The organism is Acetobacteraceae bacterium (assembly GCA_039613835.1).
Taxonomy (GTDB): domain Bacteria; phylum Pseudomonadota; class Alphaproteobacteria; order Acetobacterales; family Acetobacteraceae; genus Sorlinia.
This window is the reverse complement of sequence record CP154827.1, coordinates 1,581,822-1,952,500: the sequence shown is the minus strand read 5'-3', so window position 1 is coordinate 1,952,500 and position 370,679 is coordinate 1,581,822. Positions and strand designations below refer to the sequence as shown.

General features: G+C 56.5%; 357 protein-coding genes, 9 tRNA genes, 50 pseudogenes and 1 riboswitch (2 of these 417 cut by a window edge). Of the genes and pseudogenes, 178 read left to right on the top strand and 238 right to left on the bottom strand.

Features of this window, described 5'->3' with window-relative positions:
• On the top strand, window positions 1-191 hold the end of the coding sequence (locus AAYR33_10855; GenBank protein XAO71416.1) for a hypothetical protein. It extends 214 nt beyond the left edge of the window; the window shows 191 of its 405 coding nt (coding positions 215-405); its start codon lies beyond the left edge, outside the window; its stop codon occupies window positions 189-191.
• Between the two features lie 11 nt (window positions 192-202).
• On the top strand, window positions 203-793 hold the full coding sequence (locus AAYR33_10850) for a thiamine phosphate synthase (protein XAO71415.1): 591 nt from the start codon (window positions 203-205) through the stop codon (window positions 791-793).
• Here AAYR33_10850 and AAYR33_10845 read toward each other — a convergent pair.
• The 4 genes from AAYR33_10845 to epmA all read right to left on the bottom strand — a co-directional run bounded on the left by AAYR33_10845 (window position 732) and on the right by epmA (window position 2,958).
• The gene (locus tag AAYR33_10845) at window positions 732-1,133 is read right to left on the bottom strand and encodes a hypothetical protein (GenBank protein XAO72470.1); all 402 of its coding nucleotides are present in this window, start codon (window positions 1,131-1,133) and stop codon (window positions 732-734) included. The two genes, AAYR33_10850 and AAYR33_10845, sit on opposite strands and share 62 nt — an antisense overlap.
• A complete protein-coding gene (locus tag AAYR33_10840) occupies window positions 1,102-1,482 on the bottom strand; it encodes a hypothetical protein (protein ID XAO71414.1) in 381 nt (126 codons plus the stop codon). The genes AAYR33_10845 and AAYR33_10840 overlap by 32 nt, the downstream gene beginning before the upstream one ends.
• 23 nt (window positions 1,483-1,505) lie before the next feature.
• Window positions 1,506-1,877, bottom strand: coding sequence for a hypothetical protein (locus AAYR33_10835; protein ID XAO71413.1), 372 nt, complete (start codon window positions 1,875-1,877; stop codon window positions 1,506-1,508).
• A gap of 97 nt (window positions 1,878-1,974) precedes the next feature.
• Complete coding sequence (gene epmA / locus AAYR33_10830) at window positions 1,975-2,958, bottom strand: EF-P lysine aminoacylase EpmA (GenBank protein XAO71412.1); 984 nt, start codon at window positions 2,956-2,958, stop codon at window positions 1,975-1,977.
• 45 nt (window positions 2,959-3,003) lie between these two features.
• Here epmA and AAYR33_10825 point away from each other — a divergent pair, with 45 nt between their 5' ends.
• The 8 genes from AAYR33_10825 (at window position 3,004) to AAYR33_10790 (ending at window position 11,462) form a co-directional block, all read left to right on the top strand.
• A complete protein-coding gene (locus tag AAYR33_10825; protein XAO71411.1) occupies window positions 3,004-4,056 on the top strand; it encodes a lysine-2,3-aminomutase-like protein in 1,053 nt (350 codons plus the stop codon).
• Window positions 4,057-4,212: 156 nt separating this feature from the next.
• The gene (gene efp, locus AAYR33_10820; GenBank protein XAO71410.1) at window positions 4,213-4,776 is read left to right on the top strand and encodes an elongation factor P; all 564 of its coding nucleotides are present in this window, start codon (window positions 4,213-4,215) and stop codon (window positions 4,774-4,776) included.
• A 74-nt stretch (window positions 4,777-4,850) separates the two neighbouring features.
• On the top strand, window positions 4,851-5,675 hold the full coding sequence (locus AAYR33_10815; protein XAO71409.1) for an inositol monophosphatase family protein: 825 nt from the start codon (window positions 4,851-4,853) through the stop codon (window positions 5,673-5,675).
• Between the two features lie 89 nt (window positions 5,676-5,764).
• A complete protein-coding gene (locus AAYR33_10810) occupies window positions 5,765-6,538 on the top strand; it encodes an OmpA family protein (protein ID XAO71408.1) in 774 nt (257 codons plus the stop codon).
• Complete coding sequence (locus AAYR33_10805; protein ID XAO71407.1) at window positions 6,535-7,704, top strand: flagellar motor protein MotA; 1,170 nt, start codon at window positions 6,535-6,537, stop codon at window positions 7,702-7,704. Before AAYR33_10810 ends, AAYR33_10805 begins: the two co-directional genes overlap by 4 nt.
• On the top strand, window positions 7,704-8,636 hold the full coding sequence (locus AAYR33_10800; protein ID XAO71406.1) for a peptidoglycan -binding protein: 933 nt from the start codon (window positions 7,704-7,706) through the stop codon (window positions 8,634-8,636). The genes AAYR33_10805 and AAYR33_10800 overlap by 1 nt, the downstream gene beginning before the upstream one ends.
• 75 nt (window positions 8,637-8,711) lie before the next feature.
• On the top strand, window positions 8,712-10,514 hold the full coding sequence (gene lepA / locus AAYR33_10795) for a translation elongation factor 4 (GenBank protein XAO72469.1): 1,803 nt from the start codon (window positions 8,712-8,714) through the stop codon (window positions 10,512-10,514).
• Between the two features lie 324 nt (window positions 10,515-10,838).
• Window positions 10,839-11,462, top strand: coding sequence for a hypothetical protein (locus tag AAYR33_10790; protein ID XAO71405.1), 624 nt, complete (start codon window positions 10,839-10,841; stop codon window positions 11,460-11,462).
• A gap of 355 nt (window positions 11,463-11,817) precedes the next feature.
• Here AAYR33_10790 and AAYR33_10785 read toward each other — a convergent pair whose 3' ends face one another.
• On the bottom strand, window positions 11,818-12,060 hold the full coding sequence (locus tag AAYR33_10785) for a hypothetical protein (protein XAO71404.1): 243 nt from the start codon (window positions 12,058-12,060) through the stop codon (window positions 11,818-11,820).
• A 130-nt stretch (window positions 12,061-12,190) separates the two neighbouring features.
• Here AAYR33_10785 and AAYR33_10780 point away from each other — a divergent pair, with 130 nt between their 5' ends.
• Both AAYR33_10780 and AAYR33_10775 read left to right on the top strand, forming a co-directional pair.
• The gene (locus AAYR33_10780) at window positions 12,191-12,340 is read left to right on the top strand and encodes a hypothetical protein (protein ID XAO71403.1); all 150 of its coding nucleotides are present in this window, start codon (window positions 12,191-12,193) and stop codon (window positions 12,338-12,340) included.
• Between the two features lie 97 nt (window positions 12,341-12,437).
• A complete protein-coding gene (locus AAYR33_10775) occupies window positions 12,438-12,938 on the top strand; it encodes a hypothetical protein (protein XAO71402.1) in 501 nt (166 codons plus the stop codon).
• Window positions 12,939-13,023: 85 nt separating this feature from the next.
• Here the strand turns inward: AAYR33_10775 and AAYR33_10770 are convergent, their stop codons facing one another.
• The 6 genes from AAYR33_10770 to hpnA form a co-directional block, all read right to left on the bottom strand.
• Window positions 13,024-13,653 carry a hypothetical protein gene (locus tag AAYR33_10770; protein XAO71401.1) on the bottom strand — a complete coding sequence of 210 codons (630 nt, stop codon included), beginning with the start codon at window positions 13,651-13,653 and terminating at the stop codon, window positions 13,024-13,026.
• Window positions 13,650-15,569, bottom strand: coding sequence for a squalene--hopene cyclase (gene shc, locus AAYR33_10765; protein ID XAO71400.1), 1,920 nt, complete (start codon window positions 15,567-15,569; stop codon window positions 13,650-13,652). The genes AAYR33_10770 and shc overlap by 4 nt, the downstream gene beginning before the upstream one ends.
• A 95-nt stretch (window positions 15,570-15,664) precedes the next feature.
• On the bottom strand, window positions 15,665-16,951 hold the full coding sequence (gene hpnE, locus AAYR33_10760; GenBank protein ID XAO71399.1) for a hydroxysqualene dehydroxylase HpnE: 1,287 nt from the start codon (window positions 16,949-16,951) through the stop codon (window positions 15,665-15,667).
• Window positions 16,952-16,962: 11 nt separating this feature from the next.
• Window positions 16,963-17,832 (bottom strand): presqualene diphosphate synthase HpnD, encoded by an 870-nt coding sequence (gene hpnD, locus AAYR33_10755; protein XAO71398.1) that lies wholly within the window; start codon window positions 17,830-17,832, stop codon window positions 16,963-16,965.
• Between the two features lie 198 nt (window positions 17,833-18,030).
• Window positions 18,031-18,894, bottom strand: coding sequence for a squalene synthase HpnC (hpnC, locus tag AAYR33_10750; GenBank protein ID XAO71397.1), 864 nt, complete (start codon window positions 18,892-18,894; stop codon window positions 18,031-18,033).
• A gap of 159 nt (window positions 18,895-19,053) precedes the next feature.
• On the bottom strand, window positions 19,054-20,052 hold the full coding sequence (gene hpnA / locus AAYR33_10745; GenBank protein XAO71396.1) for a hopanoid-associated sugar epimerase: 999 nt from the start codon (window positions 20,050-20,052) through the stop codon (window positions 19,054-19,056).
• Window positions 20,053-20,297: 245 nt separating this feature from the next.
• On the opposite strand from hpnA, the gene AAYR33_10740 reads away from it, so the two are divergent.
• From AAYR33_10740 to AAYR33_10730, 3 genes are all read left to right on the top strand, one after another.
• A complete protein-coding gene (locus AAYR33_10740; GenBank protein ID XAO71395.1) occupies window positions 20,298-20,864 on the top strand; it encodes a hypothetical protein in 567 nt (188 codons plus the stop codon).
• A 123-nt stretch (window positions 20,865-20,987) separates the two neighbouring features.
• On the top strand, window positions 20,988-21,269 hold the full coding sequence (locus tag AAYR33_10735; GenBank protein XAO71394.1) for a hypothetical protein: 282 nt from the start codon (window positions 20,988-20,990) through the stop codon (window positions 21,267-21,269).
• A 109-nt stretch (window positions 21,270-21,378) separates the two neighbouring features.
• A complete protein-coding gene (locus AAYR33_10730; GenBank protein XAO71393.1) occupies window positions 21,379-22,365 on the top strand; it encodes a prephenate dehydrogenase/arogenate dehydrogenase family protein in 987 nt (328 codons plus the stop codon).
• A 67-nt stretch (window positions 22,366-22,432) separates the two neighbouring features.
• Here the strand turns inward: AAYR33_10730 and pyk are convergent, their stop codons facing one another.
• The 3 genes from pyk to AAYR33_10715 form a co-directional block, all read right to left on the bottom strand.
• Window positions 22,433-23,905: a pyruvate kinase gene (gene pyk / locus AAYR33_10725; GenBank protein XAO71392.1), complete on the bottom strand. Its 1,473-nt coding sequence runs from the start codon at window positions 23,903-23,905 to the stop codon at window positions 22,433-22,435.
• A 39-nt stretch (window positions 23,906-23,944) separates the two neighbouring features.
• Window positions 23,945-24,901 (bottom strand): SH3 domain-containing protein, encoded by a 957-nt coding sequence (locus tag AAYR33_10720; protein ID XAO71391.1) that lies wholly within the window; start codon window positions 24,899-24,901, stop codon window positions 23,945-23,947.
• 130 nt (window positions 24,902-25,031) lie between these two features.
• Complete coding sequence (locus tag AAYR33_10715; protein XAO71390.1) at window positions 25,032-25,259, bottom strand: DUF3126 family protein; 228 nt, start codon at window positions 25,257-25,259, stop codon at window positions 25,032-25,034.
• 139 nt (window positions 25,260-25,398) lie between these two features.
• On the opposite strand from AAYR33_10715, the gene AAYR33_10710 reads away from it, so the two are divergent.
• Together AAYR33_10710 and AAYR33_10705 are read left to right on the top strand one after the other, a co-directional pair.
• Window positions 25,399-25,881: a hypothetical protein gene (locus tag AAYR33_10710; protein ID XAO71389.1), complete on the top strand. Its 483-nt coding sequence runs from the start codon at window positions 25,399-25,401 to the stop codon at window positions 25,879-25,881.
• Window positions 25,882-26,005: 124 nt separating this feature from the next.
• The gene (locus tag AAYR33_10705; protein ID XAO71388.1) at window positions 26,006-26,533 is read left to right on the top strand and encodes a hypothetical protein; all 528 of its coding nucleotides are present in this window, start codon (window positions 26,006-26,008) and stop codon (window positions 26,531-26,533) included.
• A 32-nt stretch (window positions 26,534-26,565) separates the two neighbouring features.
• On the opposite strand, the gene AAYR33_10700 is transcribed toward AAYR33_10705, so the two are convergent.
• From AAYR33_10700 to AAYR33_10660, 9 genes and pseudogenes are all read right to left on the bottom strand, one after another.
• The gene (locus AAYR33_10700) at window positions 26,566-26,997 is read right to left on the bottom strand and encodes a GNAT family N-acetyltransferase (GenBank protein ID XAO71387.1); all 432 of its coding nucleotides are present in this window, start codon (window positions 26,995-26,997) and stop codon (window positions 26,566-26,568) included.
• Window positions 26,981-27,718 (bottom strand): pyridoxine 5'-phosphate synthase, encoded by a 738-nt coding sequence (locus tag AAYR33_10695; GenBank protein ID XAO71386.1) that lies wholly within the window; start codon window positions 27,716-27,718, stop codon window positions 26,981-26,983. Before AAYR33_10695 ends, AAYR33_10700 begins: the two co-directional genes overlap by 17 nt.
• 12 nt (window positions 27,719-27,730) lie before the next feature.
• Window positions 27,731-28,723 carry a 4-hydroxythreonine-4-phosphate dehydrogenase PdxA gene (gene pdxA, locus AAYR33_10690; GenBank protein ID XAO72468.1) on the bottom strand — a complete coding sequence of 331 codons (993 nt, stop codon included), beginning with the start codon at window positions 28,721-28,723 and terminating at the stop codon, window positions 27,731-27,733.
• A 219-nt stretch (window positions 28,724-28,942) separates the two neighbouring features.
• Window positions 28,943-29,725: pseudogene (locus tag AAYR33_10685) on the bottom strand (peptidase dimerization domain-containing protein).
• 63 nt (window positions 29,726-29,788) lie between these two features.
• On the bottom strand, window positions 29,789-30,121 hold the full coding sequence (locus AAYR33_10680; GenBank protein ID XAO71385.1) for a hypothetical protein: 333 nt from the start codon (window positions 30,119-30,121) through the stop codon (window positions 29,789-29,791).
• Window positions 30,122-30,125: 4 nt separating this feature from the next.
• Entirely contained in the window at window positions 30,126-30,536 is a 411-nt protein-coding gene (locus AAYR33_10675) for a hypothetical protein (GenBank protein XAO71384.1), read from the bottom strand.
• 24 nt (window positions 30,537-30,560) lie between these two features.
• Window positions 30,561-30,947: a hypothetical protein gene (locus AAYR33_10670; GenBank protein ID XAO71383.1), complete on the bottom strand. Its 387-nt coding sequence runs from the start codon at window positions 30,945-30,947 to the stop codon at window positions 30,561-30,563.
• Window positions 30,948-30,995: 48 nt separating this feature from the next.
• Entirely contained in the window at window positions 30,996-31,355 is a 360-nt protein-coding gene (locus AAYR33_10665) for a hypothetical protein (GenBank protein ID XAO71382.1), read from the bottom strand.
• Between the two features lie 317 nt (window positions 31,356-31,672).
• Window positions 31,673-32,413 carry a hypothetical protein gene (locus AAYR33_10660; GenBank protein XAO71381.1) on the bottom strand — a complete coding sequence of 247 codons (741 nt, stop codon included), beginning with the start codon at window positions 32,411-32,413 and terminating at the stop codon, window positions 31,673-31,675.
• 529 nt (window positions 32,414-32,942) lie between these two features.
• On the opposite strand from AAYR33_10660, the gene AAYR33_10655 reads away from it, so the two are divergent.
• From AAYR33_10655 to AAYR33_10640, 4 genes are all read left to right on the top strand, one after another.
• Window positions 32,943-33,335, top strand: a complete 393-nt coding sequence (locus tag AAYR33_10655) for a LapA family protein (GenBank protein XAO71380.1) — start codon at window positions 32,943-32,945, stop codon at window positions 33,333-33,335.
• A gap of 24 nt (window positions 33,336-33,359) precedes the next feature.
• Window positions 33,360-34,088 (top strand): orotidine-5'-phosphate decarboxylase, encoded by a 729-nt coding sequence (pyrF, locus tag AAYR33_10650; protein XAO71379.1) that lies wholly within the window; start codon window positions 33,360-33,362, stop codon window positions 34,086-34,088.
• Window positions 34,085-34,720, top strand: a complete 636-nt coding sequence (locus tag AAYR33_10645) for a phosphoribosylanthranilate isomerase (GenBank protein XAO71378.1) — start codon at window positions 34,085-34,087, stop codon at window positions 34,718-34,720. The genes pyrF and AAYR33_10645 overlap by 4 nt, the downstream gene beginning before the upstream one ends.
• A gap of 29 nt (window positions 34,721-34,749) precedes the next feature.
• Window positions 34,750-34,840, top strand: a tRNA-Ser gene (locus tag AAYR33_10640).
• Window positions 34,841-36,370: 1,530 nt separating this feature from the next.
• On the opposite strand, the pseudogene AAYR33_10635 reads toward AAYR33_10640, so the two are convergent.
• The 5 genes and pseudogenes from AAYR33_10635 to AAYR33_10615 form a co-directional block, all read right to left on the bottom strand.
• Window positions 36,371-37,027, bottom strand: a pseudogene (locus AAYR33_10635) (TIM barrel protein).
• A 39-nt stretch (window positions 37,028-37,066) separates the two neighbouring features.
• Entirely contained in the window at window positions 37,067-37,273 is a 207-nt protein-coding gene (locus tag AAYR33_10630; protein XAO71377.1) for a hypothetical protein, read from the bottom strand.
• 399 nt (window positions 37,274-37,672) lie between these two features.
• Window positions 37,673-37,852 carry a thiamine pyrophosphate-dependent enzyme gene (locus AAYR33_10625; protein XAO71376.1) on the bottom strand — a complete coding sequence of 60 codons (180 nt, stop codon included), beginning with the start codon at window positions 37,850-37,852 and terminating at the stop codon, window positions 37,673-37,675.
• A 19-nt stretch (window positions 37,853-37,871) separates the two neighbouring features.
• Window positions 37,872-38,216, bottom strand: coding sequence for a hypothetical protein (locus tag AAYR33_10620; protein ID XAO71375.1), 345 nt, complete (start codon window positions 38,214-38,216; stop codon window positions 37,872-37,874).
• 3 nt (window positions 38,217-38,219) lie between these two features.
• Complete coding sequence (locus AAYR33_10615; GenBank protein ID XAO71374.1) at window positions 38,220-38,948, bottom strand: thiamine pyrophosphate-binding protein; 729 nt, start codon at window positions 38,946-38,948, stop codon at window positions 38,220-38,222.
• A gap of 304 nt (window positions 38,949-39,252) precedes the next feature.
• Here AAYR33_10615 and AAYR33_10610 point away from each other — a divergent pair, with 304 nt between their 5' ends.
• The gene (locus AAYR33_10610) at window positions 39,253-39,450 is read left to right on the top strand and encodes a hypothetical protein (protein ID XAO71373.1); all 198 of its coding nucleotides are present in this window, start codon (window positions 39,253-39,255) and stop codon (window positions 39,448-39,450) included.
• A gap of 20 nt (window positions 39,451-39,470) precedes the next feature.
• On the top strand, window positions 39,471-40,157 hold the full coding sequence (locus tag AAYR33_10605) for an ELM1/GtrOC1 family putative glycosyltransferase (protein XAO71372.1): 687 nt from the start codon (window positions 39,471-39,473) through the stop codon (window positions 40,155-40,157).
• A gap of 171 nt (window positions 40,158-40,328) precedes the next feature.
• Here the strand turns inward: AAYR33_10605 and AAYR33_10600 are convergent.
• The 3 genes and pseudogenes from AAYR33_10600 to AAYR33_10590 all read right to left on the bottom strand — a co-directional run bounded on the left by AAYR33_10600 (window position 40,329) and on the right by AAYR33_10590 (window position 42,553).
• Window positions 40,329-41,487: pseudogene (locus AAYR33_10600) on the bottom strand (MFS transporter).
• A 395-nt stretch (window positions 41,488-41,882) separates the two neighbouring features.
• Window positions 41,883-42,353 carry a hypothetical protein gene (locus AAYR33_10595; protein ID XAO71371.1) on the bottom strand — a complete coding sequence of 157 codons (471 nt, stop codon included), beginning with the start codon at window positions 42,351-42,353 and terminating at the stop codon, window positions 41,883-41,885.
• Window positions 42,350-42,553, bottom strand: coding sequence for a hypothetical protein (locus AAYR33_10590; GenBank protein ID XAO71370.1), 204 nt, complete (start codon window positions 42,551-42,553; stop codon window positions 42,350-42,352). Before AAYR33_10590 ends, AAYR33_10595 begins: the two co-directional genes overlap by 4 nt.
• Window positions 42,554-42,967: 414 nt before the next feature.
• On the opposite strand from AAYR33_10590, the pseudogene AAYR33_10585 reads away from it, so the two are divergent.
• Window positions 42,968-44,424: pseudogene (locus AAYR33_10585) on the top strand (SulP family inorganic anion transporter).
• A 47-nt stretch (window positions 44,425-44,471) separates the two neighbouring features.
• On the opposite strand, the gene AAYR33_10580 reads toward AAYR33_10585, so the two are convergent.
• The 15 genes and pseudogenes from AAYR33_10580 to rplM all read right to left on the bottom strand — a co-directional run bounded on the left by AAYR33_10580 (window position 44,472) and on the right by rplM (window position 58,262).
• Window positions 44,472-44,897 (bottom strand): host attachment protein, encoded by a 426-nt coding sequence (locus AAYR33_10580; protein XAO71369.1) that lies wholly within the window; start codon window positions 44,895-44,897, stop codon window positions 44,472-44,474.
• Window positions 44,898-44,974: 77 nt separating this feature from the next.
• Complete coding sequence (locus AAYR33_10575; GenBank protein ID XAO71368.1) at window positions 44,975-45,244, bottom strand: inositol monophosphatase family protein; 270 nt, start codon at window positions 45,242-45,244, stop codon at window positions 44,975-44,977.
• Window positions 45,245-45,455: 211 nt separating this feature from the next.
• Entirely contained in the window at window positions 45,456-45,764 is a 309-nt protein-coding gene (locus AAYR33_10570) for a hypothetical protein (GenBank protein ID XAO71367.1), read from the bottom strand.
• Window positions 45,757-47,060: pseudogene (hflX, locus tag AAYR33_10565) on the bottom strand (GTPase HflX). The gene AAYR33_10570 and the pseudogene hflX overlap by 8 nt, the downstream one beginning before the upstream one ends.
• A gap of 13 nt (window positions 47,061-47,073) precedes the next feature.
• Window positions 47,074-47,352, bottom strand: a complete 279-nt coding sequence (hfq, locus tag AAYR33_10560) for an RNA chaperone Hfq (protein ID XAO71366.1) — start codon at window positions 47,350-47,352, stop codon at window positions 47,074-47,076.
• 97 nt (window positions 47,353-47,449) lie between these two features.
• The gene (locus AAYR33_10555; GenBank protein ID XAO71365.1) at window positions 47,450-48,853 is read right to left on the bottom strand and encodes a sigma-54 dependent transcriptional regulator; all 1,404 of its coding nucleotides are present in this window, start codon (window positions 48,851-48,853) and stop codon (window positions 47,450-47,452) included.
• Window positions 48,854-48,893: 40 nt separating this feature from the next.
• Window positions 48,894-51,259, bottom strand: a pseudogene (locus AAYR33_10550) (PAS domain-containing sensor histidine kinase).
• Complete coding sequence (locus AAYR33_10545; GenBank protein XAO71364.1) at window positions 51,259-52,221, bottom strand: helix-turn-helix domain-containing protein; 963 nt, start codon at window positions 52,219-52,221, stop codon at window positions 51,259-51,261. The pseudogene AAYR33_10550 and the gene AAYR33_10545 overlap by 1 nt, the downstream one beginning before the upstream one ends.
• A 74-nt stretch (window positions 52,222-52,295) precedes the next feature.
• Window positions 52,296-53,441, bottom strand: a complete 1,146-nt coding sequence (gene dusB, locus AAYR33_10540) for a tRNA dihydrouridine synthase DusB (GenBank protein ID XAO71363.1) — start codon at window positions 53,439-53,441, stop codon at window positions 52,296-52,298.
• Between the two features lie 132 nt (window positions 53,442-53,573).
• A complete protein-coding gene (gene folE, locus AAYR33_10535; protein ID XAO71362.1) occupies window positions 53,574-54,197 on the bottom strand; it encodes a GTP cyclohydrolase I FolE in 624 nt (207 codons plus the stop codon).
• Entirely contained in the window at window positions 54,194-55,057 is an 864-nt protein-coding gene (gene folK / locus AAYR33_10530; protein XAO71361.1) for a 2-amino-4-hydroxy-6-hydroxymethyldihydropteridine diphosphokinase, read from the bottom strand. The genes folE and folK overlap by 4 nt, the downstream gene beginning before the upstream one ends.
• Window positions 55,054-55,929 (bottom strand): dihydropteroate synthase, encoded by an 876-nt coding sequence (gene folP, locus AAYR33_10525; protein ID XAO71360.1) that lies wholly within the window; start codon window positions 55,927-55,929, stop codon window positions 55,054-55,056. Before folP ends, folK begins: the two co-directional genes overlap by 4 nt.
• Window positions 55,930-55,985: 56 nt before the next feature.
• Window positions 55,986-57,116 (bottom strand): branched-chain amino acid aminotransferase, encoded by a 1,131-nt coding sequence (locus tag AAYR33_10520; protein ID XAO71359.1) that lies wholly within the window; start codon window positions 57,114-57,116, stop codon window positions 55,986-55,988.
• 180 nt (window positions 57,117-57,296) lie between these two features.
• Window positions 57,297-57,782: a 30S ribosomal protein S9 gene (gene rpsI, locus AAYR33_10515; GenBank protein ID XAO71358.1), complete on the bottom strand. Its 486-nt coding sequence runs from the start codon at window positions 57,780-57,782 to the stop codon at window positions 57,297-57,299.
• A gap of 3 nt (window positions 57,783-57,785) precedes the next feature.
• Window positions 57,786-58,262 carry a 50S ribosomal protein L13 gene (rplM, locus tag AAYR33_10510; GenBank protein ID XAO71357.1) on the bottom strand — a complete coding sequence of 159 codons (477 nt, stop codon included), beginning with the start codon at window positions 58,260-58,262 and terminating at the stop codon, window positions 57,786-57,788.
• 230 nt (window positions 58,263-58,492) lie between these two features.
• Between rplM and AAYR33_10505 the strand changes: the two genes are divergently transcribed.
• From AAYR33_10505 to AAYR33_10490, 4 genes are read left to right on the top strand one after another with little or no spacing between them, the layout of a single operon-like run.
• The gene (locus AAYR33_10505; GenBank protein ID XAO71356.1) at window positions 58,493-59,932 is read left to right on the top strand and encodes a hypothetical protein; all 1,440 of its coding nucleotides are present in this window, start codon (window positions 58,493-58,495) and stop codon (window positions 59,930-59,932) included.
• On the top strand, window positions 59,929-60,810 hold the full coding sequence (locus AAYR33_10500) for an NADH-ubiquinone oxidoreductase (GenBank protein XAO71355.1): 882 nt from the start codon (window positions 59,929-59,931) through the stop codon (window positions 60,808-60,810). The genes AAYR33_10505 and AAYR33_10500 overlap by 4 nt, the downstream gene beginning before the upstream one ends.
• 45 nt (window positions 60,811-60,855) lie before the next feature.
• Window positions 60,856-61,101 (top strand): hypothetical protein, encoded by a 246-nt coding sequence (locus AAYR33_10495; protein ID XAO71354.1) that lies wholly within the window; start codon window positions 60,856-60,858, stop codon window positions 61,099-61,101.
• A gap of 28 nt (window positions 61,102-61,129) precedes the next feature.
• Entirely contained in the window at window positions 61,130-61,321 is a 192-nt protein-coding gene (locus AAYR33_10490; protein ID XAO71353.1) for a hypothetical protein, read from the top strand.
• Between the two features lie 76 nt (window positions 61,322-61,397).
• On the opposite strand, the gene AAYR33_10485 is transcribed toward AAYR33_10490, so the two are convergent.
• From AAYR33_10485 to AAYR33_10440, 10 genes and pseudogenes are all read right to left on the bottom strand, one after another.
• Window positions 61,398-61,473: transfer RNA gene (locus AAYR33_10485), tRNA-His, on the bottom strand.
• A gap of 123 nt (window positions 61,474-61,596) precedes the next feature.
• Window positions 61,597-62,309 (bottom strand): annotated as a pseudogene (locus AAYR33_10480) (MgtC/SapB family protein).
• Between the two features lie 179 nt (window positions 62,310-62,488).
• Window positions 62,489-64,012 (bottom strand): oligopeptide:H+ symporter, encoded by a 1,524-nt coding sequence (locus AAYR33_10475; GenBank protein ID XAO71352.1) that lies wholly within the window; start codon window positions 64,010-64,012, stop codon window positions 62,489-62,491.
• 21 nt (window positions 64,013-64,033) lie between these two features.
• Window positions 64,034-64,189, bottom strand: coding sequence for a hypothetical protein (locus AAYR33_10470; GenBank protein ID XAO71351.1), 156 nt, complete (start codon window positions 64,187-64,189; stop codon window positions 64,034-64,036).
• A gap of 1 nt (window position 64,190) precedes the next feature.
• Window positions 64,191-65,111 (bottom strand): J domain-containing protein, encoded by a 921-nt coding sequence (locus tag AAYR33_10465; protein ID XAO71350.1) that lies wholly within the window; start codon window positions 65,109-65,111, stop codon window positions 64,191-64,193.
• A gap of 80 nt (window positions 65,112-65,191) precedes the next feature.
• A pseudogene (locus AAYR33_10460) lies at window positions 65,192-66,560 on the bottom strand (TolC family protein).
• On the bottom strand, window positions 66,557-67,402 hold the full coding sequence (locus AAYR33_10455) for an HlyD family secretion protein (GenBank protein XAO72467.1): 846 nt from the start codon (window positions 67,400-67,402) through the stop codon (window positions 66,557-66,559). Before AAYR33_10455 ends, AAYR33_10460 begins: the two are co-directional and overlap by 4 nt.
• A 117-nt stretch (window positions 67,403-67,519) precedes the next feature.
• Window positions 67,520-67,651: pseudogene (locus AAYR33_10450) on the bottom strand (DUF1656 domain-containing protein).
• Between the two features lie 191 nt (window positions 67,652-67,842).
• Complete coding sequence (locus AAYR33_10445) at window positions 67,843-68,274, bottom strand: hypothetical protein (protein XAO71349.1); 432 nt, start codon at window positions 68,272-68,274, stop codon at window positions 67,843-67,845.
• A 118-nt stretch (window positions 68,275-68,392) separates the two neighbouring features.
• A complete protein-coding gene (locus tag AAYR33_10440; protein ID XAO71348.1) occupies window positions 68,393-68,671 on the bottom strand; it encodes a hypothetical protein in 279 nt (92 codons plus the stop codon).
• A gap of 79 nt (window positions 68,672-68,750) precedes the next feature.
• Between AAYR33_10440 and AAYR33_10435 the strand changes: the two genes are divergently transcribed.
• From AAYR33_10435 to AAYR33_10400, 8 genes are all read left to right on the top strand, one after another.
• Window positions 68,751-69,425: a hypothetical protein gene (locus AAYR33_10435; GenBank protein XAO71347.1), complete on the top strand. Its 675-nt coding sequence runs from the start codon at window positions 68,751-68,753 to the stop codon at window positions 69,423-69,425.
• A complete protein-coding gene (locus AAYR33_10430; GenBank protein XAO71346.1) occupies window positions 69,377-69,865 on the top strand; it encodes a TOBE domain-containing protein in 489 nt (162 codons plus the stop codon). Before AAYR33_10435 ends, AAYR33_10430 begins: the two co-directional genes overlap by 49 nt.
• 610 nt (window positions 69,866-70,475) lie before the next feature.
• Window positions 70,476-70,973: an extracellular solute-binding protein gene (locus AAYR33_10425; GenBank protein ID XAO71345.1), complete on the top strand. Its 498-nt coding sequence runs from the start codon at window positions 70,476-70,478 to the stop codon at window positions 70,971-70,973.
• A gap of 96 nt (window positions 70,974-71,069) precedes the next feature.
• Window positions 71,070-71,474 carry a hypothetical protein gene (locus tag AAYR33_10420; protein XAO71344.1) on the top strand — a complete coding sequence of 135 codons (405 nt, stop codon included), beginning with the start codon at window positions 71,070-71,072 and terminating at the stop codon, window positions 71,472-71,474.
• Between the two features lie 73 nt (window positions 71,475-71,547).
• The gene (locus AAYR33_10415; GenBank protein XAO71343.1) at window positions 71,548-72,105 is read left to right on the top strand and encodes a YcgN family cysteine cluster protein; all 558 of its coding nucleotides are present in this window, start codon (window positions 71,548-71,550) and stop codon (window positions 72,103-72,105) included.
• Window positions 72,087-72,275 (top strand): M48 family metallopeptidase, encoded by a 189-nt coding sequence (locus AAYR33_10410; protein ID XAO71342.1) that lies wholly within the window; start codon window positions 72,087-72,089, stop codon window positions 72,273-72,275. Before AAYR33_10415 ends, AAYR33_10410 begins: the two co-directional genes overlap by 19 nt.
• 47 nt (window positions 72,276-72,322) lie before the next feature.
• Window positions 72,323-72,408: transfer RNA gene (locus AAYR33_10405), tRNA-Leu, on the top strand.
• Between the two features lie 425 nt (window positions 72,409-72,833).
• The gene (locus AAYR33_10400) at window positions 72,834-73,103 is read left to right on the top strand and encodes a hypothetical protein (protein ID XAO71341.1); all 270 of its coding nucleotides are present in this window, start codon (window positions 72,834-72,836) and stop codon (window positions 73,101-73,103) included.
• Between the two features lie 277 nt (window positions 73,104-73,380).
• Here AAYR33_10400 and AAYR33_10395 read toward each other — a convergent pair whose 3' ends face one another.
• The 11 genes and pseudogenes from AAYR33_10395 to AAYR33_10345 form a co-directional block, all read right to left on the bottom strand.
• Window positions 73,381-75,477, bottom strand: coding sequence for a DEAD/DEAH box helicase family protein (locus AAYR33_10395; protein XAO71340.1), 2,097 nt, complete (start codon window positions 75,475-75,477; stop codon window positions 73,381-73,383).
• A 431-nt stretch (window positions 75,478-75,908) separates the two neighbouring features.
• A pseudogene (locus tag AAYR33_10390) lies at window positions 75,909-76,214 on the bottom strand (type I restriction endonuclease).
• A gap of 286 nt (window positions 76,215-76,500) precedes the next feature.
• On the bottom strand, window positions 76,501-77,436 hold the full coding sequence (locus AAYR33_10385) for a DUF5655 domain-containing protein (protein ID XAO71339.1): 936 nt from the start codon (window positions 77,434-77,436) through the stop codon (window positions 76,501-76,503).
• A complete protein-coding gene (locus tag AAYR33_10380) occupies window positions 77,433-78,098 on the bottom strand; it encodes a restriction endonuclease subunit S (protein ID XAO71338.1) in 666 nt (221 codons plus the stop codon). The genes AAYR33_10385 and AAYR33_10380 overlap by 4 nt, the downstream gene beginning before the upstream one ends.
• Before the next feature lie 130 nt (window positions 78,099-78,228).
• The gene (locus tag AAYR33_10375; GenBank protein XAO71337.1) at window positions 78,229-79,350 is read right to left on the bottom strand and encodes a class I SAM-dependent DNA methyltransferase; all 1,122 of its coding nucleotides are present in this window, start codon (window positions 79,348-79,350) and stop codon (window positions 78,229-78,231) included.
• A complete protein-coding gene (locus tag AAYR33_10370; protein XAO71336.1) occupies window positions 79,274-79,942 on the bottom strand; it encodes a type I restriction-modification system subunit M N-terminal domain-containing protein in 669 nt (222 codons plus the stop codon). The genes AAYR33_10375 and AAYR33_10370 overlap by 77 nt, the downstream gene beginning before the upstream one ends.
• 89 nt (window positions 79,943-80,031) lie before the next feature.
• Window positions 80,032-80,459: pseudogene (locus AAYR33_10365) on the bottom strand (type I restriction-modification system subunit M N-terminal domain-containing protein).
• A 413-nt stretch (window positions 80,460-80,872) separates the two neighbouring features.
• Window positions 80,873-81,658 carry an NAD(P)-dependent oxidoreductase gene (locus AAYR33_10360; GenBank protein ID XAO71335.1) on the bottom strand — a complete coding sequence of 262 codons (786 nt, stop codon included), beginning with the start codon at window positions 81,656-81,658 and terminating at the stop codon, window positions 80,873-80,875.
• 16 nt (window positions 81,659-81,674) lie between these two features.
• Window positions 81,675-82,067, bottom strand: coding sequence for a cupin domain-containing protein (locus AAYR33_10355; GenBank protein XAO71334.1), 393 nt, complete (start codon window positions 82,065-82,067; stop codon window positions 81,675-81,677).
• A 27-nt stretch (window positions 82,068-82,094) separates the two neighbouring features.
• The gene (locus tag AAYR33_10350; GenBank protein XAO71333.1) at window positions 82,095-82,709 is read right to left on the bottom strand and encodes an Rrf2 family transcriptional regulator; all 615 of its coding nucleotides are present in this window, start codon (window positions 82,707-82,709) and stop codon (window positions 82,095-82,097) included.
• A gap of 1,007 nt (window positions 82,710-83,716) precedes the next feature.
• Window positions 83,717-84,136, bottom strand: coding sequence for an AAA family ATPase (locus tag AAYR33_10345; GenBank protein ID XAO71332.1), 420 nt, complete (start codon window positions 84,134-84,136; stop codon window positions 83,717-83,719).
• A 1,055-nt stretch (window positions 84,137-85,191) separates the two neighbouring features.
• Between AAYR33_10345 and AAYR33_10340 the strand changes: the two genes are divergently transcribed.
• Window positions 85,192-85,866, top strand: coding sequence for a Fe2+-dependent dioxygenase (locus AAYR33_10340; GenBank protein XAO72466.1), 675 nt, complete (start codon window positions 85,192-85,194; stop codon window positions 85,864-85,866).
• 22 nt (window positions 85,867-85,888) lie between these two features.
• Here AAYR33_10340 and AAYR33_10335 read toward each other — a convergent pair whose 3' ends face one another.
• Window positions 85,889-86,326 carry a hypothetical protein gene (locus AAYR33_10335; protein XAO71331.1) on the bottom strand — a complete coding sequence of 146 codons (438 nt, stop codon included), beginning with the start codon at window positions 86,324-86,326 and terminating at the stop codon, window positions 85,889-85,891.
• A gap of 31 nt (window positions 86,327-86,357) precedes the next feature.
• Between AAYR33_10335 and AAYR33_10330 the strand changes: the two genes are divergently transcribed.
• Window positions 86,358-86,684: a hypothetical protein gene (locus tag AAYR33_10330; GenBank protein XAO72485.1), complete on the top strand. Its 327-nt coding sequence runs from the start codon at window positions 86,358-86,360 to the stop codon at window positions 86,682-86,684.
• On the opposite strand, the gene AAYR33_10325 is transcribed toward AAYR33_10330, so the two are convergent.
• The 7 genes from AAYR33_10325 to AAYR33_10295 all read right to left on the bottom strand — a co-directional run bounded on the left by AAYR33_10325 (window position 86,565) and on the right by AAYR33_10295 (window position 91,028).
• Complete coding sequence (locus AAYR33_10325; GenBank protein ID XAO71330.1) at window positions 86,565-86,930, bottom strand: TonB-dependent receptor; 366 nt, start codon at window positions 86,928-86,930, stop codon at window positions 86,565-86,567. The genes AAYR33_10330 and AAYR33_10325 overlap by 120 nt on opposite strands.
• A gap of 229 nt (window positions 86,931-87,159) precedes the next feature.
• Complete coding sequence (locus AAYR33_10320) at window positions 87,160-87,984, bottom strand: hypothetical protein (protein ID XAO71329.1); 825 nt, start codon at window positions 87,982-87,984, stop codon at window positions 87,160-87,162.
• 95 nt (window positions 87,985-88,079) lie between these two features.
• Window positions 88,080-88,325: a hypothetical protein gene (locus AAYR33_10315; protein XAO71328.1), complete on the bottom strand. Its 246-nt coding sequence runs from the start codon at window positions 88,323-88,325 to the stop codon at window positions 88,080-88,082.
• A 357-nt stretch (window positions 88,326-88,682) separates the two neighbouring features.
• Entirely contained in the window at window positions 88,683-89,444 is a 762-nt protein-coding gene (locus tag AAYR33_10310) for an SAM-dependent methyltransferase (GenBank protein XAO71327.1), read from the bottom strand.
• Complete coding sequence (locus AAYR33_10305) at window positions 89,441-89,815, bottom strand: cobalamin biosynthesis protein (GenBank protein ID XAO71326.1); 375 nt, start codon at window positions 89,813-89,815, stop codon at window positions 89,441-89,443. The genes AAYR33_10310 and AAYR33_10305 overlap by 4 nt, the downstream gene beginning before the upstream one ends.
• On the bottom strand, window positions 89,812-90,864 hold the full coding sequence (gene cbiT / locus AAYR33_10300) for a precorrin-6Y C5,15-methyltransferase (decarboxylating) subunit CbiT (GenBank protein XAO71325.1): 1,053 nt from the start codon (window positions 90,862-90,864) through the stop codon (window positions 89,812-89,814). Before cbiT ends, AAYR33_10305 begins: the two co-directional genes overlap by 4 nt.
• Window positions 90,756-91,028 carry a hypothetical protein gene (locus AAYR33_10295; GenBank protein XAO72484.1) on the bottom strand — a complete coding sequence of 91 codons (273 nt, stop codon included), beginning with the start codon at window positions 91,026-91,028 and terminating at the stop codon, window positions 90,756-90,758. The genes cbiT and AAYR33_10295 overlap by 109 nt, the downstream gene beginning before the upstream one ends.
• Window positions 91,029-91,081: 53 nt before the next feature.
• Here AAYR33_10295 and AAYR33_10290 point away from each other — a divergent pair.
• Window positions 91,082-91,834 (top strand): annotated as a pseudogene (locus AAYR33_10290) (cobalt-precorrin-6A reductase).
• A gap of 19 nt (window positions 91,835-91,853) precedes the next feature.
• On the opposite strand, the gene AAYR33_10285 reads toward AAYR33_10290, so the two are convergent.
• From AAYR33_10285 to AAYR33_10175, 23 genes and pseudogenes are all read right to left on the bottom strand, one after another.
• Window positions 91,854-92,522, bottom strand: coding sequence for a precorrin-3B C(17)-methyltransferase (locus tag AAYR33_10285; GenBank protein ID XAO71324.1), 669 nt, complete (start codon window positions 92,520-92,522; stop codon window positions 91,854-91,856).
• Window positions 92,523-92,602: 80 nt separating this feature from the next.
• Window positions 92,603-93,286 carry a precorrin-2 C(20)-methyltransferase gene (gene cobI / locus AAYR33_10280; protein XAO71323.1) on the bottom strand — a complete coding sequence of 228 codons (684 nt, stop codon included), beginning with the start codon at window positions 93,284-93,286 and terminating at the stop codon, window positions 92,603-92,605.
• Between the two features lie 104 nt (window positions 93,287-93,390).
• Window positions 93,391-94,015 (bottom strand): annotated as a pseudogene (locus AAYR33_10275) (precorrin-8X methylmutase).
• Between the two features lie 8 nt (window positions 94,016-94,023).
• Window positions 94,024-94,380 carry a hypothetical protein gene (locus AAYR33_10270; GenBank protein XAO71322.1) on the bottom strand — a complete coding sequence of 119 codons (357 nt, stop codon included), beginning with the start codon at window positions 94,378-94,380 and terminating at the stop codon, window positions 94,024-94,026.
• Complete coding sequence (locus tag AAYR33_10265) at window positions 94,334-95,224, bottom strand: hypothetical protein (protein XAO71321.1); 891 nt, start codon at window positions 95,222-95,224, stop codon at window positions 94,334-94,336. Before AAYR33_10265 ends, AAYR33_10270 begins: the two co-directional genes overlap by 47 nt.
• A 14-nt stretch (window positions 95,225-95,238) precedes the next feature.
• Complete coding sequence (locus AAYR33_10260; GenBank protein XAO71320.1) at window positions 95,239-96,747, bottom strand: NADH-quinone oxidoreductase subunit N; 1,509 nt, start codon at window positions 96,745-96,747, stop codon at window positions 95,239-95,241.
• A complete protein-coding gene (locus AAYR33_10255; GenBank protein ID XAO71319.1) occupies window positions 96,744-98,225 on the bottom strand; it encodes an NADH-quinone oxidoreductase subunit M in 1,482 nt (493 codons plus the stop codon). The genes AAYR33_10260 and AAYR33_10255 overlap by 4 nt, the downstream gene beginning before the upstream one ends.
• A 2-nt stretch (window positions 98,226-98,227) precedes the next feature.
• Window positions 98,228-100,066 carry an NADH-quinone oxidoreductase subunit L gene (gene nuoL, locus AAYR33_10250; protein XAO71318.1) on the bottom strand — a complete coding sequence of 613 codons (1,839 nt, stop codon included), beginning with the start codon at window positions 100,064-100,066 and terminating at the stop codon, window positions 98,228-98,230.
• 4 nt (window positions 100,067-100,070) lie between these two features.
• Window positions 100,071-100,382, bottom strand: a complete 312-nt coding sequence (gene nuoK, locus AAYR33_10245; GenBank protein XAO71317.1) for an NADH-quinone oxidoreductase subunit NuoK — start codon at window positions 100,380-100,382, stop codon at window positions 100,071-100,073.
• Window positions 100,383-100,384: 2 nt separating this feature from the next.
• A complete protein-coding gene (gene nuoJ, locus AAYR33_10240; protein XAO71316.1) occupies window positions 100,385-100,897 on the bottom strand; it encodes an NADH-quinone oxidoreductase subunit J in 513 nt (170 codons plus the stop codon).
• Between the two features lie 2 nt (window positions 100,898-100,899).
• Window positions 100,900-101,412 carry an NADH-quinone oxidoreductase subunit NuoI gene (nuoI, locus tag AAYR33_10235; protein ID XAO71315.1) on the bottom strand — a complete coding sequence of 171 codons (513 nt, stop codon included), beginning with the start codon at window positions 101,410-101,412 and terminating at the stop codon, window positions 100,900-100,902.
• Window positions 101,413-101,422: 10 nt separating this feature from the next.
• On the bottom strand, window positions 101,423-102,379 hold the full coding sequence (gene nuoH / locus AAYR33_10230; GenBank protein ID XAO71314.1) for an NADH-quinone oxidoreductase subunit NuoH: 957 nt from the start codon (window positions 102,377-102,379) through the stop codon (window positions 101,423-101,425).
• Window positions 102,379-105,087, bottom strand: a complete 2,709-nt coding sequence (gene nuoG, locus AAYR33_10225) for an NADH-quinone oxidoreductase subunit NuoG (protein ID XAO71313.1) — start codon at window positions 105,085-105,087, stop codon at window positions 102,379-102,381. Before nuoG ends, nuoH begins: the two co-directional genes overlap by 1 nt.
• Window positions 105,088-105,100: 13 nt before the next feature.
• Window positions 105,101-106,417 carry an NADH-quinone oxidoreductase subunit NuoF gene (gene nuoF, locus AAYR33_10220; protein XAO71312.1) on the bottom strand — a complete coding sequence of 439 codons (1,317 nt, stop codon included), beginning with the start codon at window positions 106,415-106,417 and terminating at the stop codon, window positions 105,101-105,103.
• On the bottom strand, window positions 106,404-106,922 hold the full coding sequence (nuoE, locus tag AAYR33_10215; GenBank protein XAO71311.1) for an NADH-quinone oxidoreductase subunit NuoE: 519 nt from the start codon (window positions 106,920-106,922) through the stop codon (window positions 106,404-106,406). Before nuoE ends, nuoF begins: the two co-directional genes overlap by 14 nt.
• Window positions 106,909-108,672: an NADH-quinone oxidoreductase subunit C/D gene (gene nuoC, locus AAYR33_10210; protein ID XAO71310.1), complete on the bottom strand. Its 1,764-nt coding sequence runs from the start codon at window positions 108,670-108,672 to the stop codon at window positions 106,909-106,911. The genes nuoE and nuoC overlap by 14 nt, the downstream gene beginning before the upstream one ends.
• A gap of 14 nt (window positions 108,673-108,686) precedes the next feature.
• Entirely contained in the window at window positions 108,687-109,328 is a 642-nt protein-coding gene (locus AAYR33_10205; protein ID XAO71309.1) for an NADH-quinone oxidoreductase subunit B family protein, read from the bottom strand.
• A 4-nt stretch (window positions 109,329-109,332) separates the two neighbouring features.
• Entirely contained in the window at window positions 109,333-109,713 is a 381-nt protein-coding gene (ndhC, locus tag AAYR33_10200; GenBank protein XAO71308.1) for an NADH-quinone oxidoreductase subunit A, read from the bottom strand.
• Window positions 109,714-109,988: 275 nt separating this feature from the next.
• Entirely contained in the window at window positions 109,989-111,827 is a 1,839-nt protein-coding gene (locus AAYR33_10195) for a glycoside hydrolase family 15 protein (GenBank protein XAO71307.1), read from the bottom strand.
• A gap of 48 nt (window positions 111,828-111,875) precedes the next feature.
• Window positions 111,876-113,384: a glucose-6-phosphate dehydrogenase gene (gene zwf / locus AAYR33_10190; protein XAO71306.1), complete on the bottom strand. Its 1,509-nt coding sequence runs from the start codon at window positions 113,382-113,384 to the stop codon at window positions 111,876-111,878.
• A gap of 88 nt (window positions 113,385-113,472) precedes the next feature.
• Window positions 113,473-115,065: an efflux transporter outer membrane subunit gene (locus tag AAYR33_10185; GenBank protein ID XAO71305.1), complete on the bottom strand. Its 1,593-nt coding sequence runs from the start codon at window positions 115,063-115,065 to the stop codon at window positions 113,473-113,475.
• 38 nt (window positions 115,066-115,103) lie between these two features.
• A complete protein-coding gene (locus AAYR33_10180; protein ID XAO71304.1) occupies window positions 115,104-116,684 on the bottom strand; it encodes a DHA2 family efflux MFS transporter permease subunit in 1,581 nt (526 codons plus the stop codon).
• Between the two features lie 10 nt (window positions 116,685-116,694).
• Window positions 116,695-117,816, bottom strand: a complete 1,122-nt coding sequence (locus AAYR33_10175; protein ID XAO71303.1) for an HlyD family secretion protein — start codon at window positions 117,814-117,816, stop codon at window positions 116,695-116,697.
• 1,110 nt (window positions 117,817-118,926) lie between these two features.
• On the opposite strand from AAYR33_10175, the gene AAYR33_10170 reads away from it, so the two are divergent.
• The gene (locus AAYR33_10170) at window positions 118,927-119,127 is read left to right on the top strand and encodes a hypothetical protein (protein XAO71302.1); all 201 of its coding nucleotides are present in this window, start codon (window positions 118,927-118,929) and stop codon (window positions 119,125-119,127) included.
• A gap of 46 nt (window positions 119,128-119,173) precedes the next feature.
• Here AAYR33_10170 and AAYR33_10165 read toward each other — a convergent pair whose 3' ends face one another.
• The gene (locus AAYR33_10165) at window positions 119,174-119,800 is read right to left on the bottom strand and encodes a sulfite exporter TauE/SafE family protein (GenBank protein ID XAO71301.1); all 627 of its coding nucleotides are present in this window, start codon (window positions 119,798-119,800) and stop codon (window positions 119,174-119,176) included.
• A gap of 269 nt (window positions 119,801-120,069) precedes the next feature.
• Between AAYR33_10165 and AAYR33_10160 the strand changes: the two genes are divergently transcribed.
• Window positions 120,070-121,572 (top strand): leucyl aminopeptidase, encoded by a 1,503-nt coding sequence (locus tag AAYR33_10160; GenBank protein XAO71300.1) that lies wholly within the window; start codon window positions 120,070-120,072, stop codon window positions 121,570-121,572.
• Complete coding sequence (locus AAYR33_10155) at window positions 121,569-122,084, top strand: DNA polymerase III subunit chi (GenBank protein ID XAO71299.1); 516 nt, start codon at window positions 121,569-121,571, stop codon at window positions 122,082-122,084. The genes AAYR33_10160 and AAYR33_10155 overlap by 4 nt, the downstream gene beginning before the upstream one ends.
• On the opposite strand, the pseudogene xylB reads toward AAYR33_10155, so the two are convergent.
• From xylB to AAYR33_10110, 9 genes and pseudogenes are all read right to left on the bottom strand, one after another.
• Window positions 122,069-123,547, bottom strand: a pseudogene (gene xylB / locus AAYR33_10150) (xylulokinase). The gene AAYR33_10155 and the pseudogene xylB overlap by 16 nt on opposite strands.
• Window positions 123,548-123,640: 93 nt before the next feature.
• Entirely contained in the window at window positions 123,641-124,369 is a 729-nt protein-coding gene (locus tag AAYR33_10145; protein XAO71298.1) for an SDR family oxidoreductase, read from the bottom strand.
• Between the two features lie 326 nt (window positions 124,370-124,695).
• Complete coding sequence (locus AAYR33_10140; protein XAO71297.1) at window positions 124,696-125,397, bottom strand: SDR family oxidoreductase; 702 nt, start codon at window positions 125,395-125,397, stop codon at window positions 124,696-124,698.
• Window positions 125,398-126,131: 734 nt separating this feature from the next.
• Window positions 126,132-127,056 (bottom strand): annotated as a pseudogene (locus AAYR33_10135) (iron ABC transporter permease).
• Window positions 127,057-127,130: 74 nt separating this feature from the next.
• A complete protein-coding gene (locus tag AAYR33_10130; GenBank protein XAO71296.1) occupies window positions 127,131-127,949 on the bottom strand; it encodes an ABC transporter substrate-binding protein in 819 nt (272 codons plus the stop codon).
• A complete protein-coding gene (locus AAYR33_10125; GenBank protein ID XAO71295.1) occupies window positions 127,906-128,847 on the bottom strand; it encodes an ABC transporter ATP-binding protein in 942 nt (313 codons plus the stop codon). The genes AAYR33_10130 and AAYR33_10125 overlap by 44 nt, the downstream gene beginning before the upstream one ends.
• Window positions 128,844-129,269: a TonB-dependent receptor gene (locus AAYR33_10120; GenBank protein ID XAO71294.1), complete on the bottom strand. Its 426-nt coding sequence runs from the start codon at window positions 129,267-129,269 to the stop codon at window positions 128,844-128,846. Before AAYR33_10120 ends, AAYR33_10125 begins: the two co-directional genes overlap by 4 nt.
• A gap of 34 nt (window positions 129,270-129,303) precedes the next feature.
• Window positions 129,304-129,939: a TonB-dependent receptor gene (locus tag AAYR33_10115; GenBank protein ID XAO71293.1), complete on the bottom strand. Its 636-nt coding sequence runs from the start codon at window positions 129,937-129,939 to the stop codon at window positions 129,304-129,306.
• A gap of 130 nt (window positions 129,940-130,069) precedes the next feature.
• A complete protein-coding gene (locus AAYR33_10110; GenBank protein XAO71292.1) occupies window positions 130,070-130,582 on the bottom strand; it encodes a Plug domain-containing protein in 513 nt (170 codons plus the stop codon).
• A gap of 500 nt (window positions 130,583-131,082) precedes the next feature.
• Here AAYR33_10110 and AAYR33_10105 point away from each other — a divergent pair, with 500 nt between their 5' ends.
• The gene (locus AAYR33_10105) at window positions 131,083-131,703 is read left to right on the top strand and encodes a hypothetical protein (protein ID XAO71291.1); all 621 of its coding nucleotides are present in this window, start codon (window positions 131,083-131,085) and stop codon (window positions 131,701-131,703) included.
• Between the two features lie 72 nt (window positions 131,704-131,775).
• A complete protein-coding gene (locus AAYR33_10100) occupies window positions 131,776-132,033 on the top strand; it encodes a hypothetical protein (protein XAO71290.1) in 258 nt (85 codons plus the stop codon).
• 104 nt (window positions 132,034-132,137) lie between these two features.
• Here the strand turns inward: AAYR33_10100 and AAYR33_10095 are convergent, their stop codons facing one another.
• Window positions 132,138-132,497, bottom strand: a complete 360-nt coding sequence (locus AAYR33_10095; protein ID XAO71289.1) for a hypothetical protein — start codon at window positions 132,495-132,497, stop codon at window positions 132,138-132,140.
• A 129-nt stretch (window positions 132,498-132,626) separates the two neighbouring features.
• Here AAYR33_10095 and AAYR33_10090 point away from each other — a divergent pair, with 129 nt between their 5' ends.
• From AAYR33_10090 to AAYR33_10055, 8 genes are all read left to right on the top strand, one after another.
• Window positions 132,627-133,199 (top strand): aldo/keto reductase, encoded by a 573-nt coding sequence (locus AAYR33_10090; protein XAO71288.1) that lies wholly within the window; start codon window positions 132,627-132,629, stop codon window positions 133,197-133,199.
• 121 nt (window positions 133,200-133,320) lie between these two features.
• Window positions 133,321-133,461 (top strand): hypothetical protein, encoded by a 141-nt coding sequence (locus AAYR33_10085; GenBank protein XAO71287.1) that lies wholly within the window; start codon window positions 133,321-133,323, stop codon window positions 133,459-133,461.
• Between the two features lie 97 nt (window positions 133,462-133,558).
• Window positions 133,559-135,001 (top strand): hypothetical protein, encoded by a 1,443-nt coding sequence (locus AAYR33_10080; GenBank protein XAO71286.1) that lies wholly within the window; start codon window positions 133,559-133,561, stop codon window positions 134,999-135,001.
• Entirely contained in the window at window positions 134,992-135,897 is a 906-nt protein-coding gene (locus tag AAYR33_10075) for a hypothetical protein (GenBank protein ID XAO71285.1), read from the top strand. The genes AAYR33_10080 and AAYR33_10075 overlap by 10 nt, the downstream gene beginning before the upstream one ends.
• Window positions 135,894-136,445: a hypothetical protein gene (locus AAYR33_10070; GenBank protein ID XAO71284.1), complete on the top strand. Its 552-nt coding sequence runs from the start codon at window positions 135,894-135,896 to the stop codon at window positions 136,443-136,445. The genes AAYR33_10075 and AAYR33_10070 overlap by 4 nt, the downstream gene beginning before the upstream one ends.
• A complete protein-coding gene (locus AAYR33_10065) occupies window positions 136,438-137,535 on the top strand; it encodes a hypothetical protein (protein ID XAO71283.1) in 1,098 nt (365 codons plus the stop codon). Before AAYR33_10070 ends, AAYR33_10065 begins: the two co-directional genes overlap by 8 nt.
• Entirely contained in the window at window positions 137,532-137,822 is a 291-nt protein-coding gene (locus tag AAYR33_10060) for a hypothetical protein (GenBank protein ID XAO71282.1), read from the top strand. Before AAYR33_10065 ends, AAYR33_10060 begins: the two co-directional genes overlap by 4 nt.
• A 429-nt stretch (window positions 137,823-138,251) precedes the next feature.
• Window positions 138,252-138,887 carry a hypothetical protein gene (locus AAYR33_10055; GenBank protein ID XAO71281.1) on the top strand — a complete coding sequence of 212 codons (636 nt, stop codon included), beginning with the start codon at window positions 138,252-138,254 and terminating at the stop codon, window positions 138,885-138,887.
• 31 nt (window positions 138,888-138,918) lie between these two features.
• On the opposite strand, the gene AAYR33_10050 is transcribed toward AAYR33_10055, so the two are convergent.
• Genes AAYR33_10050 through AAYR33_10035 form a run of 4 tightly spaced genes read right to left on the bottom strand, consistent with a single transcriptional unit; the run spans window position 138,919 to window position 140,268 of the window.
• Window positions 138,919-139,092 carry a hypothetical protein gene (locus tag AAYR33_10050; protein ID XAO71280.1) on the bottom strand — a complete coding sequence of 58 codons (174 nt, stop codon included), beginning with the start codon at window positions 139,090-139,092 and terminating at the stop codon, window positions 138,919-138,921.
• A 20-nt stretch (window positions 139,093-139,112) separates the two neighbouring features.
• Entirely contained in the window at window positions 139,113-139,340 is a 228-nt protein-coding gene (locus AAYR33_10045; GenBank protein XAO71279.1) for a hypothetical protein, read from the bottom strand.
• A gap of 9 nt (window positions 139,341-139,349) precedes the next feature.
• Complete coding sequence (locus AAYR33_10040) at window positions 139,350-139,760, bottom strand: protein adenylyltransferase SelO family protein (protein XAO71278.1); 411 nt, start codon at window positions 139,758-139,760, stop codon at window positions 139,350-139,352.
• A complete protein-coding gene (locus AAYR33_10035) occupies window positions 139,735-140,268 on the bottom strand; it encodes a protein adenylyltransferase SelO family protein (protein ID XAO71277.1) in 534 nt (177 codons plus the stop codon). The genes AAYR33_10040 and AAYR33_10035 overlap by 26 nt, the downstream gene beginning before the upstream one ends.
• A 272-nt stretch (window positions 140,269-140,540) precedes the next feature.
• Between AAYR33_10035 and AAYR33_10030 the strand changes: the two genes are divergently transcribed.
• A complete protein-coding gene (locus AAYR33_10030) occupies window positions 140,541-141,956 on the top strand; it encodes a lipopolysaccharide biosynthesis protein (protein ID XAO71276.1) in 1,416 nt (471 codons plus the stop codon).
• Window positions 141,957-142,835: 879 nt separating this feature from the next.
• Here the strand turns inward: AAYR33_10030 and AAYR33_10025 are convergent.
• Entirely contained in the window at window positions 142,836-143,375 is a 540-nt protein-coding gene (locus AAYR33_10025; protein XAO71275.1) for a hypothetical protein, read from the bottom strand.
• Between the two features lie 127 nt (window positions 143,376-143,502).
• Here AAYR33_10025 and gap point away from each other — a divergent pair, with 127 nt between their 5' ends.
• Complete coding sequence (gene gap / locus AAYR33_10020) at window positions 143,503-144,522, top strand: type I glyceraldehyde-3-phosphate dehydrogenase (protein ID XAO71274.1); 1,020 nt, start codon at window positions 143,503-143,505, stop codon at window positions 144,520-144,522.
• 14 nt (window positions 144,523-144,536) lie between these two features.
• Window positions 144,537-145,754: a phosphoglycerate kinase gene (locus AAYR33_10015; protein ID XAO71273.1), complete on the top strand. Its 1,218-nt coding sequence runs from the start codon at window positions 144,537-144,539 to the stop codon at window positions 145,752-145,754.
• Window positions 145,755-145,863: 109 nt separating this feature from the next.
• On the opposite strand, the gene AAYR33_10010 is transcribed toward AAYR33_10015, so the two are convergent.
• The 6 genes from AAYR33_10010 to dapF form a co-directional block, all read right to left on the bottom strand.
• A complete protein-coding gene (locus tag AAYR33_10010) occupies window positions 145,864-146,997 on the bottom strand; it encodes a type III PLP-dependent enzyme (protein ID XAO71272.1) in 1,134 nt (377 codons plus the stop codon).
• 119 nt (window positions 146,998-147,116) lie between these two features.
• A complete protein-coding gene (speE, locus tag AAYR33_10005; GenBank protein ID XAO71271.1) occupies window positions 147,117-147,983 on the bottom strand; it encodes a polyamine aminopropyltransferase in 867 nt (288 codons plus the stop codon).
• Window positions 147,984-148,075: 92 nt separating this feature from the next.
• Window positions 148,076-148,546 (bottom strand): adenosylmethionine decarboxylase, encoded by a 471-nt coding sequence (gene speD / locus AAYR33_10000; protein ID XAO71270.1) that lies wholly within the window; start codon window positions 148,544-148,546, stop codon window positions 148,076-148,078.
• Between the two features lie 175 nt (window positions 148,547-148,721).
• A complete protein-coding gene (gene ftsY / locus AAYR33_09995) occupies window positions 148,722-149,645 on the bottom strand; it encodes a signal recognition particle-docking protein FtsY (GenBank protein XAO71269.1) in 924 nt (307 codons plus the stop codon).
• Window positions 149,638-150,864: a MiaB/RimO family radical SAM methylthiotransferase gene (locus AAYR33_09990; GenBank protein ID XAO72465.1), complete on the bottom strand. Its 1,227-nt coding sequence runs from the start codon at window positions 150,862-150,864 to the stop codon at window positions 149,638-149,640. The genes ftsY and AAYR33_09990 overlap by 8 nt, the downstream gene beginning before the upstream one ends.
• A 4-nt stretch (window positions 150,865-150,868) precedes the next feature.
• Window positions 150,869-151,654, bottom strand: coding sequence for a diaminopimelate epimerase (gene dapF / locus AAYR33_09985; protein XAO71268.1), 786 nt, complete (start codon window positions 151,652-151,654; stop codon window positions 150,869-150,871).
• A 96-nt stretch (window positions 151,655-151,750) separates the two neighbouring features.
• Between dapF and AAYR33_09980 the strand changes: the two genes are divergently transcribed.
• From AAYR33_09980 to bfr, 4 genes are all read left to right on the top strand, one after another.
• Window positions 151,751-152,374, top strand: a complete 624-nt coding sequence (locus AAYR33_09980; protein ID XAO71267.1) for a hypothetical protein — start codon at window positions 151,751-151,753, stop codon at window positions 152,372-152,374.
• 122 nt (window positions 152,375-152,496) lie between these two features.
• Window positions 152,497-153,117 carry a methyltransferase domain-containing protein gene (locus AAYR33_09975; protein ID XAO72464.1) on the top strand — a complete coding sequence of 207 codons (621 nt, stop codon included), beginning with the start codon at window positions 152,497-152,499 and terminating at the stop codon, window positions 153,115-153,117.
• Between the two features lie 162 nt (window positions 153,118-153,279).
• Window positions 153,280-155,103, top strand: a complete 1,824-nt coding sequence (locus AAYR33_09970) for a DEAD/DEAH box helicase (protein ID XAO71266.1) — start codon at window positions 153,280-153,282, stop codon at window positions 155,101-155,103.
• A gap of 391 nt (window positions 155,104-155,494) precedes the next feature.
• Window positions 155,495-155,992: a bacterioferritin gene (gene bfr, locus AAYR33_09965; protein ID XAO71265.1), complete on the top strand. Its 498-nt coding sequence runs from the start codon at window positions 155,495-155,497 to the stop codon at window positions 155,990-155,992.
• Between the two features lie 45 nt (window positions 155,993-156,037).
• Here bfr and AAYR33_09960 read toward each other — a convergent pair whose 3' ends face one another.
• Window positions 156,038-156,310: a (2Fe-2S)-binding protein gene (locus AAYR33_09960; protein ID XAO71264.1), complete on the bottom strand. Its 273-nt coding sequence runs from the start codon at window positions 156,308-156,310 to the stop codon at window positions 156,038-156,040.
• 122 nt (window positions 156,311-156,432) lie between these two features.
• A pseudogene (hrcA, locus tag AAYR33_09955) lies at window positions 156,433-157,456 on the bottom strand (heat-inducible transcriptional repressor HrcA).
• Between the two features lie 235 nt (window positions 157,457-157,691).
• Here hrcA and rph point away from each other — a divergent pair.
• From rph to AAYR33_09935, 4 genes are read left to right on the top strand one after another with little or no spacing between them, the layout of a single operon-like run.
• Window positions 157,692-158,429, top strand: coding sequence for a ribonuclease PH (gene rph / locus AAYR33_09950; protein ID XAO71263.1), 738 nt, complete (start codon window positions 157,692-157,694; stop codon window positions 158,427-158,429).
• Window positions 158,426-159,037, top strand: coding sequence for an RdgB/HAM1 family non-canonical purine NTP pyrophosphatase (rdgB, locus tag AAYR33_09945; GenBank protein ID XAO71262.1), 612 nt, complete (start codon window positions 158,426-158,428; stop codon window positions 159,035-159,037). The genes rph and rdgB overlap by 4 nt, the downstream gene beginning before the upstream one ends.
• A gap of 22 nt (window positions 159,038-159,059) precedes the next feature.
• Complete coding sequence (locus AAYR33_09940; GenBank protein XAO71261.1) at window positions 159,060-159,659, top strand: hypothetical protein; 600 nt, start codon at window positions 159,060-159,062, stop codon at window positions 159,657-159,659.
• Complete coding sequence (locus AAYR33_09935) at window positions 159,632-159,817, top strand: hypothetical protein (GenBank protein XAO71260.1); 186 nt, start codon at window positions 159,632-159,634, stop codon at window positions 159,815-159,817. The genes AAYR33_09940 and AAYR33_09935 overlap by 28 nt, the downstream gene beginning before the upstream one ends.
• Here AAYR33_09935 and AAYR33_09930 read toward each other — a convergent pair whose 3' ends face one another.
• Together AAYR33_09930 and AAYR33_09925 are read right to left on the bottom strand one after the other, a co-directional pair.
• Window positions 159,818-160,453 (bottom strand): LysE family translocator, encoded by a 636-nt coding sequence (locus AAYR33_09930; GenBank protein XAO71259.1) that lies wholly within the window; start codon window positions 160,451-160,453, stop codon window positions 159,818-159,820.
• A 21-nt stretch (window positions 160,454-160,474) separates the two neighbouring features.
• Entirely contained in the window at window positions 160,475-162,295 is a 1,821-nt protein-coding gene (locus AAYR33_09925; protein XAO71258.1) for an ABC transporter ATP-binding protein, read from the bottom strand.
• Window positions 162,296-162,449: 154 nt separating this feature from the next.
• Here AAYR33_09925 and nth point away from each other — a divergent pair, with 154 nt between their 5' ends.
• Both nth and AAYR33_09915 read left to right on the top strand, forming a co-directional pair.
• Window positions 162,450-163,133 (top strand): endonuclease III, encoded by a 684-nt coding sequence (gene nth, locus AAYR33_09920; protein ID XAO71257.1) that lies wholly within the window; start codon window positions 162,450-162,452, stop codon window positions 163,131-163,133.
• 118 nt (window positions 163,134-163,251) lie between these two features.
• Complete coding sequence (locus tag AAYR33_09915) at window positions 163,252-164,307, top strand: cation:proton antiporter (GenBank protein XAO71256.1); 1,056 nt, start codon at window positions 163,252-163,254, stop codon at window positions 164,305-164,307.
• Between the two features lie 61 nt (window positions 164,308-164,368).
• Here AAYR33_09915 and AAYR33_09910 read toward each other — a convergent pair whose 3' ends face one another.
• The 4 genes from AAYR33_09910 to AAYR33_09895 are packed head-to-tail and all read right to left on the bottom strand — an operon-like array spanning window position 164,369 to window position 166,139.
• Entirely contained in the window at window positions 164,369-165,283 is a 915-nt protein-coding gene (locus tag AAYR33_09910; protein XAO71255.1) for a ComEC/Rec2 family competence protein, read from the bottom strand.
• Between the two features lie 16 nt (window positions 165,284-165,299).
• Window positions 165,300-165,761, bottom strand: a complete 462-nt coding sequence (locus AAYR33_09905) for a ComEC/Rec2 family competence protein (GenBank protein XAO71254.1) — start codon at window positions 165,759-165,761, stop codon at window positions 165,300-165,302.
• Entirely contained in the window at window positions 165,727-166,008 is a 282-nt protein-coding gene (locus tag AAYR33_09900; protein ID XAO71253.1) for a hypothetical protein, read from the bottom strand. The genes AAYR33_09905 and AAYR33_09900 overlap by 35 nt, the downstream gene beginning before the upstream one ends.
• Complete coding sequence (locus AAYR33_09895) at window positions 166,005-166,139, bottom strand: hypothetical protein (protein ID XAO71252.1); 135 nt, start codon at window positions 166,137-166,139, stop codon at window positions 166,005-166,007. The genes AAYR33_09900 and AAYR33_09895 overlap by 4 nt, the downstream gene beginning before the upstream one ends.
• Window positions 166,140-166,849: 710 nt before the next feature.
• Between AAYR33_09895 and gltX the strand changes: the two genes are divergently transcribed.
• From gltX to AAYR33_09845, 10 genes are all read left to right on the top strand, one after another.
• On the top strand, window positions 166,850-168,256 hold the full coding sequence (gene gltX / locus AAYR33_09890) for a glutamate--tRNA ligase (protein ID XAO71251.1): 1,407 nt from the start codon (window positions 166,850-166,852) through the stop codon (window positions 168,254-168,256).
• Window positions 168,249-169,187, top strand: a complete 939-nt coding sequence (locus tag AAYR33_09885) for an aspartate carbamoyltransferase catalytic subunit (protein ID XAO71250.1) — start codon at window positions 168,249-168,251, stop codon at window positions 169,185-169,187. The genes gltX and AAYR33_09885 overlap by 8 nt, the downstream gene beginning before the upstream one ends.
• A complete protein-coding gene (locus AAYR33_09880; protein ID XAO71249.1) occupies window positions 169,184-170,485 on the top strand; it encodes a dihydroorotase in 1,302 nt (433 codons plus the stop codon). The genes AAYR33_09885 and AAYR33_09880 overlap by 4 nt, the downstream gene beginning before the upstream one ends.
• Window positions 170,475-171,116 (top strand): glycerol-3-phosphate 1-O-acyltransferase PlsY, encoded by a 642-nt coding sequence (plsY, locus tag AAYR33_09875; protein XAO71248.1) that lies wholly within the window; start codon window positions 170,475-170,477, stop codon window positions 171,114-171,116. Before AAYR33_09880 ends, plsY begins: the two co-directional genes overlap by 11 nt.
• A gap of 49 nt (window positions 171,117-171,165) precedes the next feature.
• Window positions 171,166-171,939, top strand: coding sequence for a DNA-processing protein DprA (locus AAYR33_09870; protein XAO71247.1), 774 nt, complete (start codon window positions 171,166-171,168; stop codon window positions 171,937-171,939).
• Entirely contained in the window at window positions 171,920-172,303 is a 384-nt protein-coding gene (locus tag AAYR33_09865; GenBank protein XAO71246.1) for a hypothetical protein, read from the top strand. The genes AAYR33_09870 and AAYR33_09865 overlap by 20 nt, the downstream gene beginning before the upstream one ends.
• A gap of 29 nt (window positions 172,304-172,332) precedes the next feature.
• On the top strand, window positions 172,333-175,029 hold the full coding sequence (gene topA, locus AAYR33_09860; GenBank protein XAO71245.1) for a type I DNA topoisomerase: 2,697 nt from the start codon (window positions 172,333-172,335) through the stop codon (window positions 175,027-175,029).
• A gap of 166 nt (window positions 175,030-175,195) precedes the next feature.
• The gene (locus tag AAYR33_09855; GenBank protein ID XAO71244.1) at window positions 175,196-176,716 is read left to right on the top strand and encodes a S41 family peptidase; all 1,521 of its coding nucleotides are present in this window, start codon (window positions 175,196-175,198) and stop codon (window positions 176,714-176,716) included.
• A gap of 197 nt (window positions 176,717-176,913) precedes the next feature.
• The gene (locus AAYR33_09850) at window positions 176,914-177,057 is read left to right on the top strand and encodes a hypothetical protein (GenBank protein ID XAO71243.1); all 144 of its coding nucleotides are present in this window, start codon (window positions 176,914-176,916) and stop codon (window positions 177,055-177,057) included.
• A gap of 180 nt (window positions 177,058-177,237) precedes the next feature.
• On the top strand, window positions 177,238-178,455 hold the full coding sequence (locus AAYR33_09845) for an OmpA family protein (GenBank protein ID XAO71242.1): 1,218 nt from the start codon (window positions 177,238-177,240) through the stop codon (window positions 178,453-178,455).
• Window positions 178,456-178,507: 52 nt separating this feature from the next.
• On the opposite strand, the pseudogene cysK reads toward AAYR33_09845, so the two are convergent.
• Window positions 178,508-179,452: pseudogene (gene cysK, locus AAYR33_09840) on the bottom strand (cysteine synthase A).
• A gap of 174 nt (window positions 179,453-179,626) precedes the next feature.
• Between cysK and AAYR33_09835 the strand changes: the two are divergent.
• A complete protein-coding gene (locus AAYR33_09835) occupies window positions 179,627-180,076 on the top strand; it encodes an Rrf2 family transcriptional regulator (GenBank protein ID XAO71241.1) in 450 nt (149 codons plus the stop codon).
• Here AAYR33_09835 and AAYR33_09830 read toward each other — a convergent pair.
• Window positions 180,060-180,575 carry a hypothetical protein gene (locus AAYR33_09830; protein XAO71240.1) on the bottom strand — a complete coding sequence of 172 codons (516 nt, stop codon included), beginning with the start codon at window positions 180,573-180,575 and terminating at the stop codon, window positions 180,060-180,062. The two genes, AAYR33_09835 and AAYR33_09830, sit on opposite strands and share 17 nt — an antisense overlap.
• Before the next feature lie 283 nt (window positions 180,576-180,858).
• Between AAYR33_09830 and AAYR33_09825 the strand changes: the two genes are divergently transcribed.
• The 3 genes from AAYR33_09825 (at window position 180,859) to AAYR33_09815 (ending at window position 184,385) form a co-directional block, all read left to right on the top strand.
• Window positions 180,859-181,410, top strand: a complete 552-nt coding sequence (locus AAYR33_09825; protein XAO71239.1) for a hypothetical protein — start codon at window positions 180,859-180,861, stop codon at window positions 181,408-181,410.
• Window positions 181,411-181,473: 63 nt separating this feature from the next.
• Window positions 181,474-183,486, top strand: coding sequence for a DNA topoisomerase IV subunit B (locus tag AAYR33_09820; GenBank protein XAO72463.1), 2,013 nt, complete (start codon window positions 181,474-181,476; stop codon window positions 183,484-183,486).
• The gene (locus AAYR33_09815; protein XAO71238.1) at window positions 183,486-184,385 is read left to right on the top strand and encodes an EamA family transporter; all 900 of its coding nucleotides are present in this window, start codon (window positions 183,486-183,488) and stop codon (window positions 184,383-184,385) included. Before AAYR33_09820 ends, AAYR33_09815 begins: the two co-directional genes overlap by 1 nt.
• A gap of 20 nt (window positions 184,386-184,405) precedes the next feature.
• On the opposite strand, the pseudogene mutL reads toward AAYR33_09815, so the two are convergent.
• The 4 genes and pseudogenes from mutL to ileS form a co-directional block, all read right to left on the bottom strand.
• Window positions 184,406-186,385, bottom strand: a pseudogene (gene mutL / locus AAYR33_09810) (DNA mismatch repair endonuclease MutL).
• Complete coding sequence (locus tag AAYR33_09805) at window positions 186,382-186,921, bottom strand: DUF3035 domain-containing protein (protein ID XAO71237.1); 540 nt, start codon at window positions 186,919-186,921, stop codon at window positions 186,382-186,384. Before AAYR33_09805 ends, mutL begins: the two are co-directional and overlap by 4 nt.
• Before the next feature lie 42 nt (window positions 186,922-186,963).
• Window positions 186,964-187,488 carry a signal peptidase II gene (gene lspA, locus AAYR33_09800; GenBank protein ID XAO71236.1) on the bottom strand — a complete coding sequence of 175 codons (525 nt, stop codon included), beginning with the start codon at window positions 187,486-187,488 and terminating at the stop codon, window positions 186,964-186,966.
• Window positions 187,488-190,400: an isoleucine--tRNA ligase gene (gene ileS, locus AAYR33_09795; GenBank protein XAO72462.1), complete on the bottom strand. Its 2,913-nt coding sequence runs from the start codon at window positions 190,398-190,400 to the stop codon at window positions 187,488-187,490. Before ileS ends, lspA begins: the two co-directional genes overlap by 1 nt.
• Window positions 190,401-190,591: 191 nt before the next feature.
• Here ileS and rfaD point away from each other — a divergent pair, with 191 nt between their 5' ends.
• The 4 genes from rfaD to AAYR33_09775 are packed head-to-tail and all read left to right on the top strand — an operon-like array spanning window position 190,592 to window position 194,796.
• Window positions 190,592-191,599, top strand: a complete 1,008-nt coding sequence (gene rfaD / locus AAYR33_09790; GenBank protein XAO71235.1) for an ADP-glyceromanno-heptose 6-epimerase — start codon at window positions 190,592-190,594, stop codon at window positions 191,597-191,599.
• 11 nt (window positions 191,600-191,610) lie between these two features.
• Entirely contained in the window at window positions 191,611-192,153 is a 543-nt protein-coding gene (locus AAYR33_09785) for an HAD family hydrolase (GenBank protein ID XAO72461.1), read from the top strand.
• 11 nt (window positions 192,154-192,164) lie between these two features.
• Complete coding sequence (gene rfaE2 / locus AAYR33_09780; GenBank protein ID XAO71234.1) at window positions 192,165-193,628, top strand: D-glycero-beta-D-manno-heptose 1-phosphate adenylyltransferase; 1,464 nt, start codon at window positions 192,165-192,167, stop codon at window positions 193,626-193,628.
• Window positions 193,621-194,796 carry an AGE family epimerase/isomerase gene (locus AAYR33_09775; protein XAO71233.1) on the top strand — a complete coding sequence of 392 codons (1,176 nt, stop codon included), beginning with the start codon at window positions 193,621-193,623 and terminating at the stop codon, window positions 194,794-194,796. The genes rfaE2 and AAYR33_09775 overlap by 8 nt, the downstream gene beginning before the upstream one ends.
• Window positions 194,797-194,976: 180 nt before the next feature.
• On the opposite strand, the gene ribF is transcribed toward AAYR33_09775, so the two are convergent.
• From ribF to AAYR33_09755, 4 genes and pseudogenes are all read right to left on the bottom strand, one after another.
• Complete coding sequence (gene ribF / locus AAYR33_09770; GenBank protein XAO71232.1) at window positions 194,977-195,918, bottom strand: riboflavin biosynthesis protein RibF; 942 nt, start codon at window positions 195,916-195,918, stop codon at window positions 194,977-194,979.
• A gap of 414 nt (window positions 195,919-196,332) precedes the next feature.
• Window positions 196,333-196,521, bottom strand: a pseudogene (locus tag AAYR33_09765) (twin-arginine translocase TatA/TatE family subunit).
• 89 nt (window positions 196,522-196,610) lie between these two features.
• Window positions 196,611-197,129, bottom strand: a complete 519-nt coding sequence (locus tag AAYR33_09760; GenBank protein XAO71231.1) for a CHAP domain-containing protein — start codon at window positions 197,127-197,129, stop codon at window positions 196,611-196,613.
• Window positions 197,101-197,805: a regulatory protein RecX gene (locus AAYR33_09755; GenBank protein ID XAO71230.1), complete on the bottom strand. Its 705-nt coding sequence runs from the start codon at window positions 197,803-197,805 to the stop codon at window positions 197,101-197,103. The genes AAYR33_09760 and AAYR33_09755 overlap by 29 nt, the downstream gene beginning before the upstream one ends.
• A gap of 103 nt (window positions 197,806-197,908) precedes the next feature.
• Between AAYR33_09755 and AAYR33_09750 the strand changes: the two genes are divergently transcribed.
• The 9 genes and pseudogenes from AAYR33_09750 to AAYR33_09710 all read left to right on the top strand — a co-directional run bounded on the left by AAYR33_09750 (window position 197,909) and on the right by AAYR33_09710 (window position 204,698).
• Window positions 197,909-198,811: a serine hydrolase gene (locus AAYR33_09750; GenBank protein ID XAO71229.1), complete on the top strand. Its 903-nt coding sequence runs from the start codon at window positions 197,909-197,911 to the stop codon at window positions 198,809-198,811.
• Complete coding sequence (locus AAYR33_09745; GenBank protein XAO71228.1) at window positions 198,762-199,220, top strand: hypothetical protein; 459 nt, start codon at window positions 198,762-198,764, stop codon at window positions 199,218-199,220. Before AAYR33_09750 ends, AAYR33_09745 begins: the two co-directional genes overlap by 50 nt.
• Window positions 199,192-199,524, top strand: coding sequence for a hypothetical protein (locus tag AAYR33_09740; protein ID XAO71227.1), 333 nt, complete (start codon window positions 199,192-199,194; stop codon window positions 199,522-199,524). The genes AAYR33_09745 and AAYR33_09740 overlap by 29 nt, the downstream gene beginning before the upstream one ends.
• An 85-nt stretch (window positions 199,525-199,609) precedes the next feature.
• Window positions 199,610-200,797, top strand: a complete 1,188-nt coding sequence (locus AAYR33_09735; GenBank protein XAO71226.1) for an aspartate aminotransferase family protein — start codon at window positions 199,610-199,612, stop codon at window positions 200,795-200,797.
• Window positions 200,798-200,799: 2 nt separating this feature from the next.
• Window positions 200,800-201,783 carry an ornithine carbamoyltransferase gene (gene argF / locus AAYR33_09730; protein XAO71225.1) on the top strand — a complete coding sequence of 328 codons (984 nt, stop codon included), beginning with the start codon at window positions 200,800-200,802 and terminating at the stop codon, window positions 201,781-201,783.
• Between the two features lie 24 nt (window positions 201,784-201,807).
• Window positions 201,808-201,972, top strand: coding sequence for a hypothetical protein (locus AAYR33_09725; GenBank protein XAO71224.1), 165 nt, complete (start codon window positions 201,808-201,810; stop codon window positions 201,970-201,972).
• Window positions 201,973-202,079: 107 nt separating this feature from the next.
• A pseudogene (locus AAYR33_09720) lies at window positions 202,080-202,748 on the top strand (Hsp33 family molecular chaperone HslO).
• Window positions 202,749-202,769: 21 nt separating this feature from the next.
• Window positions 202,770-203,840 carry a hypothetical protein gene (locus AAYR33_09715; GenBank protein XAO71223.1) on the top strand — a complete coding sequence of 357 codons (1,071 nt, stop codon included), beginning with the start codon at window positions 202,770-202,772 and terminating at the stop codon, window positions 203,838-203,840.
• A 198-nt stretch (window positions 203,841-204,038) separates the two neighbouring features.
• The gene (locus AAYR33_09710) at window positions 204,039-204,698 is read left to right on the top strand and encodes a hypothetical protein (protein XAO71222.1); all 660 of its coding nucleotides are present in this window, start codon (window positions 204,039-204,041) and stop codon (window positions 204,696-204,698) included.
• Between the two features lie 80 nt (window positions 204,699-204,778).
• On the opposite strand, the gene AAYR33_09705 is transcribed toward AAYR33_09710, so the two are convergent.
• Entirely contained in the window at window positions 204,779-204,970 is a 192-nt protein-coding gene (locus AAYR33_09705; GenBank protein XAO71221.1) for a helix-turn-helix domain-containing protein, read from the bottom strand.
• 1,006 nt (window positions 204,971-205,976) lie between these two features.
• On the opposite strand from AAYR33_09705, the pseudogene AAYR33_09700 reads away from it, so the two are divergent.
• The 7 genes and pseudogenes from AAYR33_09700 to AAYR33_09670 all read left to right on the top strand — a co-directional run bounded on the left by AAYR33_09700 (window position 205,977) and on the right by AAYR33_09670 (window position 214,162).
• Window positions 205,977-206,737: pseudogene (locus tag AAYR33_09700) on the top strand (efflux RND transporter permease subunit).
• Window positions 206,711-207,866 (top strand): annotated as a pseudogene (locus tag AAYR33_09695) (efflux RND transporter periplasmic adaptor subunit). The pseudogenes AAYR33_09700 and AAYR33_09695 overlap by 27 nt, the downstream one beginning before the upstream one ends.
• Window positions 207,863-209,491 (top strand): annotated as a pseudogene (locus tag AAYR33_09690) (efflux transporter outer membrane subunit). Before AAYR33_09695 ends, AAYR33_09690 begins: the two co-directional pseudogenes overlap by 4 nt.
• A 994-nt stretch (window positions 209,492-210,485) precedes the next feature.
• Window positions 210,486-210,863 (top strand): hypothetical protein, encoded by a 378-nt coding sequence (locus AAYR33_09685; GenBank protein ID XAO71220.1) that lies wholly within the window; start codon window positions 210,486-210,488, stop codon window positions 210,861-210,863.
• The gene (locus AAYR33_09680) at window positions 210,860-211,237 is read left to right on the top strand and encodes a hypothetical protein (GenBank protein XAO71219.1); all 378 of its coding nucleotides are present in this window, start codon (window positions 210,860-210,862) and stop codon (window positions 211,235-211,237) included. Before AAYR33_09685 ends, AAYR33_09680 begins: the two co-directional genes overlap by 4 nt.
• Window positions 211,238-211,350: 113 nt before the next feature.
• Window positions 211,351-211,857 carry an isoprenylcysteine carboxylmethyltransferase family protein gene (locus AAYR33_09675; GenBank protein ID XAO71218.1) on the top strand — a complete coding sequence of 169 codons (507 nt, stop codon included), beginning with the start codon at window positions 211,351-211,353 and terminating at the stop codon, window positions 211,855-211,857.
• Window positions 211,781-214,162 (top strand): EAL domain-containing protein, encoded by a 2,382-nt coding sequence (locus tag AAYR33_09670; protein XAO71217.1) that lies wholly within the window; start codon window positions 211,781-211,783, stop codon window positions 214,160-214,162. The genes AAYR33_09675 and AAYR33_09670 overlap by 77 nt, the downstream gene beginning before the upstream one ends.
• 45 nt (window positions 214,163-214,207) lie before the next feature.
• On the opposite strand, the gene AAYR33_09665 is transcribed toward AAYR33_09670, so the two are convergent.
• From AAYR33_09665 to ssb, 10 genes and pseudogenes are all read right to left on the bottom strand, one after another.
• A complete protein-coding gene (locus tag AAYR33_09665; protein ID XAO71216.1) occupies window positions 214,208-214,558 on the bottom strand; it encodes an MFS transporter in 351 nt (116 codons plus the stop codon).
• A gap of 88 nt (window positions 214,559-214,646) precedes the next feature.
• Window positions 214,647-215,365, bottom strand: a pseudogene (locus tag AAYR33_09660) (MFS transporter).
• Window positions 215,366-215,383: 18 nt separating this feature from the next.
• On the bottom strand, window positions 215,384-215,572 hold the full coding sequence (locus AAYR33_09655) for a hypothetical protein (protein ID XAO71215.1): 189 nt from the start codon (window positions 215,570-215,572) through the stop codon (window positions 215,384-215,386).
• Window positions 215,573-215,841: 269 nt separating this feature from the next.
• On the bottom strand, window positions 215,842-216,912 hold the full coding sequence (locus AAYR33_09650) for a hypothetical protein (GenBank protein XAO71214.1): 1,071 nt from the start codon (window positions 216,910-216,912) through the stop codon (window positions 215,842-215,844).
• Window positions 216,872-217,450, bottom strand: coding sequence for a hypothetical protein (locus AAYR33_09645; protein XAO71213.1), 579 nt, complete (start codon window positions 217,448-217,450; stop codon window positions 216,872-216,874). The genes AAYR33_09650 and AAYR33_09645 overlap by 41 nt, the downstream gene beginning before the upstream one ends.
• 764 nt (window positions 217,451-218,214) lie before the next feature.
• Window positions 218,215-218,290, bottom strand: a tRNA-Lys gene (locus tag AAYR33_09640).
• 69 nt (window positions 218,291-218,359) lie between these two features.
• Window positions 218,360-218,798: pseudogene (locus AAYR33_09635) on the bottom strand (peptidylprolyl isomerase).
• Between the two features lie 51 nt (window positions 218,799-218,849).
• Complete coding sequence (gene coaD, locus AAYR33_09630; protein ID XAO71212.1) at window positions 218,850-219,353, bottom strand: pantetheine-phosphate adenylyltransferase; 504 nt, start codon at window positions 219,351-219,353, stop codon at window positions 218,850-218,852.
• Window positions 219,340-222,177, bottom strand: coding sequence for a DNA gyrase subunit A (gene gyrA / locus AAYR33_09625; protein ID XAO72460.1), 2,838 nt, complete (start codon window positions 222,175-222,177; stop codon window positions 219,340-219,342). Before gyrA ends, coaD begins: the two co-directional genes overlap by 14 nt.
• 132 nt (window positions 222,178-222,309) lie before the next feature.
• Window positions 222,310-222,813, bottom strand: a complete 504-nt coding sequence (gene ssb, locus AAYR33_09620) for a single-stranded DNA-binding protein (protein XAO71211.1) — start codon at window positions 222,811-222,813, stop codon at window positions 222,310-222,312.
• Between the two features lie 170 nt (window positions 222,814-222,983).
• On the opposite strand from ssb, the gene uvrA reads away from it, so the two are divergent.
• Together uvrA and AAYR33_09610 are read left to right on the top strand one after the other, a co-directional pair.
• Window positions 222,984-225,920 (top strand): excinuclease ABC subunit UvrA, encoded by a 2,937-nt coding sequence (gene uvrA / locus AAYR33_09615; protein ID XAO71210.1) that lies wholly within the window; start codon window positions 222,984-222,986, stop codon window positions 225,918-225,920.
• Window positions 225,921-225,993: 73 nt separating this feature from the next.
• Entirely contained in the window at window positions 225,994-226,206 is a 213-nt protein-coding gene (locus AAYR33_09610) for a fumarylacetoacetate hydrolase family protein (GenBank protein XAO71209.1), read from the top strand.
• 420 nt (window positions 226,207-226,626) lie between these two features.
• Here the strand turns inward: AAYR33_09610 and AAYR33_09605 are convergent, their stop codons facing one another.
• Complete coding sequence (locus tag AAYR33_09605) at window positions 226,627-228,768, bottom strand: protein-disulfide reductase DsbD domain-containing protein (protein XAO71208.1); 2,142 nt, start codon at window positions 228,766-228,768, stop codon at window positions 226,627-226,629.
• Window positions 228,769-228,810: 42 nt separating this feature from the next.
• Here AAYR33_09605 and AAYR33_09600 point away from each other — a divergent pair, with 42 nt between their 5' ends.
• From AAYR33_09600 to AAYR33_09560, 9 genes are all read left to right on the top strand, one after another.
• The gene (locus AAYR33_09600; protein ID XAO71207.1) at window positions 228,811-228,963 is read left to right on the top strand and encodes a hypothetical protein; all 153 of its coding nucleotides are present in this window, start codon (window positions 228,811-228,813) and stop codon (window positions 228,961-228,963) included.
• Window positions 228,964-229,140: 177 nt separating this feature from the next.
• On the top strand, window positions 229,141-229,443 hold the full coding sequence (locus tag AAYR33_09595) for a hypothetical protein (GenBank protein ID XAO71206.1): 303 nt from the start codon (window positions 229,141-229,143) through the stop codon (window positions 229,441-229,443).
• Between the two features lie 17 nt (window positions 229,444-229,460).
• Entirely contained in the window at window positions 229,461-230,009 is a 549-nt protein-coding gene (locus AAYR33_09590; protein XAO71205.1) for a helicase-related protein, read from the top strand.
• A complete protein-coding gene (locus tag AAYR33_09585; GenBank protein XAO71204.1) occupies window positions 229,945-230,514 on the top strand; it encodes a hypothetical protein in 570 nt (189 codons plus the stop codon). Before AAYR33_09590 ends, AAYR33_09585 begins: the two co-directional genes overlap by 65 nt.
• Entirely contained in the window at window positions 230,501-231,229 is a 729-nt protein-coding gene (locus AAYR33_09580) for an ATP-dependent helicase C-terminal domain-containing protein (GenBank protein ID XAO71203.1), read from the top strand. The genes AAYR33_09585 and AAYR33_09580 overlap by 14 nt, the downstream gene beginning before the upstream one ends.
• Window positions 231,230-231,351: 122 nt before the next feature.
• The gene (locus AAYR33_09575) at window positions 231,352-232,524 is read left to right on the top strand and encodes a trypsin-like peptidase domain-containing protein (GenBank protein ID XAO71202.1); all 1,173 of its coding nucleotides are present in this window, start codon (window positions 231,352-231,354) and stop codon (window positions 232,522-232,524) included.
• A 98-nt stretch (window positions 232,525-232,622) separates the two neighbouring features.
• Complete coding sequence (locus AAYR33_09570; protein XAO71201.1) at window positions 232,623-233,303, top strand: response regulator transcription factor; 681 nt, start codon at window positions 232,623-232,625, stop codon at window positions 233,301-233,303.
• Window positions 233,304-233,332: 29 nt separating this feature from the next.
• Window positions 233,333-235,027, top strand: a complete 1,695-nt coding sequence (locus AAYR33_09565; GenBank protein ID XAO71200.1) for a HAMP domain-containing sensor histidine kinase — start codon at window positions 233,333-233,335, stop codon at window positions 235,025-235,027.
• Between the two features lie 106 nt (window positions 235,028-235,133).
• Window positions 235,134-235,499, top strand: a complete 366-nt coding sequence (locus tag AAYR33_09560; protein ID XAO72459.1) for an SIMPL domain-containing protein — start codon at window positions 235,134-235,136, stop codon at window positions 235,497-235,499.
• Between the two features lie 55 nt (window positions 235,500-235,554).
• Here the strand turns inward: AAYR33_09560 and infC are convergent, their stop codons facing one another.
• From infC to AAYR33_09545, 3 genes are all read right to left on the bottom strand, one after another.
• A complete protein-coding gene (gene infC, locus AAYR33_09555; protein ID XAO71199.1) occupies window positions 235,555-236,076 on the bottom strand; it encodes a translation initiation factor IF-3 in 522 nt (173 codons plus the stop codon).
• Window positions 236,077-236,228: 152 nt separating this feature from the next.
• The gene (gene thrS / locus AAYR33_09550; GenBank protein XAO71198.1) at window positions 236,229-238,166 is read right to left on the bottom strand and encodes a threonine--tRNA ligase; all 1,938 of its coding nucleotides are present in this window, start codon (window positions 238,164-238,166) and stop codon (window positions 236,229-236,231) included.
• Between the two features lie 62 nt (window positions 238,167-238,228).
• Window positions 238,229-239,146 (bottom strand): glycosyltransferase family 9 protein, encoded by a 918-nt coding sequence (locus tag AAYR33_09545; protein ID XAO71197.1) that lies wholly within the window; start codon window positions 239,144-239,146, stop codon window positions 238,229-238,231.
• Window positions 239,147-239,468: 322 nt separating this feature from the next.
• Here AAYR33_09545 and AAYR33_09540 point away from each other — a divergent pair, with 322 nt between their 5' ends.
• The 6 genes from AAYR33_09540 (at window position 239,469) to murA (ending at window position 245,359) form a co-directional block, all read left to right on the top strand.
• Complete coding sequence (locus AAYR33_09540; protein ID XAO71196.1) at window positions 239,469-239,849, top strand: hypothetical protein; 381 nt, start codon at window positions 239,469-239,471, stop codon at window positions 239,847-239,849.
• A gap of 629 nt (window positions 239,850-240,478) precedes the next feature.
• Window positions 240,479-241,513, top strand: a complete 1,035-nt coding sequence (locus AAYR33_09535) for a hypothetical protein (protein ID XAO71195.1) — start codon at window positions 240,479-240,481, stop codon at window positions 241,511-241,513.
• Window positions 241,514-241,828: 315 nt separating this feature from the next.
• A complete protein-coding gene (locus AAYR33_09530; GenBank protein ID XAO71194.1) occupies window positions 241,829-242,992 on the top strand; it encodes a glycosyltransferase family 4 protein in 1,164 nt (387 codons plus the stop codon).
• Window positions 242,989-243,204, top strand: a complete 216-nt coding sequence (locus AAYR33_09525) for a hypothetical protein (protein ID XAO71193.1) — start codon at window positions 242,989-242,991, stop codon at window positions 243,202-243,204. The genes AAYR33_09530 and AAYR33_09525 overlap by 4 nt, the downstream gene beginning before the upstream one ends.
• A gap of 167 nt (window positions 243,205-243,371) precedes the next feature.
• A complete protein-coding gene (dcd, locus tag AAYR33_09520; protein ID XAO71192.1) occupies window positions 243,372-243,923 on the top strand; it encodes a dCTP deaminase in 552 nt (183 codons plus the stop codon).
• 167 nt (window positions 243,924-244,090) lie between these two features.
• Window positions 244,091-245,359: a UDP-N-acetylglucosamine 1-carboxyvinyltransferase gene (murA, locus tag AAYR33_09515; protein ID XAO72458.1), complete on the top strand. Its 1,269-nt coding sequence runs from the start codon at window positions 244,091-244,093 to the stop codon at window positions 245,357-245,359.
• A gap of 48 nt (window positions 245,360-245,407) precedes the next feature.
• Here the strand turns inward: murA and AAYR33_09510 are convergent, their stop codons facing one another.
• The 6 genes from AAYR33_09510 to AAYR33_09485 all read right to left on the bottom strand — a co-directional run bounded on the left by AAYR33_09510 (window position 245,408) and on the right by AAYR33_09485 (window position 247,549).
• Window positions 245,408-245,884, bottom strand: coding sequence for a GMC family oxidoreductase (locus AAYR33_09510; GenBank protein ID XAO71191.1), 477 nt, complete (start codon window positions 245,882-245,884; stop codon window positions 245,408-245,410).
• Window positions 245,885-245,921: 37 nt separating this feature from the next.
• Entirely contained in the window at window positions 245,922-246,242 is a 321-nt protein-coding gene (locus AAYR33_09505; protein ID XAO71190.1) for a GMC family oxidoreductase N-terminal domain-containing protein, read from the bottom strand.
• On the bottom strand, window positions 246,232-246,444 hold the full coding sequence (locus AAYR33_09500; GenBank protein XAO71189.1) for a GMC family oxidoreductase N-terminal domain-containing protein: 213 nt from the start codon (window positions 246,442-246,444) through the stop codon (window positions 246,232-246,234). The genes AAYR33_09505 and AAYR33_09500 overlap by 11 nt, the downstream gene beginning before the upstream one ends.
• 127 nt (window positions 246,445-246,571) lie before the next feature.
• Window positions 246,572-246,859: a hypothetical protein gene (locus tag AAYR33_09495; GenBank protein ID XAO71188.1), complete on the bottom strand. Its 288-nt coding sequence runs from the start codon at window positions 246,857-246,859 to the stop codon at window positions 246,572-246,574.
• A complete protein-coding gene (locus AAYR33_09490; GenBank protein ID XAO71187.1) occupies window positions 246,840-247,220 on the bottom strand; it encodes a hypothetical protein in 381 nt (126 codons plus the stop codon). Before AAYR33_09490 ends, AAYR33_09495 begins: the two co-directional genes overlap by 20 nt.
• Window positions 247,190-247,549, bottom strand: a complete 360-nt coding sequence (locus AAYR33_09485) for a hypothetical protein (protein XAO71186.1) — start codon at window positions 247,547-247,549, stop codon at window positions 247,190-247,192. The genes AAYR33_09490 and AAYR33_09485 overlap by 31 nt, the downstream gene beginning before the upstream one ends.
• Before the next feature lie 201 nt (window positions 247,550-247,750).
• On the opposite strand from AAYR33_09485, the pseudogene hisG reads away from it, so the two are divergent.
• From hisG to AAYR33_09445, 8 genes and pseudogenes are all read left to right on the top strand, one after another.
• A pseudogene (hisG, locus tag AAYR33_09480) lies at window positions 247,751-248,454 on the top strand (ATP phosphoribosyltransferase).
• A pseudogene (gene hisD, locus AAYR33_09475) lies at window positions 248,451-249,738 on the top strand (histidinol dehydrogenase). The pseudogenes hisG and hisD overlap by 4 nt, the downstream one beginning before the upstream one ends.
• Before the next feature lie 145 nt (window positions 249,739-249,883).
• Entirely contained in the window at window positions 249,884-250,102 is a 219-nt protein-coding gene (gene infA, locus AAYR33_09470; protein ID XAO72457.1) for a translation initiation factor IF-1, read from the top strand.
• Between the two features lie 3 nt (window positions 250,103-250,105).
• Window positions 250,106-250,750, top strand: coding sequence for a Maf family nucleotide pyrophosphatase (locus AAYR33_09465; protein XAO71185.1), 645 nt, complete (start codon window positions 250,106-250,108; stop codon window positions 250,748-250,750).
• Between the two features lie 61 nt (window positions 250,751-250,811).
• A complete protein-coding gene (locus AAYR33_09460; GenBank protein XAO71184.1) occupies window positions 250,812-251,042 on the top strand; it encodes a hypothetical protein in 231 nt (76 codons plus the stop codon).
• Window positions 251,039-251,878 (top strand): ribonuclease E/G, encoded by an 840-nt coding sequence (locus AAYR33_09455; GenBank protein ID XAO71183.1) that lies wholly within the window; start codon window positions 251,039-251,041, stop codon window positions 251,876-251,878. Before AAYR33_09460 ends, AAYR33_09455 begins: the two co-directional genes overlap by 4 nt.
• Window positions 251,878-252,063, top strand: a complete 186-nt coding sequence (yacG, locus tag AAYR33_09450; protein XAO71182.1) for a DNA gyrase inhibitor YacG — start codon at window positions 251,878-251,880, stop codon at window positions 252,061-252,063. The genes AAYR33_09455 and yacG overlap by 1 nt, the downstream gene beginning before the upstream one ends.
• Before the next feature lie 50 nt (window positions 252,064-252,113).
• A tRNA-Phe gene (locus AAYR33_09445) sits at window positions 252,114-252,189 on the top strand.
• Between the two features lie 52 nt (window positions 252,190-252,241).
• On the opposite strand, the pseudogene AAYR33_09440 reads toward AAYR33_09445, so the two are convergent.
• The 3 genes and pseudogenes from AAYR33_09440 to AAYR33_09430 form a co-directional block, all read right to left on the bottom strand.
• Window positions 252,242-253,192, bottom strand: a pseudogene (locus tag AAYR33_09440) (MFS transporter).
• An 18-nt stretch (window positions 253,193-253,210) separates the two neighbouring features.
• A complete protein-coding gene (locus tag AAYR33_09435; protein ID XAO71181.1) occupies window positions 253,211-253,435 on the bottom strand; it encodes a hypothetical protein in 225 nt (74 codons plus the stop codon).
• Window positions 253,436-253,709: 274 nt separating this feature from the next.
• Window positions 253,710-254,425: pseudogene (locus AAYR33_09430) on the bottom strand (OmpW family outer membrane protein).
• Window positions 254,426-254,689: 264 nt separating this feature from the next.
• On the opposite strand from AAYR33_09430, the gene AAYR33_09425 reads away from it, so the two are divergent.
• Complete coding sequence (locus AAYR33_09425) at window positions 254,690-255,166, top strand: helix-turn-helix domain-containing protein (GenBank protein XAO71180.1); 477 nt, start codon at window positions 254,690-254,692, stop codon at window positions 255,164-255,166.
• Here AAYR33_09425 and gmk read toward each other — a convergent pair.
• Window positions 255,076-255,708 carry a guanylate kinase gene (gene gmk / locus AAYR33_09420; GenBank protein XAO71179.1) on the bottom strand — a complete coding sequence of 211 codons (633 nt, stop codon included), beginning with the start codon at window positions 255,706-255,708 and terminating at the stop codon, window positions 255,076-255,078. The two genes, AAYR33_09425 and gmk, sit on opposite strands and share 91 nt — an antisense overlap.
• 239 nt (window positions 255,709-255,947) lie before the next feature.
• Window positions 255,948-256,154 (bottom strand): annotated as a pseudogene (locus tag AAYR33_09415) (MgtC/SapB family protein).
• A gap of 189 nt (window positions 256,155-256,343) precedes the next feature.
• Here AAYR33_09415 and AAYR33_09410 point away from each other — a divergent pair.
• Window positions 256,344-257,834 (top strand): replicative DNA helicase, encoded by a 1,491-nt coding sequence (locus AAYR33_09410; GenBank protein XAO71178.1) that lies wholly within the window; start codon window positions 256,344-256,346, stop codon window positions 257,832-257,834.
• A 48-nt stretch (window positions 257,835-257,882) separates the two neighbouring features.
• On the opposite strand, the gene AAYR33_09405 is transcribed toward AAYR33_09410, so the two are convergent.
• The gene (locus AAYR33_09405) at window positions 257,883-258,677 is read right to left on the bottom strand and encodes an aldo/keto reductase (GenBank protein ID XAO72456.1); all 795 of its coding nucleotides are present in this window, start codon (window positions 258,675-258,677) and stop codon (window positions 257,883-257,885) included.
• 231 nt (window positions 258,678-258,908) lie between these two features.
• On the opposite strand from AAYR33_09405, the gene AAYR33_09400 reads away from it, so the two are divergent.
• Window positions 258,909-259,076, top strand: a complete 168-nt coding sequence (locus AAYR33_09400) for a hypothetical protein (GenBank protein ID XAO71177.1) — start codon at window positions 258,909-258,911, stop codon at window positions 259,074-259,076.
• 226 nt (window positions 259,077-259,302) lie between these two features.
• On the opposite strand, the gene AAYR33_09395 is transcribed toward AAYR33_09400, so the two are convergent.
• From AAYR33_09395 to AAYR33_09370, 6 genes and pseudogenes are all read right to left on the bottom strand, one after another.
• Window positions 259,303-260,076 carry a M3 family metallopeptidase gene (locus AAYR33_09395; protein ID XAO71176.1) on the bottom strand — a complete coding sequence of 258 codons (774 nt, stop codon included), beginning with the start codon at window positions 260,074-260,076 and terminating at the stop codon, window positions 259,303-259,305.
• The gene (locus AAYR33_09390) at window positions 259,974-260,738 is read right to left on the bottom strand and encodes a M3 family metallopeptidase (GenBank protein ID XAO72455.1); all 765 of its coding nucleotides are present in this window, start codon (window positions 260,736-260,738) and stop codon (window positions 259,974-259,976) included. Before AAYR33_09390 ends, AAYR33_09395 begins: the two co-directional genes overlap by 103 nt.
• Window positions 260,660-261,022 carry a TonB-dependent receptor gene (locus AAYR33_09385; GenBank protein ID XAO72454.1) on the bottom strand — a complete coding sequence of 121 codons (363 nt, stop codon included), beginning with the start codon at window positions 261,020-261,022 and terminating at the stop codon, window positions 260,660-260,662. The genes AAYR33_09390 and AAYR33_09385 overlap by 79 nt, the downstream gene beginning before the upstream one ends.
• A 229-nt stretch (window positions 261,023-261,251) precedes the next feature.
• On the bottom strand, window positions 261,252-261,794 hold the full coding sequence (locus tag AAYR33_09380) for a TonB-dependent receptor plug domain-containing protein (GenBank protein XAO71175.1): 543 nt from the start codon (window positions 261,792-261,794) through the stop codon (window positions 261,252-261,254).
• Between the two features lie 40 nt (window positions 261,795-261,834).
• On the bottom strand, window positions 261,835-262,011 hold the full coding sequence (locus tag AAYR33_09375) for a hypothetical protein (GenBank protein XAO71174.1): 177 nt from the start codon (window positions 262,009-262,011) through the stop codon (window positions 261,835-261,837).
• A 320-nt stretch (window positions 262,012-262,331) separates the two neighbouring features.
• A pseudogene (locus AAYR33_09370) lies at window positions 262,332-263,128 on the bottom strand (outer membrane beta-barrel protein).
• Between the two features lie 289 nt (window positions 263,129-263,417).
• Between AAYR33_09370 and AAYR33_09365 the strand changes: the two are divergent.
• From AAYR33_09365 to trpA, 4 genes are all read left to right on the top strand, one after another.
• Entirely contained in the window at window positions 263,418-264,089 is a 672-nt protein-coding gene (locus AAYR33_09365) for an HAD-IA family hydrolase (GenBank protein XAO71173.1), read from the top strand.
• A gap of 143 nt (window positions 264,090-264,232) precedes the next feature.
• Window positions 264,233-266,095 (top strand): molecular chaperone HtpG, encoded by a 1,863-nt coding sequence (gene htpG, locus AAYR33_09360; protein ID XAO71172.1) that lies wholly within the window; start codon window positions 264,233-264,235, stop codon window positions 266,093-266,095.
• Window positions 266,096-266,240: 145 nt separating this feature from the next.
• On the top strand, window positions 266,241-267,464 hold the full coding sequence (gene trpB / locus AAYR33_09355) for a tryptophan synthase subunit beta (GenBank protein ID XAO71171.1): 1,224 nt from the start codon (window positions 266,241-266,243) through the stop codon (window positions 267,462-267,464).
• Window positions 267,461-268,306, top strand: a complete 846-nt coding sequence (trpA, locus tag AAYR33_09350) for a tryptophan synthase subunit alpha (protein XAO71170.1) — start codon at window positions 267,461-267,463, stop codon at window positions 268,304-268,306. The genes trpB and trpA overlap by 4 nt, the downstream gene beginning before the upstream one ends.
• 5 nt (window positions 268,307-268,311) lie before the next feature.
• Here the strand turns inward: trpA and AAYR33_09345 are convergent.
• The 3 genes and pseudogenes from AAYR33_09345 to AAYR33_09335 form a co-directional block, all read right to left on the bottom strand.
• Window positions 268,312-269,235: pseudogene (locus AAYR33_09345) on the bottom strand (bile acid:sodium symporter family protein).
• Between the two features lie 177 nt (window positions 269,236-269,412).
• Window positions 269,413-269,673, bottom strand: a complete 261-nt coding sequence (locus tag AAYR33_09340) for a cytochrome c (GenBank protein XAO71169.1) — start codon at window positions 269,671-269,673, stop codon at window positions 269,413-269,415.
• 127 nt (window positions 269,674-269,800) lie between these two features.
• Complete coding sequence (locus tag AAYR33_09335) at window positions 269,801-270,022, bottom strand: hypothetical protein (protein ID XAO71168.1); 222 nt, start codon at window positions 270,020-270,022, stop codon at window positions 269,801-269,803.
• A gap of 311 nt (window positions 270,023-270,333) precedes the next feature.
• On the opposite strand from AAYR33_09335, the gene glnA reads away from it, so the two are divergent.
• On the top strand, window positions 270,334-271,824 hold the full coding sequence (glnA, locus tag AAYR33_09330) for a type I glutamate--ammonia ligase (GenBank protein ID XAO71167.1): 1,491 nt from the start codon (window positions 270,334-270,336) through the stop codon (window positions 271,822-271,824).
• A 429-nt stretch (window positions 271,825-272,253) separates the two neighbouring features.
• A complete protein-coding gene (locus AAYR33_09325; GenBank protein XAO71166.1) occupies window positions 272,254-273,753 on the top strand; it encodes a mannitol dehydrogenase family protein in 1,500 nt (499 codons plus the stop codon).
• A 41-nt stretch (window positions 273,754-273,794) separates the two neighbouring features.
• Here the strand turns inward: AAYR33_09325 and AAYR33_09320 are convergent, their stop codons facing one another.
• Window positions 273,795-274,499: an HAD family phosphatase gene (locus AAYR33_09320; GenBank protein ID XAO71165.1), complete on the bottom strand. Its 705-nt coding sequence runs from the start codon at window positions 274,497-274,499 to the stop codon at window positions 273,795-273,797.
• A 576-nt stretch (window positions 274,500-275,075) separates the two neighbouring features.
• Between AAYR33_09320 and AAYR33_09315 the strand changes: the two genes are divergently transcribed.
• The 9 genes and pseudogenes from AAYR33_09315 to AAYR33_09275 all read left to right on the top strand — a co-directional run bounded on the left by AAYR33_09315 (window position 275,076) and on the right by AAYR33_09275 (window position 282,398).
• Entirely contained in the window at window positions 275,076-275,669 is a 594-nt protein-coding gene (locus tag AAYR33_09315) for a hypothetical protein (protein ID XAO71164.1), read from the top strand.
• Window positions 275,657-276,099, top strand: a pseudogene (locus AAYR33_09310) (Hint domain-containing protein). The gene AAYR33_09315 and the pseudogene AAYR33_09310 overlap by 13 nt, the downstream one beginning before the upstream one ends.
• 27 nt (window positions 276,100-276,126) lie before the next feature.
• Window positions 276,127-276,708: a hypothetical protein gene (locus AAYR33_09305; GenBank protein ID XAO71163.1), complete on the top strand. Its 582-nt coding sequence runs from the start codon at window positions 276,127-276,129 to the stop codon at window positions 276,706-276,708.
• Window positions 276,709-277,342: 634 nt separating this feature from the next.
• Complete coding sequence (locus AAYR33_09300) at window positions 277,343-277,507, top strand: hypothetical protein (GenBank protein XAO71162.1); 165 nt, start codon at window positions 277,343-277,345, stop codon at window positions 277,505-277,507.
• Window positions 277,508-277,829: 322 nt separating this feature from the next.
• Entirely contained in the window at window positions 277,830-278,933 is a 1,104-nt protein-coding gene (gene fbaA, locus AAYR33_09295; GenBank protein XAO71161.1) for a class II fructose-bisphosphate aldolase, read from the top strand.
• A gap of 392 nt (window positions 278,934-279,325) precedes the next feature.
• Window positions 279,326-279,751, top strand: coding sequence for a hypothetical protein (locus tag AAYR33_09290; protein ID XAO71160.1), 426 nt, complete (start codon window positions 279,326-279,328; stop codon window positions 279,749-279,751).
• A gap of 128 nt (window positions 279,752-279,879) precedes the next feature.
• Window positions 279,880-281,457 carry a proline dehydrogenase family protein gene (locus AAYR33_09285; protein XAO71159.1) on the top strand — a complete coding sequence of 526 codons (1,578 nt, stop codon included), beginning with the start codon at window positions 279,880-279,882 and terminating at the stop codon, window positions 281,455-281,457.
• A 19-nt stretch (window positions 281,458-281,476) separates the two neighbouring features.
• On the top strand, window positions 281,477-281,824 hold the full coding sequence (locus AAYR33_09280; GenBank protein XAO71158.1) for an aldehyde dehydrogenase family protein: 348 nt from the start codon (window positions 281,477-281,479) through the stop codon (window positions 281,822-281,824).
• 154 nt (window positions 281,825-281,978) lie between these two features.
• Window positions 281,979-282,398, top strand: a complete 420-nt coding sequence (locus AAYR33_09275; protein ID XAO71157.1) for a hypothetical protein — start codon at window positions 281,979-281,981, stop codon at window positions 282,396-282,398.
• A gap of 63 nt (window positions 282,399-282,461) precedes the next feature.
• On the opposite strand, the gene AAYR33_09270 is transcribed toward AAYR33_09275, so the two are convergent.
• Window positions 282,462-282,800 carry a hypothetical protein gene (locus tag AAYR33_09270; protein ID XAO71156.1) on the bottom strand — a complete coding sequence of 113 codons (339 nt, stop codon included), beginning with the start codon at window positions 282,798-282,800 and terminating at the stop codon, window positions 282,462-282,464.
• Between the two features lie 208 nt (window positions 282,801-283,008).
• Between AAYR33_09270 and rapZ the strand changes: the two genes are divergently transcribed.
• Window positions 283,009-283,980, top strand: coding sequence for an RNase adapter RapZ (gene rapZ / locus AAYR33_09265; protein ID XAO72453.1), 972 nt, complete (start codon window positions 283,009-283,011; stop codon window positions 283,978-283,980).
• 40 nt (window positions 283,981-284,020) lie between these two features.
• On the opposite strand, the gene AAYR33_09260 is transcribed toward rapZ, so the two are convergent.
• The 11 genes from AAYR33_09260 to AAYR33_09210 all read right to left on the bottom strand — a co-directional run bounded on the left by AAYR33_09260 (window position 284,021) and on the right by AAYR33_09210 (window position 294,958).
• Window positions 284,021-284,914 (bottom strand): Hint domain-containing protein, encoded by an 894-nt coding sequence (locus tag AAYR33_09260; GenBank protein ID XAO71155.1) that lies wholly within the window; start codon window positions 284,912-284,914, stop codon window positions 284,021-284,023.
• Window positions 284,915-285,215: 301 nt separating this feature from the next.
• Window positions 285,216-285,497, bottom strand: coding sequence for a hypothetical protein (locus AAYR33_09255; GenBank protein ID XAO71154.1), 282 nt, complete (start codon window positions 285,495-285,497; stop codon window positions 285,216-285,218).
• A gap of 299 nt (window positions 285,498-285,796) precedes the next feature.
• The gene (locus AAYR33_09250; GenBank protein XAO71153.1) at window positions 285,797-287,314 is read right to left on the bottom strand and encodes an efflux transporter outer membrane subunit; all 1,518 of its coding nucleotides are present in this window, start codon (window positions 287,312-287,314) and stop codon (window positions 285,797-285,799) included.
• Window positions 287,311-290,448, bottom strand: a complete 3,138-nt coding sequence (locus AAYR33_09245; protein XAO71152.1) for a CusA/CzcA family heavy metal efflux RND transporter — start codon at window positions 290,446-290,448, stop codon at window positions 287,311-287,313. The genes AAYR33_09250 and AAYR33_09245 overlap by 4 nt, the downstream gene beginning before the upstream one ends.
• Window positions 290,448-291,590, bottom strand: coding sequence for an efflux RND transporter periplasmic adaptor subunit (locus AAYR33_09240; GenBank protein XAO71151.1), 1,143 nt, complete (start codon window positions 291,588-291,590; stop codon window positions 290,448-290,450). The genes AAYR33_09245 and AAYR33_09240 overlap by 1 nt, the downstream gene beginning before the upstream one ends.
• A 193-nt stretch (window positions 291,591-291,783) precedes the next feature.
• Window positions 291,784-292,059 (bottom strand): energy transducer TonB, encoded by a 276-nt coding sequence (locus AAYR33_09235; GenBank protein ID XAO71150.1) that lies wholly within the window; start codon window positions 292,057-292,059, stop codon window positions 291,784-291,786.
• Between the two features lie 91 nt (window positions 292,060-292,150).
• The gene (locus AAYR33_09230) at window positions 292,151-292,534 is read right to left on the bottom strand and encodes a hypothetical protein (GenBank protein ID XAO71149.1); all 384 of its coding nucleotides are present in this window, start codon (window positions 292,532-292,534) and stop codon (window positions 292,151-292,153) included.
• 51 nt (window positions 292,535-292,585) lie between these two features.
• On the bottom strand, window positions 292,586-293,002 hold the full coding sequence (exbD, locus tag AAYR33_09225) for a TonB system transport protein ExbD (GenBank protein ID XAO71148.1): 417 nt from the start codon (window positions 293,000-293,002) through the stop codon (window positions 292,586-292,588).
• Between the two features lie 10 nt (window positions 293,003-293,012).
• A complete protein-coding gene (locus AAYR33_09220; GenBank protein ID XAO71147.1) occupies window positions 293,013-293,327 on the bottom strand; it encodes a MotA/TolQ/ExbB proton channel family protein in 315 nt (104 codons plus the stop codon).
• On the bottom strand, window positions 293,320-293,694 hold the full coding sequence (locus AAYR33_09215; GenBank protein ID XAO71146.1) for a hypothetical protein: 375 nt from the start codon (window positions 293,692-293,694) through the stop codon (window positions 293,320-293,322). Before AAYR33_09215 ends, AAYR33_09220 begins: the two co-directional genes overlap by 8 nt.
• A 118-nt stretch (window positions 293,695-293,812) precedes the next feature.
• A complete protein-coding gene (locus AAYR33_09210; GenBank protein ID XAO71145.1) occupies window positions 293,813-294,958 on the bottom strand; it encodes an AI-2E family transporter in 1,146 nt (381 codons plus the stop codon).
• A gap of 233 nt (window positions 294,959-295,191) precedes the next feature.
• Between AAYR33_09210 and AAYR33_09205 the strand changes: the two genes are divergently transcribed.
• On the top strand, window positions 295,192-296,640 hold the full coding sequence (locus tag AAYR33_09205; protein ID XAO71144.1) for an MATE family efflux transporter: 1,449 nt from the start codon (window positions 295,192-295,194) through the stop codon (window positions 296,638-296,640).
• On the opposite strand, the gene AAYR33_09200 is transcribed toward AAYR33_09205, so the two are convergent.
• The 4 genes from AAYR33_09200 to AAYR33_09185 all read right to left on the bottom strand — a co-directional run bounded on the left by AAYR33_09200 (window position 296,610) and on the right by AAYR33_09185 (window position 298,446).
• Complete coding sequence (locus AAYR33_09200) at window positions 296,610-296,921, bottom strand: prolyl oligopeptidase family serine peptidase (GenBank protein XAO71143.1); 312 nt, start codon at window positions 296,919-296,921, stop codon at window positions 296,610-296,612. The two genes, AAYR33_09205 and AAYR33_09200, sit on opposite strands and share 31 nt — an antisense overlap.
• Window positions 296,922-296,932: 11 nt before the next feature.
• Window positions 296,933-297,517, bottom strand: coding sequence for a prolyl oligopeptidase family serine peptidase (locus AAYR33_09195; GenBank protein ID XAO71142.1), 585 nt, complete (start codon window positions 297,515-297,517; stop codon window positions 296,933-296,935).
• Between the two features lie 266 nt (window positions 297,518-297,783).
• Complete coding sequence (locus AAYR33_09190) at window positions 297,784-298,152, bottom strand: hypothetical protein (GenBank protein ID XAO71141.1); 369 nt, start codon at window positions 298,150-298,152, stop codon at window positions 297,784-297,786.
• A 156-nt stretch (window positions 298,153-298,308) separates the two neighbouring features.
• Window positions 298,309-298,446 (bottom strand): hypothetical protein, encoded by a 138-nt coding sequence (locus AAYR33_09185; GenBank protein ID XAO71140.1) that lies wholly within the window; start codon window positions 298,444-298,446, stop codon window positions 298,309-298,311.
• 147 nt (window positions 298,447-298,593) lie between these two features.
• Here AAYR33_09185 and AAYR33_09180 point away from each other — a divergent pair, with 147 nt between their 5' ends.
• Together AAYR33_09180 and AAYR33_09175 are read left to right on the top strand one after the other, a co-directional pair.
• Window positions 298,594-299,292 carry a DedA family protein gene (locus tag AAYR33_09180; protein XAO71139.1) on the top strand — a complete coding sequence of 233 codons (699 nt, stop codon included), beginning with the start codon at window positions 298,594-298,596 and terminating at the stop codon, window positions 299,290-299,292.
• The gene (locus tag AAYR33_09175) at window positions 299,247-300,176 is read left to right on the top strand and encodes an SDR family NAD(P)-dependent oxidoreductase (protein ID XAO71138.1); all 930 of its coding nucleotides are present in this window, start codon (window positions 299,247-299,249) and stop codon (window positions 300,174-300,176) included. Before AAYR33_09180 ends, AAYR33_09175 begins: the two co-directional genes overlap by 46 nt.
• A gap of 25 nt (window positions 300,177-300,201) precedes the next feature.
• Here AAYR33_09175 and hemJ read toward each other — a convergent pair whose 3' ends face one another.
• The 3 genes from hemJ to hemE all read right to left on the bottom strand — a co-directional run bounded on the left by hemJ (window position 300,202) and on the right by hemE (window position 302,400).
• Window positions 300,202-300,651 carry a protoporphyrinogen oxidase HemJ gene (hemJ, locus tag AAYR33_09170; protein ID XAO71137.1) on the bottom strand — a complete coding sequence of 150 codons (450 nt, stop codon included), beginning with the start codon at window positions 300,649-300,651 and terminating at the stop codon, window positions 300,202-300,204.
• Window positions 300,618-301,202 carry an HAD-IA family hydrolase gene (locus AAYR33_09165; protein ID XAO71136.1) on the bottom strand — a complete coding sequence of 195 codons (585 nt, stop codon included), beginning with the start codon at window positions 301,200-301,202 and terminating at the stop codon, window positions 300,618-300,620. Before AAYR33_09165 ends, hemJ begins: the two co-directional genes overlap by 34 nt.
• A gap of 109 nt (window positions 301,203-301,311) precedes the next feature.
• On the bottom strand, window positions 301,312-302,400 hold the full coding sequence (gene hemE, locus AAYR33_09160; GenBank protein XAO71135.1) for a uroporphyrinogen decarboxylase: 1,089 nt from the start codon (window positions 302,398-302,400) through the stop codon (window positions 301,312-301,314).
• A gap of 359 nt (window positions 302,401-302,759) precedes the next feature.
• Between hemE and AAYR33_09155 the strand changes: the two genes are divergently transcribed.
• Together AAYR33_09155 and AAYR33_09150 are read left to right on the top strand one after the other, a co-directional pair.
• A complete protein-coding gene (locus AAYR33_09155) occupies window positions 302,760-303,380 on the top strand; it encodes a Maf family protein (protein ID XAO71134.1) in 621 nt (206 codons plus the stop codon).
• Between the two features lie 81 nt (window positions 303,381-303,461).
• A tRNA-Ala gene (locus AAYR33_09150) sits at window positions 303,462-303,537 on the top strand.
• A gap of 77 nt (window positions 303,538-303,614) precedes the next feature.
• Here AAYR33_09150 and AAYR33_09145 read toward each other — a convergent pair.
• The 11 genes and pseudogenes from AAYR33_09145 to AAYR33_09095 form a co-directional block, all read right to left on the bottom strand.
• Entirely contained in the window at window positions 303,615-304,670 is a 1,056-nt protein-coding gene (locus AAYR33_09145) for a phosphomannomutase (GenBank protein ID XAO72452.1), read from the bottom strand.
• 63 nt (window positions 304,671-304,733) lie between these two features.
• Window positions 304,734-304,862: pseudogene (locus tag AAYR33_09140) on the bottom strand (hypothetical protein).
• A 456-nt stretch (window positions 304,863-305,318) separates the two neighbouring features.
• On the bottom strand, window positions 305,319-306,236 hold the full coding sequence (locus AAYR33_09135; protein ID XAO71133.1) for an FAD-binding protein: 918 nt from the start codon (window positions 306,234-306,236) through the stop codon (window positions 305,319-305,321).
• 2 nt (window positions 306,237-306,238) lie between these two features.
• Window positions 306,239-306,988 (bottom strand): electron transfer flavoprotein subunit beta/FixA family protein, encoded by a 750-nt coding sequence (locus AAYR33_09130; GenBank protein ID XAO71132.1) that lies wholly within the window; start codon window positions 306,986-306,988, stop codon window positions 306,239-306,241.
• Between the two features lie 54 nt (window positions 306,989-307,042).
• Complete coding sequence (locus AAYR33_09125; protein ID XAO71131.1) at window positions 307,043-308,692, bottom strand: electron transfer flavoprotein-ubiquinone oxidoreductase; 1,650 nt, start codon at window positions 308,690-308,692, stop codon at window positions 307,043-307,045.
• Between the two features lie 15 nt (window positions 308,693-308,707).
• Window positions 308,708-309,423, bottom strand: a pseudogene (locus tag AAYR33_09120) (tRNA (guanine-N7)-methyltransferase).
• Window positions 309,424-309,432: 9 nt separating this feature from the next.
• Window positions 309,433-310,620 (bottom strand): methionine adenosyltransferase, encoded by a 1,188-nt coding sequence (gene metK / locus AAYR33_09115; GenBank protein ID XAO71130.1) that lies wholly within the window; start codon window positions 310,618-310,620, stop codon window positions 309,433-309,435.
• Between the two features lie 127 nt (window positions 310,621-310,747).
• On the bottom strand, window positions 310,748-311,488 hold the full coding sequence (gene dapB / locus AAYR33_09110) for a 4-hydroxy-tetrahydrodipicolinate reductase (protein ID XAO71129.1): 741 nt from the start codon (window positions 311,486-311,488) through the stop codon (window positions 310,748-310,750).
• Window positions 311,489-311,492: 4 nt separating this feature from the next.
• Window positions 311,493-312,626: a molecular chaperone DnaJ gene (dnaJ, locus tag AAYR33_09105; GenBank protein ID XAO71128.1), complete on the bottom strand. Its 1,134-nt coding sequence runs from the start codon at window positions 312,624-312,626 to the stop codon at window positions 311,493-311,495.
• Window positions 312,627-312,804: 178 nt separating this feature from the next.
• Window positions 312,805-314,727 carry a molecular chaperone DnaK gene (gene dnaK, locus AAYR33_09100; GenBank protein ID XAO71127.1) on the bottom strand — a complete coding sequence of 641 codons (1,923 nt, stop codon included), beginning with the start codon at window positions 314,725-314,727 and terminating at the stop codon, window positions 312,805-312,807.
• Between the two features lie 139 nt (window positions 314,728-314,866).
• Entirely contained in the window at window positions 314,867-315,463 is a 597-nt protein-coding gene (locus tag AAYR33_09095) for a nucleotide exchange factor GrpE (protein ID XAO71126.1), read from the bottom strand.
• A gap of 233 nt (window positions 315,464-315,696) precedes the next feature.
• Here AAYR33_09095 and AAYR33_09090 point away from each other — a divergent pair, with 233 nt between their 5' ends.
• Together AAYR33_09090 and AAYR33_09085 are read left to right on the top strand one after the other, a co-directional pair.
• A complete protein-coding gene (locus AAYR33_09090; GenBank protein XAO71125.1) occupies window positions 315,697-316,404 on the top strand; it encodes a response regulator transcription factor in 708 nt (235 codons plus the stop codon).
• Between the two features lie 97 nt (window positions 316,405-316,501).
• The gene (locus AAYR33_09085) at window positions 316,502-318,232 is read left to right on the top strand and encodes a HAMP domain-containing sensor histidine kinase (protein ID XAO72451.1); all 1,731 of its coding nucleotides are present in this window, start codon (window positions 316,502-316,504) and stop codon (window positions 318,230-318,232) included.
• Here AAYR33_09085 and AAYR33_09080 read toward each other — a convergent pair.
• Window positions 318,206-318,672, bottom strand: a pseudogene (locus AAYR33_09080) (methylated-DNA--[protein]-cysteine S-methyltransferase). The gene AAYR33_09085 and the pseudogene AAYR33_09080 overlap by 27 nt on opposite strands.
• Before the next feature lie 27 nt (window positions 318,673-318,699).
• Here AAYR33_09080 and AAYR33_09075 point away from each other — a divergent pair.
• The 7 genes and pseudogenes from AAYR33_09075 to AAYR33_09045 all read left to right on the top strand — a co-directional run bounded on the left by AAYR33_09075 (window position 318,700) and on the right by AAYR33_09045 (window position 324,148).
• Window positions 318,700-319,892: pseudogene (locus AAYR33_09075) on the top strand (tRNA modification GTPase).
• An 8-nt stretch (window positions 319,893-319,900) separates the two neighbouring features.
• Window positions 319,901-321,749: pseudogene (gene mnmG / locus AAYR33_09070) on the top strand (tRNA uridine-5-carboxymethylaminomethyl(34) synthesis enzyme MnmG).
• Between the two features lie 29 nt (window positions 321,750-321,778).
• Window positions 321,779-322,003: an RsmG family class I SAM-dependent methyltransferase gene (locus AAYR33_09065; GenBank protein ID XAO71124.1), complete on the top strand. Its 225-nt coding sequence runs from the start codon at window positions 321,779-321,781 to the stop codon at window positions 322,001-322,003.
• The gene (locus AAYR33_09060) at window positions 321,924-322,328 is read left to right on the top strand and encodes an RsmG family class I SAM-dependent methyltransferase (protein ID XAO72450.1); all 405 of its coding nucleotides are present in this window, start codon (window positions 321,924-321,926) and stop codon (window positions 322,326-322,328) included. The genes AAYR33_09065 and AAYR33_09060 overlap by 80 nt, the downstream gene beginning before the upstream one ends.
• Before the next feature lie 3 nt (window positions 322,329-322,331).
• A pseudogene (locus AAYR33_09055) lies at window positions 322,332-323,128 on the top strand (ParA family protein).
• Window positions 323,125-324,004: pseudogene (locus tag AAYR33_09050) on the top strand (ParB/RepB/Spo0J family partition protein). The pseudogenes AAYR33_09055 and AAYR33_09050 overlap by 4 nt, the downstream one beginning before the upstream one ends.
• Before the next feature lie 68 nt (window positions 324,005-324,072).
• Window positions 324,073-324,148: transfer RNA gene (locus tag AAYR33_09045), tRNA-Lys, on the top strand.
• Window positions 324,149-324,161: 13 nt separating this feature from the next.
• Here AAYR33_09045 and zapE read toward each other — a convergent pair.
• Window positions 324,162-325,313 (bottom strand): cell division protein ZapE, encoded by a 1,152-nt coding sequence (gene zapE / locus AAYR33_09040; protein XAO71123.1) that lies wholly within the window; start codon window positions 325,311-325,313, stop codon window positions 324,162-324,164.
• Between the two features lie 198 nt (window positions 325,314-325,511).
• On the opposite strand from zapE, the gene sdhC reads away from it, so the two are divergent.
• Genes sdhC through AAYR33_09020 form a run of 4 tightly spaced genes read left to right on the top strand, consistent with a single transcriptional unit; the run spans window position 325,512 to window position 328,935 of the window.
• Window positions 325,512-325,967, top strand: a complete 456-nt coding sequence (sdhC, locus tag AAYR33_09035; GenBank protein XAO71122.1) for a succinate dehydrogenase, cytochrome b556 subunit — start codon at window positions 325,512-325,514, stop codon at window positions 325,965-325,967.
• Window positions 325,964-326,344 carry a succinate dehydrogenase, hydrophobic membrane anchor protein gene (gene sdhD, locus AAYR33_09030; protein XAO71121.1) on the top strand — a complete coding sequence of 127 codons (381 nt, stop codon included), beginning with the start codon at window positions 325,964-325,966 and terminating at the stop codon, window positions 326,342-326,344. The genes sdhC and sdhD overlap by 4 nt, the downstream gene beginning before the upstream one ends.
• Window positions 326,341-328,137 carry a succinate dehydrogenase flavoprotein subunit gene (sdhA, locus tag AAYR33_09025; protein ID XAO71120.1) on the top strand — a complete coding sequence of 599 codons (1,797 nt, stop codon included), beginning with the start codon at window positions 326,341-326,343 and terminating at the stop codon, window positions 328,135-328,137. Before sdhD ends, sdhA begins: the two co-directional genes overlap by 4 nt.
• A gap of 12 nt (window positions 328,138-328,149) precedes the next feature.
• Window positions 328,150-328,935 (top strand): succinate dehydrogenase iron-sulfur subunit, encoded by a 786-nt coding sequence (locus AAYR33_09020; GenBank protein ID XAO71119.1) that lies wholly within the window; start codon window positions 328,150-328,152, stop codon window positions 328,933-328,935.
• On the opposite strand, the pseudogene AAYR33_09015 reads toward AAYR33_09020, so the two are convergent.
• The 10 genes and pseudogenes from AAYR33_09015 to AAYR33_08970 all read right to left on the bottom strand — a co-directional run bounded on the left by AAYR33_09015 (window position 328,824) and on the right by AAYR33_08970 (window position 335,126).
• Window positions 328,824-329,576 (bottom strand): annotated as a pseudogene (locus AAYR33_09015) (Hint domain-containing protein). The gene AAYR33_09020 and the pseudogene AAYR33_09015 sit on opposite strands and share 112 nt — an antisense overlap.
• Window positions 329,577-329,693: 117 nt before the next feature.
• On the bottom strand, window positions 329,694-330,344 hold the full coding sequence (locus tag AAYR33_09010) for a hypothetical protein (GenBank protein XAO71118.1): 651 nt from the start codon (window positions 330,342-330,344) through the stop codon (window positions 329,694-329,696).
• Window positions 330,345-330,448: 104 nt separating this feature from the next.
• Window positions 330,449-331,123 (bottom strand): pentapeptide repeat-containing protein, encoded by a 675-nt coding sequence (locus tag AAYR33_09005; protein ID XAO71117.1) that lies wholly within the window; start codon window positions 331,121-331,123, stop codon window positions 330,449-330,451.
• 465 nt (window positions 331,124-331,588) lie between these two features.
• Window positions 331,589-331,819 carry a hypothetical protein gene (locus AAYR33_09000; GenBank protein ID XAO71116.1) on the bottom strand — a complete coding sequence of 77 codons (231 nt, stop codon included), beginning with the start codon at window positions 331,817-331,819 and terminating at the stop codon, window positions 331,589-331,591.
• Entirely contained in the window at window positions 331,816-332,370 is a 555-nt protein-coding gene (locus tag AAYR33_08995; protein XAO71115.1) for a pentapeptide repeat-containing protein, read from the bottom strand. The genes AAYR33_09000 and AAYR33_08995 overlap by 4 nt, the downstream gene beginning before the upstream one ends.
• A 491-nt stretch (window positions 332,371-332,861) precedes the next feature.
• Entirely contained in the window at window positions 332,862-333,401 is a 540-nt protein-coding gene (locus AAYR33_08990; GenBank protein XAO71114.1) for a hypothetical protein, read from the bottom strand.
• Window positions 333,402-333,527: 126 nt separating this feature from the next.
• Entirely contained in the window at window positions 333,528-333,995 is a 468-nt protein-coding gene (locus AAYR33_08985; GenBank protein ID XAO72449.1) for a pentapeptide repeat-containing protein, read from the bottom strand.
• Between the two features lie 6 nt (window positions 333,996-334,001).
• Window positions 334,002-334,082: pseudogene (locus AAYR33_08980) on the bottom strand (hypothetical protein).
• 241 nt (window positions 334,083-334,323) lie between these two features.
• Window positions 334,324-334,614 (bottom strand): phosphopantetheine-binding protein, encoded by a 291-nt coding sequence (locus AAYR33_08975; protein XAO71113.1) that lies wholly within the window; start codon window positions 334,612-334,614, stop codon window positions 334,324-334,326.
• A 436-nt stretch (window positions 334,615-335,050) separates the two neighbouring features.
• Window positions 335,051-335,126 (bottom strand) — tRNA-Ala (locus AAYR33_08970).
• Window positions 335,127-335,274: 148 nt separating this feature from the next.
• On the opposite strand from AAYR33_08970, the pseudogene AAYR33_08965 reads away from it, so the two are divergent.
• Both AAYR33_08965 and AAYR33_08960 read left to right on the top strand, forming a co-directional pair.
• Window positions 335,275-335,973, top strand: a pseudogene (locus AAYR33_08965) (lysophospholipid acyltransferase family protein).
• A 71-nt stretch (window positions 335,974-336,044) separates the two neighbouring features.
• Complete coding sequence (locus tag AAYR33_08960; protein XAO71112.1) at window positions 336,045-336,296, top strand: DUF3297 family protein; 252 nt, start codon at window positions 336,045-336,047, stop codon at window positions 336,294-336,296.
• Between the two features lie 90 nt (window positions 336,297-336,386).
• Here the strand turns inward: AAYR33_08960 and AAYR33_08955 are convergent.
• From AAYR33_08955 to AAYR33_08885, 15 genes and pseudogenes are all read right to left on the bottom strand, one after another.
• Window positions 336,387-338,783, bottom strand: a pseudogene (locus AAYR33_08955) (error-prone DNA polymerase).
• A 139-nt stretch (window positions 338,784-338,922) separates the two neighbouring features.
• Window positions 338,923-339,549 carry a PHP domain-containing protein gene (locus AAYR33_08950; GenBank protein ID XAO71111.1) on the bottom strand — a complete coding sequence of 209 codons (627 nt, stop codon included), beginning with the start codon at window positions 339,547-339,549 and terminating at the stop codon, window positions 338,923-338,925.
• Window positions 339,546-339,824 carry a hypothetical protein gene (locus AAYR33_08945; protein XAO72448.1) on the bottom strand — a complete coding sequence of 93 codons (279 nt, stop codon included), beginning with the start codon at window positions 339,822-339,824 and terminating at the stop codon, window positions 339,546-339,548. The genes AAYR33_08950 and AAYR33_08945 overlap by 4 nt, the downstream gene beginning before the upstream one ends.
• A 220-nt stretch (window positions 339,825-340,044) precedes the next feature.
• A complete protein-coding gene (locus AAYR33_08940; GenBank protein ID XAO71110.1) occupies window positions 340,045-340,665 on the bottom strand; it encodes a hypothetical protein in 621 nt (206 codons plus the stop codon).
• 181 nt (window positions 340,666-340,846) lie between these two features.
• Complete coding sequence (locus tag AAYR33_08935; protein ID XAO71109.1) at window positions 340,847-341,146, bottom strand: hypothetical protein; 300 nt, start codon at window positions 341,144-341,146, stop codon at window positions 340,847-340,849.
• 172 nt (window positions 341,147-341,318) lie between these two features.
• Window positions 341,319-341,858 (bottom strand): hypothetical protein, encoded by a 540-nt coding sequence (locus AAYR33_08930; protein XAO71108.1) that lies wholly within the window; start codon window positions 341,856-341,858, stop codon window positions 341,319-341,321.
• A gap of 541 nt (window positions 341,859-342,399) precedes the next feature.
• Entirely contained in the window at window positions 342,400-342,636 is a 237-nt protein-coding gene (locus AAYR33_08925) for a hypothetical protein (protein ID XAO71107.1), read from the bottom strand.
• 53 nt (window positions 342,637-342,689) lie between these two features.
• Window positions 342,690-343,346 (bottom strand): glycosyltransferase family 2 protein, encoded by a 657-nt coding sequence (locus AAYR33_08920; protein ID XAO71106.1) that lies wholly within the window; start codon window positions 343,344-343,346, stop codon window positions 342,690-342,692.
• Window positions 343,347-344,022: 676 nt separating this feature from the next.
• Window positions 344,023-344,934, bottom strand: a pseudogene (locus AAYR33_08915) (asparaginase).
• Window positions 344,935-345,488: 554 nt separating this feature from the next.
• Complete coding sequence (locus tag AAYR33_08910; protein ID XAO71105.1) at window positions 345,489-346,130, bottom strand: hypothetical protein; 642 nt, start codon at window positions 346,128-346,130, stop codon at window positions 345,489-345,491.
• Between the two features lie 7 nt (window positions 346,131-346,137).
• A complete protein-coding gene (locus AAYR33_08905; GenBank protein XAO71104.1) occupies window positions 346,138-346,500 on the bottom strand; it encodes a hypothetical protein in 363 nt (120 codons plus the stop codon).
• Between the two features lie 234 nt (window positions 346,501-346,734).
• Window positions 346,735-346,860 (bottom strand): annotated as a pseudogene (locus AAYR33_08900) (hypothetical protein).
• Between the two features lie 60 nt (window positions 346,861-346,920).
• The gene (locus AAYR33_08895) at window positions 346,921-347,529 is read right to left on the bottom strand and encodes a hypothetical protein (GenBank protein XAO71103.1); all 609 of its coding nucleotides are present in this window, start codon (window positions 347,527-347,529) and stop codon (window positions 346,921-346,923) included.
• A 437-nt stretch (window positions 347,530-347,966) separates the two neighbouring features.
• Window positions 347,967-348,530 (bottom strand): hypothetical protein, encoded by a 564-nt coding sequence (locus tag AAYR33_08890; protein ID XAO71102.1) that lies wholly within the window; start codon window positions 348,528-348,530, stop codon window positions 347,967-347,969.
• A gap of 904 nt (window positions 348,531-349,434) precedes the next feature.
• Window positions 349,435-349,625: pseudogene (locus AAYR33_08885) on the bottom strand (transcriptional repressor).
• Between the two features lie 171 nt (window positions 349,626-349,796).
• On the opposite strand from AAYR33_08885, the gene AAYR33_08880 reads away from it, so the two are divergent.
• The 4 genes from AAYR33_08880 (at window position 349,797) to AAYR33_08865 (ending at window position 353,741) form a co-directional block, all read left to right on the top strand.
• Window positions 349,797-350,663, top strand: a complete 867-nt coding sequence (locus AAYR33_08880) for a zinc ABC transporter substrate-binding protein (protein ID XAO71101.1) — start codon at window positions 349,797-349,799, stop codon at window positions 350,661-350,663.
• On the top strand, window positions 350,660-351,370 hold the full coding sequence (locus AAYR33_08875; GenBank protein XAO71100.1) for an ATP-binding cassette domain-containing protein: 711 nt from the start codon (window positions 350,660-350,662) through the stop codon (window positions 351,368-351,370). Before AAYR33_08880 ends, AAYR33_08875 begins: the two co-directional genes overlap by 4 nt.
• Window positions 351,363-352,211, top strand: a complete 849-nt coding sequence (locus tag AAYR33_08870; GenBank protein ID XAO71099.1) for a metal ABC transporter permease — start codon at window positions 351,363-351,365, stop codon at window positions 352,209-352,211. The genes AAYR33_08875 and AAYR33_08870 overlap by 8 nt, the downstream gene beginning before the upstream one ends.
• Before the next feature lie 123 nt (window positions 352,212-352,334).
• Entirely contained in the window at window positions 352,335-353,741 is a 1,407-nt protein-coding gene (locus tag AAYR33_08865; protein ID XAO71098.1) for a glucosyltransferase domain-containing protein, read from the top strand.
• Window positions 353,742-354,008: 267 nt separating this feature from the next.
• Here AAYR33_08865 and AAYR33_08860 read toward each other — a convergent pair whose 3' ends face one another.
• Both AAYR33_08860 and rlmB read right to left on the bottom strand, forming a co-directional pair.
• Window positions 354,009-354,707 carry a glycosyltransferase gene (locus AAYR33_08860; GenBank protein ID XAO71097.1) on the bottom strand — a complete coding sequence of 233 codons (699 nt, stop codon included), beginning with the start codon at window positions 354,705-354,707 and terminating at the stop codon, window positions 354,009-354,011.
• 290 nt (window positions 354,708-354,997) lie between these two features.
• Window positions 354,998-355,690: pseudogene (gene rlmB, locus AAYR33_08855) on the bottom strand (23S rRNA (guanosine(2251)-2'-O)-methyltransferase RlmB).
• A 185-nt stretch (window positions 355,691-355,875) separates the two neighbouring features.
• Between rlmB and AAYR33_08850 the strand changes: the two are divergent.
• Window positions 355,876-355,961: transfer RNA gene (locus tag AAYR33_08850), tRNA-Tyr, on the top strand.
• A gap of 205 nt (window positions 355,962-356,166) precedes the next feature.
• Here the strand turns inward: AAYR33_08850 and serB are convergent.
• Window positions 356,167-357,057 (bottom strand): phosphoserine phosphatase SerB, encoded by an 891-nt coding sequence (gene serB / locus AAYR33_08845; protein XAO71096.1) that lies wholly within the window; start codon window positions 357,055-357,057, stop codon window positions 356,167-356,169.
• A 39-nt stretch (window positions 357,058-357,096) separates the two neighbouring features.
• Here serB and miaA point away from each other — a divergent pair, with 39 nt between their 5' ends.
• Genes miaA through AAYR33_08820 form a run of 5 tightly spaced genes read left to right on the top strand, consistent with a single transcriptional unit; the run spans window position 357,097 to window position 361,754 of the window.
• Complete coding sequence (gene miaA / locus AAYR33_08840; GenBank protein ID XAO71095.1) at window positions 357,097-358,068, top strand: tRNA (adenosine(37)-N6)-dimethylallyltransferase MiaA; 972 nt, start codon at window positions 357,097-357,099, stop codon at window positions 358,066-358,068.
• Between the two features lie 40 nt (window positions 358,069-358,108).
• Complete coding sequence (gene ilvB / locus AAYR33_08835) at window positions 358,109-359,905, top strand: biosynthetic-type acetolactate synthase large subunit (protein XAO71094.1); 1,797 nt, start codon at window positions 358,109-358,111, stop codon at window positions 359,903-359,905.
• A complete protein-coding gene (ilvN, locus tag AAYR33_08830) occupies window positions 359,905-360,426 on the top strand; it encodes an acetolactate synthase small subunit (GenBank protein XAO71093.1) in 522 nt (173 codons plus the stop codon). Before ilvB ends, ilvN begins: the two co-directional genes overlap by 1 nt.
• Window positions 360,427-360,450: 24 nt before the next feature.
• A complete protein-coding gene (gene ilvC, locus AAYR33_08825) occupies window positions 360,451-361,470 on the top strand; it encodes a ketol-acid reductoisomerase (GenBank protein ID XAO71092.1) in 1,020 nt (339 codons plus the stop codon).
• Window positions 361,471-361,502: 32 nt separating this feature from the next.
• A complete protein-coding gene (locus AAYR33_08820) occupies window positions 361,503-361,754 on the top strand; it encodes a hypothetical protein (protein ID XAO71091.1) in 252 nt (83 codons plus the stop codon).
• 135 nt (window positions 361,755-361,889) lie between these two features.
• On the opposite strand, the gene AAYR33_08815 is transcribed toward AAYR33_08820, so the two are convergent.
• A complete protein-coding gene (locus AAYR33_08815; GenBank protein XAO71090.1) occupies window positions 361,890-362,198 on the bottom strand; it encodes a putative quinol monooxygenase in 309 nt (102 codons plus the stop codon).
• A 59-nt stretch (window positions 362,199-362,257) separates the two neighbouring features.
• A riboswitch (glycine riboswitch) is annotated at window positions 362,258-362,345 on the top strand.
• 106 nt (window positions 362,346-362,451) lie between these two features.
• Between AAYR33_08815 and gcvT the strand changes: the two genes are divergently transcribed.
• The 3 genes and pseudogenes from gcvT to gcvP all read left to right on the top strand — a co-directional run bounded on the left by gcvT (window position 362,452) and on the right by gcvP (window position 366,929).
• Window positions 362,452-363,588, top strand: coding sequence for a glycine cleavage system aminomethyltransferase GcvT (gene gcvT / locus AAYR33_08810; protein ID XAO71089.1), 1,137 nt, complete (start codon window positions 362,452-362,454; stop codon window positions 363,586-363,588).
• Between the two features lie 16 nt (window positions 363,589-363,604).
• Window positions 363,605-363,958 (top strand): annotated as a pseudogene (gene gcvH / locus AAYR33_08805) (glycine cleavage system protein GcvH).
• 79 nt (window positions 363,959-364,037) lie between these two features.
• The gene (gcvP, locus tag AAYR33_08800) at window positions 364,038-366,929 is read left to right on the top strand and encodes an aminomethyl-transferring glycine dehydrogenase (protein XAO71088.1); all 2,892 of its coding nucleotides are present in this window, start codon (window positions 364,038-364,040) and stop codon (window positions 366,927-366,929) included.
• Between the two features lie 17 nt (window positions 366,930-366,946).
• On the opposite strand, the gene AAYR33_08795 is transcribed toward gcvP, so the two are convergent.
• Both AAYR33_08795 and AAYR33_08790 read right to left on the bottom strand, forming a co-directional pair.
• The gene (locus AAYR33_08795; GenBank protein XAO71087.1) at window positions 366,947-367,909 is read right to left on the bottom strand and encodes a TonB family protein; all 963 of its coding nucleotides are present in this window, start codon (window positions 367,907-367,909) and stop codon (window positions 366,947-366,949) included.
• 326 nt (window positions 367,910-368,235) lie between these two features.
• Window positions 368,236-369,015, bottom strand: a complete 780-nt coding sequence (locus AAYR33_08790; protein XAO72447.1) for an alpha/beta fold hydrolase — start codon at window positions 369,013-369,015, stop codon at window positions 368,236-368,238.
• Between the two features lie 274 nt (window positions 369,016-369,289).
• Between AAYR33_08790 and AAYR33_08785 the strand changes: the two are divergent.
• Together AAYR33_08785 and AAYR33_08780 are read left to right on the top strand one after the other, a co-directional pair.
• Window positions 369,290-369,958: pseudogene (locus AAYR33_08785) on the top strand (chloride channel protein).
• Window positions 369,871-370,679: the 5' portion of a chloride channel protein gene (locus tag AAYR33_08780; GenBank protein ID XAO71086.1), read on the top strand. Its footprint extends 271 nt past the window's final position; only the first 809 of its 1,080 coding nucleotides appear in the window; its start codon is at window positions 369,871-369,873; the stop codon falls past the right edge of the window. Before AAYR33_08785 ends, AAYR33_08780 begins: the two are co-directional and overlap by 88 nt.

Sequence of the window (370,679 nt, the reverse complement as noted above, 5' to 3'; positions counted from 1 at the left end):
GGGGGGGGCAACAAGGCGTGGTTTTTCAGGGAAACGCCGCGCAACGGGCCGCCTTGACCGCACTGGCACAAACATGCGGCGCTGAAATTTTGTCAGATCGCCCCGCGGCATTAACGTTGAAGCCCGAATTTCCAGAACATTATCAACAGCACCTTTTATCGGAATATCTGGATCATGGCGCTGCAGAATAAGGATGTTGCACATGCATGACGCCACCATAAAGACGGAACTCTACCTGGCCGCTACCTCATCATTCTCAAGTCGCGACGCCTTGTCGTGCTTCGAGTCCGTTCTGGACCATTACCAACCCGCAGCGTTCCGCGTCGATTTTGACGGTGAGACGCAAATTCGACAGCAAGTTGAGGCCATTCGGGCACCTTGCCTGCAAAATAATGTTGCCTTGATGCCGAAAGACTGGCCTGAGGGCGTCGCGGCGCTCGGATGTGACGGGGTGCATATCAGCAACGCATCCGGCCCGATCGATATGATACGGAGGCGCCTCTCCGCTGACACGCAGCTTGGCGTTTTCTGTGGCGGAAGTCGCGACGCCGCCATGCAGGCTGGGGAGGCTGGCGCTGACTACATTGCCATCGACGCCGATCAGACGGATCTTGCCGCCTGGTGGATGGAAATGACGGAGTTACCGCTCGTATGCGAAAACATCAGAACGGCAGATGAGGTGGAGGCACTGACCAGGCTCGGCGTCGATTTCCTGCTTTTGCGGCTCGATTTCAATGCGCCATTTGCGACGTTGTGCGCTCAGCTTGCGGCGTTGGGGATACAGGGTCGATGAGGTTTTTTGCGACGTAGAACACGCCATTTGTCTGTTCCGTCGCGTCACTCCAGAGGATAAGGGCTTTTCCGCCTAACCCGATAAAGACCGGCTGAAGAGTCTGTGCGTCCATCGACACATTGATGAAGCGATGGTCAATCGTGCGGAGCGCAAGCGTCGTGGCGCGATGACGTTTGAGGGCCGCCGTGATATGCGTTTTGTCCCAAGTGCCGATCAGGATTGTCCCACCAAGCGCTTGACGCAGTGCCGCCTCATTTGCGGTCTGGAAAATCGTCCGGTCCGCAAAACGCGGATCCGCTTCCATCGCTTCATTGGAAGGCACAAGAATTGTCAGGGAAATGTCGCCGCCTAACAGAGGAAACCAGTCCGCTTTTTTCAGCGCAAAAAATGTAATCTGCAGCTTCGAGCGATGTGCTGAGCGTGTCCTTAAAAGGTCGGTCCCGGAAAGCCGTCACGGGCGGGGTGTGATAGGCTATGGGAGATGTGATCTTCTCCCGGTGAAATTGCGCGAACGTCACATCCGGGTCGATTGTCGGCAGGATTTTCGCTGTAATGACACTTTTCTGCAAGAGGGCCGATTTCGGGCTGACTTTGCCGTCAGACAGGTGCGACGTGCCGGAACATGCTGACAGCAGGATGGCGCTGAGCCCCGACAGGCCAGCGAAACGCCTGAGAAAGATACGGATCATGCCGGGATATCTGGAAGGGCTTTTTAGCAACCATCACCTCGCATCGTCCAATCGACAACACGCCCTTTGAGCAGCTCAAAGGTGGTCTGACAGGACACGTTATAAGCTGTCGGCGGCACATACATGCCACCCCATCCGCCAGCCCAAGGGCCGCCGCCGAAACCCCAGCCCCAACCGCCGCTTCCGGGGATGTAATCCGTCTGATTATCAATATAAGCGAGGAAGACGCGGCCACCCGCCTCAAAACTTCGGGAAGGCACGCCGAAGGCCCGGACGACATCCACATCGGACTTGCCGATCATGGAATCGAGAACTTTGCGTTGCTGCAATGTGGGTGTCGCGCAGGCTGAGAGGGCTAACACCCCGATAACCGGCAGAAGTCGTAACAATCGCATCAGAATGCCACCATCTTTGTTGTCGTGTCACGACGAAAGGCGCGTCTCGGCAAAACCTGCGCAAGGCGTTTCACAACACACGACACTGGCCATCACGTTATTCAATCCAACGGATATTTGCAATCTCTGTCGTGGAGGCGGCCAGCATGACGAGTCGATCCACACCCAAAGCGATACCGCTGCAAGGCGGCATATCCGGGAGGGCCGACAGAAATGCCTCGTCGAGGGGCCAGTTCTGGTCCGGCGTCAACGCCATGCGACGCAAACGATCACGCTCAAAACGCGCCCGCTGCTCAACCGCATCAGTCAGTTCCTCAAAAGCGTTGGCGAGTTCAATGCCCGCCAAATAGAGCTCGAAGCGCAGGGCGACGCGATCATCCTCAGGGTCACGGCGGGCCAAAGCGGCCTGGGCAACGGGCCAATGTGTCAGGAAACAAGGCCGCGTGCGCCCGATCTGCGGCTCAATACGCTCCAGCATGAGGCGGAAAAATAGATCTTCCCAGCTTTCGCCTGCCCTTAAAGAGGTGCCCGCCGCGTGGGCAAGCGCCGAGACCTCCTCACCGATCGTCAGGAGATCGACCCCGACATATCTTTGAAATGCCTCATTCACCGTCATTCTCTCAAATGGCTCTGTGAGATCAATCTCGTGACCATGATAGGAGAATATCGGCGGACAGGTACAGCGTATGAGCGCCTCTGTCTCGTCCATCAAATCGGAAAGGGACGCGTGGGGCCGATACCATTCCAGCATGGTGAATTCCGGCAGATGGGTCGCGCTCTGCTCTCCATTGCGCCAGACACGCGCCAGCTGGAAGAGCGGAGATTTCAATTCCGCCATGAGGCGCTTCATCGCAAATTCAGGGCTTGTATGGAGGTATCTCGTCAAAATTTGCCCGTCCGGCGTCATCAGGTACGTGCCGAAACATTTCAGATGCACTTCCTCACCCGGATTGGGCACGAGATAAGGCGTTTCAACTTCCAGATAATTCCGGGCCTCGAAAAAAGCGCGTATGGCTTTGATCACCAACAGGCGACGGCGCAGAAGCGGCAAACGGTCCGCGACGGAGGGACAGAAGAGCATTGTTTCATTTACCTCCGTCGAGACTTATGTTAAAGATGCGCCGAGATGTCGGGAAACGCCAAACTAAGTTCCATAAGGGATGTAGCCGCATTGGTCGAGGCTGGCCTTGTCAGCCCCACCATGATGGACCCCCTGCGCCCGGTTGAGGCACGTTACGATATCGCGATTACGCCAGCCTTTCGCGACCTCATCCAATCCGCCGACGACCCGATCGGTCGCCAGGTCATTCCGCGTGTGGAAGAGCTCGATCAGGCCGCGTTTCAGATGGCGGACCCGATTGGCGATGCTCATCACGCGCCGGTCAAAGGCGTTGTGCATCGATATGAAGATCGCGCGCTGCTCACGCCGCTTCTCATCTGCCCCATTTATTGCCGCTTCTGCTTCCGACGGGAACGCGTCGGCGCGGAAGGGGGTCTTCTAACGGATGCGGAACTTGAAGCCGCGCTGGATTGGTTCCGCCAGCATCAGGACGTGCGGGAGGTGATCCTGACGGGCGGGGATCCGCTCATGCTCAGCCCCCGCCGCCTGGCGCGCATCATCGCCGCCCTCTCTGACATGGCGCATATCGATATTATCCGTATCCATTCCCGCGTACCGGTAGCGGACCCTGAACGATTGACCCCGGCCCTTCTGGACACGCTTTCGACGGAGAAGGTCCTCTGGCTTGTCACCCATGTCAATCACGCCGCCGAACTGTCCACGACGGCGTCCCAGGCACTGCGCCATGTGCGGAAGCGCGGCATTCCGGTGCTGAGTCAATCCGTCCTGCTGCGCGGCGTCAATGATTCGGTAGAGGTGATGGAGGCTTTGTTGCGGCGGCTGGTGCAACTTGGCGTCAAACCTTACTACCTTCATCATCTTGACCCGGCCCCGGGGACAGAGCATTTCCGTGTGCCTGTCGAGAGGGGGCTGGAAATTCTGCGCGGTTTACGCGGGCGGGTGACGGGCCTCGCCTGGCCGACTTATGTGATGGATATTGCTGGCGGATACGGCAAAGTGCCGCTGGGGCCGCATTATCTTGATGCTGGCCCGACATCGCTGGAGGGCGTCACGGACCCGAAGGGCCGCCATCACAAATTGCCGAACAGCGATTTCTGACAGGTCTTCCAACGCGATCCGCTCTGCCTGCCGCCCATGCCTGGACTTCGTGCTGTCGCCGTCTTGCCCAAACTCCGCGAGAAGCGTAAAAAACCTCCGCGGGCCGCTATGGCAGTGACCTGAACCCGTTCGACACGTCCCAGAGAGTAAAATTTTATGAAACAGCAGGCTAACCTGATCCGCGCCGGCCAAGTCATCGAGCATGATGGACGTCGATGGAGTGTTCTGAAGCAGCAGATCATCACACCCGGCAAAGGCGGCGCGTTTATTCAGGTTGAAATGCGTGACCTGACGTCGGGCAATAAAACCAATGAGCGCTGGCGGACGGCGGATACGGTTGAGCGCCTGATGACAGAGGATAAGGACTATACTTACTCCTATGAGGATGGCGACAACATCGTCCTGATGGACCTGGAAACATTTGAGCAGGTCGTGCTGCACAAGGATTTCTTCGGGGATCAGCTGCCTTTTCTACAGGATAATATGGAGCTTAACGTCAAGCTCGTTGAAGGCGACCCAGTTGGCGTTTCGCTTCCCCCCAATGTGACGTTGGAAATTGTCGAGGCTGATCCTGTTGTGAAAGGCCAGACCGCCAGCTCCTCCTACAAACCGGCTCTTCTCTCCAACGGCGTCAAAACCATGGTGCCGCCTTTTATTGAAGCGGGGGAAAAGGTCGTCGTCCGGACGGAAGACGCCTCCTACGTCGAGCGCGCAAAGTAAAATCTTAAAAGCGACACGCTTTCACGAGGGCGCCGCCTCTTCACTTTTTTTTTCGTTATCAGGACTCGTTATTTATGCGCCTCTCCCCGCACATTACCGTCATGCAAAATGCTGCCATCAAGGCGGCGAAGCGCCTGTTGCGGGATTTTTCCGAAGTGGAACAACTTCAGGTCAGCATTAAAGGGCCGGGTGATTTCGTCACGCAGGCCGATTTGCGCGCTGAGGCGACATTGCGCGAGGAACTGGCGCGGGCACGCCCGGGCTATGCTTTCCTGATGGAGGAAAGCGGCGCTTCTGGCGGCGATAACTGGTCATGGCGCTGGATTATTGACCCGCTGGACGGGACGACCAACTTCCTGCACGGCATCCCCCAATGGGCCATTTCAATCGCTTTGCAACGCCGTTTCTCGGATGGGCAGACGGAAATCGCGGCCGCCATCGTTTACAACCCCGCGACAAATGAGATGTTCTGGGCGGAAAAAGGCGTGGGCGCTTTCCTAAATGATCGACGTCTTCGCGTCTCGGCGCGACGCATCATGTCGGAAGCTGTCTTTTCCACCGGGATCCCCTTTGCCAAAGTGCAGGAAGCGCTGCGCGCGCCTTTCCTCCGCGTGTTGACGCGTCTCATGCCACAAGTGGCGGGTATCCGCCGTTTCGGGGCCGCAACGCTTGACCTCGCCTGGCTGGCCGCGGGACGCTATGAAGGTTTCTGGGAAATCGGACTTAAGCCGTGGGATTGCGCTGCGAGCATTCTGCTCGTCAAGGAAGCCGGCGGTTACGTCACCACGCCGGAAGGGCAGGAAATCAGCGACTTCGATCAGGATGTCAATGTTGTGGCCGGAAATAGTCATTTGCATGGACCGTTACGTGTGACGGTGTTGCAATCCCTTTCTGAATAAAGCGGGATGATCGCATGAAATCGAGCAGGTTCCTATCGAGCGGTCCGATCTACTGCCTTTTCAGGCATGTTCCGCGCCATTACGGTCTTATGGCCGCGATCAGCGCGCTTTGTATCAGTATGGGCAGCGCCTCAGCGGAGGTTTCGACGAATCTCGGCGCCCTCGATGAGGTCGCACCCGTCAAGCAGGCGCCTCGGCAGCAAAATGTGAAACGCCCGCCTGCCTCTCCTGCTGACCCTCAGAAGACGGGCACCTCGGCGACATCATCGAATAAGGGTTCAAACGGCGCGGCTGGATCGAACGGCGCGCCAGCCATGCCGCCCTCCCATCGTGAGGCAGAACGTCGTGTGGGGCCACCGCCTGACGTACCGCCCGCGCCGCCCAAATCTGTCGTCATCGCGCCTCCCCCTGTCGCGGTCGAGACTCACCCGCCTGTCGCGCCCGCCCCCGTCATTATTGACCCGAAAGCGCAGGGCCGCGTTCAGAAGACAGCGCATGGAATGGTGCTAGTTTATCAGCCGGGCAGCGCAAATCTGAATGAAAACATGCTAACGGCCCTGAAGGAATATGCCGCCTTGCTGGCTAAAGACCCGGGATTGCGCATTACGATACGGTCCTATGCGAGTGGGGAGGCGGGCGACCCATCCGTCCCGCGGCGTATATCACTGGCGCGCGCATTGATCGTCCGATCCGTGCTGATCAATGAAGGTGTGGCGACGACGCGAATCTATCCGCGCGCCCAGGGCCTGCCTAAAGGGGATATCGCGCCGCCGGACAAGCTTGAGATCATCGCTGTCGGCGCCGCGCCTGCGCCGCCGGGTGAGGCCTATTACCCTCATAAACCTCAAAAGACCACGCCATGACCCGACCGCATCGTTACCTTGCCCGGATGATCCTGTTTCTTGTGCTGGTCGGGCTGATCGGGTTTGTGCTGCATCAGACACTTTACCGTGCCTTCATGTCCAACCCGGTGCTGGATGGTTTTATCCTCGCCGTGCTTCTGATTGGTATTTTGTGGAATATCCGCGTCGCTCTACGGCTTTTCCCTGAAGTGAAATGGGCGGAGACCCTCCGTCAATCCCGCACCGCGCTTGTGCAACCGGACCCGCCGCGCCTCCTCGCCCCCCTGGCGCGGTTGATCAGGCTCAATCAGGGTGGTGACCGTGTGCGTTTATCATTTCAGGCCAGTCAGGCGGCATTGGATAGTTTGTCCGGACGTCTGGATGAGGGGCGGGAAATCTCCCGTTATCTTACGAGCCTGCTGATCTTTCTTGGCCTGCTGGGGACGTTTTACGGGCTTTTACTGACGGTCAACGCCATTGCCGGGGTGATTGGCGGCCTGACGGCGGGGGACCAGAATCTCGACGTCATGTTTGACCAGCTCAAAATCGGCCTGACGCAACCTTTACGCGGGATGGCAACCGCTTTTTCCGGCTCCATGTTCGGGCTGGCAGGGGCGCTGATCCTTGGCTTTCTGGACCTCACAGCGGGTCAGGCACAGAATCGCTTTTTCAATGAGATGGAAGAATGGCTCGTCGGCCATGTGAATACGGCATCGCCCGTCACGACGGATGGTAACGGGGCTGCCGTACCCGCTTATGTCAGCGCGTTGCTTGAGCAGACGGCAGAACATCTCGAAAGCCTGCAACGCGTACTCGGTAAAAATGAAGAGACGCGCACGCAGCTTGTCGCCCTTATGGCTGGTTTACAGGAAAATATGCGGCAAAATGCCGAGACGATTTCTGCCAATCAACGCGCACTCCAGCGTGTTGCTGACACAAATGCCGCTGTCAGCCCCTATCTGAAGCGCATGAGTGAGCAGAATCTGTCTGAGACGTCCCCGGAACATTCAGGTGACATGATGTCGCGTCGGATGGAGCAGTTCGACGCCACATTAGCGGCGCTCTCCGGCGCCATCACATCGAGCCGGGACGATCTCGTCGGGGAAGTGCGGAATGGCTTGCGCCTTCTGGCAAAAACAGTTGCCGCAGGAAGCCGTGACAATCCGCAGCCCGGCGCTTTATCCTGATGGCAAGGCGATCCCGTCGCGGCGCATCGCATGAGCTGAATGCCTGGCCCGGTTACGTCGATGCCTTATCGACATTATTGATGGTCGTGACATTTGTTCTGCTCGTTTTTGTGCTGAGCCAGCAATTTCTTGCCACTGCATTGAATCGCCGGACACATAGTCTTGATACGCTGAAGCGGGAAGTTGTTGCCCTGCAGCATACGCTTTCCCTCACTGAAAAGCGCAATTTTGCGCTCAAAAACAAGGTCGCCTCCCTCACAACGGAACGTGACGCGGCGCAGAAGGCAGCAAACGCCACCGCGACGGAAAGCGTGGCGACCCTGGCAATATTGCAGGCACAGATTTCCGAGCTGAATGCGCAGCTCAACGCCATCGCCCAGGCCCTGGATATTTCGCAGAAAGACATCGCGGCGCGCGACCAGCAAATTACCAATCTGGGCGAAAAATTGAATGTCGCGCTGGCGGACAAGGTAAATGAACTGAACCGCTATCGCTCCGAATTTTTTGAAAAACTCCAGAAGGCGCTGAAGAGCCAGAAAGGCATCTCTGTCGTCGGAGATCGTTTCGTGCTGCAAAGTGCCATATTATTCCCGACCGGCAGTGCGGAGTTGACGCCCGAGGGGCGGAAGAAAATCACCGTTCTGGCAGAGACACTGCACTCCTCCGCGCGACGCATCCCTAAAGACCTTCCCTGGATCCTCAGAGTCGATGGCCATGCGGATAAAATGCCGATTCATTCGAGTTTCGTAAGCAATTGGGAGCTTTCAACGGCGCGGGCGACAACGGTGGTCAAAGCGTTGATCACTGCAGGGATTGATCCGCATCATCTGGCCGCAACCGGTTTCTCGGATTATCAACCGATTGACCCACATGACACGCTAGAGGCCTACGCCCGAAACCGCCGCATCGAATTCCGCCTGACGGACCGGTAAAAGGTCCGGCAAGGCGCGATGCGACACCGCGCATAGGTAATGACAAGGGCGGCAAATGCGATTATGTATCCGCTCATGACCGGCACGCCTCTTTCCCTGATTCGTAACTTCTCGATCATTGCGCATATTGATCACGGCAAATCAACATTGGCCGACCGGCTGATACAGGCTTGCGGTGCCCTGACCTCCCGGGAAATGAAAGACCAGGTCCTTGATAATATGGAGCTGGAACAGGAGCGCGGGATTACAATCAAGGCGCAGACCGTGCGTCTCTCCTATCCGGCAAAGGATGGTCAGATTTACATCCTTAATCTGATGGACACGCCGGGCCATGTGGATTTTGCCTATGAGGTCAGCCGCAGTCTCGCGGCGTGTGAGGGGTCGCTTCTTGTTATTGACGCGTCGCAGGGGGTGGAGGCGCAGACACTCGCCAATGTCTATCAGGCGATTGACGCGAGACATGAAATTGTCCCCGTCCTGAATAAAGTGGATCTCCCCGCCGCAGATGTGGCGCGCGTGCGTGACCAGATTGAAGAGGTCATTGGCATCCCCTCCGATGACGCGGTTGAAGTCTCGGCCAAGACCGGGCTCAATATTGAAGGTGTTCTGGAAGCGCTCGTCACGCGCCTCCCTGCCCCGAAGGGCGATGCGGAAGCACCCTTGCAGGCGCTGCTCGTCGATAGCTGGTATGATCCCTATCTCGGCGTCATCATCCTGGTGCGCATTATGCAGGGCAGAGTGAAACGCGGTGATAAAATCCGCATGATGCAGACAGGATCAACCTACCATGTTGATCAGGTCGGCGTATTCCTGCCGAAAATGACGGGGGTTGAGGCCCTTGGCCCTGGGGAGATGGGCTATATCAACGCGGCCATCAAAACCATGGCTGATGTGGCGGTCGGAGATACAGTGACACTTGACCGCCGCCCGGCAGAGAAGCCACTTGCCGGCTTTAAACCGTCCATCCCGGTTGTGTGGTGCGGGCTCTTCCCCGTTGATGCCGACGACTTTGACAAATTGCGCGATTCCCTTGGCAAATTGCGCCTCAATGACGCGTCATTCCACTTTGAGGCAGAAACCTCAGCCGCGCTCGGCTTCGGCTTCCGATGTGGCTTTCTGGGACTATTGCATCTTGAGATCATTCAGGAACGTCTCTCGCGGGAATTCAATCTGGATCTGATCGCCACGGCGCCTTCCGTCGTCTATCAGATGCATCTCACCAATGGGACGATTGAAGAGCTGCACAACCCGGCCGACATGCCGGATCCTGGCAAAATCACCGCTCTGGAAGAACCATGGATCAAAGCGACGATCCTGGTTCAGGACGAGTATCTTGGCAGCGTCCTCACCCTTTGCAGTGAGCGGCGTGGCGTGCAGATTGACCTGACTTATGTGGGGGCGCGGGCCATGGCCGTTTACCGCCTGCCGCTCAATGAAGTCGTTTTCGACTTTTATGACCGCCTCAAATCCTTGACCCGAGGTTATGCAAGCTTCGATTACCAGATGGACGGTTATGAGGAGAGTGACTTGGTGCGCATCTCCATCCTCGTTAATCAGGAGCCTGTGGATGCGCTCGCTTTCATCGCCCATCGCGCGGTCGCGGAGACACGGGGGCGGGCCATCTGCGCCAAATTGAAGGAACTCATCCCGCGGCAGCTTTTCAAAATCGCGATCCGGGCGTCGATCGGCTCACGCATTATCGCGCGTGAAACGCTGGGGGCGCTTTCAAAGGATGTGACGGCCAAATGTTATGGCGGTGATATCTCCCGTAAGAGGAAGCTGCTCGAAAAGCAGAAAGAGGGCAAAAAGCGGATGCGCCAATTCGGCAAGGTCGAAATCCCACAATCGGCCTTCCTTGCCGCCCTTAAAATGGATTAATCGCGTCATCGCGCCCCGTAAAGGGTGATGACGCGATGGCGGTCTCAAAGGAGCGGGGATGGCGCGCCCCCGCAGACAGAATGTGGGCGCCGCTGATATAAGCGGTCCCTCACGCCCTCCTACGTCGTCATTTTCCCGCATCGTCACAGGGGCGCTGGGCGCAACCTTATAAACGCGGTTCGTAATGGTAAAGTGGGCCTAAATCGATGACATGATCGTCAAGCCGACTCTTACAAAATTTCAAGCGTTTTCAGCGCTTCGGGGTGGCTGACAGGTTTTTCTCCAGGGGGCGCGTGCAGCAAGGTCAAGAGGGACGAGATATTTATGAGTCTCTTTAAGAAATCCGGCACATCCGGCACGAATCGTTGGCAAAGCTGGCCGATGCTTATCCTGTATATTTTTGCTGCCATCATCGTCTTTCTTATCTTCTTCGCCCGGGGAGACTGGTTTATCCCACTGGTTGAGAAACAGGCCTCGGCGGCGCTGGGCCGCAAAGTCACAATGGAGCACCTCCACCTGCGCCCCTGGCGCACGACGTCGCTTGAGGGGCTACGGATCGCGCAACCCGAAGCTTTTGAGGATCGGAAAAACGATTTCGCGTCGATCAAAGACATCGTGGTATCCTTCGACCTCTGGCGTTACCTGACCGGCCATGGGAAAGAGCTGCTCCTCATCAAAATCGACACGCCGCGGGTTGACCTTGCTTCCAAAGCGGATGGCACGGCGAATTATCAGTTCAGCGACCCATCCAAACCCGCTCCGAAAGATGACAAGCCGTTTGACCCGTCTTCCCTCCCAAAAATCGGGGATCTGATCGTCTCTGACGGCAAGATCAACGTTGCGCTCGCCAAACCTAAAACGGACATGGAAGTGGCCATCGCGACTTCCAAACCGCGCCAGGACGGAGATCGGGATATTTTGATCAACGGCGCAGGGGCGCTACAATAATGCCCCCATCACCGCGCAGATCAAAGCAGGGTCGCTCTGAAGGACCTGACGCATGAATCACGTCCCTATCCATTGAGGCGCGCGTCGATAATGGTCCGACCCACGTCGATCTGAAGGGCGTCGTCAAGGATCCTTTACATTTCAAAGGGACGGATCTGCTTCTGCATTTCTCCGGGCCGGATATGGCGCTGCTTTAGGGCCTGACGGGCATCCCCATCCCGCACACGCCGCCCTTCGACGTTAAAGGCCAGCTCGCTTATTCCGCCGAGATGATCCGCTTTAGCAATTTCGCCGGGCGCATGGGCAACTCAGATATTGGCGGCACGATCGCTGTCAGCCCGCGCGACAAGCCCCCTTACGTCGACGCCCGCCTCCATCCAAAAATGTTGATCTCGCCGATCTCGGTGGGTTTATCGGGACCAAGCCGGGCAAAACGGAGGATAAGGCGCAGGCGCAACGCGGCAAGTTCCTGCCCGCCGACCCGATCAACATTCCCAAGCTCAACGCCGTCAACGCGCATCTCGTCTATCACGGCGACCATATCCAAAATAAGAATACGCCTTTCGACAATATCAATGCCGATGTCGTCATTGATCATAGGGCGATTGATATCAAGCGCCTAAGCTACGCAATCGGGTCGGGCGAGCTTTTCCTGAAGGGCACGCTCAAACCGGCGGGCTCGAAGGAATTTGCGGCTAATATCGCCGTCGATGCGAAGAGCCTCCCCCTTGGGTAAGCTCCTTCAAGGGCTGGGCGATAAGGACAGTGAGGGGCGCATGGGTGGATATGCGAAACTTTCCGCCCGAGGAAATTCCATCGCCAGCCTTCTCGGCAATGGCGATGGAAGTGTCTCACTCGTCATTGATCGGGGGAGTTGAGATTACCGCGCTCCTGCCTAATCTGTTGGGGCTCAAATTGGGGAGCGCACTGCTTTCCGCGTTGGGCTTATCTGAGAAGACGGATCTCAAATGCTTCATGGCTGATCTGCCGCTTAATAATGGTGTGCTGTCCACCCGGGCTTTCCTGCTCCAGACAGATGATACGCGCACGCTTGGCGGAGGCACCATCAATCTCCGGACGGAAAAACTTGATTACCATGTGACGACCTGCAGCACGTCTTTCTCGATCCTGTCCCTTCCGGGGAAAGTCAATATCTCCGGTTCACTTCGCGCGCCCTCCGTTTTGCCGGGCGCTGAAATCATCGGGCGCGCCGCGACAACGGCGGCTTTGGCGGCAGCTTTTCCACCGGCACTTGTCCTGCCAACGATTCAATTCGGTGTTGGCAAGGGAAGCCTTTGTGAGCAGGCGCTGAATGACGTGTCCATCCACCCGGCATCCGGTGCCACCCCCTCACTCGGGAAGCGACATGTTAAACCGAATGTGAGGACGCCCCAGCACGCGCGGCCCGACTCGGCAGAGAAAGTTCACCAGGTCTGGATGAAGCGCCTCGCGACGCAACATAAAGCGTCGCGATAACAGCGAGAGTCACGCGGGGAGCCAAGTCGTGACGATCAGCGCACCGCGCGCGCCCGTAAAATCCGCACGCTACAGCGACCGCTCTTTATTTTGTCCCGAGATAAGCGGCCATGGATTGGCGGGCCTTGCGCGCGTCACCACCCAGCCTCATGAGGTCAGGGATCTGGCCCGGAGACATGATGAGGGATGTCACGATGCGGAAGAATGAAATGCGCCCGCTCCCCATGATGCTTCCAACCGCTTTGGGCAGATCCCGCGCCGCATCATCGCAAATGACGCGGAGCACACAGAACCGCAAGCCGGAAAGGGCGACGACGCCGCTTTCCATATCCACGGCGCGGCAATGCGTTTCCGTCCAAAGACGATGCTTGTCAGTCGCACGCGTCACCGCCACGTCACTATGGTAAAGCCCGCCTGATGACGCGCCCCGGCGGTCAAGCCCCAGCGCGCCGAGCAGATCAATATCGCAGGTGATAGGCTGGCCGTCGACAAACACCCAATCGGGTGTCAGAATGTCCCCAACCCGCGCATCGGCAGACAGGCCGCCCGCACACCCGAAGGAGAGCAGCGCCTCCACCCCGTTTCGCCTGAGCGTCTCGACGCCTCGCATGGCCCCTTGTCGCGTGGCACCGCCGATCGCGATCACCGCATCCGGGAAGACGGATTGGATCAACCGGGCTTCCGTCTTGAGTCCGACAAGAATGCCGAGTTTCAAAATCCGTATTCCACCTTGCCGGAATTGCTCGCGGCGAGATTGCGATATCGGCTCAACGCCATGAGCGGGAAAAACTGCCGGTAACCATGATAACGGAGATAAAAGACCTTCGGAAAACCAACCGCGTTGAAGGGTTTCTCCTGCCATTCACCATCCTCACCCTGCGCGGCGACAAGGTAAGCGATTCCGCGTGCCACGGCGGGACTGTCCTTGCGGCCCGCCGCCATCAGGGCAAGGGTGGCCCAGGCTGTCTGCGATGGGAGGCTTTCATGATATTGCCCGGGCGGTGCGCCTTCAAATGTCGCGCAATCCTCGCCCCATCCACCATCTTCCCGTTGGACGCTTTCAAGCCACGACACAGCCCGGCATATGGCGGGGTGGTCATGATCGAGCCCGGCCGCATTCAGGGCGCAGAGCACGGACCATGTGCCGTAAATGTAATTCGTGCCCCACCGTCCAAACCATGAGCCGTCTTTCTCCTGCTCCTGCAAAAGATAGGCGACGCCGCGATCAATAATATCGCGATCTCCCGGCAGCGCTAATTGTGAGAGGAAGGAAATGCAACGCGCGGAAACATCCGCCGTCGGCGGGTCAAGAAGCGCACCATGGTCGGCAAACGGAATATGGTTCAGCGCATCAAGATTATTATCGACGTCGAAAGCACCCCATCCGCCATTGCTGCTCTGCATGCCGATGATCCATTCCCGCGCACGGGCAATCGCCTCTTTATTTGCCTTGGGGTCCTCCCGATGGAGCAACATCCCGACGACCGCCGTGTCATCGACATCCGGGTAGTAATCATTGTCATATTGGAAAGCCCAGCCCCCTGGCCGCGCCTTCGTATTCATCGCCCAGTCGCCTTTAAGGTCCAGAATTTGGCGCTCACGCAGCCAGGCGGCGGTTTTGCCGAGCATGTCGCGTGTCGCTTCAGGCGCGGTCGGGCGGCTTCCCGTTGAGGCTTCCAACATCGCCAGCCCGGTCAGCGCCGTATCCCAGACAGGCGATACACAGGGTTGACAGTAGGATTCCGCGCCATGGGTGACGATCAGGTCCAGAAGGGCCTGCCATGCCTGACGCGCACGCGGGTCATCATCGCTGACACCAAGTGCGCGATACATCATGACGACATTGGCCATGGCAGGATAAATCGCGCCCAACCCCCCGTCACTTAGCCGGGGCTCAATAAAATCGAGCGCCGCCTGGATCGCCTTTTTTCGCAATTTGGCGGGCATGAAAGGCTCAATGGGGCGGATGACCTTGTCGATCCCGGTAAAGAGCCGCCCCCAGACGGAGCGGAAGGGCCCGTGATTCCAATCCCGAATCTTCTCTGGCGGGGTGACGAAAAGCTCCTGAATCGAGATATTCCGCGGGTTAACCGCCTGCGCCTCAACCGCGCGCACGACAAGAAGAGGCGTGACGACGGTGCGGGACCAATAAGACATGTTCCAGATGGAGAAGAACCCGGCGCGGGGCATCAGCACCAGTTCAATCGGCATGACCGGCGTGGCGCGCCATGGCACCTGACCAAAAACGGCCATCTGAAACCGTGTGAAAACGTTGGCGCGCTCAGCACCCCCGTGCGCCAGGATCGCCTCACGCGCGCACCGCATATGCGGCGCATCCACATCATCTCCAATCGCTTTCAGGGCAAAATAAGCTTTGACCGAAGCGGAAATATCAAATGCCCCGTCATGATAAAGGGGCCACCCCCCGTACTTCCCCTGAATGCGCCGGAGATAAACGCCCATACGTTGCTCGACGTCTTCATCAATACGGTCAAGGAAATGCTCAAGCAGGATGAATTCCGCAGGGATGGTCGCATCAGCCTCCAGCTCAAACACCCAGTGCCAGTCTTTTTTCTGCTTCTGCGTCAAGACACTGTGCGCCGACTTAATGGCCGACTGTACCTGATTCATGTCCGTACTCGCTGATGGGTGCCGCGACCCATTGGCGGGACGTTCAGAATGAACCAACATATTTTCTTCGCCCTTATCAAACATCTTTCTATCGTTCAGAACATTCTTCGCTGGTTGAGAACGCGCGCGGCTTCTACACCAGAACGAATGGCACCCTCAATGGTTGATGGTAGCCCGGTTTGCGTCCAGTCCCCCGCGAGCACCAGATTTGATAGCGGCGTTATTGTTGAGGGACGTCGTTTATCTTGCGCCACACTTGCCGCAAACGTCGCGCGTTTCTCAATGATCACGCGTGCTTGCGGCGCGTCCTGTGGCAATTTTGTCGCGGTCAGGGGCTGGACGACCTGGCGCACCTTCTGCCAGATCTGCTGCGTGAGCGCCTCCTGCGCCATTGTCAGATAGCGATTGGCCGCGCTGACAGTTACGGAAAGGAGGTCCGGCTTCAGGTAAATCCACTCCGTGATGCCGCCATTCACCCCGATAAACCCGGCCCGGCCTGCCTCACCATGATAGGTCGTGAGCGTCGGAAGGGCGAAATGCACATTAATGATGCTCTGAAACGCATCCGGCACGGTCAATTCCGGCCAGAAGGGCTGGAGCAGGCTGGCCGCCACGGGTGCTGGTGTCGCGATCACGATCTGGTCATCCGGGGCGATCTCGATGACTTCCGCGCCCACCTCCAAACCACTAACCCGACCCTCCTGAATTTGCAGCCCTGTCACGCGACACCCTGTCCGCACCTCAGCCCGCATACGCGCCAGATGGGCCTCTGCCGGTGTCACAAACGTTTCCGACAGGCCAAGTTTCGGGTAGAAAGGCCGACATGCCCGCCCGCCTTGAAGAAGGCATTCCTGAACGACCTTTTTCAGAAGCGACGCCCCCGCCGCATCGATCGGCGTATTCAAAGCGGAAACCGCGAACGGGGCCAGTAATCGTCGGGATAAAGCATCGTTTCCGAGGCAGGACGCCACCACGTCATCCGGCTGACAACGCAGTAACCGCAACATCACGGCGAGGTCACGCCACCGCATTCCCGGCACGCGCCGGGAGGGACAGAATGCCCAGAATGGAAAGCGTCCCTCATTGAGGCGCAACACCCAGGATTCGCCTGTCGCCACGTCATGCCAGGGGAAGATCGGTGCGCCGGGCCCGGTCAGGTCGTCATAGGCGCCGATCAGCCCCAGAAAGCGAAACGTTGCGCGATTGGCAGAGAGCACGAGATGATTGCCATTATCGACCCGTCGGTCGAGGGCTTTGTCATAAAAAGACCGGACACGCCCCCCGCAGTTTCTGGCGCTTTCATACAAGCGCACATTTGCGTTGCCGAGTGATTCAACGGCGGCGGATAATCCTGCCAGCCCCCCTCCGATAACGTGGATCATGGGCATTATAACTAACGAAACCCGACAATCAGCGAGCGCGCCAGGCGCAGCGCCTTATTGACGCGCACGGGCTTTTCCGGCTGTGTCCAGCCGCGTTTCTCAAGCGCGTAGAGGATGAGCTGATAGGACGCGGCCATCATGGCGGCGGGGCGCATTGGCTTCTTCCCGCATTTTTTCATGGCGGCCCATGCGAGGCGGTAATGATCATGCGCGCGCTTCGCCAGGACACGTGCCAAACCGTCAAGTCCAGGTGCGTAAAGCGCCTCCTGCGGCTCTGCCCGGACTTTGAACCGCGATAATAATTCCTTCGGGAGATATAAGCGTCCGCGATCCGCATCTTCCTTGATATCACGCAGGATATTCGTCATCTGCAAAGCGCGGCCGAGATGGTGCGCGACACGCTCCGCCTCCTCCGACGCGTCTCCGAAAACCCGGACGGACAAACGACCCACGGCGGAAGCCACACGATCACAGTAAAGATTAAGCGCCGCCTCATCCGGCGCGATGACCGGATCGGGGACATCCATCAGCATGCCGTCAATGACGGCGTCGAAATCCTTCTGCTGCAGGTCAAATTCCTGGATTGTCGCAGCGAGAACCCGGTCAAGCGCGTTCTGCGTTTCATTCTGAAAGATATGTGCGACACGGGCACGCCACGCCTCAAGCTCTTCAACCGGATTTTCGACCTTCGTATCGCCATCGGCAATGTCATCCACCTCACGACAGAACGCGTAAATCGCGAACATGCCGTAGCGGCGCTCCCGCGAGAGGATATGCATACCTTTGGCAAAAGAAGTGCCTGCCCGCGTGACAATCGCCTCAACAGCCGCCAGATCTGCTGCGTGACAACCCAATACGCGGTCAAAACGTGATCCAGTCAAAAGAACACCCCAAACCGTTAAGTAATCTGCTTTTAAAGGACGCGGCGTTGACACAGCGGACCGAAGCATGATCCGCCCTTCTTTACACCACAGAATGGCAAAACGCCAAATAGCGACGAGGGCGCCCGGCCCGCGAATCATGTCGGCACGCATGAGGAAAGACGTCGGATCTTGCGCGTTCCGGCGGTGTGGGATCCTTTAGATCAGGCGGCGGCTGTCTGTCCCCAAAGACCGCACCACATCCCATAATGAGAGTTTGACCCGGCCCGCGACGGGGTCCTCCCGCCGAAGGCGGCACGCAAGGTGGCGGGATAATGCGACGATGATCGCCGTGTAAATGCGCATGCGTCGATTGCGTATAAGGGGGGGCAGGGTCGCAGCCTGATCATTCAGGGAGTCGATCTCATCCAGCATACGGTCAAAAACCCGTCTCAAACCGGGCTTACTGTGCGAAAACGCCACATCCCCGACCTCAGCCCCCTCCTGCGTGAGGAAGTCCTGCGGAAGGTAACAGCGATCAAGTCGTTTAAGGTCCGTCGACACATCCTGAAGATGGTTAATGACCTGCAGCGCCGTACAGAGCGCGTCGGAGCGCGGGAGAATATCCACCGATTCACCATGCAGCAACAGCAGGAACCGCCCGACAGGATTGGCGGAGAAACTGCAGTAATCGACCAGTTCCGCCCAATTCGCATATCGGGATTTCGTGACATCCTGTTGAAACGCCTTAATGAGGTCGGACGCGACTTCATAGGGAAGGTCGAGCTTTTTGAAATGTCGATGGAGGGTCTCCGCCGTCGCCGCATCGTGACGCCCAATCGGCGCGTCGGCCCCGCGTAATATTGCGTTCATCGCGGAGAGGCGCGCCGCTTTCTGGTCCGGCGGGAGGGTGGGATCATCGGCAATATCATCGATGCAACGCGCGAAATGATAATAAGCCATGATATGACCGCGATTCCGGCGGGAAATCAGCAGGGTGCCGACCGGGAAATTCTCATCCCCCGCCCCTTTTCCTGAGGTAACATCGGGGCCAACCCAGCTTAAATCCGCGTCACATGGCATATTCTTCCCTCATTTTTACCAGCAATATCGCGCAATAACCTGTGTAAAGGGTTGCGCGTCACTCAGATGGGTGAGGGTCAAGCTTATCAGCTTTATGACAGACGTGAAAACCGCCCGCGCCCGCCTTATCACGTCACGGAAATCACCTGGAGGCGAGTCCTAGCGTTTCTCTACCGGATGGGCACGAAACCATGCAACAGCCTCAATAACGGCTTCCCGCGCGGCACGGGGCGCATATCCCAGATGCTGCTGTGCTTTGAGAGATGAAAAAAACATTTTCTTGTGCGACATGGCAAGCGTTTCCCGCGTGACGCGTGGTGTCGTCCCGAAACCACGGGACAGCCACTCTGAAATAATCGCCACAGGCACCAGCCAGGATTGCTTGAGTTTGATTTTGGGCACTTTGACGCAAGCGACTTCCCCGATCAGGGAGAAGAACCGATCCAGCATCAGATTTTCACCACCGAGAATATATTTCTCGCCAATTTTGCCTTTCTCAAGCGCTAATAAATGTCCATGCGCGACATCATCGACATGCACGATGTTGAGACCTGTATCGACATAGGCGGGCATGCGCTGGCCAATCATGTCACGGATCATCTGGCCAGTCGGTGTCGGTTTAATGTCACAGGGCCCGACAGGCGTGGACGGGTTGACGATAACAGCCGGGAGCTGGCGTTCCAGGACGAGGCGCAGAACCTCCTGCTCCGCCCGGTATTTGGACCACTTATAGACGCCGATAATATCATGCTCTGAGACAGGCGTCGTCTCATCAGCGGGGCGACCATCCTTCGTCAGCCCCAGCGCCGCAACGGAAGAGCAATAGACGATCCGCTCCACCCCATGCTGAAGCGCGGCAAGCATGAGTTGCCGCGTGCCTTCAACATTAGCCCGCATCATCTTCGTCGGGTCAGGCACCCAGAGGCGATAATCAGCCGCGACATGGAAGAGATAGCGGCAACCCTTGAGGGCGTGGGCATAGCTTTGCGGGGAAAGCAGATCGCCCGTCACGATTTCAGCCTTGAAATCCGCGATATTCGCGCGGTTTGCCGCATTTCGCACCAGCAGTTTCAGTCGATACCCACGCGCGCTCAATTGGCGCGCGACGGCAGAGCCAACAAACCCTGTGGCGCCCGTAACAAAGATGCAATCTGTCATCGCCCGCCCTAAATCTCATTAAAATCGTCAGAGTCGTAGACATACCAGTAAAGTCATCTAAAGCAACCGAACCGTTAAGAAAGTAAAGTGAAATTTTAGGATGATATCCGCCTTCAATATGGTGTAAAGCCAGCCCGGTGTTTCGGGGCTGTATTCCCTGACGGTATCTGCCTGAGGCTATGGGTTGAGCTGGCAACAGCGCCAGCGTGTCCGCGCCTTTTAACCAAGCCGGACGACCCTTTTCTTTGAAGACAATCAGCTCCCTCTTCTTCCTCCTTGGCGTCGCTGTCATCACGGTGATCATGGCCAAACTGGGTGTGCGTCCCATTCTGGATGCTTTCGCACATCTGGGTGCCTGGGGCTTTGTCGAAATTGTCCTCGCGCAATTGGTGGTCAATATCTTTCTGGGAGTTGCGTGGTTTGCGGCCTGCCCTCAATTGGACCTTGGCCGGGCCATCGGCGCACGAGCCGTCCGGGATGCTGTCAGTAATTGCCTCCCTTTCTCGCAATTAGGCGGCATGATTGTCGGCGTCCGGGCTACCTGTAAAAAGCGCCCGGCGCGCAGTCGCAAGCCGCCGATCGGCCTTGCAGAGGCCGCCGCCGCCAATATCGTTGATATCACGACCGAAGTGCTCGGCCAGATCGCCTTTGTCCTGCTGGCGATCCTGTGCCTGACGCGTCACAGCGGCGCCGCGCAATTTACGGTGCCCGCCGCCCTCATCGGCATCAGCATCATCGCCATCGGCGTGGCCGGATTTATCTGGACGCAACATAGGGCGGTGCGCTGCTCCGCCGCCTTGGTCTGGCTTTGAGCGATCACATTACCCATAGTTGAGGCGCGCTGATCAACGACAATATTCATCAATTTCAATCCTATCTGGAAGCATTATGGGCGCGCCCTGGCCGCGTCGCCCTCAGTGCCTTCCTGCATCTGCTTGCCTGGATCAGTGGCGCGGGCATTACCTATCTCGCACTTCATCTTCTGGGTGCACCGATCAGCTTTATCGCGGCCATCGCCATTGAAGGCATTTCTGCGGCATCATGTCCGCCTCCTTTGTCGTCCCTGCCGCGTTGGGCGTGCAGAGGCCGCTTATATCGCCCTTGGCCTGCTCGTCGGCGTCAGTGCCGATAGCGGCGTGGTGATCCCCCTCCTCCGGCGCGGGCGTGACCTGGCGATCGGCATCCCCGTCATCATTATCTGGCAGCTTTATGAGTGACGAAGTCTCCGTAACCTGCACGCGGATGACGCACAGCTTTCAGCCGAACCATAACCGACCGCCTCATCTAGGGGCTTGACCCCCACGCTCAGGCTGTTAAGCCCCGATCATGGCCATATATAATAAAATCTGCATTTTAGGCATCGGCCTGATCGGCGCGTCCATTCTACGTGGCATGAGGGAAAAGCCAGATATCGCGTCGCACAGCGTTGCCTACGATATTGCACCCGATGTCGTCACGCGAGCGCGGGCGCTGGGGCTTGCCGATCTTTATCTGCCGGACATTGCCGCTTCTGTCAAGGAGGCGGATTGCGTGGTGATTTGCGCGCCCGTCAGCCACATTGCCGAGACGGCCCGTATCGCACTCCCCTATATGAAACCCGGTGCCACACTGACCGATGTCGGATCCACACGGCAATCTGTCATTGCGGACATCGCGCCCTATCTCCGAGAGGATATTTCCTACATCCCAGCCCACCCCATGGCGGGGACGGAGTTTTCCGGGCCCGACGCCGGAGTCGCCACGCTTTTTGAAAATCGCTGGTGTCTCATCACTCCCACTTCCCAGGCGAAAAAACCGGATGTGGATCGGCTGGTGACCTTCTGGCGGGCGCTCGGCGCCAAAACGCGCATGATGGAAGCATCGGAGCATGATCGCATCTGCGCGATTGTCAGCCACCTCCCGCATCTGATCGCCTTCACGATCTGCGACACGGCCGATAAAATGTCGGAAACCTACCGCACGGCCGTTCTGGATTACGCCGCCACCGGCTTTAAGGATTTCACGCGTATCGCCGGTTCGGACCCAGTGATGTGGCGCGATATTTTCCTCTCCAATAAAGATGCTATTCTGGAGACGCTGGCGCGTTTTCAGGATGATGTTGAGGATCTGGCGCGCGCCATTCGTGATGATGATGAGTCACGCATCATTGATGCCATAGAGAGAGGGCGGCGCATCCGGAAAAGCCTGGTGGATCGTGAGCAAGCGCAAGACCCTGCGCATCTCACGCCACGACTACCAGGCTTTTCCGGTCACGTCGACAGGTCGGCCTCTCGCCCCACACCGGCCAACGCGGCCCCTCTGCGCGTCGGCTGAATGTCGGTGTGGTGAAAGCAGAGGACGTCGCGGCCCGGGCAGGCCGCTTATGTCGCGGGCGCGAGCGTCAGACGGTGACGACGCGCAAAGTGTTGGTCGCGCCCATCGTGCCGAAGGGAAGGCCCATCAGGAGGACCAACTTATCGCCCTTCTTGGCGTAACCCTCTGACACAGCCAGCTCGACCGCCTGATCCACCACAGCCTCGACATTCAGGACCGGCATCTCCTGCCCCACCGACATGGCATAGACGCCCCACACCACATTGAGACGGCGCGCAACATCATCATTTGGCGTCAGGGCCAGAATGGGGCATTCCGGACGCTCTCGCGAGATGCGCAGGGCGCCGAGCCCACTCGCCGTGTAAGCGACGATCACAGCAGCGGAAATCGACTCCGCAACCTGCCAGGCCGCCTCGGCAATCGCGCCGTTGACGGTGCCGTCACTATCGGGGCGGAAAGCCCCATCCTGCGGACTCCATTCCTGATCCTGCTCAATGCGTCGAGTCACGCGCGCCATCACGCCGACAGCCTCAAGCGGATATTGGCCAGAGGCACTCTCCGCGGAAAGCATGACCGCATCCGCTCCATCATAAACCGCATTGGAAACGTCCGTGACCTCAGCCCGCTTTGGCGTCGGCACGCTGATCATGCTCTCGAGCATCTGAGTCGCCACCACAACCGGTTTGCCCTGAAAGCGGGCCTCCGCGATGGCGCGCTTCTGCTCAATCGGGACTTCCTCAGCCGGCAACTCAACGCCGAGATCGCCACGCGCCACCATGACAGCGTCCGATACGGCAATGATTTCGCTCAATCGCGCCACAGCCTGGGGTTTCTCCAGTTTGGTCATGATCCATGCCTGACCTTTGGCGATCTCCTTCGCCTCAAGCACATCTTCCGGGCGCTGCACGAATGAGAGGGCGATGTAATCAACGCCAAGCTCCAGCGCGAAATCGAGATCCCGGCGATCTTTTTCCGTCAATGCGAGGATTGGTAAAGCGACATCCGGGACATTGACGCCCTTCCGATCGGAGAGGAAGCCGCCCACCTCAACCTCTGTCAGGAGATGCGACGCGTCACCGGAAAGCACACGCAACCGCATTTTACCGTCATCAAGCAGAAGGTGACTCTCCGGTCGTGCCGCTTCGATGATTTCCGGGTGTGGAAGGCAGACGCGTTGCGTGTCGCCAGGCGCACGATCCAGATCAAGGCGGAATTTGGCACCTTTCTCAAGCTTGACCCGCCCTTCCGCGAAGGTGCCGACACGAAGTTTCGGTCCCTGAAGGTCGGCCAGGATAGCCAGCGGGCGTTTCAGTTCCGCCTCGACATCGCGCACGATATTATGTCGGGCTGCGTGATCCTCATGCGTACCGTGGGAAAAATTGAGACGGAACATATTGACGCCACCCACGGCCAGCGCCCGGATCATCTCATAAGTTGAGGAGGCTGGACCCAGCGTGGCCACGATTTTTGTGCGTCGCAGGCCAGGCTTTCTAACAGCTCCTCCCGAAAGGACATGCGCTGTGGGTCGAGAAATCGTCATCAAGGTCTCCGGTATCAACGTCGTATTCGCCTTTTAAGCTCAATCCGGCTTCAGAACCTCATCGGGGAGGAGTCCCCAGATATTTTTCCGTTCTAACCAGCCTTTATAACCCTTTACATTAACCTGACACCAATCGGAAGCGGCTGCGCAAACACGCAGGCGCCCGACAACGCCCGGCCGCAGAACCGCCACAACGCGGGACTGTGTATCGGGGTTATGATACAGCCTGGCCACATGCTGGGCATGGGCCTGCATTTCATCCTCTGTCAGATAACCGACAATCTGCGGGTCAGCATGTGTGGGGGATGATTTTTCATCGACATGCGCGCCCGTTTCCAGAGGCGCATTGATGGATGGAATGACGAAATGTCGCTGGCCATATAATGTGGCCTGATGCACCCAGGCTTTGACGCCGTCACTATCTTCGACAAGGCGCCACACATCGAATTCCCGCTCAATTTTTACGGGAAGGCCACGCCGACGATAAATCCACTCAATCGGATAACGTTGGCCCGGTCCACGCCGGAAGAACACTTTATCTGATCGCAGCGCCGCAAGGCGCGGCAGTGGCAGTCCGGTTTGGGAGCCCTTATTTGCCGGCATCCTCTCCGCCTGCGCTTCCGCAGCAAGGGCCGCCAGAGCAGCCTTTCCCATGGCAGCGTTGGGTGTGGCTGGCGCGGCGGGGAGCGCTGTTTGCTTTGTTTTCGGTCGGAGATTTGACTTCGATACGTGCGCGGCAACGTGTTTGGCCGCGCGGCGCGGTGCTTTCCGGCGCGCATGTGGCTTTTGCGCGGCGTGGGCGCTGTGCGCCACATGATTGTGGCGCGCCGCTTTCTTGCGGGACGGGGACGCGTCTGACGCAGCAGGCGCGATGAGGATGCCCATCGCGAGCAGCATCAGGAAATTTGGAAAACATCTCCGCGCAAGACTCGGCCCGCATTTTGCGAGAGAAAATTCTGCCGTCAGACAGGCGCGATGCGGATTGCCGATGCTCATCCCATCAATATGCCATCGCGCGCGCCAGAGCACCAGAATTTACGCTGAGACGACCTGAAACCGAACGGCACGGCCTTCTTGTCAATTGTGAGAGGCGCCGCGTCGACGCAGCCTGTCTTCAGAAAGGCGGTCAGCTGGCCGGGGGGAGATCTTCCTCCAGCACCGTAATGTGGATCGCGTAGGAAACTTCGCCCTCATCCTCATCCCGATGGATTGTTCCGATCACTTCCCCATTTGCGGCGAGCTCGACAGATAGGCCGGGCCGTGGCGGCGCATTGACGATGAGGCCCGGCGACCCCAGAAGACGCCGCAACGTCTCCTGCAGACGTTGAATTTCGGATGACGTGATAATAGCCATGTCAAATTTCTTCCTGCATGCGTGAAGACGCCTGTTTAAAGCATCTCCCGCCCATCCGAAACCCTCCCTCGCGAGGATGCCTCCTTTTTGCCCCATTTACGCCTTGAGCTTGCCATGCCCTTGCTGCGATAAGGGGGGCATGATCAAGCTCATCGCGGCCATTAATTCATTGCTTCTGCCGAGCCCGCCGCATTATGCACATTCAGATGTGCTGGCGACGCCCCGCGTCATCGCTGATGCCATGGCCAATCGGGGCGCCACTATTGCGGCGACCGTTTTGACCCAGCAAAATCGCTGGCACGTCGTCGCGCAGGCGATTGCCAAGGCTGACCCGGTTTTGCCACGGTCCGATCTGCGCGCTCTGATGGATCATGCGCCTGAGACGGCTTTTCCGATTTTGCGTCGCGCCATCCGCCTCCGGATTGTTAATGATACATTCGGTGGTCTGGCGCTGATTTCAATCGCTCGGTACAGCCCGCTCAACGGCGCTCAGGTCTGCCGAGAGGGCAATACGGCATGGAAGCAGAGCGCGATGGAGAAAATCCGGAGCTTCCACGACATTAAATACACGTTCCAACGACTGGATTGCCTTCAGGCGTCCGAGGATGAACCTGTCGGATAAAGTCTGGAATGCTGACAATTCCCCGGTATCCTCTCGTAAAAGCGCATGACCCGCATGGCCGGGTCATCGCGATTTGCCATGAAAGACGCAACTTCCCGGCCTTCAGGCTTTTAAAAGCCTGACAATGGCTGAGAGGACCCAGATGCGACATGCGACATATTTCATGGCCGCTTCGATCCTCACGGTTCTCAACGGATGCGGCTTTTTTGACTCGCGCAATGCACGATTGGCAGAGTCTCAACTGGTCGGGCTGTCATCGCAGCAATTGCAAGCCTGTGCCGGCGTTCTCGCCAAGAAGGAAAAAGTTGGCGACCATATCGAGCTCTACCAATATACGAGGTCAAAAGCCGTAGAGACTGCTTCCGGCATGACACTCATCCCGGTCGGCGATATCGCCAATCTGATCCAAAACCTCCTGAGCGGGGGCGGGACGAATTGCACGGCGGTCATGCGTCTGGATTATGACCGCGTTTCAGAGGTGCATTATACGGGCGACACGGATGAGGTGGTCGGCTCAGACGGGATTTGCGCCGTCATTGTGCGTGGCTGCGTCCGTCATCCACCCGCAATTTATTCGGCGCAGGAAGTGCCTGTTGTGAAACCGGACCCAACCTCCCCCGTCACGGACACCTCCCAAAAACCCGCGAAGTGACAAACGGGATTTCAGGCGCCCAATCCGCAATGTCAGGTCAGGCGGCGCTCCATCCGCACATGCGCGACGCCCGATTTTTTGAAAATCTCGGTGATCGCGGTAAAGCCGTGTTTCTCGTAAAATGGCGCGGCTGTAAGGCGGGCATCCAGCACGACGCTAGCCACATGCTCCGTCTGCAGAAGGCGCATGACGTGCTCAAGCAGATAGCCGCCATAACCTTTGCGCTGACACGCAGCCGCCGTTGCGAATTTGCGCAGTCGCACGCAGTGATTACCGATATCGAATACTGAGAAGCAGCAAACGACCTCTTCATTGATTTTCATGCCGTAATGGCGCGCCTGTGCATCGCCCTCAACTCGACACCCATCCAATGTCAGGGATGGCCAAAGCACAGCCTGCCGCAATGGCAGCGTTTCATCGACGGTCAGCGTGATGACCGGCAGGATTTCATTTGCGGCGGTCATGACCGGATTCTCCTTTGCCCTTTTCGATCGCATAGCGCATGTCAGTAATGGCCTGCCCCAACCCGATGAAAATGGCCTCACCCATAATGAAATGACCGATATTCAGCTCTTTCAAGCCCGGTAAACGCGCGATGGCGCCAACATTCGTGGTTGTCAGCCCGTGTCCCGCATGGAGCTCGATCCCCAGCGACCCTGCCAGATCGGCCCCATCCCGAAGGCGCGTCAAAGCGTCCTCAGACGGGTCTCCCGCGTAGGACCCTGTATGTAACTCGATAACCGGCGCGTTCAGCGCCGCGGCAGCATGGATCTGCGCCGCATCGGGATCGATGAAAAGCGAGACACGGATACCCGCCTCCTGAAGCCGCCGGATTTTGGGGGCCAGCGTATCCTTCTGCCCGGCGACATCCAGCCCGCCTTCCGTCGTCACTTCCTGCCGCCGTTCCGGCACCAGGCAACAGGCGTGAGGGCGCAATGCGCTGGCAATGGAGACCATCTCATCCGTCGCCGCCATTTCGAAGTTGAGGGGGATGGTGAGCGCGGCTTTCAGACGCCGCATATCCTCATCCCGAATGTGACGCCGATCCTCCCGCAAATGAGCGGTGATCCCGTCCGCGCCATACTTTGCCGCTTCCAGCGCCGCGCGAACGGGGTCCGGGTAGGTCCCGCCCCGCGCATTCCGCAATGTCGCGACGTGATCGATGTTAATGCCGAGACGAATCATTCTAAATCCCTGTCACGCGCGACGCCGGTGCGCTGCCAGTTTATGCGCCAGCTGGACGGCCTCGAACATGCTTGACCCATCTGCCATGCCGCGCCCGGCAATGTCAAAAGCTGTACCATGGTCAGGCGATGTGCGCACAATCGGCAGCCCGAGCGTGACATTGACGCCATGCGCCATATCCAGCGTTTTAAGTGGGATCAACGCCTGATCATGATACATGCAGAGGGCGACATCATACGTCCCCCGCATTTGCGTTGTGAACATCGTATCTGGCGGCAAGGGATCGGAAATCTCCGCGTCGAAGCGGCGCAGGGCCGTGATCGCCGGCGCAATGATGCGGGCTTCCTCATCGCCCATATACCCGGCTTCACCCGCATGGGGGTTGAGCCCCGCAACTGCGATGCGCGGCGTCTTAATATTGAAGTCTCTCTGTAAAGAGGTGATTAAGGTGGTGCCGATTTTTTCGATAAGCGGCGTGTCCAACTGCGCGATAGCGTCACGCAGACTGACATGGATCGTCACCGGCACCACGCGAAGATGCGGCGAGACAAGCATCATCACCTCCGCGCCGGGCACATCGCATAAATGCGCGAGATATTCCGTATGCCCGGGGAAATCGAAGCCCGCATCTTTCAGGACATGCTTGCTGATCGGGCTGGTGACGATGGCGGCGACCTTCCCCTCTCGCGCCAGGCGGGTCGCGCGCTCTATCGACGCGATAATCGAAGGGGCATGACGTGGATCGGGGCGCCCCGCCTCCGCGCGTTCCTGTAGCGTGACCGGCATGACGGGCAGGCGCGTGGCAAAACATGAAAGCGCCGCGTCCGGTGACGCGACGATTTCATGCGGCACATGATCTGGCAGAAGGCGTGGGTCGCCCAGCCAGACGAAGCCAGGCCCGCTTTGACGCAGGGATTGCCAAAGTGGCGCGATCAGTTCCGGCCCGATTCCGGCAGGGTCGCCCATCGTGATGGCAATCGAAGGAAGAGGCGGGCGGGCCGTCATACGGGCTTCAGGCGGCAAAGGATGCAAGGATGCGCACCCAGGACCGCATGCCGCGATGGAACTGCTCAAGCCCATATTGCTCGTTCGGGGAATGGATGCGGTCATCATCCTGAGCAAATCCGACGAGAAGCGCATCCATATCCAGTGCCTCCTTGACCTCTCCCCCGCAACGGGGATCGACCCGCCACAACCGATCATCAAAGCGGGCTTACCCCATTCATCCTGAAGGGCCGCGCGGGTTTTTTCAAGGAATTGACCGGCCTGCGCCAATCGAGAGCCCGATGACGCCCCATGCGACGTGAATTGCACCTTCGCATCCGTTGGCAGCAAGGATTCCACATAAGCGCGGAAGGTCTCCCGGATTTTCTGCGGGTCCTGACCCGGCACGAGGCGGAAGGAGATTTTAGCGGTCGCTTTCGCCGGGATAACGGTTTTGAACCCCTCGCCCGTATAACCGCTGATGATGCCATTAACCTCAAAACTCGGCCGCGCCCAGATCTGCTCAATTGCCGAAAAATCGCGTTCACCCGCCGCATCCGTCAGACCCAGCGGTTGAAGGATCGCCTTATCATCGGGGAAAACGGTCTTCCATTGCACACGGATTTCCGGAGAGGGCGTTGCGACGCCGTCATAAAAACCGGCAAGGACAACGCGCCCGGCCTCATCGCGTAAGGAACCGATAATACGCCCTAATATCTCTGCCGGGTTACGCGCGACGTTTCCGAACATGCCGGAATGCAGGTCATGCTGCGCACAGCTTACCGTCACTTCCTCAGCCAGCAGGCCACGAAGGCTGGTCGTGATGGCGGGGGTTGTTCGATCCGGCATATCCGTATCGCAGATGAGGGCGATATCAGCGCGCAACTCATCGCGATGCGCCTTCATGAAAGGTAGAAGATTTTCGCCCCCACTTTCCTCTTCCCCCTCAATCAGAAATGATACAGAAGCAGGGAGCTTGTCTGTGAGTTTCTTCCAGGCGCGGCAGGCCTCTATAAATGTCATTACCTGGCCCTTATCGTCCGAGGCCCCGCGCCACGATGACCTTGCGCCCATCCTAATTTTCAATCACCGGTTCAAACGGTGGATGACGCCATAAACCTTAGGGTCGGTCGGTTGCACGTCGTAATGACCGTAAAAAAGCACATGGGCGGCGTTTTCAGGCTGGTCTGCCGATATATGGGCGACAACCATGGGATGACCCGGCGTGTCTTCCGTCCTTGCTTCAAACCCGATTGATGTCAGGTCAGAGACGAGGTGATCTGCGGCCCGACGGCAATTCGCCTTATGCTCCGGCCGAGTTGAGATTCTCGGAATTCTGAGGAATGTCTCAAGCCGAGCGAGACTCGCCTCCAGCGTGCGATCAATTTCCGCAAGAACTTGCTCCAACATCTGCGACATATTATCATTCCTTTTCATGCGATTTGGACGACATGAGGATCGCTTTTAAATTTGCGAGATTATCCTCCCTCTTCGGCGCGTCGCGGCGCGCATATTCAGAGTAGATGTCCCAGGCTTCCTCATTTTCATAGAGTGTGGCGATGGCCTCAACGAAGAGTTCCGGCGCGTTGGACACATAGACGACGCCATTCTCCACCCCTTCACCTGAAGCGATGACGGGGAGGCCGTGACTTAAGGCGCATTCCGCCTCAACAGTGAGGGAAAGTGAGGCATCTGACGGGTCAATCATCAAGCGCGCCCTGTCGCAAAGTGCTTCGAGCGGACCCCCCTCAAGGGGCGCGCCGAGATGGATGTAATGTCGCAGGCTGGTCAGCAGGGGGATATTTTCAGGCACCGCGCTGACATGTAGCTGCACCGGGTGGCCCAGTTTCTTCTCCAGTCACGGCATAATCTCCCGTAATGTCCAATGTAGGGCGCGATATCCGACATCGCCCCGCTCAAGCACCGGCAGGGCGAAGAGAAGATCGACACGCTCCCGGAAGGATTTCGCGTTCCCCCTCTGCTCACCGATCGGCAGGCTGCAACATTTTTCGATACCTGATTTCTGCAGGGCTGCGACTTCATGCTCACTGGCGACAACGATAGATTGAAAGAGCCAGAGAAGGCGGGTGAGTTCTTCTTCCTTCAGAACCGCCTCCTCAGACGGGGTTTCCCACCCGTCCCGTGCACCCATAATCGGTGTCCGGCGTGTGCCTGTCTCAAAGGCCGGCTGGCGCGCATCGCAAACGTAACCTGTCAGCGGAAAACCATCCTGCGCGGCCGTCAACGCACCCCATATCTGAGGGACGAGCCGCGCCCGTCAAACCAGACATAATCAAAGCAACGCGCGCGCCTTCAGGAAGGATTGCAATGTCACATCCGCGGATGCCTGCGCCAATTCAACTTCGGGGTCGAAGAAACGACGAAGCTTCGCATCCTGCGCCTCTCGCGGCGTGACTGAGAAAATCGTGACCTTCAGCCCGAGGGCAACCATATCCCTGACGGTGGAGGCCAGACGCAAGGAAGCCGCATAAGGCTTATATCCCGGCAGATCATCGGTGATCATCATCACCCGACGCACCAACAACTTGACGGAGGCACCAAGTGCGGCAGAGTGGGCGGCTTTCACCGGTCGATAGGCGCAGAAATCACCATATTGTTTGATAAATTTCGCGCGATCACCATCGCCTTCCACCTCGAAGCCTTCATCCCGGGACAGATTGTGAATGACCAGGCTGGGGTCATAAATAATTCTGCACGCAACGTTCCTCTCCCTCGGGCGGGCGTCCAGCGTCGGGAAGCGGTAACCGGCCGTGGCAAAATCATCCTCATGCGCTGCCCGGACGAAACTCTCCTTGTGGCAGAGATAGGCATCTCCACCGACAGAGTCGCAGGGACGTCGGTTTTGCAGGGCCGGGCATGTACTTTCCGCCCCCTCCCCGAAGTTATAGAGACTGCCATCGCGCCATAGATGCTGGCCGGCCTCCTGAACCCTGCCATTGCGATCGAGGATCAGCGGTGCGATGACGGCAAGTCCGCCTCGGCATCAAGCTGATCAATAATTGAGAGCGCACTCGCCTCCGTGACGACGAGACCCGTCTTGAGGAAGAGTATTTTATCGGTGCGGATATAGGAGAGGAACGCATTATCACGCATGGTGCAGATGGATTGGGGTTGCAGAACCGCCCCTTCCATTGGCAGACGCCCTTCCTTCAGGTCGAAGCGGATAAAATGCTCATATCCATTACGCAATTTACCCAGCGCGACCTCAGTCGCCACATCCTGATAAATTTCACGATACCAGCCATCGTCAAAATAAGGATTGGGATTGAAGGCCGTCGGTGAGTCATTTGAGAGATAATGTTGCAAGGCGTAGAAATACGCCCCTTCCGTGATCATCTCCTGCACGGCGGGGTAATGTTCAAGATACCAGTCAGGATCAAAATACCATGAGCATCGAAGCGATGCGACGGTCGTATCCTCCTGAAACCGGGTAAACTCACCCTGAGGACTGAAATAACCCTGACGCGCCTGGAAAAGTGAGATGCGCAGCACGTCAGGGTCAAAAAACGGCGTGCTGATGCGCTGCTCTTTCTGGCCGAAGCGCAGATAATGATCATAGCCATTGCGCAGCCCCTCATCTTTAAGACGACGCATGGTCAGATCGGGATTATGGATAAAATACCCCGTTTCATCGAACATCCAGTGAGGCGCGCAGAAGCCGATCTTGTCATAATGCTGGAAACCGGACACAAAGATACCCCGATGAATGCCGTCGCCGACGGAGCGATTATTGCGACGGTAAAAGACTTCATCAAAATAACGATTGGGCGAATGTCCGTAGGCTGAGCCGAAATCGCGCCAGAAAGCCTCCAGATTTTCATCAGTGACATCACGGGCGATATTGATAATTTCCTCCTGGTATCGCTGGCGATACCAGGAGAGGTCAAACTCTGCCCATAGCGGCTTATGTTCCTACGCCTGATCCAACCGCATTCCTTTCCTGCAGATCGCCACGCGGGCTTTCGGACCGACATCCTGACGTCAAACCCAGACGAACATTATTTTGCTGCAATTGATATCGCGAAAGGCTTTGGCCAAACAACCCATCCCGCCCCATTTATGCAGATTTTTAACGCTTGGTGACTTTCGGAAATATGCTGAATTCAATCAAAGCTTTAAGCCCGGAATACTGACGTGCCGCCTGAAGCAGACGCTATGTTACGGGGTGAAAAGATCCTTTCAGCCTGGCATCCGGACCATCACCTGACACGAAGACTTGATGACCGAAGCGGCTCAGGCTAGTTTGCAACCGTGTGGGCTGGAGAGATGTTTCTCATCTGGTTACCTGCGGAGTGAGACGATGTTGCGCCTGCTTTTTATTATCATCTTTCTAGTCATACTGATTATTTTTGCCCTCAGCAATCTTGATACTGCCACGCTAAAAATGATCAATTTCGACATTAAACTACCGGTCAATATTCTTGTGCTTGTCGTCGGCATAGCCAGCGCGCTTTTTGGTGCCGCCATGTCATCCGTCGACGGTTTCCGTCAGCGTCAACGCGCCCGCAAGGCTGAGCAACAGGTCCAGACCCTCCAGACGCAGCTTGTCAGCCTGCATGAGCGCCTCGGCGCCGCGCCCGATGCCACAACCGGCACCGTCGGCGCCACTTGACGCCGCCACCACGATTTACCATCCGTGAGCCTTACCGATAAGCCCGCGCCGCGCACCCGCCTCATCGCCGCCTTAGACACAGCCGACATCACCCAGGCGAAGAACTGGGCGGCGCAGCTTGCGGGTGTCGTGGATGCGATTAAACTCGGGATGGAGTTTGTCTATGGCTGCGGATTTGATGCGGCCAAGGATTTATCCCGCACCCAGCCCGTTTTTCTGGACCTTAAACTGCACGACATCCCGAATACGGTAAGCCATGGGTTGAAAAGTCTGGCCCACATCAATGCCTGCCTCCTCACGATTCACGCTGCGGGTGGGCGTGAGATGATTGCGCGGGCCCGTAAGGCGATTGATGCGGCTTACCCCGCTGAAAGCCGCCCCGCCCTGCTGGCCGTCACGGTGTTGACGAGTATGGATGCGACCGGTTTGCGCGAGATTGGCGTTGACGCCACGCCGGCGGAACAGGTGATGCGCCTTGCGGACGTCGTCCTGCGTGCCGGGGCCGACGGGCTGGTGTGCTCTGCGCAGGAGATCACGCCGATCCGTCAGGAATTCGGGGCGAAACCCACGCTGGTCGTCCCCGGCATCCGCCCGGCGGGAAGCCAGAGCCACGATCAGAAACGTGTCATGACGCCCGGCGAAGCTGCCCGAATGGGGGCGGATTGGATTGTCGTTGGTCGCCCCATCACCCAGGCCCCTGACCCCACCCAGGCCGCCCGCGCCATTCAGGATGAGATCCAGGCCGCAAAATGAGTGTCGGCGTCAAGATTTGCGGGCTGAGAGATCACGAAAACGTCGCCGCCGCGCTGGACAACGGGGCGGACTGGATCGGCTTTGTGTTTTACGCGCGATCCCCACGCTTTGTGACGCGGCAAGAGGTTGGCGCGCTGCTGACGCGCTTCGGGGACTCGGCGGTGCGCCGCGCGGTGGGGTTGTTCGTCAAACCTTCGGATGATGAGATCGCGGACGCATTGGCCGCCGCGCTCCTATCGATTTTGCAGATTTACGACTCGCCTGAGCGAGCGGCGGAAATCCGGCAGCGTTTCGGTCTGCCTGTGTGGGTCTCCATCGCCGTCACCACCCTTTCCGACCTGCCCGACGCGCCACTTTGTAACGGCCTTGTGATTGAACCTGCTGCACGGACGGAAGATGGTCGGCCCGGCGGGAATGGCCGCATTATGGATTGGGCACCGCTGAAACGCTGGAAAGCGCCGCAAAACTGGCTGCTTGCCGGGGGGCTGACGCCGGAAAACGTCGCTGAAGCCATTGCCACCTCCGGCGCGCCAGCCGTCGATGTTTCCTCCGGCGTTGAAACCCGACCCGGCGTGAAATCCGCTGAATTGATAGCCCGGTTCGTAAAAGCCGCAAGAACCCCTTGCGCTTGACGGGAAGCTTGCTATCTTCCGCCAGCGCTGGAGAGATGGCCGAGCGGCTTAAGGCGCACGCTTGGAAAGCGTGTGTGCGTTAATAGCGTACCGAGGGTTCGAATCCCTCTCTCTCCGCCAGAGGCGTTTCCTGGCACAAACCTAGGTGACCCAAAAAACTCAAAAAGCAGCCCCTTAAACAGAATAACTCTCCCAAAATTTCTCGCTTCTTTCCGTTCAAGCAAAAAAAATTTGGGGGCAAATTTGGGGGTCACGAAATGTCGTTAGAAGCGACCGACCAAATTGTCGTCAAGGAAGTCACAGAATTATCGAAACATCGGAGATGCTGGCGTATTCGTATCAAATCGACTCTTCACCGTCTCGCAGCATCGACAAGAAACAGAATATTGGATGCCGTTCTTCAATAGAGTTTGCAGCGATGCGAAGTAAGGCTCCAAATATTCGTGCAGAAGCCCTTTCGCGAAAATTGTTTCGATCAGCCTTTTTGTTGAATCCGTTGACTTTACCTCCAAACTGTTAGTCGCGCAAATTGACTTCATAGAGCTCTCAAAGGCTTTCGACGCCTCATTGATACATTCCTCGTATCTCTTATATCTGTAGTGCTCGTGAGCCTTTAAAAATTCATTGTTGGCGCCGTTGAAATTGCGTCCGCTCAACAGTTCGAGAACAGGTTTAACAACCTCAGAACGCACAAATTACGAATCAACGCGAATTATCCTGTTTGATTCAAATCTATAACCTATGCTTTGCTCGTTAAATCTACCGTTCAATTCTTCTATTGCGCTTGAAACAGTTACTGGTGACCACATCGGACTAGGGTAAGTTGACCTCGGCCTCACGAAGGGCATATTGCTGAAGACGAGTTCAACGAAACTAAGACACAAGTCTACGTCGGTCTCTTTCAAAAAAAGTTGAACAAGTCTTCTTGCAGGCTGTCAGCGCTAAGACCTATTGAGAAACGACCTAGCTCCCTGGATAAGATCGAATCGATTTCTCTGTAGAACTGGAAACTCGATTCACCATAAGGAGAATTGATATCGCCCACGACATCCAAAATGATTTTTATTACTTGTACCTTGAAACTATTTGAGAGTTGGTCGTACGAGTATACGTCCGATATTTCTCCCCGTTCACGCTTCTTACGTTTGAAATATAAATCGGTAATCGCCACTAACTTCCTCGATGATTGAGTTGAAAACGAAAATTAAAGCGTGCAAAGAATCCAAGTGTTCGTCTTCGTTGCACGTCCAATATCGATGATTAATAATCGATAGGTAAGAACCAGTTAAAGGATCCCTAAAAGGCGAACAACTTAGCCCCTCTAATCTCGACGCCGATGACACACGTTTATGAAGGCTGAAACGTTCGTCATTGCCCCTAATTAAACGATAAACGACTTAAGAGCTTTGACGAAAGCTAGTCGTCTTGCTGTCTAACAAGGATTTCATCGCGAAACTGCAATTTAAGCCCAATGTCCTCAAGTAACCATCACCGATGTCTCGAACATTATAAACCTCTCAAAAGAGAATCCACAATACTTTGATTTAAAAAATTTGTCTTTAAAATAGGCCTAAAAGACAGCGATGATCTACCTGTAAGATAAGCGTATAGTTGTTTCGATCAACTTCAGACGCGTCGAGTGCGCTAATCTCAGCCATGGACGTTACATTTGTCCCATCCTTCCCCCAACGCATCCACCAAATAATTTCGCCCCATCCGCACGTAAACCAACGGGTTGGCGCGTTGCGGGTCCTGTTCCGCTTCGATCACCACCCAGCCATCATAATCCGGCAATTCCGCGAAGATCCGGCGGTAATCGATCCCGCCATCGCCCGGCACGGTAAAGACGCCGGAGAGGACGGCGCGGAGGAAGCTCCATTCGCAAACATCCGCCTGCGCGCGTTTAAAGGGGCGGAGGTCTTTGGCGTGGATGTGTTTGATGCGTGTTCGGTAGGTGCGTGCCAGTTCGGCGGGGTCGGCACCGCCCTATAAAGCGTGGCCTGTATCGAGCAAGAGCTTCACGGAGGGGCCTGTCTCATCCATAAACCGCACGATATCCTGCCTTGACTGCACCACCGTCCCCATATGGTGATGATAGACAAGGTCAATCCCTTGCTGGGCAATATAGTCCCCCAGCCGCGTCATGCGCGTGGTCAGAAGCGCCCAGCCTGCATCATCCAGCACGGGGCGTTGTGAAAGCGGCGTGTCAAACGCCCCGTGCTGGATGGAATTCGATGTCTCACAGACGATGCAGACCTTGCGCCCCATTTCCTTCAGCAATTGAAGATGAGCAGAAATGGCCTCGATTTCCGCCGCCTCATCATGAACAAGCAGATTGGTTGACCATCAACCGGAGATGAACGCCATATTATGCGGTGAAAGGACCTTTTTCAGCTCAGGCGCGGAAGTCGGCAATTTATGCCCCATTTCCATGCCTTCAATCCCGGCAAACCGCGCTTCCCTCAGGCAGGTGTCAAGCGATGTCGTAACCCCGAGGAATCGGAGGTCATCATTTGACCAGATGATAGGGTTCGTGCCGATTTTGATCGCCATATTGCCCGTCCTTCTTTATCAGACCCAAAACGGCCGCGTTCAGTTTCCGATACGCTGCGCCCTGCGTGCACGTTCATAATTGGTGCGTGCTTTATTAACCTGCGGGCGCGTTGAAACCTCCGGCACGGCCACATCCCACCATGCGCCGCCCTCTTTCGTGTTCGGTTTCGGGTCAGTGTCGATCAGGATCGCCGTTGTGCGGTCCGCCTTGCGCGCGCAATTGCTTCGGACAAGGCCGGGAGCGACGCGACTTTTTCCGCGAGGGCCCCAAGCCCGCGCGCATGTTGCACAAAGTCAATCTGTGGGAACTGCGCCATATGCTATGAGTCCACCCAGAGATTATTGAAAGGCGCACTCCTCGTCGCCTGCTGAAGACGGTTAATGCAGCCATAACCATGATTATCCAACAGGACGATAATCATGGTTATGGCCTAACATGACGGACGTGGCGATCTCGGAATTCAGCATGAGGTAGAAGCCATCCCCCACCATCACAATAACGTCCCGTTTCGGCCGCGCCATTTTGACGCCAATCCCGCCGGCAAGCTCATAGCCCATGCAGGAGAACCCGTATTCCATGTGGTATCCACCCGGCTGCTCAGGCCGCCAGGTTTCTGCAATTCCGCTGGTAGCCTCCGGCCGCGCAGACGACCGTATCGGTCGGTTTCGCGACACGTTGCGCCGCACCGATGACCTGCGCATCAGTTGGCAGCGCCTCTCCTTCCGGGACGGCCTGGTAGGCATCGGCCGTTTCAAGCCATCGCTGACGCGCCGCTTGCGCGCGCTTCGTCCAGCCAGCATCCGCTTTCCAGCCTTTCAGCGCTGCCGCGATCTGTTCCGCGGCGATTTTTGCATCCGCAATGACCGGCAGGGCGTCATGTTTGACCGCGTCGAAAGGCTGCAAGTTCAACGCGATGATTTTCATGTCCGGGTTTTTGAACAACCCTCAGGACCCGGTGGTGAAATCCTGTAAGCGCGTCCCGACCGCAATGATGAGGTCGGCCTCCTGCGCCATTTCATTCGCGGCCGTGCCCCCACTAACGCCGATCCCGCCCATATTAAGCGCGTGCGCGGTGGGCAGGGAAGATTTCCCGGCCTGCGTTTCCCCGACGGGGACGCCATAGGCGTGACTCATCGCCGCCAGCGCCTGTTCCGCCTCGGCATAGAGCACACCGCCACCGGCGATAATGAGAGGTTTGCGCGTCTGACGGATCAGCTTCACGGCGTCAGTAAGCTCACGTGCGTCGGGCACCTGGCGGCGGATGCGCTCCCTGAAAAACGCGTTGGGATATTCAAAAGCCTCGGCCTGAACATCCTGACACAGGCTGAGCGTGACAGGCCCGCATTCAGCGGGGTCGGTCAGCACACGCATCGCTTGATGGAAGGCGGGGATTAGTTGTTCCGGCCGCGTCAGGCGATCAAAATAGCGGGAGACCGCGATGAAGGCATCATTGGCTGAAACCACTCCATTCCCGAAATCCTCAATCTGTTGTAGGACCGGGTCCGGGATGCGATTGGCGAAGACATCACCGGGAAGCAAAAGGAGCGACAGACGATTGACATGCGCCACCGCAGCACCGGTCACCATATTGAGCGCACCCGGACCAATGGAACTCGTGCAGGCCATTACTTGCTGGCGTCGACGTGCTTTGGCGAAAGCGGTCGCGGCATGCATCTTATCGTCAGCGTGTCGGGGCTTCCGGCGCCATCCCATTGATGGAAAACTTTTTCTAAACACTCAGCACGTCATAATATGCGGCTTAGACCCGCTTCGTTTTAACGTTCGGCATCAATCCATTTCTCCGGAGAATTTTCATGACGCGGCGTCTCGCCCTTCTCCGCACGCGTTTTCCCCGGCGCCTGCGACATTTCCCGGTCATTTTGCGACGCGCCTTTGTTAATAACCCTATCCGATTCAAATTTCGTTTTATAAAAGGCGGGGAGACGAAAAATTTCTTCAATGACACGGAGTATGCGGCGTGATCGCGATCATCGATACGGAACGGGAAGGTGAACGAACGCAATGTGAAGCCCTTGCACGCGCCCTGGCCATGCCATTCAAGGTGATTGCCCCTTGGACCACGCCCCCTTCCGCGCCCGACATCATCCTGTCATTTGGTAAAGCCTTGAAGCCGGGACTGGCCCTCCATAGACGTTTCGAAAAAAACCGCTTTTGATACAATTGGGACGGCCACGTTTGTTCCCGACATCCAGACTCGACCTCGTGATTATCATGCCGCAGGATGATTACCCCGAAGCCGACAACGTATTGCACCTCAAATTACCGCTGAATGGCGCGGCGCTTCAGCCGGAACACCGCTTAGGGGCCGAGACCCAGCCCGCGCAAAAGGGTAAAACGACTTTGATCCTGAGCGGGAAAACAACTCACCACGCGCTCGGACGGCGTGAATGTGATGAGATGCTGCGTCTGGCCAAAATCGCCGCCCATCGCGCCGGTGAGGCGCTTCAAGTCATTTTCAGTTGCCGGACACCGTCTGACATCGCCACTTACATGCAGGATCAATGTCGGCGGGATGGCATCACAATCGCACGACGCCGCGTGCGGGATGTTCTGGTTGAAAGTGCGCGCGTGATTGTTACGGCGGACAGCGCGTCCCTTCTGGCCGACCTCATACGTTCCGGTTTGCCCACCTGGCTTTACCCGTTGCCAATGCGGAAAACGCTCAACCACTTTCTCAAGACCACATCCTGCGCTCTCTTTCCCCGATGGCGCCGAAATTTAATTAAAAAGGGCCTTTTGGCTGGCGGCGCGGATTTTGCACGATGGCATCGGTTATTGATCCAAGCAGGCATTGTGCGCGTCCTGACTGAAGAGACCGCTAAGAACGCCTTGTGGAAAAATACCCGCCCCTTCCGCGGATGACGATCTTGAAATCTGCGTAGAACGGATCCGCACCCTTCTCGCGCAGCGACTCACCCGCGACGGCCAACAGGCACAAACGCCATCCCATTCTGAGGAAGCGGAATTTGAAAGGCTCAGGGAAGCGGTCTGTTGACAGGCTCGTATAATCACCTTGGTCGAGAAGGATAGTTCTCAAACGCCGATATCACGAAGCCGCTTTCCCTTATTTAGATTTTCCTCAATATCTTCGAGGGAGCAACCTTTCGTCTCCGGCACGAAAAACACCTTGACGAAGAAGAAAACCAAATTGAAACCGGCGAGTAGCCAGAAAACGCCGTAATCATGAATCACCGCCATAACAGACAGAAAGATATTGGCGATCAGCCAGTTTGTTACCCAGTTGGTAAAAGTGGATGCCGCGACGGCGGCGGTGCGGCCTCTTAGAGGTTGGATTTCAGCACAGAGCGTCCACGACATCGGCCCGGAGCCAACGGCGTAAAAAAGACAAAAAGGGCGAGAAGGGTGATTTCAGTCACTTTGAAAATCATCCCCGGTAAACCCAGATACGCGACAAAACCAAAACCGGCTAACATAATGGAGGCCGCCAGGGTGCTGATCATTAAAAGGGGACGGCGACCCACGCGGTCAATAAAGTAAATGACAAGCCCGACGCCCGTGAGATTGACCGCCCCGAAAATCACTGTACACCAGATGGATGCCGCGGTGGAAAAACCCATTTTTTCGAGAATATGCGGCGCGTAATACAGTATGACATTAATGCCGGTCAGTTGCTGCAAAGCCTGCAGCGCGACACCCAGACGGCCCGCGCCCTCCGCTTCTGCCCATCGGCGACCAGCCAGCGTGGTGAGTAAGGGATCTGCAACATCGCAATAATGAAAATTACGGTCGGGACAAGCAGGATGCCCAGCATCCAGCGCCAATGCCCGCCATAAGCCGGCAGGCTGTCAGACAGGAAAGCAAGGAGCATTCCGCCGCAGACGATGAGCTGATAAATAGAGATCATCGTGCCGCGCTGCGATTCCAGCGAGATCTCCGCAATATAAAGCGGCGCGGAAAAAGGCGGTGAGCCCAACGCCGAGGCCGAGAACGACGCGCCCCCGATCATGATGCTGACATTCGGGGCCAGAGCGCAAAGCAGCGTCCCGAGGAGGAATAGAAAACCCGCCACCAGCATCGCCGCTTTGCGTCCCGCCCGCTGGGCGATAAAGGCGGCCGCAATCGCGCCTGCCGCCACCCCAACATGAGGGAGGACACAATCCACTCGTCCAAGGCGCGGATTGGAATGAAGGTCATCTGTCAGTTTTCTGGGTGAGTCGGCATTGGTCGTCATGGTCAAACCATGATAGCTGACCGCATAATCTCTCGGCTCATTGACGATATTTTCGTCGATTTCAGCCCATTCCAAGGCATGGATGAGGGAACCGGCGCCTGTCTCGGGAGTGTTCTGCCCATCATACGACATAAAGGCGTTGTGGAAGAACGCTTTATTGGAAGCGCCGATATAAATGACGGGCGTTGTACGTCCGGGATCCCATACTTTGTCTAAAGATGTCGTTGATGGAACTGTTCCGTCGGCCCGCGTCATTTCGGTAGCCCATCCATATACCGAGATGCTGAGTCCATCATCGCTCACGCCTGCGATGGGGCCGAACAGATTTCGGAAGGCCGGAAAGGTGGAACTTGTCCCGATCGCTAACTGCACCGTCCCTTCAGGGACAGAATTGGTCACGATATACATACCCTTGTGGATCTCTGCACCCTCTCCGTCGCCGTCAGGGGCGTGCTGAGCGTGACATCGTGGGCTGAATATCGTTTTACGGGAAGCATTAAACGTGCATTCGCATTTGCAGGTTGCCCGTACAACATGACACCATCATGTGTAGCAACATAACCGTCTCGATATTCCTTCGCGGAAATTGCAGCCCTCCGGCCATATACGGGCTCCATGAAGAGGCACAGGACGCAGCCCGGATTGAATGGGCCGGTTGTGGAGCCGTGCACCACAAGATTATGCGGCTGCGTGGCAATCTGCTTGTAGGGAGAATGCGGTAAGTTAATGAGGTTACCACCAAGGACGGAGGCTTCAAAACCCGTGGAGAGCGCTTCGCCTTCAACATCTGCATCCAGGATGGGCGTAAACGTTCCGTCCAAGGTTTGACCGACCTGTAAAACGGATGTCGTGACCGGCGCTGTCACGTTGCCCCCGCATTGAGCCCGGCGACGCCATTCGGCTCATTGATCTCGGACCGCATGATGGGTGTGTCATCGTCTGTAAGATAAGCTGACCCTTCAAATTTGAAAGCGTTTTTCGATTTTTCAACCTGGCTGGCATCGAGGCGCGTTTCACTTTGCGCAAAGCAGACCGCGCCTGAAAGATTGAAAGTTAAGACGTGCATTAGAAATATAATATTTGGGAAATGTTTTTTTCATCTTGTTCCTCCCGAGCCTATTTTACCGCGATCCTCGTTGAAGCATCAGAATGACAAGGCGTGGCAGCTTAACAGATCGTCGCCCGAGCATGCCCGCCTGCCTGATCGATCCGTTCGTGAAAATGTCATGACTTCTCGCGCTTATTTGATCAGAACTATTTTACGACAACGAACGAGATAACGGTCGTCCTGTCGGTAAACCTGACGATCATTTACCTTTTTGGTGGCGCGCATCATCGCGCGCCAGCAGACTTAATGAAGGCGTAAGTAAAGACGCACACTCGCGAGATTTGCTTTTTAAACAAAAATCATTATGGTGCCCCCGCCATTGCCCCGTTGGGCCTGAATACAACGACCCCTTCTCATCTTCGGAGATTTACCGTGAAACTGTCTGAGTACCGTGCTCAGTTGGCTTTCTCGCCACTGAATGAGGTGCTGGCCGGAATGGTTGGCACGTTCGCCCTCATTCCAGAAGTCATCGCCTTTTCCTATGTTTCAGGCGTGTCGCCTGCCATTTCGCTTTACGCCTCCTTCGTCATCAGCATCGCGATCGCGCTGACAGGTGGTCGGCCAGGGATGATCTCCGGCGCGGCGGGGTCCATCGCTTTTGTGGTCGGCGCGCTGGTTCATCATCACGGAGTCCAATATATGTTCGCGGCCACGATGCTGGCCGGATTCATGCAATTATGTTTCGGGCTGCTCCGCCTACATGTTGTGATGCGCTTTGTCTCCGACGAAGTGCGGACAGGCTTTGTCAATGCGCTGGCCATCCTCATTTTTTCAGCGCAGGTGCCGCAAATGCTGCATGTCACCTGGTATACGTATGCGCTGATCGCGATCGGGCTGGCCATCATCTATCTCGTGCCGCACATATTCACGATGATTCCCTCTCTCCTGATCTGCATCATCGTTCTGACGCTGATCACTGTTTTTTATCCGATGCCGGTCCGCACGGTTGCTGATCTCGGTACCCTGCCAAACGGGCTCCCGCAACTGACATGGCCGCATGTTCCGTTTAATATTGAGACGCTTGAAATCATCTTCCCCTATGCGCTGGCCATGGCCGCTGTCGGCCTGCTTGAGTCACTCATGACCGCCGGCGTGGTGGATGAGCATACGGACACGCACGGTAATCAGCGGATGGAGTGCACGGGGCTCGGGATCTCCAACATGCTTGTCGCGGTTTTCGGTGGCATTGGCGGGTGCGGCATGGTGGGTCAGCCGGTCGGTAACCTGCGTTATGGCGGGCGTGGACGCCTCTCAACTTTCGCAGCCGGTGCGTTTCTGCTTCTCCTGATGGATGTGCTGCATCGCTGGTTCGCCCTTGTGCCGCTTGCCGCGCTTGTAGCGATTATGATTATGGTTTCCGTCAGCACCTTTGCCTGGGGATCCCTGCGGGATCTGCTGCGCCATCCCAAATTATCGACTGTGGTAATGATCGTCACGGTGCTCGTGACCGTCAGCACGCAGGACCTCGCTGCGGGCGTTGTCGCGGGCGTTCTGCTCAGCGGCGTGTTCTTTGCCTGGCGGGCGACGAATATGCTCAGCATCAAGCATGAGCGCGAGGGTGATGAAGAGATTTACAGGATCTCAGGGCAGATCTTCTTCGCGTCATCCGACATGCTTTTCGACGCGGTTGATTTCCAGACATCCGCGAAGAAGATCGTGATTGATGTGGACCGGGGGACATTCTAGGACATCACAGCCGTCGCCAAACTGGAGAAAATTGTCAGCAAATTACAGGCGCGCGGCGTTCATGTGGAGGTTAAGGGCCTCCCCGTGCACGCCAGCATGACATTATCGCGGAGCAATCTGACAAGGCTCTCCTGGCCGTTTGAAGAGGGTAGAGGCGCGAGGGCAAACATCCCTCGCGCCGAATATATGTTTAGCGCGGCAATTGCGGCCAACCCGTTGCCGGGCGGTCAAAATGAGAAAACATTTCGTGGTCGGGGATATTGGTGAGATCCTTGCTCTCCGTCTTCACTATTTTTTTCATCGTCGCCTTTGACAGCATGACCCGCAAATCGTGAAGCACATGGGGCGAAGCGGCGAGGACGAGGCCCTTGAGCGCGGCGTTCTGCGCGAGGACTTTCTCAATCTCCGCGGCGATGGTGCGTGCAAAACGCTCCTTCGTCAGCTCTTTCGGGTCGGATTTCGGCTCTTTGATCGACGTGGTCAGCAGGCCATCTTCGTCAGGGTGATGGTGCGCGTCCAGTCGGTGGATTGTCCGCATCTGATGACCGTCATAGCGCATGAAACGCGCTTTTTCACCATCACATACGGCGTATAAGACAGGATCTTGTACTGGCATTTTCGTACCCCCGTTTAAACCATTATCTGGTTTATCAAGATGTATTCACCGCCGAAAAATCCTTCAAGTCAAGCACGTCACCTTTCGTGCAAACCCAAGGCTGAAGTGACCTCATGCCACACATGTTGATCCGGCGCATAAAGCAGGCCGGATGCCTTGTGCCCGATGCGGTAAGCTGCACCATGGTGAAGGGCGCCATAACCACCCGCCTCTGTCAGGAGGACATATCCGGGGCAGTGATCCCACGGCATGACCTTCCGATAATATAAAATATGCACATGTCCCGAGGCGGCCATCATATATTCGATGGATGCACATCTCAGATCCCATAAACGCTCGAAAGCCAAAGTGATATAAGCAGCTTTCTCCGTCAGATTGACGACGTACAGGGACCAGGATAATTTTCCGCGGAGACCGGATTAAAAATAATAGAAGCAACCGACGCCGCATGTGAGATGACGGCAATCATGACGCCAAATGCCGCGACCCCCTCAACGTAATTGACGGTGCCGTCGATCGGGTCAATCGTGAAGGCAAGGGATGCATGGGCCAGCTCATTTACGAGTTCGGGATTTTTGCCACCGCCCCCTCCTCCACAATCAATGCATGGGGGACCAGTTGACGAAGGCGCGCTTCAATATAGGCTTCCGCTTGCTCATCAATTTCCGTTACAAAATCACGCGGCGTTGATTTGACGCGGATCTGATCCGGCCGGAGGCGCCCAAAGTCCGGCATGATGAGATCTTGCGACACGTCTCCCGCAATCCCGATGCAGGCTGTGACGAGTTTTTTGAGATATGAGGATGAGAGGGGCGTTTCCTCATTCATGCCAGCGTCTTCCCCCTCCGGTGACGTCGAGTCAGGCAATCAGATTGAGATACTCGGGAAAGCTTCGTTCAAACCGTTTGAGGTCATTATCGGAGAGGTGAACCGTCAGGTGAATAACCGCTTCTTCATCCGTTCTTTCAATGACATCGCCATATTCATAGAGCCACGCCATGGCGGCACCATCCTGGATGCTGAGTTTGACGTGGATGACGGGCAAATGCGCTGTCAGTTGCGCATCGATGGCGCTCAACAGATCGGGCAAGCCCTCCTGCGTCAGTGCTGACACGGGCACGGCCCCGCCAACATGCGCCACATGCCGGACGCCGCCGAGAATATGGGATTTGTTCAGGACTTCGACCACACGCTCAGGTCATGTCTCATCCAAGACCCCATCCCACACCAGATTATTCAGAACCTGAATGACATCTTCACGCTGGGCGTCGCTATCGGGATGCGCCACATTGCGCACGTGCACAATGACATCCGCCTCGGCCACTTCCTCAAGCGTCGCGCGGAAGGCGACAATGAACTCCGTCGGGAGGTCACTGATAAACCCGACTGTGTCAGAAAGGATGATCCGACGCCCGGAGGGCAGCGTGACCGAACGCATTGTCGGGTCGAGCGTCGCGAAAAGCTGGTCTTCCGCCTGGACATCGGCCCCTGTCAACGCGTTGAACAGCGTCGACTTGCCAGCATTGGTGTAACCCACAAAGGCCACGACCGGGAAAGGCACTCGCTGGCGGGCCGCGCGATGCAGCCCACGCGTCCACCGCATCTGATCCAACTCTTTCTTGAGCTTGACCATCCGCTCACTTAACATACGGCGGTCGGCTTCCATCTGCGTTTCACCCGGCCCGCCCAAAAAGCCGAACCCGCCGCGCTGGCGTTCAAGATGGGTCCATAATCTGACAAGACGGGATTTCTGATAAGCGAGATGGGCCAGCTCAACCTGGAGCACACCTTCCCGCGTCGCCGCGCGCGCCGAATATATCGAGGATCAGTCTCGTCCGATCAATCACCTTGCAGTTCAGCGCTTTTTCAAGATTGCGCTGCTGCACGGGGGAAGGCCGCGTGTCGACGACGACATCAACCCCCCTCATGCACTTTTGTAGCAAGCGCCTCGACCTGCCCGGCGCCGAGCAATGTCGCGGGCCGCGCTGCCCGAAGCGGGATGACCTGCTGGAACACGATATCGAGACCGATAGAGCGGGTCAGGCCGGCAGCTTCCTCAAGGCGGGCATCCGCCCCGCGAAGCTCAGCGCGGAGAGATGTCCTATCAGCGGGGAAAATGACCGCTGCGCGTCTGGCAGGTGGCGCCGTTTCAATTAAACCCAAAACGCATTAACCCTCAAATATCGTCGATGTCATCGTCCTGAGAGAAAATCGGAAGCGGAGCACCGGGCAAAATCGTACTGACAGCGTGTTTATAGACCAATTGTGATTGATCATCACGCATCAGGATAATCGTGTGCGTATCATATTGCGTGATCTGACCGGAAAGCTTGACACCATTGACCAGGAAGATCGTCAATTTGGCTCTCGTCTTGACCACCGATTGCAAAAAAATGTCTTGAACGGACTCACCTTCGTGTCGAGGGGAGGCGGAGGATTTTGTTGCTTTGACCAAGTTCGTGCCTATTTGTTAGATGAGTTGCAACCCTGTCGCCAGGGCTTTCGCAATCGAAACGCATATGATGGGGTTCGGCTCCATGCCGAAAAGAAATTTACCCTTGATTTGTTGGGTGGTTGCGGTCGTCATGTGACACGCCGAGTTGTTTCAGTTTGCGATGCAGCGCGCTCCTTTCCATGCCGACGAAACTGGCCGTCCGGCTGATATTCCCCCCGAACCGCATCAGCTGAACGTGAAGATACTGCGTCTCAAACAGATCGCGCGCCTCACGTAACGGTAATGCCATGACATCGGCGTCAGAATCCATCCGCGCCATGGACGGCGCACCTTGACTGACGGTTGATGGCAGCATGTCGGCTCGGATAAGGTCGTTGCCGCTGCCGGGCATCATGATCAGAAGATGCTCAACGAGGTTCCGGAGTTCCCGGACGTTACCAGGCCACTCATATGCTTGGAGGGCTGCCATGGCGTCAACCGATAATTCACGTGGCGGCAGGCCCGAATTTTCGGCATATTGTTTCAGGAAATGTTGCGCAAGGCCGGGTATGTCCTCCCGACGCTCCCGCAGGCTGGGGATTCGGATCGGGACGACGGCGAGGCGGTAATAAAGATCTTCCCGAAAGCGCCCGGCCGCAATTTCAGCCGACAGGTCACGATTGGTCGAGGCCAGGACACGCACATCGACTTTCACGCGCGCGGCACCGCCAATGCGTTCAAAAGCCTGATCCTGCAGGGCGCGCACGATTTTACCCTGCGTCTCCAACGGCATGTCGGAAACCTCATCCAGGAGGAGCGTCCCCTTATGCGCGCGCTCAAGCACGCCCGTGCGTCGCGCCGTGCCGTCACTTTGCCCCTCAACGCCGAAAAGCTCATCCTCAAACCGGCTTGGCGCCAACGTGGCGCAATTCAGCGCGATAAAGGGCGCGGACGCACGTTTTGACCGCTCATGGATCATCCTTGCGGCGACTTCCTTCCCGGCGCCTGCGGAGCCGGAAATCAGAACGCGTGAATTTGTGGGCGCCACGCGCTCAATCTGCGCACGCACGGCGCTGATGGCGGCACCGCTGCCAAACAAGGCCGCGTCACTTCCCGCGCGCAAACGCAACTCGGCATTTTCCCGCTCCAGCCTTGCGGCTTCAAGCGCGCGGCGTGTGACGACAACGAGTCGCTCTGCGTTGAAAGGCTTCTCGATGAAATCGTAGGCACCATGCTGAAGGGTGACGACGGCGGTCTCGATGGAGACATGGCCGGAAATCATCACCACAGGCTGGGTCGGCTCTTCCGATTTGATCATTTTAAGCAGAGCCACGCCATCAAGGCGGGAGCCCTGCAACCAGATATCAAGAATAATCAGGGAAGGACGGCGCGTGCGGAAAGCCTCAAGGGCCTGGTCGGCATTGACGGCAACCCGCGTTTCATAACCTTCATCTCGCAGAATTCCGTCGATGAGCATCCGAATATCGGGCTCGTCATCGACGATCAGGATTTCATGCTCCATAAGTGCTTTCCATCAATGGTCTCAGCATCAAACGCACCACTTATCCCTGACCCAAGACATTATGACGGGGGAGGGTCAAAATCGCGATTGTCCCCTGCTTATCACCCCGATCTTCTAAAGAAATGGTGCCGTGATGGTCATCCATTATTTTTTTTACGATCGCGAGGCCGAGGCCGGTACCTTTCGGCTTGTGCGTAATATACGGCTCCGTCAAACGGTGTCGATCCGTTTCCGGAAGGCCGGTGCCGTCGTCTGAAATCATGATGTCAACATGCGCGGGCTCGACCCGAAGTGCAACATTTATCTCGCCTTTCCGCAAGCTATCGGCACTTTCCTCACCCATGTCGGCGGCTGTACGATCCTGCGATGACATGGTGATGGCATCGGCAGCATTTTGCAGCAGATTTGTTAGTGCCTGGCCAATCAGCCGACGGTCACACGTCACCATCGGCCCTTTTGCCGTCAGTCCGGATGTTTCAAAGACGATCTCCGGATGCGCGTTTTTCTGCAAGACAATCGCTTCCCGCAGGAGGCGTCCCAGATCCGCCTCTTTCAACTCTGGCGCCGGCATACGCGCGAAGGCCGAGAATTCATCCACCATGCGTCCGATATCGCCGACATGACGCACGATTGTATCGACGCAAAGCCCGAATGTCTCCATGTCAGAGGAAATCTCTTTCATGAAACGCCGTTTCAGGCGCTCTGCGGAAAGCTGGATGGGCGTCAGGGGGTTTTTGATTTCATGCGCGATCTGGCGGGCCACATCCGCCCAGGCCGCTTTACGCTCAGCAGATTGCAGGGCCGTGATGTCATCAAACGTCACGACATAACCCGCAACATCCGCGCCTTTCTGCTCCCGCGCGACGCGGACGAGAAGCGTCCTGCCGCGCGCCCCGACACCGAGCACTTCCTCACCCCCCTGCATGTCAATCTGGATTTCAACGTGGCGCACCTGTCCCGGTGTATCGCGGACAGCATCGAGGATGTCGCTAAATTCCGGCACACATTCCTGAAGATGCCGCCCTATAAAACCGTCTATATCGCGCTGAAGAAGGGTCGAGGCCGCCTTGTTCGGCAATTCGATAACCTGATGGGCGTCCAATCCGATGACGCCAGCCGAAACACCTTCCAGCACGCTTTCTGTAAATCGGCGACGCTCATTGATCTGTTCGTTCGCCTCGATGAGGGCCGTCCGTTGCGCGGAGACCTGATCGGTCATGCGATTAAACGCGCGGGAAAGAATACCGACTTCATCATCCCGCGATGGATCGCGGGACCGCCTCCCCTCCGGCACGCGGACGGACAGGTCACCGAGGCTGACCCGTCGGGCGGCAATGATCAATAATCCGAGTGGCCGCGCGATCTGATTGGCCAGGACGAGCCCCGTCAACATGCCGACCGTGAGGACGAGAAGGCTCAAAAGCGCGAAAATCAGCACAAAACTGATCTGAATCGCTGAGCGATTGGCATTAAGGCGTTGATATTCACTGACGACGGCATTTGTGCGCCGCATATGCTCAAGGATCTTGGCATCCACCGGCCGGGTGATGGCCAGCATCAGGCCGGTTGTTGAACTCAGACTCACCACGGCACGCACCGTTTTTTCATCCGGTGCGTCGAGGATAGCGGCATCGCTGGAGCGCGCGAGGGACGTGGTTTCTTTCGGCGGCAATTTAAAGGTGCGCCCCTGTAACGCGGCCAGCCCCCCGACGCCACGACCTTTTCGGTAAAGGCATCATAGACAACAGCCTCCGTCAGGCCACGTTCTGTCGCCTCGAAATCCAAAATGGATGCTAATTGCGCCGCATTATGCAGGAAATCGATCTCATAATGACCCGTCTCCCCGCTACTGAGGGGCGCATAGGCACCGTGGCGGAGCATATCGTCATTTTCCGCGATGATGAGTTGGTTCGCCATCGCGAAGGCCTCCGTACGGATATTTTCATTATGCTCCTGCAAATAACCCGCCGCGACGTCGCGTGCTTCGCTCAAGGCCAGATTGACGCGGTTGGAAAACCAGATCTGCACCCCGAAATGGAAAAACAGTGCCGCGATTGTCCCGATCACGACAGCAGGCGCAACCGAGACAACACCGAAAAGGGCGATCAACCGCACATGCAGGCGCGCCCCGGCGAGGCCTGTCCTCCGCTCCGAAAGCATTTTGCGCAGGCGTGACACGATCGTCATCGTGAGAAAGGCCAGCACGATAATATCGAGGAGGAAAATCATCCCCTCAATTTCGGGGCGATGCGTGATTGACATCCCCCCCGCCAGCACGATGAATGTCGTTGAAACCAGGACAATCGACGTGACGATCAGGATCAACGCGGTCTGCAATCTTGTGACGAGCGAGAGCAGGCTCTGCCATCGACCCCGTAAATAAGGCGCCAGGGACCAACCCGCCATCAGAGCTGATCCAGCATGATATCGAGCGATTTGAGTTTTTTGCGCAACGTATTGCGATTAAGCCCGAGAAGCTGCGCCGCGCGAAGCTGGTTCTTACCCGTGACCTCTAAAATGCGCCGGATCATCGGACGCTCAACCTCCGCAATGATGCGCGTATGGACATTGCCCGCATCGCGCCCATCCCCGACCAGCATATCCACGTAGCGCTTGACGAGGTCTTCAATGGTCTGGGCCGGGCGTGCATAGGCGGCGCTGCACGCATCGTCGGATTCTGCCAGCGTCTCACGCGTCAAGATCCTCTCCCCGCTGACGCGCGCCGCGCGGCCTAAAACGTGACGCAAATGGCGGATATTGCCTGGCCAATGCCGCGCCTGACACCACGCAATGGCATCTGACGACAAGCGTCGACCTGAGAGCATCTCGATCTTTTCCCAGGCCTGGCAAAGCGCCGGAATATCTTCAAGCCGGGCGCGAAGTGGCGGTACCTCTACCAGGCAGGGAAGAAAAGTGGCGGCAAGCTTTTCATGGATAAAAACATGCTGCCGCACCTGATTGGACGTCAGCCCCGATGTCGCGAAGATCCGCACTTTGGCCTGAGGCCGATTTTCAAGCCAGTGGGCGATGGCATCCTGCTCATCAAGGGAGAAAGCCTCAATCTCCCGGAAGAGCACACCTTCACCCATACCATTCAGACAGCGGGAGAGATCCTCACCCGGGCTGATGATGCGCCACGATTTTACCGGGTCCAGAAAGGCATGGAGAAGCCGCGCCACAAAAGTCCGTCCGACGCCGCACTCCCCATGGATGAGGACGGGGTCAGGGGCGTCCAGGAGGCGCTCTAATGATGCACGTAGAAATTCAGTCGGTTCGGAAGCGCCAACCCAGTGATGCGCAAGATAAGTGGCGCGGTCCATCAATGGCGCTGCACCGAAACCGGCAGGCGAAGCACCGGACGGCGTCATAAAGGTGAGCCCATGTCAGGAAATGGCGCAGATGGATGTTGCGTTGGGATGAGCGCCATGGATCGAGCCCTGTTTCATAGACTGAGGTCAGCCGAAAATGCGTCCCGAGACATAAGCGGCTTCATTTGTGCCGTCATGTCCGGGTCGGCGGGCCCGGGTGAATCGGTGTCCTCATCACGTCGACGACACGCGCCGGACATGATTGCATTATCGTAAAATGCGTTAATCAGTCGCAAAGCCTCTCTTCCCGAGTCGATTCGGTTGATCGTGGCACGGAATTGCGCTGAGGAGGGCAAACCGACAGAATACCATGAGATATGCTTCCGCGCGAGGCGAAGGCCCGACTGCTCCCCGAAATGTGCAAGCATTTTGGCGTAATGCCTCAGAATGATCGCTTTCTCTTCCTCCAGTGAAGGATCCGGCATGATCTGGCCGGTCGTCAGGGCCGCGCCAATCTGCGCGGGGAGCCACGGACGGCCATAACAGCCCCGCCCGACCATGACACCATCCGCGCCGGACAGCGCCAGAGCCTGCCGGGCATCGGCCACGGAAATAATGTCACCATTGACGATCACGGGAATATCGACCGCATCTTTAACCTGACGAACGAATGACCAGTCTGCCCGGCCATTATAAAACATCTGCCGCGTCCGCCCATGGACGGTGATCATCCTGATCCCGGCTTTCTGCGCGATGCGTGCCAGGCGCGGGGCGTTGAGGCTGGTATGGTCCCACCCCATGCGCATTTTGAGGGTGACCGGCACGTTGACGGCTTTGACAGTTGCTTCGAGCAGGCGTGCGGCCCTGACCTCATCCCGCATCAAGGCAGAACCGGCTGACTGCCCGACAGCCACTTTTTTGACGGGGCACCCGAAATTAATATCGATAATGTCCGCGCCTTGATCGACCGATAATTTCGCCGCCTCGGCCATGGCCTCCGCCTCACAACCCGCAAGTTGCACCGCGTTGGGACCGTTATCTGCCATGCGCGTCGTGCGGAATGTATTTTCATTTTCCCGGATCATCGCCCAGGAAGCGATCATCTCCGATATGACGAGGCCCGCACCCAACTCTCGCGCAAGCTGGCGGAAAGGCAGATCCGTCACGCCCGACATGGGCGCCAGGATAACAGGCACCTCAATGCGCACGCTGCCCAGCGCGATAGGGGCCAGAGCCGACGCGGGTGGCGGCGGGTTTGTCACGGATGAAGTCGGATACATAACGTGTGCACAATAGTCAGCTCAGGCACCGGAAGCAATGAGGATTGTCTTATCGACATTTCCCATCACGCACCGCAACAGCGGCCTGGCAAGCCTTTGCGGGAGGGTAGAGCGCGGGATTGAGGGCCTGCTTCAGGGGCGCAGAAGCACCGCCACCTCCGCCCGCGCCGTTGCATCATGCCGCCACAAGCCGCGTGCGACGGAGGTCAGCGTTCGGCTGCCGGCGCTTTTCACGCCGCGCATCGCCATACACATATGCTCAGCCTCCACAACGACGAGGATCGCTTGCGGCTTCAAAGCGTCTTCAATCGCTCTAGCGATCTGCGCCGTCAGACGCTCCTGCAATTGAGGTCGACGGGACAGGACGCTGACGGCGCGCGCCAGCTTGCTGAGGCCGGTCAGGCAACCTTCCGACGGTAGGTAGGCAATATGCGCCTTACCGAAAAATGGCAGGAGGTGATGCTCACACATGGAGTGGAAACCAATATCGCGCACCACCACCATTTCATCATGCTGATCCGCCTTGAACACCTTTTGCAGGTGGTCGCATGGGTCTTCCACCAGGCCGCTGAACACTTCCTGATACATGCGCGCAACACGGGCGGGTGTTTCCGACAGACCTTCCCGATCCGGCGATTCACCGATAGCGCCCAGAATGTCGCGCACAGCCCGCTCAATGATTTTCGTCGCATCTTCCGGCACCTCAATGGTGCTCAGCGCAGGCGCGGACGTGCGCGCGGCAAGGGTTTTCGTCATGCGTCATCCTCAAATTGACGATAGGGGCGGACATCGCCAGCTTCTCGATGCAGTTCATTTAGCAATTGGTGCACGATTTTGCCAGAAATCTTCACATCAGCGGCAATATCCGCCAACGGGACGAGGACAAAGGCTCGCTTCGACAAATGCGCGTGTGGCAGAGTCAATAAATGATCCTGCACATGAAAATCCCCGACAAAGAGAAGATCAATATCGATCGGCCTTGGCCCCCAGCGCCCTCCCGGCATACGGCCCAATTGGCGCTCTGTTTCTTTACAGAGGCGTAGCAATGCATGCGGCATAAGTCGCGTGCGCCCAACCACGCAGAGATTGAGGAAGGCGGGCTGATCCGTTTTCCCCCAGGGTTGCGTCTCATATAAGGGAGAAATCGCGGTGACCTGCACCCCGTCCTCCAGCCCAAGGCGCGTGATCGCGTCATGCAGAATTTCAGCCCGTGCGCCCTGGTTACTCCCGAAAGAAAACCCGACCGGTCGCATTCGATGATGCGTCACCATGACGGAGACATTTTCAAAGGTGGCTTTGATGGGGGCGTCGGGTTTCGACACGCGCAATGTCACTGCATTGATTTTTTCAAAACGCGATAATAAGGCGCGCGCCGTGCGATCCGCCACTGTCTCAATCAGTCGATAGGGTCGCGTCGTCATGATGTCCGCAATGCAATCCGTCACTTCAGCATAACAGACGGTTTTTTCATAATCGTCGTCGCGTATCGCATCATCGACCACAACGCTCAGCGTCACATCGACGAGGAATGTCTGTCCGTTGCGCTGCTCCTCCTCAAACACGCCGTGGCGCGCTTCAAAAGTGAGGCCTTCAAGACTGATCGTGGCGACCGTCATCCGTGACGCCCTGAAGTGACCACGCTCAGAGCGTGGGTGACACGCATCGCGTCAACATGCGGCGCCACATCATGCACCCGGATGATCGCCGCACCTTGACGCGCCGCAATGGTCGCCGCCGCCAGGGAGGCCGGAAGGCGGCCCTGCACATCACGCCCTGTCAGGCGGCCCAGGATGGATTTACGGGAAATGCCGACGAGAAGCGGCAAATCGAAACGTTGTCGCAAAGCCGGCAGGGCATCGAAACATGCAATATTTTGTGCGTCCGACTTATTAAAGCCGATACCCGGGTCAAGAATGATCCTCTCGGAGGCGACGCCAGCCGAACGGGCTCCGTTGATGGCTTTCTCAAAAAAGATAGAGAGAGCGTCCGTGACGTTACCGTCCGCCGTCTCACGCAACCCATGCATGATGACGATGAAGGCGCTAGTTTCAGCGGCAACTAATGTCATTGCCGGGTCGATGGACGTCCCGCCCACGTCGTTGATCATGACCGCCCCGGCCTGCACGGCATAACGTGCAATGTCGGGTTTATAGGTGTCGCAGGATACGGCGCAGCCTGTCCGGACGGACGCCTCAAGAATGGCGGAGATACGGGCGCGCTCCGTCTCCAGCGAGACCGGACTGGAATCAGGGCGGGTCGACTCGCCACCGATATCGATGATGGCCGCCCCCTCCTGCGCAATTGTCAAAGCGTGCTGAGCGGCCGATGCTTCCTGTGTGTAGACACCGCCATCCGAGAAGGAGTCCGGCGTCGCGTTGAGGATGCCCATAATCAGCGGTGCCGACGCGCCGCGATGGGCGCGCATAATCTGGCGCCCAAGCGCCTCCCGCGTCGATGCTTGCGCGAACATCATGTCGTGCTTTGGCATGGGCGGCTCGTGCGGAAATGGGCGCGACATCGGCAAGTCTGACGCCATAAGCTCCTCTAAGCGCAGTATAGGGTCTCAACCCAACCATAGGGGTCTGGCTTGCGCCCATATTGGATATCCGTCAAATTTTCAAGAATGGACGATGTGACCGGCCCGGGATTTTCCCCGTCTCCAAAGCTGACCATATGGTCCCGACGTTTCAACCGCCCGATCGGGCTAACCACCGCCGCCGTGCCGCAGGCAAAAGCCTCTCGGTAACGCCCGGATTGCGCGCCTTCAAAGATATCGTCAATCGCGATCTGCGTCTCTTCCACTGCGAGATTGAGGTAGGAGGCGATGGTGGTGATGGCATCGCGGGTGATACCTGGCAGGATTGTGCCCGTCAGACGTGGCGTGACAAGGGTATTGTCATCGCGCACGAATACGACATTCATCCCCCCTAACTCCTCTACATGTCGACGTGTGGCCGCATCGAGAAACAGGACCTGATCGCAGCCCTGTTCTGTCGCTTCACGCTGCGCCATCAGCCCTGCGGCGTAATTCCCGCCGCATTTGGCAGCGCCCGTTCCGCCCATTGCCGCGCGCGCAAAATGTTCCGTCACCCATATATCGACGCAGGCTTTGTCGAAGTAATTTCCGGCGGGGGTGGCGATCACGATGAACTGATATTCCCGTGCCGGGCGCACGCCCAGAAGCGCCTCGGTCGCGATCATGAACGGCCTTATATAGAGGCTTTGCCCCCTGCCCTGCGGCACCCATGCATGGTCACACGCCATGAGCGACTCCAGGCTCTGCATAAACAGCTTTTCCGGGAGTTCCGGCATGGCCATACGCCGGGCGGAATCCCGGAAGCGCCGCGCATTTTCCCTGAGGCGAAACGTGACAATATCGCCGTGCTGCGTGCGATACGCCTTCATTCCTTCAAAGATTTCCTGACCATAATGAAGAACGGCCGCTGCCGGGTCCAACATCAGGGGGCGGCGCGGGCAGATCATGGCGTCATGCCAGCCACGCTCCGCCGTGTACGACACGATCGCCATGTGATCGGTGAAGTGACTGCCGAATTTGGGGTTTTCGAGAGCGGCCTCCCGCGTCGCATCGTCAAGCGGGTTGGCAGAATGTTCCACTGTGAAGAGGTGTGTTGCCGACGTATCTTGCGCTTCTTTGGTCGCGGGAGAACGATTCATCTGACTGTCCCTTCATAGGCGCTGCACGTGGTGGACGCGGTGTCCGCTCAGGCTGCGCATAGGGTGGGTGAAAGATGTGCTGCGCCCGAGATTGATTAACGCATCATGACCCAAAACAAAAAACCTGTCCATAAAGGACAGGTTTTCCGTAACATAGAACCAGACAGAAATGAGGCGCGATCAGCGCTTCGAGAACTGGAAGGAACGACGGGCCTTGGCACGGCCATATTTTTTACGCTCAACCACACGGCTGTCACGAGTCAGGAAGCCCGCGACCTTCAGGATGCTGCGCAAAGCCGGGTCGTAATAAGTCAGGGCACGGGAAATACCGTGACGCACGGCACCTGCCTGGCCTGAAAGCCCGCCACCTGTTACGGTGCAATAGACATCAAACTGATTATAACGATCCGTCAGCAGGAAGGGCTGGGTAATCAGCATACGCAGGACAGGACGCGCGAAATAAGTTGTCACCGGGCGACTATTAACAATGATCTCGCCGCTGCCAGGCTTGATCCACACACGCGCAACGGCGTCTTTACGACGTCCCGTCGCGTAGGAACGACCCTGCGCATCACGCTTGACTTCATAAACCGGAGCTGCCTGTGCGGCAGGTGCAAGACCAGCCAGATCCTGCAGAGATCCCGTAAGCTCTTGAGTTTCAGACATCTCTTAGACCTTGATCGCGTTAATGGTGTTCTTGCGGTTGAGGGACGCAACATCCAGTTTAACGGGCTGCTGTCCATCATGGGGGTGCGCCGCGCCGGCATAGACGTGCAGATTTTTCATCTGCGCACGCTGCAATGGCCCGCGCGTAATCATCCGCTCAACGGCTTTCTCGACAACACTGCCCGGGTTGGCGGCATTAAGGCGCTGCGTGATCGTGCGCTCCTTAATGCCGCCAGGGTGCCCTGTGTGGTAATGAAAGAGCTTCTGCCCGACCTTATTGCCCGTCAGGACGATTTTCTCGGCGTTGATGACGACGACATGGTCGCCGCAATCCACGTGAGGGGTGAATTGAGGTTTGTGCTTGCCGCGTAGGCGGTTTGCGATAATGGTGGCGAGGCGGCCAAGAACGAGCCCTTCAGCATCAATCAGGACCCAGCCTTTCTTCACCTCGGCAGGCTTTAGCGAAGGGGTCGTCTTCATGTATCAGTTAATCCAGCAGCATGTGTTGGTATCGGTGCGCGTTTATCGACGTATCACGGGCGCATGTCAAGCGATTTTATTATGCGGCAAGCACCAAAACCGGCGGTAAATCAAGCTGAAATCGCGTGTGGTAACATATTACCTCATTAAAAAGCGGGAGACAGGTTGTCGATACGCCTCTTCACCGCTAGCATGATCACAGTTTTGATAGGCCTTAAGGACATCTTCCGGTGAAGCGACCCGTCTTGCTGACAAGTCTGTGTGGGACACTTGTCATACTTGGTTATGCCGGCGCGCGACATGAGGCCAATGCTGAGTTGAAACGCGGAATTTCCAATTTCTACGCGCATCTGCCGCCTGGCGTGACCTTTACCTATAAAAAAGCCTATCCACGCATATTATTCCGCGGCGCTGCTTTCACTCAGGTTAAGATTTCTGACGCGCATGTTACTTTCACCACGGATCATCTCCTTATCAATGCCCCGTCCGGCGCGCCCCGGACGGGGCTTCATTTTAAGCTCATGACGGCGATCCGGCCACATTTTGAACTCCAGCAGCGTGCGGCCGCCTCCTGGATGCAAATCCGCGCTGAAGCTGACGGGTTGCGCCTGCGGGATGTTACGCTTCCCCCCATTGATGCGGATGATCATCACCCTGTCGATATCAAGACCCTCATCGCGACACGTCTCGGCCAGCTCACGACGGACCATCTGCATGGGCGGGCCGTCACGGATCAGGGCGGCGGACCGGACGGAGTCGTCGCCGCAACGTCAGCACGCCACTCCGTGACATTCAAGGCTGCATGGCTCGATATTCGCGGCATCAACCACGCCGTCAGCACGATCACGGAGGCACGAAATATACGGATCACCTCCCTCAGGGGGCTCCCCCCGCCGGACGGAACACCGAGCCATGAGGTCGCTGAAGTCGAGATTGCCTATCTGAGGAACGTCGCCTTTGATGCGCCTGATGAAATACGCAAAATGCTTGGTTTGCCGACGTCAGACCTCACCGCCCTTTGCCCGACTCTGACAGGCAGATCGTCATTCGGGAAACTGGTTTTTTCCCAAGGCAATTTTCGCGGGCATATCAACCCGTTTCATTTCGAGACAACCCTCGACGGTAATATTTTCAGAACCGTCGCGTCGCCTGTTCAGATCAAGATAGATGTAGGGCTTAACAGGTTTTTCCTACCCATCTACCTTACCTCCCTCTCTATGTCCTATCAGATGACGTGCAACAGGCGCACGCAGGTTCTGGATACGCATTTTAATTTGACCGTCCCTTATTTCGCAACGCTTAATCTGGGCGGGACGATATCAATGCATTCGCCCACCACCTCGAAAATTCCGAGCTATTGGCTTATGGACGCTTACATAGCCTATCGGGATCTCGGCCTGATAAAATATGGTCTGGGCACGACGGCGGAGAAATCGACCATCTCACCCGCTTTCCTTCGCGGATTATACTCTCAATATACGTCCCGACCCGTCCGGGAAACTCCTGGCTGGGCTAAATTGTCGGATTTCCTGAGTCATCATGACGATCGCACCCTCCAGTTAATTTTCTCGCCGGCGAACCCCGTTGAACTTGATCTGACACCCGACCGAAGCGTCAAATTCGATAAATTTCTGCGTCCGTCCGATTGGACGGTGACGACGACACCGTGAGCGCGCTTCGTATCCACGTCATCGGGGCGCTCGGAAGATCGGGTTATGCCCTGTCCGAGGCCCTCATTGCACGCGGCTACGTTGTTATCCCGGTTATACGACGTGAGGGCAATTTGCCAGCCGGGGTGCAACCCGCCCGGTTCGCCGATCTTAACGGCGATGGGACGTCGTTGGAGGCTGCGTTGCATGATGCGGAAATCATCGTCAACACTGCCAATGCCTGTTATACTTCCGCAGTATTGGCCGCCATGCCGGAGGACTCGCGCCTCGTCGCAATGGGCAGCACGAGGTTATTCACACGCTTCCCGGATAAATTCGCACATGATATCCGCAAGGCGATCCACCTTTTATCGGAAAGCCGCGTGCCGAATATCATGCTTCTCCCCAGTATGATCTACGGCGCCCGGGCGGACGTGACGACGCGTCGACTGGTCGGGATCCTGCAAAGACTGCCTGTCATTCCGCTTCCCAAATTCGGGCGGATGCGTATCCAACCGATTTTTCAGGATGACGTCACCCTGGCCCTGATTGCAACGATTGAGCTAATGGCCGGGTCCGGTCACGATGATCTGCCCCCCTTTATCGTTATCGCCGGGCCGCGCGATGTGGCTTACCGCGATTATCTTCGCATGGTCGTCAAAGCGGCGGGTTTGCGGCGGCGACCGATCATATCGGTGCCGGTTTTTCTTCTTAAGGCGCTGATCCCGATCCTCGGCCTCATCCCCGGCGTGCCTCACGTGACGAAGGCGGAAATTGACCGATTGACCGAAAATAAATGCTTTTCCATTTCAGACATGTCAAAAATATTGCGTGTCACGCCTATTGAATTGGAAGAGGGTTTGCGCTTCCTGTTTTCCGGCAAGAATCGACGGCGTTGAGATGTTCGGGTTTCTAGGGCGCTTCTCTTTTACGGAGGCGTGCGGATGAAAACGACATGTTTACGCTGGGCAGCTATTCTCTCTCTGACATCTCTCATTGGCTGCGCCGTTATGCGCGAGCCGATTATTGGCGACTGGCAGGGTTATCAGCCGCTTTCAACCCCGCAGGGTCAGGTCGCGATTGAACTGGTGCTTTACGGAAGACCCGGGGGAAAGAGCGGCAAATTGCGCCTCTCCAGCCAGGACACGATGGACAGAAGCCAATGCTGTCGACAGCTCTGCCTATCTTGACGGCACATGGACCCTCAAAGATATTTTTGTGAAAGGGCGAATCTGGCGCAATCTCACAATTGATGCGCCGGGGATGAGCTTCCCGACCTATGTCCTGCTACCAAGTAACGACCTTGTGCCAGCGCTTGATGATGGCAGCCCGGATATTAGCCAGGCCGGTTGGGGCTGTTACCGCCTCGCACCCGTGCCGAAAATCAGTTTTGGCTATGGACGCGTCTGAATCGACAAAATGCCAGAAAGGGCGGCGGCGCGTCGCGACGACTCTGTAACGCTTGTTTCTATTCTTGAGAAAAGGCTGGGGCGAATGACGGGGCTCGAACCCGCGACCACCGGTACCACAAACCGGCGCTCTACCAACTGAGCTACATCCGCCACACAGCTGGCTCCGATTTAAATGAGAGCGGGGATCAAGTCCAGTCCCTCTTTGCGGTTTTTTGGGCCTACGAAAGGGAGCTGCCGCACCTTGCGGCCCGGACAACATGTCCGCCGACTTGCTTACTCAGCATTGACCGTCCAGCTGATTTCCGAAATTTCCGGGTCATCCGCCATTTCGGAAACAATTTTCTTCAGCACATCGATATCATTTGACGAGGTCAGCAGGTTGAAGTCGATTTCGGAGTGGTCCGCGCCATCTTCACACACGGTCAATTTGCCGACCACGTAATCATCTGCCTCCAGGCGGGATTGGAGCTTCTGCACGACGGACGATACTTGCTCATCCAATGTGCGCGCCGTGATACCGTAAACGGCTTCAATCGTGCGAGAGCGGATCGGCAGGCGGTCGACGAACCGGACGACAGAACGCAAAATCGTGTTACCTGCGATCACGAAAAACGTCAGCAGAAACCCTTCCGCCAGCATATCGCTGCCCACACAGGCCCCTACCGCGGCGGAGCACCATAAAGTCGCCGCCGTGTTAAGGCCGCGCACATTGGCGCCTTCCTTGATGATGGACCCCGCACCGAGGAAGCCAATACCTGAAACGACATAGGCAATGACACGGAGGGATTCGACCTCCCCACCGATACGCTGGGCCAGGTCAACGAAGGCCGCCCCCCGAGGGCCACGAACGCGTTGGTCCGCACTCCGGCACTGCGTTGCCGGTATTGCCGTTCCGCACCGATCAGCGTCCCGAACAGAAATGCACTGAGGAAGCTTACAGTTGTGTCCCCGAAAGATGTCGGGTCGAATGTTTCAATAAACCGCATCTGTCGCCCGTCCTGCATCCATCATTTGGGTCGCCCCGTCCGGTTGCCTTCTGACCATTGATGCGTGTCAGGTCAAGTCTCTCGACCTTCAATAAAAACCGGTCAGGGAAACGGTTTCGGGGCGGCAGCATCCTGCGGTCTATACGTCAGTTTGAAACACAAGTTTGCCGATAGGCGGCTCAGAGTGGAATGCCGGCGACCTCCTGCACGACATCATCCAGCGGCGCGCCGGTGCTGGCGAGATGGGCTTTGTCCCACCTTCTGGCCAGCGGCAGGAAAGCGGCGATGCAAAGCGTCGCCACAAATCCGGCAATAAACAGATCACGGAAAAGCTGGCCGTAAATGTGGGATGCCACGACATCCGGCAGGTTCGGGTCAGGCATCGCCGCGTGCGTGGCGACGAGACTGCCGAGATACATGGCGACACCCCAAAGCAGATAGAGACATCCCATCATGAAACCGCTTGAGCGCACGGCGGTATAACGCGCGATGACCGCCAGGCCGAGCGCCATTGTCAGAAGCTCCGCGACCGAGATAAGCCCGTAACCCAATACCATGATCCAAGCGGAGATCCGCCCTGTCGAGAGTGACGCGGCCTGCCACCATACGAAAAACCCGATTGTCACAAGGATGAAACCGACGAGCATCTTGGTCGCGAGTGAAATCGGGCGGTTGCGACGGGCCACCGCGTGGTAGAATCGCGCCAGTAAGGGGCTGACAAGCATGATCCAGATCGGGTTCAGGGCCTGGAACTGCCCGGCCGAAAAGCGGAACAATGTCACACCGTTAATCTGAAAACGCCCATCCACCGCTCTGAGCGCGAAGAGCGTCAGGGAGGTGACCTGCTGTTGGTAAAAAATCAGAAAAACCATGCTTTGCAGCGCGAGGAGATAAGTCAGCTTGAGGCCCGGGCGCTGCGCCGCCTCCGTGCGGTAAAACAAAATGCCCCAATAAATGGCGACAGCGAGACACGCCCCCCATACACAGACCCGCGCGAGGTCGGGGCTGAAAATGACAATGCTCAGCGCCGCGATCAGCGCGATAAACCCCACCAGAAGACCCATCAGCATCATGAGAGGCAGCCGATGCTGGTCGCGCGCGGCGCCCGCATTCACCAGCCAGCGACGCCGCGAGAGGTACCACAGGATCCCGATCACCAGCCCGGCTGAGCAGGTGAGGAAAGCGCTCTCCTGCCCCCAACGGTCCCGCAGCCAGGGTGTGAAGAGCATGGACAGGGTCGAACCAACATTGACGGCCATGTAATAAAGCGTGAAGACACCATCAAGCTTTTTGTCATCACCCTGATAAATGCGCCGCACAAGATTGGCCGCATTCGGTTTGAAGAGCCCGTTACCCGCAGAAATGGACGCCATGGCCATGGAGAGCAACGCTCGGTGCGCATCGGCCATCGCCAGAACGAAATAACCTGCGGCAAGGATCGCGCCCCCCCACACCATCGCGCGACGCGGACCCATGATGCGGTCACCCAGAAAGCCGCCAAAAACGGGCGTGATGTAAGTGAGCGCAAAAAAAGCGCCCATAATCGCGAACGCCATGCGGTCCGTCATGCCGAGATTTTGGACGAGATAGACGGCGAGGATCGCCTGCATCCCGTAATAACCAAACCGCTCCCATAATTCGACGGCAAAAACGACGGAGAAAGATTGCTCCCGAGAGGGCGGCTTGCTGGAATCTGCCTTCATATTATCGGGACCGCCTCTCGGTTAATGACTTAAGAACTCGGACCCGACATTGGACACGATCATGGCATGAATCGTCAATATGGCCAGAAGCACAGCGAAGAGACCCACCGCCAGCAGAGAAATGACCTCATCCCGTCCTTCTGTGCTTGCGGCCTCGGCATCAGAGGCATCATTCATATCACGCCGCGCCTTCCGCGCCGGAGCGGATACGGAGGAATTCCTCCAGCGCCGGATCGACCTGGCCGATTTTGACCTGCAATGTCACGAGCAGATCGCCAGCCTTGTGCGCACCGTGCGCCGCCACGCCGCGACCATTAAGACGGAGTTTGGAGCCTGTATCTGAATGCGGCGGCACCTTCATGGTGACAGGCCCCTGAGGCGTAGGCACGAGGATTTTACCGCCAAGGACAGCAGTTGCCAGGTCGACAGGCACGGATGCCGTCAGATTGCGGCCTTCCCGAATGTAGACCGTGCTCGGCGCCACTTGAATCGTCACCAGCGCATCACCGGATGGTGCGCCTTCACCGGTCCCGGGCGCGCCTTTGCCGCTCAGGCGCAGGGCTTTGCCATCTTCGATACCGGCGGGAATGCGCACATCGACCGTTCCGGTCTCGGGCAGGGAAATGCGTTTCGAGGTGCCTAAAACAGCGTCTTCAAAACTGATGCGCAGTGTGTAGGTGCGGTCAGCGCCTCGTCTGGGGCGGCGCATGTGCGGGCCAGCCTGATGGAAGCCGCCGCCAAAAGGACTGCCCCCTCCTTGAAACATGTCAGAGAAGAAAGCCCCGAGATCTTCTTCCGAGAAAGACGAATGTTGCGCGCCCTGACGCGGCCCGCCACCTCGAAACCCGCCGCCGCCATAGCCGAAAGGTGCGCGCTCATTGCCTTCATCATCAATTTCGCCACGGTCATAACGCTGGCGCTTTTCCTTGTCGCCCAGGATGTTATAGGCAGCAGTGACTTTCTTGAAGCGCTCTTCAGCCTCCGGTTTACCGGCATTATGGTCAGGATGATATTGCTTCGCCAGCTTGCGATAGGCATTGCGGACATCTTTATCCGACGCCCCTCGGGCCACGCCTAATGCAGCGTATAAGTCACTCAAGCGGATTCGCCTCCCCACCATCCAGAACGCTGGAATTACAGTCTAATGTCGGCATATTGCGGACGCGAATCAAGCCTTTTTCAACGCGAGAAAGCGCGCGATAAGGCGTTCTGCTTCGTGACACTGACGGGGAGTTGCGTGTCGCGCAGGCGTTACCCTGCCACCCGGCGCCAATGGCGACGTATAGATCAACAGCGTCCAGAACATTGGCAATACGCGCATCCGCCTCCCGATTTTGCGCGTCAAGCGTTGCCTGCTTTGTTGCCAGAACATTGAGGAAATCAATCAGCTCTGCGGCATGAAGGCGGCGGGCGCGGTCCGATGCGATCGCACTCTCATGGGCTGCGAGATGGAGTTTTGTCACCCATTGCGCATCATGCGTTCAGGAGGAAAACGCATCTTCGACTTCCTGAAATCCCGTCAGCACAGATTTGCGGTAGGCCTGATACATGGCTGAAGCGCTGGGATTGAACGTCAGCGGGATCGAAAAATTGCGGGTATATTTGGGCGACGGCAACGCCAATCTCAGCGGTGGCTTCGGTATATTCCCGCTCCGCCTGGCGGATATCGGGCCGATTAGCCACCACGATTGACGGAAGCGTCGCGGGTAAGGTCGGGACGCGCGGCAGAAGATACCAGCTCTGCCTGCGATACAGCGTTTCCATCGGGATATCGAGACGCGCCCGCAAATCCCCGGGCATTTCTCCGAGCAGGACGCTGATCGCGTGGATCAGTTTTTTACATTTAAGCTGAAGGGGTTCAAGCTCCGTCCGCTCCCGATCGCGCTCACTCTGCGCCTGCGCAATTTGCAACGTGTTGCTGACGCCCTCACGGTAAAGCTGCTGTGTGACGCGCAGGAGGATATAATTCCGCGCGACGGAGGAAAGTAACGCCATCAAGGTCGCCCAGCGCGCTTCAATACTGGCGTCAATGGGCCGGTCACTCGCCTCCACTTCTCGCCGGATGCGCCCGAACACATCGATTTCCCAACTTGCCGTCGCGCCATAAGTCAGCACGGAAGCCTGCGGGTGATCGGCCGGATTGCCTGGCCGGAGGGGCCAGTTGCCGATCGCGATTGAGTAGCGGTTTGTGCCCCCGCCGGCATTAATGTCAAGTTGTGGGTACCAGGAGGACGCGACGCGTTGCCGCAGGACGCGCTCAGCGATGATGCGCTGATCGGCGATTTTGAGGTCGTAATTGCCGGTAATGGCCCGCTGCACCAGATCCGTCAGAGTAGCATCCCCGAAAGACGCCCACCAGTTTCGCAAAGCCGCCTCATTGGCGGCGATGTCCGCTGGCGTCGCCTGGTGGGGGGGTCTCGGTAAACCGGCTCGGTAAATCCATTTTATCGGGCTTGTAATCGGAGCCGACCGTGCATGCATTCAGCCCGAAAACCGCCGCCAGAACGAGGCTGACCAACCCCTTGAAGTGGCGTGAGCGCGTGGTCATAGATGATTCTGTAACCACGTTATTAAACGCCCGCGTTGACCCCTTCCCGGTTCACCGACCGTGACCGTGCATGTCATACCGGCAGCGAGGATGATATTGTCCGGGACGCTGTCGAGTTGCACATGCACGGGGATACGTTGCGCCAGGCGCACCCAGGTGAAAATCGGGTTGACATCCTGCAAGCCCAGCCCGTCCGGCTGGCCGTTCTGATCATTAATGCCCCGGGCGATGGAGACGGCATGCGCGGGTAACAGGTCACGATAGCCCATCAGCTTGACGCGCGCGACATCCCCGACATGCACGCCCCACATCTTCGTTTCTTCAAAATAAGCATTGATCCAGAAACTAAAGGCATCAATAACGGCGATCCTTGATTGACCGGCCACCGCATAATCACCGACACGGTGATTGAGATTGGTGACGTAACCATCAACCGATGCATGAATAATGGAACGCTGAAGGTTGAGGCGGGCCGTATCCACGCGCGCAGAAGCGGCATTGACAGCGGCAATCTGAGTCTCAACGTTTGAATTGTAAATTTCCTGCTCTTCCCGTGCCGCGGCAAGTTCAGCCTCTGCCTGCTTCAACGCCAGACGGAAGCGGATCGGATCAATGACGAAAAGAGGGTCACCCTTATGGACGTAATCATTATCCCGGACCGGCACATTAACAACCGTGCCGGATACCTCCGGCGCAGCCTTGACCACATAGACACGCACCCGACCATCCCGCGTCCAGGGCGCGATCATGTAAGTCTGCCACAGCGTGTAAAAGAGCATCGCGGCGCAGATGAGGACGAAAGCGGTCAAAGCCACCCGGATCAGCGTTTTCATGATAAAAATTCTCTCCGCGTTGCGACGTCACGCGATAACGAGAAGCGCCTTCCGGTAAGGATTTCAGACATAAACAACCATCAGGCACAGAACGCAAATGTAAAGTGTGATCTGAAAGAGTGGTCAGTGCCAGAACCATGACATAGCGCCAACACGCCATAATATGAAGCGAAGCATTAAAGTCAAAGGGATGGCAAAAAGGGCATAGATGGCGATGGGCGCAATTAGAACGCCGAACAGATTAAACTCAGCAAGCATGTCTGGACCGCATCGCGGGACCTCTCTCTTCCCGCCAGCATTGCTTATTCAACAGTAAGCGCCGCGCGGCGATCTTTCTCTTCAGGGCTTTCCCGAAACGGGTAATGCGCGGCTTTATAACATTTGTTGCGTCGAAAAGCGACAATGATCGCTTCAGGCCGGACGGTTGAGCGCCCGGCACCGTCAAGTCATCAGCGGCGGAAAAAGATATTACGTGCAACCTTGAAAGCCTGACGTCCTGAAAACCGCCCCACCGGGCCTATAAGCAAACCGATAAAGGTGGAAAGAGCGAGAGTCCGGCGCAGTTTCGCAAATTTACGATCCCGGCGCAGGCGCGCCTCGAATTCCAGCGGGTCCGCAACACGCCGTGTGCCAAGAAGAAAGAAGATGAACATGATGACGACATCAATGCCCAGCACCGTGACCGCTGCCGTCAAGGGGTTGAAATGCAGAATGACCAGCGCACCGGCCCACAGGACAACATGGAGGGAGACCAGCGCAAACACACCGAAGATCGCCGCCAGCACGAACCACGCAGCACGCCGCCCCCATCGCGCCGCGACACGCTGCATAACATCGCCCTGCGCTTTGATGGCTTCCTGCCCGACGTCGATGAGTTTCATGTTTCGCTCACTCTCTTCTTCTGACCCTTCATTAAGGGTTTTACACCCGATATGAAGGACGCATCATCTGTGGCGCAGATGGGTGACCCCTTCGCATCATCAGGTAACGGAAAACCATTTATCTGGAAAGTCGGCCCAAAACAAATCCGATGAGGGCGGATACCACCATCGCAGGGACCGGACGGGCGCGGACGCGCGATTCGACCTTCTCAACCTGTGCGTGACCGATCTCGCGCGCATTGGCGACGGCGTGGTCTGCTTTCTCCGCGGCGACAAGCAGGGCAGGGTTAATGCGGCCATTCAGGAGCTGCTCCAACTGCGATTTCAGCGAGTCAATCTGCTCCTGCGCGAATTGAGTTGTTTCCTTGGCGAGGTGCTTGACGTTATGCTTTCTCATCGCAATTCTCCTGATAGGGATGGGTCGGGTCCGATATTCGGCCAAGCCTTCAAAACGAGCGACAGAATGCCGAGGTTTCATGCATGACCCGAAGCAGCAGGATGCTGCATCTCTCGCGTTGCACGACATTTGTTTAACGGCGAGTTCAGGCCCTTTTTCGCTCGAAGTCAAGCCATATGAGCACCTGACTGTCCTGAGCGACGACGCGGCCATCATGGACCGCCTGACGGACATGATCATGGGTCAGATTGCGGTGCCGTCCGGCCAGATTTTCATTTCCGGAATCGACTGCACACATTTCCTCCCGGATCAACGCGCTGTCGGTGCGCTTGACGGGCGGGATGGGCTTTTCAACCACCTTTCCATTTACGACAATATCGCCTTCCCCCTTCGCGCACGCCGTGAGAAACCAGCCGCGATCACGGAACGCATCGGCAGGATCGGCGCGCTGCTTGGCTTTGACCCCCACACCCATCTGCGCCCGGACGCATCTGATGATGAAATGCGGTTCAGGGCGCGTTTCGGCAGGCTTCTGGCCTATGCCCCCGATATCTTGATCCTGAACCGTCCTTTTGAAGGGTTGAGCGATGATGCGCGGGCGCGATGCGCCAAATCGGTCATGATGCTGCAACGCGCCCTTAACCTGACAATCCTGCATTTGACGCGTCTGCGGGATGAGGCTTTTTCGGCTCCGGGCGGATCGCCGTGCTACGTGGTGGGGCGCTTCAGCAATGTGCGGACGCACCGACATTAATGGACCGCCCGGCTTCCCCCCATGTTGCGCGCATTTTCAGCCACGCTAATCTCCTGACGGGTTATGTCGTCCGGAACGTTGATGACATCGCGGAGATCCGCCTCCCTTGCGGCACGATGGTTTCTGCTCAGTCATCGGAAGATGTGGAGGAGGATCATCTCTGCACTTTATGCGTCACACCGGAGAAAATCGCCTTATCCCTGACGGGCGCGCAGCTTGATGAGGAGGATCAGGCACCGCTGGAGGCCATTATCCAGGACATACGGCATAATGGGGACCATATTCACCTTCGCTGCAAACTCAGTGATGGAACGGAAGTAGACATCAGGCGCATGCCAATGCAATATTCCGCATCCATTCAACCGGGTCAGAAGGTCTATCTTGCATGGATCGCGGGAAATGCACGCGCATTCCCGTATGATGAGCCCGGTGGCAGTTAGAGGGAGGGCACGAGAGGGTCAGCCATGTACCAGTTCTCGACGCCAATCACGGATGAGATGCGCCTTCCGATGCTCTATGACGTGCTGACTCCGGCCCGTTTTCCAAAGCGGGGCCACATGCAGGTGGCGAGGGGCCGAGATTGATTCCCTCCCGGATGAGATTGCCCCTTTTTCTGATTTCTTGCACCATACTCGCCCTTCCGCCCAGCCTCGGCGCGTCGTCAGTGGCGGCAAGGACTCAGCATGGTGTGCAATGCGGGCGCGGTGACCGTCACAAGCCATACCAGCCTCTCCGCAAGGCGCGGCGTCATAAATTGCGGCATGTCGTTCTGACGTCACCTTCGGTGAAGAAGCCCGCTTTTACCGTGCAGGTCCCGCCCTTATTTAACGTGATGCCCACACCGATGATATTTTCCGGACCTTACCATTTCATCGAATCTCGATCTTCCCATCATTCGATATCTTCAGTGACGGCCGATTCCCCACCGATCATCATTGACGACGCTTATCGGATCGGCACGGATTGTTTCAGTGGCACATTGCATCTCACGCGCCAGAGCGACCGCTTTCAGCCCGTGGCACATCACCTTGCAGTGTCGAAGTCGGCGCGGTGCATGACGTGCTTTTATGGGATGGTCAGCGACTGGGACATGCAAGCCTGTCATGGGGTGATTTCTGGAATATTGCGCGCCACCCCGGGAAGCGGGCTCTCCCCCTGTCGCCCCGTCTGACGATGGAGGTTGTCCTTTTGGCAGACGGCGTCAAGCCGCACGATATTTATCGTGAACTGGCGACGGACGAGGGTGTCAACCGGGCGTTGGAGAAGCTCGACCAGATCCGGCCTTATCTAACATGGTGGCGTGACGCACGGGATGCCGCGCGCATCATCCAAGATGGTGAAGCCTTGATGGGCCTGATGCCGACACAATCCATCCTGGTTTTGCGCAGCACCACGCGGGAGGACCGATATGCCTTCGCGACGGACAACATGCTTGCTGAGAATTATGTGGTAGCGGTGCCACATGATGGAAGCACGGCGGAGAATAATGCCGCGATCTGGCAATTGCGGGCCGCGCCCCCCGCATCTGACGATACCGAGCGACCTTGAAACCGCCTCGCCGCCGCTCCTTGTTATTGATGATGGTTTCTGGCTGCGTCATGGCACTTCGCTTGAGCAGCGTTTCGCACAATGGGTGGAGTCACGATGAGAGGCTTCGAAAATGTGGTCTTATTGATTCTAGGTATTGCGAGTTTCAGCCTCCTGCTAAGCATCGCGCGCATTCTGCACCGTCAGGCGCCGGTGGTTCTCTGCCTGTTGCTTCTTCTCCCCGGTATAGCGATGGCGATCACGCTTGTGCAGCTCGCTTGCGCGTCGCGGGATGACATGAGTTTTTACCTCGCCGGGATCTCTGCTGCGCCTTTATGCCTGCTGCCACTCTCGGCACGGCAGCGCCAACGTGACCCGACAAACACCCACACAGCGCGGGGGCTGGGCGCATCCGGATGGCAGCGTTTTCGTTTTGATTTCGTCCCTTTTTATCGTCGCGCCGCCATCATGACCGCGCTTCTTATTCTCGTCACAAGCGTTGCCTTTGTCGTCTGGCGTTGAATAAGGTCTAAAAACATGGTCTTCAGCGTCGGCAAGCCTCTTATTTCGGCCTGAACTGGACCTGTGACTGACGATGACAAATACTGAGCGCTTCTGGGAGACCAAACGGCTTTCAGAATTATCCCCTTCCGAATGGGAACGCCTTTGCGATGGTTGCGGCCTGTGCTGTCTGCATAAATTGCGGGATGAAGATACGGATACGCTGATGTTTACCGACGTGGCCTGCCGCCTTCTCGACCTCAATACATGTCAATGCGCTTCATATAGCGAGCGCTTTCGCAAGGTGCCGGACTGCATCGCCCTGACGCCGAAAATGGTGCATGAGATCGACTGGCTGCCCCCTAGCTGCGCCTATCGCCTGATGGATGAGGGAAAGCCGTTACCGGACTGGCACCCCCTTCTCACTAGCCACCGGGAGTCCGTGCACCAGGCGGGGATATCCGGGCGCGGGCGGATTATCAGTGAACGTTATGCCAGCCCGCTGGAGCGCCATATTGTTGATTGGCTGGGGGAGGACCCATTGCGACCCCCCGTCCGCGCGTTTTCATCTGGGCGGAACGCATGCGCGTCACGCGCAGCCGCTGGGGCAGTTGCTCCTCAAAAGGGCGCATCATGCTGTGCTGGCGGCTGATCCTGATGCCGGAGGCGGTGCGGGACAGCATCATCATCCATGAATTGGAGCACCTGAAGCACTTTAATCACAGCCGGGATTTCTGGGATTATGTCGACCAGTTTGACACGCAGCGCCGCCATCATCAGACGTGGCTGAAAAAGAACACAGCGGCGCTTCTGGCGCGATAAAGAGACTTTCCGCAAACCCCCGCCCATGCTAGACGGCGAGCTGCAAAGCGAGCTTGGCGGAATGGTAGACGCACGAGACTTAAAATCTCGAGTCCTTCGGGGCGTATGGGTTCAAGTCCCATAGTTCGCACCATGGTTTGGGGTGTGGATTGGGCTTTCAGGTTTTTTAAACGTGAGCCCCATGTCTCTCAATCTTAATTTACCTTGAACTAGCTGGGCAATAAAGTTGCATGTTTGGCAAAGAGGCTTCAAGCGCGAAACGAGCGTGCCTAAGCTCTCCACTGGCTTTCGAAACCCGTAATTTACCAAATTTGAAGGGCAGTCCACTGCACGTGACCTTCCAAACTTTGGACACAACCGATATAAGAAAAATCCCCAAATGACGTCCGCTCTACCGCTCACAGTTGAGTCCTCCGGTAGAATTACATCTTATTTCGTGCATATCTACAATATAGATGACGGTCTTCTAGACATTTTATACGGTAATCATTCATAAAAATCTCTTTGATTCGATAAATTACCGTTGAATAATCTTAAGAACCGTTGTAAAAATCTTCCATGACGCACAAACATCCTACAATTCAACTGTTTATTCCATTGGATCTCAGGAAGTGGATCAGTAAATCTGCCGTCAAAAACCGCCAGACGTTTGAGGACGAGATCATCCATCACCTCGCGATAGCGCGCGCAGACAGCGAAAAAGTCCGCATGCCGATCGAATTTGATGACATCGACCCGAACGCGTCCTTCGACGAGTTGAAGCGCTACACGCAGCGCCTCGCAAAGGAGGTCGATGAGATTTTGCGACGATGTGAGTGGAAGGATTAAACCCGAGCTTCTCAAGGAGACGATTGACACGCCTGCTTCTCGGAAACAGGCAGCGCTCATGGACCCGCCTGTTTTCGTTGCTCTGCACCGCAGGCACGTGGCCCGTCATGATGGTCCAGCAGCCTCGTCAAACGAAGTCTCGGATATTAAGCAAGGCAGCGCACGCAACTCACTCTCTTGTCGCTCTCTAAGAGAAAATACTTCCCCGACCCTGACGGAAGATTCGGAAGCCTCTCTGCCAGCAAAACATTATCAATTAACTATTCTCAGACCCACGTCAGTTTTGATTTATCCCTGCAAAATATCGCTCTCTCAAAATCTTGTAAAGTTGAGTTGGTCCTAAAAGAGAAGTTTTCAGCCCTTCAAAAGTGCGCGGGCTATTGAGCGCTTGATAGCTCATCTCACGTTGAACTTTTTCCGCGCAGATGATAGCGTCCAAAAGTGCATCGTTCAAATCTGGTGAATTGGCGAATTTTTCCTTACTATTATTAGCGGCTTGCTCGACAAGTGTCGCATTCTCTAATAACTTACCTTTTAGAATGCCGTTGATATAGATGAGCTGGTCCTCTTCACTCAGATCGCCGTCGAAAAGACCGTTAACACTCTGAATAATTTCATCCAACAAAGCCTTTTGTTTATCATGAACGGCCCCACTGCCGACTGCATTCATCGGGCTTAATTTCAGCGCCTCTCCATGTTCCAGATGAATTGGTTGTTTACCTTTGTTACGCAGGTTGTGATGCGTCAAGGAGATTTTGGACAAATCAACCTGGTTTCGCTCGCGACCAAAGTCCAACAGAGGGAGAAGACGTTTATAAAAAAGGAAGCGTTTCTCGTAATCTGTATTACCATAGTCAAGTATCTGCGAAAGAAATGTGTATAGCCGAATATAGGCTCCCAGATCCTGTTTAAAAAGATCCAAAGCATCTAAACTATCGCGCGCAGCCTGGGCTGAAGGCGCATCATTTAAGGCTTCAGAAGTCACTATTTTGGCTTGAGCCGCCTTGTAACGTTTCAATAAACGGTCAGAAACTGGCGCAATTGCGGCCCGTAACTGCGATTGCGTACCTTTCGAATCGAATTCGACGGACGCGACCCGCTCAACTTCGAAATTGTCGTAACATCCGGCAGCGTCAAATTTGGAACGCAAATCGAGTATCTGCTCCGGGTCTGTTGTCGCTTCAAGCTCCGCAGTTTCGTAATAAGTTTTGAGCGCCTTGAGAATTTCTTGAGCCTCGTTCACAAAATCGAGGATGTAGGTCGTGTCTTTGTCGTCATACGCCAGATTCAGGCGGGAAAGCGTTTGTACCGCTTGGATGCCGCCGAGTTTCTTATCAATGTACATACCGCACAGGAGCGACTGGTCAAAACCTGTCTGGAATTTGTTGGCGACAAGGAGGAGGTGATGATCCGACTCCGCAAAGGCATCACGAATATCACGCCCATTTAGATGCGGATTGAGATCCTTGCTGCTCTCCGTGACCGGGTCAGGGTAGCTCTCCTGATCATCAACCTCGCCTGAGAACGCGACTAGAACCTTCAACGGGTATCTCTGTCGCGCAATATAAGCCCTTATGGCTTTTTGCCAGCGAACGGCTTCTTTCCGGCTTGCGACGACAACCATGGCTTTGGCCTTGCGATTCAGAAGCGGCTGAACATTCTCGCGGTAGTGCTCAACAACGATCTGAACTTTCTGCGTAATATTATAAGGGTGGAGGCGCACCCACTGCATGATGCCTTTCAAAGCGGCACTTCGTTCAACCTGGGTGTGATCCAGCTCCTGCCCATCATGTGCAAGTTTAAATGCCATTTTGTAGGTCGTGTAATTTCTCAGGACATCGAGGACGAAGCCTTCCTCTACCGCCTGACGCATGGAATAAACATGGAAGGGCGCAGGCCTGCCATCGGCGCCGGGACGTCCGAACAATTCCAGCGTCTTCTGCTTCGGCGTCGCAGTAAAAGCGATATAGGTCAGGCCTTTCAGATCAACGCGTGACTTCATCTGTGCGGCAAGCAAGACTTCGGTATCGATCTCGCCACCGTCCTGATACTCAGCCCACTCCTTGGCCGAGAGAAGTTGTTTTAGTTTGGACGTCACCTCGCCCGTCTGGGAACTATGGGCTTCATCCGCGATGACCGCAAATTGCTTGCCTTCCGTCGCGGCTAATTCCTGCGCAGCTTGCAAAACGAATGGAAAAGTCTGAATGGTGCAGACGATGATCTTCTTACCATTCTTGAGGGCCTGACCAAGCTGAGCACTTTTGCTGCCATGCTCATGGGTGATGCTCTCCACAACGCCATGCGTGCGCTCAAAATCGAAGATGGCTTCCTGCAACTGCGCGTCCAGAACTGTACGATCCGATACAACCAACACAGTATCGAAGATTTTTTTATGACCCGCATCATGTAGATCCGCGAGAAAGTGAGCCGTCCAGGCAATGGAATTAGTTTTTGCCGGAACCCGCGGAATGCTGAATCAGGTAGCGCTCTCCTGCACCCTTCTCCAGCGCATCGGCCACAATTTTTCGCGTCGCGGCCAATTAATGGTATCGCGGAAAAATGACGCTCTTGAGCTGTTTTTTTTGCATCGCGCCGCCCAATGAGATAGCGATGCAATATATCGAACCAACTTTCCCGCGCCCAGACTTCATCCCACAGATAAGACGTCGCAAAACCATTAGGATTCGGCGCATTGCCGGCTCCGCCATGATAACCGCGATTGAAGGGCAGAAATGTCGTTGCAGGCCCGGTCAAGTGGGTTGTCATCCTGACCTCAGCCTGACTGACGGCGAAATGAACCAGTGCTCCGCCCGGGAAACTCAACAATGGTTCAATCTGCCGCCCCTTCGGATGCGGATCTCGGTCGAAGCGGTATTGATCGACTGCATCTTCAACACTTTGCGTAAAGTCCGATTTCAGCTCTACGGTGGCGACGGGCACGCCATTGACGAATAAAACCAGGTCCAGCGCATCCTGCGGATTATTGATTGAATGATGCACTTGCCTGGCGACGCACAGTCGGTTGGCCTCGTAATTTTTCTGCGTCACCGGGTTGATGGCGAGGGCTGGCTTGAACTGCACTAAACTCAGAGGTTTTCTGAGGCCCAGCATGTCCATGCCGTGACGCAAAACTTGAGCGTACCTTGCTCACTCAGGCATTTACGGAGGCGCTCAGCCAAACGCACGGGCAGCGAAGGGCCGTGCGTCTTCGTCAGGCTCTGCCAGCTATCGGGCTGCATCTCCTCAATTCACGCCAGCAGGTCAGGCATGAATAAGGTGTTGGCACGGTCATATTGCGCCGTATCACCTTTGACGTATAGCCAACCTTTGAGGGCTAGGGCTTGGCAGATTTCGACCTCAAAATGATGTTCCTTGTGCCGGTGACGTCCGGTTCAACTCAGCTCTCGCGATAGCCGCACTCGAGGAGAGGTTTGGCCCGCTCCAGATCTTCAAGCGTTCGGATGGTTATTTCCAGATTTCCGGTGCCCCAATGTCCAACATGGGTCACGTCCCGGCTGAAACCCTCCCCCAAAGTGACGGAAGCCGGATCAATCGACCGCGTGATCAAAAGACGATGCGCCTGGATTACAATGCAGGCGAAATTTTTCAGGCGCCTGAAGGCCGTGTAGAGTTTGAGGTGCTTTTCCTGAACGTCATCACCGAGGCTGTTAAGATAGCTGACAGTCTGCGCGTAAAGCCCCCGAAACGCGTCGGAGCCCATCTCGAGCCATTCTTCGACAGATCTGTCCTTGCCATTCAACGTCAAGCTATGCGGTGCGCCTGATGCAGACTTGGAAGTCGTCTCCTTTGAAGAAGTGGCATCGGGCACAGTTTGGGAATTGATAAGTTCTAGCAACAGCAATTCTTCATCGAACAACTTGTAACGCAGCAGTTCAATATTTCGCGGGATTTGTTGAACGGCATACTGATCATAGCGCGTAAAGTCAGCGGCAATGCAAATGAGGCGTGTCCCTATCCACTCTATCTGGTCGGCAGCGTCCTTGCCCAGTTTTTCTATGACGAGCCAACGAAACTCGGCTCGATGGTCTAAAAGCCAATCCAAATAGAAAAGCCCTTGATTGATGACATTCTCATTATTGTGTCGTTTATATTCGATGATGACCGGGCAGCCATTTTCATCCAGTCCAAGAGAGTCGATGCGCCCCTTATGCGTTTTGCCGGTTTTATATTCGCTGGCAAGAAAGCGCACACCGAGGCAGACTGCCATATTGGCCTCAAGCAAAGTCTGTAATGCGCGCTCCAGCTTCGCGGCCCGACTGGACAACTCAGCCGCCACGGCGTTGGAAAGGCGGAAAAGCTGGATGTCGGTCACGCAGCCTGCTTTTCAGAAAGCGCGTTACGAACGTCGATTTTACCTGTGACGGCGGCAGCTATGAGGGCGCTGCGGCGTTCCTTGAGGAGTTCAGAAAGCTTTTTCTGCTTCGCGACCAGCGCATCAATTTTCCCGGTTTCCCGATTGAGGAAAGCCGCGATGGCGGTTTGCTCTGTTCTCGGAGGAAGTAAAATTGGCATCCGCGAATGGTATTGAGGTTTCAAGTCCCATTGATTAGGCCTAACGCCTTTCGAACTCGAAAGATATTCAGCCACGTATTTTACCGAGCGCATCAGGTAATGCAGGAAACGAGAGTTTTCTTTGTGTTTTGACTCAAAAACGAAGTAAGCGGGGCTAACGATTCCGCGGTAACCAGATATGGCAACGAAACCTTGCCATGCTTTCATCTTATTTATCATCAGATCGTTGGCCTGAACCAATTGATAAGATCCTAAATCATCCAATGGCCTGTTATAATTGCCGCCTCGGCTCTCCTTCAAAACTACGCCGAAATCTCGATAAACGGACAATAATTGCTCTTCGGAATAACCCGTCTTCTTTTTTCGTCTAAAGAGAGCCCAGAGGGGTTTGACCTCCCAATGCGCCGGCATCTTGCCCAGCCACTCAACACCGCTCTCCTTATGCTGCGGATAAGTCGGCAATCTCATTCCACCAGCTCCCCCAGCATAGTCATGATGTTGGCGGCAACCGCTTTCAGTTCCTCGTCAATTTCATGCAAGTCGCGCGGGGGTTCGAACACATAAAAATGTCGGTTGAACGGTATTTCGTAGCCTACTTTGCTCCGTGCCTCGTCGATCCACGCATCGGGCGCGTGCGGCAAAACCTCACGGGCGAAATAAGCGCCGATATCTTCGGAAATGGAATGTTCTCCGTATCCCGCAATGACGTGTCGGGCTGCTTTTCCCCTTTCTGCTTACCTTTGACACCTAGTACGATGTCACCGTGCTCATCACGCAGCGGGCGTTCAACCGTCACGGTCGTGAAGCCGAAATCCCGATTTTGGAAAATGCGGGAAATTGACCTCCGCTTCACCTTTCTGCCATCCGGTGCATCTGGCGCGGCCTCGCCTTCTCGCACGATGGAAGAGCTGACCTCCCTGCCCTCAGCATCCAGAACGGTCGCCTCTTCAGCCTCGACAAAAGCGCCGAACAAGGTGGTGACGTCATCAATCTGCGCGTCACTCATTTCCTTGCGCTTGCTACCGAGGCTCTTGCGCATCTTCTGCCAGTGGCGCGACGCGTTGATCAGCTGCACCAGGCCTTTGCGCCGTTCCGGCTTTTTATTAGAGAGGATCCACACATAAGTGGCGATGCCGGTATTATAGAACATATCCGTCGGGAGGCCGATAATGGCTTCGACCAGGTCATTTTCCAGCACATATCGCCGGATCTCGGACTCGCCTGACCCTGCACCACCGGTGAATAAGGGTGAGCCATTCAGGACAATTCCGAAGCGGCTTCCACCATCTCTTGCAGGGCGCATCTTGCTGATGAGATGCAGGAGGAAAAGCATGGACCCATCTGACACGCGCGGCAGGCCGGGGCCGAAGCGACCATCGAAGCCTTTCTGCTGATGCTCCTTGCGGATGATTTTCTCGACCTTCTTCCACTCTACGCCGAAGGGCGGGTTGGAGAGCATGTAATCGAATCTCTTACCCTCGTGCCCATCGTCAGACAGGGTATTCCCGGCGATGATGTTGCCAATTTCCTGGCCTTTGATGAGTATGTCCGCCTTACAGATGGCGTAGGATTCCGGATTAAGCTTCTGACCAAACATTGTCAGGCGTGCTTTCGGATTATGTTGCCGCAGAAACGCCTCAGCCTCGGTGAGCATACCGCCCGTGTCTGCTGTCGGGTCGTAAACCGTGCGGACGATCGCTTTGCCGGAGCTCAATCTCATCATCATCTTCGATGAAGATGAGATTGACCATGAGGCGGATCACTTCACGCGGGGTGAAGTGCTCCCCGGCCGTTTCATTCGAGATCTCCGAGAATTTGCGGATCAGCTCTTCAAACACCAACCCCATCTGGGCATTATCGACGGTATCAGGATGAAGGTCGATTTTGGTGAATTTCTCCGTCACCAGATATAACAGATCTGATTTGGCGAGACGCTCTATCTGGACGTAAAAATCAAAGCTCTCAAATATATCCCCCGCACTGTCGGAGAAGGCCTGGATGTAATTATAGAGGTTTTGCCGGATGTGATCCTGATCGCCCAACAGCTTTTCAAGATCGAGTGGCGACGTGTTGAAGAAGGATTGGCCGGCCTTCGCCCTTAAGAAGTGCGAGGGATCGCGCATTCCGGCTTCGGTCCTGTCTTTGAATTCCGCCAGAACTGCCGGTTTAGTCTTTTGCAACACGCAATCCAGACGGCGCAAGACTGTAAAAGGAAGGATGACCCGTCCATATTCGGACTGTTTATAGTCCCCACGCAATAAATTAGCGACGAACCAGATGAAGGAGGAAAGAGCCTGATGATTCATGGGTGCGACATCAGGCTTATTCTGGCGTAGGACGAGGTGGCGCCTATCGCCTCCTTCCCCAAAAATTCATAATTTCTGATGTCGTCGTCATGGCGCAAAATAGTATTTTTCTGCTTTTCATCGCCAAGACGGTCGGAATTGAAGCTGATATCCTGAAAGACGCTTTTCCCGGCATCTCTGAGCTTCGTGCCATTATTTTCCTCAATAGCGTGCAGCGCCTTATCGATCCGTTCCCCATTTCCCGGATTGTGACGCTGCTCATAAAGCGCGTAAAGCTGGCCCCATGCGGCAGAACAAAGCGCTCCTCCCGCACATACATGTCGATCAGTTCTTCGTCATTACTAAATTTGTTTTTAATTTCTTCATAGTGGTCCAGCCAGACATCTGAAATGTATTTAAGGAATAACATCGTCAATACATAGTCGCGATAAGCGTCCGGGCTGATCGTCCCCCTGAAGGTATTGCAGATGTTCCACAATGCCTTATTGATTGTGTTTTTGGATAATTGTTGACTTATAAGCGCCCTTCTTGTCTATGACTTGCCTCAAAGCAAGTTGCGCCAGATTTAGGCGCTGCATTGACAGTAATAATGCTTTTTCGTCAACAGTAAATTTATAAGGGTGGCATGGAGAGGGTCGGTCAGGATCGACGTTTTGGCGTCAGCCCGCGGTTACCCTAGCTTCGCTGAGGTCGATCCGGACTCGAAAAAATATTCACATCCGCGTGATCACTGCAAGGGCGGAAATCTCCTGGGAGTCACCATACAGTGAAACCCTATCTTAGGCGGATGCCGTCCCCTCCCCGTCACCCATACACCTCACCTCAACCAAACCAACCGTCGCGGCCGCAGGCCCAGCACCTCCACGGCTTTCCGGTTGCGTGCGCCGGAGAGAGCGTTTTGGTAATACACGCCTTCCTCCCCCAACAGCTTCAACGCTTCCTGCGTGTCGAGGCGGGGTGGGGCCTGGACCCATTGGGCGTAGGCGGGGAGCAATCGGTGATTTTCGTTGGTTCGCCATCCACCACATTATAAGTTCCGGTCGGTGCGGTTAAGGCGGCGACGGTGGCCTGGGCGGCGTCATCGACGTGGATAAAGGAGAATACGCCCCGCCCTTCCCCAGCTAACGCCACTTCGCCCCGCGCCACATGCTGGCTGAAAGCCCCGTCCGGCCAATACCAAGTGCCCGGCCCGTAAAAGAACCCATAGCGCAGCGCCACACCCTCCATGAGGGACACATTCAGAGCCCGTTCTTCCAGAGAAGCATACATGCGGGCGCTATCGCTGATCGTGCCGGGGGCGTTGATTTTGAGGGGTGAGGCTTCTGTCGCCAGACCGTCGCCGCCCTCCAGGTAAAACCCGCAGGATTGCTGAATGTACCGCTGCACGCCATGAGCCTGCGCCGCCGCGAAGACATGCCCGCCCCCTTCCAGGCGTAATTTGCGGTCAGCCGGGAGGCGCTTGGGCGGGTCGAAGGGGCTGGCAGGGAGGAAGGTAAGCTGGTCAATCACCACCTCCGGGCGAATCTGCGCCATGAGCGTGAACACCGACTCACGGTCAAGCGCGTCACCTCTGACGCCCTGCGCGTCGAGCTTTTCCAACGCCGCGAGGCTCTCGGGGCGTTGGGCCATGCCCCAGACCTCATGCCCCGCCGCGCGCAATTGCGTGATAAGCGGACGCCCCAAAGCGCCACTGGCGCCGGCAACGAAAATTTTCATGGTGCGATGTCCTGTTTTAATGCGCCGGCATGACATAAGGGGCCGTCTTATCTTTGACGAAAAACGCGATGAAGCGCGCTGGCGCGATCTGGCTGGCATTGCACCCGACGATATGGACATCATCCGGCCCTTCAAAGAAGCTCTGACCCGCTTTGAGCGTCACCGGCGCATGACCTTTGACCTGCATCACGACGCTCCCTTTCAGCACATAGATGAAGACGGAGGCATGATGACGATGCACCAGGTCCGAACCGCCAGGCGGATAATCCACCGTCAGCATCGCCCCTTCCTTACCCGGAATGCCCTGCAGGTCTCGGGTGATGAGGGGGGGGGAGACTTTCGTCTCCGCATGAAGGGCCGGAACCCAGAAGCTGGCGGCTATAGCGCCGAGAGCTATGAATTTACGCATATTCAACCTTCTTATTTTGTGGGGCAGTCAACGAAGGGCTGACCGTCTTTGCTGCCTGACTTTGCTGGTGCGACGGGTCTGCGCCCGTTCCGCAAACCAGGATTGTGCGGCTTCCAGAAATGACGGCGGAGCTTTGTCCCGAACGGATGTCGCAAGCGCCGCAAGAGATGTCTGCACCAGCTCCTGCCGCAGGGCCTGCTCCGCACGCAGCATCACATGGTGGATCGCACAAACGCCCTGCGTCGCCCATGAGGACGGACGATCGTCAAACAAGGCGCAGCGACCGCGAATTTCCTGACAATTGAAAAGACTCTTCTCGCCCTCCACCGCGTCAATGACGGCCAGCACGGAAATCGCCTCGGCGGGTTTCGCAAGCTGATACCCACCTCGCAACCCCTCAGACGCACGCAGGAGCCCCGCCTTCTCTAACTTGGGCAGCAACTTCGCCATGAAAGCCGCCGGAATGCCCTGCAATTCCGCCAGGTCAAGACTGCTGACAGGCTCGGGGTGATCCACCAGCCAGAGGAGGCTGTGCAGGACATATTCAGTGCTCGCGCCGTAAAGTGACATACGCGGATTATAGGAGTCCGCGTTTTGGAATGCAAGGACACTCAATAAGATTGTATTGGCAACATTTGTCATCAGGCGCAAATAAGTTAGCGTTTTGGTCGTCGCGTCAGGCAGAAGCATTTTAGGGCAATCATTGCACATTTGATCGACAAATGAAAATTCTCGCTTTGTCAGTTGCGAAGCAGAGCTTATTCGCTTCTCGGTCCCCTAACCATTAGGTTTTTTGCAAAATTCTTGATCACTTTTTCGTAGCATGGCGTATGGCGGTTTTTATTTATGGCGGCGCATACTTCGATAAAAAACTTATGGATTTCAGATAAGGTCCATGCCACGCGAGCATTTATTTGCTCAACCTCTCTCGTATCCACGATACCACTTCCGAGAAAAACGGCCCTTTGGAACTAGACGCCAAATCCAACGACGAATAGTGACTATGTTTAGCTTTTCTCGACTTCGACGACAGTGTCATTACAAGTAATTGCATAAGAGATTTTCCTCTAAGGAATTTATCATATTCACCGTGGATGCGGAGAAATAGATTTCTTGGGTAATCTTCTTTTGATGTTAATTCATTAATAAATTTTGACGCTTCTTGCTTACCTATTATCTTTTCTGGATGCGTGGATATATTACCAGGGAGACCATCAAGTATTGGTGATAAAGAAAATGCATACCATTGAGTAAAAATGAAAAAAATTTTCTTGGTAGGTTTTTTTCTGAATAATATAATAAATCCTCTAATTTACCATCTCTTTAAAAATCGTTTTCAATTGAGTAGCCATCAGTGAACTTCAGATCGTCCGATATATACTTACTTGGCAAACACGTGTATATCCATTGATCTTTATCGTAAAAAACAGTATCTTATTTTTATTAACGATTTTAAACTTCTCATCGTATATTTTCAGAAGTTTTTTCTTACTCCCACAGGAAAGAAAGATAAATTGAATTCAGTTAATTCATCTTCTATTCTTCTCATGAAGATAAGATAATCTTTACCTTCAGCTATTATGTTGTGTGTATCATGATGATTTATTGTAGATATGATATACTCTACTGTAACCTCCGCTCTTCACATTTTATCGCTCTCCTTCTCCTCTATCGTCTATTAAAGAAATCTCTTTATCTGGAAATTTTGTATAAATAAAATGATAGTAAGTAGAAATGATAAATTGATTTTTTGTATTTTGAGAATTCATCAATGTAAATAAAGAACGCTGCCAATCAACGTGAAGACTTAGTCCTGGCTCATCTATGAATATTGGTATATTGCTATGGATGCCGTTGTAGGAAATGAAACTTAGCATTTGCTTTTCCCCCGCCGATAGAGAGTCGGAATTAATAACCCCCGCCGCGTCTCCAAATTTTAGGTCGCCGACCGCAATACATTTATATCGAAATAATTTCCTCAATATATATTCGAAGGCGGTCAACGTCTTCAACGTATCCTTTCCAATACTTTCAACATATTCAATTTTTCTACGAATCTCTTCTAACAATTTTCTGCTGATTCCTTATCATTTTTTTTCTTTGATAATCTTTAATACTAGAAATTATTTCCGTTGACATCGCGTTTTGAGATTTTTTCACCTCGTCTGTCAAATTGGTATATTTTTGCAGCAGCATCTCCACTATGTCGGAGGTCGATATGGTGGCGATAAACTCATGTTCGTTATTGGACAATGCGTTCGATAATGAATTGAGAGCTTCCTCAATCGAATTCATTTTGAGAAAACGTCTGGGCCGCGTTGAACGAAAATTCGAGCGACTTCGAATGCTAAAACCCCCCTTCAATCCGACGAAAAGTAGGAAAAAAATTGAACCACTATTCCTCGTGAACATTTCCAATTTTATGAACATTTCTCTCGAAGGAAAAGGACCGTCGTCGACATCAAAATAGAATTTGTGTACCTTTTCCAAGCTTTTTAATTTTTTTACTTCTAATTTTAATGTCTGATATTTCTTTTTATATAATAAAATTTCGTTTTTAGTGGTTATAACTTTGACTCGATCAAAGGATACCTCTTCTATAGCGGTTTCTATATTGCCACTAATCAAGCGCCAAACGATCTTTAAAATTTTTGTTTTTCCTGATCCGTTTCGACCCGTTAAGATGTTTAAATCGGAATTGAAGTTGATATTCAAGGGGGTTTTCTCTACCCATGAATTTCTCAACTTCTACATTAGTTATCAGCACACAGATGTCCTCCTCACCGTAAGATTATCGAAAATACTCTTTTCAACAATACATAATACATAAATATAAATAATAAGTTAACAATATTTCATATATTTATTTCGAATTGATTTGCATGCCATAATTTCCATGCTTTTTTGATAACGCATCAGATTCTTATATTACATATGCTGTAAAGATGAATTTCATTGTCGGAGTGAAAGAGCTGAGTCCGGAAATTGCTCGTTTGTTATTCCCTTCTCGATCCAAATATGAGATTCAACATCTCCCTTGTCCTACCCCCACGACGCGATAATTGAGAATGCGTCGCACTTACAGTGCCGTAACGCGCATTGAGAACAAAACACGCTCCTCACCATCCCCAACATCCTCACGTCGGAAGAAGTCGCTTATTGCCGCAAGCTTCTCGAGGCATCACCCTGGGTGGATGGACGCGTGACGGCGGGGAAGCAATCGGCGAAGGCGAAGCGGAATTTACAGATCCCGCAGGACTCGGAAGTCAGCGAAACTTTTGGGGGGGAGCTTATCCTGAAAGCTCTGGGTCGCAGCCCGGCATTTAACAGTTTTGCCCTTCCCTATCGCGTGTTCCCGCCACTCTTTAACCGGTATGACGCGGGTATGCATTTCGGTTACCATGTCGACAATGCCGTTCGCCCCATTCCGGGCGCGGGGATGCGGATCCGAACGGATGTGTCCTCGACGATTTTCCTTTCCGACCCTGATAGTTATGAGGGGCACGCATTGGAAATTCAGGATACGTATGGCGTGCACGTGGTCAAATTACCTGCGGGGCATATGGTGGTGTATCCCGCATCCAGCCTGCATCGCGTCTCACCCATTACCAAGGGAAGTCGATGGGCGTCATTTTTCTGGTCTCAATCCATGGTGCGGGATGACGCTAAACGCGGCCTGCTTTATGAATTTGATTGTTCGATCATCGAAACCCGTAAGCTTCTTTCGGACGACAACCCGGCCGTGTTGGGCCTGACCAACACGTACCATAACCTCCTTCGGCAATGGGCTGAATTATAGGGGCTGGCCTGGCCGACGCGGATTATCGCAGGGCCATGACGTGGCCCAAAACCGCGTCCTGTGCGCAGATCACTGCAAGGCCCGGATGCGCGGCCCGGCGCATTTGCGCCACCGCTTCCCGCCGCGCGCTTGACGCGAGGAGGCATCGTGCCGCATTCAGCGCCGCCCAGCCATCGCCCGCTTCGGCCCCACCGAGATAGAGCTCCAATGCCTGAGCCGGGTCACGCCTGCCACACAGGCCACACTCGCAAATCAGCCCGATCATATTCAGCGCCTTACAGATACCCCTTCCGGCCGCCGCCATATAAAGCCTCAGGGCCAGGATATTATCCTGGGCGCATCCATCACCCTTCAATGTCAGGTCGGCGAGGTTGAACATCGCCCACCCGTCACCGCCCCTTGCACTTTTTTGAAAAGGCGGCGCGGAAGGGATGACGTCGGCAGCCCCATCCGCGCTCATAGGCGCGTCCCAGCATATTCACCGTATGAGAATGCCGGGATCGCGCCGCCTTTTCAAAAAAAGTGAGGGCCTGATCCATCGCGCCGGCGTCAAGCTGCTTCTAGCCAAGCACCAGAAGCGCCTGAATGGGGGCTTCCGGCGGGGACGCACCATAAGGTGCGGTATCGAGCCAATCCAGCGCCGGGGCGACATGCGCATCGCGCCCTCCCGCAATGGCGGAAGGGCGGACTCCAGCAGGTCAGAAAGCGACACCGACGGACCCTATAAAGGTTGCGGCCCGGTAGCGGCACAGCGGGACGGTCATGCCAAGGCGCCTGTTGAAGAAGTTCATTTTGCTGCCGACCTCAAAAAGGTCTGACCGCTGGGGTTTCAGACCAACGCCATTTGTGGGCGTGTCGCTGACGTTCCTCAGCGTTGTCTGTGCGGAAACATCAGTGCCGACAGGTTTGTAGGAGCGGGAGAAGGTGAAATAGAGGTTGACGCGGTAATTAATATTGTAAATGAGGCTCGCGGATGGGCTGAACGAATTATTATGACCCCGCCGCACCCCACTCGCTGCGGCAGCCGAGCTCCAGTAACTTGATTGATGATCATCCCAGCGCAACGCGCCGAAAAGGGAGAGTTTTTTGAGAGGTCGATCTTATCCGCGATAAACAGGCCAAGATCCTGAAAATCCGCCGTTCTGTCGCCTGAGGAAGGGTAGGTCAGGTAGGTTTGCGGATAACTGAATTGCGGCGCGCGCATCCGTTGATCATTCACGCGGTTGACGAAAGTCGCGTAAGTCCGGTTATCCTTCGCGTATTGGATATCGACACCCGCATTGAGGTGATGGGTCAGGAAGGCGGTTTTGAACTTGGCCTTGCCCATGGTGATGTTCTGCAGGCCGTAACCATTCTGGAGATAGCCCATCCCGCCACCGGCTCCGTAGGACATGACAGGGTTGCCACCTGCAAGGAAGGTGGGTGCGCAATTCGTTTTGACCGTGCAGGCCCCGGCGCCGTCGCGGAAAAATCACGGTCATAATGGGAGAAGCGTGTGTTATTGCTAAGCGTCAACCAGTCTGAGATTTTAGAACTGAGTTGTGACATAACCATATGGATATTTGAGTCATCACGATTAAAGTCCCGCGCGTAACTCGTATTGCGGTCAAGCCCATATTCCGTCGCAGGGTGGTATAATCTGCCAACCTGTAACATGCCGACGCCCTGATCGGACATGCCGCGATTGCCCAGCCACTGGTAATTGAGGTGGTAGGTCGTCTTTGTCCCCAGTCCGAGCCCGAGATCTGCAGCGACGCCATAGCGGTCCGTGCGGATATTGTCACGGTCTGCGACATTCTTCTTGTTATACATGCCGTTGACGCGTAGAGCCTCATGCTCACCCAGGCGATAATTTGCGTCAACCGTCCCGCGATATTGCATACCGCTTCCGAAGGCTTGCGTCGCGTTACCGCCTGATTTGAGATTAGCGTGTTTCAGCTCATTATTGATAATGCTGCCGACATTCCCCGCGCCGAAATATTGACCGCTCGCACCTTTGATCACCTCGACATTATCCGTGTTGAACACGTCACGCACATAGACGCCGAAATCTTTCAGCCCGTCCTGATAAATATCGCCGCGCGCCTGCTGACCCCTGATGCGAAACTGATCACCCACCGGGCCGCCATTACCTTCACCGCTGGACCATCGTAATTCCCGGGACGTTGGAAAGGGCCTGATCAAGCGTGTAGATCTGATGCTGCTGGATGAGCTCATACGGGCACAAGGTTAATTTGCTGCGGCATATCGAACACGCTGGCGGGCATACGATCAACATGCAGTAATGTGTCGTTCGTGTTGCTCATATCCACGACGAAGGGTGATTTGTGACTCTGAACATCAAGGTCCGGCAATGAGGCGGCGGATTGCTTTGTATTGCGGTCTTCCGTGTCGGATCTCGCCTCGGCCTCCCCCACCTCAAGGGCACCCGCCCCGGCTGACAGGGCCAGAAATAACAATTTTGAAAGTTTAGTCCGTGCTGCGCCTTCCCTGAGCGTGACGCTTTGCCACGCGTCCTGGGCGGCTCCTGATGATCAACCATTTGCGTTTCCTGACCTTGCTGAAGTTTGTTTTTAGGGCATTCGGCGGCAATGCTTCACCGGGAAGCGCCGAAATGCGTCTCGCTCGTTTTTCATCCAGCAGGGGCTTTTTTGCAAATGATTCTTAATATTAAATTAAAACAATTTTATGACTGTGTGTTTTTCCAGCATCACGCCGCCCGCCCTCACATCATGCTCGGGCTGAACAATCGCGCTGTCAGTCGAACGCGAATGACGGGACGTGTATGGTTTTCCGATCTATTGAGGGAATGACTGTCACAGATCTCCGGCAGGAGAAGGCCGGATAGGCCGGGTGATAAAGGGCGCTTTCGCTTTCCTGCGTCGCGTTCGGGTCAAGGGCCCGGCACAAAAATAATCGCTGTGCGCGTCACCGGCGCGTGCGAAGATTTCAGAAATCGTCGCGAGGCTTCCCGTAAAACGGCGTTCCTGCGCAGTGGCGGCATGGGCGATGATGGCGACGGGGCAGTCACTGCCGTAAATAGGGCGTAAGCACGCGATGATGTCATCAAGGCGATAGATGGCGAGGTGAATGGCCAGAGTCGCCCCCGTTTCCGCGTACGTTGCAAGCTGTTCAGCCGCGGGCATGGGTGAGGCGCGGCCTGAAATGCGCGTCAGAACGACGGTTTGGGCCACGCGCGGGACAGTCAGCTCAACGCCAAATTGTGCAGCCGCTGCGGCAAAAGCCGGGACACCGGGCGTGACGGAATAAAGAATACCATGTTTCTGCAGACGCCTGATCTGTTCCGTCATCGCACTGTAAATTGACAGATCACCAGAATGGAGCCGCGCAACGTCCTTCCCGAGACGATGGGCTTCCACATATTCAGCTTCGATCTCGTCAAGGCACAAGGGCGCCGTGTCCACGAGACGGACATCTTCACGACAGAAACTGAGGACATCTCCAGGCACGATGGACCCGGCATAGAGGCAGGTCGGCGCTTCCCGCAGCAGCTTCACAGCGCGTAGCGTCAATAAATCCGCCGCACCCGGCCCCGCTCCGATGAAATGCACCGTCATGGAGGTTTCCCTTTTGAGGATGCGCAGGCACATGTGACGGAAAATGCGCTGAGGCGCGGCCCGGCCAGGACGGCGCCCTCCCCTGATGCTGCCAGCGCGCATCCCTCCGCCACGGCGGAAAACCCGACTTTATCGCGCGCAAGTTGCGAATGCGACAGGCATAAATACTGGACCGAGGCGAGTTTCAGGGCGTTAATTTCGAGAACCGGCAGGTCAGTTTGACGCAAAACCGCCTGTAACGCCGCGTGATCACGCCGGAAAAAGGGATAAGCCAAACCATCGGGAAGGCCCCAATTCTGCGTAGCGGCATGGAGCTCCCATATGGCCTGGCCATTGACCTGGATACGACAGGCGATACCGAAAATTTTCACGATTTGACCAGACGATATTGCGTGACCGGCATGGCGGGCCGGAAGACATGAAACCCGCCAATCGCCTCAGCACGGGAGATCGAAATGCGGTTGAACCGCCCGCCCCATTGGTGAAATGCCTTCAATAGAGCGGCTTCGCCTTCCATCGTGACCGCATTGCAGACCAGTCGCCCATGGGGACGCAACTGGTTATGCGCCCATTGCAGTATATGCGGCGCACTGACGCCCCCTCCGATAAAAATAGCATCCGGTTTCGGCAGATCGGAGGCATTATCAGGCAGAGTTGCCTCCAATAGGCGAAGTGCGGGCACGCCCATCCACCGCGCATTTTCTGAGATGATGTTAAGGCGTGACTTGTTTTTCTCGAAAGCGGTGGCGCTATTAGTCGGGTACCGCAACATCCATTCAGTGGCGACAGAGCCGGAACCAGCCCCGATATCCCACAGACATTCACCCTGCCGCGGGGCAAGGCTGCTCAGCGTCAAGGCCCGGCTTTCACGCTTGGTGAGTTGACCATCCGTCAGGTAAAACGCATCCTCCAGTCCGGCACAGAGGGGGATGATACGTGCCCTAGGCTGGGCATGAATATGAATCGCCAATAAATTAAGCGGCGCGGTGTCATCGGGCGGCCCTGAAGCGGCGATGAAACGCCTGACCCGCTCTTTTTCACCCCCGAGATGTTCCATCACGGCGACGTCACTTTGCCCGAATCCGCCCTCACAGAGTTGCGCACATATCTGCGCGGGAGAATGTTGATCGGCGCTGAGGATCAGCAGGCGGGCATCATCCTGCAAATGAGGCTGGATCAAAAGCGGATCACGCCCGCATATGGAGAGCACGCGTGTCGCCTGCGCTGACCAGCGCAAAATTGAACATGCTAAAGCAACGCTTGAGATGGCGGGAAACACATCCATCTCAGTCTCATCAAAAATCTTCGCCATCATGGCGTCAATACCGAACAGAAAGGGATTGCCTGATGCCAGGATGACCGTATCCGGCTGTTTGCGCGCGCGGATGTCACAAGGGCCTGCCGCAAATCGCCCGTCCATTCCCTGTAATCCGTCTGCGGTGCGTAGGGGATAAGCGCCAGATGACGCTTTGCGCCATGCACCTGTCGGGCATTCTCCAACCGCGCGCGGGCTGAAGGCGTGAGCCCAACCAAGCCGTCCTCACCGATGCCGATGAGGCTCAACCAGGGGGCCAGCGCCGTCAAACGCGAAACGCCTTGAGCATCAGGGCGAGACGCGGCATGGAGGAGAGGAGAAGATGAGAGAGAGCATGAAAATCCTGATATTGGGCAGCACGAGAGAGGCACGCCTGCTTGCTGAAAACCCGCATGTCCCGCAACAGGCACGTTTTATATTTTCTCTCGCGGGGGTAACGCAAGCGCCAGATCTCCCTCAAGGACAGACGCGCCTCGGTGGGTTCGGCGGTGTTGAGGGCCTGGTCGCTTATCTCAAGCGGAAAAATATTGCCGCCGTGATTGACGCGACCCATCCCTTCGCCGCGCGCATCAGCCATCATGCCGCCGCCGCGTGCGCGGCAACATACCGTCCAATCCTGCGACTCGGTCGACCCACATGGCAGAAACAGCCGGGAGATTATTGGGTGGATGTCGCCACCTTGAATGACGCGGTCCCGACGCTCGGCATGGCGCCACGGCGCGTGTTGCTGACAACGGGTCGGCAGCATGTCGCCCCTTTTATCAGTGCGCCGCAACACCGTCATTTTCTGAGGTCGATCGAACCGATTTCACAAGATCTTCCCGCTTTCTTCGAGACAATCATCGCGCCCCCCTTTTACGCTGGAAGATGAACTCGCCCTTTTCACGCTTTTAAATATCGACACGCTCGTCACGAAAATAGTGGTGCGCCCGCTATCGCCGCAAAACTGGACGCCGCGCGTCAGCTCGGACTGCGCGTGATCATGATTAACCGCCCTCCTCTCCCTCCCATTGAGGAAGTCAGCACGATAGAGGGCGCGCTTCAGTGGGTGGCCGAGCTTGCTTCAGGCGATTAAGAGACGGAGCAGCTTTGATTTACGCCTCTGAAACGCTGCGCGGCGTATAGAGCCAGGCCTTGCCGTCCGGCCGCGCAACGCGGCGCGTGGATCGGACGCCGATCAGGATGAGCGTCGCCATATCGGCTTGATGGGCCATGCAGTTGACGAGGGTCGATAATTCCAGCCGCTCATCCGGGCGGATTACATGATGGGCAAAGGCGATTTCCGTTTCCGGCGGCAGAATGGTGCGCAGGCAGTCAAATGCGTTCGCCAATTGGTCAGGCCGTGCGCGAGACCTCGGATTGTAAAGTGCCATCACGAAATCCCCCTGCACTGCCGCGACGAGGCGTTTCTCGATAACGACCCACGGCTTGAGATTATCGGACAGGGACATAACGACAAAATCATTGCCAAGCGGCGCTCCCAGGCGGGAAGCTGCCGCTAGAACGGCCGTTACGCCCGGCACTATTTTGACGTCGACCTCTCGCCATGAGGCTGGGCCAGTCTCCATCGCTTCAAAAAGCGCGCGCGCCACCTCATCGCCATTATCGGAGGTATGGCCCGTAAACGCCCCCAAATGCTGGATGCGCGCGAGGTAAGGCCCGTAACCATAAACATCCGTTACCGCGCCGAGCGCCTCTCGCGCTTCCTGCGTGAGGAGGTCGAGGCTTCCGGGCCCGATGCCGATAACATAAATTCGGCTCATCACGCGCGTTTCCGCCCGGGCAGAAGCACCATCGAGAAGTAAGGCGCACGTTCAGGCGCCTGTGGGAAGGGGACGATGCGTTACTGGGGCCGTGAGCCATGCTCCACATGAATTGCCGACGCGGCAAAGTCTAACTCCGTCAGGACGCGCCGTAATTTTGGCATATTGCGCCTCAATTTCATGAAAACAAACGCATCGCCCGCCTGCATGAGCTGGCGCAGACGCGCCTCGCTCAACGTGCAAGGCAGCACGGTCAGGATATCATCGCCATGCACCATCGGCAGGCGCGCCGCAGACCAGCGTCCACTCATACCCGTGACACCGGGCACGATCTCGCTTTCAAAGCGCCCGGCCAGACGGTCATGGAGATACATTGCGGAACCATAAAGGAAGGGATCCCCCTCGCACAAAAGCGTGACATCACGCCCCTGATCGAGATGCGTCGCCATTTCCCGGGCGCAATGATCGTAAAATTCACGGATTTCACGTGTGTAACGCGCGTCCGTCCCCGCGACACCTGTCGTGAAGGGATAAACGAATTGCAGAAGGTGGGCGTCGGGCGCGATATATTCCCTGGCCGTCATGTAAGCCCGTCCGGCGCAATTTGCCGCGCAGAAATAAGCGATGATCGGGGCGGGTGCGATGTGACGCGCTGCTTTCACGGTCAATAATTCCGGATCCCCCGGCCCGACACCGATAATGACCAGCTTCCCCGTCATGGTTTTAGAGCGCCGGAGATTTGTGCCAATTTTGCTGAACCCCACGGGCAATGACGGTGAATGCAGCGCTCATTTATCACAGATCGTGCGGGATCAAAACTTTCCGGCCCTGATGGATGATCGCGCTGTTGAAATTCCGTTCTGCGCGCTCAGTCTTCCCGGGGCGAGGCGAGCGCATTGACGCAGGAAGCCGCCAGCGCGCTCCCCCCGAGACGGCCCCGCACAATGGCGTGAAGGCCGTAAACCCCCTGTGCGAGGGCTTCCTTGGATTCCGCCGCGCCAACGAAACCCACGGGCATACCGATGATGGCGGCCGGTTTCATGGCGCCCGCGCGCATATGCTCCATCACGCGAAATAACGCCGTCGGGGCATTGCCGATCACGATCAGCGCCCCCTCCGCCTGCGGAAGCCATAAATCAACCGCAGCGGCCGAGCGCGTATGGCCGATATGCTGTGCATGATCCGGTACATCGGGATGACGCAAGGTGCAGATGACTTCATTATGCGCAGGCAGGCTCGCGCGTGACACCTTGCGCCACCATCATCGAGTCACACAAAATGGGGGCACCCTGTTGTAAGGCCCGGGACGCCTTCTCAAAGAAATCCGCTGAAAAGACGATGTGATCCGTGATGTTGACCATGCCACAACCATGGATTATTCGCACCACGACACGCGCTTCATCCTGCATGAAACGGGAGAGGTCAGCTTCCGCACGGATGATGCGGAATGATTCTGCATAAATCGAAGCGCCATCACGCGTGTAATCAATCACTGGGTCATTCATTTGCGCAACGCGTCCGCTTCATTTTGCGATTTCAGCATGTCCCCGATCGCCTCCCGCGTCATGATCTGATACGTCTCAGCGCAATGAGTGTTACCGTTTTTGATAACCGCATAACCGTTTTCAGCCCCCACAATCGTCACGTCGGCTTTGCCGGGATGGGCGCAGCCTTTACGACAACCTGAGACATGCAGGCTTGTGGGCGCCTTCAAAGTGGCGGCAAAATAACGGGCATCCTGCATCGTGTCCATGTGCGCGTGCACACACTCTTCAATGCCGCAACATGCGAAAATCCGCGCCATTTTGTCATCAGGGTCCATCACCAGACAGAGCATGGAGAGGGCTTTCAGCGTCATGAAGCCGCGGCCTGGCAAAGTCGGATTTCATCCACATTTTCCGCAATCTGATGGATGTCATCGCTTTTGAGCACGCCAAGGGCAACGCCATAGCACCGCCAGCCTGAGGGAAGTTTGCCAATAAGTCGGTGCAAAGGGGTGCGGCGTTTACCGCGCGAGGCGTCGCAATGCGACTTCCCGGCCGGGAGATGGCACATGCCGCCGCGAACTCTATGATGGCGTCCACGACCTTCGATGCCTCTGAAATGCGCGTTTCCTGGCGGCATCGGACACGCCATAAACGCCCCTCACAGCTGGCAGTGATATCCGCCGCTATCGAACCGACTGGAAGAAACCCCCCGCCATCAACGCCGAAGCAAAATTTGGGCGGCAGGCTATCTGGCAGGGGATGTCGCTCTAAAGCCGCCATAAGTTGCGTGGCGATTTCCGCCGCTTCAGGAGCGCAGGCTGGGTCAATAGCGTGAAGTGAGGATATCAGAACGGACTGACGGATCCGTTCCAGCGATGGCGAGGCGTCGGATAATGCCGCGTCAATCAAAATCTGCTGGCATGTCGCGACGGATTGCGCTTGAAGGCCGCGAATCTGGAGATTGCCGCGCATTGTGACTTGCACGATGCCACGCCCGTAACGCGCGGCGGTTTCTGCGAGTGCGTGAAGTTGCCCTGACTTGAGGACACCTCCCGGCGGCGTCAGACGGATGAGAAAACCGTCTTTCGCTTCCATCGGTTTATGAAGTCCAGGGCACCATCCTTTGACAAGCATCAAGTCATCCGCAAAATAAACGGGCGTCGCGGTGCATGTTTCATCACCCCAACGCCCGTTTGAAACATACGCACCGCGCACGGCCCGCTACTTTCCTAGCCCGGCCCGGGCAGGGCACCGGTATGCTTCGATTGGTAGGAGGACAAAGCCGGCGACGTCGCGAGAGGCGGGGCACCGATTTCAAGGCTCTGACTTCGCAAAATCAGCCCATTTGGCAGAGCACCCAACATGACGGTCAGGCAAGCGAGGATCGTGATCAGCGCCACATTGGAAACATTGGGGCTTTGTGGCGCAAGCTCATGCGTTTCATCGTTGCGGCCCGGTGTCATCATGACGAAGATCACGCGCAGATAATAGAAGAGACCGATCACACTGCTGATGACCAGAGCAGCAAGCAGCCAGTGGCGATGGGCTGCGAGCCCTGCCGCCGCAACGTAAAATTTCGCAAAAAACCCGACGACAGGCGGAATACCCGCGAGCGACACGAGGGCAATGGACATGACCAGCGCCGCGAAAGGCCGCTTGCGCGCGAGCCCATGCCATTGACGAATATCCCGGGATTGCGGCATGACACCCGCCATCACGGCGAAAACGGCCAGAGTCGAAACCGTGTAGGCAGCCAAGTAAAATGCCGCACTGGGGAAACCGTAAGGCATTGGCGAGAGAAAAGCGACCAGAAGGTAACCAATATGGGCAATGGAGGACCCGGCCATCAGGCGGCGAAGGTCTTTCTGCACGATCGCGAGCAGATTGCCACCGACCATGCTGAGGATCGCGATAATCGCGATTTCATCATATAATATTCCGGGCGCAAAAAGATTGATCGTCGAGAAATAACGCATCATCGCCGCAAACACCGCGACTTTGGATGTTACCGCAACGATGACCGCAACCGGGATCGACGTCCCTTCCAACACGTCAGCCAGCCAGAGGTGAAAGGGCGCGGCGGAGAGTTTGAAGAATAATCCCGTCAGGAGAAGCGTGAGCCCCGCATAAGCGATGCCGGGTGATGGAATATTATCCAAATTGGGGAAGCGGAAGGTCAGCAATCCTGTTTCCGCGTAGATCAGCGCAAAGCCGAAAAGCATCATCCCTGACGCGACGCCGGAGAGGATCAGATATTTCATCCCCGCCTCACCCGCGAGGAGGCTGCGATTATGAAAGGCGATCAGTCCGATGAGAGACAGGCTCAACGTTTCAAGCCCGATGAAGAACGTGACGATCGACACCGCGCTCGTCATCGCGACGCCACCCAGGGTGGAAATCAGAAGCAGAATGTAAAATTCGCTCCCTGTCTGCGCATCACCCCCGCTCGCTTTGACCGGCGCCATGAGGATAACGGATATCGCGCAGAAAATGATCAGCAGACTGGTGAAGGTGCTCCATGAATCCAGCCGGAACAGGGTCAGGCCCTCAAGATGCGGCAGGATCTGCGGCATGGCGAGGCTGAAGGCCGCCGCGATCAGAATCAGGGCCGAAAAGACAGCGTCGCGCATGACGTGACGCCGTATGGCGACAAGCGCCATCAGGATCAGGCTGCCAGCACCGAGGACGAGCACGCCATTGGGGAAAGTCGTTTGAGTCAACATGGAGGACGCCATCATGGAACCTGCTGCTCCTGTGCGATACGGGCCATTTCCGGGAGTGCCGGGTTGGATCGGTCAAGCACGGGCTGAGGATAGACGCCAAGTGCAATCAACAGCATAGCCGCCCCGCCAAGGAAGGAAACATGCCGGTAGGAGACTGGACCAAGCGGACGCGCCTGATCCAATGTTTTCGACCCGTAAAAAATGCGGAGCATCATTGTCAGAGAGTAGACTGAGGAGAGGATAAGAGCTGATGCGGAAATGATCGCCATCGTGTGATTGACCGACCAGGTACCGAGCAGCGTCAGGAATTCCCCGATGAAATTGCCCAGACCCGGCAAGCCCAGCGAGGCCGCTGCGAATAACATGACCAGACCGGAAAATTGGGGCATGGCAGGCCATAAACCGCCCATTCTGCCCATATCGCGTGTCTGGAGGCGATCCTCCAACAATCCCGCGATGATGAAGAGCGCGCCCGTGCTGAGGCCATGCGCCACCATCTGAATAACCGCGCCCTCCAGCCCGATTTTTGTCCCTGAAAAAATGCCGAGAAGGATGAACCCGAGGTGACTGACGGAGGAATAAGCGATCAACCGCTTGAGATCATTCTGCGCGAAAGCGATCCAGGCACAATAGATCAAACCGATCACGCCAAGAGTCATGGCAACCGGCGCGATCAACGGTGCCGCTGAAGGATAAAGCTCCCAGACAAAGCGGATCAGGCCATATCCGCCCGTTTTGGCCATCACGCCTGACAGAAGCAACGTCGCCGGGATGGGGGCCGAGGCATAAGTATCCGGCAGCCAGGCATGGAAAGGTACCATCGGCAATTTGACGACAAAGGCGATGAAAAAGCCTAGCATCAACACGTAGGACCACCGGGATGACGCCGCTGTACCCGCGAGATCCGCGTAATCAAACGTCACAACTCCGGCCTCATGCTGATGCAACAGCACCAGCCCGATCATGGACAGCATCATCAACAGGCTGCTGCCCTGCGTGAACATGAAAAATTTAAGCGCCGCGCGACCCCTGTTCTCATCTCCCCAGATGATGATCAGCGCGAACATCGGCAGAAGCATCATCTCCCAGAAGAAGAAAAACAGCATCAGATCGGTCGCGAGGAAGACGCCACTCATACCGGCGACTGTCATCAGCAGCAGGCACTGAAACAAACCGCCGCGACCCTTGACCTGTGCGCAGGGCAGTAAAATGCAGGGCAGCGCAATCAGGACATTAAGCCACAACACAATGAGGCTCAACCCATCCATGGAGAGATGACAATTGATGCCGATAGCCGGAATCCAGGGGATGAGGAACTGCGCCATCCAGCCTTGCTGGCCATGAAGGGTAAACGGAACCAGAAGCGCACCCATTAGCAGAACCGTCAGAACGCTGATTGTCCGCGGCAGGCGCATCCCTCCATTAAGGCCGGACAGCCAGGCCAGAAGTCCGCCAATAAAGGGAATGAGAACGAGAGCAGGAAGTGCCAGCATCGTTATACCGCCAGATACAGGGCCACAACCGTCGCCGCGGCTACCCAGCACGCGTAACGACGGACCTGACCGTTTTGGAATTTTGCGAACAACCAACCGAGGCTGTAAACCATCAGCCCCACCAAACCGTAAAAGCGGTCAATGAAGTCACTCTGATTAATGCGCGCCACGATTTCATAGGGACGTGAAACGGCCGCATTATAAGCCGCGTCAAAGCCCCAATCCGCACGCAACGTTTCGATCAGAACGCCCCCAGCCGGCTGCGATGCCTGGTTTTTGGGGCGCCATAGAAACCACGCTATCGTCACGCCGATCAACGGCACGATCGACCCGATAATGAGCAGCGCACTCCCATGCTCTTCCGCGATGGGGCCGAGCACAGGTCGCAGCAGGTTTGAGAAGAGATGGACGGGGAAAATCGCGTCAGGGACCTGCATCCACCCGCCTGCGACGGAGAGCACAGCGAGGACCGACATCGGCAGCGCCATGGCGAGGCCCGTACGCCCGTGATCATGCGTACGCGTGCCGCCCCAGAAGACGATGAAGACGCAGCGGAAGATATAGATCGACGTCATGAAGGCGCCCAGCAGCGCACCCGCCCAATAAAGCGGTGCCACATTAAACGCGTCCTGCAGGATCATTTCTTTTGAGAAGTAACCTGCCGTCACCAGAGGTAAACCAGCCAGCGCGGCGGAACCGATCAGGAAAGCGGCAAACACACCTGGCATACGCTGGCGCAGCCCCCCCATACGGAAAATATCCTTCTCATGATGAAGGCGCAGGATAATCGTGCCCGCCGTCATGAACAGTAATGCCTTGAAAAATGCATGGGTCACGAGGTGAAAAATGGCACCATGCCAGGCACCGCAGCCAATCGCGAGATACATATAACCAAGCTGGCTCATCGTGGAATAAGCGAGGATGCGCTTGATATCCGTCTGGACAAGCGCACTGCCCGCCGCCAGTAAAATCGTGACAAAACCGACAACGGCGCAGACATGCATAACGGCGGGCGTCAGCAGCAGGACATCGTGGAGACGCGCCAGAAGGTAAACCCCAGCCGTCACCATCGTCGCCGCGTGGATCAGGGCGGAAACGGGTGTCGGCCCCGCCATCGCATCGGGAAGCCAGGTCTGTAACGGCACCTGCGCGGATTTCGCCATGGCACCGCCGAGCAGGAAGAACATGCCCAGCGTCAGAAGATGATGCGGCAGACCGGGGGCGGCATGGATGAGAGAGGGGATATCCAGCGTGCCCGCCGCCGTCGCGAAAACGAAGAGGCCGAGCAGAAACAACGCATCGCCGATACGCGTCACCACGAAAGCCTTGCGCGCCGCGAGGGCATTCGGCCGCTCATGATACCAGAAGCCGATCAGGAGGTAAGAGCACAGCCCGACGCCTTCCCAACCAACAAACAGCACCGTGAGGTCGGAAGCGAGAACCAGCAGCAACATGGCGGCGACGAACAGCGTCATATAGGCGAAGAAACGCCCGATATCCTTATCGTCATACATATAGGCGCAAGCATAAATCAGGATGAGGAAACCCACACAGGACACGACAAGCAGCATGACGACAGAAAGGCGGTCCACCGTCAGCCCGACTTGCACCGAGAAATTATCGACATTGATCCAGTTCCAGAGGGTTATGTGGATGGCGCCATCTGACGCCGGACCGGCCAGGAAATTCCAGGAAACATAGATGGATAGAAGGGCGCATAGACCCATCCCGGCCCCGACGAGCAACGTTGTCGGCCGCGCCGACAGCCGCCCGCCCGTCAGGATCAAAATGACGGAAACAAGCAGTGGGCACAGAATGATGGCAGGGAGCAACGATGCCATTGCCTCAACCTTTCAAACGGTTGCACGAGTCGGCATCGAGCGTTGCGTGCCCTGCCGCGTGAAGTCTTAAAACAATTGCCAACCCCACCGAAGCTTCGGCGGCAGCGTAGGCGATGATCATAATGAACATGATCTGGCCATCCGCCTGATGCCACTTATTCCCCGCCGAGATAAAGGCGAGCGCGACCGCATTCAGCATGACTTCCGTCGAGAGCAGCATAAAAAGCAGGTTGCGACGCACCATGACGCCGAAGAGGCCGATACTGAAGAGGAATGCGGCGATGATGAGACCCAGATTGGGATCACTGGCGTTCATGATCAGCTATCCTTCTCGATGCGGCGGCCGATGTGATACGCGCTGACCAGCCCTGCCAGCAGCAGGAAGGAGGCGAGCTCAACCGTCAGAAGATAGGGCCGATAAAGACTATAAGCGACCAGGTCAGGCCCGATGACGTGGCTGTCACTGATCACGGACCTGTCCGCCGCACTCATCCGATGGAAGCTCGTGACAAGCACGATCATGAGAAGCGCCGCCAGCCCACCAGGGCCCGCCCAGACATGCGGGGCCAACCAGGCCTTCTCACGCTGTTGATCGGGCTGGCCGAGATTGACCATCATCACCACGAAGATGAAGAGAACCATCACGGCGCCCGCATAAACGACGATTTCAAGCATCGCCGCAAGCGGGGCGCCAAGTTGGTCAAAAACACATGCGAGCGCGATCAGCGACACCACCATGTAGAGCAGGCCATGCACCGCGATCGTCCGGGTGACCGCCATCGCCGCAGCGCAGATGGCAACCAACCCATATATTTCGAGAAGATAATTCATACTCAGGGCATCAGTGTATGAAGGTCGATCGGTTTGGCTTCATGCTCTGCCTCGCCCTTGTCTTTGCCGGGGATCTTAAGCCCGGACACGTTATAGAAGCTATAATCATGAACCTTCCCCGGCCCACTGATGAGCAGGTCTTCTTTCTCATAAACAAGATTCTGGCGCACATATTCACTCATCTCAAAATCCGGCGTAAGCTGAATGGCGTAAGTCGGGCACGCCTCCTCACAAAAACCGCAGAAAATGCAGCGTGAGAAGTTAATCTGAAAGAACTCAGGATACCAGCGCCCGTCCCGCTCACCCTTCTGGAGGGAGATGCAGTCAACCGGGCAGGCGGCAGCGCAGAGATTACAGGCAACGCAGCGCTCCTCCCCGCTCGGGTCACGCGTCAGAACGATGCGACCGCGATAGCGCGGCGACAGATAGGGCTTGACCTCCGGATAGGGCACTGTCTCATTATGCTGAAACAGATGCAGGAAGGTGAGCCAGATTGTGCGGATAATTCCAAACATGATGCAGCCCTCAGCCGCCTGCGCGCAGTAAAATAACTGCGCCGGTAACGACAATATTCAACAGCGATAGCGGCAGAAGCACCTTCCAGCCGAAAGCCATCAGCTGGTCATAACGCGGGCGCGGCAGCGCGGCGCGGAGCAGGATGAAAAAGCAGATCAGCAGGAAAACCTTCAGCGCAAACCAGATAAAAGGCGGCAGGAACGGACCATGCCAGCCACCCAGATAAAGTGTGGTGACAAGCGCCGACGTCATAGCCATACCGGCATATTCCGCCAGATAGAACATACCGAACTTCATGCCGGAATATTCTGTGTGGAAACCTGCCGTGATTTCATTCTCACCCTCTGGCAGGTCGAAGGGAAGACGGTGTGTTTCCGCGATACCGGCGATAAAGAAAATCACCGCGCCCAGAAATTGCGGGATGATGAACCACATATGTGTCTGCGCATCGACAATGGCGTGCAGGCTGAAGGAGCCGGCGAGCATCACCACGCCCATGACGGACAGGCCCATAAACACTTCGTAACTGATCATCTGCGCCGCAGCGCGCATGCCCCCTAACAGGGCATATTTATTATTGGATGACCAACCGGCGAGCACGACCGAATAAACGCCCAGCCCCGCCATCGCAAAGACAAACAGAACGCCGACATTGAGATCCGAGGCGATGCTCCAGCTTGGCGTGATCGGCACAACCCCGAAAGCGAGGAGAACGCAGAGAAACCCGATGATCGGGGCCAGCAGGAAGACCGGCTTATCCGCGAAAGGCGGCACCCAGTCCTGCTTGAAAAGCATTTTGATGGCGTCTGCCAGAAGCTGGAGAGACCCGAAAGGCCCGCACCGGTTCGGACCCGGGCGATCCTGCAGAAACCCGAGGAGGCGACGCTCCACCATTGTTGAGACAGCCGCAACGCCGAGGATGGCGAAGACGGTGACGACAATCATGACATAAATCGGGAAAGTCATCAGGCGTTCCCCGCTGCATCCAGTTGCGCTGGCAATCTGAGTTCAATCTCGGTCCATGACGGTGCGCTCCATGCGCGCACGGCCATATGCGGCGGACAGGTCACGACCCCTTCCGGCAGGGACGTATCCCCCCGGACAGGCAGCGTGACTTCCTGCCCATCAAGCTTCAGGATCGCTGTTGCACCCGCTGGCACCTGGCCCGAAATACGCAGGAATGCCTCATCAGCACGCTGCTTGATGGCCGGCGATAAAGGCGCAAGCTCATCTGTCCCGAAGACACGATATTCCGGCAGGACCAATATTTGGCCCGGGCGGGCAGTCGGGGCATCAGGGGCCGTGCCGCGATAGGCACCCGCTTGAGCCTCATGCGGCTCTATCAATCGAACGCCGCTCGGCCCTCCGCGCATCTCGCCACCAATTTCCTGCTGGAAACGGTTAAGAGATTGCTCGGAATTCCAGCCCGGCACACGGTAGTAGGGTACGAGGCTCCCCGGCATATCGGGGCCGTAGGACCCTTCCATCGTGGCGCCCAGAGGCGTATCTGATGAATGTGGCTGCGCCACATCCTTGACACTGATATGCGCGCGGATGGCGGTGCGTCCGCTGACACGATCCGTCTGGCTGCGGAGTTGACGTCCTTCAAAGCGGTAATCCGCATGGGGCGCGGCCTCAGAAGCACGACTCAGGGCGGGAATGTCTCGGCTGAGCGCACTGGCAACATCATCCAGCGTTTTCCATTTGGGGAAGTCACTGATCTGCGCCGCCTTCGCAAAATCGGCGATCCAACGCCATGCCACCTGAATGGGGGCGTCGGCATAAACCACCTGCAGAAAACGCTGCGCCCGCCCTTCGGCACTGACAAGCGTCCCTTCACACTCTGCATAACTGGCGGAAGGCACGGTGATGTCAGAGCGGATCGCGGTAGGCGTTACGGAATGTTCGATCACAACCAGTTTTTCCGCTGTATCAATGAGCGCTTCGAAACGCGCATCATCAAGGCGACGGGAGAGGTCATTTTCGAGGACAATCAATGTTGCGCCCTTCGCCTGGGCGCCGATTTTGTCAAGCGGCAAGCCACCCATCATGGCCATACCGACACTATTTGCCTCCGGCATGGCGAAGGCGATAGAGGGCGACTTACCCCGCGCTTTCAACGCGCGCACGATGTTGGCGGTCGCATGAAGCAGCGCTTCCAAAGCATATTGCAGCCCTGAGACGATCAAAGGCCGCTCTGCGCTCAACAGAAGGTCAGCCATGGCGCTGGCCTGAGCCGCTTCATCTTCCGACAATCCGGCGACGTCGGGCGCGCTACCATCAATGCGATGCGCCACAGCGAAACCGATCCGCGCGATCATCTCCGGTAGCGCACGGAAAGTCGAGGCCGCGAAAGCATCAAGATCCGTCTGAGCGGGGGAGAGAACCATCAGCGGTGAGACAGCATCCTGACCCAAAGTGCGCACAGAGGCATCAAGCCATTGCGGCACGTGGGCCTGATCCGCCGCTTTATTGCAGGCGGAACGTTTGATCTGCCGAAGGGCAAGGCTCATACGCGGCGCCGTCGCCGTGATATCCTCACCGAGAATAACGGCACCGTCGGATTTTTCCATCTCGGCCATCGTCGCAATTTTTGCGGGCGTTGCCTGCATCAGTTCAACAGCGAGATCGACGAGACGATGATGCGGCTCCGCCATGCCGGACGAGAAGTTTTCCGCCCCGACAAGGGTCCGCAACGCGAAATTGGACTCCAGCGACGCGCGGGGTGACCCGATACCGAGAAGTTTCGTCCCGGACGCGATGCGCCCGAATTCTTCCAATACGGTCTGGACAGGCGCGGCTGTCATCTCACTATTGACGACATAACCGGCCGCACGCAGGCGCGTCTCAGCATTGACCCAGCCATGACCGAACCGGCCACGATCACAAAGGAAATACCGGTTAACGTCATTATTATAACGATTGACCGTACGACGCACGATGCCCGCGCGCTCATTGATAATGGTGTTACAGCCGGAGGCACAATTGGCGCAGACAGAAGGCGCGCCCCGCATATCCCATTTACGGCTATAAATTTTGGAGAAAGGCTTGTCCGTAAAGACGCCGGTCGGGCAGACTTCGATCAGGTTACCACTGAAAGGGCTCTCCAGCGTGCCGCTTTCATGACGTCCGAAATAGACATTATTATGTGACGCGAAAACGCCGAGATCCCCACCGCCCGCATAATCCTTATAGAACCGCACGCAGCGATAACAGGCAATGCAGCGATTCATCTCATGTTTGACGAAAGGGCCGAGATCCTGATTATTGTGGGTGCGCTTATCAAAGCGATAGCGGCGCTCGCGATGCCCGGTCATGACCGTCATGTCCTGAAGATGGCACTCACCACCCTCCTCACAAACCGGGCAATCATGCGGGTGGTTGGTCATCAGCCATTCAACGACCTCACCGCGAAATTCCTTCGCTTCCGGGTCTTCAACTGAAATGATGGCACCTTCCGTCACAGGCGTCATACACGCCATGACGATACGTCCGCGCGTATCTTGAGCGTTCGCAAATTGCTTGGCGGCACATTGGCGGCACGCCCCGACAGATCCTAGCTCCGGATGCCAGCAGAAATAGGGCAGATCCGAGCCTGACTCCAGACATGCCTGTAAAAGGTTCTGATCTTCCCGCGTTTCAACTTCGCGGCCATCGATCGTAATTTTAGCCATCGGGCCGGTACTCCTAAGCCGCCTGCTCAGCTGAACGACCTTGCGAGAAGGTGCAGCGTTGCTGGCGGATATGTCTCTGAAAATCCTCTGCGAACAGCGTCAGGCCGCTTGAAAGTGGCGCGATCGCGCCCGGGGCGTGCGCACAGAAAGTGCGGCCCATCGGCCCGATCATGCGCGCCGCATCATCGAGGCGGTCTATATCCTCCTGCGTGCCTTTCCCATCTTCAATAACGGTCAGGAGGCGTTCCACCCAGGGAAGACCGTCACGACAAGGTGTGCACCAGCCGCAGGATTCCTGTGCAAAGAAATGCTCAAGATTTTTCAACATGCCGATCGGACAGGTCCGATCATCCAATAGAATGGCGAGACCCGTGCCCAGACGGCTGCCCGCCTTCTCCGGAGATGGATAATCCATCAGAATATTCTCATGCTCCGCCCCGAGAAACGCCGTGGACGCGCCACCGGGTAAGAAGGCTCGCAGCTTATAGCCATCCTGCATCCCGCCGGCATATTCATTCAGGATCACCCCAAGGGACGTGCCAAGCGGGAGTTCAAATACGCCGGGGTTTTTCGATCGACCACTCACGCCATAAAGTTTGGTGCCGCCATCTTCGCAATTACTGAGGCCAAGATACCAATCTTTGCCGTTCGCGAGGATCGGAGGGACGTTGCTGAACGTCTCAATATTATTGACGACGGTCGGCGCGCCCCACAAACCGCCCACCTGCGGGAAAGGCGGTTTACTGCGGGGATTGGCGCGGCGACCTTCCAGCGCAGTGATAAGCGCCGTTTCCTCACCGCAAATATAGCGCCCGCCGCTGGGATGGACGTGAATATTGAAATCAAATCCGGAGCCCTGAATGTTTTTCCCGAGCCGCCCGGCCTCCCGCGCCTGAATGACCGCTTTTTGCAGCCGCTCAAGCCCCAGGTGATATTCCCCGCGCAGAAAGATAATGCCGTGATCCGCCTGGATGGCGTGCCCGGTAATCATCATGCCTTCAATCAGCTGAAGCGGATTGCCCTCGACAAGGATGCGGTCCTTGAAAGTGCCCGGCTCCATCTCATCGCCATTAGCCACGACATATTTGAGACGGTCTTTCGCGGGCTCTTTCGGGACGAAACTCCATTTGAGGCCCGTATTGAAGCCGGCACCCCCGCGCCCGCGTAATTTGGAATTTTTAACTTCCTCAATCACATCATCCGGAGACATGGTCAGGGCACGGCGAATACCGCGCCAACCGCCGCGCGCTTCATATTGAGCGGGGTCGAGCGGCGCTTCACGGTTAACCAGCGCCGTGAGCGGCTGCTTTTCCGGGTTAGGCGTGGTCATGATTTTTGCTCCTGATATCATCGATGATCGCATCGATATCCTCGGGGCGGACAGGGCCGTAAAGCTCCTTGCCGATCAGCATTGCAGGCGCGTGGTCGCAATGCCCGAGGCAAACAATCGGTAGAAGAGTAAATTCACCGTCAGGCGTGGTTTCACCCATTTTAATCTGCAATTTTTTACAGAGGCGGTCCCGCGTCTGCTCCTGCCCCACAAGCCAGCATGAGACACTGTCACAGAGCATGATGACGTTTTTGCCAACAGGCTTACGGAATAACAGATTGAAGTAAGTCGCGATCCCGTCGAGATCGGCGGGCGTCATGCCCAGAACCTGCGCTGTCTGGGCGAGATGCGCGTCGCTGATCCAGCCGAAGCGCTCCTGCACCAATCTCAACGCCTCAATCGAAGCGCCGCGCGCGTGATGCTCATGCGCAACCATGCCTCGGAAGGTCTGCACCAGGTCAGAGGGGAGTTCGGCGTTTTGTGCCGTGTTATCAGCGGTCGACATCGGCCATCACAAAATCAATGCTTCCCAGAATGGCGATCAGGTCCGCGATCATCGCGCCTTTCGCCAGGAGGGGAATTTGTTGCAGGTGAATGAAAGAGGGCGTGCGGATACGCGTACGGTAGGAGGACGTACCGCCGTCACTTGTCAGATAATATTGATTGAGGCCCTTCGTCGCCTCAATACAGCTCCGCACCTCACCTGCCGGCATGACAAGCCCCCAACTGACGCCCACAAAGTGATGAATCAGCGTTTCGATATCATGCATCGTGCGCGGTTTTGGCGGGGGCATGGCCAGAGGATGCTCGGCCTTATACGGCCCTTCCGGCATATTACTGAGGCAGAAGCGGATGATGCGAAGGCTCTGCCGGATTTCCTCCATATGGACGGCGGCGCGATCATAGCAATCGCCATTTGTGCCTGTCGGGATGTCGAAATCGATTTGATCATAGCCGGAATAGGGCGCGACCTTGCGGTAATCCCATGCCAGGCCCGTCGCGCGCAGCCCTGGCCCCGTCACGCCCCAATCCACGGCTTCAGCCGTGTTATATATGCCGACACCCTTGGTGCGCCCACGGAAGATGGGGTTTTTCATGACCATCTTGTCATATTCATCAAGGCGCTTCGGCATGAAATCGAGAAATTCCCGAACCTCTTTCTCCCAGCCGATCGGGAGATCCATCGCCACGCCACCAATACGGAAGAAAGCCGGATGCATCCGGAAGCCACAGATCTTCTCAATGATGCTGAACACGCGCTCACGATCATTGAACATATAGAAGACGGGGGAAAGCTGCCCCAGATCCTGCACCATCGTCCCGTAGAAAACAAGGTGGCTTGAGATACGGAAAAACTCAGCCAGCATGACGCGCATCAATTGCGCGCGCGGAGGGACGGTTATCCCCGCAAGTTTCTCAACACCGAGAACATAGGGGAAGTTATTCATCACCCCGCCGACATAGTCGATACGGTCAGTATAGGGGATGAAGGAGTGCCAGGTCTGGCGCTCAGCCATTTTCTCAGCGCCGCGATGGTGGAAACCAATATCCGGCACGGCATCCACAATTTCCTCACCCTCAAGCTGTAATACGATGCGAAAGACACCGTGCACACTCGGGTGATTAGGCCCGAGATTGAGGAACATGAAGTCGCTATTATCGGAGTGCCGCTTCATCCCCCAGGCTTTGGGGTCAAAACGCAGGGCTTCCTGCTCGTCAAACACTTCGTCTTCCGACAATGTGTAAGGTGGCCGCTCCGTCGCGCGGGTGTAATGGTCCTTACGCAGGGGATGCCCCACCCAGCTTGGCGGCGTCATGATGCGCGTGAGGTGCGGGTGCCCCTCAAACACAATTCCGAAAAGATCCCAGACTTCCCGTTCCAGCCAATTGGCGTTGGGCCAGATATCCGTGATGGTCGGGAGGTTCAGGGCGCTGACGTCCAGAGGCACCTTCAGGCGCACTTCATCCAGCGAACCGGAGAAGGATTTAATGTGGTAAACCACGGTGAAATCGGCGTCCGGCAATCCTTGGCGGTGCTTATGCTCACGCTCATCAAGCGCTGTGAGGTCAAAAAGCATCCGTAAGGCGCCATCGGCCTTCAAGGACTTCAAGAGGGCGTGGATCTGCCCGCGCCGCACCCAGAAGGTGGGAACACCGTCACGCGTCGCCTCCTCAAGCAGGACGACATCCTGCGACCTGACGGCGACGAAAGCCCCGAGCGGGCTTCCCTTCAAGCGTTCAGTCACTTCAGTCATAACACCCCCGGCCTTTATACGGTATCTGGCGTGCGCAGGATGGTCGCTTTGCGACGCTCATCTTGTTTAAGGTCGCGCATGCTCTGCGGTGTCACCTTTGTGACGCCCTGATCACCGATCATCCAGCTGAGCGGCCGCCGCTGCTTGCCGATTGAGTCCTGAAGCAGCATGAGCCCCTCAATCAGGGCATTCGGGCAGGGCGGACAGCCGGGGACGTAAACATCGACCGGCATAATGGTGTCAACACCCTGTACGACACTATATATGTCGTACATACCGCCCGAATTCGCGCAGGAGCCCATGGAGATTACCCAGCGGGGCTCAAGCATCTGGTCGTAAAGATATTTCACGATCGGCGCCATTTTCCGGAAAACAGTGCCCGCGATGATCATGAGATCCGCCTCTCGCGGCGTGGCGCGCAGAACCTCTGACCCGAACCGGGCAATATCGTAACGACTGGTCAGGGCCGTAGCTGTCTCAACGTAGCAGCAGGAAAGACCGAAATTAAACGGCCAGACAGAGTTTTTCTGTCCCCAGGAGATGAAGTCCTGTAATTTGCCGACGACGACATTGCGGCGCACATCCTCCTGGGCAAGGAGCTCCTCCGGCTTTTGCAACCGCGGCTGTCCGACGGCTGAGGTTAAGGTCCAGGACATAATTTTAAACCTCGCGCTTGAGTATCTTGACGAGCTCGGCAGGCGTATTCTGCGGCAGTCGCACCTTCGCGCGGCGCAGTTTAGGGCCCCATTCCAGCGCGCCGCTGCGCCAGAGGTAAACGAGTGCCAAAGTCAGAAAAACGATAAAACTCACGATGGTGATGAAAGCGGGCCACCCCATCTGCCGCGTTACCGTCGCCCAGACATAGATGAAAACGCCCTCAACATCGAAAATAACGAAAAATACCGCCAACAGGTAATATTGCGCCGGCAGGCGCAGCCGCGCTGAACCCGTCTCCATAATGCCGGACTCGTAAGGGAGACTCATAGAGCGCCCCCGCGCCGCACCGACGCGCCGCGGGCCTATAGCAGCGGACAGAGCCACGACAATACACAAAAACACCACGGTGAACGCGATATAAATGAGAAGAGCGTGATCAACAAAAATTTGAGTCACTGGTACGACTACCTATTTCGACGGGACCAAAGGCCGCACCCGGAAGGGCAATAGCGAACCGTCCCCAATAGACCCTTTGGTCAAGAGGTGAACTGCGCTATGCCTAGCACCACATAACGCGTGCCGCAAACAATAGAATGCAAAATTTCGAATCCGTGAATAATAGGGATGAAGTTTGTCCCATTTTGACGTGATAATGACTATCATTCACTATTTCGATCCCCGGATTTGGAGAAAGCTTTATCAAGGTATTGGCCACACCGAATAAGGGCAATATGCGTGAAAGCCTGTGGGAAATTACCAAGATGTTCACCTGATGGGCCAATTTCTTCAGAAAATAACCCGACATGATTGGCGTAAGATAAAATCTTTTCAAATAAGAGACGCGCCTTTAACAAATCACCCGTGCGGGCGACGCACTCGATATACCAGAAGGAACACATTGTAAACGTGCCTTCACTTCCTGACAAACCATCCCCCGCATGGTCATCCTTGCCGTCATAATCCTTTTGCGTGCGGTAACGATAGACATGACTGTCATCAAGCAATTGAGCGCCAACCGCCTCCAGAGTCGACAACCAGCGTGGATCATGATCGGAAATGAACCCCATAAGCGGCATCATCAGGCATGAGGCATCAATCGTCTGCCCGCCTTTATATTGTACGTAATAACCCAGCTCCTCATCCCAGAACCCGGTCTGAATATCATTATAAATGGCGCTGCGTTCCCGCACCCAGACATTGATCGCGCAAGGCAGGCCGCGTTTCTGCGCCAGACGGATCGCCCGGTCAAACGCCACCCAACACATGACGCGTGATGTCAGGAAATGCCTTCGCCCTCCCCGGACTTCCCAGATGCTCTCATCTTCCTGATTCCAGTTGAAACAAAGCCAGTCGATCCCCTCACGCAGGGCGCGCCATGCTTCCCAGCTCAGTCTTTCACAATTTTCATCAGCATGGAAAATCGCGTCCATGATCTCGCCGATAATGTCGAGCTGAAGCTGACCTTCCGCCGCATTACCGATACGGACCGGGCGGGAATTGCGATAACCCCTGAAATGCTCCAGCTCAGTTTCGGACGACATAGGCTGGCCATCAATCGCGTAAAGCACTTTCAGCCGCGCCTGGCCGGGATGCGCCTCAACCCGCCGCGCATGTACCCAGCGGATGAAAGCCGTCGCCTCCTCCTTATGGCCTGTCTGCATGAAAGCATAAACCATAAAGGACGAGTCGCGGATCCAACAGTAACGGTAATCCCAGTTCCGTTCTCCACCGACATCTTCCGGAAGGCCGAAAGTCGCCGCCGCAACCATTGACCCCAATTCGTGCGATGTCAGAAGCTTGAGCGCCAGCGTGGAACGGATGATCTGATCATGCCACCGCCCGTGATAATTTGAGCGCGCCACCCAGTCGCGCCAATAACTATCCGTCTCTTTAAAGAGCGAGACGAGCATTTCATCATCTTCACAGAAATTCTCTTTATGCGTTTCCCCATCCAGTGAGAAAAACGCAACCTTGTCAAATTCGAGGCAGAACTCGGCCACGACATCATTGCCTTTGACAATCAATTTGACGGTCGAGCACAGTCGCAATCTCGGGAAGAGGGGGTCGTCCGGCTCAAAAATCACCACATGCGACGATAATTGATGCACTTTATGGCCCGTGCGCGCGTAATTGAAGCGGGGGGCGCAGCGCATGTCGAACCTGATCCCGCCGCGTATCGCTTTCACGCGCCGGATCAGACGCTGCGTCTGAGAAATCGGCGCAGGCACCATGAAATCCGAAATCTCACTGACGCCGCTGGAGGATAGGACCCGCGTGAGGATGATGTTCGTATCCGGCATGTAGGCCTGACGATATGACCCATCATTAAGAACCGGCTTCAGGGTGAAACTCCCGGCTTTCTCCTCCAGCAAATGTGCAAAGACACTCGGGCTGTCAAATCGTGGCCAGCACATGAAATCAATGGACCCGTCAAGAGCGACCAGCGCCGCCGTGCGCAGGTCCCCTATGACAGCGTGGTCTTCGATCGCCATAGCCATGATGCGACCTCCTTTTAAGATACAGCGTCCCTGTGCTTATCGTTCGGTTCAGTCAATGAGCGGAAGCCACGATCTCCCGTCACGTTCAAGAAGCTGATCCGCTTCCTTCGGCCCTTGATCACCCGCAGCGTAAAAGCAGAGCTTCCGATTTTTGGGCGGATTGACGCTTTCCAATGCTGCCCAGCCCGCTTCAATCGTGGCAGCGGATTGAAACAACATCTGGTCACCGCACATGCAGTCATAAAGCAACGCTTCATAACCAACATTGGCGCGGCTTTTAAAAAAATCATCATAGCGGAAGGTATTTTGCACCGGGGTCGTGACCTCCTCCAGTCCGGGCTCCTTCACCATGAAATGCATGGCCAGGCCACGGATCGGGTCAAGCTGAAACCTGATGACATTTGGCATCGAGTCCGCTGAACCCTGTTTGAAAAGCTGATACGGCGTCTTTTTAAAAATGACCGCAACCTCCGTCTTCCGCGCGGCGAGGCGCTTGCCGGTGCGCAGGTAAAACGGGACACCCGCCCAACGCCAATTATCAATGTGGAGTTTCAGCGCCGCGTAAGTCTCGACGTCACTCTTCGGATCAACATCCGGCTCATTCCGGTAGGCAAGCCGTTTTTCACCCTCAACTTTCCCCGCCCGATATTGCGCGACGACGAAATCCTTGACCTTGATGGGTCGGATCGCATCAAGCAGACGCGTTTTCTCTGACCGGACGACTTCCGCCGCAAGGGAGCTGGGCGGCGCCATACCTGTGATGCTCAGAAGGACAAACAGGTGATTGGGCACCATGTCGCGCAGCGCGCCGGTGTCCTCATAAAACTTCCCGCGTTTTTCAACGCCAATCGTTTCGGCCGCTGTGATCTGGACGTAGTCAATATATTCCTGCCGCCAGAGGGGCTCAAATAAAGCATTGGCGAAACGGATGGCCATCATGCTCTGGACGGCTTCCTTACCGAAGAAATGATCAATGCGGTAAATCTGATCCTCACGCGCATTGGCCAGCGCGACTTTGTTCAGCGCCTTGGCGGAGGCCAGATTATAGCCGAAGGGCTTTTCAATGATCACACGGCGGAAAAAACCATCCTCTTCGAACAGCTTTGCCTTGCCGAGACTTTTAAGGATCGTCCCGAAAAACTGGGCGGCCAACGCGAAATAGAAAATGGCAGAGTTATTGCCTAGTGATGTGGCCACGCGCTGGTAAATTTCCGGCTCCGTAATGTCGCCTGCCAGAAATTCGACATTTTTCATCATTTTCTGCCAGACGCTCTTATCGAGACGCCCATGGGCAAATTCACCGGCCTTGTCTTTGGCAAAGGCGGAAATCTCGTCGAAAAGATGTGCCGACCACGCTTCCGGCGTCATCTCCATCCGGTCAACGACGATGATGCGGAATTTCCGTGATAAAACGTCCATCGCCGCCAGATCATAGAGCGACGGCACAAGGAGGCGTTTCGTCAGATCGCCACCACCGCCGAAGATAACAAGGGTGCAATCCGGTGCGCGACGCGGAACATCCGCCTTAGACGTGGAAGACTTCGTCTGACCGGTCATAAACCGTCTCCTTTATATGTGGGATATTATGTGTCGCTGCCTCTTCTCATGCTATAACGCGCGTTAACTTGCGCAAGATCAAGCCCGATCACCTCGAAGTGAGTTTGTCATAAGTTTTTGAAGTCAAAGCGGATTTCGCGGCTTCTTCCGGCGCGATATTCTCCCAGCCACCGCCAAGCGCATTATAAAGGCGCGTGAGATTGGCCGCGACCGTCATGGAGCTGTCCGCGACCTGCATCTCAGCATCCAGAAGCGCCTGCTGGGCGGAGAGAACATCCAGGTAAGTGACGAGACCGGATCGATATTGATCTTTCGCCAGGTCAAGCGCACGACGCGCCGCCGCAGAAGCTGAGACCAGGCCCTGATGGCGCTTCTGCTCATCCCGATAGGCCACAAGCGCATTATCGACATCCCGCCATGCGCCGAGCACGGTCTGGCGATAAGTAATGGCCGCCGTCTGTTCAGCATATTTGGTCAGCATCAGATTGCCGCGCAGGCGCCCACCCTGGAAAATCGGCAAGGAAATGGACGGACCGACATTCCATGCCCGCGCATTCCAGAAGCCAAGATCACGGAAGGACAGGGTCTGAAGCCCGAAATCGGCACTGATGGTGACTTTCGGATAAAACTCCGCCTCGGCCTCCGCAATATTGGCGACCGCCGCGTGGAGTTGTGCTTCGGCCTGCCGGATATCGGGACGACGCCGCACTAGGTCAGACGGAAGCCCGACGGGCACGCGCGGCGGCACGACCGGGATGCCCGCCGTGCGTTGCAACTCATCATCGAGAGAGCCTGGCGGCAAACCCAGTAACAGGTTAATGGCATTAATCTGCTGCGTAACGTGCTGCTTCATCTGGGCGATCTGCGCCGTCGTCGTGTCAAGTTGCCGCTGTGCCGATTTGACGTCTAACTCCGTCACCAGCCCGACATGCTGTCGCTCCCGCGCGAGATCCAATGTCCGCTGCGCGGTGGCACGGTTTTCCTTCAAGATGCGCAATTGTTCCTGCAGGCCGCGCAGGGCGAGGTAATCATAGGCCAGATCGGCCTGTTGCGCGATAATGACGGAACGCCTCTGCTCATCCGTTGCCTGCAACATCGCCTTAGCGGACTCATATTGCCGCGCGACCCGGCCCAATAAATCCAGCTCATATTGTGCGTCAATACCTGTCTGCCACTGATTAAGCTGCGGCACGACGACATTACCAATGCTCTGGTCAAGGAGGGTGGCATTTTGCGCGCCGAGCGAGTCCCTGCAGTTCTGACCGATCTGGGAAAGGGCCCGCTGGAAGAACTTCGTAATATACTGGGAGCGCTGATAACTGCCCATCGCGCTGAGAGACGGGTAGCGCCCGGCACCCGCAATCATCAGCTGGGCACGGCTTTGCGCCAGTTGCGTCGTGGCGCGCTGGATATCGAGGTTCTGAGATGCGAGGCGGGATTGCAGAGACGATAATTCAGGGTCGTTGAAGAGGCCCCACCAATTTGCCTCCGCCGGATCTTGCGTCGTGCGACTTGTCACCCCCGCCTCACCCTCTCGTTCGGGCATACGATACTGGTTCGGCGTCCATGGTTTAGGACGATGGAATTTCGGCCCGACGCAGCCCGACGTCAGGATGAGCGCCATGGCAGGGAGGAGCGCTAATTTATGGTAAGCACGGCGCATGACGCAGCGACCCTTCATAAATGGCATTTCAGTTAAAAACAGGTGAGGGGCGGATCTCAATGCATTCCCCCCTCGCCGCTGCTTTTTTCCGCAGTTGGCGAAAACAGGAAGCAGAACGGCACGACGCAGAACGGCACGATACCGATCTCCATAAAGACCTGATTATAGGCAAGCATCGAAACCTGCTGTCGGAATGTCTCATATAATTGATGCGTCGCGTAGGAAGATGCCTGACTCGCAGACATACCCACTTCCACCGCGGCGCGTTTAACGACAGCGAGATAATCCTGATAAGCCTGATGATAAGGTGTCATGTCATGGACGATCAGACTTTGGCGTTTCTGCTGGGTCTCAATCACAAAAGCCGTGGCAAATGAAATCGCGAGCGAGCCGATGTAATTTCGCGCCATGCTGAACATGGCGGACGCATCGGCATTAAGATGTCGCGGCAATGTCGAATAAGCGATCGTGGAAATCGGCACGAACAGAAAAGCCAGCGTCGCAGTCTGAAAAACGCGGCAGAGAACAAGAAAATTATAATTCGTCGTGGGCTGAAGCTGCGCCGAGTAAAAAAGGGAACACCCCATCAGGAAAAAGCCGAGCGCAATAATATTTCGCGTTTGGAATTTTCCCATCAGCTTCCCGACAATCGGGATCAGAATAATGACAGCCACACCCCCCGGCGCCAGCACCTGGCCCGAAAGGGTCGCAGTATAACCAAGTATCTGTTGCGCAAATTGCGGGACAATAATGGCCGCAGCATAAAGCAGCCCCCCCACCATCGCGATCAGAAACGTGCCCACCGCAAAATTGCGGTCCTTGAAGATGTCGAGATTCAAAAGCGGGTTTTTCGCGGTGAGAAGCCAGATGATCGAGGCGATCACACAGAGGAGACCGATGACGGCCATCGTCACGATAAAGCCGGAATGGAACCAGTCATCGTCCTCACCACGATCCGCCATGACTTCCAGGCAGCCGAGGCCAAGCGTGATCAGTGTCATCCCGATCACATCAATACGCTCACGCTCCGGCTTGACCCAGAGTGGATCCTCAACAAGTGCGTAAACGCCGATCAGCGTCAGTATGCCGAATGGCACGTTGACGTAAAAAATCCAGCGCCAGGAGAAATTATCAACGAGGTAACCGCCCAGAAGCGGGCCAAGAATGGGGGCCACGACAATGGCAATGGCTGTCAACCCGAATGCAGCCCCGCGTTTTTCGGGCGGAAATGTGTCAAGAATGATCGATTGCTGTATCGGCTGTAACCCGCCACCGAAAAACCCTTGCATCAGACGGAAGATGATGAGCACAGGCAGGCTGTCGGATAATCCACATAGGAATGACGACACGGTGAACATCAGGATACAGATCAGAAAGTAACGTTTGCGCCCGAAGACTTTGCTGAACCACGCGGAGATTGTCAGCACCACGCCATTGGCGACAAGGTAGGAGGTCAGCGCCCACGTCGCATCATCGTATGAACTGCCGAGCGCACCGGAAATATGCGGCAGCGCCACATTGATGATGGTGGTGTCGAGAACCTCCATGAAGGCGCCCAGCGTCACCACGACCGCGATCAGCCATGGATTATATTTGGGGCGCCAATTTTCTTGGTCGCTGGTCGAAGCGTCGGTCATCTCATCGCGCTCACTTCACGTAAACGGTGGGGATGACGGACACGCCGAGCGGGAGGGGATGGTCAGGGTCAAGACCTTTATCGATCAGGATCTTGACCGGCACACGCTGCACGATCTTGACGAAGTTACCCGTCGCATTCTCAGGCGGGAAGGCACTGAAAGCAGCGCCAGCGCCGAGCTGGATGGAATCAACATGCCCCTTGAGATGTAGGGATGGATAGGCATCGACACTGATCTCCGCCTTTTGGCCCGGCTTCATCTTCGTGATCTGCGTTTCTTTATAATTGGCCGCAACCCAAACCTCAGGCGCGACGATTGAGAAGAGTTTCTGCCCCGTCTGGACGAAATCGCCCTGCTCAACATTACGCTGCGAGATCCAGCCATCATGAGGCGCCCTGACCTGCGTCCACTCCATATTGAGTCCTGCAAGCTTCAGATTGGCCTCAGCAACTTTCAGGGAGGCGCGTTGCTGCGCAAAGATATCTTCCTGATTTTTGATGTTCGGCTGGACGGGGCGCGCCTGCTCGAGCTGGCCTTCAGCCTGGATGACACGCGCACGCGCCTGCTCCAGCGCCGCTTTGGCGTAATCAACATTTTGCTGCGTCGTCGCCGCGCGGGAGACGCGCTGCTGGCGTTTGAAATCCGTCTCAGCCTTGAAGAGGTCGGCTTTTGCGGCGGCAAGGGCACCCTGCGCCGAGGTGAACTGCCCGGGAAACTTCTTGGACGCGACAATCAACTGATTTTCAGCGCCGGACAGGTTTGCGCTGGCCTGCGAGAGTGAGGCCGTCGCCTTATCGAGGGACGCACGGTAATCCCGGTCATCAATCGTGAGCAGAACCTGGCCTTGCCTGACAAATTGATTGTCATTAACGCGCAGATCGGTCACGTAACCATTCACGTGCGGCGCAATGCTGATTTTGCGCCCCTGTGTGTAGGCGTCGTCCGTCTCAATATGGTTCCGGGTGAGAAACCAGTAGAAAAGCCAGACCACGGCAAGGAGAATAACGCCCGCGACCAGGAGCTTTTTCGTCAGAGGGGTGAGGCCTTTCTTTTTTTTGTCCTTCCCCTCGCCCGGCTTGTCATCCTGGTCGTTCTTCGCCGGCTTCCGGTCCTGCTGGCTGTTATCCGTCATTCAATGTACCGCGTCCCAGCGGCCTCCCGTCGGCGAGTCAATTTCGACTGGCAAAATGTCATCTTGAAACAGATTTTCCGCCAATGACCCTCGACCGGCTTGCGCATACCCAGTTGGAAGGGGAAGCCTTCTTGTTGGTCTGGAAGAAAATCTGCGACTACAAAGTTCGCTAAATTGCCGGTACTTAACCATGCGCGTCAAGAGGAGAGACAAGACAAGTCGCGCAAGACGGCGCTTCGCTCGCCTTTAATCAGGCCCATTTTGTCGCGCCGGGAAAGAAATTACCCTATAATGAGGGCGTTATGTATCGTCAAATTCCGAAGTCTTGAAATACCGAATATATCTACCCGATTGACGATATCGCGGTCGGGGACTGGTTCGCTTCAAGCCCATTCCTTCGGCGAAGGACAGATCACGACCACTCGATTTCAGGGTTTTGTGAACGCAGCTCATTTAACTGTCGAAATCAAAGCGTAAATGATTGCTTGATCCGACGAGTCAACTACCTTGCTTAACCGTTTCTGCCATAAACTGTCTATCCTCAAAACAACCGGGCGACGGAGGCCCACGTAACGCGGATTGGTCAGGGTAAGTCTGCAATATCGTAACGAGTTGCAGCTTAGCATAGGGATAAGGCGCGGGGTTGCATAACTAAGATACAAATGTAAATATTAATTTAATAATTGGTCTGGACACCTTAATTTTTTCGATAGGGAATTGCGTGCCGAAATGTCTCAAGGGCGACGCCGGTCAACGTGAATGAGATTTTCCGGGTGGAAGAAAGAATGAGCCCGCGAGACGCGCGGAGGCATTGCACCGTTGCCTTTCATGTCGTTGGAAAATCATTTCTGTCAGTGCACCACGTCACCCCCGTCGCGTGGCACGGCGCTGACTTTCAGATGCCCGACATTGTGCGACTTGATGAATGGAGGAACTGGGAAACGTGTACGAAGAGATGATCCGTAACATCGTGCAAAAATGGACGTTGTTTGACCCGACCGTGGGACCATTAATGCCATCCCCATATGATTTCGTAACGGATGTCTCTCGGGAAATCAGCCGTTTTTCTTAGGCACCGGGATCACCGACAACATTTTCCCTGCAGGGGCAATGGATTGTCGCAACGTCATCAACGGATGTACCCATCCTTTTGATCTGCACGATCTCACCATCATCATGGGTTTCATCCTCAGGGACAGGCGCGATGAGGCGGAGAAATCACCCTCACTCCACCATAATCGGGGCCATCGTGACATGGTTTTCGCCAACACCATGACGGGCATTTCTTTCCCCGGATTTATCTTCCGGTAAGTCACTTCAGAGCTCGCCTCGGGGGCAGCGAACTGGCACGAACCCTCTATGTCGTCACGAGCTTGAAACCGATGGCGAAAAGCACGACGCCCAGAATAGCCTGCTGAAATCTCGCGGGCATCACATCGATCGACAGGCTTCCCAACATGACCCCCGGGATTGACTCGGCAAGCAGGAAGGCGAGTAGTGACAGGTCAACCGCGCCGAACGACCAATGCCCCAAACCCGCCACGAGAGTCAAAGGCACGGCATGAGCGATGTCGGCGCCGACGGAAGATATCGTGACAAGAGCGCCGAGCGCCACCCCAAGCATGACTATCAGTAAAGTGACGTGTCGATCTTCCAACTGATTCCCACGATTTTGAGCCCAACGCTGTATTTCACGGCGAAAAAGCACGCTTGGTGCCGTGATCAGCAGGGCCACCCCAATCGCGTGGGTCATGAAATGCGCGACGCCATCCGACGGGGCGCCGACACCATGCAGAATGCCCAAGGTGATGAGTGTCGCCGGGATACTGCCCATCGCAAGTAGCCTCACAATGGACCAGTCGACGATCCTTTGACTCCCATGCACAAGGGTGCCGACAGATTTTGTCATCGTCGCAAAAAGGAGGTCAGTGCCGACAGCCGCCTGAGGATGAATACGGAAAAACAGGATGAGGATCGGCATCATGAGTGACCCCCGCCCACGCCCGTCATCTCAACCAGAAATCCGACCAGCAATCCTGAGAATGCATATGCGTAATGGAATTCAGTTAAACCCCTAAAACCTTTATTTTTGTCGCCTCAAGAAAATGGAGTATGCCTGCGCCGGAAATTAATTTCACTATTTTTGTTGTTTATATTTTTATCACCTCGCGCCCGTCGAGTCTGTGCTGACTTGCCTTAAAACTGGAGTCAGTCGATATTGATACGAAATAAATCTAAATTGGAAAGCGCAAAATGTTGGAAATTCAAGTTAAAGCCGCAGCAACAATTTTTGAAGCTGAGCATGACTCGCAAACCGGACGTTATTTTGCCATCCTGATCCCTCAGGATGACGATCTATCTTCCGGGATTTGCGAAATGCTTGATCATCGGGCCAACGGTACCCTGCGTCGCGTTGCGGAAATCACAAAATTCAGAGGCGAGCGCGATCAATCCTGCACGCTCATCGCGCCCTGCCCTGAAATCGCCCAGATTGTTCTTGTTGGTTATGGCGAAGAGGCGAACCTTACCCCCAACCGTGTCGAGAACGCGGCCGCCCTCGCCGTCTCTCTGTTCAAGAAGGCGGAGTCCGTCAGCATGGCTTATGTCGGACGCGCCGAGACATTTGCCGCTCATGCGGCTTACGGCGCCACTCTGGGGCAATACCGGTTTTCACGTTACAAACATGATGCGGAACTGGCTTCATCACTACGCAAGCTTGACCTGTTTGTCGAGGATATTGACGCGACAACAAAACAATGGGCACGGCTTCAAAGTATCGCGCTTGGCGTTTTCCGAACACGCGACCTGGTGAATGAGCCGGGCAATATCCTGCATCCGCCGGAATTCGCTAAACGCATCGAAACGCTGCGCGATATTGGCGTCTCAGTGACGATCCTGACGGCGTCAACCCTTCGGGAGCTCGGATTTGGCGCGCTTTTGGGCGTTGCGCAGGGTAGTGACAAGGAAGCCCATGTCGCCATCATGCAATATACCCATTCCGATAATCAGAGCGATGCGCCTATTGCCTTGATCGGTAAGGGCGTCACTTTTGATTCAGGCGGGATTTCCATCAAACCGGCAAACGGAATGGAGGAGATGAAGACGGATATGGGCGGTGCTGCCGCTGTGATCGGCACGATTGAGGCCCTGGCGCGCCGCCATGCACGTGCCAATGTCGTGGGTGTCGTCGGATTGGTGGAAAACATGCTTTCCGGCAACGCGCAGCGCCCTGGCGATATCGTCACCAGTTATGCCGGTAAAACAATCGAAGTTTTGAATACCGATGCTGAAGGGCGCCTCGTTCTCGCCGATGTGCTTGCCTACACACGGAATATTTACCGTCCTCAGCTTATGATTGATCTGGCGACACTCACAGGTGCCATCGTAATAAGTCTAGGGCATGAATATGCCGGGATTTTCAGCAATAATGAAACGCTCAAAACGCGGCTGATTGCGGCAGGCGAGACTTCCGGCGATGCGGTGTGGCCAATGCCCATGGGCCCCGCTTATGATCGCGAAATCGACTCCCCCATCGCGGATATGAAAAATATCGGCAGTCGCGCAGGTGGTTCCATCACCGCGGCGCAGTTTCTGGCGCGTTTCGTGGGTGACACGCCATGGGCACATATCGACATTGCCGGTGTTGCCGCGCGGAATGACGCCGCACCGACCTGCCCGAAAGGTGCTTCCGGTTTTGGTGTAAGGTTGTTGGACCAGCTTATCTACCTTTATGAGTCGGGTGAAAATCTCATATGACGGCTGAAATCGGCTTTTACCATTTAAGCCGATCCCGCCTTGATCAGGCGTTGGGGCAGCTTCTGGCACGCAGTTTAAGTGCGGGCCAGCGCGCCGTCATTCGGTGTCGGGATGCGGCACAGCTCCAATCCCTCAATGCAGCGCTCTGGAAATTGGACGACTCCCCGTGGCTGCCGCATGGCAGCAAAGCCCAGGGCCAAGGGGAGCGACAGCCCATCTGGTTGACTCTCGATCATGACGTGCCCAACGGGGCACGCTTTCTGTTCCTGATGGCCGGCGTCGAGTCAGATGATGCTACGGCGTTTGAGAGAGCTTTCATTGTTTTCGACGGCGCCGATGAAATCGCCGTGAGTTGGGCGAGGGAAAAATGGTGGGGCTGGGCCGCGCAGGATCTCCCCCTTTCCTACTGGCAGCAAACGGAGGATGGGTGGAAAAACAGGCCGACACGCGGCAGAAAACGTAGGTCGGGACCATCCACTTACGAAACGCCTCCGCCTCACTTCGTGAGATGATGCTCCGTCTCCGCCCATTTGCGGAGCAAAGGGTAGGATTGCTGGTAAAGCGCAAATTTCTCATCATAGAGCTGCCGCAATTCGGGGTTCGGGACATATTGATGCGCGACGTCCGGCTTCGTGCAGATGTCGGTAATCCCGCCATCTCCCGCAGCAATCCGCGCCAGGCGCGCGGCCCCGAAGGCACCGCCATAATCACCGTCTTTCAGGCATGATAACGTCATATTCACGACGGACGCGATGATAGAGACCCATATGGGACTTTGAGACCCCCCACCCACCACCATGGCGTGGGTCACCTCACCTTTTTCAATGCCGAGTCCGCGCGCAGTGTCCCGTAATAAGAACGCGACTCCCTCAAGCACGGACCGCGTCATCTCTGCGCGTTTGACGGCGCAATCAACCCCGAGAAAGCCGCCCCGAATGAGGTCATCACTATGCGGCGTCCTCTCTCCCGACAGATAAGGGAGAAAGAGCGGTCGCGCGGGACGCGTGATCTGACGCGGTACCTCATCAAGTAATTGCGCCTCCGACATGCCGGTGATTTCTGCCCACCATCGGAGAGAGGACGCAGCGGATAAAGTCACGCCCATCTGGTGCCATCGGTCCGGAATCGCATGGCAAAAAGCGTGCAGCCCCCTGCTGGTCTCGGGCCGAAAATCCCGCGTGGTGCGCCATATCACGCGGGATGTGCCGAGCGAGATGAAGCTGTCCCCGTCCTCAATCTCACCAAGCCCGATTGCGACCGCCGCATTATCGCCCGCGCCGCCCGCGAGCATGACGGCGTCGCCCATGCCCCAGTGCGTGGCGAGAGACTTCCTCAAGCAGCAGGTCGGAGCGCTTCCCTCAACAAGTCGCGGCATGGCATCCGGACTGAGCCCGCACGCCGCCAAAGCCTCGGGAGACCAGCTGCGATGCCGCACATCCAGCCAAAGCGTGCCGGATGCATCTGAAACATCCTCAATCATTTCCCCAAAAAGTTTGAAGCGCAACCAGGCTTTCGGGAGCAGAACCTTACGGACCTGCCGAAAAATATCAGGCTCATGGTTCCGCACCCAAATCAGCTTCGACGCGGTGAAACCGGAAGCCGCGCGGCTTCCGATTACAAGCCGCGCTCCGAGAAAGCGCTTTTCAAAAATCTCACACTCAGCCTGCGCGCGCGTGTCATTCCACAAAATGCAAGGCCGGAGCACCTTGTTTGCAGCATCCAGCAGGACTGCGCCGTGCTATTGGCCGGACAGCCCGAGCCCGCGCACTTTCTTCAGATCTTTCGGTCGTTCACACTTTAGATCATCCAAAATGCGGCACAGCGCTTGCCATCAGGCTTCAGGATCCTGCTCCGACCAACCGCGATGGGGCGACTGTGCCTCAAGTTTTTCAGTGCGGGACGCGACGACTCTCTGGTCACTATCGAGGAGGAGCAGTTTTATGCCGGATGTACCCGCATCAATCCCGATATACATGGCCCCTCCCTTACGTAGCCGTGATGTTTGCACAGCAAAAAGGGCGCGTCCAGAACGCGCCCCTTGCACCTCGCTCAAACAGCGAAAAGATTTTCAGACGTCGAAATTCTGCGGCAGAACCACGAGATCCCGCACAATGACGCCCTTCCGGCGCGTCAGCATGAAAATAAGCGCCTCCGCGACCTCAACCGGTTGCATGATACCGCCGGATTCAAGATTAGCTTTGACGCGCTCCTGATCCCAGTCATTGAGAAGAGGCGTCGCAACCGGACCGGGTTGAATGGCGGAAACACGCACATCATACGCGGCCAGTTTCCGGCGCGCCGTATGCGCAAAAGCCTGAACCGCATGTTTGGACGCGGTATAGACGGGCTCCGACACCATCGGCACCATGCCGGAGATGGAGCTTGTGATTACGATGTCACCGCTCTTTTGTTCCATCATCTGCGGTGCGACAGCGCGCACGCAGCGGAAGACGGCGTTGATATTGAGATCAAGCATGCGATCCCAACGTTTCGTGTCACCTTCCCACGGCATATCCGCAACATAAGAGCCGGCATTGGCGTGAAAAATATCAATACGACCATGATTTTTCACGATCGTATGGACAGCTTTTTCAATGTCCTCATATTTCGTAAGATCGATGATCAAAGCGTGGGCCTTGTCACCCAATTCCGCCGCGTGTGCTTCCGCAGCCTTGGCGTCAAAATCGATGATGTAAACTTCAGCGCCGTTATCCAGCAAGTGACGGACGCATTCCAGTCCAATTCCGGAAGCACCGCCTGTCACGGCGGCAATTTTATCCTTGAGTGACTGTGACATATTTATTCTCCTGGGTAAAAGAACCCTTTGACGACTTGTTAAACGAGTCTCTTCATATTGATTAAGCCATAATTAAAACATTTTGAAGCCGAAGGATCACAAAATTTATGTGATGCACTTCGGTGCGCAGGGGCGACCCTTGAAATCGGTCGCAGCTTTTCACGGCCAGCCGCGCAATCGGCGCTGGCCGTCCTGAAAACATTCTGTTTTGATTTGTTCAGTCCAGACTTAACTGGGGCAGTTTCCCGTCTTGTCGGCGGGAAAGCTGCGTCGCATCACGGGAAAAGCACCATGATGACGAATAGAATGATGTTGAAGCGTCGAACTTACAGCGCAGTGTGACCGCCATCGACGAAAACATCCTGTCCATTAACCATATCGGACGCTGCCGACGCCAGGAAGAGCACCACATCAGCCACTTCAAGGGGTTGTGCAACGCGTCCGGCTGGCATGTTGCCGAGGAATTTCTTCAGTGCGGCTTCATCACTCCAGACTTCCGCACCCATCGATGTCCAGACGGCTGTCGGGCACACGGCATTCGCCTGAATGTTATGCGCACCCCACTCCGCCGTCATTGATTTGGTCAATGCATTAAGCGCCGCTTTGGAGACACCATAAGCACTGTGATCCGGCATGGCGAAATTGCTGATCTGGGAGCTGAGATTGATGATCTTACCGCTCTTCTGCGCGATCATCCCCGGCGCAACGACCCGTGCAAACAAAAATGCAGCGCGCAGATTGACATTGAAGCTCGCATCCCAGTCATCAACCGAGAAATCGAGAAGAGAGCCGGAGATGCAGATACCCGCATTATTGACGAGAATATCGACCGCGCCCCATTCAGCGGTGACCTGCGCCACGACCTTCTCGCCCGCGTCCACGGCGCGCAGGTCAGCGGCAATTGTCATGCATTTGCGGCCATTATTCTCAACGATTTTGCGCGTTTCTTCGAGGGCGGCCACATCCCGGCCGACAGCCACGATGTCGGCACCCGCCGCGCTCAACACGTCGCTGATCGCCTGGCCCAACCCTCTCGATCCGCCGTGACCAATGCTTTCTTCCCGACAACCGAGAATCGCTCTGGAAGTGACCGCATAAGATTTTCCTTAACAAATTCTGAATTCATGCGCGGAATTTACAACTTATTAAGATTTTTGCAATTCTTAGTGACAAAACTGCCGATATGACTCTGTTCTCGGCAGAATCACTTGTTTTATTTGACAGTATTTATTGAAGAAATTTGTGAAGTATTCCCTATCTTACTGGTCTCTATCCGTGGATAGGCAAATTTTCTTGGCCGGATAACGGAGTATAAAAAGTTTTTATAATTTCATTGTTCGCGATTACAACAGCATTTTGGCGAAGAAGATGCGTCGGTCCCGGGATCTGTATCTAGATGATCCACTCTCCACGATCGAGGACCATCTCCTCCATTTCTTTTACGTCTCCCAATATTCATGATGAAATCGAATCCACATTTATATAAATCAAGTGGAAATTTATTCCAGTCATGCTGTCGCGTCGACTTTCAAGATAGACGTCATATTTATCTATACCTGACCTATACAGCCGACATCTGCGGTCAAAGGATGGATTTTACCTGACGTCGATAAATAACGTTTTGCGCCACCAAACTCGGGAATTTTCCCTCGCGACTCGCATGATCGCGATCAAAACGCGAGTCGATATGTCATTCCTTGCTTTTTGTCCAAATAAGAATCTCATGAATCATATCATGATGAGACATGACACCTTGACCGCCTCAGATGCGCCCACGCGCAACCATCCATCCCAGAAAGACACTTCCAATTGCGGAGATGACCACCCCGACCGGGATTTCCTGATCAGGAAGAACGATACGGCCCGTCACGTCTGACCCTACCGCCAGGCCCGCCCCCAACACGCCGACAAGGGGCGTCATTTCAGCGATCGTCATGCGCCCCATCCCACGCACGAGATGCGGGACGATCAAGCCGATAAACGGGATCGGCCCGGTTATGGCCACCACCGCGCCGCATGACAGGACGCAAAGGAGGATCGTCTGCACGCGCAAACGTGACGCGCATACCCCGGAGACTGCGCGCCACGTCATCCCCCGCTTTCAGCACCTCAAGGGGCAGGGCTTTGATTTTCAGGAAGAGAGACAGGATTACGATGGCGCTCAGGGCAAAGGGGAGTGTCCGCCAATCCGCCGCGGAAAAACTCCCCATTGTCCAGAATAAGATCGATTGCGCCGTATTACGGTCCCCCGCATAAACCAAAAGGTCCGCGCATGTTGTGAAGAGAAAGGAAATTGCCACACCACCCAATATGAGGCGACCTGGTGCGGCGAAATGGCGATGACTCAGTTGCGAAAAAAGCAGGGTCATGAGGAAAAATGTTGCCAGACCGCCACCGATAATCGCCCCGATAAAAGCAGTCATGACGCCGAATTGATCACCGAAAAACACGATCATGGCGATGGCGCCCGCCGATGCCCCGGAGGACAGCCCGAATAGATAAGGGTCAGCAAGCCCGTTCCGTGTGACGATCTGTAAAACCATCCCCGCCCGCGCCATGACGATCCCCGCCGCGATCGCCAAAACTAGACGCGGAAAGCGCAACGTCCAGATGATCTGCGCCGTCACATCCTGTGAGAAAGGCCCTGCAAGTAACGCCTCGTAAAGCGCGTGCGGGCTGAAATGCACCGGGCCGAGGCTGATACTGGCAAGTGCCAGAGCACAGGCATCTGTCCCGATGAGGGTGAAGAGAAAAAGGCACTTCACATTTTTTGGTCCGGATGCAGAAACCGCGCGAGTGCTTCGATCGCATCAATATTAGCCAGCCTGGGCGTGAGGGCGTCATATGGCAGGGCAATATAATGATGATGTCTCACGGCGAGGCTCTGTTGTAAAAGCCGCTGCTGGTGCACCCAACGCACCTTCTGGGAGACGCCTTGTCCGTAATCGACAAAAATCAATGCTTCCGGCTGTCGCATCGCCACCCGTTCCCAGCTTGTGCACCCCCAATTTGTCGGGAGGTCGTCGGCAATGTTGCGCCCGCCCGCAAGGGCAATTAATTGCGAGGCCAGTGCATAGCGCCCCGCCGTCAAAAGTGTGTCCGTGCCCGAGTCATAGATGAAGACAGGCACGGCACGTTGCCCGTTAATGCGTGCCCGAACCACCGCAACACGGGCCTTCATGGAAGCGACCAGAGACTGCGCTGCATCCTGCCTGTCAAAGATGCGGCCCAAGCGCAGCAGGTCGCTGTAAAGCAAAGCGTCTAATGTGACGGGAAGATGCGGATGATGCCATTGGCGCAGACAGCTTTCCGACAGGACGATGGCGGGGATGTGGTGGCGCGCCAATCTCTCCGGCGTCACATCACCGCCTACATTCATGCCGTAATTCCACCCCGCTATGAAGAGATCAGCATGGGATGCAATGATCGTTTCCAGGCTTGGATAACGCGGTGCGCGTTCAGGCACGTTTCCACGGAGTTTGTGGAAAGAAGGTGTCTCTTTATTCCAGCCGGAAATACGGGTCACCCCGCACATCTCATTCTGGAGATGCAGGGCGAAACCCATCTCCGCGATATTCACGTCGTGGAAGATTGCACAATGTGGCTTCCGCGGAATGAGAATATCCTCGCCGCAATTGGAGATGGTGAGGGGATATTGGGACGGCGCCGCGTCCGCCTCCCGCATCGTCAGGAAGAGGAACAGAGTAAGGAAGGCGGCTCGCCAGCCTCTCATGGGTGCGGCGCGAAGACATATCCCCACCTCCCACCATCACATCGATTTCCGTGGCGGACAAGCCTAACGCCGTCCTGAAATCATCAGATTGAAAAACCGCGTCATGACGCGGTTTTTCAATGAGAGCACCTTTGTCAAAAAGCAATAATTGAGACGCGAATTCCGACACGAGAGCGAGATCATGCAGGACGCAGATGACGGTGATGGGCAGGTCCCGGAGCAGATGGAGGATTTTTATCCGAGACGCTACATCCAGATGGTTCGTCGGCTCATCCAGCAAAAGGATGCGGGGTTGTTGCGCGAGGCATCGCGCCAGCATAATTTTCTGATGTTCTCCGCCCGATAAAGCGCCCAGCTGACGATCCAGCAGGTCGGTGATGCCGCACGTAGCGGCGGCTGCCTGCATCAAGCCCTCATGCCAACCCGGCACGGCCAGTCGCGCGAGGGAAATGTAATCCCTGACCCGAAATGTCCCATCGGCCTCATCACTCTGAGGCAGGAAGGCAATCAGCCGTGCGATTTGCTGGCGGGGCATGTCCGATAGATTCTGACCGTCAATCGCGACCGAGATATGCGGGCTGCGATCCAGCCCAGAGAGAGCGCGCAGAAACGTCGTTTTGCCCGCACCATTTGGACCGATCGCCCCGATATGCGCGCCTTCAGCAATTTCCGCCCGGAAAGGCTGAAGAATGGCGCGTGATTGACCATCCCTCGTGACGTCCATTCTGATGAACGGCAATGTCAAAATTGTGCCTGCATATTGAAGGAAAAGGTCCTTGGCGTCCCGATAATGACTTCTGATGGGTAACTTGTATCCGCCCATTGCACGAAACGTTTATCGCCAAGATTATCGATGCGGCCATAGAGGCGGATGTTTTTATACACATCCCACGCCGCATAAATATTGACGAGCGCGTAATCATTGAGGGTCAGCGTATTCGTGTAATTCCCTTTTCGCGCTGAGACATATTGCATGTCGACCCCGAATTCAATCGGCAGATCTCTCGGGTGAGACCATACACCCCAGAGATTTGCCGTCATGCCAGGCACATCAGGCACTTGCTTGAAGGACGCGTCGACGCCCGGCGATGACTGGAAGCCCGCGCCATAATGCGCGTCTGTGTAAGCGAGATTGGCATCGAAGCGCCAATGCCGGTCAAGACGCAAATGCCCGGCCCACTCAATGCCGCGAGAGGTATGCTCACCCGCATTGGCGATAATTCTGCCGGTTCACCGTCAGCCAATCGTAGCGGGCACCGATGACGATGCGGAGTTTGGGGAGAACCGTCCAGACATCCTCCATGAAAATGGCGGCGTCGGTGAGGGTCGCTGGCGACTTCGAATGAGGAAACTGCCCCGGAAACGGGCCGAAAGCGCCCGCATTTGTCTGATCAATGCCGACACTATCCATGTAAGGCGTTGGCGACGCCCCCGCATTGCGGATGAAGCGCAGATAATAAGCGTCACCACCCAACACAAACCGATTAGGGCGGGAGAAAATGCGGTTTTTATAGGTCAGGTTCAGCGTATCGCCGACTTGATACTGACTTTGATAGACATAAAATCGATCCCGCGCGATCCGCTCCGGCGCGATTGGCTGCCCCGCACCGTCGGTTATCCCGTTTGCAGCGACATAATTGTAATTTTCCGCATTTTCCCAGCGCCGTTTTGCGTAATAAAAATAGGTCTTATTATGGAATTCGAGGGCGTGGTTCGGCTGCCATGTCATATGCAGGGTCGGCATGGCGCTTACGAAGTCCGCGACCGGGTTGCGAATATTATAATTCTTCCACAAAATGCCGCGCGTGACGCCCAACCCATTGGCGCTGTGCAGCACCCCCCACGTTGACCGGTGACGGAGAGCGGCACAAGCGGCACGCCATAATAAGTGGAGAGTTTATCCGAGAGGTAATCCACGCCCAGCCGCGCCCGGAATTTTTCCGAGGGTGCCCACAAAACCGAGGCGGTCAGGTCATTACTATGCGGCGTTGCACCTTCCACATATCCATCCGACGATGTTCGGCTGAAATCAATCCGCGCCGCCAGGTTTTTCGCAATGGGCGTTGAGATGCCGGTCCCTGCATGACCTGCATGGAGTCGAGATTGAAGCTGTTGAAAGGACGCGTCACCATCGTCGACGGACCAAGATAAATGCCGTCACGCAGAACGTTGATCTGATTGGACAGAAAACCCCGCACCACAAACTGACTGGGGTTGCCCGGCGCACCGCCCCACGTCACGCCCGGGGCCGCCGCCGCGGCGTCAGTCGATTTCATATATCCGCGTGACGCCATCAAATCATGACTGACGACGTCGATTGTCGCTGGATTATGTTGAAGACTTAGCCCGAGGCGACCCCCGATTTCAGATTGCCGGGCAAGAGCATCCGTGCGTGCTTTAACTTTAATATGCTCATGCCCCCGCAAACCCATCCCGTATCCCCATTTGACGGGGCGGCGGGGCAGGATGTGTTGCCGCATGGTGCGCTGGCGGCCGATTCGACGTTTCCCCTCATGATCTCGGCGCGCGGTGCGGGACATTCTGACGGGGCGGCAGCGCGAGCGACATCCTCGAAACCGCACATGGCCGCAACGCCGAACAGGCTGCGCAACAGAAATTGAGGGAAATCAGGGCCCGGTTTGATCCGGCATATTTTCGTGAACTTCATGTTTCTCGCCAGTGTTTGACGGTCAATATGCGGTCCCGCCCCTCGGACACGCACGTGCAGAAGTGCTAACGTTATACAGTTTCAAAACTTCAGCAAGAGAGGTTAAGGAAAAATTTCCCGGGCCTCTTATTTTTCAGCAGAATTGCCATCCGGATTGTTGCGTTAAAGTCGCAGAAATCAATTCTGCTTCGCCGGATTTAACCGAAACCCGCAGAAAACCGTGCTTCATACGTCACAATGTTAATAGCAAAATGCAACGAGTGACTTTGTCAACTGTTTTCCCTCCGGTAATTCATCACCAGGAGCAATAGTGTGCGCAATGCCATCCCGTTCGATCCCGGGCTTGAACACAAGTCGGATGATGAGGAAAAAACACAGGAAGGCCCGTTATCCACCATCGTCAAGATTGAGAAACTTGTTTTCAAAAAGCGCGCCCGCGCGGGTCGCGGCGTTCATGTCAAAAGCATCGGCTTGCTGCGCGGCATCCTGACCGTCCATGATGATCTCCCGCGTGAGCTGGCGCAAGGCCTCTTCGCCAAACCGGGTTCCTATGAGGCGACGATAAGGCTCTCCACAATTCCCGGTGACCCGTTGCCCGACACAGTATCCGTCCCGCGGGGATTTGCCGTCAAAATTGCGGGTGTGAAGAGTGAGCTTCTGCCTGAGGCGAAAAACCATCAGGTGCAAGATTTCCTCTTTGCGACGGGACGCGCCTTTTCTGCCCCTTCACCCAGAAAATTCCTTCATTCTCTCAGGCTGCTCGCCCTGACGACGGAGCGCATGTTGTGGATGAAGACGACCATGTCGCGCGTCTTCCGGCCGATCCAGAAGGTCGCGACCCGATTTGGCTGCCCTGTCACGCCGCTTGACGTCTTGGGCGGCCACGTGCCGACCCATCCTCTGAGAGAGTGTTTTTTACACAGGCGCCGATAAGGTTCGGCCGTTATGTGGCGAAACTGGGCATTTTTCCGAAGTCTGAAAACTTCCAGGCCCTTTCCAAAAAAAATGCTGAACGTTGATTCCGACCCGGATGCGTTAAGAAACGCCGTCGCGGATGTTATGCGTCAGGAGGGCGGGAGCTGGACGCTGCGCGCGCAACTGCGTCGGGATGAGGAAATGAATCCCATCGAGGATGCGTCGGTCGTCTGGCCGGAAGAGAATAATCCCTATCTGATTGTGGCAACACTCACTGTGCCCCCTCAGGAAGGCTGGTCGGAGGCGTTATCCCGCGCCATTGATGACGCACTCTCTTTCGCCCCCTAGCATGGGCTGATTGAACACTAGCCGCTCGGCGCGGTCATGCGGGCGAGACGGCGCGTCTATACGCGGGCCGCAGCATCCCGCAGCGCGATGAATCAACGGCGTGTCTATATCTTCCCACCCTGGATGACGGAGCCGAAAAAGCCCCGCAAGGCCGCCGCCAAGCCGAAGAAAGCCCCTGAAGCGACGCCGAAAACGGCCGAAAATGCGGCGAAAAAAGAAAACCCGGCCGTGAAAGTCGCGTCGAAGAAAAAAGGGGCTTCTGCAACCAGATCCCCGGCAAAAGCCGCGCCCAAAAAAGCTGTGAAAGCCCCAGCCAAAATAGCAAGTGCCCGAAAGAAGAGCACGGCGAGACCCGCCGCGAAAACACCGGTCAAGGCAACCGCAAAATCGCCATCCAAGGAGACCCGCAAAGCGCCGAAACCCGCGCCACGTCCGCGCAGTCCGGCAAAAGCAGCGCCTGCCAAAGTCGCTAAAGCTCGGGCCAGACATGATTAGCGCAATCGCCCCGCCCCGGCCTCCACCGGCCCGCCTTTTCCTCACCCCTCGACTTTGTCGACGCACGCGCCAGCCATTAATGCGGTGGAGGAGACGAGATGAAAACACGCGACGGCGCGCGCGTTGCGCCGCTCGGTATGAGCACGTGGTCCCTCGGTGACTCCAGAGTGACTTATAAAGAGGAGATCACCTGCCTTCATGAGGGGCTGGATGCAGGTCTGACCATGATCGATACCGCCGAGATCTATGGAAATTGGCGGTCCGAAACGCTGATCGGTGACGTCATGGCGGAGAGGCGGCAGGATGCGTTTCTCGTCAGTAAAATCATGCCGAACCATGCGACGTTCGAAGAGACACAACGCCATTGCCGCGTCTCCCTTGAGCGCCTGAAGACGGATTACCTCGATCTCTATCTGCTTCACTGGCGCGGGCATATTCCGCTACACGAAACGATCGAAGCGATGGAAAAACTGAAGTCGGACGGACTGATCCGCCATTGGGGCGTCTCAAATTTCGATGTCGAGGATATGGAAGAAGTCGTGGCTCTAACGCCGGATTGCGCCTGTAACCAGGTCCTCTATAACGTTCGAAATCGCGGGACGGAATTTGAGCTTCTGTCGAAGCTGGAGGCACATCGCATCAAGGCGGTTGCTTGCCCCCCTTGGGCATGATGGCACGCTCCTGCAACATCCCACATGCCAGTCCATCGCGCAGGATTACCAGACGCCGGCAGGGCCGGCCACGTCAGCTCAGATTGCCCTCGCCTAGGTTTTACGGCAGGAAAATCTGGTCGTGATCCCGCGCACTTCCTCGCCGGAGCACATGCGGGAGAACGTCCTCGCCAGTGACATTCATCTTTCATCGGCATCATTGGCGGCGCTCGACGCGGTATTTGCACCGCCGAAACAGAAACGGTCTCTGGAGATGATCTGAAAGCCCCTCTTGTCATCGGGCCAAGTTGAATCCGGTGTTCATCTCATGCAGTAAGGTGGGACACTCTGGCTGAGCTCGAAAGGTATCAACGACGATCGTGACAAGTATCGCTGATATTTTGCGTGGTGCCCTCCTTCTCGTCACGCTCCTAGGTGTCGTCAGAACAAGTCACATGCCGACCCTCGCGCGGCGTGGGCCGATCATCGTCTCGACATTACAGCTCTTACTCACCCTCATTTACGTGCTGGTTACTGAAGCCGAACCTCAGACCCGAACGACAATCATGCCCGCAAGCTGGGTGCTGCTTTGGATATTGTCGACCCTTGAGGAACGCGCGATCGCCGGGCGGCTCGGTCAGTTCGCCGGACTCGCGATGCTTTTCAGTCGCCACCCGGTGGAGATGGTATTCTTCGCGGGCGGCACTTACCTTCTCACCGCGCCGACAGAAAAGCTGCGGCGCTTCTCTCCGCGCACCTTTTGTGTGATTGGCGCGCTCCTCATCGCCTCTCATCCCCTGACAACGGCCCTGCCGACCGCTTTCTGCGTCAGCGCGGCCCTGGCCGCCCTGGTGGGTTTTGCGACTGCGCCCGTCATCGGCTTTGCCCTGTGCGTCCACCTCCTGCCAGCAGCCCTCTCCGCGCCCTGGGTGTCTCTTCTGTTCATCGCCGCCGCCATTTTTCTGGTAACGGAGCGACAAAGTAACGGCATCCGCACATGGCCCCTTCTCGTGCTGGGATTAACGCTCATGGCCCGACATGATCACCTTGACGGGGTCGCGATCAATGCGACGCGCGCTTTTCTGATGGCGATGATCATCCTGCCCGCCACTTCAACCCGACGCACGCTGTCATCCTCTTTTCTGACTCTGCCCCTTCCCCCTTTGCCGATGTTTATCGCCGCTTCCTACGGTGTTCTGGCTTTCAGCCTTTATGCCATGTCAATGCCGAAGGCCGCTTTATTACTGGTTTTGCCAATATTAATTTTTGGACACACCCTGGCGCACCTCTTTATTTTACCTCTGACTACACCACCAACGCCGACCGGATCCGGGGAAGAAAATTTCTTCCCCCGCGCCATCTCTCTGACTGCCATTCTGATACCGGGCGCCTGTCTGGGACTTGTCGGGAATGCATTATCCGTCCCAGCAAGCCCGTTGGGCGACCACACTTTTGTGGCGCGACTTTTCGGATTTGAATTTAGTGGGACATTCATCTGGTGGACGCCGATAATATTGAGTTTCCTCTTTGTGATCCTGCTGTTGCGTCAGATTGTCCGTCATGTCCAGCTTAGTAGTGAAGATCGAATATTAGTTGAAAATGAGCGTTTTACAGGAGATTTCCGACATCATTTCAGAACGAATAGAAATTTACTCCGGTCTATTTTAGAGTACCGTAAATTTTTTCGTTCGATTGCAATAGATTCAGCTTATTTTATAAATAAAAGGGTAGCACAAGGCGATTATCTGGTTAAAATCATCTTTTTTCTCGTCTTATTGGCGCTCATGGTCGTCGGCTTCCGGGGGGCATTTTCATGGCCGTAGGCGTTTGGATCACGGTCCAGATCGTTGCTTTGATTTGTGTCAGCTGGCTAAGCGCGCCCGTTTTTTACGATATTTTCCGCGTTATGAGCCGGATCCTTGCGGGCCGTCATCCTTTTAGCGATAAATGTCGATGGCATCAGATTACCCGCAATTGGCGCCATCAAGGTCAAATCTCCCTTCCGCCCCTTCTCGCCATCTTCTCAAACAGTCTGGCCATCGCCATCCTGCCTTTTTTCACACTCAAATATGCCTTTTCCGCGATTGGCGTGCCCATGACGGCGGGGCTCCTTTTATGTGCGGCCCTTCTCCCAACCTGGTATGTCGCGACGCAGCGCGGGCCGGGTGCGCCGCCCATCAAGCAGGCGGAAGCGCAATTTCTCTCATCTGTGCGCTTCGTCGTCATGATCCTGCCTCTCCTTGCCATCACGGGATTGATCATCGCCATCGGCTTCCCATACCCGACCGATCTCGGGGACCATCCACTCGCCCAAACTGACGGATTTTACTCCCCCCTTGCCGGAAGCGTTTTCTGCCTCGGCTGGGTGTTGATCATGTCCATGATTGACGGCCCCGTGCCGCCTGACACGCAGGATCTCCTGCTGCATGCACAACCGGGCCGGGACCGCGCCATATTTAAATTCAGCCACGACCTTAATCGCTTCGGCTGGTGCCTCCTGGCGTCGAACCTGATTTACCCGTCAGGCTACTGCATCATGCAGTTCAGATTTATGACAGCTGTGTCCGCGCTCATCCTGCGACCTCTTGCGGGCGTTTGTGCGGTTGTCATGATCATGGCAATCTGGCGGATTCTGAATCACAAGCCCCATCTGTGGCCGCGCATTGCGCTCATTTGTGTCGCGATGCTGACGATTTTATCGGGGAGGATGTTGCGATGATGCCGGTCTTCAGCCTCCCGATTGCCGCTACGCTTCTCGGAATAGGTGGCGGGTATAATGTTCTGATCCTGAACGCCTTTCTCAGTGCCAGCCTTGCTGTCATTTTCAGGACAAGCCAGCTCGGCGTCATGACTGGCCTTCTCATCCTCCTGGTGAATATCGCCACGGCGATTTTCTTGCGCGCTGCCGCGTATCAGGATGTCACGATAGAGAATGGGGGCCAGGATGGGGTCCAACGTTTCTTGGCGCGCGCCGGTGCTTTGGGCCTCGCCTTTCCCCTCGCCATGCAGTGCCCGATTTTCACGCCGTCGGGCGTCGCACTGATGATGATCATCAGCGGCATCGCCAGCATCATTCTAAAGCAAGCAGCGGCCCAGTTTATCGGGCTTTTCTGCGCGATGAACGGCCTGCTTCTTCTCTCTGCGCTGACGGCGCATGCCGCCTTCGTTTACGTGGCTTTCAGTGTCTGGTGCGGCCTTTTCATCATCGCGCGTCTTTCACTGCCGAAAGTCACATGGCCGCCTTTGGAGGGGGATTACCGTGATTGACGCGCCGCTCCTCTTTATCGTGAAAGCCTGGCCCGTCTTTGCGGCGATCACCATGGCGCTCGTCCCGCGTGGCAAACAACGTTCCTTCGGCCTGGCATTTGCCGCGATCGGCTTTGCGCTCGCATTGATGAGCGCGCTCTTTCTTCTCCCGGTTCCACCCGTCCCGCGCATTCTCTTCTGTGCCGCTTCATTCCTCCCGCTTCTGACTTTACTCAATGACGCCGGTATGCGCCGGATGGCCCCGCTTTTTCTCATCAGCAGCGTCGCCAGCCTGACCTGTCTGGCCACGGACAGGCTCTCAAATGTCGTCGGCGTCACGTTTATAACTTTTGCGCTGATCATTGTCGTGCTCCGCAATGCAGCACATGTGCGCCCCGTTTTGGGCTGGAGTCACATCTTTATCAGCGCCTGCATCACGCTGCTGACAGGCGCCGCCCTCACCGGCATGACATGGCCGGAGACGCACCACCCGGCTCATATCGGTGAGGTCCTCATGGCCGCCGGGTTTACGGTGCTGCTTTCGGGATTCAGACGTACGAGCGAGACGTCCGCGGAGTCCGCATTGGTGACAATGCTGCGTTGCGGCATCGTCCTGACCGCCGTGTCAGGGCTGTTGAAAATTCATGAAATTGCCGCGGTGCAGGAAGTCGTGATCGCTGTCAGTCTCATCGCTGCGACGTTGTTATTTCTTCAGGGTTGCGCGACGATCAATCTTTGCGGGTGCTTCGTCGCTTTATCCTCCGTCATGCCCCATTTCGGCGCGCCGATGATTGTGTTCATTCTGGCACTTTGCCTTGCTGAAAACATCAATCCTTCCGCCCATATGGATCGTTGGATGGAATCCTTCCTGCCGCCTTCACCTTTACTTTCGGCGGCCCTTGCCCTCTTCTGGGCGATGAACACCCTTTCAATCGCTTTCGGCGCCGCGCTTTTGATCATTATTCTCGGCCAATTTGCGTTGCGGCGCCCGGTTTGGCCGCCCACCCTTGCATGGCAGACGCGCGTCAATCTCTGGCTGCTGCTTGCACTCGGGCTGACAAGCCCCATTTTTGTCGCGCACGACCTGTTCCTGAACGGGGTCGGGCCATGACCATGCCGGAAAGGGGGAAGCGCGCATCTGAGCGCTCATTTCATCGACATCTGACGGAACAGCAATGGCGCGATCTGGCGGCGGCACCTTCCGGGAATTTTATCGGTCTCTGGTGTGATGATGACAATGCCTATCACCTTTGCTGGGACCGTCAATCACCCGTACTTTACAGCACACCGCTCATTGATCGACGTTATTTCGGCCTGTCCCACGCCACGCGCCCCGCCAGCCTGGCAGAACGTGTGGCGCTGGAACTTTGGGGGGCGCGATGCCGCTCGACGCGCTGAGTGATGAGCCTCTTCTGGACCACGAAAAGTGGCTGAGCGTCTGGCCGCTTTCCCGCCGCGCCTTACCGGCAGCCGCCCCCTCCGCCCAACTTACACGTGATTCCCTTTTTACGCCCACATCCCGGCCCGGTCTTCTCGGGAAATGTCACTCCGGCCTGAGGGTCGGCTGGTCTCATCGGGGCCTGCAAAAGCGCCTTTTGGAAAAACGGATCACGGAAGCGCTTCAGATGGTCGGCAGACTGGCATCAGGTGAGACCGTCAGCGCACCGCTGGTGATGGCGCAGGCTCTGGAAGCCTGTCACGGGATTGAGATTTCACCGCGTGACCGGGATGGGCGCTTGATCCTCGCGGAGGTGGAGCGTCTCCGCGTCCACTTCGAATCGATCATCACCGTGGCGCGCCTCACCGGGCAGGATCTTCTGGAAACACATGCGGCCGCTGATTTTAAGAAAATGCGAACAGGCCTGTGCGGAACATGCGGGTGGGCATCACATGATGGGTTGCATCTTGCTGGGCGGCATGTCACCGGCAATCGACGCGGCAGCATTGGCGAAGGCGATCCTTTCCAACCTTCCGGCGTGCCTTCCTCTGCTCGCCAAACTCATTTCCCACGCGGAGACGGTGCTGACGCGCCGCGCCACTATGCCGCGTCATCGGGCGGAGACTCATCTTCTGCGCGGCGTGAATGGGCGGACCTCCGGTTATAAGGGGGACCTCCGTCTCATGCGAAATGATCCTCGATTTGCGGTCAAGCTGGATGCGTTGAATCTCAAAGGCGATGCTTATGCGCGGCTCTGGAACCGTTATTACGAAATTAAGGAGACTCTGGCCTATCTGACCGCGATCCATAATCACGACGCGCATGAAGCAGTCAGCTTTATAGAAGGCGCGCGCGGCGAGAGCTGGTGCTGGGTAAGGTGCCAGGATGAATGCCTGACCCACTTCCACCTCCGGACGGGCAGTTTCAACACACTTCCCGTGCTTCTGGAGCTTTGCCTTGCCGGAGAGGATGAGCAGTTTCTGGAGGCTTCATTTGCTTATTCACCCGCTGGCGCGGAGCTCTGACATCGATAAAATCGCGCAGTTCTTCCGCTTTTCAGGTGCCGCACCATGTGGTGTGGACTTCTTCCTCCTTCGTCGGAGGCTGCTCAAAAACCGCGTTCCGATGATAGGGACGGGTCACAGCGTCAAGAAGCTGATGAAACGGCTGCGGATCACCGCCATCTGCCGCGACGATCACTTTTTCAACCTGATGATTACGCGGGATCACGGCGGGATTGTGCCGTGACATCATTTCCGTCGCTTTTTGCCCCCACCCGGGTGATGTGCCGCTAGTGCTGCCCATTTTTCAGCCCAACTCTTGAAAGCATGTGGATTGTGAAGGGAAATCTCACCCCCGAAATTCGTGACCCGATCCGGCAGAGTAAGGAAAAACAGCGTATAATCCATTGCTTCTTCTGTCAGTATTTCCAGACAGCCATCAATGAGCACGTTGTCTTCCGCATCACATCCGGGCAATCCCAGTTTTTACGCCATGAGGCCGCGATAGCGACGTTGGAAACGCGACGGAAAATCGTCAATGATATCGCGCAATGGTGCGATGGCGGCATCATCCTCCGAGAAAAGCAGCGATTCAGCGAAACGCGCCAGATTCCAGCGAGCGACATCCGCCTGGCGGTTGAAAAGCATTCGCCCCCTTACATCGATCCCGCTGAACACTTTGTCAGGCACGTAGCTGTCCAGAAAGGCGCAGGGCCCGTAATCGATTGTTTCCCCCGCGATCGACATATTATCGGTGTTCATGACACCATGAATAAAGCCGAGACTCATCCAATGCGCAATGAGATCCGCCTGCGCACCCGCAACGGCGCCGAATAAGGGGACGCGCAACGCGTCAATATCAAGGTTCGCATCACCGGCGCGGCGGCCAACCGGCATAGAGGTTATTTGTGGCAAAAAGCGCCATGGCCCGGAAGGCGGTCACGTCGCCGCTGCACGCCGCAAATTGAAAGGATCCCACCCGTAAATAAGAGCGACTTACCCGCGTCAAAATAGCGCCCGGCAAGGCGCGTTCCCGCAGCACGTCTTCCCCTGTCGCGACCGCGGCTAGGGCGCGCGTCGTCTTAACGCCCATGGCGTGCATGGATTCACTCAGAAGATATTCTCGCAAAACCGGCCCGATCGCGGCGCGCCCATCACCCAGACTGGGCACAAACTGCCCGAATTGATGCCCGGCATAGGCTTGTGCACCGGGTAGGACGCCCGCCGGCATATGGCACCCTGCGAGTATCGCCACACCTTCCGGTGAGGCGAGCCACGTCGCATCGGGCCCCAACCGTGCCGCCAGCGCCTCGTTGAGGGAAAGGAGGGTTGGGCCCGAAACGGGGGACAAAGTCACGTGTGTCCATAGCGATTCAGGCCATTTCCGATAGGATGGCGCCAGCATATTTCCCCCGTTAGATAGGACATCTCAACCCGGCATAGCGCCTCTCCAAAGTGAGATATGATGAGTTTCCTGCAACTTCAATGGTTTACTTCCGCGTTCTGAATTGCGATAAAGACTCATGTAATTCTGCCATATTGTAGGCTCTAGGCCGCCCCGAGAGCAAACTGAACCTTTATTTTTGTGACGTCATTCGGCAAAAGACAATCATGTCAGCGCATTCAATTCTTTATCGGCGCATTTTCAACAATGTCAGTTTTCTGACAATTGGGCGCATGGCTAACGCAATATGCAGTTTCGTCTATATTTCTCTGGCGATCCGTGCATTGGGACTGCGCGATTTCGGCATCCTCATCCTGATTCATTCGCTTGCAACGACGGCTTCAACCATCACGCGATTACAATCGTGGCAGACGATGATCCATTTTGACGATGCGCCTTTCAAGTCGGGTGATAAGGGATTGTTGAAACAGGTCATCGGGTTCTGTATCCGGCTCGATCTCCTCTCCGCCCTGGCGGCCGTTATTTTCGGTCTGGTCAGTATCATTTTCTACAGCTTTACGTCAGGCTGGACGTCGCAGGAACGGTTGCTCGCTTTTGCCTATCTAGATTGTCTGCCCTTTCAAATATACAGGCTGGGCGCAGAGCGTCCTACGCCTGACAGGGCGATTCGCTCTTGTGCCCGCGACCGATTCGGCGACGGCATTGTTCCGCACATTCGGCGCGGCGATCGGTTTCTTTGCGCATATGACGCTGCCTTTTTTTGTCGCCGTCTGGGGCGGGACGGTTCTACTGGATTCGCGCTCTTCATATTTTTCGCGATCCGCACATTGCGCAAGGACGCGCATATCCGCCTCGACTGGCAAAGCACCCCGCTGAATTGGAAGTGGCGGCTTGAAGGAATGTGGGCCTTCACGCGCTCGACCAGCCTCAATCAGACGCTCAGCCTCGTCGCCGGTAATGTCAGCACTTTGATCGTCGGGAACCTCCTCGGCCTGGCGGAAGCCGCGATCTTCCGCATCTGCCGCCAGATCGCCGATGGGATTGTAACCCCGGCCCAACTCCTCTCACCCGTCCTTTATCCGGAACTGACGCGTCTGCGCGCGGAAAGAAACTGGAAGGGCCTGGCCCGCGTCACCTGGAAGATTTTCGCCATCCTCTGCGCTGTCTCTGTCGCGTTGCTGATTGTTTCCGCCCGGCGGGGGGGGATATTCGCCCTGATGCTGCATCTGCACGTTAAGGGAGGCACCCATTATATATCGATCATGCTCGTGGCAGCAGCGTTCAGCCTGTTAATCGTACCGCTTGAGCCGATGCTGATTGTCATGGGACATGTGTCGCGCCTGGTGCGTTCGCGCTCGATCCTGCTTCTTCTCTATTTCCCGATATTAGTGGTGCTGACACGCAGATTTTCGCTCACCGGCGCGTGTTATACGGCAGCCATCTGCAATTTCGCCGTGTTGATCTATTGGATCTGGAGTGCGCGGCGATGTACGCCCTGGGCCATCAAAGGCCGAGCGCGCGCAGCCGACGCCCTCGTAATTCAGACGTCCTGGTGGCGTCGCGCTGCGCGGTTACGGAGGGCACGACGAGCTTCAATAATGAGAAGATTGGGCGAGAGCGTGCATTTCTTAACGTCGAAGAAAGTCAGATCGCCGCAGGCGGAGAGTGTGTGGAGCCCCTCAAGGTAAGGCGCGAAACCGGGGGCCGGATTAAGGCGCGGCCCGCAGGAGAGGTTCACCGAGGCGGGACTCAAACTGTCAAACCATAATAAGGGGCGGACGCCACGCCCGTAACCCCCCACACAACCCTGAACCGGCAGCATCACCTTGCCATCAATTTCAACCGCCATGCCGCCCGGTCGGGCGCTGGCATGATCAACCCGGATCGGATTGCCAGCATGTCGCGTCCAATGCCCTGTCAGGCGATTCGCATAGGCGCAATGCAGCGCATTGACCCCGCTTTGAATCGCGTGGAGCGGCGTGTAAAACAGCCACCACATGCCGTGGAAATTCAACATCGTCGCATCGATGGCAACGTCTTCACCGAGCGCAATATCGCATGTTGCCTCCCATTCATCCGGGAAGATCCTGGCGCGGTAAAGCGTCAGTTTCCCGGATTGGAAGGCCTCCGGCAGCATCCAGATCTCACCCTCTGCCGCAAAGACCTGCGGGTAAGATAAATGCCAGGGCTTTTCGAGGACAATGCGCGACTCGATGACGAGCCCCTTCGCATCAAGTGCTGCCCACTCAATGCGCCCATGTCGGTCCCGATAATCGAATACTTCACTGAAAAGATGCAGACTATCCCCCAGCCTCAAGCCAAACGGATCGGCCCGAAATTGGTAGGAGCGGGGCATATCGGGAAGCCAGGTCACGTCGAACCCTGAGAAACCGCCCATCGTCACGATGTCATCGACCGGCGCGAAGCAAAGTCCAGTGCGCCAAATATCTTTTTTGATCGCCATGTTTTATCCGGTCCCTTCATGACTTGGCGACGGCCTACCCCGAAGCGGTTAGCGGCGCGTCCGGGGTCGGGTCGAGGCAGATAGGCCAACGGGCCGCAACGCCTCATTGTGGATCGATATGATAAACGCAATGGGCGACATTTTGCTGCACGCGCGCCGAAATCAAGATCTGGGAGGCATCCGCCCCCGCTGCGCGCATCACCGTCAATAAGGATCGCAATGTCGTGTCACTGGCTTGACGTAACTGGTCAGTCTGCCCCTTCAGATCTGCCGGTGCCGGACAAGTGGCCTGCACCACGAAGAGGAGCTGAGGTTTACGCGTCAGGGCAAATTTGACGGATTTTGTAACGACCGGCGCCCAATCATCCTCAGGCGTATCATCGGAGAATTTGATGAAGGGTGCTGGCGCGGGCTGGGTGATGACAGGCTTGCGCGGCGGTTCAGGGCGGCGACCCGCATGGGAGTCAAACCATCGTTGCCCGGGAGGCGCGCAACTGCTCAGGAGTAAGAGCAACCCGCAAGTGACCGGCGCGGCGCGCATAATATATGCGACGCAGGATGACGCTTCAATAGGCCAATTCCGCCATGGGGCAAGATTTTTCTCCATCATGAGAAATGTGCGGTGATTTCCGGAGATCGGCAAGCAGAAACCTGCAGACTGAACGGTTTTTTCACAATTTGATGCTTTTCAACAGCCCCGCCTCTTAACACAGCGTGGGAAAATGTTAGGTTAGGGCGGCAAAATAGAGTTTGTGCGGCTGGAGGATGTCATGGCGACAAAGATCGCCATAAATGGTTTTGGACGTATTGGACGGCTTGTTCTTCGTAGTATCATTGAAAGTGGCCGCACCGATGTCGTCCCCATTGCGATCAATGATCTCGGTAGTGTGGCGGAGAATGCCCATCTGCTCGCCTATGACAGCGTCCATGGACAGCTCCCCGCTGATGTAAGGGCGGAGGGCGACAAGCTGATCATCTCCGCAAATGGTCGGCAGTGGGACCCTATCCATGTGTCGGCTGAGCGTGACCCGACAGCCGTGCCTTTTGAAGGCGTGGATGTGGCGATGGAGTGCACCGGGCTTTTCACCTCCAAGGAAAAAGCTTCGGCCCTCTTAAAAGCCGGTGCGCGTAAGGTCATTATCTCTGCCCCCGGGACGGATGTTGACGCGACGATCGTTTACGGCGTCAATAATGCCATGCTCACACCCGATATGACGGTGATTTCCAACGCTTCCTGCACGACAAACTGCCTCGCGCCGGTCGCAAAAATCCTGGATGAGACGGTTGGCATCACGTGTGGTTACATGGTGACCATTCACTCCTTTACGGGTGATCAGCGCACAGTCGATACGCATCATCGCGACCCGCGTCGCGCGCGCGCGGCCTCACTGAACATGATCCCCACTTCGACCGGCGCAGCAAAGGCGATCGGCCTCGTCCTGCCCCATCTGAAAGGACGGCTGGATGGCACATCAATCCGTGTGCCCACGCCGAACGTTTCAGTCCTATCACTGGACATCGTGCCGACACGCACGCCAGCTTCGGTGCAGGAAATCAATGCCGCGATGCGGAAGGCAGCAGAGGGGCCTCTCAAAGGCATTCTGGCTTATAATGAGGCGCCGCTTGTCAGTGGTGACTTTAACCACAGCCCAGCCTCTTCAACCTTCGATGCAACGCAGACATCACTGGTGGATGGCGGCAAGATGGTGCGCGTCTGCGCATGGTATGACAATGAGTGGGGCTTCTCAAACCGCATGTCGGACACAGCTGCACTTTTCGCGAGCCTGTAAGGGAAGGTAGAGCAATGAGCACGTTACGTACGCTGAATCATCTTTCACCGGAGGGCAAGCGCGTGCTTCTGCGCGCTGACCTCAACGTGCCCGTTCGCGACGGACAAGTCACGGACACGACGCGCATTGACCGTCTTTTGCCTACGATTGATGAGTTGGCCCGAAAAGGGGCGCGCGTCATCGTGTTGAGCCATTTTGATCGACCCAAGGGCAAGGTCGTGCCGCATATGTCCCTCGGGCCGATTGCGGAGATCATCTCTGCGCGACTGAAGCGTGACGTGCATTTCGTGCCAAACTGTATCGGCCCGGGCGTGGAGCAGGCTGTCGCCCGGCTGAAGGATACGGAAGTCCTTCTGCTGGAAAATACCCGTTTCCATGAAGGGGAAGAGGCAAACGACGCGGAATTTTCCGCCATGTTGGCCAAGCTGGGCGATGTTTACGTCAATGACGCCTTCTCGGCCGCACATCGCGCCCATGCCTCGACAGAGGGTGTTGCACGCCATCTGCCCTCCTTCGCAGGTCGCCTGATGGAGGCGGAACTCAGCGCACTTTCCACCGCGCTCGAAAATCCGGACCGACCTGTTGGCGCTCTGATCGGCGGCGCGAAAATCTCCACGAAGCTCGATCTGATCGGCAATCTGCTTGAAAAGGTCGATGTGCTGTTTATTGGCGGGGCAATGGCCAATACATTCCTCGCCGCGCAGGGTGTCGCCATCGGGAAATCACTCCAGGAAGCCGACATGCACGAAACGGCGCGCGATATCCTGGCCAAGGCGCGGGAAAATAACTGCGAGGTTGTTCTCCCTGTCGATGTTGTCATTGCAGAGAAATTCGAAAAGAACGCGTCATCGAGCGTTTGTAAAACTGGCGAAATACCGGACGATAAAATGATTCTCGATGCAGGGCCTGAGACCATCTCCCTCATCACGTCCAAATTGAAGGATTTGAAGACGCTTGTCTGGAATGGCCCTCTTGGCGCGTTTGAAATTGCGCCTTTCGATAAGGCAACGGTCGCTGTCGCGCAGGTAGCCGCCGCATTGACAAAATCGGGCAAGCTGAAAACGATCGCCGGGGGCGGTGATACCGTCTCAGCGCTCCGCCATGCCGGGGTCGTGCATGATATGACGTATGTTTCAACGGCAGGCGGCGCTTTTCTGGAGTGGCTTGAAGGCAAACTCCTTCCCGGAATTACGATTTTGACGGACGCCGCGCAGCACGTCATTCCACTTTAAAGCGCAAGATCAGCGAAAATGGGGTCACTATCCCATTTTCGTCGAAGCATTTCGACTTGGATTTACATTGCGCCTCCGACTTTCTGCCGCCGGAACAGCGGCGCCCCAATCAAATATAATGTTCGGAAAGGGGTGCGAAGCCGTTAAAACCCTGAGACGAATACGTCGAAACATAAGCGCCAGCGGCGAGAAGTGCCACACGGTCGCCTTCTTTTAAATCTGACGGCAGAGACACTTTATTTTTTCGATAAAGTATATCCACCTCATCACAAGTTGGCCCTGCAAGGACAAAAGGGTGTTGCGGCGCCTGCTGCCTAAGGGACACGATGTCGTAGCGGATGGCCTCATCCTCCGTTTCTGCCAAGCCACCGAAACGCCCAATATCGAGATAAAGCCAGTCCCCTTCCTGCCCCGGAAGCTCCCGCCGCGCATTCAGCACCACTTCACTGCACACGATCCCGGCTTCAGCGACGAGGTAACGGCCAGGCTCCGACATGATGAAGGGCCGCTCCGCCCCGCATGCCGCTGTCAAAGCCGCATCAATCTCTGAAGCGAAACGCTCGATTTCCGACACCGGGGCGCGATATTGAACGGGGAAGCCGCCGCCGATGTTCAGCATGGTCAGTTTGATGCCGTGCGCCGCAACGTCTTGAAAAATGCGCGCGGCCTGATGGATCGCGTCAATGTAGGCAGCGAGGGAGCCCTGTTGACCTCCAACATGAAATGACACGCCATAGGGAATAAGTCCCAGATCCGGGGCTTTGCATAACAGAGAAGCACAAGTCGGTGCAGACGCCCCGAATTTCTGTGAAAGGGGCCAATCCGCACCCTCATTATCAACCCCGAGGCGCGTATAAATTTTCGCCCCCGGGGCATGTTGCGCGATTTTCTGGAGTTCTTCCTCACTATCGCAAACGAATAGCCTTATATCAAGGGACGCGGCCTCTGCGATGGATGCGGATTTTTTGATCGGATTACCGTAGGAAATATCCGACGGCGCACATCCAGCCGCCAGGCATTGACGGACTTCCTCGATGGAGGCCGCATCGAAACCCGCTTTGGCACGCACCAGCGTTTTTAAAATGGGCGCGGCGGGGTTGGCTTTGACCGCGTAAAAAACTTTCGCCCACGGCATCGCTTTGACCATTCGCCGATATTGCTTGGCGACACGGTCGAGGTCCACAGCGAGATAAGGTGCTGGCAAGGCACCTTCCGAGAAAAACATTTTCAATTTGGGGGTCATGATCGGCCCTCCTCAATTTAAAAAAGCAGTATCGGATCAATGAAGCACCCTCACCGCGCGTGCAGCGTCACGTCGGACGCTCCAGGAATGATCCTTAACGCGGCGATGAGGGTAAATTTTCACCCTTGGGGAAGGCAGCGACCAATATAGGGTGGCAGGGCGAAAGCGGCATTCTGCACGGAGGGTGACCAGTAAAATGAGTCGCCTTTCAACCCAGCAGCCTGCGCGCGCGCGGCGATTTCGGACGTGGCAGGCAAAGTCAGATGGGCGTCCTTGCTGGCAAAGCCCAACGCCATGAAGCCCCCGACATAAGTTGGCATGGAAACAACATAGGCCGAGACATGCGGGAAGAATTGCCGACGGCGGCGGCTCGTCACCTCCAGCTCCTCACTCTGCATGAAGGGTACGCCGCACTGATTGACGATGATGCCGCGGGGCGACAAAATGCGCGCACATTCCTGATAGAACGCGTCCGTGAAAAGCACTTCCCCGACGCCGATCGGATCTGTCGAATCCACAATAATCACGTCGAAAGACGCATCTTCAGCTTTGGCGACATAGGCAATGCCGTCACCGACAATGACTTCCGCGCGCGGATCGTCCCAGGAGGCGCCCCCTACTTGCGGCATAAAGCGTTTGGAGAGGTCGATAACGTCAGAATCGATCTCAACCATCACCGCTTTTTCAACCGTGCGATGCATGAGGACGTGACGCAGCACGCCCCCGTCACCCGCGCCGATAATCAGCACGCGTTTTGCCGCACCATGGGTCAGAAGCGGCACATGGGTGATCATTTCATGATAGGGAAACTCATCTTTTTCCGTGACCTGCACGACACCATCAAGCAGCAGGACGCGCCCATGATAAGCCGTCTTGAACAATTTAATGTCCTGATACAAGCTTTTCTTTTCAATGAGCATCTTCTCGATTTTAAAGCTCTGACACCATGTGGGGTAGAGTGACTCGTGGATCCAGTTTTTAGTCATGACTTACCCTTAACCCTTGCGACACAAGGATATGCGCACCGGCAGTCACACCGGCACTTATTTCAAAATAAAGACGTGGAAAATTCAGGCGGTCAGACGCCTGATTGAATGCGGCCCCGCCTTAAAAACGAGTCATTGATCCGATCCGCCTTAAAGCAGGATTGCATCACGGGAAGCGTCTTAAGCGGGTCACAGGCCCCGCACATAAACACATCCACCGCTGCAAAACTTCGCTCCGGCCATGTATGGATCGAGATGTGACTCTCAGCCAGGACAAGCACGCCCGACACCCCGCCATTCGGCGTGAAATGGTGAAAATGGCCGTGCAGGATGGTGGCGCCTGCGGCTTCAGCCGCATCGCGAAGAGATTTTTCAATGAGTTCCGGATCATCAAGATTTTTGGCACCCCAAAAATCCACGAGAAGATGGTGCCCGGCAAATTGCTCGCCATCTCTTTCAATAAAATAGTCTTTCTGGACGATGCCAGATTCTGTCGATGTCAGCGCTTTTTGGTTATCTCTCGGAAAGTCCGATACCATCCCCATTTGAGCAAGTGCGTTCATCACGTACCCCCAAACCAGTAGACGGCTGCGTTGGGCAAATCGCCCCCCGCTTGTGCCAAGAAGCCGCCCCTTAGCGCCTTCGCTCTTAACAAACAAGTTTTTTATTTAATTGTTGCCGGATTTTCTCAATAAAAACTGATTTTTATCGTCACCCAGGCCCGCTCAGCCCGGTGCCTTAATCGGCGTCATCCTTAATCTGACCCGCGACCAGACCCTCCGCAAATTGCAGCGCTGAGAAGGGTTGGAGGTCATCAGCCTGCTCACCTACACCGACAAAATGCACCGGCAGGCCAAAATTTTCAGCAAGCGCAATCACAACACCCCCGCGGGCGGAGCCATCCAGCTTCGTGACGACAAGACCGGACACATTGACAAGCTCTTTGAAGACCCTCACCTGCTCCAGCGCGTTTTGACCTGTCGTCGCATCCAGCACGAGCAGGACGGAATGCGGTGCTGTTTCGTCGATCTTACGCATGACGCGGATGATTTTCGTCAGTTCATCCATCAGCGCGCCTTTATTATGAAGACGCCCCGCTGTGTCGATAAAAACCAGGTCACACCCATCTTCCCGCGCCTTCTGAATCCCGTCAAAAGCCAGGCCGGCCGCATCCCCGCCCTGTTTCCCGGAAATTACCCGCGCCCCGACACGTTGCCCCCAGATCTCCAATTGCTCCGTCGCCGCGGCGCGGAATGTATCGCCCGCCACAAGCATGGAAGTAAGATTTTTCTGGGCGAACCATTGGGCCATTTTGCCGATTGTGGTCGTTTTGCCCACGCCATTCACCCCAACGACGAGGACGACATGCGGCTTATGCGCCACGTCCGGCGTGAAGGGCTTGGCAACGGGCGCCAGCACGCGCGCGATCTCCTGCGACAGAACACGGTGAATTTCTTCAGTTGAAACGTCTTTACCGAAGCGCGTCCGACGAAAATCCTGTATCACGCGCGCCGCGACGGCGGGGCCGAGATCCGCGCCGATCAGCGCATCTTCAAGCGCGTTTAAAGCAGCATCGTCCAAAGTCCGATGGGTCAGTGCCGCGTTGATTTTCTGGGAGGAGCGGTTAAGGCCCCGTTTGAGGCGGGAGAAGAAACTAGCCATGTGCCTCGATCTCCGCCACGATGGCCTCATTGTCAAGGGCGACAAGCCGGACGGTGATGATCTCCCCGCGCTGCGCCTGTTGAGAGACGATTTTGACGGGCGCGAAATGCGGGGAACGCCCTATTCCGTCTTTCTCCATCAGGATTTCTGTTTCCTGCCCGATCAGACGTGTCCAGTAAGCGCGCCGGTTTGCCTCACCGCGTTCACGCAATCGGGCGGCGCGCGCAGTGCGTTGCGGGTGCGGCACAGGCGGCATACGCGCGGCGGGCGTGCCCGGGCGCTCACTGTAAGGAAAGGCGTGAATATAGGCGATCTCACATTCCGCGACGAAATCGTAAGTTTCCTGCGCCTGCGCCGCCGTTTCCGTCGGGAAACCTGCAATCAGGTCCGCGCCGAACGCCATGTCCGGCCGCAAGTCCCGCGCGCGTTTGACGAGATGAAGGGCGTCTTCCCGGCTGTGACGACGCTTCATACGCTTTAGGACAAGGTTGCTGGCGGCCTCAAGGGAAAGGTGCAGATGCGGCAGCAGGCGCGGCTCTTCAGCTATCAGCGTCCATAGATCATCATCGAAGGCAGCCGGGTCAACAGATGAAAGGCGCAGGCGCCGAAGCTCCGGCACCTCACGCAGGACGGCGCGACACAACGTGCCGAGAGCGGGCCGTCCCAAGAGATCGACGCCCCAGGACGCGATGTCGACACCCGTCACAACGAGTTCCTGATGACCCGCGGCGATGAGAGACCGGGCTTTCACAATCACCTCCTCCACTGGGAAGGAGCGTGACGCCCCACGCCCATGCGGAATGATACAGAAGGTGCATTGATGGTCACAACCTTGCTGAACCTGAAGAAAGGCGCGGATATGCTGGCCAGGCACCTCGGGAAAATCGTTTTTGACAGGAGCCGAAGCCCATTGGGCCGCCTGCAATTTATCGCGGTTCGGGACGATGCGCGTCACACCGGGGAGTGCACGATAAGCGTCCGGCGCGATTTCCGACGCGCATCCGGTGACGATAATATCGGCATCGGGGTGGGCATGGTGTATTTTGCGGATGGCCTGCCGCGCCTGTCTCTCCGCGCTTGTCGTCACCGCACAGCTATTGACGACGATCATTTTGCCTTGGCCGGCACCGAGCCTGGCCATCTCCTCACTCTCATGCAGATTGAGTCGACAGCCAAATGTGATGATCTGTGAAGGATCATTACCGCCTGTCGGCGCCATTGCGTCAGACAAGGGGGAATTCCCCTTCAAAAACATGAGAGGCCGGACCGGTCATCAAAACGCGATCATCATCCCGATACATAATGTCGAGCATGCCGCCATCCAGTATGACGCGGCATGCTCGGTCAATCAGCCCACGCCGGACACCATTTACGACCGCCGCACACGCGCCGGAACCACAAGCCAGGGTCAGCCCCGCGCCCCGCTCCCAGACACGGAGGCGCATTTTGTCGCGGGCCTCGATTTCAGCAAATCCTATATTGGCGCGTTGCGGAAAAATGGGATCACATTCAAAAATGGGGCCAGCTGTCGCGGCCGCCGCCACCCCGTCAAAAAATGTCGCGTGCGGGTTGCCCATGGAACATGCTGCCGGCGCGCCCTTGATCGGCAATGACGTCGTGCCACAGGCGTGCGCCAGCGGGATCTCCGCCCAATCGAGGCGAGGCGGCCCCATATCGACCGTGATCTGTCCGACATCACCTACGTCACAGGAGAGAAGACCGGCCGCCGTCTCCAGCACGGCCTTCCCCCCTAAAAGCGTGGCGACGCACCGTGAAGCATTGCCACAGGCCCCGACCTCCGACCCATCCGGATTGAAAAACCGAACGCGAATCGTGGCATCTTTGCGCGACGCCGCATCCAGCAGAACAAGTTGGTCGCAACCAATTCCGAAGTGACGGTCACATAATTGCGTGACAAGTTTTGTTGAGAGACGCAGAGGCTGGTGACGCGTGTCAATTATGATAAAATCGTTACCGAGTCCGTGCATTTTGTGAAACCGAATGCCCATTTGTGACCTTATACCGGTTTTGTAAAGCGGTTGCATCTGATTTGAGAGCCGCTGAAGTCCCGATAATCTGCTTCGGGATCAATCAGGAACAGGATAATGCCCAAACGTCAACGAGCCGAGACCACGCCGGACAGTGGTGTCCCATTGGTATGGTCGGGACTCGGCTATAAAACGGATGCCCTCATCAAGCCGGTGCGCATTCCGCCGCCGGGCACGCATGTCGTCGTCGATGCCAATCGATTGAACTGGATGCGACGATTCGCCCGGCACCTGACCCTTTACGTCCAGAGCGGTGACGAGATTAAGGAAATCTCACGCCATGACGCGCGCAAGCCCGGCCAAGTTTTGCAGACTCATTGCCTCCGGTCCCAGATCCGTGCGGATGGGATGCCTGTCGCAGTTGCGCTTGACATCATCATGAATCCGGACCCCGGCGCCGCATGGCAGGAAGTCGATTATCTGGTGGCGGAGGGGCTGTCATCCCAGATTGCCGCAACCGCACTTGTCGGCACGCCAATCGATATTGCTGAACGTATTTTTGATTATGTCACAGCAGGCGTGCGCACGGTCATTCTCATGCCGCCGGTGGATCGGGCGCCTTTCTATGCTGTCAGCGCGCATCTTGAGCCTTTACTGAAGGAAGGCCGCCGCCGCGCGGAGCGCAACCCAATGGCCCCTGTGCAGGAAGACACCATTGCCTGGAATGACGCCGCGCTCTAGCGCTTCGAGCCGCCCGCATTGACCCGACCCGTATTCTGAATAAAACGGGCATCGCGTCATAAGGGTGTTAGCGATGTCAGAAGAGTCGAGCGGTTTCCACGAAAAAGCCTTTCAGCGTGTCGATGATCGCGATGATGCGACCTATTTCGAGACATGCGACAAGGATTTTTCGATGGATCAGGGGGGGACGCCTGGCCGTCGCCGCTTTATATCGCGCAACCCTCTCACCTGAGGCGGAAATTCTTGACCTCATGGCCGGGCCGCAGACAGCCCTGCCGGATGATATCGCCTTCCCCTATGTAACGGGACTGGATGTGAGCGAAAATCTCATGCAAGGCAAAGCGCGATTAGCTTCTCGCGTGGTATTTGACTTGAATAATGAGGCTCCGCTTCCCTTCCCGGACGCGCATTTTGACGCCGTCCTTCTCTGCGATGGGCTGCCTTACCTGACGCACCCTCAACATGTCATCTCGCAGGCTGAGCGTGTGCTGCGCCCGGGTGGGGCACTTGTCGTGTCCTTCTCGGATCGGTTTTATTCGCGCAAGGCCTTCGCCTTGTGGCAGGCGCTGGAGGCGGAGGACCGCGTCCGCCTTGTCACCATTTTCATGACGCGCACCGGTCTGACGGACCTGGATACAGGCGACGTGACCCCGCCGGAAGACCTCAATGCGTGGCAGGATACGGTGCACGCCGTCATCGGGCGCAAAACAGCGCGATGGTTGAAAGTCGGTCCAAGCCATTAAAATGACCAGCCGCACGGATGCTGTCTTGGAAACGCGCGCGTTTCTCTCGTTTATTGCTGGCTTTTGACCGACAAACTCTTTATGGACCTGAAAAATATTTCGTCATCCATGCATGACATCAGGCGCTTGGTCGCCACTTCCGTATAAGTGAACCAGATTTAAATGCCATTCCCCGATACTGCTGCCCCCCTTAACCGCGCCCTGTCCGCCCGAGGCTATACGACCCCCACGGCCGTGCAGGAAGCTGTGCTTAAGTCGGAACTCGCCGATCGGGATCTGCTTGTTTCTGCCCAGACAGGTTCCGGTAAGACGGTGGCTTTCGGGCTGGCCATCGCGCCAACATTGTTGCCCGGTGACGCGCAGCGCCTGCCGCCGGCGCAGGCCCCTCTGGCGCTGGTCATCGCACCGACGCGTGAGCTGGCCGTGCAGGTGCAGAATGAGCTGCAATGGCTTTATGCTGAGACAGGTGCACGCATCGCCAGCACAATCGGCGGCACGGATGCGCGGCGTGAAGCCCAGTCACTACGTCAGGGCGCACATATCGTCGTCGGCACGCCCGGGCGCTTATGTGACCATCTGTCACGCGGTAACCTCGACCTCACCCAGCTGCGCGCGGTTGTTCTCGATGAAGCGGATGAAATGCTTGACCTGGGTTTTCGGGAGGAGTTGGAACAGCTTCTGGACGCAACCCCCGACCAGAAGCGCATGCTGCTGTTCTCCGCGACCATCGCGCGGGAAATCGCCTCTCTTGCGCGGCGCTACCAGAATAATGCTGAGCGTATCGACACTGTCTCCGCGCGCAAGCAACATGCGGACATCACTTATCGCTGCATCCTGACCGCGCCAAATGATATTAAGCGCTCCGTCATTAATATCCTCCGCTTTTATGAGAGCCCTTCGGCGCTTCTCTTCTGCCATACACGCGCGATGGTGGCGCAGGTACAGGCCGCATTGACGGAGAAAGGTTTTGCCTCCGTCGCCATTTCCGGCGAGATGGGTCATAATGAGCGCAGCCGCGCGATGGAAGCCCTGCGCTCCGGCGTGGCACGCGTCTGCGTCGCGACCGATGTCGCCGCGCGCGGCATTGACGTCCCCACTTTGAGCCTCGTCATTAATGCGAGCATCCCGTCAGAACCCGCGACCCTCCTGCACCGGTCCGGCCGCACAGGGCGCGCGGGGCGGAAAGGGACAAGCGTCATTCTGGTGCCGCATAATCAGCGCCGCCGGGCCGAGCGTCTTTTGACGATGGCCAAGATCGCCGATGCAAGCTGGGAGGCCGTGCCCACAGCGGATGCCATCAAAGCGGAAGATACGCGTCGCCTGCTGGAGCGTGAGACGCTGTTTGCGCCATCGCGCCCGGACGAGGATGCACTGGCGACCACGCTCGCGAACACCCATGACGCCCACGCCTTGGCCGTTGCGCTCAGCCGCCTCTATCGTGAGCGCCTGCCGAAATCCGAGAACATCCGCCCCGTCAGCGTCCCGCCCCCCGGCAATAGGGAGAGAGCACCGCGAGAGGGGCACCCTCGGGATCGCCATCTTGAGGGTGGCAGCTGGTTCCGCCTCGCTGTCGGACGTGAGGAGTGGGCCGACCCGAAATGGCTGATCCCGCTAATTTGTCGTGTCGGCGGGGTGACAAAGAAAGATATCGGTGCCATTCGCATTAACCCCGACCACACGGTTTTTGAGATCGCTTCAGACGCTGCCGAGCGTTTCAGCGCGTGTATCGAAGATCTCGATTCTGACGAGGTCGCCATCACTCCGGGTGAAGCCCCTTCGCCCTCAGGCGGCAATTTCCGGCGTCATGGCGGTGGCAGAAAGTCGTCAGCCCGACCGGAGGGCAAACGGCGCGATGATTCGGGTGGATTCCGCAAAAAAGGCGACGCCGCTTTTGCGGGGAAAAAACCTTACGAGAAGTCACCTGGCAAGCCGCGTCAGGCAAAAGCCAATCCTGGCGGCAAAACGTCGACGCGCCGGCGTTACTGACGTGTCCTGCGGGGCGCGCCACGCCTTTCATCCATCTTGAATCGGGACGTCTTCAGGAAACTTGTCTACAAGGTGGGGAGGCGCGCCCGTGACATCGTTGCGAGGACAGCACCAGGCGCTTGTTGCCCCAAGAGGATTCAATTAATTATAGTTTAATAAAACGCAGTATTTGAGAACGTCTTGCAATTTCATAATGGCGCAAGATAAGAGAAATACAGATGTAATCACGTCTTTAAAAATAATAACCGTTCTCAATAACGCGTTTATTATCGTCAAACATATTATTTTCTTGCCCGCGACTGGGTTGTGCGTTTAGTTTGCGCGTTAAGATTTTATCGAAGCCTCGCCCCGGGCATCGATTCTGGCTCATTTTAACTTAATTGGACGCAACATGATCAAAGACGATAAAATCATTGAGCATCTCAACACGCAGTTGACGAATGAGCTCACAGCCATCAATCAGTATTTCCTTCATGCCCGCACGCTTAATCACTGGGGTGTGACAAAGCTTGGCAAGAAGGAATATCAGGAATCGATTGAGGAGATGCACCATGCTGATTGGCTTATTGAGCGCATTCTCTATCTCGGTGGTCTACCGAACGTTCAGCGCCTCAACACCATTCTGATTGGTCAAGACGTCAGAGAAATTCTGGAATGCGATCTGAAGTTGGAAAAGAAGGCGCTTGTCGATCTCGCAGAGGGCATCGCTTATTGTGAGAGGGTCCGTGATTTCGTCTCACGTGATCTTCTGCTTAAAATTCTTGAAAATGAAGAAGAGCACGAGGATTATCTGGATCGGCAATTTGACCTGATCAAGCAGATCGGTATTGAGCGCTATATTCAGCTTAATTCCGGCGCTGCGAATGAATCTGATGTCGGCAGCGTCTGACAGGCGCGTTGACATTATTTGCGCGTCACGTAAGCCCGACTCGGCTCAGGTCAGCTGATTTTCCGACAGGGTCAGGCAATGCCCGCAACCCTCGTGTGTCACGCGCGCGGGTTGGCGTGCTCGATAAGGCTGGCCCTCGATTTGACACGCGCCCGCCTCCGCCAATTCACGCAGAACATCCTGCATGACCAGGATACACGCGCCGCATTGCGGCTTGCAGCCGCGCACCGCGTAGACGTCACGCGCACGTGTCGCACCCTCTCGCGCGGCTTCAGCAACGTCATAATCTGTCAGCACGTTACAGGAGCAGATAATCATCCGATTTTTCCTCTTTCATGCGGCAATTATAACGCCAATGAGAATAAATTGCAACTCATGGAAGAAAGTTCGGGATGAAAGTTTCGTAACCTGCCTCCAGTCAAAGCACGCGCACCTGCGCATTAGCCAAGAATGCGGCCGAGAATTTTCGTTGTATAATCGACGACAGGCACCACACGCCCGTAATTAAGCCGGGTCGGCCCGATGACGCCGATCGCCCCGACAATACGGTTATTTTTGCTGCGCGCCGATGCGACGACCATGGACACGCCGGAAAGGTCAAAAAGTTCACTTTCCGCGCCGACATAAATGCGTACCCCGTCAGAATCCTGGGCAGAATGCAGGAGTTTCAACATCATCTCCTGCGTTTCAAGCGTTTCGAACAAACGCCGAATGGATGACAGGTGCGCCATCTCATTAATGTCATCAAGGAGGGTCGCCTGCCCGCAGATGAAGCGTGCCATGCCCCTCATCCCAGTAAGCCAGCCCAGCTTCAATCACTTGAGCGGCAAGCTGGTCAAGCTCCTGCCGGCATTCCTGCATTTCATTTTTGACGCGCTGACGCAAACCACTGATCGTCACATCTCCGAGCCGAGCATTGAGGTATTTACTGGCTTCCGAGAGGGCTGACGCGGGGATGTCCGGCGGGGTTTCAACGATGCGATGCCGACAAGAATGACAAGGACACGCGACGGCCCATAAGCCACGAATTCAATATGTCGTATGGCCAGGTCATTTTTGGGTGCCAGCACCACGGCCGCCGCCTTGGATAATCCCGCGAGAAGGGAAGAAGCATCCGCCATCAGATCATTATAGGACCGCCCTTCGAGGGATAAGCGGGCGGCGATGATACGCTGCTCATTCTCCGTCAGACGCCCGAATTCGAGCAGACCATCAACGAAAAACTTGACGCCTTTTTCGGTCGGGACGCGTCCCGCGGAAATATGGGGGCTGAACAGCAGCTCGGCCCGCGTCAATTCCGCCATAACATTCCGGATCGTCGCCGGTGAAAGGGATGGCGTCAGTTTCTGAGACAGGGTGCGTGATCCGACCGGATCACGATTGCAAATATTGCTCGACAATTTCCTTCAACACCTGCGCTGAACGCCCGTCCATACGCGTCAGATAATCGGTCCGTGCCATCATCGCTTTCTGAATCTCCGTGCACCCATGTTACCGCAGCTTCGCGCCTTCACCTAGATGCGCAAACGCGCAAACATGCGATGAGAAGGTTTTACGGCCTTATTCTCAGAGTTGTGATGAAAGTTTCTCTCGACTTCATCTTCTCAAGCGTACCCATCCTGCCCATTTCATCGCTTCCCCCGTTGATCATAACCCGTTAAAACCCTGGACGTTGATTTCAAGGTTCAGGGATAGATTCATGAGCACCCCTCGCCCCTCCGGTCGCGCTTCAGATGCGTTGCGTCCCGTTTCGATTGCGCTCGGATTTGCGCGTCATGCTGAAGGGTCAGTTCTGATCAGAATGGGTGGGACGGAGGTCCTTTGTGCCGCGAGTGTTGAAAACCGCGTGCCGCCTTTCCTGCGGGGCCAGGGCCAGGGGTGGATCACGGCGGAATATGGCATGTTGCCACGCGCGACCCATAGTCGCAGCAACCGTGAAGCCGCGAAGGGCAAGCAATCCGGCCGCACTCAGGAGATTCAGCGCCTCATCGGGCGGGCCCTGCGCGCGTGCGTCGATCTGAAAGCCTTGGGAGAAATGACCATCACGGTCGATTGTGACGTGCTGAATGCCGATGGCGGCACACGTTGCGCGTCAATCACCGGCGCATGGGTCGCGCTCGCGATCGCCATGGATCAGCAGATCAAACAGGGCGCCCTCCGCAAAAACCCCCTTCGTGCACAGGTCGCCGCCATATCTTGTGGCCTGATCCCGTCCGGCGCGGTGCTTGACCTTGATTACGTCGAGGACAGTTCAGCGCAGACCGATACAAATTTTGTGCTGACGAGTCAGGGCGGTATTGTTGAAATACAGGGGGCGGCAGAGGACTCACCTTTCAGTGAGGAAGCTTTTTTTGAGCTGCTGCGCCTGGCAAAAATCGGCACGAAACAGCTCTTCAGTGCGCAGGACGCGGCCCTTACCGCCTTTCGCGCCAAATGACGAATCCGCAGATCAAACGCGGCGATCAGCTTGTTCTGGCCAGCCATAATCAAGGCAAACTCGCTGAATTCCAGGCGCTTTTTACGGCCTCAGGGGTGGATATCAAGTCGGCTGCCGCGTTTGACCTGCCCGAGCCTAATGAGGATGCAGATAGTTTTGAAGGCAATGCCCGTATCAAGGCCCTTGCCGCCGCGCGGGCGACGGGTTTACCAGCCCTGGCGGATGATTCCGGCTTTTGCGTCGCTTCCCTGAATGGGCAACCCGGCATTTATTCCGCACGCTGGGGTGGGGCGCATCGGGACTTTAATCACGCGATGCAGCGCGTCCATGATGAGATGGGCGCCGCGACAGATAAACGTGCCGTGTTCGTGACGGTTCTGTGCCTTGCATGGCTGGACGGGCGGACATATTTTGTCGAAGGGCGCTGTGACGGTCAGGTTGCCTGGCCACCCAAAGGGGAGAATGGCCATGGTTATGATCCCATTTTTATCCCTGATGGTGAAACGCGGCGCTTCGCTGAAATGACAGATGCTGAGAAAAACGCCATCAGCCATCGCGGGCGGGCGTTACGGCAATTAATGGATATTTATGTTGCGTGTGACGCGTAAATTTCAGGGAAAGGAACGCCCCATGCGCCGACGACTGGCATTATCATCACATATCGGCGCCATCCTGGGTTTAACGGCGATCCTTTGCGCACGTGCCGGGGCGGCCACTCTACCATCGCAGCATGACATGGTGTTGGCCTCGACGGGTGAAGCAACTTACACGCTGACGGATCTACGCCCCTTTCCCCTGGTGATTGATCACGCCTATCGCACCGACATCATCACTGGGGATGCGCTCGCACGCGGCTATCATAGCAATTGGTTTGCACGGACGATGTCCGGGTTTCATCTCGCCAGCATGATGCGTCACCCTGAGCCATGGCGGCGCGTCAAACCCGCAGCAATGTTGCGACTGAATAAGCCCATTCTTCTTTCCGCGCAGTCTTTTCATATGGAGGCGCGGCTCCTGGTCGGGAAGGCGCCTGACCGCGTCAATCTCGATATTGCCCGCTTCCGCGCGGATGCGACACTCACGCCGCTGGCGCTCTTCGTGCAAGGGGATACGATCCGTCTGCGTCATTGCCTGACGCGCAAAAAAAATGCGAAACGATTATCGTGGGGACGTTGGCGCAGGGTCGAGGAGCGCATATCATCATGGATGCCCGCCCGGGAGGCGCGCTGAACGTCCGGGTTAATGGCACGCCAAATGTCATTCCGCTTTCATCATTTAAATCGGGGCAGCAACTCTTTTTTGAGACGGGGATCGAGTCGGATAATGATGTTAACGAAGAGTACGCTCCGGAAAGCGCTGAACTTCTCTCCCTGACGATCCGTAGCTGATTAAAAACGTGTGCCGATCACGGCAACACTGAACGCGATAAAAATCAGGCCTGACGCGATATTAAAGGCGTAACTGACGCGCGGCCGCGCCAGGAGGGCCGAGAGACGTGCGCCGCCAACCGCATAAGCCACCAGCCACATCGCCTCCCCGATCATGAATGTCGTGAACAGAATAACGAATTGCGGCACGGCATCGCGGTGCCAGTCGATAAATTGCGGGAAAAACGCGACGGAGAAGAGAATCAGTTTGGGGTTGCTGATCCCGATCAGGAAGCCCCGCCGCATATTGAGGCGCGTGCCACGCAGGCGCTTTTCCTGCAATGTCGGTTCAGGCGTGAAACTTGTGCGCCGCCAGTGATAGATTGCCGACGCACCGAGGTAAAACAGATAGGCCCCGCCACAATATTTGATAACGTCAAACCATCGCGGCTCCGCATGCATAAAAGCGCCAAGCCCCGCTGCGGATATTGTGTTGACCAGCAGGGAAGCCGCCAGACAGCCGAGCGACGATGCCAGGCTCTGACGAAAACCTTCATGGACGGAGATCGTCAGTGTCTGAAGCATATTCGGCCCGGGGATACCGAAAAGGCCAAAAACCGTCCCGCAGAAAAGCAGCCAGATATGGGCGTCGATCAAATTTTGTCCCTGCCTCTTATTTTAAATCTGATCCGCGTGCCCCTCATGCGCCTGAATGCGGTAGAGGTGATTATAGACACCTTCCGGCAGGTTAAGAAGGGCGTCATGTGACCCGTCCTCAACGATGCGACCCTGCTGAAAAACAATGATGCGGTCAAGGGAGCGCACGGTTGACAGGCGATGGGCGATGACGATCACCGTCCGCCCCAACATGAGGCGATCCATGGCTTCGTTGACAAGAAGTTCGGATTGAGAGTCAAGGCTTGAGGTGGCCTCATCAAAAATCACGATAGGTGCATCTGCGAGAAAGGCCCGGGCAATGGCAACACGCTGACGTTCCCCGCCGGAGAGTTTAACGCCGCGCTCACCGACCAATGTTTTATATCCCTCGGGGAGATGAGCAATAAAATCATGCGCATTGGCCTGCTTCGCCGCGCGTTCAATATCAGCCTGGGAGGCGGTCGGATTCGCGTAAGCGATATTTTCCGCCAAGGAGCGATGAAATAATGCGGGGTCCTGCGGTACGATGGCGATCTGACCGCGTAGGGAGGAAAGGCTGAAATCACGCAGGTCCGTGCCATCAATGGAGATGCTGCCTGCCTGCGGGTCATAAAGCCGTTGCAGCAGTTTGACGAAACTGGACTTGCCGGAGCCACTTCGCCCCACCAGCGCCACGCTTGTCCCCCCTTCGATCGATACGGAAAAATCAGTGAAGAGTGAACGTGTTGTGCCCGGATAAACAAATGTCACCTTGTCAAAACGGATCCCTCCGCGATGGATGGCGATGTCTTTCGCATGCGCTGAGTCCGCGACATCTGTTTCATGGTCAAAAATCGCGACCATCTCTTCCATCTCATTGACGCCACGTTGGAGCTGCGACACCTGGTTACCGAGGTCACGCAAGTAACCTTGGATGAGGAAGACCATCGTCAGCACATAAGCGACCCGCCCGGCATCCGCGCGCCCCTCCCACCACCGCCAGATGACGATGGCAATCAGCGCGAGGCGCATCAAAAGCGAGGCCAGAGCCTGCAGATTACCGCTATCCGTCCCGCGGATCCAGCTCTTGCGTGTACGTTGCTGCCACATCTCCATCACGTGATGCAGGCGTAATTTCTCCCGCATTTCCGCACCGAAAGATTTAACGGTCGCGTTGCAGGTGATGGCATCAGCAATCGCGGCACCCACCCGGGAATCCCATTGGTTGGAAATGCGTGACGTGGGTGACACATAAAAAATTGTCAGCGCGATGGAAAGCGCGACAAATAACAGGATCGATATGATGAGAATGGCACCCATCAGCGGATCACGAAATGTCAGCACCCCCGCTGTACCGCCAAGGACGAGAATTTGCGGCAGCAGCGCCAGAAGCAGAACATCATCAACCGTGTCCAATGCCCACATGCCGCGCGTCAGACGCCGGACGGTTGAACCCGCAAAAGTATTGGCGTGCCAATCGGTTGAGAAATGCTGGACGCGGTCAAACCCTTCAACAAGGACGGACCGCATCACCCGCGTGGATAATTTGGTAATGCCGACATACATGGAGCGGCGCCCGATGACGGAGAGGAGGCCCAATATCGCCATCGCGCTGACCGCCCAGATCGCCGCATGGAGGGATGCGGCACGGTCCGCACTTACGGAATGGCCTATAGGCGCGATGGCGCTGATCAGCCACCCTGCCACGACCGGCATCACGACATCGCAGGCCGTCGCAACAGCTACGCCCATCAGGGTTCGCGACAGGGCACGCGGCTCCCGCAGCCATCTTGTGATGACGAAGTGCAGCGTTCTGCCATATCCGATCCGCTGCGACCGATGAGGTGTTTCAAACTCTGTCATAAAATAATTGCATCCTTTGACGCACCTGCCTAACAGCTGATGAAACCGCCATGTCGGCAGGTTCCATGTGGCATAAGCGTCGTGCCGAGTCCGTCATATCGACATAAACCAGGCCTGATCCATGACCCTATCCGCTGCCCCCGCGTCGCGCGCCATGACAAAAAAACAAGCGTCCAGCTTCATTACGGCGCTTGCTCATGCGCGCCCGGACGCTGAGAGCGAACTTGTTTACGCATCACCTTTTGAGCTGCTCGTCGCCGTCGCACTCTCTGCCCAGGCAACAGACAAGTCCGTTAATAAAGTCACGTCTTCCCTCTTCGCCGCCGCGCCGGACCCGGCTGCGCTGGCGCTTTTGGGGGAAGAAGCCATTGCCGCACACATACGTAGTATCGGACTCTGGCGTTCAAAGGCCCGAAACTTAAATAAACTTTGCCATCAGCTCTGTACCCTTCATAATGGCGCCGTCCCATCCAACCGGAAAGAGCTTGAAGCACTTGCCGGGGTGGGGCGCAAAACCGCGAATGTCGTCCTCAGTGTGATTTTTGGAGAGGATGCCATGGCGGTCGACACCCATATTTTCCGTATCGGCAATCGTACCGGCCTGGCGCCGGGCAAAACACCCCGACAGGTGGAAGACGGCCTGCGGCGCGTCATCCCGCCCGACATGCTGCGCCCGGCCCATCACTGGCTGATTCTGCACGGGCGCTATACGTGCAGGGCGCGCCACCCTCTCTGCAGCACATGCCCGGCCTTTACGCCCTGCCAATTTCCCCTGAAAGGCCGGAATGCCGATCCGCTACCCGATGATAAAAGTGCTGTCGCCGCCAATCCGGATTGATCCGCCCTGACATGGCCTGCGAGACGCGCCCACCCCTTGCGACGCACAACACGCGCCGCCATGATGCGTTGGAAGAGATGCACGGCATCGAGATAAGGGGACAGGAGCTGATTTTCGAATGACATCTCTAGGTCTTTTTGCATCGCTTTTATGCCTTGCGACACTCCTCGGCATCGTCAATGCGCGCACTTTGAAGCTGCCGGACACGATTGGCATTCTGCTTTACGCTTTATGCCTGTCCATTTTCATCCGTGTTCCCGACACGATGATGCCTCAGCTTGACCTGCACAGCCTGCCCAGTCGCATCATCGCCCTCGCCGATCTGCCCGGTAATCTGCTGAATGGCGCATTGTCCTTCCTGCTCTTTGCCGGGGCGCTTCATGTTGATGTTGAGCAGATCGCCCGCAAGAAATGGCAGGTCGAAGCGCTCGCCATCATCGGGACGATTTTATCTGTCGGTTTCCTGTCAGGGGCGATGTGGCTCGGGGGGCAGATCCTGCATGTCAATCTGCCTTTTTTATGGTGCCTCCTGCTTGGTGCCATTATCGCGCTGACGGATCCGTTTTCCGTCATCGGCATGTTGCGGCAGTTTGGCCTGCCAGCCTCCCTCCGCGCCGTCTTCGCGGGGGAAAGCCTGTTGAATGACGGTGTGGCCATTGTGATATTCGGGCTTGCCATGTCTGTGATTTCGGGGCAGGAAAGCCATATCAGCTTCGGTCTCGCAGCAGAGTATTTCGCGCTTGAAGCTGTCGGTGGTGCCTTGCTTGGCGGCCTGGCCGGGGCGGTCGGCGCGTATTGCTGGCGGCTGGCACGACGCCCCCAATTGCAGTTGCTCGTCTCGCTCAGTATCGCAACCGGCGCGTTCAGCCTTGCGCAGGCGCTGGAAATGTCCGGTCCCATCGCTGTTGTGGTGGCCGGGTTCTGCCTTGCAGGGCGTTACGCGCAGAAGCAGCTCGATGCAGAAACGCGCCAGATGCTGCTTGCCTTCTGGGATTTGATTGATGAGATCCTCAACGCCCTGCTCTTTATGCTGATCGGCCTGACGGTCTTCTCGATCCTGCCGCAACGTCATTCTGCGACGCTGCTTCTGCTCGGCATCCCGCTCTCCATTCTCACCCAAGGGTTGACGATGGCACCGGTCGCGCGGCGCCTCTACCCGGAAACGCGACGATAAAGGTGTCACGCGCCTTATTCCTCCGGCGCGAGGGGCAGATTAGGGGCGCCCTGCCCACCATTTAAAGGGACCCACAGAGCCGCGCGCCCCGCCATGAGCGATCCGTGACAAGTCGCGGCGGTGAGGCGCCCATATAAATGGCAACGGCACCCTCCCGCCATGCATGAAAGCGGTCAATCTGCCCCGCTTCACGACAGAGGGGCCGCGCGGACGCAACATTGATTTTGATGACGCTCCTGGCGCAAAAGTCGGCACGCGTCCTCTTCGAAGCGCGACGCGGCCCCGAGAAATGAAACAGGACGTCCCGGCCCGCAACGTTCAGAAGGCAGAGATCACCATCACAATTCATCTCCGGGTCATGCCGCAGATCGTCAAATGCACTCGCTTTGAGGGAGAAATCATCCAGCCATTTCTGTGCCGTTCCTTTCTGCATGAATCCTGGCTTCGTTAGATAAAGGGCCTGACCGCGCCGCACCACAATCAGAGCAGCGTCGGATAATACGAGAATGTCAGGACGCATCACCAGCCAGGGGGACGCCACCACCACCGCGATGCCGATCAGCGCCGCCAAACGCCACGCGCTGCGGACAAGACACAGGAAGTAGAGACTGACGCCATAGACCAGCATCGCCCAATCCGGCGCGTGCGGTATGGAAATTTGCGCAATGGGAAAATGCGTGACCCACTCCGCCAACGCATTGATGCATGAAATGCCATAACGCATCACCTGCAGAAACCCGCCTTCCAGATGAAACGGCATGGCGAGAAGCGCCATCACTCTCATGGGCATGATGAAAATCGCCGCAATCGGCACCGCCACGATATTCGCGAGGATGAACCAGGGCTGCACAACATTGAAATGCGCCGCCACGATGGGCAGCGTCGCTAACCCCGCGAAGAAACTGGTCGCGGTGAGCATGACAAGATGCGTCCGCATCTTCGCCAGAACATCCCGTCGATGGTGCAGCCGCCGCATCAAGGGCCACAATTTTTCATAGCCGGTGATCAAGGGCCAATACGGCTTCGAAAGACATCTGAAACGACACATCCAGCGCGACAGAGGGGCGCGCGATCAGCAAAGTCATAGCCACGAGAGCCCAGGAGCGCAGGGAAAGCGCCTGCCGCCCCGTCATAAGTGCCAGAACGACGAGTGTCGCCATGCCAAAACTGCGCAAAGCGGGAAGATGTGCGCCTGTCAGGGTAACGTAACAAGCACCCATCATCCACGCCGCGCCGAAGGCTATCTCACGGCACGGCCAGTTAAGCGCCGCGCGTGGCCAGAGCACCAATGCATGACGGAGCAGAAACAGCGTGAATCCCATAACAAAGCCCAGACGCAAACCCGCCACCGCCAGCAAATGGGCGAGGCCCGAGGAAGCCGCGTAAATATCGCGTGCGTGTCTGCTGAGCCCGCCCGTCTTACCGCAGAGGATGGTTTGGGCAATCGCCCCCACCTTGCCCCAACAGATGCTGCGCGATGCGGCGCGCGACTTTCTCCCTCAGTGACACCATGCCCTCTCGATTGAGGAACGCGCGCTTTGCCACCATCGGCTGCACGAGTCCGAGCGCGTAGCCACGACCCGCCTCTCCTGAAAACCAGGCCTCACGCTGCATATCGCGTGCACCGGGACAAACAGGCCAGGGCGGCGGGCGGAGCATGGCGCGCACGCGCACCATCTGCCCTGACGAGAGCGGCGTCACGTCCTGAGGCTTGAGGCGAATGAGCAGATCGCGACCATGGGTGCCATGCCCGCATTCAACCAGTCATGCAAAAGAACATGATAGAGGCGGACGCGCCGCGTTGGTTCCTGCCCCTCTTCCCGCGGGGTCATAACGGTTCGCAGATGCGACCCGAGATTTCAACAGCATGGCGCGGAAGATAAGGCATAGCCGGTCGGGAATGCGCGTCCCATCGTGCCGCGAGGAAACCCCGGCAATGAGGATCATGGCAAGGCCCGCACATCGAAAAACACAGGCGTGCCATTTCAGGACGGTGATCAGGAGGCCAGCGGCCAGAAAGGCCATGGAAAAAACGAGACCCGGCTCGTGTCGCGGCAGAAAAATAAATGGCGACGCCGACACACCCTAAAAGCGGCATCCAGGCGAGGAGACGCCGCCAGGATTCGGCCAAAATGCGTTCGACCTTTCCCAGAATATGGGCAGCAAAGCCCTTTAAGATGCGTCGACCGTTGTGATGTGGAATGGGACTCGATGAGATAACGTCGCTCCCCGATTATCTTCCTCATCGCGGGTGGCTTTTGTGAAGGCCTGAACCATCCCCACCGCCAATGCAGAATATGGCACTTGATCCCTTGGGAGGGAAAATGACAGGCGTCATTTATCCGGCCCGTCCAAGCGCTGCCACAGCGCTTTACATCCATTGCCGGGGCACGGATTGCTGAAGCAGCCGCGCCCGCGCCAACATGAATCGCCAGTTCACGCAAACCCGAGGGTTCAGATCCGTCGCCTGCCAACCAAAACACGCGAGCACTCTTTATTAAGTCAATAGTCTCCTTTCCGGAGACATGCTATGAGGCGTGATATGATCGTTCGCACTCGATTTGCCCCTTCTCCGACGGGATTGCTGCATATTGGCAATGCTCGAGCTGCCCTTTTCAATTATCTTTTTGCCCGCCATCACAAAGGTGAATTCCTCCTTCGTATCGAAGATACGGACCGGGAACGTTCGACGCAGAAAGCGGTCGATGTCATTCTGGACGGTTTGGACTGGTTGGGCCTTAAACCGGATGCAGCGCCCGTTTTTCAATCCACGCGCCAGCAGCGTCATACGGAAGTCGCTCAGGAATTTCTGGCGCGCGGCCTCGCCTATAAATGTTTCTGCACACCTAATGAGCTGAAATTAATGCGTGAGCAGGCGGTCGCGCAGGGCCTCCCGCCGCGATATAACGGCTTCTGGCGTGACCGTGACCCCTCTAAAGCCCCGTCGGGCGCGCCTTTTTCCGTGCGGCTCAAAGCGCCGAAAGAGGGTGAAACCGTCATTGAAGATCTCGTTCAGGGTACAGTGCGTGTCGCCAATGCCGAGATGGATGACCTCATCATTCTACGCTCGGACGGCTCACCCACTTATTTGCATGCCGTGGTTTGTGACGATCATGATATGGAAATCACCCATGTCATTCGCGGCGATGACCATCTGACGAACACATTTCGTCAGGCCATGATTTATCGTGCCATGGGTTGGGCGCTCCCGCAATTTGCGCATCTTCCGCTGATCCACGGGCCGGACGGGGCGAAATTATCCAAAAGGCACGGCGCGCAATCCGTTGTTGATTTCCGTGAGGCCGGTTATCTGCCGGAAGCTTTGTGCAATTATCTCCTCCGCCTCGGCTGGGGCCATGACGATGCGGAGATCCTCTCACGGGAGGAGCAGATCGCCCTTTTTGACCTTGATGGCGTCGGGCGCGCGCCTTCTCGGATGGATTACACCAAACTCGCCCATCTCAATGGCGTCTATCTCAGAGAGGCTGACCCCGCGCGTCTGACGGAGGACGTCGCCGCGCGCCTTGCTGACAGGCGCGACGTCATTGTTGATAACCTTTTCCGAGAACGCGTGTTGAAGCTCATGCCCGGTTTGCAAGCACGCGCCAAACTCCTGACGGACCTTGCTGAGAGCGCGGCCTTCCTCGGTAAAAAGCCGCCTTTGACTTTTGATGCCAAGGCGGAAAAACTTCTCGACGCGCCGACGCAGGCCGTTTTGCGCCGTATTGCTGACAAGCTCGCCCCGCTATCCCCCTTTGACGCCTCCTCGATCGATGCGGCCCTCCGCGCCTTTGCAGAGGAGACGGGCCTCAAACTCGGCCAGGTCGCGCAACCTCTGCGCGCAGCGATGACCGGGAGTTTGGTGTCACCCGGCATTGACGCGACATTGGCGGCGCTCGGGCGCGACGATGTGCTGGCACGGATCGGAGCCGCGACGGGCCATGGCTGAGCTTTCCTCACGGCTTCATCTTCTGGGGATTGCAGGCATGTCCAAAAAGGACATCCTTCTCTATCTCGACCTCGCTGAAAATTACGTTCTGCTCAGCCGGTCACGTTCATCCCCGCGTGAAGCTTTGAGGGGGCGCACGGTTGTCAATCTGTTCTTCGAGGACAGCACCCGCACCCGCACCAGTTTTGAGTTGGCAGGCAAGCGGCTGGGGGCCGATGTCATTAATATGACGGTCGCCACATCGTCCGTTAATAAGGGTGAGACGCTTCTCGACACAGCCGCGACGCTGAATGCCATGCGTTGTGATTTGCTGGTGGTGCGTCACGGCCAGTCCGGCGCACCCGCTTTACTGGCCCAGAAAGTCGATGCACACGTCGTCAATGCAGGGGACGGCATGCATGAACACCCGACCCAGGCGCTGCTTGATGCGTTGACGATCAAACGTCACCTCAACAGGCTGGACGGCCTGACTGTCGCGATCTGCGGCGATGTTGGCCACAGCCGTGTGGCGCGCTCCAACATCCATCTTCTGACCACTATGGGCAGCCAGATCCGCCTCGTTGGCCCACCAACCCTCGTCCCCTCGGTTATGGAAGAATTGGGCAATGTCACGGTCGTTCATGACATGGATGAGGGCGTCCGGGGTGCCCACGTCGTCATGATGCTGCGGATGCAGAAAGAGCGCATGGAATCCGGGCTCGTGCCCAGTATGCGTGAATATTTCCGCTTTTATGGGCTGGACCGTCGGCGCCTGCGTCTCGCGAAGGAAAATGCCCTCGTCATGCATCCCGGCCCGATGAATCGTGGTGTTGAAATCGCCTCAGATGTCGCGGACTCCGCGCAAAGCGTCATTCAGGAGCAGGTTGAAATGGGTGTCGCCATTCGTATGGCGGTGCTTGATCACCTCGCACGTTCGGAGCATGCGCCGTGAATACGCTTATCTTCGAGAATGTCGCCATCATTGATCCGGAAGCGAAGAAGTCTGTCCCGGGTCGCCTTGTCGTCAAGGATGGCTTGATCGCCGGGCACCTCCCACCAGGGACAGATGGCGTGCCGGAGGGCGCCGTGCATATTGATGGCGGCGGTGCGGCTTTGTGCCCTGGTCTGATTGACGTGCGCGCCTCAACGGGTGAGCCAGGGGCAGAATATCGTGAGACCTTCACCGCCAGTCTCGATGCGGCGGCGGCGGGCGGTGTCACAACCATGGCGTTGCTGCCCAATACGCGCCCCGCGATTGATGAGCCCGCCCTCGTACGCTTGCTCAAAGCGCGGGGTGATGAGGATGGTCGCGTCACCATTCTGCCTTACGGCGCATTAACGCATGGGTGCCTGGGCCAGGACATGGCGGAACTGGGCCGTCTGTCGGAGGCGGGCGCTATTGCCTTCACGGACGGCCCCCACGCCATTGCCGATACAAAGCGCATGCGCCAGTGCCTCGCTTATGCAAAGGGCATTGACGCGCTGGTGATGCAACATCCTGAGGACCCGTCCCTCGCCCGGGGCGGCTGCGCCACCGCCAGTGAACGCGCCACCCGACTGGGCCTGCCGCAAATCCCGCCCGCAGCGGAGGCGATCCTGATGGCGCGCGATATACGTCTGGCGGAAATGACCGGGGCACGCCTGCATTTCGCGCATGTTTCCACCGCAGAGGGGCTCGAACTGATACGCGGCGCCCGCAAACGCGGCCTCCCGATCACCTGCGATGCGGCGCCGCCTTATTTTTATCTAGATGAACGTGAGATTGAGGGTTTCCGCACTTATGCGAAACTCTCACCCCCTTTGCGAGAGACATCAGACCGGGACGCGGTGCGCGCCGCTCTGGCAGATGGCACGATTGACGCCATTGCCTCCGACCACACGCCCTGTGATGCGGATGATAAACGCCTGCCTTTTGCACAGGCACGCGCGGGCGGCACGGGTCTCGTCACGTTACTGCCGATAACCCTGTCCGAAGTTGCTGCCGGTCGGCTTAATCTGCTCCAGGCCATCCGACTGCTGACATCATCACCGGCCCGCCTTCTGGGCGTGGTGGGCGGCACACTCAGGAAAGGCCGGCCCGCGGATCTCTGCCTGTTTGACCCCAAAGCACGCTGGACGATCACGGCAGGCGCATTGGCTGGCGGCGCGCAGAATACGCCTTTCGATGGCCGAGATGTTACGGGCAAGATCATCGGCACCTGGAAGAATAGTCGCCAAACCTTTGGAGAGGGCCTAAGCCATGACGCTTAACCTTCTCTTTCTTGCCATCATTGTGCTGAGTTATCTCTGCGGCAGCATTCCCTTCGGGTTGATCCTGACACGCATGGGCGGGGAAGGCGATATCAGGCAGATTGGCTCAGGGAATATCGGTGCCACCAATGTCTTGCGCACGGGCCGGAAAGGGCTCGCAGCCCTCACATTGCTGCTCGACGGAATCAAGGGTGCCGTGCCCCTTCTTGCTCTGCGCGGGCTCGATTTTTCTCCGCTTCAACTGGGCCTTGCCTGCGCTTCCGTTGCTGTGATGATGGGTCACTGCTTCCCGGTCTGGCTGAAATTCAGAGGGGGGAAAGGCGTCGCGACCGGTCTGGGCGCGCTGATCGCTTTGTGTTGGCCCGTCGGGAGCGTGTGTTGCCTCATCTGGCTTGCAGTCGCGCGGCTCTCTCACATATCTTCCGCAGGGGCGCTTGCGGCTTCCGCGGCTTCCGTGATCCTTATCGCACCACTCAGTATGCAGCCTCTGCACGCACCTCTGCCCATCGCCACTTTCATCGTCGTGCTGATTGTCGTGATAAGACATGCCGGAAACATTCAACGGCTGGTCGCGGGGACAGAAAAACCAATCGATATTGATGCCCCGCCGCGAGATAAGATAAAGATCTAGACATCTTCTAACAAATATTGCCGACCTTGCGCGTCGGTTGCGTGGGCTTATGTCGAAGACACTCACTCCACGAGAAAAGATTGCACGTCTGCGCCTGATCCGATGTGCCGGGATCGGGCCTGTAACATTTCGCCGCCTGCTTGATGAATATTCAGATGCCTCCACCGCGATTGAAGCCCTGCCTGAGCGTTTGCGCCAGGCCGGGCACCGCGCTCTGGCCATCCCACCGGAGGGCGAGATTGAAGCGGAATGGGTCAGGACGGAGAAATGCGAGGCGCGCATCCTGTTTTTCGATGATCCCCTTTATCCACGATTGATGAAAATTGTGCCGGATGCGCCCGCGGCCGTGACAATATCGGGTGATGTCGCGCGTCTGTCCCAACGATCCGTCGCCATTGTCGGCGCGCGCAATGCCTCGGTAGCCGGGCTTCGCGTGGCGGAAACATTGGCGACAGGGCTTGCGGAGGCCGGTATTGTCGTGGTCTCCGGTCTCGCTTTGGGGATTGATCGCGCCGCCCATATGGCGGCTTTATATCCAGACTGCACGGTGGCCGCACTGGCTGGCGGGATCGACACGATTTACCCGCCTGAAAACAAGGCCCTGCGCGATGACATCGCCGCACGCGGCCGCCTGATAACGGAAGCGCCTATGGGCACTGTGCCACAGGGACGGCACTTTCCACGGCGCAACCGCTTGATTGCCGGCATGTCGCAAGGCGTCGTTATCGTGGAAGGCGGGCTCCGTTCCGGGACATTGATCACGGCGAAAATGACGCTTGGATTATGGCCGCGATATTTTTGGGGTGCCCGGCTCTCCGCTTGATCCGTGCTCCCGCGGGGGTAATGATCTGATCCGTCAGGGTGCCATTCTGACGGAAACCGTTGACGACATCTTAAGAAATCTCGCAGACACGGTTGACATGCGGCGCGCCCCGCCGCAAACAACGCGAAAAGCCTTTGATACTAAGCAGTTATCTCTGCTGGACACCTCACAGCAACCGGATAATGACCCACGACGTCGCATTGCATCTTTACTTTCCAACACACCAATTTCCGTTGACGACCTCGTCGATAAAAGTCAATGCTCCGTTTCGGTCGTGTCATCTGTTCTTTCGGCGCTGGAACTTGATGGCGAAGCGACATTTTTACCGGATGGTCAGATCGTGATGCTGCAGCCGGAAGTTTAAAGCAAGCGCCGTTCGAAACGGGAGACAAGATGACGGACGTAGTCGTGGTAGAGAGCCCGGCCAAGGCGAAAACGATCAATAAATATCTCGGCGGTGGCTACACGGTGCTGGCGTCGTTCGGGCATGTGCGGGACCTGCCGCCAAAAGATGGAAGCGTCCGGCCGGATGAAAATTTCGCGATGGACTGGGCGACGGATGACCGCGGCGCCAAGCATATGGGCGATATTGCGCGCGCCCTGAAATCCGCCAAGTCGCTCTATCTCGCCACTGACCCGGATCGTGAGGGTGAAGCGATTTCCTGGCACGTTCAGTCTGTGCTCACGGAGCGCAACCTGCTTAAAAATATCAGTGTGCAACGCGTCACCTTCAATGAAATCACCAAATCGGCGGTGCAGCGGGCCATGGCTACTCCCCGCACCCTGGATCAGCCGCTGATTGATGCTTATCTCGCACGTCGCGCGCTAGATTACCTCGTCGGATTTACGCTGTCCCCGGTATTATGGCGCAAACTCCCTGGAAGCCGCAGCGCCGGGCGCGTCCAATCTGTCGCCCTGCGGCTGATCTGTGAGCGGGAAGCGGAAATTGAGGTCTTTAAAAAGCGGGAATATTGGAGTGTCAAAGGGCTTTTTGAAGAGAAATCGGGGCAGGAATTTCTTGCGCGTCTGACCCATCTTCATGGCAAAAAGCTCGAACAATTTGACCTTGAAAATGCGGAAGCCGCTGAGGCGGCACGCGCCCTTATCGCGGCAGGTCGGTTTTCCGTTTCGGATGTTGAACATAAAAAGCTCCGTCGTAACCCGTCACCACCCTTCACTACCTCAACATTACAGCAGGAAGCCTCACGCAAACTGGGGATGAGTGCGCAGATCACCATGCGCACCGCCCAGCAGCTTTATGAAGGTGTGGATATTGGTGGTGAGCATGTCGGGCTCATTACCTACATGAGGACGGATGGTGTCCAGATGGCGGCTGAAGCCATCAGCGCCATACGGGGCCATATCCTCGACAGTTTCGGGAAGCAATATCAGTCTGAAAAGCCGCGCGTTTATTCAAGCAAGGCGAAAAATGCGCAGGAGGCGCATGAAGCGATCCGCCCGACCGATGTTCGGCGTCGCCCGGAAGATGTGGCGCGCCACCTGAATCATGATCAATCCCGCCTCTACGAGCTCATTTATAAACGCGCTGTCGCGGCCCAGATGTCCTCTGCCGAGTTGGATCAGGTTTCCGTCACCTTGACCGACGGGCAGAATAACGTGACGATGCGGGCAACGGGGACGACCATCGCTTTCGACGGCTTTCTGCGACTTTATCGCGAGGGTCGAGACGATATCGCGTCAGAGGATGATGAGAACCGGCCTTTCCCCCCCATGACGAAGGGCGACCCGATCCAGACGAAGGACGCCCAGACGGAGCAGCATTTCACGCAACCGCCCCCCCGTTATTCCGAAGCCAGTCTCGTCAAGAAAATGGAGGAAATTGGGATTGGGCGTCCTTCAACCTACGCCTCCATCCTCTCCGTTTTGCGGGATCGCAGCTATGTGCGGCTTGATAGCCGGCGATTTGTCCCTGAAGATCGCGGAAGGCTGGTGACGGCTTTCCTGACATCGTTTTTCGAGACCTATGTCGATACGGATTTCACCGCCAAGCTGGAGGAGCAGCTTGACGATATTTCGGATGGCCGGGCGGACTGGCATGATGTCATGCGCGCTTTCTGGAAAAATTTTTCCCACGCCGTGGATCAGACGAAAGATCTGAAAATCGCCGACGTGATTAATGCGCTGGATGAAGATCTCGGCGCTTACTTCTTCCCACTTCGGGAGGATGGGGAGGATCCGCGGCAATGCACGGCTTGCGGGTCAGGGCGTCTTGGGCTGCGGCTCGGAAAGTTCGGGGCTTTTATCGGTTGCTCCAATTACCCGACCTGTCAGTTCACGCGTCGCCTCATTGCTGAGGATGGCGCTGAGGCACCGAGCCTGAAGGAAGGCATCCGCCATCTGGGCATGGATGCCGAGACGGGAGAAGAACTGACAATCAGGCGCGGCCCTTACGGGCTTTACGTCCAGAGGGGAGAAGCGGACCCTGCGGATAAGAAGAAAAAGCCCAAACGCGTCGCCCTGCCAAAGAATGTCGATGCCGAGACGCTGAGCCTTGAACAGGCCCATGGCTACATCTCCCTGCCCCGCAAAATTGGCCCCCACCCGGAATCCGGCGAGATGATGGAGGCGGGTCTCGGACGTTTCGGCCCTTTCATAAAAATGGGCGGCATTTATGCCACGCTTGGCAAGGATGATGATGTTCTGACGGTTGGCGCCAATCGTGCCGTGGATTGCCTGGCCCAGAAACTGGCCAGCATCCGCAACCTTGGCAAACACCCCAAAGATGATGAAAGCGTAATGGTCCGCAAGGGTCGGTTCGGGCCGTATGTGCAGCATGGGCAGATCATCGCCACCCTGCCGCGCGGCAGTAACATGGATGATGTCACGCTTGATGAGGCTGTGACCCTCCTGGCTGAAAAGGGGAAACCTTTAAAGGCCCCTGCGAAGAAAGGCGTCAAAAAAGCGGCGCCCAGCGCCAAAAAGCCAGGTGCAGACAAAAAAGCGACGGCCAAAACCAGGAAAAAGGCGGCAACCAGCGCGGCGCCACGGAAGCGCAAGGCGACCAAAGCCAACCCGGAGGGGGGGGGGCGGACGCATCGTGATGGGCCGCCACGGCCTGTGCGCTTCTGAAGGGCCCGCGGCAAGCCGCATTTGCATTGCACGAAAAATTTTTTACACTGTATAGTGTTTGGCTGTATTTCGGTCTGCAAGGTCCTTTGCCCTGAAACCCTTCAAAGCATCCTTTGCACAAAATGCACGGCCTTTATGCAGTGCTCTTTTCTGTGCATGGCTTGTCTTGACGCCGATCCAGGTCAGGGCGGATGAGGTTGTGACCCTCAATCAAAGCCTCGTTGCCAGTGTCATTGAATCCGCCCTCCGCTTCATCTATCCGCGTACCCTTGAACCACAGGATTTCAAGACTTTCTGTTTTTGGGGACTGGATGGCCTGATAGCCATCGACCCTTCCATTTCCCTCACCATTCTGCCCGGTGATGGCAAGACATCGCAATCTGTCAGAATGGATATGGGTCAGAAGAAAATCGCCAGCTTTACCCCGCCCAATGGCGCGGATTTATCGAGCTGCGTTCAGTTTACCATCAAGGCGTTCAATACGGCCTGGGCGCACTCAAAAACTTTGCGCGCCGCCGGTCAGGAAGCGCTTATGCAGAGTTTCTTTGATGAGCTCTTCAACCATCTTGACCCGTACTCCCGCTATGTCGGGCCTGACCCCGCCGCCGATGATCGGCGGGAGAGATTAGGGGATGAGGGCAATATTGGTGTGACATTGGGCCTGTCACATGATGCGGTCATTATTTCATCCATCAACGCCAATGGTCCGGCCTGGTCCGCCGGGCTTGATGCGGGGACGTATCTTCTGGCCGTCAACGGGCAGCGTGCGAAGGGCGAGAATCTGGACGAGATTGCGTCAATGCTGCAAGGCCCCGCCGGGCGTGCCATCAGGCTCACCCTGCGTAAACCTGGTGAGGCCGCATTTGAGCAGGAAATCCGCCTTCAACAGGTCCCCCCGCAAACCGTCTATGTCGAGGTCCGAAACCGGGTAGCGATTTTCCGGATTACGGCATTCTCTTCCGATACAGCGGAGGAGCTCAGCCAATATCTTGATCAGGCCCTGATGGAAGATAAAATCAGAGCCCTCATTCTGGACTTGCGGGGAGATCGCGGCGGCGTCCTTCAACAGGCCGTGACAGCGGTTGCGCTGGTCCTGAATCATGGCATTGCCGTGGTCACAAAAGGCCGGGACCCGCAGGCCAATCACATCTGGACCGTGCAGGGCGGCGATATGACGCAAAATCTGCCGATCGCCATCCTCGTCGATGGACGCACGGCCAGCGCGGCGGAAATCCTTGCCGCTGCGCTGGCTGACCATCGGCGCGCCGTGGTGGTTGGCAGCGCCACTTTGGGTAAAGGGCTGGTGCAGGCCGTTGGGCAGATGCCAAATAAGGGTGAAATCTTCGTGACGTGGAGCCGCGTGCTCACCCCTTTAGGTTGGCCCCTTCAGGGCGTAGGCATCATCCCCCAAATCTGCACCTCGCGTGGCAGCGCCTATTTGCAGGAGCAATTATCGGCTCTTCAAACCGGCCACTTGCTGAATGAAAGTCTCATCCGCGTTTCACGGGATTTACGCTACCCTGTCCCTGTGCCACGTATCCTTGAAATCCGGCGTCAATGCCCCGCGGCCTTAGGGACGGATGCCGATCTGGATATTGCCAGATCCATTGTCACGCATCCCCTCCTTTATAAAGCAGCGTTGCGGGCGATACCCGATATTGACGCGCCGAATACTCAGCTTCCCTGATCGATCACATGAGATTAAAAACAGAATTCTGGATTCGCACCCTGATACGACAGCAGACGCAGTGCGGCAATATCGCAACAATTGTCAAAAAAGGTGATATTGATGCCGGCACGCCGTACACCATATTGATCGACAGAAACCGAAACATTGCGGTATTGAGGTAACTCGCACTCTCAGATGGTTGGGAGCGACTGCCCATGGCGAGTCAGGGTGATCTTGACTCGTTCTTCATCCGTCAGGAGAAATATGATCCGGGTCTCTGGATATTGGAGCTTGAAACCTCTGTTGTTTCTGACCCGATTGAAAAAGAGCTGACAACCCGGCATGGATCATCCGACTGACATATGGCGGAGGACAAGGCTGATTCCCGCTGCATGGCGGGAAAAGTTTCCTTTAATCCGGATCATGATACAGGGTTCGTGGCCCTTCACCATGATGCGAACTCTTGGGCGCGCTGCGTCTTTTAACACAACAATGATCCCCCACAGGCCGAGGTGATCACCGAGCACGGAGAACATGCGATGGCAACCTGGACCCGACACGATAAGCTAAACGGGTCATGCGCCGTTAAATTTCTGTCGCGCACCTACGGGAAACGCGCTTACATGCCCCGTCGCCATCGCCTGGCAGGTTTCGCGCTCGGCCTGATTTTTTCCATCGGAACCATCTGCGTTGCGAAAGCCCAACCTGTGACCGGACTTTATATAAACGGTGAGGGCGGGGCGACTTTCAATCAGGATCAGGTCAATCGCAGTTCTCCCAGTTTTCCGGTCGGACGCGATAAATATGATGTCGGCGCGGCAGAGCTGGGCTCGGTCGGTTGGGGCTTCGGCAATGGGTTCCGCGTTGAAGTTGAAGGCAATTACCGGGACAGCAATCTCGGCTATTATCGCAGCAACCATGGTTCCCCGGTCACAAATGGCGGTCAGAAAGTTTATGGCGCCATGGCCAATGCATTATTTGACATGGATCTGGGGAAAAATTGGATCTTCCCTTATTTCGGCGCGGGTATTGGTTATGCGTGGCAGAGAAGCGACTTCAATATCGCCATCCCGTCACTGGGTTATAACCAGCATGTTGGCGGCACATTCGGCAATTTTGCCTATCAGGCTATTTTTGGCCTCGCCTTCTCGGTCCCGCACGCGCCGGGCCTGTCTCTCACAACTGAATATCGTTTCATGACGATGCTGGGGCCGCAAAGCCACCATGGCCGCGCAAATGGCGTGCTGACAGATGCTGGCTACATGCCGGGCGCCGTAGCGGAGGGAAATCGCTCAACCACGACTTATTTCAATCATTCCGCCATGCTGGGGTTGCGTTATGAGTTCAACCCGCCGCCACCGCCCGCGCCGCACGTGGATACGCCAATTCAGGCACCCGGCCCTGCCCCGGCACGCACCTATCTTGTCTTTTTCGATTGGGACAAAGCCGATCTCTCAAACCGGGCGCGCGCGGTTATCGAAGCTGCCGCCCAGAATGCCTCAAATGTTGGAGAGACGCGTATCAAGGTCAATGGCTATACGGATAATAGTGCAGGCCACCCGGGCGCGCGGGGCAAGGCCTATAATATGCAGCTCCCCCTCCGCCGGGCGCGTGCGGTCAAATCTGAGTTGATCCGCGATGGTGTGGCTGAGCGCACGATCGAAACCCCCGGTTTCGGGGACGCGGACCCTCTCGTGCGCACGAAGCTGAACACGCGTGAACCGCAAAATCGTCGCGTCGTCATCATCCTTGACTGAACATAAGGCGTAAGGATTGGCAGGCGCGCCCGCTCCATCGCGGGCGGGTCAATTAAACGAGGTCGGTGAAGAGCGACGTCGAGAGATATCGCTCTGCAAATGAGGGGATCATCGTGACGATGACCTTCCCTTTATTTTCCGGCGCCCGTGCGAGCTCCAACGCGGCGGAGAGGACTGCACCGGATGAAATCCCGATCGGAATGCCTTCCACCCGCGCGCATAGACGCGCCGCCGCAATGGCCTCCCGCTCCGAAACGGTTTTAACCCTGGTCAGGAGGCACGTGTCGAGTATATGCGGGCAAAAACCAGGCCCAATCCCCTGAATATCGTGCGGACCGGGCCGATCACCATGGAGAACGGCGCTTTCGGAGGGTTCGGCGCCCCAAAACGTCATCCCGGGTTTTCGCGCGCTTAGAGTGCGTGCGATACCGGTCAAGGCGCCACCCGTTCCGAGACCTGCGACAACCATATCCACCTGGCCCTGCGTGTCGGCCCAAATTTCTTCTGCCGTGCCACGGGCGTGGATATCGGGGCTGGACGGGTTGTCAAACTGCCTGGGCATTCAGGCATCTGGCAGTGAAGCCACAAGCTCACGTGCACGGTCTATCGCGCCGGCCATGCCGCGGGATGAGGGCGTTAATTCCAGATGCGCGTTCAGGAGACGCATCATCTTCCGACGTTCCGTGGAAGCGCTTTCCGGCATGGTGACAATCAACCGGTAACCCCGCGCCGCCGTCACAAGGGCAAGCGATATACCCGTATTGCCGGAGGTCGGCTCAATCAGCACCGTGCGCCCGGGCGTGATCAGACCCTGCGCCTCAGCGTCCTCAATCATTGCCAGGCCAATCCGATCCTTGACCGATCCGAGCGGATTGAAAAACTCGAGTTTGAGAAGGATCTGCGCGTGGAGCCCTTCCTTCTGTTGCAGACGCGGCGCCGCGACGAGAGGCGTTGCCCCCACTGTCTCAAGGATTGACCCGTAAACCTGCCCATGCATGCGAGGCCCCTGCCTGCGCCCCGAGGCGGACTCAGCCGCATTTTTAATCGCGATCCGAGATGCCGGTCCTTGACCCGATGACATAATAACCTCCCGCGTATGACTCGATAACGCTATTTTAAAATACGATGTAAAACTGTTATATATAATCCAGCCATTCGGAGGAAATTTAAAATGTATCTGCGATGTGACAGAGCGATGACGGCAGTCACCGTCATGCTGGACATCGCTTTTCACACGGGGCGCACGGACCTCGTCAGCGGCGTCGAGCTTGCGGAGCGCACGGGCCTGGCACGTCGCGGGATTGAACCCGTTTTGCAGACATTATCCCGCAGCGGCCTGCTGGAGAGCGTGCGCGGCCCTAAGGGCGGCTACCGCCCGGGACGGGCGCAGCGCGATATCTCACTTGATGATATCGCGCAGGCCGTCCTGCTTGATGAGCCTGCACCGATGGATGAAGCATCCAACCCTCTTTTCCGGGAAGTTATTGCCCCATGCTGGCAGACACTTGACCTCCGGATGAAAAAAGAAATGGCGGAGATCTCATTGGAGGAGCTGATCCGTCGCGCGGAGAAACGCGGCCTGCGTCGACCGGTTGAGGAACCGATTACCTTTTCAATTTAAGACCGTAGCCCCGCCTGACCTCCGGTGTTGCAGCCGCGCCTGGCGTCACAGGGACGATGGGTGTGGCCTGGACGTTCACCTTGACGTCAAGGGCGACACGCGGCGCATCAATTGACGGAATCAAAATGACGGTAAAAGCATCATCGCCTGCATAAGCGGTGTCGGCGCGATAATTCAGGTAGGTCTGGCCCTCATAATTATAAATCAGCACCTTGCCCTGCTGCGGATGGGGCACGACGCCGAAAGACGCGTAACTGCCGCCCTCCGGCTTTTTAAGGGTGAGGGTGCAGAAGCCGTCATCGCTTCTTACCGTCATCTCAGTTGACAGTTTACGACCGCCTTCCTCAGCCTTGACCGGGGTAAGCTGACATAAAGCCGATTTTTTGAGATTGCCATACGGGTCAGGTGCGATAAGACGTGCCGGCAGAAGCGGCCGATGACAGGCCGCGAGCACGGCAGACATCACGACGAAGCCTAAAACCTTTTTAACACGCAGCAAATTTTTAACTCCCTTCTTGGACGACCGACTATGGTGGGGTCGGCCATGCGTTCATATGACGGATCGTTTGCACAGGAATAATCGGAAAAACGAAAGCTCGCCGCCAGCGTTTCTCCTCCAATAATCCCAGGAAGTGACGATGTGCCCACCTATCCATTTCAATGCAAGCGCTCAAATGCAAAAATGGGTTTATTTTGCGCCTTGTCCGTCGTAATTCTTTCCGCATTCGTCCCGGTCCCTCGCGCCTGAACGCGCCCTTACAATTCCATCTGGAGAAGTTGTCATGAAGCCACGTCACGTTGTCAAAATCTTCAGACAAGCGTGCGGCTTAGCCGGGCTTTTTCCCGCCGCCCTTCTCTTTATTTCTCCGGTCGCGCAGGCCGCCGCCACTTGTGGTGAGTCGCCCACGCATGAGGCTTTCAATGTGCAGGGTCTTAAAAGTGAACTGATGGTGACGGCGCTCTCATGCAGCGCGCAGGATCGCTATAATGCGTTCGTGACGAAATTCAGGCCGAAACTGACGGAGGAGGAAGGACGTCTCGATCGCTATTTCCGGAGCAATTACGGGCGGGCCGCCAGTTGCCAGCGTGATGATTACGTGACCCAGCTCGCGAATGTTCAGTCCAAAGGTGGCGTGCACGCTGGCACTGTTTTCTGTGCACAGCGTATGCAGATGTTTGATGAGATCGACGCCCTCAAGGATGGAGAGGATCTCTCGCACTATGCGGAAGGTAAAGACATCGCCCAGCCGGAATCTTTTGAGTCATGCAGCGGCCCGCGTAACACGACAACCCGCGCGCAGCAGCATCGTCGCAGACGCAGCGCGAAACATTGACATGATGGTGACGAGACCGGCCGCGCGCCCTGACATGCAACGCCCCAACGCCGAAGCACGATGATGAGCGACGATCTCTTCCCTGGTCAAAGCCCTGAGCGCCCGAAACGTGATCGCGCCAATAAGGCGGCGAGCGCCTATAACGCCGCACAGATTGAAGTGCTGGAGGGGCTGGAGCCTGTGCGCCGGCGCCCCGGCATGTATATTGGCGGCACGGATGACACGGCCTATCACCATCTGGCCTCCGAGATCATCGATAATGCGATGGATGAAGCTGTCGCCGGTTTTGCCGACGTGATTGAGGTCAGTCTCGAAAGCGCCGATACGCTTTACGTGCGCGATAATGGGCGCGGCATCCCCGTCGATGCCCATCCGAAATTCAAGGATCGCTCCGCTTTGGAGGTGATTTTCACAACCCTCCATGCCGGGGGTAAATTTTCGGGCAAAGCCTATCAGACATCGGGAGGTTTACACGGTGTCGGCTCATCCGTCGTCAATGCGCTTTCCTCCTTTCTGCAAGTGGACGTCACGCGGGACCGTGCTCTCTGGCGGCAGGTCTATGCGCGGGGCGTCCCCCAGTCAGCGCTTGAGAAAATCGGCAAGGCGTCGGGGCGCAGCGGCACCGCGGTGCGTTTCACGCCGGATCCTCAGATTTTCGGCAATCTTGGTTTCTCAGCCGATCGGCTTTATCGCCTCTGCCGGTCAAAAGCGTCGCTTTTCCGCAATGTCACGATCCATTGGAAGGTAGCTGCGGAAACCATCAGAAAAGGGGACGACACGCCGGAGACGGACATCATCCATTTCCCGAATGGTCTGGCGGACAGTCTCGTTACGGAGCTTGAAGCGCCGGAAACGCTGCTGGCCCCGTTATGGGCGGGCGAGGCGCAACTCCCGAAATCCGCCAATGGGGAGGAAAGTGGCCGGGTTGAGTGGGCGATCGCTTTTATCTCTCGCGGTTCGGCCGCCATCGCGTCCTTCTGTAACACCATCCCGACCCCTCAGGGCGGCACGCATGAGATCGGCCTCCGCGCCGCGCTCCTGAAGGGCTTCCGCCATTGGGGTGAGCAGCGCGCGATGAAACGCGCTGGCGTGATCACAGCCGATGACATTATGGGCATGGTCGCCAGCAAGCTCTCCGCCTTCATCCGTAACCCGCATTTTCAGGGTCAGACGAAAGAGAAATTGACAACGCAGGAGGCCGCGCGCCTCGTTGAGGGGGCGTTACGCGACCGGATTGACTATTGGCTGGGCGGTAACCCGGCACAGGCAGATCAACTCCTCACCGCGATTGTTGAGCGGGCTGAAGACCGGCTTCGACGGAAAGAAAACCGGGACACGCTGCGCAAAAGCGCGACGCGTCGCCTGCGTCTTCCCGGCAAATTGACGGATTGCACGCGGGAGAACGCAGCGGAGACCGAGATCTTCCTCGTCGAAGGAGATTCCGCCGGTGGGTCCGCCCGTCAGGCGCGGGACCGTGAAACCCAGGCCGTATTGCCATTGCGCGGCAAAATTCTGAATGTCGCCTCCGCCACGGCCGAAAAACTGCGCGCCAATCAGGAATTGAAAGACCTCGTTGAAGCCCTCGGCGCCGGGATCGGCGGACAGTTTGATTCGGGAAAGCTGCGTTATGGCCGTGTCATCATCATGACGGATGCCGACGTCGATGGCGCGCATATCGCCTCCCTCCTGATGACTTTCTTCTACCGCGAAATGCCCCGCCTGATCGAAGGCGGCCATCTTTACCTTGCGCAACCGCCGCTTTACCGCCTGACACATGGCCCCAAGACCGTTTATGCGATGAATGATGATGATCGAGATCGATGCATCAAGCGGGATTTTAAACCAAATGCGCGCGTTGAAATTTCCCGCTTTAAAGGTCTCGGTGAAATGCCGGTGAACGATCTTAAAAAAACAACAATGGACCCTCGCCACCGCACAATGCTTCGTGTCATTGTCCCACGGGAAGACGAGTCTCTGACTCGCAATCAGGTGGAGAGCCTTATGGGACGGAAGCCGGAGCTGCGCTTTCAATTTATTCAGGAGCGTGCGCGTTCCGTTGAGATGCTTGATATCTGATGCGCCTCCTGCGTTTCGGTCAGAAGTCACGGGGATGGTCACGTGTACAGGCTGTACTCGCCCTTGTTACCGGAATGTCATCTTTCGAGATCGGCGCGGCGATGGCCAAAAATCTTTTTGGCACATTTTCCGCCGAGCAAATGGTGGGGCTTCGCGTCTGCCTGGCGTCTGTCATGCTTCTCATCCTGGTGCGGCCGCGCGTTGAATATCTGACCCGCGCCAATATCAGGCTCTTCATTCCTTATGGCGCGGCCATGGCGATGATGAACCTCTTTTTCTACATCGCGCTTAGCCGGATGGCTTTGGGCCTCGCCGTCACAATCGAATTTATCGGTCCGCTTTCACTGGCTCTGTTTGGCTCACGGCGTTGGATGGATATATTCTGGGCGTTGATCGTCATGATCGGCCTCTTCCTGATCCTCCGGCCTGATAGGTCCTTCCATAATGTCGACCCGATCGGTGTCGCCGCCGCCTTATGCAGCGCTGTCGGTTGGATTATTTACCTTCTCGCCGGGACGCGCGTCAGTAAAGCCGTGCCCGGCGCGCAGGCCGCGGCGATTGGCATGAGCTTCGCCGGTATCCTCCTCCTGCCCTGCTTCGTGATCGCCCTCCCTACGGCTTACGCCAACCCTTCAGCAAGCCTGACCGCGATATGGATCGCCGTGCTTTCCTCCGCGATCCCTTATTTGCTGGAAATCATCACGATGCGTCGCCTCAACCCGCGTGAACTGGGCATTCTTTTGAGCCTGGAACCAGCGTTCGGCAGTTTTTCCGGGATTATATTCCTCGGGGAGGCTCTTTACCTCTCCCAATGGATGGGCATTATCTGCGTGATGGGCGCTTCAGCGGGTAATGTCCTGTTCCGGAAGGGCAAATCACCGTCCGGCGCGAAAAAATAGGACGAAAGTTCAGCTGCGCCTTACCGCCGACCGAAGAGGCGTTCAATTTCATTCTTACTGAGCTTCAGCCAGGTTGGACGCCCGTGGGAGCAGGTATTAGCGCGGGGTGCGGCCTCCATCTGCCGTAGAAGCGCGGACATTTCTTCAGCATGAAGACGACGGCCTGACCGAACACTCCCGTGACACGCCATTCTTGCGATCACCGCATCGATCCTGCGTTCAATCGCGACGGCCTCTCCCGGCGTCGCCAGCGCGTCATCCGTCAACTCCTCGGACAGATCGCGGATCAGCCCCGCAGCGTCCGAACCTTGCAGCAGCACCGGAATGGTTCTCAGGACAAGGCCGTCCACCCCGAAACGATCAATTTCTAGCCCGAGACGCGCCAGAGATTCCGTGTAAGACATCATGGCATCGAGTTGAGGCGTGGAAAGGGAGATGATTTTCGGCAGGGGGAGGCGCTGCGTCCTGATCTGCTCCTCCGACCATTGGCGGAGGAGGTGCTCATGCGTCAGGCGTTCATGCGCAGCATGTTGATCCACGAGGACGAGATCCCCATCATCCGCCACGGCGATGATATATGTGTCGAGAACCTGCGCCACCGGCGCACCGAGCGGGTGCGGTGCGACATTATCCTCGGGCGTGGCATCCTTCGGGTGGGGAAGCACCCGCGCTGACGGGCGGAAACCCTCATTGCCATCCGACATACCGCCCGACCGGATGCTGCCGCTCGCGAGTTGCGCTTCAATATCCGCAACGGTTAAGGGCGTCATCACTGTCCCGACATCGCCCGGCGGCGTGGGGTAACGGAGGGCGCGCGCGGGGCTTTCATGGTGCGCCATGCCGAGTCGACCCTGATAGGGCATCGGGTCAAGGCGGTGCGATGCGGCGCCCTCTCCAAGTGGGCCATCCGGGCGCGGCATCTTATCCTGCGGGTAGCGTACGTCGGACGCCCCCCGCAACTGGGCATGATGGCCGGATTGCCCGGCCCCCAAACCCACAGCGCGTTGGAGAGCACCAATAACAAAAGACCGCACCTCCTCCTCCCGCGCAAATCTCTATTCCGTTTTCGCGGGATGGACATTGACGTCCACTTCCTCAGACGGAAGGTCCAGAGATAATGCGAGGATGGGAAAGCGCCCGGCCTCAATCAGCGGCCGATAAGCGACGCGGATCGCCGTTTTAAGAAGCGGGTCATTCACGGCACGGCCATTGACGGACATGAACTGCCCGGAAGCCGTCGCTCGCGTGGCGGCGGGACCGCAGATGAAGCCGCTGAGATGCATCGCATCACGCTGCTCATACAGGACGCAAAGCCCCTCACTTTCGCCCAGAATGGCTTTCGCGCGCGCTTCAGCCGATTGCGTGGGCAGGTCGATAATGACACGGTTATCGAGACTGAATTTGATGGCGCAATGCGGCGTTGACAGCGCGATGCGGCGCATCACCGCCTCAGCATGGCCGCTTTCCACTCTTGCAGATTTGAGGAATTTCCGCCGGGCGGGGGTCGCGAAAAACAAATCCTCTACCACGGCACGCGTGCCGAAAGTCCCGGCTGCGGGGGCGGGCGGGGTGATCTGGCCGCCTTCAACCCAGATGGCCCAGGCCGTATCCGCATCCGGGACACACGACACAATCAAAAACCGTGCACTCGCACCGATGGACGGCAGGGCCTCCCCGCGGAAACCAAGCGTGCGGATATGTGAGAGATTGCCGTCCGATAATTTGGAAGTGCAATGACGTTCAAGGGCCAGAGTCATGTCATCTGCCGTCATACCACAGCCATTATCCTGCACTTCAATGCGGTCCGCCCCGCCACCATTGAGAGCGACCTGGACTTCCGTCGCGCCGGAATCAACCGCGTTTTCAACGAGCTCTTTAAGCGCCGCGGCGGGTCGTTCAATCACCTCACCTGCGGCGATCAGGTCCATCACATGATTGGAGAGGCGGCAGATCTGAGGGCGGTTCGGCGCGGATGGGGCGTCATACCGTTGCGACCTCAGAAGACGCCAAGAAATCCCTTGGAGGACGGTTTGACGCGGGTCACCCCCTTTGCCGGATTGCGCCCCATAGCTGACGCGTCCCGAATACGGCGGTTTTCAGCCTCTCCATCAACAACGGCGTCCTGTGGCCGACCCTTCCAGAAGAGGATCTGATCCGCAAGGTCACCATTATAGCCCTGCAATTCCTGCCCCGCCTGCGGGTTGGACGCCGCCTCATCCAGATTTTTGACGAGATCACGCTGCCCGGCACTACCCTGACTGACGCCACGGCGTAACGCCATTTCAGGCGCCAGCATCTCAAGCGCCTGCATACTGGCCGAGTCATTGAGCTTGCGCCCGCCCTCTCCAGGTAGGTTGAGATCACTCCCTGGCGGCATGGAAAGGGGCGGCTGCGTCGTGACGGTATATTCATCCGGCATTGAGCGCTCCAGCCCGAAGGCACGTGACAGCTCAGAGCCGGAACAGCCCGGTAACGCCACCAGCACACCAGAAACAGCAACGAAGCGTTGCACGCGGAGGATCATTTGCTTTGCCATCGTGTCAAACCTTACGCGTTAGCCTGTGACTCGACAAGGGATTCAAGCATCGCATCGTGCCTGTCGATCTAAAATTAAGCGGTCCAGAATCCATAACGCAACACCGACATCAATGGCCATATCTGCAATGTTGAAAACAAACCAATTCCATCCCCCAGCATGCAAATGGATGAAGTCCACAACCGCGCCCAGGCGCAATCGGTCCATCACGTTGCCAATGGCGCCGCCCGCGATCATCCCTGCGGCGATCGCGACAAGGCGGCGTGGTATCGTCATCATCACGTAAATAAGGACGGCCGCAGTCAGAAGCGCAAGGGAACTGAAAATCCACGGCGCCCACTTCCCCAACCCGCCAAACATGCCGAACGTCACGGCCCTGTTCCACACCATCGTCAGGTTGAACCATGACAGGATGGGCACGGAGATCTTCTCAGGCAGGTGGTAAATATAGAGAATCCAGTATTTACTGGCCTGATCAGCGAGGAGGATGATCAACCCCGCCACGGCACCGCCCAGGACATGACGCTCCGTCGTCGCATTTTGCTGTATCGGCAACAATCCGGACATCAGGCGGCCCCAGTCACTACGTCGGTACATCGCAGGCACAAATGCGGGTGATGCGTGTCCGTGCCGACTTCAGGCAGCACGCGCCAGCATCGCGCACATTTTTCGCCGCGCGCCACGCTGATTGTGGGGATGCCATGTTGCTCCGTCACGCCATCCAAGGCAGGCGCCTCGTCCGTTGCATCCAGATAAATCGGTGCGGCATTCATCTGGATCATGATTTCCACTTCAGAGACGATGGCCAGCTCGCTCCAGTCGACTTCACCGAAAACCGCGTCCTCCTGCGGCGTCAGGGGCAGGTTGATGCGCGCTTCCAGGGAGGAAAGGATCAACCCGTCACGCCGCGCCACTTCAAGCTCCGACGTGATGACGCGCCGTAGACCGCGTAATTTGCTCCAGCACGCGCCCAATTTTTCATCGTACCATGACGCATCCGGCTTAAAGAAATTCTGGAGATGCACGGACTCTTTGCTGCCGAAACGGGCCGTCCATGCCTCTTCGGCCGTAAAGACAAGGACCGGCGCGAGCCACGTTGAGAGGGCGCGGTGCAGGATGTCGAGCACTGTCCGCGCCGCGCGACGGCGGGGGGAGGCGGCGGCATCGCAATAAATGACATCTTTGCGGATATCGAAATAAAATGCCGACAGGTCATTGGCGCAGAATTGATGGAGGAAAGGGTAGACACCCACCCAATGATGGGTGCGCACGGCATTGGCCAGCACATCATGCACTTCACTCAGACGGTGGAGGATATAGCGCTCCAGATCAGGCAGGTCCGCGTAATCCTGCTTCTCTTTTTCTGTAAATCCATCGAACGCGCCAAGCACCCATCGCAACGTATTGCGCAGACGTCGGTAAAGTTCGCCCTGCTGCTTCAGGATCTCCTTACCAATCCGAAGGTCCTCATGACTGTCGGAATTCGCGACCCATAACCGCAGAATATCCGCCCCGAGGGATTGCGTCACTTCATCCGGCGCGACGACATTGCCCAGAGATTTGGACATTTTACGTCCCTGCTCATCCAGAACAAAGCCATTCGTCACCAAAGTTTTGAAAGGCGCATGTCCCGTCGTGCCGACACTTTCCAGCAGGGAAGACTGAAACCAGCCACGATGCTGATCCGAGCCTTCAAGGTAGAGATCTGCCGGGGCGTTCAGGCGCTGGCCTTTCAGCACGAAACTATGGGTGGACCCGCTTTCAAACCATACATCGACAATATCAAAAACCTGCTCGTAGAGAGCCGGATCCCGCTCCGGCCCGAGGAAGGTCGAAGCCGGTTCCGTGTACCAGATATCCGCGCCATATTGCTCGAACGCCGCGACGATGCGCGCCATCACCGCCGCGTCCCGCAGCACCTCGCCCGTTTTCTTTTCAACAAAGACAGCAATGGGCACGCCCCAGGCGCGCTGACGGCTGATGCACCAATCCGGGCGCTGCGCCACCATGGAGGTGAGGCGGTTGCGCGCGGCGGCGGGGACAAAGGTCACATCCTGCAACGCCTGAAGCGCGCGCTCACGGAGCTTCGTGTCGCCATCCATCTGGATAAACCATTGCGGCGTCGCCCGGAAGATGATCGGCTTGCGGGAGCGCCAGGAATGGGGGTAACTATGCTCAATCGAGTGCTGCGCCACCAGACCGGCCGGCACAGCATGGGCGGTGATGGATTTTCGCATGACGCGAGATAGGGCCGTGCAAACGGGGCCTGCGGCCTTAAAGACGTGTTGCCCAGCAAAAAGCGGCACATTCGGGGCGTAAGTGCCGTCATCCTGGACGTATTCCGTCACTTCCAGCCCGAAGCGACGGCCGAGCTGATAATCATCCACGCCATGGGCCGGTGCTGTATGGACGAGCCCCGTCCCCGCATCTGTCGTGACGTAATCAGCGGATAGCAGAGGCACGTCAAAATCATAACCTTGCCCATGCAGGGGATGCGCGCAAATGACGCCCTCCAGCAATTCCCCAGCTACATACCGATCAATTTTATATTCGATGATGCCGGCCTGACGGCTGAAATCCTCGAGACGTGCTTCCGCGATGAGGAGTTTCTGCCCGGGCACGACCAGACTATCCTCAGCGCGCGCAACGACTGAGATGACGACATAATCAATGTCACGTCCAAAGGCGATCGCGCGGTTGGCGGGGATTGTCCAGGGTGTGGTCGTCCAGATGACACATGCTGTCTCCAGCAATTCCCGGTGGGGGGTGGGGTCGTGGATGACCGGGAAAGCGACGTAAACTGCGGCGGAGGTGATGTCGTGATATTCGATCTCGGCCTCGGCGAGCGCGGTTTTCTCAACAGGGCTCCACATGACAGGCCTTAGCGCCCGGTAAAGCGCGCCATTCAGCAGGAATTTACCGATTTCTCCCACGATGGCCGCTTCAGAGGCGAAATCCATGGTGGCGTAGCGGTTTGCCCACTCCCCCTGCACGCCCAGCCTCTGAAATTCCTTTGACTGTACCTCAAGCCAGTGCCGTGCATATTCGCGACATTCCGCCCGGAACTGGATGATCGGCACATCCTCCTTATGGCGGCCCGATTTACGATATTCTTCCTCAACCCGCCATTCAATCGGCAGACCATGGCAGTCCCAGCCGGGAATATAACGGACATCCCTGCCGGACATTCGTTGCGCGCGATTGATGATATCCTTGTTGATCTTGTTCAGCGCATGGCCGATATGGAGATGCCCGTTCGCGTAAGGCGGGCCGTCATGGAGTGTGAAGACGTCTTTCCCCGCATGTCCGGCGGCAATACGGGCATCAAGCCTGGATTTCTCCCATTGGGCCAGCAATTCCGGCTCACGCGTCGGGAGGTTACCGCGCATGGCGAAGCTGGTCCGCGGCAAAAAGACAGTGTCGCGATACTGGTCTTTCAGGTCGTGCCCAGATGATGAGCTGTTCTGATTTTCGCGCATGATGATCGTCATTCGGGCAGGGAAAAGAGCGCTCATCTATGCGCAATCGGGACGGTTGCGGTCAAGCCCGTTCTTGTAACGGGGCGCGTCCTGCGGGTCTCGTCAACGCATCCGGATCGCCATCATTGTAAAACCTTTCGTGCGCCGGTTAAGATCGCGGGTGAATGTCGGGCTGTATTTCTGGAGATATCATGTCGAATCGCATCATTGTCACCGGCGCGGCGGGCTTTATTGGCAGCAACCTTGTCAGGGCGCTCAATGCACGCGGCTATAAGGATGTGATCGCCGTTGATCATCTGAAGCGCGGTGAGAAGTTCCAAAACCTCCTTTCGCTCGATCTCTCCGATTTCATCGACAAAAAGGGTTTCTACACCCGTTTTCGGACGGGAGAGTTTGATGATGCGAAAGCCATTTTCCATCAAGGCGCGTGCTCGGACACGATGGAGCATGATGGAAGCTACATGGTGGCCAATAATTATGAGACAAGCCGCCTGCTTCTTGAAAGATGCGGCATGACGGAGACACGCCTCATTTATGCCTCCAGCGCCGCGACCTATGGCGTGTCAACAGAGTTTTCTGAAGACCCGGTTTTTGAGAAGCCTCTGAATGTCTATGGCTATTCCAAGCTGCTTTTTGACCGCATCGTGCGCAAATCACTCCCAGGGAGACGGGCGCAGCTTGTCGGTTTAAGGTATTTCAATGTTTATGGCCCGCATGAACAGCATAAAGGCCGGATGGCCTCGGTTGCCTATCACAATTATCAACAATTCATCTCGGATGAGCGCGTCAGACTCTTCGGCGCCTATGGGGATTGCGCGGCGGGTGAGCAGAAGCGGGATTTCCTGTTTGTGGAAGACGCTGTCGCCGTCAATCTGTGGTTTTTTGACCATCCGGAAAAAAGCGGCGTGTTCAATCTCGGCTCAGGCGAGGCGCGCCCTTTCAATGATGTCGCGGCCTCCGTCGTCAACACAATGTTGCAGATCAGCGGCAAAGAACCGATGAGCCTCGACGCGCTGGTCCGGTCTGGCCTCATTGAGTACATTTCTTTTCCGGAAAGCCTGAAGGGGAAATATCAGTGCTTCACCCGCGCTGACTTAACCGCTCTGCGCCGCATCGGGTGCGACCACGTCTTCACGTCCGTCACGGAAGGTGTGCAACGTTATGTGCGACACCTCCATGACGCACATAACGCACTTTAACGCGATACCGCCTGACGGATCAGATCAGCGACATCATCGCCAGCGCCCGGGGGGCTTTTCTGGATCGGGACGGAGTTATTAATCGGGACACGGGTTACACTCATCGCATTGAGGATCTCGTCTTCATCCCCGGCGCTATCCGCGCCATTGGGCGCCTCAATCAGGCTGGCTATGCCGTCATCGTCGTGACCAATCAGTCGGGCGTGGCGCGCGGCTATTTTACGCCGGGCGCGGTTGAGGATTTCCACGCCGCCATACAGGCACGGCTTAACGAAGATGGCGCGCATATTGATGGGTTCTTCTATTGCCTCTACCACCCTGACGCCAGCCTGCCGCAATATCGCCGTCACCACCCTGATCGTAAGCCCGCCCCGGGGATGCTCAACAAAGCCATCGCGCAATTTGATCTGGATCGCGCGCGCAGCTTTCTTATCGGTGACCGTCAGACGGATATTGAGGCCGCCCGACGTGCGGGGATCGCCGGTTACCTTTTTGATGGTGCGGACCTTGACGCGTTTTTACGCGCTCTGGACGTGGTTCGGCAACAAGGTTAGAAGAGGCAGCGATGATTGATAATTATCATTTCGGGCGTCTGGTTGTTGTCGGCGACGTCATGGTCGACCGCTATATTTCAGGCGCCGTTAAACGCCTTTCACCTGAAGCACCGGTCCCTGTGCTTCTGCGTTCCGGTTGCGCATCCATTGCGGGGGGCACCGCCAATGTCGCGGCCAATGCCGCCGCCCTGGGATGTCAAATCACCCTCATCGGCGTTGTAGGGGATGATGAGAATGCCGAAAATCTGCGGGACGTGCTGCGTGTCAATAGTGATATCGACACAACGCAACTCGTGACGGAAGCAGGCTGGTCCACCATCAGTAAAACAAGGGTGCTAAGCGGACAGCATCAGCTCGTGCGCATTGATGATGAGCGCGTCGTCACTTTCTCCGACGGGACGCAGGATGATTTGATCAAACGGACAAGCGCGGCGCTGAACAATGCGGATATCCTCGTCTGCTCTGATTACGCCAAAGGTGTGCTGACGGATCGCGTCCTGCGCGCCATTATTGCGGCGGCGCAGGCGCGCGGCATCCCGGTGATTATTGACCCGAAACGCGTCGATTTCTCAGCCTATCGCGGCGCAACACTTGTCACGCCCAACAGCCATGAAGCCGCGGCGGCGGCGGGACTGACCGAGTTGCAAAGCGATGCGGATGTTGAGTGCGCGGCGGCGGTGATTTCGGCGCAATTCGGGGGTGATGTCCTTCTTACCCGTTCTGAGAAGGGCATGACACTCTGGCAGCGTAATGGCGTCATCCGGCATGAAGCCGCCTATAAGTCGGAGGTATTCGACGTATCCGGCGCGGGCGATACGGTGCTGGCGGCTGTAGCGGCGGTGCTTTCCGCCGGGCATGATCTCGAAACAGCTACTGTCATCGCAACGGCGGCCGCCTCCATCGCCGTGAGCAAACTCGGCACCTCCGTGGTGTCACGGCGGGAGCTTAATCAGAAACTCATCGCGGACACGCTTGGCTTTGACGGCGTGGCCGATTTCGTGACCGCGCGCGGCGTGGTGGAGGACTGGCGTTTACATGGGGCACGTATCGCCTTCACAAATGGATGTTTCGACCTGCTGCACCCCGGCCACATCGCGTTGATCCGCGCGGCTTCCATGGAGGGAGATAAGCTGGTCGTCGGGCTCAACAGTGATGACTCGATCAAAAGGTTGAAAGGCGCGACGCGGCCTGTCCAGTCGCAGGAGGCGCGCGCCGCGGTCATGAGCGCTTTGCGCGATGTGGATCTCGTCGTCATTTTCGATGAAGATACGCCCCGGAGACTGATTGAGACGCTAAGGCCGGATACGATCATCAAAGGGGCGGATTACCGGGAGGACGAGGTCGTGGGCGGCGATTTTGTGAAGTCCTATGGTGGCCATGTCGTTCTGGCCAAAATCATCGAAGGGTGCTCCACCACCGATCTCATCGCGCGCTCGGGTCAATCCGTCCAGAAAAGCCGCCATTCTGATGACTGAAACGTCCTGCGGCGCGGCGCCTGCGCGGCATCGTTCCGGCCTGAAGTGGCAGGAATGGCTCGTCGGGCAGGCATTGCCGCTTTGGGCGCAGGACGGATTTAACCGGACAACCTCCCTTTTTCATGAGCGCCTGACATTTTCAGCCGCGCCGCAAGCCGTACCGGCGCTGCGACTTATGGTGCAGGCACGCCAGATCGCCACTTACTGCCGTGCCGCTGTCGAGGGTCTTTACGGCGGCGGGGAAGACGCTTTGGATGGCCTTGCAACGATTGAGCGCCTTTATCATCGCCGGGATGGCGAAGCGGGCTGGATCTTCTCCATCTCTCCAACGCTTGAAGCGCTTGACACGAAGCGGGACCTTTATGCCCACGCCTTCATCATTTACGCCTATCACTGGGCCTTTCGATTAAGCGACGTCGCCGCTTATTACCGGAAAGCACGGGAAACCCTCCGTGACGTCCGCCTTATTTTCGCGGATGCAGGTGACGGTCTGCGGGGTATTTCCCCCGGGAAAGATGATGTGCGCGGTCAGGACCCGATCATGCATCTTTTTGAAGCCTGCCTGGTGTGGATGCCTTACGCTGAACATCCGGATTTTCAAAATCAGGCGGAAAAACTGGCGCGACTGGCTCTGACACGTTTGATTGACCCCTCAACCGGCATGATCCGGGAATATTTTGACGCTTCCTGGCAGCCTCTCCAAGCAGAGGGTAAAAATCGCATTGAGCCGGGACATGTTTTTGAGTGGTCCTGGCTTTTACGCAATTATGCGCGCCTGACGCGCGATGCTGCCTTACGTCGCCCGATTGAGGACGCCGCCGCACGGCTTTTCGAGGCGGGGCAACGTTTCGGACTTCAGGATGGCGGCGTTGTTGACGCCATCAGTGAAACAGGCGTCCCTCTGATGCGAACTATGCGCATCTGGCCGCAAACAGAATATTACCGCCTGCTGGCGGATCTACGACATGACGCCGCGCAGGACGCCAGTGAACGCGCAAAAATTGAGTCGTCGATGCAAAATGTGACGGATCTTTTCTTTTCGCGCTTCACAATCGGCACAGCTGGAGGCGGCTGGATCGACCGTGTTCGGGAAGACGGGTCAGGCTGTGTTGATCACATGCCCGCGAGCTCACTTTACCATATTTATGGCGCCGCGACGGCTTGTTGAACCGATAAATCACGTCATTTGATGGCGCGTCAGGTTTATCTGTCCGGGATGCAGGTGATTACATAACTGATGACGGCGGAACAGCGCCTTGAGGGCATATTCTTGACGTACGGGCGCGCTCCCGAAGTGCCAGATTGTCTCACCCTTCAACGCGGCAATTATCCGCCCGCGCCTGGATTATCATGCAAAGCCCCGTGCGGTGAGAAAGGCCCGCGCCGTCTCGGCATCGCGCCCAATCTGCGCGGCGAGGGCCGCGAAATTTTCGAATTTGCGTTCCTCCCGCAAAAGTGTGTGAAAGCTCACCTCAAGCGTTTGCCCGTAGAGATCACCATCAAAGTCGAAAACATGCACTTCCAGCTGAGAAACGCGCCCATCATTGATCGTCGGGCGGCGGCCGAGATTGGCGACGCCGGCCCAGATTGGCGCATCCGCCACGTCCGGGCGCGCGATGGTCACGGCGTAAACGCCCCGGGCCGGCTCCAAATGCTGACCAAGGGCGATATTGGCTGTGGGGAAACCAATCTGCCGCCCGCGTTTATCGCCTTCTATGACGGTTCCTGAGATGAACCACGGTCGGCCCAATTCCTCCTCCGCTTTTTCGGGGGAGCCTTCCCGCAGCAGGCGGCGGATGCGGGAGGATGAGAGGGGGCCACCACGATCCGCCAGCGGGTTAACAATCGTCAGGCCGACACCTCGCGCCTCCAGCCACTGCCCCAACATCGGCACGTCACCCGTTCGACGATGACCGAAGGCGAAATCCGGCCCGCAGGCGACATGCTGCACGCCCAGCCCGTCGCACAAAATATCATCAACGAAGGCGTGCGGATGAATATGGGAAAATGCCTCATTAAACGACATCTGGAAAATATGGGTGACGTGATGCTGCCGCAGGAAGCGCGCGCGAACATCGGGGACCATGAGACGCATCGGCGGATCTTGCGGGCGGAAAAACTCCCGGGGATGGGGTTCAAAAGTGACGGCACTCAAAGGTAGGTCCGGCCGGGCACCATGAAGTGTTTCAAGCAAATGGACATGCCCGCGATGAACACCGTCAAAATTGCCTAGTGCGACCGCCGCCCCGCGTGAATGAGGGAGCACGTTACACCATTCTGTTATCGACACCCTACCAACCTCCAGAGATTTACGCCGCGCATGCTGACCGTCATGAGCCCACCGCAAAACCGTGTGCCGTTGGCGCACACACCACCCCATACATGATGTCTCCCGTCGTCAAACGCGACGCCCCGCATTTGTCGCGCGGCACCTGTACGCACCCCCTCTGTGCTGAAAGGATTTTCCAGATGATGAGATATGGCGTCGGGCCTTGAAGGCTCCAGAGCGCCGCGCGTAAAAATTTATTGCTGAAAAAATGAGCCATATTTATCAGGTCGTCAGATCACGAGGGCGAGGTGCCGACATCCGCCTTTAAAAGCGCCCGGCCCCGGTCATAAGATAGCGGGGTCAGCCGGGCTTTCTATCCACGGGCGCTTCATCCGCGCGCTGCGCGTCTTTAAGGAAAGCTGCATCCGAGGGGGCAGGAGGCGTGATCTGCCCAGCGGGCAGTGCGGCTTCCGACATGGATTCGTCATCGGCCATGTTCTTCTTGAAAGATTTAATCCCGCGCGCGAAATCACCCATGATGGAGCTGATTTTGCCGCCGCCGCCAAATAAAATCAGCACAACGGCAACGACAACCACCCAATGAATAAGACTCATGCTTCCCATAACTTACTCCCGATCCGCGTTCGGAAGATCTCGCGAACGCAATGTCCCTAAATGAGCGTTTCAATCTGATGGTGCAAGAACTGCCGACTTCAATTTGGCAGGATGAAGCCGTACGTCGCGTATCTCCCCGTGCCCATGCGATGGATCGGCTTCCAATATACACGCACCAAATTCCAGTTATTACGCTTTGAAATGTCGATTACGGGTACGTTTTTATCGATCGCCCCCGGCTCCCAATTCGCATGTTCGACCAGAATTTTGCGTGAGGAAACGATTTTACGCACGATGGAAATATGTCCGCTCGGGATACGAGAGGTTGATCGGAAAACCAGCAGCGCATTTTTGGACGGTCGCTGTGTCCTTGCATAGCGTCCGCGCGCCTGTGTCCACCAGGATGATGCCCGTCCGCGCAGTGCCACGCCGGTTTTCTCACGCGCATAAGGCGCACATTGGAGCTTTCCGTCAAAATCTGACCGACTGAAATGGGTGGGATGTCCGCAGGATGTTAAAGCCAGCAACCCCATCAGCAGCGTGCAAACCGGGATAAGGCGCAGGCGCCTTGAGGAGGCATTGACCCGTTCAGATATTGCGGAATTTGAGAATAGCATCTATCGCCTCCTCATAAGAAAATGCCAAAGCCTCGCAGGCGGTGCCATGAGAGAACCCGGCCCGCGCAAACGCGGCCAGTGCGCGGCGCGGGTCACCGCTCTCCATCCCGTCTGCCGCAATTTTACGTGAGGTAAAAGGCCCGAGACGCTTTTTCCGGGCGAAGATGAGGGCAGCGGCGAGCTCATTTACCCCGCCATCTTCCGCACCACCCATGGCATCTTCAATTCCAGAGGCAACATCCTGCGGCATCACCCCGTGACTCTGTAGCCACGCCGTGGCGTGTCGGCGGCTATGGCCGGAGCGCAAAAGGGCGCGGGCACGGCTGGCGCTGAAATTTTGATCATTGACAGCGCCGGTGCGCACCATCTCGGAAATAATCCCTGGCACGGATTTGTGAAGCCGCGCGCTTTCCGCCGCGACCGCCTCATCCTCCACCCCGGAGGACTGAGCGCGCGCAGCCCACCTCTTGATGCGCCGCTCCAATACCTCACCGAGGCGTTTCTCCGTCGTTGCAAAACGCGCGAGGTGTCGCAGCGCCACACCGCGCAGATCTGGCGCATCTTTCATGCCAACAGCGCGGACATGCCGCATCAGAAGCCTCCCATCGGCGCATCTCTCCTCTCCATAACGCCCTCCAGCGCTGAATTGCGCATGGGGCTGCGAAAATCCCTGCAATACGCGTCCTGCCCGACGTGACAGGCTTGACACTTAAGCGGACGGCTTGAAAAGCTAAGTTGAGGATAACCCGCATGTCGCAGAGTCGAAAGGGCAGTCAGTTATGGCCCAACATCGCAAGGAAGAACGCCTGATCCGGCAATTGCCAGAACTTTATCCCGGCTCCGGTGGTGCCATCGCCATCGTCAAAGATGGTCAGGTCCGCGCGCGGGAGAGTTGGGGTTATATTAATCTTGAGCGTCATATCTCGTTTACGCCGCGCACGACTTTCCGCATCTCCTCAATCACCAAGCAATTCACCTGCGCGCTTCTGGTTGACGCGTTTCCGGAATTCAGCCGCCTTGATGAAGATGTGCGGCATTTTTTACCACAACTTGAGGACCCTATGCCTCAAATTGCGCATCTCGCGCACAACCAATCCGGGTTCCGCGATTACTGGGCCATGGGCATGGTCATGGGTGCCCTGCCCGACACATTATTCTCCGAGGATGATGCGCGTCACATCATGATGACGAAGACGCTGCAATTCGCACCCGACACGTCATATTCCTATTGTAACCAGAATTTTCGCCTCATTGGCGACATCGTGGCACGACGTCTTGACCGCGATTACGCGTCTTTGATGCACCATCATGTTTTTTCCCGTTATGGCATGGAGCATGCGTTTATCGCGGCTGATACAACGAGCCTTCCGGACGGCGGAACGGGTTACGAAGGCAGCGTGGTGACCGGCTTTATCCCGGCGACAAACCGCATTCTATGGACGGGCGATGCGGGGATCGGGGCGAGTCTCGACGATATGATCGCGTGGGAGCTGCATATTGATCGTGAACGAGATCACCCGCGCGGCATTTATCAGCAATTATCTCAACCGCAGCATTTCACTGACGGGACGCCCGCACCTTATGGTTTCGGATTGCGGCATTTTACGTTCGAAGGCCGCAAGGCAACCGGCCATGGCGGTGGGCTGCGGGGGGTGGCACAGCTTCCGCATGCATGTGCCTGAGGATCGACTTTCTGTTGTCGTTCTCTTCAACCATATGTCAGACGCCTCCGGGGCGGCCCACAGGCTTGCGCGCGCCGCACTCGGGATTGACGAGGCGCCGCCCCGACGGGTCGCGTCCGCATCACCGGTCGACACGCCCCCATCCGGAGTTTTCCTCGATGATGCGGCAGGGCTCGCCGCACAGATCTTCCACGGCCCTTCCGGCAGGATGCTCCATTACCTTCATCCGCCGGAAACCTGCCCTGAGCCGGATGAGATGCCGGAGGATCGTTTTCGCACCCGTATTCCGTCCGAGGGTGAGGCGACCATCATGCACCGCCCCACTGAAGGCCGGTCCGTCACCCTGCGCCGTTTGAAGCCTTACGATTACGATGGGCCGGATGATCGGGACATCATACGCGGCGCCTAATTATTGTGCCGAGAACGACTCCTGGCTTGACATCACGGCAGACGGGCGGGGCCTTTACGGTGCTTTCTTCGGCTTCCTCGGGAAGGGATCTGTGTCTCCGATCCGGCGACTGAGTGACGATGTCTTCTGGATGCCGTGCCGCCGCGCCCTTGACCATGCGCCGCCAGGTGACTGGACAATCGAAATCCTCGATGCGCGAAAAAAGAAGGTGCGTCACCCGGCTTCTGAAATCCGCGTCGGGTGCTGGCTGGCGCGTAATCTTCGTTATCGACGCGTTAACGCAGTATTTGACCGCGGCATGTGAAATCCGTCATGATGTGCCCCTTCGTTTTTCCCTGCCTGCGAGGGCGGGGATTTTATTTTTAATTGTGGGTAAGGAATGATGATCCATGTCGTCTGCTCTCCTGCCAGTCTTCAATCGTATTGATCTTTCTTTCGAGAGGGGTGAGGGCTGCTGGCTTTTTGCCAGTGATGGACGACGATATCTTGATTTCGGGTCAGGTATTGCCGTGTCTTCTCTTGGGCACGGACATGATGCGCTTGTCGCGACCATAACCGAGCAGGTCCGGCGCATCATCCATGTCTCCAACCTTTACCGCATCCCGCAGGCCGAAATTCTGGCCGAAAAGCTTGTTGCAAATTCCTTCGCGGATCAGGTGTTTTTCTGCAACTCCGGTGCCGAGGCCAATGAGGGGTTGATCAAAATGGTGCGCCGTTTTCATGCGGAAAACGGCCATCCGGAGCGCCAGCGTCTGATCTGCTTCCACGGCGCTTTCCATGGCCGCACGCTGGCGACCCTCTCCGCAACGGGTAACGAGACGTATCTCAAAGGTTTCGGGCTGCCCGTTGACGGATTTGATCACGTGGCTTTCGATAATATGAATGAGGTCCGCGCGGCCATCACGTCCCAGACTGCCGGTATCCTCGTGGAGCCCATCCAGGGTGAGAGCGGTGTTAAGCCGCTTTCAGACGGCTTCCTGAAAGCTTTACGCCAAACCTGTGACGAATATGGCCTGCTCCTCGCCTTGGATGAGGTCCAGACTGGTATTGGCCGAACGGGCAAACTTTTCGCTTATGAGTGGGAAGGGATCTCGCCCGATATTATCTCCCTGGCGAAGGGCCTCGGCGGCGGCGTGCCGATCGGGGCAATCCTCGTGAAGTCCCACGTGGGGCAGGCCATGACGCCAGGCACCCATGGTTCCACCTTTGGTGGCAATCCGCTTGCCTGCGCGGCGGGGAATGTGGTGCTCGATATCGTCACCCACCCAGGTTTTCTGGAGCGCGTTGAACGCACGGGCCGCATTCTGGGCGAGAAGCTGGACGCTTTATGCCGGAATTATGGCGCTGTCTTCACCCTTGCGCGCGGACGCGGGCTGATATGGGGCCTCAAATGCGCCCCCCCCGTCGCGGAGGTCATGAAAGTCGCGCGTGGTTATGGATTGCTGTGTACCTCCGCGGGAGACAACACCCTGCGTCTGATCCCTCCCCTCATCGTCTCGGAGGCGGAGTGCGTCATCGCCCTCGACGCGCTTGAGAAAACGGTACAGCATTTTACCCTTTCGTCAACGGAGTCCTAACGATGAACAATTTAGCGCCCGTCCGCGAACAAACCGGAATACGGCATTTTATCGATCTCCGTGATCTCGACGCCTCAACGTTGCGTGCCATCATTGATGTCGGCGCGTCGGTTAAACGCATGCAGTCGGGGCGGAAATTCCTCCTCCATCCGAAGCAACCCCTCGCCGGGCGCAGTCTCGGCCTGATGCTGGAAAAACCCTCCACCCGCACGCGCATTTCCTTTGAAGTCGGTACGGGTCAACTGGGCGGCCGGACGCTCATTCTTTCACCCGCAGATATGCAGGTGGGGCGGGGTGAGTCGCTGGCGGACACGGCGCGGGTTCTGTCGCGCTTTCTCGACGCGCTGGTGGTTCGGACCGGTGATGTCGAGACGTTGAGGGAGCTCACGCGATGGAGCTCTATCCCCGTGATAAATGGCCTGACGCCTGACTCGCATCCGGTGCAGATTCTCGCTGATATCATGACGTTTGAAGAACATCGCGGCCCGGTGGCCGGCACAAAATGGGCGTGGGTGGGGGATGGCAATAATGTTGCGACCTCCCTCATTGAAGGCGCTGTGAGATTCGATTTCTCGCTTGATCTCGCCACGCCGCCATCCCTTTCGCCACGGCCGGAAGTGCTGGATTGGGCCCGCCGCGAAGGGGGGCGCATCCGGCTTTTCCACGATCCTGAAGATGCCGTGAAAAACGCGGATTGCGTCGTTACGGATACGTGGACGAGCATGTCCGACATAGATTCAGAAGAGCGTCTGGAGGCTTTACGCCCATTTCAGATTTCAAAACACCTGATGTCGCAAGCGGCATCGGGTGCGCTCTTTATGCATTGCCTGCCCGCCCATGTCGGTGAGGAAGTCTCGTCGGAAGTCTTCGAAAGCGCGGCTTCCGTCGTCTTTGATGAGGCTGAAAACCGTCTTCATGCCCAGAAGAGCCTTTTACTCTGGTGTCTGGGGGGTGAAGATTGGGCCAGCGCCGGTCTTGCATCCTGAGGCCGGACTGACGAAATTCCTATCATGAAAATGTCGGACATGCCCGCCTCTCACCCTAATGCCGCCGCTATCCCGGACATCGAGATCAACGATGTGTCATTCAACCTTTCCGGCAGCCCGGTGCGCGGGCGCCTCGTGCGTCTGGGCGGGCTGGCGGATGCGATCCTCTCCCGCGCAGCAAGGCCTTAGGTGCCGCCGCGCACCTTGGTGGGCAGGCGCTGAGCCTGGCGGCGGGTATGAAGCGCCGGACTTAAATTTGAGGGGGCCTCTCCCTTCAGGTCAAGGGTGACGGGCCCGTGTCGCTGCTGGTTGCGGACAGCACACATGATGGGGTCGTGCGCCTCTATATGCGTCTGGCGGAAGACGACCGCCTTCACGACCTGCCGGAGATAGAGCCGCGCGCTGATATCATGTTCGGGAAGGGATATTTTGCCTTCACGATTGATCAGGGCCCGGAGATAGATCGTCAATAGGGCATCGTCACTTTGGAAGGTGAGTCTCTGTCGGAAATGGCGGCGCATTACTTCGCCACCAGTGAGCAACTCCCGACATTGATCCGGCTTTTCTCACGCTTTCAGGACGGAAAATGGGATGCTGGCGCGCTGGTCGTGGAGCGCATCGCCGATGAGGGCGGGCGTGAAAGTCATCACGCGGCGGAAGATCATTGGGAGACGGCGAAAACCTTCGCCGCGACGCTGACGGCGGAAGAGGTTTTTAACCCGCATTTGACGCATAGCGCCTTATTATGCCGTGTTTTTGGCACGCTTGGCGTTGCCGTCGCCCCGCCCCGTCCGGCGCGTTTCGGCTGCAGATGCTCGCATGAAAAACTTTTATCTGTTTTGAGAAATTTCGGTGATGACGACCTTGATGAAATGGCTGAAAATCGCGTGATCACAATGTCATGTGAATTTTGCGGAGTAGATTATCGATTTGATCGCAACAATATCGCGCCTGACCCCGTTTAGGGGCTTGGATAAGTGACCGCCATGAGCAACGACATCGCAAATTTCTATCGCCGCGTCCGCGTCGATGGACATCGGCTGGAGCGTCTCTACCCGGGATGGCGGGTGGAGGCGCATGTCAGCCTTTCCGACAATATCAGCGCGGTCGTTTTCATAGAGGAAAAGAGCGCGAGGCGGGCTGCCTGGTTTCTGAATAGTCGCTTTGATTATTGCGGTTCACATATCGAGTTTCTCTCCAAACTCGATACAGATGATGTCCTCGGCACGGTTGCGCACGCTTATAAGGCGCTTTACTGCACATCTCTCTCCAAGAAACCGTCACGCGTGACGTCCGGGGAAGATATTTCCGCCATGCCGGAATTTCTCTCCCTCCATCTCAGCCTCGCCTGGTCAGCGCGGAATATCAGAAATATCTCGGTCTCAACCAAAGCCGAGATCGTGCAAAAAGCCGCAGCACAACCTGAGTTGGTCGGCCAATGGCGTATCTCCGCGATCACGCGGTTGCTGGGCACGCGCATCACGGCGGAAACGCCGATTATCCTGTCGCCATTCGACGACAAGCCGCTTCGATCCCAGCTTTCTTTCATGATCGAGGATCTGCTCGTCCATCGCTTTTATGATGATGATGCAGATGCGGCATTTTACCTGATCTGGAGACGGTCCGGCTTAAAAGACCCTCCCAGCCTTTATCTTCCTGATACCGGGCTTGTAATCTCCGACCTTGAGTTTCCGGCGCTTATCCCGGCGAAAATTCTTGCCTGGATGTTGATCAACCCCTCCCATGTCCAGGTGATTGAACATGCGCAGCATTTCGATCCTGAGAGTTTCGGCCTTGGCCGCACATCCGACATGACAAATCTGTCCCCAACGCCGGAAGTGCTCCCCGAGCATAAACCGACTTACCAACGTGCCGATCTCATTTCCCCCGCCTGGGCTTTTCTCAGCCAGACGGGCGCATCCAAATCGAAAGATCAGGATGCCACGCCTGAGCCCGATATGGCCGCCATCAAGCCGACACGAGATGCACCCTCACCATCCGGTTTTTATCGCGGATACGACGCAAGGTCTAAAACCATCCTCAGTGACACTCAGTAAAGGTAAGGGAGCGGAAGCAGCGATGAGAAGAGTCGGAATCGGTGTGACATTCATAACGTCGATCGTGGTTTTTTCACCATCACAGGGTGTGGTCCGCGACGCCCGGACCCTTCTCCGCCCATCGACTATGCGGACTTCAAGACGCTGAACCTCAATGTCGCTTCCATCACCGTCATTGATGACTCCGCGCGCCAGCATGTGCCTGGCGACATTTCCTACCGCGCATCTGTCCCTCTCATGATGCGGATACGTGAAATGGTCGCGCACCGCCTCAATGCCGCGGGCAGTCACGGCACCGCTAAAATCACGGTGGTGAGGGATTCCATCCAGCACGCACCCGTCTCGACCCTGATCGGCCAATTATCCCTTCGGATTGATGTCGCCTCTCCGATGAGCGACACGGCGGGTTACGCTGTCATCCGCACCGACAGCACCGCCTATATGGGTGATATTGACGCTGACTCGCCCGAAGCGCTGGATAATATGGGAATTTCCATGATGCGCAGCATGAACAGCGCACTGGAATATCAGATCCGACACGTTCTGGGGGATTGGCTAGTGGATGCAGGCGGGACGCCGCTGCGTCGCGACGTCAAACAGATTTCCTTGAACCCCGGTACTGGCGATGATGGCGCATCGGCGGCAGGTGATGCGGCAGCCAACGCGCCCTCCGGCGTCACTATTGTCAAAGCGCCAGAAAAATCTGCGGCACCCCAAACGCCAACGGCACCGAAATCCGTCGAGATGCCGGATGCCGTATTCCCGCTGGGCGATGACTCATCGTCACCCGCCTCGGCCGGGACGCAGCTTTCACCCCAGCCGGGCACGCTGCACCTTCCCAATCATCGTGGCATATGAGTTCAGCCAAAGCGGCCCGGTAAAGCGTCTGCCCCCTCAATTCGGCTGACGCTTTATTCCGTCCATTTTTTTTGCTGACGTCAGCTCTCTGCCTCGGAGCATGTTTCTACCGGGGCGCCATCCGAATGATCGAGCATTTTCTCCCATTTTTCATTGAAATCCGGGTCAGCCTGCCGCCAATTATAAGCGGTGCCCCGATCAATCCCGGCGACGCGCGCAGCTTCAGAGATATTGGCGGATTTCGCGATCTGCTCCAGAAATTTCTTTTTCATGAATTGTATGCGCACCTGGCGCGGCGTAAATTTGACACCTTTCATGACCAATTTTAAATTCTCCTCAAATAAAATTGTCCGTGAGAACAAGAAGTCATGCGACGTGTCACCACGGCCTAATGTAATGATGCCTCTTTTGCGGATAAATGCGCAGAAGAGGCGGCTCAAATACTCGCTAAGGATAATAACAATTTTTCATCAACATTAAGCCGTTTCGAACGCGACACTTGAAGCCGTTCACCCTGGAAAACCGCCAGCGACTTGATGATGGATTTGGGGGCAAAACTCCTCTTCCTAGGGGGAAATCAACACGTAAAGCGCGGCTTCATAAATTGCGTGCACTGAATGACCGGACGCCCATCGACAATACATCTTTTCGGGAGCCGCTCTCCCCAATAAGTCGCCACAACCAAGGACTTGCACTAAAAAATAATTTATTGAATGAATGAATCCTTATGACTCCATTTTATATTTATTTTATCCTAAAGTATGAAGCAAATATACTTATTTGAAGAATAATATATATTTTACATCATAAAATACTACTTTATGACATTGGTATAATTTGAAGAATCTTCTCAATAAATTATACCACTTTAGATTGTAGATGACTCACATTGTTTTTGAAAATCCCGTTTTTTGACCGGATATCTTTTAAAATGCACGTATCAAAATTTGCAACATTTTGTCATCATATTGCTCAGTGCCGTGGAGGGTCGCCTCTTACGCTGTAATTTCAACATGTTATAAACAATAGTTAATAGAAAATTGACTTTTGTTTGTCAGAGCGATTTGTAGCGTGCGATCAGCAGGATGCACGCTGCGAGACAGGAGCGAGGAGTCGTGCCTGTCGAAATTCAACTTTAAAAAAAAGTAATTGGACATTTTGCGCGTAGTTTTGTCATCTCGTCGCTACTCTTCGTAAACGTTGGTCCGCCCGTTACCGAGGGTCGCCCATCGGTCGCGACCTCCCCTGCGACAAAATCGATTGGAAGCGCCTCACTAAATGAACGCTATTGTCGTCACCGCCCTCAGACACCCTCTGACTTTTGTTGTCTTCTCAATCCTGATTTTGATGTTCGGTATTCTGGCGATTTTCAAGACGCCGACGGATGTCTTCCCGAATATCAAAATACCCGTTGTTTCCGTCGTCTGGGCCTATAATGGCATGCTGCCGGAGCAATTTGCAGGGCGCATCATCTATAATTTTGAGCTCAACGTCACTTCAACCGTCAACAATATAGAGCGGATGGAGTCGAACTCTTATTACGGGCGTGGCATCGTTAATATTTTTTTCCAACCGGGGACAGATCTCGGTTCGGTCCTGTCGGGCGTCCAGCATGTTCTGTCCAAAACCGCCGGGCGCGTGCCGCGCAGTGCGGCGATTGATGTACGCGGGCAGGCCACGACGATGCACAGGCCTACAGCCAGCTGATTTTTGGCCTGGTCGTATCCGTCCTGCTGATCTATCTGCTGATCGTCGTCAATTTCCATACCTGGCTTGATCCCTTCATCATCATTACCGCCTTGCCGGGGCGCTGGCCGGGATTGCCTGGGCGCTCTTCCTGACGGGGACGCGTCTTTCCGTCCCCGCTCTGACAAGACGCCATTATGTGTATGGGCACAGCAACGGCCAATTCCATCCTCGTCGTCTCCTATGCGCGTGAGCGGATTGAAATTCATGGCAACGCCCTGAAAGCGGCGTTGGAAGCCGGGATCGGTCGTATCCGCCCCGTCTTGATGACCGCACTTGCCATGATTGTCGGGTCTCTCCTCATCGGTCGCATCGTCTATGCGTGGGAGCTTCGCCGCGTCACGCAATCCGGAGCCATTGAAGATGTCGCTGTGTTGACACCGAAACCGGCAGATCCCATGGTGTCCATCACCCTTCCCGGCACGATCGATGCCTGGTACTCCGCGCGGATTTATCCGCAGGTCTCCGGCTATGTGAAAATGTGGTTCAAGGATTTCGGTGCGGATGTTCAGGCCGGTGATCTCATGGCAGAGATCAATGCGCCCGGTCTTGACGCGCAATATGCGCAGGCCAAGGCGGATCTCTCTGCGGCGGAAGCGAAATATAATCTTTCCGTCGTCACGGCCAAACGTTGGCAGGCCATGGGAAAATCCCAGTCCGTTTCTGGACAGACTGTCTCCATCTCCGTCGCGAACATGAAATCGCAGCAGGCAAGTTTGGAAGCCGCGCAGCATAATGTTGACCGGTTTGCCGCGCTTGAGAAATTCAAATCCATTGTCGCGCCTTTTTCAGGCGTCGTCACCGCACGTAACATCAGTGTCGGGGAATTATGTGCGGGATGGGTCCGGCGATATGGATGCAAAGGGCGACGCCAAGGAGATGTTCACGGTCGGGCAAGTCGATAAATTGCGTCTTTTCGTCTCTGTGCCGGAAGTTTTTGCCTATATTCTTCAGCCGGGCCTTGAGGCGGATGTCACGGTGCCGCAATTTCCCAACCGCACCTTTAAAGCGCGTTTCCTGACGATGGCCCGCGGTTTTGATTCGAACACGCGCACGGCGGTGACGGAATTCGTCATGGAGAATGCTGACCATGAATTATGGCCAGGTACCTTCGCCTCCATCAAACTGACCGCGAAAAACAGTCACAGCACGGTGCGGCAGATCCCGAGTGGCGCCCCGGTGTTTCAGGAGAAGGGCATGCAGGTCGCGACGGTGGACAAGGATAACCGGGTCCATTTCAAGGAGATCAAGGTGGGCCGCATGGCGGATACATCCACCGAAGTGCTTTCCGGCCTTGCAGCGGATGATCGCGTCATCAACAACCCGCCAGCCGACCTCCTTGAGAGGGATAAGGTCAATGTCGTCATCCCTGCAAAAGGTTACGATCACGCTGCCGATGCCGATGGGGCCGAAGCGAAATGATGGCGCGACTCTTCCCCTTCCGCCGCGCGCTTACGAAGTATGGCGCGGTGACGGCCATGCTCGCCCTTTCAGCCTATGATCTTGCACCCACTTATCACACGCCCAAATTTATCGTGCCCGCGAGCTGGCAGGGCCGTGCCCCTTTCAGCATCGCGACGCCAGCGGACGCGACCCTGTCGACTCAGTGGTGGACGATGTTCGGCGACCCCCTCCTCAATCATCTTGAGGATGATCTGACGCGCAGCAATCCGGACCTTCAGGCCGCCGCGGAACGCTTTATTCAGGCCCGCGCCATGGTGGGGCCTCCGCACGTTCGGACCTTTTGCCCCATTTATCGCTGAATGCCGGCGTGACGGATAATAAGCAGTCGGCAGACCGCCTTTTCCGCTATAAGGGCGCGACGACGGAGACGGATGAGGAATATCACGGCCTTGTCTCCTGGGAGCCGGATTTTTGGGTCAAATTGCGCAACCGCATGTGGATGGGGCAAAATCAGGCGCAGGAGAAGGCGGCGGATTACGCCGTGTCGCGCCTGAGCCTTCAAGCGGAGTTGGCGTCCGACTTTATCCAGCTGCGCGGTTATGACGCACAACTTGCGATTTATGATCAGTCCATCGCCTATTACCGCAAAGCGCTGAAAATCACGCAGAACCAGCTTCAAAACCAGGCAGCTCCCGCCTTGGATGTCACGCGCGCCAAAACCCAGCTTTACAACACAATCGCCGCCAGATTGGACATTGAGGCTGCCCGCGCCGTGGTTGAACATACCATCGCCATCCTGACCAACTGCTCACCCTCATCCTTCCACATCCCCGCAAAGTCGGTCCTGCGCTTTGCCCAGCCCGCTATCCCGACCGACGTCCCCTCGGCGCTTTTGCAGCGACGCCCGGATGTCGCAAGTGCGGAGCGCCGCATGGCGGAGGCCAATCGGGAAATCGGTATTACACGTGCCGCTTTCTATCCCAATGTGACTCTCAGCGCCGGGGGCGGTTTCGCGCAGAATGGGTTTGACCTCGCCAATCTTGCCAATTCCCTCTGGACTTACGGCGCAACCTTCAAATTACCGATTTTTGAGGGGGGACCTTCGCCGCGCGCGTTTACAACAGGCCTGGTCCGATTATCGCGAAACACGGGATCGTTATCGCAGCAAGGTTCTGGACAGTTTCAGGGAAGTCGAGGATGGGCTGTCCCGTACGGATCGGCTGAATGCTGAAAATCAGGCACTGAGCATATCGGTTGATGCTTCTCTCTCCACCCAGCGTATGACCATGACGCTTTATCAAGGTGGCGTCGGCACCTATCTCGAAGCGATTTTCGCGCAGGTGCAGACGCTGCAGGCCCGCATTGAGCAGGTGACGGTGGCCACAAGATTATATCAGGCAGATGTCGGGCTGATCCGTGCATTAGGCGGCGGCTGGGATCGGTCAGCATTGCCGGATATGAAATCGACCCTCTCCCTCTCGCCCCTGCAATACGGAAATATCCACCATCCGGACCCAATTGGCGATGTGGAGAGCGCGCCCCACCCGAAGGCGTTTGAGGATCTGAGTCAGCCCTTGCCGGAATCGACGCACGCGACACCGCGTGAGAGCCTACCACCCTTGCGCCTTCGTTTAGCAGAGTGAGGGGTCGGGGCGTCGCCTTCCTCAGGCACGTCATGCCGTCGAACCCCGAGCATGACCGACAAGCTGCGCCGACTCATCGCCATGTCTAAGCTCTTGGCTGCATTTTGACCTGTGGCACCCCAGAAATGGGGTTCAGCCCGAAGGGTCGAGATTTGAAATAAGCGCTGGAGTAAATATATTTTACTTACTTTTGGAAAATGATATACAAGAGAGTAAAATATATTTTCATCTCACTGCGATTCATGATGGTAAATGTCGAATTTCGAAGGGTTTAATCAACGTCATTAGAGCAGGTTTGCAGATCTGCTCTTCCACTTTATTAGGCGGCAATGCGAGGGGGCGGGAGGTTTCAGGTCGATTCGAAGTAACTCTTTGTTCACAAACGCGATTTATCAGAGGGGCGCGACGTTATCTTGTTACCGCAGCTGAGAGCAGGATCTCTCAATTGCGGAAGGGGAACGTCTCAAGATGTCAGAAAGGTCAAGATGAATGACAAGCTCAAAGCGCTCCTTTCAGACGGCCAGATCACCGTTGAAACAGGATCCTTCCGGTGCTGTGCACGCGCGCCATGTAAAAACCCGCGCAGTGAGTCCTGCGCATTACAAGCGTTTTTATCACCGTTTTGGCCTGACGTGCCACGCCATAATGCCCGCCTCGTCTGTGACAGATCACAAAAATCTGACTCCGGAAAATAAATACGAAACGCTTTCAAGGCCTTAGCGATTCGGTTCGGGAGATATCAACAGTTCATATAAATACGGCTTTAAAAATTTAATGGCCTACTAAAATTTTTGGTCAATCCAGATAAATAAAATCAAATATAAACAATAAATTTAGTTTTTTTCTGCGTTTTTACTTTAATAGCGTCAATAATTTTCTCATAAATTATTTAAAATAATTCTTTACTAAACATGAAATTCATATATATATCGCTTCGAAGACGCCGATTTATCCACCGAATGGCGTGGTCTTATTTCAAATTCGGAGCATATAGATGTTCATGACTTTCTCAAGCGCTCGAATTGCGCACATCAACCCTGAAGAACTGCCAAAAGTCAGCAATTTTATTCCGGCCGATGTTTATCTGGCCAAAATGGCATTTGATGAAGATACGAGAGAGGACGCATACCGTTTAAGATATCAATGTTACCTGGCGTCCGGTCATATTGAGCCCAATAATTCCGGCCTTTTCTCCGATGATTATGATCTCCTCTCCAATAGTCGCACCATCGTTCTTTATCGCGATGGCGACCCTGTCGCGTCCGTGCGCGTCTGCCTGCTTCTCCAGGGTGCGGACCAGCGCTCACCCTGTTACGATACACTTTCCCTGAAACGCTTGATCGCATCATGCGGGATGCAGCCCACGCGGTGAGTGGTCCTGTCCGGGTTGCTGAATATACGCGTCTGGTGCGTGACCCGTCTCTTGATCACGGGGGCGCCATTGTCTATCTGCTCTATCGCATCGCAAGTTATGTTTCGATGATGTCACATGCTCAGATCACCATTGCCTGCGTGCGGAAATCGCACGCCTCATTCTACCGGCGTCTTGGCTACCAGGCTGAGACAGCGCCGCAGCCTTATCCAGGCCTGAAATGCCGGATGCAGCTTATGTCTTCAGACAGAAAACGCTTTGATGAGCTTCGGGCGGCTTTCCCGATCATGGACCCTTTCACAACGGCGACCGGCTCGTTAGATGATTTCATGAGCGGCGGTGCCGTCTATTTACGCGCGGGAGACCTCCGATGATTTACACGACGCCGTGCGCCTTCGCATTCTCACTCTTCTGCTTTTTATCCTTCACGTGGGCTTTATACCGACATTTTGAATCCCCGGGGCAAATACCGCACAATATGCGGGCCTTGTCGATTTTCAGCCTTGTCGCCTACGTGACATTCCTTGCGATCGGCCTTTTGTTAGAACCGGGTCCATGGCAGGTCGGTGGCGCGATTGCGCTCTTCATCGCCTCCGCGCTTATTTTCTGGAGTGCTGTCAGCGCGACACGCAAAGGCGGCCTCCATGTTGCGCATGAGGACGCCGTTTCACGAGAAATTGTCACGCGGGGACCTTATCGCTATCTGCGTCACCCGTTCTATGTTGCTTACCGGCTTTTCTGGTTGGCGACCGCCCTCATTGGCGGGCCCGTTCTATGGATGTTCACCCTCGCCTTCTTCATATGGTATGCCATACTTGCCCGAGAAGAGGAGAGGAGACTTCTCCAATCGGAACTGGGCTCTTTCTACAAGGCTTATCTTTCCAAGCGAGGCCTTTTTAAATCAGGCGGTTTCAGACATGCAGAAACGGGGACCCATAAGACTGTTCACGCCTCGATATTGGCGCGAGCTGTGGCGACTTTTCGCTTTAGATGACATTCCTGAGCACGCTGGAGAAATCCGGCGTGAGCAATCCGGTATCCTTTCCAACACTGTCTTTCTTTACACGCTTCTCGGTGTTTCCTCATCGACATTGTTCATCTTCGGGCTGGATAACCGCCCCTCTACCCTCCTCGTCATCCAATGGGTCTTCCTCATCTTTCTCTATGTGTGCCTCAACATCAACAAGCACACCTGGCAGAAGGACCAGAATGATGCGCGGTTTATCTCGCGCTCACTCTTTCTCTTCGTGGCCCTGGGTTGCGCCTGGGGCACGATCATTTCGCGCTTTGCGCTTGAAGATGAATTCATCACAGATGGCGTGTTGCTGGAAATCTCGATGGGATTGGTGTCAACACCTATCATCGGTGTGCCCCTCAGCTCCGCCTTTGCCTTTTTCCTTCCCGTCAGTTCCTTCTGCATCCTCGCCATCTTCACCTGCCTACATACGGTGGAAGCCGTTGCAAAATTCTCATTCGTCGGGTTTATCGGTTTTGCCGCCAGTGGCATCATCTACATCAACAAGATCCTGATCGAACGCGCCATCAGCCGCCTCAATCTGGAACGGCAGAATGAAACGATCAGCGTGTTTCTGCGAGAATATGAAACGAATTCACCGAACTGGTTGTGGGAGACGGATCGTAACGGCAGACTGCGCAATGTCGATGTGAAAATGAAAAGATTTTTCCAGCCCCGCAGTGCCACGATTGAGGGCTGCTGTTTCGCAGATCTCGGCTTTGAAAATGACGACACGACCCGCCCGACAATCGACGCGTTTATCCGCAACAACCGGCCTTTTCGCGACCATGTCGTCCTGACCCGGCAGAATGGCCAAAAATATTATTTCAACATCACGGGTCATCCTACCCATGACCGCAATGGACATTTCCTCGGGTTCCGGGGCGTTAGCTCAAACATCACGGAAAAGAAGAGGGCTGAATCCCGGGTCCATTTCATGGCAAATTATGACGATCTTACAAAGGTGATGAATCGGCAGGCATTCCTCAAAACACTTCATCAATATTGCGAGAATAAGACGCCTTTCACCTTTCTCCTGATTGATGTTGATCGGTTTAAGCTTGTCAATGACCAATATGGCCATGAGGTGGGCAATGTCATGTTGCGCATGATCGTCAAGCGGATTAAACGCGCCTGCCATCCGACCGATCTCATCGGGCGGTTGGGCGGGGATGAGTTTACTCTGATCCTCCCTTCTGCCGATCAGGATGACGCGGTCGCTTTCAGCCGCTCATTGGTTGAAAGCTTCAATCAGGAATTTTTCATTGATTACATTGCCATCAGGCCAAGTGTCAGTGTGGGTGTCGCATTTTTCCCGCGGGATGGTGAGACGACGGAGCACCTTTTCCATCATGCTGACCTCGCGCTTTACCACGCCAAGAAACACCGTAACAGTTTCTCACTTTTCAAACCGGCGATGGAGGAAGAGTATTTCAAGAAGGTCAAGCTGAAGGCTGACCTCGTCACCGCCATTGATAATAAAGAGTTCTTCCTGGAATATCAGCCCATCTTCGACACGACGACGGCCCATATTGTCTCTGCCGAAGCGCTGATAAGATGGCGGCATCCTGAACATGGCGTCCTGTCAGCCGAAAAATTCATCAAGACGATTGAAGATAATAGCCAGGCTGATGAGATCGGCGCTTTCACCCTGAATCACGCCTGTCGGGAGGCCGTCAAATGGCCCAGTCATCTTCCGATTGCGGTCAATGTCTCTCCCAGTCAGTTGCGCTCCGGTAATTTCGTATCTGTGGTGGCGACGTGCCTCAATGATACGGGCCTCTCCCCCTCTCGGCTGGGACTTGAAGTGACGGAGACAACATTTCTGGCCGCTGAAGCCCATACGCTTGACCAGCTTCGTGACCTCCGAAAATTGGGGGTGCGCCTGATATTGGATGATTTCGGCACAGGATATTCATCACTGACCTATCTCTGCGATTTTAACGTGGATGGCATCAAGATCGACGCATCATTCATGGAGAATGTCACCACCAATCAGAAGGTGACGGCCATCGTCAGGACGATTGCGCGCCTCGCGGCGGATATGAATGTCTATGTTGTGGCAGAAGGTATCGAGCACGAAAATCAGCTCATCTGGCTGCAATTGAACGGCATTCCGTTTGCGCAGGGCTTTTACCTCAGCCGCCCCCGTCCGTCAGAGGATATCAGGAAGATCCTGACATCCGGTACGTCCTTCCAGAAAATGCGTGCCGGCCATCTCCAGAAAACCGCCGCCGGGCACGACACGCCATTGAGCCATGTCCCCGGGCCCCTTCACATCTGACGCGGGCGGTCATTGACACGTCCCGCATTACGGGATCTCAGGATCTCATCGATGGTGGAGAAACGTCCCGTCTGAAAGACTTTCCTCGATCGCTTCGAGGGAGCGGCTTTTTATCTCCGGTATGCGGGCATAAATAAACAGCCACGCTGAGACAGTGATCAGCGCGAATAACAGGAAAGTGCCCGAAACGCCGAGTATCGCGATAACCGACAACGTGACCATCGACACAAGAAAATCGAAGGACCAGTGCGAGATGGTGTCGAGACTTATGCCCTTACCCCGGCACGGAGAGAGGGAAGATTTCCGCGCCCACCAGCCAGAGAGCGGCATTGATACTGCCCAACGTGCAAAGGACATAAAGCAGGAGGCCGATAATGGCGAGCCATCTCCCCGCATCTTCCGGGTCACCATGCAGAAACACGGCTGCCAGAAGAAACAAAGCAAAGATAGAGCCCGGCAGGACGCACAGCATCAAACGTCGCCGGCCCAGACGCCCAGGACTGTCGCCAGAGTGATGGCGATGCCCATCCCGAGCGATATCAGCAAAGCAACATTATGGTCGAAACCGGCACCGGACAAAATGGTGGGTGCGTAAGTCAGCACGGCATTCGTGCCCGTCATCTGACTGAACATGGCCAGCCCCGCACCCGCAATGAGAGCGGGGGGGGCGCGGCGTGTACAGAGGGTGCACCAGTTTCGAGTTTCAGGCGCGGCGCTGAGGATTTCACGCATTTCATCCTCCGGTGCCGCCTGCGGATCGCGCAAGCGATGTAACACGCGCATCGCCGCCGCCTGCCCGCGCATTGCGAGGTAACGGGAACTTTCCGGGAGGATCGATACCCCTATGAGAAGCATGAGTGCCGGCACAGCACCCAGGAAAAACATCAGTCGCCAATCACCCCCGCGCCCTAAAAGATGGAGGGCCCATGCGTGACCGCTCAGCAACCACCCGATCAGCGAGGATATGAGGATGCCACTGACAATTGCGAGTTGGAACATCAGAACGAGACGACCGCGGCGCGAAGCCGGGGCGAGTTCGGCGATATAGACAGGGACGATCTGACTGGCCCCGCCGACAGCAATGCCGAGGATAAATCGCGCCCCGGTCAGGTGCCAGGCGGAGGCGGCCAGACCCGACCCGATCGAGCCGAGCAGAAAAATCAGCCCGGCTAAAGCGACAACAGGACGTCGCCCCCCAGCGATCCGAAACGGGGCCCGCGATCAGACAGCCCAGAAGAGCACCCGCCACCATGCTTGCCGCGACGGCCTTTTGCCAAATAAGCTGAGCGGAAAGCCATGTTCAATCGTGAGAAGCGCGGCCGAGATGATGCCCTGATCATACCCGAAGAGAAGTCCGGCCAGGCCCGCCACGCAGGATGCGATAAAAACCCGGAGATCAGCAGGCGTCACGCGTCGCTGAGGCGCCTCCGTTCGAATAGACTCAGGGGTCGGCGCATAAAGGTAAGCCATCGGGACGCATGAAACCTCCGCAAGCCAGGTGTGAAAACCGGAGATCCAGCTAGGCCCGAAGATCCCGCCTTGGAAAGACACAGCTTCGTGAAGATGAGGCTTACCGCTTCTCACATCCAAGCCGACCCTTTTCTGCAAGGCGCGCCTACTCGCGGCTCTTTGATGAGAGAGCCGCCCTGAGAGTGGCTCCCCCGACGCCGCAACCTTTTTCAGAAATCGCTGAGTGCGACGCGACGCCAGTGATTTTTACCGACGCAGACATAATGGTAATTCGCGTCATCCGTGAATTGCTCCTCCGTGCACGTGGCCGACCCTGATTCAGGCGTCTGAAACTGCTCCACATATTGTTTTGCGTAAACACCATTGACGCCGCGGATACTCGCGCCGCCCGATATTTGCGTGCCGACAACCCAGTCGCCCTGATTATTGCCGGAAAGCGTAGCCCCAATATTGATCGCGCCATTGACGGTCGCCCGCGCCTCGATATTGACGCCCGACGGTAATTCCAGCGAATTGCCGAACCACGTCGTCCCGTCTGCCCGCACGCAGAAACCCGAAAAATCCTTATTGAGACTGGCGCTGTTACTGCCGATGAGGCAGACGCCACCCAAATTGGCGACCTTATAATTGAAGGAGATGAAACCCATATCCGAGCCGGAATCAGGGATGGCGTTCCATTGGTCTCCATCAATATTGAGGCCGAAATTCACCCGGTAATCCGTCCAGCTGGGCGTGTCAGCGTCCGTGACCTGTTCCGTCCAGGCGCGCGTGACAAGGTTATGCCCGTCGATGCTTGGCGTTCTGCTCTCAAAGGAAGTATGACGATTGCCCTTCCCCTGATCAGGCGCCTTCGAACCGGGAATGTAGAAATTATAACCCTTATACTCATTCGCCCAACCCGAAACATTATTCTGAATGCCATTGGGAAGATTTTGCCCGTTGATCAGGATGGCTGACGAGTCATAGGTAGGATGATAACAACCACCGGAAGATGGCGCAGCGGCGCCACGACAATCATAAGAGATCAATAAACCGGTCATCGACGCCTGATTTGAAGCCGTGCCCATATAATGCATGTCAAATTCCGTGCCACCGACATGATCAATCATGGAATGCGAATTGTCGGTCGGGTTGAACGCCGCATAAACATTGATGGCCCCTGCCTGGGTCGGCGCACCAATCATCGCGACGACCTTCCCGAAATTATTGCGCACCGTGTCATAAGTCGTGGTCGGCACGTCATCGGCTTTCCAGGGATGGCCGGATGAATTGCCGCCCAAGAACGCCCCAGCCCTGAACAGAAATGGACGACCCATCCTCCGCCACATCATTGACGAGGGAGACATAGTAATTACCCGGGGCGAGGGTTTTCCCCGATGTCGGATTGACGAGACCGTCATCCGTCGGAAATTTCGGCGCTGCGACATCCAACGTGATTGAATTGGTGACGATATACTGATTTTGATGGATGCGCGCGATTTGCTGCGGCGTCAGATAATGGTCTTTCGGCAAATAGATATGCGTCGCATCATAAGTGACATCTTCCAGAACGAGCACAGGTTCGGCACTGCCGGGTTGTAGATATTCCGCCACTGTATCGTAGGAGGGATCCGCGCCGATATTGGACACGTCTGTAAGATTGCTGCTGAGACCGGCCCTCGATTGAAATACCGGATAAGTCGTCATAACAGTGCAGATCAGGCACCTCATATCCATGAAGCCATCGGGCGTTCCACGAATAACAATCGACGCGCCGGAGCCGAGCCGGTCCGTTTCCGTCGATGCATTGAGGCTGCCGACACGTTGCCCCCCGAGCATAAGCGCGTGAGGGGGTGTGTAGGAGTCCGTATTCTGCCCGGGGCACTATTGCTCGATTGCGTTCCCCCGATCGACAGAACGGGCGCATCGCCTTGCGTGGAAAGATTTGGAAATGTGACCTCGAGGTCGGAGGTTTGTGTGACGGTGCTTTGCGTATAAGCATTCGACGCCCAGAGCGCCGCCAGAAAATGTAAGATTTTATTCATTATTATTGTCCTTACACTCGAAATGCGGAAATTATACCTCTTAAAATTTAATTTTTGATTTTGCACGCAGTCGAGAACAGGTTCCGCCCGGAGCGCGTGGTCGTTTCAGACGCGAAAAATCCGCCTCATGTTGCTGTTATTGAAATATCCGCGACTTGATGGCGATCGATATTGTATCGATTTTATCCAGAAACTTGAGCCTTACCCGAAATCATTCGGAGGTAAACGGGACTTAAAAGGCCGCTTAGGATTTCCCCGCGAAACGAGCGAAACCGTGAAATGCCACGTTGTTGGGCGTCGCCGGTTCAGTGTGGAAAGTTTGGCACTCACAAGCATCACGCAACCGCGCGTCCCAACATTTACATGGGTTTCGAAGGTAGCGGCCAGACGTTTGAAAAGGCGGGTTGTGCCAACTCAGATCACCTTCTGTATCCCACGGGAAGGCGTCGTGATTTGCGGGATGGCTCCGCGTTACGTCCTTTAGACGACGCTTCATCACGTTAAGAGCCTGGCCACATTTAAAGAAATGGACGAAGCGCTGAAGATTTGTGGGAAAATTGGTGAACCGGGTGGGATTCGAACCCACGACCATTCGATTAAAAGTCGAATGCTCTACCGACTGAGCTACCGGTTCACTTTGGTGGTGCCTCGCTACAGCACTCGGGCCCTCGCGTCAAGCTGCTGTAGCGGGCTCGAGCATCATTTAAGTGCTTGAGGATACAGGTCGCATTGAGACGATGATGTCGGGATCGGTCACCATGCCGGACGTGACTTCACCCACAATTGTATATTGCCCGTCAAGCGGGGGTGAAGGCTCGAATATAATAAAGAACTGACTATTGGCAGAATCCGGGTTCATGGTGCGCGCCATGCCGATCGTGCCGCGTTTAAACTTCGCCTCCTGCGTGAATTCCGCCTTTAAGTCTGGCAGATCGCTCCCGCCCGAGCCGGTGCCTGTCGGGTCGCCCCCCCTGCGCCATGAAACCCTCAATGACGCGGTGAAATTTGACGCCGTCATAAAATCCCTGGCTGGACAGCTCCTTCAGTCGCGCAACTGCGAGCGGTGCCAGATCGGGCCGCAGCCGGATCGTCACCTTTCCGGATTTCAGCGACATTTCAAGCATATTGTCGTGATCAGACATAATTCTTCCTTTTAATGGGTGTTTCAGATCGGCGTGACCGCTATGGCGGCATTACGCCTTCAGAAATTGCTTTACCGCGTCCGCCACAATTTCAGGGACGAAGGAGTGGATATCCCCTTTAAGCCGCGCAATCTCCCGCACGATGCGCGACGCGGTCAGGCGTGTTTCCGGAGCGGACAAGATGAAAACTGTCTCCACCGTCGGCAGAAGTTTCCGATTTGCCTCAGCCAGCTGCGCTTCATAATCGAAATCCGCGTTGGATCGCAATCCCCGCAGGATAACGCCCGCCCCATGTCGCGCAACGGTATCGACCAGCAGCCCGTCAAATGTGACGATCTCCACACGCCCCACATCAATTTTTGCGGCCGCGATGGCCTGAGATGCGAGATTCAGGCGCATCTCAAGTGGCAAAAGCGGGCTTTTCCCCGAATTCGGCGCGACACCGATAATAACCTTATCCATAAAGGTCAAGGCGCGACGGATAATATCGAGATGCCCGAGCGTGATCGGGTCAAATGTGCCGGGGTAAAACCCGATGCGATTACCCATCGACATGATCATCCGTACCCGAATTTTCTTCGCCGGATGCGCCATTCTCACTTGGCTTTGCTGACGTTGCGGCCTCGACAGGGTGCAACGCTTCCCCGTCCGCATCTTCATCAGGGTCGTGACCGTCATCACCGTCATCTATGACAGGGAAGACGCTCATCACCTGCTCATCCTTTCCGATGCGGAAGAGCGTCACGCCGCCTGCCTGGCGCGCCATAATGCGCACCTGTTTGACAGGCAGGCGAATGAGGCGACCGAGATCCGTCACAAGCATGACATCCATGCCGGGCAATATAGGGAGGGTCGCAACCACCTCCCGCCCGCGCCGGCTGCTGTTGAATGTCATATTCGCGATGCCCTGCCCGCCGCGTCCGGACACACGATAATCATAGGCGGAGGAGCGCCGCCCGAAACCGGCATCACTGACGGTCAACAGGATCTGCTCCTGCGCTTCGAGTTCATTAAAACGTTCTGCGGAAAGATCATGGGTCGGGCTGACATTGATATCATCATCTTCTTCAACGCCAATTTCGGTTTCCGGCGCGCCATCCTCCTCACCCGACCCCTCCGCCATCTGCGCTTCCAGACGACGTTTCGCATTCGCCATACGCAGATAAATGGCGCGCTCCTCCACGGACGCATCCACATGGTCGAGGATACAAAGTGAATTCACCTCATCCCCGGGAGCCAGGCGAATGCCCCGCACGCCGGAACTGCCGCGCCCGGCAAAGACGCGCAAAATCTCGTCAGTGATCTGGAAGCGGATGCAACGCGCCTTCTTCGTGGCGAGGAAGACATCCTGACCTTCATAACAGGTCGCCACCCCGATCAACGAGTCACCTTGATCCAGCTTCATGGCGATCAGGCCCGATGCACGGATGTTTTTGAAATCACTGAGGCGATTACGCCGCACACCGCCACTGGCGGTCGCGAAAACGAGGTGCAGGTCCGTCCAGAGTTCCTCCTCCTGGGGGAGAGGGAGGACCGCCGTGATGCTGTCACTGCCCAGATCGGGCAGAAGATTGACGAGCGCGCGCCCTTTCGCCGTCGGGCTCGCCTCCGGCAAGCGCCAGACTTTCTCCCGATAGGCCTTTCCGCCGGAGGAGAAGAACATGACCCACTGATGCGTATGCGCATTGAAGCTGCGGATAATGACATCATCTCCACGACGGCCCGCCGCCGTGCGCCCACGCCCACCACGATTCTGCGCACGGAAGATCTCCAGCGGCGTGCGCTTGATGAAGCCATCCCGTGTGATGGTCACCACCATCTGGCCAGGCTCGACCAGACTTTCATCAGACTGGTCGCCCAACGCGTCGGAGATCTCCGTCATACGGGGCGAGACGATCGCGGCGCGCGCCGCGTGGAGCTCCTCCCGCATGACTTCCATGCGCCGGATGTGACTGCCGATGATTTCGAGCAACTCACCGATTTTTTCCGCGACATCGGCGAGCTCGGCGTGGATCTTTTCACTTTCCAGACCGGTGAGGCGCTGAAGTCGCAGATCAAGAATGCCGCGCGCTTGCGCCTCGGTCAGGTTGACTTTACCGTCGCGAACGACATTGCCCTCATCATGGATCAGCGCGATCAGCTCGGCGACATCGGCGGCATCCCATGATTGCGACATGAGGCGTTCCCGCGCCGTCGCCGCATCCGGCGCTGCGCGGATAAGGGCGATGACAGCATCAATATTGGCCACGGCAATGACAAGCCCGACCAGTAAATGTCCGCGATCACGCGTTTTATTCAGATCAAACCGCGCCCGGCGAAGGATGACATCTTCCCGGAAGGAGATGAAAGCTTTCAGGACGTCAATCAAACCCATCGTGCGCGGCTTACCGCCATCGAGCGCGAGGCAATTGACGCTAAAAGACGTTTGTAATTGCGTGAAGCGATAAAGCTGGTTCAGGACGACTTCGGGTGTTGCATCGCGCTTGAGCTCAATGACGATGCGCATTCCGGAACGATCACTCTCGTCCCTTATGTCCGCAATGCCCTCAATTTCCTTTGCCCGGGTCAGATCAGCGATTTTTTCCTGCAAGCTGGCTTTATTGACCTGATAGGGGATTTCCGTCACCACGATGGCTTTACGGTCCTTGCGGATTTCCTCAATTTCCGCGCGGGCGCGGACGGGGATGGAGCCGCGGCCCGTCTCAAAAGCCAAACGAATGCCGCGCCGCCCCATAATGATCCCTCCGGTGGGGAAATCCGGTCCCGGGATCAGCTCCATCAACGTGTCCAGCGTGACTTCCGGATCTTCAACCATGGCCAGCGTGGCATCGATCACCTCGCCGGGATTATGGGTCGGGATATTCGTCGCCATACCCACAGCGATACCGGATGCGCCATTGACCAGCAGATTGGGGAAGGTTGCCGGGAGGACCTTGGGCTCCACCTCACTCTCATCGTAATTCGGCTGGAAATCCACCGTGTCACGATCAATATCATCGAGGAAATACGAGGCGGAACGCGCCAATCGCGCCTCGGTGTAACGCATGGCTGCGGGGCTGTCGCCATCGATCGAGCCGAAATTGCCCTGTCCGTCAATAAGGGGCACACGCATGGACCAGGGCTGCGCCATGCGCACCATCGCATCGTAAATCGAACTGTCACCATGCGGGTGATATTTACCCATGACGTCGCCGACCGGGCGCGCCGATTTGCGATAGGGTTTGTCTGCGGTAAAACCGCTCTCACGCATACCGTAAAGGATACGGCGGTGCACAGGTTTCAGGCCGTCACGCACATCCGGCAAGGCGCGCGCAACAATGACCGACATTGCATAAGCGAGGTAGGAGGTGCGCATCTCCTCCTCAATCGTCACCGGCATCTGATTGAATGGGGTGGGGGGCGTCAACGTGTCAGTCAAGTGAGATCCATTTAATTAGCGGCCAAGGCGCGAAGTGTCTGTAAAGTCTGTCCATGCGGCCCGCGAGAGAAGGCCAGCATGGTGATTGACGCATTAGAACGGGATTTCGTCATCCAGATTGCCGGACTGGCTGTCCCACCCGCCCTGACTCTCCTGGGGGCGCGCGGTGGGCGCAGGTGACGAGCGCGGCGGGGCACCGCCAATTTCGTTATCATCATAGGAAGGCGCGGCACCGCCCCCGTCATTTCGGCCATCGAGCAAAACAAGCTCCCCCCGGAAGCGATCAAGCACGACTTCCGTCGTGAAGCGCTCCATGCCGGATTGGTCCGTCCATTTACGCGTCTGTAACTGGCCTTCCATATAGACCTTACGCCCCTTGCGGAGAAACCTCTCCGCAAGGGGCGTAAGCCGCTCATTGAAGATCACGACACGATGCCACTCCGTACGCTCACGCCGCTCACCCGATGCGCGGTCATTCCAGCTTTCGGAAGTGGCGACAGTCAGATTGACGATTTTCGTGCCGGATTGAGAGTTGCGTATTTCCGGATCACGCCCCAAATTGCCGATGAGAATAACCTTATTGACGCTTCCTGCCATGAGCCGTGATCCTTGTCTGAAAAATTCTGGCGCAGCTTACCGCACATCGCCGTTACAGTCACGCGTCTCCGCCGCGCCATTGCGGGCATAAGAGATTTATTGATCCTCCTGAGGAAATGGGCGTTTTTAATGTTTCATACAGAGCTTCTCCGGGTGGAATACCGCATTTGATGACTGACATTAAACCGCTTCAGGCCATTCGCGTTCGTGGGGCCCGTGTACATAATTTGCGTGCGGTCAATATTGACATCCCGCGCGACCGTCTGACAGTCATTACCGGCCTGTCGGGCTCGGGCAAATCTTCACTGGCTTTTGATACAATCTATGCGGAGGGGCAGCGCCGCTATGTTGAGAGCCTCTCAGCCTATGCGCGGCAATTCCTTGAACTCGTGGGCAAACCGGATGTCGACTCAATCGAGGGCCTATCCCCCGCCATCTCGATTGAGCAGAAAACCACATCCAAAAATCCGCGCTCAACCGTCGGCACCATCACCGAAATCTACGATTACATGCGCCTTTTATGGGCGCGTGTCGGCGTGCCCTATTCCCCCGCCACCGGTCTGCCGATTGAAGCGCAGACAGTCAGCCAGATGGTCGACCGGATTATGGAGCTGCCGGAGGGCACGCGCTTCATGTTGCTGGCACCCGTCATCCGGGAGCGTAAAGGGGAATATCGAAACGAGCTGGCTGAACTTCAGCGCAAGGGCTTCACCCGTGTCATGGTCAATGGTGGCCTCCACGAGATTGCCGAGGCGCCGCAGCTTAATCGCAAATTGCGTCACACGATTGAAGTGGTTGTCGACCGCATTATCGTCAAACCCGGCATTGAAACCCGCCTCGCTGACAGTCTGGAAACAGCTCTGTCCCTCGCGGACGGGATTGCCTACGCCCTGCCCGCGCCGCGTGATGGTGAAACGGGAAAGCCTGAGCGCATCACATTTTCCGCGCGCTTCGCCTGCCCGGTCAGCGGCTTTACGATTGAGGAGATTGAGCCACGGCTCTTTTCCTTCAACGCCCCCACAGGCGCATGTCCCGTCTGCGCAGGGATCGGGATTGAACGCCATTTTGACCCGCGTCTGATCGTGCCGGATGAGTTGCGCTCCCTCTCGAAAGGGGCGATTGCGCCTTGGCGCGACGCGAAAGCCCCCTGGTATCAGCAGACGCTGGAGGCCGTCGCCGCACACTTCCGTGAGAAGATGACAACGCCATGGTCCCGGTTAAAAGAAGAGACCCGTCATGCGCTGCTTTTCGGCACGGATGACAACGTCACCTTCACCTACAAAGATGATCGACGCGACTATAATTTGGTCAAACCCTTTGATGGCGTGATCAAAAACCTCACGCGTCGCCTCAATGAGTCGGAGAGCATCTGGGTGCGGGAGGAAATCGCCCGCTATCAGTCAGATGCGCCGTGCCATGCCTGCCATGGCGCCCGGCTACGTCCGGAAGCATTGAGCGTCAAGATCAACAAGGCCACCATCGCAGATGCGGCGGAGATGACGATCCATCGCGCGCTCGACTGGTTCTCATCCATTGAACCCACATTAACGCCGCAAAAAGCGGAGATCGCGCGCCGTATCTTGCGGGAAATCACGAGCCGCCTTCACTTCCTGATGGATGTCGGGCTCGACTACCTCACTTTGTCGCGTATGTCGGGCACGCTCTCAGGGGGGGAAAGTCAACGCATCCGCCTGGCCAGCCAGATCGGCTCCGGGCTGAGCGGGGTGCTTTACGTGCTGGATGAACCCTCTATCGGCCTGCATCAGCGTGATAATGAGCGCCTGCTGAAAACGCTGACCCGCCTCAAATCCCTCGGCAATACCGTCATCGTCGTGGAACATGATGAGGATGCGATCCGTGCGGCGGACTGGCTTGTCGATATGGGCCCCGGCGCGGGCCGCCTCGGCGGCAGTGTTGTGGCGGAGGGCACGCCGGCAGAGGTCGAGGCAAACCCGCATTCGATCACGGGGGACTATCTCTCCGGTCGGCGCACCATTCCCATTCCGGCGCGACGCGCCATCGATAAAAAACGCATGCTCACTCTTGAGGGCGCGACAGGCAATAATCTCAAAGACGTCTCAGCGCATTTTCCGCTGGGATGTTTCATTGCTGTAACGGGTGTGTCGGGGGGTGGCAAATCATCCCTCATTATCGAAACACTCTATAAAGCTCTGGCGCGAGACCTCTCCGGCGCGCATGAAATGCCGCTCCCCTATCGCGACATTAAAGGGTTGGATCAGCTCGATAAAATCATCGAAATCGACCAGTCCCCAATCGGGCGCACACCGCGCTCAAACCCGGCTACTTATACGGATCTGTTCGCGCCGATCCGCGACTGGTTCACGGAATTACCGGAGTCGAAGGCGCGAGGATATAAACCGGGGCGCTTTTCCTTCAACGTCAAAGGCGGACGCTGCGAAGCATGTCAGGGGGATGGCGTCCTCAAAATCGAAATGCACTTCCTCTCCGATATGTTTGTCACCTGTGACGTTTGTAAAGGCAAACGCTATAATCGCGAGACGCTGGAAGTAAAATTTCGCGGGAAATCCATCGCGGATGTGCTGGATATGACGGTCGATGAGGCCTTGCCCTTTTTTAGCGCCGTGCCACGTATCCGGGACCGCCTCGCCATCCTGCAGGAAGTCGGGCTTGGTTATGTCGCCCTTGGCCAGCAGGCCACCACCCTCTCAGGCGGTGAGGCACAGCGCGTCAAATTATCGAAAGAGTTGGCCAGGCGCGCCACGGGCAAAACCATCTATATCCTCGATGAGCCCACAACGGGTCTGCACACGGAGGATGTGCGGAAGCTGCTCGAAGTCCTGCACCGGCTTGTCGCGCAGGGTAATACGGTCATTGTGATTGAGCATAATCTCGACCTCATTAAAACCGCGGATTGGGTCATTGATATCGGCCCGAAAGGCGGAGAGGGTGGCGGTGAAATCGTCGCGGAAGGTACGCCGGAAGACATCGCCAAAGCACCCGCGAGTTACACAGGGCAATTCCTGAAGCCGCTTCTCAAGCTGCAGTCGGGGAAGGCGTCAGCGGGCAAAGGTACCCTATCGGTCAAGCCAAAGCGGGCCAGACTCGCCAAGGGAAAAGAAAAATAATCGGACAGGATGGGTCGAGGGTCAATGAAGACATATCACAATGCCCGACCCGCCCGCCACAAAAGAGGATCCCATGAGTTTTACAATCTATTGCGTCGGGCGGAATTATGCGGATCACATTAGAGAACTTGGCAACACGCCTTTCGACCAACCCGCCATCTTCATGAAGCCTTGCTCATCCCTTGTGACCAATGGCCGGATTGTCATCCCGCCTTTTACCAATTCACTTCATCATGAGACGGAGCTGATTATCCGACTCAAAAAAAGACGCTTACGAAGTCAATGAGATAGAAGCCCTCTCTTGCTTCGACGAGATCGCCATCGGGCTGGATTTAACGGCGCGTGACCTACAGGCGGAACTTAAGGAGAGGAAGTTCCCCTGGCTGTTATCGAAAGGCTTCAAAGGCGCGGCCACCTGCTCAGACTTCATCAAACGCGCAAACTTATCGGAGGATATTTCCTTCTCCATGACGGTGAATGGCAAGGTCCGTCAAAGCGGCCATCTGCACGACATGATTTACCCGATCCCGCACCTGATCTCTCTCATCAGCCAATATTGCACCCTGCGTGCGGGCGACCTGATTTACACGGGGACGCCGTCTGGCGTCGGCCCCTCGCGAAGGGCGATGATATCTCCCTCTTTATTGAGGGGCGGGAGATGGACCATTACAAAGTTGCCGCTTAAACCCGCCAATTTTCAGGGCTACTACGCATCCGAGATGGCTTTGATGACGATACCCGGCGTCAGCATTTGCGGCAGCACAACCCCCACTCCGCCCGGCTTGTAATAAACATAGAGTGGCACCCCATCGCGCCCGAATTGACGCAGATAGGCTGTGATGCGGTCATCCTTATTTGTCCAATCCCCGATCAGCATCGTGACACCGCGTGCCGCGAAGGCCTTCCGCACGGAAGAAGTGGACAGCGCCACACGATCATTCACAAGGCAGATGATGCACCAGGAAGCTGTCATATCGACAAAGACTGGCTTTTGCGCCGCGTGTTTTTCGGCCAGCACTTCCGGCGACCATTTTTGACGGTCGAAACCAGCATCGCCCGACTGTTGGCGCGCTGCAACGCCTTGAGCATCTGAAGTCTGATCTGATGACGGGATGATCCAGACAACGCCCATGATAGAGGCGAGCACAAGTATGAGCGCGATCATCAGATTGACGCGTCGGAGGCCCCGCGCGCCCCGGATTTTCTGACGCTGGGAAATCCCGTAAAGCCAGGCTGCGAGACCAAGCGTGACAGCGCCGGAAGTCGCCAGCAACGTCATGAAAGCGCCCCCCTGCACGGTTACCACCCAAAGCAGCCAGACACAGGAGGCCAAAAGCGGAAAAGCCAGTAACTGTTTGAGGACGGCCATCCAGGCCCCTGGGCGTGGCAGAAACCACCCCAGAGCAGGGAAACATGCAATCAAGACATAAGGGCAGGCGAGACCAACCCCTATCGCGACAAAAATCACGATGGAAATCATGAAGGGGGCTGTCAGCGCCACCGCCAGTGCCGTCCCCATAAAGGGCGCGGTGCAGGGTGTCGCAAGGATAACAGCGAGCACGCCGGCGATGATGTCACCGGAAGCGCCGAGACGCGTCATCGCACCGACATCTATCGCGCCGGGGGTAATCTCAAACACGCTGAAAAGATTCAGTGCGAGGAGGAAGAGAAGCCACATTGTCATGATGACGAAAAGCCGCGATTGAAACTGAAAACCCCACCCGACCTGCGTGCCACCCGCCCGAAGGATAAGCGTCAAAGCGGCCAGAGCGAGAAAAGCACCAATCACGCCAACCGCGTAAAATAATGCCGATTGCCGTTGCGCATGACGCGCGGCCCCCGCCATTTTGATGAGAGAAAGGGCTTTCATCGCGAGGACGGGAAAAACGCAGGGCATCAGATTGAGGATCAGCCCCGCTATGAAGGCAAAAATCATGGCCCTCAACCAGGGCATCGCTTCATCGGCAGCGGCAGGCGCGCCTTTTATCCCATTAATGAAGGGACGCACATGCGCAAGCACATAAGCGCGTTGCCGTCCGTCCAATCCCTTGAGGACAACCAGGCCACTCAAATCTGCAGGCGGGAGGACAGACTTGGCCCATGTGAGATGGATGGCAAGACTGTCCCCGGACTTCCTGAAATTTTGATCGGCCAGCTGGTCAATGACGCCCGGGCGATCCGGCATGAACCAGGCTGACGCCACATGCGCGGCATCAAGCCCCTCACCATGAAGAGTCAATCTACCGCCCTTATCAAACCCTGCTTGAAAGGGAGAGGGGCGCGGCGTCTGCGCCGCAGCGCGATGGAAAAGCGGCGCCTCCCGGCCCTCCGGCGTCTCCGATGACGCGGCGGGCAATGTCAGGGTGAAATCACCTTTTTCCGGGACGCATGTATTGGCGCAGACCAGCCATTCCGCATGTGCCTGTAACGTGGCCGGGCCAACGCCCGACGCCCGCAAAGTCACGGGCAGGACGACATCACCCTCATAGCCATAGGCCATGAGGCCGCTCTCGGGTATCTTTGCCGGGGTCGGCCATTTAATCTGGTCCGACCTGCCTTTGCGCTCACCGCTGAGGGATACGGAAAGCGATGTCGCCTCGCCAGCATCCCCCGGGTTTTTCCAATATGTGTGCCAACCGGGCTGAAGCTGAAGCCGGATGGCCGCGTTGAGCGTCTGATCCGGTCCGAGAGCATCATGATCCGTGATCAGCGTCGCTGTGTCATGCGCTGATTGAAGGGGCACACTGACAGCGGCACGCGCGGGCTGGATTTGAGATTGGCCTGTTAAAATCAGGTCTAGCACGATAAGCGGAAGCCAGAATTTGAAAATTTTTATGGACGTGACCATCATTCCGCTCCGGATCCAGCACCGTAAAACAACGCCGATATTATGTACATATTTCCCGATTTCGCCAATCTGACCGCAACCGCATCTCTTCCCATCCGGGAGGTCCTGCCTGAAATTGATGCGGTGCCGGCGCGACAGCAGAATCTCGTCGTGTCAGCACCCCCGGATCCGGCAAAACCTCCCTTGTGCCGCTGAGCCTACTCAACGCGTCCTGGCGGGAAGGGAAAATCTGGTTGATCGCCCCCCGCGCCGGGTTGCAGTACGCGGGGCCGCGCAGCGTATGGCTGCGTTTTACGGTGAGGCTGTCAGCGGAAAATCGGCTTCACGACGCGCCTTGAACGCGTCATCTCACCGCAGACAGAAATTGAAGTCATGACGGAGGGGCTCTTCCCCCGCCGCGTGCTGACCGACCCGTTTCTCGAAGGCGTTGCCACGGTCATCTTCGATGAAGTCCATGAACGCAGTCTGGAGCTTGATACGGGGCTTGCACTGGCCCTTTCGGCGCAGCGAAACCTGCGTGAGACCTTGCGGATCATCGCCATGTCCGCCTCGCTTGAGGGAGATGCTTTCAGCCAGTTGATGCGTGCCGCGCAGATCACCTGCGGGGGGGGCGGGAATTTCCACTTACCCTGCAACATGTCGCGCGCGACATCCAGTCACCAGACGACCTCCTGAAAGCGGCTTCCCTTCAGGTGCGGCGGGCGCTGTCCGAAACCCCGCACGGCAATATCCTTGTTTTCCTGCCCGGGATGCGGGAGATTCGCGAGACGCAAGCCCTTCTTGAAAATGTTGATGCGCTGGTTCTGGCCTTGCACGGTGATCTGCCGATCGAGATGCAGGACCTTATTTTCTCCCCGACGGAAAAGCGGCGGGTCGTCCTCGCCACATCCATCGCGAAAACCTCACTGACTTTACCCGATACGCGCGTGGTGATTGATGGCGGGTTTCGCCGGGCACCACGCTTTGACGCGGCGACGGGCCTGACGCGGCTTGAGACCGTCCGCATTTCCCGCGCGGCAGCCCAGCAGCGGGCCGGGCGCGCGGGGCGGGAAGGGCCCGGCACGGCGGTGCGGCTTTGGACGGAAGCGATGCATCGCGGTTTATCCACCTTTGACCCGCCGGAAATTCTTACAGCTGATCTCAGCCCCCTTGTGATGCATTTCGCGCTCTGGCGGGATGCGACAGATTCGGACGATGCCCGGCGCGTTTCTTTTACAGGCGCTTCCTCAGGGCGGTGTTGAGGCCGCTACGCGCCTTCTGGAAGCTCTCGGCGCAATGGACGCCTCTGGCCTGACAGATTTCGGGCGATCCATGGCGCGATATGGAGCGCATCCTCGACTTGCGGCCATACTTGCCAGCGCAGAGACGCCTCGCGCACACGCCACGGCCAGTGATCTCTGCGCCCTGTTGGAGGAGAAAGACCCACTGCGCCGCCCTTCGGACGGAGGAGGCGGGAGAAAGGAGGTCGCATCCTCTGATGTTGCATGGCGCCTTGACGCTCTCCATGGTGGCTCGACACAGCTGGGAGACCGCCATATCCTTCGGCGGATCCGAAATCTGGCGTCTCGATATCGCGCCGCCTCGCGCGTCAGCGCCAAAACGAAAATTGATCTCGACGATGTCGGCCCCCTCCTCGCAGCCGCTTTCCCCGACCGCCTGGCCATGGCCATGGACGGGACCGGGCGATATCGACTGGCAGGCGGGGCAGTGCGCAACTCTCGGCGAGGGGCCCTTGGCACGGCATAAATTTCTGGTCGTGCCGCGCCTCCAACATACGCGCGCGGCCCGTATCGCCATCGCCAGCACCATGAAAGTTACGCGTGAGACGGCGCTTGATCCCACGACTGGTCGCGTCATCAGCCGGGAAAAACGCCGCCTGGGCCGCTTGCTGCTTTCTGAGAAAGACGTGGATGTTCCGGAAGCGGATCTCACAGCCCTGCTGCTGGACGATGTGCGCAGCCATTTGCGGTCCGACCTGCCACAGATGGATGATGCGCATCTCACAGAGTCTCTGGAAGATTGGCTTTCGCCATGGATCACCGATTCCCGGTCCCGCACCCATCTCGCAGCGCTCAACCTGATCAGCATTTTGAAGAGCCGCCTAAACTGGGAACAACAAAATTGGCTCGATGCAAATTTGCCACAATGCCTGCACCTTCCGCGGGGGATGGTGGAGATCGATTACACGGCGCCGAACCCGACAATTTCGGCGCGGGCGCCATTATTTTATGGATGTGCGGAGACACCCCGCATTGCCGCAGGGGCGATCAAGCTGCAATTTGCCCTGCTTTCCCCCGCTGGGCGTGCGCAGGCCATCACAGCGGACCTCGCCAGTTTCTGGAAGACAGGTTGGGCAGACATGTGGCGCGATATGCGCGGGCGTTACCCGAAGCATGAATGGCCGGAAGACCCCTCCGATGCTGCGCTTAAGCAAGTAAAACCCGGACATAACGGGCCATAATAACGCGTGACACTGTCCAGAGCTGGGACTCAGCACAACACCGCCCGTGACAAATATGCTTCTTTTCCGCTTAACATGCGCTATCGTATCAGGATGAAATGGCAAATGAGAGCGAAAAGACGGTGACAAAACGTTCTTTAGCGGTTTTTTCTCTGCCTATCTGTAGTGTCGCCGGTGTCGCGCTGGGCTGGGCGCTTCACTCCCGCCCCCCGACGACGCCGACAGCGCCCCGGATCATGCCCGGCGTTGCGCCCAAAGGGACGACGGGCGTCCTCTCCATGCAGGGCCCGACAATAAAGAAGCCTCAGGAAGCCTTCCTCGTGCGCATGGGCCCTCTTTCCTTCTCACCCATTATCAAAAAAGTCCTCCCGGCCGTCGTAAATATCGCCATCACGCAGGATAGTGAAAGCGGATTGACGAAAATCCCTCCGCAAATACGGGGGACGCCGCTTGAGAAATGCTACAGGGAGAAACTCCGTGCGAAGCAGGAGGAAATCCTCGGGGCGGGGTCCGGCTTCGTCATTGATGCTTCCGGCGTAATCGTCACGAATGACCATGTTGTGGGTGATGCGGATGATGTGACCGTCTCATTCTCGGACGGGAGGGAGCGCCCTGCCCGCCTGATCGGCGCGGACCCGATGACGGATATCGCGGTCATCAAGGTGAATTCCGACAAGCCTCTCCCTTATGTCACCTGGGGCGATAGCCAGAAAGTGAATGTGGGGGACTGGATACTCGTCGCGGGCAACCCTTTCGGGTTCGGCTCCTCCTTCACGGCGGGCATCGTTTCCGCGCGGGGGCGTGACCTCGGCGCGGGCTCACTGGATGATTTCTTTCAGATCGATGCTCCGATCAACCCTGGCAATTCCGGTGGCCCCTCCTTTAATCTGAAAGGTGAGGTGGTTGCGGTCAATGCCGCAATGGTGTCGCCGGCGGGCGGCTCGGTCGGGATCGGGTTCGGCATTCCATCCAACCTTGTCCGCCCGATTGTGGCGGAAATCCTGCGTGACGGGCATGTTGAGCATGGCTGGCTGGGCGTCACGATTGATGATGGGGACGGGCAGCTGGATATTGTCAGCCTTGTGCGACGCGGCCCGGCAGGTAAAGGCGGATTGCGGAAGCGTGATGTCATCCTTTCCGTCAACGGTGAGAAGATGGAAAGCGCGCGCAGCTTCCTGCGGCTGGTGGCGGCGAATAAGCCAGGCACCATCCTGCATCTGCAATTATTGCGCCGTGGCCAGCATCTCGGGCTGGATGTTCTGACAGGTCCGCGCCCACCCGATATGGATCAATGACTAAGTTTTTAATGAATGACAGCCTTAACGGGAATAAAGAGGGAGATGATCCGGGAACATAGGGACTGCCAGGCCCCGTCCGGGCAAGGAATAGAGAGATGCACATTCTTCTCGTTGAAGATGATTTAAAAGTCAGAGATTTTATCGTTCGCGGTATGCGCGGCCATGATCACACCGTGACAGACGCCGCGGATGGGCAGGCCGGGTTAGAGCTCGCTCTTAAGCCGGGGTTCGACCTGATTATTCTTGACCGTATGCTTCCTGGCGGCGTCGATGGCGTACAATTGCTTGAGCAGATCCGCGCCCAGAATGTCACGACCCCAGTCCTGATCCTCTCCGCCCTGACAGAGGTGGATGAGCGCGTTGTCGGGCTTAATGCCGGCAGTGACGACTACATGTCCAAACCTTTCGCTTTTTCCGAACTGATGGCCCGCGCTGAAGCCCTTATCCGGCGATCATGTGCGCAGGACAATATCCAGACGCGCCTTTCTGTCGGCGATCTTGAAATGGACCTCCTTAGCCGCAGCGTGCGGCGGGGTGACCAGAAGATTGATCTCCAACCCCGGGAATTTCGCCTGCTGGAATTTCTCATGCGGCATGTCGGGCAGATCGTGGCACGCACCATGCTGCTGGAGCGCGTATGGGATTATCATTTTGACCCGCAGACAAATGTGATTGACGTGCATGTGTCGCGCCTGCGGCAAAAACTCGATAAGCCCTTCGCAACCAGCCTGATCCATACCGTTCGCAATGCGGGTTACGTGCTGAAAAGTGAATAACGTTACAAGCGCGGAGGATAATGGGGCGAATGAAATTATTCATGACGCTGGGAAAAACACGCCTGTTCCGCTCTGCAGGGGCGACCTTTGCCCTCGCTTACGCTCTCATCTTCATCCTCTCCGGCGCGATCTTTCTCAGCTTTGTCTGGTTTCACGCCATTCAGTCCATGCAGAAATCCCATATTGCCGCGATTTCAACCGACGCTGCCGAATTGCGCAGCGCGTGGCATCAGGGCGGCGTTCAGAACCTTCGCGACAAATTGCGTGAACGGATCGCGGAAGACCTGAATCGGGAAAATGTTTACCTGCTCGTCAATCGTGACCGAAATCGCCTTGAGGGCAATATTTCATGCTGGCCGGAAAAAGCGATTAATCCCGATACATTCTACACCCTGACCGGCAATGAAACCTGCGATCCACGTACGATTGAAATGACGTGGCGCGCCTTTCCGGACGGGTCGCAGCTTCTCGTGGGTCGGGATATACGCAACACCACCCTTCTGCGTAGCGTCCTGACGGAAGGGTTATTATGGGCCTCCCTGATATCGACCGCCTTTACCGTAGGGGGCGCCCTGGTGGTGCGGCGGCTTTTCCGTAACATCATCAATACCATCGCAGAGACAACGGTTGCGATTGCGCGCGGTGATCTCACCCAGCGCCTGCCCTTGAGCGGGAATGAGATTGACGGCGTATCCCGCACCATCAACACACTGCTCGACCGCATCACGCGCCTGATGGAGGGTATTCGCCAGGTTTCCAACGCTATCGCGCATGATCTGCGCACGCCCATCACCCGCGCGCGCAATACGCTTGAAGACGCCGCCCATCACGCGCCATCGGTCGAAACACTGAAAGTCGCGGTCAAAAATGTCGTGAAGGAGCTTGATGGTGTTTCGGCTGTGTTTGAGGCGCTTCTCAGGATTGCCCAGATCGAGTCGGGCGCGCAGAGATCGGCTTTCACAAATCGTAATTTGCGCCCTTTACTGGAAGATATTGCGGACCTTTACCGCCCGTCAGCAGAAGCGCGTCGGATCGCGTTGCTGGAGGCCCTCCCCGCGACCCTTCCATTTTATGGCGATGCGCTCCTTATCCAGCAGGCCGTGGCCAATCTTCTCGATAACGCCGTTAAATTCTCCCCCAGTGACACGACGATCACCCTCGGCGCAGAATTTCAGGGAGAGGCGCTCATGATCTATGTTGAAGATCAGGGCGTCGGCATGACGCCGGAAGATCTGAGACGCACCGCTGAACGTTTCTACCGGGCAGAGGCGGCGCGGCATACGCCGGGCACGGGGCTTGGCCTCACTTTGGTCCATGCTGTCGCGCAGCTCCATGAAGGTGCGCTTGAGATGACATCGCGGGAGAAGGGGTTGAAAATCATGTTGCGCCTGCCTTGCCAAATGACCAGCAACGCCGGAAGCTCACGGATAAACATGTCGCCGCAAGGTGCGCCCGGCGACGACACCGGCGCGACATCCTTGACGCGCCGAACTGACCTGAAGGATATCCATCATGTTGTTTTTCAGACGTTTCTGTACCCTGGCTGCTTTGGCAACGCCGCTCGCCGCCCAGGTAGCCTCGGAGAAAACAATGCTGACACTCTCCGCCACGGGCCATGCGCGGGCGAAGCCGACCGTCATGACCGCTATTTTCGCAATGCAGGATACAGGCGCGTTGCCTGGCCGAGGCGCAGTCCCTGCTTAATGATCGCGCCGCGCGGGTGAGTAAGCTCGCCAAAAACGCGGCAAATGTCTCATTCAGTTTCCAGGATTGCGACACCTGGCAGCAGGAGAAGAAAGATGGGCGCAAGGAATGGGCGCACGCTAGAAACTGGTACTGACGGGTCAGGAGTCACACAGTCAAGCGCTTCTTGCCCTGACTGGCAAATTGCAGAATGACGGCCTGCCGCTCGATGCCCTGAACTGGTCCCTTAACGCGGCGACACGCCACAGGTTGGAGCAGGAAGCGCAGAGCCAGGCGCTGAACACGATTAAAAGTGACGCCGAGCATATTGCCGAGACGGTCGGCATGCATGTCGGCGCTTTCCATACTATCAGTATTGGCGGCCGCTTCACACCACCTTATGTCGGCGTGTCCATGATGCGCATGGCCGCCCCCAATATGCCGCAGCGCAGCGATGATGACGCGCAGGAAGTCACTGTACAGGTCACGGCTGAAATCCACCTGACCCCTTGAAAAAAACGGCCCTCCACCGGGGAGGGCCGTCTTGAGATGTCATCAGGGGGCCGGCTTAACGCGGTGCGAGAACCATGATCATCTGACGATTTTCGAGCTTGGGCATCTGCTCAACCTTCGCCTTGTCTTCCATCTCACTCCGGATACGCTCAAGCATTTTAAAGCCGAGCTCCTGATGCGCCATTTCGCGCCCTTTGAAGCGGAGGGAAACCTTGACCTTGTCGCCTTCTTTCAGGAAAGACCGCATGGCACGAAGCTTGACCTGATAGTCATTTTCATTCGTGCTCGGTCGCACCTTGACCTCTTTGATCTCGATGACTTTCTGCTTTTTGCGCGCCTCGTTACGCTTTTTCTGCTGCTCATATTTGAACTTGCCGTAATCGAGGATTTTGACAACTGGCGGGGCAGCTGTCGGGCTGATCTCCAGCAGGTCCAACCCTGCCGCATAGGCGCGTCCTAAAGCCTCACGCGTGGGCAACACGCCAACCATTTCACCATGAAGATCAATCAAACGCACCTGAGGGACGCGGATTTCCTCATTAACGCGCGGTCCATCGCGCGTGGGTGCGCTTGCCATAGGGGGTCTAGATATGGCTCTCTCCTGTAAAAGTTTACGACAGAATAAACTGTGTTAAGCGATAAAAACTATTAAAACCCGCATCTACCCGGGAATTTCTGCGAGTCATGCGCCTTTGGGATAATTAACGCCGGGGGAAAACGCAAGCCCCGTCATAAAGTGGCATTATGTCTTAAATCGGGCACTCGCGCTTCATCAGCCAGCGAAGCAATGGCTTCGGCGAGCGGCAGAATCTGCTGTTCCGTTGATCCAAGCCGCCTTATTGCCACCTGGCCCTGCTCCGCCTCACGGCGGCCCACCACCAGAATAACGGGGACACGCGCCACCGAGTGGTCACGCACTTTCGCGTTGATTTTGACATTACGAATATCAAGCTCAACTTGCAGACCGGCTTTTCGCAGCGCCTCTGCAACATTTTGGGCATAGGGCTCAGCATCTGAAACGATGCTGGCGACCGCCACCTGCGCCGGCGCGAGCCAGAGCGGGAATTTACCCGCACATTGCTCAATCAAAATGCCGATAAAACGCTCAAAACTGCCTAAAATCGCGCGATGCAGCATAACGGGGCGATGGCGGGCACCATCCTCACCAATATATGAGGCATCAAGGCACTCCGGCAGGATGAAATCGACCTGGAGCGTGCCGCATTGCCAGTCACGCCCGATCGCATCGGTCAGGACGAATTCCAGCTTCGGTCCGTAAAAAGCGCCTTCCCCGGGATTGAGGCCATATGCGACTCCGGCGAGCGCGCAGGCTTCCTTCAGCGCTCCTTCCGACCGGTCCCAGATCGCGTCATCGCCCGCCCTCGCCTCAGGACGGTCTGAAAATTTGACGCGGAAATCGCTGAATCCGAGATCCCGATAGACTTCTGATAACATGGACATAAAGCGCGCCGTCTCAGCCGCGATCTGCGCCTCGGTGCAGAAAATATGCGCATCATCCTGCGTGAAACTGCGCACACGCATGATACCATGCAACGCGCCTGAGGGTTCATAACGATGGCAGGCACCGAACTCGGCCATACGAAGGGGCAATTCACGGTAGGATCGAATGCCATGGCGGAAGATCTGCACATGGCATGGGCAGTTCATCGGCTTCAAAGCGAGGGTCTTATCCTCATCCTCAACCGTCGCGACGAACATATGCTCACGATATTTATCCCAATGGCCTGATGCCTCCCAAAGGCTGCGATCAACAAGCTGCGGCGTGCGCACCTCGCCATAGCCGTGGGCCGTCTGGATGCGACGCATATAGTCCTGAAGGACGTTGTAAAGCCGCCACCCTTTTGTATGCCAGAAGATCTGACCGGCAGCCTCCTCCTGAATGTGGAAGAGATCCATCTCCCGCCCGATACGCCGATGGTCGCGTTTCTCGGCCTCCTCAATCTGGAGGAGATGCGCATCCAGTTCCTTCTGATTGCGCCAGGCCGTGGCGTAAATGCGGGTTAGCATCGGGTTGCGATGGTCCCCGCGCCAGTAAGCGCCCGCAACTTTCATCAGTTTGAAAGCCGTGCCGACATCTCCGGTCGTGCGCAGATGGGGCCCGCGGCAGAGATCCAGCCAATCACCCTGACGATAGACGGAAATGGGGACCTCCTCCGGCAGGTCTCGTATCAGCTCCGCTTTGAATGCCTCGCCTTTTTCCTCAAAAAAAGCGATGGCCTTTTCACGCGGCCAGACCTCCCTTTCAAACGGCAGGTTGGCCGTGACGATCTCACGCATCCGCTTTTCGATGACTTCAAAATCTTCCGGCGTGAAGGGCTTGTCGCGGAAGAAATCATAATAGAACCCGTCTTTAACAGCAGGGCCGATCGTCACCTGCGTGCCGGGGTAAAGATCCTGCACAGCCTGCGCCATGACATGGGCTGCATCATGCCGGATTAGTTCAAGCGCGGCGTCATCCTTGCGCGTCACGAAACGCACATCCGCATCATCTGTGATGGGCGCGCTCATATCCATATCCTGCCCATTGACGACCATAAACAGGGCCGCCCGCTCGAGCCCTGGCCCGATCGCGGCAGCGAGCGTCGTGCCGGTCACAGCTCCATCAAAGTTCTTTGAGGAACCATCAGGCAGAGTAATTGAAGGCATGTTAAGCGAGCTTCCTTATGTGACGCGCAAGGGTCATAAGTCAGGCGGAAATCCCGGTTGTCTTAGAGAGTTTTGCCGCAACTTGCCAGAATAGTTTCGACCGGAATGGCGGAAATATCCGCCGCGCGCAGCACCGTCACCTGTCCGAAACGTCGTCCGATCGGTGCTGTCAAAGCGGGATTGCTGTCAGACGAGAATAACACCGTCGCCGGCGTACCAGCCATCGCGGCGAGATGCATCGGGCCTGTATCATTGCCGACAACGTGGCGGACGCCCTTCATGAAAGCTGCGAGCTCGGTGAGGCGGGTCTCACCTGTCATGTCGAGGGCGGCGGGACAATGTTGCAGGATCTCCTGCGCCAAAGGCTTCTCCGACGCCGTGCCAATGACGAGGATTTGCAGGTCCTGCTGCGACAAGGCGCGCGCCAGAGCAGCGTATTTTTCGATTGGCCAGCGTTTCTCAGGCCTGTGACGCGCTGCACCGGGGACAAGAATAACGTAAGGGGCGGCAGGCTGCGCCTTTAAAGGCGTCGACGCAAGCCAGGAGAGATCAACCGAGTCGCAACGCTCAATCCCGGCATAACGAAGCTGATCTGCCTGTCGGGCCAAAGTATGCATCTCATCCCGCCATGGATTGGCGTGGAAGAAAGGATCTTTCCGTACCAACCCTGACCAGCGTGGTGAACGCGCAAGCGCATAATAGCGTGTGCTGCGCCCGGACGTCTGCAAATCGATCACGAGGTCAAAACCTCGGAGTTGCGCGCGCAAATGGGCGAGGCCGCGTAAATCCGTCCAGCGCGGCCTTGCATCGATCATCACGTCATCAAACCAGGGTGCCGCCTGCCCCAATGATGCGAAGGGCGCTGTCGTGAGCAGCGAAATCCCCGCTTTCGGGAATGCCGCGCGAATGGCCTGAAAACAGGGAAAAGCCTGTATAAAGTCGCCCAGCGCACCGAGTTTGATGATGAGAATACGGTTCATGGCAGGATTATACAATTTCGGAGCGATCTCGCCTATCATTCTGCGTCAACTGTCCTCGTCTACGCAGTGACTGAGTTGGAAATGAGCGCGCCTCATCGGGAAAGGGCCGCTTGCTTCAGTGCGGTGACAGGGGCAAGGTCAGGGCTTTCCAACATGTGGCGGTGCCAACGTCACGATTTTTCGGTCAAAGGGTGATCATCATGCGGCGGCATCTTGTCATTATCGGCATGGGATACTCAGCCTCCCGCGTTGCGGCGCAGGCCATTGCGCAATCCTGGGATGTAACGGGCACAAAGCGCGTCCCGGACGCTCGCCCTTCGACATGCTCCGCTCCGACCGTCCGCGCCTCGTCATCGCGCCGGACCATGCTTTCAGCCGCATCCATCGGGATGACATTGCCGGCGGCACCATGGCGGCGATGGAAACAGCCTCAGGGGAAAGAGTGCTCAATTTCGTGGATACCACCCCTTCACCGCAACATGTCGTCATTGAGGGGGCTGCGCGCATCGCGCAATGGCCCCTCCCCACACCAACACCGCTTGACCAGGCCCTTCGGGAGATGAACCCGATGGCGCGAAGCTTCTGGTCAGAGCGGCGCATTGTCAGAAGCGAATTGACGTGCCGGTTGATCAATCGGGCGTGGAAATTCCCCAGTTATCGCGAGGGTCTCGCGGATATATGGGCGCACAGGCGCAGCGCCTGAAGGCCGGTCCGATGCGTCAATCATGTTTATTTCCCAACCTCAAGGCTGCAACGGGAACGCGATTCCAGCCTGCAAATGTTGGATTGTGACAAAAGGATACCGGTCGGGGCGTCACCGCCTCTCCTCACGCCGCATCCATGGAAATAAACCCGAAGCGATGCGTTTCCCTGCAATCTATCCGGCGCACCTGACTTACCCAGCCGCTCGCCCTCTGATCACCGCACCGATTTTGTCTGGTAATCGCATTGAGGCGGCACCCCGGCATCCCTTATTTGGCAGGGTTTTACGCAAGGTTAAAAAATCCGGAGGGGTCCAACGCGAGATTGACAGGATTTTGTAATAAATGCGACAATTTACGCTAGAGTGAGAGATTAAGGGGTTTTCAAGACTGGTATTTTACGCGTTGGCGACGCGTTCAGCTTCTGCAAGTCGGGATGATAAATTGACTCTGATTTTGAGCAGCATGAACCGGACAAACATTCGCCAACGATTTCTGCCCCGGCAGAAATTCGGAAGCGTGTCCGCGATTTCACGAAGATATTTCTCAAATGCAGCGCGCCTCGACACGTGCTGTGCGCTCTTACTGAGCCTCACAACCTGCGTTTCATTCGGCCCACGCCTCCTCAATCGTGATCACCTTAATTATGCGCGCGCTCGGTGAAGCTGAAAAACACGCGATGTTACTGAATATCGTGCGTCTACGATATGCCGATTCCCCAACCTTCCTTGAAACGACCCAGGTCGTCTCCGGCTATCAGATGAATAGCACGGTGTCAGGCGGATTCCATGCCTATCCTTCCTCTGTCGGCAGTTATCTGTTCAGGATGGGCTCAGGTTTCCTGCAGGAGAACCCGACCTTCACCTATCAGCCGATCACCGGGCAGCAACATGCTGAAAACATCATCCGGCCGATCTCCCCCGTCGTGATCATGCCGCTCAGCCTGGACGGGCTTCCCGTGGATACGCTGCTGCGCCTGATGGCTCAGTCAATCGATGGGCTCTCAAATATCCGCGCGTTGGGTGCAGAGCCGTCTGGCGGGGGGTCCGTGCGGTTTTACCTGTCACTGCATGATCTGCGTCAGCTTCAGATTGCGGGCGCGATGACGATCCGGATCGCGGCAGATGATGGGAAGGGTCAGAAAGATCAAACCGCTGTCGGCGCGCAGACGCCGCCGAAGGGCGATAAACAGCGCATCGAACATGCTTTCCTCGTGCTCACCGGCACGTCTGACCCCAATCTGATCACGATTCAAAATGAAGTGCGCCGCCTGCTGCATCTGGCCCCGAATGCGGAGGAGGCCGGAATCGTTTATGGCCCCTACCCGAAGCACCCTGGTCAGATTGCGATCCTCACGCGCTCCATGTTCGCGATTCTTTCCCAGATTGCCTATGAGATGGATGTGCCTCAAAGCGATGTCGAGAAGGGTCGGACTTTGGAGACGATCAACCCGGTCGGTATCGAGACGCGGCCTGACGTGGTCATTCACTCCGGCAAGAAACTGCCCGAGGATGTTTATGACGACGTGACCTATCGTGGACGGCATTTCTGGATTGAGGAGAATGATTTCCGAAGCAAGCTCAGCTTCACGATCGTCCAGATCCTCGCGGCATTGGCGGCCACCTCCCATGGCACGGGCGCGATCATCACCATTCCGGCAAATTAGGGAGGACGCGCCCCGGAAGGGCCGTTGGTCGAAGCGATGACAGCGCCATAAGCGCCATCATCCCGCATCGAATGCGGAACCCTTTGAAACGCTACACGTCGAAAAGAAAACTGGAGATGACAGAATAATTGATGAACATTGCAAGTTCCGAGCGGGCAGGTGTGGTGATATCCTGACAATGCGCGCCGTCTCTTCAGGTAACGCGCATGAACTCTTTTAGCCAAGGTCAGAGTCAGATGAGTCAACCGTCCCGCATGAAGACTGTCACTTCCCTATCTTGCGATCTTCATCCATTCGCGGTTTAACCTCGTCATCATGACGATCGTTCAGCCGACCATCCTTCAGGTTCTGCCTGCCCTCGATATGGGCGGCGTTGAACGTGGGACGATTGAAATGGCCATCGCCATCCAGAAAGCCGGGGCGCGGCCGATTGTCGCGAGTGAAGGCGGGCGACTCGTCCCGCGACTGCAGCGCCTCAACATCACGCATGTCACCCTGCCACTCAGCCGCAAATCCCCCCTCGCGATCTGGCGCAACCGGCGCGCTCTGACTGCCCTTATCCGCAAGGAAAAGGTGGGCCTCATCCATGCCCGCTCCCGCGCGCCGAGCTGGGCCGCTCTCAGTGCCGCGAAAAAGTGCAAGATCCCGTTCGTCACCACCTGGCACGGCGTCCATAAAGCGGGTTTCTCGGGGAAGAAACGTTATAATTCCGTCCTGACCCGTGGTGACCGCGTCATCGCCATCAGCGACTACATTGCGCGGCGTATGCGGCAGGAATTTAAAATTGGCGATGACAGATTGCGGACGATTTACCGCGGCGTGGATGTGACGCGATTCGATCCGGATCAGTTCCTCGGACAGCGCGTGCAGAACCTCGCGATCCGGTTCGATCTGCCGCCGGACGCAAAAATTATCCTGATGCCGGGCCGGCTCACGCGGTGGAAAGGCCAACTCCTGCTGGTTGAGGCCCTGGCCAAGCTCAAAACCGCCCTGCCATGGAAGTGTGTTTTTGTCGGGCCTGCTGAACCCACCAGCCCTTTCGTGAAGGAACTGGAAAGCCGTATCTACGCGCACGGGCTTCAGGAGAAAATTCGCTTTGTCGGCACACAGGACGACATGCCCGCGGTTTATGCCATGGCCGATGTGGTCGTTGTGCCCTCTCTCCGGCCTGAACCCTTTGGACGCGTCATTGTTGAAGCGCAGGCCATGGGCTGCCCGGTCATCGTCTCCGGTCAGGGCGGCGCGGTGGAAACCGTGCGGGATGAGCAGACGGGGCTGGTCGTCCCGCCCAATGACAAAATCGCCCTTGCACAGGCGATTGACGTCCTCCTCGATATTGATGCGGACAGTCGCGCTTACATCCGGATGACGGCGCGGCAGAATGTGATGCAGCATTACACGATGACACTCATGCAATCGCAGACGCTTGCGGTTTATGATGAGCTGCTTCATACCGAGCTCGCGCCCATATTGCCATGACCCAACCGGTAAAACCATCGTCCTCCCTGTCACAAAAAGCTTCTTCTGACCGCGAGGCCCGCCTCGCGCGGGAGGCCGCGGCACTGCGCGCCAATCTGCGGAAACGCAAGCAACAGGTGGGGGCCCGCGCGGCCAAGGCGCCGGAGGATGAGGAAAGCGGCGATGTGCCGCTCCCCGCCTCAAAGCGAGACCAGCATCAGGCGGAGTCATGAGTTGTGCGCCGTCCCGCCACTGCCGCTTCCCCCTGATTTAAACAGTCGGGACGTGATCAAAGCGTAAGAATTGCGACGCGGGTCGAAATAGGCCATCATGATTTTACGTTTTCATTTACCCCGCGTGAAGGACCTGGTCCTGTCTGCCTCTGGAAAGGATCGCCCCAATGCCTATCATGCCTGATAGCTGGATACGGGAAATGGCAAATACGAAAGGCATGATCTCGCCTTTCGTTGAGGCGCAGAAACGCGAGGGGGTGATTTCCTACGGCCTGTCATCTTATGGTTATGATGCGCGCGTCGGTGAGGATTTCAAGATTTTTACGGATGTTGATAACGCCGTGGTTGACCCGAAAAACTTTGCGGAAAACAGTTTCGTGACGCGACGCGGCAACATCACCATCCCGCCCAACAGCTTCGCCCTTGCCCATACGGTTGAGCATTTCCGCATCCCGCGCGACGTGCTCGTCGTCTGCCTCGGTAAATCCACCTATGCGCGGTGCGGCATCATCGTCAATGTCACACCGCTTGAGCCGGAGTGGGGGGGACAGGTGACGATTGAAATCAGCAATACAACCAAACTACCCGCGCGCATTTATGCGAATGAGGGTATATGCCAGTTCCTGTTTTTCCAGGGTGCGTCACCGTGTGAAACAAGTTACGCGGATCGCGCTGGCAAATATATGGGGCAAAAAGGCGTTACAACCCCAAAATTATAGGGCCGGAATATCCTTGCACCTGTCAGACTCACGCCAGAAATGACCGGATTATCGCAAGGACGAACAGTCAGAAAGTGATGTTTCGCTCCCGTGCGCCTGAATATCGTGCGTCAGGCGTGCTGCCAGGGCGGCATCGCTATTTGTTTTTAAGTGCGGGAGAAATATCGTTGGATCGGTTTATCATTCGAGGCGGCCAACGCCTGTCCGGTGAGATTCATATCAGCGGCGCTAAAAATGCGGGGCTGAAATTGATGGCGGCCGGCTTACTGACGGCGGAACGTCTGATATTGTCCAACGTCCCGCAAATTGCCGATATCCGCTTGATGGCACAATTGCTGAGACAGCACGGTATTAACGTGACTGCGCAGGATGATTCCGGGCGCGTCCTTGCCATCGGGGGTGCGGTCACCTCCATCGAAGCGCCTTATGACATTGTTTCTAAAATGCGGGCCTCGATCCTTGTTCTCGGGCCGCTTCTGGCCCGTATGCGCGAGGCCCGCGTGTCGCTTCCGGGCGGGTGCGCCATCGGGACGCGGCCTGTCGACATGCATCTGCGTGGCCTTGAGGCGATGGGGGCAAAAATCTCGCTGGAAAATGGCTATATACATGCTTCCGCCCCGAAAGGTTTGCAGGGCGATAAAATTGTCCTCCCATTCGCATCCGTCGGAGCAACTGAAAACCTCCTCATGGCCGCCACGCTCGCGAAAGGCCGCACTGAAATCATCAATGCCGCGCGTGAGCCGGAAATCAGTGACCTCGCCACCTGCCTCAACCGGATGGGCGCGCGGATAACCGGCCTTGGCACAGGGACTTTGATTATTGACGGTGTTGAAGCGCTTCATGGGGCTGAACATGCGATCATGCCGGATCGCATTGAATGCGGCACTTATGCCTGCGCCGCAGGGATCACGGGCGGTGACGTGCTGTTGGTAGACGGGCGGTTGCAGGATTTCGGCGCCGCGATCCAGAGCTTTGAGGAATGCGGCGTTGAAGTCAGCACCGCGCCCGGCGGCATCAGGGTGCGCCGTGACCGACCATTGCGGGGTGTCGATATCATGACGGAGCCCTTCCCCGGCTTCCCGACGGATATGCAGGCGCAATTTATGGCCATGTTGAGCATCGCTGAAGGTGCGTCCATGATTACCGAGACAATTTTCGAAAATCGCTTCATGCACGTGCCGGAACTTAATCGCATGGGCGCCCACATTAATGTGCATAAATCCTCCGCCATTATTCGGGGCGTATCGCGCCTGTCCGGTGCACCCGTCATGGCGACAGATCTGCGCGCTTCCTTCTCTTTGATTTTGGCGGGTCTTGCGGCAGAGGGAGAAACATCGGTCAGACGCGTCTACCATCTTGATCGCGGCTATGAAAAAGTCGATGAGAAACTCGCCGCGATCGGTGCGGACATCGCCCGAATCACCGGAGATTCGTAAGCGCGGCAACGGCGAACCATCGTCGCCACGTTGGGGTTAAGACCGGCATCAGGCGAGATGCGCGCGACCCAGGATTTTATCCGCCGCCCGTAAGCTCAAAGCCATGATCGGCGTGGCCGGGTTGGCGCAGGTCGCACTCGGGAAGATCGAATGATCTGAAATCCAGAGATTTTCAATATCGAAGCTGCGCCCCCATGCATCCACGACGGCATCATCAGGGTCCGTCCCCATGCGGCAAGTGCCCATCATGTGGGCCGAGCGCTCACTCGTCCAGATATCCCGCGCGCCCGCAGCTTCAGCAATTCGCGTCATCCATAACCCGGCATAACGATGCAGTGCCTTCTCATTGCAACTATAGGAGAGGGTGATCAGCGGCTTGGGCATTCCCGCCCGGCCGGTCTCATTGCTTAGTACCACGCGATTATCGGGCGAGGGCAGGCACTCCCCATGCGCCCCCAGTCCGATGGCGTAATTATAGTCCCGCAAATAACGCGTTAGCCCCCCAATAACCACGCCCGCGCACAACGTTCATCGCCCACGTCATGGGCATCATGCCAAGAGATTAAATCAGATAGCCCCCGACAAAATCGGCGTCTTTCGAGCGGATCATATCCTCTGTAATGGCAAGGGAGAGGTAGCCTTTATTCGGCCGCGTCACGTGATCCACCGTGCCCCAGACCTGCGTAGAGATATGGGCCATATAATTGCGCCCAACCTGACCGCTGCGATTCGCGAGGCCCGTATGCAGAAGAAGGCGCGCCGTCTCCACCGCGCCAGCACAGAGGATCACGCGCTGACAGTGTTGCACAACGTCCTTGCCGCCCTGCCGGTAAATCACGCCTGTGATGCGCCCCTGTGAATCATGTTTGAAGTCATGGGGCAAAACACTCCGCCCGGATCTCCGCGCCCGCCGCGAGGGCGCGGGGAATATAGGTCACATCCGCACTTAATTTCGCCTGATTGCGACAACCTTGATGACATGCGCCGCACCCGACACAGGTCTCGTGCGTCCACTGTTTCGCGGTAATCAGGGCGACGGGGCCATCTGCCGATGTCAGTCCGATGGCCTGACATCCACGCATCATGGCCAGCGCCGCTTCATTGCGTTGTGGCGGCGGGAAGGCGTAGCGCCGCTCGGGTCCCAGGGATAGGGGGCGGGGCCGGAAACGCCTATATCTTCTTCCACCTTAATCAGATAGGGCAAAAGCGCTTCTAACGGATCGGCCAATCCCGCCCCTGACCTGTCTCCGTGTACAATGTCATGTCGCGGGCATCCAGGCGCGAGATGAAGGCCCCGAAATGCAGCGTTGAGCCGCCCACCCCGGTGCCACTGTTGTTTCCGCCGAAAGGTTGCGGGTTTTTGCCGTCAGAGAGACGCTCCTCCAGCCAGTAAATATCCCCGGTCTGCTCCTCATCCGGTGTATGGGTGGCCGGGGCCGCCCATTTCCCCGCTTCGAGCGCGATGACGGATAATCCGGCCTCAGCGAGCACCGCCATCATCAGCGCGCCACCCGCGCCGGTTCCGATGATGACGGCATCGACCATGTCCGTGGTCAGGTAACGCTTCATGCGCCAGCCTCCGGGGCCTTAAGTATCGGTGGCTCCCATGGGGCGGACCCCTCGCCGCACCCATGACCTCAAAGCCCTGAAATGGCCCGTCCCTGCCATTGAAAACCGCGTCAATGCCGAGCTGCACCTGAACAGACGGATGCGAGATGAAAATCTGCACGCAATCCGCGCATAAATCGGAGAACCATTGTCGGAGGTAATCCTCCGAGAAATCCTCCGTGGCGATGGCGGCAGCTTCAACTTCGTTCAACAGGACCTGGATCATCTCAACATCCGGGTCCTGAAGACGCACGCTGAGCTTCTCCTGACGACATCATCCAGGTCGCAGAGGGCCAACTCGTAAGCCTGCCTGTCCGGCGGTAGATGGGCAAAGCGCCATCCATCGCCGGGCCCGCCGAGTCGCGCATCGATTCGGGCGGCGAGATTGAGCGCCTCGCGTTCCAATAATGGCTGTTGCAGCAGCACGACCGCCGTCAAAGCCTCAAGGATGGTAAAAGCGCGGTCACTAAGATGTCGGGGTCGGTAGGGATGATCCTTGAACGCCGCGCGGGCCTCAAGTGCGTCCCTTGTGCGCGCAGAAATGCGATCTGATTTGAGAAGCTGTTCGTATGTGGAAGTCATTTTAGATAAAAACAATTCTGGATGAATGAAACGTCCTGAAGAGCAGGAGGAGATTCAAGCGCTCCGTCCCGTCGATGGTTGCACGAGAATTAACGCGCCCCCGGGAGCGCCGTTTTTATGCATCTCCGGGAGACATCTATTATACATCTGACGGTAACATCTGTTTGTCTGAAGGCTGAAAAATGTTAACGTCCGCCCGCAATGGTGAATGATCACACAATTCTGGCGCCAGCCATATCGGGACGGCATGGCAGGGGCATGATTCTCGCCTTGCCAAAAGGACGCATCCTCAAGGCGCTTAAACCGCTCCTCTATCACTTAGGGTTGTTGGCAGCACCCAGCCCGACGGATGAGGCGACGCGCGCCCTGCGTTTCCCCACGACGGAGAAGCAGATTGACATCGTCCACGTCCGCTCCTTCGATGTCGCGACATTTGTGGCGCATAGCGGGGCCGATATCGGCATCTGTGGCTCGGACGTTCTCATGGAGTTTGATTATCCGGAGATCTACGCACCACTTGATCTTGAGATCGGCCATGTCGCATCAGCGTCGCGCGGCATGCAAACCACGCAACGGCGGCGGAAGCCCCCAGCTCCAAAATCGGTATCGCCACGAAACACCCCGCCATTGCCCGCCAGCATTTCGTGCAACGCGGCATGAATGCCGAGATCGTGCATCTCCATGGCGCGATGGAGCTCGCCCCGTCCCTGAACATGGCGCACGTCATCGTTGACCTTGTCAATACAGGGGCGACATTGTGGGCAAATGGTCTTGAGGAAACGGAGGTGATCGCGCACGTCTCATCGCGTCTCATCGTCAACCGCATCGCCATGAAAACGCGCCCGCAGGAAGTGACCGCCCTTATTGACCGCTTCCAGGATGCTTTACGGAATAATACCCAGTGAAAAAACTTTCCACGCGGGATGCACAATTCCGCTCACAATTCGACACGTTGATTTCCGTCCGGCAAAGTGACGCGCAGGATGTTTCCGCGCCTGTGCGCGACATCATCAGTGATGTCCGCGCCCGTGGGGATGAGGCGGTGATGGCCTATACCGCGCGGTTTGATGGCCATGAATTACATGCGGACGCGATCGCCCTGACGCGTCAGCAACGGCGAGACGCCATCGCGCAAGTGCCCGGCGCTTTGAGAGACGCCCTGCTTTTGGCGGAAGAGCGGATCATTTCATGAGCGCCAGATGCCGCAGAACGTCCTTTACACGGATGAGGCCGGTCTGGAGCTGGGCCTGCGCTGGACGCCCCTGGACGCGGTCGGGCTGTTATGTCCCGGGTGGCAAGGCTGCCTATCCGTCTTCCGTCCTCATGAACGCCTTGCCCGCATGGGTCGCCGGGGTGAAACGCATTGCCATGTGTGTCCCGATGCCGAACAGCCACCTCAACCCCCTCGTTCTTGCCGCCGCCGATATTTGTGGCGTGCAGGAAATTTACGGCATTGGCGGGGCGCAGGCGGTTGCCGCCCTCGCTTACGGCACAAAGCGGATCCCCCCGTTAATCGTATTGTCGGGCCGGGCAATGCCTATGTCGCGGAGGTCAAACGTCAGGTGTTCGGCCATGTCGGTATCAACTCCATCGCCGGGCCTTCCGAAGTCGTCATTGTCGCGGATAAAGATAATCGTCCCGAGATTATCGCCATGGACCTTCTGGCGCAGGCGGAACATGATGAGCGCGCCCAGGCCATCCTCATCACAAATGACGCCCGATTTGCCGCGGATGTCGAGGCCGCCGTCGCAGAAGCGCTTGAGACGCTGCCGCGGCGTCAGATTGCTGGATCTTCCTGGGCGGATTTCGGCGCGATCATCACTGTCTCGGATTGGGATGAGGCAGCGGAACTCGTCAATGACATCGCGCCGGAGCATCTTGAAATCATGTGTGAGGATGCGAACGGGTTTTTCCGCAAGGTGCGTCATGCCGGGGCTATGTTTCTCGAGCGGCATTGTCCCGAAGCGATTGGTGACTATGTCGGCGGTCCCAACCACGTTCTGCCAACAAATCGCACCGCGCGGTTCGCTTCAGGGCTTTCCGTTTATGATTTTCTGAAGCGCACCACCATCACGATTGGCGCCTCGCAGGACGGTTTGCAGAAGCTCGGCCCTGCCGGTGAAATCCTCGCGCGGGCAGAGGGGCTTGACGCCCATGCACAGAGTACCGCCTTGCGCCTGCATAAGTGACGCAGGCAAACTTTGAGGCATGACAAAATTTATAAGAACGGGCCGTTTTGCTTGACGGCGCCGTGCGGACTCGCACATACGCTTGAGCAGCCTGTCGCAATTAGCGACATCCGAACAGAACATGAATGGAGTATCAAGAGACACAATGTCGAAGGAAGATATGATTGAGTTCAGTGGGACGGTCACTGAACTTCTACCTAATGCCATGTTCCGCGTCACTTTAGACAATGAGCACACGATCCTTGCCCATACAAGCGGCAAAATGCGCAAAAACCGCATTCGCGTCCTGGCAGGTGATCGCGTCAATGTTGAAATGACGCCTTATGATCTTTCTAAAGGTCGAATTACGTTCCGCTTTAAGTGACGCGTGGCTATCTCCCCACATCCTGCCCTGATTCTCGCCTCCGCCTCGCCGCGGCGCGTCGCATTGCTGCGGCAGATCGGCCTGGAGCCGGACGAGATCCTTCCGGCGAAACTTGATGAGACACCGTTGAAAGGTGAGCTTCCACGTGCCTGCGCCATCCGGCTCGCAGATGCGAAAGCACGGGTCATCGCGGACCAGCTTGACCGTCCCGCTCTGATCCTGGCGGCGGATACGATCGTGGCTGTCGGGCGTCGCGTCCTCCCGAAAGCTGAGAACCCGCAACAGGCAAGAGAATATCTGGCGCTTCTCTCCGGGCGTCGTCATACAGTTTACACAGCCATTTCAATTCGCCCCTCGAAAGCCCTGGCGAAAGGACGATGCGCCTCCCGTATGGTGGCGTCAAAAGTCGCCTTTTCCTGCCTGACGCCGCACCATATTGAGGCGCTGATCGCGGCCGGAGACTGGCAAGGCAAAGCAGGTGGCTATGCTTTGCAGGGAATGGCCGCGCGATTCATCTGCTTTGTTTCCGGAAGCCCGTCCGCCGTGATCGGGCTCCCCCTCTTTGAAACGTCTCAGCTTTTACAAGGTCAGCCTCACCCTTGGTTTCGACCGGGCATAACGGAGTCCGCGACATCTCACCGCACTTGACAGAACCGAGAGGGCAAAGCGGTTTGACGACCTCAGAACGCCCAAGGAAAGAATGGTGATCATGATGAAAATCGCGGTGGATTGGAGCCCCAGTGAGGCGCGCATCGCCGCCCTCCTTGATGGCGTGCTCGTTGATTACTCATTATGGCGCCCCGGCAAACCGGATGGTTTTGGCGATATTCATTGCGTGCGAATCATCCGCCCCGTTCCCATTATGAAAGGCGCTTTCGGCCGGATATCGACGGGCGAAGATGTGTTTGTCACCGGCGTTTTCCGGAAGGTGCCCTGGTGACAGCCCGCGTCACGCACGCCGCGCAGGGCGGTAAGGGCGCGCGCCTCCAGCCGCTCCAGTCTGACGCCACATGTGACGCGCCGACCTGCCTTCAGCAAGGGCCGAACCCGTTGGAGGAAATGGCAGCGCGCTATCCTGAAGTCCGGATCCTCATCGATACGCCGTCCCTCGCGGCCCGTCTGCCGCCAGACCTGCGCCCACGATTGGAACGTGTCGCCTGTGCCTTTGATGAGGATATAAGGGACCAATGGAGCGCCCTCACGCACGAGGACATCGCATTCTCTGACGATATGAGCGCGCGCGTGACGCCGAGCGCGGCACTTTATGCGATTGATCTCAATGACGCTGACACCGCCGCCTCGGCACGTTCGCAATTTGACCGCAATATCGCGATCTTCCCGGCGCTTGCCCAAGAGATCCGCCTGCGCAACATCAATGGCGTCATCCTGATCGACCCGGCGGGCGTATCCACGCGCAAGCGCGCCGCACTGATCCCCTTTTTGCAAAATGCTTTTCGGGACGATCCGCTCAAACCGCACGATTTCGGCGCGACACCGTCCGGCTTGCTGGAATTGACCCGACCCGGGCGTCGACCCCCTTTGCATGAGCTTCTTTCATCACCACACGGTATCGGGCTCGCCGCCTTGCGGCAGGTCGTACGCACCTTATCGGGCATGCCTACCAATCAAAAATTATGTCTGAAAGCGTCCCTCGCCATTATCGATGCTTTGCAAAAAGCTGTCGCAGCTCTGGAAGATGTGTCGCGAATCCTGGGATATGAACTTCCCCTCATGGCCATTCCGGATTACCCTCCCGCGCATTGGAGTTTTTCCTGATGTCGCAATGCCCGATCTGTCGTAAAGACAGTGTCGCCCTTTACCGTCCCTTCTGCAGTAAACGCTGTGCCGATTTCGACCTTGGCAATTGGTTTCGCGGGAATTACCGCGTTCCGTTGGCGCAGGAAGATGAAATCCCGTCTCATGAGGAAAGTGAGGGTGAAAAAGATCAAGATGCCACTTGATCAACCTTCCTACATCCACTAAACCGTGCGCAGCGTCATCAGGGCGCTGTGCCCAAGTAGCTCAGCTGGTAGAGCATGCGACTGAAAATCGCAGTGTCGGTGGTTCGATCCCGCCCTTGGGCACCATCTGCCTCACTTTGAGGCGCTGCCCCCCCTTTGCGCAATTTCCGTCAACTCGTTATCGTGCCTCAGTGCGACGCGGCGCAAACGCCCCCGTTCTGGCCTTCAGGACGATCACAATTCCTGCGCAGATGATCGGGATCATCGATAGGCTAATGGCTTTCGGGCCGCCATGCGTCAGTGCCATCCCGCCCAACAATCCTGCCAGTGTGATCGCGCTGTTCCAGACGGTGGAAATCATCGCACTGGCGAGATCAATCCCTTCCCCCGCGACGGAAGCAGACGCTAGTTGGATAAATGTCCCGGCCCTGCCATAGGACAGGCCCCAAAGCACCATCATAATAATAATAATGACATAAGGATGCTGCGAGAAGAGTGAAGTCACGACCGTCATCAGCAGGAACACGGAGAGTGCCAGTAGGATAATGGTTTTCAGAGGTTTTTCCGTCAGGACACCGGCGAGCCAGACTCCTGCCAGCGAAGACACGCCAAATAAAAGCAGTAACGCGCTGACATGCGTCTGAAGGCCGGAGATTGACGTGAAAGGCGCGATATAAGTGTAGAGTATATTATACGCCCCCACCCATGCCATCGTCAGGGATAAAACGGTGGTGATGCCGGGAATTTTCAGGACGTTCAGGGGGGACAAACGTTTGTCGGCACGTTGCCCGGCGAGGTCGGGCAGGTGATATGCCACCCAGAGAGCCAATAAGAAGGCCACGCCGGAGATGAAAAGAAACGCCTCCTGCCAGCCGATCAGGTTCCCCACTGCGACGCCGGTCGGCGTCCCGACGGAAAAAGCCAGCGGCACGCCCGCCATCGCAATGGCCAGCGCCTTGCCTTGCGGGCGCGATGTCACCAGCCGTTTGGCGTAACCTGCCTGAAGCCCCCAGACCAGCCCGGCGTATAACCCGGCAAGAAAGCGCGCCGAGAGGATGAGGCCAAAATGGTGCGTTATGGCCGCGATGGTGTTCATAACCAGAAAGCCGGTGATGCCGAGGAGCAATAATGGTTTACGACGGAAACCCTACGTCAAAGCCGTGAGAGGCAGAGCCGCGATTGTCGAACCGAACGCGTATATTGTTACCATCTGGCCCGTCATGGCGTTCGAAATATCGAGCTCTGATGCGATCGTCGGCATGAGGCCCGCGGGCATTGTTTCGATGATAATGGCCAGAAAACCCGCCATCGCGAGCGCAACAAGTTCACCAACAGGGAGCTTGTCCCGTGGTGACGTCAAAAGCGTTGACACGCCTTACCCTTCCTCTATGCGCTATTTGATCTGATGAAGCGTGACCGCGAAAATTCGGTGCCCCGGAATGATGGCGCTTGATGGGCACGCCAACCCGTGTATCGCGCGCCTGATTTCAAGATGTCAGCTCATGCCACAAGGGCGTGGGGTCAGGCAAGGACGGCGCTTCACGGTGCAACGCCGACGTGCCACGTTGAACGCAAAAGCGGCCCGGAAAACCGGGCCGCTGCTTTAAATGCCACGTTCGATCGCGTCGAGGATAGAGGTTACGCGTTTAAAACCGATATTCAATACCGGCAGCGACAAGTGTCGGATTGAGCGCGTTATGCGCCTTGATGAAGGTCGGACTCCCATTATCATTGGCCCATGCATGCATACGCATGAAGATCTGCTTGACGTCGAAATTGAAGAACCAATTCCCGACGAGTTGATAATCAAACCCTGCATTGACCGATAGGCCACCTGTGAAGCCGACATTGAGCTTTTGCACAACGCCGCCAACGGGGCTCATATTATGGAACCAGGCCAGTGTCCCGCCGACGCCGATATAAGGGTTGAAGCGCTTATGCGGACGGAAATGCCACGCAAAAGTTATGGTCGGCGGAAGGGCCCAGGCGCTGCCACATCGATCTTCCCCAATGGTGTCCCTTGCGCCGCCACTTCATGACGCGTGCTAACCGCGATGAGATCGACTGAGAGATTATCCGTCAAGAAATACGTGAAGGTCAGTTCCGGCATGACCTGGTTTGTCGTTGAAATATGGCCCGAGATCGGTTTGTTCGCGAGCCAGACTTTACTATTCATGTCTTGCGGCAGGACACCCAGCGCGGAAAGGCGGACGATGAAATCACCTTTGCCGAAACCGATCTTGGTGGAGGAACAGGTTTTGAAGATCCCACAAGCATGGTCCGACATCGCTGCCTTCGGCGGCATACCCTGCGTCGTCGTCAATGGTGCATTGACGTAAGCCTGACTGGCTGGAGACGCTGCCTGTCGCGCATGGGCGACCTTGAAACGTCGCCGCCGAGAGGAAGGAGCCTGTTATGGCGGCCAGGCAGCTTTTGATGGAGAAGGTCATATCGCACCCTGATAAAGCAATTTCAACGGCGCAATTATTTGACAGAAAGTAAAAGGCTTCCTTGATCAAGATCAATAGGCTATCCTTAATTTCAAACTGTTGCAGTAATACCACATATGTGGCGCAGGCGCTGAATGATGAGTTTTTCTCCTTGTATGCTAAAACCCGAATCCGAAATGCCGATACTTCCCAATGATAAGGAAGAATGCAGCGTCTGTGCCTCGCGCGAGCTTGTCCATGCGCAGAAGCGGATGCTTTTGCTCGGTCGCAAAACCGCCAGTGAGCGCCTCGCCAGTTTTCTGAGAGAGCGCTTCCTCCTTAATAAGGCGGCTCTCGGTCACCTTGCCTTGCCAATGACGCGGATGGATATCGCCGATTATCTGGGCCTGACCATCGAGACAGTCAGCCGTACCTTCTCGGCATTTCAACGTCAGGGGCTGATCCATATCCCCCACACGCGCAACGTTCTGATTCAGGATATCGACGCTTTGTCAGCGCTCGCCGATGATGACATCACGTCGAAGCGCCGTCCTTCTGACGCTCGGAACCGCAGCTACACGCGTCAGGATGGGAAAAAACGTTTTATGAACGCGTGCAAACCGATCTGCCGCGCCGTACGCAGTCGCGCCGCCCTCAACACCGCTTTCGTCTGACGTATGGCGTGGTCGAGATCATCATTGACAATATTGTGATCAAATTCCGCCCAATGCGACAATTCATTCTGCGCGGCGCGCATTCGGTTTTCAATTGTCTCATTGGAGTCGGACTGACGTCCGCGCAGGCGACGTTCCAGCTCCTCAATTGAGGGGGGGAGGATGAAGATGCTCACGACGTCGTCGGGCAAGGCGGCCCGCATCAACCGGTGTCCCTGCCAGTCAATATCAAAGACCATATCATAACCTTCCGCGAGCGCTTCTTCGGCCGGGGGGCGCGGCGTCCCGTAACCATGGCCGAACACTTCCGCCCATTCCAGCAGATCGCCCTGTGCGATCATCTCGTCATAAGCTTTTCGGTCCCGGAAATGATAATGCACGCCCTCTTTCTCGCCTGGACGCGGCAGACGGGTCGTCACGGAAACGGAGTGCATCAGACGTGATTCAGACGCACGCAAGGCATTGGCGATCGTCGATTTCCCCGCACCGGATGGCGCGGAAATAATCAGACACACACCGCGCCTTTTAATCACATCTTTCATGCCCCCAACCTTTTCCGCCGCGCAACTAGCGCAGCTTTCAGACCCATCTTTTACTCGGCTCCTCGCTCCAGGTCGTTCGGACACCATTGACCTGCATGAGATGATTGATCAGGACACCGTAGTCACTTCGGCCGCGCAGAAGAAACGACAAGGCGAGATATCCTTTATTATTGTTTCGATCCTGACGCACGTGAAGGGCCTCATACCCCCTGACGACGATAACGCCGTCATTGACACGTTTGCGCTGCTACACGTGACGAGTCGAGAACGATGCGGCCCGTCGAGAGCACGTCGATGAAGCCATATTTGGAGACGATCATGAAGAGCGCTGCCGCAACACCGACCAGCGTATAAGTGCGGAATCCCGCGCTCTTCTGGTGGTATTCCCGCTCGAGCCCGATAATCGCGGACAGGATGAAGGCGAGAATCAGTTCCATCACCTGCATCCATCCATCACCACTATTCTGCCCGACGGGCCAAATCGATATCAAGGGCCGCGCCTCCCCGGTTTTTGTAATTCACGATGCGAAGGGCTACCCACTTGGCCTCTCGCAACGTTATAACGACTGGACACGTGAAAGGGAACCACATGCCCTCTATAGATGACCCCGTGACATGCCGAGATAACCCTGCCCATGACTGATAAAACCGCAACCGATACATTGCTCGATGAACTTGTCCGCCGCACCCCGCCCGCCAATCTGGAGGCCGAGATGGCGTTACTGGGCGCGCTTCTGACAAATAACAAAGCCTATGAGCACGTCTCGGATTTTCTGGCGGCGGAGCATTTCGCGAACGCGGTGCACGGCAAGATCTACGGCGCGATTGCCCGGCGGATTGATCGTGGGATGCTGGCGGACCCGATCACGATGCGGGCGGATTTTGAACATTCCGGGATGTTGGAGCCGGTAGGCGGCACCGCCTATCTGGGGAAATTACTCGCTTCCATGGTGGGTATCGTCAATGCGGGGGAGTATGGCCGCGCCATCCATGATGCCTGGATCAGACGGCAACTCATCGATATTGGTGAGAACGTCGTCAATAACGCCTATGGCGCCACGACGGAGCTTGCGGGCTCCGAGCAGATTGAGGCGGCGGAAGAGACGCTTTTTAAACTCGCGACGGATAAGGGTCAGGATGGCGGGTTTGTCGCGTTTGATCGCGCGTTGGCAACAGCGTTGGAGGTGGCGGAACACGCTTTCCTGCGCACGGGTGATGTCAGTGGCCTGACGTCCGGCTTACGGGATTTTGACAAGAAAACCGGCGGGCTGCACCCGTCCGACTTGTTGATTATCGCCGGGCGTCCCGCGATGGGCAAAACCGCTTTGGCCACGAAAATCGCTTTTTCCGCCGCGCGCACCTTGATGCAGGAAGCGACGGACAGCAACACGCAGCCGCGCGGTTCAGTCGCGATTTTCTCGCTCGAAATGTCATCGGAACAGCTTGCGACACGTATCCTCTCCGCGCAGGCGGAAATTTCGAGTGAGCGTATTCGTCGCGGGGATATTGGTCAGAAGGAATTTGACCGGTTTGTACGCGTGACGCGTGAACTTCAGGAATTGCCCCTTTTCATTGATGAGACGCCGGCCATCAGCCTCTCCGCGATGCGGACGCGCTGCCGCCGTCTGGCCCGCACAAAAGGGCTGAGCCTCGTTGTCGTGGATTATCTGCAATTAATGCGCCCCGCCGTCGGGACAAGGCCGGAAAGCCGGGTGCTGGAAATCTCGTTGATCACGCAGGGGCTAAAAGCCATCGCGAAGGAATTGTCCGTGCCGGTTATCGCACTGTCTCAGCTTTCCCGTCAGGTGGAGTCGCGGGAGGATAAAAGACCGATGCTGTCGGACCTGCGTGAGTCCGGCTCGATTGAGCAGGATGCCGATGCCGTCATGTTCGTCTATCGCGAGGAATATTACCTCAAACAGCGTATGCCGAAAGAGACGACCTATGAAGGCGCGGAGAAATATCAGGCGGCTTTGGATGACTGGCACCGTAAAATGGACCTCGTCCATAATAAGGCTGAGCTGATCCTGGAGAAACAGCGTCACGGCCCGACCGGGACCATCCCCCTCTACTTTGAAGGAGAATTCACGCGCTTCGCTGATCTCGACACGCACCACGAAGTGTGACGGCACCCGTTTTGACCTCGGGTGCCGTCAGTTGGGGTTAGAACCGCCTCAGAAATCCGCTGTCATCGGGTCAGGCCCGACGCGTCCATCAGCCCGGTCCATTTCTTCAATGCCAGCAAGGTCGGACGCGTCCAGTTGAAAATCGAACACGTCGATATTTTCCCGGAGGTGCTGGTGGTTCGATGATTTCGGGATTACGACGAGGCCCTGATCAAGATGCCAGCGGATCACGATTTGCGCCGGTGATTTTCCGTGTTTCTTCGCGATCTTCTGGATCACATCATTATCGAGATTGGTGCCACGACCAAGAGGACTCCATGATTCTGTGATGATCTCATGTTTTTCATGAAAGGCGCGCAATTGGCGCTGTTGGTAAGCCGGGTGCAGCTCAATCTGATTGATGACCGGCACTTCACCCGTTTCATGGATGATCTGCTCAAGATGATCAACATTGAAGTTCGAAACGCCGATTGACCGAATACGGCCTTCTTTTTTCAGATCAATGAGCGCCTTCCACGTCTCGACATAAAGGTTGTTTTTCGGCGCGGGCCAGTGGATGAGGTAGAGATCCAGCACGTCAAGGCTGAGCTTCTTCATGCTCTCATCAAAGGCGCGGCGGGCCGCATCATAACCATGGCCCGTATTCCATAATTTGGTCGTAACGAAAAGGTCATGATGGCGTTTGACCGCCTGACCGACGCCTTCCTCATTATGGTAAAATGCGGCGGTGTCGACCATTTTATACCCGACCCCTGCCGCGAAATCGACAATATCCGCCGTCTCATCCGCTGGCGTCTTATAAACGCCGAGGCCAAGTTGCGGGATGGCTTTTCCGTCGAGCATTTTGAGGGTGAAGTCCGGCGCATTCGCATGCTGAATGGTAGGATCAGATTTCGGCATAAAAGCCTCCTTGTCGTCTTTTACAAGTCATGTGAAATTTCGTGCCTGACGGGGCGGAGATGTTCGGGCGCCCGAAACACCCGCGCCGCATCCCGGCTTAGCGAGCATACAATTTTAAGAAGAGTCAGGCGCGATTTGTCCGGTTTTCAAACGAAATAACGCCCAGAAGGCGGGGTGCATACGCCGCATCCCGCTTTCCCAATCCTGCCCCAGGTCAGACAGGATGAGAAGATCGTCGCGGCCGCCTCCTTCTGCGTGAGGCCCAGCTTGCGCCGCGCTTTCGATATCTCCCCTGGAGAGGGGTTTCGCGCCGTGCCGCGACCGGCTTCGGTTCGGGCGTGACACCATAAATTCTACCTTCTTACCGAGTCTCATCGTCCCTCGCGAGACGCCGCGCTTGAACTATCCCTTCTTAAATAAGAATATAAACCGCGATTTAAACCCTTTCCTCAGACCTCCACTCCTTATGCGCGCGCCTTGCACGTCATTGACAGGGGTGAAGGCGGCGCAACTGAGTCATCTTTGTCATGCCCGGGCAGCGCGCCCTTTACAGATCGCAGGTGGACAATCAGTCCGCTTTCAACCCGTAAAAATCGAGCATGGGCTTGATGTCGGGCGTATGACCCGTAAAGGCCTCAAACATCGCGTCGTAATTCTCCGTATGACCACGGGAAAGCACGAGGTCCCGGAAGCGCTGGCCATTCGCCCGCGTCAAACCGCCATGCTTCCTGAACCAGTCAAAAGCGTCATGGTCCAGCATCTGGGTCCAGAGATAAGCATAGTAACCGGCCTGATACCCATTTCCCCAGATATGCAGAAAGTAGGGGCTGCGATAGCGCGGTGGCACGTGGGCCGTGTCGAGCCCGCTTTTTTCCAGCATGTTGCTTTCGAAACGATCAACATCCTTGATTTTGCGATTAGGCGACATGGTGTGCCACTTCATATCCAGCATGGCGGCGGATACGACTTCACCGAGGCGATAACCGGCATTGAAATGACGTGCGTCGAATAATTTTTTCTGCAATGGCTCAGGCGTGGTCGCGCCGGTCTGATAATGGCGGGCATAATGGGCGAAGACTTTCGGGTAGAGCGCCCAGTTTTCATTAAATTGCGACGGAAATTCCACAAAATCGCGCGCGACATTTGTGCCGGACACGGAAGGATAAACCTGATCGGCAAAGAGTCCATGCAAAGCGTGCCCGAACTCATGGAACATCGTGATCACATCATCGAACGTGATCAATTGCGGCTGGCCCGGCGCTGCCTTAACGAAATTGCCGACATTATAAATGACGGGTTTTGCTTCAAGAGCTTCGATTGCTCCATGAAATTCGACATCCATGCGCCGCCAAATTTATTGTCGCGCGCAAAATAATCGAAATACGTCAGCCCCAAGGGCGCATCATCCTTATCGCGCACCTCATAAACCACCACGTCGGATTGATAGACCGGAATATCATGGCGTTGATTGAAAGTGATGCCGTACAACGATGTCGCGGCGTAGAAAACCCCGTCTTCAAGCACAATCTTCAGCTCAAAATAAGGCTTAAGATCACCCTCACTATAGCCCAGCGTTTTTCTGCGTAATTTATCCGCGTAAAAATCCCAGTCCCACGGCGCGAGGCTGAACGTGCTGCATTCTGCCTTTATCAGCTGCGTGAGAGCCTGCTCTTCCTCATCCTGCGCGGCACGGGTTGACGCGACGAGTTGGCTCATGAAGTCGTTCGCTGCTTCAGGCGTCTTGGCCATCTGATTTTCCAGCTGGTAGGCGGCGTAATTCTTGAAGCCGCGCAGCCGCGCCTTTTCGACCCGGAGGTGCGCGATGCGCACGATCAGCGCACGCGCGTCATTGCCATCGTTTTGTTCCGCACGCGTCCAGCTCTTCTCAAAGAGAGCCTGCCGCGTCCATAGAAGGTCGTATTCCGCTACGGATGATAAAGCAGGGCGACGGTCGGGGTCAGCGGATGGGCACGCTCGGAACTTGAGACTTGCTGCGCATCCCAGCTTTTCTGGCCGAAAATCGAGTATCGCAATCCGGCAAGCAGGGACCATTTAGGGCTGAAATCCAATGTATCACTCAGGAAAAACCCGGTTTGGTCCGAATGGTAGGTGTGATATGTCGCCGTGTTGAATGATCCCTGCCAACTTTGAGGCAGGATAGGGCGATATAGATTCTGCATTCCGAGATTGATCGTTTTAAAGTCATAAGGGAGGAATTTCTCCAACCCCTGCCAGGCGATCCCGGCCGTTACATGATGGCGCCAGGCGCCGGTTGCGACCTGCCCCATCAAAATCACCTGAGCCTGGTTTAGGTGGCCCAACTGCCGGGATTGGTGCGCAGAAGCGCATCGTAATTGCCGCTTCGGTCCTGAAGCGGCATCCATTCACCCTTATAACGGCGGTAATCCCGACTATGGCTGTAATCGGTGCGCAGATTCCAGCTGTCACGAATATGCCATTTCAGCCCCGTGCCGAGGAAAATCGTGTGAGACGTGAAAAACGTGCCGGGATTGACCGTTAAATTCTTATGTCCACTGATCGCAGGGGGGGCGGACCTTTGCCGAAGGATGACGGATCAGCGGTGTAGAAATTCTGGATACCCTGATCAATGACGCGGCTTTGATAAAGCGCATCTGCCGTCCAGGTGAGGTCGCGCGTCAACCTGACATCGGTGGAGAGAGGGCCGGAATAACGTTTGAGATGGGACCCGATATAGGTCGGCCCCTCCTCATGCGTGAGATTGAGGCGGTAACCCACAATATTATTCCTGAAAAAACGGCCTCCCACATCGAGATGCTGCAACATGACGGCGTTGGCGCTATAGCCGATATCAATTGACAAGGTCCGACGTTCCGTCGGCTTCTTCATCACGAAATTGGCGATCCCGCCAGGTGCATTGAACCCGTACATGAACCCGGAAGCCCCTTTGAGGAGCTGGATCGACTCGAAACTTTCCACCGGGAGTTCAACCGTCGTCATGAAAAACGGTGTGCCGTTGATTTTATAACCATTATAATCGTCAAGCGGGATGCCGCGCACATTGAGGGAATAGGCGTTCATGGAATAAGTGTCGCCCAGACGAACAACCTATCCATCATTCTCAAAAAACGCGCCCCAGTGTTTTGACCTGTCGGTTCCGCAGACTGGCCTCGTTGATGACCGTGACGGAGTAAGGCAGATCCAGGATGCGACGATTGCCAAGCGCACCATTATCGACAAGCGATACCCTCGCCCGGACCTGTGCCCGCTCTTCCCCTTTAGCTTCAAGCGCCGACATTTTCCCGGGGGCAGCGTTGCTGGCGCCGACTTGTTTTCCGCTTGGTACCGGCGCTGCATGGATGGGTGATCATCTCGATGCGGGGCCGCGGAGAGGGCCGCCCCTCAGCATGGGCGAGGTCATCGCAAACCACGACACTGATAAGGGGCCAGAGCATTTGTGAACGATGGAAAGCGGTGAGGGTCATTGCACGACTCTGTTTAGTGGATAGTTAACATCTAACTTATGCAGCAGTGCTTTTACATGATCAACTCACCCATATCGTTTAATGCGGAGCACTGTGGCGAACCTGCCATGCGGACGGCCACCTCCCCGCACTTTCAAAACCCGATCACGGCATCGCCGCCAAAGGCGAACATCCCGACATTTCGCTCCGCATTGAATGGGGACGTCCCGTTCAGGGAGCGGTCAAACCTGATCTCCGGTCGCAAAGCGAAGGCACGCAGATTTTTCAGGACAGGGGGGCGGTAAGTCAGGCCGAGGGTCAGCGCACCGTAAGTTGTCGGCGACGCGGTTTCAGCGGGCGCCCCAGGTGGACTGATTGCCCGTATCAATCCCGAAATGAATATCGAGATCGGAGGTGACATACCAATGCGCCATCGCCCCTAGATGCTCAAACGGCACGGAATATTGCGATGTGTAAGCGAGCGTATAGAAAGGCCGCGCCGAGGGATCCAGAACTTCAACCCCCATCGGGGCCTGAAGAATGCCGAGATTAAGATCGACCCCGTGCGGCGTCACCCATGGAAGATGGATATCTAGATGCGCCTGAGCTGGGATCAGCTGATATCGGTCTGACGTCATGTGATCCGACGCGCCGAGTAGATGGTAGTAACGCGCATCCGACCCATAAAGGCCCTGAATGACGAAGCCAATCTGGTATTTCTGCACGGCGTCATCCAAGGCGCGGGACAGCGTAAACTGACCTGATTCAACTGGGCCTGATTGGCGTGATCCGCGAGGAAATTGCCGAAATTAATGCCGTTGGCGGGACGCGCCGGATTGGCCATGATCCCCCTTCCATCAAGCCCTGAAGAGTGACATCCCGAAGCCATGTATTAGGCGCGTGCGCAAAAACATGGATGTCGGCTCGGGAGGCCGGGGTGAAGGAAAACATGCTGAGGAAGGTTATTGTTACGATAACGCAATATTTAAGGCCGCCCGAAAACTTCATAAAAAATGGTCCTTCACATGGTCGGAAAAGCGCGCCCGATAATTATCGCGGCATTTTCATAGAATGCATTTCCCGCGATTCGATGCAATATCAAAATGAAATTTTAACGATGCGCGTGACGCTGATTTGAAACTTCAGCAAAAACAAAGGATAAATATCCGGCAAACATGGCCGCATGTCAGGCTGGTCGCGCCGGGTCAGATCATGTCGCACCAGCTTTGGGGAGAGAAAGATGTGCGTTGAAAATTTATATGGACCCAAACTTTATCGAGGGTTTTTATTCGATATGGATGGCACGCTCCTGACGTCGATCATCGCGGCCGAACGCGTCTGGGGACGATGGGTGGCGCGTCACGGGCTGGATGTAGCGGCGTTTCTGCCCACGATCCATGGTAAACGCACCTGTGAGACCATCTGGGAACAAAACCTGCCCGGCATTGACCCGCAGCAGGAAGCTGACTGGATCACGGAGCAGGAATTAGAGGACACGGAGGACGTCGAGGCTATTGCCGGGGTCAAGGAATTCGTCGAGAGCCTGCCGCGCCACGCCTGGGCCGTTGTCACGTCGGCGCCACGCCGCCTGGCCCTCAGGCGTATTGAAGTCGCGGGTCTGCCCCTGCCCGACTTACTGATTGCGGCGGAAGACGTCCAACACGGCAAACCGGCGCCGGATTGCTTCCTGCTCGGTGCCCAGAGATTAGGTGTCAGGACTGGCGACTGCCTAATTTTTGAAGATGCGCCCGCGGGAATCCAGGCGGCTGAGGCCAGTGGCGCAGATGTCGTCGTCATTGGTGCCACGCATGAAAAACCCATGCAGACACCGCATAAAATCCTGATGCATTACCGCGACATCAAGATTGACGGGAATGATCATGATGGTTGGCGCATCCTGCATCACGGGTAAAGCGACCTCATCATACGGAAAAAACCTGTCAAACCGCGTTTGCGTCGTTGTCCAGACCTTGAAAAATCCTTTGCGCCACGCCACCTGACGCGAGAATAACGCATGAAAGCTGGTGCATAGCCACGCGACTAAAAGAGGACATCATGACCGACACGCCGCACGACACAAAATCCGGAGTTGAAAAGCACGCTTTCAGTGCCGAAGTAGGCCGGCTTCTCGACCTCGTCGTCCACGCCCTTTATTCCGAACGGGAAATATTCTTGCGGGAATTGGTGGCGAATGCGGCGGATGCCCTTGATAAACGCCGCTTTGAAGCGCTGACGGCGCCATCCGAAGCCCTGCCGGATAGTGCGTCCATCCGTATCGCGCCGGATAAGGAGAAACGCCTCCTAACGATCAGCGATGTCGGTGCGGGGATGAGTCATGATGAACTCGCGCAGAATCTCGGCACCATCGCACGTTCGGGCACGCGCGCCTTCGGTGAAAAACTCAGCGCTGCAAAACCGGAGGACCGGCCCAGCCTGATCGGGCAGTTCGGCGTCGGTTTCTACGCCGCGTTTATGGTCGCGGACCATGTTGATGTTATTTCCCGCAAAGCCGGTGCGGCGGATGCTTTTCAATGGTCCTCGGGTGGAAAGGGCAGCTTCGAAATCTCCCCCGCCACGCGTGAGGCGGCGGGCACGGACATTGTGCTGCATATGAAGGAAGATGCCGCGGAATTTCTTGATGCATGGCGCCTGAAAAGCATCATCCGGAAATGGGCCGACCACATTACCTGGCCGATCAAGCTTCAGGATGGGGAGGAAACCTCCGACGCGAATGAAGGGACGGCCCTTTGGCGCAAGTCGAAATCCGACATCACGGAAGAGCAATATACCGAGTTCTACCGGCACGTCGCCCATCAGTTTGACGCACCTTACGCGACTTTGCATTGGTCGGCAGAAGGGGCGACGGAATTTACCGCGCTCCTCTTCATCCCCGGCACGCGGCCCTTCGATTTCATGAAATCGTCGCGTGAAAGCAAAGTGAATCTGCATGTCAAACGCATGTTCATCACGGATGAGGCGGGGCTCCTGCCAGCCTGGTTGCGCTTTGTCAAAGGGGTCGTGGATACGGAGGATCTCCCGCTCAACGTCTCACGCGAGATGTTGCAGGCTACTCCTGTCCTGACGCGCATCCGTAAAGCCGTGACCAAACGCGTGCTGAATGAGATCCGGCAGCGCGCCACAAAGCCGGATGATAAAGAGGGCTTTACGAATTTCTGGGAGAATTTCGGCCCGGTCCTGAAAGAAGGGATCTGGGAGGATGCCGAATATCGTCAGGAGATCGCGTCTCTCTCCCTGTTCCGGTCAACATATTCGGACGATGCCACCACATTGGATGATTATGTCGCGCGGATGAAAGACGGGCAGGAGCATATTTACTTCCTGACGGGCGATAATATGGAAAGTCTCGCCCATTCAGCGCAGCTTGAAGGATTCCGCGCGCGCGGCATTGAGGTCCTGCTGCTTTCTGACCAGGTGGATGGCTTCTGGCCGGAGCGTCTCGGCAGTTATAAAGAGAAGACCCTCCGCGCGATCAGCCAGACTCATGGGGATCTCGACAAGTTCGCGGCACCGGCGCCGGAGGGTGACGCCGCTTCCCTAGAAAAACTCCTCCCCGCACTAAAGGCGGCGCTTGAGGGCCGGGTGAAAGACGTCAAAAGCACGAACCGACTTGTCGATAGTGCCGTTGTCGTCACCAGTGAGGGCGGCCCGGATATGATGATGCGGCGCCTGATGCGGCAATCCGGTCAGGCCATGCCCGCCACATTGCCGATTCTGGAGATCAACCCCCATCACGCTCTTATTCGCAACCTGGCGGCCCGCGCGGATCGCGATGAGTCCGTTGAGGATTTCGCTGCCGTCCTCCTCGATATGGCGCGCGTCAATGAGGGTGAGCCTCTGGGGGATGCCTCCGCGTTTATCCGTAAACTGACGACGATGCTGGTTTCGGCCTCCGCCTGAAGCCATCAGCGTGAAAAATGGGGGGTTCTCCTCTCCATCTTCTTACCGAAAGCGCCTTGCAGGGTGGTGAAGTTGGGTCGATAAAGGCCCAGCTTGCCTTTGGTAAGCTGCCCATCATGGTGCAAGATATTTAAAGGACTGATCAATGCAAGCGCCAGCCGCCTCCATGAACAGCTTGAAAAACGGCCCTGATGATCGCGGTCGGTTCGGGACGTTTGGCGGGCAGTTTGTCGCTGAAACCCTCATGCCCCTCGTGCAGGCATTGGACGCGACCTATCAGGCGACAAAAAATGACCCGACATTTTGGGAAGAGCTGCATTATTACTTCAAACATTATATCGGGCGGCCCAGCCCTCTTTGGCACGCGAAACGCCTTTCGGAAGAGTTGGGTGGCGCGCGAATTTATCTGAAGCGGGAGGAGCTGAATCACACGGGCTCCCACAAGCTCAATAATGTGATGGGGCAGATTTTATTGGCCCGCCGCATGGGCAAGACCCGCATCGTTGCGGAAACGGGCGCAGGTCAACATGGTGTGGCGACGGCGACCGTCTGTGCGCTTTTCGGCATGTCCTGCACCATTTACATGGGCGCGACGGATGTGGCGCGTCAAAAGCCCAATGTCTTTCGCATGAAGCTGCTGGGTGCGGAGGTGCGGCCGGTAACAGCAGGCGCGGGCACGCTCAAGGATGCGATGAATGAGGCCATGCGCGATTGGGTCGCGCATGTTGCTGACACGTATTTTCTGGTCGGGACGGTCGCCGGGCCGCACCCCTACCCCGCCATGGTGCGTGATTTTCAGGCCGTCATCGGCGTTGAAACCAAGGAACAGATTTTAGAGGCTGAAGGACGCCTGCCGGATATTATCGTTGCGGCGATTGGCGGCGGGTCAAACGCAATGGGCATATTCCATCCCTTTCTGGATGACAAGGATGTGCGCCTCATCGGAGTCGAAGCGGCAGGGCGCGGCCTGGATAGTGGTGAGACTGCGGCCTCCATTTCTCGCGGGCGCTCCGGCGTTTTGCATGGCAACCGGACCTACCTGCTTCAGGATGAAAACGGCCAAATCCTGGAAGCCCATTCCATCAGTGCTGGGCTGGATTACCCGGGCATCGGGCCGGAACATGCCTGGCTCCACGAGGTGGGACGCGCGGAATATGTGGGTGTGACGAATGCACAGGCCCTTGAGGCCTTCCAACTTCTGACACGCACGGAGGGCATCATCCCGGCCCTCGAATGTGCGCATGGCCTCGCCTACGTTGCGCAGATCGCGCCGCATATGTCGGAAAAGGATATTATCGTGCTCAATCTTTCCGGGCGTGGCGATAAGGATATTGATACTGTGGCACATCATCTGGGGACAAAATTGTGAGCCGCATCGAAAAACGGTTTGCGCAGCTTAAAGCCGCGGGACGCGGGACGCTTATCCCCTATCTAGAGGCTTTTGACCCGGATCGCGAGACGTCTCTGGCGCTGTTGAAGGCCATGCCGTCTCACGGTGCGGACCTGATTGAGATCGGGGCCCCTTTCTCCGACCCGTCCGCGGATGGTCCCACCATTCAGAAAGCCGCGTTGCGCGGCCTGAAAGCGGGTGCCACCTTACGCGGTGTGTTGGAAATGGTGCGGATTTTCCGCGAGGAGGATGGTGAAACGCCGATTATCCTCATGGGCTACCTTAACCCCATCGACACTTATGGCGCGGAAGCTTTTTGTCGTGATGCCTCGGCCTGCGGCGTCGACGGTCTCATCATCGTCGATCTGCCGGTGGAAGAGGCAGACTTCATCATGCCATATGCGGAGCGTTACGGGCTGGATATTATCCGTCTGATCGCGCCGAATACGCCTGATTCGCGCTTGCATTTCCTGACGGCGCAAGCCTCCGGCTTTCTATATTATGTCAGCATCACAGGCGTTACAGGTACACGCACGGCATCCCATGAAGAGTTGGCGGCTGCGCTGCCGCGTATCCGTGCCGTAAGCCCGTTGCCAATCGCGATCGGGTTCGGCATTCGCACGCCCGCCCAGGCGGCAATTGCTGTGCAGTCAGGTGATGCAGTTATTGTCGCGTCCTCCCTCATCACAACGTTGGATGAAACATTGCAGGATGGACGTGCGACGGTGCGGACGCTCCCTTCCATATTAAAGCAGCTGAAAGCGATTTCCGAGGCCGTGCATCAAAGTGCAAAAGCAGCGTTGACCGTGGCTGAGACTTAACCAGCCTAACTGCGCCGGGCAAATTTCCGGGCCAAAAGCGTGCAGGTGAAAAGTTGGATCTGATGAAAGAGCATCAGAGGCAGCACGACAATACCCACATGCGCCGGTGTAAACAGAATATTGGCCATCGGCGCCCCGGACGCCAGCGACTTTTTGGGGCTGCAAAACATCAGGGCGATCGTGCTTTCAAAGGTCAGATGCATATTGCGACCCAGTCCCCATGTCAGTAACAGCACAAGCACCAGTAACAGGAAGCACGCGACGACGATCACGATCATATCGGCCAGGGAAACGCGGTGCCATATGCCCTCAACAACTGCATGGCTGAAGGCTGTGTAAACAACAAGAATCACGGAGCCGCGATCGGTAAAGGAAAGCAGGCGCTTATGGCGCAACGCCCACCCCCCGATCCGGTGATGCAATAACTGCCTGACGAGAAACGGAAGCAGAAGCTGTGTCGCCACGCCGATCATGGCATGGAGTGAAAATATCTGCCCCTTCTGGACAAGCGGTCCGACCAGGATCGGTGTTATAAAAATACCAACATGTTTGATAGGGTCGCGCCACAAATCGCCCGCGGCCACGTTGCCACGGGCGATGGACGTCAGCGCGATGGAAGACTGAACGGTTGATGGCAGACAGCAGAGAAACATCATGCCGCGCCATAAATCATCGCTGAAAAGATGTGGCATCAGGGACTACACACCCAATCCCAAAGCCGGGAAGATGACGAAGGTGCAGGTCAGCATAGTGCCCTGAAGGCGCCAGCCTCTCGCATTCGCGATGACGGAAGCAGGCTCGAGACGCGCCCCTTGCAGGAAGAACATGACCCCGATCATGATGGTGACGATCACATTGAGGATTGCCGCCACATGGCCCGCACTGAGGACAAACGTGGCGAGAAGGACCGCGGCGATAAGCGCGAGCAGGAATGGGTCAGGTCGGGTCGTATTATGATCGCGACAGGATGTTATTTTTTTGGAAAAGCAGCAGGGGCTGGCCGAAGCAGGAAGCTCAGATCCAGCAAGTGCAGCCTTTGAGGCGTATCAACCGCAGCGGCGGGGTGGCAGCCCGATATTGCTGCCACCCCGCGACCGGAAGGATTTTTACCGCTGGCGACGCCGACACCGACGGAACAGGGAAATCATCAGGACCAGAATGACCAGCCCGACAATGATAACTGTTCCGAAGATGATGTTGGAGATCAGCCGCACCGTCCAGAAGCCGACATCGGCGTGACGCAGGCGTTTAACATCGGTAGGCGTCACCCGCACTGACGGATTGCCGAAATGCTCCAAAACGTAATCCGCAACAACGACGATCTGGACATCGTCCAACTGGTCCTCAAATGCGGGCATGAACACCATGCCGGTATTTGTCCGACGGTGAACGCCTTTGAGAATGGCGAGGACGAGATTATTCGGGTATGGGCTGCCCGTCGCCGTATTGGATGTCAGGGAAGGGTAAAATTGATCTTCCGCGCCCTACCTGTAATTAATGGCAGGACGCGCATGCGCCCACATACAAACGCTCACCAATCACGATTTTGCCATTTTCCATCGAACTGGGTGAACGATTCTCCGCGCGGTCCAGAATGCCGATATCGACGCGACGCGGGTTTTGGAACGCATAAGCTGGTTTTTTCTGCCCGGGATCACGCATCGGCGGCGCGGTCTTGAGATATCGCGCAATCGCGCGCAGGTCGCCTTTCTGCATGAAGCGGAAACTATCATGCTGTTTTCACGATATAAGCGGGTCCCGGCCTGAAACCAAGTTCAGCTGCGCCCTGCATGAATCCGGCGCCCAAACCCCTCAAGATGCGTTCTGTTGAAATTTAAGCGCGGGAAAACGCAGTTGTTCATTTTGGCTTCGGAAAGGAAAAACTATTATATAACAATAACTTACTCCAGATTTCCCAAATTATTGATACTTAAAACCCCGTGAAGCCTCGACATGACGGGATGAAGAGCCTAATCAAAATTTTTATTGGCAAGCTCGGATTTATAGGCAGGGACAGGTATCGATCCATGGCAAAGAAAGCTTCTTCGACGGCATCCAAGACGGTTGCTTCCGCAAGTCAGGAGTGGCGCAAGCTCGCTTCCCCGGATAAGGCCGCCGTCGAACGCGTTTTTGATTTAATGCGCGATCATTCGATTGAATTGGTTGATCTGCGCTTCACGGACCCGAAAGGCAAGTGGCAGCACACGACGCAGTGGCACACAACAATCGATAAAAGCGCCTTCATTGATGGCTTCATGTTTGATGGCTCATCCATCGCGGGATGGAAGACCATTAATAAATCCGACATGGTTTTGTTGCCGGACCCCACAACCGCAGTCCTGGACCCGTTTTCCGCCAAGCCGCAATTGATCCTTATTTGTGACGTTGTCGATCCCGGCACGAAGGAATTCTACAATCGGGATCCACGCTCCATCGCGAAGGCGGCGGAGGCTTATCTCAAATCATCCGGTTTGGGTGACTCGGCGAGTTTCGGGCCGGAGGCTGAATTCTTCATCTTCGACAATGTCAAATTCGGCACAGGCCCTAATTACGCGTCCTATCGCCTTGATAGTATCGAGGGGCCTGACGCGTCGATGAAGGACTTCCCGGAAGGAAATATGGGGCACCGCCCGGGTGTTAAAGGCGGTTACTTCCCGGTTGCTCCGGTGGATAGTGAGTGCGACCTGCGTGCCGAGATGCTCTCCACCATGAGTGAGATGGGGCTGTCGGTTGAAAAGCACCATCATGAAGTCGCCCAGTCCCAGCATGAACTCGGCACCAAGTTTGCGACATTGGTCCAGGCGGCTGACTATATGCAGATCTACAAATATTGCGTGCATAATGTCGCGCATTCCTACGGGAAAACGGCGACTTTCATGCCGAAGCCGATCGCGGGCGATAATGGCTCCGGGATGCATGTCCATCAATCTGTCTGGAAGGATGGGAAGCCGCTTTTTGCCGGACAGGAATATGCGGACTTATCGAAGGAAGCACTTTATTATATCGGCGGCATTATCAAACATGCGAAGGCGCTTAATGCTTTCACCAACCCGTCAACCAACTCTTACAAGCGCCTGATTCCGGGTTTCGAGGCGCCGGTGCTTCTGGCTTATTCCGCTGCCAATCGTTCCGCCTCCTGCCGTATCCCGCACAGTATCGGCCCGAAAGCCAAGCGTGTTGAAGTGCGTTTCCCTGATCCGACGGCTAATCCCTACCTGGCCTTCGCTGCCATGTTGATGGCGGGGCTTGATGGTATCCGGAACAAGATTCACCCGGGTGAAGCCAATGACAAAGATCTTTACGAGCTGCCGAAGGAGGAGCTTGCGCAGATCCCGACAGTTTGCGGCTCTCTTCGGGAGGCTCTTGAGTCACTTGAAAGCGACCATGAATTCCTCCTCCAGGGCGATGTCTTCTCGAAAGATCAGATCGACAGCCACATCGCGCTGAAATGGAACGAGGTTCACAAATTTGAACATGCGCCTCATCCGATCGAGTTTGAGATGTATTATTCAGTGTAAAACCTCTCAAAACCCGGCCCTCGCGCCGGGTTTTTGTCGGATCCGCCCCCTGAACTTCGAGACGATTTGGAACGAATAATTTGAGTGACGGGCTGATCATCTTACAAAGATGCGTCCGATACAGTACGCATAATACAACCAAATAATTGATGGCGGCTCAGCGCGCAGATCGTTGAATTTGCGCGTATATCTGGACCCAGGATACCTTCTTGACGCCGTCCAATCGCACGTCCCGTTTGAATTGCGATTTATTCTCATCACCCGTATGATCCCGGTTTGAATAAATTATCGTCGCACTTCAGATTTTCCAAATAAGTAAGATTTTCATTCGTTCCGTGGAGATATTTGCGACCTCTCACCAAGCATGATGACGGATTTGAACGCGTCGGCTTCACGGGTCCGGCGTCCATTTGAAGAGGAGGTTCGACATTGAGGTTGTCCCGCGACGTATTGAGCACGCTTCCGCATTCTATCTATCGCCCGCATTATGACGTGAAATTACTTCGGTCCGGAATTGTTCATCTCGGTTGCGGTAATTTTCATCGGGCACATCAGGCCGTCGCAACCCAGGCCGCCCTCAATGAAATGGGTGCGGAAGGCCATCATTGGGGCATCGCGTCCGCAACCATGCGCCGTCCGGACCTCGTGACGCAATTGGCGCAACAGGATAATCTTTATACCCTCCTCACGCGGGAACGCTCGGGCACAACCGCTTCCGTCATTGGCAGCCTGCATAAGGTATTCTGCGCCGCTGACCGGCCGGACCGCCTCATTGAACGCATCGCATCCCCCACCACAAAAATCGTGACCCTGACGATAACGGCCACGGGCTACCACCTTTCCGCCGATGGACAACTTGATGTCACGGATCCGCTTATACGGAATGATTTCAATAATCCCTCTTCCGTCACGGCCGTCGCTTTCCTGGCACGTGGCCTTGAGAGGGTCAGACAAAGAGGCACCTCCCCGCCCGTCATCATATGTTGTGACAATCTCAGCCATAATGGCGTGACATTGCGCGCTGCCGTCATGGCTTTCGCTGAGGCAGAGGGGCGGGGCGCGCTCGCAAAATGGATCGCGGGGCATGTCCAATTTCCGGATACGATGGTCGATCGTATCGTGCCAACGCCGCATGAGGGGGATATTGCCGACGCCAGTCGCCTACTGGGCGGGATTGATGATGAGATCCCGGTTTCCGCCGAACCCTGGTTTCAGTGGATCATCCAGCATTTCGATGGGCCTCGGCCCTTCTGGGAAGCGCATCATGGCACACGCTTTGTCCATGACGTCGATATGTTTGAGCGCGCCAAGCTCCAGATGCTGAATGGCAGTCACATGTTGCTGGCCTATGTCGGGCAGCTCACCGGGCGGGAGACCATCGCCGAGGCCGCGTCCGACCCGGTATTAGGACCGTTGGCGCGACGCTTTATGCGCTTCGAGCAGACAGCCGGGCTCCATCTTCAGGAGAAGGAGCTTGATGATTACACGGATGAGCTGATGTCTCGCCTGAAAAACCCCGCCATTGTGCATGAAGCCGAGCGTATCGGTCGCAATGGTTCGGCGAAAATGGCGGCCCGCGTTATTCGCCCCATGCGGGAGAATATCTCGGCGGGACGCGACGTGACTGGCGCCGTCCTTCTGATTGCAAGCTGGATTCGCTGGTTCGCCCTGCATGAGAAGGAAGTGTTGGAGATCTCGCTGGAAGACCCTCGCGCGGCCATGCTGAAGAAGATCTGCGCCGAATGTCGGGATCATCACGCGGCGCAGGCCGAGGCTTTTCTGGCGATGGAGGAGGTTTTCGGCCCCAGCCTCCCCGATCATAACAAATATGTTGCCGATATCGCCGAGATGCTCAAGCGCATTTCCGAGCAGAACATGAAAAATGTTTTGCGGGCCACGCTCAAGGACGAATCTTTAGCCGTTCCCTGAGAGCGCGCCCATGTCAAACGGGCATCTGCCAGACGTCAGGCTTACGAGGTGCTCCGGCGGATAAACGCCGCGACTTCATGAAGGCTTTCGACAACGGCCCAGGCTTTCGCACGCACATCATCCGTCGGTTGCAGCAGGTCGGGCACAACGATGACGCGGATACTGGCTGCATGGGCCGCGCGGGCACCGGTATGGGAATCCTCCAGCGCAAGGCAGAGGGATGGTGCGACTTTGATGGCTTCCGCCGCTTTGAGATAAGGTTCAGGATCAGGTTTGCCGCGATGAACGTCGTCACGCGTCACGATCGCATCAAACCTGTCAAAAAGCCCGACGAGATTCAGGTGATGATCCGTGCGCACACGGCTGGAGGAGGTCGCAATGGCGCGCGGCAGATGCAGCGTGTCGAGAAGATCAAGCAAGGGGACGACGCCCTCCTTTACCGTCAGCTTCCCGGCATCGACCAATTGCCGCAGGGCGATTTCCTGCCCCTCGAAAAACGCGTCACTCGGGAAGCTTTCCCCGAATGTCTCCCGCACCAAAGTGCGGCATCCATCGGCAGGCACGCCAATCATCCGGCGGCAGAATGCCATGGATATTTCATAGTCGAGCGCACGACCCGACTCGATCAACGCTTCCATCGCCAGATTTTCACTGTCCAGCAACAGGCCATCCATGTCGAAAATAACGCCTTTAATCGGACCGAGCTGCGGCTTTTCTCCGGACGTTGGGTGATCCTTCGCTGACATCGACTACTCCCTTTTGCCGCGCTGAGCATACAGCCTGCCCTCATGCACGCAAGCCCGAGACGCGTCGGCAGCGTTCACGCAAAAGGCCGTTCAATCAGACTTGAGCGTAGAACCGTATTGAAATTGTAATATTTTGTTATAATTAGATAAACAGTTCTCAGGGCGTGTCGATGGTCAGAGCGGATCACTGATGCGCGTATCAACAATGATTTTAGTTTTTAAGATAAGAAAGGAACGTGGACCGCTTCCGGCAGTCCGTCTGATTTGAGAGTTTTTTAAGCGGTTATCGACCCGGTTCTTTTAAATGCAAGATGGACGACGATTATAAAGTGACGGCCACGCAAGTTGTATGAGACCATTTTTTGATAAACATAATTATCAGGGCACGGGCAATGTTATCACGAAGAGCGGATCTTATATCCACTGATCTACCTTCCTCCCAGTCCTTCAGGAAGTGGCCCGGCAGAGGCCGTCGTAACAGGCCCCAACGTCCCGGCAACGATCACACCGCCCAAACTGGCGGCGAATATCATCGTATCTTACAAAATCACGTCGCAAGCTGGCGCCACAGTAACGGTGGGCGACACTGAAAATGGCGCGATATCAGTGATTGCGGGCAGCACGCTGATCGCTGACGGCGGAACGCTGGATGTCAATGGTGCCTCGATCGGCGCCTTTACGCAAGCCAAATACGTCGTCAAGAATGGCGGCACACCTAATATCACTGCCATTCATGGCTCGACTATTGTCAGCGCTTTAGAGAACTCGAAGCTCTCCTTTGGCGATGGCGGAGGAACTCTCCGACTTGGCGTCGGCGGCGACGGCGCCAACAAAATCAATTTCAATGCCATTGAAGGCTTCGATCAGCCAAATTCCGTCATTGAAATTGAGGGGGCAACTTCTGTCACGAAGGTGGAAAAATACCTTCTCTTCTTCACGAAGGTCACTTTTGATAATGGTTTGTCGCTTTTATTAAATGGCAACTTTGTCAATGACGTCACAGACAATCATCTTTTTCAAGCTACGGATGGCAAGAATCTCTATATCAGCTCGACGCCGGACTCGCTGATGACGACACTCCCAGTTACGGAGGGTTTTACACCCGTTTGTTATCTCGCTGACGCGATGGTGGAGACGTCGACAGGTGCAAAAAGCCAGTGCAGGAACTAAAAGTCGGCGATGAGGTGATCTCGCGTGACGCCTTTGGCGTAAAAACCGTACAACCCGTTATTTGGACAGGCAAATCGCATCTCAGAGTAAATCGGATGCTCGATGACGACAGGTCCGGCTTCCCTGTCCGCATCAAAGCCGATGCGCTTGCCGAAAATGTGCCATACCGGGACCTCGCTGTGACATCGGAACATACCCTGTTTTTTCGGGATATTTCGTCCCCGTGCGCATGTTGGTGAATGGTCGCACCATCGCCTATGATCACAGCATTGAATCGTATGATTACTACCATTTTGAAACGGCCCGGCACAGTATCGTTCATGTCAGCGGTGCTGCGACGGAAACCTATCTCGATAATGGTTTGCGTCATCAATTTTCTGAACAAAACTGGGCCGATAATGTAGTGGCCGCCGACGGCACCAAGCAATGAGGCCTTGACAGTGCCGCCCCCCTTTGTGTGACGCCGGAATTTGTCCGCGATATCTATGAGACGCTCAATGAGCGTGCCGACCAGATAGACCCTTCCGACGCATCCGCCCTCACAGCGGGTGTCAACTTGACTGAAGATCCGGACCTGAACGTCGAGACGGTTGACGGTGAGCGCCTCATTTTGCGCGAGATCAGGAACGGATGGTATCGTTACAGCTTCCCTGCAGGGCTGTCGCAACTTTACCTGACATCACGCGTGACCCGGCCTTGTGACGCTTTAGGTCCCTATATTGATGACCGCCGCCTTCTCGGCGTGCTTGTCGGGGAGATCGTCATTGAAAAGCCTTCCGGACACAGAGAGGTGACCGAACACCTGACAGATGAAAGACTCAAAGGGTGGTCCTCGACCGAAAGCCATCCATGTCGCTGGACGAGTGGACGCGCAGAAATTATCCTTGATGATGTGACAGACGCGCATGACAACGTGCTTGCGATCAAGATTTTGTCAACCGGATTGCACCGCCTGTCGCCGCGCCCAGAGTATATCATGCCGAAATCGATCCTGGAGGGTTTGACGAAAGCTGATAGCGTTTTGCAGCCCGCTTTGTGAGATAGGGTATAATCGAACGTCGTCGCCCCTCACAGACCCGATTTCACAAGGTTTCGTGAGGGGTGTTTGCGTCGACACTCATTGACGCGCCTGGGACAATAGGGAGTCCGCGCCGTGCGTCGAGATTTCATCACGTTGATTGTCAGTGACCCCACGTCACCGGACGCCCATTGTCTCTAAGCGCCGGGGAGTGTTGATTTATCAAGATGAGGCAGGGGGAGAAGCGGGTTTCTTTTCGGCGCATTATTTGCTAGGTTTTTCAGCCTTCTCAAAACGCAATTAATTTGAGATTGGCCCGGGCAGTGTTGACTGTTGGCGGCCTCATCCTCAGATGCGTGATGATATTGGCGCTCTGACGGTTGGATAATTTTCAGGGACGGCGTTCGGTCCTGAAAGGCGCTCATCCGTAAGGAGGAAGGGTTTTTACGCATAAATCTGCGTGACGTGGCCCGTTTATTAAGGTTTATTGATTGCTTTTAATGTATAAATTGACTTCAGGCGGCTACACGTTTCAAATTTTTGACAAAAGCAATCTTCCAATGGCGCACACTGGGTGTAATGTTTAAAGCGGTATTCCGCCGGATTTGCTTGCCAGGTTTGTAAACGGATGGGCTGACAAAGGAGCCTTTTCGCAATGAAAGTAGAGATCAAAACGTTGATCGCATCGGCCAATCGCCTCGCAAAGGAGGGTCACCGTAACGAGGCGGAAAGCCTGATTGAGGAAATCTACTCGTATTACGAGCAGCTGACCTATAGGGAAGTCGCGTCCCCGCCTGAAGATTACGCGCAGAGGGAATGATCGCTGCGCGCGGCACCGCTTTGACAATCCCCGCCCGCAAAAAATTCTTCGTTTTTTGATGCGCCCGCCACGCGTACTCCCCATGGCGCTTCCTGCGCTTCGCCAGGCGGGCCCGAGTGAGGATTTATAAATCCCACCCCCGTATACAACTTTCACCTTCCAAGAAAACGCTTGGTTATGACGCTTTGGGAAGAACGCTCACATCAAATGTGATCGGCTTTCACCCGGCGTCACGATGTAAAACGATCACGTGGGGTAGCAAAATCATCATAAATTTTGTTATATTCCCTCCCAGTTCATCATAAATTTATAGAGTTCAACTATGGTTTCCGACATCTCGCCTTCCACAACTCATCAGTCCCGGACGTTGAAGCCGGGTGTCGTCACGGGCGAAGATTACCGCGCACTCATTGAAGCGTGCAAAGCGGGCGGTTACGCCTTACCTGCCGTCAATGTTGTTGGCACGAATAGTGTCAACGCTGTTCTCGAAGCCGCCGCCAATCGCTCCGACATTATTATTCAGTGTTCGAATGGCGGCGCGCGTTTTTTCGCGGGGGAAGGGCTTGCGGACGCCGGCAAGACCCGCATCCTTGGTGCGGCTTCCATGGCGCGCCATGTCCACAGCCTCGCGAAAGAATATGGCATCTGCGTCATTCTGCATACGGACCACGCCAACCGAAAGCTCATTCCATGGGTGGAGGGCCTGCTGGATGTCAGTGAGAAGGAAGTCGCCGCCGGACGCCCACCCCTCTTCTCATCTCACATGATTGACCTCTCCGCCGAACCGCTTAAGGATAATTTACATGAATGCGCACGGCTCCTGCCGCGCATGGCGCGCCTCGGCATCAGCCTGGAATTCGAACTCGGCGTGACAGGCGGTGAGGAAGATGGCGTCGGTCATGATCTTGAGGATCACGCTGATAACGCGCATCTTTACACGCAGCCGGAGGATGTCCTCAAAGCCTGGGATATGCTCTCACCCTTGGGTCACATCACCATTGCGCCTCTTTCGGTAATGTTGCACGACGTCTACAAACCGGGCAATGTACAGTTGCGCCCTGAAATCCTGCTGCATTCCCAGCAATATATGGCGAAGGCAAAGGGTCTGCCCGACAAGCCGCTAAGCCTTGTCTTCCATGGGGGTTTGGGCTCCGAGAAAGATAAAATCTCAGCGGCAGTCTCTTATAGAGTCTTTAAAATGAACATCGATACGGATGTGCAGTTCGCATTCGCGCATGGTATCGGCCATTTCGTTTTCTCTCACGATAAAGCTTTTCGCTACCAGATCGACCCTACGACGGATGAGTCTTACAAAAAATTTTACGACCCTCGTAAATGGCTGAGAGAGGGTGAGAAAGCGATCATCGACCGTCTCAATGAGAGCTTCCAGGATCTCGGCTCCAAAGGGCGCTCAATCACCGCCTGAACCCGGACCCGGAACAATCTGACGGCCTGTCATATGATTATGACGGGCCGTTTTGCTTTGGTTTTAAAAAACCTTTTTCTCGCAAATTTTTGCCGGCAGCTTCATCTTATTAGAGCGGGCTTAGCGAGCCGACAGCATTTCTTATCGAAGCACTAAGACTTCGTAACAAGTTTCTTAAAAAGACTTTTTGGGCGTCTGCTTTTCTCAAAATGTTGCGAAATTCTGTCCGATGCGGTCAAAGGCGGGAGATTAGTCAGTCTTGTCCATGGCAAGCGGAATTTTCAGAAAAATTTTTTATACGGAGATACTGCACCTTTTTCGTATCTGTAACGGCGCGTTTCCTGGCGGGCCAGCAGCGTAAACGTGCAGGCAGTAGCGGTGTCGAAGCCATTATGCAGCGGTTCTCCCTGTCATCTCCGGAAGGCCTGGCCCTGATGCGCCTTGCCGAGGCGATATTGCGCATTCCCGATGCTGCCACGAAAGATGTGCTGATCCGGGACCAGGTCGGCAATAATGATTGGCAGAGTTTTGTCGGGCGGAAGCAACCTTTAACGGTTAATGCCGCCGCTTTGGCGATGACCGCCGCGGCGCGCTTGCACCGGGACCCGACGGGCCTTCTCGCGCGGGGCAGCGCCCCTTTCATGCGGTTGGGTATTGAGCGCGCGATCGGCCGGATGGGCGGGCAATTCGTGCTTGGTCAGACCATTGCTCAGGCGCTGCAAAGCAGTCGTGAGCCCGAGACGCGCGGTTACACTTACTCCTATGACATGTTGAGTGAAGCGGCGTTAACATCCGAGGACGGCCGTACGCTATTTTGACGATTACAGTGCCGCGATTGACGCTATCGGCCAACAGGCCCAAGGCGCCTCACTTTATGCCCGGCCGGGAATATCCATCAAACTTTCCGCATTGCATCCCCGTTATGCGCGCGCAAAAAGCCCGGGTAATGGGGGAACTGCTCCCGCGCCTCAAAGCGCTCGCCGCGCAGGCGCGACGTCACAATATTGACCTCAATATTGATGTGGAGGAGAGTGACCGCCTTGACCTGTCGCTCGATCTCCTCGAAGCCCTGTGTCACATGCCTGAACTTGCGCGGTGGAATGGCATTGGCTTCGTGGTGCAGGCTTACGGCAAACGCGCCAGCCATGTCGTCGATTATCTGATCGAACTTGCGCGACAGACGAAGCATCGCCTGATGGTCCGTCTCGTGAAAGGCGCTTATTGGGATACGGAAATCAAGCGCACCCAGGTGGAGGGCGTCGATGATTTTCCCGTTTTCACCCGGAAGTGCCATACGGATGTCAGTTACCTCGCCTGCGCCTGTCGGCTTCTAGCGGCGAAGGAGGAAATCTATCCGCAATTGGCGACGCCGTGCCGCATCTACGCCCCTGTCGGCGCGCACCGCGCGCTCCTCTGCTATCTCGTGCGGCGCCTGCTTGAAAATGGCGCGAATTCGTCTTTCGTCAATCAGGCCGCCAACCCTGAAATATCGCTTGATGAGCTGATCCGAGACCCCGTCTCGCTCGCCCGGAAAGTGTCACCGCTCGGTGCGCCTCATGCTGACATCCGCCCCCCTGAAAAGATTTTCGGCCCGTCACGTCGAAATTCCCACGGTCTGGACCTGACAGATGAGTGTATGTTGGAAACACTCGATAAATCCTTGCGCGAGATTGAGCGCGCCTATGACAGCCGCCCTCTCATCGCGCATTTTGATGCGTCAGGGGATGCGACACGTCACGTGATCAACCCCGCCGATCACCGCGACATTGTGGGGCAGGTCACCTACGCTTCGGACGCCGCGATGGAAAAGGCGCTCGAAAATGCGGATCAGGAAGAAACGTGGCGCAATATGACGCCGGCGGCACGGCGTGACATTCTCGATAAGTGCGCCGACGCCCTCGAAACACATATGATCGAACTGATCGCCCTTCTGGTGCGGGAAGTCGGCAAAACTTACGCCAATGCCGTCGGTGAAGTCAGGGAGGCGGTGGACTTCCTGCGTTATTACGGCGCGCAGGTCGCTATGAAGGATTCAGAGGCGACGATTACCCCGCTAGGTATCATCCTCTGCATTTCCCCCTGGAATTTCCCTCTCGCGATTTTTACGGGGCAGATCGCAGCCTCATTGGCCGCCGGTAATGCCGTTATCGCCAAGCCCGCTGAGGAAACACCCCTCATCGCCGCTATAGCTGTCCGTCTCTTCCATGAAAGTGGCGTACCCGTCCCGGCTTTGCAGCTTCTGCCGGGAGATAGCGATGTCGGCGCCGCACTTGTGGCCGATAAACGCATTGACGGCGTGATGTTTACCGGCTCAACCAAAGTCGGGAAACTAATCAGTGGCGTCCTTCTGGGTCGACGCGGGCGCACGGGCCAGTCCGTTTCCTTCATCGCCGAAACAGGCGGTCAGAATGCCGTGCTGGTCGACAGCTCCTCATTGCCCGAGCAGGCTGTCACGGACATCATCGCCTCGGCTTTCGACAGTGCCGGTCAACGCTGCTCCGCCCTTCGCGTCCTGCTGGTGTAGGATTGATTGCGCGGACCACGTGATCGACATGCTGAAAGGCGCATTGGACGAGATCTCGGTTGGCGGTCCGAGCCAGCTTAGCACGGACATTGGCCCCGTCATGTCGGAGGAAGCCAGGACACGTATTGAGGATCACATCGCCGCCATGCGTGACGCCGGACGTGAGATCTGGCAGCCGAAAAACGGGCTGGTGCAGCAGGTGGGCTGGTTTGTCCCTCCCACGATTATCGAAGTCGGCCGCGTTGCAGATATCGGCCAGGAGGTTTTCGGTCCGGTCCTCCATATGCGACGGTTTGAGCGTCAGGAATTATCGAGCGTCATTGATGCCGTCAATGCGACGGGATATGCTTTAACGTTCGACATTTAGAGCCGTGTCAAATCGACAATCCAACATGCAACATTGCGCAGTCATGCTGGCAATATTTACGTTAATCGCAATATTATTGGCGCAACGGTCGACTCCCAGCCTTTCGGTGGGAAGGGCCTTTCCGGCACGAGGCCGAAGGCGGGGGCCGCTCCTCGTGCCACGGCTCGGCCTTTCCGGTGACACGCCCGCTCACATGGCCGGCGGGGCCGCGCCAGCCGCCGCGCGCGGCTTCCTGACACATCTGGAATCCCGGGATCAGCCCTCCGCACGGCGGATCCGCCCTTTGATCATGACGACTTTGTGCGGCGCCTCGAGGGATCTACCGAGCCCTGTCGGCGAGACGAATATTCACATGCTGACACCGCGGGGGCGTGTCCTATGTGTGGCGGAAAGCTGGCCGAATATTATTTACGCGATCGGGCTTGCTTTAAGCACTGGCAATCTTGCCCTCGTCCTTGCCTCGGACTCGGCAATGGAATGGGCGCGCCCGGAATGGCTGGTGGGGGAAAAAGTCGTGACGGATAATACCGCCGCATTGGGGGGCGACGTCGCGCTGATGTCACTCGCATCATAAGGCGCGGCCCTGAATCATGGCGCGGCGGGTAATTCCCGCCGCTATCTGGCGACGTCGCGTTGGTTACAGCTCTTCATCATCATAAACCGGCATGAGCGCATCAGCTTCCTCTAGCGTGACGGAAAGAGAGAGACGCTGGCCTTTCAGGCGAAATCGGGGTTGAACGCGCAATGTCATGATGGGGCTGATGCCGTCAAACCAGCCTGCCAGGACAGTTTGACATGCCAGCAGAGCTTCCCCGTCCCGCACAGCGAAAACAACGCGGCGGACATTGTGTAGCCCGATTTCATCGCGGGTGATATGATTATTGATCGTCGTCAGGGTGTTGCGACATTCAGCGATGATGGACTCGGGTATTGCGCCATCAGCATCGGCACCATTGATTTCGCTGTAGTCCGTCATGCTCTGATTTTAAATCCTTTCTGTCTTATCGATGCCACAATCGAAGGTTATCGTGAGTTTGCCTACCTGCATCCTCATAGCATCGTCATAGCCTGATTTCTCCACATCTTACACATAACGTTCATTACATTGCTTAACGTACGCGTGCCATGGTAAATTTGCACGCGATGACGCTTCGCAGGGTATGTTCGTTTCATGCCTTGGCAAGATGAGGGCCGGAAATGGATTTGGAGTCGGGAGGTCAGTTCTGAATCTGAATGATCTTCAACGTATCCTGTTGGTAACGGGCGTTTCAGGCGCGGGTAAATCCTCAATGCTGCGCGCATTGGAGGATCTTGGCTATGAAGTCGTTGATAATCCACCGCTCAACCTTGTCGAGCAACTCGTCTCACGCGTGGACCATAATCTTGCCATCGGCATTGATCAACGCACGCGCGGTTTCAACATCGATTCCGTTGTCGATCTCGTCGCAAGGCTCAGGACGCGGGCCGGGTTACGCAGTGAGCTGATTTTTGCAACGGCAGATACGGATGCGCTGCTGAAACGCTTCACCGCCACGCGGCGGCGACACCCTTATGATAATGACCCGAATGCCGGGTATAGCCTGGCGCAGAATATCGCGCGGGAAATTGAGGTGATGGCCCCGCTCCGTGCACATGCTGACCTCGTCATAGATACGTCGGGCCTTTCCCTCCCGGAATTTCGTCAGATGGTCGAAGCACGGTTCGGGTCGCGTGCGGATGGCGGTGCACTGACATTGTCGCTGATGTCCTTCGCTTTTCCCGCCGGTCTGCCGCGAGAGGCAGATGTTGTTTTCGATGCGCGTTTCCTCCGTAATCCGCATTATGATGAGACATTGCGGCCCAAAACCGGTCTGGATCCCGAGGTGCAGGCCTATGTGCGCGCCGACCCGGATTATGATCGATTTCTCCACCAGCTCCTCGACATGCTGGGTCTGGTTCTTCCGCGCTTTGTCAGTGAGGGGAAACGCCACGCAACAATCGCTGTCGGGTGCTCTGGCGGGCAGCACCGCTCGGTCACGATGATTGAAGATATCGCAGAGAAATTAGCCGATCACACCCACTCCGGTTTAAGTCAGGATGGGCCGGTCGTTGTTTCCCATCGTGAATTGGCACGGCAGGGGAGAAGCTTCTGGCGCTGGGCAAAACCGCCGCAATAAGCCGCCTCACGTTTCATCCTGCCGCTGATGAGAATTTCCGTCAGACGGGCTTCAGAACGTCAGCGTTGACCCGCACAATCATATGCATTTGACCACTATTTTCCGGTGGTTCGAAATGAAGCTCACCGCGGCCATTCGTCCAGCATGACCACGACGCATCAGACCCGATCCATCCCGCCCCGCGTTCGAAAGCCACATCTCGCGCCTTGCCGTCAGCTTTCGCATCGGTGGTGATGTCGATCCCCTCGACAAGCATACCGAGGCGTCGCCGATCATCATGATAAGGCCCGTTCAGATCACAGAAACGAAAAGACGGTGACTCGAAAGCAATTTTTGTTTCCGAAGCGGGAAGTCGCGTCTTGAAAATATTAGGCGCGACCTGCGTCAATCGGTAAGCGGCCCCACTCTCTGACAGTATCGTTAGACGAGGTGATGGCCGGCGTCTTCCGGGTTTGATAGCATGACGGGAAGGGGCAGATGGGGTCGAGGCACGCTGCGCGATGCGTGTCCAGAGATGCTTCATCTCCGGTAAGGCCATCCCGATCGGCAAGGCCGGCATATAAGCTGTGTCAGGGTTTCTATTCACAACAGGCGTGATGCCCACATGTTTCTCAAACCGATTCCGGTTGCCCGTATCGAGAAATGTTTCCACGCCCAGCCCTTCCGCCAGGATAATGGCATGGCGGGCCGTCTCAAAATGATGAGCCTCGTAGGAGGTCACCATCATGTCGTAGAAAATTGATTTCCCATTGACCAACATGCGCACAGGGATAAGGCGGTTTTCCAACGCGATGCAGTGCTCAGACGTCACGCGCAGGTCCCGTTGGGGGACATGTTCCGAGATCGCACCGGCTTTGATGATGACGGGATATTCCGCCATATCGGGTGACAAATCCGGATGCACTCTGACGGACTGTGAACCGACCCAGATCACGGGAAGATACTGACGATACCGGCCTCATATTGTCAGCACACGATCCCCCAAGGCGGATTGCTTCAACGGGTTTGAGCCCCTCTTCCGTCTCAATCAGCGTTCCGGGCAAGAAACATTCCGGCGGACCGAAATCAACATGGGACGTGTCCTTGCCGTTGATATAATTGATGTAACCCCCGTTGGGACGCCATTCACCCATGGTCGCCTCACCTCTCATCGGCTCCGTTGTTCCGACCGGTGGGGCATAGTCAAAGGTCATTCCCAACTCCATCGTCGGCGAATCGAGGATAGAGAAAACCCACTAGGAGCCACTTTCGAGATCCTGAACAAAAATCGTGCCAGGATCTTTATCGCTCACGGCGATACTTGCGGGGTCAATGACATAACTCTTGCCATTTGGCATGGTGAGGGAAATCTTGTCTCCGTTGAAGGTCACGTCGGTATTCGGCGCGATGTCATTCGTCGTGTTGCCCCCTTTATCGCCGATGGTGAATCTCCAACGCCCGGGCATATTATTATCACCGCGTGGGTTTCTAAGTTGCGCGACATTCAGCCTGTAAGTGTCCTCTTGAGGAATTGCCATTATTTCGACTCCGCCCGGGTAACCGACGAACGACCTGCCCGCAACCTGATTCTATTGTTTGAAACAGAATATTAACCCCGCTTTTTATACGGAGTGCTATGGGGTCGGCCCAGATATCTGCTGAATTCGTGATAATTACTTATAATTCTTATCGAACCATTCTATTCAGTTGAATCTTTGAGAAAAACGGTAAGTTGATGCGCTGGTAAGGCGCTGATAAACGACGATTTACCTCTTGCTATGGCGCAAATACCCGGTTAGATGCAGCGCAATACATCTTGAGGTTGCAAATCCAAGCGCTAATAATCGCGCTGCTGGAAGGCCGCTTTCCAGTTCGTGCCGGGGTCGGGCATGTCAGCATCCTGTCGGTGCCACCAGCCACCGCCCACGGCCTGAAACAACGCCACGCTGTCGAGATAACGGTCGGCGCGTGCGCTGATCAGATTAAGTCGCGCTTCAAGCTCGATCTGGACGCTGGCCTGAAGCAGGACAGGACTGATATCGCCAATATCAGCCTGACTACGAGAAATATTGAAGCTTTCGACAGCCGCCTTCTCGTTGGCGGCGCTGATGCTGAGGGCATCTGCATCCTGCTGTAAAGCATGGAGACAATCCGCCACATCCTGAATAGCTGAGAGGACCGTGTCCCGGTACGTGGCGACGGCAGCAGTGACCTCCGCACGGCGGGCGCGCTGCGTGTGAAGCAAAGCACCTCCCTGAAAAATGGGCTGCGTCACCATGGCGGCGATGGACCAGTTCCCCATACCCGGCGCAAAAAACTGGTTCATCGCATTGACCGCCTGACCCGGAAAAGCGGAAAGTTGCACATTTGGCAGCCGATCAGCAATGGCCACGCCCAGATCGGCCGTTGCCGCGTGTAGTCGGGCTTCGGCCTGTCTTATGTCGGGGCGCTGATCCAGCAGGCCCGAGGGCAATGTGACGGGTAAATTGGCAGGTAGCTGAAAGTCCTCAAGATTAAACTCCGGCAGAACTTCATCCGGCGTGGTCCCGATGAGGGCTGCGATGAGATCATGCATTTTGGCGAGTTGTAATCTCAGATCCGGCATGAGCGATTGCGCATGGGAGAGCGCCGCGCGTTGCGCAAGTAATTGCGCCTTTGACACATCCCCCAACGCAAATTGCTTTTCCATCACATCATAAATGCGCTGCTGCACCGCTGTGATCTGCCCGGTCGCAGTCAATTGAGCCCGCAAACGCGCCTGCGTGATGACGGCGACAAGCACGTTATTGATGAGCGTATTTGTCGCGGCAACCAGCTCAAAGCGCTGGGCCTGAGCCTGGGCCGCCTGCGATTCAACGACTCGTCGGTTGCCGCCCCATATATCTGACTGATAGGTGATGGCCAATTGCGCCGTCTGCAATCCGTAAAGGTAACGATTATTGCCAGGCACAGGCGAATAAGCGCGAGATGTCTTGTTTTTGGTCGGATTGAAAGATGCCGCGATTGTCGGCAATAAGCTGCTCCCCTGTGCATCCGTCTGCTCATAGGCGGATTTGAGACGGGCTTTCAGCGCCGCGAGATTGGGGCTACCAGCACAGGCGCGGGCAATAAGGGCATCCAGCTTCGGTGACCCGAAAGCCCGCCACCACTGACCCGAGACGTCCTCCCCTTCCAGAAGCGTTTGCCGCGCCCCGGACAGCCCCGCACCCGGCGTGCCGTGGATCGTCTTTGACATGAAGCCGGGTCGGTAAGCAGCGTTTTTGACCATTTCAGGGCGCGTGTAATCCGGCCCGACGGCACAGCCACCCACCGACGTCAGCAAAGCGATGAGGGGAAAGACGCGGTAACGTGTCATGTCCCACGCACCTCCCTGCGCGCGATCCGCCGGGCCCATGCAGCCTCCATGCGGCAGAGGAAGACAGGCAGGACAAAAAGGGTCAGAAGGGTCGCAATCCCGAGCCCGCCCACAATGACCGTTGCCAGACCACGTTGGACATCGGTCCCGACGCCCGTTGCGCAGGCAGCGGGCAACATCCCCGCCGTTGCAACGGTTGCGGTCATAATGATCGGCCGGAAGCGTTCAACCGCGCCATCCAGCACAGCGTCACGTATCGCCTCCCCCTCAGCGAGGCGCCTTCTGATCGCGGCCACCATGATGATCCCGTTCTGCACCGCCACACCGAAAAGCGCGATGAAACCGACCGCGGTCGCGATATTAAGCGTCTCCCCCCGGATGAAGACAGCAATGAGCCCGCCTAACGTGGCAAGGGGGACAATGCCCAATACCAGGGTGGCAAACCGGAAGGCCCTGAACTCCAGAAACAGCAGGAGGAGCATCAGGCCAAGCATCGCGATGAGGGCGACAGATAAACGGACCTGAGCGCGCGCCGCCTGCTCAAAATTCCCGGCCCATTCGAGGTGGAATTGATCAGCATCAAAGGAGACATCCCGCGCGATGGCCGCCTGTGCATCTGCAAGATATTTCGAGAGCGCGCGGTCACCATTATCGACGCGGATCGTTAATTGCCGCGCGCCGAATTCGTGGGTGATATTATCCTCCCCCATATCCAGCGCGACATCGGCAATAAGGGAAAGCGGAATCAGCGCGCCGCCTGAGGCGCGGACGGGGAGGGATTTCAGCGTTTCCATCGTCGCGGTCGCCTTGTCCGGCAATTTCAATGTGACATCATGGACCCGATCCTCCACATAAACCTGTGTCACGACACCACGCCCCATGGCATTGCCGACCAGAGCAATGAAGCCGGACATATCAATCCCGTATCGCGCCATTTTCCGCCGATCGGCGCGGATGACGATTTGCGGAATCTTCGGTCCCTGAAACACGGAAGTATCCCGCGTCCCCGGCACAGTTTTGAGAGCGGAAACGATGCGGCCCGTCAGCGCGCGCAATTTTGTAAAGTCGTGGCCGTAAACGCGCAGGACGAGCGGACTATGCGCACCCCCGGCGACATCATCCAGCCCGTCCTGGATTGGCTGGCTGATCCCGAAGCCGATGCCCGGAATGGCGGATAATTTTTGCCGCAGACGATTGAGGAAATCCGCCTTCGTATCGCCCGCGGGCCAAGACGCGTAAGGTTTAAGGCCGACCGGCATTTCGATGTGAGAGAAAGTCCATGGGTCCGTGCCGGAGTCATTCCGGCCCAATTGCGTGATGGCATAGGTCGTTTCCGGCAGGGTTCTGACAGTGCGGCGCAGCTGGGTCGCGATCTCCGAGCTTTTTTCCAACGAAATGCCGGAGGGCAACTGTACCTGTATCCAAAGCGTACCCTCATCAAGCTGCGGCAGGAAGGCGCGCCCGATATTGGCCCCCAATACCATGACCGCGACCAGAGCACAGACCGCCCCGATGAAGATCACATTGAACTTACCCAAAGCGCGCTCAAGCAGATGACGATAAGCGGATGTCAGCCAGATCACCGGCCTGACTGAGATGATGCGGCGCGGCTGTCGTAGCGCATAATAAGCAAGAGCCGGGACGAGGCACAAGGCGCAGATCAAAGCGCCGAGAAGAGCAAAACCGACCGTGAAGGCCATCGGGCGGAATAATTTGCCCTCCGCCCCCTGAAAGGCAAAAAGCGGGCTGTAAGCGGCGATGATGATCAAGGTCGATGCGAAAATGGAGGGCCCTGATTGGCGGGCGACTTGGATGACCTCATCCGCTGTCAGCTGCCTGTCGGGATGATGCTCCCGCAGGCGAAGGACGGCCTCCGTCACGACGATCGCCCCATCAACGACCACCCCGAAATCCACTGCACCGAGGGAGAAGAGATTGGCCGTCAGCCCCACAATTTTCATCAGCACGAAGACGGTCGCGAGCGCCAGGGGGATGGTCACGGCGGAGACAAGCGCGCTGCGCGGTGAACCGAGGAAAAGTGAGAGGATCAGCACAACGAGCAGAATGCCCGCGGTCATCGTTTCCCCGACCTTATGGGTCGTGGCATCAACGAGATCTTTCCGATCAATATAGGGCACGATTTGGACGCCCATCGGTGCAAGCTGCTTCTGCAATTCGGCAACGCAGTGATGCACGCCCTTCAAAACCTCGCTGGGATTCGTGCCTGTCAGCATGGTGACGATTCCGCCAATCGCGTCGGGATTGCCGTCCTTACCGAGGATACCCTCCCTGATCCGATGGCCGAATTGCACCTGCCCGAGATCCTTGACGCGAATGGCCGTGCCACCCTGCTGCTTGATGCCGATCAGGCGGATGTCATCGAGACTATGGACGATGCCGACGCCACGTATCACGTAGGATTGCTCCCCACGTGTCACTCTGCCACCCGCCGCATTGCCCGTGTTGCGCTGGATGGCCGCCACCACGTCATCAACCCCCAGATTATAGCGATAAAGGGCGTCAGGGTTGAGGACGAGTTGATATTCCTTCGTGATGCCGCCGAAATTATCGACATCGACAACGCCTTTGACCGATCTCAATTTCGGGGTGACGACCCATGTCTGGAGATCCGTCAATTGCATCAGATTCTTTTGCGTCGATTCAAGCGTGTAGCGATAGATTTCACCGGCCGGGCCGGTGATCGGCCCTAATTGCGGCGCGGCCCCGCCCGGGAGTGAGGCTTCCGCAAAACCCTGCGAGACCAATTGCCGCGCCAGATAAATATCCGTGTTCTCCTCGAAAATCAGCGTGACGATGGAGAGGCCGAACGTACTGCTTGACCGCATGGCGGCTCGGCGTGGCACGGCGCTGAGGGCTCGTTCCAGCGGGCGGGTAACCTGTTGCTCGATTTCCTCCGCCGCCAATCCGGGCACCTGCGTAATGACCTGCACCGTCACCGGACTTAGATCAGGGTAGGCGGTAACGGTGATTGTCTCCCACGCGAAAAGTCCCGCAAGCGCCATGATGATCGCGGCGGCGAAGCAGACGAAGCGACTATGAAAGCAGACCGCCATGATGCGCCCGATCCGGCTTTCACGCGTTACAGGATCGGGGGGCGGAGAGGCGTCGTGCATTACACCGCGTCATTCAGAAGAATAGCGCCCTGCGTGACGATTATGTCATCGGGCTTCAGCCCCTCTCTGACGCGGACATGATCCGTCTCATCGAAGCTGGCCTCAATGGAACGGCGCACATAGCGACCCTCCGCCACTTTAACGAAGACGATCAACTGATCATTATTCATCACCACGGATGATTTCGGGATCAGAAGCATGGGCGGCATCGGAATATCGATGCGTGCATGGGCAAACATGTTCGGGCGCAGAACCTTGTCGGGATTGGGACAGGTCATGCGCGCGATGATCCGACGGATTTCGTCCCGCAACTCGGGTTCTATCCGTTCAACCGTCCCGTCACAGACGCGCCCCGGCAGATCATCGAAAGTGACATGCATGGGAAGGCCCGTTCTAATGGTCGCCACCGCGTCCTCCGGCACGTAAGCCTCAATCTGCACTTGCGACAGATCCTCCAATGTCGCCTGACTGATGGTCGCATCCGTGATGTTTTTACCCTGGGCGAGGATGGTGCGCTGCACATTGCCGTCAATCGGTGACAGGATTTTGACCTGACCGGACGTCACCTGGTCCGGGCTGATATTGAGGGCCTTGAGCCTGCGCTCCGCCCTTTGGCGTTCTGCCTGAGCCTGCGCGAGAGCGTTCAGCGCGCTATCGAGATCTTTCGCGGCATTTCCGCCAACCTTGAGCACGTTGCGGGCACGTGTCACGACGCGTTCCTGATAGGTTTCCTGCGCGATCGCGGAGCGATAATCCGCCAGAGCCTGGTTGAAATCACCGGATTCCATCACAGCCAGAACCTGGCCGCGACTGACAGGCTGCCCGGCCAGCAGACTTGTCTCAACAATACGCCCTGTGACGGGCGGGAAAATTTCAACCGTCGTGCGCTCATCCGACCGGATAAAAGCCGGGACTTCATGCTCATGAAGTCGGGAGGCTGTCTCGACCGGGCCCGTTTTGATCTGGTCCCGAACGGCGGCGCTGTCTTCAAGAATGACCATCCCTTTTTCCACCCGGATGGGGGTGGGATGGTCGGCTATTTTTGACCGATGCAAAAAACTGATGAGCGTCCACAGCGTCAGGACGACGAAAATCAGAATAAAAACGGCAATGACGCGTCGGGAACCCGTGATCTGGCGCATTCCTGTGATTCCCACTCTGGTGATATGGTCAGAAAGGCGGTTAGCCGATACGGCGCGCCCACCGCAAGATTATTAACAAAAAGCGTGACTTGAAAAGGAGAATGCGAAAATCCGGCTCCGTTTGCATCATCATGCCAGACGCCCCGCCGCGCTTTGCCCTTTCATGCTTGGTGAGAGACACTGAAATTTGGCGTCAGCGCAGCTTATAGCCGATGCGTATCGTCAGGCGATAAGGATATGTCAGTCTGTCGGGATCAGGCGGAAGGGGAATAGGTTCAGCATCCTTCGGAAGCGCGATGACGGCCTCATCCAGCGCTTCATTCCCGCTGGTCTTCGCCAATCCACTGGCGACGACATGGCCCGTGCGGTCAAAGGTGAACAACATGCCGACCTTGCCCTCAATACCTGCGCTTTTGGCCTCATTCGGGTAGCGTCGATAGGCTTTCAGTCGTGCATAGACCCGTCCCATCCAGTTATCCTGCGCGCCACTTGAGGCGGTGGCCTGCTTCAGATCACGATGGTCCGCCGTGTTTTCAGATGCGGGCGGTGCGGTCGCTTTTTCAGCCGGGGGTGCCGGCGTCTTCTCCCGGGCCGTCGCTCACCGGGTCGCGTTGGACGTTTTGGCGCAGCTTCCGAAATTTTGGAACAGCCAGAGGCGGCGTTTGCAACGACGTCTCGGGGGCCGGGATCCAGGGCGGCGAAATGGGTGTGGATGCCGCCAGATTGGGTTGCGTGAGAGGCCTCGGGTCGAGGGGGCGCGGGGGCGCGGGGGCGGAAACGGGGGAGATCTGGATTGGCTGCTGGGCCTCGTTGGCATCACCTTTCGTTTCCGCCAATTCTTTCAGGACGATCAGGCTCAGCACCAGAGCGAGGGCCATGGCCCCACCCGTCATGAGCAAGCTTGAGAGCCATCGCCTCTGCCCATGACGCCGTGCATTCGCCATATGACGCATGTGCCATACTGAAAAACACGTTTCATCGAAACGCGGCAAAGCTCATTCTCTCTGTAACAGGACAAGGGCGACTTTGGCGTAACCCGCGCTCACGAGCTGATCCATCATTTTCATCAAACTTCCATAATCGACCGCCTTATCGGCGCGCAGGAAGATGCGCTCATCCTTATTGCCTTTCGTCGCCACGGCGATCGCCGCGATGAGACCGGATACGGGAACCTTATCTTCACCCAGGGAAATCGAGTGATCCGCCTGCACGGTAAGGTACACGGGCTTTTCGGGTCGTGGTCTGGCTTGCTGGATGGAAGCGGGGAGATCCACCGGCACGCTCACGGTTGAAAGCGGCGCTGTCACCATGAAAATAATCAGCAGCACCAGCATCACGTCGATAAATGGCGTGACGTTGATTTCATGTGCTTCCTGATTTGTTTCGTCCGCATGTCGGATCCGGAGGCTCATGATCGCTTGCCTAGGCGTCAACTGCGCTGCGAAGCTGCAGGACGGGCGCGGGGGCATTCAGTGCCTGGCGGGAGAGATCACGCGAGACGACCCGCATCAGGCCCGATGTCAGGTCAGCGACATGGGCACGACACTGCATTGTTTCACGTGAAAGATGATTATAGACGATGACCGCCGGAATGGCCGCCACCAATCCCATCGCCGTTGCCAGCAGCGCCTCGGCAATACCGGTGAAGGACCGCATAATCCCGCAAACCGTGCCGAAAAGACCGACGAACGGCGCCGTTGCCCCGATTGTCGCGAGTATGCCTGTATCTTTATTCAAGGCGCGGGCCTCGGCCGCCTCGATCCGCCATAATGTCGCGAGAGCGCTCCTGCTCCGCCTTTACGGCGAGGATCATGCCGTAGCCAAGATAATCCTCATCTCCAAGACGTTGAAAAGCATCGTCAAGGTTGCGCGACTCATTGAGAATTTTGTCCTCCGCCATGAGGCGTCGCTTGAGGCGGGATAATTCGATTGTTTTGGAAATAAGGACAACCCACACCGTCACGAAACCGAGCGCCAGAAGGGTCATGACGAATTTAACGACCGGGTCAGCCGTCAGGAACATTTGCCATGGAGAAAGACTCACGCCCATAATCTTTGATCCTTCAGACGGGACAGCTTCCTGACGCCCAAATTCGGATGTCAAGGGTCACACACCTCTGAGAGCGCAGATTAATGCGAGTCGTTATCATTATCAAGATAGAATTAAATTTAGTTTTTCTATTACCCCTTAATGTCCCGGTTATCTGAAGATATCGCTATTTCTAATGCCCCTCATCTTCTAGCCCTCTGATCGATACGGGGTCAGAACTGCCAATGAGGTGCCCCAACGGCGTCAGGCGATCAATATGGTCACAGACGATCTTCAGCACGGCCAACATAGGCACGGAGAGGAAGGCCCCGCCAATGCCCCACATCCAGTCCCAGAAAACGAGGGAGGAGATGACGAGCACCGGGTTGAGCATGAAGCGTTTGGCCAGCAGAAGCGGGGTGATCGTCTCCCCTTCAATGAGGTGGATGAGGAGGTAGATCAGCGGCGGTGCAAAAGCCCAGATGACCGCGTGGAAGCTTGATAACGCGACGAAAAGATAGATGACGACGCCGGTCAGCGGGCCGATGATCGGGATGTAATTCAGCAGAAAAGCCAGCACACCCAAAAGGAGCGGATTGGGCATGTCCAGCAGCCAGCATTGCAGGTAATTGAGCAATCCGACGAGACCGTTCATGACCGTGATCGTCGCGAGGTAAATCGAAACGTTACGTTCAATTTTGGCCATCATCTGCTGAGCGCGCTTGCGCCCTGCGTGATGGGGCATAACCTCGATAATGCGTCGCAGCAGAACATCCCCTGACAACAGGAAGAAAAACAGAAGGGGGATCGTGGTGAAAAATTCGACCAGAATGGTGCGCGTTCCATAAAGGACGGTTACCCCCCAGCTTCCGAAAAAAGCGGGCGAGGTGACTTCATGATGGCCGGAAGCGTTTCCCGATGGCGCGAATTGCTGGGACGTCATGAAAAACGAGATGATGCGGTTATAGGCGCGCTGTAGAAAATCGATTGGCCCGTTCAGGAAGACCAGTTTCTCCTGAAGTAGGGCAATATTCTGGGAAGTATGTTCAAGCCAGGATGTCGCCGGGACGGAGACCGCCGTCGCGATTCCCTCCCCCACCACTATAAACATGACGAGAATAAGCATGAGCGCCGCCAGAGGCTTCGGCAGGCGTAACGTCCGGTGCAGAAAACGCATGGGCGTGATCATCAACAGACTGATGATCAGCGCGAAGACGAACGGCAACACGATTGTCGCCGCGAAATAAAGGATCGTCAGCATAATCGTGGCCGTGACAATCAGGGTGCAGACATCCCGGATATTGAGTCGACTCTCTGCCACAGCCCGCCTGATCATCATTTTTTTGCGACGATCGGCGTGGAGGGCCTCACGGGGAAATCCGGGATTGCTGCGTCATGGTGCTCAAACCTTCTCTGCGTCATCCACTCTGTCAAAATGAGCGCGGTGTCATCTTCCGCACCCGGGGAGCTGTCGGGAGGCGCCGCCGCATCATGCGTTATGCGGCACAACCGTGTGTAGGCTGTTGCATAAAATCTTGCATCCATAAACAATCTTTCGTCTCATGACGTAATGTGGCAGTTTTAGCTTCCATGATTTTCTCCCCGAAAAAACGTTTTGGTCGCCAGGCTGATGCCGCCGATGTTTCATCTGAGCAGGCACCGGTCATTGACCCTCAGGAAACCAACCCGGCGCGTTTCACGCATGGGGACATTAGGCGCCATGTTTTCGTGATGGCCTCCACCGGTGCGATTGGCCTGATGGCCGTCTTCGCGGTTGATCTCCTCAATTTCTATTATATTTCCCATCTTCATGACCCGAATTTGACCGCCGCCATCGGCTTTGCCGGCGGCATCAGCTACATTCAGATTGCCTTGTCGATCGGCATGACAATCGGGCTGGGTGCGACAATCGGCCGCCTCCTCGGTGCGGGACGCCTCGTCCGCGCGCGCTATTACGCGTCATGTTTTATCGCATTCATGTTCTGTATCAGCGCGGCTCTCGGCGTCGTGACGTTGATTTTCGCGCATGATCTCCTCTCTGCTCTCGGAGCGCGGGGGGAGGTGTTGCGCCAAGCCACCACCTATCTGCGAATCACATCATTCAGCCTTCCCCTCGTCTGTCTGGGCATGGCGCAATCTGCCCTTCTCCGCACGACGGGCGATGCGCGTCGCTCCATGCAAGTGTCACTGATCGGGGCGATCGTGTCCGCCCTGCTCGACCTCATTCTGATATTCGGGTTCAATCTCGCCCTTGTCGGCGCCGCGATCAGCACCATCATTTCCCGCTTCGCGGTGGTGACCGCCGCTTATCTCAGCCTGCGCCGCCACCGCATCCTGACCTGGCCGCGGATGGAATTTTTCGGCGCCTCACTGAAGGAAGTCGGGGCCGTCGCCCTGCCCGCCGTCGCGACAAATATCGCAACGCCGTTCGGGGGCGTATTCGTTACGCACGCCATGGCGCGTTTCGGCGCGGAGGCCATATCCGGTCAGACCACCATCGACAGAATCATCCCGGTCGCCTTCGCGTTTGTCTTCGCCTTGACAGGCTCGGTCGGGCCGATCGTATCGCAAAATTACGGCGCGCAATATTACCATCGTGTGCGGGAAACATTGGTGGCCTCCTTGAAAATGACGATGGTCTGCGTCATCATCACCTGGATCACACTTTACGTGTTTCAAAACGAGATCGTGACGATCTTTGCGCCGAAAGGTGTCGCGCTCGACATTGTGCACCTGTTCTGCGACTATCTGGTCGCGAGCTATTTCTTCCTTGGTCTTCTCTTCGTCTCCAACACTATTTTCAATAATCTCTCGCGCCCGCTTTTTTCAACCGGGTTCAATTGGGGGCGCGCCACGCTCGGCACGATCCCGCCTGTCTGGATCGGCGCACATTGGGGGCCGTTCGGCATTCTCTACGGACAGGCCGTGGGGATGATCATTTTCGGCAGTGTCGCCGTGCTGACCGCGTTCTGGGTTGTGAATCACCTCGATCAAGCCACGCCGCGAAAGACATTCAGATAAAAATCATATTCCCGCTGAAAGGAATCTCGCAATGTTTCAGCATTGCGGAAACCATGGCCTTCGCCCGGGTAGATTTTGATCTCGGTGGTGATGCCATTATCCTTCAGACGCTGATACATGTCCTCCGCCTGCGTCAGGGGTACAACCTGATCTGCATCTCCATGCAGGAAGAGAACGGGCACATTGATCTGCTCCGCATGATGGACAGGTGAGCGGGAGGTGTACAGATGACGCGCCTCGCGAAGCAGCCCGATGAGGCGATCAAGACTAGCGCGACTCAAACTTATGTGTCTCAGCGACCAGCGTCATGAGGTCCGCAACGCCATAAAGCGATGTGCCGGTACAGAATATATCTGAAAGCGCCAGACACCGCAGCACGGTCAGCCCGCCGGATGACGCATCGCTTCGGATCTGCCAGGCCCTGGTCGCAGATGTAATGCACGACGTCGATGCAATCCATCACGTCGCGCCCCCATTCACCATCCAGAGCCTGACGGTAAGCGCGCCCCCACCCTGTGAACCCGCGATAATTCACATCCAGCAAGGCAAAACCCCGCGTCGTCCACCACTGCACTTTGAATGAAAAGCCGGATTGGCCGCCATGCGCCGTGACGATAAGGGGCGGACGCCCTGCTGCCTCCGTGAGGGCAGCGCCCATCGACCGGCGCATAAAGAAGCCATGTGCCGTGGCCCCATCGCGCGTGGGGAAAGACAGGGCACGCGGATGGGCACAATCTTCCGGGCCAATTCCGTCAGGGAATGTGAAAGCCGATTGCAGAATCCGACTTTGGGCGAGGTTGCGCCCGATACGTATTGAGGGCGGGGCATCGCTTGGGGCGTGGAGCCAGGCAAACGCGTCGCCAATCGGCAGAGGCACAGCGGCTGAAAACCCGAAATGCGCATCCCGTCAACCATCTTCATCAAAAAACGCGACATGCGGCATCCCATTTTTGACGCCGTGCACCAGAAGCCTGCTATGGCTTGGGCAAATAAGGGATTGATGACCGAAAACCCAGGGTGGCGCGCCGATCTCAAACCCTGGGTCCGGCAGAAACGCGCCCGTCCAATTTTCTTCTCCTCGAATTTTACAGGCTGCCAGGTGCCTATCGCGTCGGAAAGGGCGAAAAGCGTCGACTGATCCTGTCAGACCGGCTCCATGACGCTGCACGCTGCATCCTCTCCCACTAATACCGCTATGTCCCTGATGACAGGATGTCCCGCCGCCCAATTCAGTCGCGCCAATTTCAGTTGGGTTTCATTCCACGGCATATTGGGGTGGTCCCAACTGATGAAAGCGAGATATTGCCCATCTGGCGACAAGCGCGGTGACGCGTAGAAATCCTGCCCCCTGATCAGGACCGTCTCAATCCCTTCCGCAACCCAGACAATGCTCGTCTCGGCTTGCCCCCTGAGGCGCGATGATCCTCCCTGATGCAGAAAACACCCTCTGACACAGAGGGGTGGGATCCCGCCTGCATCGTCGATAGAGGCGAGAAATCGGCGTAGCGACAATTATCCGTGCCGCCCATCACCTTCTGCACGCCGTCTGCGATATGATAAATGCGACCATCCACGGCATTGGTGAAGATGACACAGCCCCTGCACCGACCGCATAGGCCCCGCCACCATATTCATTCACGGAAGATCTGACATTGACACCAGGCGTTGTCACGTCTCGGGGCGGAGACGCATTTTTCTGCGCGACGAGGGTTGTTTCCCCCCTTTTGCGACGCGCGTCTCAAGCCAGTAAACCGTGTCGGCTGAGGTGCGTATCTCAGCAAGCTGGGTGGTGCCGCCCGGCGACAAAATCTGCGGTGACCCAGGGAGAATGTTCCATCGCGGGTGAGGGTGTTTGTCTTTTTGTCATGACAGGATGCGGTCCGGCTCCAGAAAGGCTTTGACATGATGGGTGATGATGTCGATTTTTGTTTCCTTTGATCAAGCCGCCGGAGGATGACGAACCTGCTAGACTTTCTTGAACATCTCATCCGAGAATATGGTTACGGCATTATCGGTTGCGTCGTCATGCTTGAAAGCATGGGTCTGCCCCTTCCGGCCGAAAGCCTGATTATTGCCTCCTCCCTTTATGCTGCATCAACCCATCATCTTGGCATCCATTGGATTGCCCTGGCGGCAATTATCGGCGCTATCATGGGGGATAATTTCGGGTATCTCATCGGACGTGCGGTCGGTTTTCCCTTACTTATCAAACATGGCCGCAAAATCGGGCTGACGCCGAAACGCCTGTTACTCGGACGCTACTTGTTTCAACGCCATGGTGGAATCGTTGTTTTCTTCGGTCGATTTGTCGTTATACTGAGATTGTTTTCCGCCTTACTCGCCGGTGCCAATCATATGAACTGGCAGCTCTTTCTGGTCTATAACGCGTTGGGCGGAGTTGCGTGGGCGGGAGGCTATGCGGCGGCGACTTATTTCCTCGGTAAAGGCATTCTCAATCTTTCAGGGCCTCTCGCTCTTACCATTGGCGGTGTCTTTCTTATCGTGGCGCTCATCATCTTCTTCCTGCTCAAACGAAATGAAAAGAGGTTTATGCAAGCTGCGATGGAAGCAGCGCATCATGACCCTTATTTACCGAAGGACGGAGAATGGGCAGAACTCAGAAAACTGGCGGCAGAAAAACAGCCATCATAACGGGCAGCACCAACGGCCTGGGGCTTGAGGCCGCGCGCGGTGTCCGCGTCATCATGACAGGACGCAACGCCGAGAGAGGGCAGAGCCGCGTCGATGATCTCAAAAAGCAGATGCCTGATGCTGACGTGACCTATTGCCAGCTTGATCTGTCCTCACTTGATGAGATCAACCCCTTCGCGCAACGTCTCGATGTTGAAGGGCTTGATATCCTCATCAACAACGCCGGCGTTATGGGACCGCAAGAGCGCGTCTTGACCTCTTGCGGGCAGGAATTGCAGTTCGGCACCAACCACCTCGCGCATTTTTTGCTGACATCGTGCCTGCTTCCCGCGTTGATCCGCGGCAAAGGGCGGGTCATCACCGTGGCCTCACGCGCCGCTTTAAAAGGGCGGATCCATTTTGAGGATCTGAAAGCCACACGATATTATGATTCCATGACGTTTTATCGTCAAAGCAAATTGGCCAATCTGATGTTCGCTCTCACATTGGACAGGCTGCTGCGCCAACATGACATTCCCGTGCAATCATGCGCCGCACATCCTGGATGGACACGCACGAATATGATTGCCAGCATCCCGCATCAGGAGACGGTTCCAACCTTTAAACAGTGTCTCTATCAACGCGTCGTTGAACCGGTTGGGGCTGCGATTTTCAACCATTTTGCGCAGGATGTCGCTGATGGCGTGCAGCCGCTTCTGGCACCTGTCTGGCTTGGCGGGGATGTGGGCGGCGCTTATTTCGGCCCGCAGAAATTCGGGGAAAGAAGCGGACCTGTCGGCCCAGCCCACATCCCCGCATTGGCCCGCAAAGAAGCGGATCAGAAGCGCCTGTGGCAATGCTCCGTCGAGATCACCGGTGCGCAATATCCCTTCACTTATAGCTGAGGGAAAGCACCAGCGATTCTTTCCTTCAGCCCCAGGGCCGTACGACGATCGCAATGACGATGATGATCATGAGAAGCGTCGGAACCTCATTGACCACGCGGAAAAACTTTTCGGAATGAAGGCGCTGCTCATGCCTTAATTGGCGGCGCCATCGTGCACAACAACCATGAAACCCGAAGAGACCTACCACCGCAATGAGTTTCGCCCACCACCAGCCCGCATGCCAGTCAATCACGCCGGGTATTAAAGCGAGAATGATGCCGAGCACGGTCGTCAAGGTCATGGCAGGCGCAATGATGGCGTGTGATAGACGGCGCTCCATCAAAATAAACCGCGCACTTTCTACACTGCCTACCGATGTCTGCGTGTGATAGACATAGAGGCGTGGCAGATAGAGCATCCCCGCCATCCAGGCGATGACGGCAATCATGTGAAAGGCTTTCAGCCACAGCAGGTAGGAGATAAAAATATCCATCGCGTCTTTCCTTTCGCATTTCTCAAAACCCGTCCCAGTTCAGAGAGCGACCGGATGACGGTGAGATTGGGCGGCGCGTCCGCTGGGCGATGACCATCTTCCCGAAGGAAAAAACAGGCTATGCCCGCTTGCTCCGCCGCTTCTGCGCCCGGGAGACTATCCTCCGCCACGAGACATTCCTGCACGGATCGATGTTCGGCCGCAGCCGCGGCCAGATAGACATCCGGCGCCGGTTTAGCGCGGGGCACATCAAAGGCTGAGTGAATGCGGTCATCGGGAAAGAAATGTGCCAAGCCCGCGCGCGCAAATTTGGCGTCCATTTCCTCCCGGGATGAATTTGAGGTCACGCGAAATTCGTAACCGAGCGCCTCCACGCCTTTGACGGGCCGCGCTTCGGCTTTCATCATCGCGACCATGCGCGCCTGCATCTGCGTAACAAGATCATCCGGCAGGGATTTCTGCAGATCCGCCTCCAGCGCTTTTTTGACAACAGAAACTGCGTGCCGGAGAAGCGCGCCAAGGCCTGATCCGGCGTCATTTTCACACCGCATGACGTCGCAACTTCCGCAATCAGGCGGGAAGACGCATCTTCACTATCGACCAGGACACCATCACAATCGAACATGATGAGTTTGAGCGCGGCAGGGATAGAATTTTCCGTCATAAAATCTCAGGTCTTTTCTGCATACGTACGGCCTCGACCAGCATGGCGACATGTTCCGGCGGGGTCTCCGGCATGACACCATGGCCGAGATTGAAGATATGGGGTCGATGCGACATGGATCGGCAGATATTCTGCGCCTCCTGGGTCAGCGCATCTCCCCCCGATTTAAGGATTAACGGGTCAAGATTTCCCTGCAGGGCCATTGAATCCGGCAGGCTCTCCGCCACGATGTCAAGGCTTGCCCCTGTGTCACAGGCAAGGGCGTCGATCCCGGTCTCCTGCGCATAAATCGGCGCCATCACGCCAGCGAACCGGGGGAAACCGATGATTTTGACGTGAGGATGTTTTGCGCGAATCGCCGTGACGATCTGACGTGTCGGCGCGATGACATAACGCCGGAAGAAGCGTGGCGGCAAAAGCCCCGCCCAACTATCGAACAGCATGACCGCTTCCGCCCCGGCATCAATCTGCGCGACCAACATCTCAGCCGTGGCGTCAGTCAGGAGCGCCATGAGCCTGTCGTAAAATGCGGGCGCTTTCAACATCGCCTCCCGCGTGATGCTGTAATCGCGGGAGCTCCGGCCCTCAACCATATAGCAGCTGACGGTAAAGGAACTTCCGGCAAATCCCAGTAAACTTGTCGCGGGCGGCAAAGCGCGGCGCAAATGGCGCAATGTTTCCAGAATAGGGGCGATGAACGAAGCGACCGCCTCCGGCTGCAGCGCGTCAAGCGCCGCATCGTCGCGGATCGGCGTCAGAACGGGCCCCAGATTTTCAACAAAATCCAATTCCTGCCCCATGGCATGAGGAAGGATCAGAATGTCGGAGAATAATATGGCCCCATCCATGCCAAAACGCCGGATGGGTTGTAATGTCAGTTCCGTCGCGATATCCGGCGTCAGGCACCGCGTCAGAAACGGCAATTTTTCCCGACAGGCACGGAATTCGGGCAGATAACGTCCCGCCTGGCGCATCAACCATAAAGGGGGCGGCCAGACAGGATGCCCACCCAGAGCGCGTAAAAGCGGTTTCTCGGTCGAGACAAAATGAGGGTTCGTTTCAGTTGGCGGGAAATTGCACGTCATACGAGCCAATAAACATAAAAGAAGAAAGAAAAGAAAGTGATTGTCTTTGTAGAGCCCTGTGGAAGACGGGGTACCCGACTTTCAAAAAATGTACCACATGTTTCCCACACTGTGTACAACTCTGGATGTGGCTATCACCAAGGGCTGCATGAATCTATTCAGTTTTACCCACAGAAGGGCTGTGTACAATTCACCGGCATACCGCCGGAAAGGCCCTATCCACGGTACTCCACCATGGCATCCGCATGAGCCGGTTTTCCCCCATGTACCCCAGTACTCACGATCCTGATTCACAGGGCGATGCCGCCTGTGCGAGATTGTGATCATCGAGTCCCGACTCCGTATGACGAGGTTTTCTCATGACGATGCGACAGCGAGACACGCCCCTCATTCTTGCCAGCGGTTCCCGGACAAGGTTTGATCTCCTGCGCCGTGCGGGTCTCCATGTCCGGGCATATCCTGTTGATGTAAATGAAGCCACTATAAGAAATGAGGCGCGGGCACGTGGCGCCGAAGGCGGTGAGATCGCGGTCGCTCTCGCCCATGCCAAGGCGCGCTGTTACAGCTTGAGGCAGGATGCTGAGGAAGGCGCGTTGGTCATCGCCGCGGACCAGATCCTGACCTGTGAAGACCGGCAGATTGATAAAGCACCTGACCTGACCGCATTGCGTGAAATCCTGGTTTTTCTGCGGGGGCGAACGCATATTTTGCAAACGGCCTGCGTCATCTACCAGGACGGCGCCCCGATATGGACGCATCTCGCGCGCCCACGCCTTCAGATGCGGCATTTCAGTGACGCATTCCTTGATGATTACCTGCATAAGGCTGGGGAAGCGGTCCTCAGTTCGGTCGGGGGTTATCAGCTGGAAGGCCGGGGCGTGCAGCTTTTTGAGAAAATCGAGGGTGCTTATGACGATATACTCGGCCTCCCCTTGCTTCCCCTTTTATCCGCATTGCGACAATTGGGCGCGATGGCGTGATATGTTTCAGCAAGTTAGGACTTGCCAGCCTCTCAACGGCCCGTTATACGAAGCTCCACGGTGAGATATCCGCCAAAAAGCGGGGCCATAGCTCAGTTGGTAGAGCGCCTGAATGGCATTCAGGAGGTCGTCGGTTCGATCCCGATTGGCTCCACCATTTCTCAAAATTCTGAAGTTAAGCGCGGCGTCGAAGCGCCGGAATGCGGCTCTGCGCGCGGCCGGCAGGGCGATGTTCTAACGCGTCACGATATAGGTCTCTGCCGCCTTGAGGAGGCGATCTGCTTCCTCCTGGGTGCTTGTCTCAACATAAAGTCGCAATTCCGGCGCGTTTCCGGACGGGCGGATATGCAGGATCACCCCTGAGGTAAAGAACATCCTTGTGCCATCCGTCTCATCAATATGGTACAGATGGCCACGGATCCCTAATGCCGCCCTGAATGCATCTGTCTCCGCGCAGGCGGTAAAATGTGTGACCAGCGCCAGCCCCCGATCCCGCGGCATGTTTTTAAGGCAGGCTGACGCGGTCACACGCCTGGGAAGGGCGTTGATCAGGCGGGTCAGATCATTCCCATAAGCCCGGGCTGAAATGAGCGTGGCGAGAAGGGGCAATGCAAAATCCCGTGTCGGCAACGCGTCCAAAACATGTTGGCCGGAGATGAGACGTTGTCCCAAAATCAAACCGCCATTCGCTTCATAACCGATAATCGCTCTCTCCGGCATCTGCGCATGGTCGGGCATGGCGGCGAGCACATAAGGTGAACCAATTTTTGTGCGCGCAATGCGGGGTACGGCTTGACTTAACTCTAACACTGTATTGCTTGTCACCGGCGTGGCAACAAACGTCGCCTTCAATAGACGCGCGGTGACCAATCCCATGACGTCGCCACGGATCATGTTTCCGAGATGATCTGTCAGGAGCGGTCGGTCTGCGTCGCCATCTGAGGAGATGATGGCCGTAACGCTGTGACGCGCCGCCCAATCTTGCAGCAACGCAGTATCTTCCGGCGCGAGTGCCTCTGTATCAATGGGATGAAACGTCGTTTTGCGCCCGAAAGGCACGGCGCGTCCGCCAAGTGCATTGATGAGATCGACCATCAGGTCACGCGCGACCGAGCTATGCTGATAGACTCCGAACACCATATCCTGCAGGGCGTTTTCGCCGAAGAAATCACGATATCGTGCGAGGAAGGGCGTGACCACGTCATTGGGCGGGGGCAGCTCTGGCGCGGTGATCAAATCGCCCGAACTGCTGAACAATCCTGCCGGAAGGGTGACATGCTGTCGGCGCATGCCTGCCTCATCTTCCTTCGAAAATTCCTGACTTTTACGATTGAATTTGATCCCGTTCCGATCCGCCGGAATATGACTGCCCGCCACCATCAGGGACGGGATTTTTTTTCTGAAAGCGGTGAGACTGAGGCAGGGTGTCGGGACGTATCCGCAAAACAGAGCTTGCCCCCCGGATTTCCGCACGGCCTCCATGCAGGCACGTAAGATCCGGGGGGGAACTGGGGCGTAGATCCCCTGCCAAAGCCACTTTCATCCTGGGTGAAAAGGCGTCGACCTCGCGCATCCACTGCAAATAGCCGGTAACATAGGCAAAGCAGAGCCGGTCCGTCATGGCACTGACGAGTCCACGCGCACCACTTGTGCCGAAGGCCACGCCGCTTTCCTCCATCCATGACGAGATCAGCATTTTGGTTTCATACCACGCTTTTGTGATGTCTGAACGATACAACATCGAGCGGCCGGACCATAGCGGTCAGAAATCTGTGTCTCGCTTGCGATGCGTGGAAGATCTGCCCAGGAATGGCGGCGGGCCGCGACCTGTTCAGAAGCGTCCCGCCGCGTCGGCGAACGTTGCTGATGGATAAAGGCTTTAATGATCATCTTGCGATGTTCATCGAAAGCCCTTCTCCCGATAACGGAGAAATGCGCTTACGCGTTGAGCGATTTCTCGAGTTGCGGTAGCACCTCGAAGAGATCGCCGACAAGCCCGTAATCCGCCACTTTGAATATGGGCGCCTCAGGGTCCATATTGATCGCGACGATGACGCGACTATCTTTCATGCCCGCAAGATGCTGAATTGCTCCAGACAAGCCGACAGCAATATAAAGCTCCGGCGCGACGATTTTGCCCGTCTGGCCGACCTGCATCTCATTCGGGGCGAACCCAGCGTCAACGGCAGCGCGTGATGCGCCGATGGCCGCACTGAGTTGCGTTGCGATGCCGTCCAGCAGCTTGAAATTTTCCGCATCTTTGAGGCCACGACCGCCGGAGATCACGACGCGCGCTGATTCCAGCTCCGGACGGTCGGATTGCGTCAGTTCAACACCCAGAAGTTTGGCTTTGCTGGTAGCGGCTTCCGACGTCAATACGTCCACGTCGGCCGACCCCGCATCAAGATCCGGCGTTGGATCAAAATTTGCGGCGCGCACCGTCAGGATTTTCAGATTGTCGCGAGAGCGGACCGTGGCAAGCGCATTGCCCGCATAAATCGGACGCACAAAATTTGACGCGTTCAGGATTTCGATCACTTCCGTGATGGGCTGCACATCACATAACCCCGCCAGACGTGGCAGGAGGTTTTTCGATAAGGCCGTCGCTGCGCCGATGATATGGGTGTAATCACCAGCCCTCTTCGCGATGAACGCCGCCATATCCTCCGCAATTAAAGCGATGGAGGGCACGTGCAGGATTTTTGAGACACCCTCAAGCTTGCGAAGGGGCGTCACATCGCCATCGCCGAAGAGAATTGCATGTACGTCGCCCAATTGACGCACCGCCATAATGGCAGAGCGACTGGCGAGTTTGACCTTGCCGGCCTCGGTTTCAATGATAACAAGCGCTGTCATACTCAGACGACCTTTGCTTCGGTGCGGAGTTTTTCTACCAGTTCCTCAACCGAGGACACGATAATGCCTGCCTGGCGCTCCGTCGGTTCGACGACTTTGACGATATCGAGACGTGGGGCAAAATCGACGTCCAGAGACGCGGCTTCAATGGTTTCAAGCGGCTTCCTCTTGGCCTTCATGATATTCGGCATGGTGGCATATCGCGGTTCATTCAGGCGGAGATCCGCCGTCACGACGGCGGGGAGAGAAAGACGAAGCCGCTCCGTGCCAGCATCAATCTCCCGTGACACCTCGATTTTGCTATCGGCCAGTTCGACCCGGCTTGCAAAAGTCGCCTGAGGCCAATCCAATTGCGCTGCCAGGATCTGGCCTGTGGCATTCATGTCGTCATCAATGGCCTGCTTGCCCATAATGACGAGGTTGGCGGCTTCCTTCAGGATAATCGCTTTCAAAAGCTTAGCGACGCCGAGTGGCTCGATCGCATCCTGCGTCTGGACAAGAACAGCCCGGTCCGCACCCATTGCCATGGCGTTGCGCAAGATGGGCTGGCTCTCTGCCGGGCCGATGGAAACCACCACCACCTCGGATGCCTGACCTTTTTCCTTCAGTCGGATGGCTTCTTCAACCGCAATTTCGTCAAACGGATTGATCGACATTTTGACGCCTTGCGTTTCAACGCCCGATTGATCGGCCTTGACCCGCGGCTTGACGTTGTAATCGATCACGCGTTTGACCGGGACTATAATCTTCATCACGCTCTCACTCGTATAAATAAGGGCGCAGGACAGACGACAACGTAATTGTGGTCACATCCCGGCAGGGTAATTGGGGCCACCACCACCTTCAGGCGGGCGCCAATCAATGTTTTGTTCAGGGTCTTTAATATCACAGCTTTTACAATGAACACAGTTCTGCGCATTAATTTGAAGGGCGCGTCCCTCCGGGACTTCAATCGTTTCATAAACGCCGGCAGGGCAGTAACGGGTCTCGGGGCAATCATAAAAGTCGCGATTAACCGCCTTCCACAGCGCCGCGTCATGCAATTTGAGGTGAACGGGTTGGTCCTCCTCATGATTTGTGCCGGAGAGATAGACGGAGGATGTCAGGTCAAAAGTAAGTGAGCCATCCGGCTTGGGGTAGGTAATGGACTTACTGGTGGCCGCTGGCTGAAGTGAAATATTGTCGGGATGGCGATGATGCAGCGTCCAGGGCGCCCGTCCACGGAATAAGAGCGTATCAAGCCCGGCATAGATGGCGCCCAGCCGCGTACCCCACCGCGCGAAAGCGGGCCTGAAATTCCGCGCCTTATAAAGCTCATCGGCGAGCCAGCTCTTTTCCAGGCGTGCATTGAGGTCAGACGTGGCGGGACGCCCCTCCGGCGCGTCAAGCACCGCTGCGGCTTCTTCCGCTGCCAACATGCCGGATTTCATGGCTGTGTGCGTACCCTTGATTTTAGGGACGTTGAGGAAACCGGCCGTGTCCCCGGTCAGCATCCCGCCAGGAAAGGAAAGGCGTGGGATGGATTGAAATCCGCCCTCTGACAAAGCCCGCGCACCGTAGATCAATCGCCGGCCATTCTTGAAATGTTCGGCAAAAGCGGGATGGGTCTTGATGCGCTGCATCTCTTGAAATGGGGAGAGATAGGGATTTTGATAATCGAGCCCGACAACAAAGCCGAACGAGACCAGATTTTCGCCGAAATGATAGAGGAAGGCGCCGCCATAGGTCTGATCATCAAGGGGCCAGCCGAAACTATGCTGCACAAAGCCGGGACGATGCTGCTCGGGCGGTACTTCCCAAACTTCCTTGACGCCAAGACCGTATGTCTGAGGGTCGACATTCTCACGAAGATGATATCGCGCCATGATGGCTTTAGTGATGGAACCGCGTGCGCCTTCAGCAAGGATCGTCTGGCGCGCGCGCAGGATCATACCCGGCGCATATTGCGGCCCCGGCTGACCGTCGCGGCCAACACCCATATCCCCGACAATGACGCCGCATAAACGATCATCTTCAATAAGCGGGGTGGCGGCGGCAAAGCCGGGATAGATCTCGACGCCCAGCGCTTCCGCCTGCTCAGCCAGAAAGCGGCAGAAACTGCCGAGACTGATAACGTAATTGCCATGATTTGACAGGGCGGGCATGAGTCGCTCGAAAAATGGCAGAGCGAAGGCGCGCTCCTCCGTCAGGAAGAGAAATTTTTCAGAACTCACCTGCGTCTGAAGCGGGGCGTCGAGGTCGCGCCAATCAGGGAGGAGTTCATCGAGGCTGCGTGTTTCTATCACCGCGCCGGAGACGATATGCGCCCCGACCTCACTCCCTTTCTCAAGCACGCAGACGGAGGCCTCAGGTTTGAGCTGCTTAAGGCGTATCGCGGCGGATAAACCGGCAGGACCGGCGCCGACGATCAGCACGTCGAATGACATTTCCTCCCGCTCAATTTCAGATGTCATCATCGGTTGCGCAACCTTTCACGTTGTCTCACAACGTTGATAAGTCCAGTAAAACGGAACACGCCCCTCCCGCAACGCCTTGCTTTCATAACGTGTTGCGGACCACCCATCCGGGCGTTCACCTTCGGCGTAGGCGATGCGTTTGAAGGCTATTTGAGACGCCATCACCTCTTGCACCATTCCTGATAACGGGATGGTCGCTTGCGATGCGCCATTCCGCGCCCGGACGCATGGTGCGGGCCAGAAGCGCGATATTATCCGGATGGACAAAGCGTCTTTTCGCGTGACGCGCCTTCGGCCACGAAGTCAGGAAACATAAAATAGACGCGTTCGAGACAGGCGTCAGGCAGGGCGCGCAAAAGCAGGCGCGCATCCTCCGGCCACAGGCGCAGGTGATCGGGTGGTGGCGCTTTCGCCTCCTGCCCCTCAGGTGCGAGGCGGGAGAGGAGAGAACACAGGCCGTTTTCAAAAACTTCGGATGCGATATAGAGGCAATCTGGATGGGCTTCGGATTGTGCCAATGCGCGCTCACCGCCGCCAAACCCGATTTCGAGAAAAATATGCGTCGTCGGGGCGGCGTTGAAGGCGCGATGGGGCGTCGTCGCCTGATCTGCCGTCAGGCGGAAACGCGGCAGCGCCTCATTAAGAAGGCGCTGCTGCCGGGGCCGCAGGGAGTAGATTCGCGGCCGACCATAAAGCTTATCAGGTTGTGGTTTGCAAAGAGATTTGATCAGCACAGGGCCTCAACGATTGAAAGCCCGCCGCAGGTCATCGACCAGATCCGTCTGCTCCCACGTAAAATTATCCAGTGCCGGGTCAGGGATACGGCCAAAATGTCCGTATGCCGAGGTTGGCGCGTAAATGGGTCGGTTGAGGCGCAGATGCTCCCGGATGCCGCGTGGTGACAGATTGACCATCTGATACAGCACGCCCCCAAGGCGCGCCTCATCGATATCCTTGCCCGTCCCGTCCAGATCAACATAGACGGAGAGCGGCTTGGACACGCCGATCGCGTAGCTGAGCTGAATCGTGCAGCGATCGGCCAGATCAGCCGCGACGACATTTTTCGCCAGATAGCGCGCCGCGTAAGCGGCGGAGCGATCCACTTTGGTGGGGTCTTTTCCGGAGAAGGCACCGCCGCCATGGGGGGCCGCGCCGCCATAAGTATCGACGATGATTTTACGGCCGGTCAACCCGGCATCACCATCTGGTCCACCGATAACGAAGTTACCGGTCGGATTGACGTAAAATTCCTCTTCCTTGCACATCCAGCCCTCGGGGAGAACTTCCCGGACGACAGTGCGCAGCATCTCACGGATGGTGTTTTGCCCCATACCTTCAACATGTTGTGTCGAGATAACGACGGATGTCGCGGCGACCGGCTTGCCCTCCACATAGCGAAGGGTCACCTGGCTTTTCGCATCGGGCAGAAGCCCATCCCCGCGCGCATCGCCGCTTTTACGGTAATCGCGGATTTTTTCGAGGATGGATTGCGCATAGAAAAGCGGCGCGGGCATGAGGCGTTCCGTCTCACGTGTGGCGAAACCGAACATGATGCCCTGGTCACCGGCACCCTCATCCTTATAGCCTTCACTATCCACACCTTTGGCAATATCGACGGATTGCGCGTGGAGAAATGACATGATGTCGGCTGTCTTCCAGGAGAAACCCTCCTGATCATAACCAATGTCGCGTATGGCGTCGCGCGCGCGCTCAACCAGCATGTCGGATGTCACGGATGCCGGGCCACGGACTTCGCCCGCCAAAACGACACGATTGGTCGTGCATATGGTTTCACACGCGACGCGCGCTTCAGGGTCAGCGCTGAGAAAAGTGTCCAGAACAGTATCGCTGATCCTGTCCGCAACCTTGTCCGGATGGCCTTCAGAAACGGATTCTGATGTGAAAAGGAAATCGCCGTAATTACGCACTCAGGGACCTCGCAGGGAATGAGTGATGGACGAAGAAACGGTAAAAAGCCATCTCTCCAACGAAAAATGGAGAGACTGGCTTGGCGGAATTGCTTGAACGGGTCAAGGGTAATTCGGAGAAATTATTTTATTTGTAGATGTCCGCGATATTAAACAGGCCAGCGGACTTGTTGTGTAACCACAATGCCGCATTGACGGCGCCACGGGCAAAAACGCGACGGTCAAAGGCGCGGTGACTGATGCTAATCTGCTCATCACCCGAAGTAAAAATCACACTATGTTCACCGATTATTTGTCCGGCGCGCAATTCCGCAAAGCCGATCTGCCCCGTCTGACGCGGGCCGGAGGGGTCATAACGGGTGACATCCTCCAATTTAACGCCGCGACCCGACGCAATCGCCGCGCCTACGGCTTTCGCCGTGCCAGAAGGCGCGTCGATTTTCTGACGGTGATGAATGTCCGTAACATCCACATCGTAATCATCCGCTGGCAGGGCAGCGGAAAGTTGACGGGCGATATCGAGTAACAAATTCAGGCCGGGAGAAAAATTCGCCGCGCGCAGGACAGGGATATGTTTTGCAGCGTCAGCAATCACGGCTTCTTCAGCCGCATCCATCCCGGTCGTGCCGATAACCCAGGCACATTGATGACGAATGAGATCGCGCGCATGATCCGGGATCAGCGTGTGGTGACTGACATCAATTATGACGTCAGAACACGCAGCCAGACGACCCAACTCGGAGAAGATATTCTCCGCTACATTCTCCGTTCGCGACGTCCCGCCCGAAAGGGTCAGGTTTCGCGTCCGCATTTCCTCAGCGCAAAGACGACCCAGACGGCCTAAGATGCCCGCAACACCGATGCGCATGGTTTTACCTTCCGTCGAAAAATTCTTTGACTTTGGAGAAAAAGCCAGTGCTTTCCGGGTTTGCCTGTGCCTGGTTTTCGTCCGCTTCTTCCTCAAAAGCCTCCAGCAACTCCCGCCGACGTTTCGTCAGATGGCGCGGCGTTTCAACAGCAAGTTGAAGATACATGTCCCCGCGAGAAGATGACCTCAGCACCGAGAACCCCTTGCCTTTAAGGCGGAAATGATCACCCGCCTGACTTCCCGCCGGGATTTTGACCTTGGCGCGGGAGCCATCAATGACGGGCACCTCAATTTCCGCCCCCAATGCGGCCTGCGCCATACGGAGCGGAAGTCGGCAATGGATGTTTGCCCCTTCCCGATGAAACAGCGCATGGGTGGCGACAGAGATATGCAGATACAGATCCCCGGCCTGCGTACCCGGGCCGCCGGCCTCTCCCTCACCTGTGACGCGCATGCGAGTCCCGTCTTCAATTCCTGCCGGAATGTCGATTTCAAGCTCACGCTGCGTCGGGGTTGTGCCAGCGCCCTGGCATTTTTTGCAGGGGTCGGAGATGACATTGCCTGTGCCATGACAGGTCGGGCAGGGGCGTTCTACCAGAAAGAAACCCTGCTGCGCCCGGACCGCGCCCGCGCCATGGCATGTCGGGCATTGCACACTGCCTTTATTCGGGTCCGCGGAACCACGGCCTGAACATGATTCACATGTGACGCGCGTCGCAAATTTGACGGTCTTCTTAACGCCAGAGAAAGCTTCCGTCAGCGAGATATGGAGCTGTGTCTGGACATCATTGCCCGACCTCTGACGCGTGCGGCGTCGGCCGCCCCCCATCATATCGCCGAACATGTCGAAAATATCTTCAAACCCGCCTGCGTCGAAACCGCTAAACCCGCCGCCACCGCCCATGCTGCCATCAAAGGCCGCATGTCCGTAGCGGTCATAAGCTGCGCGCTTCTGCTCATCCTTCAGGACGGCGTAAGCCTCATTGACCTGCTTGAATTTGTGCTCGGCCGCCGCATCCCCCGCATTACGATCCGGGTGAAAGCGCATCGCCATTTTGCGATAGGCTGTTTTGAGCTCAGCCTGCGATGCGGTGCGGCTGACCTCTAACACCTCATAATAATCCACTTTGGTGGCCATGGAATCCTCTGTCAGGTGCGTCTTGGCATCGTGTCTCGCCAGGAAGTCTCGAAGTCCGAGATGATATCAATCAGGTCGCGTTCAACCCGGGAAGGTAAAAATATATCTGCCGGAAGCGGCGTGCCCGCCCTTCCCAGGAAAGACGGGCACACACCAGCTTCATCAGCTCACGGATGATTTACCGCGACGACTCAGCTTTTTTACTGTCGTCAACATCCTCAAAGTCAGCATCTACAACGTTGTCGTCCGGCTTAGCCTCACCTGATGACGCATTTTCCGCAGCGCCTTCCTCTGACTGGGAGGCTGCATAAGCTGCCTGACCGATCTTCATCGCGGCCTGGGTGAGGCGCTCTGTCGCGGATTTCAACACTTCAGGGTCCGTGCCGTTGACGGCTTCACGCACGGCGGCGACAGCGGTTTCTGCCTCTGCCTTATCCGCTTCGGGAAGCTTGTCACCCGTTTCGGAAATCGACTTCTCTGTCTGATGGATCAGCGCTTCCGCATTATTGCGCAATTCCACCATTTCACGTTTGGCTTTATCCGCCGCAGCATTCGCTTCAGCATCCTTCACCATGCGGTCAATATCCGTATCCGAAAGCCCGCCAGATGCCTGGATTTTGATCTGCTGTTCCTTCCCGGTCGCCTGATCCTTGGCGGAGACATTGACGATACCGTTCGCATCAATATCGAATGTAACTTCAATCTGCGGCACACCGCGTGGGGCGGGTGTGATGCCGGTCAGGTCAAAATTACCGAGCAGCTTATTATCCGCAGCCATCTCACGCTCACCCTGGAAGACCTTAATGGTGACGGCGCTCTGATTATCTTCAGCCGTGGAAAAAACCTGGCTTTTTTTCGTCGGGATCGTCGTATTGCGGTCAATCAGGCGGGTAAAAATACCACCTTTCGTCTCAATGCCCAGTGAGAGAGGCGTGACATCCAGAAGCAGAACATCCTTGACGTCACCTTTCAGGACAGCGCCCTGAATGGCGGCACCGATCGCGACAACCTCATCCGGATTGACGTTACGGGCCGGGTCTTTTCCGAAGAACTGCTTAACCGTTTCGATGACTTTCGGCATACGCGTCATACCGCCGACGAGAATGACCTCATCAATCTCATTGGCGCTGATCGCGCCATCTTTCAACGCAGCCCGACACGGACCCAACGTGCGCTCAATCAAATCATCCACTAGGCTTTCCAGCTTGGCGCGTGACAGTTTGACGACGAGATGTTTCGGGCCGGACGCATCTGCCGTGATGAAGGGCAGGTTGATTTCCGTCTCCTTGGAGGAGGAAAGCTCAATCTTGGCTTTTTCAGCGGCTTCCTTCAGGCGCTGTAGTGCAAGCTTGTCGCCGCGCAGGTCAATGCCCTGATCACGTTTGAATTCATCGGCGAGATAACCAATAATGCGGTTATCGAAATCCTCACCACCGAGGAACGTATCGCCATTGGTCGATTTGACCTCAATCACGCCATCGGAGACTTCAAGCACGGAAATATCGAACGTGCCACCGCCGAGGTCATAAACAGCGACTGTGCCGGAATCGCGTTTGCCAAGGCCATAAGCCAGGGCGGCGGCGGTCGGCTCATTGATGATGCGCAGGACTTCAAGCCCGGCGATCCGACCTGCATCGCGTGTGGCCTGACGCTGGGCGTCATTGAAGTACGCCGGAACGGTGATAACAGCCTGGGCGACTTTCTCACCCAGATAAGCTTCCGCCGTTTCCTTCATTTTACCGAGGACAAAGGCGGAAATCTGTGACGGTGCGTATTTCTCACCGCGCGCCTCAACCCACGCATCGCCATTCTCACCTTTGACGATTTCGTAAGGCACCATCGCCTTGTCTTTTTCAACGGTCGGGTCGCTATAGCTGCGCCCGATCAGGCGTTTGACGGCATAAAGCGTGTTGGAAGGATTGGTGACAGCCTGACGCTTCGCAGCCTGACCGACAAGGCGCTCACCATTGTCGGAAAATGCGACCATGGATGGCGTCGTGCGCGCGCCTTCGCTGTTCTCAATGACTTTGCTCTCATCGCCCTCACGGATCGCGACGCAGGAATTGGTCGTGCCGAGGTCGATACCGATAACTTTGCTCATTTCTGCTTCCTTTCAGCGGTCATCACCAGCCCTGCAAGGCACCGATCATGACCCTTTGGTATAACGTTACGCTCCGGAGCGTATCTGATACCGAATTTTAAGAACCGGAAGGGGGAATTTCAAGTCCCCGCCGCCGAAATTAAGTGCTTTCCCCACCCTCGGATTTGCCCTTGGAAACAACCACCATGGCAGGCTTCAGCAGCCTTCCATGCAATGTCCATGTCGGTGTCCAGGACTCAACCACTGTGCCGGGCGCGTGCGCCGCCGACTCAGTTTCCGCCATGGCCTGATGCAGATTGGCGTCGAAGCTTTTGCCCTTCGGGTGATCGCAGGCAATTCCATGACGCTCAAGAATGCTGATAAAGGACCGTTCCGTGCTCTCTAGCCCCTCACGTAATTTCGAGAGGAGCGGGTCATCATTCTCTAACCGTGGCGGGAGTGAAGCGAGGCCACGCTGAAGGTTTTCAGCGGCTTCCACGACATCGCGAGCGAATTTCTGAATGGCATATTGGCGCGCATCATCAATATCGCGTTTCGAGCGCGTACGGTAATTCTGAAGTTCAGCCTCTGCCCGCATCCACTTATCTTTGAATTCCTGGATGCGCGCCTCATTCTCATCGGCTGAACCTGTTTCGGCGGTGTCGGCTGCAATATTCTCCGACGATGCACCTTCGTGAGGGGTCTCGCCCTCGGGGGTCAGGTCATCGGGGTTCGCGTTTTCCTTTGTCATCGTCATCAAGCCTTACTGCCTGGCCCGGTCCGAGCCGCGTTTACATCTGCCCCATACCTTGAAAGCGCGCGACTTTTAAGGCGCCCCGAGTCGTTTCAACGACACGTTGCAAGGCGGCATATCGGTTTACTATCCTTACTTGGGCACAGCATGCCGATGCGTTATAGGTAGCAGTCATCGGCTGAAAGCCAACCCCAACCATTGGTTCAGCACAAAATTTTATTGTCAGACTCAAGGTAATGACCTCCGCAAAGCACGTGATCGCCCTCGTGGATGATGATCGCAATATCCTGACCTCTGTCCAGATGACGTTGGAGGCTGAAGGTTTCGATGTCGAAACCTTCAGCGACAGCGAAGCCGCCCTTCAACGCCTGCTATCCCACCCCATCAGCCTCGCCATTCTCGATATTAAAATGCCACGCATGGATGGGATGGAATTGCTGCAACGCCTGCGCACGCGGTCCAACCTTCCGGTGATCTTCCTGTCTTCCAAGGACGAGGAGCTTGACCAACTCATGGGATTGCGACTCGGCGCGGATGATTACATCACAAAACCATTTTCCCAACGCCTGTTGTTGGAGAGGATTCGGGTCTTACTGCGCCGGCAGGATGCAAGTCGGGCGGAGGGCGGGCCGACGGCACAATGCGTCCTTACGCGTGGGCCGCTGATATTGGATGAGATGCGTCACCAATGCCTGTGGAACGGGCAGGATATCATGTTGACGGTGACGGAATTTCTCCTCGTCAAAGCGTTGGCCACACGGCCCGGTATTGTCAAATCCCGGGATCAGCTGATCGACGCCGCTTATGGCGATGCTGTTTATGTTGATGATCGTACAATCGACAGCCACATCAAGCGCGTTCGCAAAAAATTCCGTCAGGTGGATGAAGAATTTAACCAAATCGAAACACTTTACGGAATCGGCTACCGGTATAAGGAGCGCTGATGCGCCTGTGAGCGGCGCCGAGGGCCCTGGTAGTGTGTCTCCGTTATTCAAGGTGGGTGTTTGAAGATGTTCCGACTTAACACGCGCATCTTCGCAGATAAAATCCGGAGTTGGGGGGCATCGTGCGCGGCCTGATCTCAGGAAATTTTCATCACCGCTCATGCGGCGCATCCTTCTTCTCAATACGCTGCCCCTGGCGCTCCTGGCTGTAACGCTTCTTTTTCTGAAGGATTTTCAAAATTCCCTGCTCGAAACCGAGGTAAATGCCTTGCGGGAACAGGCGCATATCTACGCCGCGGCTCTTGGCCAAAGTGCCGTCACGCGTCGATCCGGACGAAATTTCGTAACGAGTGACTATGTCTTGGACGCTGCGCTGGCCCGGCCGCTCCTCCTCCGCCTGACAGAACCAAGCCCCCTCGTTGAAGCGAGACTATACGGCCCGGCAGGGCGGGTTGTCGCGACCAGTCGCGGCGCCTTTATCTGCGTGCGTCGAGGAAACCACACGGGCTGCCATATTGAATTCCTTCCTGACTCGGATGCAGCGTCACCCGTGGTTCGTGACCTCGACTCGCCGCTCATGCCTCAGCACCTTATGATGCGCCTTTATTCCTGGCTTTTCTCTCTCCTTCCGCTTTCCTCGCGTCATGGCATTGTCACGCTGGAAAACGCCGATCATCCCTCGCGCCCGGCCCGTGTCCCCGGCAAATACGGAGATGATGCGCCGCCTTATATACGCAGGACAGCGGGTCACAAGCTCATCATCACCGTTGCGGAACCCGTCATCCATGAAGGGCAGACGATCGGCATTCTGCAATTGACGCGTGGCGCACCGGAGGTGGATCGCTCGGTGCTGGCGGTGCGGCCGTCAATATTCTCACTTTTTCTGGTTGCGATGGGGGTAACGGTTTTCCTCTCATGGTATCTTTCCCTAACGATCGCACGCCCCTTATTGCGGCTGGCCGTCGCCGCGAACGATCTTGAAAAGGGCCCAGGAAGAATCGACGATATAGCGGAGGATCTTCTGGCAAGACGGGGCGAGATCGGCATTCTGGCACGCGCGCTTCGGCGAAATATCATAGGGCTATGGGCGCGAATGGACGCAACCGAGCGTTTTGCCGCCGATGTCAGTCACGAGTTGAAAAACCCGCTTTCCTCGATCCGCTCGGCCATTGAAACCTTGCCCCGCGTCACGTCGGACACGCAGCAGAAGCGCCTGCTGAGCATCATTGAGAGTGATGTTCAGCGACTTGATCGTTTGATCACTGATATCGCTGTCGCCAGCCGGATCGATGCCGAGCCTTCCCGAATGCGCGCTGCGGCGACCGATGTGGCGCATATTCTGACGACGTTGCGCGATATGCACCAGACGACCCGCCGGCCCGGTGATCCGGAGATTATTGTGCAGGTGATCGGGAGTACCACGCTTTTCGCCTGGGCCATTGAGGACAGGCCGGTACAGGTGCTTCGCAACATCATCAATAACACACTGTCTTTCTCGCCGGAGAATGGCAAAATCATCCTGAAGGGTGAAAAGTCGGGCAATAAGATTCGCATCACAATCAGTGATGAGGGGCCGGGCATTCCACCATTGAGGATGGAGGAGATTTTTGACCGTTTTTACTCGGAACGGCCGAAAAGTGAATCGTTTGGCCAGCATTCCGGACTTGGTCTATCGATCAGCCGACAAATCATTGAGGCTTCAAACGGCCAGATTTATGCTGAAAACCGCCTTAAGGAGGATGGGGGCATTATCGGGGCACGCTTCGTCATTATCTTACCGGGTGCACCGTCACCGTCACATTTAGCCGGCGTCAAAGATCCGGTTTGACGCGGCGGCGGGCTGAACGCCTTCCAACTGAAGAAGAAAAATCTTATCCTCCAATCCGTTGCCACCAGAATAGCCGCCAAGACCATGATGGCCAACGACACGGTGGCACGGAATCAGGATCGGAAGGGGATTCGCCCCGACAGAGCGTGGACTTCCACCAATTTTCGCCGCGATTTGTCCATAAGTGACTGTCTTACCATAAGGAATATGACGGAGCATTTCCCAGACGCGACGGCGATATGGTGTCCCGAAAGGCTGTATCGGAAGCGCAAACTCCTTGACCTCACCGTCAAAATACCCTTCTAGCAGGTCACGCGCCCGTGCTAGAAGGGGGCCTCATCCTGATCCCGGCCCCAGCCCCAATCCAGAGAAACGAGCGCGCCATCTTCCTCACTGAGCGTTAACGCGCCGAAAGGCGCATGGAAGGAGAGTTGAGGCATGACACGTATATCTCCGCATAGAATGACATGACAGTTTCTACGACCCCGCCTCCTGAGAATGCAACGATTTTTGCCCTTGCAACGGGCCTTGGCGGCGCGATTGCAGTGATGCGCATTAGCGGGCCCCAATCGCGCTTCATCCTCCAGAACTTATGCAGTGGCGCATTGCCAGAGCCGCGGCGTGCCAGCCATCGCCGCCTCCGCTACCAAAATGACATTTTGGATGAGGCTGTTGTTTTATGGTTGCCCGGGCCGTATTCCTATACAGGGGAGGATGGTGCTGAACTGCATCTTCACGCAGGCCCGGCCGTGACGATGCGGTCTCAGAAGCACTCGTCTCACATGGCGCGCGCCCGGCGAAGCCCGGAGAATTTACGTGCCGCGCCGTTCTCCATCAACGCCTTGATCTGATCCAGGCTGAGGCAATCGCTGACCTCGTGGCGTCAGAAAGCCAGATGCAGCGCCAACAGGCCCTCGCGCAATCGGAAAGTGCCTTATCACGCCTCTATGATGGTTGGCGGGAAAAACTGAGTCACCTTCTGGCACAGCAGGAGACGCTGATCGACTTCCCCGATGAAGTGGGTGAGGCGGCGTCAACTGCGCATGTTGAGTCACATCTGGATGCGCTCCTCGGAGAAATGGAAACGCATCTCGAAAATCATCGTGGAGAAATCGTGCAACGCGGATTGACGATCGTCATTGCGATCGAATGGCTCTTTGAGGGAATGAAGCTGCGCCTTCTTGACACGGCCGGGTTACGGGAAACGGAAGATGAGATTGAAGCGGAGGGCATCAAGCGCGCATTGTTTCACGTGAAACACGCGGACGTCGCCCTGCATCTCTATGAAGGTTCTCCGCCTGAAAAGATTTCGGATGACGCTGTGATGATCCGCACGAAGTGTGATTTCGATGCAGATCCGCGTTCTGACCTCGCCATTAGCACATTAACCGGGCAGGGCATCGATTCCCTTTTAAGTCTACTGGCAACGCGTATCAAAAAATTAAAGGATGTGACGGCCACGCCGTTAACGCGGGCGCGTCATCGCGCGGGGATTGAGGAGGCGCGAGCTTACCTTATGGAGGCGCGTCAAACGCCTTTCCCGGAACTGCGCGGCGAGTCACTGCGCCTGACCATGCGCGCTTTGGGGAGGATCACGGATCAAATAGATGTCGAATCTTTGTTGGATGTGATATTCGGCGAGTTCTGCATCGGGAAATAAGCTTCATCATGTCGCATCAATTTGACGTCATTATCATCGGCGGCGGCCATGCCGGGAGTGAGGCCGCAAGTGCGTCCGCGCCTTTCGGCGCGCGCACGGCCTTGTTAACGCAACGCCCTGAGACGATTGGCGCCATGTCCTGCAATCCGGCGATTGGTGGTATCGGGAAAGGCCACCTCGTGCAGGAGATCGACACGCTTGATGGCTTGATGGGGCGGGCATCCATTTCAAGCTGCTGAATCGTTCGAAAGGCCCCGCAGTCCATGGCCCCCGCGCGCAGGCGGATCGGCACCTTTATGCCAAAGCGATTGGGAGGCTTCTTACAGAAACGCCTAATCTTGAGATCGCGAGCGGAGAGGCTGCGGATCTCATCGTTAAGTCAGGTCGTGTGGCGGGTGTCATTTGCGCGGATGGCAGGGAATATCATGCTGGTGCGGTCGTTCTGACGACCGGCACTTTCCTCGGCGGTGTCATCCATATCGGGCATGAGCAGACGCCTGCGGGCAGGCTGGGCGAAAACCCGGCCACTCGCCTTGCTGGCACGCCTTCGGGCCATGAATCTGCCCATGTCACGGCTGAAAACCCGGCACACCGCCGCGGCTTTTGCGGGAAACGATTGATTGGGAGACCCTGCAGGAAGACCCAAGTGACCACGCGCCCGAACCTTTCAGCCGTATGACGTCGCATTTACCAAATGAAACGCTGTCATGCCGCATCACCCATACCACGTCAGAAACACATCAGATCATCCGCGACAATCTTGCCGCGTCAGCACTTTATGGCGGCACGATCGCAGGGCGAGGACCGCGTTATTGCCCGTCGATTGAGGATAAAATTGTCAAATTCGGTGAGCGGGAAAGCCACCAGATTTTTCTGGAGCCGGAGGCGCTTCCCGGCCATCCTGGTAGCGATCTCGTTTACCCGAACGGTATCTCCACGAGCTTTCCGCTTGCGGTTCAGAAGCACATCATCGCGTCAATTCCCGGCTTGTCACATGCGCAGATCGCCGCGCCGGGCTATGCGGTGGAGTATGATCACGTCGAATCACGCGCCCTTCAGCCCAATCTCTCCCTGCGCGGCATTAAAGGGCTCTATTTTGCCGGGCAGATTAATGGCACGACAGGATATGAGGAAGCGGCGGCGCAGGGCCTTATTGCCGGGCTCAATGCAGCACGCCACGTCTCGGGCGCATCGCCTCTCATATTGAGCCGGGACTAGGCTTATATCGGCCTGATGCTTGATGACCTCACCCTGCAAGGTGTGACCGAACCTTATCGCATGTTCACTTCACGCGCGGAATATCGCTTGCTCCTGCGGGCGGATAATGCGGATCTGCGCTTGACAGGGCTGGGCGCGACATATGGCTGTGTCGGAATCGGCGCAACTTCAAGCGTTTGAGCGGGAGCGCGACGTCATTGAAGCGGCCATCAGACAGGGGGCTATCCCCGCTTTGAATCCTGCGCAACTTAAGCGGGCCGGGCTGACCGTCTCACAGGATGGTCGCAAACGATCCATAATGGACATCCTGACTTTGGGGCAGACGATTGAAGATTGGTCAGCTATCGCGCCATGGTATGTTGAATTGCCCCGCCCGCCGCATCCGGGACTACTTGCAGACAGAGGCGCGTTATGCCGGCTATTTGCGGCGACAGGCGCGTGAGGTCAAACAGTTGGAAGCTGAGTCGGATCTCGTCCTCGCGGATGACCTTGATTATTCCAAAATCGGGGCTCAGTCTGGAAATGCAGGAGCGTCTCTCCCGCGCGCGTCCGGCGAGTTTCGCTGCGGCGCAGCGTGTGCCCGGCGTAACGCCTGCGGCATTGATCGCGCTTTTGGCCCATGTCCGGTATGCGGCCTGATACGTCTCAGTGACGACAAAATAACCCGCTTGCGGCATTTTGAGTCAATTCGGCTCAAGTGGAATGCACGCATTAATCTGGTCAGCGCGCGCGACGCACAGAATACATGGACGCGGCATATCGCTGACTCCCTGCGCCTGATGCCTTTGATCCCCTCGGGAAGTCGCATCATCGATCTCGGATCGGGAGGGGGTTTTTCCTGGCCTTGTTCTCGGCATAGCGTGCAAAATCGACATCACGTTAGTCGAGTCTGACCAGAGGAAATGTGCATTTCTTCGTGAAGCGGCGCGCGCCTGTGCGGTCAACGCAAAAGTGATCTGTAACCGTATTGAAAGAGTTTCTTTGCCGCCTGCGCCGATCATGATGGCACGTGCCCTGGCGCCGTTGGAACGTTTGATTGGCTGGTCGGTTCCGCTTCTTCAGCCCGATGGCGTTGCCCTTTTTCTGAAGGGAAAAACGTCGACGAAGAATTGCACAATGCGCGACGAATATGGGATATGCGCGTTGAGATTGTTAATGAACCCGCTCGCCCTGAGGGCGTCATATTTAAAGTCTCTCACATTCAAAGAGCCGGAATAAAAGATGAATGACAAAGCTTACGTGATTGCCGTCGCCAATCAAAAAGGCGGTGTGGGCAAAACGACAACCGCCATCAATCTGGCAGCGGCTCTCGCTGAAACGCGGCGTGTCCTGCTGATCGATCTTGACCCCCGCAGGGGAACGCCTCAACCGACCTCGGCGTGGGTTATGACCGGCGCAGTCATGGCGCCTATGCTGCCTTGATCCAAAACGAAGACGCCGCCGCCCTGTCGCGTCCAATCATGGTCCCAAACCTCGATATCATCGCTGCGGATAATGACCTGGCGGGCGCGGAGATCGAACTGACCATGAAGGACCGGCGTGAGAGCCGCCTAAAGGATGTCGTCGACGTGGTGGGCAGTGCTTATGACGTAATCGTCGTGGATTGTCCGCCGAGTCTGGGCCTGCTGACACTTAATGCGCTCGTCGCAGCGCAGGGTGTGCTTATTTCGCTGCAATGCGAGTTTTTCGCGCTTGAGGGCATTACGCAAATGACGCGGACGATTGACCGTGTTCGTAAAGCGTTAAACCCTTCCTTAACGATTTCGGGCATTGTGCTGACAATGTATGACCGACGTAATAATCTCTCCGAACTCGTGGCGGCCGATGCGCGCAGTTTCTTCGGCGATAAAGTTCTTGAGGCGCTTATCCCCCGCAATATCCGTATCTCTGAAGCGCAGAGCCACGGGAGCTCCATCTTTGATTATGATGCACGGAGCAGCGGTGCCGTTGCCTACACGGCATTGGCGGAAGAGCTCTCACGACGTTGCTTGAAAGTAAAGGCAGATCAACCGGCATGAAGAAATCTCCCCCACTCCGACTCGACCGCGGCCTGGCCGCGCTTTTGGGTGATGATCAGGAAGGCCCCGCTCAGCCGTCTGAGGAAGTGACTGAGCGCACGCAGAACATGTCGGTGCTGGGGGGGGTGGACCAACTCGAACCCGCGCGCTTCCAGCCGCGCCAGGCGATTGATGAAACGGACCTTGTCGAGTTAACGGAGTCCATCAGGACGCGCGGCATCCTCCAGCCAATTCTCGTGCGTCCGATGCTGAATCAGGAAAATACTTTCCAGATTATCGCCGGTGAGCGTCGTTGGTGTGCGGCCCAGCGGGCGGGCCTGCATGAAGTGCCGGTGCACATACGCCACTTTGATGATGCGGACGCCATGGTGGCAGCCTTGGTTGAAAACCTGCAACGCGCCGATCTCAACGCCATCGAAGAAGCAGAGGGGCTCCGGCGACTTCAGACAGATTTCGCCTTGACGCAGGAGGAATTATCCGACGCCATCGGAAAGTCGCGCTCCCATATCGCCAATACGTTGCGTATCCTTAATCTGCCACACAGGGTGCGACAGCTTGTCAAATCCGGCAAGCTGACGGCGGGCCATGCGCGCGCTTCTGGCGCATCCGGACCCGATCTCCGGCGCGGCCATCGTTATCGCCCGGCATCTCAATGTGCGCCAGACGGAGGCGCTGGCGAAGCAGGTCACCTCAACCAACGTCAAGCTGCGGCGGCAAACACCGCGTAACGATGAGATTATCCGTCTCGAAAGTGGTTTGGCGCGCCATCTCGGGCTTAAGGTCAAAATCGCCTATGATGGCAAAGGTGGGTATTTGCGTCTGGATTACCGCAGTCTGGACCAGTTTGAAAATCTGATGCGTCTTTTGAAACCGTAAAAAGACGCATCTGGCTTGTCGATGGGGCAACGTGCTGTTAAAATCCTTCCCCACGACAACACGTCAATGGGCGCATAGCTCAGTTGGTAGAGCGGCTGACTCTTAATCAGCGGGTCCTAGGTTCGAGCCCTAGTGCGCCCACCATTGACCGGTCATCTCACCCTTTGGATACGGACATACCGGGCCGGTCGTGCCATGAGCGTGAGCGCATCTCCTCAAGGCGAGATATTGTGCGTTGGAAGGCCGTTACATTCCCCCCCCCCGCCGGGTAGAGATCCTCTGGCCATACGTCAGAGGACGCATAGAGACGCGTTCCGTTCTCATAAAGCACGTCGATCAAACGGATGAAACGCAGCGCCTCATCATAGCGATCAGGGGAAAGTTGCGGGATGGCTTCGATCATCACCACGGGATAGCGCGCGGCCAGCGCCAGAAACTCCGCCGTGCCAGACATGACGGAGCAGAGTTCCGCAAACTGACATCGCGCCACCTTGTCCCCGCTACAGGCGATCGGGAATTGACGTGAGCCGATCTGGAGATGCGCCTTCGACGGCGCGGATGAGGAGAATTCCTCAAAAAGCCGCGAGAAAATCTTGCGGCTTTCCGCGTCCGGAGGCACGCGCCAGGCATTTTCAGCCATGTCACGCGCGCGTCGATAATCACGCTGCGCGGCCAGCGTGATGACGCATACATGCGCCATAATTTGAGTGATGAGTGGGCGGACGGTCGTTTGGGCCTGGCGATTATGGCGCAACAACGCATCCGGATGGGTGTTGGATGTCATCACAATATGGACGCCCGCCGTCAGAAGCAGGTCGATTATGCGGAGATTGACGACAGCGTCCGACATGTCATTAAGCTGAAACTCGTCAAAGCAAAGGACGCGATTATGCTGGGCGAGTTCCGCCAACGGATCATCATAACGTTTTTGGCGCAATTGGGGACTGTTCAGAGCCCTCAGGATTTCCTGCATGAACTCATGAAAATGCACCCGCCGCTTCTGCCGGAAATCGAGACTCTTAAAGAACAGATCCATCAACATGGTTTTGCCGCGTCCCACCTCCCCCAAAAGGTAGATGCCGCGGCCCGGCGCAGCGCGCGTGATGCGTCTTCTGATCGCTGAGCGCAGTCCTGTGGTTGCATGGGATTTCTGCTGCGTCGCCTCATGCCCGAATGCGTCCAGCGCATCGACACATTGGGCCTGGGTCGCATCCGGCTCCAATCGACCGAAAGCCAGCGCCTCGCGATAAAGTGCTTTGAGTCCGCCGGGCGTGGGCGTCGCGCCATTATGCATTATTAAATCCTTCATTATGAAATGCTCATGACGTTCCGTTTATCGCCTGACCCTTTGACCGGTATCAACCCACCCCGCCAGCGTAAAGGGTGAGGGGCGATTCATTAGGGATTCTTTAGCGTTTTTCGCATCACAAATGCTGTGTAACGGGTGACGCTGTGGCGTCACCGATGTATGTTGGCCATCCCATGACGGCAGGTTGAGAGTGTAACGATGGTGACTGATCGCCGCGACTCCCTTTATGAAGGTGTCAATTCTGAAGGTAACCGGGTACGGCGGCCGAAATCCCCTCATCTGACAATTTATAAATTCCGCCTTTCCATGTTGATGTCGATCGGCAACCGCCTTGCCGGGGTGGCCTCGACTGCAGGGTTAGGAGTGTTTGCCTACTGGCTGCGTGGCCTCGCACGTGGTGGGGTTGCTTACCAAAGATCCAATGCACTGCTCCGTCACCCGGTTGCGCGGCTGACATTGGCCGGGTGGTGCGCCGCCTCCATTTATCATCTCGTGGCGGGTTTACGTCACCTTATCTGGGATGATGCGCACCGGCTGGAAAAAACGCAGATCAACAAAGACGGCCCGCGCGCCCTAATGATGACAATGATGATGACGACCATCGTCCTCGGAAGTCTGACAATGCGCGCAAGACGTCGCAGAGGTTCTGAATGATGAAAACCCAAGCTGAAGAACACCCTCACAAAAAAGGACGCCCGCATTGGCTTCAGGAGCGTGCGAGTGCGGTCATGCTGATACCACTGACACTCTGGACCAGCCTGTTCGCTTTCAACGCGATCGGAAAATCGCGAGATGTCCTCGTCGCATGGTTTGGCAGGCCGCGTCACATTATTGCCCTGGCGCTTATGGTTGGGCTCGCGGCGCGCCACATGCAATTGGGGCTGGAGGTAATTATCGGCGATTACTTCAGGGGTGCGCGACAAAAAGCGGCTAAGGCGCTGACCCGCGTTTTCTGTGTGGGGTTTGTGTTGAGCGTCGTGCTGTCCCTTTTGCAGCTGCGACGCCAAAGCAGGGCGGGGGCGGATAAATGACGATCTCCGATTCTTATCGCGTGATCCGTCACGAATATGATGTCGTCGTGGTGGGTGCGGGTGGTGCGGGGTTGCGCGCCACGCTCGGTATGGGGGCGGCGGGGCTGCGCACAGCGTGCGTCACCAAAGTGTTTCCAACGCGTAGCCACACGGTGGCCGCGCAGGGCGGGATCGGCGCGGCTCTCGGCAATATGGAGGAGGATAATTGGCGGTGGCATATGTATGACACCGTTAAGGGCTCAGATTGGCTCGGGGATCAGGACGCTATCGAATTTATGTGTCGTGAGGCGGAAAGCGCGGTTAAGGAGCTGGAACATCTGGGCGTGCCTTTTTCTCGCACTGAGGATGGTCGCATCTATCAGCGCCCTTTTGGCGGTCACACGCGGGAATTCGGGCAGTCCCCCGTGCCGCGCGCCTGCGCGGCGGCAGACCGTACGGGGCACGCTATTCTGCATACGCTGTACCAGCAAGGCCTGAAGCACAAGGTCTCATTTTACGTCGAGTTCTTCGTGCTCGACCTCATTATGGATGAGGCGGGTCAGTGTCGCGGTATTGTGGCGTGGTGCCTGGATGATGGCACGATCCACATCTTCAGCGCGAAAATGGTTGTGCTCGCCACGGGTGGTTATGGCCGCGCGTTTTTAAGCTGCACGGCGGCGCATTCCTGCACCGGTGATGGTGGCGGCCTGGCGATGCGCGCGAGGTTACCGACGCAGGACATGGAATTTGTGCAGTTCCACCCGACAGGGATTTACCCTGCTGGATGCCTGCTGACAGAAGGGTGCCGTGGCGAAGGCGGTTATCTGACCAATGCGGATGGTGAGCGCTTCATGGAGCGCTATGCGCCCACAACGAAAGATCTCGCATCTCGAGATGTCGTCTCACGCGCCATGACCATTGAAATCAATGAGGGGCGGGGATGCGGTCCGAATAAAGACCATATCATGCTTCATCTTGAGCATCTGGGCGCTGACCTTTTGCATCAGCGCCTGCCTGGCATCTCGGAGACGGTGCGTGTTTTTGCTGGCGTTGATGTCACGCGGGAGCCTGCACCCGTCCTGCCGACCGTGCATTACAATATGGGGGGCGTGCCGACCACGATACATGGCGAGGTTATCAACCCGACGGAGGACGACCCCGATCACATTGTCCCCGGCCTGATGGCGGCGGGTGAAGCGGCATGTGTCTCCGTGCATGGTGCGAACCGGCTCGGGACAAATTCGCTGCTTGATCTCATCGTGTTCGGGCGTGCGGTCGCGCGGCGGGCGGCGGAGCAGATCGACCCCAAACTTCCCGTGTCGTCGGCGCCGGAGGCGGAGGTCGAAAAAATCATCGCCTCTTTCGACAAATTGCGCCACGCTGATGGGACATATACGGTCGCACAATTGCGGGAGCGCCTGCAGTGCACCATGCAGGCGCATGCGTCCGTGTTCAGAAACGACAAGTCCCTGTCGGAAGGCTGCGATAAAATACGCGCCCTCTGGAAGGATAGTCAGCAAGTGGCTCTGCGAGATCGCTCCTTGATCTGGAATAGCGACCTGATGGAGGCGCTAGAATATCAGAACCTCCTCGCCAATGCAACTGTCACAATCGAAAGCGCCCATGCCCGCCATGAGTCGCGCGGGGCCCACGCCCATGACGATTATCCAGAGCGTGACGATAAGAACTGGATGAAGCACACAGTTTCCTACCTCGACGCGCAGGGCGGCGTCCGGCTGACTTATCGGCCGGTGCACCTTAAAACCCTCACGGATGACGTTGAGGTCTTCCCCCCTAAAAAGCGCGTTTACTAAGGAGAGGTCGCGATGGCTGAATTACGGCTTTCCGAGGAGAGCAGAGTCACCCAGGGGAAAACATTTCTTGCGGCGGCGGGGGCAAAGAATCGTCGGTTCTTCCAGGTTTATCGCTGGTCACCGGATGCAGGCGAGACGCCGCGGATGGATCGTTACGAGCTGGACCTTGACAAAATCGGCCCCATGATTCTCGATGCGCTGCTCTTCATCAAAAATGAGGTTGACCCGACCCTGACCTTCCGCCGGTCCTGTCGTGAAGGTATTTGCGGATCATGCGCGATGAATATCGATGGCGAGAATACGCTTGCCTGCCTCAAGCCTATTGAGAGCATCAAAGGCGTGGTGACCATCAACCCGCTTCCGCACATGCCGGTCGTCAAGGATCTGGTTCCCAACCTGAACGGGGCCTATAAGCAGCTGGAAGTCATTGAGCCCTGGCTGAAAAATGAGACCCCTGCACCGAAAGATGAGGAGCGGCATCAATCCATTGCGGACCGCGAAAAACTCGATGGATTGTGGGAATGTATTTTGTGTTTCTGCTGCACGACTTCCTGTCCTTCTTATTGGTGGAATGGGGATCAGTATCTCGGCCCGGCGACTTTGCTTGCGGCACAAAGGTGGATTGTTGATTCCCGTGACACGCATGAGGTTGAAAGGTTGGAAAATCTCGATGACCCGATGAAGCTTTATGCCTGTCGGTCGATAATGAATTGTACGCAGACTTGTCCGAAAGGCCTCAACCCGGCCAAAGCCATCGCGCAGATCAAGAAGAAACAAGTTTTGCGCGGGCCCAAGTAGGCAGCCCTGTCGTCGCCAGAAATGCCTGTTTTGGGGCGGGCTGTATCCGTTTCTATCACGAGATATTTCGCGCGCGGCGGGACGGAGAATTTCGCTCTCGTGCCATTGGCGGAGATGAATGTCACTGCCTCTCCCGTGTCCGTCCTCAGTCTCACTTCCCGGATGGAAGAGGAAGCATCCTGCGCGGCATGACCACCATAGCCAAGCGACGCGGCTCTCTCAGTAAGCATTGACCAGACATTCTTGAGAGTCTCGGCCGAATGCAGGAGCGGAAGTTGCGCGTTGAACGGAACAGAAGAAGCATCCGGCTCAACCGAGTCAAAACGTTGGCGCGACGCGTTGGGACGGTAGCTCTCTGTGGGCAGATTCTCCGCATAAATGACGGCATATTCGGACAGGGTGAAGTGATAATAAGTGTAGTGCAGGCGGTCCCGGTCATAAGTGATTGAGGTATCATTTATCAGGCACCGAACCGGGATCATGGCGCCAGCCACCCAGACGCAGTGCTCAGACGTGATCCAGAGGTCACGGGCGGGTTGCTGGTCCCCGAAAGCATGGGGCCGTATATGCACAAGAAGGCTTTCATCCGGGATGGCACCGTGGAGGTTGAGCGTCTTGCGGCCAACCCAGGTAATCTGACGCGGGCCGTCCTGCGTGAGACGGCATCCCCGACAGCCTGCTCCTCAACACGGCGGTTTCTGTCAGGAGTTTGGATGAAAGTGCCTTCAGCGAAACAGGCGAAGATCCCAATACCGCCCTCAGGGCCCGCCCTCCATTGCACCCCGGGGGAAATTACCGTTCAAGGTCAGAGAATTTCCGTTGGTGAGATGGATGGTGATGCCGGATGAATTCGGCGTGATACTGCTGACCTGTTTGCCCCAATATTTCAGGTCGATGATATCGATGTTAAATGAGTCGCCCGTAACGTTGAAGTAATAATGATCAAGATCTTTAGCGTAGGTTTCAAAGTGCCCACCGGAGCCAAGATTGACGCGCAGAGGGCCGGAATTATCAAGGACCTCCGGGGTTGGCATCCTCATTTTGCCCGCGTTGATCATCAAAATTGTTGAGGCATTATAGTAAACAGGCCCGCCGGCCCACGAGACTGAGTCACCCCAGTTGAGGGTGATGTTATTGAGCAGCGTGGTGCGGGCCGTCATCTGAAACCTGCCGCCATTGATCGTCAAACCATCAATCGTCGGCCCCTGGCCTGAGGAGTAAACGTCTCCATCATTTATGGTGAGTCCGCGAATGATCACATCTGCGTTTAACTGCACACGACCGCCACCATTGACGGTGATATTTCCACCAACAGTCTTCGGTTGGAAAATCAATGCATCGCCGCCATTGACCCATTTATTCCATCCTGTACCGTTATCTCCGGGCAACACGATCCAAGTTGTTGCCATGACTTCAAGTCCTCTCTTCGATAATGATTGTTTTTGCCGCAGGGTCGGCTTTCATCGGGGCGGGCTCATTTGCTGACGGCCTTGAGCTTTCCGCAACATGGGGGTCACGGTTTGAAGATGCGGGGGGCGCGTCTCGCGTCTCGCATCACCCGCCCATTGACGAAGGAGATGCGCCGCTCCCCGTCTGAAAAACTGATCGGCATGTCGAAGATCACCTGCTCTCCCCAAAATGCGGGGGAAAAACGCAATTCTGTCATGACGGCACCGGAGAAGTCCGTGCGTGCCAGGTCCTGCCCGCCGAAACGCGCCGAAGTGCAGACGGCGCCGATAAATCGCGTATTCGTCAGCGTCGCATCGCGAAAATCAGCCCCGCGCGCCATGGTGCCCGTCAGGTCCGCATCGGAGAGGTCCGCGCCAACGAAGGATGCGTAAGAGAGGTCGGCGCCCGTGAGACACGCATTGACGAGAGACGCACCTGCGAGATCTGCCCCTGACAGATTTGCCCCGCGTAAATCTGCGTTCGTTAGGTCGCGGCCATAGAGATCCGCATCATGTAGAAAAACGCGTCGGAGATCCCGGCTGACCAACGTCGTGTTATGAGGTGATGCGTTTTCAAAGGTCGTGTAGGCGGGTGATCGTTCATCCTCAGCCAGGACAAACTGGCGGGGTTGATCTGGAGTTTTGCGAAGGAAGTAAAACAACACACTACGCACCTCATCTACTGCCGCCACGACAACATGACAGGCATGCGGAACCACACAGCAATCCGTCAGTTTCAAAAATTTTAGAAGCTGCCCGTGACGATTTTTACTAAGTTCTATTACATAATTACTTGGTCAAGAACCGAGATTAAGGCCGGTGAATGGAAGGAAAAACATCTTGATTCATTCTTCTATAGTCTTAAATAATACATGTTGGTTTAGAGATTCGTTAGATAATCGATAACATGAAAGAATGCTGTCGAACAAACGGAAAATTAGGATTCGATTCAGATTTGGCGCGCTCTATAAAAATGAGTACATGAGTACTACGTTTAACGTCGCACAATAGATCGGTCCTCTTTCCGCATGGCCTTGACGTTTCAGCTTGAGTCTGACAGGCGAGAATGGCCGCTTCTTACGCCGCTCACGCCGCCACGCAAGTGTCATACTGCAATTTCCAGCTATTTAAAGTCGAGAATGATTTTTGTGGAGGCCGCGTTAACGCCGCCAAGGCTGGCTTTTACCTGAATTCATCCTGTTTATTCAAACACTTGGCGTGTCAATAAGGTCAGCGGGAAGTAATGGATAGATCTGCCTGAAACGCGTGAGGAAGCGAAGCCAGAAGAGGCTTCCCGCGGAGAGGGCCTCTTGCGTCGAGATATTGAGCGTGTCCTTGACGGACATGACTTGCCCGTCAACAAGCACGTTATCGCCCAACAAGACGACGTTACAGCCAAAGCCATCAAGTTGGACGGGATGACCCTCAAACTTCATTCTGTCCCAGGTGGCTTCCTGAAAGCGCGCATTGATGCACCGCGTCGGCCCCCCCAGGAGCTATGACTCAGATCCGCCTGATGAAAATTGGCGCGCGTGCAGTCTGCGCCGTCGAAGCGCGCTGCCGTCAGATGTGCATCGCAGAAATCGGCGTCGCTCAGCGTGACGCCGACCAGCGATGTCGTCAGAAGATCGGCGCGTATGAACGTTGCTCGGGTGAGATTGGTGTTGAGAAAACGCGCGCCGGAGAGTGACGCATCGTCAAACCGCGCGCGCATGAGGGAGGCGCCCGAGAAGTCGGCGTCTTGCAAAGAGGCGCCGCTGAAATCCGCGTCATCCAGAATACAGCCGATGAAGCATTGTCCCCTTAAATCTGCATGGCGGCAGGAGACGCCCCTAAGATCTGCATCGATGAGATTTTGGCCAAGTTGGGCGCATTGTTGAACAGCCGCACCGCGACACCTGCCCAAATCCTCCGTGACGTCCTCCAGCGGACGTGCGACAGAGGCGACGGGCTTCCCTGAAAATTTGTGAAGTATATCGAAGCACATGGCGGTTCTTCCGCGGATGACGCGATCTCAGAAGAGTAATCGACCTGCATCATGATGAAGGGGCGCGCTATAAAATCACCCCATTCTGATCATGACAAGGCTTAATCTCATCCTGAGACAGGCATCGTGCTTCACAAATCGAGCGATATCGTCCAATCAACGCGCTCTCTATGGAAATTGACCATTCATTCCAAGAATAATGGGCTCGGTAAAACAGACCGCGTTTTTGACGCGCGGTCTGTTTTTGATTGTTTCAGAAAGCGACTTCTTCGCGGTCTGGGAAGGCGATGGCGAGTTCGAGCTCTTTTTTACCGCAGGATTTTGGTGCCCGGGCCAGGGGGATAATGCCCTTGCCATTTGTCCAGTGTGAGCAGCCATCCTCGATATTGTTCCACCCTTCCCGTCAGGTTTGAATTGATATCCCTGAAGGTTGCCATTGATCGTGACGTTACCATTCGTCGTGTGAATCACGAGTTTACCGCTTGAGCGCGTCACGCCAACGATTGTCGTCGGATCAAGATCGGTGATGTCGAAAGAGTAGTTGCTGGAATTTGACGTGACCGTAAGGGATTTAAGCGCTGCGCTTTTGTCACGTAAACGGCGGCTGCGGCATAAAGATATATCGTTGCGGCGCCAATCTGATTGATGAAGACCCTTCCCGACTTCGCGTAAATCCTTATATTACCCGATGTGTAAACATAGCCATTTTCACCGACAGCGGCTTTGGCCGACCCGTTGACGGTGATATCCCCTTGCAGCGTTGTCCCGGCATTAATAACCGCTTTTCCGCCAAACATCTGAATACCATTAAGCGTACCGCCGCTTGTCTTGACATATCCGTAATTGACATAGGAATTGGAGACGTGGCCACCCTGCAGATAAAGTCGACGGCCATTAAGCGTATTACTATCGCCTTTACCGCCTGATTTGAAAACGGCGCCCTTGCCCTCGTCCAAAGACTGATTGTTAACTGCCGAGGTGCTACTATCGACGACGCCGCATTTGAAGCCGCCGATCCATTCATACTTCATTTTTGCTCGCTCCTAAAGCATATCGAATTTGAAATTTACTTATAAAAAAAGATGGCGTGGGCCAGCCCGACGCTGAAATTGCAAGTATTCGTATAGAAGCGATGTGTTGTTGTCGCGTAACGACAGTTAATGCACCCCAGTCAGGCTGGGATCATCCGGACCATGGGTGGAACGGCCATTGACCTGCGCATCCATGAAAAACGTCAATAGGTCGCGATATTCTCGTAAATAAGTCAGCTCCGCCGGTGTTGCGTCGTCGCTGTCGCCCCCTTCGATCTGATCACGCGGGAACATCGTGCCCGCCATCATCAGAAAATCCTCGAAGAGCCGAACTGGAAAGACTGAGCCGCTAAAGGTCACGGGGGGATGGAAAACATCTTGATTCCCCCATAGAAAATGCCCAACCTTTGCTTCCCGCAGGGCACAGCCCGCGAAAGATCCCGCCGCGAAATCAACATTTTCAAACTTCGCGTCGGATAAAGCGGCACCGTCGAAACGCGTATTCGAGAGAGACGCGCCCCGGAGATCAGCCTCGACGAGGGAGGCCCCGCAGAAATTTGCCTGGGTCAGATCAGTATTACTGAAATCCGCCATTTTCAGAATGGAGCCGTAAAGTTGCGCATCGTTAAATGAAGAATGCGCGAACTGTGCGCCCATGGCGTGGACACCGTTGAGGCGCGCCTGGTCAAACCGGCAGGCATGGAGCGTGGCGTGATTGAAGGAGCTGCCGGAAAATCCCGTCCGCTAAGAGGCGCATCCTCGGTCAGAAGCTGTTTGAAAGCGGCGCCCATCTCGGCCTCAACCTTTGTTAGATGAGCGCGCCCTTCAAACAGTGACGTCCAGCTACCGACATTATGACCAAGCTGCGACAACATGCCGACGCCCGTCACGGCAACGCGGTGAATCTCCCGATGTCGTTTCGTCACGTGGCGGCCCTTTCGACCGCAGTCGAATCATTGAGAACGGCCTGCTTCTGAGCGATAACTTCCTCAAGAGCGATCACGATATCGTCGACGGTCTTGAGCTTGCTGGTGTAGAAATCGTCAGGGATGACGATACCCAGCCGTGTTTCAAGCTCGAAAACCACCTCGACGAAATCGAAGCTGTCAGCCTGCAAATCCTCAACAAGGCGCGTATCCGCCGTGATCAGATTTGCTTCATTTTTGAAGTGTTTCGTCAACTGATCGATAACGATCAATAAGAGATTAGACATTCAGCCCATCACCACTGAAAAGATAAAGGTTTTATTGGATCGTCAAATAGTTCAGTAAAAAAATTTTAAAAAAGCTAATATCCAAGGTACGCGCGGCGGTTAAACGTCTCGGCACAATAGTCCTGAAGCACCCTTTAGACGCCGGACATGGTAAACGCCGTCGTCGCTGGAGCGCTACGCGACGAGTAACGTCGAACTCGGTGAAAATGTGGGATGTTATCAAGGTGAAGCAAGTTTTCGAAAAGTAAAATACGCCGACAGTTGGAGTCTGAGAGACAGAGAATTTTTGGTGTAAGTTGACGTAAATGCCAACATTCTTTTAAAGAAAATTTAACTTTAATATTTTGGTAGTGATTTTAAGCCTGAATGTCGGGGCGCTTATCTTCACGACAGCTGCGCTCTCGGCGTTTGATTTACGGGTTCTCAGAGGATATCGTGGTGGAGCTGAGGGGAATCGAACCCCCGACCTCCTCATTGCGAACGAGGCGCTCTACCAACTGAGCTACAGCCCCACGAAGGCCTGGTACATACTCGGCTTTATCATCTTGTCAACAGATGAGTTGTGCGCTCTGCCGCCGCTCGAAGATCATGTCGCGATAGATGACACGCTGGACTGGCTTGATCGCGTCCTGGGGCGTTACGCCTCGCCCTCGTGACAATCTGGTGCCGGGGACGTCAAAAATCCGGTGGACACGCATCATATGGCGCCGCATGTGCCTCATCCTTTCCATCAAGATCAATCAGATCGGCCAGGCAGCCAGGACATTGGGCGGGCGGCGTGGGCGCGTACGTGGTGAGCGGCCCGTCACCTACGTTGCCAATCATTGTTCCTGGCTTGATATTCCCGTGCTTGGGGTGCGGTTTTACTCTGTTTTCGTCGCCAAGCGTGATATCCGATCATGGCCGATTATGGGGCTGGTTTCCAAAATCGGGCGGTCAATTTACGTCAGCCGTCATCGACGTTCCACCGCGCAGGAGCGTGACAATATGGTGGCGCGGATGATCGGCGGCGATAATCTTATTCTTTTCCCGAAAGGGATGGCGCCCCTCGTCCAGCCCGTTTCCATCGCCTACGACACGCTGGATGGTTTGTCCGTTCATCGTCGTCGGCGCGGTGTTTTTGCCTGGTACGGGGATATGGAATTGGGGCCGCATATCTGGCAATTCGTCAAACACCGGGGCAAGCGCGTCTCAATCCTGATGCACAAGCCGCTCGCGCCGGAGGATTTTAAAACCCGCAAGGCTTTGGCACAGGCCGCCTTTAAAGTCGTCGCGGAAGGCGCAGCGCAGTTGCGTCAGAATGTCGATGGCTTGACGGGCTGGCATCCCCTGATGGAAGAAAAGGCGGAGCGCATCTGACGGGAGACACCGTTAAGTCTACCGAACCGCGCGCCGATCGCCGGCATCGCCCGGCAGAAAAGGAGTTAAGAATGAGTGATGCCCTGCCTGACCGGCTTTGTTCAAGCCCGGATAGCAAGTTTTATGATGAAGCCATCCTCGGTAAAGGCATTGGCGTCTGCCTCAACGGTGAGGAGCGGACCAATGTGGAGGAATATTGCATCAGCGAAGGTTGGGTCCGCCTCGCTGTCGGCCGCACGCTGGACCGCCGCGGCCGCCCGATGACCATCAAAGTGTCCGGGAAAATCGAGGTCTGGATCAAGGGAGATGGTGAGAAAGCGTAAGTCGGGAGATGTCCTGGACGCTTGAGATGCTGCCATATGGCTGTGCCCGCCCTTGAAGCGGCTCCGGCAAAGCATTCCCCTAAAAAGGCGTCACTGAAAATTGCGCACGCGGGATTTGAGCGAGGTCGTCTGTATCTCGCCCTCTTCCAGTTCGGGACGCAGCAGGGGGCCGGCATCTTCCAGACGTTCAACGACAATATGCGTCACCTCGCCTTCACGTTGTAAAATCCCATGGCAGATCAGCGCGCCCGCAGCGATGACAATGGCACGCTGGGCCTCAATACGGTTTTTCCAGAGGATCAGGTTGGCAAAACCGGTTTCATCCTCAATGGTGATGAACATCACCCCCTTTGCCGTGCTGGGGCGCTGGCGCATCAGCACCAGCCCGGCGATCGAGACACGCTGGCCATCCCGCTTTTCGGCAAGGGCACCGCAGAGCAGGATGCGGCGTTTTGTTAGGGCCGGGCGGATAAAGGTAAAGGGGTGGGCCTTCAGGCTGAGGATGTCGTATGGTAATCCGCGTGCACATCGCGCTGCGGCGGGATGGGGGCAGCGTGACGGGCGGTTCAATACAGGCGATTTCAGGGCGATTGCGTGTGCGGGATGACGCTGCGAAAAGCGTCAGCCTGGGCCAGATGCTCCAGCGCGGCCAGAGGCACATCGGCCCGATGCCAGACATCGGCGATATTTTCATAAAGCGGGACGCGCCGTGCAATCAGGCGTGCTGCGTCGTCATGCGCCAGTGCCTTGACCAGACGCATCTCCAGCCGGACAGCGTGGCGTCGGCCGCCGGGCCGCCCCTCCCAGCATGCAATCCCATTGGGAGTGGTTGATGTCGACGGGTCTGATCTCCACACCATGTTCCCGCGCGTCGCGCACAATCTGTGCCGGAGCGTAAAACCCGATGGGCTGGCTGTTGAGCAGCGCCGCGCAGAACATATCAGGATGATGATATTTCAGATAGCAGGAAACATACGCAATGCGCGCAAATGACGCGGCGTGACTTTCCGGAAAACCGTACGAGCCGAAACCTTCAAGCTGGGAAAAACGCGTTCCGCAAAAGAGGGGCCATAGCCGCGCGCAATCATGCCACGCACCAGCTTATCCCGGAAATGGGAAACTCCGCCCGTAAATTTGAATGTCGCCATGGCGCGGCGCAAAGCGTCCGCCTCATCCGGTGTGAAACCGGCACATTGAATGGCGATCTGCATGGCCTGTTCCTGAAAAAGCGGGACACTCAACGTTTTGCCCAATATGTTTTCCAGGGTGGGTGAGGCGCATGTGGCTGCCTCCAGCCCTTCACGGCGACGCAGATAAGGATGCACCATATCGCCATCGTTCGGCCTCGGCCGAACGATGGCGACCTGCACGACGAGGTCGTAAAACGTGGTGGGTTTCAGGCGGGGCAGCATCGCCATCTGGGCACGGCTTTCAACCTGGAAGGTGCCCAGCGTGTCCGCTTTGCGGATCATGGCGTAAGTGGGTTTGTCTTCAGCCGGGATACTGGCCATGTCAAGTTGCAGATAACGATGCGCCGCCAGCATCTCGAAACAGCGCCGGATGCAACCCAACATGCCGAGGCCCAGAATATCCACTTTCATGAAACGAAGCTGGTCGATATCATCCTTGTCCCACACGATAATCTGGCGGTCATTCATCGCGGCAGGCTGGATCGGGACCAGACCATCGAGCCGGTCACGCGTCAAGACAAACCCACCGGGATGCGTCCCTAATTGCCGGAGGAAACCCCCAGGATCTGGCGGGCGAGATGGACGGTCAGCGCCATCCGCCGGTCGCTGAGGTCCAGCCCCATTTCGGCGCTGCGGGACCAGAAGAGCGCATCGTCACCCAGGGCGGAGACCAGATGCGTCGATAAAAGCGACAGAAGATCCGCCGAAAGCCCCATCGCCTTGCCGACATCGCGCAACGCGCCTTTGGCCCGGTAGCGGTGGACCGTGGCGCACAAGGCGGCATGGCCCCGCCCGTAACGGTGATAGATCCACTGAATCACTTCTTCCCGGCGGTCACTTTCAAAATCGACATCAATATCGGGGGCTCCCGCCTTTCAGCCGATACGAAGCGCTCAAACAGAAGGCCGCTCTGGACCGGGTCGATTGAGGTGATGCCGAGCACATAACATATGGCGGAATTCGCGGCTGAGCCCCGCCCCTGACAGACAATCCCGCGAGAGCGGGCAAATTGCACGATTGTGTTGACGGTCAGAAAATACGGTGGGTAATCCAGCTTCGCGATCAAGGCCAGCTCATGCGCGATCTGCTGGCGGACTTTTTCAGGCGCGCCATAAGGATAGCATTGCGGTGTGGCGGCCATAACCAGACGCTCCAGCGCCTGTTGCGGCGTTTCCCCCGGCATGTCGCTTTCCTGCGGGTATTGATATTTGAGGTCATCAAGTGAAAAGCGGCATAAAGAGGCGATATGCTGTGTGCGTTGCAGTGCATCCGGATCATGCGCATAAAGCTGGCGCATCCTGGTACATAACGTCATCAGCGGCGATCAGCGGGATATGGGTGCGCCGCGCCATATCAGCCAGCATGGTCGGTCTGTGCCCGTCACCCCCATGGAAATGCCGCGTCAACGCCAGAAATAAATGATGTGGCGTGCCTTCCTACCCTAAGGCGGCCTTCATCTGATGCAGTTGTGAAACGCAGATGGCGGCGTCTTCTCCCCCTGTCGCGTGGCGCGCGATAGGGCCGCGGCGTCGGAACCAGGATAAAGCAGAACTCTCCACTGTCATTTGGATAAGCCTGGTCTGTATCCGTCTGGTATTGTGCTGCATCGGCAGGGTTGTCATTTTGCCCGTGTGTCCCCGTTGCGCCTGCCGCGACAGGATGTGCTGCGGTAGGTGGCGCATGATGTGTCGGCGGGGCGGCGGGGCGGCGGGATGGGCGAGGTCATGCCAATCGAGTGCAAATGTCTCACGCGTGCCGCGTTTATAGCCGAGTGTCAACCAGAAGCACAGTCGCGCCCATACTGTGCGGTCCTTGGGGTAGACCAGCAGGATCGTACCATCCGTCAGTTGCAGGCAACAGCCCGGGATCAGGCGGATCCCCGCCTCCCTGGCGGCGCAATGGGCCTGCACCAGCCCGGCGACCGTCTGATGGTCAGCGATCCCCATGGCTTTATAGCCCATTGCCGCGGCTGTGGTGAAAAGCTCGGAAGGATAACTGGCGCCACGCAGGAAGGAATAATGGGTCGCAACCTGAAGCGGCATCGGGAGACAGTTTTCCGTCACGTGGAATCATCCAACGCATCATCATGTGCCACTTCCTCCGGGGCGGCGGGGGCGGCGTTTCGTGCCGGTTGCACAGGGATGCGCCCATGCGGTGGGGCCGGTATTCTGGTGTAAATGACGAAGCCGCAACGTTGCAGATGCGCAACCAGGCGCACGGCGACGAGACGGGCCATCAGCTCATCCGCGTTGTGGATGCGGCGGCGCGCATCGAAACGCAGGGCATGCATCAGGGCTGAGCCGATATCTTCAGGCGAAGCGGAGGTGAGGCTGTCCATTGTCAAATGAAATATCCCGGCAATCAGATGTTGGGAAATAAAAATCTCAGAAAAGACCATGTACAAACCAGCTCTGGTCCCCTGCCCAGTGATGCACACCGTCACCACGGCGACAAAGCCAGAAGCCGCGCCCCTGTTTCATCCTCCACATGCCAGTAATCGCGTGTTGCGCCATATTTCGTGTTTGTGTGCCACCATCCCATGCAGGCGTTCCGGGCCTTCAGCGGGACGGATATGATGAATGGGCCCGTGCCAACGGAAGCTGCGCGGCGGCGCATCCTGTGGCTGGGTGACGCTGTCGATGATGGTCATATCGGCCGTTACGAGGCGTATGGGTTCTGCCGGGTGCAGCAGCCGGGTGGGGCGGGGCGCAAAAACGGGAAAATCCTCGCCAGCGCGTGACGTGACACTCAGGCAGTCCTGCCATGCCTGCGCGCGCTCCGGAATGACGGAGGGGGGCTGGCACAAGCCGGAAGACTGCCCGCACCCCCGGCTTATTATGCAGATGGTCCAGAAACGGCTGGTATCGCGCGGCCTGATGATCTGATGTTGCGGCCAGCAGGCCATGCTGCATTTGTAAAACAGGCGCCGCTTCAGTGACATGGACGCGCATGGCCTCAATGCCGAAGCCTGGTTCAATATGGGCGATACAGTTTTTGAGCAGGGTCAGCAGATAAGCCGGATCATTGACAGGTTCGGCTGTGACAATTGACACGGATTGCGCGGCACGGTCCACCCGCTCACAAATGAGGGAAAGGCGCCGCACCCCCTGGCCTCGTTTCTGCAGAAGAGGACAGATCTCCACCAGTAAGACTTCCATGGCGATGGCCTCTGCCGTCATGATCGGCTCCCTTAAACTGCGCCGGATAATAAGGGAGGGGGGTGGGCGTCAGGGGTTGCAGCGGTTTGTCCCGCAGGCCCAGCGAGGCGCACGGCATGATGGCCGCTGACTTCCATACGGGTTTGGGACGGTCTGAAGCAAAGATGCTTCCCCGCCATGCAGATGGGCGCTGCCAGTGATGTCAATCCAAATCTCGTCCGGCGGGGCGGGTGCGCACCATGGTGCGCACCCAGCTGAACCAACGTGCCAGATCTTCCAGCGCGGCGGCATCCTGTGCCGGTGTTGCCAGGGCGATGGTCATGCCGGGCGTGACGCCACGCTGCTGCGCGTGCTGATCCACCGCAATGACGATATTGCGATGATGATCGTAAGTGTAAAGCGCGATACCCGATGGTGTTGTGGGTTTGCCCCCTTCTTGTTGACGCCGCCAGAGGTCAGTGCGCCAGTGTGGAAACCACACGTGAAGGATGCGCCGTGTCATGAATAATCGGGTCAGGGAGCTCGAAAGGTGAAAGGGGCCATTGATGCGGTCGGCCTCCGCGGTGACGCTGAAGGTCGAGACGCCACGGCATTTGGGACGCCGTGGCGGTGTCGCCGGGTCCAGCAGCGGGGTGTGAGGAGGGTATTTTCAGTGCAGGGCGCTTCAGGCGTGATCAGCCACCTTGTTGTGCTGGTCGTGGGGGGCTGCTTCGTCGCATCTGGCAGGGCACAGTGATAGAGTAAAATGCCCAGCCCCCACCCTGCTCGACAGCAAGCTGAAACCGGCGCGAGGCGGTCAGGTGAAAAAGGCGCGGCGATTCAATCACCGTCGCGGCAAAATGCGGCTCACGAAGGGCATCTTCACAGATACTGGGCACGACGGCTTCCTCAGCCTCAATGCAGATGACACGCTCCGGATTGAGCCCGTGCTGGGAAAGACCCATGGCATAAAGGGAGGAAAGCTGCGTGCCAATCCATAGGACAGGCCCTGGATGACGTCCCAGGATTGAGGCGATGAAACGCGCCGACTGGGCGACATAGCCGCTTGTATCAAAAAACTCATAAAGGGCACCGCGCAACAGCCCACCACCCAGATGAGCATCAGGGCGGGGTAGACCTGTCGCGCAGAATTGCGCCTTTGCCGCCGGGGCATAATGGCGCTCGATCCGGCGGATCTGCTCACGTAAAACAATAAGGTTGCATTGTTCGCGCATGAAACGCCTCCATGAGAACACAATAGGAACGAATAAAAGGTGAACGCAAGCTTTTTGGCCGGTGATGTCGGGGGGGGGCGATATTGCCATCCAGGGTGTTGGGGAAGCTCGGAAATCTGCCGCGATGACAGCAGTTATTTTTTATAATCTATTGATATGACATATGTTTTTCAGGGATGCGCTGGGTAAGATGCTTCCATGACGTGCCGATATTAAAATCTCGCACCTACCCTCTGACGCTTCCCGCGACTCGGTTTGCAGACGTCAGCGGGGGCATTGACATGTTGTGACGGCTAACCGTGTTGGCGGATAATTGACTGAGCTATTATGCAATCTGCGTGGCTTCATTTTCTTCTGGCATCGTAGGCTCCGGAAGTGCCCGCATGATAATTTCAGCTTCTAGCCCTGTCTGAATAGTCCTCTCTTGCACAGGATGCGCAGGCGTGATGCTTGTCATGTTGCAAGTCCGCTTCCACGGGGTTGCGAGGGCGCTACGTTGATGAATGACGCGGGACTTAGGGAAACAGGCTTTAGCTGTCCCTTATCGTTCCCTCACACCTGAAACTTGCTGGACGATTGGACGCCTCGTGATGTCAAAGGAAAATACCGTTATGCGACTGTCCATATCGGGTAATTGACCAGTCACGGAGAAAAGATCCTCCACGGCATTCGCCTCTTTCATCTCCGTGAGATACTCACCACTATCCAGTTTCTGCTTCCAGTGGAGGAGGAAACTATTGTTTCCGGTGCGGGCTAGAAGCGCAAGACCACGGTCCACACGTTCTTGATAATAATCAGTATGACGCATGTAAAAATGCGAAACACTTGCGGCTACGCGCATCCGATCGGAAATTTCAGGGGTGATTTCAGAGGCGTTGATATTCCAAAATGGCGTGTCATCGGAGAATACGCGGTTGACGCCTCGTGGGTTGAAAGGATTATTTTCAAAAAATGGTAACCAATGCCATGCTGGATGGGACATGGGTGATGCATAAGGAAAGGCAGATCGAGAGCTGTCGAGCGTACTAAAATTTTCGTTTGTTCACTCATCAGGGCGCGACGTTTTGTGAATAATTGCAGGACGCGATCGGCGGATTGTTTTTCAATATCGTTATGCCCAAAATTGAACCAATTCAGGTAGATAACATCAACATCATGCGGGAACGACCATAAGTATTCTTGCAATGTCGCATGACGAGGGAGCGTGATAAACTCGTCAACATCAAGAAAACTTATCCATCCGTGGTCGTGATAATGCACATGTGCCCAGTGCATGTAAGCTTCCCACTGCTGCCCAATAGAAGGGTGATGCCTGAACTCAATAAAACCTGACTCAATCCATGGTAAAACAGTCCTGTACATGGATACCTGGTCATCATCATTGCAATAGAAGTAGACTTTATCAACACCAATAGTACGGTGATATGAGAGCCACTCGTTTAAATAGAGGTTTTTATTTCTTTCTATTGTGACAAGGCATACGCTCATATTTTAATCTTTATTACGAATATTGGTTTGGATGGGAATTCTACGGTCGTAATTGATAGTGAATTTTAAGTTAACAGAAATCGCGCATTCTGTAAATTTCCTGGTGCTGTAAGCGCTCGTTAAAGTCGCAAAAGGATTCGGAAATTCTACGATTGAATCGCGTTATTTATACAGTCATCAGAAGGCGCTTAAGGTCGGCGGGTACGGATTCATCGCATGATGAGCGGTTTGATTGATCAGAGGGGACAAGGACGGGCTTGCATTATTGTCGGGTTTATTCGGCCACGGGGCAGGTTGCCCGAGCAATGGGGGCTTGACGGGAGTGACCCCTGTAAAACAAACGAAAGTTGAGGCGTGGAATTCGGAGACGATTTTGCGCAGAATGGCAACGTGCCGTAGGATTAAACCGGATTATACATGCTTTGCCGCCATCCCCTCAAGCAAAGGCTGTAGAAAAGGGAAGGATCCGAGCTTTACAGCTTCAATTATGATGCAAGCAAGTGATCGCGGCGATCTTATTCACGCTCAGCCGTGACCATGACGTAACCCGGGATTGGTTCAGCCTGAATGAAGTTGTAACCGGCCGAGGGTTTCGGATGCGCGGATACAGCCGACTTCCAGCCCGTTCCAGTTTTTGAGGGGTGCGCGGCTGAGTGATGCCAGAAGGGTGTGATCCTCATCCGACCCGGTCAGGGCGGGAATTTTTTTGCAGAAAGGCGGCAAGGGCAACCTCAGCGGCACGATTGGCGCCATCTTCCACTTTAATGGCGATGCCAAGCCCGACATCCGGTACGGAGGCGACCATGACACCTTCAGCACCCATTTTACAGAAAACGCGCCTGCCGAAATGGGTGATCAACCTCGTATCGAACCGGTCCGTCCTCGCCAGCATGAAGGGCGCGGCCGCGATGGCGGCACGCAGCCTTGCCGCGGCCTTGCCACGATCTGCTTCCAGCGTATCGCTCGCGCCGAAACGCGTAAAACCATGTGCGAGCTGACGCAGCGGGATCGCGTAAGTCGGCATGGAGCAACCATCTACCCCCCGATTATAGGCGTCATGCGGTGTATCAGTCATTGCCGCGAGAGCTGCCGTGACCTGTTTTTGCACGGGGTGCTCCGGCGCTACGTAATTTTCAGGGTCGAGCTGCTGGTCCAGAGCGAGGCAGACCAGACCGGCATGCTTGCCGGAACAATTATTATGCAGCGCTGAAGGTTAGCCCTCTTGAGCGGCCAGATCGTGGCACGCTTTATCCCCGAGCGGCCAATGTGCGCCGCATTCCAGACAGGCGACTGTGGCCCCCGCGCGCTGAAGGATGCCCGCGACCGTCCGAGTATGGGCTTCCTCCCCATTATGCGAGGCACAAATGACGGCCAGTTCGGAATCCGTCAGCTTCAGACGGGATGCGGCCCCGCTTTCCACCAATGGCAGGGCGAGGAGTGGTTTGACGGTGGAACGCGGAAACACGGCCATTGTCGTGTCGCCCTGGGCGAGCACGTCCCGTCCGGAAGCATCGACGATGGCGATGCTTCCATAATGGCGCGACTCAACGCGTCCCCCACGCTCAACTTCGGCAATCAGGAGGCGCATATCTTCGTCTGACTTTCAACATAACACATCGCATCACACCTGGACCGGTTTCGGCGCGCGTCACGTTGCTCCGCAAAGGGGCATCGCATGTCCTGTCCGGATCTGCAATATGGGACAAAAGCATTTGTAAAATCTCTCAACCAAGCTGGCGCAGCGCTTCCTCATTGATACTGAATTGCTTTGTTGTGGTGTGATAGTCGATGACCTCGAAATGAGATCCAAGCCCATTCTTCCGCGAGTTGATCCACCGTCATTCAGGATGGACGCACACGATGTTTGTCGTGTGCGTCCCGAGTAACCTGAAGAGAGCGCTCGCGATTTTGGTAGGGCCTTCGTGACGCGCGCCGTTTGTCTCGGATATGCTTCATCATGAGAGAATAGCCAGGCGCGTTTTCTGCTGCCATAAAGGCCGTCTGCCTCGTCTTCAGGATTGCGCTATCATCGTCGTATCAATATATAAAAAGTTCCGTTTGTCGATATGAGTCTCATATCCAAACCCGCTCCGCTCCGACCTACCAAATTTTTAAGAGATCCTGATTGAGTGGACGTTACTGTCAGCGCGATGCGGGACGAGCCAGGGCCAGCCCATGCTGATACTGTAGCCGTAAAGGGTGAGCCTGGAGCCGCCCCGTAAAACTGATGATCCGAGCGCCACCGAGGCCGATATTAAAAGTCCATACCGAACCAGCATTCACAGCGATGTTTGAAGGTATAAATTGCGATGGAATGCGCACGGGTTTGCCGAAGACATTTGCCTCCTGACCAACGACGTGAACGCTTCTACCTGTCGGGGCACCGCCGCCGGGAATGAGCGGTGGCGTGGGGATGGTGGGGTTATTGGGACTAACGGGCGTATTGCCGAGTGTGGGGGTGTAAGGCGTTACCGAGTATTCCACAGCGCCGGGGTCGGTGATCACGCAGGTTGAGCCATTCATCCTCAATGAAACGTTTTGCACAACGGGCGCCAGTATGCCGCTGAGATCAGCACCTTCCGTGAGTCGATGGGTTTCAATGGATGCGACATTCTGAGCAAGATTCGTGATATTCAATGTGACGCCGCCTGAGCTTTCACGGTAATTCCGGGAGCGCGGGGTGAGCTCGGCATTATTCGGTATCTGCGGCGCAAGGGGCTTCCGGTTGACGACATCATTATTTTGAAGCGTCGCTGGATTTTTACTACCGAAATAATGTTGCACCGACCAATCATCGGCAATTTGTGCAACCGTGCGGCCGGAATCGACATAGTGCTGCCGATACAGCCTTCTGTTGGGAGGGGGGGACGTTCGGCCGGCTGAGGGAGCGATCAACGCGGTGATTAGAAACGAGTATTTTGACAATGTTGCTCGCCTTCTCAGCGAGGATGCTGACTCCCGTGGTCGACGCGTCTGTCGTCATCATAAAGTTCGGCGTTTGTTTAAGTTGATTGAACATTGCGAAAGCCTGCGCGGCATAGGTGCAAAAGCTTTTGAAATTCGGGTTGACCGGATTGGGTTCATCATTGAATAAGCCGAAGGAGAGCGCGCCGCCTCGGTAATAATAGGCGCGATCGACCTTGTAGGACTGCATATAGATCAGAGATGACGCGATGTAAGGGGCATTTTGCGCGGATTGGACCTTTGTGAAGACATTGGTGGATGCCTGAGGCGTTGAATTCCATTCGGTGCAAAGGCTCTCCGCGTTGCCAAACCCATAGCGTTGCAGGCTGTTCTGGATGCTGTTGCCGATATCAATGATATTTTGCGGGTCCGATGTCGTATTCGCGTAATAATGCCACGAGAGGAAGTCGATCGGAACATTGTTTGACCGACAGAAGGAGAGAAGCCCGTCCAGATAGGCGCCGCCCGGATTATAACCATTCGCAACGCCCGGCCCGCCGACCTTGGCATTGGGGTCAAGTTCCTTGATCTTCCAGGCGATCTTTGAATAAAACTCGTAATACCGATTGGGGTCGTTACTGTTCCAGAAAAACGTAAGATCGGGCTCATTTCAGATTTCCCAATAGGCAATTTTACGTGGGATGCCGGACATATTGAGCTGCTGAGAGTAACGTTGGACGAGGGTTGAGACGAGGGTCACGTAAATGTCGAAATTGGCGGATATCACATAACCGCTATCGATGGTTCGCCCAAGGCGAAAAAGGACCTCGCGATTGATGCCCTGCGGGTTGACGCGCGCATTATTATTCATGATCCGACGGATGTAGTCATCGGTGATATCGTAATTCGCGTCTCTGAAAGCCAAATCATAATTGCCCTGGCTCATCCCCGTTGCGGCATTGGGGTAGATGGTGCGCGCATTGTCGAAACGCGCGATAAAATTACGTGCCTGCCCCGCCTGCGCATTTGGCACATTCGGAATCAGCTGGTTATTATTATTCTGCAAACCTGCGACGGCCCCATTATCGAGGTCGCCAACACCATAAATATCGTGCAGACGGATATGGGTGATGCCCATCTGGTTGAATTGATCTTCCAAATCCGGGAAGCCGGGCATGACGGAAATGGGCGAGCCATTGACACCCGCGACATCCTTGAGCTGGCCGTTATTGCCTTTCGATGAATCCTGAGAATTATAATTGATATTGATAGAGAGCATGATTCAGGACGTCCCACATTGTTATTATTGTTTCTGTGAGGAGTTTGCGGCCTCTCGGGCGCGCCTGGTTTCCTCACCTTGAAACAATTATATTCCGCGACGGCCTGTTCAAAAACGCCGCGGGATAAATCAAGTGATGGGTCGCAGATGGTATCTACGCCTGAAAAATATGTGAGATTTGTTGATTTCAGGCCGAGAGAAGCTGCCAATTAATTTGCAACATGACCGTTTCACCGTCTGTATCGCCGAGCGCCACGTTCGTATTTGTCCCAGCTGTACTGACAATATTGTTGAGAAATCCATCTTGCAAAGCACGGATTTGAAAAGTCACACTTTGGTGAACTCGTCCCATTATGGGTCTTCTCAAAAACCTGAAATATCCGGCGAAAGTCCAGCCGATAATGGCGCTGAAAAACGGCTTCTTGATACGTTCACGACTATAAAATGATTTTCGGTGAAAGAGAGAGTGTGACAAGGTAGGTGCTTCCGGCCTTTACGTAATAATCATCGGGTAGGTTGATCCCCTGGAGGAACGTATTTAAGTAAAGTAACGTCACGTTGGACAATCTTTTCGACACTGAGAAAGATCCGGGTGAGGGCTCCGTTGGTGTCGGTGACTGGACGGGCGGTCGCGGGTTGCTTCCGTCGGCGAGCGTCGATGTGTAAAGGGTGACAGTGTCCTCCGTCGCCTCCTGGTCCGTGATGGTGTAAATAGCATTTTGCTGCCGGGCGACCGGAGTCGTCGTGATCGGTGGCAGCAGGGTGCCGAGTTCACCACCTTCAACGATGAGACGCGCTTCAAATGAGGCAACGGCCCACGGCATATTCTCAATATTATGGGTGATGCCGCCGCTGCTCGCATTATAGTCTCGCGTCCGCGCTTGTAATCGTCCGTTCGTTGGGAGTTGCGACACTGTATTATGTTGTGTGACAATGTTATTGTTGGATAATGTTGATGGCTGCCTGCCAGCAAAATAATGCTGCACGGACCAATCATTCATCACCTCGCCAACATTACAGCCGCAATCGACGTAAGGCGCACATTCAAATTTTGTAAAGAAGAAAACTGAGAAGTCGTTGCCCTGATATCAGCCCGATTACGCGGGCGCGCGGCGATCAACGCGGCGCAGACGCCGATTTCCTGCAGGTCATTTTTATCGAAATGCGTGATTGACGCTCTTTAAAAGGGCCGTGGGCGTTCCCTTTTTTCAACGGATGACGCGCGCAGCTCAACCGGCCCGATGCATCAGACTTTTCACCTCAGATTTAAGGGAATAAATCCTGATAAAGTGCGGTCAGAATTCGCCAATGACATGGGCATTTGCTTTTGCGGCAACAAAATTGTTTCATTATTATTTATACAAGGCTTTGTGATGTCTTTTGTTAAGTGAATATTAATTTCATTCAATAAAAAAGTCAAATCTTTTCAATGTCTTCCGCCTGAAAGCCGGAAAGGGCGCCACGAGCTGACCAAAAAATTGTCGAAGTTAAACAATGATCGCGTTTCAAAAGCAGTCTGAAAAACGACGTCAAATAATGCGCATCGGGCCGTGGAGGGCGCGTCAAAGTGAGGCGAAACAGGGCACAACATCGTCATCCTGCCGCGTCTGCGCCTCGTCTCCCCGCCATTCGGCGTTCAAAGGTCTGCCTGCTGCGCAGTGCGCTTCGTCAAATTGACGGCGCTGGCGGTATGGAGGTTATCGTGCGTGCATTGATCGCAGATGCCTTCAATTTCCACAGTGGAATGATGGCGTGTAAAACCTGATGCTGCGGCGGTCTCGGCATGGCCTCTTCTATTTCTCCGCCGCAAACCCCCCTTACATCGTGGCATTGGAGGCAGATAAGAAACTGCACTTTGTGCCGCGGCGCGTCCAGACCGTGTAAAGCACGCGTGTGAGAGCAGGCGATGAAAGCGGCCAGACGTTCAAGCCGGTGAATCAACCCGCGAGACAGCAGAAAATCCAAGGCGCGGTAAACGGTGGGGGTGCAGCATTTCGGCGTGTCAGCCTAAGCTCTTCCAGAATGTCATAGGCACCGACGGGGCGGTCATGCGATAAAATGAGGCGCAGAACCTCACGCCGGATAGCCGTCATCCGGATATTGCTGGCTTTGCACTTCTCTTCCGCCGCGGCGAGAATGGCTTCAATTTTCTGTTGATCGTCTGAGGTTTTTCCGGATGTTTTCATGACAGCGCTAATTCCTGGATTGTCATTTCGAGAAGTGGGCCTCTATATTCGCATGGAATGAGATGTAACTATGTAACGTTTGTGAGGGTTCAATTGCGCAGCGTCGCCATCGCTCTTCTGACCCTCCTCCTCAGTGTCCACAATGCGACGGCGCATCCACTGCGCGTTATCTGCGTTGAAGCCGTCTGGTGCAATATCGTGTCGCAACTGGGTGCGGGTGTCATAGTAACGCAGGATCTGACCACACGCCAAGCAATTGACCCGCATTTTCAGCAGATTTCCGCAAGCCAGATCAAGCGGCTCAGCGCTGCGGATTACGTGATTGTGAATGGTGCCGGATATGATGACTGGGCCGCCCGTTCCATCCACGCGCTCGGGAAAACGCCGTCTTCCATCATCACCATTAGTGCGCTCGCCCCGGAAGTGGCGCGCCGCAACCCGCATCTTTATGACAGTCTCGATGTGGTCACACGCTTCGCCCGACAATGGACATCGACACTCACGCAGATTTTGCCGCAGGATCGTGACCGTCTCATCGCCAATCAGAATGGTTTTTTAAAAGATCTCTCCTCCCTGCGTGACAGAATTGCGGTCATGCGAAAACGGCTTCAGGGAAGCCGGGTCGCGGAGAGCGAGCCTGTCTCTGCGCTTCTTCTGGAGGCCCTTGGCATGATAACGGTTGATCAGCGGTTCGCGCTGGCGATCATGCATCATGCGGAACCGTCGCCCCAGGATGTCGCCCGTCTGGAGACGGCTTTTCAAAACTATGATGTTCGCGTCTTCATCGTTAACGCGACCGTGTCCGCGCCATCGGTCGATGCTTTGAAAGTTAAAGCCCGTCAAGCCGGCATTCCGATTATTTACAGCGCGGAATATCCCCCTGAAAATAAAAGGTGGCAGGATTGGATGAATGATCAGCTATCGGCTCTGGACAAAGCCCTGCCGTGACAGATTTTGTGTCGGCCCGGCGGTCGGATGAGATTGAAACCTCTAGGCCGCCGGTTATCGAGATTTCCGCCCTGCGCATCGGTTACGGGAAGCATGTCCTCCTCGAAAATGCGGATCTTTGCCTCTATGAAGGGGAATTGGCGGTTCTGATGGGGGCGAATGGCCACGGAAAGACGACATTTCTCCGCACCATTCTTGGCCTGCACCCTTATATGGCGGGCTCTGTCAATATTCTCGGTCGTGCCGCGCATTTGGGGCAGGGTGGAATCGGTTACCTCCCCCAGGGACGTCGCATGCCCGTGCCGCAAATAACTGCGCTGGACTACGTAACATCGGCATGGCGTGGGGCCCGTCTAGGCCCCCTCAATTTCTCCCCGGCCTGCCATAAGGATGTGGCGCGCGCCCTTGAGCTTGTCGGGGCGGCGGGCTTCGCGCATCGGCCCATGGGTCTTCTCTCGGGTGGGGAAAAGCAGCGCGTGTTTCTGGCCGTCGCCTTGCTGGCGCATCCCAAAATCCTGATCCTTGATGAGCCGATGACGAGTGTCGATGCAGAGGGGCAACAGCAGATCGCTTCCCTCCTGGTACGACTCTGCCGGGACCTTCGTCTAACGATTCTCATGAGCACGCATCACCTCGACCCTTTCCGCCGCACACCTCATCTGGCCCTACGCCTGACGCATTGTCGGTTGGAAAAATCCGATGTTTGAGTTTGATTTCATGCGCCATGCTTTCCTGACATCGGCATTTATTGCGGTCTCATGCGGCGTGGCCGGCTGGTTTCTGGTGCTTCGTGGTCAGAGCTTCGCCGGTCACGCCCTCTCCCATGTCGGTTTTACCGGCGCGACAGGTGCCGTCCTGATCGGCCTGTCGCCCCTTGCCGGGATGCTCGCCATCACCTGCGTCACAGCCATCTTTATGGGGTGGGAAGCCACCTCCGCGTCGCGGGCCGACCAGCCGCCCGATCACGCACGGGATAGTGTGACGGGCCTCGTCCTCGCGGCGAGCCTCGGGATCGGGCTTTTGTTTCTGAGCTGGCAGGTATCGCCAGCCAGCAGCGCAACATCACTTTTATTCGGCAATCTGTTCGGGGTGGATCGCGCTTTGCTGACGCCACTCATCGCCATCTCGACAATCGGTGTCGCCATCATGATGTTGATCGCGCGGCCTCTGCTACATGCCAGTCTTGATCCTGATCTCGCCATAATTCAGGGTGCGCGGAAACGATGGATTGCGGTGATTTTCATGCTTGATGTCGCGTTGGTGACGTCTATCTGCGCCATGATGACCGGCATTCTGCTCGTTTTCGCGCTGCTCGTCGGCCCGGCGGCCACGATATTGCGGCTTGGCTTCTCGCCACTTAGGGGCGTTTTCACATCAGCCATGCTGGCTTTGACATTGGCATGGGCGGGGATCGCCCTCTCCTGGTGGACTGATGCACCGCCTTCATTCTGGATCAGTGTCGGGCCCGCCCTATGCTACGGGCTGGCGTGTCTGATGATGCGGCGACGGACCTATAGAAAGGCCGGACGCGCCGCCTCTAACGATTAATCAACGCGACCAGAACGATAAAGGCAACAAGAAAGCTCTGCATGATGATCAGATGTTTCACCCCGATAGCAGGGACATCGACGCGGTTTTTGGGAGCGGCCATGCAGGTCTTCTCTCTGTAAAATGAGGTCTGATATTGTAGATCATGTCGGGTGCGATGGAGCGCAGTTCAAGCTTTATTCGTCAGGATCATCCATCGGCGTCTCCTACCCATCCGGATTTTCATCCCGTAATGACGATATTTCAGCCGAGGAAATTATGTTTTTCGAGCGCGTTTCCGACAAGGAAGAATTTCTGATACGTTTTTTCCTGTCCCTCATTTTAATTGGGTTATTTGCTTATCCGATCATTCACGCAAATTTCTACCTTATCGACGATCATGGGCGCGCGCTCTACCCTTATATCGGCATGGCGGCGAACGGGCGTTATCTCTCCGAACTGCTTTTTATCGCCCTAAATGCGACGTTCCATCAGTATGACATTGCCCCACTCACGCAGATCCTGTCCGTCGCTATTCTGTCTCTGGCTTTGACGTCGCTTTCCACGGCATGGCGCTTTAACCGTCTTTCGGGCTTTCTTGCCCTTAGCTCTATCGTCTGCTCGCCATATTTCCTCGAAAATCTCTCTTACCGTGTCGACTCGCTTTATCAGTCAATGGCGCTCGCGACGGCTGTTGCAGCACTCTCACTCTCCGCGCCCATGACAGGTTTGCGTCGATATCTGACTGTGGCTTCGGCCCTTTTCCTGACCGTCAATTTATATCAGCCGGCAGTGAATATGTTTCTCGTCCTGCTTTGCCTCAGCACGCTTTTTCAGATGTTGGAGGGCGGCATCAAAGCTGCGTCGCTCTATTATGTCAAAAATCTCCTCTGTCTCGTCGCCGCGCTCTGCGCCTATAAGGCTGAAACATTCCTTCTCCATCTGGAAGGATTCAATTTCGATTATCTGCACCTGCATGCTGCGACGACATTCAACCCCCACATCATCGCGCGCCACATCGCTCAATTTGTCAGACTATATCTCAATGAGTATGCGCGGAGTAATCATGCGCGGATCCTCCTCATCGGCTTGATTGGGGGTGTCGCGGGCCTTGGCCTTCAAGCTTACAGATCTCGCGGTGTCCGGGGCGGTATCTTCGCCATTCTCATGCTGGGCGTGGCCGTAATCTCCATGCCGGGCGTCATGACGATCCTCGCCATACCCGTCTTCGACGTACGCGTGCTCATGAGTGGGGGTGTTTTTCTAGGCCTGGCAACATGCTTCCTCATCGGTCGACATGCGGCATTCAGAAGCTGGCGGCGCGTGCCGATTTTGCTGAGTGGATGGATGCTCCTCACTCAATTAATGATGGCTTATGAGTGGGGTAATGCCGCACATGCTCAGGCGCTTTTTGAAAACAGGCTCGCCGCCGGGATTGTGGAAGATATTTATACGGCGAGTCACGGGCAGCCGGTTGCGCTGCGCGTCTTTTCATCCTGGGGGGATTCGGACCCGGTGCCAGTTGACCCAAAAGCGCGCGTGATTTTTTAAAATCGCTCCTCACCCCATTTGGACGCGCTTCTCACAATGTTCAAAATCTGAGGATGGAATGATGTCATCCTCAAAGAATTTGGCCTGCAGAGCAACGCGACATATTTCGGCTTCGATGAAGAGAGTTCTGCCTTTCCGATGAGGGCGGCCGCGGCAATGCGGCAATCATGCCGTTTTGATCATCAGATCGCCCGCCGTTATTATAGCCTTTATCAGACAGGCGACCGGATTCTGGTTGATTTCAGCCGCGCCTGTCCGATCCAATGATCACTCCGCGTAGACGCGCCTCTTTATAAAGAGAGGCCGTTGTTTCGCCTCCATATAAATGCGCCCGATATACTCGCCCAACATCCCGATGCTCATGATCTGCACGGACCCGAAGAAGATCACGGCGCAGAAAAGGGACGGATAGTCGGGCGCATTGGTCCCGGTAATCAGGGTCCGCACGAGGATGAACATCCCATATAGGGCCGCCACGCAGGCGCCGGAAAAACCGATATATGTCCAGATCCTGAGCGGGATCTTTGAGAACCCCGTAATGCTTTCAAGCGCGAGATTCCAGAGGGCGAGTCTGGAAAAGGACGTTTCACCCGCGAGGCGGGGTGGGCGCGTGTAATCGATCGTCTCGGTCTGAAACCCAACCCACGCGAACAGGCCCTTCATGAATCTTCGGCGTTCCGGCAATTGCGCCAGCGCATTGATGACGGCGCGGTCCACCAAACGGAAATCACCCACATTTTCAGGAATTTTCACTTTGGAAAGGGCGTTGTGGACGCGGTAAAACCAGGCGGCGGTCAGGCGCTTCGCATGGCCGTCAGATGACCGGTCCACACGTCGTGCGAGAACGACATCCGCATCGTCACGCCATTTTGCCAGCATTTCAGGGATGAGGTCCGGCGGGTCCTGAAGGTCCGCATCCATGATAATCACGGCGTCGCCCTTTGCCTCAAGCAAGCCTGCGGTCATCGTCTGGCCGTTCTGGCAAAAAACCGTGATAGCATAAAATCTTTACGCTGTTGATGCGGTGACGTCTCGCTTGATAATTGTAAAGGCCAACTGCCCGTTGAAATGAGAACCATGATCAGGTTGCGACGCGGGGTCTCTGACCTTACACTTGCAAACTGCGCGCCTTGGAGGGCGCGGCAACCTTGGTAACGGCCTGCTACGCTCTTCTTACTGATTCTGGATAGATAGATGGCGTGCCCCTTACAGCGCGATGTCGTGCACGCATCTCATCCCGCCGCGTTGGCCAGACTTTACGGCCGGGCGAGCTCATAGAGCGCGACAGAGGCGGCGACGGAGACATTGAGACTCTCCATGTCGCCCTGCATGTGCAATCGCGCGATTTCGTCACAATGTTCGCGGGTCAGGCGACGTAAACCTTCCCCCTCCGCCCCGAGAACAAGCGCCGCGCGTCTCTCCCCCAGACCCTCCCGTGACAGGATGTTGCCTCCGGTATCCAGGCCGATGACCCAATATCCCGCTTTCTGCAACTGCGCGATCGCGCGGGAGAGATTGACCTCACGCACCACCGGAACGACATCCAGCGCGCCGGACGCGGCTTTTGCCATCACCCCGCTTTCTTGCGGGGCGTGGCGGTCCTGAAGGATAATGCCCGCCGCGTTAAAGGCGGCGGCGGAGCGCAGAATGGCTCCGATATTGCGTGGGTCCGTTACCTGATCGAGGATCAGGATCGTCCCCTCCCGATCGGATAGATCCTCTATCGCGAAAGGCGCCAGAGGGGCGACGCGCAAGGCGATGCCCTGATGCACCGCATCGCGACCACAAAGGGGGTCAATGCGGCTGCGATCAACAATCTGCGGGGCCACGGCCTGCATGATCTCGATCTGAGAGAGCGCTTGCGCAGCCTCCCGTGTCACAAGCAGTTCATGGGCCTGCCGATGAGGATTTTTGAGAGCGGATGTCACGGCATGTAAACCGTACATCCAATAACCGGCCTGCCCCTTATGGCGGGGGCGGCCGCGTGCTCCGTGTGGCGATCGCGTTTGTTGTGTCTCGACATGGTTCACCCTATAAGCGAAGTCGCGCCTGCCGTCATGTGACAAAAGCGGCCTGCTTTGACGGAAGGGCGTTGACAGATCGTGTAGAAAGCCATATCCCGCAACAACCGAACGGAGAGGTGCCCGAGTGGCTAAAGGGGGCGGACTGTAAATCCGCTGGCGTACGCCTACGTTGGTTCGAATCCAACCCTCTCCACCATGATCCGTTATCACGGCCTTTCTTCCCTTCTTACACCTCCCGATTTTGCCCGGCTTTCCGCCGTAAGGTCTTCACCCCTTGTCATGCAAGCGCCCGAATCTAGGGGAAAATTTGGGGGCAACGAAAATCGGGTGGGGCATCCGGACGGGTTTTTGCAAAATCCGCTTTCGTCAGCTTTGACGACGTCATCAGTCGCGCATCTCACCTACTCAACGAAATCCTCAGCCCGGTAGCCCTGGGCAAAAAGCAGGCTTCGCAAAGTGGTGAAATTGACCTGAAGCGGCACCTCCGCCCTTAACTTCGGCTTGCCATGAAAGGCGATGCCAAAACCGGCATGGTGCAACATGGGTAGGTCATTGGCGCCATCACCGGTTGCCAGCGCTGCGGAGAGCTGCGCGCCGCGCTCAGCGAGGAGGCGGGTCAAATGCGCCTTTTTACTGTCAGGCCCGAGGATCGGCACGGCGAGGCGTCCGGTGAGCGTGCCATCCTCAATCCCCAGCACATTTCCATGATGCTCATCAAACCCGCAAGCCTCTGCGACGCGGGAGGTAAAGAATATGAAACCGCCGGAGACGAGGGCGGTGCGGGCATTATGGGCGCGCATGGTTTTGACGAGCGTTCTGGCACCTTCATTGATTTGCGTCGTCTTCCAGACATCTTCAAGCAAAGCGGCGGGGTGCCCGCGTAGCAGCGCGACGCGCTCCGTCAAGGCGGCCGCGAAGTCGAGCGTCCCGTTCATCGTCGCATCTGTGATGCGTTTGACCGCGTCCCCGCACCCGATCAAGGCGGCAAGCTGGCCCAGCGTTTCATCCGCGACGATTGTGCTGTCCATATCAGCAATCAGGATGGCTTTACGACGGCCGCGCTGTTTGACAAGCAGCGCATCGACCCGATGAGGGGTCAGTGCGGCGCGGATCGTGGCCGGCGTTGCGGCGCCCGTTCCGGGTTTGCCGCAGGGGATCTCAACAGCCTCCCCCTCTGACAGAATGACGGGCCGCGCTCCTTTGACCATGGCGCGGGCAATATCGACGGCTTCCGGGGGAAGGGGCCCCGCTTTGCGGTCAAAAATAAGGACGAGTGCGTAAGGGTGGGTCATGAACTCGCGGAAACTTCTTTTCTGTGTCACAAACGACGCATGCAACACACGCCGACCGCGCTTATTGTGACCGGACCGACGTGCTCCGGCAAGTCGGCTCTGGCATTTTCCCTCGCGCAGCTTTTTGACGGGGTCATCATCAACGCGGACTCCATGCAGGTTTACCGGGATCTGCGCATCCTGACAGCACGCCCGTCAGAGGCGGAAATGCAGGCCGTGCCGCATCGTCTTTACGGTGTCCTTGACGCGGCGGAAAATGGAAGTGTCGCCTGGTGGCGTCGCCACGCCCTGGATGAGATGGAAGCGGCTCTCGGATCGGGCAGATTGCCGATTTTCTGCGGCGGGACGGGCATGTATCTGCGTGCCCTTATCGAGGGCCTGGCGGAAGTGCCTGACCCGGGGCCGGAAGTCCGCGCGGAAGTCCGCGATAAACTCGCGGCTGAGGGACCCGAATCGCTATATACCATGCTCCAGACGATTGACCCTGACGCGGTCAGCCGGATCGCACCGGCCGATGGTCAGAGGCTGGCGCGCGTCTGGGAGGTATGGCGCGGAACGGGTAAAACCCTGAGCTGGTGGCGGCGCGAATCGCCCCTTCCCGCCGCTTCAGGCAGCTTCATCGCTCTGCGACTCGACCCACCGAGGGACGCGTTGCGCGCGGCGATCGCGGCCCGCTTTGATGCCATGTTGGATCATGGCGCGATTGAGGAGGTCACGGCTTTGCGCGCCCGCAATTTACCCCCTTCCCTCCCGGCCATGCGCGCCCATGGCGTGCCGGAATTGATCGCATTTCTCGATGGAAATATGACCCTGGTGATGGCGCGTGAACGTGCAACCCTTGCGACGGGACAATATACGAGGCGGCAAGCTACGTGGTTTAGACATCACGAACTTGCTAGCGCGGCGCACACGTATAATTTATCGCAAAGATTTGAACAATATACGCAATTTTCGGAAAGAACGTTAGAAGGTTTAGAAATATTTATAAGGGCGCGATTGACGCGCTGTTGAATTTTGCGGTAATCCCCCTTTCTCAAAAGGGAGGTTGGTTATGTCCGATTCAGATCATCCGGTCGCGACATCGTCAATAACGGCGCAAAATGGCGCGCAGCAGCTTCTGGACCTGTTGGTCGAGCACGGTGTTGATGTTATTTTCGGCTATCCTGGCGGCGCGGTCCTTCCGATTTACGACGCGTTGCACCAGCGACATGATATTCGTCACATTCTTGTCCGGCATGAGCAGGCGGCTGTCCATGCGGCGGAGGGATATGCGCGCGCCACGGGCAGGCCCGGCATCGTGCTGGTGACAAGCGGCCCCGGCGCAACCAACGCCGTGACCGGCCTGGTCGATGCCCTGATGGACTCAATCCCGATCGTCTGTATTTGCGGACAGGTCCCTTCCGCGCTAATCGGCAATGATGCGTTTCAGGAAGCGGACACGACCGGCATCACGCGCCCTGCGACGAAATATAATTACCTCGTCAAACACGGGAAGGACCTTGCGCCCATTGTGCGGGAGGCCTTCCGTGTCGCGACGACGGGGCGGCCCGGCCCTGTGCTGATTGACCTCCCGAAGGATATTTCTGTCGGTAAGATTGAGGCGGCACCCTCGCGCTTCGGTAGTCGGCGACGCCCATATGCACCGCAGACCCGGCCGGACCCTTCCGCGATCCGGGAAGCCATGGCCATGATGAAGAAGGCGCGTCGGCCCCTCTTCTACACAGGGGGTGGGGTGATCAATGCGGGGCCAGGTGCCTCCGCCGCGTTGCGGGAGCTGGTGCGTAAAACCGACTTCCCCGTCACCTCAACCTTGATGGGGCTGGGCGCCGTCCCGACGACGGACCCGCATTTCCTTGGCATGTTGGGGATGCATGGCAGTTACGAAGCCAATCTGGCGACGCATGATTGCGATCTTCTCATCGCCCTGGGTGCGCGATTTGATGACCGCGTGACGGGGCGGGTCGACACATTCTCTCCGGGGTCACTCAAGATCCACGCGGATATTGACCCTGCGCAGATCAATAAAATCATCCGCGCGGACTACGCCCTTATCGGTGATGTCGGTCTCACTCTTCAGGCATTGAATGAGATGTGGGAGGGCGGGCCAAATGAACTGTCTCAATGGTGGCAGATGATTGATGGCTGGCGCGCCGTTGATAGTTTTGCTTTCAAGCAGGATATGGATCCGGCGGCAATCATCCGGCCCCAACACGCAATCAAACGCCTTTACGAAGCCACACGGAAGATGAAGACGGATGTGTATGTCTCGACAGAAGTCGGGCAACATCAGATGTGGGCGGCGCAGCATTTTCATTTCGATGCACCGAATCACTGGCTGACTTCAGGCGGATTGGGAACAATGGGTTATGGCTTACCCGCCGCAATCGGCGCACAGATCGCCCATCCGGAGGGGCTGGTCATTGATATTGCGGGCGAGGCTTCCATCCTGATGAATATTCAGGAGCTCGGGACGATGGCGCAATATGATCTGCCGGTCAAAATCTTCATTCTGAATAACCGGTATATGGGCATGGTGCGGCAATGGCAGGAATTATTGCACGGCTCACGCTATGCCCATTCCTACAGCGAGGCCCTGCCTGATTTCACCCGGCTTGCCGAGGCCTTCCATGGCAAAGGCGTCAGGGCCACCTGCATTGGTGAGCTGGATGCCGCGATTGAGACGATGTTGACGCATAAGGGCTCCGTTGTCGCTGAAATCTGTGTGAGCCCTGATGAAAATTGTTTCCCCATGATTCCGTCAGGGGCGGCGCATAATGAGATGCTTCTCGGGCCGGACCGACAGACGGACGCCGCGCGGATCACCGATGAAGGCATAATGTTGGTCTAATGAAAGAAGAACCCATAAAAACGGCGATCATCGCCGTGATCATCGAAAATGAGAGCGGGGCGCTGGCCCGGGTTGTCGGGCTGTTTTCAGGCCGCGGCTATAATATTGAAAGCCTCACTGTCTCGGAAATCGACCCGGCCCATCATATGTCGCGCATCACCATTGTGACATCGGGAACGGAGATGGTCATCGCGCAGATCAAGGCGCAGTTGGGGCGTCTTGTCCCGGTGCATGGCGTGCTTGACCTCAGTGAGCCGGGGCCGCATGTCGGGCGGGAGCTGGCATTGATCAAAGTGGTCAATCGCGGTGACCCGCGGACGGAGGCCATGCGCATTGCCGATGCCTTTCACGCTCGCATTGTCGATGTTTCCGCGACATCCTGCGTGTATGAAGTCACAGGTTCAAGCGATAAAGTGACGGCTTTCATCGACCTGTTGCTTCCGCTTGGCGTGATGGAAGTCGCGCGGACCGGCATCGTCGCCATGACACGCGGCGCGCAGAAATCCTTTCAGTCAGCCTAATTTAAAATGTGAAGGAGAACACCGATGCGTGTTTATTACGACCGTGACTGCGATCTCGGCTTAATCAAAAGTAAAAAACTGGCCATTATCGGTTACGGTAGTCAGGGACATGCCCACGCGCATAATCTTCGTGACAGCGGCGTCCGCGACATTGTCGTCGCCCTGCGGCCGGACTCAAAAGCTGTCGCGAAAGCGCAGGAGGCCGGGTTTAAAGTGATGACCCCCTCTGAGGCGGCATCCTGGGCTGATGTAGTGATGGTGCTGACACCTGATGAGGGGCAGGCCGCTCTTTACAAAGAGCATCTGGAGAAAAACCTGAAACAGGGGGCCGCCCTCGCTTTTGCGCATGGTTTATCAATCCATTTCCGCCTCATTGAAGCGCGTCCTGATCTGGATGTTTTTCTGATTGCGCCGAAGGGCCCTGGCCACACGGTGCGGTCGGAATATCAGCAGGGTGGTGGCGTGCCGTCCCTTGTTGCGGTGGCGCAGGACGCATCCGGAAATGCGCTCGATATCGCGCTCTCTTACGCTTCGGCCAATGGTGGTGGCCGGGCCGGTATCATTGAGACGAGCTTCAAGGAGGAAGTCGAGACGGATCTCTTTGGTGAGCAGGCGGTTCTCTGCGGTGGGCTGGTGGAGCTGATCCGGGCCGGGTTTGAGACGCTTGTTGAGGGCGGTTATGCGCCTGAGATGGCGTATTTTGAATGCCTCCATGAGATGAAACTCATCGTCGATCTGATTTATGAAGGCGGTATCGCCAATATGAATTATTCGATTTCCAACACGGCGGAATATGGTGAGTATGTAACCGGCCCCCGCATCGTGACCCCGGAAACGAAAGCTGAAATGAAACGCGTTCTGACGGACATTCAGAATGGCACGTTCGTGCGGAATTTCATTCAGGAAAATCAGTCGGGTGGTATTGGCTTCAAGGCCATCCGCGCACGTAACGACGCGCATCAGATTGAAAAAACAGGTGAGAAACTGCGCGCGATGATGCCCTGGATCGCGAAGGGCAAATTGGTGGATAAAGCCAGAAACTAACCCCTTGTCTGAGGCCGCCTGCACCCTGTCAGGTGGTCGTCATGAAGGTCCAGAGGCACTGCGATGGCGCGTCACGCCGCCAGGCAGTGCGCCATCTGACGCGCGCAGACTTATTTCCCGATCCTGCCCGACTGCGCTGGCATTGTCGCCATCTGGCTCTGATTTTGCGTTGGGTGATCCTGGCGGAAGAGACCCCACTCTTCAATGATGCGCCCGTCGGGAAGGTGGCACAAAGCGTGCACGCCTTTTTCATCCCGGACCATCTGCAACCCACCGCCTTTTGAATGCAATAAGTTGATGCCGGATTATTCATACCGGTGCGCGCATTGGAGAGCAGAAAATCCTCACGGGAGCACGCAGCGAGAAGCGGTACCGCCAGGGCAACGCCGGTAATCGCGGCGCGCCTGAACGGAAAAATCTTATCGCGCTGGGGCCTGATGGGTGAAAAACCGGACATATTTCTCCTCAACCTCAAGCTCTTTCAGCGCTTCCGCGAATTTTTTGAAATGTGGCATTTGCAGATGCGCGTCAAACGCGGCACGGTCTTTGTAGGTTTCGTGCAGGACAATCGCGCATTTGTCGTCATTATCCGTCAGAACATCGAAGCCGAGACAGCCTTCCTCATCACCGAGGGAGTGGCGGCTGTCGAATAGGCAGAGTTCAAAAAACGCGTCAAAAGAGTCTGGCACGACGGAAAATTCGGTGAGTACGATGAAAGGTTTTGACACAATCATTTCCTTAAGTTTTCGATGGTTGATTTAGAACCGGAGTTCTGCCAAGAGTAAAGCCTCGATTTACGGGAGAGGCTGGTTCTGACCAGCGCCGAAGGAGCAACCGCCCCGGAAACTCTCAGGCAAAAGGACCGGAATCGTTTTACTTCTGGAAAGAGGCGTCTTCAAGGTGTCCGCCGAAGGGATAGCGATCTCAGGCGAACCGACAGAAGGGGCAAAGATTTCAACCTCTTTCAGGAGGCGTTCGTCTTTGTCCCAAACATTGTATCGCACAGCTCTCCACGCCCTCCATTTCCGTCTCGGCGCAAAAATGGTGCCTTTCGCCGGGTATGACATGCCGCTTTATTACAAAGCGGGGTTGATGGCGGAGCATCTCCACACACGCCGTGCGGCCGGTTTATTTGACGTGTCCCATATGGGGCAGATCGAGATCACCGCGCGTGAGGGCGGGTTTGCGGCCCTCGCTACCGCGCTGGAAAAACTGATCCCCGTTGATATTGCGGGTCTTAAGGATGGCCGACAGCGTTACGGCTTTTTCACCCTGCCAAATGGGGGGCTCCTTGATGATCTGATGGTGGCGCGACGTGGTGAGGCCATTTTTATGGTCGTCAATGCGAGCCGTCAGGAAAAGGACCTCGCGCATCTCCGGGCGCATCTTGAAGATGACATCGTCGTCACCCCTCTCGAAAATCGTGCGCTCCTCGCCTTGCAGGGGCCTTTATCCGCGGAGATTATGGGCGCGCTTTGTCCGCCAAGCCGTGACATGCGGTTTATGGATGTCATCGATACTGAGATTGGTGGCGTCGCCTTTATCCTCGCCCGGTCGGGTTATACGGGCGAGGACGGATTTGAGCTGAGCCTCCCCGCCGCCCACGCCGCCTCCGTCGCGGAGAAAATCCTGTCCGATCCGCGTGTCCTTCCGATCGGTCTGGGCGCGCGCGACAGCTTGCGGCTTGAGGTCGGGCTGTGTCTTTACGGCCAGGATATCGATGAAAACACCACCCCCATAGAAGCCTCCCTGCAATGGGCGATCCCGAAATGCCGTCGTGCGGATGGTGCGCGGGCAGGGGGCTTCCCCGGCGATGATGTGATCCTGAAAGAACTGGCGGAGGGGCCTGCGCAATGTCGTGTTGGCCTCGCTGCAACGGGACGCGCACCGATCCGCGCCAGGGAGATGCTCTATGCGGACCAGGAAGCAAAAAAACCCATCGGCAAAGTGACATCCGGCACTTTCGGGCCGTCATTCAACGGGCCGGTCGCCATGGGCTATGTGACGCCGGCTTTCAGTAAAACAGGGCAAACGATTTTCGCGGCCCTCCGCGGGAAGGTGACAGACGTCCATATTGTCGGCCTGAATTTTGTCCCCGCCGGTTACAAGCGTTCATGAGTGGAGAATGCCGAATATGATGGTTTTTTACACCCCGTCCCATGAGTGGGTTCGTCTGGATGGTGATGTTGCGACGGTGGGCATCACCCGCCACGCCGCGGAAGAATTGGGAGAGCCTGTCTTCGTTGAAGCCAGGGATACCGGGACAGCACTTGCCCAGGGCGAAGCGGCGGCTGTCGTGGAGTCGGTCAAGGCGGCCTCCGATATTTATGCGCCGGTCGCGGGTGAAATCGCCGGGTTCAATGAACAACTTTCCGACTCCCCGCATCTGGTCAGCGAAGATCCTGAGGGGGCTGGGTGGATCTTCACGCTCAAGATCACGGACCGCACGCAATTGGACGGTTTGCTGGATGCAACCGCCTATAAAGCCTCCCTTTTAAACAAGTCTGTCGGCCAGGCGGTTACGTCGGCCTGGCATCATGATCCTGTCCGCAAGGAGTTTCGTTTCCGTGTCGCAACGCGATCCCCTTTGGCCTGCGTCTACGGCCGCGCCCTTTATCGACCGCCATGTCGGACCGCGCACGCGCGACATTGACGCCATGTTGCACACGCTTGGCCTCGATAGTCTGGATGCGTTGATTGATGCCACGATACCGGCTGAAATCCTTGATCGCGAAGGGGCGAACCAATCAGAGCGTCGCATTGGCGACGCGCTTTCTGAAGCGGAAGCACTGACAAAATTGCGGGGGATGGCCCAACAGAATATCGTCATGCGCACCATGATCGGGCAGGGATATTATGATACCCTCATGCCTGCGGTGATTCAGCGCAATATCTTCGAAAACCCGGCCTGGTATACCGCCTATACCCCCTATCAGCCTGAGATCAGCCAGGGCCGCCTTGAGGCGCTCATCACCTTTCAGACTATGGTCAAAGATCTGACTGGGCTGGATATCGCCAACGCTTCTTTATTGGATGAGGCCACGGCCTGCGCGGAAGCGATGACAATGTCGCATCGTGTCTCCCGGGTGAAAGGCGATGTTTTTTTCGTCGATGCGGACACGCACCCGCAAATTATCTCCGTCCTGGAAACGCACGCCGCACCGCTGGGCTGGCAAATCGTTGTCGGCAAGCCGGAGGACGCCGCCTCGCGCGACGATATTTTCGGTCTTCTGCTTTCCTACCCCGGAAGCTCCGGCGCGGTGCAGGATGATCGGGATCTCATCGCGCACCTGCGGGATCGCGACGTCATCATTACCATGACGACGGATCCGCTGGCGCTGCTTCTGCTCAAACCCCCCGGTGAGATGGGTGCGGATATCGCTGTCGGTTCCATGCAGCGTTACGGCGTGCCGATGGGTTTCGGCGGCCCCCATGCGGCTTTCATGGCGGTCAGGGAAAGCTTCAAGCGGCATATGCCGGGGCGGCTCATCGGTGTCTCCCGCGATTCGGCGGGTCGCCCCGCTTATCGGCTGGCCCTGCAAACGCGTGAGCAACATATAAGGCGGGAAAAAGCGACCTCAAATATCTGCACCGCGCAGGTTCTGCTCGCCGTGATCGCCGCGATGTATGCGGTCTATCACGGCCCGGAGGGCCTGCGCGCCATCGCGAAACGTGTGCATCGCCTGGCGTCGATCCTGGCAGCGGGGTTGCGTAAACTGGGCGTCCCGCCTGTTTCGGATGATTTTTTCGACACCCTCACCGTCTCAGTCGGTAACGATGCTGATGTGATCCTGAAGCGCGCTGAAGCGAAAGGCATTAATCTGAGGAATGCTAGCGGCGGCAGGATCGGCATATCCTGCGATGAGGTGACTTCCGCGGAGGATATCAAGACTCTATGGCAGGTTTTTGCGCCAGGTGCGGATATTGATGCGCTTGAGGCCGAGATCACCGTGCCGCAAGCGTGTTTCCCAACGGTTTTGCAGCGGGAAGGGGCGCTTCTGACGCACCCGGTCTTTCATCAATATCGATCAGAGACGGAGATGATGCGCTATCTGCGCCGCCTCGCGGATCGTGACCTCGCGCTTGACCGGACGATGATACCGCTGGGTTCTTGCACCATGAAGCTCAATGCCGCGACAGAAATGATGCCGGTCTCCTGGCCCGAATTTGCCACCATTCACCCTCACGCGCCCGCGCATCAGGTTAAAGGATATCACACGCTTTTTGCGTATCTGGAGCAGGTGCTCTGCCGCGTGACGGGCTATGACGCTGTGTCACTCCAGCCTAATTCCGGAGCGCAGGGGGAATATGCAGGGTTGCTGGCCATCCGGGCCTATCATCAGGCGCAGGGGGAGGCGGAGCGCGATATCTGCCTGATCCCGGCATCGGCGCATGGTACGAACCCGGCTTCAGCCCATCTGGCGGGGATGCGTGTTGTCGTCGTGGCCTGCGATGCGCAGGGCAATGTTGATCTTGATGACCTCAAAGTGAAACTCGCTGCTCATAAAAACGCTGTGGCGGCGATGATGATCACCTACCCCTCAACCCATGGCGTATTTGAGGATCACATCGTGGCCTTATGCTGTCTGGTGCACGCGGAAGGGGGGCAGATCTATCTGGACGGTGCCAATATGAACGCCCAGCTCGGGCTTGCTTACCCGAGTCTGTTCGGCGCGGATGTCTCGCATCTTAACCTGCATAAAACATTCTGCATCCCGCATGGGGGTGGGGGGCCGGGTATGGGCCCGATCGGCGTCAAAGCGCATCTCGCATCCTACCTGCCCGGTCAACCTGAAAAAGGCGGCGCGCACGCCGTGTCGGCGGCCATGTATGGCTCAGCGTCCATTTTGCCAATCTCGACCGCCTATCTCATGATGACGGGCGATGCCGGGTTGCGGCGCGCGACGGAACTCGCCGTGCTAAATGCCAATTACGTTGCGCATCGACTTGAACCCTACTTCCCCGTCCTCTATCGCGGCCGCCAGGGTTATACAGCGCATGAGTGCATCATTGATCTGCGCCCGATCAAAGATGAAACCGGCGTCACTGTTGATGATATCGCGAAACGCCTGATTGATTACGGTTTCCATGCGCCGACCATCAGCTTCCCCGTGCCAGGCACATTCATGATTGAGCCGACGGAGTCGGAAAGCCTCGCGGAGCTGGATCGCTTCTGCGATGCCATGATCGCCATACGCGCTGAAATCGCGGAAATTGCCAGGGGCGATATGGCGCTGCCGGAAAGCCCACTGCGCCACGCCCCCCACACATTACACGACCTCACGAGTAATTGGCAGCGCGCCTACACGTGCGCGCAGGGATGTAGCCCCATGGGGGAAAGTGCCGCGGATAAATATTTCCCACCCGTCAATCGTATTGATAATGCCTGGGGAGACCGAAACCTCGTCTGCGCCTGTCCTGACCCCTCAGCTTATGAAGATGTTCCGGCCACTGATTGACGTTAGCGGGTCACATATTACCCGCGTATCAAGATGTAATTGATGGTCATATCAATATCAAAATGGTCACCAACCATGTCTGGCGGGATCGGCGGGAGCTGCGCATGCATACTGAAAATACTCATGGCAGCGGCATCCAGCGCGTAGGAACCTGATTGCCCCGTCACGCGGACGGACTTCACCCGCCCCTGTCGATCCAGCACAACATGCAAGGAGGATTCCCCCCCCTCCCCATTGGCCACGGCGTCGGCAGGGTAAAAGAGCCGGCTCCGGATCCAGCGTGAGAGCTCCTCCCCATAATCTTCACTCACGCCACGGATTTTCCGCACGGAGAGATTAGGTGAGTTCACCGTTCCATTTTTGACGAGAGGCCCGTAAGACATATCCACCGGTCCGTGCGCGCCGCCATAGTGTCCCGTGCGTCGGCGGGGAGAGGGTGAGGCATCGCTGTAATCCAAATTCGCCATGTTCTCAAAGGGGTTTTTGGATTTCGGCGCGCTTTGGCGGCGCTGGGCATGGCGAGGTGGAAGAGGCGGCGCGTCGGTCGGGATGGCGGCGCTTGTCGTGGCGGAGGTGGTGCGTTCACCCGCCTCATCAGGCGGCATCACCGGTGACATGGGTTGCGGTGTCGCGCTGCCTGATGTCTCGTCCCGCGCAACCTCATCCTGAAGGTCTTCAGAGTTTCGCACGGGCTTGCCATGCGATAGCAAACCGGCTTTCTGCGCCCCCGCATCACTATTATTTTCAGGCCCCTGCATCGCACGCTGCATGGGGGTATCAAACGTCACCTCCACCTTATCCGGCAGATCACCTTGCGCGTGCCCGAGGAAATCATGATGCCGCGATTGCCAGATAAGCAGGGTGACAAGGCATAAATGCAGAATGATCGTGCTGAAAAACGGCCCTGAGAAAGAATTTTCCGGCGCGGCGCGCGGCGTCAGTTTTGTGCGGGTCGGGTGCAAGCGGGCGATGGGCGGCACATATTGCGCAAACCGACTCTTGATCGTCGCCTTCGGCGGCGCTTCAGCCGTCGACGCTGATCGTTGTGAAAAAAGGCGCGGCTCAACGCGCCGCGCCGCGTCCCCTTGATGCCCCCGGAGCTCCGAACGGATTTCGGTCGATTTAAAGTCCGGCGTGCGGTTCAGCGGAGCACCTGCGTCATAAAAATCAGAACAGGGCCAGCGCGCTTATTGCCGCGACCGGCCAGGGGTCAATATGGCGTCATCGCCCGTATTTAAAAACCCTTCGACGCGCGATCTGAAACATTACCGGCGCTTTGCCTGCCTCTATCTGCGCGGGGCTGATTTCAGTAGGCGTCGAGGAAAGTCGTTAAAAATGTGTTGAAGGTTTTGGGATCCTCGGCATGAAGCCAATGACCGACCTTCCTCATCGTTTCAAGCCGGTGATTGGGGAAAAGTTTTTTCATGACATCGAAATGCTTTTCCGAGATGTAAGGCGAATTCTCACCCCGGATGAAGAGCACGGGCCCGTCATAAACGTGTCCCTCCGGCACGTAAGGCCAGTTTTCAATGTTGGCGATGGACTCGGTAATGTCCTGCAACCCCATCGTCCAACCCGGGTCATCGCCCAGACGGATATTCTGCAGGAGCAGATCACGCACCTGTTGCGATTCAACGACGGTGCTTAAAAGATCGTTCGCACCCGCTCGATCCAGACGTTGCGGGAATTTGAGTTGAAGCAGGTCAAGCGCCAACTTGCCCTGACCATATCCGGTCCGTGCCGGGGCCATATCACCAATGACGAGGGAGGAAACAAGTTCTGGGTGTTCAAGGGCGAGAAGCATCGCCACCTTTCCCCCCATTGAATGTCCCATGATGGCGGCCGGTGTCGCGTGATGCGCGATCATTGTCTCTGCGACATCCTGCGTCATGGCGGGGTAATCCCCCGGACCATGCGGACTGTCACCGTGATTGCGTAAATCAATGGCGAGTGTGCGTCTTTTTTCAGCGATGCGCCGCTGAAAAAACCCCAAATTGCGTGCGCGACCATAAAGGCCGTGCAGAAAAACCACGGGCGGGCGTGAATTTTCGACTTCTGGCTTGCGTTCTATCACGTTTAACAACACGGTCGGTCTGAACTCCGGATCTCCAGCCACCTGGCATCGTCCTTTCCCAGGACGTTGAGGATAAGTAGTACTGCGTCAGGCGGGGCAGTTCAACGCCCAAGCGCGCCAGAGGACAAACTTCCATGTCGCTTGATGATCATCGCACAAAACCCGCCTCCCAACGCTTCCTTTCCTTGCGCCGCTTCACCTGCGCGCGCTCGTGGGACGTCATGAGGTCTGGCTGGTTGCACTCGCCGTGTCGGTTGGGGCGCTGGCGGGTTTATGCGTGTGGCTGATGACGCTGACAACGCGCTTTGCCCATAAAATTCTCTTCAATATTCCGGGAAGCGGGCGCTTATCGGGCGTGGAACATATCGCGTGGTGGCGCGTCCTGATCATCCCTGCCCTTGGTGGATTGGTTCTGGGGCTTTATAATTTGCGCCGACATCACAGGCGGGGCGCGCAACCTGTCGATCCGATTGAAGCCAACGCGCTCCATGGTGGGCGTATGTCCGTGCGGGATAGCTGCGTCGTCGCGTTTCAGACTTTTCTCTCCAATGGTTGCGGGGCCTCTCTGGGTCTCGAAGCTGGTTTTACACAGCTCGCCGCCGCATTCGGCTCCCGGATCGGGGCGGCCTTCCGTGTGCGGAAGGAAGATCTGCGCATTCTCGTCGGATGTGGGGCTGGTGCGGCGATCGGTGCGGCATTCAACGCCCCGATGGCAGGCTCATTTTATGTCTTCGAATTAATTCTCGGCAGTTACTCCCTCGCCAATGTCGCGCCCATCGTTGTCGCAACGCTTTCCGCGATCGGCATGACGCAGCTCCTTGGTTACGAGACGCGATTACTCACTTTCCCGGCTTTTGAAACATTTGAATGGCAGGATGTGCCACCCGTCATCGCATTGGCCATCATCTGCGCCCTCCTCGGGATCGTGATCATGAAAGGCGTCGCGCAGGCGGAGCTTGTTTTTCAGAAATACATTGCGAAGTCATGGCTCCGGCCCATGATGGGGGCATCGTCGTCGGGTGCCTCGCCCTTTACACACCGACGGCCCTCTCAGGCGGACATGCGGCGATGGGGTTGGTTTATGATGGCCAATTTACCCTGCTCGTTGCGGCAAGCTTTCTGCTCGTCAAAATCATTGCATCCTGCGTGTCCATCGGTGCCGGATTCCGCGGTGGCCTGTTTTTTGCGTCACTTTATATCGGCGTTCTGACAGGGGATATTTTCCACGCTATTTTGCGTCTGGTGGGGGTAACCCATTTTCCCCCGCAACTCGCGATTACGGTCGGAATGGCCGCTATGGCCACCGCCATTATTGGCGGCCCGATGGCCATGGTGTGTCTCGCGCTTGAAATGACCGAGGATTTCGTACTCGCCATCGGCGTCCTGCTGGCGAACATAATGGCTATGCTGACAGTTCGGCGCCTCTTTGGCTATTCCTTCGCGACATGGCGCTTTCACCTGCGTGGCGAGACGATTCGCTCCGCCCTTGATGTCAGCTGGATGCGCCGCCTCAACGTCAAAAGCATGATGCGGGCGCCGGATGCCGTCATGACGTGCGACACGTCCATCTGTCAGGCCAGATCATCGATTCCACTTGGTGCCGCGCGCGGAGTCGTGGTGGTGGATGCGGCGCAGAATTATGTCGGCATCGTGCAACTTAGTGACCTCCATAATGA

Bases quoted from the DNA above. Each gene is read 5' to 3' on its own strand.
- AAYR33_10850 (XAO71415.1), top strand. From the start codon at position 203: ATGCATGACGCCACCATAAAGACGGAACTCTACCTGGCCGCTACCTCA.
- AAYR33_10840 (XAO71414.1), bottom strand. From the start codon at position 1,482: ATGATCCGTATCTTTCTCAGGCGTTTCGCTGGCCTGTCGGGGCTCAGC.
- AAYR33_10835 (XAO71413.1), bottom strand. From the start codon at position 1,877: ATGCGATTGTTACGACTTCTGCCGGTTATCGGGGTGTTAGCCCTCTCA.
- epmA (XAO71412.1), bottom strand. From the start codon at position 2,958: ATGCTCTTCTGTCCCTCCGTCGCGGACCGTTTGCCGCTTCTGCGCCGT.
- AAYR33_10825 (XAO71411.1), top strand. From the start codon at position 3,004: ATGTCGGGAAACGCCAAACTAAGTTCCATAAGGGATGTAGCCGCATTG.
- efp (XAO71410.1), top strand. From the start codon at position 4,213: ATGAAACAGCAGGCTAACCTGATCCGCGCCGGCCAAGTCATCGAGCAT.
- AAYR33_10815 (XAO71409.1), top strand. From the start codon at position 4,851: ATGCGCCTCTCCCCGCACATTACCGTCATGCAAAATGCTGCCATCAAG.
- AAYR33_10810 (XAO71408.1), top strand. From the start codon at position 5,765: ATGGCCGCGATCAGCGCGCTTTGTATCAGTATGGGCAGCGCCTCAGCG.
- AAYR33_10805 (XAO71407.1), top strand. From the start codon at position 6,535: ATGACCCGACCGCATCGTTACCTTGCCCGGATGATCCTGTTTCTTGTG.
- AAYR33_10800 (XAO71406.1), top strand. From the start codon at position 7,704: ATGGCAAGGCGATCCCGTCGCGGCGCATCGCATGAGCTGAATGCCTGG.
- lepA (XAO72469.1), top strand. From the start codon at position 8,712: ATGACCGGCACGCCTCTTTCCCTGATTCGTAACTTCTCGATCATTGCG.
- AAYR33_10790 (XAO71405.1), top strand. From the start codon at position 10,839: ATGAGTCTCTTTAAGAAATCCGGCACATCCGGCACGAATCGTTGGCAA.
- AAYR33_10785 (XAO71404.1), bottom strand. From the start codon at position 12,060: ATGATCAATGACGACATCGGCATTGATATTGTCGAAAGGCGTATTCTT.
- AAYR33_10775 (XAO71402.1), top strand. From the start codon at position 12,438: ATGGCTGATCTGCCGCTTAATAATGGTGTGCTGTCCACCCGGGCTTTC.
- shc (XAO71400.1), bottom strand. From the start codon at position 15,569: ATGAATCAGGTACAGTCGGCCATTAAGTCGGCGCACAGTGTCTTGACG.
- hpnE (XAO71399.1), bottom strand. From the start codon at position 16,951: ATGATCCACGTTATCGGAGGGGGGCTGGCAGGATTATCCGCCGCCGTT.
- hpnC (XAO71397.1), bottom strand. From the start codon at position 18,894: ATGCCATGTGACGCGGATTTAAGCTGGGTTGGCCCCGATGTTACCTCA.
- hpnA (XAO71396.1), bottom strand. From the start codon at position 20,052: ATGACAGATTGCATCTTTGTTACGGGCGCCACAGGGTTTGTTGGCTCT.
- AAYR33_10730 (XAO71393.1), top strand. From the start codon at position 21,379: ATGGCCATATATAATAAAATCTGCATTTTAGGCATCGGCCTGATCGGC.
- pyk (XAO71392.1), bottom strand. From the start codon at position 23,905: ATGACGATTTCTCGACCCACAGCGCATGTCCTTTCGGGAGGAGCTGTT.
- AAYR33_10720 (XAO71391.1), bottom strand. From the start codon at position 24,901: ATGAGCATCGGCAATCCGCATCGCGCCTGTCTGACGGCAGAATTTTCT.
- AAYR33_10715 (XAO71390.1), bottom strand. From the start codon at position 25,259: ATGGCTATTATCACGTCATCCGAAATTCAACGTCTGCAGGAGACGTTG.
- AAYR33_10710 (XAO71389.1), top strand. From the start codon at position 25,399: ATGATCAAGCTCATCGCGGCCATTAATTCATTGCTTCTGCCGAGCCCG.
- AAYR33_10705 (XAO71388.1), top strand. From the start codon at position 26,006: ATGGCTGAGAGGACCCAGATGCGACATGCGACATATTTCATGGCCGCT.
- AAYR33_10700 (XAO71387.1), bottom strand. From the start codon at position 26,997: ATGACCGCCGCAAATGAAATCCTGCCGGTCATCACGCTGACCGTCGAT.
- AAYR33_10695 (XAO71386.1), bottom strand. From the start codon at position 27,718: ATGATTCGTCTCGGCATTAACATCGATCACGTCGCGACATTGCGGAAT.
- pdxA (XAO72468.1), bottom strand. From the start codon at position 28,723: ATGACGGCCCGCCCGCCTCTTCCTTCGATTGCCATCACGATGGGCGAC.
- AAYR33_10680 (XAO71385.1), bottom strand. From the start codon at position 30,121: ATGTCGCAGATGTTGGAGCAAGTTCTTGCGGAAATTGATCGCACGCTG.
- AAYR33_10655 (XAO71380.1), top strand. From the start codon at position 32,943: ATGACCGAAGCGGCTCAGGCTAGTTTGCAACCGTGTGGGCTGGAGAGA.
- AAYR33_10645 (XAO71378.1), top strand. From the start codon at position 34,085: ATGAGTGTCGGCGTCAAGATTTGCGGGCTGAGAGATCACGAAAACGTC.
- AAYR33_10630 (XAO71377.1), bottom strand. From the start codon at position 37,273: ATGGCGATCAAAATCGGCACGAACCCTATCATCTGGTCAAATGATGAC.
- AAYR33_10625 (XAO71376.1), bottom strand. From the start codon at position 37,852: ATGGAATACGGGTTCTCCTGCATGGGCTATGAGCTTGCCGGCGGGATT.
- AAYR33_10615 (XAO71374.1), bottom strand. From the start codon at position 38,948: ATGCATGCCGCGACCGCTTTCGCCAAAGCACGTCGACGCCAGCAAGTA.
- AAYR33_10590 (XAO71370.1), bottom strand. From the start codon at position 42,553: ATGCACGTCTTAACTTTCAATCTTTCAGGCGCGGTCTGCTTTGCGCAA.
- AAYR33_10580 (XAO71369.1), bottom strand. From the start codon at position 44,897: ATGCCAGTACAAGATCCTGTCTTATACGCCGTATGTGATGGTGAAAAA.
- AAYR33_10555 (XAO71365.1), bottom strand. From the start codon at position 48,853: ATGGAGCATGAAATCCTGATCGTCGATGACGAGCCCGATATTCGGATG.
- AAYR33_10545 (XAO71364.1), bottom strand. From the start codon at position 52,221: ATGACGCCGTCCGGTGCTTCGCCTGCCGGTTTCGGTGCAGCGCCATTG.
- dusB (XAO71363.1), bottom strand. From the start codon at position 53,441: ATGTATCCGACTTCATCCGTGACAAACCCGCCGCCACCCGCGTCGGCT.
- folE (XAO71362.1), bottom strand. From the start codon at position 54,197: ATGACGAAAACCCTTGCCGCGCGCACGTCCGCGCCTGCGCTGAGCACC.
- folK (XAO71361.1), bottom strand. From the start codon at position 55,057: ATGACGGTCGCCACGATCAGTCTTGAAGGCCTCACTTTTGAAGCGCGC.
- folP (XAO71360.1), bottom strand. From the start codon at position 55,929: ATGCCAAAGCACGACATGATGTTCGCGCAAGCATCGACGCGGGAGGCG.
- AAYR33_10520 (XAO71359.1), bottom strand. From the start codon at position 57,116: ATGAATCGTTCTCCCGCGACCAAAGAAGCGCAAGATACGTCGGCAACA.
- rpsI (XAO71358.1), bottom strand. From the start codon at position 57,782: ATGTCTGAAACTCAAGAGCTTACGGGATCTCTGCAGGATCTGGCTGGT.
- rplM (XAO71357.1), bottom strand. From the start codon at position 58,262: ATGAAGACGACCCCTTCGCTAAAGCCTGCCGAGGTGAAGAAAGGCTGG.
- AAYR33_10495 (XAO71354.1), top strand. From the start codon at position 60,856: ATGAAAACGACATGTTTACGCTGGGCAGCTATTCTCTCTCTGACATCT.
- AAYR33_10475 (XAO71352.1), bottom strand. From the start codon at position 64,012: ATGAAGGCAGATTCCAGCAAGCCGCCCTCTCGGGAGCAATCTTTCTCC.
- AAYR33_10470 (XAO71351.1), bottom strand. From the start codon at position 64,189: ATGAATGATGCCTCTGATGCCGAGGCCGCAAGCACAGAAGGACGGGAT.
- AAYR33_10445 (XAO71349.1), bottom strand. From the start codon at position 68,274: ATGAAACTCATCGACGTCGGGCAGGAAGCCATCAAAGCGCAGGGCGAT.
- AAYR33_10440 (XAO71348.1), bottom strand. From the start codon at position 68,671: ATGAGAAAGCATAACGTCAAGCACCTCGCCAAGGAAACAACTCAATTC.
- AAYR33_10435 (XAO71347.1), top strand. From the start codon at position 68,751: ATGCATGACCCGAAGCAGCAGGATGCTGCATCTCTCGCGTTGCACGAC.
- AAYR33_10420 (XAO71344.1), top strand. From the start codon at position 71,070: ATGAGAGGCTTCGAAAATGTGGTCTTATTGATTCTAGGTATTGCGAGT.
- AAYR33_10415 (XAO71343.1), top strand. From the start codon at position 71,548: ATGACAAATACTGAGCGCTTCTGGGAGACCAAACGGCTTTCAGAATTA.
- AAYR33_10410 (XAO71342.1), top strand. From the start codon at position 72,087: ATGCTGTGCTGGCGGCTGATCCTGATGCCGGAGGCGGTGCGGGACAGC.
- AAYR33_10400 (XAO71341.1), top strand. From the start codon at position 72,834: ATGACGCACAAACATCCTACAATTCAACTGTTTATTCCATTGGATCTC.
- AAYR33_10370 (XAO71336.1), bottom strand. From the start codon at position 79,942: ATGAATCATCAGGCTCTTTCCTCCTTCATCTGGTTCGTCGCTAATTTA.
- AAYR33_10360 (XAO71335.1), bottom strand. From the start codon at position 81,658: ATGAAAATTTTCGTTGCCGGCGCCAGTGGCGCTTTGGGGCGTCCGCTT.
- AAYR33_10355 (XAO71334.1), bottom strand. From the start codon at position 82,067: ATGCGTAAATTCATAGCTCTCGGCGCTATAGCCGCCAGCTTCTGGGTT.
- AAYR33_10350 (XAO71333.1), bottom strand. From the start codon at position 82,709: ATGACAAATGTTGCCAATACAATCTTATTGAGTGTCCTTGCATTCCAA.
- AAYR33_10335 (XAO71331.1), bottom strand. From the start codon at position 86,326: ATGAGCGCGGATGGGGCTGCCGACGTCATCCCTTCCGCGCCGCCTTTT.
- AAYR33_10330 (XAO72485.1), top strand. From the start codon at position 86,358: ATGCCGGGATCGCGCCGCCTTTTCAAAAAAAGTGAGGGCCTGATCCAT.
- AAYR33_10310 (XAO71327.1), bottom strand. From the start codon at position 89,444: ATGACGGTGCATTTCATCGGAGCGGGGCCGGGTGCGGCGGATTTATTG.
- cbiT (XAO71325.1), bottom strand. From the start codon at position 90,864: ATGGACGGGCGATTTGCGGCAGGCCCTTGTGACATCCGCGCGCGCAAA.
- AAYR33_10285 (XAO71324.1), bottom strand. From the start codon at position 92,522: ATGAGCCGAATTTATGTTATCGGCATCGGGCCCGGAAGCCTCGACCTC.
- AAYR33_10270 (XAO71322.1), bottom strand. From the start codon at position 94,380: ATGACGCTGAAAGCCCTCTCCATGCTCTGTCTGGTGATGGACCCTGAT.
- AAYR33_10260 (XAO71320.1), bottom strand. From the start codon at position 96,747: ATGATGGCGTCCTCCATGTTGACTCAAACGACTTTCCCCAATGGCGTG.
- AAYR33_10255 (XAO71319.1), bottom strand. From the start codon at position 98,225: ATGCTGGCACTTCCTGCTCTCGTTCTCATTCCCTTTATTGGCGGACTT.
- nuoL (XAO71318.1), bottom strand. From the start codon at position 100,066: ATGGCATCGTTGCTCCCTGCCATCATTCTGTGCCCACTGCTTGTTTCC.
- nuoK (XAO71317.1), bottom strand. From the start codon at position 100,382: ATGAACGCCAGTGATCCCAATCTGGGTCTCATCATCGCCGCATTCCTC.
- nuoJ (XAO71316.1), bottom strand. From the start codon at position 100,897: ATGAATTATCTTCTCGAAATATATGGGTTGGTTGCCATCTGCGCTGCG.
- nuoI (XAO71315.1), bottom strand. From the start codon at position 101,412: ATGTTTGGAATTATCCGCACAATCTGGCTCACCTTCCTGCATCTGTTT.
- nuoH (XAO71314.1), bottom strand. From the start codon at position 102,379: ATGACTTTCCCGATTTATGTCATGATTGTCGTCACCGTCTTCGCCATC.
- nuoG (XAO71313.1), bottom strand. From the start codon at position 105,087: ATGGCTAAAATTACGATCGATGGCCGCGAAGTTGAAACGCGGGAAGAT.
- nuoF (XAO71312.1), bottom strand. From the start codon at position 106,417: ATGACCACGCCTAACCCGGAAAAGCAGCCGCTCACGGCGCTGGTTAAC.
- nuoE (XAO71311.1), bottom strand. From the start codon at position 106,922: ATGTCGACCGCTGATAACACGGCACAAAACGCCGAACTCCCCTCTGAC.
- nuoC (XAO71310.1), bottom strand. From the start codon at position 108,672: ATGACTGAAGTGACTGAACGCTTGAAGGGAAGCCCGCTCGGGGCTTTC.
- AAYR33_10205 (XAO71309.1), bottom strand. From the start codon at position 109,328: ATGTCCTGGACCTTAACCTCAGCCGTCGGACAGCCGCGGTTGCAAAAG.
- AAYR33_10195 (XAO71307.1), bottom strand. From the start codon at position 111,827: ATGGCTATGGCGATCGAAGACCACGCTGTCATAGGGGACCTGCGCACG.
- zwf (XAO71306.1), bottom strand. From the start codon at position 113,384: ATGACCGGTCAGACGAAGTCTTCCACGTCTAAGGCGGATGTTCCGCGT.
- AAYR33_10185 (XAO71305.1), bottom strand. From the start codon at position 115,065: ATGAAGGGTCGCTGCGTCATGCGCCGTGCTTACCATAAATTAGCGCTC.
- AAYR33_10180 (XAO71304.1), bottom strand. From the start codon at position 116,684: ATGACCGACGCTTCGACCAGCGACCAAGAAAATTGGCGCCCCAAATAT.
- AAYR33_10175 (XAO71303.1), bottom strand. From the start codon at position 117,816: ATGACGGATAACAGCCAGCAGGACCGGAAGCCGGCGAAGAACGACCAG.
- AAYR33_10170 (XAO71302.1), top strand. From the start codon at position 118,927: ATGGATTGTCGCAACGTCATCAACGGATGTACCCATCCTTTTGATCTG.
- AAYR33_10165 (XAO71301.1), bottom strand. From the start codon at position 119,800: ATGATGCCGATCCTCATCCTGTTTTTCCGTATTCATCCTCAGGCGGCT.
- AAYR33_10160 (XAO71300.1), top strand. From the start codon at position 120,070: ATGTTGGAAATTCAAGTTAAAGCCGCAGCAACAATTTTTGAAGCTGAG.
- AAYR33_10155 (XAO71299.1), top strand. From the start codon at position 121,569: ATGACGGCTGAAATCGGCTTTTACCATTTAAGCCGATCCCGCCTTGAT.
- AAYR33_10145 (XAO71298.1), bottom strand. From the start codon at position 124,369: ATGTCACAGTCACTCAAGGATAAAATTGCCGCCGTGACAGGCGGTGCT.
- AAYR33_10110 (XAO71292.1), bottom strand. From the start codon at position 130,582: ATGCGGCAACACATCCTGCCCCGCCGCCCCGTCAAATGGGGATACGGG.
- AAYR33_10100 (XAO71290.1), top strand. From the start codon at position 131,776: ATGCTGAACGTTGATTCCGACCCGGATGCGTTAAGAAACGCCGTCGCG.
- AAYR33_10090 (XAO71288.1), top strand. From the start codon at position 132,627: ATGAAAACACGCGACGGCGCGCGCGTTGCGCCGCTCGGTATGAGCACG.
- AAYR33_10075 (XAO71285.1), top strand. From the start codon at position 134,992: ATGGCCGTAGGCGTTTGGATCACGGTCCAGATCGTTGCTTTGATTTGT.
- AAYR33_10070 (XAO71284.1), top strand. From the start codon at position 135,894: ATGATGCCGGTCTTCAGCCTCCCGATTGCCGCTACGCTTCTCGGAATA.
- AAYR33_10060 (XAO71282.1), top strand. From the start codon at position 137,532: ATGACCATGCCGGAAAGGGGGAAGCGCGCATCTGAGCGCTCATTTCAT.
- AAYR33_10055 (XAO71281.1), top strand. From the start codon at position 138,252: ATGCGGCCGCTGATTTTAAGAAAATGCGAACAGGCCTGTGCGGAACAT.
- AAYR33_10040 (XAO71278.1), bottom strand. From the start codon at position 139,760: ATGCCGGTTGGCCGCCGCGCCGGTGATGCGAACCTTGATATTGACGCG.
- AAYR33_10035 (XAO71277.1), bottom strand. From the start codon at position 140,268: ATGCTGGCGCCATCCTATCGGAAATGGCCTGAATCGCTATGGACACAC.
- AAYR33_10030 (XAO71276.1), top strand. From the start codon at position 140,541: ATGGCTAACGCAATATGCAGTTTCGTCTATATTTCTCTGGCGATCCGT.
- gap (XAO71274.1), top strand. From the start codon at position 143,503: ATGGCGACAAAGATCGCCATAAATGGTTTTGGACGTATTGGACGGCTT.
- AAYR33_10015 (XAO71273.1), top strand. From the start codon at position 144,537: ATGAGCACGTTACGTACGCTGAATCATCTTTCACCGGAGGGCAAGCGC.
- AAYR33_10010 (XAO71272.1), bottom strand. From the start codon at position 146,997: ATGACCCCCAAATTGAAAATGTTTTTCTCGGAAGGTGCCTTGCCAGCA.
- speE (XAO71271.1), bottom strand. From the start codon at position 147,983: ATGACTAAAAACTGGATCCACGAGTCACTCTACCCCACATGGTGTCAG.
- speD (XAO71270.1), bottom strand. From the start codon at position 148,546: ATGAACGCACTTGCTCAAATGGGGATGGTATCGGACTTTCCGAGAGAT.
- ftsY (XAO71269.1), bottom strand. From the start codon at position 149,645: ATGGCTAGTTTCTTCTCCCGCCTCAAACGGGGCCTTAACCGCTCCTCC.
- AAYR33_09990 (XAO72465.1), bottom strand. From the start codon at position 150,864: ATGGCGCCGACAGGCGGTAATGATCCTTCACAGATCATCACATTTGGC.
- dapF (XAO71268.1), bottom strand. From the start codon at position 151,654: ATGGGCATTCGGTTTCACAAAATGCACGGACTCGGTAACGATTTTATC.
- AAYR33_09980 (XAO71267.1), top strand. From the start codon at position 151,751: ATGCCCAAACGTCAACGAGCCGAGACCACGCCGGACAGTGGTGTCCCA.
- AAYR33_09975 (XAO72464.1), top strand. From the start codon at position 152,497: ATGATCGCGATGATGCGACCTATTTCGAGACATGCGACAAGGATTTTT.
- AAYR33_09970 (XAO71266.1), top strand. From the start codon at position 153,280: ATGCCATTCCCCGATACTGCTGCCCCCCTTAACCGCGCCCTGTCCGCC.
- bfr (XAO71265.1), top strand. From the start codon at position 155,495: ATGATCAAAGACGATAAAATCATTGAGCATCTCAACACGCAGTTGACG.
- AAYR33_09960 (XAO71264.1), bottom strand. From the start codon at position 156,310: ATGATTATCTGCTCCTGTAACGTGCTGACAGATTATGACGTTGCTGAA.
- rph (XAO71263.1), top strand. From the start codon at position 157,692: ATGAGCACCCCTCGCCCCTCCGGTCGCGCTTCAGATGCGTTGCGTCCC.
- rdgB (XAO71262.1), top strand. From the start codon at position 158,426: ATGACGAATCCGCAGATCAAACGCGGCGATCAGCTTGTTCTGGCCAGC.
- AAYR33_09940 (XAO71261.1), top strand. From the start codon at position 159,060: ATGCGCCGACGACTGGCATTATCATCACATATCGGCGCCATCCTGGGT.
- AAYR33_09935 (XAO71260.1), top strand. From the start codon at position 159,632: ATGGATGCCCGCCCGGGAGGCGCGCTGAACGTCCGGGTTAATGGCACG.
- AAYR33_09925 (XAO71258.1), bottom strand. From the start codon at position 162,295: ATGACAGAGTTTGAAACACCTCATCGGTCGCAGCGGATCGGATATGGC.
- nth (XAO71257.1), top strand. From the start codon at position 162,450: ATGACAAAAAAACAAGCGTCCAGCTTCATTACGGCGCTTGCTCATGCG.
- AAYR33_09915 (XAO71256.1), top strand. From the start codon at position 163,252: ATGACATCTCTAGGTCTTTTTGCATCGCTTTTATGCCTTGCGACACTC.
- AAYR33_09910 (XAO71255.1), bottom strand. From the start codon at position 165,283: ATGCGGCGGCTGCACCATCGACGGGATGTTCTGGCGAAGATGCGGACG.
- AAYR33_09895 (XAO71252.1), bottom strand. From the start codon at position 166,139: ATGACCCCGCGGGAAGAGGGGCAGGAACCAACGCGGCGCGTCCGCCTC.
- gltX (XAO71251.1), top strand. From the start codon at position 166,850: ATGATCGTTCGCACTCGATTTGCCCCTTCTCCGACGGGATTGCTGCAT.
- AAYR33_09885 (XAO71250.1), top strand. From the start codon at position 168,249: ATGGCTGAGCTTTCCTCACGGCTTCATCTTCTGGGGATTGCAGGCATG.
- plsY (XAO71248.1), top strand. From the start codon at position 170,475: ATGACGCTTAACCTTCTCTTTCTTGCCATCATTGTGCTGAGTTATCTC.
- AAYR33_09870 (XAO71247.1), top strand. From the start codon at position 171,166: ATGTCGAAGACACTCACTCCACGAGAAAAGATTGCACGTCTGCGCCTG.
- topA (XAO71245.1), top strand. From the start codon at position 172,333: ATGACGGACGTAGTCGTGGTAGAGAGCCCGGCCAAGGCGAAAACGATC.
- AAYR33_09850 (XAO71243.1), top strand. From the start codon at position 176,914: ATGGCGAGTCAGGGTGATCTTGACTCGTTCTTCATCCGTCAGGAGAAA.
- AAYR33_09845 (XAO71242.1), top strand. From the start codon at position 177,238: ATGGCAACCTGGACCCGACACGATAAGCTAAACGGGTCATGCGCCGTT.
- AAYR33_09835 (XAO71241.1), top strand. From the start codon at position 179,627: ATGTATCTGCGATGTGACAGAGCGATGACGGCAGTCACCGTCATGCTG.
- AAYR33_09825 (XAO71239.1), top strand. From the start codon at position 180,859: ATGAAGCCACGTCACGTTGTCAAAATCTTCAGACAAGCGTGCGGCTTA.
- AAYR33_09820 (XAO72463.1), top strand. From the start codon at position 181,474: ATGAGCGACGATCTCTTCCCTGGTCAAAGCCCTGAGCGCCCGAAACGT.
- AAYR33_09815 (XAO71238.1), top strand. From the start codon at position 183,486: ATGCGCCTCCTGCGTTTCGGTCAGAAGTCACGGGGATGGTCACGTGTA.
- AAYR33_09805 (XAO71237.1), bottom strand. From the start codon at position 186,921: ATGGCAAAGCAAATGATCCTCCGCGTGCAACGCTTCGTTGCTGTTTCT.
- lspA (XAO71236.1), bottom strand. From the start codon at position 187,488: ATGTCCGGATTGTTGCCGATACAGCAAAATGCGACGACGGAGCGTCAT.
- ileS (XAO72462.1), bottom strand. From the start codon at position 190,400: ATGCGCGAAAATCAGAACAGCTCATCATCTGGGCACGACCTGAAAGAC.
- rfaD (XAO71235.1), top strand. From the start codon at position 190,592: ATGTCGAATCGCATCATTGTCACCGGCGCGGCGGGCTTTATTGGCAGC.
- rfaE2 (XAO71234.1), top strand. From the start codon at position 192,165: ATGATTGATAATTATCATTTCGGGCGTCTGGTTGTTGTCGGCGACGTC.
- AAYR33_09775 (XAO71233.1), top strand. From the start codon at position 193,621: ATGACTGAAACGTCCTGCGGCGCGGCGCCTGCGCGGCATCGTTCCGGC.
- AAYR33_09760 (XAO71231.1), bottom strand. From the start codon at position 197,129: ATGCTATTCTCAAATTCCGCAATATCTGAACGGGTCAATGCCTCCTCA.
- AAYR33_09750 (XAO71229.1), top strand. From the start codon at position 197,909: ATGGCCCAACATCGCAAGGAAGAACGCCTGATCCGGCAATTGCCAGAA.
- AAYR33_09745 (XAO71228.1), top strand. From the start codon at position 198,762: ATGGCGGTGGGCTGCGGGGGGTGGCACAGCTTCCGCATGCATGTGCCT.
- AAYR33_09740 (XAO71227.1), top strand. From the start codon at position 199,192: ATGATCGGGACATCATACGCGGCGCCTAATTATTGTGCCGAGAACGAC.
- AAYR33_09735 (XAO71226.1), top strand. From the start codon at position 199,610: ATGTCGTCTGCTCTCCTGCCAGTCTTCAATCGTATTGATCTTTCTTTC.
- argF (XAO71225.1), top strand. From the start codon at position 200,800: ATGAACAATTTAGCGCCCGTCCGCGAACAAACCGGAATACGGCATTTT.
- AAYR33_09725 (XAO71224.1), top strand. From the start codon at position 201,808: ATGAAAATGTCGGACATGCCCGCCTCTCACCCTAATGCCGCCGCTATC.
- AAYR33_09715 (XAO71223.1), top strand. From the start codon at position 202,770: ATGAGCAACGACATCGCAAATTTCTATCGCCGCGTCCGCGTCGATGGA.
- AAYR33_09705 (XAO71221.1), bottom strand. From the start codon at position 204,970: ATGAAAAAGAAATTTCTGGAGCAGATCGCGAAATCCGCCAATATCTCT.
- AAYR33_09685 (XAO71220.1), top strand. From the start codon at position 210,486: ATGTTCATGACTTTCTCAAGCGCTCGAATTGCGCACATCAACCCTGAA.
- AAYR33_09670 (XAO71217.1), top strand. From the start codon at position 211,781: ATGCAGAAACGGGGACCCATAAGACTGTTCACGCCTCGATATTGGCGC.
- AAYR33_09665 (XAO71216.1), bottom strand. From the start codon at position 214,558: ATGCGGGGAGATGGCTCGCCATTATCGGCCTCCTGCTTTATGTCCTTT.
- AAYR33_09645 (XAO71213.1), bottom strand. From the start codon at position 217,450: ATGCTCGGGGGGCAACGTGTCGGCAGCCTCAATGCATCGACGGAAACG.
- coaD (XAO71212.1), bottom strand. From the start codon at position 219,353: ATGTCGATGGGTAATCGCATCGGGTTTTACCCCGGCACATTTGACCCG.
- gyrA (XAO72460.1), bottom strand. From the start codon at position 222,177: ATGCCGGTGACGATTGAGGAGGAGATGCGCACCTCCTACCTCGCTTAT.
- ssb (XAO71211.1), bottom strand. From the start codon at position 222,813: ATGGCAGGAAGCGTCAATAAGGTTATTCTCATCGGCAATTTGGGGCGT.
- uvrA (XAO71210.1), top strand. From the start codon at position 222,984: ATGACTGACATTAAACCGCTTCAGGCCATTCGCGTTCGTGGGGCCCGT.
- AAYR33_09610 (XAO71209.1), top strand. From the start codon at position 225,994: ATGAGTTTTACAATCTATTGCGTCGGGCGGAATTATGCGGATCACATT.
- AAYR33_09605 (XAO71208.1), bottom strand. From the start codon at position 228,768: ATGGTCACGTCCATAAAAATTTTCAAATTCTGGCTTCCGCTTATCGTG.
- AAYR33_09600 (XAO71207.1), top strand. From the start codon at position 228,811: ATGTACATATTTCCCGATTTCGCCAATCTGACCGCAACCGCATCTCTT.
- AAYR33_09595 (XAO71206.1), top strand. From the start codon at position 229,141: ATGACGGAGGGGCTCTTCCCCCGCCGCGTGCTGACCGACCCGTTTCTC.
- AAYR33_09585 (XAO71204.1), top strand. From the start codon at position 229,945: ATGCGACAGATTCGGACGATGCCCGGCGCGTTTCTTTTACAGGCGCTT.
- AAYR33_09570 (XAO71201.1), top strand. From the start codon at position 232,623: ATGCACATTCTTCTCGTTGAAGATGATTTAAAAGTCAGAGATTTTATC.
- AAYR33_09565 (XAO71200.1), top strand. From the start codon at position 233,333: ATGAAATTATTCATGACGCTGGGAAAAACACGCCTGTTCCGCTCTGCA.
- infC (XAO71199.1), bottom strand. From the start codon at position 236,076: ATGGCAAGCGCACCCACGCGCGATGGACCGCGCGTTAATGAGGAAATC.
- thrS (XAO71198.1), bottom strand. From the start codon at position 238,166: ATGCCTTCAATTACTCTGCCTGATGGTTCCTCAAAGAACTTTGATGGA.
- AAYR33_09545 (XAO71197.1), bottom strand. From the start codon at position 239,146: ATGAACCGTATTCTCATCATCAAACTCGGTGCGCTGGGCGACTTTATA.
- AAYR33_09540 (XAO71196.1), top strand. From the start codon at position 239,469: ATGCTCCGCTCCGACCGTCCGCGCCTCGTCATCGCGCCGGACCATGCT.
- AAYR33_09530 (XAO71194.1), top strand. From the start codon at position 241,829: ATGACGATCGTTCAGCCGACCATCCTTCAGGTTCTGCCTGCCCTCGAT.
- AAYR33_09525 (XAO71193.1), top strand. From the start codon at position 242,989: ATGACCCAACCGGTAAAACCATCGTCCTCCCTGTCACAAAAAGCTTCT.
- dcd (XAO71192.1), top strand. From the start codon at position 243,372: ATGCCTATCATGCCTGATAGCTGGATACGGGAAATGGCAAATACGAAA.
- AAYR33_09500 (XAO71189.1), bottom strand. From the start codon at position 246,444: ATGATGCGTGGATGTCAGGCCATCGGACTGACATCGGCAGATGGCCCC.
- AAYR33_09495 (XAO71188.1), bottom strand. From the start codon at position 246,859: ATGATGGCGGTGCTCGCTGAGGCCGGATTATCCGTCATCGCGCTCGAA.
- AAYR33_09485 (XAO71186.1), bottom strand. From the start codon at position 247,549: ATGACTTCCACATACGAACAGCTTCTCAAATCAGATCGCATTTCTGCG.
- infA (XAO72457.1), top strand. From the start codon at position 249,884: ATGTCGAAGGAAGATATGATTGAGTTCAGTGGGACGGTCACTGAACTT.
- AAYR33_09460 (XAO71184.1), top strand. From the start codon at position 250,812: ATGATGAAAATCGCGGTGGATTGGAGCCCCAGTGAGGCGCGCATCGCC.
- yacG (XAO71182.1), top strand. From the start codon at position 251,878: ATGTCGCAATGCCCGATCTGTCGTAAAGACAGTGTCGCCCTTTACCGT.
- AAYR33_09425 (XAO71180.1), top strand. From the start codon at position 254,690: ATGCCGATACTTCCCAATGATAAGGAAGAATGCAGCGTCTGTGCCTCG.
- gmk (XAO71179.1), bottom strand. From the start codon at position 255,708: ATGAAAGATGTGATTAAAAGGCGCGGTGTGTGTCTGATTATTTCCGCG.
- AAYR33_09410 (XAO71178.1), top strand. From the start codon at position 256,344: ATGACTGATAAAACCGCAACCGATACATTGCTCGATGAACTTGTCCGC.
- AAYR33_09405 (XAO72456.1), bottom strand. From the start codon at position 258,677: ATGCTCGACGGAAAAGCCATCCCGCAACTTGGCCTCGGCGTTTATAAG.
- AAYR33_09395 (XAO71176.1), bottom strand. From the start codon at position 260,076: ATGGATGTCGAATTTCATGGAGCAATCGAAGCTCTTGAAGCAAAACCC.
- AAYR33_09385 (XAO72454.1), bottom strand. From the start codon at position 261,022: ATGGGGCAGGTCGCAACCGGCGCCTGGCGCCATCATGTAACGGCCGGG.
- AAYR33_09380 (XAO71175.1), bottom strand. From the start codon at position 261,794: ATGAACGCCTATTCCCTCAATGTGCGCGGCATCCCGCTTGACGATTAT.
- AAYR33_09375 (XAO71174.1), bottom strand. From the start codon at position 262,011: ATGTCGGCGCTTGAAGCTAAAGGGGAAGAGCGGGCACAGGTCCGGGCG.
- AAYR33_09365 (XAO71173.1), top strand. From the start codon at position 263,418: ATGTGCGTTGAAAATTTATATGGACCCAAACTTTATCGAGGGTTTTTA.
- htpG (XAO71172.1), top strand. From the start codon at position 264,233: ATGACCGACACGCCGCACGACACAAAATCCGGAGTTGAAAAGCACGCT.
- trpB (XAO71171.1), top strand. From the start codon at position 266,241: ATGCAAGCGCCAGCCGCCTCCATGAACAGCTTGAAAAACGGCCCTGAT.
- AAYR33_09340 (XAO71169.1), bottom strand. From the start codon at position 269,673: ATGGTGTTCATGCCCGCATTTGAGGACCAGTTGGACGATGTCCAGATC.
- AAYR33_09335 (XAO71168.1), bottom strand. From the start codon at position 270,022: ATGCAGAAAGGCGACCTGCGCGCGATTGCGCGATATCTCAAGACCGCG.
- glnA (XAO71167.1), top strand. From the start codon at position 270,334: ATGGCAAAGAAAGCTTCTTCGACGGCATCCAAGACGGTTGCTTCCGCA.
- AAYR33_09320 (XAO71165.1), bottom strand. From the start codon at position 274,499: ATGTCAGCGAAGGATCACCCAACGTCCGGAGAAAAGCCGCAGCTCGGT.
- AAYR33_09300 (XAO71162.1), top strand. From the start codon at position 277,343: ATGAAAGTAGAGATCAAAACGTTGATCGCATCGGCCAATCGCCTCGCA.
- fbaA (XAO71161.1), top strand. From the start codon at position 277,830: ATGGTTTCCGACATCTCGCCTTCCACAACTCATCAGTCCCGGACGTTG.
- AAYR33_09290 (XAO71160.1), top strand. From the start codon at position 279,326: ATGCAGCGGTTCTCCCTGTCATCTCCGGAAGGCCTGGCCCTGATGCGC.
- AAYR33_09285 (XAO71159.1), top strand. From the start codon at position 279,880: ATGGGGGAACTGCTCCCGCGCCTCAAAGCGCTCGCCGCGCAGGCGCGA.
- AAYR33_09270 (XAO71156.1), bottom strand. From the start codon at position 282,800: ATGACGGACTACAGCGAAATCAATGGTGCCGATGCTGATGGCGCAATA.
- rapZ (XAO72453.1), top strand. From the start codon at position 283,009: ATGAGGGCCGGAAATGGATTTGGAGTCGGGAGGTCAGTTCTGAATCTG.
- AAYR33_09255 (XAO71154.1), bottom strand. From the start codon at position 285,497: ATGGCAATTCCTCAAGAGGACACTTACAGGCTGAATGTCGCGCAACTT.
- AAYR33_09250 (XAO71153.1), bottom strand. From the start codon at position 287,314: ATGACACGTTACCGCGTCTTTCCCCTCATCGCTTTGCTGACGTCGGTG.
- AAYR33_09245 (XAO71152.1), bottom strand. From the start codon at position 290,448: ATGCACGACGCCTCTCCGCCCCCCGATCCTGTAACGCGTGAAAGCCGG.
- AAYR33_09240 (XAO71151.1), bottom strand. From the start codon at position 291,590: ATGCGCCAGATCACGGGTTCCCGACGCGTCATTGCCGTTTTTATTCTG.
- AAYR33_09235 (XAO71150.1), bottom strand. From the start codon at position 292,059: ATGGGACGGGTCTATGCACGACTGAAAGCCTATCGACGCTACCCGAAT.
- AAYR33_09230 (XAO71149.1), bottom strand. From the start codon at position 292,534: ATGGCGAATGCACGGCGTCATGGGCAGAGGCGATGGCTCTCAAGCTTG.
- exbD (XAO71148.1), bottom strand. From the start codon at position 293,002: ATGAGCCTCCGGATCCGACATGCGGACGAAACAAATCAGGAAGCACAT.
- AAYR33_09210 (XAO71145.1), bottom strand. From the start codon at position 294,958: ATGATGATCAGGCGGGCTGTGGCAGAGAGTCGACTCAATATCCGGGAT.
- AAYR33_09180 (XAO71139.1), top strand. From the start codon at position 298,594: ATGACGAACCTGCTAGACTTTCTTGAACATCTCATCCGAGAATATGGT.
- AAYR33_09175 (XAO71138.1), top strand. From the start codon at position 299,247: ATGGGCAGAACTCAGAAAACTGGCGGCAGAAAAACAGCCATCATAACG.
- hemJ (XAO71137.1), bottom strand. From the start codon at position 300,651: ATGGATATTTTTATCTCCTACCTGCTGTGGCTGAAAGCCTTTCACATG.
- AAYR33_09165 (XAO71136.1), bottom strand. From the start codon at position 301,202: ATGCGGTGTGAAAATGACGCCGGATCAGGCCTTGGCGCGCTTCTCCGG.
- hemE (XAO71135.1), bottom strand. From the start codon at position 302,400: ATGACGTGCAATTTCCCGCCAACTGAAACGAACCCTCATTTTGTCTCG.
- AAYR33_09155 (XAO71134.1), top strand. From the start codon at position 302,760: ATGACGATGCGACAGCGAGACACGCCCCTCATTCTTGCCAGCGGTTCC.
- AAYR33_09145 (XAO72452.1), bottom strand. From the start codon at position 304,670: ATGCGCCGACAGCATGTCACCCTTCCGGCAGGATTGTTCAGCAGTTCG.
- AAYR33_09135 (XAO71133.1), bottom strand. From the start codon at position 306,236: ATGACAGCGCTTGTTATCATTGAAACCGAGGCCGGCAAGGTCAAACTC.
- AAYR33_09130 (XAO71132.1), bottom strand. From the start codon at position 306,988: ATGAAGATTATAGTCCCGGTCAAACGCGTGATCGATTACAACGTCAAG.
- AAYR33_09125 (XAO71131.1), bottom strand. From the start codon at position 308,692: ATGATGACATCTGAAATTGAGCGGGAGGAAATGTCATTCGACGTGCTG.
- dapB (XAO71129.1), bottom strand. From the start codon at position 311,488: ATGCGCATCGGTGTTGCGGGCATCTTAGGCCGTCTGGGTCGTCTTTGC.
- dnaJ (XAO71128.1), bottom strand. From the start codon at position 312,626: ATGGCCACCAAAGTGGATTATTATGAGGTGTTAGAGGTCAGCCGCACC.
- dnaK (XAO71127.1), bottom strand. From the start codon at position 314,727: ATGAGCAAAGTTATCGGTATCGACCTCGGCACGACCAATTCCTGCGTC.
- AAYR33_09095 (XAO71126.1), bottom strand. From the start codon at position 315,463: ATGACGATGACAAAGGAAAACGCGAACCCCGATGACCTGACCCCCGAG.
- AAYR33_09090 (XAO71125.1), top strand. From the start codon at position 315,697: ATGACCTCCGCAAAGCACGTGATCGCCCTCGTGGATGATGATCGCAAT.
- zapE (XAO71123.1), bottom strand. From the start codon at position 325,313: ATGAAGGATTTAATAATGCATAATGGCGCGACGCCCACGCCCGGCGGA.
- sdhC (XAO71122.1), top strand. From the start codon at position 325,512: ATGGTGACTGATCGCCGCGACTCCCTTTATGAAGGTGTCAATTCTGAA.
- sdhD (XAO71121.1), top strand. From the start codon at position 325,964: ATGATGAAAACCCAAGCTGAAGAACACCCTCACAAAAAAGGACGCCCG.
- sdhA (XAO71120.1), top strand. From the start codon at position 326,341: ATGACGATCTCCGATTCTTATCGCGTGATCCGTCACGAATATGATGTC.
- AAYR33_09020 (XAO71119.1), top strand. From the start codon at position 328,150: ATGGCTGAATTACGGCTTTCCGAGGAGAGCAGAGTCACCCAGGGGAAA.
- AAYR33_09010 (XAO71118.1), bottom strand. From the start codon at position 330,344: ATGGCAACAACTTGGATCGTGTTGCCCGGAGATAACGGTACAGGATGG.
- AAYR33_09000 (XAO71116.1), bottom strand. From the start codon at position 331,819: ATGAAGTTTGAGGGTCATCCCGTCCAACTTGATGGCTTTGGCTGTAAC.
- AAYR33_08995 (XAO71115.1), bottom strand. From the start codon at position 332,370: ATGTGCTTCGATATACTTCACAAATTTTCAGGGAAGCCCGTCGCCTCT.
- AAYR33_08990 (XAO71114.1), bottom strand. From the start codon at position 333,401: ATGAAGTATGAATGGATCGGCGGCTTCAAATGCGGCGTCGTCGATAGT.
- AAYR33_08985 (XAO72449.1), bottom strand. From the start codon at position 333,995: ATGGCGGATTTCAGTAATACTGATCTGACCCAGGCAAATTTCTGCGGG.
- AAYR33_08975 (XAO71113.1), bottom strand. From the start codon at position 334,614: ATGTCTAATCTCTTATTGATCGTTATCGATCAGTTGACGAAACACTTC.
- AAYR33_08960 (XAO71112.1), top strand. From the start codon at position 336,045: ATGAGTGATGCCCTGCCTGACCGGCTTTGTTCAAGCCCGGATAGCAAG.
- AAYR33_08945 (XAO72448.1), bottom strand. From the start codon at position 339,824: ATGGACAGCCTCACCTCCGCTTCGCCTGAAGATATCGGCTCAGCCCTG.
- AAYR33_08940 (XAO71110.1), bottom strand. From the start codon at position 340,665: ATGACGGCAGAGGCCATCGCCATGGAAGTCTTACTGGTGGAGATCTGT.
- AAYR33_08935 (XAO71109.1), bottom strand. From the start codon at position 341,146: ATGACACGGCGCATCCTTCACGTGTGGTTTCCACACTGGCGCACTGAC.
- AAYR33_08930 (XAO71108.1), bottom strand. From the start codon at position 341,858: ATGCGCGAACAATGCAACCTTATTGTTTTACGTGAGCAGATCCGCCGG.
- AAYR33_08920 (XAO71106.1), bottom strand. From the start codon at position 343,346: ATGAGCGTATGCCTTGTCACAATAGAAAGAAATAAAAACCTCTATTTA.
- AAYR33_08905 (XAO71104.1), bottom strand. From the start codon at position 346,500: ATGCAGTCCTACAAGGTCGATCGCGCCTATTATTACCGAGGCGGCGCG.
- AAYR33_08895 (XAO71103.1), bottom strand. From the start codon at position 347,529: ATGCTCTCTATCAATATCAATTATAATTCTCAGGATTCATCGAAAGGC.
- AAYR33_08890 (XAO71102.1), bottom strand. From the start codon at position 348,530: ATGAATGATTGGTCCGTGCAGCATTATTTTGCTGGCAGGCAGCCATCA.
- AAYR33_08870 (XAO71099.1), top strand. From the start codon at position 351,363: ATGTTTGAGTTTGATTTCATGCGCCATGCTTTCCTGACATCGGCATTT.
- AAYR33_08865 (XAO71098.1), top strand. From the start codon at position 352,335: ATGAGGTCTGATATTGTAGATCATGTCGGGTGCGATGGAGCGCAGTTC.
- AAYR33_08860 (XAO71097.1), bottom strand. From the start codon at position 354,707: ATGACCGCAGGCTTGCTTGAGGCAAAGGGCGACGCCGTGATTATCATG.
- serB (XAO71096.1), bottom strand. From the start codon at position 357,057: ATGACCCACCCTTACGCACTCGTCCTTATTTTTGACCGCAAAGCGGGG.
- miaA (XAO71095.1), top strand. From the start codon at position 357,097: ATGCAACACACGCCGACCGCGCTTATTGTGACCGGACCGACGTGCTCC.
- ilvB (XAO71094.1), top strand. From the start codon at position 358,109: ATGTCCGATTCAGATCATCCGGTCGCGACATCGTCAATAACGGCGCAA.
- ilvN (XAO71093.1), top strand. From the start codon at position 359,905: ATGAAAGAAGAACCCATAAAAACGGCGATCATCGCCGTGATCATCGAA.
- ilvC (XAO71092.1), top strand. From the start codon at position 360,451: ATGCGTGTTTATTACGACCGTGACTGCGATCTCGGCTTAATCAAAAGT.